The 450,858-nt window shown below is 65.6% G+C and carries 414 protein-coding genes, 6 tRNA genes, 2 pseudogenes and 1 riboswitch (2 of these 423 only partly in view); of the genes and pseudogenes, 220 read left to right on the top strand and 202 right to left on the bottom strand.

Annotated elements, in window-relative coordinates:
* The 17 genes from ybeY to LQG66_RS23390 all read left to right on the top strand — a co-directional run.
* Positions 1-218, top strand: partial view of an rRNA maturation RNase YbeY gene (gene ybeY / locus LQG66_RS23470; protein ID WP_231318036.1) — the 3' end only. Its footprint begins 292 nt before the window's first position; only the last 218 of its 510 coding nucleotides appear in the window; its start codon lies beyond the left edge, outside the window; the stop codon is at positions 216-218.
* A 2-nt stretch (positions 219-220) separates the two neighbouring features.
* Positions 221-1,378 (top strand): hemolysin family protein, encoded by a 1,158-nt coding sequence (locus LQG66_RS23465; protein WP_231318035.1) that lies wholly within the window; start codon positions 221-223, stop codon positions 1,376-1,378.
* Positions 1,375-2,982, top strand: coding sequence for an apolipoprotein N-acyltransferase (gene lnt, locus LQG66_RS23460; protein ID WP_231318034.1), 1,608 nt, complete (start codon positions 1,375-1,377; stop codon positions 2,980-2,982). Before LQG66_RS23465 ends, lnt begins: the two co-directional genes overlap by 4 nt.
* A gap of 236 nt (positions 2,983-3,218) precedes the next feature.
* The gene (locus LQG66_RS23455) at positions 3,219-3,635 is read left to right on the top strand and encodes a helix-turn-helix domain-containing protein (RefSeq protein WP_231318033.1); all 417 of its coding nucleotides are present in this window, start codon (positions 3,219-3,221) and stop codon (positions 3,633-3,635) included.
* A 324-nt stretch (positions 3,636-3,959) separates the two neighbouring features.
* Positions 3,960-5,090 (top strand): M20 family metallopeptidase, encoded by a 1,131-nt coding sequence (locus LQG66_RS23450; RefSeq protein ID WP_231318032.1) that lies wholly within the window; start codon positions 3,960-3,962, stop codon positions 5,088-5,090.
* Entirely contained in the window at positions 5,087-5,821 is a 735-nt protein-coding gene (locus LQG66_RS23445) for a tRNA (guanine(46)-N(7))-methyltransferase TrmB (RefSeq protein ID WP_231318031.1), read from the top strand. Before LQG66_RS23450 ends, LQG66_RS23445 begins: the two co-directional genes overlap by 4 nt.
* 610 nt (positions 5,822-6,431) lie before the next feature.
* Positions 6,432-7,202 (top strand): ribosome maturation factor RimP, encoded by a 771-nt coding sequence (gene rimP, locus LQG66_RS23440; RefSeq protein ID WP_231318030.1) that lies wholly within the window; start codon positions 6,432-6,434, stop codon positions 7,200-7,202.
* Positions 7,203-7,215: 13 nt separating this feature from the next.
* Positions 7,216-8,835 (top strand): transcription termination factor NusA, encoded by a 1,620-nt coding sequence (gene nusA / locus LQG66_RS23435; protein WP_231318029.1) that lies wholly within the window; start codon positions 7,216-7,218, stop codon positions 8,833-8,835.
* A gap of 79 nt (positions 8,836-8,914) precedes the next feature.
* Entirely contained in the window at positions 8,915-9,628 is a 714-nt protein-coding gene (locus LQG66_RS23430) for an RNA-binding protein (RefSeq protein ID WP_231318028.1), read from the top strand.
* Between the two features lie 64 nt (positions 9,629-9,692).
* Positions 9,693-12,449 (top strand): translation initiation factor IF-2, encoded by a 2,757-nt coding sequence (gene infB, locus LQG66_RS23425; RefSeq protein ID WP_231318027.1) that lies wholly within the window; start codon positions 9,693-9,695, stop codon positions 12,447-12,449.
* Positions 12,450-12,611: 162 nt separating this feature from the next.
* Positions 12,612-13,028: a 30S ribosome-binding factor RbfA gene (rbfA, locus tag LQG66_RS23420; RefSeq protein ID WP_231327908.1), complete on the top strand. Its 417-nt coding sequence runs from the start codon at positions 12,612-12,614 to the stop codon at positions 13,026-13,028.
* Positions 13,028-14,137 carry a tRNA pseudouridine(55) synthase TruB gene (gene truB / locus LQG66_RS23415; RefSeq protein WP_231318026.1) on the top strand — a complete coding sequence of 370 codons (1,110 nt, stop codon included), beginning with the start codon at positions 13,028-13,030 and terminating at the stop codon, positions 14,135-14,137. Before rbfA ends, truB begins: the two co-directional genes overlap by 1 nt.
* 2 nt (positions 14,138-14,139) lie before the next feature.
* Entirely contained in the window at positions 14,140-14,409 is a 270-nt protein-coding gene (rpsO, locus tag LQG66_RS23410; protein WP_231318025.1) for a 30S ribosomal protein S15, read from the top strand.
* 355 nt (positions 14,410-14,764) lie between these two features.
* Entirely contained in the window at positions 14,765-16,927 is a 2,163-nt protein-coding gene (gene pnp / locus LQG66_RS23405; protein ID WP_231318024.1) for a polyribonucleotide nucleotidyltransferase, read from the top strand.
* Between the two features lie 206 nt (positions 16,928-17,133).
* The gene (locus LQG66_RS23400) at positions 17,134-17,604 is read left to right on the top strand and encodes a GNAT family N-acetyltransferase (protein WP_231318023.1); all 471 of its coding nucleotides are present in this window, start codon (positions 17,134-17,136) and stop codon (positions 17,602-17,604) included.
* Positions 17,605-17,721: 117 nt separating this feature from the next.
* Entirely contained in the window at positions 17,722-18,564 is an 843-nt protein-coding gene (locus tag LQG66_RS23395; protein WP_231318022.1) for a hypothetical protein, read from the top strand.
* Positions 18,565-18,637: 73 nt separating this feature from the next.
* A complete protein-coding gene (locus LQG66_RS23390; RefSeq protein ID WP_231318021.1) occupies positions 18,638-19,456 on the top strand; it encodes a hypothetical protein in 819 nt (272 codons plus the stop codon).
* Positions 19,457-19,538: 82 nt separating this feature from the next.
* Here the strand turns inward: LQG66_RS23390 and LQG66_RS23385 are convergent, their stop codons facing one another.
* The 4 genes from LQG66_RS23385 to fabA form a co-directional block, all read right to left on the bottom strand.
* Entirely contained in the window at positions 19,539-21,524 is a 1,986-nt protein-coding gene (locus tag LQG66_RS23385) for an autotransporter family protein (RefSeq protein WP_231318020.1), read from the bottom strand.
* Between the two features lie 320 nt (positions 21,525-21,844).
* A complete protein-coding gene (gene fabI, locus LQG66_RS23380) occupies positions 21,845-22,645 on the bottom strand; it encodes an enoyl-ACP reductase FabI (protein WP_231318019.1) in 801 nt (266 codons plus the stop codon).
* A gap of 144 nt (positions 22,646-22,789) precedes the next feature.
* Complete coding sequence (gene fabB, locus LQG66_RS23375; protein WP_231318018.1) at positions 22,790-24,013, bottom strand: beta-ketoacyl-ACP synthase I; 1,224 nt, start codon at positions 24,011-24,013, stop codon at positions 22,790-22,792.
* Between the two features lie 76 nt (positions 24,014-24,089).
* The gene (gene fabA / locus LQG66_RS23370; protein WP_231318017.1) at positions 24,090-24,611 is read right to left on the bottom strand and encodes a 3-hydroxyacyl-[acyl-carrier-protein] dehydratase FabA; all 522 of its coding nucleotides are present in this window, start codon (positions 24,609-24,611) and stop codon (positions 24,090-24,092) included.
* A 456-nt stretch (positions 24,612-25,067) separates the two neighbouring features.
* Between fabA and irrA the strand changes: the two genes are divergently transcribed.
* Positions 25,068-25,541 carry an iron response transcriptional regulator IrrA gene (irrA, locus tag LQG66_RS23365; protein ID WP_425601354.1) on the top strand — a complete coding sequence of 158 codons (474 nt, stop codon included), beginning with the start codon at positions 25,068-25,070 and terminating at the stop codon, positions 25,539-25,541.
* A gap of 104 nt (positions 25,542-25,645) precedes the next feature.
* Here the strand turns inward: irrA and LQG66_RS23360 are convergent, their stop codons facing one another.
* Complete coding sequence (locus LQG66_RS23360) at positions 25,646-26,173, bottom strand: SH3 domain-containing protein (protein ID WP_231327906.1); 528 nt, start codon at positions 26,171-26,173, stop codon at positions 25,646-25,648.
* Positions 26,174-26,525: 352 nt separating this feature from the next.
* Here LQG66_RS23360 and LQG66_RS23355 point away from each other — a divergent pair, with 352 nt between their 5' ends.
* Positions 26,526-27,527 (top strand): 2-hydroxyacid dehydrogenase, encoded by a 1,002-nt coding sequence (locus tag LQG66_RS23355; RefSeq protein WP_231318016.1) that lies wholly within the window; start codon positions 26,526-26,528, stop codon positions 27,525-27,527.
* 281 nt (positions 27,528-27,808) lie between these two features.
* Here LQG66_RS23355 and LQG66_RS23350 read toward each other — a convergent pair whose 3' ends face one another.
* Positions 27,809-28,615, bottom strand: a complete 807-nt coding sequence (locus LQG66_RS23350; protein ID WP_231318015.1) for a HesA/MoeB/ThiF family protein — start codon at positions 28,613-28,615, stop codon at positions 27,809-27,811.
* A 141-nt stretch (positions 28,616-28,756) separates the two neighbouring features.
* Here LQG66_RS23350 and LQG66_RS23345 point away from each other — a divergent pair, with 141 nt between their 5' ends.
* The 4 genes from LQG66_RS23345 to LQG66_RS23330 all read left to right on the top strand — a co-directional run bounded on the left by LQG66_RS23345 (position 28,757) and on the right by LQG66_RS23330 (position 33,306).
* Entirely contained in the window at positions 28,757-30,124 is a 1,368-nt protein-coding gene (locus LQG66_RS23345; RefSeq protein ID WP_231318014.1) for a serine protease, read from the top strand.
* 48 nt (positions 30,125-30,172) lie between these two features.
* Complete coding sequence (locus LQG66_RS23340; protein ID WP_231318013.1) at positions 30,173-30,961, top strand: pentapeptide repeat-containing protein; 789 nt, start codon at positions 30,173-30,175, stop codon at positions 30,959-30,961.
* A gap of 458 nt (positions 30,962-31,419) precedes the next feature.
* Positions 31,420-32,223, top strand: a complete 804-nt coding sequence (locus LQG66_RS23335; RefSeq protein WP_231318012.1) for a ParA family protein — start codon at positions 31,420-31,422, stop codon at positions 32,221-32,223.
* Positions 32,224-32,556: 333 nt separating this feature from the next.
* On the top strand, positions 32,557-33,306 hold the full coding sequence (locus tag LQG66_RS23330; RefSeq protein ID WP_425601239.1) for a nucleotide-binding protein: 750 nt from the start codon (positions 32,557-32,559) through the stop codon (positions 33,304-33,306).
* A 102-nt stretch (positions 33,307-33,408) separates the two neighbouring features.
* Here LQG66_RS23330 and LQG66_RS23325 read toward each other — a convergent pair whose 3' ends face one another.
* Both LQG66_RS23325 and mutM read right to left on the bottom strand, forming a co-directional pair.
* Positions 33,409-33,891 (bottom strand): Crp/Fnr family transcriptional regulator, encoded by a 483-nt coding sequence (locus LQG66_RS23325; protein WP_231318011.1) that lies wholly within the window; start codon positions 33,889-33,891, stop codon positions 33,409-33,411.
* Positions 33,892-33,985: 94 nt separating this feature from the next.
* On the bottom strand, positions 33,986-34,867 hold the full coding sequence (gene mutM / locus LQG66_RS23320) for a bifunctional DNA-formamidopyrimidine glycosylase/DNA-(apurinic or apyrimidinic site) lyase (protein ID WP_231318010.1): 882 nt from the start codon (positions 34,865-34,867) through the stop codon (positions 33,986-33,988).
* A gap of 105 nt (positions 34,868-34,972) precedes the next feature.
* Here mutM and ubiE point away from each other — a divergent pair, with 105 nt between their 5' ends.
* The 8 genes from ubiE to LQG66_RS23280 all read left to right on the top strand — a co-directional run bounded on the left by ubiE (position 34,973) and on the right by LQG66_RS23280 (position 45,003).
* A complete protein-coding gene (ubiE, locus tag LQG66_RS23315) occupies positions 34,973-35,734 on the top strand; it encodes a bifunctional demethylmenaquinone methyltransferase/2-methoxy-6-polyprenyl-1,4-benzoquinol methylase UbiE (protein WP_231318009.1) in 762 nt (253 codons plus the stop codon).
* The gene (gene ubiB / locus LQG66_RS23310; protein ID WP_231318008.1) at positions 35,731-37,305 is read left to right on the top strand and encodes a 2-polyprenylphenol 6-hydroxylase; all 1,575 of its coding nucleotides are present in this window, start codon (positions 35,731-35,733) and stop codon (positions 37,303-37,305) included. The genes ubiE and ubiB overlap by 4 nt, the downstream gene beginning before the upstream one ends.
* 284 nt (positions 37,306-37,589) lie before the next feature.
* Positions 37,590-39,023 (top strand): bifunctional phosphopantothenoylcysteine decarboxylase/phosphopantothenate--cysteine ligase CoaBC, encoded by a 1,434-nt coding sequence (coaBC, locus tag LQG66_RS23305; protein WP_231318007.1) that lies wholly within the window; start codon positions 37,590-37,592, stop codon positions 39,021-39,023.
* The gene (gene dut, locus LQG66_RS23300) at positions 39,020-39,478 is read left to right on the top strand and encodes a dUTP diphosphatase (protein ID WP_231318006.1); all 459 of its coding nucleotides are present in this window, start codon (positions 39,020-39,022) and stop codon (positions 39,476-39,478) included. Before coaBC ends, dut begins: the two co-directional genes overlap by 4 nt.
* A gap of 189 nt (positions 39,479-39,667) precedes the next feature.
* Positions 39,668-42,178 (top strand): sensor histidine kinase, encoded by a 2,511-nt coding sequence (locus tag LQG66_RS23295; protein ID WP_231318005.1) that lies wholly within the window; start codon positions 39,668-39,670, stop codon positions 42,176-42,178.
* On the top strand, positions 42,175-43,704 hold the full coding sequence (gene tsaE, locus LQG66_RS23290) for a tRNA (adenosine(37)-N6)-threonylcarbamoyltransferase complex ATPase subunit type 1 TsaE (protein WP_231318004.1): 1,530 nt from the start codon (positions 42,175-42,177) through the stop codon (positions 43,702-43,704). The genes LQG66_RS23295 and tsaE overlap by 4 nt, the downstream gene beginning before the upstream one ends.
* A gap of 121 nt (positions 43,705-43,825) precedes the next feature.
* The gene (locus LQG66_RS23285) at positions 43,826-44,131 is read left to right on the top strand and encodes a PilZ domain-containing protein (protein ID WP_231318003.1); all 306 of its coding nucleotides are present in this window, start codon (positions 43,826-43,828) and stop codon (positions 44,129-44,131) included.
* Between the two features lie 149 nt (positions 44,132-44,280).
* A complete protein-coding gene (locus LQG66_RS23280) occupies positions 44,281-45,003 on the top strand; it encodes a nucleotidyltransferase family protein (protein ID WP_231318002.1) in 723 nt (240 codons plus the stop codon).
* A 280-nt stretch (positions 45,004-45,283) separates the two neighbouring features.
* Here the strand turns inward: LQG66_RS23280 and bamA are convergent, their stop codons facing one another.
* Complete coding sequence (bamA, locus tag LQG66_RS23275; RefSeq protein WP_231318001.1) at positions 45,284-47,788, bottom strand: outer membrane protein assembly factor BamA; 2,505 nt, start codon at positions 47,786-47,788, stop codon at positions 45,284-45,286.
* Positions 47,789-48,711: 923 nt separating this feature from the next.
* On the opposite strand from bamA, the gene LQG66_RS23270 reads away from it, so the two are divergent.
* The 3 genes from LQG66_RS23270 (at position 48,712) to LQG66_RS23260 (ending at position 53,367) form a co-directional block, all read left to right on the top strand.
* Positions 48,712-49,926, top strand: coding sequence for an aminotransferase class I/II-fold pyridoxal phosphate-dependent enzyme (locus LQG66_RS23270; protein ID WP_231318000.1), 1,215 nt, complete (start codon positions 48,712-48,714; stop codon positions 49,924-49,926).
* 11 nt (positions 49,927-49,937) lie between these two features.
* Positions 49,938-52,409, top strand: coding sequence for a DNA translocase FtsK (locus tag LQG66_RS23265; RefSeq protein ID WP_231317999.1), 2,472 nt, complete (start codon positions 49,938-49,940; stop codon positions 52,407-52,409).
* A gap of 169 nt (positions 52,410-52,578) precedes the next feature.
* The gene (locus LQG66_RS23260; RefSeq protein ID WP_231317998.1) at positions 52,579-53,367 is read left to right on the top strand and encodes an outer membrane lipoprotein carrier protein LolA; all 789 of its coding nucleotides are present in this window, start codon (positions 52,579-52,581) and stop codon (positions 53,365-53,367) included.
* Between the two features lie 22 nt (positions 53,368-53,389).
* On the opposite strand, the gene LQG66_RS23255 is transcribed toward LQG66_RS23260, so the two are convergent.
* Complete coding sequence (locus LQG66_RS23255) at positions 53,390-54,460, bottom strand: DUF2336 domain-containing protein (protein WP_231317997.1); 1,071 nt, start codon at positions 54,458-54,460, stop codon at positions 53,390-53,392.
* Between the two features lie 229 nt (positions 54,461-54,689).
* Between LQG66_RS23255 and LQG66_RS23250 the strand changes: the two genes are divergently transcribed.
* The 3 genes from LQG66_RS23250 (at position 54,690) to LQG66_RS23240 (ending at position 59,188) form a co-directional block, all read left to right on the top strand.
* Positions 54,690-56,228, top strand: coding sequence for a YifB family Mg chelatase-like AAA ATPase (locus tag LQG66_RS23250; protein WP_231317996.1), 1,539 nt, complete (start codon positions 54,690-54,692; stop codon positions 56,226-56,228).
* Between the two features lie 103 nt (positions 56,229-56,331).
* A complete protein-coding gene (locus LQG66_RS23245; protein ID WP_231317995.1) occupies positions 56,332-56,811 on the top strand; it encodes a hypothetical protein in 480 nt (159 codons plus the stop codon).
* A gap of 136 nt (positions 56,812-56,947) precedes the next feature.
* Complete coding sequence (locus LQG66_RS23240) at positions 56,948-59,188, top strand: PAS domain-containing hybrid sensor histidine kinase/response regulator (protein WP_231317994.1); 2,241 nt, start codon at positions 56,948-56,950, stop codon at positions 59,186-59,188.
* Positions 59,189-59,484: 296 nt separating this feature from the next.
* Here the strand turns inward: LQG66_RS23240 and coaA are convergent, their stop codons facing one another.
* The 7 genes from coaA to hisB form a co-directional block, all read right to left on the bottom strand.
* Positions 59,485-60,441, bottom strand: a complete 957-nt coding sequence (gene coaA, locus LQG66_RS23235; protein ID WP_231317993.1) for a type I pantothenate kinase — start codon at positions 60,439-60,441, stop codon at positions 59,485-59,487.
* A 33-nt stretch (positions 60,442-60,474) separates the two neighbouring features.
* On the bottom strand, positions 60,475-60,798 hold the full coding sequence (locus LQG66_RS23230) for a phosphoribosyl-ATP diphosphatase (protein ID WP_231317992.1): 324 nt from the start codon (positions 60,796-60,798) through the stop codon (positions 60,475-60,477).
* Between the two features lie 80 nt (positions 60,799-60,878).
* Positions 60,879-61,655, bottom strand: coding sequence for an imidazole glycerol phosphate synthase subunit HisF (hisF, locus tag LQG66_RS23225; RefSeq protein ID WP_231317991.1), 777 nt, complete (start codon positions 61,653-61,655; stop codon positions 60,879-60,881).
* Between the two features lie 12 nt (positions 61,656-61,667).
* On the bottom strand, positions 61,668-62,405 hold the full coding sequence (gene hisA, locus LQG66_RS23220) for a 1-(5-phosphoribosyl)-5-[(5-phosphoribosylamino)methylideneamino]imidazole-4-carboxamide isomerase (protein WP_231317990.1): 738 nt from the start codon (positions 62,403-62,405) through the stop codon (positions 61,668-61,670).
* Between the two features lie 59 nt (positions 62,406-62,464).
* On the bottom strand, positions 62,465-63,115 hold the full coding sequence (gene hisH, locus LQG66_RS23215; protein WP_231317989.1) for an imidazole glycerol phosphate synthase subunit HisH: 651 nt from the start codon (positions 63,113-63,115) through the stop codon (positions 62,465-62,467).
* Positions 63,112-63,639 carry a DUF2628 domain-containing protein gene (locus LQG66_RS23210; protein WP_231317988.1) on the bottom strand — a complete coding sequence of 176 codons (528 nt, stop codon included), beginning with the start codon at positions 63,637-63,639 and terminating at the stop codon, positions 63,112-63,114. The genes hisH and LQG66_RS23210 overlap by 4 nt, the downstream gene beginning before the upstream one ends.
* 25 nt (positions 63,640-63,664) lie before the next feature.
* A complete protein-coding gene (gene hisB / locus LQG66_RS23205; protein WP_231317987.1) occupies positions 63,665-64,258 on the bottom strand; it encodes an imidazoleglycerol-phosphate dehydratase HisB in 594 nt (197 codons plus the stop codon).
* 221 nt (positions 64,259-64,479) lie between these two features.
* Between hisB and hslV the strand changes: the two genes are divergently transcribed.
* The 4 genes from hslV to LQG66_RS23185 all read left to right on the top strand — a co-directional run bounded on the left by hslV (position 64,480) and on the right by LQG66_RS23185 (position 68,423).
* Positions 64,480-65,040, top strand: coding sequence for an ATP-dependent protease subunit HslV (hslV, locus tag LQG66_RS23200; RefSeq protein ID WP_231317986.1), 561 nt, complete (start codon positions 64,480-64,482; stop codon positions 65,038-65,040).
* A 3-nt stretch (positions 65,041-65,043) separates the two neighbouring features.
* Positions 65,044-65,643 carry a DUF2585 domain-containing protein gene (locus LQG66_RS23195; RefSeq protein ID WP_231317985.1) on the top strand — a complete coding sequence of 200 codons (600 nt, stop codon included), beginning with the start codon at positions 65,044-65,046 and terminating at the stop codon, positions 65,641-65,643.
* A 51-nt stretch (positions 65,644-65,694) separates the two neighbouring features.
* On the top strand, positions 65,695-66,999 hold the full coding sequence (gene hslU / locus LQG66_RS23190) for an ATP-dependent protease ATPase subunit HslU (protein ID WP_231317984.1): 1,305 nt from the start codon (positions 65,695-65,697) through the stop codon (positions 66,997-66,999).
* 335 nt (positions 67,000-67,334) lie between these two features.
* Positions 67,335-68,423 (top strand): hypothetical protein, encoded by a 1,089-nt coding sequence (locus LQG66_RS23185; RefSeq protein WP_231327904.1) that lies wholly within the window; start codon positions 67,335-67,337, stop codon positions 68,421-68,423.
* A gap of 10 nt (positions 68,424-68,433) precedes the next feature.
* Here the strand turns inward: LQG66_RS23185 and LQG66_RS23180 are convergent, their stop codons facing one another.
* The 3 genes from LQG66_RS23180 to LQG66_RS23170 all read right to left on the bottom strand — a co-directional run bounded on the left by LQG66_RS23180 (position 68,434) and on the right by LQG66_RS23170 (position 71,495).
* A complete protein-coding gene (locus LQG66_RS23180) occupies positions 68,434-69,009 on the bottom strand; it encodes a Smr/MutS family protein (protein WP_231317983.1) in 576 nt (191 codons plus the stop codon).
* Positions 69,010-69,021: 12 nt separating this feature from the next.
* Positions 69,022-70,629, bottom strand: coding sequence for a murein transglycosylase A (gene mltA / locus LQG66_RS23175; protein ID WP_231317982.1), 1,608 nt, complete (start codon positions 70,627-70,629; stop codon positions 69,022-69,024).
* A 164-nt stretch (positions 70,630-70,793) separates the two neighbouring features.
* Positions 70,794-71,495 (bottom strand): Tim44/TimA family putative adaptor protein, encoded by a 702-nt coding sequence (locus tag LQG66_RS23170; RefSeq protein WP_231327903.1) that lies wholly within the window; start codon positions 71,493-71,495, stop codon positions 70,794-70,796.
* Positions 71,496-71,871: 376 nt separating this feature from the next.
* Between LQG66_RS23170 and secB the strand changes: the two genes are divergently transcribed.
* Positions 71,872-72,360 carry a protein-export chaperone SecB gene (secB, locus tag LQG66_RS23165; RefSeq protein WP_231317981.1) on the top strand — a complete coding sequence of 163 codons (489 nt, stop codon included), beginning with the start codon at positions 71,872-71,874 and terminating at the stop codon, positions 72,358-72,360.
* A gap of 58 nt (positions 72,361-72,418) precedes the next feature.
* Here secB and dnaQ read toward each other — a convergent pair whose 3' ends face one another.
* Genes dnaQ through LQG66_RS23145 form a run of 4 tightly spaced genes read right to left on the bottom strand, consistent with a single transcriptional unit; the run spans position 72,419 to position 75,264 of the window.
* The gene (dnaQ, locus tag LQG66_RS23160; protein WP_231317980.1) at positions 72,419-73,117 is read right to left on the bottom strand and encodes a DNA polymerase III subunit epsilon; all 699 of its coding nucleotides are present in this window, start codon (positions 73,115-73,117) and stop codon (positions 72,419-72,421) included.
* Between the two features lie 48 nt (positions 73,118-73,165).
* Positions 73,166-73,765: a dephospho-CoA kinase gene (gene coaE / locus LQG66_RS23155; RefSeq protein WP_231317979.1), complete on the bottom strand. Its 600-nt coding sequence runs from the start codon at positions 73,763-73,765 to the stop codon at positions 73,166-73,168.
* A gap of 39 nt (positions 73,766-73,804) precedes the next feature.
* A complete protein-coding gene (locus LQG66_RS23150) occupies positions 73,805-74,413 on the bottom strand; it encodes a Maf family protein (protein WP_231317978.1) in 609 nt (202 codons plus the stop codon).
* A gap of 8 nt (positions 74,414-74,421) precedes the next feature.
* Positions 74,422-75,264: a pyruvate, water dikinase regulatory protein gene (locus LQG66_RS23145; RefSeq protein WP_231317977.1), complete on the bottom strand. Its 843-nt coding sequence runs from the start codon at positions 75,262-75,264 to the stop codon at positions 74,422-74,424.
* A 417-nt stretch (positions 75,265-75,681) separates the two neighbouring features.
* On the opposite strand from LQG66_RS23145, the gene hemJ reads away from it, so the two are divergent.
* From hemJ to LQG66_RS23110, 7 genes are all read left to right on the top strand, one after another.
* Entirely contained in the window at positions 75,682-76,104 is a 423-nt protein-coding gene (gene hemJ / locus LQG66_RS23140; RefSeq protein WP_231317976.1) for a protoporphyrinogen oxidase HemJ, read from the top strand.
* A gap of 243 nt (positions 76,105-76,347) precedes the next feature.
* On the top strand, positions 76,348-77,613 hold the full coding sequence (rho, locus tag LQG66_RS23135) for a transcription termination factor Rho (RefSeq protein WP_231317975.1): 1,266 nt from the start codon (positions 76,348-76,350) through the stop codon (positions 77,611-77,613).
* A gap of 171 nt (positions 77,614-77,784) precedes the next feature.
* Positions 77,785-79,122: a tRNA uridine-5-carboxymethylaminomethyl(34) synthesis GTPase MnmE gene (gene mnmE, locus LQG66_RS23130; RefSeq protein ID WP_231317974.1), complete on the top strand. Its 1,338-nt coding sequence runs from the start codon at positions 77,785-77,787 to the stop codon at positions 79,120-79,122.
* 198 nt (positions 79,123-79,320) lie between these two features.
* Positions 79,321-81,198 carry a tRNA uridine-5-carboxymethylaminomethyl(34) synthesis enzyme MnmG gene (mnmG, locus tag LQG66_RS23125; RefSeq protein WP_231317973.1) on the top strand — a complete coding sequence of 626 codons (1,878 nt, stop codon included), beginning with the start codon at positions 79,321-79,323 and terminating at the stop codon, positions 81,196-81,198.
* Positions 81,199-81,209: 11 nt separating this feature from the next.
* On the top strand, positions 81,210-81,878 hold the full coding sequence (rsmG, locus tag LQG66_RS23120) for a 16S rRNA (guanine(527)-N(7))-methyltransferase RsmG (protein WP_231317972.1): 669 nt from the start codon (positions 81,210-81,212) through the stop codon (positions 81,876-81,878).
* Positions 81,879-81,913: 35 nt separating this feature from the next.
* Positions 81,914-82,765 (top strand): ParA family protein, encoded by an 852-nt coding sequence (locus tag LQG66_RS23115; RefSeq protein WP_231317971.1) that lies wholly within the window; start codon positions 81,914-81,916, stop codon positions 82,763-82,765.
* A 158-nt stretch (positions 82,766-82,923) separates the two neighbouring features.
* Positions 82,924-83,817 (top strand): ParB/RepB/Spo0J family partition protein, encoded by an 894-nt coding sequence (locus tag LQG66_RS23110; RefSeq protein ID WP_231317970.1) that lies wholly within the window; start codon positions 82,924-82,926, stop codon positions 83,815-83,817.
* A gap of 348 nt (positions 83,818-84,165) precedes the next feature.
* Here LQG66_RS23110 and holA read toward each other — a convergent pair whose 3' ends face one another.
* From holA to leuS, 3 genes are read right to left on the bottom strand one after another with little or no spacing between them, the layout of a single operon-like run.
* Positions 84,166-85,194 carry a DNA polymerase III subunit delta gene (gene holA, locus LQG66_RS23105; RefSeq protein ID WP_231317969.1) on the bottom strand — a complete coding sequence of 343 codons (1,029 nt, stop codon included), beginning with the start codon at positions 85,192-85,194 and terminating at the stop codon, positions 84,166-84,168.
* 18 nt (positions 85,195-85,212) lie between these two features.
* Entirely contained in the window at positions 85,213-85,764 is a 552-nt protein-coding gene (gene lptE, locus LQG66_RS23100; RefSeq protein WP_231317968.1) for an LPS assembly lipoprotein LptE, read from the bottom strand.
* Positions 85,751-88,372, bottom strand: a complete 2,622-nt coding sequence (gene leuS, locus LQG66_RS23095) for a leucine--tRNA ligase (protein ID WP_231317967.1) — start codon at positions 88,370-88,372, stop codon at positions 85,751-85,753. The genes lptE and leuS overlap by 14 nt, the downstream gene beginning before the upstream one ends.
* Positions 88,373-88,696: 324 nt before the next feature.
* Here leuS and LQG66_RS23090 point away from each other — a divergent pair, with 324 nt between their 5' ends.
* On the top strand, positions 88,697-89,683 hold the full coding sequence (locus LQG66_RS23090; RefSeq protein ID WP_231327902.1) for a GGDEF domain-containing protein: 987 nt from the start codon (positions 88,697-88,699) through the stop codon (positions 89,681-89,683).
* Positions 89,684-89,705: 22 nt separating this feature from the next.
* Here the strand turns inward: LQG66_RS23090 and LQG66_RS23085 are convergent, their stop codons facing one another.
* Positions 89,706-91,403, bottom strand: a complete 1,698-nt coding sequence (locus LQG66_RS23085; protein WP_231317966.1) for a sensor domain-containing diguanylate cyclase — start codon at positions 91,401-91,403, stop codon at positions 89,706-89,708.
* Between the two features lie 110 nt (positions 91,404-91,513).
* Here LQG66_RS23085 and LQG66_RS23080 point away from each other — a divergent pair, with 110 nt between their 5' ends.
* The gene (locus tag LQG66_RS23080) at positions 91,514-92,203 is read left to right on the top strand and encodes a YggS family pyridoxal phosphate-dependent enzyme (protein ID WP_425601353.1); all 690 of its coding nucleotides are present in this window, start codon (positions 91,514-91,516) and stop codon (positions 92,201-92,203) included.
* A gap of 103 nt (positions 92,204-92,306) precedes the next feature.
* Here the strand turns inward: LQG66_RS23080 and LQG66_RS23075 are convergent, their stop codons facing one another.
* Positions 92,307-93,092: a 2-keto-4-pentenoate hydratase gene (locus LQG66_RS23075; RefSeq protein ID WP_231317964.1), complete on the bottom strand. Its 786-nt coding sequence runs from the start codon at positions 93,090-93,092 to the stop codon at positions 92,307-92,309.
* A gap of 21 nt (positions 93,093-93,113) precedes the next feature.
* Positions 93,114-93,635: a L,D-transpeptidase family protein gene (locus LQG66_RS23070; protein WP_231317963.1), complete on the bottom strand. Its 522-nt coding sequence runs from the start codon at positions 93,633-93,635 to the stop codon at positions 93,114-93,116.
* Positions 93,636-93,910: 275 nt separating this feature from the next.
* Between LQG66_RS23070 and LQG66_RS23065 the strand changes: the two genes are divergently transcribed.
* Positions 93,911-94,597: a response regulator transcription factor gene (locus tag LQG66_RS23065; RefSeq protein ID WP_006612692.1), complete on the top strand. Its 687-nt coding sequence runs from the start codon at positions 93,911-93,913 to the stop codon at positions 94,595-94,597.
* A 65-nt stretch (positions 94,598-94,662) separates the two neighbouring features.
* Positions 94,663-95,106 carry a cyclic nucleotide-binding domain-containing protein gene (locus tag LQG66_RS23060; RefSeq protein ID WP_231317962.1) on the top strand — a complete coding sequence of 148 codons (444 nt, stop codon included), beginning with the start codon at positions 94,663-94,665 and terminating at the stop codon, positions 95,104-95,106.
* A gap of 75 nt (positions 95,107-95,181) precedes the next feature.
* On the opposite strand, the gene LQG66_RS23055 is transcribed toward LQG66_RS23060, so the two are convergent.
* The 4 genes from LQG66_RS23055 to rsmI all read right to left on the bottom strand — a co-directional run bounded on the left by LQG66_RS23055 (position 95,182) and on the right by rsmI (position 98,450).
* Complete coding sequence (locus tag LQG66_RS23055; RefSeq protein WP_231317961.1) at positions 95,182-95,997, bottom strand: exodeoxyribonuclease III; 816 nt, start codon at positions 95,995-95,997, stop codon at positions 95,182-95,184.
* A gap of 130 nt (positions 95,998-96,127) precedes the next feature.
* Complete coding sequence (gshB, locus tag LQG66_RS23050) at positions 96,128-97,069, bottom strand: glutathione synthase (RefSeq protein ID WP_231317960.1); 942 nt, start codon at positions 97,067-97,069, stop codon at positions 96,128-96,130.
* 24 nt (positions 97,070-97,093) lie between these two features.
* Positions 97,094-97,504, bottom strand: coding sequence for a YraN family protein (locus tag LQG66_RS23045; protein ID WP_231317959.1), 411 nt, complete (start codon positions 97,502-97,504; stop codon positions 97,094-97,096).
* Positions 97,491-98,450, bottom strand: coding sequence for a 16S rRNA (cytidine(1402)-2'-O)-methyltransferase (gene rsmI, locus LQG66_RS23040; RefSeq protein WP_425601238.1), 960 nt, complete (start codon positions 98,448-98,450; stop codon positions 97,491-97,493). Before rsmI ends, LQG66_RS23045 begins: the two co-directional genes overlap by 14 nt.
* A gap of 240 nt (positions 98,451-98,690) precedes the next feature.
* Between rsmI and LQG66_RS23035 the strand changes: the two genes are divergently transcribed.
* Entirely contained in the window at positions 98,691-99,890 is a 1,200-nt protein-coding gene (locus LQG66_RS23035; RefSeq protein WP_231317957.1) for a penicillin-binding protein activator, read from the top strand.
* A gap of 18 nt (positions 99,891-99,908) precedes the next feature.
* On the opposite strand, the gene hemW is transcribed toward LQG66_RS23035, so the two are convergent.
* From hemW to rph, 3 genes are read right to left on the bottom strand one after another with little or no spacing between them, the layout of a single operon-like run.
* Complete coding sequence (gene hemW, locus LQG66_RS23030) at positions 99,909-101,066, bottom strand: radical SAM family heme chaperone HemW (protein WP_231317956.1); 1,158 nt, start codon at positions 101,064-101,066, stop codon at positions 99,909-99,911.
* Entirely contained in the window at positions 101,053-101,697 is a 645-nt protein-coding gene (gene rdgB / locus LQG66_RS23025; protein WP_231317955.1) for an RdgB/HAM1 family non-canonical purine NTP pyrophosphatase, read from the bottom strand. The genes hemW and rdgB overlap by 14 nt, the downstream gene beginning before the upstream one ends.
* Positions 101,694-102,407: a ribonuclease PH gene (rph, locus tag LQG66_RS23020; protein WP_231317954.1), complete on the bottom strand. Its 714-nt coding sequence runs from the start codon at positions 102,405-102,407 to the stop codon at positions 101,694-101,696. Before rph ends, rdgB begins: the two co-directional genes overlap by 4 nt.
* A gap of 158 nt (positions 102,408-102,565) precedes the next feature.
* On the opposite strand from rph, the gene hrcA reads away from it, so the two are divergent.
* From hrcA to LQG66_RS23005, 3 genes are all read left to right on the top strand, one after another.
* Positions 102,566-103,654, top strand: a complete 1,089-nt coding sequence (hrcA, locus tag LQG66_RS23015; RefSeq protein ID WP_231317953.1) for a heat-inducible transcriptional repressor HrcA — start codon at positions 102,566-102,568, stop codon at positions 103,652-103,654.
* Positions 103,655-103,778: 124 nt separating this feature from the next.
* Positions 103,779-104,399, top strand: coding sequence for a nucleotide exchange factor GrpE (grpE, locus tag LQG66_RS23010; protein ID WP_231317952.1), 621 nt, complete (start codon positions 103,779-103,781; stop codon positions 104,397-104,399).
* A gap of 211 nt (positions 104,400-104,610) precedes the next feature.
* Positions 104,611-106,128 carry a hypothetical protein gene (locus tag LQG66_RS23005; RefSeq protein ID WP_231317951.1) on the top strand — a complete coding sequence of 506 codons (1,518 nt, stop codon included), beginning with the start codon at positions 104,611-104,613 and terminating at the stop codon, positions 106,126-106,128.
* Position 106,129: 1 nt separating this feature from the next.
* Here LQG66_RS23005 and LQG66_RS23000 read toward each other — a convergent pair whose 3' ends face one another.
* Both LQG66_RS23000 and LQG66_RS22995 read right to left on the bottom strand, forming a co-directional pair.
* Positions 106,130-106,729 (bottom strand): class I SAM-dependent methyltransferase, encoded by a 600-nt coding sequence (locus LQG66_RS23000; protein WP_231317950.1) that lies wholly within the window; start codon positions 106,727-106,729, stop codon positions 106,130-106,132.
* The gene (locus LQG66_RS22995) at positions 106,726-107,772 is read right to left on the bottom strand and encodes a glycosyltransferase family 2 protein (RefSeq protein ID WP_425601352.1); all 1,047 of its coding nucleotides are present in this window, start codon (positions 107,770-107,772) and stop codon (positions 106,726-106,728) included. Before LQG66_RS22995 ends, LQG66_RS23000 begins: the two co-directional genes overlap by 4 nt.
* Before the next feature lie 273 nt (positions 107,773-108,045).
* Here LQG66_RS22995 and LQG66_RS22990 point away from each other — a divergent pair, with 273 nt between their 5' ends.
* Positions 108,046-108,741 (top strand): class I SAM-dependent methyltransferase, encoded by a 696-nt coding sequence (locus LQG66_RS22990; protein ID WP_231317948.1) that lies wholly within the window; start codon positions 108,046-108,048, stop codon positions 108,739-108,741.
* Between the two features lie 35 nt (positions 108,742-108,776).
* Here the strand turns inward: LQG66_RS22990 and pncA are convergent, their stop codons facing one another.
* Both pncA and LQG66_RS22980 read right to left on the bottom strand, forming a co-directional pair.
* Positions 108,777-109,490 (bottom strand): bifunctional nicotinamidase/pyrazinamidase, encoded by a 714-nt coding sequence (gene pncA, locus LQG66_RS22985; protein ID WP_231317947.1) that lies wholly within the window; start codon positions 109,488-109,490, stop codon positions 108,777-108,779.
* A gap of 244 nt (positions 109,491-109,734) precedes the next feature.
* The gene (locus LQG66_RS22980) at positions 109,735-110,670 is read right to left on the bottom strand and encodes a hypothetical protein (RefSeq protein WP_231317946.1); all 936 of its coding nucleotides are present in this window, start codon (positions 110,668-110,670) and stop codon (positions 109,735-109,737) included.
* 521 nt (positions 110,671-111,191) lie between these two features.
* On the opposite strand from LQG66_RS22980, the gene dnaK reads away from it, so the two are divergent.
* The 9 genes from dnaK (at position 111,192) to LQG66_RS22935 (ending at position 119,994) form a co-directional block, all read left to right on the top strand.
* Positions 111,192-113,087 carry a molecular chaperone DnaK gene (gene dnaK / locus LQG66_RS22975; protein WP_231317945.1) on the top strand — a complete coding sequence of 632 codons (1,896 nt, stop codon included), beginning with the start codon at positions 111,192-111,194 and terminating at the stop codon, positions 113,085-113,087.
* A gap of 148 nt (positions 113,088-113,235) precedes the next feature.
* Positions 113,236-114,363, top strand: coding sequence for a molecular chaperone DnaJ (gene dnaJ, locus LQG66_RS22970; protein ID WP_231317944.1), 1,128 nt, complete (start codon positions 113,236-113,238; stop codon positions 114,361-114,363).
* A gap of 236 nt (positions 114,364-114,599) precedes the next feature.
* The gene (locus LQG66_RS22965; RefSeq protein ID WP_231317943.1) at positions 114,600-115,202 is read left to right on the top strand and encodes a class I SAM-dependent methyltransferase; all 603 of its coding nucleotides are present in this window, start codon (positions 114,600-114,602) and stop codon (positions 115,200-115,202) included.
* A gap of 45 nt (positions 115,203-115,247) precedes the next feature.
* A complete protein-coding gene (locus LQG66_RS22960; protein ID WP_231317942.1) occupies positions 115,248-115,826 on the top strand; it encodes an NADPH-dependent FMN reductase in 579 nt (192 codons plus the stop codon).
* Between the two features lie 6 nt (positions 115,827-115,832).
* A complete protein-coding gene (gene pyrF / locus LQG66_RS22955; protein WP_231317941.1) occupies positions 115,833-116,564 on the top strand; it encodes an orotidine-5'-phosphate decarboxylase in 732 nt (243 codons plus the stop codon).
* 31 nt (positions 116,565-116,595) lie between these two features.
* On the top strand, positions 116,596-116,898 hold the full coding sequence (locus LQG66_RS22950; protein ID WP_231317940.1) for a DUF1330 domain-containing protein: 303 nt from the start codon (positions 116,596-116,598) through the stop codon (positions 116,896-116,898).
* Positions 116,899-116,967: 69 nt separating this feature from the next.
* Positions 116,968-117,786 carry a 4-hydroxy-tetrahydrodipicolinate reductase gene (gene dapB, locus LQG66_RS22945; protein ID WP_231317939.1) on the top strand — a complete coding sequence of 273 codons (819 nt, stop codon included), beginning with the start codon at positions 116,968-116,970 and terminating at the stop codon, positions 117,784-117,786.
* 24 nt (positions 117,787-117,810) lie between these two features.
* Positions 117,811-118,434 carry a 2,3-bisphosphoglycerate-dependent phosphoglycerate mutase gene (locus tag LQG66_RS22940; RefSeq protein ID WP_231317938.1) on the top strand — a complete coding sequence of 208 codons (624 nt, stop codon included), beginning with the start codon at positions 117,811-117,813 and terminating at the stop codon, positions 118,432-118,434.
* Between the two features lie 1,080 nt (positions 118,435-119,514).
* A complete protein-coding gene (locus tag LQG66_RS22935) occupies positions 119,515-119,994 on the top strand; it encodes a hypothetical protein (RefSeq protein WP_231317937.1) in 480 nt (159 codons plus the stop codon).
* 712 nt (positions 119,995-120,706) lie between these two features.
* On the opposite strand, the gene LQG66_RS22930 is transcribed toward LQG66_RS22935, so the two are convergent.
* Genes LQG66_RS22930 through LQG66_RS22920 form a run of 3 tightly spaced genes read right to left on the bottom strand, consistent with a single transcriptional unit; the run spans position 120,707 to position 122,643 of the window.
* Positions 120,707-121,192: a hypothetical protein gene (locus tag LQG66_RS22930; RefSeq protein ID WP_231317936.1), complete on the bottom strand. Its 486-nt coding sequence runs from the start codon at positions 121,190-121,192 to the stop codon at positions 120,707-120,709.
* 9 nt (positions 121,193-121,201) lie between these two features.
* Complete coding sequence (locus LQG66_RS22925) at positions 121,202-122,356, bottom strand: HigA family addiction module antitoxin (protein ID WP_231317935.1); 1,155 nt, start codon at positions 122,354-122,356, stop codon at positions 121,202-121,204.
* A complete protein-coding gene (locus LQG66_RS22920) occupies positions 122,356-122,643 on the bottom strand; it encodes a type II toxin-antitoxin system RelE/ParE family toxin (protein WP_231317934.1) in 288 nt (95 codons plus the stop codon). The genes LQG66_RS22925 and LQG66_RS22920 overlap by 1 nt, the downstream gene beginning before the upstream one ends.
* A 117-nt stretch (positions 122,644-122,760) precedes the next feature.
* Here LQG66_RS22920 and LQG66_RS22915 point away from each other — a divergent pair, with 117 nt between their 5' ends.
* Entirely contained in the window at positions 122,761-123,705 is a 945-nt protein-coding gene (locus tag LQG66_RS22915; RefSeq protein ID WP_231317933.1) for a helix-turn-helix domain-containing protein, read from the top strand.
* A gap of 93 nt (positions 123,706-123,798) precedes the next feature.
* Here LQG66_RS22915 and LQG66_RS22910 read toward each other — a convergent pair whose 3' ends face one another.
* Both LQG66_RS22910 and LQG66_RS22905 read right to left on the bottom strand, forming a co-directional pair.
* Entirely contained in the window at positions 123,799-124,698 is a 900-nt protein-coding gene (locus LQG66_RS22910; RefSeq protein ID WP_231327901.1) for a methylated-DNA--[protein]-cysteine S-methyltransferase, read from the bottom strand.
* 369 nt (positions 124,699-125,067) lie between these two features.
* Entirely contained in the window at positions 125,068-125,601 is a 534-nt protein-coding gene (locus LQG66_RS22905) for a DUF2244 domain-containing protein (RefSeq protein WP_231317932.1), read from the bottom strand.
* A 22-nt stretch (positions 125,602-125,623) separates the two neighbouring features.
* Here LQG66_RS22905 and nth point away from each other — a divergent pair, with 22 nt between their 5' ends.
* The 4 genes from nth (at position 125,624) to LQG66_RS22885 (ending at position 129,895) form a co-directional block, all read left to right on the top strand.
* Positions 125,624-126,517 carry an endonuclease III gene (nth, locus tag LQG66_RS22900; RefSeq protein WP_231317931.1) on the top strand — a complete coding sequence of 298 codons (894 nt, stop codon included), beginning with the start codon at positions 125,624-125,626 and terminating at the stop codon, positions 126,515-126,517.
* A gap of 209 nt (positions 126,518-126,726) precedes the next feature.
* A complete protein-coding gene (locus tag LQG66_RS22895) occupies positions 126,727-127,779 on the top strand; it encodes a type III polyketide synthase (protein ID WP_231317930.1) in 1,053 nt (350 codons plus the stop codon).
* Positions 127,776-128,279, top strand: coding sequence for an isoprenylcysteine carboxyl methyltransferase family protein (locus LQG66_RS22890; protein ID WP_231317929.1), 504 nt, complete (start codon positions 127,776-127,778; stop codon positions 128,277-128,279). The genes LQG66_RS22895 and LQG66_RS22890 overlap by 4 nt, the downstream gene beginning before the upstream one ends.
* The gene (locus LQG66_RS22885; protein WP_231317928.1) at positions 128,276-129,895 is read left to right on the top strand and encodes a DHA2 family efflux MFS transporter permease subunit; all 1,620 of its coding nucleotides are present in this window, start codon (positions 128,276-128,278) and stop codon (positions 129,893-129,895) included. Before LQG66_RS22890 ends, LQG66_RS22885 begins: the two co-directional genes overlap by 4 nt.
* Here LQG66_RS22885 and LQG66_RS22880 read toward each other — a convergent pair.
* Positions 129,833-130,585: a sulfate transporter family protein gene (locus LQG66_RS22880; RefSeq protein WP_231317927.1), complete on the bottom strand. Its 753-nt coding sequence runs from the start codon at positions 130,583-130,585 to the stop codon at positions 129,833-129,835. The two genes, LQG66_RS22885 and LQG66_RS22880, sit on opposite strands and share 63 nt — an antisense overlap.
* Positions 130,586-130,662: 77 nt before the next feature.
* A complete protein-coding gene (locus LQG66_RS22875; protein WP_256460583.1) occupies positions 130,663-133,356 on the bottom strand; it encodes a heavy metal translocating P-type ATPase in 2,694 nt (897 codons plus the stop codon).
* Between the two features lie 47 nt (positions 133,357-133,403).
* Between LQG66_RS22875 and LQG66_RS22870 the strand changes: the two genes are divergently transcribed.
* The gene (locus LQG66_RS22870; protein WP_015663319.1) at positions 133,404-133,679 is read left to right on the top strand and encodes a metal-sensitive transcriptional regulator; all 276 of its coding nucleotides are present in this window, start codon (positions 133,404-133,406) and stop codon (positions 133,677-133,679) included.
* Positions 133,680-133,698: 19 nt separating this feature from the next.
* Here the strand turns inward: LQG66_RS22870 and LQG66_RS22865 are convergent, their stop codons facing one another.
* Positions 133,699-134,673 carry a YiiX/YebB-like N1pC/P60 family cysteine hydrolase gene (locus LQG66_RS22865; protein WP_231317926.1) on the bottom strand — a complete coding sequence of 325 codons (975 nt, stop codon included), beginning with the start codon at positions 134,671-134,673 and terminating at the stop codon, positions 133,699-133,701.
* 197 nt (positions 134,674-134,870) lie between these two features.
* Here LQG66_RS22865 and LQG66_RS22860 point away from each other — a divergent pair, with 197 nt between their 5' ends.
* Together LQG66_RS22860 and LQG66_RS22855 are read left to right on the top strand one after the other, a co-directional pair.
* The gene (locus LQG66_RS22860) at positions 134,871-136,283 is read left to right on the top strand and encodes a flavin monoamine oxidase family protein (RefSeq protein WP_231317925.1); all 1,413 of its coding nucleotides are present in this window, start codon (positions 134,871-134,873) and stop codon (positions 136,281-136,283) included.
* 102 nt (positions 136,284-136,385) lie between these two features.
* Positions 136,386-137,537 (top strand): IS110 family RNA-guided transposase, encoded by a 1,152-nt coding sequence (locus tag LQG66_RS22855; protein ID WP_231317924.1) that lies wholly within the window; start codon positions 136,386-136,388, stop codon positions 137,535-137,537.
* Between the two features lie 554 nt (positions 137,538-138,091).
* On the opposite strand, the gene LQG66_RS22850 is transcribed toward LQG66_RS22855, so the two are convergent.
* The 7 genes from LQG66_RS22850 to rpmI form a co-directional block, all read right to left on the bottom strand.
* The gene (locus tag LQG66_RS22850) at positions 138,092-139,036 is read right to left on the bottom strand and encodes an MBL fold metallo-hydrolase (protein ID WP_231317923.1); all 945 of its coding nucleotides are present in this window, start codon (positions 139,034-139,036) and stop codon (positions 138,092-138,094) included.
* A gap of 33 nt (positions 139,037-139,069) precedes the next feature.
* Complete coding sequence (locus LQG66_RS22845; RefSeq protein ID WP_231317922.1) at positions 139,070-139,846, bottom strand: sulfite exporter TauE/SafE family protein; 777 nt, start codon at positions 139,844-139,846, stop codon at positions 139,070-139,072.
* The gene (gene pheT, locus LQG66_RS22840) at positions 139,843-142,251 is read right to left on the bottom strand and encodes a phenylalanine--tRNA ligase subunit beta (protein WP_231317921.1); all 2,409 of its coding nucleotides are present in this window, start codon (positions 142,249-142,251) and stop codon (positions 139,843-139,845) included. The genes LQG66_RS22845 and pheT overlap by 4 nt, the downstream gene beginning before the upstream one ends.
* The gene (locus tag LQG66_RS22835; RefSeq protein ID WP_231317920.1) at positions 142,248-142,664 is read right to left on the bottom strand and encodes an ASCH domain-containing protein; all 417 of its coding nucleotides are present in this window, start codon (positions 142,662-142,664) and stop codon (positions 142,248-142,250) included. Before LQG66_RS22835 ends, pheT begins: the two co-directional genes overlap by 4 nt.
* Positions 142,661-143,743 carry a phenylalanine--tRNA ligase subunit alpha gene (gene pheS, locus LQG66_RS22830; RefSeq protein ID WP_231317919.1) on the bottom strand — a complete coding sequence of 361 codons (1,083 nt, stop codon included), beginning with the start codon at positions 143,741-143,743 and terminating at the stop codon, positions 142,661-142,663. Before pheS ends, LQG66_RS22835 begins: the two co-directional genes overlap by 4 nt.
* A gap of 139 nt (positions 143,744-143,882) precedes the next feature.
* Positions 143,883-144,242: a 50S ribosomal protein L20 gene (rplT, locus tag LQG66_RS22825; protein WP_231317918.1), complete on the bottom strand. Its 360-nt coding sequence runs from the start codon at positions 144,240-144,242 to the stop codon at positions 143,883-143,885.
* A gap of 72 nt (positions 144,243-144,314) precedes the next feature.
* Complete coding sequence (gene rpmI / locus LQG66_RS22820; RefSeq protein ID WP_008539890.1) at positions 144,315-144,515, bottom strand: 50S ribosomal protein L35; 201 nt, start codon at positions 144,513-144,515, stop codon at positions 144,315-144,317.
* A 264-nt stretch (positions 144,516-144,779) separates the two neighbouring features.
* Here rpmI and LQG66_RS22815 point away from each other — a divergent pair, with 264 nt between their 5' ends.
* Positions 144,780-145,160 carry a hypothetical protein gene (locus LQG66_RS22815; protein ID WP_231317917.1) on the top strand — a complete coding sequence of 127 codons (381 nt, stop codon included), beginning with the start codon at positions 144,780-144,782 and terminating at the stop codon, positions 145,158-145,160.
* Between the two features lie 78 nt (positions 145,161-145,238).
* On the opposite strand, the gene infC is transcribed toward LQG66_RS22815, so the two are convergent.
* Positions 145,239-145,778, bottom strand: coding sequence for a translation initiation factor IF-3 (gene infC, locus LQG66_RS22810; protein WP_231327899.1), 540 nt, complete (start codon positions 145,776-145,778; stop codon positions 145,239-145,241).
* Positions 145,779-146,114: 336 nt separating this feature from the next.
* Between infC and LQG66_RS22805 the strand changes: the two genes are divergently transcribed.
* On the top strand, positions 146,115-146,900 hold the full coding sequence (locus LQG66_RS22805; RefSeq protein ID WP_231317916.1) for an alpha/beta hydrolase: 786 nt from the start codon (positions 146,115-146,117) through the stop codon (positions 146,898-146,900).
* 11 nt (positions 146,901-146,911) lie between these two features.
* Here the strand turns inward: LQG66_RS22805 and queG are convergent, their stop codons facing one another.
* The gene (gene queG / locus LQG66_RS22800; RefSeq protein WP_231327898.1) at positions 146,912-148,099 is read right to left on the bottom strand and encodes a tRNA epoxyqueuosine(34) reductase QueG; all 1,188 of its coding nucleotides are present in this window, start codon (positions 148,097-148,099) and stop codon (positions 146,912-146,914) included.
* Complete coding sequence (locus tag LQG66_RS22795; protein ID WP_231317915.1) at positions 148,048-148,740, bottom strand: glutathione S-transferase family protein; 693 nt, start codon at positions 148,738-148,740, stop codon at positions 148,048-148,050. The genes queG and LQG66_RS22795 overlap by 52 nt, the downstream gene beginning before the upstream one ends.
* 378 nt (positions 148,741-149,118) lie before the next feature.
* Between LQG66_RS22795 and LQG66_RS22790 the strand changes: the two genes are divergently transcribed.
* The gene (locus tag LQG66_RS22790; RefSeq protein WP_231317914.1) at positions 149,119-149,925 is read left to right on the top strand and encodes an undecaprenyl-diphosphate phosphatase; all 807 of its coding nucleotides are present in this window, start codon (positions 149,119-149,121) and stop codon (positions 149,923-149,925) included.
* A 117-nt stretch (positions 149,926-150,042) separates the two neighbouring features.
* Here LQG66_RS22790 and LQG66_RS22785 read toward each other — a convergent pair whose 3' ends face one another.
* Positions 150,043-151,011, bottom strand: a complete 969-nt coding sequence (locus LQG66_RS22785) for a complex I NDUFA9 subunit family protein (RefSeq protein WP_231317913.1) — start codon at positions 151,009-151,011, stop codon at positions 150,043-150,045.
* A gap of 221 nt (positions 151,012-151,232) precedes the next feature.
* Between LQG66_RS22785 and LQG66_RS22780 the strand changes: the two genes are divergently transcribed.
* The 15 genes from LQG66_RS22780 to ptsN all read left to right on the top strand — a co-directional run bounded on the left by LQG66_RS22780 (position 151,233) and on the right by ptsN (position 169,534).
* Positions 151,233-151,319, top strand: a tRNA-Leu gene (locus LQG66_RS22780).
* Between the two features lie 212 nt (positions 151,320-151,531).
* Positions 151,532-151,888 (top strand): DUF2946 family protein, encoded by a 357-nt coding sequence (locus LQG66_RS22775; RefSeq protein ID WP_231317912.1) that lies wholly within the window; start codon positions 151,532-151,534, stop codon positions 151,886-151,888.
* Positions 151,889-152,085: 197 nt separating this feature from the next.
* Positions 152,086-152,601, top strand: coding sequence for a YcnI family copper-binding membrane protein (locus LQG66_RS22770; protein ID WP_231317911.1), 516 nt, complete (start codon positions 152,086-152,088; stop codon positions 152,599-152,601).
* Between the two features lie 692 nt (positions 152,602-153,293).
* Complete coding sequence (locus tag LQG66_RS22765; protein WP_231317910.1) at positions 153,294-154,259, top strand: IS110 family RNA-guided transposase; 966 nt, start codon at positions 153,294-153,296, stop codon at positions 154,257-154,259.
* A 463-nt stretch (positions 154,260-154,722) separates the two neighbouring features.
* Entirely contained in the window at positions 154,723-157,377 is a 2,655-nt protein-coding gene (locus LQG66_RS22760) for a type I restriction-modification system subunit M (protein WP_231317909.1), read from the top strand.
* Positions 157,370-158,620 (top strand): restriction endonuclease subunit S, encoded by a 1,251-nt coding sequence (locus LQG66_RS22755; protein ID WP_231317908.1) that lies wholly within the window; start codon positions 157,370-157,372, stop codon positions 158,618-158,620. The genes LQG66_RS22760 and LQG66_RS22755 overlap by 8 nt, the downstream gene beginning before the upstream one ends.
* Complete coding sequence (locus LQG66_RS22750; RefSeq protein ID WP_231317907.1) at positions 158,617-161,871, top strand: type I restriction endonuclease subunit R; 3,255 nt, start codon at positions 158,617-158,619, stop codon at positions 161,869-161,871. The genes LQG66_RS22755 and LQG66_RS22750 overlap by 4 nt, the downstream gene beginning before the upstream one ends.
* Positions 161,871-162,572 (top strand): M48 family metallopeptidase, encoded by a 702-nt coding sequence (locus tag LQG66_RS22745; protein WP_231317906.1) that lies wholly within the window; start codon positions 161,871-161,873, stop codon positions 162,570-162,572. Before LQG66_RS22750 ends, LQG66_RS22745 begins: the two co-directional genes overlap by 1 nt.
* 334 nt (positions 162,573-162,906) lie before the next feature.
* Entirely contained in the window at positions 162,907-163,521 is a 615-nt protein-coding gene (locus tag LQG66_RS22740; protein ID WP_231317905.1) for a ribonuclease D, read from the top strand.
* Positions 163,522-163,680: 159 nt separating this feature from the next.
* A complete protein-coding gene (gene lptC / locus LQG66_RS22735; protein WP_231317904.1) occupies positions 163,681-164,382 on the top strand; it encodes an LPS export ABC transporter periplasmic protein LptC in 702 nt (233 codons plus the stop codon).
* A 4-nt stretch (positions 164,383-164,386) separates the two neighbouring features.
* On the top strand, positions 164,387-165,076 hold the full coding sequence (locus LQG66_RS22730) for an LptA/OstA family protein (RefSeq protein ID WP_231317903.1): 690 nt from the start codon (positions 164,387-164,389) through the stop codon (positions 165,074-165,076).
* Between the two features lie 153 nt (positions 165,077-165,229).
* Positions 165,230-166,213, top strand: coding sequence for an LPS export ABC transporter ATP-binding protein (gene lptB / locus LQG66_RS22725; protein WP_231317902.1), 984 nt, complete (start codon positions 165,230-165,232; stop codon positions 166,211-166,213).
* A 213-nt stretch (positions 166,214-166,426) separates the two neighbouring features.
* Positions 166,427-168,067, top strand: coding sequence for an RNA polymerase factor sigma-54 (gene rpoN / locus LQG66_RS22720; protein WP_231317901.1), 1,641 nt, complete (start codon positions 166,427-166,429; stop codon positions 168,065-168,067).
* A gap of 73 nt (positions 168,068-168,140) precedes the next feature.
* Positions 168,141-168,743 (top strand): ribosome hibernation-promoting factor, HPF/YfiA family, encoded by a 603-nt coding sequence (gene hpf, locus LQG66_RS22715; protein WP_231317900.1) that lies wholly within the window; start codon positions 168,141-168,143, stop codon positions 168,741-168,743.
* 329 nt (positions 168,744-169,072) lie between these two features.
* Positions 169,073-169,534 (top strand): PTS IIA-like nitrogen regulatory protein PtsN, encoded by a 462-nt coding sequence (gene ptsN, locus LQG66_RS22710; protein WP_231317899.1) that lies wholly within the window; start codon positions 169,073-169,075, stop codon positions 169,532-169,534.
* 24 nt (positions 169,535-169,558) lie between these two features.
* Here ptsN and LQG66_RS22705 read toward each other — a convergent pair whose 3' ends face one another.
* The 9 genes from LQG66_RS22705 to LQG66_RS22665 all read right to left on the bottom strand — a co-directional run bounded on the left by LQG66_RS22705 (position 169,559) and on the right by LQG66_RS22665 (position 177,378).
* Positions 169,559-170,065 (bottom strand): GNAT family N-acetyltransferase, encoded by a 507-nt coding sequence (locus tag LQG66_RS22705; RefSeq protein WP_231317898.1) that lies wholly within the window; start codon positions 170,063-170,065, stop codon positions 169,559-169,561.
* 132 nt (positions 170,066-170,197) lie between these two features.
* On the bottom strand, positions 170,198-170,461 hold the full coding sequence (locus LQG66_RS22700; protein WP_231317897.1) for a BQ00720 family protein: 264 nt from the start codon (positions 170,459-170,461) through the stop codon (positions 170,198-170,200).
* 59 nt (positions 170,462-170,520) lie between these two features.
* Positions 170,521-170,946 (bottom strand): Hsp20 family protein, encoded by a 426-nt coding sequence (locus LQG66_RS22695; protein ID WP_231317896.1) that lies wholly within the window; start codon positions 170,944-170,946, stop codon positions 170,521-170,523.
* A gap of 134 nt (positions 170,947-171,080) precedes the next feature.
* Positions 171,081-172,160: a sn-glycerol-3-phosphate import ATP-binding protein UgpC gene (locus LQG66_RS22690; RefSeq protein WP_231317895.1), complete on the bottom strand. Its 1,080-nt coding sequence runs from the start codon at positions 172,158-172,160 to the stop codon at positions 171,081-171,083.
* Between the two features lie 123 nt (positions 172,161-172,283).
* On the bottom strand, positions 172,284-173,132 hold the full coding sequence (gene ugpE, locus LQG66_RS22685) for a sn-glycerol-3-phosphate ABC transporter permease UgpE (RefSeq protein WP_231317894.1): 849 nt from the start codon (positions 173,130-173,132) through the stop codon (positions 172,284-172,286).
* Positions 173,132-174,013 carry a sn-glycerol-3-phosphate ABC transporter permease UgpA gene (gene ugpA / locus LQG66_RS22680; protein WP_231317893.1) on the bottom strand — a complete coding sequence of 294 codons (882 nt, stop codon included), beginning with the start codon at positions 174,011-174,013 and terminating at the stop codon, positions 173,132-173,134. Before ugpA ends, ugpE begins: the two co-directional genes overlap by 1 nt.
* 84 nt (positions 174,014-174,097) lie before the next feature.
* Positions 174,098-175,414 carry a sn-glycerol-3-phosphate ABC transporter substrate-binding protein UgpB gene (ugpB, locus tag LQG66_RS22675; protein ID WP_231317892.1) on the bottom strand — a complete coding sequence of 439 codons (1,317 nt, stop codon included), beginning with the start codon at positions 175,412-175,414 and terminating at the stop codon, positions 174,098-174,100.
* A gap of 196 nt (positions 175,415-175,610) precedes the next feature.
* Positions 175,611-176,813 (bottom strand): CaiB/BaiF CoA transferase family protein, encoded by a 1,203-nt coding sequence (locus LQG66_RS22670; RefSeq protein ID WP_231317891.1) that lies wholly within the window; start codon positions 176,811-176,813, stop codon positions 175,611-175,613.
* A 139-nt stretch (positions 176,814-176,952) separates the two neighbouring features.
* Positions 176,953-177,378: an organic hydroperoxide resistance protein gene (locus LQG66_RS22665; protein ID WP_231317890.1), complete on the bottom strand. Its 426-nt coding sequence runs from the start codon at positions 177,376-177,378 to the stop codon at positions 176,953-176,955.
* Between the two features lie 168 nt (positions 177,379-177,546).
* Here LQG66_RS22665 and LQG66_RS22660 point away from each other — a divergent pair, with 168 nt between their 5' ends.
* A complete protein-coding gene (locus LQG66_RS22660; protein WP_231317889.1) occupies positions 177,547-178,008 on the top strand; it encodes a MarR family winged helix-turn-helix transcriptional regulator in 462 nt (153 codons plus the stop codon).
* 11 nt (positions 178,009-178,019) lie between these two features.
* On the opposite strand, the gene LQG66_RS22655 is transcribed toward LQG66_RS22660, so the two are convergent.
* From LQG66_RS22655 to LQG66_RS22645, 3 genes are all read right to left on the bottom strand, one after another.
* On the bottom strand, positions 178,020-178,271 hold the full coding sequence (locus LQG66_RS22655; RefSeq protein ID WP_231317888.1) for a GIY-YIG nuclease family protein: 252 nt from the start codon (positions 178,269-178,271) through the stop codon (positions 178,020-178,022).
* Positions 178,272-178,536: 265 nt separating this feature from the next.
* Positions 178,537-178,612, bottom strand: a tRNA-Ala gene (locus tag LQG66_RS22650).
* A 64-nt stretch (positions 178,613-178,676) separates the two neighbouring features.
* Complete coding sequence (locus LQG66_RS22645) at positions 178,677-179,093, bottom strand: TIGR02300 family protein (protein ID WP_231317887.1); 417 nt, start codon at positions 179,091-179,093, stop codon at positions 178,677-178,679.
* A 150-nt stretch (positions 179,094-179,243) separates the two neighbouring features.
* On the opposite strand from LQG66_RS22645, the gene aroA reads away from it, so the two are divergent.
* The 14 genes from aroA to LQG66_RS22575 all read left to right on the top strand — a co-directional run bounded on the left by aroA (position 179,244) and on the right by LQG66_RS22575 (position 192,254).
* Positions 179,244-180,581 (top strand): 3-phosphoshikimate 1-carboxyvinyltransferase, encoded by a 1,338-nt coding sequence (gene aroA, locus LQG66_RS22640; RefSeq protein ID WP_231317886.1) that lies wholly within the window; start codon positions 179,244-179,246, stop codon positions 180,579-180,581.
* An 8-nt stretch (positions 180,582-180,589) separates the two neighbouring features.
* The gene (locus tag LQG66_RS22635) at positions 180,590-181,195 is read left to right on the top strand and encodes a hypothetical protein (protein WP_231317885.1); all 606 of its coding nucleotides are present in this window, start codon (positions 180,590-180,592) and stop codon (positions 181,193-181,195) included.
* Positions 181,173-181,577 carry a hypothetical protein gene (locus tag LQG66_RS22630; protein WP_231317884.1) on the top strand — a complete coding sequence of 135 codons (405 nt, stop codon included), beginning with the start codon at positions 181,173-181,175 and terminating at the stop codon, positions 181,575-181,577. The genes LQG66_RS22635 and LQG66_RS22630 overlap by 23 nt, the downstream gene beginning before the upstream one ends.
* Position 181,578: 1 nt before the next feature.
* The gene (gene cmk / locus LQG66_RS22625; protein WP_231317883.1) at positions 181,579-182,217 is read left to right on the top strand and encodes a (d)CMP kinase; all 639 of its coding nucleotides are present in this window, start codon (positions 181,579-181,581) and stop codon (positions 182,215-182,217) included.
* A 251-nt stretch (positions 182,218-182,468) separates the two neighbouring features.
* Entirely contained in the window at positions 182,469-184,178 is a 1,710-nt protein-coding gene (gene rpsA / locus LQG66_RS22620) for a 30S ribosomal protein S1 (RefSeq protein ID WP_231317882.1), read from the top strand.
* 224 nt (positions 184,179-184,402) lie between these two features.
* The gene (sppA, locus tag LQG66_RS22615) at positions 184,403-185,383 is read left to right on the top strand and encodes a signal peptide peptidase SppA (protein WP_231317881.1); all 981 of its coding nucleotides are present in this window, start codon (positions 184,403-184,405) and stop codon (positions 185,381-185,383) included.
* A 171-nt stretch (positions 185,384-185,554) separates the two neighbouring features.
* Positions 185,555-185,866 carry an integration host factor subunit beta gene (locus LQG66_RS22610; RefSeq protein ID WP_231317880.1) on the top strand — a complete coding sequence of 104 codons (312 nt, stop codon included), beginning with the start codon at positions 185,555-185,557 and terminating at the stop codon, positions 185,864-185,866.
* 84 nt (positions 185,867-185,950) lie between these two features.
* The gene (locus tag LQG66_RS22605) at positions 185,951-186,337 is read left to right on the top strand and encodes a lipopolysaccharide assembly protein LapA domain-containing protein (RefSeq protein WP_231317879.1); all 387 of its coding nucleotides are present in this window, start codon (positions 185,951-185,953) and stop codon (positions 186,335-186,337) included.
* A 79-nt stretch (positions 186,338-186,416) separates the two neighbouring features.
* Positions 186,417-187,076, top strand: coding sequence for a phosphoribosylanthranilate isomerase (locus tag LQG66_RS22600; RefSeq protein ID WP_231317878.1), 660 nt, complete (start codon positions 186,417-186,419; stop codon positions 187,074-187,076).
* A complete protein-coding gene (gene trpB / locus LQG66_RS22595) occupies positions 187,073-188,296 on the top strand; it encodes a tryptophan synthase subunit beta (RefSeq protein WP_231317877.1) in 1,224 nt (407 codons plus the stop codon). Before LQG66_RS22600 ends, trpB begins: the two co-directional genes overlap by 4 nt.
* Positions 188,293-189,129, top strand: a complete 837-nt coding sequence (gene trpA / locus LQG66_RS22590; RefSeq protein ID WP_231317876.1) for a tryptophan synthase subunit alpha — start codon at positions 188,293-188,295, stop codon at positions 189,127-189,129. Before trpB ends, trpA begins: the two co-directional genes overlap by 4 nt.
* Before the next feature lie 93 nt (positions 189,130-189,222).
* The gene (gene accD / locus LQG66_RS22585) at positions 189,223-190,161 is read left to right on the top strand and encodes an acetyl-CoA carboxylase, carboxyltransferase subunit beta (protein WP_231317875.1); all 939 of its coding nucleotides are present in this window, start codon (positions 189,223-189,225) and stop codon (positions 190,159-190,161) included.
* Entirely contained in the window at positions 190,044-191,501 is a 1,458-nt protein-coding gene (locus LQG66_RS22580; RefSeq protein ID WP_425601237.1) for a bifunctional folylpolyglutamate synthase/dihydrofolate synthase, read from the top strand. The genes accD and LQG66_RS22580 overlap by 118 nt, the downstream gene beginning before the upstream one ends.
* A 12-nt stretch (positions 191,502-191,513) precedes the next feature.
* Complete coding sequence (locus LQG66_RS22575; RefSeq protein ID WP_231317873.1) at positions 191,514-192,254, top strand: metallophosphoesterase family protein; 741 nt, start codon at positions 191,514-191,516, stop codon at positions 192,252-192,254.
* A gap of 2 nt (positions 192,255-192,256) precedes the next feature.
* Here the strand turns inward: LQG66_RS22575 and LQG66_RS22570 are convergent, their stop codons facing one another.
* The 5 genes from LQG66_RS22570 to LQG66_RS22550 form a co-directional block, all read right to left on the bottom strand.
* Entirely contained in the window at positions 192,257-193,270 is a 1,014-nt protein-coding gene (locus tag LQG66_RS22570) for an ATP-dependent DNA ligase (protein ID WP_231327897.1), read from the bottom strand.
* Positions 193,271-193,416: 146 nt separating this feature from the next.
* Entirely contained in the window at positions 193,417-193,737 is a 321-nt protein-coding gene (gene trxA / locus LQG66_RS22565; RefSeq protein ID WP_015663255.1) for a thioredoxin, read from the bottom strand.
* 101 nt (positions 193,738-193,838) lie between these two features.
* Positions 193,839-197,312 (bottom strand): double-strand break repair helicase AddA, encoded by a 3,474-nt coding sequence (addA, locus tag LQG66_RS22560; protein WP_231317872.1) that lies wholly within the window; start codon positions 197,310-197,312, stop codon positions 193,839-193,841.
* Entirely contained in the window at positions 197,306-200,452 is a 3,147-nt protein-coding gene (gene addB, locus LQG66_RS22555) for a double-strand break repair protein AddB (RefSeq protein WP_231317871.1), read from the bottom strand. Before addB ends, addA begins: the two co-directional genes overlap by 7 nt.
* 1,128 nt (positions 200,453-201,580) lie before the next feature.
* Positions 201,581-202,339: an SDR family oxidoreductase gene (locus tag LQG66_RS22550; protein WP_231317870.1), complete on the bottom strand. Its 759-nt coding sequence runs from the start codon at positions 202,337-202,339 to the stop codon at positions 201,581-201,583.
* Between the two features lie 184 nt (positions 202,340-202,523).
* Between LQG66_RS22550 and LQG66_RS22545 the strand changes: the two genes are divergently transcribed.
* A complete protein-coding gene (locus LQG66_RS22545) occupies positions 202,524-204,050 on the top strand; it encodes a malonate--CoA ligase (RefSeq protein ID WP_231317869.1) in 1,527 nt (508 codons plus the stop codon).
* A gap of 19 nt (positions 204,051-204,069) precedes the next feature.
* Here the strand turns inward: LQG66_RS22545 and LQG66_RS22540 are convergent, their stop codons facing one another.
* Positions 204,070-204,327 (bottom strand): hypothetical protein, encoded by a 258-nt coding sequence (locus tag LQG66_RS22540; RefSeq protein WP_231317868.1) that lies wholly within the window; start codon positions 204,325-204,327, stop codon positions 204,070-204,072.
* A 566-nt stretch (positions 204,328-204,893) separates the two neighbouring features.
* Between LQG66_RS22540 and sdhC the strand changes: the two genes are divergently transcribed.
* The 10 genes from sdhC (at position 204,894) to LQG66_RS22490 (ending at position 216,791) form a co-directional block, all read left to right on the top strand.
* A complete protein-coding gene (gene sdhC, locus LQG66_RS22535) occupies positions 204,894-205,292 on the top strand; it encodes a succinate dehydrogenase, cytochrome b556 subunit (protein WP_231317867.1) in 399 nt (132 codons plus the stop codon).
* 20 nt (positions 205,293-205,312) lie between these two features.
* Positions 205,313-205,687, top strand: coding sequence for a succinate dehydrogenase, hydrophobic membrane anchor protein (sdhD, locus tag LQG66_RS22530; protein WP_231327896.1), 375 nt, complete (start codon positions 205,313-205,315; stop codon positions 205,685-205,687).
* Positions 205,688-205,689: 2 nt separating this feature from the next.
* Positions 205,690-207,525 (top strand): succinate dehydrogenase flavoprotein subunit, encoded by a 1,836-nt coding sequence (sdhA, locus tag LQG66_RS22525; protein ID WP_231317866.1) that lies wholly within the window; start codon positions 205,690-205,692, stop codon positions 207,523-207,525.
* A gap of 51 nt (positions 207,526-207,576) precedes the next feature.
* Positions 207,577-208,359 (top strand): succinate dehydrogenase iron-sulfur subunit, encoded by a 783-nt coding sequence (locus tag LQG66_RS22520; RefSeq protein WP_231317865.1) that lies wholly within the window; start codon positions 207,577-207,579, stop codon positions 208,357-208,359.
* A 141-nt stretch (positions 208,360-208,500) separates the two neighbouring features.
* Positions 208,501-210,654: a hybrid sensor histidine kinase/response regulator gene (locus tag LQG66_RS22515; protein WP_231317864.1), complete on the top strand. Its 2,154-nt coding sequence runs from the start codon at positions 208,501-208,503 to the stop codon at positions 210,652-210,654.
* 63 nt (positions 210,655-210,717) lie between these two features.
* Positions 210,718-212,673, top strand: coding sequence for an ABC transporter ATP-binding protein/permease (locus tag LQG66_RS22510; RefSeq protein ID WP_231317863.1), 1,956 nt, complete (start codon positions 210,718-210,720; stop codon positions 212,671-212,673).
* 140 nt (positions 212,674-212,813) lie between these two features.
* Positions 212,814-213,641, top strand: a complete 828-nt coding sequence (locus tag LQG66_RS22505) for an FkbM family methyltransferase (protein ID WP_231317862.1) — start codon at positions 212,814-212,816, stop codon at positions 213,639-213,641.
* A 95-nt stretch (positions 213,642-213,736) separates the two neighbouring features.
* Complete coding sequence (locus tag LQG66_RS22500) at positions 213,737-214,222, top strand: pyridoxamine 5'-phosphate oxidase family protein (RefSeq protein WP_231317861.1); 486 nt, start codon at positions 213,737-213,739, stop codon at positions 214,220-214,222.
* Complete coding sequence (locus LQG66_RS22495; RefSeq protein ID WP_231317860.1) at positions 214,222-214,440, top strand: hypothetical protein; 219 nt, start codon at positions 214,222-214,224, stop codon at positions 214,438-214,440. Before LQG66_RS22500 ends, LQG66_RS22495 begins: the two co-directional genes overlap by 1 nt.
* A gap of 242 nt (positions 214,441-214,682) precedes the next feature.
* On the top strand, positions 214,683-216,791 hold the full coding sequence (locus LQG66_RS22490; RefSeq protein WP_231317859.1) for an OmpA family protein: 2,109 nt from the start codon (positions 214,683-214,685) through the stop codon (positions 216,789-216,791).
* 230 nt (positions 216,792-217,021) lie between these two features.
* Here LQG66_RS22490 and argG read toward each other — a convergent pair whose 3' ends face one another.
* The 5 genes from argG to LQG66_RS22465 all read right to left on the bottom strand — a co-directional run bounded on the left by argG (position 217,022) and on the right by LQG66_RS22465 (position 221,863).
* The gene (gene argG / locus LQG66_RS22485; RefSeq protein WP_231317858.1) at positions 217,022-218,359 is read right to left on the bottom strand and encodes an argininosuccinate synthase; all 1,338 of its coding nucleotides are present in this window, start codon (positions 218,357-218,359) and stop codon (positions 217,022-217,024) included.
* Between the two features lie 102 nt (positions 218,360-218,461).
* Complete coding sequence (locus LQG66_RS22480) at positions 218,462-219,247, bottom strand: phosphatase PAP2 family protein (protein ID WP_231317857.1); 786 nt, start codon at positions 219,245-219,247, stop codon at positions 218,462-218,464.
* 46 nt (positions 219,248-219,293) lie between these two features.
* Positions 219,294-219,779 carry a hypothetical protein gene (locus LQG66_RS22475; RefSeq protein WP_231317856.1) on the bottom strand — a complete coding sequence of 162 codons (486 nt, stop codon included), beginning with the start codon at positions 219,777-219,779 and terminating at the stop codon, positions 219,294-219,296.
* Positions 219,780-219,903: 124 nt separating this feature from the next.
* Positions 219,904-221,115 (bottom strand): dual-specificity RNA methyltransferase RlmN, encoded by a 1,212-nt coding sequence (rlmN, locus tag LQG66_RS22470; protein WP_231317855.1) that lies wholly within the window; start codon positions 221,113-221,115, stop codon positions 219,904-219,906.
* A 124-nt stretch (positions 221,116-221,239) separates the two neighbouring features.
* Positions 221,240-221,863 carry an invasion associated locus B family protein gene (locus LQG66_RS22465; RefSeq protein ID WP_231317854.1) on the bottom strand — a complete coding sequence of 208 codons (624 nt, stop codon included), beginning with the start codon at positions 221,861-221,863 and terminating at the stop codon, positions 221,240-221,242.
* Positions 221,864-222,139: 276 nt separating this feature from the next.
* Between LQG66_RS22465 and LQG66_RS22460 the strand changes: the two genes are divergently transcribed.
* From LQG66_RS22460 to LQG66_RS22450, 3 genes are all read left to right on the top strand, one after another.
* Positions 222,140-223,114, top strand: coding sequence for an NADPH:quinone oxidoreductase family protein (locus LQG66_RS22460; RefSeq protein ID WP_231317853.1), 975 nt, complete (start codon positions 222,140-222,142; stop codon positions 223,112-223,114).
* Positions 223,115-223,601: 487 nt separating this feature from the next.
* The gene (locus LQG66_RS22455) at positions 223,602-224,609 is read left to right on the top strand and encodes an SEL1-like repeat protein (protein ID WP_231327895.1); all 1,008 of its coding nucleotides are present in this window, start codon (positions 223,602-223,604) and stop codon (positions 224,607-224,609) included.
* A gap of 147 nt (positions 224,610-224,756) precedes the next feature.
* Positions 224,757-225,932 (top strand): TAXI family TRAP transporter solute-binding subunit, encoded by a 1,176-nt coding sequence (locus tag LQG66_RS22450; protein ID WP_231317852.1) that lies wholly within the window; start codon positions 224,757-224,759, stop codon positions 225,930-225,932.
* A 118-nt stretch (positions 225,933-226,050) separates the two neighbouring features.
* Here LQG66_RS22450 and LQG66_RS22445 read toward each other — a convergent pair whose 3' ends face one another.
* Positions 226,051-226,452 (bottom strand): YkvA family protein, encoded by a 402-nt coding sequence (locus LQG66_RS22445; protein WP_231317851.1) that lies wholly within the window; start codon positions 226,450-226,452, stop codon positions 226,051-226,053.
* Between the two features lie 98 nt (positions 226,453-226,550).
* Positions 226,551-226,847, bottom strand: a complete 297-nt coding sequence (locus LQG66_RS22440) for a 4a-hydroxytetrahydrobiopterin dehydratase (protein WP_231327894.1) — start codon at positions 226,845-226,847, stop codon at positions 226,551-226,553.
* Positions 226,848-227,233: 386 nt separating this feature from the next.
* Between LQG66_RS22440 and LQG66_RS22435 the strand changes: the two genes are divergently transcribed.
* Both LQG66_RS22435 and LQG66_RS22430 read left to right on the top strand, forming a co-directional pair.
* The gene (locus tag LQG66_RS22435; protein ID WP_231317850.1) at positions 227,234-228,580 is read left to right on the top strand and encodes a TAXI family TRAP transporter solute-binding subunit; all 1,347 of its coding nucleotides are present in this window, start codon (positions 227,234-227,236) and stop codon (positions 228,578-228,580) included.
* Between the two features lie 139 nt (positions 228,581-228,719).
* Entirely contained in the window at positions 228,720-230,294 is a 1,575-nt protein-coding gene (locus LQG66_RS22430) for an alkaline phosphatase D family protein (protein ID WP_231317849.1), read from the top strand.
* Between the two features lie 41 nt (positions 230,295-230,335).
* On the opposite strand, the gene LQG66_RS22425 is transcribed toward LQG66_RS22430, so the two are convergent.
* The gene (locus LQG66_RS22425; RefSeq protein ID WP_231317848.1) at positions 230,336-230,710 is read right to left on the bottom strand and encodes a response regulator; all 375 of its coding nucleotides are present in this window, start codon (positions 230,708-230,710) and stop codon (positions 230,336-230,338) included.
* Between the two features lie 167 nt (positions 230,711-230,877).
* Between LQG66_RS22425 and LQG66_RS22420 the strand changes: the two genes are divergently transcribed.
* The 9 genes from LQG66_RS22420 (at position 230,878) to LQG66_RS22380 (ending at position 238,912) form a co-directional block, all read left to right on the top strand.
* Positions 230,878-231,639 (top strand): Crp/Fnr family transcriptional regulator, encoded by a 762-nt coding sequence (locus LQG66_RS22420; protein WP_231317847.1) that lies wholly within the window; start codon positions 230,878-230,880, stop codon positions 231,637-231,639.
* A gap of 79 nt (positions 231,640-231,718) precedes the next feature.
* Positions 231,719-232,438: a prolipoprotein diacylglyceryl transferase gene (locus LQG66_RS22415; protein ID WP_231327893.1), complete on the top strand. Its 720-nt coding sequence runs from the start codon at positions 231,719-231,721 to the stop codon at positions 232,436-232,438.
* Positions 232,419-233,834, top strand: coding sequence for a radical SAM protein (locus LQG66_RS22410; protein ID WP_231317846.1), 1,416 nt, complete (start codon positions 232,419-232,421; stop codon positions 233,832-233,834). Before LQG66_RS22415 ends, LQG66_RS22410 begins: the two co-directional genes overlap by 20 nt.
* Entirely contained in the window at positions 233,831-234,088 is a 258-nt protein-coding gene (locus LQG66_RS22405) for a hypothetical protein (protein ID WP_231317845.1), read from the top strand. The genes LQG66_RS22410 and LQG66_RS22405 overlap by 4 nt, the downstream gene beginning before the upstream one ends.
* Complete coding sequence (locus LQG66_RS22400; protein WP_231317844.1) at positions 234,085-234,324, top strand: hypothetical protein; 240 nt, start codon at positions 234,085-234,087, stop codon at positions 234,322-234,324. Before LQG66_RS22405 ends, LQG66_RS22400 begins: the two co-directional genes overlap by 4 nt.
* Before the next feature lie 147 nt (positions 234,325-234,471).
* Complete coding sequence (locus LQG66_RS22395) at positions 234,472-234,762, top strand: hypothetical protein (protein ID WP_231317843.1); 291 nt, start codon at positions 234,472-234,474, stop codon at positions 234,760-234,762.
* A gap of 118 nt (positions 234,763-234,880) precedes the next feature.
* Positions 234,881-235,489 (top strand): hypothetical protein, encoded by a 609-nt coding sequence (locus tag LQG66_RS22390; protein ID WP_231317842.1) that lies wholly within the window; start codon positions 234,881-234,883, stop codon positions 235,487-235,489.
* A 225-nt stretch (positions 235,490-235,714) separates the two neighbouring features.
* A complete protein-coding gene (typA, locus tag LQG66_RS22385; protein WP_231317841.1) occupies positions 235,715-237,541 on the top strand; it encodes a translational GTPase TypA in 1,827 nt (608 codons plus the stop codon).
* 126 nt (positions 237,542-237,667) lie between these two features.
* Entirely contained in the window at positions 237,668-238,912 is a 1,245-nt protein-coding gene (locus LQG66_RS22380) for a flavin monoamine oxidase family protein (protein ID WP_231317840.1), read from the top strand.
* 92 nt (positions 238,913-239,004) lie between these two features.
* Here LQG66_RS22380 and LQG66_RS22375 read toward each other — a convergent pair whose 3' ends face one another.
* From LQG66_RS22375 to LQG66_RS22350, 6 genes are all read right to left on the bottom strand, one after another.
* Positions 239,005-239,889 (bottom strand): LysR family transcriptional regulator, encoded by an 885-nt coding sequence (locus LQG66_RS22375; RefSeq protein WP_231317839.1) that lies wholly within the window; start codon positions 239,887-239,889, stop codon positions 239,005-239,007.
* Between the two features lie 7 nt (positions 239,890-239,896).
* Complete coding sequence (locus LQG66_RS22370; protein ID WP_231317838.1) at positions 239,897-240,967, bottom strand: YeiH family protein; 1,071 nt, start codon at positions 240,965-240,967, stop codon at positions 239,897-239,899.
* A gap of 136 nt (positions 240,968-241,103) precedes the next feature.
* A complete protein-coding gene (locus LQG66_RS22365) occupies positions 241,104-241,514 on the bottom strand; it encodes a thiol-disulfide oxidoreductase DCC family protein (RefSeq protein ID WP_231317837.1) in 411 nt (136 codons plus the stop codon).
* On the bottom strand, positions 241,514-242,842 hold the full coding sequence (locus tag LQG66_RS22360; RefSeq protein WP_231317836.1) for an SDR family oxidoreductase: 1,329 nt from the start codon (positions 242,840-242,842) through the stop codon (positions 241,514-241,516). The genes LQG66_RS22365 and LQG66_RS22360 overlap by 1 nt, the downstream gene beginning before the upstream one ends.
* Positions 242,843-242,852: 10 nt before the next feature.
* Positions 242,853-243,320 carry a DUF2269 family protein gene (locus tag LQG66_RS22355; protein WP_231317835.1) on the bottom strand — a complete coding sequence of 156 codons (468 nt, stop codon included), beginning with the start codon at positions 243,318-243,320 and terminating at the stop codon, positions 242,853-242,855.
* 6 nt (positions 243,321-243,326) lie between these two features.
* Positions 243,327-244,235, bottom strand: a complete 909-nt coding sequence (locus LQG66_RS22350) for an alpha/beta hydrolase family protein (protein ID WP_231317834.1) — start codon at positions 244,233-244,235, stop codon at positions 243,327-243,329.
* A gap of 240 nt (positions 244,236-244,475) precedes the next feature.
* On the opposite strand from LQG66_RS22350, the gene LQG66_RS22345 reads away from it, so the two are divergent.
* On the top strand, positions 244,476-244,985 hold the full coding sequence (locus tag LQG66_RS22345; RefSeq protein WP_006611902.1) for a GNAT family N-acetyltransferase: 510 nt from the start codon (positions 244,476-244,478) through the stop codon (positions 244,983-244,985).
* Between the two features lie 143 nt (positions 244,986-245,128).
* Positions 245,129-245,665: an inorganic diphosphatase gene (gene ppa, locus LQG66_RS22340; RefSeq protein ID WP_231317833.1), complete on the top strand. Its 537-nt coding sequence runs from the start codon at positions 245,129-245,131 to the stop codon at positions 245,663-245,665.
* Between the two features lie 121 nt (positions 245,666-245,786).
* Here the strand turns inward: ppa and folD are convergent, their stop codons facing one another.
* From folD to LQG66_RS22325, 3 genes are all read right to left on the bottom strand, one after another.
* A complete protein-coding gene (folD, locus tag LQG66_RS22335; protein WP_231317832.1) occupies positions 245,787-246,671 on the bottom strand; it encodes a bifunctional methylenetetrahydrofolate dehydrogenase/methenyltetrahydrofolate cyclohydrolase FolD in 885 nt (294 codons plus the stop codon).
* Positions 246,672-246,814: 143 nt separating this feature from the next.
* Positions 246,815-247,144, bottom strand: a complete 330-nt coding sequence (locus tag LQG66_RS22330; RefSeq protein WP_231317831.1) for a DUF167 domain-containing protein — start codon at positions 247,142-247,144, stop codon at positions 246,815-246,817.
* Positions 247,145-247,164: 20 nt separating this feature from the next.
* Entirely contained in the window at positions 247,165-247,455 is a 291-nt protein-coding gene (locus LQG66_RS22325) for a YggT family protein (RefSeq protein ID WP_231317830.1), read from the bottom strand.
* Positions 247,456-247,661: 206 nt separating this feature from the next.
* Here LQG66_RS22325 and LQG66_RS22320 point away from each other — a divergent pair.
* Positions 247,662-247,737, top strand: a tRNA-Ala gene (locus tag LQG66_RS22320).
* A 152-nt stretch (positions 247,738-247,889) separates the two neighbouring features.
* Here LQG66_RS22320 and LQG66_RS22315 read toward each other — a convergent pair.
* The 6 genes from LQG66_RS22315 to LQG66_RS22290 all read right to left on the bottom strand — a co-directional run bounded on the left by LQG66_RS22315 (position 247,890) and on the right by LQG66_RS22290 (position 254,851).
* Positions 247,890-248,699: a glutamine amidotransferase gene (locus tag LQG66_RS22315; RefSeq protein WP_231317829.1), complete on the bottom strand. Its 810-nt coding sequence runs from the start codon at positions 248,697-248,699 to the stop codon at positions 247,890-247,892.
* A gap of 80 nt (positions 248,700-248,779) precedes the next feature.
* Positions 248,780-249,559, bottom strand: a complete 780-nt coding sequence (locus tag LQG66_RS22310) for an SDR family NAD(P)-dependent oxidoreductase (protein WP_231317828.1) — start codon at positions 249,557-249,559, stop codon at positions 248,780-248,782.
* A 202-nt stretch (positions 249,560-249,761) separates the two neighbouring features.
* Entirely contained in the window at positions 249,762-250,229 is a 468-nt protein-coding gene (locus LQG66_RS22305; protein ID WP_231317827.1) for a tellurite resistance TerB family protein, read from the bottom strand.
* Positions 250,230-250,409: 180 nt separating this feature from the next.
* Positions 250,410-251,819, bottom strand: a complete 1,410-nt coding sequence (locus LQG66_RS22300; RefSeq protein ID WP_231317826.1) for an adenylate/guanylate cyclase domain-containing protein — start codon at positions 251,817-251,819, stop codon at positions 250,410-250,412.
* 53 nt (positions 251,820-251,872) lie between these two features.
* Positions 251,873-253,255: a cytochrome P450 gene (locus LQG66_RS22295; protein WP_231317825.1), complete on the bottom strand. Its 1,383-nt coding sequence runs from the start codon at positions 253,253-253,255 to the stop codon at positions 251,873-251,875.
* A 222-nt stretch (positions 253,256-253,477) separates the two neighbouring features.
* Positions 253,478-254,851: a hydrolase gene (locus LQG66_RS22290; protein ID WP_231317824.1), complete on the bottom strand. Its 1,374-nt coding sequence runs from the start codon at positions 254,849-254,851 to the stop codon at positions 253,478-253,480.
* Positions 254,852-255,025: 174 nt separating this feature from the next.
* Between LQG66_RS22290 and LQG66_RS22285 the strand changes: the two genes are divergently transcribed.
* The gene (locus LQG66_RS22285; RefSeq protein WP_231317823.1) at positions 255,026-256,708 is read left to right on the top strand and encodes an MFS transporter; all 1,683 of its coding nucleotides are present in this window, start codon (positions 255,026-255,028) and stop codon (positions 256,706-256,708) included.
* Positions 256,709-256,770: 62 nt separating this feature from the next.
* Here LQG66_RS22285 and LQG66_RS22280 read toward each other — a convergent pair whose 3' ends face one another.
* The gene (locus LQG66_RS22280; RefSeq protein ID WP_231317822.1) at positions 256,771-256,986 is read right to left on the bottom strand and encodes a cysteine rich repeat-containing protein; all 216 of its coding nucleotides are present in this window, start codon (positions 256,984-256,986) and stop codon (positions 256,771-256,773) included.
* Positions 256,987-257,102: 116 nt separating this feature from the next.
* Positions 257,103-257,390 carry a hypothetical protein gene (locus tag LQG66_RS22275; RefSeq protein WP_231317821.1) on the bottom strand — a complete coding sequence of 96 codons (288 nt, stop codon included), beginning with the start codon at positions 257,388-257,390 and terminating at the stop codon, positions 257,103-257,105.
* Between the two features lie 321 nt (positions 257,391-257,711).
* Here LQG66_RS22275 and LQG66_RS22270 point away from each other — a divergent pair, with 321 nt between their 5' ends.
* Complete coding sequence (locus tag LQG66_RS22270; RefSeq protein WP_231317820.1) at positions 257,712-258,755, top strand: polysaccharide deacetylase family protein; 1,044 nt, start codon at positions 257,712-257,714, stop codon at positions 258,753-258,755.
* Between the two features lie 164 nt (positions 258,756-258,919).
* Here the strand turns inward: LQG66_RS22270 and LQG66_RS22265 are convergent, their stop codons facing one another.
* Positions 258,920-259,279, bottom strand: a complete 360-nt coding sequence (locus LQG66_RS22265) for a hypothetical protein (protein WP_231317819.1) — start codon at positions 259,277-259,279, stop codon at positions 258,920-258,922.
* Positions 259,280-259,423: 144 nt separating this feature from the next.
* Positions 259,424-259,846, bottom strand: coding sequence for a hypothetical protein (locus LQG66_RS22260; RefSeq protein WP_231317818.1), 423 nt, complete (start codon positions 259,844-259,846; stop codon positions 259,424-259,426).
* Positions 259,847-260,275: 429 nt separating this feature from the next.
* On the opposite strand from LQG66_RS22260, the gene LQG66_RS22255 reads away from it, so the two are divergent.
* Positions 260,276-260,854, top strand: coding sequence for a hypothetical protein (locus tag LQG66_RS22255; RefSeq protein WP_231317817.1), 579 nt, complete (start codon positions 260,276-260,278; stop codon positions 260,852-260,854).
* A gap of 37 nt (positions 260,855-260,891) precedes the next feature.
* Here LQG66_RS22255 and LQG66_RS22250 read toward each other — a convergent pair whose 3' ends face one another.
* The 7 genes from LQG66_RS22250 to LQG66_RS22220 all read right to left on the bottom strand — a co-directional run bounded on the left by LQG66_RS22250 (position 260,892) and on the right by LQG66_RS22220 (position 270,986).
* On the bottom strand, positions 260,892-262,295 hold the full coding sequence (locus LQG66_RS22250; protein ID WP_231317816.1) for a GSCFA domain-containing protein: 1,404 nt from the start codon (positions 262,293-262,295) through the stop codon (positions 260,892-260,894).
* A gap of 339 nt (positions 262,296-262,634) precedes the next feature.
* A complete protein-coding gene (locus LQG66_RS22245; protein ID WP_425601236.1) occupies positions 262,635-263,555 on the bottom strand; it encodes an amino acid ABC transporter substrate-binding protein in 921 nt (306 codons plus the stop codon).
* A 62-nt stretch (positions 263,556-263,617) separates the two neighbouring features.
* Positions 263,618-266,230, bottom strand: a complete 2,613-nt coding sequence (locus tag LQG66_RS22240; protein ID WP_231317814.1) for a bifunctional diguanylate cyclase/phosphodiesterase — start codon at positions 266,228-266,230, stop codon at positions 263,618-263,620.
* A gap of 503 nt (positions 266,231-266,733) precedes the next feature.
* A tRNA-Thr gene (locus LQG66_RS22235) sits at positions 266,734-266,809 on the bottom strand.
* A gap of 157 nt (positions 266,810-266,966) precedes the next feature.
* Positions 266,967-268,886 carry a heme biosynthesis protein HemY gene (locus LQG66_RS22230; RefSeq protein ID WP_231317813.1) on the bottom strand — a complete coding sequence of 640 codons (1,920 nt, stop codon included), beginning with the start codon at positions 268,884-268,886 and terminating at the stop codon, positions 266,967-266,969.
* Positions 268,887-268,893: 7 nt separating this feature from the next.
* Positions 268,894-270,198, bottom strand: coding sequence for a COG4223 family protein (locus LQG66_RS22225; protein ID WP_231317812.1), 1,305 nt, complete (start codon positions 270,196-270,198; stop codon positions 268,894-268,896).
* Positions 270,199-270,248: 50 nt separating this feature from the next.
* A complete protein-coding gene (locus tag LQG66_RS22220; RefSeq protein WP_231317811.1) occupies positions 270,249-270,986 on the bottom strand; it encodes a uroporphyrinogen-III synthase in 738 nt (245 codons plus the stop codon).
* Between the two features lie 139 nt (positions 270,987-271,125).
* On the opposite strand from LQG66_RS22220, the gene tsaD reads away from it, so the two are divergent.
* From tsaD to LQG66_RS22200, 4 genes are all read left to right on the top strand, one after another.
* A complete protein-coding gene (gene tsaD / locus LQG66_RS22215) occupies positions 271,126-272,193 on the top strand; it encodes a tRNA (adenosine(37)-N6)-threonylcarbamoyltransferase complex transferase subunit TsaD (protein ID WP_231327892.1) in 1,068 nt (355 codons plus the stop codon).
* A 235-nt stretch (positions 272,194-272,428) separates the two neighbouring features.
* Positions 272,429-273,409 carry an NAD(P)H-dependent glycerol-3-phosphate dehydrogenase gene (locus tag LQG66_RS22210; protein ID WP_231317810.1) on the top strand — a complete coding sequence of 327 codons (981 nt, stop codon included), beginning with the start codon at positions 272,429-272,431 and terminating at the stop codon, positions 273,407-273,409.
* 331 nt (positions 273,410-273,740) lie between these two features.
* Positions 273,741-274,154, top strand: coding sequence for an EVE domain-containing protein (locus LQG66_RS22205; RefSeq protein WP_231317809.1), 414 nt, complete (start codon positions 273,741-273,743; stop codon positions 274,152-274,154).
* Positions 274,155-274,322: 168 nt separating this feature from the next.
* Positions 274,323-274,538, top strand: a complete 216-nt coding sequence (locus tag LQG66_RS22200; RefSeq protein ID WP_231317808.1) for a dodecin family protein — start codon at positions 274,323-274,325, stop codon at positions 274,536-274,538.
* A 236-nt stretch (positions 274,539-274,774) separates the two neighbouring features.
* Here LQG66_RS22200 and LQG66_RS22195 read toward each other — a convergent pair whose 3' ends face one another.
* The 5 genes from LQG66_RS22195 to LQG66_RS22175 form a co-directional block, all read right to left on the bottom strand.
* Positions 274,775-275,179, bottom strand: coding sequence for a DUF2059 domain-containing protein (locus LQG66_RS22195; RefSeq protein ID WP_231317807.1), 405 nt, complete (start codon positions 275,177-275,179; stop codon positions 274,775-274,777).
* Positions 275,180-276,323: 1,144 nt separating this feature from the next.
* On the bottom strand, positions 276,324-277,826 hold the full coding sequence (locus LQG66_RS22190; protein ID WP_231317806.1) for an ammonium transporter: 1,503 nt from the start codon (positions 277,824-277,826) through the stop codon (positions 276,324-276,326).
* 39 nt (positions 277,827-277,865) lie between these two features.
* On the bottom strand, positions 277,866-278,204 hold the full coding sequence (locus LQG66_RS22185) for a P-II family nitrogen regulator (protein ID WP_231317805.1): 339 nt from the start codon (positions 278,202-278,204) through the stop codon (positions 277,866-277,868).
* 323 nt (positions 278,205-278,527) lie between these two features.
* The gene (locus LQG66_RS22180) at positions 278,528-279,838 is read right to left on the bottom strand and encodes an ammonium transporter (protein WP_231317804.1); all 1,311 of its coding nucleotides are present in this window, start codon (positions 279,836-279,838) and stop codon (positions 278,528-278,530) included.
* 84 nt (positions 279,839-279,922) lie between these two features.
* Positions 279,923-280,261, bottom strand: coding sequence for a P-II family nitrogen regulator (locus LQG66_RS22175; protein WP_231317803.1), 339 nt, complete (start codon positions 280,259-280,261; stop codon positions 279,923-279,925).
* A gap of 207 nt (positions 280,262-280,468) precedes the next feature.
* On the opposite strand from LQG66_RS22175, the gene LQG66_RS22170 reads away from it, so the two are divergent.
* Positions 280,469-281,344: a DUF4339 domain-containing protein gene (locus LQG66_RS22170; RefSeq protein ID WP_231317802.1), complete on the top strand. Its 876-nt coding sequence runs from the start codon at positions 280,469-280,471 to the stop codon at positions 281,342-281,344.
* 5 nt (positions 281,345-281,349) lie between these two features.
* Here the strand turns inward: LQG66_RS22170 and tesB are convergent, their stop codons facing one another.
* Positions 281,350-282,225, bottom strand: coding sequence for an acyl-CoA thioesterase II (gene tesB / locus LQG66_RS22165; RefSeq protein WP_231317801.1), 876 nt, complete (start codon positions 282,223-282,225; stop codon positions 281,350-281,352).
* A 152-nt stretch (positions 282,226-282,377) separates the two neighbouring features.
* On the opposite strand from tesB, the pseudogene LQG66_RS22160 reads away from it, so the two are divergent.
* Positions 282,378-283,601: pseudogene (locus LQG66_RS22160) on the top strand (ubiquinone biosynthesis hydroxylase); the annotation flags it as partial.
* A 3-nt stretch (positions 283,602-283,604) separates the two neighbouring features.
* On the opposite strand, the gene LQG66_RS22155 reads toward LQG66_RS22160, so the two are convergent.
* Genes LQG66_RS22155 through LQG66_RS22145 form a run of 3 tightly spaced genes read right to left on the bottom strand, consistent with a single transcriptional unit; the run spans position 283,605 to position 285,333 of the window.
* On the bottom strand, positions 283,605-284,534 hold the full coding sequence (locus LQG66_RS22155) for an alpha/beta hydrolase (protein WP_231317799.1): 930 nt from the start codon (positions 284,532-284,534) through the stop codon (positions 283,605-283,607).
* Positions 284,535-284,537: 3 nt separating this feature from the next.
* Complete coding sequence (locus tag LQG66_RS22150; RefSeq protein WP_231317798.1) at positions 284,538-284,735, bottom strand: Trm112 family protein; 198 nt, start codon at positions 284,733-284,735, stop codon at positions 284,538-284,540.
* A 55-nt stretch (positions 284,736-284,790) separates the two neighbouring features.
* Positions 284,791-285,333, bottom strand: coding sequence for a TetR/AcrR family transcriptional regulator (locus LQG66_RS22145; protein WP_231317797.1), 543 nt, complete (start codon positions 285,331-285,333; stop codon positions 284,791-284,793).
* Positions 285,334-285,422: 89 nt separating this feature from the next.
* Here LQG66_RS22145 and LQG66_RS22140 point away from each other — a divergent pair, with 89 nt between their 5' ends.
* The 3 genes from LQG66_RS22140 to LQG66_RS22130 all read left to right on the top strand — a co-directional run bounded on the left by LQG66_RS22140 (position 285,423) and on the right by LQG66_RS22130 (position 287,239).
* A complete protein-coding gene (locus tag LQG66_RS22140) occupies positions 285,423-285,773 on the top strand; it encodes a hypothetical protein (protein ID WP_231317796.1) in 351 nt (116 codons plus the stop codon).
* 277 nt (positions 285,774-286,050) lie between these two features.
* Positions 286,051-286,398, top strand: a complete 348-nt coding sequence (locus LQG66_RS22135) for a cupredoxin domain-containing protein (protein ID WP_231317795.1) — start codon at positions 286,051-286,053, stop codon at positions 286,396-286,398.
* Between the two features lie 10 nt (positions 286,399-286,408).
* Positions 286,409-287,239 carry an FTR1 family iron permease gene (locus LQG66_RS22130; protein WP_231317794.1) on the top strand — a complete coding sequence of 277 codons (831 nt, stop codon included), beginning with the start codon at positions 286,409-286,411 and terminating at the stop codon, positions 287,237-287,239.
* On the opposite strand, the gene LQG66_RS22125 is transcribed toward LQG66_RS22130, so the two are convergent.
* Both LQG66_RS22125 and trxA (LQG66_RS22120) read right to left on the bottom strand, forming a co-directional pair.
* Complete coding sequence (locus LQG66_RS22125; RefSeq protein WP_231317793.1) at positions 287,240-287,914, bottom strand: LON peptidase substrate-binding domain-containing protein; 675 nt, start codon at positions 287,912-287,914, stop codon at positions 287,240-287,242.
* 45 nt (positions 287,915-287,959) lie between these two features.
* Positions 287,960-288,880, bottom strand: coding sequence for a thioredoxin (gene trxA, locus LQG66_RS22120; RefSeq protein WP_231317792.1), 921 nt, complete (start codon positions 288,878-288,880; stop codon positions 287,960-287,962).
* Positions 288,881-289,168: 288 nt separating this feature from the next.
* Between trxA (LQG66_RS22120) and LQG66_RS22115 the strand changes: the two genes are divergently transcribed.
* Positions 289,169-289,243 (top strand) — tRNA-Gly (locus LQG66_RS22115).
* A gap of 38 nt (positions 289,244-289,281) precedes the next feature.
* Here the strand turns inward: LQG66_RS22115 and LQG66_RS22110 are convergent.
* From LQG66_RS22110 to LQG66_RS22100, 3 genes are all read right to left on the bottom strand, one after another.
* A complete protein-coding gene (locus tag LQG66_RS22110) occupies positions 289,282-290,859 on the bottom strand; it encodes a caspase family protein (RefSeq protein ID WP_425601235.1) in 1,578 nt (525 codons plus the stop codon).
* Positions 290,825-292,129, bottom strand: a complete 1,305-nt coding sequence (gene pncB, locus LQG66_RS22105; protein WP_231317791.1) for a nicotinate phosphoribosyltransferase — start codon at positions 292,127-292,129, stop codon at positions 290,825-290,827. The genes LQG66_RS22110 and pncB overlap by 35 nt, the downstream gene beginning before the upstream one ends.
* A 100-nt stretch (positions 292,130-292,229) precedes the next feature.
* Positions 292,230-293,576 (bottom strand): amidase, encoded by a 1,347-nt coding sequence (locus tag LQG66_RS22100; protein ID WP_231317790.1) that lies wholly within the window; start codon positions 293,574-293,576, stop codon positions 292,230-292,232.
* Between the two features lie 386 nt (positions 293,577-293,962).
* Here LQG66_RS22100 and LQG66_RS22095 point away from each other — a divergent pair, with 386 nt between their 5' ends.
* Positions 293,963-295,240 (top strand): PQQ-dependent sugar dehydrogenase, encoded by a 1,278-nt coding sequence (locus LQG66_RS22095; protein ID WP_231317789.1) that lies wholly within the window; start codon positions 293,963-293,965, stop codon positions 295,238-295,240.
* 180 nt (positions 295,241-295,420) lie between these two features.
* Positions 295,421-295,996 (top strand): c-type cytochrome, encoded by a 576-nt coding sequence (locus tag LQG66_RS22090; RefSeq protein ID WP_231317788.1) that lies wholly within the window; start codon positions 295,421-295,423, stop codon positions 295,994-295,996.
* A 250-nt stretch (positions 295,997-296,246) separates the two neighbouring features.
* Here the strand turns inward: LQG66_RS22090 and panE are convergent, their stop codons facing one another.
* The 5 genes from panE to LQG66_RS22065 all read right to left on the bottom strand — a co-directional run bounded on the left by panE (position 296,247) and on the right by LQG66_RS22065 (position 300,881).
* Positions 296,247-297,170, bottom strand: a complete 924-nt coding sequence (panE, locus tag LQG66_RS22085; RefSeq protein ID WP_231317787.1) for a 2-dehydropantoate 2-reductase — start codon at positions 297,168-297,170, stop codon at positions 296,247-296,249.
* Between the two features lie 113 nt (positions 297,171-297,283).
* The gene (locus LQG66_RS22080) at positions 297,284-298,021 is read right to left on the bottom strand and encodes an SDR family oxidoreductase (protein WP_231317786.1); all 738 of its coding nucleotides are present in this window, start codon (positions 298,019-298,021) and stop codon (positions 297,284-297,286) included.
* 103 nt (positions 298,022-298,124) lie between these two features.
* Positions 298,125-298,733, bottom strand: a complete 609-nt coding sequence (locus tag LQG66_RS22075; protein WP_231317785.1) for a 2-hydroxychromene-2-carboxylate isomerase — start codon at positions 298,731-298,733, stop codon at positions 298,125-298,127.
* Positions 298,734-298,840: 107 nt separating this feature from the next.
* Complete coding sequence (locus LQG66_RS22070) at positions 298,841-300,139, bottom strand: MATE family efflux transporter (RefSeq protein WP_425601351.1); 1,299 nt, start codon at positions 300,137-300,139, stop codon at positions 298,841-298,843.
* Positions 300,140-300,302: 163 nt separating this feature from the next.
* Entirely contained in the window at positions 300,303-300,881 is a 579-nt protein-coding gene (locus LQG66_RS22065; RefSeq protein ID WP_231317783.1) for a DUF2239 family protein, read from the bottom strand.
* A 167-nt stretch (positions 300,882-301,048) separates the two neighbouring features.
* Between LQG66_RS22065 and LQG66_RS22060 the strand changes: the two genes are divergently transcribed.
* Positions 301,049-301,714, top strand: coding sequence for a glutathione S-transferase family protein (locus LQG66_RS22060; RefSeq protein WP_231317782.1), 666 nt, complete (start codon positions 301,049-301,051; stop codon positions 301,712-301,714).
* A gap of 65 nt (positions 301,715-301,779) precedes the next feature.
* On the opposite strand, the gene LQG66_RS22055 is transcribed toward LQG66_RS22060, so the two are convergent.
* Entirely contained in the window at positions 301,780-303,189 is a 1,410-nt protein-coding gene (locus LQG66_RS22055; protein ID WP_231317781.1) for a serine hydrolase domain-containing protein, read from the bottom strand.
* A 169-nt stretch (positions 303,190-303,358) separates the two neighbouring features.
* On the bottom strand, positions 303,359-305,110 hold the full coding sequence (gene ggt, locus LQG66_RS22050) for a gamma-glutamyltransferase (RefSeq protein ID WP_425601234.1): 1,752 nt from the start codon (positions 305,108-305,110) through the stop codon (positions 303,359-303,361).
* Positions 305,111-305,210: 100 nt separating this feature from the next.
* Between ggt and LQG66_RS22045 the strand changes: the two are divergent.
* Positions 305,211-306,606 (top strand): annotated as a pseudogene (locus tag LQG66_RS22045) (MFS transporter).
* Between the two features lie 148 nt (positions 306,607-306,754).
* Here the strand turns inward: LQG66_RS22045 and purH are convergent.
* From purH to LQG66_RS22030, 3 genes are all read right to left on the bottom strand, one after another.
* Entirely contained in the window at positions 306,755-308,347 is a 1,593-nt protein-coding gene (gene purH / locus LQG66_RS22040) for a bifunctional phosphoribosylaminoimidazolecarboxamide formyltransferase/IMP cyclohydrolase (RefSeq protein WP_231317780.1), read from the bottom strand.
* Positions 308,348-308,370: 23 nt separating this feature from the next.
* A riboswitch (ZMP/ZTP riboswitch) is annotated at positions 308,371-308,451 on the bottom strand.
* A gap of 56 nt (positions 308,452-308,507) precedes the next feature.
* Positions 308,508-310,199 (bottom strand): heparinase II/III family protein, encoded by a 1,692-nt coding sequence (locus LQG66_RS22035; RefSeq protein ID WP_231317779.1) that lies wholly within the window; start codon positions 310,197-310,199, stop codon positions 308,508-308,510.
* 269 nt (positions 310,200-310,468) lie between these two features.
* Positions 310,469-311,818 carry an RsmB/NOP family class I SAM-dependent RNA methyltransferase gene (locus tag LQG66_RS22030; RefSeq protein WP_231317778.1) on the bottom strand — a complete coding sequence of 450 codons (1,350 nt, stop codon included), beginning with the start codon at positions 311,816-311,818 and terminating at the stop codon, positions 310,469-310,471.
* A 195-nt stretch (positions 311,819-312,013) separates the two neighbouring features.
* On the opposite strand from LQG66_RS22030, the gene LQG66_RS22025 reads away from it, so the two are divergent.
* Positions 312,014-312,256 carry a DUF1674 domain-containing protein gene (locus LQG66_RS22025; RefSeq protein WP_231317777.1) on the top strand — a complete coding sequence of 81 codons (243 nt, stop codon included), beginning with the start codon at positions 312,014-312,016 and terminating at the stop codon, positions 312,254-312,256.
* Positions 312,257-312,284: 28 nt separating this feature from the next.
* On the opposite strand, the gene cysC is transcribed toward LQG66_RS22025, so the two are convergent.
* The 6 genes from cysC to acs all read right to left on the bottom strand — a co-directional run bounded on the left by cysC (position 312,285) and on the right by acs (position 321,139).
* Entirely contained in the window at positions 312,285-314,192 is a 1,908-nt protein-coding gene (cysC, locus tag LQG66_RS22020; RefSeq protein WP_231317776.1) for an adenylyl-sulfate kinase, read from the bottom strand.
* Positions 314,192-315,109, bottom strand: a complete 918-nt coding sequence (gene cysD / locus LQG66_RS22015; protein WP_231327889.1) for a sulfate adenylyltransferase subunit CysD — start codon at positions 315,107-315,109, stop codon at positions 314,192-314,194. Before cysD ends, cysC begins: the two co-directional genes overlap by 1 nt.
* Positions 315,110-315,156: 47 nt before the next feature.
* On the bottom strand, positions 315,157-316,176 hold the full coding sequence (locus LQG66_RS22010) for a sulfotransferase family protein (protein ID WP_231317775.1): 1,020 nt from the start codon (positions 316,174-316,176) through the stop codon (positions 315,157-315,159).
* Between the two features lie 119 nt (positions 316,177-316,295).
* A complete protein-coding gene (locus LQG66_RS22005) occupies positions 316,296-318,326 on the bottom strand; it encodes a methyl-accepting chemotaxis protein (protein ID WP_231317774.1) in 2,031 nt (676 codons plus the stop codon).
* Positions 318,327-318,479: 153 nt separating this feature from the next.
* On the bottom strand, positions 318,480-319,016 hold the full coding sequence (locus LQG66_RS22000; RefSeq protein WP_231327888.1) for a L,D-transpeptidase: 537 nt from the start codon (positions 319,014-319,016) through the stop codon (positions 318,480-318,482).
* Positions 319,017-319,186: 170 nt separating this feature from the next.
* Positions 319,187-321,139 (bottom strand): acetate--CoA ligase, encoded by a 1,953-nt coding sequence (gene acs / locus LQG66_RS21995; protein ID WP_231317773.1) that lies wholly within the window; start codon positions 321,137-321,139, stop codon positions 319,187-319,189.
* A gap of 382 nt (positions 321,140-321,521) precedes the next feature.
* On the opposite strand from acs, the gene LQG66_RS21990 reads away from it, so the two are divergent.
* Positions 321,522-322,709 carry a DNA topoisomerase IB gene (locus tag LQG66_RS21990; protein ID WP_231317772.1) on the top strand — a complete coding sequence of 396 codons (1,188 nt, stop codon included), beginning with the start codon at positions 321,522-321,524 and terminating at the stop codon, positions 322,707-322,709.
* A 12-nt stretch (positions 322,710-322,721) separates the two neighbouring features.
* Here LQG66_RS21990 and LQG66_RS21985 read toward each other — a convergent pair whose 3' ends face one another.
* The gene (locus LQG66_RS21985; RefSeq protein WP_231317771.1) at positions 322,722-323,099 is read right to left on the bottom strand and encodes a hypothetical protein; all 378 of its coding nucleotides are present in this window, start codon (positions 323,097-323,099) and stop codon (positions 322,722-322,724) included.
* A 488-nt stretch (positions 323,100-323,587) separates the two neighbouring features.
* Here LQG66_RS21985 and LQG66_RS21980 point away from each other — a divergent pair, with 488 nt between their 5' ends.
* From LQG66_RS21980 to LQG66_RS21970, 3 genes are all read left to right on the top strand, one after another.
* The gene (locus LQG66_RS21980) at positions 323,588-324,142 is read left to right on the top strand and encodes a fasciclin domain-containing protein (protein WP_231317770.1); all 555 of its coding nucleotides are present in this window, start codon (positions 323,588-323,590) and stop codon (positions 324,140-324,142) included.
* A gap of 215 nt (positions 324,143-324,357) precedes the next feature.
* On the top strand, positions 324,358-324,990 hold the full coding sequence (locus LQG66_RS21975) for a cytochrome b/b6 domain-containing protein (protein WP_231317769.1): 633 nt from the start codon (positions 324,358-324,360) through the stop codon (positions 324,988-324,990).
* A gap of 14 nt (positions 324,991-325,004) precedes the next feature.
* Positions 325,005-325,787, top strand: coding sequence for a molybdopterin-dependent oxidoreductase (locus tag LQG66_RS21970; RefSeq protein ID WP_231317768.1), 783 nt, complete (start codon positions 325,005-325,007; stop codon positions 325,785-325,787).
* Between the two features lie 15 nt (positions 325,788-325,802).
* Here the strand turns inward: LQG66_RS21970 and LQG66_RS21965 are convergent, their stop codons facing one another.
* The gene (locus tag LQG66_RS21965; protein WP_231317767.1) at positions 325,803-329,573 is read right to left on the bottom strand and encodes a CHAT domain-containing protein; all 3,771 of its coding nucleotides are present in this window, start codon (positions 329,571-329,573) and stop codon (positions 325,803-325,805) included.
* A 25-nt stretch (positions 329,574-329,598) separates the two neighbouring features.
* On the opposite strand from LQG66_RS21965, the gene LQG66_RS21960 reads away from it, so the two are divergent.
* Together LQG66_RS21960 and LQG66_RS21955 are read left to right on the top strand one after the other, a co-directional pair.
* Positions 329,599-329,847 carry a hypothetical protein gene (locus tag LQG66_RS21960; protein ID WP_231317766.1) on the top strand — a complete coding sequence of 83 codons (249 nt, stop codon included), beginning with the start codon at positions 329,599-329,601 and terminating at the stop codon, positions 329,845-329,847.
* A gap of 94 nt (positions 329,848-329,941) precedes the next feature.
* On the top strand, positions 329,942-330,457 hold the full coding sequence (locus LQG66_RS21955; RefSeq protein WP_231317765.1) for an OmpA family protein: 516 nt from the start codon (positions 329,942-329,944) through the stop codon (positions 330,455-330,457).
* A gap of 61 nt (positions 330,458-330,518) precedes the next feature.
* Here LQG66_RS21955 and LQG66_RS21950 read toward each other — a convergent pair whose 3' ends face one another.
* Positions 330,519-331,709: a YbfB/YjiJ family MFS transporter gene (locus LQG66_RS21950; protein ID WP_231317764.1), complete on the bottom strand. Its 1,191-nt coding sequence runs from the start codon at positions 331,707-331,709 to the stop codon at positions 330,519-330,521.
* Positions 331,710-331,962: 253 nt separating this feature from the next.
* Here LQG66_RS21950 and leuB point away from each other — a divergent pair, with 253 nt between their 5' ends.
* From leuB to LQG66_RS21925, 5 genes are all read left to right on the top strand, one after another.
* A complete protein-coding gene (gene leuB / locus LQG66_RS21945) occupies positions 331,963-333,075 on the top strand; it encodes a 3-isopropylmalate dehydrogenase (RefSeq protein ID WP_231317763.1) in 1,113 nt (370 codons plus the stop codon).
* An 848-nt stretch (positions 333,076-333,923) separates the two neighbouring features.
* On the top strand, positions 333,924-335,435 hold the full coding sequence (locus tag LQG66_RS21940) for a sugar ABC transporter ATP-binding protein (protein WP_231317762.1): 1,512 nt from the start codon (positions 333,924-333,926) through the stop codon (positions 335,433-335,435).
* Positions 335,436-335,439: 4 nt separating this feature from the next.
* A complete protein-coding gene (locus LQG66_RS21935) occupies positions 335,440-336,483 on the top strand; it encodes an ABC transporter permease (protein ID WP_231317761.1) in 1,044 nt (347 codons plus the stop codon).
* Positions 336,484-336,619: 136 nt separating this feature from the next.
* Positions 336,620-337,576, top strand: coding sequence for an ABC transporter substrate-binding protein (locus LQG66_RS21930; RefSeq protein ID WP_425601233.1), 957 nt, complete (start codon positions 336,620-336,622; stop codon positions 337,574-337,576).
* 153 nt (positions 337,577-337,729) lie between these two features.
* On the top strand, positions 337,730-338,170 hold the full coding sequence (locus tag LQG66_RS21925) for a hypothetical protein (RefSeq protein WP_231317760.1): 441 nt from the start codon (positions 337,730-337,732) through the stop codon (positions 338,168-338,170).
* A gap of 401 nt (positions 338,171-338,571) precedes the next feature.
* On the opposite strand, the gene LQG66_RS21920 is transcribed toward LQG66_RS21925, so the two are convergent.
* Both LQG66_RS21920 and LQG66_RS21915 read right to left on the bottom strand, forming a co-directional pair.
* Entirely contained in the window at positions 338,572-338,958 is a 387-nt protein-coding gene (locus LQG66_RS21920; protein ID WP_231327886.1) for a hypothetical protein, read from the bottom strand.
* Between the two features lie 240 nt (positions 338,959-339,198).
* On the bottom strand, positions 339,199-340,008 hold the full coding sequence (locus LQG66_RS21915; RefSeq protein ID WP_231317759.1) for a hypothetical protein: 810 nt from the start codon (positions 340,006-340,008) through the stop codon (positions 339,199-339,201).
* Between the two features lie 114 nt (positions 340,009-340,122).
* Between LQG66_RS21915 and LQG66_RS21910 the strand changes: the two genes are divergently transcribed.
* A complete protein-coding gene (locus LQG66_RS21910; protein ID WP_231327885.1) occupies positions 340,123-341,157 on the top strand; it encodes an aspartate-semialdehyde dehydrogenase in 1,035 nt (344 codons plus the stop codon).
* A gap of 77 nt (positions 341,158-341,234) precedes the next feature.
* Here the strand turns inward: LQG66_RS21910 and LQG66_RS21905 are convergent, their stop codons facing one another.
* Positions 341,235-341,879, bottom strand: coding sequence for a carbonic anhydrase (locus tag LQG66_RS21905; RefSeq protein WP_231317758.1), 645 nt, complete (start codon positions 341,877-341,879; stop codon positions 341,235-341,237).
* A 101-nt stretch (positions 341,880-341,980) separates the two neighbouring features.
* Between LQG66_RS21905 and LQG66_RS21900 the strand changes: the two genes are divergently transcribed.
* A complete protein-coding gene (locus tag LQG66_RS21900; protein WP_231317757.1) occupies positions 341,981-342,859 on the top strand; it encodes an HpcH/HpaI aldolase/citrate lyase family protein in 879 nt (292 codons plus the stop codon).
* Positions 342,860-342,876: 17 nt separating this feature from the next.
* Here the strand turns inward: LQG66_RS21900 and LQG66_RS21895 are convergent, their stop codons facing one another.
* From LQG66_RS21895 to LQG66_RS21875, 5 genes are all read right to left on the bottom strand, one after another.
* Entirely contained in the window at positions 342,877-343,248 is a 372-nt protein-coding gene (locus LQG66_RS21895) for a c-type cytochrome (protein ID WP_231317756.1), read from the bottom strand.
* 40 nt (positions 343,249-343,288) lie between these two features.
* Positions 343,289-343,705 (bottom strand): hypothetical protein, encoded by a 417-nt coding sequence (locus tag LQG66_RS21890; protein ID WP_231317755.1) that lies wholly within the window; start codon positions 343,703-343,705, stop codon positions 343,289-343,291.
* Positions 343,706-343,810: 105 nt separating this feature from the next.
* Positions 343,811-344,614: a capsular polysaccharide synthesis protein gene (locus LQG66_RS21885; protein WP_231317754.1), complete on the bottom strand. Its 804-nt coding sequence runs from the start codon at positions 344,612-344,614 to the stop codon at positions 343,811-343,813.
* An 86-nt stretch (positions 344,615-344,700) separates the two neighbouring features.
* Positions 344,701-345,303: a 3-isopropylmalate dehydratase small subunit gene (leuD, locus tag LQG66_RS21880; RefSeq protein ID WP_231317753.1), complete on the bottom strand. Its 603-nt coding sequence runs from the start codon at positions 345,301-345,303 to the stop codon at positions 344,701-344,703.
* A 106-nt stretch (positions 345,304-345,409) separates the two neighbouring features.
* Entirely contained in the window at positions 345,410-345,808 is a 399-nt protein-coding gene (locus tag LQG66_RS21875) for a metallopeptidase family protein (protein WP_231317752.1), read from the bottom strand.
* Positions 345,809-345,943: 135 nt separating this feature from the next.
* On the opposite strand from LQG66_RS21875, the gene LQG66_RS21870 reads away from it, so the two are divergent.
* From LQG66_RS21870 to LQG66_RS21855, 4 genes are all read left to right on the top strand, one after another.
* Positions 345,944-346,264, top strand: a complete 321-nt coding sequence (locus LQG66_RS21870; protein WP_425601350.1) for a hypothetical protein — start codon at positions 345,944-345,946, stop codon at positions 346,262-346,264.
* A gap of 288 nt (positions 346,265-346,552) precedes the next feature.
* The gene (locus tag LQG66_RS21865) at positions 346,553-346,801 is read left to right on the top strand and encodes a hypothetical protein (protein ID WP_231317750.1); all 249 of its coding nucleotides are present in this window, start codon (positions 346,553-346,555) and stop codon (positions 346,799-346,801) included.
* Positions 346,802-346,894: 93 nt separating this feature from the next.
* Positions 346,895-347,176 carry a hypothetical protein gene (locus LQG66_RS21860; RefSeq protein ID WP_231317749.1) on the top strand — a complete coding sequence of 94 codons (282 nt, stop codon included), beginning with the start codon at positions 346,895-346,897 and terminating at the stop codon, positions 347,174-347,176.
* 304 nt (positions 347,177-347,480) lie between these two features.
* The gene (locus LQG66_RS21855) at positions 347,481-348,170 is read left to right on the top strand and encodes a hypothetical protein (RefSeq protein WP_231317748.1); all 690 of its coding nucleotides are present in this window, start codon (positions 347,481-347,483) and stop codon (positions 348,168-348,170) included.
* Positions 348,171-348,255: 85 nt separating this feature from the next.
* Here LQG66_RS21855 and LQG66_RS21850 read toward each other — a convergent pair whose 3' ends face one another.
* From LQG66_RS21850 to ffh, 8 genes are all read right to left on the bottom strand, one after another.
* Complete coding sequence (locus LQG66_RS21850; protein WP_231317747.1) at positions 348,256-348,471, bottom strand: hypothetical protein; 216 nt, start codon at positions 348,469-348,471, stop codon at positions 348,256-348,258.
* A gap of 193 nt (positions 348,472-348,664) precedes the next feature.
* On the bottom strand, positions 348,665-350,071 hold the full coding sequence (leuC, locus tag LQG66_RS21845) for a 3-isopropylmalate dehydratase large subunit (RefSeq protein WP_231317746.1): 1,407 nt from the start codon (positions 350,069-350,071) through the stop codon (positions 348,665-348,667).
* Positions 350,072-350,516: 445 nt separating this feature from the next.
* The gene (gene rplS / locus LQG66_RS21840) at positions 350,517-350,900 is read right to left on the bottom strand and encodes a 50S ribosomal protein L19 (RefSeq protein WP_231317745.1); all 384 of its coding nucleotides are present in this window, start codon (positions 350,898-350,900) and stop codon (positions 350,517-350,519) included.
* A gap of 106 nt (positions 350,901-351,006) precedes the next feature.
* Positions 351,007-351,777: a tRNA (guanosine(37)-N1)-methyltransferase TrmD gene (gene trmD, locus LQG66_RS21835; RefSeq protein WP_231317744.1), complete on the bottom strand. Its 771-nt coding sequence runs from the start codon at positions 351,775-351,777 to the stop codon at positions 351,007-351,009.
* A 9-nt stretch (positions 351,778-351,786) separates the two neighbouring features.
* A complete protein-coding gene (locus tag LQG66_RS21830; protein WP_231317743.1) occupies positions 351,787-352,869 on the bottom strand; it encodes a quinone oxidoreductase family protein in 1,083 nt (360 codons plus the stop codon).
* A gap of 138 nt (positions 352,870-353,007) precedes the next feature.
* A complete protein-coding gene (gene rimM, locus LQG66_RS21825; RefSeq protein WP_231317742.1) occupies positions 353,008-353,592 on the bottom strand; it encodes a ribosome maturation factor RimM in 585 nt (194 codons plus the stop codon).
* A gap of 127 nt (positions 353,593-353,719) precedes the next feature.
* The gene (gene rpsP / locus LQG66_RS21820) at positions 353,720-354,052 is read right to left on the bottom strand and encodes a 30S ribosomal protein S16 (protein ID WP_231317741.1); all 333 of its coding nucleotides are present in this window, start codon (positions 354,050-354,052) and stop codon (positions 353,720-353,722) included.
* Between the two features lie 168 nt (positions 354,053-354,220).
* Positions 354,221-355,771 (bottom strand): signal recognition particle protein, encoded by a 1,551-nt coding sequence (gene ffh, locus LQG66_RS21815; protein WP_231317740.1) that lies wholly within the window; start codon positions 355,769-355,771, stop codon positions 354,221-354,223.
* Between the two features lie 446 nt (positions 355,772-356,217).
* On the opposite strand from ffh, the gene LQG66_RS21810 reads away from it, so the two are divergent.
* Complete coding sequence (locus tag LQG66_RS21810; RefSeq protein WP_231317739.1) at positions 356,218-357,210, top strand: MBL fold metallo-hydrolase; 993 nt, start codon at positions 356,218-356,220, stop codon at positions 357,208-357,210.
* A 95-nt stretch (positions 357,211-357,305) separates the two neighbouring features.
* On the opposite strand, the gene LQG66_RS21805 is transcribed toward LQG66_RS21810, so the two are convergent.
* Genes LQG66_RS21805 through LQG66_RS21795 form a run of 3 tightly spaced genes read right to left on the bottom strand, consistent with a single transcriptional unit; the run spans position 357,306 to position 358,920 of the window.
* Entirely contained in the window at positions 357,306-358,016 is a 711-nt protein-coding gene (locus tag LQG66_RS21805) for an SIMPL domain-containing protein (RefSeq protein WP_231317738.1), read from the bottom strand.
* A gap of 5 nt (positions 358,017-358,021) precedes the next feature.
* On the bottom strand, positions 358,022-358,747 hold the full coding sequence (locus LQG66_RS21800) for a GyrI-like domain-containing protein (protein ID WP_231317737.1): 726 nt from the start codon (positions 358,745-358,747) through the stop codon (positions 358,022-358,024).
* Positions 358,744-358,920, bottom strand: a complete 177-nt coding sequence (locus LQG66_RS21795; RefSeq protein WP_231317736.1) for a hypothetical protein — start codon at positions 358,918-358,920, stop codon at positions 358,744-358,746. Before LQG66_RS21795 ends, LQG66_RS21800 begins: the two co-directional genes overlap by 4 nt.
* On the opposite strand from LQG66_RS21795, the gene dapF reads away from it, so the two are divergent.
* Positions 358,919-359,785: a diaminopimelate epimerase gene (dapF, locus tag LQG66_RS21790; protein WP_231317735.1), complete on the top strand. Its 867-nt coding sequence runs from the start codon at positions 358,919-358,921 to the stop codon at positions 359,783-359,785. The genes LQG66_RS21795 and dapF overlap by 2 nt on opposite strands.
* Positions 359,782-361,050, top strand: coding sequence for a tRNA (N(6)-L-threonylcarbamoyladenosine(37)-C(2))-methylthiotransferase MtaB (mtaB, locus tag LQG66_RS21785; RefSeq protein ID WP_231317734.1), 1,269 nt, complete (start codon positions 359,782-359,784; stop codon positions 361,048-361,050). The genes dapF and mtaB overlap by 4 nt, the downstream gene beginning before the upstream one ends.
* A gap of 158 nt (positions 361,051-361,208) precedes the next feature.
* Here mtaB and LQG66_RS21780 read toward each other — a convergent pair whose 3' ends face one another.
* On the bottom strand, positions 361,209-361,958 hold the full coding sequence (locus LQG66_RS21780) for an RluA family pseudouridine synthase (protein WP_231317733.1): 750 nt from the start codon (positions 361,956-361,958) through the stop codon (positions 361,209-361,211).
* Positions 361,959-362,017: 59 nt separating this feature from the next.
* Between LQG66_RS21780 and ftsY the strand changes: the two genes are divergently transcribed.
* Together ftsY and LQG66_RS21770 are read left to right on the top strand one after the other, a co-directional pair.
* Entirely contained in the window at positions 362,018-362,965 is a 948-nt protein-coding gene (gene ftsY / locus LQG66_RS21775; RefSeq protein WP_231317732.1) for a signal recognition particle-docking protein FtsY, read from the top strand.
* 119 nt (positions 362,966-363,084) lie between these two features.
* Positions 363,085-363,687 carry a septation protein A gene (locus LQG66_RS21770; protein ID WP_231317731.1) on the top strand — a complete coding sequence of 201 codons (603 nt, stop codon included), beginning with the start codon at positions 363,085-363,087 and terminating at the stop codon, positions 363,685-363,687.
* 100 nt (positions 363,688-363,787) lie between these two features.
* Here LQG66_RS21770 and LQG66_RS21765 read toward each other — a convergent pair whose 3' ends face one another.
* From LQG66_RS21765 to ccmA, 5 genes are all read right to left on the bottom strand, one after another.
* Positions 363,788-364,384 (bottom strand): DsbE family thiol:disulfide interchange protein, encoded by a 597-nt coding sequence (locus LQG66_RS21765; protein WP_231317730.1) that lies wholly within the window; start codon positions 364,382-364,384, stop codon positions 363,788-363,790.
* Positions 364,381-364,563 (bottom strand): heme exporter protein CcmD, encoded by a 183-nt coding sequence (ccmD, locus tag LQG66_RS21760; RefSeq protein WP_231317729.1) that lies wholly within the window; start codon positions 364,561-364,563, stop codon positions 364,381-364,383. Before ccmD ends, LQG66_RS21765 begins: the two co-directional genes overlap by 4 nt.
* Position 364,564: 1 nt before the next feature.
* The gene (locus LQG66_RS21755) at positions 364,565-365,341 is read right to left on the bottom strand and encodes a heme ABC transporter permease (protein WP_231317728.1); all 777 of its coding nucleotides are present in this window, start codon (positions 365,339-365,341) and stop codon (positions 364,565-364,567) included.
* 93 nt (positions 365,342-365,434) lie between these two features.
* On the bottom strand, positions 365,435-366,103 hold the full coding sequence (ccmB, locus tag LQG66_RS21750; protein WP_231317727.1) for a heme exporter protein CcmB: 669 nt from the start codon (positions 366,101-366,103) through the stop codon (positions 365,435-365,437).
* Positions 366,104-366,299: 196 nt separating this feature from the next.
* Positions 366,300-366,929 carry a heme ABC exporter ATP-binding protein CcmA gene (gene ccmA / locus LQG66_RS21745; protein ID WP_231317726.1) on the bottom strand — a complete coding sequence of 210 codons (630 nt, stop codon included), beginning with the start codon at positions 366,927-366,929 and terminating at the stop codon, positions 366,300-366,302.
* A gap of 223 nt (positions 366,930-367,152) precedes the next feature.
* Here ccmA and acnA point away from each other — a divergent pair, with 223 nt between their 5' ends.
* From acnA to LQG66_RS21730, 3 genes are all read left to right on the top strand, one after another.
* Positions 367,153-369,870 carry an aconitate hydratase AcnA gene (gene acnA, locus LQG66_RS21740; protein ID WP_231317725.1) on the top strand — a complete coding sequence of 906 codons (2,718 nt, stop codon included), beginning with the start codon at positions 367,153-367,155 and terminating at the stop codon, positions 369,868-369,870.
* Between the two features lie 189 nt (positions 369,871-370,059).
* Positions 370,060-370,842 (top strand): DUF1223 domain-containing protein, encoded by a 783-nt coding sequence (locus LQG66_RS21735; protein WP_231327884.1) that lies wholly within the window; start codon positions 370,060-370,062, stop codon positions 370,840-370,842.
* 424 nt (positions 370,843-371,266) lie between these two features.
* Positions 371,267-371,632 carry a DUF2794 domain-containing protein gene (locus tag LQG66_RS21730; RefSeq protein WP_231317724.1) on the top strand — a complete coding sequence of 122 codons (366 nt, stop codon included), beginning with the start codon at positions 371,267-371,269 and terminating at the stop codon, positions 371,630-371,632.
* A gap of 74 nt (positions 371,633-371,706) precedes the next feature.
* Here LQG66_RS21730 and LQG66_RS21725 read toward each other — a convergent pair whose 3' ends face one another.
* From LQG66_RS21725 to LQG66_RS21710, 4 genes are all read right to left on the bottom strand, one after another.
* Positions 371,707-372,237: a GNAT family N-acetyltransferase gene (locus LQG66_RS21725; RefSeq protein ID WP_231317723.1), complete on the bottom strand. Its 531-nt coding sequence runs from the start codon at positions 372,235-372,237 to the stop codon at positions 371,707-371,709.
* A 168-nt stretch (positions 372,238-372,405) separates the two neighbouring features.
* Positions 372,406-373,197 (bottom strand): Bax inhibitor-1/YccA family protein, encoded by a 792-nt coding sequence (locus LQG66_RS21720; RefSeq protein WP_231317722.1) that lies wholly within the window; start codon positions 373,195-373,197, stop codon positions 372,406-372,408.
* 282 nt (positions 373,198-373,479) lie between these two features.
* Positions 373,480-376,050, bottom strand: a complete 2,571-nt coding sequence (locus LQG66_RS21715; RefSeq protein WP_231317721.1) for an ABC transporter permease — start codon at positions 376,048-376,050, stop codon at positions 373,480-373,482.
* Positions 376,047-376,778 carry an ABC transporter ATP-binding protein gene (locus LQG66_RS21710; RefSeq protein ID WP_231317720.1) on the bottom strand — a complete coding sequence of 244 codons (732 nt, stop codon included), beginning with the start codon at positions 376,776-376,778 and terminating at the stop codon, positions 376,047-376,049. The genes LQG66_RS21715 and LQG66_RS21710 overlap by 4 nt, the downstream gene beginning before the upstream one ends.
* 55 nt (positions 376,779-376,833) lie before the next feature.
* On the opposite strand from LQG66_RS21710, the gene LQG66_RS21705 reads away from it, so the two are divergent.
* The 12 genes from LQG66_RS21705 to LQG66_RS21650 all read left to right on the top strand — a co-directional run bounded on the left by LQG66_RS21705 (position 376,834) and on the right by LQG66_RS21650 (position 391,118).
* On the top strand, positions 376,834-377,466 hold the full coding sequence (locus LQG66_RS21705; RefSeq protein ID WP_231317719.1) for an arylesterase: 633 nt from the start codon (positions 376,834-376,836) through the stop codon (positions 377,464-377,466).
* A gap of 207 nt (positions 377,467-377,673) precedes the next feature.
* Complete coding sequence (gene thpR, locus LQG66_RS21700) at positions 377,674-378,213, top strand: RNA 2',3'-cyclic phosphodiesterase (RefSeq protein WP_231317718.1); 540 nt, start codon at positions 377,674-377,676, stop codon at positions 378,211-378,213.
* A 195-nt stretch (positions 378,214-378,408) separates the two neighbouring features.
* Entirely contained in the window at positions 378,409-379,590 is a 1,182-nt protein-coding gene (gene zapE / locus LQG66_RS21695; protein ID WP_231317717.1) for a cell division protein ZapE, read from the top strand.
* Between the two features lie 236 nt (positions 379,591-379,826).
* Positions 379,827-380,795 (top strand): malate dehydrogenase, encoded by a 969-nt coding sequence (mdh, locus tag LQG66_RS21690; RefSeq protein ID WP_231317716.1) that lies wholly within the window; start codon positions 379,827-379,829, stop codon positions 380,793-380,795.
* A gap of 127 nt (positions 380,796-380,922) precedes the next feature.
* Complete coding sequence (sucC, locus tag LQG66_RS21685; RefSeq protein WP_231317715.1) at positions 380,923-382,119, top strand: ADP-forming succinate--CoA ligase subunit beta; 1,197 nt, start codon at positions 380,923-380,925, stop codon at positions 382,117-382,119.
* A 6-nt stretch (positions 382,120-382,125) separates the two neighbouring features.
* Entirely contained in the window at positions 382,126-382,602 is a 477-nt protein-coding gene (locus tag LQG66_RS21680) for a DUF1579 family protein (protein ID WP_231317714.1), read from the top strand.
* A 246-nt stretch (positions 382,603-382,848) separates the two neighbouring features.
* Positions 382,849-383,733, top strand: coding sequence for a succinate--CoA ligase subunit alpha (sucD, locus tag LQG66_RS21675; protein WP_231317713.1), 885 nt, complete (start codon positions 382,849-382,851; stop codon positions 383,731-383,733).
* 141 nt (positions 383,734-383,874) lie between these two features.
* Positions 383,875-386,832: a 2-oxoglutarate dehydrogenase E1 component gene (locus LQG66_RS21670; RefSeq protein WP_231317712.1), complete on the top strand. Its 2,958-nt coding sequence runs from the start codon at positions 383,875-383,877 to the stop codon at positions 386,830-386,832.
* A 134-nt stretch (positions 386,833-386,966) separates the two neighbouring features.
* The gene (odhB, locus tag LQG66_RS21665) at positions 386,967-388,205 is read left to right on the top strand and encodes a 2-oxoglutarate dehydrogenase complex dihydrolipoyllysine-residue succinyltransferase (RefSeq protein ID WP_231317711.1); all 1,239 of its coding nucleotides are present in this window, start codon (positions 386,967-386,969) and stop codon (positions 388,203-388,205) included.
* 64 nt (positions 388,206-388,269) lie between these two features.
* A complete protein-coding gene (locus LQG66_RS21660; RefSeq protein ID WP_231317710.1) occupies positions 388,270-389,016 on the top strand; it encodes an SDR family oxidoreductase in 747 nt (248 codons plus the stop codon).
* Between the two features lie 42 nt (positions 389,017-389,058).
* Positions 389,059-390,462: a dihydrolipoyl dehydrogenase gene (gene lpdA, locus LQG66_RS21655; RefSeq protein WP_231317709.1), complete on the top strand. Its 1,404-nt coding sequence runs from the start codon at positions 389,059-389,061 to the stop codon at positions 390,460-390,462.
* Positions 390,463-390,587: 125 nt separating this feature from the next.
* Positions 390,588-391,118 carry a hypothetical protein gene (locus tag LQG66_RS21650; RefSeq protein ID WP_231317708.1) on the top strand — a complete coding sequence of 177 codons (531 nt, stop codon included), beginning with the start codon at positions 390,588-390,590 and terminating at the stop codon, positions 391,116-391,118.
* 61 nt (positions 391,119-391,179) lie between these two features.
* On the opposite strand, the gene LQG66_RS21645 is transcribed toward LQG66_RS21650, so the two are convergent.
* Together LQG66_RS21645 and LQG66_RS21640 are read right to left on the bottom strand one after the other, a co-directional pair.
* Positions 391,180-391,770 (bottom strand): DUF4337 domain-containing protein, encoded by a 591-nt coding sequence (locus LQG66_RS21645; protein ID WP_231317707.1) that lies wholly within the window; start codon positions 391,768-391,770, stop codon positions 391,180-391,182.
* 81 nt (positions 391,771-391,851) lie between these two features.
* Positions 391,852-392,766 (bottom strand): tyrosine recombinase XerC, encoded by a 915-nt coding sequence (locus LQG66_RS21640; RefSeq protein ID WP_425601349.1) that lies wholly within the window; start codon positions 392,764-392,766, stop codon positions 391,852-391,854.
* 413 nt (positions 392,767-393,179) lie between these two features.
* On the opposite strand from LQG66_RS21640, the gene LQG66_RS21635 reads away from it, so the two are divergent.
* A complete protein-coding gene (locus tag LQG66_RS21635) occupies positions 393,180-395,390 on the top strand; it encodes a primosomal protein N' (protein WP_231317706.1) in 2,211 nt (736 codons plus the stop codon).
* Positions 395,391-395,549: 159 nt separating this feature from the next.
* Here LQG66_RS21635 and LQG66_RS21630 read toward each other — a convergent pair whose 3' ends face one another.
* Positions 395,550-396,092, bottom strand: coding sequence for a septal ring lytic transglycosylase RlpA family protein (locus LQG66_RS21630; protein WP_231317705.1), 543 nt, complete (start codon positions 396,090-396,092; stop codon positions 395,550-395,552).
* 655 nt (positions 396,093-396,747) lie between these two features.
* On the opposite strand from LQG66_RS21630, the gene LQG66_RS21625 reads away from it, so the two are divergent.
* The 6 genes from LQG66_RS21625 to LQG66_RS21600 all read left to right on the top strand — a co-directional run bounded on the left by LQG66_RS21625 (position 396,748) and on the right by LQG66_RS21600 (position 403,760).
* Positions 396,748-397,308 (top strand): F0F1 ATP synthase subunit delta, encoded by a 561-nt coding sequence (locus LQG66_RS21625; protein WP_231317704.1) that lies wholly within the window; start codon positions 396,748-396,750, stop codon positions 397,306-397,308.
* Entirely contained in the window at positions 397,308-398,837 is a 1,530-nt protein-coding gene (atpA, locus tag LQG66_RS21620) for a F0F1 ATP synthase subunit alpha (RefSeq protein WP_231317703.1), read from the top strand. The genes LQG66_RS21625 and atpA overlap by 1 nt, the downstream gene beginning before the upstream one ends.
* A 153-nt stretch (positions 398,838-398,990) precedes the next feature.
* Complete coding sequence (locus LQG66_RS21615; RefSeq protein WP_231317702.1) at positions 398,991-399,869, top strand: F0F1 ATP synthase subunit gamma; 879 nt, start codon at positions 398,991-398,993, stop codon at positions 399,867-399,869.
* 97 nt (positions 399,870-399,966) lie between these two features.
* On the top strand, positions 399,967-401,409 hold the full coding sequence (gene atpD, locus LQG66_RS21610) for a F0F1 ATP synthase subunit beta (RefSeq protein WP_231317701.1): 1,443 nt from the start codon (positions 399,967-399,969) through the stop codon (positions 401,407-401,409).
* 91 nt (positions 401,410-401,500) lie between these two features.
* Positions 401,501-401,908 carry a F0F1 ATP synthase subunit epsilon gene (locus tag LQG66_RS21605; RefSeq protein WP_231317700.1) on the top strand — a complete coding sequence of 136 codons (408 nt, stop codon included), beginning with the start codon at positions 401,501-401,503 and terminating at the stop codon, positions 401,906-401,908.
* Positions 401,909-402,101: 193 nt separating this feature from the next.
* Positions 402,102-403,760, top strand: coding sequence for an adenylate/guanylate cyclase domain-containing protein (locus LQG66_RS21600; RefSeq protein ID WP_231317699.1), 1,659 nt, complete (start codon positions 402,102-402,104; stop codon positions 403,758-403,760).
* Here LQG66_RS21600 and LQG66_RS21595 read toward each other — a convergent pair whose 3' ends face one another.
* The 9 genes from LQG66_RS21595 to LQG66_RS21555 form a co-directional block, all read right to left on the bottom strand.
* Positions 403,761-404,258, bottom strand: coding sequence for an RNA pyrophosphohydrolase (locus tag LQG66_RS21595; RefSeq protein ID WP_231317698.1), 498 nt, complete (start codon positions 404,256-404,258; stop codon positions 403,761-403,763). It lies immediately after the preceding gene.
* A 153-nt stretch (positions 404,259-404,411) separates the two neighbouring features.
* Positions 404,412-404,915 carry an RNA pyrophosphohydrolase gene (locus LQG66_RS21590; RefSeq protein WP_231317697.1) on the bottom strand — a complete coding sequence of 168 codons (504 nt, stop codon included), beginning with the start codon at positions 404,913-404,915 and terminating at the stop codon, positions 404,412-404,414.
* A 90-nt stretch (positions 404,916-405,005) separates the two neighbouring features.
* Positions 405,006-406,211 (bottom strand): divergent polysaccharide deacetylase family protein, encoded by a 1,206-nt coding sequence (locus tag LQG66_RS21585; RefSeq protein WP_231317696.1) that lies wholly within the window; start codon positions 406,209-406,211, stop codon positions 405,006-405,008.
* Between the two features lie 195 nt (positions 406,212-406,406).
* On the bottom strand, positions 406,407-407,762 hold the full coding sequence (locus LQG66_RS21580) for a S41 family peptidase (protein ID WP_231317695.1): 1,356 nt from the start codon (positions 407,760-407,762) through the stop codon (positions 406,407-406,409).
* Positions 407,759-409,129 carry a murein hydrolase activator EnvC family protein gene (locus LQG66_RS21575; RefSeq protein ID WP_231317694.1) on the bottom strand — a complete coding sequence of 457 codons (1,371 nt, stop codon included), beginning with the start codon at positions 409,127-409,129 and terminating at the stop codon, positions 407,759-407,761. The genes LQG66_RS21580 and LQG66_RS21575 overlap by 4 nt, the downstream gene beginning before the upstream one ends.
* 42 nt (positions 409,130-409,171) lie before the next feature.
* Positions 409,172-409,654: a 23S rRNA (pseudouridine(1915)-N(3))-methyltransferase RlmH gene (rlmH, locus tag LQG66_RS21570; RefSeq protein WP_231327882.1), complete on the bottom strand. Its 483-nt coding sequence runs from the start codon at positions 409,652-409,654 to the stop codon at positions 409,172-409,174.
* Between the two features lie 53 nt (positions 409,655-409,707).
* Positions 409,708-410,064 carry a ribosome silencing factor gene (gene rsfS / locus LQG66_RS21565; protein WP_231317693.1) on the bottom strand — a complete coding sequence of 119 codons (357 nt, stop codon included), beginning with the start codon at positions 410,062-410,064 and terminating at the stop codon, positions 409,708-409,710.
* A gap of 325 nt (positions 410,065-410,389) precedes the next feature.
* On the bottom strand, positions 410,390-411,001 hold the full coding sequence (locus LQG66_RS21560) for a nicotinate-nucleotide adenylyltransferase (protein ID WP_256460636.1): 612 nt from the start codon (positions 410,999-411,001) through the stop codon (positions 410,390-410,392).
* A gap of 77 nt (positions 411,002-411,078) precedes the next feature.
* Positions 411,079-412,368, bottom strand: coding sequence for a glutamate-5-semialdehyde dehydrogenase (locus tag LQG66_RS21555; protein ID WP_231317692.1), 1,290 nt, complete (start codon positions 412,366-412,368; stop codon positions 411,079-411,081).
* A 76-nt stretch (positions 412,369-412,444) separates the two neighbouring features.
* Between LQG66_RS21555 and LQG66_RS21550 the strand changes: the two genes are divergently transcribed.
* On the top strand, positions 412,445-412,822 hold the full coding sequence (locus LQG66_RS21550) for a ribbon-helix-helix domain-containing protein (RefSeq protein ID WP_231317691.1): 378 nt from the start codon (positions 412,445-412,447) through the stop codon (positions 412,820-412,822).
* Complete coding sequence (locus LQG66_RS21545) at positions 412,812-413,120, top strand: type II toxin-antitoxin system RelE/ParE family toxin (protein WP_231317690.1); 309 nt, start codon at positions 412,812-412,814, stop codon at positions 413,118-413,120. Before LQG66_RS21550 ends, LQG66_RS21545 begins: the two co-directional genes overlap by 11 nt.
* Here LQG66_RS21545 and proB read toward each other — a convergent pair whose 3' ends face one another.
* On the bottom strand, positions 413,121-414,263 hold the full coding sequence (gene proB, locus LQG66_RS21540) for a glutamate 5-kinase (RefSeq protein WP_231317689.1): 1,143 nt from the start codon (positions 414,261-414,263) through the stop codon (positions 413,121-413,123).
* Between the two features lie 142 nt (positions 414,264-414,405).
* Complete coding sequence (gene obgE, locus LQG66_RS21535) at positions 414,406-415,476, bottom strand: GTPase ObgE (protein ID WP_231317688.1); 1,071 nt, start codon at positions 415,474-415,476, stop codon at positions 414,406-414,408.
* A gap of 200 nt (positions 415,477-415,676) precedes the next feature.
* Here obgE and LQG66_RS21530 point away from each other — a divergent pair, with 200 nt between their 5' ends.
* Positions 415,677-416,594, top strand: coding sequence for a DMT family transporter (locus tag LQG66_RS21530; protein WP_231317687.1), 918 nt, complete (start codon positions 415,677-415,679; stop codon positions 416,592-416,594).
* 36 nt (positions 416,595-416,630) lie between these two features.
* Here LQG66_RS21530 and LQG66_RS21525 read toward each other — a convergent pair whose 3' ends face one another.
* The 3 genes from LQG66_RS21525 to rplU all read right to left on the bottom strand — a co-directional run bounded on the left by LQG66_RS21525 (position 416,631) and on the right by rplU (position 418,151).
* On the bottom strand, positions 416,631-417,224 hold the full coding sequence (locus tag LQG66_RS21525; protein ID WP_231317686.1) for a GNAT family N-acetyltransferase: 594 nt from the start codon (positions 417,222-417,224) through the stop codon (positions 416,631-416,633).
* Between the two features lie 138 nt (positions 417,225-417,362).
* On the bottom strand, positions 417,363-417,632 hold the full coding sequence (gene rpmA / locus LQG66_RS21520) for a 50S ribosomal protein L27 (RefSeq protein WP_231317685.1): 270 nt from the start codon (positions 417,630-417,632) through the stop codon (positions 417,363-417,365).
* Between the two features lie 135 nt (positions 417,633-417,767).
* On the bottom strand, positions 417,768-418,151 hold the full coding sequence (gene rplU / locus LQG66_RS21515) for a 50S ribosomal protein L21 (protein ID WP_231317684.1): 384 nt from the start codon (positions 418,149-418,151) through the stop codon (positions 417,768-417,770).
* Between the two features lie 376 nt (positions 418,152-418,527).
* Here rplU and LQG66_RS21510 point away from each other — a divergent pair, with 376 nt between their 5' ends.
* The 6 genes from LQG66_RS21510 to LQG66_RS21485 all read left to right on the top strand — a co-directional run bounded on the left by LQG66_RS21510 (position 418,528) and on the right by LQG66_RS21485 (position 423,962).
* Positions 418,528-419,649, top strand: coding sequence for an ROK family protein (locus LQG66_RS21510; RefSeq protein ID WP_231317683.1), 1,122 nt, complete (start codon positions 418,528-418,530; stop codon positions 419,647-419,649).
* A 518-nt stretch (positions 419,650-420,167) separates the two neighbouring features.
* Positions 420,168-420,824 carry an outer membrane protein gene (locus LQG66_RS21505; RefSeq protein ID WP_231317682.1) on the top strand — a complete coding sequence of 219 codons (657 nt, stop codon included), beginning with the start codon at positions 420,168-420,170 and terminating at the stop codon, positions 420,822-420,824.
* Positions 420,825-421,039: 215 nt separating this feature from the next.
* Positions 421,040-421,129: transfer RNA gene (locus tag LQG66_RS21500), tRNA-Ser, on the top strand.
* A gap of 49 nt (positions 421,130-421,178) precedes the next feature.
* The gene (locus LQG66_RS21495) at positions 421,179-421,922 is read left to right on the top strand and encodes a DUF7168 domain-containing protein (protein ID WP_231317681.1); all 744 of its coding nucleotides are present in this window, start codon (positions 421,179-421,181) and stop codon (positions 421,920-421,922) included.
* A gap of 704 nt (positions 421,923-422,626) precedes the next feature.
* Positions 422,627-422,953 (top strand): hypothetical protein, encoded by a 327-nt coding sequence (locus LQG66_RS21490; protein WP_231317680.1) that lies wholly within the window; start codon positions 422,627-422,629, stop codon positions 422,951-422,953.
* A gap of 55 nt (positions 422,954-423,008) precedes the next feature.
* A complete protein-coding gene (locus tag LQG66_RS21485) occupies positions 423,009-423,962 on the top strand; it encodes a right-handed parallel beta-helix repeat-containing protein (protein WP_231317679.1) in 954 nt (317 codons plus the stop codon).
* Between the two features lie 454 nt (positions 423,963-424,416).
* Here LQG66_RS21485 and LQG66_RS21480 read toward each other — a convergent pair whose 3' ends face one another.
* On the bottom strand, positions 424,417-425,025 hold the full coding sequence (locus LQG66_RS21480) for a sll1863 family stress response protein (protein ID WP_231317678.1): 609 nt from the start codon (positions 425,023-425,025) through the stop codon (positions 424,417-424,419).
* Positions 425,026-425,245: 220 nt separating this feature from the next.
* Here LQG66_RS21480 and LQG66_RS21475 point away from each other — a divergent pair, with 220 nt between their 5' ends.
* Complete coding sequence (locus LQG66_RS21475; RefSeq protein ID WP_231317677.1) at positions 425,246-425,578, top strand: MmcQ/YjbR family DNA-binding protein; 333 nt, start codon at positions 425,246-425,248, stop codon at positions 425,576-425,578.
* A 49-nt stretch (positions 425,579-425,627) separates the two neighbouring features.
* Here LQG66_RS21475 and LQG66_RS21470 read toward each other — a convergent pair whose 3' ends face one another.
* On the bottom strand, positions 425,628-426,650 hold the full coding sequence (locus LQG66_RS21470) for a hypothetical protein (RefSeq protein ID WP_231317676.1): 1,023 nt from the start codon (positions 426,648-426,650) through the stop codon (positions 425,628-425,630).
* Between the two features lie 532 nt (positions 426,651-427,182).
* On the bottom strand, positions 427,183-428,388 hold the full coding sequence (locus LQG66_RS21465) for a hypothetical protein (RefSeq protein ID WP_231317675.1): 1,206 nt from the start codon (positions 428,386-428,388) through the stop codon (positions 427,183-427,185).
* Positions 428,389-428,569: 181 nt separating this feature from the next.
* On the opposite strand from LQG66_RS21465, the gene LQG66_RS21460 reads away from it, so the two are divergent.
* The gene (locus LQG66_RS21460; protein ID WP_231317674.1) at positions 428,570-429,064 is read left to right on the top strand and encodes a YchJ family protein; all 495 of its coding nucleotides are present in this window, start codon (positions 428,570-428,572) and stop codon (positions 429,062-429,064) included.
* A gap of 229 nt (positions 429,065-429,293) precedes the next feature.
* On the opposite strand, the gene LQG66_RS21455 is transcribed toward LQG66_RS21460, so the two are convergent.
* Entirely contained in the window at positions 429,294-430,259 is a 966-nt protein-coding gene (locus tag LQG66_RS21455; RefSeq protein WP_231317673.1) for an IS110 family RNA-guided transposase, read from the bottom strand.
* 784 nt (positions 430,260-431,043) lie between these two features.
* Between LQG66_RS21455 and LQG66_RS21450 the strand changes: the two genes are divergently transcribed.
* Both LQG66_RS21450 and LQG66_RS21445 read left to right on the top strand, forming a co-directional pair.
* Positions 431,044-432,492: a glycosyltransferase gene (locus LQG66_RS21450; protein WP_425601348.1), complete on the top strand. Its 1,449-nt coding sequence runs from the start codon at positions 431,044-431,046 to the stop codon at positions 432,490-432,492.
* A 189-nt stretch (positions 432,493-432,681) separates the two neighbouring features.
* The gene (locus LQG66_RS21445; protein WP_231317671.1) at positions 432,682-434,307 is read left to right on the top strand and encodes a hypothetical protein; all 1,626 of its coding nucleotides are present in this window, start codon (positions 432,682-432,684) and stop codon (positions 434,305-434,307) included.
* Positions 434,308-434,326: 19 nt separating this feature from the next.
* On the opposite strand, the gene LQG66_RS21440 is transcribed toward LQG66_RS21445, so the two are convergent.
* Positions 434,327-435,070, bottom strand: coding sequence for a GntR family transcriptional regulator (locus tag LQG66_RS21440; RefSeq protein ID WP_231317670.1), 744 nt, complete (start codon positions 435,068-435,070; stop codon positions 434,327-434,329).
* 199 nt (positions 435,071-435,269) lie between these two features.
* Between LQG66_RS21440 and LQG66_RS21435 the strand changes: the two genes are divergently transcribed.
* From LQG66_RS21435 to LQG66_RS21410, 6 genes are read left to right on the top strand one after another with little or no spacing between them, the layout of a single operon-like run.
* Positions 435,270-436,304 (top strand): extracellular solute-binding protein, encoded by a 1,035-nt coding sequence (locus tag LQG66_RS21435; RefSeq protein WP_231317669.1) that lies wholly within the window; start codon positions 435,270-435,272, stop codon positions 436,302-436,304.
* Positions 436,301-437,377 (top strand): ABC transporter ATP-binding protein, encoded by a 1,077-nt coding sequence (locus LQG66_RS21430; RefSeq protein ID WP_231317668.1) that lies wholly within the window; start codon positions 436,301-436,303, stop codon positions 437,375-437,377. Before LQG66_RS21435 ends, LQG66_RS21430 begins: the two co-directional genes overlap by 4 nt.
* Entirely contained in the window at positions 437,374-438,240 is an 867-nt protein-coding gene (locus LQG66_RS21425; RefSeq protein ID WP_231317667.1) for an ABC transporter permease, read from the top strand. Before LQG66_RS21430 ends, LQG66_RS21425 begins: the two co-directional genes overlap by 4 nt.
* Complete coding sequence (locus LQG66_RS21420; protein ID WP_231317666.1) at positions 438,240-439,037, top strand: ABC transporter permease; 798 nt, start codon at positions 438,240-438,242, stop codon at positions 439,035-439,037. The genes LQG66_RS21425 and LQG66_RS21420 overlap by 1 nt, the downstream gene beginning before the upstream one ends.
* A gap of 4 nt (positions 439,038-439,041) precedes the next feature.
* Positions 439,042-439,953 (top strand): polysaccharide deacetylase family protein, encoded by a 912-nt coding sequence (locus LQG66_RS21415; RefSeq protein ID WP_231317665.1) that lies wholly within the window; start codon positions 439,042-439,044, stop codon positions 439,951-439,953.
* A gap of 4 nt (positions 439,954-439,957) precedes the next feature.
* Positions 439,958-440,809 (top strand): NAD-dependent protein deacetylase, encoded by an 852-nt coding sequence (locus LQG66_RS21410; RefSeq protein WP_256460635.1) that lies wholly within the window; start codon positions 439,958-439,960, stop codon positions 440,807-440,809.
* A 332-nt stretch (positions 440,810-441,141) separates the two neighbouring features.
* On the opposite strand, the gene LQG66_RS21405 is transcribed toward LQG66_RS21410, so the two are convergent.
* On the bottom strand, positions 441,142-441,315 hold the full coding sequence (locus LQG66_RS21405) for a hypothetical protein (protein ID WP_231317663.1): 174 nt from the start codon (positions 441,313-441,315) through the stop codon (positions 441,142-441,144).
* 184 nt (positions 441,316-441,499) lie between these two features.
* Between LQG66_RS21405 and LQG66_RS21400 the strand changes: the two genes are divergently transcribed.
* Complete coding sequence (locus LQG66_RS21400; protein ID WP_231317662.1) at positions 441,500-441,748, top strand: hypothetical protein; 249 nt, start codon at positions 441,500-441,502, stop codon at positions 441,746-441,748.
* Positions 441,749-441,866: 118 nt separating this feature from the next.
* On the opposite strand, the gene LQG66_RS21395 is transcribed toward LQG66_RS21400, so the two are convergent.
* The 5 genes from LQG66_RS21395 to LQG66_RS37275 all read right to left on the bottom strand — a co-directional run bounded on the left by LQG66_RS21395 (position 441,867) and on the right by LQG66_RS37275 (position 447,408).
* The gene (locus tag LQG66_RS21395; protein WP_231317661.1) at positions 441,867-443,171 is read right to left on the bottom strand and encodes a PQQ-dependent sugar dehydrogenase; all 1,305 of its coding nucleotides are present in this window, start codon (positions 443,169-443,171) and stop codon (positions 441,867-441,869) included.
* A gap of 350 nt (positions 443,172-443,521) precedes the next feature.
* Positions 443,522-444,286, bottom strand: coding sequence for a substrate-binding periplasmic protein (locus LQG66_RS21385; protein ID WP_231317660.1), 765 nt, complete (start codon positions 444,284-444,286; stop codon positions 443,522-443,524).
* Positions 444,287-444,600: 314 nt separating this feature from the next.
* Entirely contained in the window at positions 444,601-444,909 is a 309-nt protein-coding gene (locus LQG66_RS21380) for a c-type cytochrome (RefSeq protein ID WP_231317659.1), read from the bottom strand.
* Between the two features lie 185 nt (positions 444,910-445,094).
* On the bottom strand, positions 445,095-446,816 hold the full coding sequence (locus tag LQG66_RS21375) for a pyrroloquinoline quinone-dependent dehydrogenase (RefSeq protein ID WP_231317658.1): 1,722 nt from the start codon (positions 446,814-446,816) through the stop codon (positions 445,095-445,097).
* Positions 446,817-447,279: 463 nt separating this feature from the next.
* The gene (locus LQG66_RS37275; protein WP_256460582.1) at positions 447,280-447,408 is read right to left on the bottom strand and encodes a hypothetical protein; all 129 of its coding nucleotides are present in this window, start codon (positions 447,406-447,408) and stop codon (positions 447,280-447,282) included.
* Between the two features lie 327 nt (positions 447,409-447,735).
* Here LQG66_RS37275 and hsdR point away from each other — a divergent pair, with 327 nt between their 5' ends.
* The gene (gene hsdR, locus LQG66_RS21370) at positions 447,736-450,183 is read left to right on the top strand and encodes an EcoAI/FtnUII family type I restriction enzme subunit R (protein ID WP_425601347.1); all 2,448 of its coding nucleotides are present in this window, start codon (positions 447,736-447,738) and stop codon (positions 450,181-450,183) included.
* 2 nt (positions 450,184-450,185) lie between these two features.
* Positions 450,186-450,858: the 5' end (the start) of an N-6 DNA methylase gene (locus LQG66_RS21365; RefSeq protein ID WP_231317656.1), read on the top strand. Its footprint extends 782 nt past the window's final position; the window shows 673 of its 1,455 coding nt (coding positions 1-673); it begins with the start codon at positions 450,186-450,188; its stop codon lies beyond the right edge, outside the window.

Genomic DNA, 450,858 nt, shown 5'->3' with positions numbered 1-450,858 from the left:
TCGCGATCGCCTATGAGACGATGCGGCGCGAGGCCGACGACGAACAGAAGCCGTTCGACCAGCATCTGAGCCATCTCACCGTGCACGGCTTCCTGCATCTGATCGGCTACGATCACGAGACCGAGGACGAGGCCGCGGAGATGGAGGCGCTGGAGACCGAGATCCTGGCACAACTGGGAATCCCTGATCCCTACGCCGAGCGGGAGCGGATGGATTGACCATGGCCGATTCCGAGCCGATCCACGACAATCCGCGCAACATGCGCAATCTGCCGGCCGTGGTGCCGCCGGCCGAGCTCGGACGCTCACCGAGCGAGAACTGGCTGTTGCGGGCGCTGCGCAACCTGTTCGGCTGGAAGGGCGCCGGGTCGGTGCGCGACGACCTGCAGGTCGTGCTCGACGCGTCGGCGCCCGACGACATCGGCTTCTCCGCGGTCGAGCGCACGCTGCTGCGCAACATCCTCGATCTGCACGAGCGACGCATCGCCGACGTCATGGTGCATCGCGCAGACATCGTCGCGGTCAGGCGTGACATTCCGCTCGGCGAGCTGATGAGCCTGTTCGAGAGCGCATCGCATTCCAGGCTCGTGGTCTACAACGACACGCTCGACGATCCCGAGGGCATGGTGCACATTCGCGACCTGCTGGCCTTCATGACCGCGCAGGCGCGCGTCCCCGAGGCCGTGAAGGCCAAGCGCAAGAAGCCGCTGCCCGCTGGCCTCGATCTCAAGACCGTCGATCTTTCGATGCCGCTGCTCGACGCCAGCATCATCCGCAAGCTGCTCTACGTGCCGCCGTCGATGCGCGCGATCGACCTGCTCGCGCAGATGCAGGCCTCGCGCATTCATCTGGCGCTCGTCGTCGACGAATATGGCGGCACCGACGGGCTGGTCTCGATGGAGGACATCGTCGAGCAGATCGTCGGCGAGATCGATGACGAGCACGACAGCGACGAGCCGCCGGCGATCATGCGGCAGGCCGACAACGCCTTCATCGCGGATGCCCGCGCCAGCCTCGATGACGTGCGCCGGGTGATCGGCGAGGATTTCGTGACCGGAGAGGCCGGTGAGGGCGTCGAGACGCTGGGCGGCTATCTCGTCAACCATGTCGGCCGGCTGCCGGTGCGCGGCGAACTGATCTCCGGTCCCGGCAATTTCGAGGTCGAGGTGCTGGACGCCGATCCGCGCCGGGTCAAGCGGCTGCGCATCGCGCCGCGCAAGGAGCGGCCCGTCCCGCGTCCGCCGCGCGAGGGCCGGCGCCGCGAGGCCTTGCCCGAGACCGGCGGCTCCATCGAGCCGCCGCGGACGGCGGATAGCGACCCGGCGCCGGGCGGTGAAGACAACAGCCCGCCACCACGTGACGGAGCCGGCTCACAGTGATCCGTCCGTCGACGATTCGCGGCCTCGCCCTTGGCGTCGTCCTGGCCTGGGGCTGGAAACGTGCCGCCATCGCGCTCGCCGCAGGTGCGCTGTCCTCGCTCGCGATGGCACCGTTCAATGCCTGGCCGGTGCTGATCGTCACCTTTCCGGCGGTGGTCTGGCTGATCGACGGCGCGGCCGCGGGCCGGCGGCGCGGCATTCCAGCGGCCGCGCTGACCGGCTTCTGCTTCGGCATGGGCTATTTCGTCCCGGGCCTGTACTGGATCGGCAACGCGTTCTTGGTCGATGCCCAGACGTTCGCCTGGCTGATGCCGTTCGCGGTGCTCGGGCTGCCGGCCTATCTGGCGCTGTTCCCTGCGCTCGGCTTCGCCTTGGCCCGGTTGATCTGGACGCGCGATGCAACCCGCATCCTGGCGCTGGCGGCCTGCCTGACGGCGAGCGAATGGCTGCGCGGCCATGCCTTGACCGGCTTCCCCTGGAACACGTTCGGTTATGCCCTGTCCCAGCCGCTTGCCCTGGCGCAGTCGACCTCGCTGATCGGGCTGTGGGGCATGACGTTCCTGGCGATCGCGATCTTCGCGAGCCCGGCGGTGCTGATCGACGGCAAGACCTGGCGCGACACCTGGCAGGCGCCGGCGGCGGCCGCCACCCTGCTCGTCCTGATGGGCGTGTTCGGCGCCATCCGGCTCGGTCTGCATCCGACGGCGCTGGTTGCCGACCTCAAGCTCCGGATCATGCAGCCGAACCTGCAGCAGGACGTCAAATTCAACTACGGCGCCAAGGCCGACGTGATGCGGCGCTATCTGGCGCTGTCTGACCGCGCCTCGGGTCCCCGCGCCACCGGGGTCCGGGACACCAATGTCCTGATCTGGCCGGAATCGGCGTTTCCGTTCTTTCTGGCCCGCGAGCCGGACGTGATGGCCCAGATCGCCGACCTGCTCTCGCCGGGCACGGTGCTGATCACCGGTTCGGTCCGCGCCCCGGGCGGGCCACGGAACGCACTCGTCACCCGCGCCTACAATTCGATCTATGTCATCGATCATGATGGCGCCGTGCTGTCCGTCTACGACAAGCTTCATCTGGTGCCGTTCGGCGAGTATCTGCCGTTCCAGGATTGGCTGGAACGGATCGGCCTCGAGCAGCTCACCCGGGTGCAAGGAGGCTTCATACCCGGCACCACCCGGCACAACCTGGACGTGCCACACGCACCGCGTGTTCTTCCTTTGATCTGCTACGAGGCGATTTTTCCGAGCGACAGCGCCGGAGAAGAGAGGCCCGGCTGGATCGTCAACCTAACGAATGATGGCTGGTTCGGCATTTCGACCGGTCCTCATCAGCATCTGCAGCAAGCGCAGTGGCGGGCGATCGAACAAGGCGTTCCATTAGTTCGATCAGCGAACACTGGAATCTCTGCGGTGATCGATCCTGTAGGGCGTATCATCGCGCAATTGCCGCTCGGCGCAGAGGGCGTGCTCGACGCAGCGCTGCCTGTTGCGTTGCAGCCGACCATCTATGCGCGGGCCGGCGATGTTCCTGCGGCGATCCTGTTAGTGATCGCCCTGAGCACCGTCGTTCGCAGACGTGTTGCTCAAAAGCTTCCCTGACACCCGCAAACCCTCGATTCTTTCCGGTTGCGTAAGATTTTTTTTGACAAGCAAAACCCCAAGTGTTGACAGATAGCGGCTGCAATTCGCATTGTCGCGCGGCAGCATGAGCCGCTCAGTTCTTTGCTCGGCCCGTCTTCGTTAGTACGACATGCGAGCATAAATTGACGGTGTGAGCGCCTGAGGCATACTGCGACCGCCTCGTTCCGGGGCCCCTGATTCTAAGGAGTTGAGAGATGTCGACGAAAGCGCCCAACCCTGTTGACAAGCATGTCGGCAGCCGGGTGCGGATGCGCCGTATCATGTTGGGCATGAGCCAGGAAAAACTCGGTGAGGCTCTCGGACTCACGTTCCAGCAGATACAGAAGTACGAAAAAGGCACCAATCGTGTCGGCGCCAGCCGGATTCAGCAGATATCAGAGGTCCTGCAGATCCCGGTCTCCTTCCTGTTTGAAGGGGTCCCGAGTGGCGGCATCAACGGCGAAACCTTCGGCGAAGGTGCTTCTCCGGCCTATGTGTCCGATTTTCTGGCAACCTCTGAAGGACTGGCGTTGACCCGCGCATTCACGCGGATCCACGATTCCAAGCTTCGCCGCAGCATCGTCGACCTGGTCGAGCAGATTGCTGATCGCGAAGCGCCGGAAGACGGCTAGCTGATGCGCCGGCGCTGACATTCCTATTGCGGCCACCTCTCATATGAATGTCAGCGCCTCGGGGGGCCATTAGCAGAGCAGGTTTTGCGAACGTCGCGCCGGGCACGCTGCGTTCCGCAAAACCAATGAGCCGATAGACAAGTGGGATCACGACCAATAGAGCGCGATGGCTCCCCTTCGGGAAACGCTGTCGCGCTCTAAATCGTTTTGTGCGCATGTGGCGCCCGGGAGCGGGCAGCACTCAGGCATGCGCCACGATGGGTGCACGACACAGCTCCGCGCCCGCTACCATTTAGTAACCATTGAGAACGACTTGCGAAGCCCATGACCACCACGACCGATCCGTTCGATAGTCGCACAATCCTCGAAGGCATCCGCCGATGGGTGGAGATCGAAACACCGACCGACGCGCCCGATCAGGTCAACCGGTTGGCCTCGCTGGTCGCCGACGGCTACCGCGGGCTCGACGCCACGATCGAGCGGATCGCCGGACGCGACGGCTGCGGCGATCATCTCGTGGTCCGCTCGTCGTGGGGACAGGACGAGCCGGGCATCCTGATCCTCAGCCATCTCGATACGGTGCACCCGATCGGCTTCATCGAGCGCCTGCCGTTTTCGATTGAAGGCGACGTCGCCTTCGGCCCGGGCATCTACGACATGAAGGGTGGCGCATACCTTGCTTATCACGCCTTCCGTCAGCTCTGCATCGCGGGCGAGCGATCACCGCTCGGCATTACTCATTTGTTCGTCTCGGACGAGGAGATCGGCAGTCCGACATCGCGCGCGCTGATCGAGGATGAAGGCCGCAAGGCCAAATACGTCCTGGTGACCGAGCCCGCGCGCGACGGTGGCAAGATCGTCACCGGACGCAAGGGCGTCGCACGCTTCGACGTGGCGATCCGCGGCGTTCCCGCCCATGCCGGCGCGCGTCCGCAAGACGGGCGTAGTGCGATCCGCGAACTCGCCAACGTGATCCACGCGCTTGAAGCGCTCAATGATCCCGAGCGCGGGATCACCGTGAATGTCGGCGTCGTCCGCGGCGGCACGCGCCCCAACGTGATCGCTGAGGAGGCCTATGCGGAGGTGGATGCGCGGCTGCCGACGCCGGCAGATGCCGAGGAGATTCTGCCCAAGATCCTGGGGCTGACCTCGCGCAGCGATGGCGTCACGGTCGAAGTCAGAGGCGAGGTGAACCGGCCGCCTTACGTGAAGGGCAACGCCGGGGCGGCGCTGTTCGAGCACGCGAGGTCACTTGCGGAAGAGCTCGGCTTCGAACTCACGGACACCTATACGGGCGGCGGCTCCGACGGCAATTTCACGGCGCCGTTCACCGCAACGCTCGACGGGCTCGGTGTCGACGGCAAGGGCGCGCATACGCATTACGAGCAGATGTACATCTCCTCGATCGAGCCGCGGACGCGGCTCCTTCACCGTCTCTATCAGACCCTGCGATGAGCGCCTCGATCACCATGCCCGTCGACGACGATCCCACCGACACCGAGGCTCAGCATCGTCAGGGCTCGTTCTTTGGCAGGCGCAAGGGACACAAGCTGCGGGCCCATCAGGCCGATCTGGTCGAGCATCTGCTGCCGCACCTCGCGCTCGATCTCTCTTGTCCTGCAGAGGCCACGCTTCCCGGGTTGTTCGATCCCTCGATCGACACGCTGCGGCTCGAGATCGGGTTCGGCGGCGGCGAACATCTGGCTGCTGAAGCGAAGGCGTTTCCGACGACGGGCTTCATCGGCTGCGAGCCTTATGTCAACGGCATGGCCAAGATCCTGGCTGCGATCGAGGCCGACAATATCGGCAACATCAAGCTGTTCGCCGGCGACGCCGCCGAGCTCCTCGCCTGGCTGCCGCCGCAATCGCTGCAGCGTATCGACCTGATCCATCCCGATCCCTGGCCGAAGCGGCGCCATTGGAAACGGCGCTTCGTGCAGGATGCGACCATCGCCGCGATGGCGCGCGTCCTCAAGCCAGATGGCGAATTCCGCTTCGTCAGCGACATCGCCGACTATTGCGCCTGGACCTTGTGGCATCTGTTGCGCGCACCAGAATTTGCCTGGACGGCCGAGCGCGCTGATGACTGGCGCCTCCCCTGGGCGGGCTACACGATGACACGCTACGGCCGGAAGGCCACGCGCGAAGGCCGCGTCGCGAACTACCTGATCTTCCGGCGGCGCTGACGCGACGCCAATGTCGAGTTGTCAGTGCCGCATCTCCCGGAAGGCGACGACGCGTTCGGCTGGCGACGGCGGCAGGGGCGCGTAGTTCACGCGGATCGCGTCGGGCATTCGTCGCGCGCGAGCGGGCAATCCACCGCGCGGGACGCCTTGACGAGGCACGACGAACGTTCGGCCAGATCGATCAGCAGGTGGCGACGGTCATGATACTTGCTCGGTGCACAACGCCACATACCTCCCTGCGCCCGAACGAAAGCTTATCGCTTCGGCGGACGGACGCATCCTCATTCAAGTTTAAGCGATCTTGGTGAATGAAGGGTTAGGCGACGCGCCGTCCAGCGGGAAGGAAGCGAGAACAAATAGACCGCCGGGCTTGCGGTGAATTTCAGGTTCCGCCCCCGTTTCGGCCGTTACGACCCTTGCCGTCAGGCCGCAAAGCCGCTATATGAGCGCCATCAGAAATCATCTCATATACGATCGCGTAGTGAGAGTGGGCCCTTCCGGACCCGCTCTTTTTTGTTACCCGGATCGCTCCGCCAAGGGCGCGAACGGTCCGGAACGCGATCGGACGAGCCGAACGACCCAAAGCAAGCAAGACGCGATCGACGCCTCGATGACGGAACCTACGTTCGCAACCGCCGACACCGACCTCCTGACCGAGCCCCGTCTCGTCATCGAGCCGGGCGCGGCGGCGCGCGTCGCGGCGGTGGCCGACCCGGTGCTGCAGGGAATGGGTTACCGCCTGGTGCGGATCCGCATCTCGGGCGAGGCCGGCTGCACGGTTCAGGTCATGGCGGAACGCCCCGACGGATCGATGCAGATCGAGGATTGCGAGGCCGTGTCGCGGGCGCTATCCCCGGTGCTCGACATCGCCGACCCGATCGAACGCGCCTACCGGCTCGAGATCTCGTCGCCGGGCATCGACAGGCCGCTGGTCCGCCGCTCCGATTTCCTCCGCCACGCCGGTCATCTGGTGAAGATCGAGATGGCGGTGGCGTATCAGAACCGCAAACGCTTCCGCGGCATCATCAAAGGCGTCGAAGGCGACGGCGTGCGGATCAGCCGCGATGACGTGGCAAAGGACCAGGAGCCTGATGTCGTGCTGCCGATGGCCGACATCGGCGACGCCAAGCTGGTGCTGACCGACGAGCTGATCGCCGAATCCATGCGCCGCGGCAAGGCGGCCGAGCGCGAGAAGAAGCGCGACCTCGGGCTGGCGCCGCCGCTGGCGCCGCACGCCAAGCCGGCGGCCCAGGCCAAGCCGGCCAAGCTCAAAGAAAAGCCGAAAGACAAGCAGCCGGCCAAGAAGCCGCTGCCGACCAATACCAAGAAACATCGCCTCGCCGCCGATCGCGTGCGCAGAGGCGAGATCGATCCTGATTAGAGGAGACTGAACCATGGCCGTCAGCGCCAACAGGCTGGAACTGCTGCAGATCGCCGACGCCGTTGCGCGCGAGAAGTCGATCGACCGCGGCATCGTGATCGCGGCCATGGAAGACGCGATCGCCAAGGCCGCCCGCGCCCGCTACGGCAGCGAGACCGACGTGCATGCCGAGATCGATCCCAAGAAGGGCGAGCTGCGGCTGTCGCGCCACATGCTGGTGGTCGAGAAGGTCGAGAACCCGTCCAACCAGATCTCGCTGGAGGACGCCCGCCGCGCCAATCCGGGCGCGCAGATCGGCGACACCATCGCCGATACGCTGCCGCCGCTGGAATACGGCCGCATCGCTGCGCAGTCGGCCAAGCAGGTCATCGTGCAGAAGGTGCGCGAGGCCGAGCGCGACCGTCAGTACCAGGAATTCAAGGACCGCATCGGCGACATCGTCAACGGCGTCGTCAAGCGTGTCGAATATGGCAGCGTCATCCTCGATCTCGGCCGCGGCGAGGCCATCATCCGCCGCGATGAGATGCTGCCGCGCGAGGTGTTCCGCAACGGCGACCGCGTCCGCGCCTATGTGTTCGACGTCCGCCGCGAGACCCGCGGCCCGCAGATCTTCCTGTCGCGCACCCATCCGCAGTTCATGGCCAAGCTGTTCGCGCAGGAAGTGCCGGAAATCTATGACGGCATCGTCGAGATCAAGGCGGTGGCCCGCGACCCCGGCTCGCGCGCCAAGATCGGCGTCGTGTCGCGCGACTCCTCGGTCGATCCGGTCGGCGCCTGCGTCGGCATGCGCGGCTCGCGCGTGCAGGCCGTGGTGAACGAGCTGCAGGGCGAGAAGATCGACATCATTCCCTGGTCGCCTGACATCGCGACCTTCGTGGTCAACGCGCTCGCGCCGGCCGAAGTCGCCAAGGTCGTCATCGACGAGGACCGCGAGCGGATCGAGGTCGTGGTGCCCGACACCAACAACCAGCTGTCGCTGGCGATCGGCCGCCGCGGCCAGAACGTCCGCCTCGCCTCGCAGCTGACCGGCTGGGACATCGACATCCTGACCGAGCAGGAGGAATCGGAGCGCCGCCAGGCCGATTTCGAGAACTCCACCCGCGTCTTCATGGAATCGCTGAACGTCGACGAAGTGGTCGGCCAATTGCTGGCCTCGGAAGGCTTCACCTCGGTCGAGGAACTCGCGATGGTCGATCTCAAGGATCTCGCCGGCATCGAGGGCTTCGACGAGGAAACCGCGACCGAGCTGCAGACCCGCGCCCAGGAATTCCTGGAGCAGCAGGAGGCCGAGCTCGAGGCCAAGCGCAAGGAGCTCGGCGTCGAAGACGCGGTGAAGGCCGTGCCCGGCGTGACCACCAAGATGCTGGTCAAGTTCGGCGAGAACGACATCAAGACCGTCGACGATCTCGCCGGCTGCGCCACCGACGATCTGGTCGGCTGGACCGAGCGCAAGGAGGGCGGCGAGTCCACCAAATTTCCGGGCATTCTCGACGGACTCGAGGTGTCCCGCGACGATGCCGAGGCGATGGTGATGCAGGCCCGCGTCAAGGCGGGTTGGATCAGCGAAGCCGATATCGCCAAGCCGGAGGTCGAAGCCGACGCCGAGGACGAAGCCGAAGGACAGCCGGCCTGACCCGATGTTTCGAACCCTGGACGCCGCAATGACCCCCGCCATGACACCACAAGCTTGAGATGAGGAGCTGCATCACCGCATGCTCGCTTTGGCCGACCCCGAGCTCGACAATGGACCGCGGACCGAGAAGTCCGCGACCATGCGCATGTGCGCGGTCAGCCGCGAGGTGCGGCCGATCGGCGAGCTGATCCGCTTCGTCGTCGGCCCGTCGGGCGAGGTCGTGCCCGACATCAAGCGCAAGCTGCCGGGCCGGGGATTGTGGATTTCGGCCTCACGCCAGGCGGTTGCAGAAGCGGTGCGGCGTCACCATTTCAGCCGTGGCTTCAAGGCGAACGTTCGCGTCCATCCGACACTTGCCGACGATCTGGAGGCCCTGCTGGCTCGCAGCGCGATCGAGGCGCTGGGAATCGCCGCCAAGGCCGGCCAGGTCGTGTCCGGATTCTCCAAGGTGGAAGCGGCGCTGTCGCAGCGCCAATCCCGGACCACGTTGGCCGCCCTCATCCATGCTTCAGACGGCGCGGCCGACGGCATCCGCAAGCTCGACGCGCTGGTGCGGCCAAATGACGGGGATCAGGGACCAGCCCCGACATTTCCGATCATCTGCTGTCTCACTTCGGCAGAATTGGATTTGGCACTTGGGCGCTCAAATGTGATACATGCTGCCGTGCTCGCGGGCCCGGCGAGCAGGACATTCCTGTCGCGCAGCCAGACACTGGTCCGATACCGGTCGGCCGACGCTGACAAGATTGCCGGAACCGCGGCCACGAAATCTGCTTCGACTTCGACGACATAGCTGACGATTGCACGAATGGGACGGTGCGGTAGCCCGCACGCTGTAACGAGATTAGGACGACTGAATGGCCGACAACAACACTCCGGGCGACAAGAAACTGAGTGTCCCGACCAAGACCTTGACGCTCAAGCCGCGCGTCGAGACAGGCACGGTACGCCAGAGCTTCCCACATGGCCGGAGCAAGCAGGTGGTGGTCGAGAAGCGCGGCAAGCGCCGGGCCGGTGATGGAGCGCCCGATGCGCCGCACGCACCGGAGCCGGTCGTCGCCAAGGCGCCGTCGCCCCCGCCGCCGAGCCCCCGCCCGTCCGGACCGCGTTCGTCCGGCTCGTCCCAGCGCGGCGGGTCCGGCGTCGTGCTGCGTACACTGACCGAGGACGAACGTTCGGCGCGCGCCAGCGCGCTCGCCGATGCGCGCGTCCGCGATGTCGAGGAACGCCGCCAGGCCGAGGAGGAAGCCCGCCGCCGCTCCGAGCGCGAAGCCTCCGAACGCGCCGAGCGCGAGGCTGCCGAGGCGCGCCGCAAGGCCGAGGAAGAGCGTCATCGCCACGAAGAGGAAGCCAAGCGCAAGGCCGAGCTCGAAGCCAAGAAGCGGTTCGGCGAAGGTGAGGCGCCACGTCCGGCCGCCGCCGCAGCGCCGCAGTCCTCCGGAGCTTCCGCCCGTCCGGCGTCGGCGCCGTCCCGTTCCCAGGGTGCCCCGTCCGGCGGCCGGCCGGCATCGGGCGCTCCCGGTGCGCGGCCAGGTGGCGCTCAGCCCGCCGGCGCCCGCACCGCAGCCTCCGCGAGGCCCGGCAGTCCAGTCGCCCGTGCGCCCGGCGTCGCCGCCGGTCCGGACGAGGATGACGGTCCGCGCCAGATCCGGCGCGGCCCGGGCGGCGTTGCCCGTCCGGTGATGGCACCGAAGACGACCCACAAGCCGGCGCCGCAGAAGCAGCGCGGCCGCCTGACCGTGGTCACCGCGCTCACGGCCGACGATGTGCGCGAGCGCTCGATCGCCTCGTTCCGCCGCCGCACCCAGCGCCTGAAGGGCCACGCTGCCAACGAGCAGAAGGAAAAGCTGATCCGCGAGGTGACGATTCCGGAAGCGATCACCATCCAGGAACTGGCGAACCGCATGTCGGAGCGCGCAGTCGACGTCATCCGCCTGCTGATGCGGCAGGGCGCGATGCACAAGATCACCGACGTGATCGACGCCGACACCGCGCAGCTGATCGCGGAGGAGTTGGGCCACACCGTCAAGCGCGTGGCGGCCTCGGACGTGGAAGAAGGCCTGTTCGATGTCGTCGACGATTCCGGCGATACCGAGCCGCGCTCCCCGGTCGTCACCGTGATGGGCCACGTCGATCACGGCAAGACCTCGCTGCTCGACGCGCTGCGCCACGCCAACGTGGTCTCGGGCGAAGCCGGCGGCATCACCCAGCACATCGGCGCCTATCAGGTCACGGCGCCCGATTCGGGCAAGAAGATCACCTTCATCGATACGCCCGGCCACGCCGCCTTCACCGCGATGCGCGCCCGCGGCGCCAAGGTCACCGACATCGTCGTGCTGGTGGTCGCCGCCGACGACGGCGTCATGCCGCAGACGATCGAGGCCATCAACCACGCCAAGGCGGCGAAGGTGCCGATGATCGTGGCGATCAACAAGATCGACAAGCCCGATGCGCGCCCCGAGCGGGTCCGCACCGAGCTGCTGCAGCACGAGGTTCAGGTCGAGTCGCTGGGCGGCGAGGTCGTCGACGTCGAGGTCTCCGCCAAGAACAAGACCAATCTCGACCGCCTGCTGGAAATGATCGCGCTGCAGGCCGACATCCTCGACCTCAAGACCAACTCGCATCGCCCGGCCGAGGGCACCGTGATCGAAGCCAAGCTCGATCGTGGCCGCGGTCCGGTGGCAACCGTGCTGGTTCAGCGCGGCACCCTCAAGGTCGGCGACATCATCGTGGCCGGCGCTGAAATGGGCCGCGTCCGCGCGCTGATCTCCGACCAGGGCGAGACCCTGACCGAGGCCGGACCTTCCGTGCCGGTCGAGGTGCTCGGCTTCAACGGCCCGCCGGAAGCCGGCGACCGCCTTGCGGTGGTCGAGAGCGAAGCCCGCGCCCGCCAGGTCACGAGCTATCGCGCCCATCAGAAGCGCGAGAATGCCGCCGCCAGCGTCTCCGGCATGCGCGGCTCGCTCGAGCAGATGATGTCGCAACTGAAGACAGCGGGTCGCAAGGAATTCCCGCTGGTCATCAAGGCCGACGTGCAGGGCTCGCTGGAAGCGATCCTGGGCTCGCTGGAGAAGCTCGGCACCGACGAGGTCGCCGCCCGCATCCTGCATGCCGGCGTCGGCGGCATCAGCGAATCCGACGTGACGCTCGCGGAAGGCTTCAACGCCGCGATCATCGGCTTCTCGGTGCGAGCCAACAAGGAAGCGGCCGCGCTGGCCAAGCGCAACGGCATCGAGATCCGCTACTACAACATCATCTACGACCTCGTGGATGACGTGAAGAAGGCGATGAGCGGCCTTTTGGCTCCCACGCTTCGCGAGACCATGCTCGGCAATGCGCAGATCCTGGAGGTGTTCAACATCTCCAAGGTCGGCAAGGTCGCGGGTTGTCGCGTCACCGACGGCACCGTGGAGCGCGGCGCCAATGTCCGCCTGATCCGCGACAACGTGGTGGTTCACGAAGGCAAGCTGTCGACCTTGAAGCGCTTCAAGGACGAAGTGAAGGAAGTCCAGTCGGGCCAGGAATGCGGCATGGCCTTCGAGAACTACGGCGACATGCGTGTCGGCGACGTCATCGAGTGTTATCGCGTGGAGACCATCCAGCGCTCGCTGTAAGTCCGAATCCTACAGAGCGCTGTCTTTTGATTGAGCTGCGAGCCCGTCCACGGACGGGTCTCGCAAGCCTCATTTGAACGAATCGAAGCGTCGTCGAACTCAACCAGAATGACCTCCATCACCCGTGCCACGCCGGGTGGTGACCCATTGGATTTTGAAACAATGCCTCGCCATCACCAGAGGGGAAGCTCGGCTTCCGGCGGTTCGCAGCGCCAGCTGCGCGTGGCCGAGACCGTGCGTCACGCTGTCGCCGACATTCTCAGCCAAGGTAGCGTGCATGATCCGGACCTGGAGGGACACATCATTACGGTGCCCGAAGTCCGCATGTCGCCCGACCTGAAGCTCGCCACCATCTACATCATGCCGCTCGGCGGACAGGACACGGACGTGGTGCTCACTGCGCTGGAGCGCAACAAGAAGTTCCTGCGCGGCGACATCGCGCGGCGCGTTAACCTGAAATTTGCACCTGACATCCGCTTCCGCGTCGACGAGCGATTCGACGAAGCGGAACGGATCGAGAAATTACTGCGAACACCCGCGGTGCAGAGAGACCTCAATTCGGATTCGGAAGAGAGCTGATGACCATCCCCCCCGAAACCGGCACTGTCGATGCGCTGAGCGCCGAAACGACCGCCGTCAAGACGATCCACTCTGCCGACGCCCGCCCGCCGCGCGACAACAACGATCCGCGCAACAACAAGCAGCGCCAAGGAAACGGTCAGGGCAACCAGCCGCGCCGCGATCGTCGCGACATCCATGGCTGGGTCGTGCTCGACAAGCCGATCGGCATGACCTCGACGCAGGCCGTCGCGGTCGCCAAGCGCCTGTTCCAGGCCAAGCGCGCCGGCCACGCCGGCACGCTCGATCCGCTCGCGTCGGGCGGTCTTCCCATTGCGCTCGGCGAAGCCACCAAGACCGTTCCGTTCGTGATGGACGGCCGCAAGCGCTACCGTTTCACGGTGTGCTGGGGCGAGGAGCGCGATACCGACGACACCGAGGGTCGTGTCGTCGAGACCAGCACGCAGCGGCCGGACGTCGAGGCGATTCGCGCCCTGCTGCCGCAATTTACCGGCCGGATCGAGCAGACTCCGCCGCGCTATTCCGCGATCAAGATCCAGGGCGAGCGCGCCTACGACCTCGCCCGCGACGGCGAGGTCGTCGAACTGGCACCCCGGCCGGTCGAAATCCACGAGCTGACCCTCGTCGACCAGCCGGATCCGTCGCATTCGGTCTTCGAGGCCGAATGCGGCAAGGGAACCTATGTGCGGGCGCTCGCCCGTGACATGGGCCGAATCCTCGGCTGTTACGGCCATATCAGCGCGCTCCGGCGGACCCTGGTGGGTCCGTTTACCGAGAACGACATGATTCCGCTGGAACAATTGGAGGCTTTGTGCAATAGAGCCGCGTCCGGCGAGGGTAGCCTCGCCGACGCACTTTTGCCCGTTGAGACCGCGCTGGACGACATCCCGGCACTGGCCGTCACACGGGCTGATGCGGCAAGGCTCCATCGGGGCCAGGCCGTTTTGTTGCGCGGACGGGATGCGCCCCAAAGTAGCGGCACAGTCTATGTCACGGTCGCAGGCCGCCTTCTGGCGCTTGCCGAAATTGGCAATGGCGAACTCATCCCCAAGCGCGTGTTCAACCTGACCGGACTGACTGCCAGCTCCGGTCGCAACGAAAGAGACTGACGATGTCGGTTACCGCAGAGCGCAAAGCGGAAATCATCAAGGCAAGTGCGACCAAGGCCGGCGACACCGGCTCTCCCGAGGTCCAGGTTGCGATCCTGTCGGAACGCATCAACAACCTGACCGGCCATTTCAAGACCCACGGCAAGGACAACCACTCCCGCCGCGGCCTCCTGAAGCTGGTCTCGACCCGCCGTTCGCTGCTCGACTATCTGAAGAAGAACGACGAGGCGCGCTACAAGGCGCTGCTCGAGAAGCACAACATTCGCCGTTGAGCTTTTGATCGGAATGAGCGCGCGCGATTTGGCGCGCGTTATCGACAGGGTCCCGAGAATGCCGCCGCGCGGCGTTCGCGGGTCCGTGATCATATAGTCTGGCAGGAATCCGGAAAGAAGCGGATACGCTTTTCGGCCGATCTCGCCCAGACTGTGCAGTACGCCTCAGCAGCAATCCGGCCGCTGGGCGTCACGGGCAAGAGCCCGTACGACGAGAAGGATGGACGCCATCCGAAATAAGAAAACCATGGCAGGATCGCAGGGCGCTGATCGCAATCCAGCGTCCTGCCATCTTGCGCATGGTTTTTTTGTTTCTGGGGGTCTTCCTTCGATCATCTCATGAAAGAAGATACCAATGTTTACCAAGCATTCCGTCGAGATCGACTGGGGTGGACGTCCCCTCAAGCTGGAAACCGGCAAGATCGCGCGCCAGGCTGACGGCGCCGTCGTCGCCACCTATGGCGAGACCGTCGTGCTCGCGACTGTCGTCGCCGCCAAGTCGCCGCGCGAGGGCGTCGACTTCCTGCCGCTGACTGTCGACTATCAGGAAAAGACCTACGCTGCCGGCCGCATCCCCGGCGGCTATTTCAAGCGCGAGGGCCGTCCGACCGAGAAGGAGACGCTGGTCTCCCGCCTGATCGACCGCCCGATCCGCCCGCTGTTCGTCGATGCCTGGCGCAATGAGACCCAGGTCATCGTGACCGTGCTGTCGCACGACATGGAGAACGATCCCGATATCGTGGCGCTGGTCGCCGCGTCGGCCGCGCTGACGCTGTCGGGCGTGCCGTTCAAGGGCCCGATCGGCGCGGCCCGCGTCGGCTTCGCCAATGACGAATACATCCTCAATCCGACCCTCGACGAGATGGCCGACACCCAGCTCGACCTCGTCGTCGCCGGCACCTCCGACGCCGTGCTGATGGTGGAATCGGAGGCCAAGGAGCTCAACGAGGACATCATGCTCGGCGCGGTGATGTTCGGTCACCGCCACTTCCAGCCGGTGATCAACGCGATCATCGATCTGGCCGAGAAGGCCGCCAAGGAGCCGCGCGACGTCGCTGTCATCGACAACGGCGCAATCGAGAAGGAAATGCTGGGCGTCGCCGAGCAGGACCTGCGCAAGGCCTATGCGATCCCGGTCAAGCAGGAGCGCTATGCCGCCGTCGGCGCCGTCAAGGAAAAGGTGATGGCGCACTTCTTCCCGGAAGGCGCCGAGCCGAAATACGACAAGCTCCGCCTCTCCGGCGTGTTCAAGGAGCTGGAAGCCAAGATCGTTCGCTGGAACATCCTGGACACCGGCAAGCGCATCGACGGCCGCGACGCCAAGACCGTGCGCAACATCGTCTGTGAGGTCGGCGTGCTGCCGCGCGCCCACGGCTCGGCGCTGTTCACCCGCGGCGAGACCCAGGCGCTGGTCGTGACCACGCTCGGCACCGGCGAGGACGAGCAGTACATCGACGCGCTGTCGGGAACCTACAAAGAGACGTTCCTGCTGCACTACAACTTCCCTCCCTACTCGGTCGGTGAGACCGGTCGTCTCGGCGGCACCAAGCGCCGCGAGATCGGCCACGGCAAGCTGGCCTGGCGCGCGATCCATCCCGTGCTGCCGCCGCACCACGAGTTCCCCTACACCACGCGCGTGGTGTCGGAGGTGACCGAGTCGAACGGCTCGTCGTCGATGGCCTCGGTCTGCGGCGCCTCGCTGGCGCTGATGGATGCCGGCGTGCCGTTGAAGCGTCCGACCGCGGGCATCGCGATGGGCCTGATCCTCGAGGACAAGCGCTTCGCCGTTCTCTCCGACATCCTCGGCGACGAGGACCATCTCGGCGATATGGACTTCAAGGTCGCCGGCACCGAGAGCGGCATCACCTCGCTGCAGATGGACATCAAGATCGAGGGCATCACCGAGGAGATCATGCGGGTTGCGCTGGGCCAGGCCCGCGAAGGCCGCATCCACATCCTGGGTGAGATGTCCAAGGCGCTGACCGCAGCCCGCGCCGAGCTCGGCGAATACGCGCCGCGCATCGAGACCTTCAAGATCCCGACCGACAAGATCCGCGAAGTGATCGGCACCGGCGGCAAGGTGATCCGCGAGATCGTCGAGAAGACCGGCGCCAAGGTCAATATCGAGGACGACGGCACCGTGAAGGTTGCCTCCAACGACGGCGAGGCGATGAAGGCCGCCATCAAGTGGATCAAGTCGATCGCCTCCGATCCGGAGATCGGCCAGATCTATGACGGCACTGTCGTCAAGGTGATGGAGTTCGGCGCGTTCGTGAACTTCTTCGGCACGCGCGACGGTCTCGTCCACATCTCGCAGCTCGCCGACAAGCGCGTGCAGAAGACCACCGACGTCGTCAAGGAAGGCGACAAGGTCAAGGTCAAGCTGCTCGGCTTCGACGATCGCGGCAAGACCCGGCTGTCGATGAAGGCCGTCGACCAGACCACCGGCGAGGACCTCGAAGCCAAGCAGAAGGCCGACGGCGGCGCCGAGACGCCGCGCGAAGCCGCCGGCGAATAGCCCAGCGACCACTCGTCACATCAGCAGAGGGCGGCTTTCAAGCCGCCCTTTTTTGTTGTCCATTTGACCGGCGCGGCGTTGTCGCTGCGAGTGCCAGAAGCAATCCAGGACCGAGCGACGCATTCCGCATTGCTTCGGGGCGTCCTCGCAATGACGTCTGATCGAGAGGTCAGGTCCTCGCCGCAACTCGATTCAGGTCTGAGCCCATGCACAAACCGGTCATCCGCCCCGCCCGCCCAGATGAATACGACGCCATCGCCCAACTCTGGATGGAGAGCTGGTGCTCGACCGGGCTGGAGACGCCGAGTGATAAACTGCTCGTCTTCCTGAAGGAGCGCGTGCCGCGCGAGGTTGCCGGCGGCTGGAGCCTCTATGTCGCCGATGACGGCGGCCGGCTCGCCGCGATGCTCGCGATCAATGTGCCCAGGCTCTATCTCGACCAGCTGATGATCGCGCCCTCCCATCAGGGGCACTCGCTCGGCCGGCGCCTGCTCGCCTTCACCCGCGCGCTGCTGCCCGACGAAATCTGGCTGCGCTGCGCCGAAGGCAATGAGAAGGCTTGGCGCTGGTACGAGCGCGAAGGCTTCGTGCTGGAGAAAGAGGAGGCCGACGCGGTGCATGGCCGGATGATGAAATATTATCGCTGGAAGCAGGCCGACCGGCCGCCCGGCGATTAATCGCATCGCGTGCACGAGCGGCCGATCTCGCGTGTCGCCGAGAAATTATTGCGTCAGCATTCCAGGGCGGACTAGGTTTCGGGTTCCCGGCGGCTCCGCCGTTCTCGAACCGCACCGTTGTCCGTATCGCTCATGCTGATTCGCAACCTCACGCTCGCCGCTCTCGCCTTTGCTTTCGCCCACGCGGCCTCGGCCCAGGCGCCGTCAACACCCGTTCAATCCGCGAAGCCGCCGGCCGCCGCCAAGAAGCCGGCCGGCAGGAAGCCAGCCGCGAAGCCTGCTGCGGCCACTGAAAGCGGCCCCTGTCGCCTCGGGGTAATTTCCGTTCTTGGAGACCAGCTGACGGTCAATAAGTTCGGTATCACCGTGTTCGAAATCGAAGAGACCGAGGTAACCGTCCAAGGCTGGGGACTGGATGACCTGGTGATGGCGCGCGTGCGCGCGGCAACCGGCGGCGATCCCACCGTGCGGAGGGTCGGCTATCCCAGGGACGCGTTCGAGCCGTACTACCATCCGAAATCACGATTCCTGCCCGATCCGAAGGAGAGCCTGACCTCGATCGTTCGCGACGTGACCACGAATACGAACTGCGCGCGTTACCTCGTCGTGACCACGTTCGAGGGCAAGATTCCCGGCACCAACCTGGTGCTCAAGGGCATCGGCGCCTACAATCAGGGCGTCGGGTCTGTCCTCAGGCACTCGCACCTGTTTGCGAATGTCAACATCACGCTGGTTGACGGCAACTCCTTTGAGAGGGTCAGCTCGTTTTCGGCTGACACCGGCGCCAGGCTCGCCGAGAGCATGAGGATCATGGAAGATCCGCTCAATAAGCTCGACAATGCCGATTTCCCCGACCCTCTCGCGGCCGCGGCGAGCAGCGTCGTGCTGCGCGAGCGGCTGCGGACACTGGTCGCGGCGAAACTCGATCGCGATCTGCCGAGCTATCTGAAGGTCGAATGACGCAAGCGGCTGGATCTCCATGTTAGGGCGATTCCCGCCCTCTTCGATACACCCTCACGAACGAGACCTCGTCATGCATGCTCTGCGCCGCCTCGTGCCGCTGCTCCTCGCCTTCGTCTGGTCGTGCACGGACGCGTCGGCGCAGTCACAGCCTGCGCCGAATGCCGCGCCACCTGCAAAGAGTGCGATCAAGAAAGCGGTGGGTGCGAATGCCAGGCCGGCCACAGCTGCGATAGGGGCGAGTGGACCGTGCGACACCGGTTTGATCGCCGCTGTCGGCGACGTCTTCACGGTGCAGAACAACGGCATCACGCAACTCGGCGGGGACTACGCGGAAGTCCCCGTATCGTGGGGCTTCGACGACCTGATCTATGCGCGGGCGAGGGCCGCAGGCGGTGACAATGTTCGTCGCATTGCTGTTCCGAAGGGAGCGTTCGATCCGCTCTATCAGTCGACCTCGATCTCCGACGAGAACCACAAGCTGCCGGTCATCGTCAGGAGGGTGGCGGGCTCGGCGGGCTGCGGGCGCTATCTCGTGGTCACGCGCCGGAGCGGTAAAGAGCCATCGACCTACGACATCGTATCGGGGATCGGGGTGGTCAGCCGGGTGGCGGGGCTCGTCAAATACACGCACGTATTCGTCATGCTCGACATTCAGCTATTCGATGGCGCGACATTCGAGAAGCGCGATCCTCCGGCCAGCTCAAAGAGCTTCTTGACGGGTCTGACATCCGGGATGGGCCCACCATCCCACGCGGGCGACGTCGACAATTCCGCTTTTCCCGCAACGCCGGCGGACGCCGCCAACAACACCGTGTTGCGCGACATGGCGCGGTCGATGCTGAAGTTTCGGCTGGACCAGGCACTGCCGGCCTATTTCGGGCGTGAATAGATCGGCTCGTCCACACCGACCCTGACTGTGATCCAGGCGCTCGCGTCGCACGCATCGAAGGGCCGTGATTGGCTGGGGACGATCACAGCCTGATCTTCAGCACCGCATGCCCCGATTGCTGGAGGAGGCCCGACGACGTGGCGTTGATGCCGTAGCGAACGCTGACGTCGAGCCGGTCGTTGCCGGCGGCGACAAGGCCGAATCCGGCCGAATAGATCCAGGGCGACAGGCCAAGGCCATTGGTGGCGAAGCGCTCGCCGCCGCCGGAGAAGGCCGCGCCGATCTGGAGTCTCTGGTTGAGCGCGTTGTAGCCGGCGCCGATATCGCCAGTCAGATGCACCTGCTTTGCAAGCTGGTAGACGGCTTTCATCCCGGCGGTCGCAATGAGCTCCTGATACGTCTGCGGGTCGACGTTGAGGCTGAATCCGCCGGCGCCGCTTTCGCGGTAGGAGCCGCTGCGAACGGTGCCATAGTCGAGGTGGAGTGACGGGATGAGAGCGAGACCGCCCTGAAGCGGAACGTGTGTCTTGAGACCTGCGCCAGCGTGACCGGTATAGGAGCGGTAGCTCCCGCCGGCGGACGTGCCCATGAAGTTCAACGAGCGGCTTTCGCCGTTGTCATTCAGTCCACCATCGAACTGATAGTCCAGCGTCACGTCGCGGCTGATCACATAGGCGCCATAGAGTCCCAGCTGATAGGACGCGACGCCGAGACGGTTCGGCACGGCGTCATCACTTCCGGTGATGGCCTGGCGCGAAACCGCGAACGTGCCGCCAATGAGGGCGCGTCGCGAGAGCGCGGCGTCAGCGCCGAATGCCACACCGCCGCCGGAAGCGTTGTAACCTGGAACTCCGTCTCGCCCCGCCTGCCGCGCGGCGACGCCGAGAGGCTGGATCCAGACAGCACGGCCGGACGCAGCACCAACGCCGCCGACATCATCGAGCCGATCCATCATGGTTTGCCCAAAGGCGCGCTGCGTGACGTAGGCCGCCTGCGCGGCCGCGCCGGTCAGCACCGGCAGGGTCTGCTTGACCGCGGTGGCGAGCGCAGGTCCGCTCAGATTGTCGAGCGCAGCAAAGCCGGGCGCCATCGACCCGCTCCAGCCGAGCGACGTCGCGGACAACCGGTAGAGCACCTCAGCCGCTTCGAGACCGACGCGGCCGCCCTGGGCCCGGAGCGTTTCGGCATAGGGCTGGATCAGCGACATGGTCGCCGCACCTCCGGTCAGTTTTCCCGTGAGATCGTAGCTCGAAGTCACCATCTGCGCCTGCGAGGCATCGCCGCTGGCCGCGCCATAGAGGCTTGTCAGGTTGCCGCGCGACAGGGTGTTGAACAGCACGCGGCCTTCCGGCGTCACCGAACCGAGCAGCGTGAAGCCCGCACCAGTGCTGCCGCCTGGCGCGAGGCCGGCGCCCCAGAAATAGCCGTTCTGATAGTCGGTGATGACGAAGCGCCCGGGGGCCTGGGTGCCGAACAAAGTCGGGCTGACGATCCGCCACGGCGTGCCGGCCGTCCATGCCCATTGCGGCACCGAATTGGCGGGCACGGGCGCGGACGGCGGCGGCGTGAAGGTCGCGGGATCATAGGGCAGCATGTAGGCCCAATGCGTCACCAGTAAACTGTCGCCGGTGATCATCTGCATTTCCATGCTGGACACGCCATTGACCGTGCGCATGGTGCCGAGACCGACGGTCACCGTGCCACCTCCGATGGGCGTGAACAGCATGGTGATCTGCCCGCTCGTCGTCACGAAGCCCTGGATCGTCGAGGTGTCGGTCAGCAGTGCCGGTCCGATCCTGAGCTGCGCGACGCTCGTCCCGGTGAAAGCGCCGTTGGTCGCCGTCCCCAGGGTCCACAAGGTCTGATCGCCGATGGGGATCGGGTTCAAGAAGCCGGCCTTGGGCGACATGTAGGCGAGCAGCTGTGCCGTCGGCACATACCAATTCGTATTGGAGATCGTGGAATCCCAGATCGTCGACTGGGCCTGCGCGGGCGCTGCGCGTCCTGCCGCGCACGCAACGCCGATCACCGCACACAAGGTAATGACCTCGATCTTGAAACGCAGCATCGCCGATCGCCCCCACGATTGTCTCGCTGCCGGCGCGACCGGCTGGCTGACCATCGTGGCCGAAGCACCGGCTCGATGCGTTCACCCCATCATCGGGGGAGAACCTAGTCGCCAGGGTTGCGCAAACATCGCCTGAGTATCCTGGGGAGTGGCGGGATTCAATTGTGACAAATTGGGTGGATCGCAAGAAGCGCTATAGCGACTAACCGCGCCGGTCGGCGGGTCTCGATCATGAGCCCGTCAAACGAAGCCGGATCATGATCGCATGTCGACGATTGTGCAGCTCTTCGTGCAAATGCTGACGCCGGAAACGAGTTGGACTACTCCGCCTTGAGATCCTCGGGCCGCGGCATCGAGATCACGTTGTAGCCGGAGTCGACGTAGTGGATCTCTCCGGTGACGCCGCCAGACAGGTCCGAGAGCAGATAGAGCGCAGAGCCGCCGAGCTCCTCCAGGGTCACGCCGCGACCGAGCGGTGAATGCTTCTGCTGGAACGCGAACATGAAGCGGGCATCGCCGATGCCGGAGCCCGCAAGTGTCCGCACCGGGCCGGCCGAGATCGCATTGACGCGGACGCTGTGCCGGCCGTAATCGGCGGCGAGGTAACGCACCGACGCTTCGAGCGCGGCCTTGGCCACACCCATCACATTGTAGTTCGGCATCACGCGGTTGGAGCCGTCGAAGGTCAGCGTGATCATGCTGCCGCCGGTCTCCGGCATCAGCTCGGCGGCGCGCTTGGCGATCTCGGTGAAGGAGAAACAGGAGATCAGCATCGTACGCGCAAAATTCTCGCGCGAGGTATCGGCATAACGGCCCTTGAGCTCGTTCTTGTCGGAGAAGGCCACGGCATGGACCAGAAAGTCGAGGCCGCCCCAGGCCGCGCGTAGCGCTGCGAACACGCTATCGACACTGGCGATGTCCTCGACGTCGCAGGGCAGCACCTGCTTGACGCCGAGCTCGTCGGCGAGCGGACGCACGCGCTTGCCGAGCGCATCGCCCTGATAGGTGAAGGCCATCTCGGCGCCATGCGCAGCCAGTGTCTTGGCGATGCCCCAGGCGATCGAATGGTCATTGGCGATGCCCATGACCAGACCGCGCTTGCCTGTCATCAGACCCTGCATGCTCACTCTCCTTCGTCATGCCGGGACCCGACCCAGCCAAGATGATCGTCTCGCTCCACAGACGCCGATAGCCGGACATCGGTGCGAAAATGTTTCGCGCTGTTGTCCGGCATCACGCCGACGAAACCAGTCCTGTCGGAAATCTTAAGCGTCGAGGTGCTTGAAGACCAGCGTCGCGTTGGTGCCGCCGAAGCCGAACGAATTCGACAGCACGGCGCCGAGCTTGGCGTTGTCGATGCGCTTGCGCACGATCGGCATGTCGGCAAACGCGGGATCTAGCTCGGTGATGTTGGCGCTCTCGCAGATGAAGCCGTTCTTCATCATCAGCAGCGAGTAGATCGCCTCCTGGACGCCGGTGGCGCCGAGCGAATGTCCGGTCAACGCCTTCGTCGCGGCGATCGGCGGGCATTTCTCACCGCGGCCGAACACCTTGCGGATCGCCTCCATTTCCGGCGGATCGCCGGCGGGCGTGGAGGTCGCATGCGGATTGATGTAGTCGATCTTGGTCTTCACGGTCGACAGCGCAAGCTGCATGCAGCGCTCAGCGCCTTCGCCCGACGGCGCAACCATGTCGTAGCCGTCCGAGGTTGCGCCGTAGCCCACGATCTCGCCATAGATCTTGGCGCCGCGCGCCTTGGCGTGCTCAAGCTCTTCCAGCACCACGACGCCGGCGCCGCCGGCGATCACGAAGCCGTCACGCGTCACGTCGTAGGGCCGCGACGCGGTCGCGGGCGTCTCATTGTGCTTGGACGACATCGCGCCCATCGCGTCGAACAGCACCGACAGGGTCCAGTCCAGCTCCTCGCAGCCGCCGGCGAACATCACGTCCTGCTTGCCGTACTGGATCATCTCATAGGAATTGCCGATGCAGTGATTGGAGGTCGCGCAGGCCGACGAGATTGAATAGTTGACGCCCTTGATCTTGAACCAGGTCGCAAGCGTCGCGGAGGCCGTCGACGACATCGCCTTCGGCACTGCGAACGGCCCGACCCGCTTCGGCCCCTTGGTGCGGGTGATGTCGGCGGCCTCGACCAGCGTGCGCGTCGACGGTCCGCCCGAGCCCATGATGATGCCGGTGCGGATATTGGACACGTCGGACGGCTCGAGTCCGGAATCGTGGATCGCCTGCTCCATGGCAACGTGATTCCACGCCGCGCCTTCACCCATGAAGCGCATCGCGCGGCGGTCGACCACCTCTGCCGGATTCAGCGTCGGCGCGCCTTGCACCTGCGAACGGAAACCGAGCTCGGCATATTTCTCGGCGCGGGAGATGCCGGACTTCGCCTCGTACAGGCTCGCCAGCACCTCCTGGGTGTTGTTGCCGATCGACGAGACGATGCCCATGCCCGTGATGACGACCCGCCTCATGATGTCCGCCTCGCCTTGCTCGTATGTTCTGTCGCAGTCACGCCTGCTGCACTGTCTCTGCTCGGGGCCAGCCGGTTCACGCCGGCGCGGAGTCCTGCTTGAACAGGCCGACCTTCAGGTCCTTGGCGCGATAGATAATCTCGCCGTCCATCGAAAGCCACCCGTCGGCGATACCGAGCACCAGCTTTGAGCGCATCACGCGTTTGACGTCGACGTTGTACACAACCTTGCGGGCGGTCGGCAGAACCTGGCCCGAAAATTTCAGATCGCCGAGGCCGAGTGCCCGACCGCGGCCGGCGCCGCCGGTCCAGCCGAGGAAGAAACCGACCATCTGCCACATCGCGTCGAGACCGAGGCAGCCCGGCATGACCGGATCGTTCTTGAAATGGCAGCCGAAGAACCAGAGATCCGGCTTCACGTCGAGCTCGGCACGGACGAAACCCTTGCCGAACTGGCCGCCCGTCTCGCTGATCTCGGCAATGCGATCGAACATCAGCATCGGCGGCAGCGGCAGCTGCGCGTTGCCGGGACCGAACAGCTCCCCGCGGCCGCAGGCCAACAGGTCTTCGTATTCATAACTGCCGCGCCGATCCAGCATGCCTGATGAGCCTTTCTCAACGATCCCAGATGGAAATGTGCCGCGCGACACGACCCCTTCACGCGTCGACCCGTTCGCGCACCGTTTACCGGGCGGCCATCCCGTCGGCGCGACAGCGAAACGATCGCACTTGACGACAATGACCGCCGTCGGCACGCGGCCTTACACTATCGAGGCCAGGAACAGCCGCCGTGACGGCCGGCCGCGCTCGCCATGGCAGGTCAAATCGGGTCCGGGCGCTCTCTAACATAGGAGATTGCGGCGTCAATGCGCGTATCCAGGTAAATCGACGCAGGCGCGGCCTTCGCAACCGGGCCGGGCAGCAGATGCAGTTTAGGGGCGTTCTAGACAGGTTAGTTGCGATAAGCTTGCATCTGAATGGGTTTCTTCCTATATCAGAGATCGGTGAGTGCGAATTCTGCGGTGCTTGAAGTGGACGCGAGCAACAACGCCTCGATCAGTGGTCATGAGCGGGCCAGTCCGGATGGACTGGGGACCGGCCGGCAGCCTGCGCTCAATGGCTGCCCGTGGCACGACGTCAACGAAATGCTGCAGGCGGCGGGTTTGCGCCCGACACGCCAGCGCATGGCTCTGGGCTGGCTGCTGTTCGGCAAGGGCGCGCGGCATCTGACGGCCGAAATGCTGTACGAGGAAGCGACGCTGGCCAAGGTTCCGGTCTCGCTCGCGACCGTCTACAACACCCTGAACCAGCTGACGGACGCCGGCCTGCTGCGCCAGGTCAGCGTCGACGGCACCAAGACCTACTTCGATACCAACGTCACGGCGCATCATCACTTTTATCTCGAGAACAACCACGAGCTGGTCGATATCCCCGATCAGCACCTCGCGCTCTCCAAGCTGCCGGAGGCACCGGAAGGTTACGAGATCGCACGCATCGACATGGTGGTCCGGCTGCGCAAGAAGCGCTGAGCCCTGAGAAGCGGCTTTGAGTGGACCGATGCCCGCGCTTCGCGGGCATTTTCGTGTCGGGAGTACGTCACCATCGCGACCACGGGGCCCGTCCTCCCGGCGGTTCAATTGACCTGCTCGTCGGAATAGACACCCCACAGCCGCTGCTGCTCGATCCAGCCCTCGAAACCATTGCCGAGGACACGGCACCAGCCACTGCTGCATTTCTTGACCTGCGCAATGACGCCGGCCTGGAGCCGCGCCGTCACCGCGCTGGACGGGTCGGAATTCTCATAGACCGCGGCAAGGTCGTCCTTGTTCTTCATCGTGACGACCGCGGTGCGGCGTCCGGACAGGAGCGAGTGGTAGACCCAGCCCTCCGATCCCTCCGAGTCGCGCACTCTCCGCCAGTTTTCATATTCGGCGGTGATCTCGACCGGCAGGCCCGAGCGCGTGTAGACCCAGGCCACGTCATTGTCCTTGGTCGGTCCCGCGCGGACGTTGACGTGGTCCGACTTCAGGCTGACATAGCGCGGCACCGGAAGGCCGCTGGTGGTGAGAACGGAATCCTTCGCGAGGGCCCCGGCGCCGACCGCAGCCTCGAACAGACAGGCCGCGAGCAGCACGACCACACCGAAACGCCCCAACGCCATCGCACTCAACTCACTCTCCCTCGCAAGGATCGCGCCCTCTTCGCGCATACGATCCTTCGCCCGATCCCCATCGAACCGCCCGGCTGCCCCCCTTCGTGCACAGAGAGGGCTTGCCGCATCGTACGTCCTGACCGGCGGTTGGCTTCTTGTCTTGGCCCGGCCTTCTGCTAGACAGGACCGAACACAAGCGGCCAGGAAGCGCCTGAGAATCGCTCGCGAACCCTGTCAGGGACGGATCGGCCCACCGCGAGATCCGACACGACCAGTCCAGGGAAGCGCCCGGCTCCAGGCGACGACGGTAGTTTCGGCGAACCCGGTTAATGAGGTCTGAAGGATCTCATGAGAGCAGCACATGTCAGGTAGGAAAAAGCCCCTCGTCGTAGTGACCCGCAAGCTGCCCGACTCGGTCGAGACGCGCATGCGCGAGCTGTTCGACGCGCGACTTAATCTTGACGACGAGCCGCTGAGTCAGGAGCAACTTGCCGACGCGGTGCGCACGGCGGACGTGCTGGTTCCGACCGTCACCGACCACATCACCGCCGATGTTCTCAATCAGCCCGACTGCAAGCTGCGGCTCATCGCCAATTTCGGCAACGGCGTCGACAATATCGACGTGACCGCTGCAGTGGCGCGCGGCATCACCGTCACCAACACGCCGAAGGTTCTGACCGAGGACACCGCCGACATGACCATGGCGCTGATCCTCGCGGTGCCGCGGCGGCTGATCGAAGGCGCCTCGATCCTGACCGAAGGCAAGAACTGGGCGGGCTGGTCGCCGACCTGGATGCTCGGCCACCGCATCGGCGGAAAGAGACTCGGCATCATCGGCATGGGCCGCATCGGCCAGGCGGTGGCGCGGCGCGCCCGCGCCTTCGGCCTGCAGATCCACTATCACAACCGCCGTCCGGTCGCGCCCGTCATCGCCGATGAACTCGGCGCGACCTACTGGGAGAGCCTCGACCAGATGCTGGCGCGGATGGACATCATCTCGGTGAACTGCCCGCACACGCCGGCGACGTTCCATCTGCTCTCCGCGCGGCGGCTGAAGCTGATCCGAAAAGACGCCTACATCGTCAACACCGCGCGCGGCGAGGTGATCGACGAGGAGACGCTGACGCGGCTGATCGAAGCCGGCGACGTCGCGGGTGCGGGCCTCGACGTGTTCGAGCATGAGCCGGCGGTCAATCCGCGGCTGGTGCGGCTCGCCAAGGCTGGCAAGGTGACGCTGCTGCCGCACATGGGCTCGGCCACGATCGAGGGCCGCGTCGAGATGGGCGAGAAGGTCATCATCAACATCAAGACCTTCCTCGACAGCCACCGGCCGCCGGACCGCGTGCTGCCGAGCATGCTGTAAGCCGATCCGCCAGCCTCTTAGTCGGTGTCGTCGACGCGATCGCGCTGCAGACTTGTCCAGGACGGCAGCGGACTAGGTGTCGAGCCCGTCACCTCATCACAGGTGTCGTCCCGCGAACGCGGGGACCCATACCGCGTGATGTCTGAAACAGGCAGGCCGCACGTTCCGCGCATGTCACCGAATGCGGTGGCTATGGGTCCCGGATCGGCGCCCGCCGACGCTCTCGCGTCGCCGGGCTTGTCCGGGACGACAACAGAGGATCTGGCGCGGTTCTCACCACATTACGGCTTCCGATGCATGCTCAGATCCGCAATCACCGGCCCGTCGCCGTTGAGCGGATTGGCGGGATCGCGGCCGTAGCGCAACGTCTCGAAGCGCATCGTGCGCGCGTCGAGCATCAAGAGCCGGCCGACCAGGCCTTCGCCGAAGCCGACGATCTCGCGGATCGCCTCCAGCGCCATCATCGAGCCCAGCATGCCGGCGAGCGCGCCCATGACACCGGCTTCGGCGCAAGCCGGCACCGTGCCGGGCGGCGGCGGCTCGGGGAACAGGCAGCGATAGGTCGGATTGAATTCGCCCTTCTCATTCGTCTCATGCGCGCGGATCGTCGTCAGCGACGCATCGAAGGTGCCGAGCGCGCCGGTGATCAACGGCCTCGCGGCCAGGAAGCAGGCATCGGAGACGAGATAGCGGGTGTCGAAATTGTCGGAACCATCGAGCACGAGATCATAGGCACCGATCAGATCGAGCGCGTTGTCGGCGTTGAGCCAGGTCCGATGCGCAACGACCGTGACGTGCGGATTGAGCGCGTTGATGCGCTCGGCCGCGCTCTCGACCTTGGGCCTGCCGATATCCGGCGTCGCATGGATGACCTGGCGCTGCAAATTCGACAGCGACACCATGTCATCGTCGACAACACCGATCGTGCCGACACCGGCAGCGGCAAGATACATCAGCGCCGGCGCACCCAGGCCGCCCGCGCCGATCACCAGCACCGAGGCGCGCTTCAGCGCCGCCTGCCCCGGGCCACCGACGTCGCGCAGCACGATGTGGCGGGCATAGCGCTCAAGTTCCTCGTCGCTCAGCATCGTTACCCAACGTCCTTCCGCCGCCACATCGTCGTCAGCCCGGCATGGAAACAGCGGACCTCCCCACTGAACCCTCACCCGATTGTGACCGACCAAGCAGATGTGCTTATTTATGTCAGCTGCAAGAGCTCGGGATTTGTCATGAGACGGCTGGCCACGGCAACACTCATCTGCGCAGGCGTGACCGCTGCCTGTTCGCCGGCGCAAGCGCAAACGACACAGGGCGTCCCGCCCGGCGCCAAGCCCAAGCCGGTGACGACCCAGCCGGTGCGGCCCGGCGTGCAGGCGCCGGCCGATACCGCCAACGCGATGGGACAGGCCGAGCGGCTCGCGCTACAATCCGATCTCGCTTGGATCGGTCAGTATAATGGCGCGATCACCGGCGACGTCAGCGAGCGCATGGTCAACGCGATCAAAGAGTACCAGAAGCTCAAGGGCGGCAAGCCGACCGGCGTGCTCAATCCGCAGGAGCGCGCAGCGCTCGCCGACACGGCGCGCCGCAAGCAGGAGAGCGTCGGCTGGAAGATCGTGACCGAGCCGGTGAGCGGTGCACGGCTCGGCATTCCGACCAAGCTGGTGCCGCAGCAGACCAGCGACGGCAACGGCTCCAAGTGGAGCTCGCCGACAGGAACGGTGCAGGTCACGCTCGCACGGCGCAAGGAAGCCAATCCGACCATGGCCGCGCTGGCCGAGCGCGAGAAGAAGGAGCCGCCGGGCCGCGCTGTCGATTACAGTGTCGTCAAGCCCGATTTCTTCGTGCTGTCCGGCCTGCAGGGCCTGAAGAAGTTCTACATCCGCGGCACCGCCAGGGGTGACGAGGTGCGCATCATGACGATCCTCTACGACCAGGCCACCGAGAATACGGTCGAGGCCGTCGTGATCGCGATGTCGAGCGCCTTCACCGCGTTTCCCGCGCCATCCGCCGCACTGCCGGCGCCCCGCCGCACCGTCGATTACGGCACCGGCATCATCGCGAGTCACGACGGAGCCATCATCACTGATCGCGAGATCACCGATGGCTGCCTCGCCATCGCCGTTCCCGGCTTTGGCCATGCCGACCGGGTCGCCGATGACAAGGAGCATGGGCTGGCGCTGCTCCGCATCTACGGTGCGCGCGGCTTGAAGCCGCTCGCGCTCTCCGGCGGCAACGCGAGATCATCGATCGACATCGTCGGCATTGCCGATCCGCAAAGCCAGGGCGGAGCTGCGGCAATCAGCAGCGTCAAGGCCCAGCTTGCCGCCAATGGCCCGGCTGAAACGTCGCTCGCGCCGGCACCTGGGCTTGGCTTCTCCGGTGCCGCCGCACTGGATGGCGACGGCAAGTTCGTCGGCGTCGCCCTGCTCAAGCCCGGGATGCTCGCCGGCACGGCCTTGATCCCATCGTCACAGGCCGTGATGATCAGCGCCGAAACCACGCGCGCCTTCCTCGCCGCGCACGACGTCAAACCCGACGGTTCCTCACTGGATGCCAAGGCCGCCACGGTGCGCGTGATCTGCGTGCGCAAGTAGCGTACGATTTCAGCACCAGATCAGCTTGCCGTGCAGAGCATCACTTGAATGTCCGAACTTGACCACGAGGCCATCCGCAGCGCCTTGCGGCGGAGCGAAAAGCTCATTGCTGCAGACCTGTCGGACTTCAGCTTCGACGATGAACCTCTGGACTCCGCGCAATTCGAGGACTGCGACGCGGCCTCCACCCGCTTCGTCGGCGGCGAGCTTGCCACGTCGCATTGGACGCGGAGCCGCTTCAACCAGTGCGAATTCGCCAATGTGAACTTGGCAGGCGCACGGTTCGAGGACTGCCGCTTCTTCGACGGCGACAGCGCCAAGGGCTGCACGTTCAGGTTCTGCGACCTGCGCGGCACGACCTTCCGCAATTGCGACCTGATGCTCGCGACGTTCAACGTGTGCGAGCTGTGGGACGTGACGTTTTCCGGCTGCCGGATGTCGGGCGCGACGTTCGAGAAACCGGGCTTTGCATTCCGTTCGACACGACAGACGAAGTCGAAGAAGCCCGTTCGGCTGGCCGGGACCTTCGAGACCTGCAAGATGGACAACGTCGTGCTCCGCGACGCCGACCTGTCCTCGCTCAGGATCATCGACTGCGATTTGTCCGGCGCCGAGCTCCAGGGCACCTCGCTGGTCAACGCTTCACTGCGCGGGAGCAATCTCACCAACGCGGCCTTGCGTCTCGCCGATCTGTCGGGGGCTGACCTTCGCGGCGCCGACCTCTCCGGATTCGACCTTCAGGACATCCAGAGCTTCTCGGGCATGCAGATCTCCGCAAGCCAGCAGCACCATCTGCTGCGCAGCCTGGGCATCGACGTGTTTGCCGACGAGGACTGATGTATTGGAGACACGACCGCCGCCGTCTCGCTCGTCTGCGGGAGACGCCCGCACGGCAACGCGGCGAGCATTTACGCAAAATTAAGCATGTCATTTTACAAAAAATTAAGGGCCCGACGGCGGCCGGCGAGGATCTGATGGGCAGCATCGCGACTGCCCATGATGATGCTCGACGATGCCGAGCGCTCTTCTGCGGCGGGCTGCCGCTCACTTCCTAGCACCTTGCTATCAACTCGGAACGGCTCCCGCCGTAGTCAACCGGTCTGTCCAATCGCAGGCCGGACATGAGATAGTTCGAACAGTTTCTGTCGGCGTGCTGATTCGGACCTCCGCGATCCCTCTCATGTCGGATCGGGCCGGGACTGTCCTGAGCGAGAATAGCTCTGCACCGCGCATCGCGATGCACTCAGCTTTGGCGTTCTCATAAGTTCCGTCAACATCCGAAGGACTGTCTCCCGATGTATACGATCGTTTTGGCCACGCAGAAGGGCGGCAGCGGTAAGAGCACGCTGGCTATCGGTCTCGCCGTGGCTGCGCAGCAGGCTGGCCACAAGGTGCGCGTGATCGAAACCGACCGCCAGGGCACGCTGTCGAAATGGCAGGCGCGCCGCAACGCAGGCGAGCCGATCGTCGAAGCCGTTTACGACGCGAAGATGATCGAGCCGCGCCTCGAAGCGGCGTCGCACGAAGGCGTGACCTTGTGCGTGATCGACACCGGGAGCGGCATCACGGCCTCCACCACCGCCGCGATCCGTCACTGCGATCTGTGCCTGATCCCGGCGCGTCCGAGCGTCGCCGACATCGAAGCCACAGCGCCGACGCTGAGCATCGTGCGTGCCTGGCGCAAACCATTCGCCTTCGTTCTCAACCAGGCGCCGATCCGCGGCGGCCACCGCGTCACCGATGCGACCACCGCACTCGACAGTGACGCGCCGCGCGACATCGCCGAGGTACTGGCCCAGCCCTTCATCATGATGCGCAACGATCACCAGGACGCGCTCGCCGCCGGCCTTGGCGTCAGCGAGTTCGACACCGACGGCAAGTCGGCGCAGGAGATCCGCAGCCTGTGGCGCTGGACCGCGGGCAAGCTCGCCGGCGATCACGTCATGCACGAGGCCGGCGAACTGAAGGAAGCAAGCGAACACGCCGAGGTGGAATTCCCGATCATGCTGGCGCCGCCGTCCGACGAGGCCAAGGTGCCGGCGACGCGCGCGTATCCGACCTGGGCCGACAACGGCATCAACTGGAAGGCCGGACTGTAGACCTGGCCTGCTCGGCCGCCGGCATTCTTCGAGCCCGGGAGATCCTTCAATGCCGAAGCCGGCCGCTCGCCAAACGAGCGGCCGTTTTCGTTACACGCGTGCCATCGGCAAGCATGGCGAGCCGATGCGACCTATTCGGCACGACTATCAACTTTGCGACGCTCGCCTCGGCGTCCGACATTTACAATTGTCACACGAACGTCATAGTCGTTGCTGGACGTAAAAGCTTACGATTCGGGCGGTGGCATTCGAATCGATCCGCTCACGGGCGAACGATCGGTGCTGCCGTCGCGGTGGTCTGCAGTCGGCTTTTGCGGACAAGCAAGGGGTCGCATGATACGCACGATCGTATTGGCCACACAGAAGGGCGGCAGCGGCAAGAGCACGCTGGCGATGGGTCTCGCGGTTGCAGCTCAACAGGCCGGGGAGATCGTGCGCCTGATCGAGACGGATCCTCAGGGCACGCTATCCTACTGGCAGAGTCGACGCGGGCTCGCCGAGCCTTTCGTCGAACCGATTCAGCAGGTCTCGGATATCGGCCGCCGCCTGGACGCCCTGGCGCGCGGCGGCGTGACGCTCGCGGTGATCGACACGTCGAGCGGCATCAACGCCCTGACCCGCGCCGCGATCGACCAGGCCGATCTATGCCTGGTGCCGGCGCGTCCGTGCGTCGCCGACATCGTTGCCTCGGCGCCGACGGTGAAGATCATCCAGAACAGCCGCCGCCGCTTCGCCTTCGTGCTCAACCAGGCGCCACGTCGGGGCCAGCGCGCGAGCGAGGCCGCGAATGCGTTGAGCCAGGGCGATCGCGATCTCGCTGACATCATCGCCAAACCGCTGATCATCCTGCGCAACGATCATCAGGATGCCCTCGCCGCGGGATTGGGCGTCACCGAATTCAACGACGGCGGCAAATCGGCCGAGGAGATCCGGCTGCTTTGGCAATGGATCGAGCAGCGGCTCGGCCAAAGCGACGCATGCCATGCGCTGCGCGCGGCGGGTGCCGAGTCGCGTTCCTTAATGGCCAACGCCGTCGCGCCCCCGCCGAACGAGGCGAGTCTCTCCTGGGACGCCTGCCTGTAAAGCGATCGGCATCACTGCGGGCACAAGGGTCGAGCACCCGTTCTGTTTGCCGGATCGCGCGGCGGCGCGAGATGGGCGTCGGACCACTCACGACCTGCAAGCCTACCGCGATCCGGCCTCCCGCATCTCCAGCTTCTTGATGCGCTCATCGGCACGGCGCAGGCGTCGGCACAGCTCGCGATTGATATTCTGCATCACGATCACATAAGCCTGGATGTCCGCCTTGTAGAACGCATAGAGCGTTTGCGCCGTCAGCTCGTAGAGCACGGTGGGCGTCTCCGCGACCACCGTCGCCGACCTGTTCTGCATTTCCAAGAGCGTCATCTCGCCGAAGAAATCGCCGGGCGCCAGACCTGCCATGCGAAGGATACGCCCGGACTCGACGCGCTCGCTGACCGCGAGCGTGCCGCTGCGTACGATGAACATCGAGCGCCCCGGCTCTCCTTCCGCAAAAACGGGAGCGCCGACCTCGAAGCGGCGCTCGACCAGCATTGAAGCCAACGAGTCGAGGCTCGCGTCCGACAGGCCGCCGAAGAACGGCGTGGCGCGCAGGAATGCTTTCAGATCGGGCGAGCTGACAGCCATGGCGTCAGTATACGCCCGCGCCGGACCGCGACAAGCGGACCGCATGCTGGCGACCGGCGAGGGATCAATCCGCGCCGGATCGTCGTCGGTCGCGTCACCTCTGGCACTTCGGACACCAGAACGTCGAGCGGCCGTTCTGCACGAAGCGCTTCACCACGCCCTCGCATCCTCCGGTGCGGCACGGCTCGCCTTCGCGGTCATAGACCTGGAACGAATGCTGGAAGTAGCCGAGCTCGCCGCTGGTCTGGCGGTGGTCGCGCAGCGACGAGCCGCCGGCGCGGATCGCCTCGTTGAGCACGGTGTGGATCGCCTCGACCAGCCGCTTCGCGTGGTCGGTGGGCTCACCCTTCCTGGTGGCGAGCGTCGCCGCCAGCCGGCGCGGCGACAGGTGCGCGCGGAACAGCGCCTCACAGACATAGATGTTGCCAAGCCCCGCGACGACGCGCTGGTCGAGCAGCGCCGCCTTCAGGCTGGTCTTCTTGTTGGCGCAGGCGCGCGCCAGCATCGCCGCATCGAACGCGTTGCCCAGCGGCTCCGGCCCGAGATCCTTCAGATGCGGTTCGGCATCGAGCTTACCGCGCGCGATGATCTTCATGAAGCCGAAGCGGCGCGGATCGTTGAACACGATCTCGGCGCCGGAGGACATGTGAAACACGACGTGGTCGTGGACGCTGTCCTTGCCGCGCGGATAGTGAAACTCGCCGGGCGTCGTCTCGTGCTCCGGCTTGATCACGCGGAACGAGCCGGACATGCCCAGATGCATCAAGAGCACGTCGCCGGAGCCGAGATCGGCCAAGAGATATTTGGCGCGCCGGCCGAGCCCGGTGACGGTCTGGCCCTGCAGGCGCTTCGCAAAATCGGGCTGGAACGGAAACCGCAGATCGCCGCGCCGGGCCTCGGCGGTGACGATCTTCGCGCCCTCCATGACCGGCTGCAGCCCGCGGCGGACGGTCTCGACTTCGGGCAGCTCAGGCATGCCGGTTCATTCCACCTTTTGCGTCCACGACCATTCACCTTGTCCGGCTGACGTGATAGCGCCTTGGCCGCATCAGCGCTATGGTGCCGTATCGGAGTAAGGGTGATGGATCAGCCGGACCAGACCACTCATTTCGGCTTCAGGGATGTGCCTCTGGGCGAGAAGCAGACGCTGGTGAACGAGGTGTTTCACAGCGTGGCGTCGCGCTATGACGTGATGAACGACCTGATGTCGGGCGGGCTGCACCGCGTCTGGAAGGACATCATGATCAACACGCTGAACCCGCCGAAGAGCGACGCGCCGTTCGCGCTGCTCGACGTGGCCGGCGGCACCGGCGACATCTCCTTTCGCGCCGCCAGGAAGGCGGGCTCAGGCTTCCACGCCACCGTCTGCGACATCAACGGCGACATGCTCGAAGTCGGCCGCCAGCGCGCCTACAAGCTGGGTCTCGACGACCGGGTCGATTTCGTCGAGGGCAATGCGGAGAAGCTCGCCTTTCCCGACCGCTCGTTCGACGCCTATACGATCGCGTTCGGCATCCGCAACGTGCCGCAGATCGAGCTGGCGCTCGCCGAGGCGCATCGCGTGCTCAAGCACGGCGGGCGCTTTTTGTGCCTGGAGTTCTCGACCGTCGAGGTGCCCGGGCTCGACAAGCTTTATGACCTGTTCTCCTTCAACGTGATCCCGCAGCTCGGCCGCGCCGTCACCGGGGACGCCGAGTCCTACCGCTATCTGGTCGAATCGATTCGGCAGTTTCCACGGCCCAGCGCCTTCGCCGAGATGATCTCGGCGGCGGGCTTTGCCCGCACGTCCTGGCAGACCCTCTCCGGTGGCATCGTCGCACTTCATTCCGGCTGGCGTTTGTGATCTCCGCACTCACTCATATTACGCGGCTCGCCCGGGCCGCCTTCGTGTTCGCGCGCGAGGGCGTGTTCGGTGCCGTCGATCCCAGTCTGGCGCCGCCGCCCGGCCAGCTCGCGCTGAAGCTCGCGCGCCTGATCGAGCGGCCCGGCGCCAAGTCCGGACCCCGGCTGTCGCGGGCGCTGGAGCGGATGGGCCCGGCCTATCTCAAGCTCGGCCAGTTCCTGGCGACGCGGCCCGACGTGGTCGGCGTCATCATGGCGCGCGACCTCGAATCGCTGCAGGATCGTCTGCCGCCGTTCCCGCAGGCCGAGGCCGAGGCTGTCATCGCCGCCGCACTCGAACGTCCGATCAGCCAGCTGTTCACGTCTCTCAGCCCTCCGGTCGCGGCGGCGTCGATCGCGCAGGTTCATCGCGGCGAGGTCGAACGCGACGGCATCCGTCACGCCGTCGCGGTCAAGGTGCTCCGGCCCAACGTGGCCGCGCGGTTTCGCCGCGACCTCTCCGACTTCTTCTTCGTGGCCGAGAACGCCGAGGCGCATTCGTCGGAAGCGCGGCGGCTGCGCCTCGTCGAGGTCATCAACACGATGTCGCGCTCGGTCGCGATGGAGATGGATCTCCGTCTCGAAGCAGCCGCGCTGTCGGAGATGGCGGAGAACATCAAGGACGATCCGGACTTCCGCGTGCCCACGGTCGATTGGGACCGCACCGCCAACACCGTGCTGACGATGGAGTGGATCGACGGCATCGCGCTGAACGACCACGTCCGGCTGGCGCAGGCCAATGTCGACCTGCCCGACGTCGGCCGCAAGGTGATCCAGAGCTTCCTGCGCCACGCGCTGCGCGACGGCTTCTTCCACGCCGACATGCACCCCGGCAACCTGTTCCTCGACAAGGAAGGGCGCCTCGTCGCGGTCGATTTCGGCATCATGGGTCGGCTCGGCATGAAGGAGCGGCGCTTCCTCGCCGAAATCCTGCTCGGCTTCATCACCCGCGACTATCGCCGCGTCGCCGAGGTGCATTTCGAGGCCGGCTACGTGCCGCCGCATCATTCGGTGGAGAATTTCGCCCAGGCCATCCGCGCCATCGGCGAGCCGATCCACAACCGCACGGCCGAAGAGATCTCGATGGCCAAGCTGCTGACCCTGCTGCTCGAGGTCACCGGCCTGTTCGACATGCGGACGCGGCCCGAGCTGATCCTGCTGCAGAAGACCATGGTGGTGGTCGAGGGCGTCGCGCGTGGCTTCGATCCCAAGCTCGACATTTGGAAGGTCGCGGATCCCGTCGTGCGCGAATGGATCGAGCGCAATCTCGGACCGATCGGCCGCATCCAGGGCGCGGTGTCCGGGGTCGGCGACCTGGTCCGGCTCAGCGCGACCCTGCCGGTGCTCGCCGCCCGCGCCGCCGCGGTGCTCGAGCACATGGAGACCATGACCCGCGACGGCCTTAGGCTGTCGCCCGAGACCATCGCCGCCATGGGCCGCACCGAAGGCAAGAAGAGCCGCTGGCGCGCGATCGCGCTGTGGGTCATCGCGCTGACCTTCATCGGCATTTTGTTCGCGGTGCTGAGGCTGTGACCATGGTGGAGGCCACGCTCTAAAGGCGGACACGGTGCACCTCTCCCCGCCTGCGGGGAAAGGTCGGATTGCATCGACAGATGCAATCCGGGTGAGGGGTACAGGTCCCTCCACGAACACTTCCCGTGCGTCTGCCCCTCACCCCAGCCCTCTCCCCGTGAAGAACGGGGAGAGGGAGTAGACCACCCCAAGCAGCGACAGCTCGCCTCTGTCACCAGAAACATGATTGCACTGCCTGCAATTCTTGCTAGCATTGCGATCACAACGAAGCCGGGGAGGCGGTGATGGCCAGCCTGACCATCCGCAAGCTCGACGAGTCCTTGAAGACCTATCTGCGCCTGCGCTCCGCGCAGAACGGGCGCTCCGTCGAGGAGGAAGTCCGGGTCATCCTGCGCGCGCTGATCGAGCCGGTCGATCCCTCCGAGCCGCCGACGCACCCGCCTGAACCGACGGCGCTGCCCGAGGTCCCGCAGCCCGGCCAAGCCCGAGAGGCCCGCGTCACCCTGATCATCGGCGGCGGCATCGCGGCGTACAAATCGCTCGACCTGATCCGGCGCCTCAAGGAGCGCCACATCCGCGTTCGCTGCGTGCTGACCAAGGCCGCGACACAGTTCGTGACCGAGCTCGCGGCGAGCGCGCTCGCCGGCGACCGCGTTTTCACCGATCTGTTCGACGCGCGCAGCGAGTTCGACGTCGGCCACATCCGGCTGGCGCGCGACTGCGACCTGATCGTGGTGGCGCCGGCCACCGCCGACCTGATGGCCAAGATGGCGCACGGCCACGCCGACGACCTCGCCAGCGCCGTGCTGCTCGCAGCGAGCCGGCCGATCCTGCTGGCGCCGGCCATGAACCCGATGATGTGGAGCAACCCGGCGACCCGCCGCAACGCCGCGACGTTGCAGCGCGACGGCATCCAGATGATCGGGCCGAACGCGGGAGAGATGGCCGAGAAAGGCGAGGCCGGTGTCGGCCGCATGGCCGAGCCGATCGAGATCGCCGAGACCGTGGTGCGCCTGCTGAAGCCGGCCGTGCCGCAACCGCTCGCAGACAAGCGCGTGCTGATCACGGCGGGCCCGACGCACGAGCCGATCGATCCGGTGCGCTACATCGCCAACCGCTCCTCCGGCAAGCAGGGCTATGCGATCGCCGCCGCGGCGCAGGCCGCGGGCGCCGACGTGCGGCTGATCTCCGGTCCGGTCGAGCTTTCCGACCCCAGGGGCGTCTCCGTCACCCATGTCGAATCGGCGCGGCAAATGCTGGAGGCGGTCGCGGCCGAGCTGCCGGCCGACGTCGCGATCTTCGCTGCGGCCGTCGCCGACTGGCGCGTCGCCAACGAAGGCGGCCAGAAGCTGAAGAAAACGGACAAGACGATCCCGCCGTTGCAGCTGGTCGAGAACCCGGACATTCTCGCCACCATCTCGAAACTGAAAGAGAAGCGCCCCGGTCTGGTGATCGGCTTCGCCGCCGAGACCGAGCATCTGATCGACAACGCGAAAGCCAAGTTCGCGCGCAAGGGCTGCGACTGGATCGTCGCCAACGACGTCTCGCCGGCCACGGGCGTGATGGGCGGTGATCGCAACACCGTGCATCTCTTGACGCGCGACGCCGACGGCGTCCATGTCGCGTCGTGGCCGATCATGACCAAGGACGAGGTTGCGACCGCGCTGGTCGCCGAGATCGCCAAGCAACTGACCAAGCCGACAGGACCTGCTGCGTGACACAGACGATTGCCATCGACGTTCAAATCCTGCCGCATGGCGAAGGCCTGCCGCTGCCGGCCTATCAGACCCCGCATGCCGCCGGCCTCGATCTGCTCGCCGCGGTTCCCGCCGATGCGCCGCTGGTGCTCGCGCCCGGCAGCCACGCGATGGTGCTGACCGGACTCTCGATCGCGCTGCCCGCCGGCTACGAGGCGCAGGTGCGGCCGCGCTCCGGCTTGGCCGCGCGTCACGGCGTCACCGTGCTGAACTCACCTGGTACCGTCGATGCGGACTATCGCGGCGAGGTCTGTGTGCTCCTGATCAATCACGGCAAGGAACCGTTTACGATCCGCCGCGGCGAGCGCATCGCGCAGATGGTGATCGCCACCGTCGCGCGCGCCGAGCTCAGTATCGTCACGTCGCTGTCGTCGACGGCGCGCGGAAGCGGCGGTTTCGGCTCGACGGGTCGTTGAAACACGGGCCCGCCACCGTTCCGACTCGAAAGCGCCGATCGACGAACGCATTTTACTGTTGCGCAACCATCGTTCACGGTCTGGACTCTTACCGCTGGAGTCCCGAAGCGGTTATTGTCCATTGATTCGCGAAACGGCGCGGTCGATGCGATCGGCGCGGCGCGGAACTTCGTGCGGTTTGGGGCAAAAATGTCGGGCGTGATCGTGGTGATGCGTCAGACGCTGCTGTCGTGCACGTCACTTGCGCGCAAGGGCCTGTTAGGTCTCGCTGCGACCGCGCTTGCACCGGCCCCGCCGGGCTTCGCAGGCGACGGTGTGCCGGCGGATGCGATCACGACGCTGTTCGAGCTGAGCCGTCCGGACGTCGCCGAGGTCACGGCGATGCTGGCGCTGCTGGGCTTCTCGGTGGTCGCCGCCATCGCACTGGTGCGCACGCGCGTGCGCGCCGCGCGGAAAGAAGCGAAGCTGCGCGCCGACGTCGCCGAGCTGCAATTGCAGGCTGATCGCTACCGCGCGCTGTTGTTCGCCGAGCCGCAGATCCTGATTGCGTGGCCAGCCGGTGGCCATCGCCCGCAGATCTCCGGCGACACGTCGATGCTGGTGCCGGCGGATCAGCCGCAACGCGTTCTCGCTTTCGGCGCCTGGCTGCCGCCGGAACCGGCGCTGCAGCTCGATCGCGCCGTCGATGCGCTGCGCGAGATCGGCGAAAGCTTCAGCCTGAATCTCACGACGTCGCACGGCCATGCGATCGAAGCCATGGGCCGCGCCATCGGCGGCCAGGCCATCGTGCGCATCCGTGAATTGTCCGGCCTGCGGCGCGAGCTCGCCGAGACGCAGATCAGGTTCAGGGCGCTCGGCGAGGAAACGGAGTCGCTGCGCGCGCTGGCTGCGGCGCTACCGTGGCCGATCTGGGCGCGGCAGGCCAATGGCGGGCTCACCTACGTCAACGCCGCCTATGCCCGCGCAGCCGACGCCCGCGACGTGCCGGACGCCATCAGCCGCAACCTCGAACTGCTCGACTCCGCCGACCGCACCAACCTGCAGCGCGCGCTCGGTGCGGGCGGCCGCTTCGAGGGCCGGCTGCCGATCGTGACCGCCGGCGGCGAGCGCCGCATGCACGACGTGCGCGCCTTCACGCTCGGCAGCGGCAGCGCCGGCGTCGCCATCGATGCCAGCGAGGCGGCTGCGCTCGATGCGGCTGTGGTGCGGATGAGGGAAGCGCACCGCCGCACGCTCGACCAGCTGTCGTCGGGCGTCGCCGTGTTCGACGGCCAGCGGCGGCTCGCCTTTTACAACGATTCCTATCGGCGTCTGTGGGATCTCGACACCGCATTCCTCGACGGCCAGCCGGACGACTCCTCGGTGCTCGACCGTCTTCGCGCCGGTCGCAAGCTGCCCGAGCAGGCCGACTTCCGCGCCTGGAAGGCCAAGCTGCACGAGGCCTATCGCGCCGTCGAGGCCGCCAAGGACACCTGGTTCCTGCCGGACGGGCGCGCGCTGTCCGTCGTCACCACGCCCAACCCGGAAGGCGGCGTCACCTACTTGTTCGACGACGTCACCGAGAGCTTCGATCTCGCCCGCCGCTTCGACGGACTGATCCGGGTGCAGCGCGAGACGCTCGACAGCCTCGCCGAGGGCGTCGCGGTGTTCGGCAGCAATGGCCGGGTCGAGCTGTTCAATCCGGCCTTCGCGCGCATGTGGCGCCTGACGCCGGAGGCCTTGCGCGGACACCCGCACATCGACATCGTCGAATCCTGGTGCCGGACGCTCTATGATGAGCCGACGGCGTGGCGCACCATCCGTGAGGCCATCACCTCGATCGAGAACCGGATCGACATTGCGCTGAAGCTCGAGCGCAAGGACGGCAGCGTGCTCGACTGCATGAGCCGCCCCCTGCCCGACGGCGCCACGATGCTGACCTTCCAGGACATCACCGACACCGAGAATGTCGAGCGAGCCTTGCGCGAGAGCAACGACGCGCTCGAAGCCGCCGGCCAGATGAAGATCGACTTCGTCCACCACGTGTCCTACGAGCTGCGTGCACCGCTCACCACGATCATCGGCTTCGCGCATTTCCTGTCGGATCCGTCGACCGGGCCGCTGACGCCGAAGCAGGCCGAGTATCTCGAGTACGTCACCAAATCGACCAACGCGCTGCTGGCGCTGACCAACAACATTCTCGACCTCGCCACCATCGATGCCGGCGCGATGAAGCTCGAGCTCGGACCGGTCGATGCGGCCAAGGCCATCGATGCCGCCGCCGAGGGCGTGCAGGACCGGCTTGCCACCGACCGCATCCGGCTCAATGTCGAGGTCGATCCCAATGTCGGCTCCTTCGTCGGCGACGAGCGCCGCGTCGTGCAGGTGCTGTACAATCTGCTTGCCAATGCGGTCGGTTTCTCGCCGCCGGATTCGAGCGTCGTGGTCAGCGCCCGCCGCACCGCTCACAGCGTCGCCTTCTCGGTCACCGATTCCGGCCCCGGCATTCCGCCCGAAGTGAAGGACAAGGTGTTCGAGTGGTTCGAGAGCCATTCGCAGGGCTCGCGCCATCGCGGCGCCGGGCTCGGTCTGTCGCTGGTGCGCTCTTTCGTCGAGCTGCATGGCGGCAGGGTGCGGATGGATTCAGTGGTCGGCAAGGGCACCACGGTCACCTGTGATTTCCCGACCGATCACGTCGCGCAACGCAACGCCGCGGAATGACGGACCAGCTGACATTCACCACGACGCTCGCGGACGAGCCCGCAACCGCCGCCCTGATGGCCGACCTCGCGCTTTTGATCGGCCCCGGCGCGCTGATCACGCTCACGGGCGATCTCGGTGCCGGCAAGACCGCCGCAGCCCGGGCCATGATCCGCTATCTCGCCGGCGACGACGAACTCGAGGTACCGAGCCCGACCTTCACCCTGGCGCAGAGCTACGACCTGCCGGACTTTCCGCTGGTGCACGCCGATCTCTACCGCATCGGCAATCCGTCGGAGCTCGAGGAGATCGGCCTGTCGCCGCTGCCCGAAGGCACCGTCGTGCTGATCGAATGGCCCGAGCGCGCCACGGACGCCCTGCCGCAGGACCGCATCGACATCGCATTCCGCCACGATTCGCCACAGGGCGATACCGCGCGCCTTGCCGAGATCACCGGCCTTGGCAAGGCGGCTGCGGTCGTCGCGCGCCTGAACAGCCTGCGCGAATTTCTGACCGAGGCCGGCCACGCCAAATCGCGGCGCGAGCGCATGGCCGGCGACGCCTCGACCCGCTCCTATGCGCGGCTCCACAAGGGCGAGCGCGTCTTCATCCTGATGAACTCGCCGAAGCGGCCCGACGGCCCGGCGGTCTACAACGGCAAGCCCTACAGCGGCGCCGTGCATCTTGCCGAGGACGTTCGTCCGTTCGTCGCGATCGCCGGCGCGTTGCGCGGCCGCGGCATCTCGGCGCCGAAGATCAACGATGCCGACCTCGACCATGGTTTCCTGATCACCGAGGATCTTGGCCGCGACGGCGTCATCGAAGGTGACCCGCCACGCCCGATCGTCACGCGCTACGAGGCCGCGACCGATCTGCTGGCTGCCCTGCACGGCCAGGACGTGCCGTCGGTGCTGCCGCTGGCGCCGCAGGTGACCTACACGGTGCCGACCTTCGATGTCGACGCCATGCTGATCGAGATCGGGCTGATGCCCGAATGGTACCTGCCCGATCGCGGGGTGCAGGCGTCGCAGGTGCTGCGCGGCGAATTCCTCGAGATGTGGCGTGACCTGCTGGAGGCGCCGCTCGCGACGAAGCCGACCTGGGTGATCCGCGACTATCATTCGCCGAACCTGCTATGGCTACCGGCGCGGGAGGGCATCGCGCGGGTCGGCGTGATCGACTTCCAGGACGCCGTCATGGGCCCGCCGGCCTACGACGTCGTCTCGCTGGCCCAGGACGCCCGTATCGATGTCTCAGCCGCCATCGAACAGGCGCTGCTCGATCGCTACGTCGCGGCGCGCCAGGCGGCGGATGCGGATTTCGACGCGGAAGAATTCCGCGCGCACTACGCCATCATGTCGGCCCAGCGCAACACCCGCCTGCTCGGCACCTTCGCCCGGCTCAACCGCCGCGACGGCAAGCCGCATTACCTGAAGCATCAGCCGCGCATCTGGGACTACCTGCACCGCGCGCTGGCGCATGCGGCGCTCGACCCGCTGCGCGCCTGGTATGCCGCGAACGTGCCGCCACCGGCGGGTGCTGTTTGAGGGAACCTCATCGCGCTGATCGACTGCTCGCCCCCCGTAGCTTTACCGGTTCTTAGCCATCCCCCCTTACCGTGCGCCGTCGAGCGGTGCATGGACGCGCCGGATGCGTCGGGAGGACGACATGTCGGAACGGCAGAAGGGCGAACGCGTCGTCTTCGAGCGCGGCATTCCCGCTTTCATGATGGGCATCGACGGCACCTGGCGTCGCAACTGCACCATCGAGGACGTCTCCGAGACCGGCGCCAAGCTGACGGTCGAGGGCTCGGTCGAAGGCCTGCATCTGAAGGAATTCTTCCTGCTGCTGTCGTCGACAGGCCTCGCCTATCGGCGCTGCGAGCTTGCCTGGGTCAATGGCGACCAGATCGGCGTCACGTTCCTGAAGACCGGGAAGAAGAAGGCCAACAAGCGCGCAGCCGCCGAGGCCTGACGAGCCTGCGCCTGCGGCATCATGCGTCACGACAGCGCGCTCGCCGTCGCATATTCGTCATCGGGCCGGGCTATCGCAGCCGATCGAGACGTTCCACGTTGCCGCGTGGTATGATTCGCTCGTGCCACCTTTGATCGAGATTGCCTGAGATGCCCGTCAAGCCGCACAAAGCCATGGTCCTCGCCGCCGGTCTCGGATTACGGATGCGCCCGCTGACGGACACGATGCCCAAGCCGCTGGTGCGCGTGGCTGGCCGTCCGCTGCTCGATCACGTGCTCGACCGCCTGGGCGACGCCGGCGTCACCGAAGCGGTCGTCAACGTGCGCTACCTGGCCGACCAGATCATCGAACACACCGCCACCCGCACGACCCCTCGCGTGATCATCTCGGACGAGCGCGACCAGGTGCTCGGCACTGGCGGCGGGGTCGTCAAGGCGCTGCCGCTGCTGGGCCACGAGCCGTTCTTCCACGTCAATTCCGACACGATGTGGATCGAGGGCGTGCGCCACAATCTGTCGCGGCTCGCCGATACTTTCGACCCCGAACGCATGGACATCATGCTGCTGATGGCGCCGACCGCGACCTCGATCGGCTATTCCGGCCTGGGCGACTACGCGATGCTCGCCGACGGCACGTTGCGCAAGCGGCGGGAACACCAGGTGGTGCCGTTCGTCTATGCGGGAGCCGCCATCATCTCGCCTGCGATCTTCGACGGCGCGCCCAAGGGCGAGTTCTCGCTGACCAGGATGTTCGACAAGGCGAACGAGCAGGAGCGGCTGTTCGGCCTGCGGCTCGAAGGCGTGTGGATGCATGTCGGCACGCCCGATGCGGTGATCGCGGCCGAAGAGGCGCTGCTGGAGAGCGCGGCTTAGTCGAACGCGGACCAGGCGGTCGGCGGGCGTTCGCAGCGTTGACGCAGTGGTTGGTGCAGCGGGTTCGAAGCCCCGACTGCAGACCGGCACGCTTCATCGGAGATGATCCAAACCCACCCCATCGCGCTTTGCCCGGTCTGCGGGGACGGCGCGGCAGATCTCATCTGCCGTTCCCCTCCATGAGCGCTAGCGGGCCATGGACCGGCTTGATACCGAACCAGACGCGGCGCTTTCAGCAGAGGCGATCACATCGCTGCCGCCGCGGGAGCGCCGCCCCGGCTCAGAACGACGTGCCGCCGCCGAACCTGAATTCCTGCACGGTGTCGTATTTGCCCTTCGACAGCGGCACCGCGTAGTCGAAGCGCAGCGGACCAAAGGGCGAGGCCCAGATCAGGCCGACGCCAACCGACGAGCGCACCACCTTGCTGTCATCATATTGCAGGCCGCATTTGCAGGCGGCGGTATTGACCTCGCCGGTGGCCGCCCACGAGGTCGGGCCCTGATAGCCCCACAGCGAGCCGGCGTCGGCGTAGACGGCGCCCTTGAGGCCGACTTCCTTCGGCAGGAACCAGAACGGCATCTGCAGCTCGGCCGAGGCGCCCCAATATTTGGTGCCGCCGAGTGCGTCGCCGGTGGCGCCGAGATTGCGATAGGTGATGTCGCGCGGACCGATGCCGTTCGACGCGAAGCCACGCACCAGGTTGGGGCCCATCTGGTAATGGTCGAGCATGCGCAGGTCCTTGTCGCCGATCTTGTTCAGCAGGCCACCCTGCAGATGGATCACGCTGACGATGTCGGACACCAGCGGCGTGTAGTATTTCGCATCCACCGCCGACTTGAGATAGCTGACATTGCCGCCGACGCCGGCAAAGTCCTGCCGCCAATCGATCAGCAGGCCCTCGGTCGGGTTCTTGTTGTTGTCGAGCGTGTTGTAGGTGAGGGTGTAGCCAAGCGCCGAGGTCAGCGCGGCGCCGTCGTTCAGCTCCTTGCGGACTGCCAGCGACGACTCGCCGTCGCCGTAGCAGCCATAGCCGTAGACGCCCGAGGTGGTCGAATTGGTCGGGTCGACTCCGCCGAGCACGCTGGCGATATAGGCCGGAGTCGGATTGAAGGCGAGCAGTCCGTTGGCAGCATTGTTGTTGCAGTTGGCGAGATAGGACGGCAGCGTGATCTCCTGCCGGTATAGCGAATAGCGCAGCTGCAGCGACAGATCCTCACGCAGCTGAAAGCCGAGGCGCGGGCTGAAGCCGATGGTCCGCGTGCCGTAGCTCGTGGTGCTGTTGGCCAGCTGCTGACGATAGGAGACGTCGAGCCCGAGGGCGACCCGGTAGTCGAGCAGATAGGGTTCGACAAAGGACAGCGACACGCCGCGCGTATACTGGCCATAGGTGACAGCGGCCTTGGCGAACAGACCGCGCCCGAGGAAGTTGCGCTCGGAGATCGAGACCTCGGCCAGCGCGCCGTCAGTCGTCGAGTAGCCGCCGGAGATCGAGAAGTCGCCGGTCGACTTCTCCTCGAGGCCAACGACCAGGATCACGCGGTCGCTCGACGAGCCCGGCTCGGTCGTGACCTTCACCTCCTTGAAGAAGTCGAGGTTCTTCAGCCGTCGCTCGGCACGATCGACCAGTGCGCGATTGTAGGCGTCGCCCTCGGAGATGTCGAATTCGCGCCGGATCACGTAGTCGCGGGTACGGGTGTTGCCGCGGATCGTGATACGCTCGATATAGGTGCGCGGCCCCTCGTCGACCTGGAATGCGATCGCCACCGTATGTGCCTCGAGATTGCGATCGCCGCGCGGACGCACAACGGCAAAGGCGAAGCCGCGGCGCGAGGCCTCGATCTGCATCTCCTCGACCGACTTCTCGAGCTGCTCGACATTATACAGCGCGCCGACATTGACGCGCGAATAGGTGCGCAGGGCGTTGGCGTCGAGCGCAGCGACGCTCGACTGGAACTGCACCGAGCCGACGCGATATTGCTGGCCTTCCTCGATCTGGAACGTGACCAGGAAGCCCTTCTGCCCCGGATCGTATTCGGTGAGTGCGGCCACGACCTGCACGTCGGCATAGCCGTTCTTCAGGTAGAAGCGGCGGATCAGGTCACGGTCGGCCTCGACCCGGTCGGGATCGTAGACGTCGTTGTTGCCGAGAAAGCTGAGCCAGTTCGATTCGTGGGTCTTGATCACGTCGCGCAGCCGGGCCGCTGAATAGGCGCTGTTGCCAACGAAGGTGACCGACTTGACGTTGGTCTTGGCGCCCTCGACCACGGTGAAGACGAGATCGACGCGATTGTTGGGTTGCTCGATGATCTCCGGCGTGACGCGGACGTCGTAGCGGCCGGAGCGCCGGTAGATCTCGGCGATGCGCAGCGCATCCGACTGCACCATCGGACGCGACAGCGTGCCGCGCGGCTTCGACTGCACCTCGGCGGTGAGCTGTTCGTCCTTGACCTTCTTGTTGCCCTCGAAGGCAACGCGGCCGATCACGGGGTTCTCGACCACGCGCACGACCAGCCGGCCGCCCTGTCGGTCGATCTTAACGTCCGCGAACAGGCCGGTCTCGATCAACGCTTTCAGGCCGTCGTCGACCTGGCCGGCGTCGAGCGTCCCGTCGGGGCCTGCCTTGAAGTAGGAGCGGATGGTGTCGGTCTCGACGCGCCGGTTGCCCTCGACCGTGATCAATGTCGCAGCCGCGACAGGAGCGGCCACGACCATGCGGGGCAGCGACAAAACCGGCATGGCCAGCAGGGTCAGGGCAAGCACAGCCGGCAATCTCAGACGCATCATCGACATTCTTTCGGAAGTCAGAGTCCTTGCGCGCCGACGCTCTTCGGCACGCGACAGGAATCGGTGATGCCCGTCAAAGATGGTCGTGATGCGCCAAATTCATTTCGTGAAATTTCGATTGATGCCGAACGTGACTAAGTGTTTCCATTTGGAAAAACTTCGCGGCGCCGACAGCGCTGATGGACGATCGCTGCATATTAAGTGTATCGTCGGTCCTGCGACCAGGAAGCCACAGTGGAGACAGACATCTCCATTAAGCAATTGGACCGACCGCGTCGGATTGCGCTGGTTCCGAAACCAAATTCTACAAATCTTCGGAAGTTGGCAATACGATGGAAAAACCACCGTGCTAACTGTCCGTCATCCGAACTAAGCCCCCAAGTAGTTCGGTCAAGGCCCGGTGCGCGTAGATTCCCATTGATATTCCGGCGCACCGGGCCGCCCGTTTTTCCGCCTTCGATACAATGACCGGGCTGGCGATCGGCTCGCGCGCGGACTCGCCTGGCAATGACTCACTCGTCATGCCCAGGCCGGTCATGACGATGTGGAGCGGGAGGGTGGGCAACGGCGTATCGGCGCTGCCTCCGCGTTCGAGATCACTGGCGCAGTGCCCAAAGTCTTGCTGATGCATTCGCTGATCAGTGGTGGGCACGCTGCCGCCCTTCAAGTGGCTGCTTTGCCCACCCTTCGGTTCCCGCAATGGATCATATTGCCCGCCGGACCGACGATGGGGCCCTGCTAGCGTGCCACAATGTCGGCCGCTGTTGCGAAATTGCCTCTGGATCGGGCCGGGAAAAACGATCAAAACGGTTGCCAGTGCCGATGGTTAATCGCGTCTTAACCTCGCCCAACCTATGGTGATCTTAACAGCACCGGTTCCTGGGCGATCGGCGGCTTCAACTGGTTTGGCGCGCGTTTTAAGTATGGCAATGACCGCTTCATCCCTCGCGCCCGCTGGCGCCGTCCATTCGGACGGCGAGCGCTCGCCTTTTGCGCGGCTGACCGAACTGCTCGCCCCCTACACGCCGGGCAAGCCCTTGATCACGCTGGCCGTGGGCGAGCCGCAGCACCCGGTTCCGGATTTCGTCGGCCCGGTGCTGGCGCAACACATCGCTGATTTCGGCCGCTACCCCGCCGCCAAGGGCATCGAACCGTTCCGCAAGGCTGCGGCACGCTGGCTGTCGGCCCGATTCGCATTGCCGCGTGCAATCGATCCCGATCACGAGATCCTGGTCCTGAACGGCAGCCGTGAGGGCCTGTTCTTCGCCGCCCACGCGGCGCTTCGGCATGTCGGCCCGCGCCGCGGCCGGCCGGCGATCCTGATGCCCAATCCGTTCTATCCGGTCTACGGCGTCGGCGCGCGCACCGCGGGCTGCGACTCCATCTACCTGCCGACCACGCGCGAGAACGGCTTTCTGCCCGACCTCGATACGCTCGACGAGGCGACGCTGTCGCGCACGATCGCCTTCTACATCGCCTCGCCGGCAAACCCGCAAGGATCGGTCGCGTCGCCGGACTACATGCGTCGGCTGAAGCAGCTCGCCGATCGCTTCGGCTTCCTGATCTTCAGCGACGAATGCTATTCGGAGATCTACACTCGGCAGGCGCCGGGCAGCATGCTCGAACATGCCGGCCCCGACTACACCAACGTGATCGCGTTCCAGTCGCTGTCGAAGCGCTCGAACGTGCCGGGCATGCGCGTCGGATTTGCCGCCGGTGATCGGCGCTTCCTGGCCGCCTACCACGAGCTGCGCAACGTCGCCGCGCCGCAGGTGCCCGTGCCGCTGCAGCACGTCGCGGTCGCCGCCTATGGCGACGAAGCGCATGTCGAGGAAAATCGCCGGCTGTACCGGGCCAAGTTCGACCTCGCCGACCAGATCATCGGCAATCGCTACGGCTATCACCGCCCCGACGGCGGCTTCTGCGTCTGGCTCGACGTCGCCGATCGCGGTGGTGACGAGGCCGTCGCCGTGAAGCTCTATCGTGACGCCGGTGTGCGCGTGGTGCCCGGCAGCTATCTCGCGCGTCTACAAGGCGACGGCTTCAATCCCGGCGCCGGCTACATCAGGCTCGCTCTGGTGGCGGACAGCGAATCGACCGGTGAGGCACTGCACCGGCTGGTCGAGGCCCTGGGTTAGTCGCGGGGCTGATGCGGATGCCGGCGATCGAGCGAGTCATTCCCCTGGTCAACCACCTGCCGACGTCGCTGCGCGACGCGCTGGTGCGGCGGCTGCGCGAGCTCGCTGGGCTGGCCCTGATCGGATTGTCGGGTATCGCTGCAGCGGCCCTGATGACCTGGTCGGTTCAGGATCCGAGCCTGAGCCACGCGACCTCGCGCGCGATCCGCAACATCGTCGGCTATCCCGGCGCGATCGGTGCCGACCTCCTGATGCAGATCCTCGGCCTCGGCGCGATCATGGTGATCCTGCCGATCGCGATCCGCGGCTGGCGCATGATGACCCATCGCCCGTTCGACCGCGAGGCGCTGCGGTTCGGCGCATGGATCCTCGGCGCGATCATCGCCGCCGGTTTTGCCAGCTGCTGGCCGCGCTCGCATGCCTGGCCGCTGCCGACGGGCTTGGGCGGCGTGGTCGGCGACGCCCTGGTGCGCGCGCCGGCGGTGGTGTTCGGACCCCCCGGGCTGATCTATCGCCTCGTGCTCGGCAGCCTGCTCCTGGTCGCCATGATCGGCTGCCTGCTGGTCGCCGGTGGCTTGGGCGCGCGGGAGACCGATCACGAGCTGCTGGCGGACGAGGACGACGACACGCCGCCGACCGATTCCGAGGATGACGACGACAAGAGCGCCGTGCGGCTCGGCTGGGTGTTCCACGCCATCATGAGCGCCAAGGCGCGGGTCGGCTGGTTCCTCAGCACGGCCTATCGCGCGCTGGTCTCCAGCGGCCCGCAGCCGCGCAGCGCCGCTGCGGGCCGGCACGAGCCCAGCCTTGGCGGCGGCCGTGCCCGGCCGACCCTGGCGCCGGAGATGGAGGCGGACGGCGGCGACGAGGACGAGGGTGGGGAGGACGAGGAAGAAGAAGAGGAGCCTGCCCCCCGCGCGCGCAAGAAGCCCACGCCCAAGACGCCACCACGCAAGTCCAACGACAAATACGACCTGCCCTCGGTCTCGATGCTGGCCGCGCCCAAGGCCACTGACCGCCAGCCGCTGTCCAAGAGTGAGCTCGAGGCCAATTCGCGCGCACTCGAAGGCGTGCTGCAGGACTTCGGCGTGCGCGGCGAGATCGTCAAGGCGCACCCCGGCCCCGTCGTCACCTTGTACGAGCTGGAGCCCGCACCGGGCATCAAATCCTCCCGCGTGATCGGTCTGTCCGACGACATCGCCCGCTCGATGAGCGCGCTGTCGGCGCGTGTCGCCGTCGTGCCGGGCCGCAACGCGATCGGCATCGAGCTGCCCAACGCGCACCGCGAGAAGGTGTACCTGCGCGAGCTGCTGGTGGCGAAGGAAGCCACGGAAAGCGTGGCCAAGCTGCCGCTCTGCCTCGGCAAGAACATCGGCGGCGAATCCATCATCATCGATCTCGCCCGCACGCCGCATATGCTGATCGCCGGCACCACCGGCTCGGGCAAGTCGGTCGCGATCAACACCATGATCTTGAGCTTGGTCTACCGTCTCAGGCCTGACCAGTGCCGCCTGATCATGGTCGATCCGAAGATGCTCGAACTGTCGGTCTATGACGGCATTCCGCATCTGCTCACGCCGGTCGTGACCGATCCGAAGAAGGCCGTCGTCGCGCTGAAATGGGCCGTGCGCGAGATGGAAGAGCGCTACAAGAAGATGGCCAAGCTCGGCGTGCGCAACATCGACGGCTACAACGCCCGCCTGGTCGAAGCGCGCAACAAGGGCGAGGAGCTGACGCGTACCGTCCATACCGGCTTCGACAAGGAGACCGGCAAGGCGATCTACGAGGAAGAGAAGCTCGACCTCGATCCCCTGCCCTACATCGTCATCATCGTCGACGAGATGGCAGACCTGATGATGGTCGCCGGCAAGGACATCGAGGGCACGGTGCAGCGCCTGGCGCAGATGGCGCGCGCCGCCGGCCTGCACGTGATCCTGGCCACCCAGCGTCCGTCGGTCGACGTCATCACCGGCACCATCAAGGCGAACTTCCCGACCCGTATCTCCTTCCAGGTCACCTCCAAGATCGACAGCCGCACCATCCTGGGCGAGATGGGCGCCGAGCAGCTGCTCGGCCAGGGCGACATGCTCTACATGGCCGGCGGCGGCCGCATCAGCCGCGTGCACGGTCCGTTCTGCTCGGACGAGGAGGTCGAAAAGGTGGTGCGCCATCTCAAGACGCAGGGCTCGCCCGAATATCTCGAGGCGGTCACCGCCGAGGAGCCGAGCGAGGAGGACGGCGCCGTGTTCGATGCCACCGGCATGGGCGGTGGTGGCGGCGGTGACGACCTGTTCTCCCAGGCCGTCGCTGTCGTCAAACGCGACCGCAAGGCCTCAACCAGCTACATTCAACGGCGGCTGCAGATCGGCTATAACAAGGCCGCTTCGCTGATGGAGCGGATGGAACAGGAAGGCATCGTCGGCCAGGCCAACCACGCCGGCAAGCGCGAGATCCTGGTGCCCGAGGAAGAAGGCGGGTTCTGACCATCAGCTTGGTCCCAGATCTGCCGTTTCCGTGTCGTATCATCACGCAATTACGATCACCCTGCCCGACCCAACCAAGATAGAAACGCGTAAAACTCAGGACGTCGTTTTGAAAAGCCCCTTGTCGAACAGCCACTTTTTGCTCTCCGCAACCCCGCGCGGGCGTCGCATGGCCGCTTGGCTGATTGGGTGCGCCGTTGTTGCCAGCACCCTGGCCGGCGCGGCGGGCCACGCCACCGCCCAGACCACGCCGGCACCGAAGTCCGGCCCGAAGGGCGGCGCTCAGCTCAGCGCCTCCGACCAGCAGCGCGGCGCGCAGACCACCGGCACCACCCAGACCGTTCCGCCGAACCCGATCATCCCGGATCCCCGGCGCAACGTCCCGGCCAGCATCTTCACGTCCTTCGACGCCAACCAGAAGGCCCAGGCGGCCAAGGTGAGCGCCTATCTGTCGTCGCTGCAGACGCTGGTCGGAAACTTCGTTCAGGTCGGGCCGGACGGCAGCAAGACCAAGGGTGATTTCTACATCCAGAAGCCCGGCAAGGTCCGCTTCGAGTACGAGCCGCCGACGCCGATCGACATCATCGCCGACGGCTCCTCGCTGGTCGTCCGCGACCGCAAGCTCGCGACCCAGGACGTCTATCCGCTGTCGCAGACGCCGCTGCGCTATCTGCTGTCCGACCGGATCGACCTGCTCAAGGACACCAACGTCATCGCGGTCGCGTCCGACGACCTCTACGTCACGATCACGATCGAGGAAAAGCAGGCGCTGATCGGCACCAGCCGGATGATGCTGATGCTCGGCGCCAAGGATGGCCAGCTCAAGCAGTGGACCGTCACCGATCCGCAAGGCTACGATACGACGATCGCCGTCTACAATCTGGATACGACCAAGAAGCTCGATCCGAACATGTTCAAGATCGACTTCACGGCCTACCCGAGCACGCCGCCCGGCTGACGCAGGACTCCGGCCCGGCCGCTCAGCTCGGCTTGAGCCCACGGACCTTCCACTGCGCCTCGGACAGCGCCAGCTTCTCGAAGCGCTTGCGCGCCTCCTCTACGTCCTCCGCCTGGATCACGTCGTAGCCGGGGCGGCCGCGCAGGAGCATTGCGGTCGTCGCCCAGCTCAGCCGCGCCGCCTTGCAGGCCAGCAGGAGATCGCCGAGGCGATTCTCATCCATCAGCGATTCGATCAGCTCGATCGAGACGTCGCAGAGCAGCGCAAGCGCCGCGATGACGGCGGGAAAATCGCCGGTCACGCAGAAGCGGTTGACCGCGGAATCACCGAGCTTGCCGGTGCGACTGAGCGCAGCGACCTCGGTCTTGACCTGCTGATAGTCCCAGATGGCGCGCATTGCCGCACCGGCCGTCCGGGCCGGAGCCGCCTGCAAGGTGGCGCGGGTCGCCGGCGGCGCAGCCTTGATGAAGCGGGCGCGGGCGCCCTCGCTTGCTGCCGTGACGAAGGCGCGGGAGAGCTTGGCCGGAAGGTCGGTGCGTAGCGCAAGCTTCTCGGCGAGGTCCTCATCGCGCTCGGCGACCTTGAACAGGCTGCGATAGCTATCCTCGGACAGGCGCGCGGTCAGATTCTGCGCCAGCGCCATGCGCACGGCCGGATGGCCGCGGCCGATCAGCAGCGTCGTCAGCGTCTCTCCGATTCCCCTGCGGCTGGCGATGGCCACGAGATGGGACTGGCTGCCGGTCCTGATGAAATCCGCAAGGTCGCGTTCGCCGAGCACGGCCGCCTTGGCCAGCATCGGCGCGGCGATGCGCACCTCGGGATGGACGGCCAGCAGCCGCGCAGTCGCGTAAGGCGCGCGCTCGACGCCGGCCAGCGCCGCGCTCAGTTCGGTCAGCACATCCGTGCCGACCTGCGGCATCAGCCGTGCGAACATCTGGTCATAGAGGTCGAGCTGCTCGTCGGCGGCCGGCCGCGGACCGGCCAGCAACAGGCTCGTTGTCTTGCGCAGGATGTCGGTGGCGAGCTCGGACACCGTTCTCGCTTCGCCGACGGGCGACTTGGCTGGTGGAGCGGCCGAAGGCGCTGGAGGCATGGTTGCATCCTCTTTGGCGGCGCCCATCGCTTTGGCGGGCCCGCGGATCGGTCATCAATTTTCAGAAGAATGCGAGCGCGGACCTAAAGCGGCGTTAAGTCCATTGTTCGGAACAGAAGAGCCGCCGGCCGTCGTTAACGGACTGCGTGACATCGGCACGAGTTATGTTCCTGTATTGTTCTTGCGGAGGCCAGCGGCTTCCGCTAGCCTTGTTGTTGAGAGGGGCAACATGGTCCAGCGGGTTTCTACCGTCGCCTTCGAAGGGATCGAGGCCCGCGCCGTCGACGTGCAGGTCCAGGTCGCGCCGGGCCTGCCGGCGTTCGCGATCGTCGGCCTGCCCGACAAGGCGGTGTCCGAGGCGCGCGAGCGGGTGCGCTCGGCGCTGATCGCCTCTGGGCTGGCGCTGCCAGCGCGGCGCATCACCGTCAACCTGGCCCCGGCCGATGTGCCGAAGGAAGGCAGCCACTATGATCTGCCGATCGCGCTCGGCCTGATGGCCGCCATCGGCGCCATTCCGCCGGATGCGCTGGGCGGCTTCACCGTGCTCGGCGAGCTCGGCCTCGATGGCTCGATCGCCCCCGTCGCCGGCGTGTTGCCGGCCGCGATCGGTGCCAACTCACGCGAGGAAGGCCTGATCTGCCCGGCTGCCTGCGGCGCCGAGGCGGCGTGGGCGAGCCCCGACATCCAGATCATCGCGGCGAGCTCGCTGATCCAGATCGCCAACCATTTCAAGGGCACGCAGGTGCTGTCGCGGCCGCAGCCCAGGATTCACGAGGCGCAGGCGAGCCTGCTCGATCTGCGCGACATCAAGGGCCAGGAGAGCGGCAAGCGCGCGCTGGAGATCGCAGCCGCGGGCGGCCACCATCTGCTGATGATCGGCTCGCCCGGCGCCGGCAAGTCGATGCTCGCCGCACGGCTGCCCTCGATCCTGCCGCCGCTGTCGCCGGCGGAGCTGCTGGAAGTGTCGATGATCGCCTCGGTGGCCGGCGAGATCGAGGGCGGGGCGCTGACATCCAAGCGCCCGTTCCGCAGCCCGCATCACTCGGCCAGCATGGCGGCGCTGACCGGCGGCGGCCTGCGTGCCAAGCCGGGTGAGATCTCGCTGGCGCATCAGGGCGTGCTGTTCCTCGACGAGCTGCCGGAGTTCGACCCGCGCGTGCTCGACTCGCTGCGGCAGCCGCTGGAGAACGGCGAGGTCTCGATCTCACGCGCGAACCACCGCGTCACCTACCCGGCCCGCTTCATGCTGGTCGCGGCCATGAATCCGTGCCGCTGCGGCAAGGCGTTCGAGCCGGGATATGCCTGCAAGCGCGGCCGTATCGACCGCTGCACCGCGGACTATCAGATGCGCATCTCGGGCCCGCTGATGGATCGCATCGACCTGCGCATCGAGGTGCCGGCCGTTACCGCCGCCGACCTGATCCTGCCGCCGGCGAAGGAAGGCTCGAAGGAGGTCGCCGCCCGCGTCGCGGCCGCGCGCGACGTCCAGCGCAAGCGCTACGCCAAGGCCGGCCTGCCGCATGTCCGAACCAATGCCGAGGCGCCCGCTGCAGTGCTCGACGAGATCGCCAGACTGGACGCGCCGGGCCAGAAGCTGCTGCGCGAAGCGGCCGAGACGATGCGGCTGTCGGCCCGCGGCTATCACCGCGTGCTGCGCGTCGCCCGCACGCTCGCCGATCTCGACCACACTGATGCGATCGGCCGGCTGCATCTCGCCGAGGCCCTGTCCTACCGCGCGCTGGCTGAGGACAATCGCCACGCGGCGTGAACGAAGCCCCTGCCCTTCAACACTCTGGTAACGACTTCTCTTTACGCTCCGACAACCATAAGGCCCGCGTTCATGTCATCAGGCCTCCGCGTCGGTGCGTATCATGTTGCGTTTCAAGGTCCTCGTCTCGACCCTGCCGCTGATCGCGGCCGCGGTCCTCGCCAGAATAGAATTGGCGCCCTCCCCACAGCCGTGCATTGCCGTCGGTGCCGATTCCGTCTCGCTCGGCTCCGCGCCCTTTCATGCCGAGCTCCACGTCGATTTCACCGATGACCCGGCGCTCGCGACCGTCCGCGTCGCGCTGGCCGACAGTCCGGATACGGCTGATTTCGTGGTGGTCGACGATGCGGCCGTCAATGAGGACCAGGGCTGCGGCATGACCGCCGCCACGCAGGTCGTCGCGATCGCGGCCGATCCGCTCCCGGGTACGCCGCGGATCTATCTGGCGAGGGACAGTGCGAAGGATCGCCCCGCCGACTATCGCATCTATGTCCGCTCCAGCCGTTTCACGGCGCGCGAGGCCGCCGCGCTGATCGTCGCCGCCCGCAATCACGACTCACCGCCGGCCAATCCGGTTCTATGAGCCGGGCTAACGCCCGGTTCACCATCTCTGCACGGTCCTATCGCACGTGCATGATGTTTCAAAGTCTCAGCAATACCGATTCCGCATGGTGCGGGCCGGCCATGACACGGGATGGAAGTCATCAGGGGTGATTGAGATGGGACTGATGTTTCGCATCAGGCTGCGCCTGCGCCGGTTCCTGCGGCGTCACCGGACTGTGGTCACGATCCTGCGCTCGCTGATGATCTTCTCGGCCGGGTTCGGCGGCGCCTACGGCTTCATCAAGGCCAGCCTGTCCGAGAATTCCGGCTACAATCCGCACACCTTTGCGATCGGCGCGAGTTTTCTGTTCGCGCTCGCCTGCGTCGGCCTGGCCACCCTCAGCATGCGGCTGCGCTTCGTCGCCAAGAAGATGCAAAAGATCGCGCTTCACAACGAGGTGCTGGCGGACCGGAACTGGGAGCTGCAGGAAGCCGAGCAGCGCGCACGAAACCTGTTCGAGCAGCAGGGCGACCTGATCGTGATGCGCGACGCCGGCGATAGGATCGTTTTCGTCAACGACGCCTATTGCCAGATGGCGGGCCTCGATCGCGAAAACTTGCTCGGCAGCCAATTCGCCTTTGAGCTGATCGAGCAAGGCGACGGCGCGCTCGAGCCCAGCGGCACGCGCGTCCACGACCAGCGCATCGAGAGCGCGATCGGACCGCGCTGGATCGCCTGGCGCGAGGCGCTGGTGCGCGCCGACGCCGGCCAGCCGGCCTTGCTGCAATGTGTCGGCCGTGACGTCACCGACCGCACCGAGACCGAGCGCGCGCTCGCCGACGCGCGCGACCAGGCGAACGCCGCGAGCCGCGCCAAATCGCGCTTCCTGGCGATGGCGAGCCACGAGATCCGCACGCCGCTGAACGGCATCCTCGGCATGAGCGGGCTATTGCTCGAGACACAGCTGACGCCGGAGCAGACCACCTATGCCAAAGCGGTCAGAACCTCCGGCGAGGCCCTGATGTCGTTGATCGAGGAGCTGCTCGACTATTCCAAGATCGAGGCCGGCAAGCTGGCGCTCGAAGCGCAGCCGTTCTCGCTGGTGGCGCTGATCGAGGAAATCACCGAACTCCTGGCGCCCCGCGCCCAGGCCAAGCAGCTCGAAATGGCGGCCTACATGGATGAGCGGTTGCCGACATGGGTGACGGGCGATGCGGCGCGCCTCCGCCAAGTGCTGCTCAACCTCGCCGGCAATGCCATCAAGTTCACGACATCCGGCGGCGTCGCGCTGATCGCCGAGCCGGGAATCTGGCCGAACGAGATCAGCTTCCAGGTGCGCGATACCGGCATCGGCATTGCCGCCGACGCGCAACAGCGCATCTTCCGCGAGTTCGAGCAGGCCGACGACAGTGTCGCGCGCAGCTTCGGCGGCACCGGCCTTGGCCTTGCGATCTCGGACCGGATCGTCAAGCGGATGGGCGGCCGCATCTCGCTGCAGAGCGCGCTGGGCACAGGCTCCACCTTCGAGGTGTCCGTGCCGCTGCCGCCGGCGTTGGAGCGCGGTGAGCAGAACAGCTTCCGCGGCCCCGACCTGACCGGCCAATCGATCATGCTGATCGCGCCGGCTGGCCTGCAGGCCGAGCTGATCGAGCGACGGCTGCAGAACTGGGGCGCACAGACCTGTCTCGTCGCCGAGACGGAGGTGGCCGCGGCCCTGCTGCCGGAGCGGGCGTGGCACACCGTGCTGGTCGACGATGCGATCGGCAGCGATACGGCGCGACGCCTGGGCGAGACCGCGCAACATCATACGACGCGGCTGATCGTGCTGGTGACGCCCGTGAGCCGCCACGAGCTGATGCCGGCTGCGCCATTCAACGGCTATCTCGTCAAGCCGCTGCGCGCCGCGTCCCTCGCCGGCCGCCTTGCCGTCGCGCCCGACGCGACGACAGCGGCGCTCGCCGAGGAGCCCATCATCGCCCTGTCCCCTTCTCTGGTTGCTGGCGGCGGAACGGGCCTGTCGATCCTCGTGGCTGAAGACAACGACATCAACGCCCTGCTGATGCGCTCGCTGCTGACCAAGCTCGGCCATCAGGCCGTGATCGCCGCGCACGGCGAAGCGGCCCTGGACTCCTGGGCGGCCGCCCGCTCGGCCGGCACGCCCTATGACCTGATCCTGATGGATGTGCAGATGCCGCGCCTGAACGGCATCGCTGCGGCCAAACGCATCCGCGCGCATGAAGCCGCCGAGCCCGGCCCGCGCACACCGATCCTGGCGCTGACGGCCAACGCCTTGGTGGAGGATCGCTACGCCTGCTTCGAGGCGGGCATGGACGGCTTCCTGGTGAAGCCGATCGACAGGGACAAGCTGGACGAGGCGCTGGCCAATCTGGCGGCGGCGCGACAGGTCGCGGCGTAAATGATGAGTTGGAACGGATCGGCCCTGCAACTACCAACGCAGCGCACGCTCCCTCCCCGCGTCATTCCGGGGCATTCGCGCGCAAAATGGCGAAGCCATTTTGAAGCAGCGTGAGTGAGCCCGGAATCTATAGCCCCAGACCGTGATGAGTTGAAGGTAAGCGCCACCGGCATCTCGCTCCACGTGACCGGCTGTGGCTATGGATTCCGGGCTCACGCTACGCGCGCCCCGGAATGACGGAGAGACTATTCGTTCCCCGACACGTTACGCGATCTCGCAAAGCTCAACGGCCGAGCTCACAATCGCCGCAGCGCCACCGACTCGACCTCGTGGTCGGCGCCCTTCTTCAGGATGAGCGTCGCGCGCGGCCGCGTCGGCAGGATGTTGTCCTCGAGATTGGCGAGGTTGGTGCGCTCCCAGATCGCGATCGCGGTGGCGATGGCCTCTTCGTCCGACAGCAGCGCATAGCGGTTGAAGTAGGACCTGGGATCATGGAACGCGGTGTCGCGCAGCGACAGGAAGCGCTTCACGTACCATTTGCGCAGCACCGCCTCGTCGGCGTCGATATAGACGGAGAAATCGAAGAAGTCGGAGACGACGGGCACGGCCTTGCCGTCGCGCGGCAGCGGCCCGGTCTGCAGCACGTTCACCCCTTCGACGATGAGGATATCGGGCTGATCGATCTCGACCCACTGATTGGGCACGATGTCGTAGGTGAGATGCGAGTAGACCGGCGCGCGCACCTGATGGCGGCCGGCCTTGATGTCAGAGAGGAAGCCGAGCAGGCGCGGCAGATCGTAGCTTTCCGGAAAGCCCTTCTTCTGCATCAGGCCCTGCCGCTCCAGCACCGCGTTCGGATACAGAAAACCGTCGGTGGTGATGAGGTCGACCTTCGGCCGCGGCGACCAGCGCGCCAGCAATGCCTGCAGCACGCGTGCGGTGGTGGACTTGCCGACCGACACCGAACCGGCGACGCCGATGATGTAGGGCATCTTGCGGTCGCGGATGCCGAGGAACTGGCGCTGCGCGTAGTACAGCCGCTGTGCCGCATCGACATACATCGACAGCAGTCGCGACAGCGGCAGGTAGATGTCCTCGACCTCCTTGAGATCGAGGCGGTCGTGCATCGAACGGAGCTTGGAAAACTCGCCGGGCTCGAGCGTCATCGGCGTGTCGTTGCGCAGCTCCGACCATTGCTCGCGGGTAAACACCCGATACGGATTATATTGTTGGTCGACAGTGCGCATATCCATGACGCTGCCCTTCGTTTCCCCGAGCGCGCGGCGCTAGTCTTTCTTCCTCGCCGCTTTTTCTTCAAGTCCGGACATACCCGTCCGTTTGGCCAGAGTCGCCTCGACCTCGTCGAGACGGACGTCCCGCGATTTCAACAGCACCAGCAAGTGAAACAGCAGATCGGCGCTCTCCGCGATCAGGTTCTCGCGATCCTCGCCGATCGCCGCGATGACCGTCTCGACCGCCTCCTCACCCATCTTCTTGGCGCATTGCGATGGGCCCTTGTCGAGCAGCTTGCGCGTATAGGACGCCTCGCCGCCCGCCGCGGCGCGCGCGTCGATGATGGCAGCCAGATCGTGAAGCGTGAAGCGGGACATCAGCCAGTGCTCGAAACGTAGGCCCACCCTTGGAGGCGGGTGAGCCAGCGTTCATGTAACATTTTTGCGGCGCAATGTCGTCAGGGATCGAGCCGCATCGGCAGGCCTTGGCGCACCATGTGCTCCTTGGCCTGCCGGATGGTAAATTCCCCGAAATGGAAGATGGATGCGGCAAGCACCGCGGTGGCGCGGCCCTCGCGGATGCCCTCGACCAGATGATCCAGGTTGCCGACGCCGCCGGAGGCGATGACAGGGACCGGCACGCTGTCGGCGATCGCCCGGGTCAGCGGCAGGTCGAAGCCCTGCCGCGTGCCGTCGCGGTCCATCGAGGTCAGCAGGATCTCGCCGGCGCCCAGCGATACCACCTCCTGGGCAAATTCCAGGGCGTCGATGCCGGTCGATTTGCGGCCGCCATGGGTGAATATCTCCCAGCGCGTCCCGCCGCCTGGCCGGGCGACGGACTTGGCGTCGATCGCCACGACGATGCACTGCTCGCCGAACTTCTCGGCCGCCTCTTTGACGAATTCGCGCCTGTTCACCGCAGCCGAATTGATCGAGACCTTGTCGGCCCCCGAGCGCAGCAGCGTCTTGATGTCGTCGATGGTTCGCACACCGCCGCCGACGGTCACCGGCATGAAGCAGGCCTCCGCCGTACGCCGGACAACGTCGAGCATAATGCCGCGGTTCTCATGGGTCGCGGTGATGTCGAGGAAGCAGAGCTCGTCGGCGCCGGCGGCGTCATAGGCGATGGCCGCCTCGACCGGGTCCCCGGCGTCGCGCAGATTGACGAAGTTGACGCCCTTGACGACCCGTCCGTCCTTGACGTCGAGACAGGGAATAACGCGGACCTTGAACATCGTACCAATCTCCTACGCAGCGCGCGCCGCACGGATCAGCGCAAGCGCCTCCGCCGGGTCGAGCCGGCCGTCATAGAGCGCACGGCCGGCGATGGCGCCTTCGAGCTTTTTCGCACGCGGCGACAGCATCGCTTGGACGTCCTCGATCGAGGCGAGGCCGCCGGAGGCGATCACCGGGATCGAGATGGCGTCGCCGAGCGCGATCGTGGCTTCGAGGTTCAAGCCCTTGAGCAGACCATCGCGCGCGATGTCGGTGAAGATGATCGCGGCGACGCCGGCGTCCTCGAAACGTTTGGCGATATCGAGCGCCGTGACCTCGGAGGTCTCGGCCCAGCCTTCGACCGCGACCTTGCCGTCGCGGGCATCCAGCCCGACGGCGACGCGGCCTGGAAACGCTTTGGCTGCGGTCTTCACCAGTTCGGGATTGCGCACCGCGGCGGTGCCGATGATGACGCGGGTGATGCCCTTGTTGAGCCAGGCTTCAACGGTCTTGAGATCGCGGATGCCGCCGCCGAGCTGCACCGGCATCTTGACGACTTTCAGCATCGCTTCGACGGCCTGCGCATTGACAGGCTTGCCGGCGAAGGCGCCGTCGAGATCGACGACGTGGAGATATTCAAAGCCCTGGTCAGCGAAGCTCCTGGCCTGGGCGGCGGGATCGAGGTTGAACACGGTGGCGCGCGCCATGTCGCCCTGCTCCAGGCGCACGCACTGGCCGTTCTTCAGATCGATGGCAGGAAACAGAATCATCTGAGTTGTCTTTCAAGCACGCGCCCTGCCCGCCTCTGAGGCGAACAGGACGAAAGCGCTCACGGCTTCCATTTCAGGAAGTTGGAGATCAAAGCGAGACCGAAACGCTGGCTCTTCTCGGGGTGGAATTGCGTGCCGATCGCAGTGTCCTTGCCGACGATCGCCGTGATCGGCCCGCCATAGTCGGCGCGTGCCAGCACATCGTTCTCGTTGATCGCCTTCAAGTGATAGGAGTGCACGAAATAGCCGTGCAGGCCTTTCGGCCCAAGCGGCAGCCGCTCCAGCACCGGATGCTCCTGCACCAGGTCGAGCGTGTTCCAGCCCATGTGGGGAATCTTCAGGCTCTCGTCGCGTGGCGCGATCTTCTCGACATCGCCTGCGATCCAATCAAAGCCATTGGTCGTGACGTGCTCCTTGCCGCGCGTCGCCATCAGCTGCATGCCGACGCAGATGCCGAAGAACGGCCGCGCCTTGTGGCGAACGGCTTCTGTCATCGCTTCGAGCATGCCGTCCACCGAATCCAGCCCGCGGCGGCAATCCGCAAAGGCGCCAACACCCGGCAGCACGATACGATCGGCGCGATAAACCGTGTCGGGATCGCGCGTCACGATGATCTTCTGCGGATCCTCCATGCCGCGCGCGGCGCGTTCGAACGCCTTGGCGGCCGAATGCAGATTCCCGGAGCCGTAATCGATGATCGCAACACTCATCGTCCACCTCCGGGTTCGGGAAACAAGCCAATGATGCTGGCGTGGGGCAGGGGCGGCGGCGGGCGCTGTCCGTTGCCGTTGTCGCGTGTGGGCGGAGCCGCTCCGCGATCGACCGTATGGTTGTCGTAGCCGATGGTGCTGCGCCGGGCGGCCCAGCGCTCGAAGAAGCGCCGTTCCGCGGCATCGAGATCATCGGCCACGACGATGTCGAGCTGGCGCCAATTGCCGCGCGAGTAGCTCCAGCGCTCGAGGCTGGAGGCTTCGAAACCGAGCAGGATTGCGAACAACAGATCGATGCCGGCAATCGCGCCGCCGCTGACGCCGACACGCACCAGGATCACGTCGAGCGCGATCATCAGCACGGCCCAGCCGAGCATCGCCAGCCATAGTCGGTGCCAGGCCAGCCAGACGGCGCCGAGCACGGCGGCCCAGAGATGGAAGCCATCGCGGATGAACACGAAGCGATCCGTCGAACGCGGATCGGCTCCGGCGGCGAGGGGCGCGTGGACCGTATAAACCGGCATGTCGATAATCCCTTGAGGGAGGCGGTCAGCCGCCGAGCTGACCCTTGGTGGATGGCACTTCGCCCTGGTTGCGCGGATCGACCGCCAATGCGGCCCGCAGCGCCCGCGCCAGACCCTTGAAGCAGGATTCGGCGATATGATGGGCGTTCTCGCCGTAGAGCGTCTCGACATGCAGGGTGATGCCCGCGTTCATGGCGAAGGCGTTGAACCATTCGCGCACCAGCTCGGTGTCGAACTCGCCGATCTTGTCGCGCGGGAAGCTGGTGCGGAACACCAGCATCGGCCGGCCCGACACGTCGATCACGACGCGGGTCAGGGTTTCGTCCATCGGCATATGGATCGAGGCGTAACGGGTGATGCCGGCCATGTCGCCGAGCGCCTGCCGCACGGCCTGGCCGAGCGCGATGCCGACATCCTCGGTGGTGTGGTGGAAATCGATATGGAGATCGCCGACCGCCTTGACGGTCATGTCGATGCGGGAATGCCGGGCGAGCAGATCCAGCATGTGATCGAAGAAGCCGATACCGGTCGCGATGTTCACCGCGCCGGAGCCATCGAGATTGACGGCGACCTCGATGTCGGTCTCTTTGGTCTTGCGCTTGATGGTCGCGCTACGCATGGGGTCAGCTTTCCCTTGAAAACGCGGCTCTTTTAACAGGCGGATGTCACCTTAGCTACTGCGGGATGACGGGATGAGCGCCACATCTCGGGCCATGGTGAGCGGATTTCAAGACCCGATCGGGCAGGGCAGGGGCCCGAGCCACTGGGTCCGGTGCTGGGTCCGGTAATTGTATCCCCGGGCCCAAACGCCTAAATCAGGGCATCAACCAAGGACCCCTCATGCACGCATCTCCCCATGAGCCCGCCGTCTGGCACGGCACCACGATCCTGACCGTCCGCAAAGGGGGCAGGGTGGTCGTGGGCGGCGACGGCCAGGTCTCGATCGGCCAGACCGTGATCAAGTCCAACGCCAAGAAGGTCCGCAAGCTCGGCAAGGGCGATGTCATCGGCGGCTTCGCCGGCGCCACGGCCGACGCCTTCACATTGTTCGAGCGGCTGGAGAGCAAGCTCGAGCAATATCCGGGGCAGCTGACCCGCGCCGCCGTCGAGCTCGCCAAGGACTGGCGCACCGACCGCTATCTGCGGCGGCTGGAAGCCATGATGATCGTCGCGGACAAGGACGTCTCGCTGGTCCTGACCGGCACCGGCGACGTGCTGGAACCGGAATCCGGCGTGATGGCGATCGGCTCGGGCGGAAATTATGCGCTCGCCGCCGCGCGCGCCCTGGTCGACACCGACAAGGACGCCGAGAGCATCGTGCGCCGCTCGCTCGACATCGCAGCCGACATCTGCGTCTACACCAATCGTAACATCACGATCGAAGCGCTCTCGGCCGAGTGAACGATGAGCGCGGACGAGATCAGCGCTCGGGCTCGGCGCTCGTCCGGACCATGGCTCATCCTGGTGCCCGGGCTGCTGGCGCTGCAGGCCGCGATCCTGTTTGCGATGGGTCGGCTGCCGATCTGCGCGTGCGGCACGGTCAAGCTGTGGCATGGCGTCGTGCAGAGCTCGGAGAACTCCCAGCATCTCACCGACTGGTACACGTTCTCCCACATCATTCACGGCTTCCTCTTCTATGCGCTGACCGCGCTGGTCGTGCCGCGCCTGCCGTGGCAGGGGCGGCTGATCCTCGCGATGCTGATCGAGGGCGCCTGGGAGCTGGTCGAGAATTCGAGCTTCATCATCGAGCGCTATCGTGCCGCCACGATCTCGCTCGATTATTTCGGCGACAGCATCGTGAACTCCCTCGGCGATACGCTGGCGATGATGACCGGTTTCCTGCTGGCGCGGGTGCTGCCGGTCTGGCTCACGGTGCTGGTTGCGGTCGCCTTCGAGATCGGGGTCGGGTTGCACATTCGCGACAACCTGACACTGAACGTGCTGATGCTGCTTTACCCCTCCGAGGCGGTCCGGCAGTGGCAGGCGGGTCCACCCATCCTGTGACGGCGGAAATCCGGCTTGCCCTCGTCCCCGTCCGACCCTAGCTAGAGCCCTATGACCGACTTTTCCCCCCGCGAAATCGTCTCCGAACTCGACCGCTACATCGTCGGCCAGGCTGACGCCAAGCGGGCCGTCTCCATCGCGCTGCGCAACCGCTGGCGCCGGCTGCAGCTCGACAGCGGCCTGCGCGAGGAGGTCCTGCCGAAGAACATCCTGATGATCGGCCCAACCGGCGTCGGCAAGACCGAGATCGCGCGGAGGCTGGCCAAGCTCGCCGGCGCGCCGTTCCTGAAGGTCGAGGCGACCAAGTTCACCGAGGTCGGCTATGTTGGCCGCGACGTCGAGCAGATCGTCCGCGATCTCGTCGAGGTCGCGATCGTCCAGGAGCGGGAGCGCAAGCGCAAGGATGTCGCGGCCCGCGCCCAGCTTGCCGCCGAGGAGCGCGTGCTCGATGCGCTGGCCGGCGCCAATGCCAGCGCCGCGACCCGCGACTCGTTCCGTCGCAAGCTGCGGGCCGGCGAACTCAACGACAAGGAAATCGAGATCGAAACGCAATCGTCGAGCAGCGGCTTTCCGATGTTCGAGATCCCAGGCATGCCGGGCGCACAGATGGGCGCGATCTCGATCGGCGACATCTTCGGCAAGATGGGCGGACGCTCCAAGACGCGCCGGCTGACGGTGGAAAGCAGCCACGATATCCTGATCAACGAGGAATCCGACAAGCTGCTCGACAATGACCAGCTGATCCAGGAAGCGATCAGCATCGTCGAGAACAACGGCATCGTGTTCCTCGACGAGATCGACAAGATCTGCGTGCGCGAGAACCGGCCCGGCGGCGACGTCTCGCGCGAAGGCGTGCAGCGCGACCTGCTGCCGTTGATCGAAGGCACGACGGTCTCGACCAAGCATGGCGCAGTCAAGACCGACCACATCCTGTTTATCGCCTCCGGCGCCTTCCACATCGCCAAGCCCTCCGACCTGCTGCCGGAACTGCAGGGCCGGCTGCCGATCCGGGTCGAGCTGCAGGCGCTGACGCGCGACGACATGCGGCGCATCCTCACCGAACCCGAGGCGTCGCTGATCAAGCAATATGTCGCGCTGATGAAGACCGAGGGCGTGTCGCTGGACATCACCGACGACGCGATCGATGCGCTGGCCGACATCGCGGTCGCGGTCAACTCCACGGTCGAAAACATCGGCGCACGCCGGCTGCAGACCGTGATGGAGCGCGTGCTCGACGATATCTCCTTCACGGCCTCTGATCGGAACGGTGAGACAATTCAGGTCAACGCTGCTTATGTGCAGCAGCACATCGGCGATCTCGCCAAGAACGCCGATCTCAGCCGGTTCATTTTGTGATCAGTCGTTACGACAGGCTTTGAGACGCGGATGCGCACATCGCCATGGGATGTGGTCGACGGTGTAGCGCCGGGCGCAGTGCGCTCCCTCTCCCCGTTCTTATGGGGAGAGGGTTGGGGTGAGGGGCAGACGCCCGATCGGTGTGAACGGTTAGACCTGTACCCCCTCACCCGGATTGCATCTGTCGATGCAATCCGACCTCCCAGCGCGAGCGAAGCTCGTCGCGCCCCCGCAAGCGGGGAGAAGTTAGAGTGAGTGCGTTGCCGCAGCTTCGCTCCTCATCATCATTCGCGAGAAAAGAGGGAGCGCGTTTCTCGCTATCACACTGGCGCCTGATGCTGGCGGTCAACGCCGCCGTGATGCTCGGCGTCGTCCTGCACAAGATCACGCTGCCGCCCTACATCCCCTACATCCATCTGCTGGTCGACTATCACTACGGCTTCACCAAGCGCGCGTTGATCGGCGCCGTGGTCGGGCTGTTCACGGCGAAGGTGCCGATCTGGCTGGTGTTCGCGCTGGCCGGCAGCGTCTGGCTGATCACGCTCGCGCTGTTCGTGCGTCTGTTCCACCGGACCTTCGGCTTCGACCGCGCACAGCTGCCGCTGTTCGTGTTCACCGCGGGCTCGCCGTTCGTCTTCAAGAACTTCCTGTTTGCGCTCGGCCATTTCGACATCTATGGCTGTCTCGCCGCGATCATCCTGCTGCTGGTGCCCGCCGGCTCGCTCGCTTACGTGCTGCTCGCAGCGCTCTTGTCCGCCGCCCTGATACTGATCCATCACATCCACCTCTTGATGTATGTGCCGACGATCGCCGCGATCGTCGTGCTGCGCTACTACACTGCGCGCAACGTCACGCGCCTCGACCTGGCTGCAGGGGGAGGCGCGCTGCTCGGTCTCGGCGCGCTGTTCCTGGCCGCGCAGTTTCTCGGCACCATGCCTGTCCCCGAGGCCGACTTCGTACGGTACCTGCAGACGCGCATGGTCGATCCCCAGCGCACCGATCTCCTGCAGTTCGCCTATGTCTGGTACCAGCCGCTGTCGAAGGAGGTGCAGGACACCTGGGCACGCATGCCGTCGAACCTGCTCGGCGTGCCCGTCTACGCGCTCCTGATCTGGCTGCATGCGCCGCTCTGGCGCCATCTCAGGGACCTCATCAGTGCGCTGGCCGAGCAGCGTCATCGCAACATCGTCGTCGCCACGCTGATCATGATCAGCCTCGCCTACCTCGTGATGTTCGCGATGGTGTTCGACTATTCGCGCTGGATCTCGAGCTGGGTGGTCTGCATGATCATGCTGCTTCACGCGGTGAAGATGCTGCCGGCAGCGAAGGCCGTCGCTCCGATCGATGCCGACGATCGCAAGACGACGATCCTGGCCTGGATCATCACGGCCGTGCCGCGCGTCGGCATCATCCGGCCGTTCTAACTAACATCTGCTACGAGCGCGCGCGCCTGATCCGGACATAGAGCGCGCCGGCGCCGCCATGGCCGACATGGGCTTCCTCGAAGCCGACGACGAGCGGGCGGAATTCCGGCAGGCTCAGCCAATGCGGCACTTGGCGCCGCAACACGCCGCGTTCGGGATCCCCACCCATCGCGCCCTTGCCGGTGATGACGAGCACGAAGGTGAGACCGTCGTGCTGCGCCCGATGCAGAAAATGATGCAGCGCCTGGTGCGCCCGGCTTTGGGTCATGCCGTGCAGGTCGAGCCGCGCCTCGATGTCACTGCGGCCGCGCGACAGACGCGCGCGTTCACGGCGCCCCAGCGGAACCAGAGGCGGCGCTGCCGGCCTTGCCGGTTTGGGGACGGCAACCGGCACGACCGGCCGCGGCGTCATGCCCTGCTTCTCCGGCTGCGGTTCGGCGGTCGCCATCGGCGGATGCGGCCGCACCGGACGCGGCTTCTTGCGCAACGGCTTGACCTGTCGCGCGACCGTCTCCCACAGCGTGCGCTCGTCCTCGGAGAGGCCGCGCTTGCGACGGCCGCGCGGCGGCTCGGGATCATGCGACATGGAAACGGCGATTCATCGGCGGTGGCGGTGACGTCTGCCATAACGCAATCGGCGGATATTGCGATCACTTTCGATTCGTGGCCTGGCCTCGGGCAGCGGGACCGTCTGCGCCGCAACCACGTTCTGCGCGACGGTCGTGGCGGCGCTCGCGGGAGCTTTCTCATCCTTGGCTGAGGACGCGGCCGCGGTCTTGGCCTGGTCCTGCTGCGTCGACTGGTCCTTCGCTTGTTCCTTGACGGCGTCCTTTACGGGATCCTTGGGCGGCACCTGCGGAAACAGCTTGGCGATCTTCTCCGACGGCCGCGCATCGGGCAGCGGCATCTTGCGGCCGCGCGCGACCGGATCGAGGCTCTTCGGCACCAGCATGACGAACTGGATGTTGTGCTTGAGCCGGCCTGAGACTTTGCCGGCCTCCTGACCGGCCCCGAAGTAGAGATCGGCGCGCGCGGGTCCGACGATCGCCGAACCCGTGTCCTGTGCAATCATCAGCCGGTGGAAGGCGGATTTCGACTTCTCGGACTCGATCGGCAGCTCGCCGGTGATGAAGAACGGCGTGCCATAGACGTGCAGCGACTTGTCGACTGCAATCGAACGGCCCGGCGTCAGCGGAATGCCCTGCGCGCCGACGGCCTCGTCCTTATCCGACAGCTGCACCTCGCGGAAGAAGATGTAGGAGCGGTTCATCCGGCGCAGCTCGTTGGCTCCTTCGGGATTTTGCTCCATCCAGTCGCGGATGCGCTGCATCGACATCTGTTCGCGCGGGATGATGCCGCGCTCGATCAGGATGCGGCCGACCGGCGTGTAGGGGAGACCATTATACGCATCGTAGTTGATGCGCACGGTCGAGCCGTCATCGAGGCTGATGCGCGCCGAACCCTGGATCTGCGCGAACAGCAGATCGGTCTGGTTCCTGAGCCACGCGATCTCCAGGCCGCGTCCTTCGATCGCACCGTCCTCGATCTCCGCGCGATCATAGTAGGGCACGAGCTTGCGCCGGCCGATCTTGCGATAGACGGCGCCCTTGTTCGGCAGATTGGCCGCGTCCTGCTTGAAGCCGCGCACGAACAGGTTGGAGGGCCGGCGATAGACCGGAACGTTGTAGACCTCGTTCTGGGTCCGCGAGCCCTCGATGACGGGTTCGTAATAGCCGGTCACAAAGCCATCGGCGTCGCCGAGCTTGGAGATCTTCAGCGGCTCGAAATGCCGTTCGAAGAACGCCTTGGCTGCAGCGTTGTCGGCGAGATCGGACGCCCGCGCATCGCGGCAGGGATCGCGCAGGGAGTCGCCGAGGGCCTTGTCCTCGGCCGCGCCGTCGGGCTTGGCCGCGATCGGCTTGCAGCTGGCGCGGAACGTTCTGTAGGCGGCGAGCTGGTCGTCGTCGTTCCAGCCGGGCACGTCGTTCCATGCCAGCGGCAGATACTGACTGTTGGTGATTTCGAGCGGCCAGTCGAGCTGGGGGTAGGGCAGGTGACGCACCGGCGCGACTGACCGGGAGCGCGAACGTACGGCCTCGGCTGCGTAGGGCGCGAGCGCCACGGCAGCGACGCTCAAGGCGAGCGCCGGCGTCCAGTATTTGAGGCGGCCGGCGGTAAAACCCCGCTTCCAAATTTCGCGAACCATGCCTGCACCATCAAAGTATCACTCAACGCGAAGCTCGGAAAAAACAGGATCTAAAAAAAGCCCGGCATTCAAAAGCCGAGAATCCGCCTCGTGCTCCTCCTCTTGCAAAACGCCTGCTAACGGGTCACCTCGATGTGACCCCGGCAGCGGCGGTCTATTCCGCGTCAATGACTGCCGGTGCCGACCAGCTTCCAGTTGGGATCGCGCGAGCCGATATCGCGGGCGAAGGTCCAGATGTCGGTGATATCGGCGACCTTGTCCGGGTTGCCGTCGACGATCGCCCCAAGCTTGTCGCGGGTCACCGAGATCATCTGCGACACGAAGCGAACCGTCAGCTGGGCCGTCCGGTCACGCAGGTCGGCCCCGACCAGCTCGGCCGTGTCGATCGAAACGAACCGCGTTTCCGTCGTCTGCTCGTGCTTCTCGCGATCCTTGATGACGGACTCGAAGCTGTCATAGACCTCGGACGACAGCAGGTCGCGGAGCGCCCGGCGGTCACCATTGGCAAAGGCCAGCACGATCATCTCATAGGCGCTGCGCGCGCCGGACAGGAAATGGCGCGGATCGAACGCGGCATCCTGCGCGACGATCGCATCGAGACCACCGGCGAGCGGGGTCCCCAGCTCGGTCAAGCCGCGCCAGCGATCGGCCGACCCGATGATCTCCGTACCCGGCACTGGCACCGCCGGATCCAGGGGTTTGCCGGGAACCGGGATGACATGGTTGTCGGGCGCCCCCTGGAGCGCATTGCGGGCGGCGCGGTCAAAAGGTGTCCGTTCGCTGCCGGTGCGCTGCCCGAGTACGGCGCGCAGGCGGAAGAAGATGAAGACCGCCAATGCCAGGAAGATGATGGTATAAATATCCACGTCGTGTCGCTTTCTGACTTGTCGAAACGCCAGCGGGTTCCAGCCATCGGAGACCCGTCTTACAGGAGCCGGGGTAAGGACCCGTGAATCGCTGGGGTCTAACCGGATGTAGTCATCGAATTGGGCCCGGCCAATGGCACATTGTGGCAGGGCGATCCTAACGCGTTTCCCCCTCGAGGGGAAATCCGATCGGGTAGGCGAACCCGCCTGGCGGCCTTGTTGGCGACAAATGCGACAAATGGCGGCAGACGAGACCCGGCAAGCCCGGGACGGCCGCCCGTGCAGCACGCCGGACGGCTCGTCCTTGTGGAACAAGCCGGCCCTATGGTAGCCACGCGCCGCAAATACCCGCCCCTTGTGCCAGGAGAACACTTCGATGACCAACGGTAACGGCGCCAATCCCGAGGCGGCCCCTCCTCCTCAACTGAATGTGCTGGCGCAATACACCAAGGACCTCTCGTTCGAGAATCCCAACGCGCCGCAATCCCTGGCGCCCCAGGGCCAGGCACCGCAGATCAACATTCAGATCAATGTCGGCGCCAACAACATCTCCGAGAGCGAATATGAAGTAACCCTTACCATCGAGGGCAAGGCCGAAAGCGGCAGCCAGGTGATGTTCAGCTTCGAGCTGGTCTATGGCGGCGTGTTCCGGCTGGTGAATATCCCGCGCGAGAACCTCTCGCCGATGCTCCTGATCGAGTGTCCGCGCCTGCTGTTCCCGTTCGCACGCGAGATCGTCGCCAACTCGGTGCGCGACGGCGGCTTCCCGCCGCTGATGCTTGATCCGGTCGATTTCGTCGGCCTGTACCGCCAGAATATGGAACGTCAGGCAGCCGCTGAGGGTACCCAGATCCGGTCGAGCTGATCTGTTAGGATCGTATTGTTGATTGATTGACGGGCGTGGTCCGCTACCGCGAGGCGGATCACGTTCCCGCGAGAAAATCCATCCAGATGGGCTTGTCGCCCAAGGTGGCGATGAAGGCGCGGTGTGCCTCGCGCTCGGCGTCGCTGACCCGTGGCGGCAACGGCATATCGCGCTGCCGGCGCGGCGCTTCGCCCGCCGCACCGATGCGGATCTCCTGGGTTTCCTGGGTCAGGATCAGCTGCGACTGCCGCGCACCGACCAGATCGACATAGACTTCGGCCAATAGCTCGGCGTCGAGCAAGGCGCCATGCTTGGTGCGCCGGGAGTTGTCGATCGCATAGCGCGAGCACAGATCGTCAAGCCGGTTTGATACACCGGGATGCTTGCGCCGGGCCAGCAGCAGCGTGTCGACCAAACGGTCGCGCGGGATCGCCACACGCTTGACCCGGTCGAGCTCGGCATTGATGAAGCCGATATCGAACGACGCGTTGTGGATCACCAGCGGTGCATCGCCGATGAACTGCAGGAAATCCTCGACGACCTCGTAGAAAAGCGGCTTGTCCGCCAAGAACTCGCTCGATAGGCCATGAACCGCGAAGGCTTCGGCCGGCATGTCGCGTTCAGGATTGATGTAGCGATGGAAGACCTGGCCGGTCGGCATGCGGTTGATGATCTCGACACAGCCGATCTCGACCAGACGATCGCCGCGCAAGGCATCGAGGCCGGTGGTTTCAGTATCGAGAACGATCTCACGCATCTCACTTGATCCGTTGCAATCCTGGCCTGCCGCAATGGGCGGCGCGAATCAGCCCCGCCGCCGCGGCATCTTAACAACCTCGGCGAGGATGTCGCGGATACGCGCCCGTACCGGGTCGAGCCCATCGGACGTATCCACGACGAAATCCGCCCGCCGGCGCTTTTCGGCGTCCGGCATCTGCCTGGCCAGCAGCGCGTCGAGTGCTTCTTCCGTCATCAGACCCCGCGCCAGGATCCGCTGACGCTGGATCTCGGGCGATGTCGTGACCACGACGACCGCATCGACGCGCTTGTCGCCTCCGGTCTCGAACAGCAGCGGGACATCGACAACGGCGACCGGCACGCCGGACTTCTCCGCATCGTCGAGAAACGTCTGATGATACGACCGCAGCATCGGATGTACGATCGCTTCGAGATGGCGGATGGCCGCCGGGTCTCCGACGACCTTGGCCGACAGCTTCGCGCGGTCGACCTTGCCGCTCACGATTGTTCCGGGAAAGGCGGCTTCAATCGCCGGCACTGCCTCACCCTCATAGACCTTATGGACCGTGGCATCGGCGTCATAGACCGGTACGCCAGCTTCGGCGAATAATTTCGCCGTCGTCGACTTGCCCATTCCCATCGAGCCAGTCAGGCCCAACACTCTCATTGCCGTCTACTCCCGTGCGCGGCCGTCACGATCTGGACTTTAGATCCTAAGCAGCTGCGCTTCCCGGAAATATGCGAGCAGCGGCAGCAACGGCAGGCCCAGAATGGTGAAGTGATCGCCATCGATGCGATCGAACAGATGCACCCCCAGCCCTTCGAGCTGATAAGCGCCGACGCTGGAGGTGACGACCTCGCCAGCCACATCGAGATAGGCTGCGACATCACTTTCGGTCAGACCACGCATCGTCATCCAGGCAACTGCGACGTGAGAGAACGCAACCTCGCCGTTGCGGACGACGGCCACTGCCGAATGCAGCGCATGGGTGCGCCCAGCCAATGCGAGCAGCTGCTGCATGGCCTGCTGACGGCCGGCGGCCTTGTTGAACATGCGCTCGCCGAGCGCAAGTGTCTGATCCGCCCCGACGACATATGAACCGGGCTTGATCGCCGAAACTGCCTGCGCCTTCGCAGTCGCCAGATGCAGCGCAATCTCGTACGGCGCGACCAGACCCGCCTCGTTCTGAATCGCACGTTCATTGATGGCGGCAGGCACGGCCTCGCACGGCAACCCGGCATTCGCGAGCAGCATGCGCCGCGCACCACTTTGCGACGCCAATATGAGAGGCTCGTCACCGCGCCAGATGGACATTGATCCGCTCAAGACTCCGGCAGACGTTGCCGCTGCCGGTCGGTATAGAGTTTGATGATGGCCGCTGCCGTTTCCTCAATGGAGCGGCGTGTCACGTCGAGCATGACCCAGTTGAACTTCGCACTGAGCTTGCGGGCATAGGCAACCTCGTCAGCCACCGACTGCTTGTCGACATAGTTCTCGTTGCCGGACTCCGCGCCCATGCTGAGCAGCCGGTTCTGCCTGACCTGGATCAGACGCTCCGGTGTGGCGTGCAGGCTGACGACGAGCGGCTTCTTCAGGGTCTCGAGCTGATGCGGGATCGGAATGCCCGGGACGAGCGGCACGTTGGCTGTCCGCACGCCACGATTGGCGAGATAGATCGACGTCGGTGTCTTCGATGTCCGGCTCACGCCGACCAGCACGACGTCAGCCTCTTCGAGGCCGTCGACCAATTGCCCGTCGTCGTGCAGCATCGTGTAGTTCAACGCGTCGATGCGCGCGAAATATTCGGCGTTAAGCACGTGCTGCGCGCCGACGCGACCGGCAGTCGACGCGCCCAGATAGGCCTCGAACAGCTGCATCACCGGGCCGATGATCGACAGGCTCGGGATGTTGATCTGCTGGCACTTGCCTTCGAGCCGGCTGACCAGATCCTTCTCGAGCAGCGTGAACAGCACGATGCCCGGCGCTTCCTCGATCTCGTCGAGTACCCGATCGAGCTGCTTCTGGCTGCGCACCAGCGGATACACGTGCTCCACGGGTGTCACGTTGGTGTACTGCGCGGCCACGGCTCGCGCGACCGTGATCAGGGTTTCGCCCGTCGAGTCGGACACCAGATGCAGGTGAAAATAGTTTCCGGTGGTGGGCATCAAATCCTTAACAATCTGTGAATCACTGTGAAGGACGGGGCCAAAAAGCCGCCTTCGTCGGCCCCCTTTGTATAACCCCGATTGTTGTTCACATGGCCGCAAGCCGGGATAAATCGGGCAGCCGATCCGATGATATCGGGAGGAGGTTTATTTGTCTCTGGATAAGCTGTCCATCATCTACGGCAAGCATTTGACTTGTATACGACTCCGGCAAGGGAGGCTCTCGACCGAACGCTTGTTGAAGGATGTGGACAAAATGCGGGGAGGCTGCGGACAGAATTGCATGAGTCCAATCCACCGCTACTTAGACTCAAACCTTAAGATTCTAAACTTTATTTAGTTTGGTGGGGACTGAGCCAGCGGCTATGTCTCGGCTCGCAACCCGATCGTCCGCACCGAGAGGATCACGCGTTTCCGATGTACGAGTGGATCAAGGCACTGCACGTCATTGCCGTCATCGCCTGGATGGCCGGGATGCTCTATCTGCCCCGCCTGTTCGTCTATCATTGCGACGTCGAGATCGGCTCGAAGCAGTCCGAGACGTTCAAGGTCATGGAACGTCGCCTGCTCAAGGCGATCATCAATCCGGCCATGGCTGTGACTTGGCTGGCCGGGCTCTACCTGGTCTGGGCGGGCCACTGGTATGCCAGCGGCTGGTTCCATGGAAAATTCCTCCTGGTGCTGATCTTGTCCGGCGTCCACGGCATGTTTTCCCGCTGGGTGAAGGAATTCGCCGCAGACCAGAATACCCGCAGCCAGAAATTCTATCGTATTATGAATGAGGTACCGACGGGATTGATGATCGGCATCGTGATTCTCGTGATCGTCAAGCCGTTCTGATCGGTCCGATTGGTAGAGCAATGCCGCTCTGCCGCAGACGTCTTGCGGATTGCGGCGCGATTTTCTATATTAGGTTATCCCACCTCACGCAGGCGGATGTGGTTGCGTTCCGGCTTGACCGGCCGCCGCATCAGGTTTGGTGCCCAACGGCGCCAGCCTTTCACAGACCTGCGGACCTTCATCTCGTCCGCTTTCCCACACCCACCTCGCATCCCCTCCTAGACGTTCCACAGGACCATCCCAATGCGGGAAATGAAATTACAGGACCTCAAGTCTAAGACGCCCGCTGAGCTCGTCTCCTTTGCCGAGGAAAACGGGGTCGAGAACGCCAGCACAATGCGCAAGCAGGAGCTGATGTTTGCCATCCTCAAGCAGCTCGCAATCCAGGAAATCGACATCATCGGTGAAGGTGTCGTGGAAGTTCTATCGGATGGCTTCGGATTCTTACGGTCGCCGGATGCCAACTATCTGCCGGGTCCTGATGACATCTACGTCTCGCCGTCGCAGATCCGGCGCTTCGGCCTGCGCACGGGTGATACGATCGAGGGACATATTCGCAGTCCCAAGGAGGGCGAGCGCTATTTCGCGCTGCTCAAGGTCAACACGCTGAACTTCGAGGATCCCGAGAAGTCCAAGCACAAAGTCAATTTCGACAACCTCACGCCGCTGTTTCCGGACGAGCGCTTCCGGCTCGAGATCGAGGATGCGACCCGCAAGGATCTGTCGTCGCGCGTCATCGACATCGTCGCTCCGATCGGCAAGGGACAGCGCGCTTTGATCGTCGCGCCGCCGCGCACCGGCAAGACGGTGCTGATGCAGAACATCGCGCACTCGATCACGGCCAATCATCCCGAGTGCTATCTGATCGTGCTGCTGATCGACGAGCGTCCCGAGGAAGTCACGGACATGCAGCGCTCGGTGAAGGGCGAGGTCGTGTCGTCGACCTTCGACGAGCCGGCCGTTCGCCATGTGCAGGTCGCGGAGATGGTGATCGAGAAGGCCAAGCGCCTGGTCGAGCACGGTCGTGACGTCGTCATTCTGCTGGACTCGATCACCCGCCTCGGCCGCGCCTACAACACGGTCGTGCCGTCATCCGGCAAGGTGCTGACCGGCGGTGTCGACGCCAACGCGTTGCAGCGGCCGAAGCGCTTCTTCGGTGCCGCCCGCAACATCGAGGAAGGCGGCTCGCTGACCATCATCGCCACCGCGCTGGTCGACACCGGCAGCCGTATGGACGAGGTCATCTTCGAAGAGTTCAAGGGCACGGGCAATTCCGAGCTCATCCTCGACCGCAAGGTCGCCGACAAGCGGACCTTCCCGGCGATCGACATCGCCCGCTCCGGCACCCGCAAGGAGGAGCTCATCACCGAGCCGCAGAACCTCAAGAAGATGTACGTGCTCCGCCGCATCCTCAACCCGATGGGGACGATGGATGGGATCGACTTCCTGCTCGACAAGCTCCGCAGCACCAAGAGCAATGCCGAGTTCTTCGAGTCCATGAACACCTGATCGACCGCAGCAATTCTCGGTTCGGCAAAGGGCGCTCTTTGGAGCGCCCTTTTTGTTTGTCGTGCTGGGTGTTCGGGATGAGTGCGCCGCTGCTCGTGGCGGGCCATCGGACGTAAAGCATGCCGGCGCAAACCGATTGTGTTTCGTCGCTCGCGCGCCCAACTGAGGACCATGCATCCTCACGACCAGACCATCTTCGCGTTGTCCTCCGGACCTCTGCCGAGTGCGATCGCAATTGTCCGACTGTCGGGCTCACATGCGGGCACCGCGCTTCAATCGTTCGCTGGGAAAATGCCGGCGGCGCGGATGGCGACGCATGCCTTGCTGCGCGATGGCAATGGCCAGCCGATCGACGATGCGGTCGTCTTGTGGTTTCCGGGACCGGCGAGCGCCACGGGTGAGGACGTCGCTGAGCTCCACGTTCATGGCAGCCGGGCCGTGGTCGCCGCGGTGTTCTCGGACCTGTCGGCGATGCCGCAGATGCGCACCGCAGAGCCTGGTGAATTCACCCGACGGGCATTTGAGAACGGCAAGATTGATCTCACCGAGGCCGAAGGTCTCGACGATCTCATCCATGCCGATACCGACCGTCAGCGGCAGCAGGCACTGCGGCAGTTGAAAGGTCTGCTCGGCGACAAGGCGCGTCGTTGGCGCGACCAGATCATCGAGGCGTCGGCGCTGATCGAGGCGGGGATCGACTTCGCCGATGAAGGCGACGTGCCAACGGAGCTGATGGCGCCGGCGCTGTCGCGGATCGGTCAGCTGCTGGTCGAGATCGAGTCGGTCCTGTCGGCGCAGGGACGGGCCGAGCGTCTTCGGGATGGTCTGACCGTGGTGATTGCCGGACCACCGAACGCCGGGAAGTCGACCTTGATGAATCAGCTGGTCCGGCGCGAGGTCGCGATCGTCTCGCCGCATGCCGGTACGACGCGTGATATCATCGAGGTTCAGCTCGATCTCGACGGCTATCCGGTGACGGTGATCGACACTGCGGGCATTCGCGAGACTGACGACCCGGTCGAGCAGGAGGGTGTGCGCCGCGCCAGAGACCGTGCCGCGCGGGCCGATCTGGTGCTGTGGTTGTCGGACGATGACCGGGCCGGGGTCGAACGCCAAGGTGATGCTCCGGTCTGGCTGGTCCGCAACAAGATCGATCGAGGGCCTGATGGTCCAGAAGGCGTAACCCCGTCTCGAACTGAAAGTCCGGTGCTCCGGATCTCTGCCAGGACGGGGACGGGAATGGTTGAGCTACTGGAGGCTCTGGTCAGCTTTGCGCGCGACTATTTCGGCTCGATTGAGAGTGGCCTCATCACGCGAGAGCGGCAGAGGCAATTGCTTCAACAAACGGCCGAGGCGCTGCGGCGGAGTCTGGCGGCCATCGATCTCGGTGAAGAGGTCATGGCCGAGGAGCTGAGGATCGCCGCGCTCGCGTTGGGTCGGCTCCTGGGGCGGGTCGATGTCGAGGATCTGCTCGATGTGATCTTCCGACAGTTCTGCATTGGGAAGTAGGGCGCTGAGATTCGATGTCTGCCTGCCAATATACTTAATGAAGGGTTGCTTGGTTAACCGATCGTCAATTGTTTCACGTGAAACAGGGGCGCGGATACCGGCGGGATGTTTCACGTGAAACACCACGGAACCCTCTCCGGCGAATGTTTCACGTGAAACGTCTTTCGACCTTGACCCGCGAGCGCTAGATATCCGGCCATGAGCGAGCATCTCAAGTCTTACGACGTCATCGTCATCGGTGGTGGCCACGCCGGCTGTGAAGCTGCGGCGGCCTCGGCACGTCTGGGCGCCCGCACGGCGATGGTCACGCACCAGTTCGCCACCATCGGCGCGATGTCTTGCAATCCGGCGATCGGCGGGTTGGGAAAAGGACATCTGGTCCGGGAGGTCGACGCTTTGGATGGCCTCATGGGCCGTGTGGCGGATGCCGGCGGCATCCAGTTTCGGGTTCTGAACCGCCGCAAGGGCCCAGCGGTCAGAGGTCCGCGCGCCCAGGCGGATCGGAAGCTCTATGCCGCAGCCATGCAGGCGGCGATCCGGGAGACCGGAAACCTCGAGGTCATCGAGGGCGAGGCGGACGCACTGATTGTGAGCGATGGTCGTATCGCCGGGCTCAAGCTCGCTGATAGCCGGGCGTTCGGCTGTGGCGCCGTCGTGATCACAACCGGCACCTTCCTTCGGGGCCTCATCCATCTCGGTGAGAGGACATGGCCGGCGGGTCGGGTCGGTGAAGCGCCGGCGTTGGGTCTGTCCCGGTCCCTCGAAGCCATCGGCTTCCAGCTTGGCCGTCTCAAGACCGGCACGCCGCCACGGCTGGATGGGTCAACCATCGACTGGGCCGCGGTCGTGATGCAGCCCGGGGACGATCCACCAGAGCCGTTCTCGGTGCTGACCGACAGGATCACGACGCCCCAGATCCAATGCGGTATCACCCGGACTACGACCGCGACCCACGACGTCATCCGCGCCAACGTCCATCGCTCGCCGATGTACTCCGGGCAGATCAAGTCGACCGGTCCGCGCTATTGCCCGTCGGTCGAGGACAAGATCGTCCGCTTCGGCGATCGTGATGGTCACCAGATCTTTCTCGAGCCGGAGGGGCTCGACGACACGACTGTCTATCCAAACGGGATCTCGACCTCGCTGCCGGAAGAGGTTCAGCTGGCGCTGCTGCCGACCATTCCCGGTCTGGAGCGCGTCAGGATGATCCGCCCCGGCTACGCCATCGAGTACGATCATGTCGATCCGCGCGAACTTGAGCCGACCCTTCAGACCAAGAGAATGGAGGGGCTGTTCTTGGCCGGCCAGATCAACGGCACGACCGGCTATGAAGAAGCCGCAGCTCAGGGTCTGGTGGCCGGGCTCAATGCGGCGCTCTTGGCGGGAGGCCAAGAGCCGATCGTATTCGATCGTGCCGACGGCTATCTCGGTGTCATGGTCGATGATCTCGTGACGCGCGGGATCACCGAACCGTATCGAATGTTCACCTCGCGCGCCGAGTATCGTCTGACCCTGCGGGCCGACAACGCCGATCAGCGGCTGACCGACAAGGGCGTTGCCCTCGGCTGTGTCGGAGGCCTCCGCGCCGAGCGGCACCGATCCAAGATGGATGCGCTCGCGGCGGCTCGCGCACTTGCACGGTCGCTGACGATCACACCCAACGAGGCAGCCAAGCATGGCCTGACCCTCAACCGGGATGGTCAGCGCCGGTCGGCTTTCGAGCTGATGGCCTACCCCGAGATTGGCTTCTCCGAAGTGCGATCCATCTGGCCGGAGCTGGGATCGATTGAATCTTCGATAGCCGTCCATCTCGAGATCGACGCCAAGTACGACGTCTATGTTCGTCGGCAAAGCGAGGACGTCGACGCCTTCAGGCGCGATGAGGGCTTGGTGCTTGGAGAGGTCGACTACGCGCTTGTTCCAGGACTTTCGAACGAGGCCCGGGCGAAGCTGACGGCAGCCAAGCCGTGGACGATCGGGCAGGCGGGGCGGATCGACGGCATGACGCCAGCGGCGCTCGGAATCCTTGCGGCCTATCTCCGGCGTGAGGCGCGGCGCAACAAGGCAACGGGCTGAGGACGTTTCACGTGAAACGATCATCAACATCCGCGGCGTTGGCCGTGGCCGAAGTGGACAAGGCGACCGCGCTGCAGCTCACTCCCGTTTCACGTGAAACGCAGGAGCGCCTCGACCGATACGTCGCGCTGCTCCTAGAGTGGCAGGCCAAAACCAATCTCGTTGCGCCCTCGACGTTGCCCCATCTCTGGACGCGGCACATCGCCGATTCGCTCCAGCTTCTCGACCTCGCTCCCGACGCGAAGGTCTGGGTTGATCTCGGCAGCGGCGGAGGCTTCCCCGGCGTGGTTCTCGCCTGCGCGCTCGCCGAGCGGCCGGGAGCCCAGATCCACCTGGTCGAGCGGAATGCCAAGAAAGCGGCCTTCCTGCGCGAGGCCATTCGCGTCACTCGCGCGCCAAGCGTAGTGCATTTGTCTGAGATCGGGGATATCGTGGAGAAGTGGGGCGGGCGAGTCGATTGCGTGACTGCGCGCGCGCTGGCTCCGCTACATCAACTCATCGGCTTTGCGGAGCCCTTGGTGAAGAAAGGCGCAAAAGCGCTGTTTCTCAAGGGTCAAGATGTAGAAGCGGAATTGACCGAATCTACTAAGTATTGGAAAATTGAGCCGAAACTTTATCCCAGCCGGACGGGCGGACAAGGCTGGATCGTCGCAATCGATTGCATCGAGCGGCGCAGCTGACCTCCGCTGAACAACCAATCCAATGGCGATCGCGCATGAGCGTAATTGATCAAATTTATCAAGAGGATAGAGCTCCCCATCCGGAGGGCCATCCGCGGATCCTGGCGCTCGCCAACCAAAAGGGCGGGGTCGGCAAGACGACCACGGCCATCAATCTCGGGACGGCACTGGCGGCGATCGGCGAGCGCGTGCTGATCGTGGACCTCGACCCGCAGGGCAACGCCTCGACCGGCCTGGGCATCGATCGTCACAACCGCAACTGCTCGACCTATGACGTGCTGATCGGCGAGGCCGCGATGCGCGATGCGGTGGTCCCGACCGCGGTGCCGCGGCTGCATATCGCCTGCTCGACCATGGACCTGTCGGGCCTCGAGCTCGAGCTCGGCTCCAGCGCGAACCGTGCCTTCCGTCTGCGTGATGCGATCGCCGGGCTGAACAACAACGTCTCGCCGGAGGCGGACTACACCTATGTGCTGGTCGACTGTCCGCCGTCGCTGAACCTGCTGACGGTCAACGCCATGGCGGCGTCGGACGCGATCCTGGTGCCGCTGCAGTGTGAGTTCTTCGCGCTCGAAGGTCTGTCGCAGCTTTTGCAGACGGTGGAGCAGGTGCGCTCGACCTTGAACCCGAACCTGTCGATCCACGGCATCGTGCTGACCATGTTCGACTCGCGCAACAACCTGTCGAACCAGGTCGTCGCCGACGTCCGCCAGTTCATGGGAGCGAAGGTCTACAACACGATGATCCCGCGCAACGTGCGCATCTCGGAAGCGCCGTCCTACGGCAAGCCGGTTCTGGTCTACGACCTCAAATGCGTCGGCAGCGAAGCCTATCTGAAGCTCGCGACCGAGGTCATCCAGCGCGAGCGTGATCTGCGCGCGAACTGATCTGCATTCGTCCGGGCGAACCGAGTTTGTCCGGATCTCATCCAGAGATGACGGCGTGTTCCGCATCGACCATCGTGGCCTCGCATGGCGCGACACCATGATGTGGGATTGCTGACCCAGGGCAGGCGGAGTGTGACGTGAATCCAAGGGAGAAGGCGATGGCGGACGAGTCGCGATCGCGATTGGGGCGAGGGCTCGCAAGCCTGATCGGTGACGTCGGCCGCGAGGCCGGAGCGCCGCCGGAGCGGCCGCGCAATCAGCGCAAGGTGCCGATCGAATTCCTCAAGCCGAATCCGCGCAACCCGCGTCGGACTTTTTCCGACACGGAGCTCGCCGAGCTCTCTGCCTCGATCAAGCAGCATGGCGTGATCCAGCCGATCGTGGTGCGGCCTGTGAAGGGCGCGCCGGACCGTTTCGAGATCATCGCGGGTGAGCGGCGCTGGCGCGCGTCGCAGGCAGCGGGTCTGCACGAGGTGCCGATCGTCCCGGTCGATGTCAGCGACAGCGAGGCGCTGGAGCTCGCGATCATCGAGAACGTCCAGCGTGAAGATCTCAATGCGATGGAGGAGGCGCAGGGCTATCACGCGCTCGCCAACGAATTCCAGCGTAACCAGGAAGATATTGCCAAGATCGTCGGCAAGAGCCGCAGCCATGTCGCCAACATGATGCGGCTGACCAAGCTGCCGACCGAGGTGCAGGGCTTCATCGCCACCGGCCAAATCTCGGCCGGCCATGCGCGCGCGCTGATCAACCTGCCCGATGCGCTGTCCGCCGCGAAAAAGATCATCGCCGAAGGGCTGAACGTCCGGCAGACCGAAGCGCTCGCGCATGACGAAGGCGTGCCGGAGCGCAAGCCGCAGAAGGCGCGCAGCAGCGGCAGCGCGCCCGCGGAAAAGAAGGACGCCGACACGATCGCGCTGGAGAAGCGCGTCGGCGATGCGCTCGGCCTCACCGTGTCGATCAGCCATCGCGATCCCGGCGGCACCGTGCAGATCACCTACCGCAGCCTCGAACAACTTGACGAGGTGATGCGAAGATTGGAGCAGGGCTAGTCGTTGCTTGATGTCGTCGACCGAATGACGATGAGTGAGTCGGCGACTTCCGTTTTAATTTGTTTGTAGGTTCTCTCTACCCCGCCATGGCCGGGCGGACGACGAAGGGTATGGCCGGTGCTTCCTGGTCGCGGCTGCGCAAGGTGATCGCAGGTCTCTCCTGCGTCATTCCGGGGCGTGCGTAGCACGAGCCCGGAATCCATTTCCCGGCAGACTGCGCAGCGCTATGGATTCCGGGCTCGCCGCGCTTGCGCGCGTCGCCCCGGAATGACGATTGAGATTGGGGCCCCGCCTCGGCCGCGGTCTTGGATGTCGCTCCTGAGACAGTCGGGGCGCTCGGCAGCCCGACTACCCCTTTCGCCGTGCGTTCACCGCGATTGACAGCAAGGTCCGTTGCGCGATGGCCGCGGCCAGACCGGGCTGCTTGCGCATGTCGAGGGCCGCGGCGGCGAGCTGGTCGATGATCGGCAGCAGCCGCGCCGGCGAGAAGTTGCGCAGCGCCAGTTCGGCGCTCGGCTTGCGCGAGAAGTGCAGCCGCGGAAAGCCGCCTTCCAGAATGGCCGAGGCCGGCGTGCCCGATGCGACGGCCAGCGCCGATTTGTGCAGCCAGGCGGCATGCCGCTGCGCAGCCGAAATGATGACGCCCGGGTAGGTGCCGGCGATCATGGCCTTGCCGAACTCGGTCTCGACCACGTCCGGCCTGCCGCCGAACGCGCCATCGACGATCGGGTCGAGCTTCATCTCCGAGGCGTCGGCCACCACCGCCATGACATGGTCGAGCGTCACCTCGCCTTCGCCATGCGCGAACAGGGCGAGCTTGCGGAGCTCGTTGCGGGAGGCCTGCCGGTCGCCGCCGAGCAGCGCCATCAAGGACGCGCGGGCGTCCGGCGCAATCCGCAAACCGCCAACGCGCAGCTCTTCGTCGATCAGCCTGGCGAGGTCGCGCTCGGTGTCGGGGTAGCAGCCGATGGCCACCGCCGTCCTGGCCTTCTCGCAGATCTTGCGCAACGGCGACTCGGGCCGGACATCGCCGGCTTCGATGACGATGCGGCAGTCCCGCACCTCCATCTCGCTGAGTGTCTCGACGCCGCTCGCAAAATTGCGTGAGCCCGCGCGGACCCGGATAGCCCGGCGACCGCCGAACAGCGGTACGGTCATGGCTTCGTCGACGAGGCGCGACGGCTCGGCGGCGAGTTCGTCACCATCGAGCCTGACCACGGAAAATGGATCGTCGGGATTGTCGACGGCGGAGGCGATCAGCGCCTCGGCGCGTTCGCGGACCAGGCCGGCATCCGGCCCATAGAGCAGAATGAGCGGCCGAGCGGCGTCCGGTCTGGCAAGGAAGGCGTCGATGTCTTTTCCGCGCAGCGCGACCACGGCGGTTCCCGCCGTGCGTCAGGTGCCCGCGGTGAAATAGGCCGCGAGCCGGGTCTTGATCTTCTCGGCGACCTCCTCGGAGGCGCGATCCTCGGCATCACGGAACGCGCGCTGTCGGGCGAAGCGCTGGTAGGAGCCGGGGATGTCGTAGGACGTGCGGGCGAAGGTCGTTCCGGTCATGACCGACTTGTTGGTGGCCAGCTCGACCAGATTGTACTGGACGTCGACGCCCACATTCTCGGTTGTCGGCAGACCGGTCGTCTGCGAGACGATCAGCGAGGACCGGCTGGTCTGGAACTTCAGCACCAGCTTGTGGGTCGGTGCCGTTCCGGTGGCGGTGCCGTAGAGCTTGAAGGCGAGCGCATTGCGGATCTCGACACCGATTCGAGCCTCGGGGGAGGCATTCGGCTTGTCGACCGGCGGCAGGTCCACGCCCATCAGCTTGTCGCGGAGGCCGGGCGTGCCGTCGGCATGCTCGGCGTACATCGGCTGAAAGCAGCCGGCCGTCAGCCCGGCCAACGCGGCCACGGCAACCAGGCGAGCAGCGATCCGAAACCTAGCCGACGACATTCACGATCCTCTTGGGAACAATGATCACCTTGCGGACGGGCTTGCCATCCAGCGCCAGTTTTACTGCATCGAGCGCCAAAACGGCAGACTCAATTTCCGGATTCTGCGCGTTGCTGGCGACTGTGACTTCTCCGCGCTTCTTGCCGTTGACCTGGACGACCAGCGTCACGCTGTCCTCAACCAGCAAATCTCGTTCGATTTGCGGCCAGGAGGCCTCCGAGATCAGCCCGCTGTGGCCCAGCACCTGCCAGCATTCCTCGGCCAGATGCGGCATCATCGGCGAGAACAGCTGCACCAGGATCCCGGCGGCCTCCCGAATCGCCCAGGCCAGGTCCGGCGCCGGCTCGGCCGGGCGCGCCAGCACGTCGGCCAGCGCGTTGGCGAATTCCCGGATGTGCGCCAGGCAGACGTTGAAATGCAGCCGCTCGATGCCGCCGGTCACCTTGTCGAGCGCGCCATGCGCGGCCTTGCGCAACGCCAGCGCATCGGCGCCGAATTCGGCCGGGCGGGAGGAGGGCGCCGTGCCAATGGCTCCGGATTCGTTGACCAGCCGCCACAGCCGCTGCACGAAGCGCGCCGCACCCTGGACTCGCTCGTCGCTCCAGATCACGTCGCGGTCGGGCGGCGAGTCCGACAGCATGAACCAGCGCGCCACGTCGGCACCGTAGCTCTCGATGATGTCGTCGGGGTCGACGGTGTTCTTCTTCGACTTCGACATCTTCTCGATCGGGCCGACCGTGATGTCCTCGCCGGTCGCGAGCAGCACCGCGCGGCGGCCGTTGCCGCCGACCTCAATCTTGACCTCGGCCGGGGTGACGAAGGTGCCGTCAGCCTTCTGATAGGTCTCGTGGACCACCATGCCCTGGGTGAACATGCCGGCGAACGGCTCGTCCATGGCGACGTGCCCGGTGGCCTTCATCGCGCGCGTGAAGAACCGGCTGTAGAGCAGATGCAGGATCGCGTGCTCGACGCCGCCGATATACTGGTCGACCGGCATCATCCGGTTGGCGACGTCAGGCGTCGTCGGTGCGGCCTCGTTCCACGGATCGGTGAAGCGCGCGAAGTACCAGGACGAATCGACGAAGGTGTCCATGGTATCGGTTTCACGCGTTGCCTTGGCCCCGCATGTCGGGCAGGTGACGTGCTTCCAGGTCGGATGATGGTCGAGCGCGTTGCCCGGCTTGTCGAAGGTGACGTCGTCCGGCAGCACGACGGGCAGGTCCTGCGCCGGCACCGGCACGACATCGCAGGTCGGGCAGTGGATCACCGGGATCGGGCAGCCCCAATAGCGCTGGCGCGAGATGCCCCAGTCGCGCAGGCGGAAATTGACCTGGCGTTCGCCGACCGGCGCACCGGCGCGCTGCTCGCTCTCCAGCCGCTTGGCAACTTCTTCCTTGGCCTGCGCGATCGTCATGCCGTCGAGGAACCGCGAATTGATCATGCGGCCGTCACCGTCGAAAGCCGTATCGGTGATGACGAAGCTCGCCGGATCCTGGCCCTCGGGGCAGACCACCGGCGTGTTGCCAAGTCCGTATTTGTTGACGAAGTCGAGGTCGCGCTGGTCATGCGCCGGACAGCCGAAGATGGCGCCGGTGCCGTATTCCATCAGCACGAAGTTCGCGACATAGACCGGCAGCGTCCAGCTCGGATCGAACGGATGCACGGCCCGGATGCCGGTGTCGAAGCCCTGCTTCTCGGCGGTGTCGATGGCCTCCTGCGCCGTGCCGATCCGCTTGATCTCGGCGATGAACGCGGCGAGCTCGGGATTCTTTGCGGCCGCAGCCTGCGCCAGCGGATGGTCCGCCGAGATCGCCATGAACTTGGCACCGAACAGCGTGTCGGGCCGGGTCGTGAAGATCTTCAACTCGGGCTCGCCCGCAGGCGTCGTCGCCGGGTCCAGCGCGAAGCGAACGAGCAGGCCTTCCGACCGGCCGATCCAGTTGCGCTGCATCAGGCGCACCTTGTCGGGCCAGCGATCCAGCGCGTCCAGCGCGTCCAGCAGCTCCTGAGAGTATTTCGTGATCTTGAACACCCACTGGTTCATCTCACGCTGTTCGACCACCGCACCGGAGCGCCAGCCGCGGCCGTCGATGACCTGCTCGTTGGCGAGGACGGTCATGTCGACCGGGTCCCAGTTCACCTTGCGCTTCTCGCGCTCGACCAGCCCCGCCTGCATGAAGTCGAGGAACATCTTCTGCTGGTGCTTGTAGTAGGATGGGTCGCAGGTGGCGAACTCGCGCGCCCAGTCGAGCGACAGGCCGATCGAGCGCAGCTGCTTCTTCATCGCCGCGATGTTGTCGTAGGTCCAGGCCTTCGGCGCCACCTTGCGCTCGATCGCCGCGTTCTCCGCCGGCAGGCCGAACGCGTCCCACCCCATCGGATGCAGAACGTTGAAACCCTTGGCGCGCATGAAGCGGGCCAGAACGTCGCCGAGCGTATAATTACGGACATGGCCGATATGGATGCGTCCCGACGGATAGGGAAACATCTCGAGTACGTAGTATTTCGGACGCGGATCGTCGTTCTTGGTGGCGAAGATCGCCTTGTCGTCCCACTGGCGCTGCCAGCGCGGCTCGGCTTCACGGGCGTTGTAGCGTTCGGATGTCATGGAATCGCTTATAATTTTCGAGGATTCGCGTCGATTGAAGACGGCGGACTAGGCCACAAAAGCGGCACGCCGGTCAATGGGGCGGCAGATGATGATACCATTTCAAGCATCAACTAAGCGACGGTAATCGCGAGTTTTTTTGATCCCTTTGCCGGGGCTGTCGGAGGTTGGATTGAGGCACGGTTAAGACTTGAATGGGAGACTGAGTGCATAAATCAAGTCCCCAGCCCACATCTTGGATCACTCCGCATCGTGTCCGGCGCTACGTTCGACGAGCTTGATTTCGAGTACGCGACGACTGTCGCGGACAAGGCCATGCAATCCATGGCTCAGCAGCGCGTGCCACCGACCCCCAACAACTTCCATCTCTGGTTCAAGTACTCGTTGGGCTCGGCGTCGGACCTGAAGCGCGCGGTCGACATCCTGGTCAGCAACAAGCGCAAGTTCGACAAGACGACGAACCAGGCGCTGTTCGAGACCTATATCGGTCAGCAGGGCACTGAAGCTGCGGTCGTCCATAAAGTCTCGCAGCAGTTGCATGGCGTGATGGACTCCGCCAAATCGTATCTGACGGCTGCGATTGCCGACAACCGCACGCACATGGAGGCGATTGACGGCGTCGCTGAACAGAGCGAGCAAGGCGTCGATCCGAAGATCCTGATCGAGAATCTCGTCAGCGAACTCGCCCAGGCCACCGCGCGTGCCGCCAAGCTGGAAGCGAGCTTTGCCGAGAAGTCGCGCGAGCTCGACACCATCCGCGATTCGCTCAACAAGTCGGAGCAGCGCGCGCGCACCGATACGCTGACCGGTCTGCCGAACCGCCGTGCTCTCGAAGAGTTCTTCCGTCATGTCCAGATCGAGGCGATGGAGCAGGACGAGCCGCTCAGCATTCTCTTGATCGACGTCGATCACTTCAAGAAGTTCAACGACAATTACGGCCATGGCGTCGGTGACCAGGTCTTGCGTCTCGTCGCCAAGGCCTTGCGCGAGCGCGTGCGCGACAACGATCTGCCGGCGCGCTATGGCGGCGAGGAATTGATCGCCGTGCTGCCGCAGACCGATCTCGAAGGCTGTACGGCGATCGCCGAACGGATTCGCCGCACCATCGCCGACTGCCAGTTCACCCGGCGCTCGACCGGCGAGGTTCTACCGCAGATCACCGTGTCGATCGGAGTGGGGCAATTCCAGTTCGGTGAATCGATGGCCGATCTCATCGACCGCTGCGACCGCGCGCTCTATCTGGCCAAGAAGCTCGGTCGTAACCGCGTGGTCACCGAGCTCGAGCTCGATCGCAAGCTCGCGGTCGGCTGATCGTGGCGGCGATCATGCCGCCTCAGCCGGCGCGTGCCACGGTGCCTCTATCATCCACGACATCGACAAAGCCATGCGCGATCACCATGTTGCGCCCGCGATGCTTGGCGGCATAGAGCGCGGCATCGGCGGCCTCGATCAGATCGGCGGGAGCCATCGAATCATTGGGCAGCGTCGATGCAACGCCCACGCTGACGGTGACGCATTGATGGACCGACGTCGCATGCGGCAGCTCCAGCTCCAGCACCGCGGCGCGCACCCGCTCGCCGACCTCGAGCGCCTGCCTCGCACTCATGCCCGGGAGCAGCAGGCAGAACTCCTCGCCGCCATAGCGTCCGGCAAAGGCCGTCGTCGTGCCGGCGATTCGCGACAGTGTCTCGCCGAGCCGTGACAGGCAGGCATCGCCCTCCGGATGCCCGTAGGTGTCGTTGTAGAGCTTGAAATGGTCGACATCGATCATCAGCAGCGAAAGCTCGCTGCCGGTCTGTTGGGCTCGCGTCCATTCGACGTCGATGCGATTCTGGAAGCCGCGACGGTTGGCGAGGCCCGAGAGCATGTCGATCGAGGCCATGACGGTCAGCCTGTCATTGGCGGCAATCAGCTCGCGCTCGCGCTGCCCGAGCTTGGCGGCCATGGCGTTGAACGATTTGGCCAGCGGCACGAACTCCGACGGCAGGTTCTTGGTCGCGACGCGCGCCGACCAGTGACCATGGCCGAAGCGCTTGGCGGTGGCAGCGAGCATGTTGACGGGCCTGACGATCAGCTTCTCGGCAGCGATCAGCGCGCCGAGCAGCACGATCAGGCAGACCAGGCCCGCCTGCAGATAGGCATTCTGGATCTCGCGGTCGATGGCGGCGGTCACGCGGGTTTCATCGATGCTGACGATCAGGCGTGACCCGGTGTCGGCGAGCCGCGTGAAGGTGATCGCGCGCTTGGAGCCGTCCGCAGCGGTAAACGACACCGTGTCGGTCGACTTGGCGGAGCTCATCGCGGTCTCCGCCACCGCCGACAACAAGGGTACGCTGTCGAGCGGCCGCCCGATCAGCTCGGTGCGGTCGGCCGGCGCGGCCAGAACGGTTCCCTCACTGTCGATCAGCACGGCCGTGATGCCCGGACGGCCGCCAAGATTGCTCATGATCTTGGACATCCATTCGAGATTGACGCTGGCCAGCATGACGGCGTCTGGTTCACCCGTAATCGCGCCGACGGGATAGGCCGCCATCACGATCGGGATATGGGCGGGCTTTGCCAGCAGATAGTCGCTGAAAACGAAGTCGCGTGATTCCTGGGCGGCCCGGAAATAGGGCCGGTCGCTGAAATCGAGCCCGACGTATTGGTTGTTCGTCGAGCATTGGATGCGCCCGTCCCGGCCGGCGATCATCAAGGTGCGGATCCAGGGCAGCGTTGCCGGCAGGCTGGCACGCATCATGTCGCAGCTGCGGCTCACGCCGGTGGCCGACGCGCGGACATAGGCGGTCGACTTCAGCACCGTCTCCACGGACATGATGACTTCGCGCTGCATGTCGGCGCTTTGCCGGGCGAGGCCGAAGAATTCTTCGGAGGCGAGCGCGATCTGCCGGGTCCGGGTGCTTTCCAGCGACCGTGCGCGTTCCAGCATCAGTGGTGCGACCAGAATCACGGCCAGGAGCGCGAGACGCGCGCGGATCCCCAAAAGCCGGTTCAGCTTCACTCTATTGCGATTGAACCGGATGCTTGGCATTTCTTTCCCCTACCCCGGTCGTGCAAGGTATGGGGAAGGGTTCAAGAACCCTTTCTCGAACTCCGTAAAATTGCAGCCAACCCCGCAAATCTACCGGACTCACGGACACCATCGTGCCAGACCCATCGAAGCCCTTAACCTCGTCTTCACCCTCCGCGCTCGCCGCCGTTGAGCAGGACATCCTGCGAGCCTGCAGCGATGCCAAACGCGATCGCGCCGAGGTCACGCTGATTGCGGTCTCGAAGACGTTCGCCGCAGATGCCATCACGCCGGTGATCGCGGCCGGACAGCGCGTGTTCGGTGAAAATCGCGTTCAGGAAGCCAAGGCGAAATGGCCGGAACTGATCGCCGCGCATCCTGGCATTCAGCTGCATCTGATCGGGCCACTGCAATCCAACAAGGCCAAGGAGGCGGTGGCGCTGTTCGACGCCATCCATTCGGTGGATCGGTCGAGCCTCTGTGCCGCGCTGGCCAAGGAGATCGCGGCCCAGAACAGGCATCCGCAATTGTTCGTCCAGATCAACACCGGTGAGGAACCGCAGAAAGCCGGCATTGCGCCCGCTGACGCTGATGCCTTCCTCGCGGCGTGCCGCAACGATTACGGGCTCCGGATCTCGGGCCTGATGTGCATCCCGCCGGTCGACCAGGCGCCCGCGCCGCATTTCGCGCTGACCGCCAAGATCGCCGCCCGCAATGGTCTGACGGATCTGTCGATGGGCATGAGCGCCGACTTTGCGACCGCGATCCAGTTCGGCGCCACGCATGTGCGCGTCGGATCGGCGATCTTCGGACACCGCTGATTCGCCTAGTTGAGGACGTTTCGTCATTGCGAGCGGAGCGAAGCAATCTAGATCGTCTTCCTGGCCATGGATCGCTTCGCGGCGATCGCGATGACGGCGTCCCTCATTCGAACGTCACGGACACGCGCCCCAGATCGCCGAAATCGACCTCCATCGCATCGCCGCTGTCAATCGGCAGCGGCGGATGACAGGTGCCGGTCGTCACGACCTGCCCCGCCCGCACCGGCACGCCGAGCCCACGCAGCTCGTTCACCAGCCAGGCGAGCGCCACCCGGGGATCGCCGAGCACGTTGCGGCCATGGCCAACGAACGTCTCGCCGCGGAGCGTAATGCGTGGCCGCTCCTCGATCAGATCCCGCCCCCGCCAGTCGGCGGCGCTGGGCGCGCCCAGCACGAACAGATGCGCACAGGCATTGTCGGCGATCAGTTGGGCCTCGCCTGCGGTGACGAAATCGGCGAACCGCGAATCGGGAATCTCGATCGCCGGATGCAACGTATCCACCGCGCCGAGCACTTCGACGACGTCATAAGGTGTTGGCCGCGGCAGCAGGTCCGTCCCCATGCGAAAGGCGAATTCCGGCTCGGCGACGCGCATCGCGTTGCCGGCCATGACGGCGGTTCCGCCGTCAGGTCGCACCGTCTCCGCCAGGATCCGTCCGGCCATCGGCCCGGCCACATTGATGTGCCGCTGCCCGGCTTCGCTGGTGGCTGCGATCTTCCAGCCGAACAGAGGCTTGCGCGATTGCCTCTCGACCTCCGCCTGGATTGCGTAGCCCTCGGTGCGGTCGCGCGGCCGCAGGTCCGGCGGCAGCGCCGCCAGTTTACGGCCTTCGCGCCAATGCTCACACAAAATCGCCGAGGCGCTGGTCGGCTGGTCCGGCGCGCCCATGGTGCTCGCTCCCGTTGATCCCTACGCGATGACGATCCTGGTGCGCGGCCCGATCCTTTGCAACAGCCGCAGTATTGCCGGCCGGGTCATGGCCACGCAGCCTGCGGTCGGACCGAAATTGGGGCGCGCCAGATGCAGGAAGACGGCGCTGCCGCGACCGGCGATCCGGGGGTACGTGTTGTGGTCGATCTCGATGATGAAGTCGTAGAGGTGATCGTTGCGCGCCAGCCGGTCGCCGGGCTGGCCGCCACCGAGCTTGACGGGCTGGTTGTAGTGCCGGTCGCGGGGATCCTCGCACCAGGCGTCGTTCCGGTCGATCAGACGGACCGGCAGGAACGTGCGCGGCCGTGGATGGCGGTCGGCCCGCCACCACAGCCGGAGCGGCCGGAATGTCCCCCGCGGCGTGCCACCGTCGCCCTCTCGTTTGTTGGCCAGGATGCCGCCGCGGCCGAGGGCGACCGGGATGACGTGCCCCCAGACCTGGAGCCATCCACGCTGCCGGGACCCCGCAGCGGTGCGAATCGAGATCAGGGATGCTTGCATGCCACGCGGTGCCCTTCATAACGATATGAAATAACGTGCCTTTTCACGGCCATGTGCTGCCCGGTAATTGCCTTAATGTCGGCAAATGGTCTGCCGCACGGAGCGAACAGGACATTCATCTCAATCCCTGGCCAAATCTGGAGTAGAGTGCCAGGCGCTTGTGAATCGGTAACAGCCCCCTACTTCAAGACGAAACAGGGATGATGAGCCTGTTTGCCCACCGTTGAAGGCGCCCTTCACCTGATCCCGCCGGCGCCACCAAGAGGATTGTATCAATGGCCAATGCCCGCAAGATCCTGATCGTGGACGACGACACCGATCTGCGCGACACCCTGATGGAGCAGCTCTCGCTGCATGACGAGTTCGAAGCCCAGGCCGTCGATACCGGCGCCAAGGGCGCCAGCGCGGCAAAGGCCAATTCGCCTGATCTGGTTCTGATGGACGTGGGCTTGCCCGATACCGATGGCCGCGAAGTCGTGCGCAGCTTGCGCAAGGGCGGCTTCAAGGCCCCCATCATCATGCTGACCGGGCATGACACCGATTCGGACACGATCCTGGGGCTCGAGTCCGGCGCCAACGATTACGTCGCAAAGCCGTTCCGCTTCGCCGTGCTGCTGGCCCGCATCCGTGCCCAGCTGCGGCAGCATGAAGCCAGCGAAGACGCGGTGTTTTCGGTCGGCCCGTACAGCTTCCGGCCCGGCTCGAAGATGCTGACCGGGGCGAATGCCCGCAAGGTCAGGCTGACCGAGAAGGAGACGGCGATCCTGCGCTTCCTCTATCGGGCCGGCCAGCAGCCGGTGTCGCGCGAGACCCTGCTCCAGGAGGTCTGGGGCTACAATTCGGGCGTGACCACCCATACGCTCGAAACGCATATTTACCGTTTGCGGCAGAAGATCGAGAAAGATGCCGCCAATCCAGAGATTCTCGTCACGGAGGCCGGTGGCTACAAACTGGTGCCGTGATACGTTCGGGGATGGCGGTCAGCCGTTTATGATACTTGTTCCATTCTGCCTTCCCCGGGCCCTTGATGTCGATCGAAGACGATATTGCGCTGCTGGAGCGTGTCCCGACGCTGCGTCTGTTGGGGAGCGATTCGTTGCGCATGCTGGCGATCGGCTCCGAACAGCGTAACATCCAGGGTGACGAGGCGTTGTTTCGCGAGGGCGACACGGCCGACTGCGGCTATGTCGTCCAGCGCGGTGCGCTGCGCGTCAACGACGAGGGCGGCGCCGAGATCGTCGCCTACCCGGGCATGCTGATCGGCGAGCTGGCGCTGCTGGTCGAGATGCGCCGGCCGGCAACCGCGACGGCCCTGGAGTATTCGACCGTTGTGCGGATTTCCCGCAGCCTGTTTCAGCGTGTGCTGGAGAGCGATGCGGTCGCGGCGCGCCGGCTGCGCGAGGAATTCGCCAACCGCGCGAACAGGATTGCCAGCGACATCCTGACCGCCGGCGCCAAGCTGACATCGTGATGCGGCATCGCCGCCGTACGTCTGCAGTTGTTTCGGCGGGCGCGCGAGGCGGTCCTCCGTTCGGCTCGACCACACCTAAACGTCGAGTGTGACCGTGACCGGCACGTGATCCGACGGCCGCTCCCAGCTCCGCGCATCGCGCAGGATGCGGAAGTCGGTGACCGAATCCTTCAACGCGCGCGATACCCAGATGTGGTCGAGCCGCCGGCCGCGGTCGCCGACGGTCCAGTCGGCGGCGCGATAGCTCCACCACGTATAGACCTTCTCAGCCATCGGGATGCGCTCGCGCGCGACGTCGACCCATTCGCCGTGGGTCTGCGCCGCAAGCAGCTTCTCGCATTCGATCGGCGTATGCGAGACCACCTTCAGGAGCTGCTTGTGCGACCAGACGTCGTTCTCCTGCGGCGCCACGTTGAGATCACCGACCAGGATATGACGATCGTCGCCGCGCGGATGCAGCGGCTCGCACGCCTTCATTTCATCGAGGAATTGCAGCTTATGCTCGAATTTCGGGTTGAGCGCCGGGTCGGGGATGTCGCCGCCGGCCGGCACATAGAAATTATGCAGCACCAGCGGCCGCGCCAGCTGCGCCTTCTCTCCGAACGACACTGAGATGTGACGGGAATCCACCTTGTCGCAGAACGTCCGGACATTGGTGTTCTCGAACGGCAATTTCGAGATCACCGCGACGCCGTGATAGCCCTTCTGCCCGTTCAGCGCGACGTGCTCGTAGCCGAGCCGCTTGAAACGCTTCAGCGGGAAGGCATCGTCGATGCACTTGGTTTCCTGCAGGCACAGCACGTCGGGCCTTGCCTGCTTGATGAACTTGGCGACGAGGTCGATGCGCAGGCGCACCGAGTTGATGTTCCAGGTGGTCAGGACGAGACGCATGAGGATTGCGTCATAACACGGATTGCGCCGGCGTCAGCGGCTCAGCCCGGACCAGGCGTACCGGAGCGCGCTTGTCCGGCATCCTGGTCAGCCTTATCCCCAGCAATATGCGGACTCGACGCCCGCGAGCTCAGCTCCGCTTGGCCTCGATCACGTCCCATACGCGCGCCGCGATGTCTGGACCACCAAGGCGTGAGATCGCGCGGATGCCGGTCGGCGATGTCACGTTGATTTCGGTGAGATTGCCGTCGATGACGTCGATGCCGACCAGGAGCAGGCCGCGTTCGCGCAACGCCGGGCCGAGCGTGTCGCAGATCTCGCGCTCGCGCGGGCTGAGATCGGTCGCCTGCGCGGCGCCGCCGCGCACCATGTTGGAGCGCAGATCGTCCGCCGCAGGCACGCGATTGACGGCGCCGGCGAACTCGCCGTCGACCAGGATGATGCGCTTGTCGCCATGCTTCACCTCGGGGAGGAAGCGCTGGATCACCCAGGGCTCCTTGAAGGTGACCGAGAACATGTCGAACAGCGAACCGAAATTCATGTCCTGCGGCAGCACCCTGAACACCGCCGCGCCGCCATGGCCGTGCAGCGGCTTCATCACGACGGCGCCGTGCTGCGCGCGAAACGCGTTGATCTCGTCCATGTCGCGCGAGATCAGCGTCGGCGGCATCAGCTGCGGGAAGTTCATCACGAACAGCTTTTCCGGCGCGTTGCGCACGCTGGCCGGATCATTCACCACCAGCGTCTTCGGGTGGATGCGCTCGAGGAAATGGGTCGAGGTGATGTAGGCGAGATCGAACGGCGGATCCTGCCGCAGCAGGACGACGTCGAATGAGGTCAATGCGGTCGGCTTGGGCTCGCCGAGGGTGAAATGGTCGCCGACCTCATCGCGCACGGTCAGCGCCTGCACCGGCGCGTACAGCTCCTCGCCGCGCAGCGACAGCTTGTCGGGCGTGTAGTAGGACAGGCCATGGCCGCGCCGCTGCGCCTCCAGGAGCAGCGCAAAGGTCGAATCGCCGCGGATGTTGATGCGCGCGATGGGATCCATCTGGACGGCGACATTTAGTTTCATGGGCAGGTCCCGGGTGAGCTCGTTTCAGGGGCTGGCATCGAACGCTGCCATCAGATGGTGCGGCAGGCTGCGCGGCGCAACGAGAATCGCGTCGAAGCGCAATTCGAATTCGGCATGTTCGGGATGCGCCATCAGCCAGCCCTGCGCGGCATCGATGATGCGCTGCTGCTGGCGTGGCGTCACCGCATAGGCGGCATCGTCGAGCGAGCTGCGCGCCTTGACCTCGACGAAGGCGACCAGACCGCGCTTGCGCGCGATGATGTCGATCTCGCCATGTGGCGTGCGGAAACGTTTGGCGAGGATGCGATAGCCCTTGGCGATCAAGAGCGCAGCGGCGCGCGCTTCTGCCGACAGGCCGGTGCGAAAGGCTGCCACGCGCTCGGGCGCGGCGGGCTTTTCGGGCTTGCCGGGTGTGGCGCGCTCACTCTTGGCCATCGGCTTCCTCCGGCCGTGAATCTTTCGCGAGTTCGAGCGCGCGCGCATAGACCTCGCGCCGCGGCCGGCGCGACAGTTCGACGGCGTGCATGACGGCGTCCTTGACGCTCGATCTCTGCAAGAGATCCCTGAGCAGGGCGTCGAGCGCGTCGTCACTGAGGATGCCGGCGTCGTGCGCTGGCGGCCCGATCACCAGCACGAATTCGCCGCGCGTTTCGAGCTCGCTTGCCTGTGCCGCAAGATCGGAGATGGCACCGCGCAGGACCTCCTCGTGCAGCTTGGTGAGCTCGCGGCAGATCGCAGCCTGGCGTCCCGCCATGATGTCAGCGAGATCGGCCAGTGTCTCCTGCACGCGGCTGCCGGATTCGAACACGACCAGCGTCGCCTCGATCCGCGCGAGCTCCGATAGCCGCGTGCGCCGCGCCTGTTGCCGGGGCGGAAGGAAGCCTTCGAAAAAGAAGCGGTCGGTCGGTAGCGCCGCTACGCTCAAGGCCGCCAGCACCGCCGAAGGGCCGGGCAGAGCGGTGACCGGATGACCAGCGTCACAGGCCTCGCGCACAAGCTTGTAGCCGGGGTCGGAAATCAATGGCGTGCCCGCGTCGGACACCAGGGCGATGGCTGCACCCTCGGCCAGCCGCCGCAGGATTTTCGGCCTGATGGCTTCGGCATTGTGTTCATGATAGGCAGCGAGTTCCGCGGTCAGACCGTAGCGCTCGGTCAGCCGTCGCGTGATTCGGGTGTCCTCGCAGAAGATGAGATCGACGCCGGCCAGCGTTTCGAGCGCGCGCAGCGTGATGTCGCCGAGATTGCCGATCGGCGTAGCCACCAGATGAAGGCCGGGCCGCGCTCTTGGCGCCGCAATACGGCTCCCTGCCACCACATAATCGGAGGTGGTGGAAGATTTGCCATCGCCTGGCTTTGTTTGCGGGATTGCCTTTGCACGCATCGAGACAATTTAAAGCTCTGGCTCGGGGAATGCCACAGCCGTTCATGTGTTGGTGCGAGCGGGAGCGGGTTCGTGCGAGCAGGGGATATGCCGTGCAAAACGTCGAATTGATCGGCTCTGTGGTTCTGACAGCCTTTTGTTTTGCTTAACTATTCATCGACAATATGAGTGAATCCGCATTGCCCGGAGGCAGTGCGATTGGGGAACTTCTGGCCGTTCTCGGCCGAACGAAGAGATGCCATGGTGGGCCCGCGTCATCCCAACTCTCACGGTCCGGGACCCCATTGGGTTGCCCGGCGAACTGCGCTGGGTCTGATCGTCGGCGCGCCGCTGTTGTCCGCCTGTTCCGGCGTTCAAAATCCGTTCGAGCAGGTGGCCGCTCCGGCCGGGCCACCGCAGCAGCCGGCGGTCGCCGGCAATGGTCAGGTCAAGGTCGGCCTGATCCTGCCGCTGTCGGCGTCCGGAAACGCGGGCGTGGCCGCACAATCCATGAAGAACGCCGCCGAAATGGCGCTCGCCGAATTTCAGAATCCAAACATCCAGCTCCTGATCAAGGACGATGCCGGCAGTCAACAGGGCGCGCAGCAAGGCGCCCAGCAGGCCTGTGACGAGGGCGCCGAAATCATTCTCGGGCCGCTGTTCGCCGGCTCGGTGCCGGCGGTTGCCCAGGTGGCGCGCGCACGCAACGTCTCGGTGATCGCCTTCTCGACCGATTCGAGCGTGGCCGGACGCGGCGTCTATCTGCTGAGCTTCCTGCCGGAGTCCGATGCGAGCCGCATCGTCGATTATTCCGCAGGCGTCGGCAAACGCTCCTTTGCGGCGCTGCTGCCCGACAACGCCTATGGCACCGTGGTGGAGGGCGCGTTCAAGACCGCCGTCAGCCGCCGCGGCGGACGCATCGTGGCGTTCGAGAAATATTCCGGCGACCGCACCATGCCAGCGCGTACGGTGGCGCAGTCGCTCGGCGGCGCCGATGCGCTGCTGCTGGCCGATGACGGCGATTCGGTCGTGGCGACCGCCGATGCACTGACCGCGGCCGGTGCCAACCTCCGCAACATTCAGATGCTCGGCACCGGACTGTGGGACAATCCGCGGGTCTATGCGAGCGCCAGCCTGCAGGGCGGCCTGTATGCTGCGCCGGATCCCTCCGGCTTCCGCGCTTTCGCCGGCCGCTACCGGACACGGTTCGGCGGCGATCCGGTGCGCACGGCGACTCTCGCTTATGATGCGGTGGCGCTGGTGGCCGCGCTGGCGCGGACGCAAGGCAACCAGCGTTTCGCGCCGGACGTGCTGACGAATGCGTCCGGCTTTGCCGGCATCGATGGGCTGTTCCGCTTCCGCAGCGACGGCACCAACGAGCGCGGGCTTGCCGTGATGCGCGTCGGTCCGGGTGGCGGGCAGGCCGTTACCGGTGCACCGAAGAGCTTCAGCGCCACGTAGCTGTTGCCGTCTGCGCCCTCAGGCGGCGAGATCGGCGACGACGGCGTCCAGCACCGGAAAGCCTTCCAGCGTCACGCGCAATCGTCCGTCAGTCTCGACGGCGATGGCGCCCTCGTCGCGCAGCAGGGCGATGCGGCGCGGATCGAGCGCGCGTCCCGAGATCGCAGCATAGCGCCGCGGGTCGATGCCTTCAGCAAGGCGCAGCCCCATCAGCAGGAATTCGTCGGCGCGCTCTTCGCGATTGAGCTGATCGTCGGTCATCACGCCGTGCCCGTTGGACTCGACCCGCATCAGCCAGGCTTCAGGCCGCTTGTCGGTCGCCGTTGCGTGCCGGATGCCGTCGATGTCGAGCCGTCCGTGGGCGCCGGGACCGATGCCGGCATATTCCTGGCCACGCCAATAGACCAGGTTGTGCCGGCATTCCGCGCCGGGGCGGGCGTGGTTGGAGATCTCGTAGGCCGGCAATCCGTGGCGGCTGCAGACGTCCTGCGTCACGTCGTACAAAGTGCGCGCCAGACCTTCATCGGGCGTCTTCAGCTTGCCGGCGGCGTGCAGCCCGAAGAACGGCGTGCCCTCCTCGATCGTGAGCTGGTAGAGCGACAGATGCTCGGCCGCCTCGCCGATCGCGCGCGTCAGCTCCTCGGTCCACATCGCAGGCGTCTGGTCGGGCCGGGCATAGATCAGGTCGAACGAATAGCGATCGAAGGCGCTGCGTGCGATGGCGACGGCTTTCATCGCCTCCTCGGCCGTGTGCAGACGGCCCAGCATCTTCAGCGACGCGTCGTCCATCGCCTGGACGCCGAGCGAGACGCGGTTGACGCCGGCTGCGCGATAGCCGGCAAATCGCGTTGCCTCGACGCTGGTCGGGTTGGCCTCCAGCGTCACCTCGACATCGCCGGCAACGCGCCAGTGCTTGCCGATCGCATCCAGGATGGCGCCGACGGTTTGCGGCTGCATCAGTGACGGCGTGCCGCCACCGAGAAAGATCGAGGTGACATCGCGCGGTCCCGTGCGCGCGGCGGTGGTCTCGATCTCCTTGGCAAACGCGCGGGCGAAACGGTCCTGGTCGATAGCGGCATGCCGGACATGGCTGTTGAAGTCGCAATAGGGACATTTCGACAGGCAGAACGGCCAGTGCACGTAGACGCCGAACGCGTTCGTCTCAGCGCTGGTCAAGGCAGATCTCCGCGAGCTTCACGAAGGCGCGCGCCCGATGCGACAGGCCGAGGCCGAGCGGCGGCAGGCCGTGCTTCTCGATGCTGGTCATCTCGCCGAAAGTTCTGATGTGACCATCCGGCAGGAACATCGGGTCGTAGCCGAAGCCGGCATTGCCGCGCGGCGGCCAAACCAAAGTGCCGTCGACGCGCGCCTCGACCTCCTCGACATGGCGGTCCGGCCAGGCCACGCACAGCGCCGAGACGAAATGTGCGCCGCGCTTGTCCGGTTCCGTTGCGCCGCGCTCCTGCAGCAGACGCTCGATGCGGGTCATCGCCGCGGTGAAATCCTTGTCCGGGCCGGCCCAGCGGGCCGAATAGATCCCCGGTGCGCCGTCGAGCGCGTGGACGACAATTCCTGAATCGTCGGCGAAGGCCGGCAGCTGCGCCGCCTCTGCAGCCGCCACCGCCTTGATGCGGGCATTGCTGTGAAAGGTGTCGCCGGTCTCGTCGGGCTCGCCGAGCCCGAGCTCGCCGGCTGAGATCGCCTCGACGCCGTGGGGCGCCAGCAGCTCGCGCATTTCGGCAAGCTTGCCGGGATTGTGGGTCGCGATGACGATGCGACCGGTGAGCTTGCGGTGCGGATTGCTCACGCGACCGCCATCTTCTGCAGATCGACCAGCCGGGCCACGCCTTTGCGCGCCAGCGCCATCAGCGCCAGGAACTCGGCCTCGGTGAACGGGGTCTTCTCCGCCGTGCCCTGCACCTCGATGATGCGGCCGTCGCCGGTCATGACGAAATTGGCGTCGGTCTCGGCCTCGGAATCCTCGGCGTAATCGAGATCAAGCACCGGCGTACCGTTGTAGATGCCGCAGGAGATCGCGGCGACGTTGGTGCGCAGCACCTCGGTCTTGATCATGTTGCGCGTCTTCATCCAGGTGATGCAATCGGCGAGCGCCACCCAGGCCCCGGTGATCGACGCCGTGCGGGTGCCGCCATCAGCCTGGAGCACGTCGCAATCGACCGTGATCTGGCGCTCGCCGAGGGCTTCCAGGTCGATCGCGGTGCGCAGGGAGCGGCCGATCAGCCGCTGGATCTCGACCGTGCGGCCGGTCTGCTTGCCGGCGGAGGCCTCGCGCCGGGTCCGTTCCAGGGTGGCGCGGGGCAGCATGCCGTATTCGGCCGTGATCCAGCCGCGCCCCTGGCCCTTGAGCCAGGGCGGCAGCCGGTCTTCCAGCGTGGCGGTGACCAGAACATGGGTGTCGCCGAACTTCACCAGACAGGAGCCCTCGGCGTATTTGACGACGCCGCGTTCCAGGCTCACGGCCCGCAGTTCATCCGGTGCACGGCGGCTCGGCCGCATGATTCTCTCCGTGAAAGAGGGCAAAAGAGGCATTTACCGGCCTTGTAGGAGCCGGGGCCGACAGCGGCAAGGCCTTATCACGCCGGGAGCCTCATGACCCGCTTGCCACCGAGCTGCCGCATGGACAGATTATAAGGAACTAGGCGGGAGAGTCTCTGGTGGCCCACCACGATCCGATCAATCTGATGACACCACCGGCAGGCCTGGCGCAGCTCAACGAGCGATCGCGCGAGATTTTCCGTCAGATCGTCGAAAGCTACCTGGCGACCGGCGAGCCGGTCGGGTCGCGCAACCTCTCGCGGCTGATCGCGGTTCCGCTGTCGCCGGCTTCGGTGCGCAACGTGATGGCCGATCTGGAGCAGCTCGGCCTGATCTATGCGCCGCATACCTCGGCGGGACGGCTGCCGACCGAGGCCGGGCTGCGGTTTTTTGTCGACGCGCTGATGCAGATCGGCGACATGACCGAAGCGGAGCGGCAGGCGATCCAGAGCCAGCTCGCGTCCGTCGGGCGCGCGCAGTCGGTCGAGGCGGCGCTGGACGAGGCGCTGACGCGGCTGTCGGGTCTCACCCGCGCCGCGGCGGTGGTCCTGACGGCCAAATCCAACACCCGATTGAAGCATATCGAGTTCGTGCGGCTGGAGCCCGAGCGTGCGCTGGTCGTGCTGGTCGGCGAGGACGGACAGGTCGAAAACCGGGTCCTGGCCCTGCCGCCGGGCGTGCCATCCTCGGCGCTGACCGAGGCGTCGAATTTCCTCAATGCCCGGATCCGGGGGCGGACGCTGGCCGAAGCGCGGCTCGAGCTCGAGACGGCGCTGGCGCATGATCGTGCCGAGCTCGATCAGCTGACGCAGAAGGTGATCGCCGCTGGGGTCGCGAGCTGGTCCGGCGGTGACAGCGACGATCGTCAGCTCATCGTGCGCGGCCACGCCAACCTGCTGGAGGATCTGCATGCGCTTGAGGACCTCGAACGGGTCAGGCGGCTCTTCGACGATCTCGAGACCAAACGCGGCGTCGTCGACCTTCTCGGGCGTGCAGAGAGCGCCGAAGGGGTCCGCATCTTCATCGGCTCCGAGAACAAGCTGTTCTCGCTGTCGGGGTCGTCGACGATCGTTTCGCCCTATTCCGACGCCACCGGTCGCATCGTCGGTGTGCTCGGCGTCATCGGCCCGACCCGGCTGAATTACGCCCGTGTCATTCCGACGGTCGACTATGCCGCGCGCCTGGTCAGCCGTCTGCTGGGGGGCTGACGGGCGTCATGGTTAACCCGCCGACGGCGCAGCCGCTAGCCGCGCTTGATTTTCGCTGCCCAAAGCACGATATCCCGACCGACATCCTGTAACCCGTTCAGCCGAACTTGCGAGAAGTCCGTCCATGACCGATCCCGACCTGCAGAAGAATGATCCGGACAACCCGGCGCAGGCCAGCGAACCCGTCGTCTCCAAACCGTACATCATGCCCGACGACCCCGAGACCGGCTCAGCTGAGGCTCTGGCCAAGGAAGCGGCCGAAGCGCGCGACAAGATGCTGCGCACGCTGGCGGAGATGGAGAATCTGCGCAAGCGCACCGCCCGCGAGGTGGCTGATGCGCGGCTGTACGCCATCACTGGCTTCGCACGCGACGTGCTCGACATTGCCGACAATCTGCAGCGCGCGCTCGACGCGGTGCCGGCCGAGACGCGTGCCAATGCCGATGCCGGTCTCAAGGCATTGATCGAGGGTGTCGAGCTCACCGAACGCTCGCTGCTCAACACGCTCGAGAAGAACGGCGTCAAGAAGTTCGATCCCACGGGGCAGAAGTTCGACCCCAACTTCCAGCAGGCGATGTACGAGGTCCCCGATCCGTCCGTTCCGTCCGGCACCGTGGTGCAGGTCGTGCAGGCCGGCTTCATGATCGGCGAGCGCATTCTGCGCCCGGCGCTGGTCGGCGTCTCCAAGGGTGGCGCCAAGCAGGCCCCGGCTGCGAACAACGATCAGTCGAACAGCGCGGCCTGAGACAGCCATCCATTGATGGCTCTACGCGACCAGACGTTCGAGCAAAATGAGGGGCGCCGGAACCGGATCGGATCCGGCGCCTTTTTGTGACCGGCCTTTCGACCCATTGTCGGCCGCAGCTCGTCGCGGTCTTCGGCGTCGGGCTGTGATGCAAAATCGCGCCTTAACCAACCTCAGCTAGGGTGGGACGATTTCCTTCGAGGACGGTCCCATGAGCTCGCCGATCGACGCCGTAGTCCACCAGACGCCGGCCCCGACGGGTCATGCACGCCTGGCCTGGGCGCCGTGGCTCCTGATCGGTGCCGTGTTCGTCGTCGCGATCCTGATGCGTCAGGTCGTGCCCCTGAACACCGACGTGAGCTGGCTGCTTGTTGTCGGTGAGCGCATGCTCGATGGCCAGCGGCTCTATCGCGACATCATCGAAATCAATCCGCCGATGGCGGCCTTCGCGTATCTGCCCGGCGTTGCGCTGGGGCGTGCGCTGCATGTCGATCCGCGACATGTCATCGACGCGCAGCTGCTGGCGCTTGCGGCGGCGTCATTGTTCGCGACGTGGCGCATCATCCTGCTGTCGCCGAGGTCGACCGAGGTCAGCTGGGGGCCGTTTGCGATCTGGGCTGCAGCCGTCGTGACGATCCTGCCGATGCACGTCTTCGGCCAGCGCGAGCATATCGCGACGCTCACCTTCCTGCCGGCGCTCGCCGTGTATGCGTTGCGCGGCAATCGCGAGGCGGTCCCCGCATGGGCCGTCATCATTGCCGGCGTCGGCGTCGGGGTCACTCTCGCCTTCAAGCCGTTCTTTGCGTGTCCGGCGGCGCTCTGCATCCTGGCGAGCGTCATTCGATCGCGCACCTGGCATTTGGCTTTTGCGCCGGAAAACATCATTGCTGGCGGCGTCGTGGCTGTCGTGAGTCTCGGGACGTATCTGCTCTATCCCGAATACTTCACCGTGACCTATCCGCTGGTGCGCGACACCTATTTGTCGTGGTCGATGTCGCTGCCCGTCATCTTTCTGAATGCGGCGACGCTTCTCCTCGTCATTGCGCTCGCGTCGGTCGCGCTGACGTGGCGCAGCGGCAGGCGTGACGGGTTGCTGCTGGTCACGGTCGTTGCGTCGATCGGATTCGCGATCTCGTTCTTCCTGCAGCGACGCGGCTGGCCGTATCATTCCTATCCGATGGTCGCCGTCGCCATGCTCGCCATGGGCTACGCGGCGATGACGGGGGGCGGCTCGAGCGCCCCGCTTCGCGGATCTCGCGCGTCGACCGTCCTGCTGTTGACCGCGGCTTTCGCGCTTGGGCTGCAGTGGTTCAATACCCGGATCCAGGTCGGTCCGCTGCGCGAGGCGCTCGCCGGGCTCAAGCCGCATCCGCGGTTGTTGGTCCTGAGCAGCGAGGCGGCGATCGGACATCCGCTGGTGCGCGATATCGGCGGCGTCTGGGTTTCACGCCAGGAGAATTTGTGGATTCGCGCATTCGTGCGGCTCACGCGCGAAAGAACGTCGGTCGATGCGCCGACCAATGCCAGGCTGAACGAGCATCTGGCGCTGGAGCGCAGCTGGTTGATCGAGGATTTCAGGAAACTGCCGCCCGACGTCGTGCTGGTCGACAATCTGCGCGACGGATGGGGCGATTGGGCCCGCGCCGATGCCGAACTGCTGCAGCTTCTCAGACCCTATCGTCCGGTGGGGTCGGTCGAAGGAGTCGACATCCTGGAGCGGACGGAATGACTTATTTCTGTGACACGCCGATCGCGAACGTATAGGGCACACGAGAGTAGTTGTCGCGAATGACGAGGTTCACGCGCGCGAAGGCGCTGCGCAGCAGGTGATGATAGCCATCGCGGTCGCGGATGAAGTTGCCGCGATCGTTGTCGAGGAGCCATTTCGCGATGCGTGACTGTCCATCGCAATAGCAACCGTCGAGGGTGAACAGAACGCCATCATCTGCGAGGACGTCGCGGATATCGGCGAGGGTGGTTTTCAGTTCGTCATCGGCAATGTGGTGCAGGACGCCGTTCATCATGACGACATCGGCACCGGCCAACTCGCGAGCCGCGGCCGCGTCGAAGTGGCGGCAGTGAAATGCCCCGAGATGGCCGAACGATCGCCGGGCATGCGCGATATAGGCCTCGTCGACGTCGAAGCCCGTGTAGTCGATGCCTTCCGGCAGATGGCGCAGGATATAGCCGGGCCCGCATCCGATATCGATGATCCGCATTCCCGGGCGCAGCGTCAGATAGTCCCTGATCGCCTTGATCCGCGCGCCGAAGAAGCCGCCGGCGTTCTGGTACGCCTGATACAGCGCCGGATGTTTCAGCATCGCCTTCATGAGGACGTCTCCTCGTAAAGGGAGCGGCGTATCTCGGGTCCCGATCGTGCCAGCAACGTCTTGAGCGGCGTCTTCTCGGTGTCGTCCTGCGAATCCGTCGACAAGTGCGGCACGCGGCCGCGCCGGTGAATCTGCGAGATCAGAAACAGCGGCCTGTTCTTCGACTGGATGTAGATCCGGCCGACATATTCGCCGATCAGGCCGAGCACCAGAAGCTGAACCGACGAGATCATCACGACCAGCAGCGTCAAGCTGGTCCAGCCGGGCACGGTGCCGGAGAAAATCCAGCTGATGACAGCGGCAATGCCGACGAAGGTGAGCCCGGTCGTCAGCAGCGCGCCGACATAGGTCGCGATCCGCAGCGGGACCATCGAAAAGCTGATCAGCGCGTCGGCGGCGAAGCTGATCATTTTCAACAGCGGGTACTTGGTGCTGCCGGCGAAGCGCGGATTGCGGTCGTATTCGTAGGCGACCTGCTTGTAGCCGAGCCAGGCCACCATCCCGCGGATGAAGCGATCATGCTCCGGCATCTGGACCAGCTGGTCCGAGATGCGACGGCTCATCAACCGGAAATCTCCGGTATCGACCGGGATATGGACGCGCGTGATCCTGGCGAGGAGACGGTAGAAGGCTTCGGCCGACCACTTCTTGAAGTGGGTCTCACCGGCGCGGCTGCGGCGCTGACCATAGACGACGTCGGCGCCTTCCCGCGCCATCATCTCATACATCGGCGTCAGCAGCTCCGGGGGGTCCTGCAGATCGGCGTCGATCACCAGAACCAGATCGCCGCGCACGATGGACAGCCCGGCGGTGAGGGCCAGTTGATGGCCGTGGTTTCGCGCCAGCCGGACGGCGACGACGTTGCGGTCCTCGGCGAGCAGCTCGTTGATGACCTTCCAGGTGTTGTCGGTAGAGCCGTCATCGACCAGAATCAGCTCGAACTTCTGGCCGCACAGTGCGCCTGCGGCGGTCGTCATCTGGCGATGAAATTCGCGCAGGCCCTCTTCCTCGTTGCAGCAGGGCACAACGATCGAGACGAACATCTTGCCGGGGCGCGGCGTCTCGTCCTGCTCTGTCAAAATCGGAGGCCTCGCGACCGCGACGGGGTTTCGGCTGGGCGTCGATAGTCGACCACGGCCAGTTAATTGTTCATCAATTTTCCCCGCTGGCGGCCGCAGATTCGCGGGGCGTGCGCGCTTCGGGCGGCCGGGATGCAGACCTCCGGTTAAGCATTGCCGGCTATGCAGAGCGTGATGGTCATCGGCTGGCGCTGGTCCGCCTTGCCGGGCGTCGTTTCACCAGCGGGACCGCGGACGATGGACAAGGCTGAATTTGACCGCTTCGCCGACGCTTACGAGGATCAGCACCGCGCGAACATCGCGGTGACCGGAGAAGGCCCGGAGTATTTCGCGGAATACAAGATCGAGCGGCTCCGGCAGATCGTCGATCGCAACCGGATCGACGTGTCGCAGATCTGCGATTTCGGCTCAGGAATCGGCAACTCAATTCCCTTCTTCCGGCGGTACTTTCCCGACGCGGCACTGACCTCGTCCGACGTCTCGGAACGCAGTCTCGCACTGGGGCGGCAACGTCATCCCGGCGGCGGCGAAAGCATGCTGATCGAGAACGACCGCATACCCTGCGAATCCGACCGGTTCGACGTGGTGTTCTCCGCCTGCGTGTTCCACCACATCGCGCATCACGAGCACGTCGCGTGGCTGCGCGAGCTGCACCGGATCACGCGTCGCGGCGGCCTGATCGCCGTATTCGAGCACAATCCGCTGAACCCGCTCACGGTTCACGCCGTCAACACCTGCCCATTCGATGAGAATGCAGAGCTGATCTTTCCGCGCACTCTGGCGCGGCGCCTGGGGACCGCAGGGTGGAGCGCGCCGCAAATCCAGTACGGTCTGTTTTTTCCGCGCGCGCTCGCCTGGCTGCGGCCTCTCGAAGCGATGCTCGGCTGGCTGCCGTTCGGGGCGCAATACGTCGCGTTGGCGCGCAAGTGCTAGTATCCCGCCTCTGATGCAGGTGCCGACCCCGATGCCTACGCGGCGATGTCCTCGGACTTGATCCGCTTGACGTCGGCCGCGGCCATGTCCGTCCAGGCCTTGGCCAGCGAGCCTTGAGTGTCGATGCCGCGGCAGGCATCCTCGATCACATAGGTCTCGAGTCCGGCCTTGCGCGCGTCGAGCGCAGTCCAGGCGACGCAAAAATCGGTGGCCAGTCCTGCAACGAACACCCTGACGATGCCGCGTGCTTTCAGATAGGCCGCGAGCCCGGTGCTGGTCTTGCCGTCGGCTTCAGTGAAGGCCGAGTAGCTGTCGACGTCGTTGTGGAAGCCCTTGCGCAGAATAAGCTCGGCCTGCGGGATCGCGAGATCCTTGGAGAGTGCCGCGCCGTCGGTGCCCTGCACGCAATGATCCGGCCACAGCACCTGCTTGCCATAGGCGAGATCGATCAGCTCGAACGGCTTCTTGCCGGGATGGGTCGACGCGAACGAAACGTGTGCCGGCGTGTGCCAGTCCTGCGTCAGCACCACGTTGCTGAAGGCCTTCGCGACCTTGTTGATGACCGGCACGACCTGCTCGCCGTCTTTCACGGCGAGACTGCCGCCGGGCAGGAAGCAGTTCTGCACGTCGATCACGAGCAGCGCCGAAGCGTCGTCAGGCTTGATCGATGCGGCGGCGCGGGCGCGACTGGCCATCGTCGCCACAAACGCCGAACTGGCAAGCGTCCGAAGGATCTGCCGTCGGTTCATGTCATTGCTCCCGATTGAACGGCCGCGGAAGCCCGTCGAGCGGGCCGACGCCAACATGTCTGCGTCCCCTCCACGATCGCGTGTGGTTGTCCGGGACGGGCACAGGATAAACCGAAGATTGTTGCGATAGAAAGAAACAATCTGTCAATGGTGCCCGAGTACGGTCTGCTGATCGACGGGAATCGCACGCGTGACGTCCGAAAGGAAGCCCCGGCGAGCTGATACGAGCGTCAGTGTCGGGACACTATCCGTTCGGCTGGATGCCGTCCCGGACGGCCCGAAAGCGCGGGAAGGCCGCCGGCCACTGGTCGCGCGGCGCGCTGCCGATGATCCGCAGCGTGTTCGGCCCACCGAAGCGCAGCCATTGCACGACGGTGACCGGCGTATTGTCCTTGCCGCTCGTGGCCTCGATGCGGGTCTCATAGGCCGGCAGGCCGTCAATGCGAATCGGCTCGGACATCGTGATGCGGGCTTCCCGGACCCCGGGAATGGTGGTGGCCGCCTGCTGCGCGACGCGGCCGCGGTCGCCCGCCTCCGGCGCCACCCCGGCGACGAGCCCGATCACCACGAAGGGCGCGGCCTCGAAGCCTTTGTCCTCGTCGCCATCGGCGAGAATGAGCGCGCCCGGTCCCAACGTGCGGATGGTCTTGAAGCCGGAGAGGTCGGTGACCTTGAACGGCATCATCGACAGCTGCTCGTCGACGGGGACGTCCTTGCGGACCACGGCGGAGGCGAACATCTGGCGCACGGCGTCGTCGGTGTAGATTCGGCTCGCGGCTTCGGGAATCTGCACGGCGACGTAGCCTGAGAAGCCGGAGCCCGGCAGGATCATCGAGTAGCGCCGCACGGCCGTGGCGCCGTCCCGGCCATTCTCGACCGTGTAATAGGCGGTGCCGGCGGTGGTCTCGATGCTTTCCGGCTTGATGCCGCCGGCGCCGGCGGGATTAGCCGTAAACGCATTCTTCACTTCGCCATAGGCGGCGGCCGGCAGTTCGGTCAGCAGCACCTTCACGCTCTGATCCTCGGTTTCGAAGCCGGAAAAATTCTTGGCCTTGGCGAGCCCAACCAGGGGAGCAAGCCCGATCCGGACACCGGGGGGGAAGATGGCATCCGCTGCCAGCGCCGGCCGCAGCAGGGAGATCGACACGATGGCCGCGGCGAGAAGTCGGGAGAACATCATGAAGAAGCTGCCTCGTTTATTGACCCAGTTCGACGGCCGTCATCGTCCCCGCCGTGGCCGTCTCGGATGAGACGCCTTTTAGCGGGTTTGCCGCGCCGGCAACAGGTCGATGGGTGCGACCTGAAGTTCCGCCCCAGGGGACTGCCAAACATCCTTCAAGAGACCGGTTATGGCTTCGCTAAGCATGATCGGCATTGCCGCCCCGCGCCCGAATGACGGCGACTTTGCGGCTGACCGAGCGCCGGTGCCACGTCCGCATGCGGCCTCCGGGCCCTCGTCCGCCGGTTCTGCGAGCCGCCGTCTGCATGCGGTCTGCACCTCTCACCGCGGCTTTCACGGAGCGTCGAAGAATCCGCTGCTTTCCGCGTGCCGGGATCTCGTCCGGTCCTTGCGGGTCACTCCCCCCCTCCTATATGACGCTCATCGTCGCAATATCGCGAGCATTTGATCTGAGGGGGTTTTGGATGGGGGCGCCGTCAGGGCCCCTCCCAACCTGCCGCAAAAAGAAGGAATATGAGACCATGGGAAAGGTCATCGGGATCGATCTCGGCACCACGAATTCGTGCGTGGCCGTTATGGACGGCAAATCGTCGAAGGTCATCGAGAACGCCGAGGGCATGCGCACGACGCCGTCGATCGTCGCTTTCAGTGACGATGGCGAACGTCTGGTCGGCCAGCCCGCCAAGCGTCAGGCCGTGACCAACCCCGAGCGGACCTTCTTCGCGGTCAAGCGCCTGATCGGTCGCCGCTACGACGATCCGATGGTCGAGAAGGACAAGGGTCTCGTTCCCTACAAGATCGTCAAGGGCGGCAACGGCGATGCCTGGGTCGAGGCCGACGGCAAGTCCTATTCGCCCTCGCAGGTCTCCGCCTTCATCCTGCAGAAGATGAAGGAGACCGCGGAAGCCCATCTCGGCCAGAAGGTCGATCAGGCCGTCATCACCGTCCCCGCCTATTTCAACGACGCCCAGCGTCAGGCCACCAAGGACGCCGGCAAGATCGCCGGTCTCGAGGTGCTGCGCATCATCAACGAGCCGACCGCGGCCGCGCTCGCCTATGGCCTCGACAAGACCAAGGCCGGCACCATCGCGGTGTACGACCTCGGCGGCGGCACCTTCGACGTCTCGATCCTGGAGATCGGCGACGGCGTGTTCGAGGTGAAGTCGACCAATGGCGACACCTTCCTCGGCGGTGAAGACTTCGACATGCGTCTGGTCAGCTACCTCGCCGACGAATTCCAGAAGGAGCAGGGCATCAACCTGCGCAACGACAAGCTCGCTTTGCAGCGCCTCAAGGAGGCCGCCGAAAAGGCCAAGATCGAGCTGTCGTCGACCACGCAGACCGAGATCAACCTGCCCTTCATCACGGCCGACCAGTCCGGCCCGAAGCATCTGACGATGAAGCTGACCCGCGCCAAGTTCGAGGCGCTGGTGTCCGACCTCGTCGAGAAGACCATCGAGCCGTGCCGCAAGGCGCTGAAGGATGCCGGCCTGACCGCCGGCGAGATCGGCGAAGTGGTGCTGGTCGGCGGCATGACCCGCATGCCGAAGATCCAGGAGATGGTGAAGCAGTTCTTCGGCAAGGAGCCGCATAAGGGCGTCAACCCCGACGAGGTGGTGGCGATCGGTGCGGCGATCCAGGCCGGCGTGCTGCAGGGCGACGTCAAGGACGTGCTGCTGCTCGACGTGACCCCGCTGTCGCTGGGCATCGAGACGCTGGGCGGCGTGTTCACCCGCATCATCGACCGTAACACGACGATCCCGACCAAGAAGAGCCAGGTGTTCTCGACCGCCGAGGACAACCAGAATGCGGTCACCATCCGGGTCTTCCAGGGAGAGCGCGAGATGGCGGCCGACAACAAGATGCTCGGCCAGTTCGACCTGATGGGCATTCCGCCGTCGCCGCGCGGCATGCCGCAGATCGAGGTGACGTTCGACATCGACGCCAACGGCATCGTCAACGTGTCGGCCAAGGACAAGGCCACCGGCAAGGAGCAGCAGATCCGCATCCAGGCCTCGGGCGGCCTGTCGGAAGCCGACATCAACAAGATGGTCAAGGATGCCGAAGCCAACGCTGCCGCGGACAAGAAACGCCGCGAGGCCGTCGACGCCAAGAACCATGGCGATGCGCTGATCCACTCGACCGAGAAGGCGCTGGCCGAGCATGGCTCCAAGGTGGGCGAACCCGAGCGCCGGGCGATCGAGGATGCCTTGAGCGACCTCAAGGAAGCGCTGAAGGGCGACGATGCCGAGGCCATCAAGACCAAGACCAACACGCTGGCGCAGGCCTCGATGAAGCTCGGCGAAGCCATGTACAAGCAGCAGGCCGAGAGCGACGCGGCCCACGATGCCGCCAAGGATGACGTGGTCGACGCGGAGTTTACCGAGGTCGACGACGACAAGAAGAAATCTGCTTAACTAAATACGGCAGAGGCGATGGCCATGACCCCCATGCCAAAGAGCGCGCATTGCGACTCGTTGGATGGGGGTCATTTTCATTGACCCGGAGCGGGCGCGATTTCGCGCGAGGCGTTCCGGTCGGGCGAAGTTCGGGCGGGTTTGATTGATGTCCACGAAGCGCTGCTACTACGAGACCCTGGAAGTCGAACGCGACGCCGACGAGACCAGGCTCAAGGCCGCTTTCCGCAAGCTGGCCATGAAATGGCATCCGGACAAGAATCCGGGTGATGCCTCCAGCGAAGTGAAATTCAAGGAAATCAACGAGGCCTATGAGGTGCTGCGCGACGCCGACAAGCGCGCCGCCTATGACCGCTATGGCCACGCCGCTTTCGAGCAGGGCGGCATGGGCGGCCAGCACGGTTTCGGCGCCGGTTTCGCTTCGTCCTTCTCCGATATCTTCGAGGACCTGTTCGGCATGGCCGCGCAGCGGCGCGGAACGGGGCGCGAGCGCGGCGCCGACCTGCGCTACAACATGGAAATCACGCTCGAAGAGGCGTTCCTGGGCAAGACCGCCCAGATCGAGATTCCGGTTTCGGTGACCTGCGAGTCCTGTTCCGGCGCGGGCGCCAAGGCCGGCACCAAGCCGAAGACCTGTGCGACGTGCGGCGGCGCTGGCCGGGTCCGGCAGGCTCAGGGCTTCTTCACGCTGGAGCGGACCTGCCCCGGCTGTCACGGGCGTGGCCAGATGATCGAAGACCCCTGTCCCTCGTGTTCCGGGTCGGGGCGGGTCACGCGTGACCGCACGCTGTCGGTCAACATCCCGCCGGGTGTCGAGGATGGCACCCGCATCCGCCTCGCCGGCGAGGGTGAGGCAGGCCTGCGCGGCGGACCGCCGGGCGACCTCTACATCTTCCTGTCGCTGACGCAGCATGAGTTCTTCCAGCGCGATGGCGCAGACTTGCACTGTCGTGTGCCAATCTCGATGGTCACGGCGGCGCTGGGCGGCGAATTCGAGGTGCCGACGATCGACAAGGGCAAGACCAAGGTCAAGATTCCCGCCGGCACGCAGTCGGCCCGCCGGTTCCGGATCGCTGCGAAGGGCATGCCCGTGCTGCGCTCGCGCCAGACCGGTGACATGTACGTTCAGGTCGTGGTCGAGACGCCGCAGAATCTGACCAAGAAGCAGCAGGAGCTGCTGGCCGAGTTCGAGAAGCTGTCGTCGGGGGCCACACAGCCCGAAGCCGCCGGTTTCTTCACCAAGGTCAAGGATTTCTTCGGCAAGGCGGCCAGCTGATTCGCAGTATCGGAGGACGCGCTGGTGCCGGTCGGCATGTTACCGGAGGTTGTATGTGCGTCGCCGACGTTTGTTGCTCCGCACATGCAAAAAATTATCGAATGCAGCAGTAAGACCGCGAAGCCGCCAGTCTTAATCCTGCGTTACGGTTCGGCTTGACCACCTCGCCTGCGACCTATACGTCTTTGTGACTCTTTTCTGACATCGCCGTGAAAACGGTCCCGTCTGGTACCGAGATGCCCCTTCATACGTCCGTGCGTGCGTCGAAAAAGCCTCTTCGTCTGGATGACGAGGTGCGTTTTCTTCGCTCATGGATTGAAAAACCGCTGCATATGGGCGCTGTCATGCCGTCGGGCCGGCTGCTGGCCCGCACCATGGCGAAATATGTCGATCCGCACGGGACCGGGCCGGTCGTCGAGCTCGGGCCCGGCACTGGCGCGATCACCAATGCGCTGGTCGAGCATGGGGTCGATCAGAAACGGCTCGTCCTGGTCGAGTACAATCCAAGCTTCTGTGCCCTGCTGCGCGACCGCTATCCGCAGGCCAAAGTGGTTCAGGGTGATGCCTACCGGCTCCGCGACACGCTCTGGAACGTCCTGAGCGCGCCGGCCTCGGCCGTCGTATCCGGCCTGCCGCTCGTGACCAAGCCGATGCTGACGCGGATGAAGCTGGTGCGTGATGCCTTTGCGGCGATGTCTCCTGGCGCTCCCTTCGTGCAGTTCACCTACTCGGTCGTGCCGCCGATCCCGAAGTCGCTGCCCGGCGTCACCACCGAAGCCTCCGAGCGGATCTGGATGAACCTTCCGCCGGCCCGCGTCTGGGTGTATCGCAAGCGCTGACCGGCTGCCGCGGTACTTCGTGGCGGGTTGCTGTCCGGCCTCACGATGTCCGCGCTGAAGATTCTCGTCATCCCCGGCTCGATCAGGGCCGGCTCGCACAACGCCAAGCTTGCCGCCGCCGCCGCCTATCAGTTCGTGCAGGCCGGCGTGGACGTCACGCGCGTCTCGCTCGCCGACTTCCCGCTGCCGATCTATGACGGCGACCTCGAGGCGCTGTCCGGCGTGCCGCGTGAGGCGGTCAATCTGAAACGCATGATCGGCGCGCATGATGGCGTGCTGCTCGTCACGCCCGAATACGCAGCGTCGGTGCCGCCGCTGCTCGGCAACGCGATTCTGTGGGTGTCGCGGGTCGAGGAGCCGCAGGAAAGCCGCGGCGCGGTGTTCCGCTCCAGGCCGTTCGCGATTGCCGCAGCCTCCGAGAGCCGTCTTGGCGGCTCGCGCGCGCTGGCTGCGCTGCGGCTGATGCTGTCGGCCTGCGATGCGACCGTCATCCCCAACCAGCTCGCGCTTGCCTTTGCCGACAAGGCCTACAACGACATGGACCGGCTCAGGCTGCCCGCCGACATCGACGCGCTCGATGCGCTGGTGCGGCAGCTGATCGAAACAGCGCAACAGACGACGTGAGGTGACATGCCGACCGAGATTGCTCCGCGCGACCGCCTGATCGTGGCGCTCGACCTGCCCAGCGTGGCGGAGGCCGAAGCCATGATCATCAGGCTCGGCGACGCCGTGACGTTCTACAAGATCGGCATGGAGCTGACCTATGCCGGCGGGCTCGGCCTGGCCGAGCGCCTCGCCGCCGAGGGCAAGAACGTGTTCATGGACCTGAAGCTGCACGACATCCCGAACACGGTCGAGCGGGCCACCCGGCAGATCGCCAGGCTCGGCGCGCGCTTCCTCACCGTGCACGGGTTTTCGCAGAGCATGACAGCCGCGCTCGCCGGCGCGGCCGGCTCCCATCTCGAGCTGCTCGCCGTCACCGTCATGACCTCCTACGACGATGCCGACCTCGCCACGGCGGGCTATGCCATGGGCGTCAGGGACCTCGTGGCGCGCCGCGCCACCCAGGCCAAGGAGATCGGCATTCACGGCCTGATCCTGTCTCCCGAGGAGACGGAACAGGTCCGTGCTCTCGTCGGCCCCGAGATGCAGCTGGTCACGCCGGGCATCCGCCCGGCAGGCAGCGACATCGGCGATCAGAAGCGCGTCATGACGCCGGTGCTGGCGATCGCCGGCGGCGCCGACCGTCTCGTCGTCGGCCGGCCCGTCACCGGCGCTCAGGATCCCGCGGCCGCGGCCGAGAGCATCGTGGCCGACATCGCCAGCGCCGTCGCGCTGGTCGGCAGGACCAATCGGACTTAGATCAGAAGCCCATCAGAAGGAGACCGCAGGGATGGCCAAGGCCTATTGGATCGCGCGTATCGATGTGCACAACATGGACGGCTACAAGGAGTATGTGGCGCAGAACGGCGCCGTGTTCCATCAATACGGCGCCAGGTTCCTGGTCCGCGGCGGCCAGTATCAAACCAAGGAAGGCACCTCGCGCTCGCGCAACGTCGTGATCGAGTTCAAGGACTACGAGACCGCGCTGGCATGTTACAATTCTCCCGAATATCAGCGCCTGGTGGCGATGCGTGCGCCGCATTCGGAAGGCGACCTGGTGATCATCGAGGGCTACGACGGCCCGCAGCCCTGATCGGCGCCCGGCCTCGGTTGCCGGCGCGGCCGGCCCCGGCTATAGCCCTGAACCGGTGGAGGAACTGACATGCCCGACATGCGCTTGATCGTTGCAGGAGCCGGCGGCCGCATGGGTCGGGCCCTGGTGCGGGCGATCACCGAGACGGATGGCGCGGAGCTCGCTGGCGCGCTGGAGGCGCCCGGCTCGGAGCTGATCGGCAAGGATTCCGGCATGCTGGCCGGCCTGCCGGCCAATGGCGTTAAGCTGTCCGGCGATCTCTGGGCGATGTCCGAGCAGGCCGATGGCATCCTCGATTTCACGGTGCCGGCGGCGACCATCGCCAATGTCGCGATCGCCGCCGAGCGCGGCCTCGTCCACGTGGTCGGCACCACCGGCCTGTGTGCGTCCGACGACGCCGTCATCAAGAGCGTCACCAAGCGCGCGGTCGTCGTGCAGTCCGGCAATATGAGCCTCGGCGTCAACCTGCTGTCGGCGCTGGTCAAGCGCGTCGCCCAGGCGCTCGACCCCAGCTTCGACATTGAGATCCTGGAGATGCACCACAAGAACAAGGTCGACGCGCCCTCCGGCACGGCCCTGATGCTGGGACGTGCGGCGGCGGCGGGCCGCGGCATCGAGCTTGAGGAGCATTCGGCGCGCGGCCGTGACGGCGTCACCGGCGCCAGGCGCCCCGGCGACATCGGCTTCGCCTCGCTGCGCGGCGGCACCGCCGCCGGCGACCACAGCGTCATCTTCGCCGGACCCTCGGAGCGGCTGGTGCTGTCGCATCAGGCCGAGGACCGCATGATCTTCGCCCATGGCGCGCTCAAGGCGGCGCTGTGGGCGCACGGCAAGCCGCCGGGCTACTACACGATGGACGACGTGCTCGGCCTCAAGGACCTGTTCTAGTTCAACGTCGATGGAAGCGAGCTGATGAGCGAACGTCTCCTGGTGCTGGTGCGTCACGGCCAGAGCGAGTGGAATCTGAAGAACCTGTTCACGGGCTGGAAGGATCCCGACCTGACCGAGCAGGGCGTGACTGAAGCCAAGGAGGCCGGGCGCAAGCTGAAGGCGCAGGGGCTGACGTTCGACGTCGCCTTCACCTCGGTGCTGACGCGCGCCCAGCATACGCTCGACCTGATCCTGACCGAGCTCGGCCAGACCGGGCTGCCGACGCTCAAGAACCTCGCGCTCAACGAGCGCGACTACGGCGATCTCTCCGGCCTCAACAAGGACGACGCCCGCGCCAAATGGGGCGAGGAGCAGGTCCATGTCTGGCGCCGCTCCTACGACGTGCCGCCGCCCGGCGGCGAAAGCCTCAAGGACACGCTCGCCCGCGCGCTGCCCTACTACGTCCAGGAAATCCTCCCCGGCGTCCTGCGCGGCCAGCGCACGTTGGTCGCCGCCCACGGCAACTCGCTGCGCGCCCTGATCATGGTGCTGGAGAAGCTCTCGCCCGAAGGCATCTTGAAGCGCGAGCTGGCGACGGGCGTGCCGATCATCTACCGGCTCAATGCGGATTCGACGGTGGAATCCAAGTTGGACCTCGCGGGCTAGCCGATCGGACGCCGACGTCAGGGTTTGGCCGATCTCTCTCCGCATCGTCATGGCCGGGCTCCGTCCCGGCCATCCACGCCTCTGGGGCCTGGAGAGAAAGGCGTGGTCGACCGCGCAAGGCTGGCAACTAACGAGCAGATCAATCTCCTTCGTCATTCCGGGGCGACGCGCGTCAGCGCGGCGAGCCCGGAATCCATCGGCCCGCGTGCTGTGTGGTGAGATGGATTCCGGGCTCGTGCTGCGCACGCCCCGGAATGACGACAGGAGAGACCGGCGATCATCTCACGGGCGAATGCGTCGGGCACTCGCCGCGTCGCACGGCACGCGTCTGCCTCTTCCCCGATTCACGTCTCAAACAGCTTCGGACACAGCTCCGCAGCCTCGCGGCGCATCCCGCCCGAGTCCTGCATCGACCATGTCCCTCCGAAACATGAGAGGGCGCGGGGAATGCCGGATGCTGGCCGCACCCATGGCCCGCCTGCAACAAAGAAAGCAGGCGGCAGTCACCACAGGTTCAGCCGAAACAACCGGCATTCCCCGCGCGATGGTCTTCACGCTTATACGCAGTCTCCCTGGTGCGCCGGGCTTGTTGGCCACCATCACCACGCGGCGCGCGCTGGCGCCCTCGCGGCTTGATACCAGCATCGGGGTATCAGGACCCTGCGACTTCACGTCCGCGAGCTACCGTTCGTCGGCGCGCCCGAAGACACGCTGCGGCAGACCGCGGCCATCGCTCCCCGCCTCGCGTGTCGTGACGATCGCGCGCAACGCCCCTCTCGTCGAGGCGGGATGGGGGGATACAACCACGATTTCGGCAAAAACGCAAGTCGTTTATTTTAATCCGAAGTCGCGGCAACCGAAGGACGGCGCGGATCGGCGACGACCGCGCGGTCTCTCCTCCGTCAGTTCGGAGCGACGGGCGAAAGCGCGTCATCAGGACTCACCTTGTAGCCGGTCTCTCCCTGCCCGAGACGAGAAGCGCCGGTGGATAAGTTTGGGGTTATCCACACATTGGCGTCGCCCCATTTGGAGGTAGTAGGCCGAATCGGTGCTAAATGGACATCCATTGAGGAGGCGGCTATGCGCGACATACGAGACGATCTCCGGGAACGGCTTGCCGCTATTCAAACTGCGTTCAATGCGGCCACCGAGGAGCACGAAAATCAGATGATTGCCTTGCAAGCAGGGTATCGTCAGAAGGCAGATGCTTTGGAGCGCGAGCGGCAGGCGGTACTTCAGCTGCTTAAAATCGAGGAAGCTCGTGCAACGTCTTCAGGGCCAAGCATCGCGCGGCATCCCGCGTTGCCCCTTTCCGAGTTCATCATCACCAAGCTCCACACAATCGGTCCGATGACGAAAGAGCAGATCAGGGCTGAAGTTGATCGTGCAGGCTACTTGGAAGGGGAGGCGACCGGACGAACGTTCCACCTCACGCTAATGAACATTAGCGGCGCGGGAGGTCGCATCTCGAAGCTGCCGGACAACCGCTACATCGCGCAGTCGAGGTCCGATGCAACACTGTTTTCCCCATCGCACCCGGAGCGTCACCTTATGGCATGATACGAAAAGGCCCAGACGAGATATCGTCTGGGCCTTAAAAGATTGGGGGTGCACAGTGCGGGGGCAAGGTTGTCCAGCCAGGTCCCCGGCGGGTGCAAGTCCCGCTACCTCAACCTCGTCCTCTCCCTTGGCGGGGAGAGTCGGAAGGCTCCTTAACGGAGCCGGGAGAAGGGCTGCTCTCGCTTTGCCACCGGGGGCAGCCCGACTCTTCCTTCAAGGTTACCCGACTCTGGCGAATCCGTCTAGCGGAGCCGCCGCAACGCGCTCGCTTCCGCGCGAAGATTCCACTAGTTTGATCGTATCGAGAAATGAAATGTCCGCCTTCCTCGCAAATCTCGCATTGCGACTAGATGGATTTTGCGTCGCAACGCGCCGGCCTTGCCCCAAACTCCACCGTCGAAGCGCCGACGCTCGCGGGAGGCGGGCGGGAAGTGGGTCAGTTTTGAAATCAACCGGCAACCTAACGGCAGCCGCGCCATAAAACGTAGATGATCGGAAAAATAACCAAGCGCCCGCGCGATCCCAACCAGCTCGCAAAGCTGATGATCGACATTGCAGTGGGTGATGAGCGCAAATTCGAGGAGACGGCGGCCGCCAGGCGGGCGCGAAAGGCGGGCGTCAAGGGAGGCCCCGCTCGCGCCAAAGCGCTGACGCCAGCTGAAAGGTCGGAAATTGCAAGTATGGCGGCTCGGGCGCGTTGGAAGAAGCCGAGCTAACTGACGTTCTTTTTGCGCTGCATCCGCTCCAAGGCCTTCCGCTCCTCGTAGTCCTCGGTGAAGTTCATCTCAAACTGGATCTCATCATGCGGATACGCGAAGTTCATGTGGTCAACATCCGACATCGCGCGATATACATCATTTACGATGGCGTCGCGACGTTGCCTGACTGCTTTGCGCCGGAGCTGAGGCGTTCCATTCTTGTCGACATCGAAGACGAGTGTTCTTTGACGCCCTTCCTCGGCAATCGTCACGCACTGCTTGGCCCGATAAGTCGTGCCTTCCTCGTTAACACGATGAACTTGGCGTAGTGCCTCGGAAAGCCGGCGACGGTGTATCTTGCGAACGTCCTCAAGCGGCGTGTAGAGGCGGTTATTGGCGATCGCCCAATCGATGAAATCGTCAGGATCGTTAGCCTCGTCGCCCGTCTGATCTTCCCACTCGTCCCATAAGCGAACGACCTGTTCGTTATAGTTCGCCATCATGCTCCCCTATAGCCCGATTTCTGCAACCGTGTCCCAGCCATCGCGGAGAGGCCATGACATGAAATGCTCATGAACTTTGGTCAGGTAACGTCGCAGAAACGCGAAGGCTCTTGTGTCGCCAGCCCTGTGGCGGCGATTCTGAATCTGCCCAATAACAACAGAAGGGTGAATGTTATGTCGGGCAGAAAAAGCAAGAACGTCCGTCTCGGAAATCCACTTGCCCTTCCGGAGCATAAACGACGTCAACTTCTCCTGCGGTATCAAAAATTCTGCGGCAGCAATATCGGCACGGCGTTCCTCATCGGGCAGGCCGGCCTCATCCCTGTCAGGATCGAAAACATCCACATGAGAATAGATCGTCGCTTTTCCATCCTCTTGCAGGACATGTTCGATTTCATGCCGAAGCACAAAGCAAAGGTTGTCTGGTCGATCCAAACGCAAGCTCAAGCCGATCACCGGCTGGTCGTCAAGCCAAGTGCAAACGCCATCGATTTTAGATCCAGGCAATTGCTGAACGAAGACTACTCGAACACCGCAATGCCAAAGAAGGTTCGGAATTTCTCCGAAGTCCTCGGAGTCGAGCATGTGCGCTCTGATGTCCGGCAGTGCCTCCACCAATTTTGTGCGATCGTAATTGGGCGCCGTTGCGGCTGCGGCGATTCTCCGAACACGATGTAACCAAACGAGTTGCGTCCCTGTGATTTCGTCGTAACCCGTCTTCTTGGCTGCGTGCGCAACTGCTTCGCAACCTATGAGCGGGATATCCTCGATGCGGTTAGCATCGAAAAACCGCATCATCTGAAGATCGAGAAGGTCCGCCTCTGTCTCTGCCAGCCAGCCGCGCTTGATCATCTCTCGAACAGGAAAGATCGAGACCCAAGTGGCGCGTGTTTTGACGCCCGGATCAGCCTTCCTGGCCTTCTGAAGATCGTACATCTTTTGCAGGTTCATGAAGAACTCAGCGGGCATGGCGAACGCATCGCCAAGCGCGACCGCGGTATCTGGCGTGATCGATGTTCCCCCCTTGATCAGCTTGTTAAGCTGGCTCGCGTCCCAACTGAGGATGTAAGCTAAATCGGCCTGAGTCCAACGGCGGGACTCAAGCTCCTCCTCGATGAATGTGCCAGGATGATCGACCGGCGGCGGTGTGGAGTAGGCCATCAGTGGTAATCCTCGATCTCCAGAATCGTGACAGTCTGCGGCTCGGTCTTCTCATCCAACTGAAAGACCAGTCGATATTGGTCGTTCAGCCGAATTGACCGCTGACCTCCACGATCTCCCCCCAATTCTTGGTAGTGCAGACTCTTCCAGTTCCGAAGTGAACGATCATCGATCGCCGCCCGGAGGACGGTGAACTTCCGCCGAGCCGATTTGATCACGGCGACCTCCAGCCGGGTTGTCCCTGCTTGGTCCGTCTCGATCAAAGCCAGTTCGTCATCGGCGAACACGATCCTCATTTGAGGCCGATAGCATATTCGCAGCTGCTTCGGCAAATCTAAATTGAGTTATATCACCAAACTGACTCTTATGCTTGACTTGATTGTCATTGAGACGTACGGGAATGCATGAATAAGCTGACCGTCGAAGAGCGCGCTCGCATCCTCGACCTTCTCTGCGAAGGCCTGAGCATTCGCGCTGTCACGCGCGTCGCTGGTGCCAGCAAGAACACAGTGGCGAAGTTGCTGCTGGATGCTGGGAACGTCTGCTCAGACTACCACGATGCCAATGTTCGCAACGTGAGGGCGGTGCGGGTCCAGATCGATGAAACTTGGTCGTTCACATCTCTCGAGCAGAAGAGCGTCGAGGCCGTTCAGGGTGCTCCTAAAGGCGTTGGCGATACATGGACTTGGACTGCCATCGAGGCCGACAGCAAATTGATCGTGTCGTTTCTCGTCGGCGCTCGCGACGCTGAGCATTCAGCTTGGTTCCTGGACGATCTGATGTCGCGACTGGCAAACCGCGCGAAACTGACAAGCGACGGGCATCGGGCGTATCTCCAAGCTGAGGAGGGGCGATCTGGCTACGATATCGATGATGCGCTGCTTTTGAAGCTGCATGGCTCGCAGAGCGGAAAAGGAACAGACGTTCGCTACAGCCCCGTCGCCTATAATGGCACCCGAAGGTGCCGCGAGGACGCAAGTCTCGACGAAGCGGATGTCTCAACCAGTGCGGTTGAGCAGGAGAACCCGGCTATGCCGATGCATCTGCGCCGCTCGACCGTCCTGACCAACGCCCTCTCCAAGAAAATCCAAGACCACGCAAACGCGGTTGCGTTGCACGTCATGTATTACAACTTCGTTCGCATCCATAAGGCACTAAGCATCACTCCAGCTATGGCCGCTGGTATCGCCGACCGCCGTTGGGAGATCGCCGACATTACGATGCTGATCGAATCCGCAGAAGCCAAGCTCGTCAGGCGCGCTTCATCAGGGCAACTCGCCGATCGCCCTGTCACCGCCGCGAGCAAAGCTAACGCCAGATCGGCGACGGGCCCACGCGGCAATCGCTAGGTCTCTCCTTCGCCATTCTGGGCAGCGCGCAATGCGGCTATGGGGAAACGTTTTGGGGGGTGGATCGGTCAATCGCGAACTATCTCTCCCTTCCTACCCAATCCCCACCTGCCCGGCCTCCCAGCCGAGCATCGCCTGCTTGCGCGTCAGGCCCCAGTGGTAGCCCGTCAACGCGCCGCTCTTGCCGAGCGCCCGATGGCACGGGACCACGAAGGAGATCGGGTTCTTGCCGACGGCTGCGCCGACTGCGCGCGAGGCCTTCGGTGACTCCAGCCTTGTCGCGATGTCCGAGTAGCAGACGGCGCGGCCCATCGGGATCTTGAGCAGGGTCTCCCAGACGCGGACCTCGAAATCGGTGCCGATCAGGACGACGCGCAGCGGCTGGTCGGGGCGCCACAGACCCTTGTCGAAGATGCGTTGCGCCAGCGCTGACGTGCCGGGGACGTCCTCGACGTAGGTGGCGCGCGGCCAGCGGCTCTTCATGTCGGCGAGCGCGGAGGCCTCCTCGCCGGGATCGGCGAAGGCGAGGCCGGCGAGGCCGCGGGGGGTGGCCATGACCAAGGCCAAGCCGAACGGGCAGGGATGGAAGCCATAGCGCAGCGTGGTGCCGGCGCCGCCGGTCTTCCACTCGCCGGGCGACATCGCCTCGTGGGTGACGAACAGGTCGTGCAGCCGGCCGGGGCCTGACAGGCCGGAATCGAGCGCGGCGTCGAGCACGGAGGCCGAGTCCTTCAGCAGGCCTTTGGCGTGATCGAGCGTCAGCGCCTGCATGAACGCCTTCGGCGTCAGCCCGGCCCATCGCCGGAACAGATGATGCAGCTCGTCCGGCGTGACGCTGGCGGCATCCGCCATGTCCTCGATGGCCGGCTGCCGGCGCCAATGTTCGGAGATGTAGGCGATCGCGCGGCGCACCGAATCATAGTCGCGCAGCGCGGCCGATTGTTGCGGGCCTGGCTTGGCCAGGGCGGAATCATGAATGGCGAGGGTCATCATGGTCTGGATGTAGGGCGGACGGGGCGCCCACTCCACCCGATTTCCGAGCGGACGGCTACAGGGGAACTGATGAGCCCTTCTGGCGCGGCGCGCTCGGTGCACCTCTCCCCGCTCTCGTCCGCCGTAGTTCGAAGAGCGAAGGCGGATGCGGGGGCGCGACGAGCTTCGCTCGCGCTGAGAGGTCGGATTGCATCGAAGATGCAATCCGGGTGAGGGAGTACAGGTCTAACGGTATGCACCACCCGTGCGGCTGCCCCTCACCCCAACCCTCTCAGCGCGAGCGAAGCTCGTCGCGGCCCCGTAAGAACGGGGCGAGGGAGCGCGCTGCCGTCGGGGTGGCAGCTCGGATCCAACGGAGCCGCTCGCGCCCTACATCGGATTGTACGCTGGCCCCCGCCTGGCGGCCTGCAGGCCGGCCATCAGGGCCTTGGCGAAGCTGGCCTTTTCGTCGGGGCCGAGGAAGCTGGCGATCGCCACGCGCTGGCCGCGCGCGACCAGATAGAGGTTCTCGACGCCGAACTCCTCGTGGCTGACCTGGTCGAGCTTCACCCACAGCGGGTTGAAGCGCCATTCCATGACATGGCCGCGATGGCTGACGCGACGAAGGCGCAGCTCGGTCAGCGTGATCGAAACCTCCTCATAGGCCCTGGCGCGGCGGAAGTTGACCTTGAAGGCCCAGTAGATCGCCAGCGCATCGAGGCCGAAGAAGCCGAGCACCGGCCAGGCGCCCATGATCAGCGAGGCGATGCCGCCGATGAAGCTGATGGCGCAGACCGCGACCATCAGCACCACGAAGCCGGTCCGGTTCAGCGAGCGGTGCGGTGTCAGCCGGGCCGAGAAAAGCTCGGGGTCAACGGCCTCGGCAATGGTCTTGTGAGACGCAAAAGCGTTGCCTGGGATCATGGGGCCTCAGTATACCCGGATCATGGCCAAAATCACCCGTCCCCAACGCGCCAAGGTTGCGCCGGTTCGCGCTTCGTCCAAACCGGCTCCGAAGCCGGCGCCCAAAAAGGCGTCGAACAAGGCCGTCACGGCTGCCAAGCTCAGCTCTGCCAAACCCAAGACCGTCACGTCGAAGACCGTCACGTCGAAGGCCGCCAAGACGAAGACTGCAAAGACGAAGACCGCAAAGCCGACGGCCTCGTCCGCCAGGCCGGTCAAGACAGTGTTGAAGGCGGCGAAGCCCTGGACGCCGGCCGAGATCCGCGACGCCTTCAGCCGGTTCGCCAACGCCAATCCGGAGCCGAAGGGCGAGCTGGAGCACCTCAATCCCTACACCTTGCTGGTCGCGGTGGTGCTGTCGGCACAGGCGACCGACGCCGGCGTCAACCGGGCGACGCGGCCGCTGTTCGCCGTCGCCGACACCCCGCAGAAGATGATCGCGCTCGGTGAGGAAAAACTCCGCGAGTACATCAAGACCATCGGGCTGTACCGCACCAAGGCCAGGAACGTGATCGCGCTGTCCGAGAAGCTGATCGCCGAGTTCGGCGGCGAGGTGCCGCGCACCCGCGCTGAGCTGGAGTCGCTGCCCGGCGCCGGCCGCAAGACCGCGAACGTCGTGCTCAACATGGCGTTCGGCGAGCACACGATGGCGGTCGACACCCACGTGTTCCGCGTCGGCAACCGCACGGGGTTGGCGCCGGGCAAGACGCCGCTGGAGGTCGAGCTTGGGCTCGAGAAGGTGATCCCGGCGGAGTTCATGCTGCATGCCCATCACTGGTTGATCCTGCATGGCCGCTACACCTGCCTCGCGCGCAAGCCGCGCTGCGAGTTCTGCCTGATCAAGGATCTCTGCCGCTGGCCCGAGAAGACGGCCTGATACGTTGTGCGTGACGAACGGTTTCGCCTGAGAGCGCGTTTGACAGTCACTATTGTGTCACGCCGCGACGCCGTCTCACCATGGCCGAGCCACATCGCCGCCCGCATTCGACATAAGATGACCCGCGTAATCCGGGGCGATGTGAGTAGCGCGTGATGATTCCCACGTTCTCGGACCTTTCCGCGCCGGGAATTGGAAGGATCAGCCGTATGGACAATGCCGCCGCGCTTGTGTCGCTCGCGACCTCGGTGCCACCTCATCAGTTTCGCCAGAACGAGGTGATGGAAGCAGCGCGCGTCGTGCTGTCACCGCGCTTTCCGCAATTCGACACGATGGCGAGCCTGTTCGCCAACACCGGCATCCGCCAGCGCTACGGCGTGAAGCCGATCGAATGGTATATGGAACGGCGCGGCTGGCCCGAGCGCACCGAGGCCTATCTGGAAGGCGCGGAGGCGCTGTTTCTTGATGCCGCCAACAAGGCGCTGGCGCAGGCCGATCTCGCCGCCTCCGACATCGACACCATCGTCACCGTCAGCTCGACCGGCATCGCGACCCCGACCCTGGAGGCGCGTGTCGCCGGCCGCATGGGCTTCCGCTCCGACGTGTCGCGCGTCCCCGTGTTCGGGCTCGGCTGCGCCGGCGGCGTCTCGGGGCTGTCGATCGCCGCGCGGCTGGCTCAGGCGCGGCCCGGCACCAACGTGCTGATGGTGACCTTCGAGCTGTGCACGCTCGCCGTACGCCATGACGAGCTGAGCAAGGCCAACATCGTCGCGCTCAGCCTGTTTGGTGACGGCGCCGCCGCGGCGATCCTGCGCGCCGGCGACGGCGGTGCGACGCGCGTCGAGGCGACCGGCGAGAAGCTGTGGCCTGACACGCTCGACATCATGGGCTGGAGCGTCGATCCGGAAGGCTTTGGCGTCATCTTCCAGCGCACGATCCCGGACTTTGTCACCGAGAACATGGGGCCTGCGGTCAACGAGATCCTGGATCGCATGAAGCTCACGCCTGGCGACGTCGACCGCTTCGTCTGCCATCCCGGCGGCGCCAAGGTGATCACGGCGCTGGAGCGCGCGCTGTCGCTCGGCCAGGGCACGCTGGATCACGAGCGCGAGATCATCGCCGACTACGGCAATATGTCCGCGCCGACGGTGTTGTTCGTGCTGGAGCGCGCCCGCGCGCGCGGGCTGCCGCCGCGCTCGGTGCTCACTGCGCTCGGACCGGGCTTCACCGCCAGCTGCGTCTCATTGAGGCACGCCGCATGACCTTCGCCGCCTTCGTCCTGGCACTCGTCACTATGCAGCGGCTCGGCGAGCTCGTGCTCGCTCGCCACAACACCAAGCGCCTGCGCGCCATGGGCGCGATCGAAGTCGGCGCGGATCATTATCCGCTGATGATCTCGATGCATGCGGCGTGGCTGGTGTCGCTGTGGCTGCTCGGCGCCGACCAGGAGGTCGATCCGTGGCTGCTGTCGGGCTTCGTGGCCCTGCAGGGGCTGCGCTGGTGGGTGCTGTCGACGCTCGGCCCGCGTTGGACGACGCGGATCATCATCCTGCCCGGTGCGCCGCTGGTGACGGATGGTCCCTACCGCTACATCTCGCATCCGAACTATCTGGTCGTCGCCGGTGAGATCGCGCTATTGCCGCTGGCGCTGCATCTGCCGCTGATCGCGCTGCTGTTCTCCGCACTGAATGCGGCCGTGCTCGCGATCCGCATCCGTGCCGAGTCCGAGGCGCTCTCGGGCGTCAGCAGCCAGACCGCATGACCGAGCCGGCCGCGCCTCAGGAGACTCCCAGCCTCGCCACCTGGCTCGGCTTCATCCTGATGTGCGTCGGCATGTTCATGGCGATCCTGGACATCCAGGTGGTGGCGACGTCGCTGCCGACCATCCAGGAGGCCCTCGGCATCTCGCCGGATGCCATGAGCTGGGTCCAGACCGCCTATCTGATCGCCGAGATCATCGCCATTCCGTTGACCGGCCTGCTGACCCGCGTGTTCAGCCTGCGCTGGCTGTTCGTCGGCGCCGTCAGCATCTTCACGGCAGCCTCGCTCGGTTGCGCCATGAGCGGCAGCTTTCACGTGCTGCTGGCGTTTCGCGTGCTCCAGGGCTTTTTCGGCGGGCTCTTGATCCCGGTGGTGTTCTCGGCCGTGTTCCTGCTGTTTCCGCCGCGGCTGCATGCGGTCGCGACCACCATCGGCGGCGTGGTCGCGGTGCTGGCGCCGACCATCGGCCCCGTCGTCGGCGGCTTCATCACCAACACCTGGTCGTGGCCCTGGCTGTTCCTGATCAACATCGTGCCGGGCATCATCGCGGCCGTGGCCACGCCGAGCCTGTTACCACGAGAGCGGATGAATCTCCTGGAGCTCGACAAGCTCGACATGACGGCGCTGCTGTTGCTCGCGGTGTCCTTGGCGAGCCTCGAGCTCGGACTGAAGGAAGCGCCGAAGGGCGGCTGGCTGTCGTCGAACTGCATCGCGCTCTTGGTGCTCAGCGCGTCGTGCCTGACGCTGCTGATCCAGCGCGTCGTGGCGTCGCCGTTCCCGATCCTGCGGCTCGGCAGCTTTCAGCGGCGGTCGTTCACGCTCGGCTGCCTGTCGAGCTTCTGCCTCGGCATCGGGCTGTTCGGCTCGGTCTATCTGATGCCGGTGTTCCTCGCCTTCGTGCGCGGGCACGATGCGTTCGAGATCGGCAAGATCATGCTGGTGACCGGCGTGGCGCAACTGATCGCGGCTCCGCTGGTGACGGCGCTCGATGGCAAGGTCGACGCGCGCCTCCTGACCGCATTCGGCTTCCTGCTGTTCGGCGTGGGCCTTGCGGCCAGCGCGTTCCAGCCGGCCACCGCCGACTATCAGGAGATGTTCTGGCCGCAGGTCGTGCGCGGCGTCGGCATCATGTTCTGCCTGCTGCCGCCGACCCGGATCGCGCTCGGCGACCTGCCGCAGGCGGAGGTCGCCGATGCCAGCGGCCTGTTCAACCTGATGCGCAATCTCGGCGGCGCCATCGGCATCGCCCTGGTCGACACCATCATCTACGGCCGTGTCGGCATCCATGCCGCAGCGTTCCGCGATCGCCTGATGGCGGGCGACGTGGCGGCGGCGAAGGCAATCGGGCTCAGCCCGGAGCTGCTGCTCAACCGCCCGCGCGGCGTCTCGCAGGATGCCGCCATCGCCTATGTCCGGCCGCTGGTCGAGAAGGCCTCGCTCGCACTCTGCGTCAACGAGGCCTGGACGTTGCTCGCCGGCATAGCCCTGCTCGGCTTCATTCTCATTCCCTTCGCGCGCGCCAGGCCCGAGAGCCCGGCGCCGCGGGTGCTGGCGCTAGAGGCTGCGCAGCCGGCGCTCCGGCGACGGCTCGAGCAGCTCGGGCCGCGGCCCCGATAGGCGCTTGTGCAGGTGGACCATGAAGGCCATGCCGAACAGCGGCGTGGCCAGGTTCACGATCGGAATCGTGACGAAGGCGGCGATGATCAGTCCTGCGGTGAACACGGTCGCGGCGTTGTCGCGCCGCATCGCCTTGGCTTCCGCCGGCGGCCGGAACCGCATCGCGGCGAGCTCGAAATATTCGCGGCCGAGCAGCCATGCCGTGGCGAGGAAGAAGATCACGAAGCCGGCGCCGGCCAGGAACACGAAAGGCAGCGCGACCAGATAGACCAGGATCGTCAGGCCGGCGGCCTTGAGGCCCTCCACCATGGCGATGCCGACCGGCAAAGCGGCGCCGGGACGCTCGGCCGGATAGTGCTCGCGCTCGACCAGATCGGCGATGTCATCGACGAACAGGCTCGCGATCAGCGAGGTGATCGCCGGCATCAGCATGATGCCGCCGAACACGACGCCGAAGCCGGCGGCGATCGAGATGATCCAGGTCAGCACGTCGAGCGCGCCGTGGGAGTTCGGCCCGAGCATGGCTTCGGCCCAACCCTCGCCGGCGGTCGCCAGCCAGGTCAGCAGCCGCTGCAGCCCGATCGCGAGCACCGTGATCAGGACCAGCGCCAATCCGATCGATCGCCACAGGATCGAGCGCATCGGCGGCGACAGAATCTGCGAGATCGCCTTCACGGCGGCGTCGATCATACGTGGGACCTTTCTCTCGTGAATCGTGAGAGAGGTAGACACGCCCGCCCGCTTCGGCAAGCCCGGGTTCCAGCGCGTCAGAGCTTGGTCGCCCGCAGCCGCAGCGCGTTACCGACAACGCTGACTGATGACAACGACATCGCCGCGGCCGCGATGATCGGCGACAGCAGGATGCCGAATACGGGGTAGAGAATGCCGGCGGCGATCGGGATGCCGGCGGCGTTGTAGATGAAGGCGAAGAACAGGTTCTGGCGGATGTTGCGCATCGTCGCCGCCGACAGTTTTCGCGCCCGCGCGATGCCGCCGAGATCGCCCTGCAGAAGCGTGATGCCGGCGCTCTCCATCGCCACGTCAGTGCCGGTGCCCATCGCGATGCCGACATCGGCCGCGGCCAGCGCCGGCGCATCGTTGACGCCGTCGCCGGCCATGGCGACGACCTTGCCGCTGGCACGCAGGCGCGCCACGACGGCGCTCTTCTGGTCGGGCAGCACCTCGGCCTCGACCTCGGTGATGCCGATCCGGCGCGCGACCGCAGTCGCCGTGGTGCGGTTGTCGCCGGTCAGCATGATCACCTTGATGCCGTCGGCCGCGAGCGCCTTCAGCGCCTCCGGCGTCGACGCCTTGATCGGATCGGCGATCGCAAACAAGGCGGCCGGCTTGCCGTCGATCGCCATCGTGATCACGGTGGCGCCCTCGCTGCGCAGCTTCTTGCTTTCGACGCCGAGCGTGTCGGTGATGATGCCGAGCGAGGCCAGATAGGTCGCAGTGCCCAGCACGATGGACTTGCCGTCCACCGTTCCCCGCGCGCCCTTGCCGGTCGGCGCGTCGAAGCCGGTGACGTCACCGAGCTTGAGCTTGCGCTCGGTGGCATGACGGACGACGGCCGCGGCCAGCGGATGTTCGCTGGCGCGCTCCACGCTCGCGGCGAGTTTCAGCACCTCGGTTTCCTCGAAGCCCTCGGCGGTGACGATGGCCGTCACCTTCGGCTTGCCTTCGGTCAGCGTCCCGGTCTTGTCGACGACCAGCGTATCGACCTTCTCCATCCGCTCCAGCGCCTCGGCGCTCTTGATCAGCACGCCGGCCTGGGCGCCGCGGCCGACGCCGACCATGATCGACATTGGTGTCGCGAGCCCCAGCGCGCACGGGCAGGCGATGATCAGCACGCTGACCGCGGCGACGAGGCCGAAGGCGAAGCGCGGCTCGGGCCCGAACGCGTACCACGCGACGAAGGCGGCAATGGCCGCAGCGATCACCATCGGCACGAACCAGCCCGCGACCTGGTCGGCGAGACGCTGGATCGGCGCGCGCGAACGTTGCGCGTCGGCGACCATCTGCACGATCTGCGATAGCAGGGTCTCGCGGCCGACCTTGTCGGCGCGCATCACGAAGCTGCCGGTCTGGTTCAAGGTGCCCGCGATCACGCGTTCGCCTTCGTTCCTGGTCACGGGCATCGACTCGCCAGTCACCAGCGACTCATCGAGCGACGAGCGGCCTTCGAGAATGATGCCGTCGACCGGCACCTTCTCGCCGGGGCGCACGCGCAGGAGATCGCCGACCGCGAGCTCGGCGATCTCCACCTCGTGGTCGTTGCCCTCGGCGTCGAGCCGCCGCGCCGTCTTCGGCGCCAGCTGCAGCAGCGCCTTGATCGCGCCCGACGTCGCCTCGCGTGCGCGCAGCTCCAGCACCTGGCCGAGCAGCACGAGAACGGTGATGACGGCGGCCGCCTCGAAATACACCGCGACCGCGCCGCCATGGCCGCGGAACGCAGCCGGAAACGCCTGAGGCGCCAGGGTCGCGATCACGCTGTAGACATAGGCGACGCCCGTGCCCATCGCGATCAAGGTGAACATGTTGAGATTGCGGGTCTGGACCGATTGCCAGCCGCGCACGAAGAACGGCCAGCCGGCCCACAGCACGACCGGCGTCGCCAGCGCGAACTGGATCCAGTTCGACAGCATCGGATCGATCAGGCCGTGGCCGCCGACGATGTGGCCGCCCATCTCGAGCACGACGACGGGCGCGGCGAGCACGGTGCCGATCCAGAATCGCCTGCTCATGTCGGCAAGCTCGGGATTGGGCGCATCGTCGAGGCTGACGACCTCGGGCTCCAGCGCCATGCCGCAGATCGGGCAGGTGCCCGGGCCTTCCTGCCGGATCTCGGGATGCATCGGGCAGGTGTAGATCGTGCCGGTCGGCATCTCCGGCGGCGGCTCGCGCTTCTCCAGATATTTTGCGGGATCGGCGGCGAACTTGGTGCGGCAGCCGGCCGAGCAGAAATGGAAGGTGTGCCCCTGGTGGTCGAAGCGGTGCTTCGACGTCGCGAGATCGACCGACATGCCGCAGACGGGATCGATCACCTTCGTCTCGTCATGCTGATGCGCGTGATGATCGTGTCCGCCACAGCACGACGCCGCGGCCGCGGGTGCAGCGGCGGGCGCGAGATACTTCGCGGGATCGGCGGCGAACTTGGTGCGGCAGCCGGCCGAGCAGAAGTGGAACGTCTGTCCCTGATGCTCGAAGCGATGCTTCGAGGTCGCCGGATCGACCGACATGCCGCAGACGGGATCCTTGACCTTCGCCGGTGCGGCCGCAGTGTGACCGCCGCAGCAGGCGCCCACGTCGCTCTCGGGCACCGAATCGGCACGATCGCTGCAACAGCTCTCGGCGGACGCTTCCTTGTGTCCGGTTTCCGCCGCTCCCGAATGCGATCCACACCCGCATCCGCCGGCCGTGACCGCTGCGACACCATGCCCGTGTTCGGTTTCCGACATCAGCCCAGCCTCTTGAAACCTATACCCTGTAGGGGTATATAGAGCGCATGCGCGACGACATCAAGACATCCTGTCAGAAACGTTTGAGCCGGATCGAAGGGCAGGTCAGGGGCTTGTCCAAAATGGTCGAGGACAACCGCTACTGCATCGACATCGTGACGCAGATCTCAGCGGTGCGGGCGGCCTTGCGCCGGGTCGAGGAGGAGATTTTGCGCGATCACGTCGCGCATTGCGTGGAGCATGCGATCGCATCCGGCGACAAGGCCGATCAGCGTCAGAAGATCGCGGAACTCATGGACGTGATCGGCCGATCGGATCGCTGACGGCGCGCGGGACGTTCCTTCAGACCGCGACCCTGCGGCGAGACGCCGGTGCGCGCGGCGCAACCTTTCGGACCGGCTCGGCCACCAGATAGTGGTCGCTGACGACGAGGCGTTCGCTGATCGTCTCGGCCATCACTTCCTCAGCACGAAACGCCGCCTGCGCTTCGTCAGCCGTTTCAGGAACGAGCGGCGGCGCGGCGATGGCTTCTGGAAACATGGCGAATTCGCCCGCTACCTCCGCGAGCGGCTTCTGCTTGTCGGCCCAATGAAGCGTCGTGTAGTCGAACCCGTTGACGATGGTGGGCTTGACGATCTCGAAATAGGGCGAGATGTCGAAGTCGCGCGGCATGTACAGCGATGAATCGCGGATGTGCAGGATCTCGCGCTTGGCGCGCCGCGATGGCGCCCGCGTGATCTTCGGCAGGATCGGATAACGCACCGCGTCGAACGCCTGCGCGATCAGCGCCGAGCAGATCATCTTGGTCGGATCACCCGAGCCCAACGCGATCATGCGCCGCCGCCAGCGCTGCGGGATCGGCAGCGGAATCAGGAAGCGCATCAGGTCGATGATGTTCTTGGTGTCGTAGCCGAAGCCGATCCGGTTGATCGCGTAGCGGCAGACGGTGTGTCGGTCCTCGTAGGTCAGGCCGACCGGGCGGCAGACGCGGGTATGATAGGAGAAGTACTTCGACAGCGGCGCCGAGATCACGCCGTCGCCGACATAGGCCTCCACAAGCACATGCGGCTCACCGTCCGGCTCGACGGCCCCGTCGATCGGCCCGACATAGAGCGCGGCATGCGACCACGTCGACTGCGTCAGATATTTGATGATGCCGGAGATGCGGCTGTTGCCCTCGACCAGCAGCACGTCGCCGGGCTGGACGTCCTTGCGAAGATTGTCCGGATCGCTCGGCGTGAACGGCTCATATCCCCGTATCTCCTTCTGGAGATAGGCGGCAATCAGCTTGCCGATGTGATCGAGCACGACGCCCATGACGGTCAACTCCCCGAGCGACCTTGCGTGGTCGCGTCTTTTACCGTTCTCTATGATGGTCGATCACGGTTGCAATTTGGTTCATAGTCGAACCGTCATCAATGAACATTGATAAACCATGACGGTTGCCGCACCGCGGCAGATGCGGCAAAATTCGGCCCCGACTCGTTCGTTTCAAAGCTTTCGGAAACCATGACATGATGTTCACGCGCCGCGGCTTCCTCACGGCGTCCGCGGTGCTCGCCGTGGCGCCCCTGTCGGGCCGCAGCGCGATTGCCGCAGTGCCGCGCGAGGCCGACATCGTCGTGATCGGGGCAGGCGCGGCGGGGATCGCTGCCGCCCGCCGCGTCATGGCTGCAAACCGCAAGGTGATCGTGCTCGAGGCGGCCCCGCAGATCGGCGGCCGCTGCGCGACCGACGCTGCGACCTTCGGCGTACCGTTCGACCGCGGCGCCCGCTGGCTTCACAATTCCGACAGCAATCCGATGACCAAGCTGGCGCGCGGCGTCGGTCTCGATCTGGTCGCGGCGCCGGTCGGTCAGAAGGTGCGCGTCGGCCGGCGCAATGCGCGGCCGGGCGAAACCGAGCAGTTCCTGGCCGGCCTCGTCCGCGCCAATCGCGCGATCGACGAAGCGTCCCGCGGCAAGCTCGATATGTCCTGTGCGACGGCGCTGCCGAAGGACCTCGGCGATTGGACCGGCACGGCGGCCTTCGTGCTCGGCGCCGGCGCCACCGGCAAGGACCTCGTCGACCTCTCGGTCATGGATAAGGCGCGCGGACAGGATCGCAGCGCCGCGCTGGCCTGCCGCCAGGGCATGGGTACGCTGATCACCAAGCTCGGCGAACAATTGCCGCTGGCGCTGTCGACGCCGGCGAGCCGGATCGTGTGGAGCAATCGCGACGTTGCCGTCGAAACGCCGGCGGGGCGGATCGCAGCGCGCGCCGTCATTCTCACGGTGTCCACGAACGTGCTGACGTCAGGGGCGATCAAGTTCACGCCGGAGCTTCCGAAGCGCCAACTCGACGCGGCCAGCAAGCTCAGCCTCGGCAGCACCGATCACATCGCGCTGATGCTCACCGGCAATCCGTTCGGCCTGTCGCGCGACGAGGCGATCATCGAGCAGAGCAATTCGAACCGGACCGGTCTGCTGCTGGCCAATATCGGCGGGTCGTCGCTGTGCACCGTCGACGTCGGCGGCGCGTTCGGGCGCGAGCTATCAGCGCAGGGTGAAGCCGCGATGGTCGCTTTCGCCAAGGAATGGCTGGTGAAGCTGTTCGGTAGCGAGGCCGCCGCTGCGGTGAAGTCGTCTGCCGCCACGCGCTGGAATCAGGTGCCGGGCGTGCTCGGCGCGATGTCGGCCGCTGCACCCGGCAGCCAGGGCGCGCGCAAGATCCTCGGCGAACCGTTGGGCCCGCTGTTCCTGGCAGGCGAGGCCACGCACGACACGCTGTGGGGGACCGTCGACGGCGCCTGGGACTCCGGCGAACGCGCCGCGGAAGCCGCGCTGCGCCGGATCGGGGCGTTGAAGGATCCCGAAGCCGAGGAATCCCCGGAGCGGCAACGGCCGCGCCGTCGCGGCAAGGTGCGATCGGCCTCGCCTGAGGACTGAGCCAGACTGGATCGCGACGGCCGTAGTAGATTCCATGGGGGAGCGGTGAGCGAGCCCTTCCGATAGGTTTGGGTTTCCACACTCGAACCCTCGGAGAGTCAGATGCAAGCTTCGACCCAAGGCACGCTCACCGCCGGAGATACTGGCACGATTTTCGTTGCAATTGAACTCAGCCAGAAGAGCTGGCTGATCACGTTGCACAGTCCCGATCAGGGACGGATGTCGCGGCACAAGCTCGACGGAGTCGATCAGGTCGGGTTGCTGGCGTTGATCGCCAAGACGCGGGCCCGGGCGGCGCAGAAGCTCGGATCGGAGCCGCGCGTGGCGAGCTGCTACGAGGCCGGCTATGACGGCTTCTGGCTGCACCGGTTGCTGGTCGCGAACGGAATCGACAATCTGGTGTTCGATCCGGCAAGCATCGCGGTCGAGCAGCGCGCACGGCGGGCAAAGACGGATCGGATCGACGGCGAGCTGTTGCTGCGCACGCTGATGGCCTATTTGCGCGGCGAGCCCCGGGTGGTCCGGATCGTCCGGGTGCCGACGGTGGAGCAGGAGGACGCCCGGCGGGTCAGCCGCGAGCGCGACCGGCTGGTCACGGAGCAGACGGCCCACACCAACCGGATCAAGGCGCTGCTGCGGCTGTCCGGCCTGGAGGTCGGCGCGCCGCGCCGCCGCAACTGGCTCACCTGGCTGGAGCAGCAACGCGACTGGCAGGGTGAGCCGCTGCCGCCCCACGTTCTGGCCGAGGTCAAGCGCGAGCACGCGCGTCTGATGCTGGTGCGCGAGCAGCTCGCGGCGCTGGAGCAGAGCCAGGAGGCCGCGCAGGCGGCTGTCGTTCCGGAGGCGATGGCCAAGCGGCGGGAGCAGCTGCAGCGGCTCAAGGGGCTCGGGCCGGCCTTCGCCACGACATTGGCGGGCGAGCTGTTCTACAAGGACTTCCGCAACCGGCGCGAGGTCGCCAGCTATTGCGGCCTGACACCGAGCCCATGGAAGAGCGGCGGCATCGATCGTGAGCAGGGCATCAGCAAGGCGGGCAATCCGCACGTCCGCCTGAAGACGATCGAGCTGGCTTGGCTCTGGGTCCGCCATCAGCCGGACAGCGCGCTCAGCCGCTGGTTCCAGACCCGCACGCTCAACACCGGCAAGCGTGTCAGGCGCATTGCGATCGTGGCGCTGGCGCGCAAGCTCGTCGTGGCGCTGTGGCGCTATCTCGAGACCGGCCTCGTGCCCGAGGAGGCCCTGATGAAGGCGTAAACGAACTTCGCGATCAGGCCCGCGGTTCGCCGCGGTCTTGCGAGGATGGATGATGACCGTGCCACCCTAGGGCCGTACCACCAGCCGTCTTGTAGATGGGTCTCATCCTCTTTGGCTTCTCGCCGCAAGCATGCGGAACATGGGCCCGGATGACTTCATCCGACCGGATATGAGGTGATGCAGCGGACAGCTGCAGAATCTTCGCAAGCCAGTCCTCGACCGAGACCGCAGGTTCGTGGCGCCAGACGTCGCCCTGCCCACCCGCAAAGCCGCCGTCCGCTACGGCGCAAAATCGAGAGCGCGCGGACGTCGGCTTTGCTCCGCCGAACACACCACCTCTAAGGAAACGAACGGCATCCTCGAAAAAACAACCTCGACCTATCGAACGAGACTTGACTCACAAGACCCCATATGAGGGTGGGCAAAGGCGTAGCCGTGCTGTCTCCAAGTTTGAGATCGCCGTGGCGCCGTGCCCAACGACCTGCTGATGAGTTCGCCGAAAGACGGTGGGCACGCTGCCGCCGTCGGCGGCCGCTTTGCCCACCCTACGCCAGCTACACCGGCAGCTTCAGCTCCATCAGATCCTTGGCGACGACGATGCGGCCGGAGTAGTTCTTCTTCACGTCGCGCGTCCAGTCGTCGTCGGTCACCTCGGGATCATCACCCGGGACCAAATGGCTGAGCACCAGCACTTTCACGCCAGCGGCCGCGGCGATGCGCCCGACGTCCTCGGTGGTGGTGTGGCTTTCGAGCAGATGCTTCTTGAGCGTCGACCCGTTCTTCGTCCTCGCGACCAGGCGATCGACTGCCGGTACATACAGGCATTCGTGAACGAGCACGTCGGCGCCCCTGGCGAACTCGGCGAGCTTCGGATTGTAGGCGGTGTCGCTGGAGAACACGATCGTGCCGTCCGGGGTTTCGAACTTGTAGGCGAAGTTGTCGGTGATCGGCGGATGCGGCGTGCGGAACGCGGTCACGGTGACGTCCGCCGTCTTCACCACGACGCCATCGTCCGTGATGTCCTTGGCGATCAGCAGTGGCCGCGGATCCGGCCGGCCCTCGTCCTCGATACGGGTGTCGACATCGAACTGGTTGGTCGCCCAGAAATTCCTGGTCATCGCCTCCAGACCTTTGGGGCCGAACGATTGGATCGGCGTCGATAGTCCTGCGGCCCAGGCATTGTAGAACAGATTGCCGTATTCGAGGTTGTGATCGGAATGGTGATGGCTGATCAGGATGTACTTCACCGATGGAATCGGAATGCCTGCTTTGACGAGCTGACGGCTGACGCCCATGCCGCAATCGATCACGAACGGCGTGCCGTTGACGACGACGAGATTGGCCGGATTGGAGGCGCCGACGCCGACGCGTGGGCCGCCTTTGGTGCCCAGGAAGACGATGCGCGTACCGGTCTTCGTGCCCTGCGCGAAAACCGATGGCGCCGCCACGGCTCCGGCTGCTCCCAATGCAAGTGAGAGCATGGTTCGGCGATTGATCACGGCGTCCTCCCTTTCAGTCTCGTTACGGGGAAGCTAACCGCGCCCGAGCACGCCGTCGAGGGCCGGCAGCCCGGCGATCACGGCGATTGCGATCAGCGCATAGCAGATTGCGCGGAACACGCGCTCGCTGGCGCGGCCGAACAGCGAGGCGCCGCACGCGACGCCGAGCGCATAGACCGGGCCGATCAGCATCGAGAGCTTGAGCGAATCCCAAGTGATCAGCCCGCTGGTCGCGTAGCTCACCATCGCGAAGAAATCCGAGGCGCCGAAGAACAGCACGATGTTCGCCCGCGCAATCTTCGATGCGATCGGACGTCCCAGCCAATAGCCGACGATCGGCGGGCCGCCCGTCTGCGCCAGTCCGCTGCAGAAGCCGGAGACACAGCCGACGGCGACCGAGAGCGCGGTGTACTCCTTGCCGCGATAGCGCCAGCCGGACAGCAGCAGCGCGAGAAGCGCGATCACGAAGCCGGTGATGATCCAGCGCACGGTGACCGGGTCGAGACGGCTGAGGAACCAGGTGCCCACGGGCACGCCGACCAGTGCGCCCGCGACGATTACGGCGGTCGCCTTGCGGTCGGCCTCGCGCCAGGCGGCCGGCACCATCGGCGCCATCGCGACGAAGTCGATCACCAGCAGCAATGGCGCGACGAGGCGGGGCGTCGCGAAGCTGCTCGCGAGCGGCATGAAGATCAGCGCCGCGCCGAACCCGGAGAAGCCGCGCGCGGTCGCTGCGATGAAGGCGACGATCGCCAGCGCCACCGTCGCGAACAGGCTGAGTTCGGACGGGATGAGCCCGGAGAGGCTCATCCGCGCAACGTGCCGCCGGTCTTCTTGGCGATTTCGGCTGTGATCTTCGCTGCGACGGCGTCGATCTCCTCGTCGGTCATCGTCTTGTCGCGCGGCTGCAAGGTCACCGCGATCGCGACCGACTTCTTGCCGTCCTCGATGCCCTTGCCCTCGTAGACATCGAACACGGTCACGTCGGTGACGAGCTTCTTGTCGACGCCCTGCGCGGCCCGCACGATGTCGCCGGCCTTGACCTTGCGATCGACGATGAAGGCGAAGTCGCGCGACACTGGCTGGAACGCCGAGAGCTCCAGCACGGGCTTGGCCCGCGTCGGTTTCGCCTTCGCGGCCGGGATGCGATCGAGGGTGACCTCGAAAGCGACGAGAGGTCCGTCGGCCTTCAGCGCCTCCAGCGCGCGCGGATGCAGCTCGCCGAAATGGCCGAGCACGTTCTGCGGTCCCATCTGGATCGTGCCTGAGCGTCCCGGATGCATCCAGGCGGGGCCACCGGCGACGATCTGCAGCGAAGCCATCGGTGCGCCGGCAGCCGCGAGCACGGCGAGCGCATCAGCCTTGGCGTCATACGCGTTGGCCGGCTGCGATCCCGTCCAATGCCGGCCGAGTCCCTTCGACGATGCAATGCCGCGACGGATGCCGCTCGCGGCCACGAATTGATCCGCAGGGCCGTCGCCCTTGAACACCTGCCCGACCTCGAAGATCGCGGCATCGCCGAAGCCGCGGTCGGCATTGGCCTGCACCGTCGCGATCAGGCCCGGCAGCAGGCTCGGGCGCATGTCGGACAGGTCAGCGGCGATCGGATTGGCGAGCGCGAGCTCGGCCTTGCCGCCGCCGAACAGCTCAGCCGCAGGCTTGGCAATGAACGACCAGGTGACCGCCTCGACCATGCCGCGCGCGGCCAGCGCGCGCTTGGCGCGCCGCGTCCGCAGCTGGATCGGCGTCAGCACCGGCTTGCGCGGGGCATCGCCGCGTTCGAACGGCGTCATCGGCACCTTGTCGACGCCGACGATGCGAACGACCTCCTCGACGATGTCGGCCTTGCCGTGCACGTCCGTACGCCAGGACGGCACCGCGATCTTCACGACCGGACCGTTGCCGGCGACCACGAAGCCGAGATGCGTCAGGATCCGCCGCATCTCGGTCAGCGGCACCTCGATGCCGGCGAGGCGCTTCACCTCGGTGAGCGGAAAATCGATGATGCGATCGTCGCCGAACCGGTTGCCGACGACGACGTTCTCAGAGGCCGTGCCGCCGCACAGCTCGAGCACGAGCTTGGTGGCCATCTCCAGGCCCGGCACCATGAAGGCGGGATCGACGCCGCGCTCGAAGCGATAGCGCGCGTCCGAATTGATGCCGAGCTTGCGGCCGGTCTGGGCGATGTTGATCTCGTTCCACAGCGCCGATTCGATCAGCACGTCGGTGGTCTCGGCATCGCAGCCCGAGGCCTCGCCGCCCATGATGCCGGCGAGCGATTCGACGCCGGCATCGTCTGATATCACGCACATCGTGCTGTCGAGCGTGTAGGTGCGGCCGTCGAGCGCAAGCAGTGTCTCGCCGTCGCGTGCGCGGCGGACGACCAGATTGCCCTTGACCTTTTTGGCGTCGAACACGTGCAGCGGCCGCGCGCGATCGAACGTCATGTAGTTGGTGATGTCGACCAGCGCGTTGATCGGCCGCAGACCGATCGAGGTCAGGCGCTGCTGCAGCCATTTCGGTGACGGGCCGTTCTTGACGCCGCGCACCAGCCGCAGCGCGAAGCCCGGACACAGCTTCTCGTCCTCCACCGTGACCTTCACGGGGCAGGGGAGCTCGCCCTTGACCGGCCTGATGCCGGAGTCCTTCAGCTTGCCCATGTCGGCGGCGGCGAGGTCGCGCGCGATGCCGTGCACGCCGGTGCAGTCCTGGCGGTTCGGCGTCAAGTTGATCTCGAACAGGGGATCGCCGAGCCCGGCCCATTCGGCGTAGGGCTTGCCGATCGGCGCGTCCGCTGGCAGCTCCATGATGCCGTCGTGGTTCTCGGAGAGCTCGAGCTCGGCCTCCGAGCATAGCATGCCGCGGCTCTCGACGCCTCGGATGGTGCCGACCGAGAGCGTGATGTTCTTGCCGGGGATGTAGGTGCCGGGCGGCGAGAATACGGAGACGAGACCTGTGCGCGCGTTCGGCGCGCCACACACCACCTGCACCGGCGCGCCGCCGTCACCGGTGTCGACCATGCAGACGCGCAGCCGATCGGCATTCGGATGCTGGTCGGCGGAAACGACGCGCGCGATTCTGTAAGGCGCGAGCAGCTTCGCCTTGTCCTCGAGATGCTCGACCTCAAGGCCGATCATGGTGAGCTTCTCGGCGATCTTTTCCACCGGCTCATCGGTGTCGAGATGGTCTTTCAGCCAGGACAGAGTGAATTTCATGATGCAATCCTGCGATCGGCAAAGATCTCGACAAGACGGAAGCGCTCACACATCAACGTCATGGTGTCGCTGAACCTGCCCAGTCGGGTGAAGTAGGTCCGGTGCGCTTCGCGCCAGTAGTTCAAGCTCCGGTCGCCTTCGCCCTCTTCGAAGGCGAAGGCCGCGTCGACCTCATCGAAGCGGCGATAGCTGACCTCGGTTGTTTCGATCACGCAGTGCGGGTCGCCCCGACCGTCGAGAACGATCCAGCGCTCGCCGGGCGCCGAGGTGTTGGGCTCGTCTTCGGTGCTGCAGGTCGCCGTCTTGATGCCCCTGACGACGAGGTCGAGCAGCTTGTCGGCAAGCTCCGGGCCGTCGCCAAACGCGAACGTCCTCAAGCCGCGATAGGCTTCAGGGACCGTCTCGACGTTCACGAGCTCAATCCTCCGGCCAGGGTCGGCAGGTCGAGCGGCTTGAAGCCGTAGTGCGACAGCCAGCGGACGTCGCCCTCGAACAGCTGGCGCAAATCGCTCATGCCGTATTTCAGCATCGCGATGCGGTCGATGCCCATGCCCCAGGCGAAGCCCTGGTACTCGTCAGGATCGATGCCGCAGGCGCGCAGCACGTTCGGATGCACCATGCCGCAGCCGAGAATCTCCAGCCAGTCCTCGCCCTCGCCGAAGCGGATCTCGCCCTTGTCGCGGCGGCACTGGATGTCGACCTCGAGCGACGGCTCGGTGAACGGGAAGAACGACGGCCGGAATTTCATGTTGATGTTGTCGACCTCGAAGAACGCCTTGCAGAACTCGTGCAGGATCCATTTGAGGTGACCGAGATGCGAGCCCTTGTCGATGACGAGGCCCTCGACCTGGTGGAATTGCGGCGTGTGGGTCGCATCCGAATCGATGCGGTAGGTGCGGCCCGGGCAGATCACGCGGATCGGCGGCTTCTGGCTCAGCATCGTCCGCACCTGCACCGGCGAGGTGTGGGTGCGCAACAGCATGCGCGAGCCGTCCTCTTTCGGATTGAAGAAGAACGTGTCGTGCATCTCGCGCGCCGGATGGCCTTCCGGGAAGTTCAGCTTGGTGAAGTTGTAGTCGTCGGTCTCGATGTCGGGACCTTCGGCGATCGAGAAGCCCATGTCGGCGAAGATGGTCGTCAGCTCGTCCATCACCTGGCTCAGCGGGTGAACGCGCCCGGTCTCGGCTGGCGTATCCTGCAGCGGCAGGGTGACGTCGATGGTCTCGGCGGCGAGCCGCGCGTCCAGTGCGGCCGACTTCAGCACCTCGCGGCGTGAGGTAAGCGCCTGCGTGACCTTGTCCTTGGCGAGGTTGATCGCCGCGCCCTGCGTCTTGCGCTCGTCGGGCGACATCTTGCCGAGCGTGGCGAGCAGCGCCGAGATCGAGCCCTTCTTGCCGAGGGCGGCGACGCGCACGGCTTCGAGCGCGGCTTCATCGCCGGCGGCGGCAATCTGGTCGAGGATCGAGGTTTCGAGCGAGGCGAGGTCGGACACGGTCAAAATCTCCGCGGAAAAGGCGGCTGGGTTGTCGCCGCGCGGGCGACAGGGGTCAAGCGAAAGGATCGATGTCGCCGAACAGCAAAAAGCGGCCGAGATCGTCGGCCGCTTTGCAGTCCTCGCGATGGAGAGGCGATCAGGCGGCGAGCGCCGCCTTGGCCTTCTCAACGATCGCCTGGAACGCGGCGGGCTCGTTGATCGCGAGATCCGACAGCACCTTGCGGTCGACGGTGATGCCGGACTTGGACAGGCCGTCGATAAATCGGCTGTAGTTCAGCTCGAACGGACGCACGGCGGCGTTCAGGCGCTGGATCCAGAGCGCGCGGAAGGTGCGCTTCTTGCGCTTGCGATCGCGGAACGCGTACTGGCCGGCCTTCTCGACGGCCTGCTTGGCGGTGCGGATCGTGTTCTTGCGGCGGCCGAAATAACCCTTGGCGGCCTTGAAGACTTTCTTGTGCTTGGCGTGGGAAGTCACACCGCGTTTGACGCGAGACATGACGGAAATCCTTGATCAAAGATGACGATGAGCCGCGGCAGGCGCGGCCGGGTTTCGGAAGCGAGAGGCCGATCAGGCGTTCGGCAAGAAGTACTTCTTGACGTTGTCGCCGTCGGTCTTGAACAGCACGCGGGTACCGCGCAGCTGACGGATCTGCTTCTTCGTCCGCTTGATCATGCCGTGGCGCTTGCCGCGCTGGGCATGCATCACTTTGCCGGTGGCAGTCACCTTGAAGCGCTTTTTGGCGCCGGATTTGGTCTTCAGCTTGGGCATTTGGCTCTCCTTGATGCCGCAACGGCAAGCCGCCCGCGAAAGCGGCGCCATCAGGCGAAAATGCTCGTTAGAGCGTTGGATGTGCTCAGGTTTTCTGTCCGAACCCGGACCCACCCGCACAGAAACATCGCCACGGCAGCCCTTGATCAGCCGGGCGACGAAGGCCGGGCTTATGCCAGAGAAGTTCTCCGTTGGCAACGCTGAACCGCCGAATCAGCTAGCCCTACCAATGGTCAGCCGACCACAGCCAGCGCAGGACCGACCATGACCCGCTCCATTCGCTCCGCCATCTCCGCCGCCCTCGCGACCATGCTGACGGCCGGCCTCGCCGTCGTGCCGGCAGAGCCTGCCCGTGCGGCCGGCTTCGACGGCGCGTGGACGGTGCTGATCATCACCCAGGCCGGCAATTGCGACCAGGGCTACAGCTTTCCGGTGAAGATTGCCGGCGGCCGGGTCACCTCGAGCGGCACGGCCAACATCACCGGAACGGTCGGCCGCGGCGGCGCCGTCACCGTGCGCGTGTCGCAAGGCGGCTCCTACGCCAGCGGCTCGGGCCGGCTCGGCGCCGCCTCGGGCTTCGGCGTCTGGAGTGGAAAAGGTTCGTCCGGCACCTGCCGTGGGCGGTGGGAGGCGACGCGGTCCTGATCCCGTTCCCCTTGCCAGGACGAGAAAAAGCCCGCCAAACGCCTGGCGGGCCCGGTGGGACGCGTCGTTATCCGGCAGCTAACGCGGGGCCAGCACCATCACGACCTGACGTCCCTCGAACTTGGCGTCCTGCTCGACCTTGGCAAACGCCGCCACGTCGGACTTGACCTTGTCGAGCAGCTTGGTGCCGATCTCCTGGTGCGCCATTTCTCGGCCACGATAGCGCAGCGTGATCTTGACCTTGTCGCCTTCCTCGAAGAAACGCTGCATTGCGCGCATCTTCACGTCGTAGTCGTGATCATCGATCATCGGACGGAGTTTGATCTCCTTGATCTCGACGACCTTCTGCTTCTTGCGGGCCTCGGCAGCCTTCTTCTGCGCCGAATATTTGTACTTCCCGTAGTCCATGATCTTACAGACGGGAGGCGTATTGTTCGGCGAAATCTCGACCAGATCCATGCCCGCTTCGGCGGCCATCTTGATCGCGATCACGGTCTCGGTGACACCAAGATTGGTGCCTTCCGAATCGATCAGCTGGATCTGCGCATTGCGAATTTCATCATTGGTGCGCGGCCCGTCTTTGACGGCAGCGGGCGGGGCTCTATTGGGGCGGCGAATGGGTAGTTCTCCAAGGTTGTGGAAGAAGGCGGCTAGTTTGAAGGAAGATGCCCGCGCGGGCAAGATCGCCGGCGTCCGGTCCGTCGAATTTCCGTCCGGCCGTCGCGGCTTTTGCCTCGCAGGCGCAGGGCTTCGGCGCGATCGTCAGCCCCTTGCGCTTCCCCAAAGAGACCATCTGGCCGAAAACGGCGATCAAATCCGCGATTTCAGGGCCGCGATGGTTCCGGGTGCGACATAGAGTGCGCGGGGCCGTTTCGCAAGCAGAAGCATCTGGGAGATCAGATTGACGCGCGCTGCCGGCTCGCCCAAACAACATTCGGAACTGAGTAACGATCCATGAACCCTGCTGTAGAAATTGCCGGTACGCCCGCCTTCCTCGACGTCGGCGCGGGTGAATTGTCGCGCCGGATCGTGGTGCGGGCGCGTGCAGGGAACCCGCCCGGCCTGTTCTGGCTTGGCGGCTTCAACTCCGACATGAAGGGCACCAAGGCACTGGCGCTGGACGCCTGGGCGGCCGAGCACGGCCGGGCCTGCGTCCGCTTCGATTATTCGGGGCATGGCGAATCGGGCGGCCGCTTCGTCGACGGCACCATCGGCCGCTGGCTGGAGGAGAGCGTCGCCGTCTTCCGCCAGGTCTGCCGGGGGCCCCAGGTCGCGATCGGCTCCTCGATGGGGGGCTGGATGGCGCTGCTGCTGGCGCGCGAGCTGCTCAGACAGCCCGCCGAGGCAACGCTCGCCGGCCTGGTCCTGATCGCCCCGGCGCCCGACTTCACCGAGGAGCTGATGTGGAAGGGCTTCTCGCCCGAGATCCGCCAGGAGATCGAGACCAACGGCGTCTGGATGCGCCCGTCGGACTATGGCGAGCCCTATCCGATCACCAGGGCGCTGATCGAGGACGGCCGCAACCACCTGCTGCTCGGCAGTGCCATCAATGTCGGGTGTCCGGTTCGCATCCTCCAGGGCGCAAAGGACCCGGACGTGCCCTGGCAGCACGCGTTCGCGCTGGCGCACCGGTTGCCGGCCGATGATGTTGTGCTGACCATGATCCAGGACGGCGACCACCGGCTGTCGCGGCCGCAGGACATCGCGCGGATGCTGGCTGCGGTCGGCGAGATGAGCTGAGGCGTCCGGCCTCAGCTCCCCGCGCACCACTCCGCGCGGACATTCTCATCCGTTTCGGAGGCCAGTGCCGTTGCCGCCAGCGCCGCGAATGCCGTGGGGCTGAGCAGCTGCGCCAGCGCCCATGCCGCCGCGCCGCGCACCAGCGGGTCCGGATCGGCCGCGAGCCGCTCCGCCGCGGGGGCCAGCGTGGCATCGCCGGAGTTGCCGATCGCGATCAGGACGTTGCGCAGGAAGCGGTCGCGGCCGATGCGCTTGATCGGCGACTTCGCAAACAGCGCGCGAAAGCTCGCGTCGTCCAGCGCCGCGAGGTCGGCGAGCGATGGCGCGCGCAGCGCCTCGCGAGCGGCCAGCTTCGTCTCACGGCCTTCCTGCGCGAATTTGTTCCAGGGACAGGCGGCGAGGCAGTCGTCGCAACCATAGATGCGGTTGCCGATGGCCTTGCGGAATTCGCGCGGGATCGGCCCCTTGTTCTCGATCGTGAGGTAGGAAATGCAGCGCCGCGCGTCGAGCCTGTAAGGCGCCGGGAAGGCCGCAGTCGGGCAGGCGTCGAGACAGGCCCGGCAAGAGCCGCAATGGTCCTGCTCGGAGGCGTCGGCGGGCAGATCGAGCGTCGTATAGATCGCGCCGAGGAACAGCCAGGACCCGAAGCCGCGCGATACGAGGTTGGTGTGCTTGCCCTGCCAGCCGAGGCCGGCCGCTTCAGCCAGCGGCTTCTCCATGACGGCCGCGGTATCGACGAACACCTTGACGTCGCAGCCGGCGCGGGCGGCCAGCCAGCGCGCCAGTGCCTTGAGGTTCTTCTTGATGATGTCGTGATAGTCGTCGCCGCGGGCATAGACCGAGATCGCGCCGCGGCTGCGCGCGGCGAGAATGGCGCGCGGATCCTCGTCGGGCCCGTAATTGACGCCGAGCATGATCACCGAGCGCACATCCGACCACAGCGTGGTCGGATCGGTGCGGCGTGACGGCTCGCGCGCCAGCCAGTCCATGTCGCCGTGATGGCCCGCGGCGATGAAGCGCTCGAACGCTGCGGCGCGCTCTGTGCTCACGACCGGCGCGGCGACGCCGATGGTGTCGAAGCCGAGCCTGAGCGCCTCGGCGGCCAGTGCCGCCTTCAAACCGTCCGGCGCGGGTCCGTCATGCGGGCTCAGAAGTCGAGATCCACATAGGTCCGCGACGCCGGCACGCCGGCCAGCCAGTCGCTCAGCAGCGGCCGGAACGACGGGCGCGATTTCACCCGCGCGTACCACGCCTTCGCTGCGTCGTCCTCGATCCATGGCACGTCGCCCAGATAGTCGATCGCCGACAGATGCGCAGCGGCGGCGAGGTCGGCATAGGTCAGGCGGTCGCCGGCCAGGAAATTGCGCCGCTGCGCCAGCCAGCCGATATAGGCCAGATGATAGCGCACATTGGTCTTGGCTGCGCGAATCACGTCGGTCGACGGCGGCCCGCCGCCATCCTCCTCGTTCATGAAGCGCTTGTAGATGCGCTCGGTGACCAGGAGGTTCGACGCCTCCTCGAAGAACTTGTCGTTGAACCACGCCATCAGGCGGCGCACCTCGATGCGCTCGGCGGCCGTGGCCGGCATCAGCCGGCGGTCGCCCATCTCAGGGCCGCAGGTCTCGTCGAGGAATTCGGCGATGACGCCGACGCCGGGCACCGCCGGCACGCCTTCGACCGAGAGCACGGGCGTCGTTCCGGCGGGATTGAGCACGAGGAACGCCTCGCGGCGCTCCCAGGCGCGTTCCTCCACCAGGCGCAGATCGAGCCCGTATTCGCCGAGCACCAGCCGGACGAATCGTGAATGCGGGCAGAAGGGGTGGTGGAAGAGCGTGTACATGGAGCCTTTGACGATTCTGACTTCCGAAGGACGACTGCGCTTAACGAAGCATCAACCATTCAGTTGCGAGCCGGTCGGTCCCGCCTGCTGATCAGGTCCGTTATCGATCTGACCCTCCGATTCGGACCATTAGCGCATGGTCGGCAAAAGTGTAAGCAGTGGGGCGAGGGCAGGGCATGCGCGAATGACAGCGGCGCAGACCGGCATCGACCGGGGTAGACGGCCGCAATCCGGCGCCGTCCCCTTGCTGATTCGTGCCCACGGCCGCCGTTCGGTTCACCGCTGCGATGTGGCCGCGCTTCTCGTTTTTTGCAATTGCGGGCGGCGGCCGAATAGGCGAGAAGGGCGGCGTTTTGCCGGCAATCACGGATCGGATCAATGATGTCAGATACGCTGCGGGCGGTGCTTCTCGGCATTGTCGAGGGCGTCACCGAGTTTCTTCCCGTATCCTCGACCGGCCATCTGCTGCTGGCGGAACGTTTCTTCGGGCTCGGCGAGGACGGGTTCTGGAAGAGTTTCGCGATCCTGATCCAGCTCGGCGCGATCCTCGCCATCGTCGCGCTGTACTTCTTCAAGCTGTCGCGCGTCGCGATCGGGGCCCTGACCAACCAGGATGACCGCCGCTTCATCATCGGCGTGCTGGTCGCCTTCCTGCCCGCCGTGGTCATCGGCCTCATCGCCGGCAAATACATCAAGGCGCTGCTGTTCGACCCCTGGATCGTGTGCTTCTCGCTGATCGTCGGCGGCGCCATCCTGCTGTGGGTCGACCAGATCGATCTCAAGCCCAGGGAGCACGACGCGACGCGCTATCCGCTGCTGATGTATCTGTGGATCGGCGTCGCGCAGTGCCTTGCGATGATTCCCGGCGTGTCGCGCTCCGGCTCCACCATCGTGGCGGCGATGCTGCTCGGCGGCGACAAGCGCTCGGCGGCGGAGTTCTCGTTCTTCCTGGCGATTCCGACCATGGTCGGCGCCTTCGTCTACGACTTCTACAAGAGCCGCGCCGAGATGACGGCCGATCATCTCGGTCTCATCGCCATCGGCTTCGTCGTCTCCTTCATCACCGCGATGGTCGTGGTGAAGGGCTTCCTCGGCTACGTCACGCGCCACGGCTTCGTGCTGTTCGCCTGGTGGCGCGTCATCGTCGGCACGCTCGGCCTGATCGCGCTGGCGCTGGGGAAGTAAGTCTCTCCCTCTCCGCTCGTCATTGCGAGCGCAGCGAAGCAATCCAGACTCTTTCCGCAGAGACAGTCTGGATTGCTTCGCTACGCTCGCAATGACGTAGAGAGGCGGGTGTGCCCCTTACGCGCTCTTGCGCTGGAACTGTCCCGACGGACGGAAGCGCCAGAGATATTGCGGGGCGACCGCCTCGAGCGAATCCGGCGTGATGCCGAGCCCCTGCAGGGTCAGCCCCGCGGCCTTCGCCGCTTCCGACACCACGTTGTCGTGACGCAGCAGCTCGACCTGGTCAGGCGTCAGCTTCAGCGGCCCCGGCGCGAACTGCAGGATCGCGGCCTGGAGCTTGGCGAGCCCGAACGGCAGCGGCAGCAGGGCGCGGTTGCGGTCGGTGATGTCGAGGATGATCTTCAGGATCTCGCGGAAGCTCAGCACCTCCGGGCCGCCGAGCTCATAGGTCGCGCCAGCGCGCGCCTTGCCCTCGACCGCGTCCGCCACGGCGGTGGCGACGTCGCCGACATAGACCGGCTGCATCCTGGTCTCGCCGCCGCCGATCAGCGGCAGGAACGGCGCGATGCGGGCCAGGCCCGCGAAGCGGTTGGTGAACTGGTCCTCGGGGCCGAACACCACCGAGGGGCGCATGATCACCGCCTCCGGCACCGCCGCCAGCGCGGCGGCCTCGCCGGCCGCCTTGGCGCGGGCATAGCTCGAGGCCGATTCGGCGTCGGCGCCGATCGCCGAGACATGCACCAGGCGGGCGCCGGCGGCAGCCGCGGCCTTGGCCACGGTGGCGGCGCCTTCCCCCTGCACGGCGTCGAAGGTCTGGGCGCCGCTCTCGGTCAGAATGCCGACCAGGTTGATGGCGACGTGGCTGTCGCGCAGCGCCGCCGCGACCGACTCGGGATAGCGCAGATTGGCCTGCACGGTGTGGATCTGGCCGACCCGGCCGAGCGGCTGCAGATGGCCGGCCAGCTCCGGCCGGCGCACCGCGACCCGGATGCGGTAATCGCGCTTGGCCAGCGCCCGGACCACGTTGCGCCCGACGAAGCCGGAGCCGCCGAAGACCGTGACGAGAGTGTCCAGATTCGATGCCATGGGAGGATTCCTGATTGCATCGGGCGGCCAGTCCGCCCGGACGAGAGGGGCCGTGTCAGGCGATTCGCACCCCGCGGCCCGCCATCCTGCGCCGCTGTATAGCCCATCGTCCGCGCTGCGGAAAAGTGGGCCGTGTTTTGCGCATGGCGATAGAAAAATCGTCAGGAAGTCGTTTCAGCGGTTTGACAAGCCCGCTTCCGATCCGTACACAGCGCCTCCATGCCCAGGTGGCGGAATTGGTAGACGCGCTGGCTTCAGGTGCCAGTGGCTTAACGGCCGTGAAGGTTCGAGTCCTTTCCTGGGCACCACTCCCTTTCAAGTGGTCGACATCACTGCACCGCCGGCAGTGGCCCGCTGACCGGCTCGCAGCCCGACAGACGTGGTCGACCCGAAATCCCGGCGACGGCACGCCGTTCGACTCGACTTTCATCATTCCTCGTTCCTATCCTCCGTCCCGAGATTGGGCACGGCCGAGATGAGCAGGCACCGACGCAGCAGCAGGTCTTCCGCGGCAGGCGCCATGGCGCTTGCGCTGCTGCTCGCGTTTCAGCTCGTGGCCACGGCCGCGCTTGCCGCCCGCATGGCGGCAGCCAGCCTGCCGCTCGGCCCCGACGATGCGCAGGCCCTCTGCCTGTCGGACCACGCGCCGTCGGACCAGGCTGACCCTGATGGCTCCGCGCCGGTCCAGGACACGCATCGGGCGCGTTGCGACATCTGCGTCTTTGCCGCCCAGGCCGGCACGCTTCCCGCGCCCCAGCCCGTAGCAGCGCTTGATCCGGTTGCCGCGCGGGCGGACCGCATGCTCCCGCGCGCGGTGCCGGACGTGTCCGAAGGCCATCAGCCGCGGCAGTCGCGCGGCCCGCCTTTGATCGCCTGAGACGCTGCGTCACCGGCGTTCGCCGGGCGATCTCGCCGCGTCCCGATTCGAATCGACACATCCCGTCGCGGCGGCAATGCCGTCGCCGCATCCAACTTCATCGCTTGAACTGACACCGCCGCGCCGGCCCGCTTCAACCCGGGCAGGGTCGCGCGACCGGCCGCCGCCTGCGGTCACCCATAAAAGGACCTTTCGAGATGCGATTAGTTTCTCTGTTCGCTGCGCTCAGTGCCGTAACGCTCGGTGCCGCCGCTCACGCCCACATCGTCCTCGACAAGGGCGAAGCCGCCATCGGCGCGTCCTATCGGGCGACGTTTCGCGTCGGCCACGGCTGCGGCACCTCGCCGACGGTCAGGATCCGCGTGCGGATCCCCGACGGTGTCGTCGGCGTCAAGCCGATGCCCAAGCCGGGCTGGCAGCTCGATCTCGTCAAAGCGAAATACGACAAGCCCTACGCCATGTTCCACGGCAGCGTCACCGAGGGCGTCAAGGAGGTGGCGTGGAGCGGCAATCTGCCGAACGACTATTACGATGAGTTCGTGCTGTCGGTGTACCTGACCGACGATCTCACGCCGGGCAAGACCGTGTACTTCCCCGTCGTGCAGGAGTGCGAGGACGGCGTCCATCGCTGGATCGAGATCCCGCAGGAGGGCAAGTCGGCCGCCGACTATAAGGAGCCGGCGCCCGGCCTCAAGCTGCTGCCGAAGCCGTGATGCGTGGCCGCCCGCGGGGCGTGGCCCGTCTTTGACCTGTCAAACAGCGATCGTGGAGTGCTGTTCGCGCACTTGTCGCGCGCGCGGCACAACTCCGCGATCTCGCGGCGCCGATGGCGTCCGAGGCTTGCTGAGCGTCCCGCCCTCGTTTGCATGAGGGCGCAGGGAAGGCCGGGCCTCGGCTGAGGCCCGTGGCCCCCGTGCGGAAAGAATGCACGGGGCAGGAACCACAGGTTCAGCCGGTACGACCCGGCCTTCCCCGCGCGATGGTTTGAACGGCTGCTTCGCGTTCTCCCTGGTGCACCGGGCGTGTTGGCCACCATCACGAGCGCGACGCGCTGAGGCATCGTCACCCGCTTGATATCAGCATCGGGATATCAGGACCGCGCGACTTGACCGTGCGTGCATCGCCGTTCGTCCGCGCAGACTGATCCACGCTGCGGCAACACACGCCCATCGCATCCCACTGCCAACGATCCGTGACGGTCGCGAAACGCCCCTTGTGTTCAGAAAGTCTGTCAGAATATGCGAACGGGCGGTTCTCGCAAAACCGCCCGTCGCTGGATCTGAGCCCGTAACGCCCCAAACGCAGCAGAGCCTGTTTCAGAGCGAGGGACAGCTCCGGTGATCTTCCTCAACCCGAACAGTTGCAAGGGCCTCGAGCCCATACAAGGCAAGGAAGGGAGTGGATGATGACACAAATCGCAAACGGTGTCGCTGGCATCGATGTGGCCAAGGACAAGGTGGACGGCTGCATTCGCAGCCTCGGACTACGGCAGACGTTCCCGAGCACTCCGCACGGGCACCGCCAGCTGTTGACCTTGCTTCGCAAGCACAAGGTGAACAAGGCCGTCATGGAGGCCAGCGGCGGTTATGAGCGCGAGTGGGCCAAGGTGTTGCGCCAGGCCGGGATAGAGGTGCGGATCGTCGATCCCAAGCGGGTTCGCAACTTTGCCCTATCGGCCGGTCGACTGGCGAAGAACGACACGATCGATGCGGAGATGATCGCCTGGTTCGCCGAGACGTTCAACGACGCACCGAGCCAGACCTACGATGCTGCCCGCGAGGAACTGGCGGGACTGGTGAAAGCACGCAAGAACCTGATGGATCTGAAAACCCGTCTGCAGAACCAGAACGAACATGTCGTGCCGGGATTGGCGCAGAAGGCCCATTCCCAGGTGTTGAAGACGCTCGCTGCACAGATTGCGAAGCTCGAGGCTGCGATCTCGGCCAAGGTCAAGGCCACACCGGAGTTTGCCAAGCGCGCCGAGATCATCGAAACTGTGCCAGGGCTTGCCGGCACGACCTCCGCGATCCTCATTGCAGGAGCGCCGGAGCTCGGCAAGGTGAGCGACGAGATCGCCGCCGCCCTGATCGGGGTCGCTCCTTACGACGATGACAGCGGCAAGCGCCGAGGCGAGCGCCACATCAAGGGGGGCCGGCGCTGGGTGAGAAACAGCCTGTTTCTTCCCTGCCTCGGCGCAGCGACCCAGCATAATCCGGTGCTCAAGGCCTACTATGAGCGCCTCACCGCCAAGGGCAAGGAGCCGAAAGTTGCGCTCATCGCCTGCATGCGCAAGCTGATCATCATCCTCAACACGATGATCGCCCGCGGTGAGAAGTGGAATCCTAAGCCACCACGCGTTGCGGTGAGCTGATCGAGCGCCATGCCGCGCTCGGTCCACGACCGAGCGCATGCCAAGCCAACAGGACGGCGAGCGGACGGGGTCAAGGCCTTCAGCCGCCGAAGGCGGGGGCGCGTCTCGCGCCAGCCTTGAGGCCGGCCGCTCGCCGGCCTACCTCAACAGCACAGTTGCTCATGCGGCAACGGGACGTGCGGAAATGTGAAGCTGATTTGCCCGACGGTGCAAGCGCAAAGGCTGCAGCAGAGTGGCACGACGGGCAGTTTGGAGATGGGTGGTATGCCGGAGCGCAGGCCGCCTTCAATGGCCATGCATTGGATCGTCGGCGTGCTCGCCGGGCTCGATTACGGCGGACAGTTCAGAGAGAACGGGCTCAGGATAGGAAGCGAAGCTCTGGATTGGCATGATAATCGTAAACCCACACCTAGGTCGCCGCTCGAATGTCGACAAGGGCGCGGGGTTTGTGTCATCTGTCAGCATGACCAAACTGACCCTTTCCCAACTCACCAGTCTGCTCTTCAAGGCGTGCGACGAGCTTCGCGGCAACATGGATGCCTCGGAGTACAAGGAGTACATCTTCGGCGTCCTGTTCCTGAAGCGATGCAGCGACCTGTTCGACCAGCAGCGCGAAAAGTTGACGATCGATCTGCGAGCTCGTGGCCTTGATGGCGACCGGCTCGAAGCGCTGCTGGAAAGCCGTGACCAGTACACTTTCTACGTCCCCCCGGAATCGCGCTGGGCAACGATCCGCCATCTGAAGCAGGACGTCGGAAATGGCCTCAATGCCGCGCTTGGCGAGCTTGAGCGTCACAATAAGGAGCAGCTTGAGGACGTGCTCGAGCACATCAATTTCAATCGCAAGATCGGGCAGCGAACGCTGAGTGACGACACGCTGGTCGACTTCATCCAAGTATTCGAGAAAATCCCTCTACGTGACGAGAATTTCGAGTTCCCCGATCTGCTCGGCGCCGCCTACGAATACCTGATCAAGTACTTTGCCGATTCGGCCGGCAAGAAGGCGGGCGAATTCTATACCCCCGCCGATGTCGTCCGCACTATGGTCGAGATCGTTGACCCGCAGCCGGGCATGAGCATCTACGACCCGACCGTTGGTTCCGGCGGCATGTTGATCCAGTCGCGGGACTATGTCCGCGACAATGGCGGCGACCCGAACAACCTCTCGCTCGCCGGACAGGAGTCGCAGGGGACGACCTGGTCCATCTGCCGGATGAACATGATCTTGCATGACATCCAGTCGGCCGACATCCGGCAGGAGAACACGCTGACCAAGCCCCAGCACAGAGCAGAGGACGGCGAACTGACCCGTTTCGACCGGGTGCTCGCCAATCCGCCGTTCAGCCAGAGCTACAGTTCCAACGAAATGGAGTTCAAGGGCCGGTTCGTGAAATGGATGCCGGAAAAGGGCAAGAAGGCGGACTTGATGTTCGTCCAGCACATGCTGGCGGTGCTCAAAAGCAATGGCCGCATGGCGACCGTGATGCCGCATGGCGTGCTGTTTCGCGGCGGCGAGGAGAAGGAGGCGCGGGAGCTTTTCATCAAACAGGGCTGGCTCGATGCGGTCATCGGTCTGCCGCCCAGCCTGTTCTACGGGACCGGTATTACCGCCTGCATCCTGGTGATGAACAAGGAGCATGCGGCCGAACGCAAGGATGTGCTCTTCATCAACGCCGACAGGGACTATCGCGAGGGCAAAGCGCAAAATTTTCTGCGGCCCGAGGACATGTCAAAGATCGTCGATGTTTATCGCCGGCGACAGGATGTGTCGGGCTATGCCCGTGTTGTGTCTATCGCTGAGATCAAGGCGGAAGAGTACGATTGTAACATTCGCCGCTATGTCGACAACGCGCCGCCACCCGAGCCGCAAGACGTGCGGGCGCACATTCATGGGGGGGTGCCAATCGCAGAAATCGATGCGCTGGAGCGCTTCTGGCGGAATTATGTGGGCCTGCGCGGCTCTCTCTTCATCGAGCGCAGCAGTGATAGGGCCTATTGCGATTTTGCCTCCACTATTGCTAAACGGCGCGACATAGCCGAGTTGATCAAGGCCCATCCAGGTGTGGTGGGCTCACATCAGGATCTCATGAAGCGGCTCGCGGCTTGGTGGGACTCCATTGAGCCGATGATGCGGATGCTCGCCAGCGGCAATGAGCGGGCGGACAATGTCTACGCGCTCCGGCGAGCGCTGATGGAAAGCATCGCGCGATCCTTCTCCGGCGAGACGCTGCTCACCCCTTTTCAGATTCGTGGCGCCATGGCGCGCTATGTCGATGGGCTGAAGACCGACCTAAAATCGGTGGCGGCGAGCGGCTGGGGCGCGGAACTGATCCCCGACGACGAAATCATGCAAAGCGAGTTTCCCGAGCTGATTGAGGAACTGGCGACCAAGCGCGCCCGCATCGACGAGGTACAGGCGCTTTTCGCTGCCGCGGATGAAGAAGGCTATGAGGATGAGGACGAGACCGGCGTCCTCGGCAGCGACGTGGGGGCTGTGCTCAAGGCTGAGGACAAGGCTTTCAAGTCTGAAATCAAAGCCCTGGTGAAGGAGGCCAAAGACGCCGCGAAGATCATCAAATCCGCCATCGAGCGACGCGATGATTGGCCGAGGGGTTGGAGCAAGGCAGATTTCGGGATAGGCGGTACGCTGACAGCGCCTGATCTCGACGGCGCGCGCCGTACTCTTTCGATCGCTGAAGAAGCACAGGTCGAGCCGTTCTTACTCGCGCCACTCAGCAAGCTCGTCGGCGAGGGCGAGAGAATTGCGTCCCGTTTATCCGATATCTCCAGGCGGCTCGCAACGCACAAGGCGCTGGAGGATGAGGCGAAGGCGTTAAAGGCGGAGCTGCGCACGGCTGAGACCAAGCGAGAGGAGTTGGTGGCCGCCGCACGTCAAAAGATCACGCCGGAAGCTGCACGCAGCCAGATACTAATACGCTTCCGCAGCACCCTGTTCGAAACCTACCATGCCTATCTTGACGCCGAGCGGCGAGCGGTGACCGCGGCGGTAGACAATCTGCACAAGAAATATGCACTGACAGTACGAAACATCGAGGACGAACGCTACAATGCGGCGGTCGAGCTAAACATCTATCTGAAAGCGCTTGGTTATGTCTAACTGGGACGAAAAGCCGCTCATTAGCTTAGCTCGATACATAAATGGATTTGCCTTCAAGCCCCATCATTGGGGAGAGGAGGGGCTACCAATTGTTCGGATCGAGCAGTTGAACAATCCAGATGGCTACTACGACTTCTGTATGACTCCTATTCCCTCAGACAACATCGTCGATAACGGCGATCTTATTTTCTCATGGAGTGCAACTCTCAAGGTCGCATTATGGCAGCACGGCAAGGCCGCGCTGAACCAGCATTTATTTAAGGTTCAACCAAATCCCGGGGTCGACAAGGATTACCTCTATCAACTTCTTGACTTCCATATGGAAGCGCTTGCTGGCGGCTCTCATGGCTCAACCATGAAGCATATCAAACGAAGCGAACTCTATAAATATTGCGTCAGAGTTCCAGATATTTCAGTACAGAAAACGATCTCGAAAATTCTGCGCGCGGTCGACGCTCAGATTGATGTAACGCAGAAGCTGATCGCCAAACAGGAACGGGTCCGGGCTGGGCTGATGCAGGACCTATTCACGCGCGGCGTTGACAAACATGGTCAGCTCAGACCAGATCGCGAGGAAGCTCCGCACCTCTACCACGAGACAGAACTCGGCTGGTTACCCAATGGGTGGGACGCAGTTCGACTGTCGGACCTGACTTCGCGAATTGTGGATGGCGTACACCACACGCCGACTTACGTACCACAAGGGGTACCCTTCATTACTGTCAAGAGCCTAACTGCCGGCAGAGGGATAGATACCCGACAGGGGAACTTTATCTCGATTGAGGATCACCGCATTTTTCAGATCCGTGCGGATCCAAAAGCAGGTGATGTCCTGGTCTCGAAGGACGGGACGCTGGGAGTAGCGCGCCAGGTTGATGAGTCGGTTGAAGAGTTCAGCATATTCGTTTCAGTTGCGATGCTCCGTCCAATCGCCAGCTTGCTCTGTTCAGCTTTCCTGTGTGAGTTCTTCCAGACGAGATATTACGAGAACCAATTGGGGTATCTCTCAGCTGGATCCGGTCTGAAGCACATTCACCTTGAGCACTTTAGAAAATTCGTGGTGCCGCTTCCAGAACTACCAGAGCAGAAGAGGATAATTCAGATCCTGAGTGCCGCCGACAAGTATATCTTGGGATTGGAACGTGCCCTTGAAAAGCTCCGCCTCCAGAAATCTGGCTTGATGCAGGACCTACTTACAGGCAAGATCTCCGTCGCGCCTCTTCTTCAAGCTGCCGCAGAATGAGCGAATACGCCCACGTTGAAAAGCCGTTGCTGACCCAGCTTGCTGGGCTCGGCTGGACGGTGATCGACCAAGGCAGTCATATGATCCCGCAGGCCCCTGCGTTGTCACTGCGGTCGAGCTTTCGCGACCTGATCCTTCCAAAGGTGTTCCGCGACTGTATTTGCGCGCTGAATCCCCTGCCGGACGGCCGCCAGTGGCTAACCGAACGACACTTGGCGGGGCTCATCGACGATATTTTCCGTCAACCAGGCAAGGGCCTACTCGATGCGAACGAGGCGGTTCAGGCGCTACTCTTCAAGGCGCAGGTGGACCGCAACGAACTGACTGGCGAGACGGACCCGACCGTTCGCCTGATCGACTTCGCCGACCCGGAGCGCAACCGCTTCCACGCCATCAACCAGTTCCGCGTCGATACACCGGGGTGCGCGAAGGGCTTTATCATCCCCGACGTGGTGCTGTTCGTGAATGGCCTGCCGCTGGTAGTGATCGAGGCCAAGATCGGCGACGCCAACACCGCGAACCCGATGCACGAGGCCTTCGTGCAATTGCAGCGCTATCGCGACGCCCGCCCGGAAACCGCCCGCGCCGGGCTGCGCGAAGGCGAGCCGAAACTGTTCTATCCCAACTTGGCCGTGATCCGAACCTGTGGCGAGGCGGCGGAGTTCGGCACCATTAGTTCCGCTCCCGAGCACTTCTACGGCTGGCGCAACATCTGGCCGGAGCAGCTTGCCGCGATCTCACCACCGCTGGGTGAGGTCCGCGCGCAGGAAGAGCTGGTCCAGGGGCTGCTCAACCCGCATTGCCTCCTGGACATGCTGCGTACCTGCTCGGTGTTCATGGACCTGCCCAACGGCAAGCGGGTGAAGGTGCTTGCCCGTTATCAGCAGCACCGCGCCGCTCGTCGCATCGTCGAGCGGCTGCGCACCGGCGAGACGCCGATGGAGCGCAGTGGCGTCGTCTGGCACACTCAGGGGTCGGGCAAGTCGCTCACTATGGTCTTCGTCGGCCGGATGTTGCGCGCTAGCCGTGACCTCAACGACATCAAGATCCTCATGGTGGTGGATCGGGCCGATCTGGAAGACCAGCTCTCCGGTACTGCCAAGCTGATCGGGGGGAAGATCAATCTGGTCGACAGTCGCGCCGCCGTGCGCGACGTGCTCGCTTCTCCCGCTTCCGACGTGAACATGGTGATGGTTCACAAATTCGTCGAGTCGAAAGACGATCTGCCCGAGGGACTGCGCGAAAAGCTGGGGCGCTATGCCCCGCCCCCTAGCGCCGAGACTTTTGGCGTCGTCAACGATTCCCCGCGCATCCTCATCATGGTGGACGAGGCGCACCGCACGCAGGGGTCCGACATGGGGGATAATCTGTTCGAGGCGTTCCCCAATGCCGCCCGAATCGCCTTCACCGGCACCCCGCTGATCACCGAGCGGCATGGCGGCCGACAGACCGTGAAACGGTTCGGCGAATACATCGACACCTACAAGCTGATGGATTCGGTGGAGGACGGGGCAACCCTGCAAATCCTCTACGAAGGCCGCACGGCCAATACCGCCCTGCGAGACAAGGCCGAGTTCGACGCGGCGTTCGAGGATCTCTTCGCCGACCGCTCGGCCGAAGATCTGCTTGCCATCAAGAAGAAATATGGAGCCACCGGCGATATCCTGGAAGCGGAAAACCGCATCGGCGCCATCGCCCAAGATCTGGTCCGCCACTACATCGAGAACATTCTGCCCAACGGGTTCAAGGCGCAGGTCGTCTGCCATTCCAAGCTTGCGGCGGTGCGATACCAGCGCGCCTTGCGCAAGGCTTTGCAGCAACGGCTGGAGGCGGAGCGTGCAAAACCGAAACCCGACACGGATCTGATCCGCCGGGTTGCCTTCCTCAAGGTGGCGGTGGTGGTGTCGTCCGACGCGACCAACGAGCTGGCAGAAATCACCGAGGCCCGCAAAGAGGCGCGCGACTGGAACGCGGTTGAGAATTTCTGCAAGCCGTTCAATCTCGACGACTATGACAAGGCCAACTCCGGCATCGCTTTCCTCGTCGTATGCGACATGCTGCTGACCGGCTTCGACGCGCCGATCGAGCAGGTCATGTACATCGACAAGCGGCTGAAGGAACATAACCTGCTGCAGGCGATCGCTCGCGTGAACCGCGTTACCCAGGGCAAGCAGCGCGGGTTCATCGTCGACTACATCGGCCTGGCCAACCATCTCACCGACGCACTCAGGATCTACGCGAGCGAGGACATTGCGGACCTCCAGGCCGGGCTGAAGAATCTGACGTCTGAGCTGCCCATTCTGGAGGAACGTTACCGCCGACTGTTCCAGCATTTCCAGGCGCTGGGTGTGCATGACATAGAGCCCTTCCTCACCGGCACACTCGGCAGTTCTGAGGAGGAGATTCGTGTGGTCCACAAGGCAGTGGACGCCCTTGAACCGATCAAGGCGCGAGCCGATTTCGAGGTCTATCTCAAGAAGTTTCTGATGAGCCTCGACCTCATTCTGCCGGGCACAGCCGCGCAGCAATACCGTGGGCCGGCCAGGCGGCTGGGCTATCTGATGCGGATGACAAAAGAGCGATTCAAGGACGAATCCATTGATTTTGCTGGCGTTGGCGAAAAGGTTTCCGCGCTGATCAACAAGCATCTGATTGAGCTGGGTGTCGATCCCAAAATCCCGCCCGTCGAGCTGCTGGACCCGGACTTCGTTGCGCAGGTGACGGGGCACGCGCAGGGAAGTTCGCGGGCGAAGGCCAGCGAGATGGAGCACGCCATCCGCAAGCACTGCACCATCCATTTTGACGAGGACCCGGCGTTTTTCAAGCGGATGAGCGAGAAGCTCGACACGCTCATCGCTAAACATGGCGAGGATTGGAAATCTTTGGCCGAGCACTATGAGGAGCTGCGGTCGGAAATCCGGGCGGGGCGGGGCAAGGCGATATCGGAGCACCCACCCGAAGTGCTCGTATTCCGTGAAAACCTCTCCGACCTCATTAGCGATGGAGCCGCACTTTCGGTTGAGGAGGCGACTCTGCTGGATGCACTCTCTGCCCGGCTGGTCGGGGTCATTCGTGAATCCATTTCAATCGTCGATTTCTGGCGCAAGCCAGACCAGGTGCGCCGTCTCAGAGCAACGATCGATACCGAGCTGATGGTCTCTGGTATCGGCCCGGTTCAGGATCACCATCAGCGTATCGCCGTTGAATTGACCAAGCTCGCCGAGAAACGCCACGAAGAGTTGCTCCGGTAATGAAAATGTGCGCCCAGGATATTGAGTTCACCCTGATCCGTAGCGAGCGAAAGACCGCGGACATCGTAATCGAGCGTTCGGGCGACGTGATTGTTCGCGCGCCCACTGGAGTTGATGACGAAACGGTGCTCCAGGCCGTCTCAGATCGAGCGCTTTGGGTCCATCGTTCCCTTGCGGAATGGGAAGAGCTGAATTCGAGCCGGAGACATCGCCCGCTGGTTCAGGGGCAGGGATTCGCCTATCTCGGTCGATCCTATCGATTGAAGTTCGTCGCCGATGCCGACGTTCCGCTACGTCTCAAGAACGGACGCTGGGAGTTGTCCGAGGCTTTCGTAAGGAAAGAGGGCGAGCCGGCCGCGCGCAAGGCGTTCCGAGATTTCTACATCGAAAAGGGACTCCAGGTTTTCCCGGAGCGGGTTCAGAGCCTTGGGCCACTGGTCGGTGTAGAACCTGGTGAGGTTGCCGTAAAGGAACTAGGCTACTATTGGGCCTCATGCGGCGTGGGTGGCGCACTGAACTTCCATTGGAAGACCCTGATGGCGCCGCAGAGCGTGATCGACTACATCGTGGTGCACGAACTCTGCCATCTGCGGTACCGCGATCATTCGGACGCCTTTTGGAACGAGGTAGACAAGGTACTGCCGCGGTACAAGGAGCGGAAGGAATGGCTCAGGGTGAATGGGGCTGCACTTGATATCTAGGTACAAGCGGTGAAGCGGTTCGCTAGAGAGATCAATCGTGTTGCCGTATCAGACCAGCTCGCGCGCATCGAACGGACGGCTCCGGCGACCGCCGCAAGATCGGCATCGCCGCGCGGTCCTGCTTGAAACAAAGGGTGCGCGCACGGCGCGCGTCTGTCCCCGGGCTTGCGTCCGGGCGGCCGGGCTGGCATTCCCTCGGCTGATCCCCGCGCCGGCCCGGCGCGTTTGCCGGATGGTTACCAGTACCGGGCTTAAGTCCGGTTTTCCGAGCGCTTCATGCGGCGATGCCCCGGCCCGTCGCGTCCGACACCGAATTCGACCGAGGTTTATCGTCATGACCGTACGCCTGCACCGCGGCGACCTGCCCGATCTCTCCCGCTACACGACTTCGGTGGCGATCGACACCGAGACCATGGGGCTCAATCCGCACCGCGACCGGTTGTGCGTGGTGCAGCTGTCGCCCGGCGACGGCTCGGCCGACGTGGTGCAGATCCCCAAGGGGCACACCGATTCGCCGAACCTGAAGGCGCTGCTCGGCAATCCCGCCGTCACCAAGATCTTCCATTTCGCGCGGTTCGACGTCGCGACGCTGTTTCATACCTTCGGCGTGATGCCGCAGCCGGTCTACTGCACCAAGATCGCCTCGCGGCTGGCGCGCACCTATACCGACCGCCATGGCCTCAAGGATCTGGTGCGCGAGCTGCTCAATGTCGATCTCTCCAAGCAGCAGCAGTCGAGCGACTGGGGCGCCGACGCGTTGACCGAGCCGCAGCTCGCCTATGCCGCCTCCGATGTGCTGCATCTGCATGCCTTGCGCGAGAAGCTCGACGTGATGCTGGCGCGCGAGGGCCGGCTGGCGCTGGCGCAGGCCTGTTTCGCGTTCCTGCCGCACCGGGCCACCCTCGATCTGGGCGGTTTCGAGGCCGAGGACATCTTTGCGCATTCGTGAGGACGGGACATTCGCCGTTCACGATCATTAATCTCTCTTAATGATCGCAGGTGGCCTGCGATTCGCGCCAGTTCCGGGCTGCAATGGCCGGCGTGCCCATGGTAGAATGGGTTCGGTCTCGCGCCTGTCGCGCGCCTGTCCCCGCGCCTTGGAGCCTCGGTGAACTCGGTCCACAACCCAGTCTATGATCCCGGTCTGCAGGCGCGCTTTGCAGTTGCGGCGCGCCACAGCCGCTTGGTGCGCACGCTGCGGATCGCGGTGCCCGCGGCGGTCGCGCTGGCGATGACCGTCGTTCTCTACGTCGCGTTCTTCAACGATTTCCGGGTCGCGGTCGACACCGGCAATCTGACCGGCAACGTCGTCGTCTCCGGCCGCAAGATCACGATGGAGACGCCGCATCTGACCGGCTTCACGCCGGACCAGCGACCCTATGACCTCGTCGCCAACAGCGCCGTGCAGGACCTCACCGATCCCGATCATGTCGAGCTCAACATTCTCCGCGCCAAGGTGCTGATGGAGGACAAGTCGACGGTGACGCTGAACGCGAAGACCGGCGTGTTCGACACCAAGCAGCAGCAGCTGGAGCTGAACAAGGACATCCTGCTGACGACCTCGACCGGCTACGAGGCGCGCCTGAGCCACGCCTCGGTGGACATGGCCAAGGGCACCGTGAGCTCCGACGAGCATGTCGACGTCAAGCTCACCAACGGCACGCTCTCGGCGGACCGCCTGCGCATTCTGGACAATGGCGAGGTGGTGCGCTTCGAAGGCAATGTCGTGATGAATCTCGACAACATGAACGCCGCCCCGACCACGACGGCGAGCGCCGATCCGGGCCGGCCGGCCCGCAATGCGAAGTGAGCCCATGACGACGTGCCGTTTCATTCCCGCGGCGATTCGCGCCGCCGGCTTCGCTGCGCTGACCACGGTCGCGCTGGCCGGTACGGGCAGCGCGCTGCGGGCGCAGAGCGCCACCACCGGCGTGCCCAATGCGCTGCAGGGTTTCTCGCAGAACCGCGACCAGCCGATCCAGATCGAGGCGGCGTCGCTGGAGATGCGCGACAAGAAGAAGGAGGCGACCTTCTCCGGCAATGTGAAGGTCGTGCAGGGCGACACCACGATGACGTCGAAATCGCTGGTCGTGTTCTATGACGGCGGCTCCCAGGCCGGCGCGAAGCCGACGAAGACGATCCAGTCGGCGACGCCGGGGCCAGACGGCAGCTCGTCGATCCGGCGGCTGGAGGCGCGCGGCGGCGTCACCGTCACCCAGAAGGAGCAGGTCGTCACCGGCGAGACCGCGGTGTTCGACACCAAGACCAACCAGATCACCATGCAGGGCGGCGTCGTGCTGACCCAGTGCAAGAACGTGCTGCGCGGCGACCGCCTGATGGTCGACATGACGACGGGGGTGTCGCGGGTCGAATCCGACAGCGGCAAGGTGCAGGCGCTGCTGCCGCAGGGCTCCACCGGCCCGGGCGGCTGCGGATCATCGACCGGCGCCGCACCCGGTGGCGGCGGCTCGCCGCTGTCGCCTGGCGCGAACAAACCGAAGTGACTTCAATTAATTAGCGAATCAGCGCCGGCTCCAGTTGAACCGGGCTGCGGCTGCCTCTATCTAACGCGGGACGCTCCTCGTCCCGACAGGCTGCAGCGGGCGAACCGGCACGGTCGGTGACGGGCAGCTCCGAAGGGCGTAAGCGAAGCGGGGATGGTGGATCTACTCGGCATGTTTCGTCGGCGTCCCGCCAAGCGCGGCCAGCAGAGTTTTGCGCGACGGCCCGACGACATCACGTCGATGGAGGATCCGCTCGCTACGCTTGCCGACTCCGTTCGCGAGCTGCCGACGACGCGCATCAATCCGCGCTCGCCGCAGAATACCGAGCAGATCCAGCGTAAGCCGCCGCGGCCGTCGACGTCCGCGCCGAAACCGCGCAGCAATGGCAGTGGCGCCCCGCAGCTGTTGCGCCGGCCGGGCTTTCTGGCGGTGCATTCGATCGAGAAGAGTTTTGGCAGCCGCCAGGTCGTCCGCGGCGTCTCCATCTATGTTCGCCGCGGCGAGGCCGTCGGCCTGCTCGGGCCGAACGGCGCCGGCAAGACCACCGTGTTCTACATGATCACCGGCCTGATCAAGGCCGATCGCGGCGCGATCGAGCTCGACGGCCACGATGTCACGCGGCTGCCGATGTATCAGCGCGCGCGGCTCGGCATCGGCTATCTGCCGCAGGAGGCCTCGATCTTCCGCGGCCTCACCGTCGAGCAGAACATCCGCGCCGTGCTCGAGGTCGTCGAGCCGTCGCGCAAGAAGCGCGAGCGCGAGCTCGATGCGCTGCTCGAGGAGTTCACCATCACGCGGCTGCGCAAGTCGCCGGCGATCGCGCTGTCGGGCGGCGAGCGCCGCCGCGTCGAGATCGCGCGCGCGCTCGCGACGCGCCCGAACTACATGCTGCTCGACGAGCCGTTCGCCGGCATCGATCCGATCGCCGTCGGTGACATTCAGCAGCTGGTGCGCCATCTCACCAATCGCGGCATCGGCGTGCTGATCACCGATCATAACGTCCGCGAGACGCTCGGCCTCACCGATCGCGCCTACATCGTCTATGCCGGGCAGATTCTCACCGAAGGCAGCCCCGAGGAGATCGTCGCCGATCCCGACGTGCGAAGGCTCTATCTCGGCGAGGAATTCCGGCTGTAGGATTGCGGACGCGGCGTTTGTCGGCTTTTGTCGCAGCTGCGACAGGCGATGGAAACGCTGCGATCGATGCTGTTTCCCAGCAGGTTTGCGAGGACCGGTAACCTCGTCTTCTTGGCGCGCCATACTCCGTTTTTCTTATTCGTCAAGCCGTGTACATCACGCGCAGATTGGGATAAGCAAGAATTGGACCAGTAAGGGAATGTTCTTGCTCCCATGGCGTTGACGCAGAGATTAGAATTCCGCCAGTCGCAGTCGCTGGTGATGACGCCGCAGCTGATGCAGGCGATCAAGTTGCTGCAGCTGTCCAATCTCGACCTCTCCACGTTCGTCGAAGAGGAGCTCGAGCGCAACCCGCTGCTGGAGCGCGCCGCCGACGGTCCGGAGCAGCCGGTGGCCGGCGAGCAGCAGATGTCGGAACGCGCCGAATATCCCGACAGCGAGCCCTCGGGCGACGATTTCGGCGACAGCGGCGGCGGCGGCAGCACGGGCGAGAACTACGAGCCGGCCCAGGAAGACTGGATGAGCCGCGATCTCGGTAGTCGTACGGAGATCGAACAGACGCTCGACACCGGGCTCGACAACGTGTTCTCCGAGGAGCCCGCCGAAGCCGCTGCGCGCACGGCGCAGGACGCCGCGCCGACCACCTACACCGAATGGGGCGGCGGCGCCTCGGGCGACGAGGACTACAATCTCGAAGCCTTCGTCGCGGCCGAGACGACGCTGTCGGACCACCTCGCCGAGCAGGCGGCGGTGGCCTTCACGGCGCCGGCCGACCGCATGATCGGCCAGTACCTGATCGATCTCGTCGACGATGCCGGCTATCTGCCGGCCGATCTCGGCCAGGCCGCCGAACGGCTCGGGGCCGAGCAGGCCGATGTCGAGGCGGTGCTGGGCGTGCTGCAGACCTTCGATCCGCCCGGTATCTGCGCGCGCAACTTAAGCGAATGCCTCGCGAACCAGCTGCGCGAGCTCGACCGCTACGATCCGGCGATGCAGGCGCTGATCGAGCATCTCGATCTCCTTGCCAAGCGCGATTTCGGTGGCCTGCGCAAGCTGTGCGGCGTCGACGACGAGGATCTCATCGACATGATCGGCGAGATCCGAAGGCTCGATCCGAAGCCGGGGCTGAAGTTCGGCACCACGCGCACGCAGACCATGGTGCCGGATGTGTATGTGCGCCCCGGTCCAGACGGCGGCTGGCTGGTCGAGCTCAACAGCGACACGCTGCCGCGCGTCCTGGTGAACCAGGTCTATTATTCCGAGCTGTCGAAGACGATCCGCAAGGACGGCGACAAGTCCTACTTCACCGACTGCCTGCAGAACGCGACGTGGCTCGTGCGTGCGCTCGACCAGCGCGCGCGCACCATCCTCAAGGTCGCGACCGAGATCGTGCGCCAGCAGGACGGCTTCTTCACCCACGGTGTCGCGCATCTGCGGCCGCTGAACCTGAAGGCCGTTGCGGATGCGATCCAGATGCACGAATCGACGGTGTCGCGCGTGACCGCCAACAAATACATGGCGACCAATCGCGGCACTTTCGAGTTGAAATATTTCTTCACGGCCTCGATCGCATCGGCCGATGGCGGCGAGGCGCATTCGGCGGAGGCGGTGCGTCACCACATCAAGCAGCTGATCGATGCGGAAGAACCCTCCGCAATTCTATCGGACGACACGATCGTCGAGAAGCTGCGCGCCGCCGGTATCGACATTGCCCGCCGTACGGTCGCGAAATACCGGGAAGCGATGCGCATCCCGTCCTCGGTGCAACGCCGCCGCGACAAGCAGAGCATGCTGGCGCACGCCATGTCGGCGCCCACCAGCATCGACCGCACCCGGGATACCGCGTCAGTTTGACCGCGCCGCAAGATTGCGCCTTAACCAAATCGGATTAGTCTCCGCCCTCGGTACCCATTGATCGAGGCGGCAAATGACCCTGCGGATTTCCGGAAAGAGCATCAGCGTCAGCGAAGCGCTGCGTGGGCGCGTCAGCGAGCGCACCGACGAGGTGCTGCGCAAGTATTTCGATGGCAACTATTCCGGCCACGTCACGCTCTCCAAGGATGGCTTCGGGTTCAAGACCGATTGCGCACTGCACCTTGATTCGGGAATCACCCTCGAAGCCGAATCGAACGCGCCGGATGCCTATGCGAGCGCCGACCAGGCGCTGCTGATGATCGAGAAGCGCCTGCGCCGCTACAAGAGCCGGCTCAAGGATCGCTCGGGGCGCAAGTCCCATGCGGCCAATGCCGCGCTCGCCGGCTTCGACGGCGCGCTGCTGGATGCGCCGAGCTATGTGATCGAGGCGCCCGCCGAAGGCGACGAGGAGATCACCGGCTACAGCCCCGTGATCATCGCCGAGAACACCACCGCGCTGAAGCGACTCTCGGTGTCCGAAGCGGTGCTGGAACTGGATCTTTCCGGGGCTCCCTGCATGGTTTTCCAGCACGGCTCCAGCGGCCGGGTCAACATCATCTACCGCCGTGCCGACGGCAACATCGGCTGGGTCGATCCGCCCGCAGTGAAGCCGTAATTCCACCGAAGCCCGTCCCGGGTCGTCGCGAGCAGGCAGGAAAACGGTTCCTGATCAAGCGCTTGGCGGCGGCGAACGCGGCGTCACGCCATGGCAACGATGGGGTGCGATGACGGAGCCGGGTTTCGGTGCCTTCGGGCTGCCATGCTCCGACGATCTTAAGGATAGGCGGCGGGAACATGCTTGCGGCAGTTGGCACGGCCGTTGCGTTGGGGTAGAAGCGCCTCGCATCGGACACGGGTTAAGCCCGCCTGCCGCCTCAGCTTCTTGACGCCGGTCTGTCCCGACCTATTTCGCACCCTGACGGTTCATTCACCTCGGAACCCCCTATGCCGATTACCGATCTGGTCGCACCCGAGGCGATCCTGCCGGCTTTGAAGGTCATCAGTAAGAAGCAGGCGCTGCAGGAGCTGGCTGCCCGGGCCGCTGCCTTGACCGGACAGAACGAGCGCACGATCTTCGAGGTCCTGCTGCAGCGGGAGAAGCTCGGAACGACCGCGGTCGGCTACGGCGTGGCGATCCCGCATGGCAAGCTGCCGAAGCTGGAGAAGCTGTTCGGCCTGTTCGCGCGGCTGGAGCGGCCGATCGATTTCGAAGCCATGGATGGCCAGCCGGTCGATCTCGTGTTCCTGCTGCTCGCGCCTGAAGGGGCCGGTGCCGATCATCTGAAGGCGTTGGCGCGCATCGCGCGGCTCTTGCGTGATCAGGACGTCGCCAAGAAGCTCAGGGCCTCCCGCGATGCCCAGGCGATCTTTTCGGTGCTGGCGCTGCCGCCGGCCTCTGCGGCCTGAACCGACGTCCAAACCCCTTATCGTCTACCGCAACGACTTGATCAGGTAGCGCACCGTCTTGGTGCCGTCATGGATGCTGGCCGTCGCCAGCGCCGTGAAACCGAGCGCGGCGTGAAAGGCGTCCGACTGCGGATTCGGCGGGTCCAGATTGACCTCGCAGACCATGCGCTCGTGTCCGGCCGCGGTCGCTTCTCCAATCAGCTGCTCATAGAGCCGGCGCGCCAAGCCGTGGCCGCGCGCGGCCTCCGCCACCACGATGCGATCGACATAGACGAAGCGATCGTAGCGCGCGCGAAACCAGCGATGGTTCGGATTGTCGTAGTCCGCGGCCTCCTCCAGCGCGATCATCAGCGCGTCGGCCTTGCCGATCCGCCAGGCCCGCCACGCCTGACCGAGCAGATGCGCGAACGCGTCGGGCGTGAGCCACGACAGTTCGGAGGCGTGTGCGTTGTTGAGACCGAGCAGCGCTGCCGCGAGCACAGGTTCTGCTCGCAGCCCGGATGCGGTGACCGGCGTAATCAGGGAAATCACGCGCGACGATCCTCACGCCCGACCAGAAAAAGGGCCATCCCCTTTTCAGGGGACGGCCCGGGTGTGGCAGAGCTTAAGCCGAATGGATCCCGTACGAGACCGTCATGGCAGGAGAAACGGCCCAGCCGCGTGTCAGTGCACGCTCACGGCCTGGAGTTCGTGGCTCCACGCATTGGCGATCGCCGCTTCGCGGCTGTCGGTGAGCATGATCGGCGTGCCGTCGGCGGCATGCAGCGCGAACAGCTTCAATCCCGGCGCGATACGCGGTGCCTCCGGAAACAGGCCCGGCACGTCTTCGGAACGGATCTGTTTCACATAGGCGATGTGACCCTCACCCAGGGTGGCCAGCGCCTCCGGGGAGACGCGGGAATCAGACGCAACATCAACTTCGGTCATGGTCTCGACTCCTTCTGAGACTCAAGCGGTCGAGTCCGCTACTCGTTCCATTAAAACCATTATTCGTGTTCATTGATCGCTATTGTCTTAACGATCCGCTCAGGCTCCGGCCTGGCCAGATCGACCGACAACAACCCGTTCTTCAGATCCGCACCGAGCACGTGCATTCCCTCCGCCAGCACGAAGGTGCGCTGGAAGTGGCGCGCGGCGATGCCGCGATGAATGTATTGCCTGGCCTTGTCGTCCTGCTGCCGGCCGCGGATGACGAGCTGGTTTTCCTCAATGGTGACATCGAGTTGGTCGCGGGTGAAACCCGCCACCGCCAGCGTGATCCTCAACCTTTCGGGCTGCCCATTGGTGCGCTCGAACCGCTCGATATTGTAGGGCGGATAACCGTCGGCACCTTTGACGACGCGGTCGAGCACGCGCTCGATCTCGTCGAAGCCCAGAAGGAACGGACTGGAGAGCGAAGGAACACGAGACATGGTTTACAAAGTCCTCTCGAAGCGACTTTGATGTATCAGGGCCCTGACGGCACCCCTTGAGCAGCAATATGGGCACGATCCCGGGCGCGTTCAAGCGCCGGAAAATCGCCGGAACGTCCCGACTGTGGAATGGTTTAGATCGCCAGGCGCTGGCGGCCGTCGGCCGAGAACAGATGCAGCTTGGTCCGCGGCGCAACTGCGCGAATCCGGCTGCCGATGGCCGGTGCCGCCGTGCCCGGCAGCCGCACGATCACGTCATTGGCTGTCGCGCTGAGGCTGTCGTCGTTGCCGACGTCCTGGCGGGCCCCGTAGACGAACGTCTCGGCCCCGACATGCTCGATCGCGTCGACCCTGAGGTCGAGCCCGATGCCGCCGGCCGGTACGGTCTCGCCGAGCTCGAAATCCTCAGGACGGATGCCGAGCTGGCCGGCTGGCGCCGGAACCGCATCGGCGCCGTGAAGCTGGGCGCGAATCGCGTCGATCGGCATCAGGTTCATCGGCGGAGCGCCGATGAACGACGCCACGAACGTCGTCGCCGGCCTTTGATAGATCTCGAGCGGGTTGCCGATCTGCTCCACCTTGCCTCCGTTCATCACGACAAGGATGTCGGCCAGCGTCATTGCCTCGAGCTGATCGTGGGTGACGTAGATTGCCGTCGTATTGAGCCGGCGCTGCAGCTTGCGGATCTCCACCCGCATGGCGATGCGCAGCTTGGCGTCGAGATTGGACAACGGCTCGTCGAACAGGAACACTTTCGGCTGGCGCACGATGGCGCGGCCCATCGCGACGCGCTGCCGCTGGCCGCCCGAGAGCTGGCGCGGCTTCCGCTCCAGCATGGTGCCGAGCTCGAGGATGCGCGCGGCGTCCTCGACGCGCGTCTTGATCTCCCGCTCGGGAAGGCCGCGATTGCGCAGGCCGTAGGCCATGTTGTTGTACACGCTCATATGCGGATACAGCGCGTAGTTCTGGAACACCATCGCGATGTCGCGATCGGCGGGCTCGATCGCATTGACGATGCGGCCGCCGATGTCGATCTCGCCCGACGAGACCGTCTCCAGCCCTGCGACCATCCGTAGCAGGGTGGATTTGCCGCAGCCTGAGGGGCCGACGAGCACGCAGAACTGGCCGTCGCCGACCTCGATGTCGATGCCTTTGATGGCCTCGAAGCCGCCGGGATAGACCTTGCGGACGTTGCGAAGCGTGACGTTAGCCATGGGGAATCTCGGTGAGCAGGGTGCGTTTTGAAGAGAGAAGCGAATAGCGAATGGCGAATAGCGAATGGTCCGCCGCGCTGGCACTGCCCCTATTCGCTGCTCGCAATTCGCTATTCGCCCCCCTCACTTTTCCGTCTCCACGAGGCCCTTCACGAACAGGCGCTGCATGAAGACGACCACGGCGACCGGCGGCAGCATCGCGAGCACGGCGGTCGCCATCGCCAGCTGCCATTCGGCGAGCTCGTCGGTCGTGCTCAGCATCTTCTTGATGCCGATCACGATCGTCTGCATCGAATCCTTGGTGGTGATGAGCAGCGGCCAGAGATATTGGTTCCAGCCGTAGATGAACTGGATGACGAACAGCGCCGCGACCGTCGTCATGGAGAGCGGCAGCAGCGTGTCCCAGAAGAAGCGCAAGGGGCCCGCGCCATCGATGCGCGAGGCCTCCAATAGCTCATCCGGCACCGTCATGAAGAACTGCCGGAACAGCAGCGTGCCGGTGGCTGACGCGATCAACGGCAGGATCAGTCCGGCATAGGTGTCGAGCATGTGCAGATCGGCGACGATCTTGTAGGTCGGGTAGATGCGCACCTCGACCGGCAGCATCAAGGTGACGAAGATGATCCAGAACGCCGTCCGGCGAAATGGAAAGCGGAAGTAGACGATCGCGAAAGCCGACAGGATCGAGATCAGGATCTTGCCTACCGCGATCCCGATCGCAGTGATGAACGAGTTGGCGAGCAGCACACCGACGGGCTGGTTCATGAAGCGCGAGCCGCCGACGAACACCGCGCGGTAATAGTTTTCCAGCATGCGGCTCCCCGGTGTGAGCGGCAGATTGCCGCTGACGACGGTGGCTGCGTCATAGGTCGAGGCGATGACGGCGACATAGACCGGAAAGGCGAAGATGATGACGCCGAGCGACAGCACGGCATAGGCGACGAGGTCGCGGAGCGGACGGTGTTCGACCATCAGTACTGCACCTTGCGCTCGACGTAGCGGAACTGGATCGCGGTCAAGGCGATCACGATCACCATCAGCACCACCGATTGCGCGGCCGAGCTGCCAAGGTCGCCGCCGAGCCGGCCGTCGGCGAAGACCTTGTAGACCATCGTCGTGGTCGAGCCGGCGGGGCCGCCGGAGGTCACGGCATCGATGATGCCGAACGTCTCGAAGAACACGTAGACGATGTTGACGACGAGCAGGAAGAAGGTGGTCGGCGACAGCAGCGGGAAGATGATCGTCCAGAAGCGGCGCAACGGTCCGGCGCCGTCGATCGCGCCGGCCTCGATGACGCTCTTCGGGATCGCCTGCAGCCCGGCCAGGAAGAACAGGAAATTATAGGCGACCTGCTTCCAGACCGCGGCCATCACCACCAGGATCAGCGCGTGGGTGCCGTTGAGCATCGGATTCCAGTCGAACCCCATGAGGCGCAGCGGCCGCGCCAGCGTGCCCAGCGTGGGATGAAAGATGAAGAACCACAGCACGCCGGCGATCGCGGGCGCGACCGCGTAGGGCCAGATCATCAGCGTCTTGTAGACCGAGCCGCCCTTGAGGTTCTTGTCGGCCTGGGTCGCAAACAAGAGCGCGACGCCGAGCGACAGCACCGTCACCAACGACGAGAACACGGCTGTCGTGCCGATCGCGGTGTAATATTCCGGCTGGGCGAACAGAGCCTGATAGTTCTCGAGTCCGACGAATTCCGAGTTGAGCCCGAACGCATCCTCCCGCAGGAACGACTGCCGGATCGCCTGGCTGGCGGGCCAATAGAAGAAGATCAGCGTGATCGTGAGCTGCGGCGCCAGAAGCAGATAGGGCAGCAGCCTGCCGTTGAAGACGACCGATTTTTCCATTGAGCGCGCCGCGGGAGGGACGGGTCGGGAAGCTCCCCCTCCGGATCGGAGGAGGAGCTTCTCCGGGGGCCTTACTTGAGCGTCTTACTTGGCCGTTTTCTCGAAGGTCCGCAACATGGCGTTGCCGCGGGCCACGGCGGCGTCGAGCGCGTCCTTGGCGGACTTCTTGCCGGCCAGGGCCGCCTCGATCTCCTCGGCCCAGATGTCGCGCATCTGCACCATGTTGCCGAAGCGCAAGCCGCGGGAGTTCTCCGTCGGCTCCTTGTTGGTAAGTTCCTTCAGCGGCGTCTGCAGGGTCGGGTTCTTGTCGTAGAAGCCGTCGGCCTTGGTCTTCTCATAGGCCGCCTTGGTGATCGGCAGATAGCCCGATTCCTGGTGCAGCTTGGCCTGGCGGTTGGTGTCCGACAGGAACGAGAAGAACTTGGCGACGCCCTTGTATTCGTCGGCCGTCTTGCCGCCCATCACCCACAGCGATGCGCCACCGATGATCGAGTTCTGCGGCGCGTTCTGAACGTCGGGATAGTACGGCATCGGCGCCGAGGTGAAGTCGAACTTGGCCGTGCTCTTGGCGGTCGCATAGTAGCCGGACGACGTCAGAAAGATCGCGCATTCGCCCGAACCGAAGCGGCTCTCGCTCTGATTGCCGCGGCCGGAATAGTCGTAGGTCTTGTCCTTCTGCAGATCGATCAGGTTCTGCAGGTGCTTGACGTGCAGCGGGCTGTTGAACTCCAGCACCGTGTCGAAGCCGTCGAGGCCGTTGGCCTTGGTGCCGATCGGCACGTTGTGCCAGGCCGAGAACTGCTCGACATGCGCCCACGTCGCCCAGGCGTTGGAGAAGCCGCAGGTGTCGTGACCGGCGGCCTTCAGCTTCTTGGCCGCCTCGAACACCTCGGGCCAGGTCTTCGGAATCTCGGCGATCCCGGCCTTCTTCAATTCGTCCTTGTTGATCCACATCACCATGGAGGAGGAGTTGAACGGGAACGACAGCATGTCGCCCTTGGACGTCGAGTAGTATCCCGTGATCGCCGGCAGATAGGCCTTCGCATCGAACGGCTCGCCGGCGTCCTTCATCAGCTCGTAGACCGGCTTGATGGCGCCCTTGGCGCTCATCATCGTCGCGGTGCCGACCTCGAAGACCTGGATGATGTGCGGCGCATTGCCGGCGCGGAACGCGGCAATACCGGCATTCATCGTGTCGGGGTAGGAGCCCTTGAACGTCGCGACGACCTTGTAGTCGCTCTGAGAAGCGTTGAAATCCTCGGCGAGCTTGTTGACGATGTCGTTGTTGCCGCCGGTCATGGCGTGCCACCACTGGATTTCGGTCACAGCGTGTGCGGGCGAAACAGCAAAACCAAAGGTGGCTGCAACAGCAGCGGCGGCAGCGAATTGTCGTACTGACATCAAAAAGGTCCTCCCAGGACGTCATCGTCGTTGCGGCCGTTAACAGTGCCAGATGACAGTTATGTGAATGTATAGACGGCTGATCCCGCAGGGGAAAGCCGTGAAGCGCAGGTGGACAAAACGGCGTAAATTGTCTCAGCGGAGATCGCTGCGCTGCGAAGTTGCAGCGCGGCGATCGAACGATCTCTGAGGATGATCAGCGCTTGCGTTCTGCGCAGACGATGCCCTCTGCAAACAAGTCGTCGATCTCGCCCTCGGAGTAGCCGAACTCGCCGAGCACGTCGCGCGCATGCTGGCTGAACTTCGGCGGCGTCGAGCGCAGGCTTGGCTTGGTGCGTTCGAGCCGGATCGGCGACGCCACGCCCTTGTACCAGTCCTTCTCGATGATATCGCCGCGGTAAATCGTATGTGCGTTGGTCAGCGCCTGATCGATCTTCTGCACGGGTCCCGCCGGCAGGCCGGCGGCGAGCAGCCGGTCGCACAGCGGCCCGGCCTCGAACTGATTGAATACGGCGGCGAGTTCCACGCGCAGCGCCTCGCGGTTGGCGACGCGGTCCCTGTTGCGGGCGAAGCGCGGATCGGTGCCGAGCTCGGGGCGGCCGATCTCCTTGGCGAGCTTGCGGAAGGTGCCGTCATTGCCGACGCCGATGAAGATGTCGTCCGTCTTCGTGGGGAAGATCGCGTAAGGCACGAGGTTCGGATGCTCATTGCCGGTCAGCGACGGCGGCTTGCCGTGCATGAAATAGTTCGCGGTGTGCGGATGCATGATCGCCAGGCCGGTCTCGTACAGCGTGACCTCGAGGAACTGGCCGATCCCTGAGCGCTGCCGTTCCGACAGCGCCATCAGGATGCCGATCGCGGCATAGAGTCCCGTGGTGATGTCGACCAACGGCACGCCGATCCGCATCGGGCCGCTTTCGGGCGAGCCGGTGGCCGCGATCATGCCGGTCATCGCCTGGATGATCGCGTCATAGCCGGGGTTGCCGCCGCGCGGTCCGTCGGCGCCGAAGCCGCAGATGCGGCAGTGCACGAGCCGCGGAAACGTCTCGCGCAGCGCCTCGCTGCCGATGCCCCACTTCTCCAGCGTGCCGGGCTTGAAGTTTTCGATCAGCACGTCGGCCGTCTCGAGCATCTTCAACAGCACGGCGCGCCCTCCTTCGGAGGCGAGGTCGAGCCCGATCGAGCGCTTGTTGCGGTTGATCCCGACGAAGTAGGCGGCGTCCTCGTCGTGGAAGGGAGGGCCCCAGTCGCGAACCTCGTCGCCGGCCGGCGGCTCGACCTTGATCACGTCCGCGCCGTGATCAGCGAGGATCTGCGTGCAGTAGGGGCCGCCGAGCACGCGCGTGAGATCGATCACGCGCAGTCCGGCCATGGCGCCGGGAGCAAATTGAGGGGTCATCGAGGGCTTCGCGAGAGTGATGTCAGCTCGCGATCATAAAGCATTGCCAGCCTGCGCGCGCAAATGCGGCGGCGGGGCGGCCAAATGCGCGGGCAGGGGACCTTTGCACGATCCCCTGCCGCAGGACGGAATGGACGGATCAGACCACCGTCAGCTTGACGTCGACATTGCCGCGGGTGGCGTTGGAATAGGGGCATACCTCGTGCGCCTTCGCCACCAGTGCTTCGGCGTCGGCCTTGGCGAGGCCCGGCAGCGAAACCGCGAGTTCGACCGTGATGCCGAAGCCGCCTTCGGAGCGCGGGCCGATGCCGACCGTCGAGGTCACGGAGGCGTCGGCCGGGACCTTGGGGCCGCCCTGCGAGGCCACGAACTTCATCGCGCCGATGAAACAAGCGGCGTAGCCGGCAGCGAACAGCTGTTCGGGGTTGTTGCCTGCGCCGCCACCACCGCCGAGCTCCTTCGGTGTCGAGAGCTTGACGCTGAGCGAGCCGTCGAGGGTGGCGGCTTCGCCGTCGCGGCCGCCGGTGGCCTTGGCGCTGGTCTTGTAGAGCACGTTCACGGACATCTGGGTTCTCCCGGTTGCGACAATTCGAATGACGGTTATATTGCACACAATTATATTGTGCACAATATGATTGTTCGGTAGAAAATTCGTGATCGGCGCGGCCGGGCCATTGTCCATGTCCGGCCGCACGTCCCAAGATGCACCCAACGATCGATCCCCGGTGTGACAATGCGAAAGAAGATTGCGGCCGACGCGCCGCTCCAGCTCGGCAACCAGCTCTGCTTTGCGGTCTATTCCACCGCCCACGCCTTCAACCGCGTCTACAAGCCGCTGCTGGACCGTTTGGGACTGACCTATCCGCAATACCTCGTGATGCTGGTGCTGTGGGAGCGGGACGGACTGTCGGTGAAGGAGATCGGCGAGCGGCTGTTCCTGGATTCGGGCACGCTGACGCCGCTGCTGAAGCGGATCGAGGCGCTGCATCTGATCAAGCGGACACGGTCGGCCGAGGACGAGCGTCAGGTTCTCGTCACCCTCACCGCTCAGGGCGCTGGCCTGCGCGACAAGGCGCGGACGATCGTGCCGCCGGCGATCCTGGATGCGACGGGATGCTCGATCGCGGAGCTGGCCGACCTGCACGGCAGGCTGGTCAAGCTGCGGGAGCACCTCAATGCGGCGGTGGAAGGGTGAAGCGAAGCCCGTCAGGCCGGCCCGAGCAGGCGCTTCTTCGAGAACGCCCGTCCTGAATGAGATTTCAAATAGGCTTCAAACGCCAGCGCGCGATGCTTGTCCGGGAAGGCGCAATACCAGATCAGCGTCCAGGGCATGAATTTGGACGTGTGAGCAGAGCGCCCACTGTTGTGGTCCCTGAGACGCTGTTTGATGTCGGCGGTGGCGCCAACGTATTCCTGCTCGGGAAAGGCCACGCTACGGAGGATGTAGACGTACCACATGACGAGGGGCTCACCGCAGGGCAAACGCGCGGCGCATTCTGCAATTGAAATTGGTATCTGTCGGTCCGGCTTCGCCAAGAGGCTGCGTCGGGTACCGCGCTTCGCCCTTGGGGCCGTCATGGCTGCGCTACGCGTAGCCACGTGGATGGATTCGGGAGATTGGAGTTTGGAACGCCCGGCTTCGCCAAGAGGCTACGCCGGGCACCACGCTTCGCCCTTCAGGCTCCGGCGTGGCTGCGCCACGCATAGCCCGAAGGGCGAAGCGTGGTGGAGCCAGGCGGGATCGAACCGCCGACCTCTTGCATGCCATGCAAGCGCTCTCCCAGCTGAGCTATGGCCCCTTAACCGAACCGGCGGTCTGGGCGACCGCCGGGGAGCACCGTGAACCACAGTTCGCGGATGATCTCAAGTGTCTTCATCACCTCCGACGTCACCAATGATGTCGGTGACGTCTTCATCCCCTTCTTCCTCGTCGGCGATGAAGGTCGAATCGTCGTCCTCGTCGTCGTCGAGGGTCTCGTCGATCTCGATGTCGTCTTCCGTTTCGGGAACGACGGCCTTGACCTTGCCGGTGTTCTCCTCGGCGTCGGCCTCCTCGAGAGGCACCAACTCCTCGGCCTCGGCCGGCTCGTGCGCCGTATCCGCAGCAGCAGCTGCCGCGGCACGCGAAGCCTCGCCGCGCATCGCGCGGGTGGGGGCCACCGGCGCGATCGGCACGACCTCGCCGGTGTAGGGCGAAATCACCGGGTTCTTGTTGAGGTCATAGAACTTTTTGCCCGTCGTCGGGCAAATACGTTTGGTTCCGAGCTCGGATTTGGCCACGTGCAGGCGTCCTGGCAATGTCTGAAAAGCGGTGTCTCACTTGGCTAGTTGCCGCGCCGCTGTCAATAGCGGTTTCAACCAGAAATGACGGCCCGTGACGACCGACGGGGCCTGTGATACCTGCCCGGTCCGACCACAGAGGGGAACGCCGTGTCGACATCCAGCCCGCCCACTCCGCTCGAATCCCGGGCCAGCGGCCCGCTCTCCGGCACGATTCGCGTGCCTGGCGACAAGTCGATCTCGCACCGGGCGCTGATCCTGGGCGCGTTGTCGGTCGGTGAAACCAGGATTTCCGGCCTGCTCGAGGGTGAGGACGTCCTCAACACCGCCAAATCGATGCGGACCCTGGGCGCCAAGGTCGAACGTACCGGCGAATTCGCCTGGACCGTGAACGGCGTCGGGGTCGGCGGCTTTGCCCAGCCGGCGGCGACACTCGATTTCGGCAACTCCGGCACTGGCTGCCGGCTGGTGATGGGTGCGGTGGCGGGCTGCCCGATCACGGCGGTGTTCGATGGCGACGCCTCGCTGCGCAGCCGGCCGATGCGGCGCATCCTCGATCCGCTGGCCCTGATGGGCGCCAGGGTGATCGCTGGCGGCGAGGGTGGCAAGCTGCCATTGACCCTGCAGGGCGCCAGCAATCCGGTTCCGATCGAATATCGCACGCCGGTGGCCTCGGCCCAGATCAAGTCGGCCGTGCTGCTGGCCGGCCTCGCGGCGCCCGGTGTCACCACCGTGATCGAGCAGGAGGCGAGCCGCGACCACACCGAGCTGATGCTGAAGCATTTCGGCGCAGAGATCGTCACCACGCCGGAGGGAACCCACGGCCGCCGCATCGCGCTGACGGGCCAGCCCGAGCTGCGCGGTGCTCCGGTGATCGTGCCCGCGGACCCTTCCTCTGCCGCCTTCCCGCTGGTCGCCGCCCTGATCGTTGACGGCTCCGACCTGGTGCTATCAGACGTCATGACCAATCCGCTGCGCACCGGCCTGTTCACGACCCTGCGCGAGATGGGCGCCTCGATCGAGGAGGACGACGTCCGCGGCGACGCCGGCGAGCCGATGGCCCGTTTGCGGGTGCGCGCCTCGAAGCTGCGCGGCGTCGTGGTTCCGCCCGAGCGCGCGCCGTCGATGATCGATGAATATCTCGTGCTGGCGGTCGCCGCGGCCTACGCGGAGGGAACGACGGTGATGCGCGGCCTGCATGAGCTGCGCGTCAAGGAATCCGATCGGCTCGAGGCCACCGCGGCGATGCTGCGGGTCAACGGCGTCAAGGTGGAGATCACCGGCGACGACCTGATCGTCGAGGGCCGCGGCCATGTGCCGGGCGGCGGCGTGGTGGCGACCCACATGGACCACCGCATCGCGATGTCGGCGCTGGTCATGGGCCTCGCCTCGGACAAGCCGGTCAAGGTCGACGACACCGCCTTCATCGCCACCAGCTTCCCGGATTTCATTGCGCTGATGTGCAAGGCTGGGGCGGATTTCGCATAGGACGCGCCATGGCCACCGCCTTCGACCGTGAAGCGTTGCTTGCCGCGTTCGACGCGATCGGCCGGGCTGCGGCGAAAGCCGGGACAAAACTGCAGATTGCGGTTTACGGCGGGTCGGCGCTCATGCTGGCGAGCAACTTCCGCTTCGCGACCGAGGACGTCGACGTCTCGGAGTTACCAAAGCCGTTGCCGGCGTGGCTGGCTGCGACATTAGACGATATCGCCCGGCAAAATGGCTGGTCCGAGGACTGGTTCAATGATGGTGTCGCGTTCCATCTGAGCCCGCTGGCCGATCAGGCGGCGGATCATCTGGAATTCGGGACGTTTCCTCGCGATGGATCGCCGCCCGGATTGGTGGTCTCGGTGCCCTCGGCTCAATATATGCTGGCCTTGAAACTGAAGGCGGCACGGATCCTTGATCCCGTGCGCGGCGAGGCCGAACGGCTCGACATCCTCAATCTGATGCGGGTGGTCGGGATTTCCGGCGCAGATGAGGCGATCACGTTGCTCGGGAGATACTTTCCTGCCAGCGCCGCCTCCGCCGAGAAGCAGCGCTTCCTGCTGAAGCACATGAGCCCTGAGGGAGCTGCCGATGCGCCCAAATACGCTGGCTGAGGCGGTGGCACGGATCGAAAGCGGCGAGCCCCGGGAGGCCGTGCTGGCCGAGTTCGTCGATGCGTTCGACCTCTCTCCCTCGGATGCCGCACGCTACGCAGCAATCGAGCCGGAACCCGCTCTCACCGGCGACGCCCGGCTGAATGCTCTCGTCGGCGCCATCGCCGAATATCTCGCCAAGCAGCGCCGGCTCGGACGGGTCCCGCCCTGGACCGGCGGTGCGGCGCGCCGTTTGAAGGAGCCTTGGTTCACGGCCAGTTCGCCGTCACCGGCCCTGCGGGAGTACTTGACCTTCGCCAGCCCGGGAGAGTTTTCCTCCCGCAACATCTTCACGGAAGAGAGGCCGTTGCGGCGGCCGCATGGGACTTCAGGACACCGGTAGCATGATCATCGCCATCGACGGCCCGGCCGCCTCAGGCAAGGGCACGCTCGCCAAGCGCCTGGCGGCGCATTATGGTTTAAGGCATCTGGATACCGGCGTGATCTATCGCGCGGTGGCCCATGCCCTGCTAAACGCGGGCACCGAGCTCACGGACGAGGCGCAGGCGGCCGAGGTCGCGCTGACGCTCGATCCGGCGACGTTCGACGATCCGGCCCTGAAATCCCAGGCGGTTGGCTCCGCAGCCTCGGTCGTCTCGGCGCTGCCGCGTGTGCGCGAGGCCCTGGTGAGCTTCCAGCGCCAGTTCGCGCGCCAGCCGCCCGGCGCCGTGCTCGACGGCCGCGATATCGGCACCGTGATCTGCCCGGACGCTCAAGTGAAGATCTACGTGGTCGCCGATCCCGGGATCAGGGCCCATCGTCGCACGCTGGAAGCCCTGTCCCGCGGGGAACCGGCCGACGAGGCGGCCGTTCTGGCCGACATCCTGGCGCGCGATGCGCGCGACCAGAACCGGCCTGTCGCCCCTTTGAAACAAGCCCCGGATGCTTACTTGCTTGATAACTCCCATTTGGATATAGAGAGCGGCGTCCGGGCCGCCATCGATATCGTCGAGGCCGTTCGAGCGGGCCGCCAGCGGGTTTGAGATTTTCCGCCGGCGTCATTGGAGGAATGCCCGCTCCCGCCCAAGACCGTCGATAGCTCGATTGCGGTTCAATCGAGTCCGATCATCCGGACGCACTTCATACGTATCGCATGTGCAGGCACTGCCGGCCCGCGTCGTTTGCGCTTTGGCGCATCGCGCGGACGTCTGGGGATTTGTGGACCTCCAGGCAATGCACATCCGATGCGCCGATCAACCGAACGCCGGCATGACTGTCCGCATCTGGAGAACCAATGGCTTCGAGTATCTCTGCTAACTCCTACAATCCCAGCCGCGATGATTTCGCCGCGATGCTGGACGACTCCTTCACGAAGGGCAACCTGCAGGAAAGCTCTGTCGTCAAGGGCAAGGTCGTTGCCATCGAGAAGGACATGGCCGTCATCGACGTCGGCCTGAAGACCGAAGGCCGCGTGGCGCTGCGTGAATTCGCCGGCCCGGGCCGTGACAGTGAATTGAAGGTCGGCGACGAGGTCGAGGTGTTCCTCGATCGCATCGAGAACGCGCTCGGCGAAGCCGTGCTGTCGCGCGACAAGGCGCGCCGCGAGGAGAGCTGGGGCAAGCTCGAGAAGGCCTTCCAGAACAACGAGAAGGTCAACGGCGTCATCTTCAACCAGGTCAAGGGCGGCTTCACCGTCGATCTCGACGGCGCCGTCGCATTCCTGCCGCGCTCGCAGGTCGACATCCGTCCGATCCGCGACGTCGCGCCGCTGATGAACAACTCGCAGCCGTTCCAGATCCTCAAGATGGACCGTCGCCGCGGCAACATCGTCGTGTCGCGCCGCACCGTGCTGGAAGAGACCCGCGCCGAGCAGCGCCAGGAGCTGGTGCAGAACCTCGAAGAGGGTCAGGTGATCGACGGCGTCGTCAAGAACATCACCGATTACGGTGCGTTCGTCGACCTCGGCGGCATCGACGGCCTGCTGCACGTCACCGACATCGCCTGGCGGCGTGTCAACCATCCGACCGAGGTGCTCAGCATCGGTCAGACGGTCAAGGTCAAGATCATCAAGATCAACCACGAGACGCACCGCATCTCGCTGGGCATGAAGCAGCTGCTCGACGATCCGTGGCAGGGCATCGAGGCGAAGTACCCGCTGGGTGCCCGCTTCTCGGGCCGCGTCACCAACATCACCGACTACGGTGCGTTCGTCGAGCTCGAGCCGGGCATCGAAGGCCTGATCCACGTCTCCGAGATGTCGTGGACCAAGAAGAACATGCACCCCGGCAAGATCGTTTCGACCTCGCAGGAAGTCGAAGTGCAGGTGCTCGAGGTCGACAGCGTCAAGCGCCGCATCTCGCTCGGTCTCAAGCAGACCATGCGCAATCCGTGGGAGGTCTTCGTCGAAGGCCATCCGGTCGGCTCGGTGGTCGAGGGCGAGGTCAAGAACAAGACCGAGTTCGGCCTGTTCCTGGGTCTCGAAGGCGACGTCGACGGCATGGTCCACCTGTCGGATCTCGACTGGAAGCTGCCGGGCGAGCAGGTCATTGACAACTACAAGAAGAGCGACGTGGTCAAGGCCGTGGTGCTCGACGTCGATGTGGAGAAGGAGCGGATCTCGCTCGGCATCAAGCAGCTCGAAGGCGATCCCTTCGCCGAGCCGGGCGATGTCAAGAAGGGCGCGGTCGTCACCTGCGAAGTGCTCGACGTCAAGGACGGCGGCATCGACGTCAAGATCGTCGGGACCGAGTTCTCGACCTTCATCAAGCGCTCCGAGCTGGCGCGCGATCGCAACGACCAGCGCTCCGAACGCTTCGCCGTCGGTGAGAAGGTCGATGCCCGCGTGATCCAGTTCGACAAGAAGGCCCGCAAGGTGCAGGTCTCGATCAAGGCGCTGGAAGTCGCGGAAGAGAAGGAAGCCATCGCCCAGTACGGCTCGTCCGATTCGGGGGCGACGCTCGGCGACATTCTCGGCACCGCGCTCAAGAACCGCGACGCGAAGTAAGCGTTCGGTCTGGCGTTCAGCGATCAAAGCCCCGGCTCAGGCCGGGGCTTTTTTTATGGACTGCTGCTCGTCGCGACGACGCGCGGCCCACCCGCGCCATGGCCGGCATTCGGCCGCTTGGTGGCGGGCCTTGCATTCTTCATATTGCGCCGCAATTGATGTAATCAGATAACGAGATAGTCAGGCTGCGGATGCAAAACGCGCCGAGATTCCAGGAGCTCTCCATGTCGCTTGATTCGGACGTGATCGTCGATCGCCGCAGGCTGCGCCGCAAGCTGACGTTCTGGCGCGTCGTCGCCGTGCTGATTGCGATCGCGGCGCTCTCCGCCATCGGTCTTGCCATGTCGCCGCGCGGTCGCACCGCGCTCTCGACCTCCGGCTCGATCGCGCGCGTCAACATCGAGGGTCTGATCCGCAGCGACCAGGAGCGCGTCGAGGCGCTGGAGCGGCTCGAGAACTCCTCGGCCGAGGCCGTGATCGTCCACATCAACTCGCCGGGCGGCACCACCGCCGGCTCCGAGCAGCTCTACGACTCCTTGGTGCGGCTGAAGGCCAAGAAGCCACTGGTCGTCGTGGTCGAGGGGCTTGCCGCATCCGGCGGCTATATCGGCGCGATCGCGTCCGACCACATCATCGCGCAGCAGAGCTCGCTGGTCGGCTCGATCGGCGTGCTGTTCCAATACCCGAATGTCAGCGAGCTGTTGAAGACGATCGGCGTCAAGGTCGAGGAGGTGAAATCATCACCGCTCAAGGCCGCACCGAACGGCTTCGAGCCGACCAGCCCGGAGGCGCGCGCGGCGCTCGACGCGCTGGTCAAGGACTCCTACGCCTGGTTTCGTGGCCTGGTGAAGGAGCGCCGTGGCATGGATGATGCGCTGTTGGAGAAGGTGGCCGATGGCCGCGTGTTCACCGGACGGCAGGGGATCGAGTTGAAGCTGATCGATGAGCTCGGCGACGAGAAGACCGCGGTGGCTTGGCTCGTGGCCAACAAGAACGTCAAGAAGGACCTGCCGGTGCGCGACTACAAGCTCGCGCCGCGCTTCGGCGACCTCACCTTCCTGCGTACGGCGACCTCGATGGCCCTCGACGCCGTCGGCCTCTCCGGGATCGCGCGCCAGATCGAGCGCACCGGCGTCGTCCAGGCGGTCGATCGCATCGGCCTCGATGGCATGCTGGCACTCTGGCAGCCCGCGGCCGGGAACTAAAAACTCGCCAAGACCATCGTCACGACGATCTTCCCGTTCTGCGTGTGCCGTGACGAGGCTTGGCATCGGGTCTCGCAACCCGATTCACGACGCCAATGAATGATTTAGCGTCTTGACAATCCAGCATATTTTCACGGAAATGGGATCCGTCTCCCCGGGTACATTTTCTCGATGATCAAATCCGAGCTTGTTCAGCGTATCGCCGAGCACAACCCGCATCTCTACCAGCGGGATGTCGAGAACATCGTCAACGCGATCCTCGACGAAATCGTAGCCGCGCTCGCGCGCGGCGATCGCGTCGAACTACGCGGTTTTGGTGCTTTCTCCGTGAAGCATCGGCCCGCCCGTGCCGGGCGCAACCCGCGGACCGGCGCCCATGTCCCGGTGGACCAGAAGTGCGTCCCGTTCTTCAAGACGGGCAAGGAAATGCGCGAGCGGCTGAACCGGGACCATCCCGATGGCGCCGGCGACTCCACGGATTAGTTCTCCTGGGGCATCTCGCGCCGGCGTGCGTCTCGGTTGCGCCTGAGACCGAAGCGGTCCGATCAAACTGATACGAGCGAGCGCATGCGAAAATTCCTCACTGTCGTGATCGTCCTTCCGCTCCTGGTGCTGTTGGTCGTTTTCGCGGTCGCAAATCGGCATTTCGTTACCGTATCATTTGATCCCTTCAACGCGGCAGATCCGGCACTCGCCGTGTCGATGCCGCTGTTCGCGCTGATCATCGCGGTGGCGATCCTGGGCGTGATCGCGGGAGGCTGCGCCACCTGGCTCGGTCAGCGGCGATGGCGCAGGGCGGCACGCCGGCACCTGGCAGATGCCGAAGCCGCTCGTGCGCAAGTGGCGGAGCTGAGCGCCTCCCTCCGCGCGAACCAGGGGGCGGCACAATCCCTGGTTCCCACGGCGCGGCTTTTCGGCCCTTATGGGCGAGACAAGCAGGACGCCGCGTTGTAGAAGGCGCGCAAGCCTGAACGGCGCCTGCGAAGCCGTCGGTCTCTGGTGATCCTTTCCGTCCGGACGTGCGTTTCTACTGATGTCCCTGCTCGTCAAAATCTGCGGCCTGACCACGCCCGACACCCTCGGTGCGGCGCTCGACGCGGGCGCCGACATGGTGGGCTTCGTGTTCTTTCCGCCGTCGCCGCGCCATGTCAGCCTCACGGATGCCCGTGCGCTCGGCCGCGAGGCGAAGGGCCGCGCGCTCAAGGTCGCGCTGACCGTGGATGCAGATGATGCGACGTTCGAAAACATCGTCGAGACCCTGCGCCCGGATCTCCTGCAGCTGCATGGCCGCGAAAGCGTCGCGCGCATCCGCGACCTCAAGCAGCGCTTCGGTCTGCCCGTCATGAAGGCCATTCCGGTCGAGACGGCCGCGGACCTCGCGCCGCTGGCGGGCTATGCCGACGTGTGCGACCGCATCCTGTTCGATGCGCGGGCGCCGAAGGACGCGACTCGCCCTGGAGGCCTCGGCGCGACCTTCGACTGGCATCTGCTCCAGGGCTTGAAGCTCGATCGTCCGTTCATGGTATCGGGCGGGCTGAGCGCGGACAATGTGACTGAGGCCGTGCGGATCACGCGCGCTGGCGGCGTCGACGTGTCATCTGGCGTCGAACGGGCGCCGGGTGTGAAGGATGGCGACATGATCCGGGATTTCATTCGCGCGGCGCGGGCCGCTGAAGAGTTGAGCGTTCAATGACGACAGCACGTCCCAATTCCTTCCGCAGCGGTCCGGATGACCGCGGTCACTTCGGCATCTTCGGCGGCCGCTTCGTCGCCGAGACCCTGATGCCGCTGATCCTCGATCTGGAAAAGGCCTATGCCGAGGCCAAGGCCGATCCGGCGTTCCACGCCGAGATGAACGGCTACCTCAAGCACTATGTCGGCCGGCCCTCGCCGCTGTATTTCGCCGAGCGGCTGACGGAGCACCTCGGCGGCGCCAAGATCTACTTCAAGCGCGAGGAGCTCAATCATACCGGCTCGCACAAGGTCAACAACGTGCTCGGCCAGATCATGGTCGCGCGCCGCATGGGCAAGAAGCGCATCATCGCCGAGACCGGTGCCGGCCAGCACGGCGTTGCGACCGCGACACTGTGCGCGCGCTTCGGGCTCGACTGCGTGGTCTACATGGGTGCGGTGGACGTCGAGCGGCAGCAGCCCAACGTGATCCGCATGGAAATGCTCGGCGCCAAGGTGGTGCCGGTCCAGTCCGGTGCGAAGACTCTGAAAGATGCGATGAACGAGGCGCTGCGTGACTGGGTCACCAACGTCCACGACACGTTCTACTGCATCGGAACCGTCGCCGGTCCGCATCCCTATCCGATGATGGTGCGCGACTTCCAGTCGGTGATCGGCAGCGAGACCCGCACGCAGATGCAGGAGGCCGAAGGCCGCCTGCCGGACTCGCTGATCGCCTGCATCGGCGGCGGCTCGAACGCGATGGGCCTGTTCCATCCGTTCCTGGACGATCCCGCCATCGAGATCTACGGCGTCGAAGCCGCAGGCCATGGCCTCACGCAGCTGCACGCAGCGTCGATCGCCGGCGGCCGTCCCGGCGTGCTGCACGGCAACCGCACCTATCTCTTGATGGACGAGGATGGGCAGATCGAGGAGGCGCATTCGATCTCGGCCGGTCTCGACTATCCCGGCATCGGACCGGAGCATTCCTGGCTGCATGACGTCGGCCGCGTGAACTATCTCTCGGCCACCGACGAGGAAGCGCTGGCGGCGTTCCAGCTGCTGTCGCGGCTCGAGGGCATCATCCCGGCGCTGGAGCCGGCGCATGCGATTGCCAAGGTCATGGAACTCGCGCCGAAGAAGCCGAGGGATCACCTGATGGTGGTCAATCTCTCCGGGCGCGGCGACAAGGATGTGCCGCAGGTCGGCGATATCCTGCGAGGAAGGGCGAAAGCACAGTGACCAGCCGGATGGATGCGCGTTTCGCGCAGTTGAAGAAGGAAGGCCGCTCGGCGTTCGTCACCTTCGTGATGTCAGGCGACCCCGACCCGGAGACCTCGCTCGCGATCGTGAAAGCGCTGCCGCAGGCAGGCGCCGACATCATCGAGATCGGCATGCCCTTTACCGATCCGATGGCCGACGGTCCGTCGATCCAGGCCGCGGGTTTGCGCGCGCTCAAGGCGGGCATGACCTTGAAGAAGACGCTGCAGCTGGTGCGCGGCTTCCGCGAGAGCGATGCGGTGACGCCGATCGTGCTGATGGGCTACTACAACCCGATCTACATCTATGGCGTCGACAGGTTCCTCGAAGATGCCAAAGCGGCCGGCGTCGACGGCCTGATCATCGTCGACCTGCCGCCCGAAGAGGACATCGAGCTCTGCATCCCCGCCCTGAAGGCCGGGCTCAATTTCATCCGGTTGGCGACGCCGACGACCGACGACAAGCGGCTGCCGGCCGTGCTCGCGAACACCTCCGGCTTCGTCTATTACGTCTCGATCACCGGCATCACCGGCGCTGCAGCGGCGGACTCGTCGGCCGTAGGCGCGGCCGTGGCCCGGATCAAGCGCCATACGGCACTTCCCGTCTGCGTCGGCTTCGGCATCCGGACACCGGAGACCGCCCGCGCCATCGCCGCCAATGCCGACGGAGCGGTGGTCGGCACGGCCCTGGTCGATGCGCTGCGCGCCAGCCTCGATACCGAGGGACGGGCAACGCCTAAGACCGTCAGCGCCGTGGCCGATCTGGCCGCGGCACTGGCCCAGGGCGTGCGTGGCGCGCAACAGGCGGCGGAATAGACCGCCAATCAATCCCCGATGGACGTCGCGGCCGGCTTGCCGTGACGCTGCCGTCCCGCCATATATCCGGGCGACCGCACAACGGAGCGACTCATGAACTGGCTTACCAATGTGGTCCGGCCGAAGATCCGCAACATCCTGCGCCGCGAGACGCCGGAGAACCTCTGGATCAAGTGCCCGGATTCCGGACAGCTCGTGTTCTACAAGGATGTCGAGGCCAACCAGTTCGTCATTCCCGGCTCGAACTACCACATGCGCATGGGCGCGTCGGCGCGTCTGAAGTCGATGTTCGACAACGAGACCTGGTTCGACGTTGCCTTGCCGGAGGTGACGCCCGACCCGCTGAAATTCCGCGACGAGCGACGCTACGCCGATCGCATCAAGGACGCGCGTGCGCGTACCGGAATGAATGATGCCGTCAAGGTCGGCTACGGCAAGCTCGAAGGCATGGGCGTCGTGATCGCCGTGCAGGATTTCGATTTCATGGGCGGCTCGCTCGGCATGGCTGCGGGTGAAGCGATCGTGCGCGGGCTCGATCTTGCGGTCGAGAAGAAGTCGCCGTTCATCGTGTTCGCCGCCTCCGGCGGCGCTCGCATGCAGGAGGGCATCCTGTCGCTGATGCAGATGCCGCGCACGACCGTCGCGGTGCAGATGCTGCGTGAAGCGAAGCTGCCCTACATCGTCGTGCAGACCAATCCGACGACCGGCGGCGTCACCGCGTCCTACGCGATGCTCGGCGACGTCCACATTGCCGAGCCCGGTGCGCTGATCGGATTCGCCGGCGCACGCGTGATCGAGCAGACCATTCGCGAGAAGCTCCCGGAAGGATTCCAGCGCGCCGAATATCTGCGCGATCACGGCATGGTCGACATGGTCGTGCATCGTCATGACCTGCGTCCGACCCTGGCGCGGTTGTGCCGTCTGCTGACGAAGGCACCGGCCGTCGAGCATGCCAAGCCAGCCCTGCAGCTGCCGCCACCGGTCAAGGCTGCCGAGGCGGCGGATGCGCCGGCGGTCGCTCCGACAGCGTGAACGATACTGCCGCCCCACAGCAGCCCTCGCTCGACGAGCTGATCGCGCGGCTTTCTGCGCTGCATCCGAGCCGGATTTCGCTTGGGCTCGAGCGCATGCACCGGCTGCTCGCCCAGCTCGATCATCCCGAGCGCAAGCTGCCGCCGGTGATCCACGTTGCCGGCACCAACGGGAAGGGCTCCACGGTCGCCTATCTGCGCGCGATGTTGGAGGCCGCGGGCCTGCGCGTGCATGTGTTCACCTCGCCGTGGCTGGTGCGCATCAACGAGAGCTATCGGCTGGGCAGGGTCGGTGGCGGCGCTCTGGTCGATGACGACGAGCTGATTGCCGCGCTGCTGCAATGTGAGCAGGTCAATGCCGGCGCGCCGATCACCTTCTTCGAGGTCAAGACCGTCGCGGCCTTCGTGCTGTTTGCCAAGCACCCTGCAGACGTCGTGCTGCTCGAAGTCGGCCTCGGCGGACGGCTCGATTCCACGAACGTGATCGAGCAGCCCGCGGCATCCGTCCTGACACCGATCAGCATGGATCACATGGAATTCCTCGGCGACACCAGGGCTTTGATCGCTGCCGAGAAGGCCGCCATCATCAAGCGCGGCTGTCCGGTGATTTCGGCCGCGCAGGCGCCCGATGCGATGGCCGTGATCGAGCGCGAGGCGAGGCGCCAGCGCGCGCCGCTGTTTGCGGCCGGCGAGAGCTGGCACGTCAATGTCGAGCGCAACCGGCTGGTCTATCAGGATGATCGGGGTCTCCTCGATCTGCCGGCGCCAAAACTGTTCGGCCGTCATCAGTTCGACAATGCCGGGCTTGCGATCGCGACGCTGCGCGCCGTTGATCAGTTCAAGCTCACGACCAAGGCGTTCGAGGAAGGCATCGTCGGCGCCGAATGGCCGGCGCGCATGCAGCGCCTGTCGAGCGGTGCGCTGACCGCGCTTGGCCCGCAGGGTGCCGAGATCTGGCTCGACGGCGGCCACAACGCCGAAGGCGGGCGCGTCGTCGCCGCGGCGCTGGGCGATCTCGAGGAGCGCGTGTCGCGACAATTGGTCATGATCGTCGGCATGATGGGTAACAAGGACGCGCCGGCATTCCTCGCCAACTTCGCCGGGCTGACGCGCCACATCATCGTCGTTCCCATTCCAAACGAGAGCAAGGCGATGGCGCCCACCGATCTGGCGGCCGCAGCGCGCACGCTCGGCATGCGCGTCGAGATCGCCGACGGCGTCGCCTCGGCGCTCGCCGGCATTGCGCGGCTTGCCTATGAGGTGCCGCCGCGTATTCTCATTACGGGGTCGCTCTATCTCGCCGGGCACGTGCTCGACCTCAACGGCACGCCGCCGACCTGAGGGGAATAGCGCATGCGCTTTGCCGCGATCGCAGATGTCCACGGCAATCATCTCGCGCTCGAAGCCGTGCTGGCCGACATCCGCGCGCAAGGCGTGACTGAGATCGTCAATCTCGGCGACATGGCGAGCGGTCCGCTCGATGCGCGGCGCACGATGGATGCGCTGATGGCGCTCGATGCCGTCCATGTGCGTGGCAATCACGATCGCTGGCTGGTCGATCGGCCGCCCGAAAAGATGGGCGGCTGGGAGCGTCCGGCTATCGCGCAGCTCGAAGCCAGGCATCTCGATTGGCTGCGCACGATCCCGCCGACCGCCGTGTTCCGTGATCAGGTCTTTCTCTGTCATGCCACGCCGGAGGACGACAACGTCTACTGGCTGGAGAGCGTGGCGCCGGATGGCGCGGTAACCTGCGCGCCGCTCGATGCGATCGAGAAGATCGCCGCGGGCATCGCGCAGTCGCTGATCCTGTGTGGCCATACCCACACCGCGCGCTCCGTGCGGCTTCGCGACGGGCGGCTGATCGTCAACCCCGGCAGCGTCGGCAGCCCCGGCTATTCCTACAACGTGCCGCATCCGCATGTGATGGAAGCCGGCACGCCCGACGCCCGCTACGCGATCCTCGAGTTGCAACCGGTCGGCTGGAGCGTGAGCTTCCGCAATGTCCCCTATGATCATGAAACCATGGCGGCGCTCGCGCGTGCCAATGGAGATGCCGAGTTTGCATCGGCGCTCGCGACTGGCTGGATCCGCTGACATCATGCGAGCAGCTTCATCGGATCGGCCGCTTTCTGCCTGAGCTGCTCGAAGGTGCATTGTCGCGGCGCCTTGTCAGGACGCCAGCGCAGGATCGAGGTGCCGTGGCGAAAACGCTCGCTGGAGAAATGATCGTAGCAGACCTCGATCACCAGCTTCGGCTTGAGCGGACACCATTCCGCCGAGCGCTCGGTCGACCAGCGGCTCGGCCCGCCGGGCGCATTGCCGGTGAAGCCCGGTGGTGCAATCAGCGGTTCGAGCCTGTCAGTCAGCGCAGGCTTCTCGTCCTTCTTGATAGCCGAGCTGAAGCCGACGTGATGCAGCAGGCCGTCGTCGTCGTAGAGCCCGAGCAGCAGCGAGCCGACCAGCTTCCTTCCGTCGGCGGCCTTGCTGGTGGCGTAGCGGAAGCCGCCGATCACGCAGTCGGCGGATCGATGGCGCTTGATCTTCTGCATCCCCTCGCGATTGCCCGCCTGATAGGGTAGGTCGATGCGCTTGGCGATCACCCCGTCCGAGCCGCCGCCGGACTCCGCCAGCCATTTTTGCGCGGTCGCGAACCGCGTAGTCAGCGGCGACAGCCGGAACGTCGGATGGCCCGCGAAGTTCGCTCTCGCGAAAGCTTCCAACGCCGGCCGTCGTGCCTGCAGCGGCTGCGTCATCAGCTCGTTGTCCTTCGCCGTCGCCAGCAGGTCGAAGGCGAGCAACAGCGCCGGGGTGTCGGCTGCGAGCTTGTTGACCCGGCTCGCGGCGGGATGAATCCGCTGCAGCAGCGCGTCGAACGAGAACGACTTGCCCTGCGGCACCACCAGTTCGCCGTCGAGCGTGAAGCGCCGCGCCTCCAAGTCCCGCGCGGCGGCGACCACCTCGGGGAAGTAGCGAGCGAGATCCTCGCCGGCCTTCGACAGCATCGTCACATCAGTGCCCTCGCGCGACAACAGGCAGCGGAAGCCGTCCCATTTCGGCTCGTACTGCCACCCCTCACCGCGCGGGATGTCGTCCACCGAGCGTGCCTCCATGGCGAGGAGGCCGGACTTGCGGGAGGGGGAGCGACGGGGGCGGGAGGGCATGATGAAATCCGAAAACGCGACAAACACCCCCTCTCAACGCAAACGGCCGGCGATTCCGCCGGCCGTTCGACAAAAATCATCAGTCGCCGAAAGCGTCAGACCGCGGACGAGATCCACTGCTGCAGCTTCGCCTTCGGCGCGGCGCCGACCTGGCGCGAGGCCATCTCGCCGCCCTTGAACACCATCAGCGTCGGGATCGACATCACGCCGTATTTCGAGGCCGTCTTCGGGCTCTCGTCGACGTTCAGCTTGACGATCTTGACCTTGTCGCCCATCGCGCTCGAAATCTCGTCGAGGGCCGGCGCAATCATGCGGCACGGACCGCACCACTCGGCCCAGAAGTCGACCACGACCGGGCCGTCCGCCTTGAGCACTTCGCTTTCGAAATCGGCGTCGGAAACCTTGCCAACGGCCATGGGATTACCTCGTTCGGTTGGAGGGAGCGGCGCGAATGTCGCGCCGCCTCTGCGTGGGTGTCAAAGTATGAATGGCGTGATGCCGGGTCAAGCGCGCTCACTCAGACGGGATAAGATGGCAGCATGGCGTCCAGCGCGGAGACTGGAAGCTCCATGAATTCAGGGGCTTCGGTCCAGAGCAGGGCGGCCCGGATGGCCCGTCCGGGGTACAATCGGCCGAGCACGGCACGGTACAGCGCGAGCTGGCGGACATAGGCCGGCGGCACCTCGGCCAGCTCCGTGGGCGGCTGCTGGTTGGTCTTGAAGTCGACGATCAGCACCTCGGCCTCGGTCACCACCAGGCGGTCGATCTGCCCGGACACCAGCGCCGGCGGCTGGCCGGCCAAAGCGAGGCGGCCGACGATCGACACCTCCGCGCGGCTGCCGCGTGCGAACACCGCGGCAAAGCGGGGATCATCGATCACGGTGAGCACGCGCCCGGCGAGCCGTTCGCGTTCCTCTTCCGGCCAGACGGCGGCATTGCGCAGCAGGTATCGCAACGCGGCGTCGCGGCGCCGCTCCGGCAGCACCTCCGGCAGCGACTGCAGCAACCGATGCACCAAGGTGCCGCGCTGCATCGCGAGACTGCGCGCGGCGAGCGATTCGCCCGTGCGCACCGGCCGCTCGTCGCCGGACGGATCGGACGGCCTGAGCACGGCGACCTCACCGGGCGCGTCCGTCGCCGGCGTGCGCAGCCAGGCCGGCAGCGCGACCGCCGTCTCCACCATGCGGCGTGCCTCGCCACCAGCGGTCTCCGCGATGTCCTCAGGCCTCGCATAGCGCTTCACCGGCCCGTCCTTGGTCTCGATCACCTCGACCTCCAGGCCGGCCGCATCGAGCCCGCGCGCTATCAGGTCATACCAGCTGCCACCGCGGACGTTGGTCATGTTGCCCGGCATGCAGCCGCCGATGACGAGCCGGTCGGCGGCGCGCGTCATCGCGACGTAGAGCAGCCGGCGATATTCGTCCTCGGTCTCCTTCAGCATCGCCACACGCGCCGCGGTGACCGCTTGCGGATCGTCCGCCTTGCGGCCGGCCCAGACCACGATCTCGTTCTCGCCATGCGGCACGTGGATCAGCCGCAGCCGCTGCGAATCCGCCGGCGACGACGTCGTGTCGACCAGGAACACCACCGAGGCTTCGAGACCCTTGGCGCCGTGCACGGTCATGACCCTGATCTCGTCGCGCGAGATCTCCATGTCGCGCTTCACCTCGGTGTCGGCAGCGCGCAGCCACGCGACAAATCCCTGCAGCGAGGCCGGCGCCTTGCGCTCATAGGACAGCGCCAGCTCGAGAAATTCGTCGAGCGCGTCATTGGCCTCGTGGCCGAGCCGCGCCAGAATGCGGCGGCGGCCGCCATCGCCGCCGAGCAGCCAGGCGTAGAAGGCGAACGGCGTGTCCTCGGCGGCGCGCCGCTCGCACTGCTGCAGCCGGCGCAGCACCGCCTGCAGCCGCTCGTCGCTCACCGCATGTGCAGCGAGCGACTCGCGCAAGCTGCCGCGGCGCTGCCAGGCCAGCTTGAACAGATCATCATCGTCGAGGCCGAACAGCGGGCTCTTCAGCGCCGTCGCCAGTGCGAGGTCGTCTTGCGGCAGCAGCAGCGCATCGGCGAGGTTCATCAGGTCGATGATCGCGATGTGCTCGGTCAGCTTCAGCCGGTCGGCGCCCGCCACGGGAATGCCGGCATGTTTCAGCGCCTGGATCACGGCGTCGAACGCATTGCCGCGCCGGCGCACCAGAATCAGCATGTCGCCATAGCTCAGCCGCCGCCGCGCGCCGTCATGACCGGTCATCGTGCCAGTCAGGATCAGCCGCTTGATCTCGGCCTGGATGCGCCGCGAGAGCTTGACCTCGGGGCTGGTCACGGAGACGCCGTCGAACGGCGCGCGCCAACCTTCGATCTCCTTGCGGTCGTCGCGCTCGCTGAGACTCCACAGCTCGACCAGGCTCGGCCCGGCATCGGTCAGAGCGTTGTGGATGGGGTAGCCGATGTCGGGCGAGTGGATGCTGCTGTAAACGTCACGCTCGCGGAACACGTGATCAACCGCGTGCAGCACCGTCGGGCCGGAGCGAAACGAATAGGTGAAGGACACCGGGTCGAACAGCAGGCCGGCGTCGGTGAAGCGCTTCTGCAACTGGCGCCGCCGCGCATCGAACTCGTGCGGATCGGCGCCCTGGAACGAGAAGATCGACTGCTTCTCGTCGCCGACCGCGAAGATGGTGCGCGTCAGCCCGTCGCGCGCACCGGCGCCGGCGGTGAACTCCTCGATGATGTGGGCGACGATGTCCCATTGCCTGGGGCTCGTGTCCTGCGCCTCGTCGATCAGCACGTGATCGACGCCGCGGTCGAGCTTGTAGTGCACCCAGCCCGCCGAGACCCGGTTGAGCATCGCGAGCGTCTTATCGATCAGGTCGTCGTAGTCGAGCAGCCCGCGCTCTTCCTTCTCGCGGCGATAGTTGGCGGCCGCGGCAGTCGCGATCTGCAACAGCGCCTCGGTGCGGTCGCGCACGACAGCGGCGCGGCGCTTCTCGATCAGGCGGTCGAGCCGGGACGCCTCGGAATCGAACAGACCGGCGAGCCCCGGATTGGCGTCGGCGAATTTCTTGGTCAGCAGCGATTTGCGCGGCTGTTTGTCGTCGGTCAGGAACAGCCGGAGATATTCGTCGACCTGATCTGTGCCTGAGAACGCCAGCGCCGCGCGCAACTGCTCCGCCTGCTTCTGGTCGGTCTTGGCGCCGCCGTCGAGCCGGGCGGCGATATCGGTCCAATCAGCATGCGGCAGATTGGGCCCATCGACGATGTCGCGCTCGATCGCCTCCAGCGTCTCGTCGGCGCCGATGCCGAGCACCTGTCTGAGGTGCTGCGCGGCGACCTCGACACGCCCGGCGCCATCGGTCCAGGCCATGAAGTGATCGCGGCTCAGACAGGCCTCGCGCACGACGTCCTTGAAGGTCGAGTCCGCCGCATTGGCCATCGCCACCTGCAGCGCGCGGCCGACGGCGCTGTCGGGGGCGCGCGCCGCATCGAGCAGCACCTTGAGATTGGCACGCTCCATCATCTCGGTCTGGTCGCGGTCGTCGAGCACCGAGAACCGCGCCGGCACGTTGGCCTCGAACGGAAACTGCTGCAGCAGCCGGGTGCACAGCGCGTGGATGGTCTGCACCTTCAGCCCGCCCGGCGTCTCCAGCGCGCTGGCGAACAGTTTTCGCGCCGCCGCCCGCAGCTTCTTGTCGGAGCTGACAATGCCGGTAGACCTGATCGCGGCGTCGAGCGCGTCGTCGTCGAGCGTCACCCAATGGCCGAGCGTCGAGAACACGCGCTCGGCCATGTTGGCGGCCGCGGCCTTGGTGAAGGTGATGCAGAGGATCTTCTCCGGCGGCACGCCGTCGAGCAGCAGCCGGATCACGCGCTGCACCAGCACATGCGTCTTGCCCGAGCCGGCATTGGCCGACACGAAGGCGGAGGCAGCCGGGTTCGAGGCGCGGGTCTGCGCGTCGCTGACGGCCTGCGGAATGGGGCGGGGCGCCTTCACCATTCCTCGATTCCCAGGCCGCCGGCCGCCGACCATTCCTTGATGCGGGCGAGATCGTCATAGCTGCCGTAGCGATTGGCCCACATCGACAGGTTCAGGGAGGTGTAGCCTTGATTGACGTCCTCGAAGCTGCGGATCAGCGCTTCGAGCTTGTTGCGTGCCTCCTGCGCGGCCTGGTCCGGATGCTGCGGCGTATCGCTCTTGTTGATCTTCAATTCCAGAATGCGCTCTTCGCCCGGCGGATTGTTGCCGGACAGCCTGACATAGACGAGCTGGCTGATCAGGCTGCCGGCCGGAATGCCGTCGAAGCCGCCCTCGCGCAGGATCGCCGCTTCCAAGGTGAGCTGCGGCGACAGCCCCATCCGCACCTGCTTGGCCGTAGGCGGCTGCCCGGTCTTGTAGTCGAGGATGCCGTAGGTGCCCTCGGCGCGCTGCTCGATGCGGTCGGCGCGCGCCGACAGCGTGAAGGTGCGGCCCTGGTCGAGGGGAATGCCGATCTCGCCGCGGATTTCGGCGGTGATGGCGCCGATGTGCTCGCGCCGCGCGCTCTCCCACGCCGCGAACCAGCCGGCGATGCGCTGGAAGCGCGGCCACCACAGTGCGCGTGCCTCCGGGCGCTCCATCAGCGGCGCGAAATGCTTCTCACCGATGACGCGCAGCGCATGCGCCGGATGCAGCGGCAGTGCATCGGCATAGGTTTGCGTGAACTCGCCGATCGCCTCGTGGATGGCCGAGCCGCGATCGGCCGCCGACAGCGGCATGTCGACAGGATCGAGCGCCTCGAGGCGCAGGATGTAGCGGGCGAAGATCGTATAGGGATCGCGCAGCCAGTCTTCGATGGCGGTGACCGACATCCGCAGGGGCCGCGCTGATAGCGGCGGCTTCGGCGCGGGCTGGTCGATCGGCTTTACGGTTGCAGGCTGGTCGAGCACCTCGGCATAACGGACATAGGTATCGCCGCGCGCGGCCGCCGCCTTCCAGCGCTCGGTGCCGGCGACAGCCTGGAGCCGGTGCAGGAAGCGCGAGGCCACGGCCGGCGCGCCGCCGGCCTTGGCGGCATGAGTGAGGATCACTTCGGGGGCGCCGAGCAATTGCGCGAAGTCGTGCGCCGACAGGCCGATGCGGCGCTCGGGCAGATCGAGGCCGAGCTGGTGCCGCATCGGGCGGCTGAGCCAGGGATCGATGCGCGGCGCCGGCGGCCACACGCCCTCGATCAGACCGCCGATGATGATGCGGTCGGCCTGCATCAGGCGCGCTTCCAGCGGGCCGTAGATCTGCAGCTGCGCACCGTGCCGCTCGGGCCGGCGCACCGCGCGGTCGGAGAACGCGGTGTGGAACACGTCGGGATAATCCGACAGCGGCAGCATCAGGCCGCAGCGCTCGCCCGGTGCCAGGAGGTCATCGAAGCAGCGCGACAGCGCCGCGCCGTCGCGCTCGGCAAACGCCGTGCTGAGACCGACATCGTCGGTCGACAGCGCGATCAGCACCTCGCGATGCCGCGCCGCCAGCTCGGCGAAATCCTGCGGGCGCGGGGTGGCAAGGTTTTCGAGCGGCGCCAGCGCCGTTTGCAATTGCGCGATCAGCGCGCCGGCGCGGTCGAGCTGCTCGCCGCCGAGACGCGCGCGCGCCTCGGCCTTGTGCAGCGATGATGCCTCGCCTTGATGTAGCTTGGTGTGCTCGTTGCGGAAGCGCGCGAAGTCGCGCGCGAGCCCGGCCGTTCCTGCTTGCGGCCGCGTGCCGCGGAGCATGGCGAGCTCCAGCGTCTCGATCGCGGTCTTCCAGCCGCCGGCTGCGCGGCCCAGCCGGCACAGCGGATGCTTGAGCAGCGCCAGCAACGTCGGCGGTTCCAGGCCGCGGGCCGCGGCTTCCGCCGCGAGGCGCGCGAAGATCCCGGCCGGCGTCTCCAGCAGCGCATCGCCGCCGGAATCGTCGAAGGTCAGATGCCAGCGCGTCAGCGCCGCCATCACCCGCCGCGCCAGCGCGCGGTCCGGCGTCACGAGCGCCGCCGATTTGCCGAGATGGCGCGCCTCGCGCATGGCGATCGCGATCGCCAGCGCCTCCATCTCGGGATTGGGCGCCGCGACCACGGCGAGATTGTCCATCGCTTCGGCGATGTTGGCGGCGATGTCGAACTGGCGCAGTCGCTCGTGCCAGACCGCAGTGGCCTCCGACGGCCGCATCGCTTCGGAGATCAGGACCTCGCGGCCGCCGCGCATCGTCGCCGCCAGCCTCACCACGTCGCGCCGCTCGAGGCCGAAGCGCTTGAGGAGCAGATGCATCGCATATTGCGGATGGTTGACCGCGGGCAGTGTCAGGACCCGGCCGCTGCGATCTTTCGCGCCGCCGATCGAGGCCCAGGCCGGCTCGTCGAGATCGGTGTCGAGCCCGGGCAGCACCACGGCGCCATGCGGCAGCTTCGCCACCGCCAGCAGGAATTTTGCGGTCGCGGGCATCGAGCCGGTGGAGCCTGCGGCGATCACGGGTCCTTCCGGATGCGTCGAGAGGCGCGCGGCCTCCGCGGCGATCAGGATGTCGCGCCGGGCCGCCGGCTCGATGCGCTCGATCTCCGCGAGATAGGCCGGCCACGCGGTGCGGGCGATGCGCAGGAATTCGAGCGAATGCTGCCAGTAGCGGTCGAGCTGATCCGGCACGAGATCGTCGAGCGCGTCCCATGACACGCCGCGCGTCACCATGTCGTCGATCAGCCGCGCCAGGTCGCCGGCCAATGCGAGCGTCGAGGCGGGACCGCCGACGACCAGCGGCGCCGACACCGGCGTCTTGGCCCAGGCCGCAACCAGCCGCGCCAAAGTGAGCCGGCGCTGCAGCTCGTCGAGCCGCTCCGGCATCTCGAGCGGCGCCGTGCCCTGGAATGATTCGCTGTCCTCGGCGAAGGCGAGCTCGTCCTCGTCGATGTCGCCAAGCGCGACGAGGCGCGGCAGCACGGCGGCGTCGGTCTTCAGCTCCTCCAGGAACATCTCGCGCGCCACGCGCAGGGAGCGCCGCGTCGGCAGGTACAGCGTCGCGGTCGCGAGCCTGGCCGGATCGCTGCGTGCCTCGAAGCCCTCGACCAGCCGGCCGTCGATCAGCGCCGCGATCACGCTGCGCAGGAACGGTGCCGAGATGGGAACGGTGAAGACGCGCATGGCCTGCGATTCGCGGTGAGCTCAGGGCGTCTATATAGGGAGCGATCGGCCGCAGGTCATATCCGGGGTGTGGACGGGTGTTGACAGGTGCGGCCGCGCGTTCGGTTGCCTAGAGCGTTCTTGCGGTTGGGGGCAGTTGTTCGTGGCGCCGAGCGGCAGTTCCGGATGGTGTTTGCCACTTGGAAGTGAGGCGATCACACGACTTCCGCATATTCGCTGTCGTCCCGGGCAAGCCTCTGACGGCGCGTCAGCGCTGTCAGAGGCGCCGACCCGGGACCCATAGCCTCAGGCTGATGTTCGTGGCGCGATGGTCATGGCAAATCTTCGCAACACGCCCGCCTGTGGATATGGATCCCGGCTCTGCACCCTGGCCTCGCTGCGCGACGCCAGGGCTTGGCCGGGACGACACTGAATATGAGGAATATGAGGAAGCAGCTTCATATGAGGAAGCAGCTTCGCCCGATTCGCCATCTTTGGCAGGCCACCGACCGCGCCTCATGCGCACTCATTCTCGCGACGCCCTCGCGCCCGAGTGATGCAAATCGTTCGCCCTCATCTGAGGCAAGGGCGCAGGGAAGGCCGGGTGCCGACTGGCACCCGTGGCCCGCCTGCGAACAAAATGCAGGCGGCAGGAACCACAGGTTCAGCCGGAACGACCCGGCCCTCCCTGCGCGATGGTGTTACGGCTTATACGTCCTCTCCTCGGTGCGCCGGGCTTGTTGGCCACCGTCGTCGCGCGGTTCATCCGCCGCACGGCTTGGCATCAGCATCGGGATGCCGGGACCTTACGATTTCGCCGTCCTGTCCGGACCGTTCGTCCGCGCGCGAGACGCACGCTGCGATCCTGACAGGCCATCGCATCCCGCGCTCAACGTCCGTGACGATCGCGATACGCCCCTCGCACGAGGCGGGATGGCATGAGAGAGCACAAATTCTGTAAAAACGAAAGAGGAATTTTGGCGCGTGGAGGCTCACGGGCGTGATCAGTCTGGAAGGACGAATGAAATCAGTTTTCCTGCGCAGGGCATTTCGCGCGATGATTTGCGGATTGATGCCGGCTGCTCGGCGCAATCGCACGGAATGCGGTGAGGTGCGTCGCCCGTCGGGCAGTCGACGATCCGCCCCCCCTCAATCCCGGGCGGAGGGGGTCTGGATGAAGCCGCGGTTCCAGGTCGGGCTGATCAGGATCTCGTTGACGCAGACGCGCGGTGGCAGGCTGGCGACGAAGGCGATGGTGCGGCCGAGATCGTCGGGCTGCAGCATCCTTGCCTGCTCCTCGGCGCTGGGCACCACCGGCCGCTGCGCGAGGATCGGCGTCGCCACCTCGCCCGGCATCAGGCAGCAGGCGCGCAGGCCATTGACGCATTCCTCCATGTTGAACGAGTGGGTCAGCGCCAGCACGGCGTGCTTGGTCGTGGTGTAGGCCGGCCCGGGCATCTTCGAGACGTGCCGCCCGGCCCAGGACGAGACGTTGATGATGGCGCCGTCCTGCTGCGCGCGCATCGCCGGCAGCACCGCCTTCATGCAATAGAGCACGCCGTTGAGGTTGATCTCGACCAGCTGGGTCCAGCCTTCCAGGGTCATGTCGTCCCAACGGCGTTTCGGGACGTTCACGCCGGCCGAGTTCACCAGCAGGTCGATGCGGCCATGCCGCGCCAGGATGGCGTCGGCCGCGGCCTGTACGTCGGCAGCCTTGGCCACGTCGAGCGGGACGGCCTCGGCGGTGCCGCCGCCGGCGGTGATCCGGGCCACCACGGCCTCGAGCGCGGCCTTGCGCCGGCCGGATACCACGATCGTCCAGCCCTCGGCCGCGAGCGCCAGCGCGCCAGCCTCGCCGATGCCGGTGCCGCCGCCCGTGATCCACGCGATCCGTTTCCCCTTGGTCATATCTTGGCGTCTCCCGTTGCCTTCGAAAGGGCGTTCTTGCTAATGCAGCCTCGATCAGAGACGGCAACCCAGGCGACTGCGACGTCACCGGTGCTGTCCGCCGTTCCGGCCCTTTTGGTTGTCGTCGAGCATGATGTCCGGCGATGCCGTTGCCGGCGCGGTGCCTGCTCCAGGGGAATGTTGCATGAACCAAGCCGCCGACGCCAATCTGTTCTCCCGCCTGTTCGATCGCCTTGACGATCCCGGCCGCCTTGCGATCGAAACCCATGACGGTCAGCGCATCTCCTATGCCGACCTGATCGCGCGCGCGGGCCAGATGGCGAACGTGCTGGTTGCGCGTGGCGTCAGGCCGGGCGACCGCGTCGCGGCGCAGACCGAGAAGTCGGTGGCGGGCCTCGTGCTCTATCTCGCAACCGTGCGCGCCGGCGGCGTCTATTTGCCGCTCAACACCGCCTATACGCTCAACGAGCTCGACTACTTCATCGGCGACGCCGAGCCGACGGTGGTGGTGTGCGATCCCACCAGGGCCGAGGGCATCGGTGCGCTCGCGGCCAAGGTCGGCGCCAAGGTGGAAACGCTTGATGCCACCGGCAAGGGTTCGCTGACGGAGGCCGCCGACAAGGCCGCCACGGCGTTCACCACCGTGCCGCGTGGCGCCGATGACCTCGCTGCGATCCTCTACACGTCCGGCACCACGGGACGTTCGAAGGGCGCGATGCTGTCCCACGACAACCTCGCCTCGAACTCGCTGACCCTGATCGACTACTGGCGCTTCACCAAGGACGACGTGCTGATCCACGCGCTGCCGATCTATCACACCCACGGCCTGTTCGTGGCCAGCAACGTCACGCTGTTTGCGCGTGCGTCGATGATCTTCCTGCCCAAGCTCGATCCCGACCTGATCATCACCCTGATGGCGCGCGCCACCGTGCTGATGGGCGTGCCGACCTTCTACACGCGGCTGCTGCAGAATCCGCGGTTGAGCAAGGAAACGACCAGCCACATGCGGCTGTTCATCTCGGGCTCGGCGCCGCTGCTCGCGGATACGCATCGCGAATGGTTCGCACGCACCGGTCATGCGGTGCTCGAGCGCTACGGCATGACCGAGACCAACATGAACACGTCGAACCCCTACGACGGCGAGCGCGTGCCCGGCGCGGTCGGCTTCCCGCTGCCCGGCGTCGCCGTGCGCGTCACCGATCCCGAGACCGCCAAGGAGCTCGCGCGCGACGAGATCGGCATGATCGAGGTCAAGGGCCCGAACGTGTTCAAGGGCTATTGGCGCATGCCCGAGAAGACCAGGTCCGAATTCCGCGACGACGGCTACTTCATCACCGGCGACCTCGGCAAGATCGACACCCAGGGCTATGTCCACATCGTCGGGCGCGGCAAGGATCTCGTGATCTCCGGCGGCTTCAACGTCTATCCGAAGGAGATCGAGAGCGAGATCGACGCGATGGCGGGCGTGGTGGAATCCGCCGTCATCGGCGTGCCGCATCCCGATTTCGGCGAGGGCGTCACCGCCGTCGTGGTGCGTCATCCCGGCGCCGATGTCACCGAGGCGGGCGTCCTGAAGAACCTCGACGGCCGGCTGGCCAAGTTCAAGATGCCCAAGCGCGTGTTCGTCGTCGACGAACTGCCGCGCAACGCGATGAGCAAGGTGCAGAAGAACGTGCTGCGTGATCAGTACAAGGACATCTATTCGAAGTGACCGACGGCGCGGCGCCGGCTCAACGCCGGCGTCCGATCGCCAGCCCTGCGAGCGCGGCCAGCGGCGGCGCGGCGCAGATCAGCACGAATTCGAGCACGGCGAGCCAGGCGATCTCGTGCTGGATCGCGAGCGCCAGGCACGCCGCGAACAGGCCGGCGGCGGAGAAGCCGAGGATGCAGGTCAGCGGCTCTTCGGCCGGCTCATGCGCGGACGATCTTCGCACCGGCAGCGCCGCCGGTCGTTCACTGGTTGTTGGCGTGACCGTTGGAAGCGGCATCGGAGCCCCCTGCACCGCGTCGTGCGTTACAACGCCTCGAGACTAGGCCGCTTCGTCGCTTGCTGACATGCGGCAAAATCGACCGAAGCCACGCGGTGCGGACGCTCCGAAGTCGATGGACGCTCCGCATCCGCCGCGATGTGCCACCGGCCGGGTCACTCGGTGGCGGGCGTTTGCCCCGCGAATCCTTCCGGTCAGGTTTGCAGAAAGATCAGACTGGCGGGGCCATTCGCCCGCGAAACCAGCGAACCGGGATCCGTAGTTAAGCGGTGAATCAATGCTCTCCGATCGGCGTTATTCAATGCTCAGGACCTGCCGTCACGACCCGTGCGGAGGAGTAGAGATGAATCGAAATTCGCTATATTCTCGTGTGAGCGAGCCCTGGTATACCACGCTCGCGTTTGATCCTTTTTCCGCGGGCCTGTAGCAGTGAATCGCTGTTCGGTTTTGAGCCATTTGGCCGTTGCAACGCCTGTTCCTTCTCCGTAAATAAAAGCCGCCTTGCCGATCCACACGGCCGCAAGCCCCTTCCGTTCACGGCCCACAAGAAATCATCAAAGCAACCAATGACAGCCAGGATCGAACGACCGCTTTCGCCGCATCTGCAAACCTACCGCTGGACGCTGACGATGATCTTGTCGATCGTCCATCGCGCCACCGGTGTTGCACTATATTTCGGGACGCTGCTGCTGGCCTGGTGGCTGATCGCCGCCGCATCCGGTCCCAGCGCCTACTCCTACGTCCAGGGCTTCATGGGCAGCTTCCTCGGCCGCCTGATCATCTTCGGCTACACCTGGGCGCTTCTGCACCATCTGCTGTCCGGCATCCGCCACTTCGTCTGGGATCTCGGCTACGGCTTCAAGCCCAACGAGCGCGAGGCGCTGACCTGGGGTGCACTGATCGGCGGCATCTTCCTGACCGTTCTGGTGTGGATCGTGGCCTACGCAGTGGGAGGCGGCCGATGAGCAACGTACGCGCAAAATCGATGCGCACCCCACTCGGACGGGTCCGCAATCTCGGTGCGGCGCATTCGGGCACCGGAGATTTCTGGCGGCAACGCCTGACGGCCGTGGCGATGACCCTTCTCATCGTCCCCGTCGTCGTCGTCGTGATCATGCTGCTCGGCCGCAACCAGGCCGGCGCGGCGCAGATCCTGGGCTCGCTGCCGATCGCCTTGATCATGCTGCTGTTCGTGATCGCGAGCTGCTGGCACATGAAGATCGGCATGCAGGTCGTGATCGAGGACTACGTCCACAGCGAGCCGCTGAAGCTGATCTCGATCATGGCCAACAACTTCTTCGCCGTGACCGTGGCGCTCGCCTCGATCTACGCCCTCATCAAACTGTCTTCTGGAGTCTAGCCATGGCCGGCGCAAATGGCAGCGCGAACGGCGCGCCCGCGACGAACGGAAAAGCCTATCCGATCGAGGATCACACCTATGACGTCGTCGTCGTCGGCGCCGGCGGCGCCGGCCTGCGCGCCGTCGTCGGCTGCAGCGAAGCGGGCCTGCGCACCGCATGCATCACCAAGGTGTTCCCGACCCGCTCGCACACGGTAGCGGCGCAAGGCGGCATCTCCGCCTCGCTCGGCAACATGCATCAGGACGACTGGCGCTGGCACATGTACGACACCGTCAAGGGGTCGGACTGGCTCGGCGACCAGGACGCGATCGAATACATGGTGCGCAACGCGCCCGAGGCGGTCTACGAGCTCGAGCATTGGGGCGTGCCGTTCTCGCGCACCGAGGATGGCAAGATCTACCAGCGGCCGTTCGGCGGCATGACGCTGGACTACGGCAAGGGCCAGGCGCAGCGCACCTGCGCCGCCGCCGACCGCACCGGCCATGCCATGCTGCACACCATGTATGGCCAGTCGCTGCGACACGCCGCGGAGTTCTTCATCGAATTCTTCGCCATCGACCTGATCATGGACGACCAGGGCGTCTGCCGCGGCGTCATTGCGCTGAAGCTCGATGACGGCACCTTGCACCGCTTCCGCGCCCAGACCACGATCCTGGCGACCGGCGGCTACGGCCGCGCCTACGCCTCCTGCACCTCGGCGCATACCTGCACCGGCGACGGCGGCGGCATGGCGCTGCGCGCCGGCCTGCCGCTGCAGGACATGGAGTTCGTGCAGTTCCACCCGACCGGCATCTACGGCTCGGGCTGTCTGGTCACCGAGGGTGCGCGCGGCGAGGGCGGCTATCTCGTCAACGCCGAGGGCGAGCGCTTCATGGAGCGCTACGCGCCCTCCGCCAAGGACCTCGCCTCGCGTGACGTCGTGTCGCGGGCGATGACCATCGAGATCCGCGAGGGCCGCGGCGTCGGCAAGAAGAAGGACCACATCTTCCTGCATCTCGACCATCTCGATCCGAAGGTGCTGGCCGAGCGGCTGCCCGGCATCTCCGAATCGGCCAAGATCTTCGCCAATGTCGACGTGACCCGCGAGCCGATCCCGATCGTGCCTACGGTGCACTACAACATGGGCGGCATCCCGACCAACTATCACGCCGAGGTGCTGACCAAGAAGGACGGCGACGACAACGCCATCGTGCCCGGCCTGATGGCGGTGGGCGAGGCGGCCTGCGTGTCGGTGCACGGCGCCAACCGTCTCGGCTCGAACTCGCTGATCGACCTCGTGGTGTTCGGCCGTGCGGCCGCGCTGCGGCTGGCCGAGAAGCTGACGCCCAACGGCAAGCAGCCCGACCTGCCGAAGGATTCGGCGGACCTCGCGCTCGGCCGGCTCGATCGCTACCGCTACTCCTCCGGCGGCACGCCGACCGCGAAGCTGCGCGAGAGCATGCAGCACGTGATGCAGACCAACTGCGCCGTGTTCCGCACCGGCGATGTACTGCAGGAAGGCCACAACCTGATCCACAAGGTCCATGGCGGCATCGGCGACATCGCCGTGTCCGACCGCTCGCTGGTGTGGAATTCGGATCTGATCGAGACGCTGGAGTTCGACAACCTGATCGCGCAGGCGGTGGTGACGATGGACTCGGCGGGGAACCGCACCGAGAGCCGCGGCGCCCACGCCCGCGAGGATTTCCCCGATCGCGACGACAAGACCTGGATGAAGCACACGCTGGCGTGGATCGACAACAAGGACGGCAAGACCACGATCGATTTCCGTCCGGTGCACAACTACACCATGACCAACGACGTGCAGTACATCCCGCCCAAAGCCCGCGTCTATTGATCGCGCGCGTGTACTAAGCCCGGTCCGTGACAACTGAGAAGGCCCTCTGAAATGGCTGAGTTCGCACTTCCGAAGAATTCGCAGATCACCGGCGGCAAGACCTGGCCCAAGCCGTCGAGCGCCGCCGAGGTTCGCGAGTTCAAGGTCTATCGCTGGAATCCGGACGACGGCAAGAATCCGAGCGTCGACACCTATTATGTCGACGTCAACGATTGCGGTCCGATGGTCCTCGACGGCCTGATCTGGATCAAGAACCACATCGATCCGTCGCTGACCTTCCGCCGCTCCTGCCGCGAGGGCGTGTGCGGCTCCTGCGCGATGAACATCGACGGCCAGAACACGCTGGCCTGCACCAAGTCGATGCACGACGTGAAGGACGGCGCGGTCAAGGTCAACCCGCTGCCGCACCAGCCGGTGGTGAAGGATCTCGTTCCCGACCTCACCAATTTCTACGCGCAATATGCCTCGATCGAGCCGTGGCTGAAGACGACCTCGGCGACGCCGCAGAAGGAATGGCGGCAGAGCCATGAGGATCGCGAGAAGCTCGACGGCCTCTACGAGTGCATCCTGTGCGCCTGCTGCTCGACCTCGTGCCCGAGCTACTGGTGGAACAGCGAGCGCTATCTCGGGCCGGCCGCGCTGCTGCAGGCCAACCGCTGGGTCAAGGACAGCCGCGACGAGGCCACCGGCGAACGGCTCGACAATCTCGAGGATCCGTTCCGGCTGTATCGCTGCCACACCATCATGAACTGCGCCAAGGCCTGCCCGAAGGGGCTGAACCCGGCCGAGGCGATCGCTGAGCTGAAGCTGAAGCTGGTCGAGCGGCAGATCTAGCCGGGTCGGAGAATTCCAAGCCTCTCTTCCAAGCCTATCATCACACCAGCAGCGCCCGGAACCGTCACAAGTTCCGGGCGCTGCTGCTTTGTAGCTCCGCCCGATTGCAGTAATGTCGCCGTTCCAACGGCTGGAGCGACCGTGCAGACGGCACAAAGCAAATCGCTGACGATGTTGCGATGGATGATGGTCGCGTCGCTCGCGCTTCCCGTCGCGCTGTTCCTGATCGCCGCTCACGTATCCTACGGCACGACTTCCGAGGAAGCCGATCGCGAGATCCGCCGTTCGCTGGACGTTGTCCACGAGCATGCGCTGAAGGTGTTCGAGACCATCGACCGCAGCCTGTCGGAGATCGACGAGATCGTCCGCGATCTGTCCGATACCGACATCCGGACGCGGGGGCAGGCGCTGCATGCGCGGCTTCGCCAGCTGGCGGACTCGCTGCCGCAGATGAAGTCGGCCTGGGTGTTCGACGCCAATGGCCGGCCGCTCGTCAACAGCATGATCTATCCGGCGCCGGACATGACCTTCGCCGACCGCGACTATTTCAGCGCCCACGTCAAGGACAGCATCGGCACCTTCATCGGCGCGCCGCTGACGCCGCGCTCGCCCTATCAAGGTGCGGCCTTCTTCGGCATCAGCCGCCGGCGCCAGAGCGACGACGGCAGCTTCACGGGCATCATTCAGGCCTCGATTCTTCCCGACTATTTCGAGCACTTCTATGCCCGCATCGGCCGTGCGCCGGGCAGCTACTTCGCGCTGCGCCGCTTCGACGGCCTGATCCTGGCGCGTTTCCCCGCCGCTGTTCAAGGAGGCACCGCTTCGACGCCGGGCGACATCCCGGCGGGTGCCGCCGATACCGAGCAGCTGGTCACGGAGACCTCGCCCGTCGATGGGGTCGAGCGGCGTGTCGGCTACCAGCGGCTCTCCGGCTATCCAATCTATGTTTCCACCGGGCTCGAGACGGCGACCATCCGCAACCGTTGGCTGTCCACGATCAGCCGGCATCTGATCTTCGGCGTCCCCGCCACGGTTCTGCTGATCATCTTCCTAGCCCTGGCCAGGCGGCGCACCGAGCACCTCTACGTCGAGGCCGCGCGCCGACTGGAAGCCGAGGACGCCCTCAAGCACAGCCAGCGCATGGAAGCGCTCGGCCAGCTCACCGGTGGCGTCGCGCACGACTTCAACAACCTGCTCACGGTGATCCGGGCCTCGGCCGACCTGCTGCGACGGCCCAACCTCCCCGACGAGCGGCGGCAGCGCTACATCGACGCCATCTCCGACACGGTCGCGCGCGCCTCCAAGCTGACCTCGCAGCTGCTCGCCTTCGCCCGGCGCCAGGCGCTGAAGCCGGAGGTGTTCGACATCGGCCGCAGCGTCGCCACCTTGCGCGACATGACCAGGACCCTGGTCGGCTCTCGCATCGAGGTCGTGACCTCGGTTCCGGACGAGCCGTGCTACGTCAATGCCGACGCCGGCCAGTTCGAGACGGCCCTGATCAACATGGCCGTCAACGCCCGGGACGCCATGGCCGGCCAGGGACTCCTCAACATCGCTGTTGCACCCGTGGCCGAGCTGCCGACTCCCGTCGCGCCGCATGATCGTCCGCCGCTCGGCTACGTCGCCGTCGCGGTCCGCGACACCGGCGTCGGCATTCCGCCGGAGCAGGTCGGCCGGATCTTCGAGCCGTTCTTCACCACCAAGACGATCGGGCAGGGCACCGGTCTTGGCCTGTCCCAGGTGTTCGGCTTCGCCAAGCAGTCCGGCGGCGAGATCGGCGTGCTCAGCGAACCCGGACGCGGCGCGACCTTCACGCTGTATTTGCCGCGTATCGCGGGCGTGAGCGGGCAGACCCACGCCGATCCCCAGCCGTCCGTCCCGATCGGCGGCGACGGCATGTCGGTGCTGGTGGTCGAGGACAACATCGCTGTCGGCCGCTCGGCCACCGAGGCCCTGGCCGAGCTCGGCTATCGCACCACGCTGGTGGACAATGCCAACGACGCGCTCGAGGAATTGATCAGCGGCATGACCCGCTTCGACGTCGTGTTCACCGACGTCGTCATGCCCGGCATGACAGGGCTCGAATTCGCCGAGGAGATCCGCCGGCTCGAGCTCAACGTGCCGGTGGTGCTGGCCAGCGGCTACAGCCACGTGCTGGCGCAACAGGGCACGCACGGCTTCGAGCTGTTGCGCAAGCCCTATTCGATCGAGGAATTGTCCCGCGTCCTGCGCAGGGTCGTGCCCGTCCCGCTCTACCGCGCACCATCGGTGGTGCATGGCTCCGAGGTGCATTGACACCTCCCGGGATGCAGTGGAACCCGGCCGGGAACCATCTGCTTTTGTTGCTGTTATCGCGCCATGGGACAGGTCCAGGACATCGCGCGGCGGGCTGCGCAGCAGCCCGAGCAGGCGCCGATCATCGAGATCGCCGCCGAGAATGGCGACCACGTCGAGCCGCCCCCGCCCGAGCTGGTCGAGCCTGATCCCGAGCTCTCGCCGGAAGAGGCCGAGCAACTGCGCAAACGCTATCTGCTGACACGTTTTTGGATCAGCGCGCGCGGCTATTGGGGCAAGATCGGCGACCGGCTGGCGTGGCCGCTCACGATCAGCCTGCTGTTGCTGATCGTCGCGACCGTCGCGTTTCAATACGGCATCAATGTCTGGAATCGATCGATCTTCGATGCGATCGAGAAGCGCGATGCGGCAACCGTCTTTCATCTCACCGCGATCTTCTTCCCGCTGGCGATCGGCAGCGTCATCCTCGGTGTCGCGCAGGTCTATGCGCGGATGGCAATCCAGCGGCGCTGGCGCGCCTGGCTCACCAACAGCGTGATCACGCGCTGGCTGAGCAGCGGTCGCTACTATCAGCTCAACCTCGTCAGCGGCGATCACAAGAACCCGGAATACCGGATCGCCGAGGATCTGCGGATCGCAACCGACTCGCCGGTCGACTTCGTGGCCGGTGTGACCTCGGCGCTGCTCTCGGCTGTGACCTTCATCGTCGTGCTCTGGACCATCGGCGGCGCGCTCACGGTTCATCTGGGCGCAACCGAGGTCACGATTCCCGGCTTCCTCGTGATCGCGGCGATCGTCTACGCCGCCATCGCCTCGGGTTCGATCATGGTGATCGGCCGCCGCTTCGTGCAGATCTCGGAGGACAAGAACCAGGCGGAAGCCGAATTCCGTTACACACTGACGCGCGTGCGGGAGAATGGCGAAAGCATCGCGCTGCTCGGCGGCGAGACCGAGGAGCGCGCCGGCATCGACAGGACCTTCGGCAGCGTGCTGCAGCAATGGGCGCGGCTGGCCGGCCAGCACATGCGCACCACGCTGGTGTCGCAGGGCTCGAGCCTGATCGCCCCGGTCGTGCCGCTGCTGTTGTGCGCGCCAAAATTTCTCGACGGCAGCATGACGCTCGGCCAGGTGATGCAGGCCGCGAGCGCGTTCACGATCGTGCAGACCGCGTTCGGCTGGCTCGTCGACAACTATCCGCGCCTGGCCGACTGGAACGCCTGCGCCCGCCGCATTGCATCGCTGATGATGTCGCTCGATGCGCTCGAGCGCGCCGAGCGCGGTGATGGTTTCGGCCGCATCAAGCGCGGCGAGACCACGGGTGAGGCGATGCTCAGCCTGAACGATCTGTCGGTCACGCTCGACGACGGCACCGCCGTGGTCGGCGAGACCGAGGTCGTGGTCGATCCCGGCGAGCGCCTGCTGGTGGCTGGCGAATCCGGCACCGGCAAGAGCACGCTGGTGCGCGCGATCGCGGGGCTCTGGCCGTGGGGCGGCGGCAGCATCAACTTCCATCCCGACCGCCGGCTGTTCATGCTGCCGCAGCGGCCCTACGTGCCGTCGGGAAGCCTGCGCCGCGCCGTGGCCTATCCTGGCGCCGCTGAGGACTGGAATGTGGAGCGGGTCGGGGAAGCCCTGCACAAGGTCGGGCTCGATCACCTCCAGGACCGGATCGAGGAGGAGGCGCCGTGGGACCAGACCTTGTCGGGCGGCGAGAAGCAGCGCCTCGCCTTCGCGCGGCTGTTGCTGCACGCCCCTGACATCGTCGTGCTCGACGAGGCGACGTCGGCCCTCGACGAGAAGAGCCAGGATGAAATGATGGAGATGGTCACCAGCGAGCTCCCGAAGGCGACCATCGTCAGCGTCGCCCATCGGGCCGAGCTCGAGGCGTTTCACAGCCGCAAGATCGTGCTCGAGCGGCGCAAGGGCGGCGCCAAATTGGTGAGCGACATCGATCTCATTCCGCGCAAGGGAAAGCGGCGCCTGCTTGGCCGTTTCCTGCGCCAGCGCAAGCAGGTCTGACGGCCTGGCGAGCCGTTGCGGCCAGCGGCGGGGGCTGTCGCGGCGTCGTCCCGGTGAGACCACAATGCGGCCACGTCGCCTGCATTGGCGTCCTCCGCAAAACCGGTTATCACACCCAGCCCTCAGTTCAGGATGCGACCTTGACGCCCGACAACGATCCCTCCCCGCCCCCCTTCGGTGCCTTCGCTCCCAATGCAGCGCAGGCGCTGGTCATCCGGCTGGCGCACGGATCCGGGCTGAAGCGTGGTGCGTTCCGGCCGATGTTGACGCGGGTCGTCAACATGCTCAGGGCCGGGCCGCTCGACGTCGACTATCAGGGTGCCAGTTTCCGCTTCCATCATCAGGTCAGCGCGACCGAGCGTGGGGCGCTGTTCAATCCCGACTACAATCGCGAGGAGTTGGATTTCCTACGCCGGCATACGTCTGAAGGCGGTGTGGTCGTCGATGTCGGCGCCAATGTCGGGACGTTCGCCTTGCCGCTGGCGCGTCACGTCGGTCCGAACGGTCTGGTGATTGCGGTCGAGCCGCACCCGGTCACGCATGCGCGGCTCCGCTTCAACCGTGATGCGTCCGCGCTTGCCCATGTCAGGCTGGTCGCCGCTGCGGCCGGCGAGACCGACGGCGAGGTGATGATCGAAACCGATGGCGACAATCTCGGCGCCAGCCACATCGTGACCGGAACAGCGGGCGCAGAGGCCTTCAAGGTGCCGTCGCTGCGGCTCGAGGCGATTCTCGAACAGGCCGGAGCGACCAAGGTCGACGCGCTGAAGATCGATGTCGAGGGGTTCGAGGACCGCGTGCTGACCTGCTTCTTCCGCGACGCGCCGGCGACGCTGTGGCCGCGCGCCGTCGTCATCGAGCATCTGTCGCGCGACGAATGGCAGCAGGACTGTCTCGCGGACATGATCGGCCGTGGCTACCGGGAAAGCGGGCGCACGCGCAGCAATACGTTGTTGCTGCGCGGCTGAAGGCGTTTCCTGCGTCCATCGCGTTTCCGGCCTCTGACGCGGAACATCAGCCCGAAGCGCGGCGTTACCGTTCCCTGACAGCCAGGGAGTGGATCATGAGCAGTGACGAGCGGCGCGATCAGGATCGCGTCTGGGACCTGATGAAGACAATCGGCTTTGCCATGCTGGTCACCCGCGACGGCAGCAAGCTGCGGGCACGGCCGATGAGCGCCTGTCTCGCGCGCGACGAGAACGTGATCTATTTCCTGACCGATGCGCGCCATCACAAGGATGAGGAGATCGCGCGCAATCCCCAAGTCAATCTGTCATTTGCGGACGCCGGCAGCCAGAAATACGTCTCGCTGACCGGCACCGCGGCGATCTCCAACGATCGTGGCAAGATCCGCGAACTGTTCTCGATGCCGGCCAAGGCGTGGTGGGACAGCGCCGAGGATCCGAACATCCGCCTGCTCAGGATCACGCCCGATGACGCCGAGTTCTGGGATTCGCCCGGCACGGTCGTCAGCTACGTCAAGATGGCCGCGGCCGCCGTCACCGGACGTCGCCCGGATGTGGGCGACAATCGAAAGGTCGCGATGTGATGCCAATCGAGCCGCCCGAGATTCCGCCAGCGACACCCGGGCATCCCGTCGAGCCACCCATGGAGGATCCGGTCGGCAACCCCAGCCCGGAGGTGCCGCCGCCGGTTCGTGAGCCCGATATGCCAACGCCTCCGCGTGAGCTTCCGGGTCAAACGCCCGACGAAATACCAGGTCGTGGACCGCTCGGTCCGACCACGCCAAATCCGGCCACGGATTGACCGCGATGCAACCGCGATCATGATAGGCGCGCGGGGGCTGGCCCGGCGCCGGCCCTCACGGCGTGTTGTTCGACCAAGCCTTTGAAAAGCTGGACTGAATGAAACATGAATGGCGTCTCATTCGCGGCCGATTCGGGTCGAAATAAATCCGAAGGCGGATTTGAACTGCGCCACAATCCGGCCTAACGCATACTTGTTGATCACGCCGTGCTAAAAAAGATCGTTCCGGGAAACCAACACACATGAGCAAACTTCGCGTTCTGCTGCTTGCAACGACAGCGCTGTCGGCGATGCAACTGACGAGCTCCGGATCCTACGCGCAGAGCGCGCCCATGATCGTGGCCCAAGGTCCCGGAGGGCCGGGCGGCGAGGTCGGTCCGGACGGACGGCCCAAGCAGCCGCCGCATGGCCAGCCACCAGGTCAGCCGCCGCGTCCCGGAGCGCCGCCGCCGGCCGCCCCGCCAGCTGCGCCGCCTCATCCAGCCCCGCCTCCTGCTCCACCGCCGGCCGCCGCACCGCGCCCGGCGCCGCCCCCACCTCCGGCTCCGCCGCCGGCTGCCGCGCCGCGTCCTGCTCCGGCACCGCCTCCGCCGCCTCCTCCGCGCGCCGAGCCGCCGCGTCCGGCGGCGCCGGCCCCGCGCGCAGAGCCTCCGGCGCCTCCGCCATCACGTCCCGCACCGCCGCCGCCGCCGCCGGTCGCGGCGCCACCCGTGCATTCGCCGGCACCGCCGCCGGTGGTGCCGCGCGAGCCGGTGCGACCGACGCCGGCCCCGCCAGCTGCCGCCACGCCGGCGCCACCTCCAGCGCCCGCGCGTCCGACGCCGCCGGTGCCGCCGCCTGTGGCTGCGCCCACGCCGCCGGCGCCGGGTGCCGGACCGGGCGCACGGCCCGGATTGCCGCCGCCTCCGGCTGCGACGACGCCACCGCATTCGCCGCCCCCTGCCGCCGGACCCTCTCCGCAGCCATCACCGGCGTCGCCGCCGGCTGCAGGACAGCCGCCGGCTGGTCGACCGGGTGCCGGCGGCCCGCCGCCCGGTGCTCCGCAGGGCGGACTCCCGCCGCGCGGCGCCCCGACTCCGCCATCTGGCACCATAGCGCCTGCACCGGGCACGCCCCTGGCGCCCCCAGCGGCCCAGACCCCTCCGCAGGGCACGCCGCCGGTTGCCGGCAATCCGCCGCCTGGCGGACGTCCGGGCACGCCTCCGGGCGGCCCAGGCGCACCTCCGCCAGGAGCTGGACCGGGCGCCGCCGCCGGACCGGGGGCTGGCCCTGGCGCGCCACAGGGTGGACCGCAGCCCGGCGGACCGCCGGCCATGTCCAACCGGCCGCCGCCGCAGATTACGGCGCCGCTTCCGCCACCGCCGCCGCCGTCACAGCAGCAGCTGACCCCCATTGCACCGGGCGCTGCGCTGCAGGGACCGCAGCGGATGGAGGATTTCCGTGGCCAGCGTCGTGAGGTCCAGGAAGGCGGCCGCACCGTGATCTACGAACCGGGCCGCGTTATCGTGCGTGATCCGGGCGGGCAGGAATTCGTGCGCCACGATGAGCTCGAGCGCTTCCGCTATGGCGCGCGCGATATCCGTGTCCAGCAGATGGGGGGTGGTGAGACCCGCACGGTCGTCATTCGTCCCGACGGCAGCGAGATCATCACGGTGACCGCGCCCGACGGCCGGCTGATGCGCCGTATCCGCCGTGAGGCCGGTGGCCGCGAGTTCATCATCATCGACAACGCCTACCGCGATCCGTCTGCGGTCGGCGGCTTCTACGTCGACCTGCCGCCGCCGGAGATCCGTATCCCCTATAATCGCTACATCGTCGACGCCGAGGAGGCGCCGCCGGACGTCATCTACGACACGCTGATCGCGCCGCCAGTGGAGCGCGTCCAGCGCCGCTACTCGCTCGACGAAGTCCGCTACTCGCCATCGGTGCGCCAGCTGATGCCGTCGATCGATCTCAACACCATCACCTTCGAGACCGGATCGTGGGAGATCGGGCCGGACCAGGCGGCGAAGCTGCAGGTCATCGCCGACGGCCTCAATCAGGCGATCCAGCGCAACCCGCGTGAGGTCTTCCTGATCGAAGGCCATACCGACGCGGTCGGCAATGAGACCGACAATCTGTCGCTGTCGGATCGCCGCGCCGAGTCGGCCGCCACCTTGCTCACGCAGCAGTTCGGCGTGCCCGCCGAGAACCTGACGTCGCAGGGTTACGGCGCGCAGTACCTGAAGGAGCAGACGCAGGGACCGAGCCGCATCAACCGGCGCGTCACGGTCCGCCGCATCACGCCGCTGCTCAATGGCGGCCAGGCCGCGCTACCGCCGCCGCCTCCCGGCACCGCGCCGCCGCGCTGACGCTGATAGCAAAATGAAAATGGCCGGGAGCGATCCCGGCCATTTTTGTTGTTGGTGTGATCCGACGGTCAGAGTTTGCAAGAAGGCAATGTGGATCAACAACCACGACCGTCATGCTCCGCGAAGGCGGGCATCCAGTGCGCCGGCTCTCTCGATCAACAACGGCCGTCTCTGCAATACTGGATCGTCCGCTTTCGCGGACGATGACAGCGGAGAAAGCAGCTCCGAACTCAGTCCTTGTCGTGACCGAGCTGGAAGATCTGCGCGCCGTCCGAACCCGACAGCAGCCCGGTGTCCGAATAGAGCTTCAGCTTGGTACGGGTGTCGGCGATGTCGAGGTTGCGCATCGTCAGCTGGCCGATGCGGTCGGCCGGGGTGAAGGCGGCATCCTCGACCTTCTCCATGCTCAGCCGCTCCGGCTGGTAGGTCAGGTTCGGGCTCTCGGTGTTGAGGAGCGAGTAGTCGTTGCCGCGGCGCAGCTCAAGCGTGACCTCGCCGGTCACCGCGCGGGCCACCCAGCGCTGCGCGGTCTCGCGCAGCATCAGAGCCTGCGAATCGAACCAGCGTCCCTGGTACAGCAGCCGTCCCAGGCGCATGCCGCTGATGCGGTACTGCTCGATCGTATCCTCGTTGTGGATGCCGGTGACGAGGCGCTCATAGGCGATGTGCAGCAGCGCCATGCCCGGCGCCTCGTAGATGCCGCGGCTCTTGGCCTCGATGATGCGGTTCTCGATCTGGTCGCTCATGCCGAGGCCGTGGCGGCCGCCGATCGCATTGGCTTCCAGGAACAGCGCCACCGGATCGGTGAAGGTCTGGCCGTTCAGCGCGACCGGCTGGCCCTCCTCGAAGCGGACGACGACGGTCTCGGCCTTGACCGCACAATCCTCGCGCCAGAACGGCACGCCCATGATGGGGTTGACGATGCGGATGCCGCTGTCGAGGTTCTCGAGATCCTTCGCCTCGTGCGTGGCGCCGAGCAGGTTGCTGTCGGTCGAATACGCCTTTTCGGCGCTCATCTTGTAGTCGTAGCCGTTGGCGGTCAGGAATGCCGACATCTCGGCGCGGCCGCCGAGCTCGTCGATGAACTGCTGATCGAGCCACGGCTTGTAGATCTTCAGGCCCGGATTGGTGAGCAGGCCGTAGCGGTAGAACCGCTCGATGTCGTTGCCCTTGTAGGTCGAGCCGTCGCCCCAGATGTTGACGCCGTCCTCCTTCATCGCGGCGACGAGCATCGTCCCGGTCACGGCGCGGCCGAGCGGCGTGGTGTTGAAATAGGTGATGCCGCCGGTCGAGATGTGGAAGGCGCCGGACTGGATCGCGGCGATGCCCTCGTGCACCAGCTGATTGCGGCAGTCGACCAGGCGGGCCTTCTCAGCCCCGAAGCTCAGCGCCTTGCGCGGGATCTCGTCATAGTCGGACTCGTCCGGCTGCCCGAGATTGGCGGTGTAGGCGAAGCAGCGCGCGCCCTTCTGCTTCATCCAGAGCAGCGCGGCGCTGGTGTCGAGGCCGCCGGAGAAGGCGATGCCGACTTTCTCGCCCTTGGGCAGGCTTTTCAGGATCGTGGTCATGGAGAATCCAACCGGTGGTCATGGCGGTACGATTACGAAATTCGGGCGCGAATAACAGATTTGGCCGGCTTCGGCACGCGATTAATGGCGCCGCGGCCGCGCTCAGGCCGCAGAGCCGGTATCTGCCGCGCGCCGCCGGGGACGAAACCGGCGGCGCAGGAAGCGGTAGCCGGGCCACGCGATGCGGGTCAGTCCCGCATCGATGCCAGCATCTGTCAGCCGCGTGGACGGCCAGCGATAGATGTAGCCATGCGCGAGCCAGATCACGATGAAGGTGACGAGGCCGGCGGCGGCGACGTCGGTGAAGAAATGGCCGCCGAACGCCATGCGCAGCACCGAGGTGGCGAGCCCGAACAGCGTTGCGGCGGCATAGGCGAAGGGCCGTATGACGGGCGGCGTCAGCGCCGCCGGCGCCAGCGTCCAGAACGCCGTGGCGCCCTCGCCGGAGAAGAACGAGCAGTTGCGGCCGCAGCCGCCGCGCGGATCCCACCACGGCACGAACGGCAGGTCACCGCCGAACTCGGTCACGACGACCGGGCGCGGCCGGCCCCAATAGGATTTGAAGGTGAAGTTGGTGAGCACGCCGGCCGAGAGTGACAGCGTCAGCAGCAGGAAAGCGATCGTGCGGCCGGAGATCAGGAGCGGCCGGTCGGGACGGATGAACTTCACCACCAGCGCGACGATCGGCGGCAGGGCAATGCCCCAGGCAATCCACATCGCGGCGTCGCGCGCGAAAGCGGCGTAGCCGTCGAGCTTCAGGGGAAAGCTGTGCGTATGGGAATCGTAGAACAACGCGGCCAGCTTCAGGTCGAGCTCGGGATAGACGCCGAACAGCACGCCGATGACGAGCGCGAGCGACAATGCGATGAAGAGGCCGGTCCGATTCATGGCGCGCGGTTTAGCGAAAGCGCGTGGCGATGGAAAGGCCGGCGGCTCACCGCGGTGACCCCGATGGCAGCGGCGGAGGGGGTGGCAGCCGGGAGGACGGCTCGCGCCAGCGTCCGGCATTGCGTCCGGCAACGAGCCAATAGACGAGCCCGCCGACGATGCCGGCGCCGGTCAGGATCTCCAGATGGCGGCGCACGATGCCTTCGAAGCGGAACGTCTCGGGATCGAACGGGACCAGCCCGAGATAGCAGGCCGCGCCGACCACGCCGCCGCCGATCGCATAGGCGAGCACGCTGCGAATCGAGAATGCCTCGGTGATAACAGCGATCAGGAGCGCCGGGATCAGCGCGAAACCCGAGACGAAGATGAAGCCGAAGCCGATGATCACGTCGAAAGCGCCCTGGTCGATCGGGCCGTTGCCGAGATCGGAGAATTCCGGGAACAGGATCGCGGTCACGACGATCAGCCCCGCCACGAAGCACGCGGCGAGAAACGCGAATACGATCACGATCAGCCGGCCGATCAGCGCCATGGCGAAGATATCTCCTCATCGTCATCGCGAGGAGCGTTAGCGACGAAGCAATCCAGTGCCAAGGGTCAGCTCTGGATTGCTTCGCTTCGCTCGCCATGACGGAGCATGTTGGTCGACATCGGCATCAATCCGTCATCGCCATCGCGCGCAGCGCCTGGCGCTCGCGGGCCGACAGCTTCTCGGTCTCCGACTTCAGCTGGCCGCAGGCGGCGAGAATGTCGCGACCGCGCGGCGTGCGCACCGGCGAGGAATAGCCGGCGTTGAAGACGTATTCGGAGAACTTCTCGATCTGCTCCCAGTCCGAGCATTCGTAAGCCGAACCGGGCCACGGATTGAACGGGATCAGGTTGATCTTGGCCGGAATGCCCTTGAGCAGCTTGACCAGCAGCCGGGCGTCATCGAGCGAATCGTTGACGCCCTTCAGCATCACATATTCGAAGGTGATGCGGCGCGCGTTGGACGCGCCGGGATAGTCGCGGCAGGCCTGCAGCAATTCGGCGATCGGATATTTGCGGTTGAGCGGCACCAGCTCGTTGCGCAGCTCGTCGCGCACCGCATGCAGCGAGATCGCCAGCATCACGCCGATCTCCTCGCCGGCCCGCTTGATGTTCGGCACGACGCCGGAGGTGGACAGCGTAATGCGGCGGCGGGAGATGCCGATGCCTTCATTGTCCGAGACGACGAGCAGCGCGTCGCGCACCGCATCGAAATTGTAGAGCGGCTCGCCCATGCCCATCATCACGACATTGGTGATCAGCCGGTTGCCGAGCGGCGTCTCGCGGTCGGCCCAGTCATTGAGACGGTCGCGCGCCACCATCACCTGGCCTGCGATCTCGCCGGCGGTGAGGTTGCGCACCAGCCGCTGCGTGCCGGTGTGGCAGAACGAGCAATTGAGCGTACAGCCGACCTGCGAGGAGACGCACAAGGTGCCGCGGTCGGTCTCGGGGATGTAGACGCATTCGACCTCGTGCGCCTTCTGCAGATCGTCGCCGCTCGGCAGCCGCAGCAGCCATTTGCGGGTGCCGTCGTTGGAGATCTGCTCGGCCACGACTTCGGGACGGTCGACCGTGACGTGCTCGGCCAGGGCGGTGCGTGTGTCCTTCGACACCGACGTCATCTCGTCGAACGTGCGGGCGCCGCGGAAATAGATCCAATGCCAGAGCTGCTGCACGCGCATCTTCTGCTGGTGCGCAGGTACGCCGATCTCGCCGAGCTTCGCCGCCAGCTCCGCGCGCGACAGGCCGATCAGCGAGGGTTTCGCCGGCGGCACGTAGGTTTCGAGCGGGATCTTTTCGAGGGGCGCGGAGGGTTCGCGCAGCCCGGCGGTCGGTGGCATGTCGAGGGGCCCAAAATGCTGCCCGGCCGCAGCGGCCGAAGGCTTTCAGCTGGCTTATATAACGATCCGGCCGGCAAATGCGACCCGTACGCGCAAGGGCGGCCTCGGCGCCGGGCGTCCAGCGCTAACGCCGGCACTCCTGGGCGATGCGGTCGAGCGCCTGGGCCAGCCCCTTCAGCGAGAACACGTCCGTGGTCTCGGTGCCCTTGGCGGAGACGCCCTTGACCGTGGCCTCCGGCGCCTTGCGCATGGCGTCGACCATGCGCTCCTCCTCGGCCGCGTTCTTGATCCACAGCCCGTCGCCCTGGGTATACATCGCGTACGACGCGCCGCCGACGTCCAATGCCGCCTCGAGGCCCGGCTTGATCGCGTAACCGATCATGATCGAGACCTCGTTGAACACTTTCTCGGAAGGACGGGTCGACACGAAGGCATAGGCCGGGTCGCGTGGGCGGTTCGGCGGATTGGTCTTCGAGGAGGTCGGCTTGGCCAGCGCGAAGCAGACCTTCTTGCCGGCGGGCATCGCGGTGTACGCCCCCCACCCGCCGAACTGGCCGATCAGCGTGGGTTCCGCGCCGCCGATGCTCGGGACCGCCGGTTTCGCGTCGGGCTTTGGCGCCGCTTTCGGCTGTGGCGCAGGCGCAGCCTTCGACGCCTTCGGCGCGGCACTTTGCGCCGCCGCCAACCCCGGAACTCCGACCAGCAGCACGCCGCTCGCCAGCGCTGTCAATAATCGCCCAAACAACATGTACGTTATGTTCCCCGCGACTTCGTTCCACCAATATTGTGACTGGAAAATGGCCTGGAATCGCCGCCCCGCTGCGGCGATGGATAGCGGCTAAACCCACAGCTTGCAAAGCGTGCGAACCCGCCGGCCACGCATGACCGCGAGCGGCATTGCTGACGAGGTCCGGCTTCCCGTCGCCTCCCGGCGTCATCTCTTGGCGATTGTGGCGCAGCTGCAAATCCGGCATGACGTTGCCAAAGCCGGGCCCGATCCGGCAGCAACCAACAAGGAGCGCCCATGAAAGCCGTTCTCTGCTCGCAATTCTGCCAGCCCGACGATCTCGTCTTCACCGACGTTCCCGATCCGGTGGCCGGTGCCGGCGAAGCTGTGATTGCGGTCAAGGCTGCGGCGCTCAACTTCTTCGACATCCTGATGATCCAGGGCAAGTACCAGATCAAGCCGCCGTTCCCGTTCTCGCCGGGGGCGGAGGTCGCCGGCGTGATCGAGAGCGTCGGCGACGGTGTCACCGATCTGAAGGTCGGTGATCGCGTGGTTGCGTCCTGCGGATATAACGGCGCCCGCCAGAAGATCGCGCTCCCCGCCGCCGCCATCGTCAAGATCCCCGATAATCTCGATTTCGATCGGGCCGCCGGCATCATCATCATCTACGGCACGGCGCTGCATGCGCTGGAGGACCGCGCCAGCCCGAAGCCGGGTGAGACGCTGGCCGTGCTCGGAGCCGCCGGCGGCACCGGTCTTGCCGCCTGCGAGCTCGGCAATCTGATGGGGCTGAAGGTCATCGCCTGCGCGTCCTCCGACGAGAAGCTCGCATTCGCCAGGCAGCACGGCGCGACGCTGACCTTGAACTACGCGAAGGAAGATCTGAAGGAAGGTCTGCGCCGGCTGACCGACGGCAAGGGGGCCGACATCATCTTCGATCCCGTGGGCGGTACTTACGCCGAGGCGGCGCTGCGCTCGATTGCCTGGGAAGGCCGCTTCCTGGTGATCGGCTTTGCCGCCGGCGACATCCCGAAAATGCCGCTCAACCTCGCGCTATTGAAGGGCTGCGATATCCGCGGCGTGTTCTGGGGGGCGTGGACCCGTCTGAACCCGGCAAAGAATCGCGCCAATCTCGAAAAGCTCGTGCAGTGGACCGCGGAAGGCAAGCTGTCGTCGCATGTCGACCGCACCTTCCCGCTTGCGCAGACCGCCGACGCATTGAAGGTGCTCGCCGGCCGTCAGGCGATGGGCAAGGTGATCCTGCATCCCTGACGCTTCGCTTTCCATTCATCTCATGGGATCCACCGAGCCCGGTCATCCCCTGAGCGGTCGTCCCGCCAGGATCGCCCGGGCTCGAATGCGTCAACGTGGTGGCATTGTATGGGGGTGCAACCGGCGCACACGGGCCGGTTCCAGCGCGCCCAGCTCGCTGGAACCGCAACCTGAAGCCGAAAATCCGAAAACGAGCGTGTTTTGGTTAACGCAACCAAAGCGGATTGTGGCAGGGTTAATTTGCGATGTTAGTCGTTGTTATCTCAACGTTTCTGGATTTTCCGCGGTGCGAATTCGCACGTGCGTCGTCACAATGAGATCAAAATATTTCCAGAATCATGCCGGGTCTCGTCCACTTTTAGTCGGATTCAATTAGTCAATTAGTTGTCGGCAGTGGGGTGCCTCCAGCATTCGCGACGGGTCTCGGGCTTCTGACGGGCGCGGGACCGAAAGTATGTTGCGTGAAGTGAGATGGGGAATGAAGGCCATGGCTGAGCGGACGCGCGGGCGGTTTACCGACAGAAATTCAACTAGTCCCGAATTTAGCCCTTTCCCCGGCGATCCTCCGCAGGAACGGCCATCGCACTATCGGTTCGGGAGGTCTGCCCAGGACCAAAGGTCTGCCCAGGACCAATATCCGGCCGATGAATCGATGCCGATGTTCCTCTCCGAATACGAGAGCGGCCACGAGATCGACAGCACGCATTTCGAAGATCAGTGGCCGGCGCGGGCGCGCCGCACGTCGGTCTCGTCACGCATCCTTCTCGCAGTTGTGGCCGCAGCGGGCGTTGCGGTGCTGTTCGCCCTCGTGACCTCGGATGCGACGCGCGACCTGATCGCCAGTGCCAAGGCTTCGATCATTGGCGCCACGCCGGACCCGACGGCACCACCGCAGCCGAGCGGCACACAGCTGACGGCGCGCGACATGCAGCTGAACGAGCCGGCGCGGCTGCCGCCGGAGCCGCCGGCTGCGGCGACGCCGGTGCAGACCGCCGCCGTCGCTCCGACCCGGGACGACATCGCCAACGCCTATCAGACGGCCCTTCAGAACCGCGCCACGCCGGCTCCGGCCCCGGCACCCAGCGCGGCGACGGCTCCGGCCGCACCGTCGGCGATGGCGCCGGCTTCCATCAACTCTCCGGGGGCTGGGGCGGCAATCGTGGCGCCAGGCTTGGGCGCTGTGACGGCGGCCCCGCCGCCGGCACAGGCACGCCGGCTCGATCCCGATGAGCTCGCCGGCATTATGAAACGCGCCAAGGGCCTGCTCGCCGCCGGCGACATTCCCTCCGCACGCCTTCTTCTCGAGCGCGCTGCCGAGGCGCAGGAGCCGGCTGCGGCGCTGATGCTGGCGCAGACCTATGATCCCCACGTGTTGGGAACAAAGGACATCCGCAACATCAATGCCGATCCGGCTGCGGCGCGCAATTGGTATCGCCGGGCCGCCCAGCTCGGTTCGCCCGAAGCGCAGCGCAGGCTCGACCAGTTGCAGAACTGAACCCACGCGACGGCAGTCTTGCCGGCGCGTTTCATTTTTTTGTTTTACGCATGATCATCGAGCCGTTCTCGGCAACGCCGATTGAGACTTGGCGTTGCGCGCGTTGCGGCAACGCAATCATGTGACAGCCTTGCTCGAGGGGGACACATGCGACGTCTAGTTGGAGCGGCCATCGCCGCAATGATGATAGCGTGCGGATTTTCTGCCCACGCGGAAGAAAGCGAATTTGATCCGGCCAAGGTCAGCGACAGCCTGAAGGCGATCTTCCAGTTCGGCTCGGTGCAGACCAAGCAGGCGCTCAACGCCAACACCGTGACGCTGATCACCGGCACCATCGGCGGCACCTATGTGCAGTTCGGCGCCGATCTGGCCTCGCTGCTGGACGACGGAACCAATCTGCGCGTGCTGCCGATCGTCGGTCGTGGCTCGGTGCAGAGCGTGGCCGACATCCTGTTCCTGCAGGGCGTCGATCTCGGCGTCGTCCGCGCCGACACACTCGACTATCTGGAGCGCAAGGGGTTCGCCAAGGACATCAAGAAGCAGTTCACATACGTCACCAAGCTGTACAACGAGGAGATGCAGGTGATCGCGCCGCGCGCGGTACGTAATCTGCGCGACCTCGAAGGCCGCCGGGTCAGCGTCGATCTGCCGAATGGCGGCACCTTCGTGACCGCGCTCACCGTGTTCGAACGTCTCGGGCTGCGCGCGAATTTCCTCTACATCGAGCAGCGCATCGCGATGGAGAAGCTGAAGCGGGGTGAGCTCGACGCGGTGATCGTCGTCGGCGGCAAACCCTACAAGTCGGTCTCGACCTTCGTGAATGACGGCCGCTTCCATCTCGTCAACGTCGACTACGACCGTCCGCTGCAGACCGACTATCTGCCGGCAACATTGACGGCGAAGGACTATCCGAACCTGATCGCCGAGGGCGAGAAGGTCGACACGATCGCGGTTCCGGCCGTGCTCGCGGCCTACAACTGGGCGCCGAACACCGACCGCTATCGCAAGCTCGCGACCTTCGTCGACGCCTTCTTCACCAAGTTCCCGGCGTTCCAGAACCCGCCCTTCCATCCGAAGTGGAAGGAAGTCTCTCTGTCGGCGCCGCTGGCCGGCTGGCAGCGGTTGCCTTCCGCGAGCAAATGGCTCGAGAGCCACGCGATGGAAGGGGCGCAACGTGATCGGTTCGACGACTTCCTGAAGCAGAGCAACGCCGGCAAGGGCCTGCAGAACGAGGCCGAGCGGGAAGCCCTGTTCAAGCAATATCAGGCCTGGGAGGCCGACAAGAACGGCAACGCCCGCGCGCAGGCGCGTCCCCAGCGCTGAACCATATCGTGGAGCTGCTCCCGGCAGACCCAAGAGAGTAGACCCAAGAGAAAAGCCCCGCGTCACCGCGGGGCTTTTTGTTTGTCTGCCGTTCGACGGTGGCGCGTTGCAGCTGGATTCAGCCGGCGTCCTCGACGTCCGTCTTCGGATCGAGACCGCGCGCAAGCACCGCCCGCGCCGCCGCGTGATGATCCGGCGTGATATGCGAGGCCACCATGCGGATGGCGGTGGCGAGCACTGCGGCGTCGTCGGTGAAGCCGAGAACCGGCATCACGTCGGGCACGAAGTCGAATGGCAGGATGAAATAGGCGATGGCGCCGAGCAGGGCGACCTGCACGTGTCGCGGCGTTTCCTTGTCGAAGGCGCAGTAATAGGCGGCGAGCAGATCCTCGGCGAAGGGCAGCTTGGCCATGACCCGCTTGAACTTGATCCAGAAGCGGCGGCGAATGCTGTCGCGGTCCCGCGCCAGCCGGTCGGCCGGCTCGAAGCCAACGCTATAGTCGGTCGTATCGGACGCCATGTCTGCTCTCCCCATCCCGGATGGCGCCGCTAGCGCCCTCCGCGGGTGATGTGGGGATTGCGCCTGCTGCTGCAAGACGCGTGGGTGGGCGTGGATTCTCAGGCGGCCGCCGCGATCGCATCGATCGCCCCGGCCAGCTCGATATCGCGCAGCGTCACGCCGCCGGCGTCATGCGTCGTCAGCACGATTTCGACCGTGCGATAGACGTTGCGCCATTCCGGATGATGGTCGCGCTTCTCGGCCGCCAGGGCAACCCGGGTCATGAAGCCGAACGCCTCGTTGAAGTCGCTGAACGTAAAGATGCGCGTGATGGCCTCACGGCCGTCCAGTTCCGACCAGCCCGAAAGCTCCCGCAAGGCGCTGGCGCGGGCCTCGACCGATAACCGTTCCGTCATATCAAGCCTCCATCCCGTCGATCCCTGACGCATCACCGGACGCGTTGACGCATCCGGAACTCTACGGGACAGGTTAGCCGATAGCGCTGGTGGCGTCTCGCGCCCCGGCGCGATCGAATCCTTCATCGGGATCAGCGTATTGCCACGCCGGCCGGCCCGGGGGGCTCATCCCGCCTGTCCCTCCTTCATCCACTCGGGCTCCGGTAACCATGACGCAGATGTAACCCCGGACCGACAAGAAATTTGCTACAGATTGACGTTAGCGAATAGGAACCAGACGAAGCCGCGCCGCCGGCGCCGCTTCTGAGCCGATGGAAGAGACCGGAGGACGGGACCTGGCAGACCCTCAGACCACGCCAGCGCAGCGCTCGCAGGTGCGCCCTGCCGTGTTCATCGTCATTGCCGGGATCCTTGCGATCGTCGGTGCTGTGACGGGTGCCTATTATTTCGCGATGCGCCCGGTGGTGCTGAAGATCGCGGTCGGCCCGTCCAACAGCGACGATCTCAAGGTGGTTCAGGCCCTGACCCAGGCGTTCGCGCAGTCTCATGCGTCCGTGCGGCTTCGTCCTGTTCCGACCGAGGGCGCGGCCGAAAGCGCTCAGGCGCTGGCTGCCGGCAAGGTCGATCTCGCGATCGTTCGCGGCGACCTCGATGTCCCGAAGAACGCACAGGCCGTCGCGACTCTGCGCAAGAACGTCGCTGTTCTCTGGGTGCCGCCGGCAGGCAAAGGCAAGAGCCGCAAGGGCGCCGCCAAGATCACCAAGATTTCGCAGCTGGCCGGCCACAAGGTCGGCATCATCGGGCGCACGCCGGCCAACGCGAACCTGCTGAAGGTGATTCTGCATCAGTACGGGGTCGACGCGGGCAAGGTCGAAATCGTCCAGTTCCCGATCACCGAGGCCACCGAAGCCGTCCGCAGCCAGAAGGCCGACGTCTATCTTGCGGCCGGGCCGATCAACAGCAAGATCACGGCGGACGCGATCGCAGCCGCCACCAAGGACGGCGGCACGCCGACGTTTCTGGCGATCGATTCGGCCGAAGCCATCGCGCAGAACCACCCCGAATATGAGGCGACCGAAATTCCCGCCGGCGCCTTCGGCGGCTCGCCCGATCGTCCCGAGGACGAGGTGAAGACGATCAGCTTCAACCATCACATCGTGGCGCGCAAAGGCCTGTCGGATTCGACCGTGTCCACATTCACGCATCAGCTGTTTTCGGTGCGTCAGCAATTGCTGTCGGAGTTCCCGCTGGCTGCCAAGATCGAGACCCCCGACACCGACAAGGACGCCGCGATTCCGGCGCATCCCGGCGCGGCGGCGTTCGTCGACGGCGAAGAGAAGACGTTCCTCGATCGCTACAGCGACTACATCTGGTGGGGCCTGATGGCGCTGTCGGCGACGGGCTCAGCCGGCGCCTGGTTCGCCGGCTACCTCAAGCGCGACGAACGCACCATCAACACCTCGCTGCGCGACCGGCTGCTCGAGATGATCCCGATCGCGCGCAAGAGCGATTCGACCGACGAGCTCGACCAACTGCAGGCCGAGGCCGACGAGATCCTGCGCAACACCTTGACCTGCTTCGAGGACGGCGCGATCGAGCATGCCGCGCTCACCGCTTTCAACATCGCGCTGGAGCAGTTCCACAACGCGGTCGCCGACCGCAAGCTGATCCTGATGAGCATGCCGGCGAACCTGCAGCGCACCGGCGCACAATTGCGCGCGGCCAGCACCTGACGTTGCGCCGCAGCCGATGCACGACTGTGTGGCGCGTCGCTGCGAGCGACCGGTGTAATTCAAGCGTCATCAATCTTTTCTAGGTCTGCGATGTCTTGGGCAGCGCCTGTCCGCGCGCCTATCCGACCAGGAGCTTCGCATGACCGTCCACGTCCCTCGCCCGCAGCTTCACAAGCTGTCCCGCCGCCGCTTCCTGTCGACCGCTGCCGCAGCCGGCGTCACGACGCTGTCGATGCCCTATCTCAGCCGCGCGGCCGACCGGCCGCAGCTGACGCATGGCGTCCAGTCGGGCGACGTCAGCATGGATGGCGGCGTGGTGTGGGCGCGCGCCGACCGGCCGTCGCAGATGATGGTCGAGGTTGCCACCACCGAATCGTTCAAGGACGCGCGCAGCCTGCCTCCGATCGCGGCGCTGCCTGAGAGCGACTTCACCGCCAAGATGCTGGTCGACAATCTGCCGAGCGGCCAGGACATCTTCTACCGCGTCAAATTCCGCGACCTCTCGCACACGGCCGTCGAAAGCGAGTCCATCGTCGGCCGCTTCCGTACCGCGCCTGGCAACAAGCGCGACGTCTCGTTCGTCTGGGGCGGCGATGTCGCGGGGCAGGGCTGGGGCATCAACCCCGACGACGGCGGCATGTTCACCTTCGCCACGATGAAGAAGCACCGGCCGGACTTCTTCCTCCATTCCGGCGATACCATCTACGCCGACGGCCCGATCCTGTCCGAGGTGAAACTGCCGGACAACAAGGTGTGGAAGAACCTGACCGTGCAGGAGAAGGCCAAGGTCGCCGAGACGCTGGACGAATTCCGTGCCGCGCATAAGTACAATTTCCTCGACGAGAATGTGCGCGGCTTCAATGCCGAGGTGCCGATCTTCGTGCAGTGGGACGACCACGAGGTGACCAACAACTGGTCGGCCTCCAAGGATCTGCCGGCGGCCTACAAGGAGCGCAACATCGAGCTGCTCGCGGCGCGTGCGGCGCGCGCCTTCCACGAGATGTACCCGATGCGCGAGAGCATCAATGAGCCGGGCCGGGTCTATCGCACCATCAACTACGGTCCGCATCTCGACGTGTTCGTGCTGGACGAGCGCAGCTATCGCGGCGCCAACGGCGCCAATCTGGAGACCAGCTACGGCCCGTCGTCCTACTTCATCGGACCGGACCAGATGCGCTGGCTGAAGCGCGAGCTGTTGAACTCGCGCGCGACCTGGAAGGTGATCGCCTCCGACATGCCGCTGAGCCTGATCGTCTATGATGATGCAGCAAATAAGAAGGGTTCGGAAGCGATCGCGCAGGGTGACGGTCCGGCGCGCGGCCGCGAGCTCGAGATCGCCGAGATCCTGCGCTTCATCAAGACCGCACCGATCCAGAACACGGTGTGGCTCACGGCCGACGTGCACTACGCGGCCGCGCACTACTACGATCCGAACAAGGCCCAATTCCAGGATTTCGAGCCGTTCTGGGAGTTCGTCTCGGGCCCGCTGCACGCCGGCACGTTCGGCCCGAACGAGCTCGACAACACCTTCGGCCCCGAAGTGCGTTTCATCAAGGCGCCCGGCCTCGACAAGCAGAACCTGCCGCCCTCGGCCGGGATGCAGTTCTTCGGTCATGTCAAGATCGACGGCCCAACGGGACAGATGACGGTGACCCTGCGCGATCGCGCCGACGTCGCGCTGTGGTCGACCACGCTGGACCCGAAACTGGCCTGAAGTCTGCTCGCTCCGAAGGCGAGCAAGTGCGGCGACGGCGCCTAATCGCGTCGTTGCAGCACTGCCTCCAATGCGTCCGTCGGGCACGGCTTCGGCAGCCGTGGCCGGTCGGAAAATGCGGCCGGTACGCGGTCTGCGCCGTAGCCGGTCGAAAAGGCGAAGGGAATGCCGAGCGTCGTCAGGCGTTCGGCGATCGCGAAGCTCTTTTCGCGCACCAGGCCGACATCGAGCAGCGCGAATTCCGGCGCGCGCTCGGCGATCATCGCGAGCGCGGTCGCGACATTGGAGGCGACCCGGACAGCGGCAATGCCGAGGTCGGCGATGGTGTCTTCGAGGCCGAGCGCTATGATCGGGTCGTCTTCAACGACCAGCACGTCCTGATACAGCTCGGGCACGCGGGGTTGCGAGCAGGTCATGGGATTTGCGGGGTTCCAGGGTGAAGGACGGCTCCGCAGCCCGCGCCTCCTATCGAGCACGCCGGCGGGTTCCTGGAACGGAAACCAGCATATCAGAGTTCCTGTGTCGGTGCACTTGTGAACACAGAGGGCACGTATCACGCACATGCGTAGCGCGGGGGTGACAAATGCTGAGCCAAGGTGTCACGACGCTCGCCCGGGAGCGGCCCTACAACAACCTGTTGCGGCGGCTGAGCCCGGCCGACTACGCGCTGATCGCCCCATATCTGTCCGCGGACGAGGCGGCGCCGAACGATCTGATCTACAGTCCGGGAGATGACGTGCAGATCGTACATTTTCCCTGCGGGCCGGCGCTCGCGTCCTATCTCGTTCCCAATGAGGACGGCCGCGACGTCGAGACCATCCTGGTCGGCCGCGAGGGCGCGGTCGGCGGCATCGTCAGCGAAGGCTTTCTGCCGGCCTATACCCGGATCGTGGTCAAGTTCGGCGGCCCGTTTGCAAGGCTGCCGTTGTCCCGTCTGGCAGCCGCCAAGCTGCAATCGAAGACGTTGCGCAACGTGTTCGCGCGCTATGCCGATTGCATGCTGGCGCAGATGTTCCAGTCCACGGCCTGCAATGCCATCCACTCGATCGACCAGCGCACGGCGAAATGGATCGTCGCGGCGATGGAGCGCACCGATGGGGACGACGTCGTGCCGCTCACCCATGAGCAACTCGCGACGCTGCTCGGTGTCGGCCGCAGCTACGTCAGCCGCGTGATCCAGAGCTTCCGGGCGGACGGCATCCTCGAGACCCGGCGCGGCGCCTTCGTGGTGCGAGACTTCGACGCGCTCAAGCGCCGGTCATGTCTGTGCAACGAGGCGGTGAAGACTCATTTCGAGGAAGTCCTGCGCGGTGTCTATCCGGCCGACGAGGCCGCGACCGGCTGAGCGGCTCCCGCACCCGGACGGCATTGCCTTCCATGGGCCGAACTTGTCATAGTCCGACAACGATCGGACGATGGGGTTCATGGGCGGGGCTGCGCTTCACGCAATCTTCGATGTTGCCGCGTGGCTCACCGCCGGCGCTGCCGGCTGGTGGCTGTCGCGTCTCCAGGGGCTGCGCTTTCCCGGACAGGCGACCGAATGGCCGTATGTCGCGGCGCTGGTATTCGGCGCCGGGATCGGCGCGTACCTGTTCGGTAGCCTGAACCTGTGGTTCTCCGGCCTGGCTGGCGTGGCCCGCTCGGTCGAAGGCGCGCTAGCGGGCGGCATCATCGCGGTCGAGCTGTACAAATGGCGTCACGGCATTGCGGTGCGCACCGGCGCGCGCTTTGCGCTGCCGATGGCGGTCGGCATCGCCGTTGGCCGCATCGGCTGCTATGCCGCGGGGCTCGACGACTTCACCTATGGCACGCCGACGGCGTTGCCCTGGGGCCATGATTTCGGCGACCGCATCCTGCGCCATCCGGTGCAGCTCTATGAGAGCCTCGCGATGGCGATATTCGCAGCCTTCTATGTCGCCGCCGTGCTGCGCCGGAACGCGACCGTGATCGCCAATGGCTTCTATCTCGCACTGCTCGTCTATGGGCTGCAGCGCTTCGCCTGGGAATTCCTCAAGCCCTATGGGCCGGTGATCGGCCCGTTCACGCTGTTTCATCTGCTGTCGCTCGCCATCGCGGCTTACGCCATGGCCATGCTGGCGACGGCGCCACGAGCAAAGGTTCTGCATGAACGCGCCGCTGCGTAAGTCACGTCCCTACGTGTTCTGGGGGCAGACCCAATCGCTCTGCGAGACCTGCCTCGCGCTGGTGCCGACCAAGATCCAGATCCTCGACAACGAGGTCTGGTACGAGAAGCGCTGCCCGGATCACGGCGTGCAGTCGACGCTGGTCTCCGACGATGCCGCCTATTGGCGTCGCTGCAAGGACTTCATCAAGCCCGGCGACACGCCGCTCAGCTTCCAGCGCCGCACCGAGTATGGCTGCCCCTATGATTGCGGCCTGTGCCCCGACCACGAGCAGCATTCCTGCCTGGCGCTGATCGAGATCACCGATCACTGCAACCTGACCTGCCCGGTGTGCTTCGCGGAGTCCTCGCCGCAGCGGGCGCATTTCACCCCGCTCGCCACCGTCGAGCGGATGCTGGACGCGCTGGTGAGAAGCGAGGGCGAGCCGGACCTGGTGCAGATCTCCGGCGGCGAGCCGACGCTGCATCCTGACTTCTTCGACATCCTCGCCGCGGTGCGGGCGCGTCCGATCCGCCATGTCATGATCAACACCAACGGCCTGCGCATCGCCCGCGAGCCGGACTTCGTGGCAAGGCTGGCCGAAAACAAGCGTGGCCTCGAGGTTTACCTGCAGTTCGATTCATTGTCGCGCGCCGGGCTCACCAATCTGCGCGGCGCTGACCTGCGCCGCATCCGCCAGCAGGCGCTGGAGAATCTGGAGCGCGAGGGCATCTCGACGACGCTGGTCGCGACCATCAAGCGCGGCGTCAATGACGACGAGATCGGCGACATCGTCCGCCACGCGCTCGAATGGAAATGCGTCCGCGGGGTGACGCTGCAGCCGGTGCAGGACGCCGGCCGCAACGCGGATTTCAACAAGGACACCGACCGCATCATGCTGTCGGAGATCCGCCGCCGCGTCGTCGAGACCGGCGTGTTCGGCGACACCGACATGATCCCGCTGCCCTGCAATCCCGAAAGCATCTCGATCGGCTATGGCCTGCGCAACGGCACCACGGTGCTGCCGCTGACCTCGATGGTGCCGCAGGAAGAGCTCTTGTCGGTGATGCCGAACACGATCAGCCCGGAAAAATATCCGGTGCTGCGCGAAAAATTCGTCGAGCTGTTCTCGCTGTCGTCCGGCGCGCTCAACACCGGCCAGCGCGTTGCCGAATTCCTGTGCTGCCTGCCGACCGTCGAGGTGCCCGACGATCTCGGCTATGAGCACGTCTTCCGCGTCACCATCGTGCAGTTTCTCGACCGCTTCAATTTCTGCATCGGCAACGTCAAGCGTTCCTGCATCCATTTCGTCACCGAGCGCGGCGAGATCATCCCGTTCGACACCTACAACCTGTTCTACCGCAACGGCGCCATCGACGGCATCAGGGCGCGACTGGCGAAAGGCGGCCGATCATGAGCGAGCCGGAGCAGAAATTGCCGGTCTGGCCGCCGGCTCGCGGTCCAGGCTCGCCGGAGGCCGGCAATGGCTGCCTCACTGCCTTTCTGATCGTCTTCGGCATCATCCTGCTGCTCCCCGGCGTGCTGTGCGTCATCGCCGATCCGCGCGGCGCGCTGCCGTTGACCGGACTGGCCTTCGTTATCGCAGGCGGCGGCCTCCTGATGATCATTGCCGCCGTCGGCAGGATGAAACGCCGGAAGCCACCGCAATGACGACACCCGACGCGCCCCCTCCCGCGACACCCCCGGAGCAGCGCAGTGGCTGCCTGGCGGCGTTTCTGTTCGTGGCCGGCGTGATCCTGCTGCTGCCCGGCGCCTGCGCCGTGGTCTTCGGCTATCTCGGGTTGCAGGAGAAAAGCTGGCCGGACGCGTTGACGGCGTGGGTCGTCGCCGGCCTGGCGATCGGCGCCGGCGGGATCTGGCTGATCATGACAGCGTGGCGTCGTTGACGGACGCTGCATGACGGTGACCCTCGCGGCTTCGTCCCAACCGCTCTTCGATCCGTTGACGGGCCCGGATTGGGACTGGCGGCGGCCGGCCTTGTCGTGATGTTGTTCGCCATCCATCGCATGGGTCCAACGCGGCCATGAACGATCATGAATGATCCAGACGATCGTCGTCCGATCCTGTCGCCCTTCCTGCAGGAGCTGCCCCGGGTTCGGCAGCCGGTCAGCCTGCTGGCGACCGTTCTGGCGGTGCTTGGCGGTCTCGCCCTGCTGTTTCCCGTCGGCTGCGTATTCGCTATGTTCCGCTCCGACATCGTCGCCGGCGGCCTGTCGGGCCCGGGATTGATTCTGGTCGGTTTGCCATTCCCGGCCTCATGCAGATCGCGTTGGCGCTCTACCGCCGGTGGCGCTGAGCCGAGGCATCGCGATGTCGCCGAATGAGTCAGGCCAGAATGACGCTGAACGCGCGCGCCCGCCGCTGCCACGGGAGCGCTGGAAAGGGCCGCCCGGGGGCGCGCCGGATCCGGTCGCAGCGGCGTCGGGTGGCGGCGGTTGTCTGATGTCCATCATCCAGCTCGCCGGCCTTGCGATGATCTGCTGGGGCCTTTACGCGACCGTCCAGGCCGCCATTGCCGACGGATGGACGATGGGAGGCTATCTGGGCTTCTTCCTCGCAGGCCTGTCCGCCGCGACCGCGGGCGCCGTCCTGATCCGGCGTGGGCGGCGCAACGGCGGGGGACCGCCCACCGCGACGGTTTCGCCGGCGAACGGCTGGCCGACAACCGTCACGTCGGTCGCGGCAGTCGCGCTGCTGCTGCCGGGCCTCTGGTCGCTGGTGCTCGGCTGCATTGCCCTGGCGACCTACAACGACATCGACGACCAGGGCGTGGTGATCGCAGGCTTCCTGCTCGGCGCGGCCGGAATTGGCGCGAGGTTGCGGCTGCGTCGGCGGCTCCCTGGCATTGTCGGCCTGACGGTTATGGCCGGGCTGATGCTGCTCATTCCCGGCACCTACGTCGTTCTCTATGGGCTGAGCCGGATCGTCTGGTTCAACGATGTACTGTCTCCGCCCTTCCTTGCGGGACTTCTGGCCAGCACGGTCGGGGCCATCGTGCTGGGCACGGCCCGGCCCCGTCGGCGCGCCGATGAAACCGCTTCCGAGTCCTGAAACCAGTCATTGTTTTTTGGCATTTTCTGCCTATATTGCGCCGCAACGCGTGAGGTTTGCCCGGTCCATTGGCCGGGTTTCCTATTTGGGGCTGCCGGCCCCTGCCGCCGAACGAGTTTCGCGAGCGCGCGTCGCAAAGCTAACAGCTTGATTCGATTATCATAAAGCGCGCGCCCCGCCGGGGACAGAGCACGGGCTCTTGAGAAAGCTTAGAAGACACCGACCATGAACCTCCGTAACATCGCCATCATCGCCCACGTCGACCACGGCAAGACCACCCTGGTCGACAAGTTGCTGCAGCAGTCCGGTACCTATCGCGAAAACCAGCGTCAGGTTGAGCGCGCGATGGATTCCAACGATCTGGAACGCGAGCGCGGCATCACCATTCTGGCCAAGTGCACCTCGGTGCAGTGGAAAGACACCCAGATCAACATCGTCGACACCCCCGGCCACGCCGATTTCGGCGGCGAGGTCGAGCGCATCCTGTCGATGGTCGACGGCGTCATCGTGCTGGTCGACGCGGCCGAAGGCCCGATGCCGCAGACCAAATTCGTGGTCGGCAAGGCGCTCAAGCTCGGCTTGAAGCCGATCGTCGCCATCAACAAGGTCGATCGGCCCGACGCGCGCGTCACCGAAGTCGTGAACGAAGTGTTCGACCTGTTCGCTGCACTCGACGCCACCGACGAGCAGCTCGATTTTCCGATCCTCTACGGGTCGGGCAAGAACGGCTGGATGGCGACCTCGCCCGACGCCTCCCACGAGGACGGCATGCAGCCGTTGTTCGATCTCGTCATCAAGCATGTGGCGCCGCCGGTGGTCGAGGACGGCCCGTTCCGGCTGCTCGGCACCATTCTCGAAGCCAACCCCTATCTCGGCCGCATCATCACCGGGCGCATCGCGTCCGGCACCGTGAAGCCGAACCAGGCCGTGAAGGTGCTGTCGCGTGACGGCAAGCTGGTGGAGACCGGCCGCATCAGCAAGATCCTGGCGTTCCGCGGGCTCGAGCGTCAGCCGGTCGACATCGCGGAAGCCGGCGACATCGTCGCTATCGCCGGGCTGCCCAAGGGCACCGTGGCCGACACCTTCTGCGACCCCTCGGTCGAGACGCCGATCCAGGCCCAGCCGATCGATCCGCCGACGGTGTCGATGTCGTTCATCGTCAACAACTCGCCGCTGGCCGGTACCGAAGGCGACAAGGTCACCAGCCGCCTGATCCGCGACCGCCTGTTGCGCGAGGCCGAAGGCAACGTTGCGCTCCGCGTGGTCGAGTCCCAGGACAAGGACGCGATGGAAGTGTCCGGCCGCGGCGAATTGCAGCTCGCGATCCTGATCGAGACCATGCGTCGCGAAGGTTTCGAACTGTCGGTGTCGCGCCCCCGCGTCGTGTTCCAGAAGGACGAGGCCACCGGCCAGATCCTGGAGCCGATCGAGGAGGTCGTGATCGACGTCGACGAGGAGCATTCCGGCGTCGTGGTGCAGAAGATGAGCGAGCGCAAGGCCGAGCTGATCGAGATGCGCCCGTCCGGCGGCAATCGTCTGCGGCTGGTGTTCTACTCGCCGACTCGCGGCCTGATCGGCTATCAGGGCGAGCTGATGACCGACACCAAGGGCACGGCGATCATGAACCGCCTGTTCCACAACTACCTGCCCTACAAGGGCCAGATCCAGGGCCGCCGCAACGGCGTCCTGATCTCGAACGACCAGGGCGAGGCGGTGGCCTACGCCATGTTCAAGCTGGAAGACCGCGGCCCGATGATGATCGAGCCCGGCTGGAAGGTCTACAAGGGCATGATCGTCGGCGAGCACACCCGCGACAATGATCTCGAGATCAACGTCCTCAAGGGCAAGCAGCTCACCAACATCCGCACGACCTCGAAGGACGAGGCCGTTCGCCTGACCCCGCCGATCCGGATGACGCTGGAAAAGGCGCTGGCCTATATCGAGGACGACGAGCTGGTGGAGATCACGCCGAAGTCGATCCGCCTGCGTAAGAAGCACCTCGATCCGAACGAGCGCAAGCGCGCGGAAAAGCAGAAGGAAGCGGTGGCGTAGTTTCCGTCCTCAGCTCTCAATCTCGTCATGGCCGGGCTTGTCCCGGCCATCCACGTTTTGGGGCTTGCGCGAACGATGTGGATGCCCGGCACAAGGCCGGGCATGACGACGGAGCTGGATGAGCCAATGTCTTTCCCATCCTCCATCGACATTGCCATCATCGGGGCCGGCGCGGCCGGCCTCGGCGCGGCGCATGCGCTGCAGGACAAGGGTGTCTCCTTCATCGTGCTGGAGGCGCGCGACCGCATCGGCGGCCGTGCCCACACCATCATGGCCTCGCCTGATGTCACGTTCGACCTCGGCTGCGGCTGGCTGCATTCGGCCGACCGCAACTCCTTCGTCGCCATCGCCGAGCAGCTTTCCTTCGCCATCGACAAGAGCCGGCCGCCGTGGCGCGACCAGGCCTATGACGCGGCGTTCCCGAAGCCCGAGCGCGAGGATTTCATCCGCGCGCTGGACGCGTTCTTCACCCGCACGGCGAAGGCCGCAGAGAGCGGCCGCGATGCGCCGGCCAGCGATTATCTCGAGCCCGGCAATCGCTGGAACGGCATGATCGATGCGATCTGCAGCTATCTCAACGGCTGCGAGCTCGACCAGATGTCGCTGCTCGACTTCGAGGCCTATGAGGACACCGAGCTGAACTGGCGCGTCCGTAGCGGCTACGGCACTCTGGTCGCCGCCTACGGTGCGGGCCTGCCGGTCGCCTTGAACTGCAGCGTGACGCTGATCGATCACAGCGACAAGCGCATCCGTATCATGACCTCGCAGGGTACGCTGACCGCCGACAAGGTCATCGTCACCGTGCCGACCAACCTGATCGCCGATGAAGCGATCCGTTTCGTCCCGGCGCTCCCCGGCAAGCTCGAAGCCGCCGCCGGCCTGCCGCTCGGGCTCGACAACAAGGTGACGTTGGGACTCGACGGCTGGGAACACCTGCCCAAGGATTCCGGTATGCGCGGCCGGAGCAGCAGCGCGCGGGTCGGCAGCTTTCAACTGCGCCCGTTCGGCCAGCCCTGCATCGAGGGCTTTTACGGCGGCAGCTTCGCGCGCGAGATCGAGGCGGCAGGCGACGGTGCGCTGGCCGCGCAGGCGATCGACGATGTCGTCGCTCTGCTCGGCAGCGATATCCGCAAGAGCCTCAAGCCGCTCGCCGAGTCACGCTGGGGCGCCGATCCCTTCGCGCGCGGCGCCTATTCGCACGCGTTGCCGGGCCATGCCGACAAGCGCGCGGTGCTTGCCGCGCCCGTCGATGATCGCCTGTTCTTCGCCGGCGAGGCGACACCGTTGGATTTCTTCTCGACCGCGCATGGTGCGCGCGACAGCGGTGAACGGGCGGCGAGGGAAGCACTGTCTTTGTCGGTTAAGCGCTAGTCTATCCACCGTCATTGCGAGCGCAGCGAAGCAATCCAGACTGTCGCCGCAGTGGGATTCTGGATCGCTGCGCTCGCGATGACGAGCCCCAATCAACCGGTTTCCCCAACCATCCGCAAGAACTCCCGCGCCGCCTGGGTCTGGTGATGCTCCCGATGGCGCAGGCTGTAGAAATGTCGCTTGGGCAGGGTGACATCGGCGATCGCCAGCAAGCCGGCCTTCACGGCGCGCATGACGACGAGGCGCGACAGCACCGTGACACCCGCGCCGGCTTCGACCGCGCCGCGCACGGCCTCGTTCGACGGCAGGTCGAACGCCACAACGAGTTCTCCGGGATCGATGCCGAGCTGGTCGAGCGCGGCTTCGAACATCGCGCGCGTCCCGGAGCCCTGCTCGCGCAGCACCCAGCGTGCCGATTTCAGATCATCGGCCGTGACCGTTGATGCGCGGCACAGCGGATGACCGGGCGGCCCGGCCAGCACCAGCTCATCGTCCGCCACCGGCTGCGCGGCGAGCACGGGATCATCGACATGGCCCTCGACGAAGCCGAGGTCGGCCGAGCCCTCCCGCACGTCAGCCGCCACCTGCTCGGTGTTGCCGATCGACAATGACAGCGTGATGGCCGGATGCGCGGCGTTGAAGCGGTGAATGAAGGCGGGCAGCCAGTATCCGGCGATGGTCTGGCTCGCGGCCAGCGCCAGCTGCCCGCGCTGCAAGCCGGCGAGATCGTTCAGCACGGTCTCGGCGCTGGCAACGCGCGCGAGAATGCTCCTGGCCTCGACGAGGAAGGCCTTGCCGGCCGCCGTGAGCACGATGCGGCGGCCGACCCGATCGAACAGCTTGGTCTGGTAACGCGCTTCGAGCGCAGCCACGGCCGCCGACGTGGCCGACTGGGTCAGGTTGAGCGCGCGCGCCGCCTGCGTGACATGCTCGCGGGTCGCGACCGCAACGAAGATCCTGAGCTGCTCGAGCGTCACATGCGTCCTATGTCGTCAGCTTCACCAGCGCCAGGCTGAAGCCCGCGATGAACAGGAAGGCTGCCAGGCCGAGCGCCAGCGGCCGCAGGCCCTTGGCCTTGAGCTTGGCAAAATCCGTCTCCAGCCCCATTGCCGCCAGCGCCATCGACAGCAGGAACGTGGTCGCGGTCACGATCACGGTCTTCGCCTCGGCCGGCACGGTGATGATGCTGTTGACGCCGACCAGCGCGATGAAGCCGAACACGAACCAGGGCAGCGGCGGCTGAGCGCTGGCCGAGCCGTGACCGCCATGGCGCGCACGGCGTGTCGCGAGCACGCCAAGCGAAAGGACGACCGGTGCCAGCAGCATCACGCGCGCCAGCTTGGCGATGGTGCCGAACTCGCCCGCCTGCTGTCCATCCTGGAACGCAGCTGCGATCACTTGCGCGATCTCGTGGATCGAGGCGCCGCTCCACAGGCCGAAAGCATGGGCGTCGAGATGCAGCAGGGCAGGGAGCATCGGATAGGCGAACATCGCGATCGAGCCGAACACGGTGACGCAGGCCACCGCATAGGCGACGTCCTCGTCATGCGCGCGCGTAACCGTGTTGGTCGCGATGACGGCGGACGCGCCGCAGATCGAGGTGCCTGCCGCGATCAGCTCGGCGAGCTTGCGGTCGACGCCGAGCAGCCGTCCCATCCACACCGTGAACAGGAAGGTGCCGGTCAGACTCAGCGCGATCACGGCAAGTCCGCGGGCGCCGACCTCGACGATCTGGGACGCCGTCAGCTGCAGGCCGAGCAGGATGATTGCGACCCGCAGCAGGCGGCGCATCGAGAACGTGACACCGGGCTTGGCGCGCGCGGGCGTGCCGACGACGTTATGAAACGCCATGCCCGCGACGATGGCCACGATCATCGGGCTGAACATGCCGAGCCCCGGCAGCTGGCGCAGGCCGAAGGCGCCGGCCGCAATCGCCGCCGACAGCGCCAGTCCCGGCAGCAGCGTCGATATGACGGACTGCGCCGGAGCAGCGCCACGTCCATGAGACAGCGAAACGGGCGCATCAGCAACGAAGTCATGCGAGGAGGCCGCCATGAAAAACTCTCCCAAACCAACGGTTTGGAGGAGAATTTCATGCTATGATCAATCGATCCAACGAATTATACTGGATGTTATGTTCGGTTCAATCGATTAATTGCGGACTTGGCGGTTTGCCGGGGCTGGGTCGAGATCACTCCTCGAGCACCCGTTTCCGCAACTCGGCATCGGGTATGAAACAGGATTCGTATTTGCCGAAAATCCGGTAGCGGTTGCGCGCGACCACGCTATAGACTGCGTCCCGCAGCGGCTTCGGTACGCTGAACAGCGCCCGCGTCCAGCCCCAGCCGGAGAGGTTCGACAGCACGGTCAGCGCGGCGTCGGATTTCAGGTGCGCCTTGCCGCCATGCACGACCGCATTGGTGTCGGGCTCGTGGGGATCGATGCCGAACGCCTGCGCCAGCCTGACGCCGTAGGGCGACTGGATCGGCGTGAAGCGGAAGCGCCTGGCGGCATCGCGCGCGATCACGAACTGGATCCAGCGTGAGCAGAACACGCAGACGCCGTCATAGAGGATCACGTCATCGTCGGGCCAGTTCGTCATCATCGATTGTCCAGGGTGAGCAGTGCGACCAGCATCAGCACGATCGCTGGTCCCGTTTTGACCAGCGCGCCGAGCGGCTCGAGCCAGAGGTCGGGAGTGAACAGCGCGCAGCCGATCATGTAGCCGAGCGAGACGAACATGCCCGCGGCGAGGCCGAAGGCCGCGGTCCTGCGGAACGCGATCAGCACGCCGATCGAGATGTCCATCATGCTGGTGATTGCTGCGAACGGAACGGCAAAGCTCTCCGGCCAGCCGCGCGTGGTCAGGATCGCCGTCGTGGCTGGAAAGGAGATCAACAACGCGATGGCGCCGGAGGCAATCCAGAACAGCGCGAGGCTTGCGATGATCAGCGCCTTGATCAGGAACAGCCGCGCAAACCATTTGTCCTGGATGGCAGCGCCATGCGCGCCGACGGCTGCCGCCAACGTCGTTGGCGTGATGCCCGTCAACGCGATCCAAGGCGTCGGATCGCCGCTGACGCCGCGTCTAAGCTCGGCAATTGCAGTCGTGCGCATCGGTGGCAGCCAGCCGAGCCGGTTCGACAGGTCGCCGGCGAGAGCTCCGAGATTGATGAGCGGCACGGGCACCGCGATGCGCGGCCCATCCGCAGTGCCGAGCGAACGGCGAAACGCGCCGATGACATCGCCCAGTGTCACCGGCTGCGGCTGCATCAAGTCCCAGCTCACCGCACGTGTGGCTTCGTCGTCGATCGGACGCGTGGCGAGCCAGGCGATGGTCGCCGCGATGTCTCCCACCGCCACCGGCTGGAACGGCGTTGCCGCATCCTTTGCCGGCAGATCGAATGGGAGCGCCGCGAGCGCCCGCACCATGGCGCTGCCGCCATAGGCCGATGGTGCGATCACGAAGCCCGGGCGCAGGATCGCGGAGGCGATGCCCGACGATGCAATCAGCCGTTCGGCTGCGCGCTTGGTGGTGGCGAAAGCCGTGCGGTCTTCATCGGCCGTTCCGGGAATCGAGAGGTGGATGAGACGAACGCTGTGTCCGCAGGTCGCGATGGCTTCGAGCAGCCGCGCGACGAAATCGCGATGCACCGAATTGGTGTCGCTGCCGGGGCCATCCTGCAGCACGCCGAGGCAGTTGACGACGACGTCGATCTCGTGCGTGCGGATCAGCTGCGCCAGCGCTGCGATGTCCAGCACCATGATCGGCAGCTCAATATCGAGCGCAGACACACGCTGCGAGCCGGAGAACGCGCGGGCCACGCCGACGGTCGCAAAGCCGCGCCGTCGCAGATCATCCGTAACGTAGCGGCCGATCAGGCCGGAGGCGCCGAGCACGAGGATTCGGGGGCTCGCAGCAGCGGTCATGCGCGCCTCATCAGAACGGCTTCGCGATCATCAGCCAGAGAATGGCCATGACCGCGCCGAAGCCGGGAATGCCGCACAGGAGCCAGCGGCGGAACACGGTGAAATAGCGCAGCGGCAGCGGCTGTGCCTTGGCCTCCGCGGCGCGCGCGAGATCGCGCAGCTCGATCTGCATGAAGATGACGGGCACCCAGAATAGGCCGGCAAGCGCATAGAGGACGAGCGAGGTGAGGATCCAGCCTTCGGTCAGCGCTGTCGACGACAGCATCATCAACATGCCGCCGGTCACCGGCTGCAGCAGCACCGCCGACAGCGTGAACAGCATGTCCGCGATCACGACCACCTGCGCCGTGCGCGCGATGAACGCGGCCTCGCCGCTCAGATGCGCCATCAGCATGAAGAATGCGATCCCCGTCCCAGTGCCGAGAATGACGATGGCGCCGAGCACGTGCAGATATTTGACCAGGAAATATAGCGTCATCGTGGCCTACTCATCCGGCGCCAGGCGGGTCGATCGCGGCGCGAGCGGTACGGTAAGGGCGTGCGCCAGCGCATCGGAAGCGAGCGCCACGCCGGCGTCGCGCTCGATGAGCCAATGACCTTCGTCGCCTGACGAAGGCAGCACGCTGAAGTTCGCGCGTCCGCCAGCCCAAGTGAACGCATCGGCCAGCTGTCGCGAGAACGCCGGTGGGAAATAGCTGTCATTGGCGGCGACCAGCCAGGTGACGCGCACCCGCGCGCTGCGTCCGAAGGCGCTGATGGCGTCGCGCAGACGGGCTTCTGCGCAGACGCGTCCCGGCACGTCGTCGGCGTGGCCGCCGCGGCCGGGGGCAAACACGATGATCGCCGAGACGAACTGCGGCGGCTGGTCGGTGAGCGCCAGCGCCCCCCAGCCGCCGGCCGAATGTCCGATGACGACGGCACCATGTCTGGCGATGAACCGCTGCTCGCGCATGAAGGCGAGCGCGCGAGAGATCTGCGCGGCGGTCGCGCGTCCTGCGGTCTCGTAGTTCGCATCAGCACAGCCACCCTGGTCTTCGACATAAGGCCCGCCGGTGCGCCCATGCCCAAGCCGCTCCGGGACCAGCACCGCATAGCCGCGCGCGACCAGCTGGCTCGCCAGCGCAGCATAGGCCGGCTGCGGCATCTGCGCTCGCCGCAGCGCATTCTGCGTAGAGGCATGTGCGATCAGTGCGAGTGGAAATGGTCCATCACCGGCCGGCCGATATAACAGCGCATGCGCAGGGATTCCCCGCTCGGTGGACGGCACCAGCCACGCCTGACGTCGCGCTGGGCCGCCCTCGGAGGAGGTCGGGCCGAACGGCTGCGCCCCTGCGTCGGCGCATGACAGGACGACGAACGCGAGCAACCAGGAGACGCAGCGAAGCAGCACCATTCAGCCGGGCGTGAAGATGTTGAGCTCACGCCACACTAGCCGACGCTGCGGCCCGGCAGCTGCAGTTTTTCGGCCGCGGCGTGAACGTGCGGTGACAGGACACCGTCGTCGCCCGAGAATGTTGCGAAATTGTCCCTTTTCGGCACAGCTTTCCGCCGCGGTGATGCCGAAAGTCCACAGGTTAACCGATCTTTAACGTGGCACCTTGAAGGCGCGCCGCCGACTTGCTTTGATCTGGTCATGAGCACAACCCTTATCGAAGTCCGTCCGGCCAAGGCTGCAGATGCGGCGGCGGTGGCGTCAGCCCATGATGAAGCCTGGCGTTCCGCCTATCAGGGGATCATCCCTGGCGCGGAGCTTGAGAAGCTGATCAATCGGCGCGGCCCGCAATGGTGGGACAGCGCGATCCGCAAAGGCAGCCGCGTCAGCGTGCTGGTGTTCAACGACAAGGTCGCAGGCTATGCGAATTACGGCCGCAACCGCGCCCGCAGCCTGCATTTCGACGGCGAAGTCTACGAGCTTTATCTGCGACCGGAATTTCAGGGGCTGGGGTTCGGTCGCCGGCTCTTTCAGTCAGCCAAGCGCGACCTCGCGCAAAGCGGCCTGAAGAGCATGGTGGTGTGGGCGTTGTCCGACAACGATCCCGCCACCGAGTTTTACCGCGCTTTGGGTGGCCGTATGGTCGCGCGGTCGTCGGAGCGATTCGGACCGAAGTCGCTCGACAAGGTCGCCTTCGCCTGGACCAATTAAGCTTGAGCGCCACCGGCGAATTGAACTGAAGGCCGGGGATCGAGGTAGCTGTTGCGCGGTCGCGATTTTTTTGCGACTGCGAATGACAGCGCTCATTCTCGCGAGCGTCCGACCCGCAACGTTCAAGTTCTACGGAGCCCTCCATGCGCATCGACGCAATCCCGATTGGGAAAGATCCGCCGCGCGACGTCAACGTCGTCATCGAAGTGCCGGTGGGCGGCGAGCCGATCAAGTACGAGCTGGACAAGGAAGCCGGCACGCTGATCGTCGACCGCTTCCTCTATACGGCGATGCGCTATCCCGGCAATTACGGCTTCATCCCGCACACGTTGTCCAATGACGGCGATCCCTGCGACGTGCTGGTCGCCAACACCCGCGCGATCGTGCCCGGCGCGGTCATGAGCGTGCGCCCGGTCGGCGTGCTGATCATGGAGGACGAGGCCGGCGGCGACGAGAAGATCATCGCGGTGCCGTCGTCGAAGCTGACCCAGCGCTATGACAAGGTGCGCAGCTACAGCGACCTGCCCGAGATCACGCTGCAGCAGATCCAGCACTTCTTCGAGCACTACAAGGATCTCGAGCCCGGCAAATGGGTCAAGGTGCTGCGCTGGGGCAATGCCGACGACGCCCACCAGCTGATCACCGAGGGCATCGCGCGCGCCAAGGCGGCGAAGAAGTGACCTTGTGAGCGTTGAGTTCAACGCTCACAAGGTCATTCCGGGGCGGCTCGCAGAGCCGAACCCGGAATCTCGAGATTCCGGGTTCAGCCGCTACGCGGCTGCCCCGGAATGACTGCGACGACTACACCGCCGGCTTAGGCAGTCCGGCGATCGCGCAGGCGGCGCGCAGCGTGTTCACCAAGAGGCACGCCACGGTCATCTGGCCGACGCCGCCCGGCACCGGCGTGATCGCGCCGGCCACTTCCGCCACTTCAGCATAGGCGACGTCGCCGACCAGCTTCGTCTTGCCCTCCGCCGTCGGGATGCGATTGATGCCGACGTCGATCACGGTCGCGCCGGGCTTGATCCAGTCGCGCTTGACCATCTCGGGACGGCCGACGGCGGCATAGACGAGATCCGCGCGCGCGGTGAGCGCCGCAAGGTCGCGCGAGCGCGAATGCGCGATCGTCACCGTCGCGTTCTCGTTCAGCAGCAGCTGCACCAGCGGACGGCCGACCAGGTTGGAGCGGCCGATCACGATCGCATTGAAGCCTTCCAGCGAGGCATGCACCGTCTTGCTCAGGATGATGCAGCCGAGCGGGGTGCAGGGCGCCAGTGCAGGCAGGCCACCGGCGAGCCGTCCGGCATTGTGTGGATGCAGGCCGTCGACGTCCTTGGCCGGATCGATCGCGTTGACGACAGTCTCGGTGACGAGCCCCTTCGGCAGCGGCAGCTGCACCAGGATGCCATGCACCGTGGGGTCAGCGTTGAGCTTGGCAATCAGCGCCAGCAGTTCGTCCTGCGAGACATCAGCGGGCAGCTTGTGCTCGAACGAGGCCATGCCGGCGGCCTGCGTCTGGGTGTGCTTGCTGCGGACATAGACCTCGGAGGCCGGGTCGTTGCCGACCAGCACGACAGCGAGGCCGGGGGTCAGGCCGTGATCACGCTTGACCCGCTCGACCTCGCGCGCGACCTGGGCGCGCAGGTCGGCTGCGATGATTTTTCCGTCGATGATGCGTGCGGTCATGGTCAGGCTCCCCTGTGCCGTCGTTCACTCGTGTCTTGATCGGGCAAGACGCTTGCCGCGCGCTCTCACCCTCCAGGGGAGGGTGAGGACCGCTGTTGGAGCAACCGATCCGCTGCCTCGCTGCTGCCTTGCGTCTGCTCTGTCTATTTCCCGGTCGGCTTATGGGCTGCAGAGAGGTCGCGCAAGGCCTGATCGAGCTTTGAAGGATCGCCGGAGATCGCGACCTGTTTCAGCCGCGAGGTCATGCCCGAGGTGATTCGCACCGACGCCTTGGTCACGCCGATGGCCTTGGCCAGGAGCTCGGTCACGGCCCGATTCGCCTCGCCGCCGTCGGCGATGGCGCGCACCCGCACCTTGAGCACACTGCGGCCGTCGGACAGCGTCTCGACGCCGTCGATCGCGTCGCGGCCGCCGCGCGGCGTCACCCGCAGCGCGACGGTGAGGCCGCCAGCGGCTGCGCGCCAGGGATCCATGGCGACAGCGGCCGAAGCGGTCAGAAAACGAACGGGTAGATGTAGTAGGTGATCACCCGCTGGATCAGCATGATGATCAGGATCAGCACGATCGGCGAGATGTCGAGGCCGCCGAGATTCGGCAGCATGCGGCGGATCGGCGCCAGCACCGGCTCGGTGATTCGGTAGAGGAAATCGGCCACCGCGGCGACGAACTGGTTGCGCGTGTTGACGACGTTGAAGGCGATCAGCCAGGACAGAATCGCCGAGGCGATCAGCAGCCAGACATAGAGGTCGAGGATGATGAGAACGATGTCGAGAACGGCACGCATGCGGGTCCACTCGGGGGCTCGGTCGCGAATTCGACCAGGGTTAAGCGGTAGATATCGGTTCCCCCCGGCGCAAACAAGGGAAGCCGCCCGTCAAGGCTAACGCGGGATGTGACCGTTCTTGACTTGACCTCGGCACCGACTGTAAATGGCGCCCGATCTGCCGGCCGCCTTCCCAAACGCGCGGCCATTTCTAGCAGTCGTGATTCGGGGCCATAGCTCAGCTGGGAGAGCGCGTCGTTCGCAATGACGAGGTCGGCGGTTCGATCCCGCCTGGCTCCACCACGCTTCGCCCTTTGGGCTACGCGTGGCGCAGCCACGTAGTGCCCAAAGGGCGAAGCGTGGTGCCCGGCGTAGCCTCTTGGCGAAGCCGGGCTCGATCCGAAGATCCCCAATCAATCGACTGACCAATAAATCGACCGAGGATGACGCCGGTCCTATTCCGCCGCCTCCGACATCCTCGTCACCGGCTCGCGCTTCAGCCACCCATCCAGGAAGTGCATCAGCCAAGCCCGCTCGGCCGCATCGTGTACGGCGCGGCCTTCGAAATGGTGATGCCGCGATCGGGCGCCGGGCGTGTCCATCCGGGCGTGGCCGCGCGTGGTCCAGCGGCACATCATCGCGTAGGTCACGTCAGGGTGAAATTGCAGGCCTGTGGCGTTCTCATATTGATAGGCCTGGACCGGGAAGTCGCCGCCCTCGGCGAGCAGCTCGGCGCCATCAGGCAGGTCGAAGCCCTCGCGGTGCCAGTGATAGACGTGATCGGGCCAATGCGGGCACAGCTTGCGTCCCGCGCGGGTCGGGCGGATCGGATAATAGCCGATCTCGGCGCGTCCCTGCGGATGCGGCGCGACGCGCGCGCCGAGCTGGATCGCCAGCATCTGCGCGCCGAGGCAGATGCCGAGAAACGGCCGCTGCTCGCGTAGCGGCACCTCGATCCAGTCGATCTCGCGCCGGACGAATGCATCCGGATCATTAGCGCTCATCGGACCGCCGAAAATAACGGCACCGGAATGCTCATCGAGTGTCTGTGGCAGGGGATCGCCGAAGCGTGGTCGGCGGATGTCGAGCCGGTAGCCGCGGGCACGCAGCGCGTTGCCGACCCGGCCGGGGCTCGAGCTTTCCTGATGCAGGATGACGAGAACCGGCCGACCCGGCGCGGGTGCCGGAGACGGGCTTGAAAACAGCGGCCGAACGTCCGACTGGGCGGTCCCGATCGGCTGTCGCGAAGGGTTTTGCCTGAGCATCACCTGACGATCATAGCTAAGCGAAGGTTAACGGTGCGTGAGCGAGCGCACCTTGCAAAGCAAGCGTCGGGCCAGTGTCGTCAGTTGCGTCTCAGCTGCAGCCGTCCGACCGCGTCGAGGATGAAGCCGCGCGGGAACCAGCGCAGCATGAACGGCACGATCTTGATGCCGAGCCCGGGCAGCACGACGCGTTTGTCGGCCATCAGGCCACGATAGCCGGCTTCGGCAACGGCCTTTGGCGGCACGTTGAGGATCACCGAATCGACACCCGGCTTGAAGCCGGCGCGGTCCTGGAATTCCGACGGCACCGGCCCCGGGCAAAGCACGGTGACCCGGACGCCGTGGGGCGCCAGCTCCTTGCGCAGCGCCTCGGTGAACGAGATCACGTAGGCCTTGGAAGCGTAGTACACGGCCATGCCCGGTCCCGGCAGGAAGCCGGCCACCGATCCGAGATTGAGGATGCCGCCCTTGTTCCGGATCAGCTGATCGGCGAAGCGCAGCGACAGCTCGGTCAGGGCCCGCACGTTGACGGCGATCATGTCGAGCTGCTCGGCGCGGTCGAGCTGCACCGCCTTGCCGAAGAGGCCGAAACCGGCATTGTTGACGAGGAATTCGAGCTCCACGCCGGCAGCCGATAAAGCGGCCTCGATGGTCTGGCCGGCATCCGGGGCGGTGAGATCGCAGGGAATCACGATGGGCGCCGGGCCGCCCTTGGCGGCAATCTCCTGCGCCAGCGCAGCGAGCCGGTCTTCGCGCCGGGCGGTCAGCGCCAAGCGGTGTCCGTTCGCGGCGAACACACGCGCCAATTCGGTGCCGATCCCGGCCGAGGCACCCGTTACGAGCGTGACACGTTCACCCACGATTGTGCTCTTTGATCACATTCCGAACATCATCTGATGCGGCGGACGAGAGCATAGGCAGGCGGGAACATGCAAGCCGCCGCAAATTGCGGCAACCCGCACACCAGCGGTAATAGTCTCGGATTCACATAGGTTTAGATGAACAATGCCGACCCACGGCAAAATTAAAGTTTGTTCATCTCCGGTTCCCGCGCGGGAACGCTCAGGCCGGCTGACCGGACCGGCGCGCCGCCACCCGATGCTTCAGATCGATGCGGTCGCGGGTCGAGATGCCGAGCAGCTCGGAGGCGCGCCAGACCACGTTGTCCTCGAATTCGGTGACCTTGCCGTCGGCATAGACCAGCTCCCACATCATCTCGACGAGACGCAGGCGCCCGGCTTCATCCAGCTCGCGCATGATGACGCTGGTGAACCGGTACAGATCGACGGCGTCACCCTCCACCAGCATGGCCTGGGCGATCAGCCGGTCGGCGCTGCCGGGATCGAGCCCGAAGCGCAGCTCGATCAGACCGTGCAGCTTGCGCCGTTCGAGGTCGGTCGGCTCGCCGTCCAGCGAGGTCACGTGGATCAGCAGCGCGGTCGCGGCCAGCTGATAGCCGTTGTCGTCGAAGACCGGCGTCTGTTGCGGCGAAACTACGTCGGCGATGAATTGGCGCAGTCCTTCGAGCATGGGGTCCTTCGTGCTCTTCGAGGTCGCTGCCGACCGTGGACCGGCCTGCATCGTTGGATATGCGTGCGACGGCCACCTTCGGCAATCCGCCGCGACATTCGGGCCGCATGACATTTCGGTAAGTCTCTGGTCGGTAAGTCTCTCGACGGGCATGCCACCGCTTCCGACGAGCGGCCCGGCTCACGGGATCTCATACACCATCATCTTGTCGGCGATGCCGCGCAGCGCCGCGTGCTTCTGGATCGGCGTGATCCGCGCCGTCCGCAGGATGTCGGCCACCCCCGGGCTGTCGATGACCGGCGCGGTGAGATGGATCTCCTGCGCCGTCGACAGGCTCTGCACGCGGGCGGCGATGTTGACGGTCTGGCCGAAATAGTCCTGGCGGTCGTTCAGCATCACCGCGAGACACGGCCCTTCGTGGATGCCGATCTTGACCACGAGATCCTCGGTTCCGCGCTCGGTATTGAGCCGCTGCATCGCCGCGCGCATGCGCAGGCCCGCGGACAGCGCATGCTCGGGCTGGATGAAGGTCGCCATCACGGCGTCGCCGATGGTCTTCACCACCGCACCCTTTTCGGCATTGATGATCTCGAGCAGCGCGCGGAAATGCGCGCGCACCAGATCGAACGCGGCGAGATCGCCCACCCGTTCGTACAGCGCGGTCGAGCTCTTGAGGTCGGTGAACAGGAAAGTCAGCGAGGTGATCTTCAGCCGCTGGTCGATGTTGAGATTGTCGGCCTTGAACACGTCGCGGAAGGTCTGGTTGGACAGCATCCGCTTGGCGGTGAGGAACGGCTTGCGCCTTCCGATCAGGTGATGCAGCGCGTCCGCCGCCACCATGATCGTCGGCAGCGTGCGCACCTTGGCCTTGTTGTCGAGTGTGAGCTGCAGCGGCCCCGGGCGCAGCACCGTGGTCTCCACCGTGGACCGCGCGCCGTCATACTTGATGGCGAGCTGCTGCGCCTCGTCGGTCGGCTCGCCCTGCACGTCGATGAAATGGGCCTTGTGGGTCACCGGCTCGAACACGATGATGAACTGCGGCGGCAGGGTCAGCGACACGGTCGTATGATCGCCGGCGGCGAGCTCGCGCGTGTCGAGCACGACCTCGGTCGACAGCGCGGCCATCGATGCCTCGTCGAATTCGACGCCGGAGCTCCAGAACACCTGCTTGAAATAGTCCCACACGCCAAGCGAATGCGGATCGTGGGCCGCGATCCGCCTGACACGCGGGCTCACCGTGAAGGCGGCCTCGACCTGCTGGTCGACGGTCGCCTCATAGCCGCAGGCGCAGAGCCCGCATTGATATTCGTCCGACCGCAGCGATTTCAGCGTGCCGTGCGCATCGAGCACGCCGCCGCAGCCGGGGCAGAGCACGTTCCAGGTCAGGTCGAACAGGCCGACGCGCGACGCATGGATGAAGCCGGAAATCACCCGCTCCTCGTCGAGCCTGGTCCGGCTGGCGAAATCGAGCAGGTTGATCCGGTTGAGCTCGTGATCGGCGCCGTCGGCGATCAGCTTTGCGATCGCATCCGTGACCGGCGGATCGGCAGCCTCGCTGAGGGCAGAAAACTGCACGGCCGTGGCGTTCATGGACATTCCGGTCAAAAGAAAAAACTATACAGCACCTTACCAGATCACGCCGCTCAACGCGGCGTGATCCTGAACAGAGGCGATCGGTCGGGCTGGGTCGTCACCACTCCCACCGGCATGACCGGCGCGCGATCGACGAGCTCGATCCGGAAGGCGTCGACCAGCCGGGCCAGTGCCAGCACGGCCTCGACCAGGGCGAAATGGGCGCCGATGCAGACCCGGGCGCCGGCGCCGAATGGCAGGTAGGCGAAGCGCTCCGGCGGTGGCGCGCCGGGCATGAAGCGATCGGGCATGAAGGCGTTGGGCGTTTGCCACAGCCTTTCGTGCCGGTGCAACAGCCAGGGCGAGATCAGCACGACGTCGCCGCGGTTCACCTGGAACTCTGCGATGCGGTCCGGCCCGGTCGCGGCGCGCGCGATCAGGAAGGCCGGCGGATAGAGCCTCAGCGTTTCGTCGATGACGGCGCGCGTGAACGGCAGCCCGTCGGGATCGCTCAGGTCCGTCGCGGCGCGAACCTCCTGCGCGAGCTGCTCCTGATTGGCCGGATCGAGCGCAAGCAGATAGAGCGCCCAGAACAGCGCCGTCGCGGTGGTCTCATGGCCGGCGAGGATCATGGTCGCGACCTCGTCGGCGAGTTGCGCATCGGTGAACGCCGCGCCGGTCTCGGGATCCCGCGCCGCGCCCATCAGGTCGAACAGGTCGCGCGGCGGCGCATCCTCGCGCTTGCCGGCCGCGCGGCGCTCGGCCATCAGCATGGCGATGAAATCGGTCCAGCGCTTGCGGAACCGTCGGCGCGCGAAATCGCGCGGCGTCGGCCAGGACAAGGGCAGCACGATGTCGAGCAGATGCGGGCTGGCCAGCCGCGCGCCATACTCGTAGACGAAATCGCGCAGGGTGGCGCCGTGGCGGCCCATCTCGAACGAGAACATGGTGCGGCCGGCGATGTCGAGCGTCATGCGCTGCATGATCTCGCGCAGATCGAGCGGCTGCCCGCACTGCTGCTGCAGCTGGACGACGGTCTCGTCGGTCACCGCAACCATATGCGGGATCATGCCGGACACGGCGCGCGGCGTGAAGGCCGGCGCCAAGGTGCGGCGCTGATGCTTCCACGCCTTGCCCTCGGCGATCAGCAGGCCGTCGCCGAGCACCGGACGCAGCACGCGGATGGCGCCGACGGTGCGGGCGTAGTTCTCCCAATTGTCGACCAGCACATGCTTGATGGTATCAGGCGTGTTGAGGATGTAGCTGGAGCTGCCGAAGAAGCGACCGCGAATGATCTCGTCCTCATAGGCGCGCTGGCTCCAGGTCGCGATCGCATTCTCGCCCATCATCAACACGCGACGGAACGCGCCCATGCTGTCGGGCGCGCGCGGCGGCGTCGGAGGAATCAGGGGCGATCGGACTTGAGGCAGATAGTGGACTTCTGCGGTGGTCATTCACGGCCTCACGATGCTGTCACGGGCGGAAACGGTCGATCGGCATCGTCAGCGCGGCGTCTCACAAGCGCGCCGCTGGAGCACGAGGCCGGCAGTCGCGGAACAACCGGTCGGGTCGGTCGTTTCGCGCCGGAGGCAATTGAGCGGCCTCGCCCGCAACGTGCGGAAGAGAGCGCGATCCCGCGCTCTTCCTGGCTGTCATGTGTCATCGTACTCCGGTAACTAATTAGTCAGCTCGATCATCGCAATCCTGCTTTCCGATGCTGGCCAAAGACGGGCGGCGATGCGTTCCTCATTGAACAGACCGATGACGGTGCGCCCCATCTCGCCCGCCGGCAGCCGCAATGTCGTTGCCGCATCGGTCGGTACTCCCTTCTGGATGTCGGTGGGCTCCTTGCCGTCGAGCAGCACGATGTCGCGCGGCAGCCCGAAATAGCCGCGCGGCCGCAACATGATGATGATCGCACCGGCACCTGCGTCCGCCTGGCCGAGCGGCCGCGCGGCGCGCAGATGCACGACCTCCGACGAGCGCGGGAACGGCGAGCGGTAGATATGCGTGACCGGCGCGCCCGGCGAGGTCAGCACGATCTCGAGATAGGACGCCGGATCGACCTCGGCCGGACCCCAGCGTCCGTCGGCACCGGTCTGCCCGCGATACACCGGCTCGCCATTGCGTGCGCCGGTCTCGGCGGAGACGCGATAGATCTCCACGCTCGCACCGGCGACGGGGCGATTGGTCGGCGCGCCGCCCGGCGTTCCCGTCACCAGGCCGCTGATGCGCACCTGCTGCTCAGGCTGGATTGCGATCTGCGTCGGCTCGTGGCCGGCGATGAATTTGTAGATCTCGCGGAATGCGCGCGGATGGAACGCGACCTCGCGATGGTCGAGCGCGCCGAGCACGAGGTTGGTGGCGCCCTTCAGGGCGGGCCCTTCTGCGGTAATCCCGCTCGGCACACCCGGCTTGCCGATCAGGCGGCCGTCGGCCTGCGCATATTTGTCGAAGCCGTCGCTGCGCAGCGTGAGGAAGGCGGTCCCTTCGGTGACCTCGCTGTCGCCGGCATTCAGCCCGCGCAGGAACGGGCCGCGACCGTTGAACTCGCTGCCTGGACTGTCGTCCCAGTCGAACACGCCGTGATTGGGGGTGCCACACAGCACCGCGTGGCTGACATCCGTGCCGCCGCCGTTCTTGATCACATTGCGGATCGCATAGCCGCCGCGCGAGCTGCCGACCAGCGCGACGCGCGCAGCGCCGGTCCGTTCCTTCAGCGTCTTGATCGCCTCGGAGAGCTCGCGGCGCTGGTCGTCGGTCGATGAGCGGTTCGGCTGCGCCACGGCGTCGTCGTTGCGGGCGAGCGGATCGGTGAAATTCAGAGCGGCGAGCCGCGACCGTGGCATGCCGTTGGATTCCATCCGCCACAGCGTGGTCATCCAGAGCGCCGCGTGGTCGCCATTGCCGTGCACGAACAGGATGGGAGGAATTTCGCCCGCCGATGCGGTCGCCGCCGCCGTTTGCGCTGCGACAGGTAAGGTCAGACCGCTCGTGAGCAGGGGCAGGGTTCCCATGCCCTGCAGAATGTTGCGGCGCGTCAGCTTCATCGGCGGTCTCCCCTTGGTCTCGTTCATTTTGTGTTCGTTGGCCGCAGTCCAGATCCCGAGATCGAGCACTGGACAGCGGCAGACATTCGCAGGCATCACATAGGTCCGGGCGGAATCAAGCGATAGTTCAAGGCGGCATAGCTCGATGCGATCTGGCGACGTGGACGGACCTGCATGAATGCGCCGCAAAAACGTGAGCTGTTCGCGGCCGAGGGCATTGCCGCGCCGCTGCGACACGCGGTGTTCCGCCGCATCTGGCTGGCGAGCCTGTTGTCCAATTTCGGACTCCTGATCCAGGCGGTCGGCGCCGCCTGGGCGATGACGCAGATGACGTCGTCGGCCGACAAGGTGGCGCTGGTGCAGACCGCGCTGATGCTGCCGGTGATGTTCATCTCGATGCCGGCCGGAGCCATCGCCGACATGTACGACCGGCGCATCGTTGCGCTGGTCGCGCTCGTCGTTGCCTTGGGCGGTGCCACGACCCTGACGGCGCTGGCGTGGTTCGGGCTCGTCACCCCGGAGCGTCTGTTGGCGCTGTGCTTCGTGATCGGCAGCGGCATGGCGCTGATGGGCCCGGCCTGGCAATCCTCGGTCAGCGAGCAGGTGCCGCCGGAAACACTGCCGGCCGCAGTCGCCTTGAACGGCATCAGCTACAACATCGCGCGCAGCTTCGGCCCGGCGATCGGCGGCGTCGTCGTTGCTGCCGCTGGTGCGGTCGCGGCATTCGCCGCCAATGCGCTGCTGTATCTGCCGCTGCTGGCGGCGCTGTTCCTGTGGCGGCGCGTGGTCGAGCCCAGCCGCCTGCCGCGCGAGCCGCTCAACCGCGCCATCGTCTCGGGCGTCCGCTACATCATCCATTCGCCGTCGATCCGGATCGTGCTGATCCGCACGCTCGTCACCGGCATCATCGGCGGCTCGATCTCGGCGCTGATGCCGCTCGTCGCACGCGACCTGTTGCATGGCGGCGCGCAGACCTACGGCATCATGCTCGGTGCGTTCGGCATGGGCGCCGTGGTCGGCGCGCTCAACATCGGCGAGATCAGGAAGCGGCTGTCCGGCGAGGCCGCGATCCGCGCCTGCGCGCTCACCTTGGGCGCCGCGACGGCGGCGGTGGCGCTGAGCACCGAGCCGGTGTTGACCGCGGCCGCGCTGGTCGTGGCCGGTGCGGTGTGGATGCTCGCGGTCGCGCTATTCAACATTGGCGTGCAGCTGTCGGCGCCGCGCTGGGTGGGTGGCCGCGCGCTCGCCGCCTTCCAGGCCGCGATTTCCGGCGGCATTGCGATCGGCAGCTGGGGCTGGGGCCGTCTCACCGACGCCGCCGGCGTCGAGGTCGCCCTGCTCGTCTCGGGCGCCTTGATGATGGCCTCGCCCCTGCTCGGCCTGTGGCTGCGGATGCCGCCGGTCGGCGCCCGCAACGAGGACGGCGAGACGCTGGCCGATCCGGAGGTGCAGCTCGAGCTGACGCCACGCTCAGGTCCGCTGGTGGTCGAGATCGAGTACCGCGTCACTGAGGACCGCGCCCGCGCCTTCCATGATCTGATGCAGGAGGTGCAGCTCAGCCGCCAGCGCAACGGCGCCTATGGCTGGTCGATCGCCCGCGACATCGCCGATCCCGAACTCTGGACCGAGCGCTATCACTGTCCGACCTGGATCGACTATCTGCGCCAGCGCAACCGCTCGACGCGCGCCGAGCGCGAGCTGCACCAGCGAGCGATCGATTTCCACATCGGCTCGGATCCGGTGCGCATCCGCCGCATGCTGGAGCGGCCATTCGGCTCGGTCCGCGCCAAGGATGACATCGATCGGACCGCGGAGCAGGCGCCGGCCGTTGCGACCGGCACCCGCAGCGGGCCTTAGGCCGGCAAATTCAGTTCGCCTCGAACCGGCTGCTTGCTTCCCCGAACGGGGCGGGACTGCTCTTACTGGCCGTGCTCGGTCAGCACCTTCTCGCAGGCCTTGGACAGCTTGGCGCGATGCTCCTTGAGGCAGGCCAGTACCGCTTGGTCGCCGTTACCCATCACGGCTCGGCAATGCCGTGACACGTCGCGCGCACAGGCATCCTGGCCGGGCTGCTGCTGGGCTGACGCCGCCGACGCCATCAGGACCAAAGGAATGACCACCAAGATTCTGCTCATGACCGGCGCCTCGCTCCCAGCATTGAAGGTTTGGCGGCGCTTTTAGGCGTCACAACCGGCCGTCGCAAGCGCCTCGGTCGCAGCCGCGACGCGCAGCAGGGAGCTGGAAGCGCGTCTCAATTGGCGTCGCCGGCCGCGGCGACCTTGCCGCTCCGCCCGGAGACCTCGCGGTCGAGCACGGCCCGGCAGCCGGAGCTCAGCGAGGAGCGGTTCTTGATCATGCAGGCCGTGACCGCCGGGATGTTGGGGATCTCGCTGCTGCAGAGACGGAACGCGTCTCCGGTGCACATCTGCTGCGCCTCGGCGCTGAACGCGAAGCTGGCGCTCGAGGTGAAGGTCGAGACGGCGGCGACGCTGACGGCCGTCAGAACGGCCTTGCGCAGGAGAGGGAAGGACTTCGTCATGGCTCGCTCCCATCGGCGCCGCATCATCGCGGGGCCCGGTGTTTCAATGCGCCCATCATGGCCTGATCGCTTTCCAGCAACCGTGATGCGGGTCACGCCAGATCGCGTTCCCGCGCCTTGCGGGCAGAGCCGTGTGGGCGCGGCGACATGTCGCTCCGGTGAAATCCCGATTTTGCGCGTGCATCATCCTGGAAATCTTGGCCGATCCTGGCCGTGTTGGCACCGCGTTAAGGATTCGTTGGCACTAATGGAAGCTAATTGAAGGGGGCGGACAGTGTTGCGTCCGCCGTCGGGTGTCTCGCGTTTTCGGGAAGAGTAACCATGCGTAATGCGTTAGGCTTGCTGTTGGCCACCGTCGTCGCGGCGCTGGCGATCACCGGTGTGTGGTACTATGTGTCGAAGCCCAACGCCGCCAAGGCCGCGGCGCAGATCGCGGCGGCCCGGTCGTCCGAGCCGGCAGCTGCGCCCGCCAACAGGTTGGCGACCAAGAGCACCGCCAAGGACGACGTCGAGTATACCGGCACCGTCACGGCCAAGCCGACAATGCCGCCTCCGGCGCCGACGCCGAAATCGACCTGCGCCAATCCGGATGCGCTCGGCATCTCCCGCACCGTCGTGGTCGACACCACCGGCGGCCCCGGCTTCGGCCTCGACCATTTCAAGCAGTTCGACTTCCTCGCCGACCGCGAGGTGGTGTTGACGTTCGACGACGGCCCGTGGCCGGGCAACACGCCGGCCGTGCTGAAGGCGCTGGCCGACGAATGCACCACCGGCATCTTCTTCTCGATCGGCAAGCACGCGACCTATCATCCGGAGATTCTGCGCCAGGTGCTGGCGGCAGGGCACGTCGTCGGCGTGCACACCTGGTCGCACGCCAATCTCAACGGCAAGAAGATGACCGATCAGTCGGCGAAAGAGGAGCTCGAGAAGGGCTTCAGCGCGGTCAAGTTCGCGCTCGGCACCAACCCGGCGCCGTTCTTCCGCTTCCCGCAGCTGCAGCACCGCCCGTCCGCCGTCGCCTATCTCGGCGAGCGCAACGTCGCGATGTTCTCCTGCGACGTCGACAGCTTCGACTTCCGCTCCAAGGATGCCGATCAGGTCGTCAACACGGTGATGACCGGGCTCGACAAGAAGGGCAAGGGCATCATCCTGATGCACGACTTCCAGAAGAATACGGCGCTGGCGCTGCCGACCCTGCTGCGGCGGCTCAAGGCCGGCGGCTACAAGGTCGTTGCAATGAAGCCGAAGGGCACGCTCGATACGCTGCCGGAATATGACGCGATGATCGGGCAGGACCCGAAGCTGCCGACGACCATGACCAATGCGCGGCCGATCTCCAGCGTGATCCAGACCATCTCGCAGTGATGCCCCGCTCGACGGTTCTCACGCGAAAGGCCGGGCGCTTGCCCGGCCTTTCATTTGATCGCCGCAATCGACCGTCCCACCGCAGCCAACGTATGGACGTTGGCAGCCGATGTGGATGCGCCGGCCGCCTCGCAAGGCGCGCTTGGGTCGCTTCGGTCTTCCGGCTATTTACAGGTCGGCTCGACCGTCCACGACCACACCACGGTCGAGCGCGCGGAAGGAATGAGCGCGCGCGACATTCCGACATCCTGGCTACCTCGTTTGGGCGCCCTGCCGTCGACGCACAACCACCAGAACGGTGAGCCGAGCGCCCCGTTGGTCACCAAGGGCGTGCCCTCGGCAATGACCAGCGCATTTCCAAGGCCTGGATACCAGGCCGTGACATACTTGATCCCCGCACGCTGCATCGCCTGCTCGACGGTGATGCCCGGCCGCCATTTGGCCGGATGGCTCACCGGCGGCTGGCCGGGGATGTTGAAGGTCAGCGCAACACTTTGCGCCGCGGCGCCGATGGTTGACGCCACGAGGACCACGCTTGCAAGCAGAGCAGATCTAAAAATCATGTTTCCCCCGGACACGGCTGCAGCAATGGCCGGAGACTACCTCAGGTTGAAGGCCTGTCAACTGCACTCCATGTCGGGTGAGCCTGCCCGCCCGCAACCGTCCGTTCACCAATAGATGCCGTGGCGATGCAGCTCGCGAACGATGCGCGCTTCGGTCCAGCTCTTGCTCCTGGGCTTCGCGGCGCGTGCTGATCTCGAGGATCTCGACGTCGTCTGTAGCGCGCGGGTGGGCTCGGCCGCCGGCGTTGCGGCGGACTGCGGTGCCGACGTCGTGACGGCCGGAGGTGTCGATGTCGCTGCCATCGGCGCGGCGGGCGCAACGGGCGGAAGAGCGGGCTGGGCCGGCGCTGCAACCGCCGGCGCCGGGGCCGGCGTGATCGTGACCTCGCCGGCCTGCTGGACATAGACCGGCCGTGGCGCCGGTGCGGCGGCGTCACCCGGTGAGAGTGACAGGCTGCGTGTCCCCTCGGCCTGTGCGGCCGTGGCGGACGCGAGCACCATGGCTCCGATCAGGATCATCTTGCGCATCGTGAAAGCTCCCCTCGTTGACTGACGGGAAGCTAGGCGCCGGTGCGCCGTTCGGATGTGATGCCTGTCACGCTTCGAGGTGCAAGCGTGAATTGAGTCATGCGGTCCGGCACGCGGTGTCCGCACCAGACACCATTTTTTTCAGAACCTTTTGGCGCTCGCAGCGACTTCCCTGCAGGGCGAAGAGAGCTCGGGGCGAGCCCGCGGACATCAGAACAGTGAACGATTGCAGAACGCACGTCAGGGTCGCGCTGCAATTCCGTTCGTTCGAGTTTGCTACCACATTACCGTCACGCAGCGGTGTTCCATATTTCGGGGACGACCCCAAGCGAGGCATCACCGTATGCATACGTCCTTTTCGTTGGTGCTGTTCATAAAACTCGCCCAATCCGATAGGGGAAACGCTCGATTCGGGAGAAGGGTGGGCGCATGCGCCGGGTGATCATTGCGGTGTTACTGTCGGCCGTCACGTTGCTCGCCAGCAACGGACAGGGGCGAACGCAGGGCGGCGAGGATGGGGTCGAAGAGATCTATGTCGCGCGGAGCCTGCGCCATGGCCGTGTGGTGCCGTCCGATTTTTGCGCGCCGACCAAGACGGGCTTCGCGCCGGCGCTGGAGGATCTGCTCTCGATCCATTCCGTCAGCGTGCGTGCGGCGGACGGCCGCATGACCGATACCAACGACAAGAGCATCGGCGAGATGCGGGTCTGCATCGGCCAGGCCATGGATCCCACCGTGCTCGGCACTTACACCGAAGGCCAGTTCAACGGCATCGCGTTCACCGGCGTCGGGGATTGCCGGATGGTGCGCGGCAATCTGCCGGAGGAAGGCCTCCTCACCCACCGCTGCTTCCTGGCGCTGTCGGGCTTGCCGGAGCCTTATGTCGGCGGCTTCCTGATCTCCAGCTCGCTCTATTCGAAGACGCCGTTCGGCGCCGAGAGCTCGCCGCCGGGCTATGCCCAGGCCGGCATCCTGATTATCAGGCTCTGGAAGAAGCGGATGCCCTGAGGCAGCCGTTCCGAATGGCCCCGTGTCGATCGCGCGGTCAGGCCGGCGAGAAGGTCTGGACGAAGGCGCGCACCGTGGCCGACACCTTGTCCTCCGAGACATGCCAGGCGGCGCCGTCATCGGCGGCGAAGAAGCTAGAGGCATTGGAGCCGCCCCAGCGGAACACCTCGAACGACGGCCAGTACCAGATGTCCTGAAGGTTCGAATTGTTGACGACCTCGTGGGCGACCAGCCGCATCGTGCTCTTCGACAGGCAGTCGGCCTGGACCACCGATTCATACTCGAACGAGGTGAGCAGCGGCACCGGCGAAACGGTGACGATCACCTTGATGCCGGGCGAGATGCTCCTGACGAAGTCGATCAGATAGAGCACATTGTCGACGTTCTCCTGCACGCTTGCGGTGCGGAACTTGTACTTCTCCGCCAGCGCCCTGGAGTTCAGCGCGGTCGGCCGCGGCAGCACGAAGGCGCCGGTCTCGCGATCGAAGAAGGCGGCGGCCACGCCGAGCGTCAGGATGAAGACATCGGCCTGCTTGATGATATCGAGCGTGTTCTCCTTGCTCGATCCCGGCGGCAGCAGCTCGACGATACGCTCGCGGATCTCGGGATCGATGTCAGCATCGCGCAGCCAGTCCACGAACACGCGGTTGGCGAACGTCGTGTTGATGTACTCAGAGATTTCCATGTGATGGCTGGCGTAGCCGCTGTCGGTGAGGCTCTTGGAGAGGTTGCGTGCGAAGCAGGAGCCCATCGTGAAGAAACGCGTGCTCTTGTCGAGGAATTTCGGCGCGGCGTTCAGGTTGACCGCGATGTGGCTGGTGATCAGCGTCTGCAGGTCGCCCAGGAAGTCCTTGGTCTCCGGATAGCGGCCGACCTTGGCTCGCCCCTTGGCTTCCTTGACCTTGCCCTTCTTGGCGTTCGACCGCGCGAGCTCCAGCGTCTCGCGGTTGATCGGGTTGTCGTAGGCCGGGTTGAGCTTGATCGCCTTTTCGAGCGCGGCGACCGCCTCCTCGAACTCGTTGCCCTGGGTCAGGATTTCGCTGAGCGAGAAATAGTCCGCAGCCTGGTTGGAGGCACGGGCGAGCTTGCGGAACAGCTCCATCGAGCGCGTGAACGGGCCGACATGGCTGCAGCGCACCGCCGCGCTACGAATGAGATGGAGATTGCCTTCGCTGGGATCGTCGAAGATTTCCGGATGCTCGTCGAGGATCGCGAGCATCATGTCGCGGGCCTCGGCGCGCTTCTTGTGCGAGCCGTCGTCGATCAGCTGTGCATAGATGAAGCGCGCATTGATGTCCTTGGGATCGAGCTCGAGCAGCTTCTGGAATGCGAGCTGGGCGCTGACGAAGTCCTTGTCCTCGATGTATTTGTAGGCGAGCGTCCTGATCTGGCCGACGATGGATTGGAACTGGGTGTGGTTGTCGAGGGCAGTCGTGCTCATATCGAGGTTTCGCCTTCTCTTGTTGCGCTTCGGCGCTGATCCGATTCGCCGCGGCCGTTGGCAGCCGTGCAGCGTAGACGCTGTCGCTGCCGGTCCGCGCTCGCATGGTCTCTGAGCGTCGAGGCATGATTTTCGCACGCGCTGCAACCCGCGCGCGAGACGTCTCGACGAGAACCTTTGGACACTTTGGTTAACGAATCGCTAACGGACCTGTCGCCAGCGTACGCTTTGCGCGGCCGACAACCGGGCTGATTCGAACTCGGGACCAAGTTAGCCCGGACCGCCGGCTGCTGCCAATGCGCCTGACGGGGTTGCCCGCGACAGATCCTCCTCGCGCGCTCATCGTGCGTTTCCCACGCGATACGCTTCGGGATCGCCACTATCGATCAGATGCTCGACCGCATGCTTGAGGGGCGCGCTCATCGGAACGTTGAGATTGACATTCTTCGGCGGAACCGGAGCCAGGAACCACTTGGCATAGATCTTCTGGATTTCTCCGCTGCGATAGACGGTCGCGACCGCATCATCGATCACCTTCTTGAAGGCCGGATCGTCGCGGCGCATCATGATGCCGTACGGCTCGATCGACAACGCCTCCTCCGACACGGTGTAGTCGCCGGACGTCGCCGACTCGGCGATCCGGCTGTAGAGCAGGATATCATCCATCACGAAAGCGTCGGCGCGATCGGATTCCAGCATCCGGAACGCCTCCCCGTTGTCCTTGGCGGCCAGAATGGTGAGATTGAGGTCGCGGCGCGCGTTGAGCTCACTGAGCTGTTTGATATTGGTGGAGCCGATGGTGGACACGGCGATCTTGCCCTTGAGGTCGTCCAGCGTCCGCAGTCCGGCTGCCGCCTTGGCCGCGAAACGATTCGCGGCCACGTAATAGGTCGTCGAGAACGCCACCACCTTTTGCCGCTCGATGTTGTTGGTGGTCGTTCCGCATTCGAGATCGATGGCCCCGCTCAAGACCGACTGGATCCGGCCCGAAGGGGTGACGGGCACGAGTTTGACGTCGAGCTTCGGCAGGCCGAGCCGCGCCTTCACCGCGTCGACGGCCAGGTCGCAGAGGTCCATGGCATAGCCTATGACCTTCTCGTTGTCGCCGTAGTAGGAGAACGGGGTCGATGATTCCCGGTGTCCCAGCGTGATGGTGCCGGTGCTCCTTATCTTTTCCAGCGTGCCGGTCAGCTCCTCGGCGATCGCTGCCTGGCTCACGATGCTCAACGCGGCCGCGGCCAGGATGATCTTGACGTGCATGTTGCAGCTCCTCATTCAGAATCGACCAGTCGTGTTTGGAGCGGATCGATCATTTCGCCCGCTCAAGCCGTGGACGCGTAGCCCGCCGATGCGCTCCGCCGATCGGGGCGGGCCGCCTGCTCCACGATCTGCGCGTACTGCTTCATCGAGGCCGGCCTTCCAATCAGGAAGCCCTGGGCGAAATCGCAGCCTGCGCAGGCGAGAACATCGAGCTGCGCCTGCGTCTCCACGCCTTCCGCGGTGACCGGAAGCTCGAGCCCGCGCGCCAGCCCGATGATGCCGCTCAGGATCGCCTTCGATTGTGCGCGGTCGAGGTTGGAAATGAAGCTGCGGTCGATCTTGATCATGTCGAAGGGGAACGCCTGCAGATAGGACATCGATGAGTAGCCGGTGCCGAAATCGTCGAGTGCGATGCGCACTCCGAGCGCCTTGAGCCTGCGCAGGATGGAGACGGCGCCGGAGAAGTCGTCGATCAGCACGCCCTCGGTGATTTCGAGCTCGAGCCGTCCCGGGCTCAATCCGCTGTCGATCAGGACCTCGTGGACGAGCCGCACGATGTCGTCGTTGCGGCACTGCACCGGCGACAGATTGACCGAGATCTTCAATTCCTTCGACCAGGATGCGGCCTCGCGGCACGCCGCGCGCAGGATCCATTCGCCCATGGCGACGATCAGCCCGCTCTCCTCGGCAAGCGGAATGAAGACGCCGGGCGGGACCAGGCCACGCCGCGGATGCTGCCAGCGGGCCAGTGCCTCGAAGCCGACGATGTCGCCGCCGACGCGCATCAGCGGCTGGTAATCGAGCCGCAGCTCGCCATTTCCAACGGCGGACTGCAGGTCGTGCTGCAATTCGCGGCGGTCGCGCAACTGCGCCGCCATATCCGGTTCGAACAAGCGGATCGCGTTGCGTCCGTCGGCCTTGGCGCGGTAGAGCGCGATGTCGGCATTGGCCAGCAGCGTGGTCGGGTCGTTTCCGTCGGCCGGCGCGCGCGCAATTCCGATGCTCAAGCCGATCCGCAGCTGCCGTCCGGCAATCTCGATGTCGCCGCCGAGGGACGTCCGCAGCTGCTCCGCCAACTCGCCGGCCGCCGCAGCCTGCGCATCGCCGAGCAGAACCACGATGAATTCGTCGCCGCCGACCCGCGCCAGGAAGGCGCCGCTCGCGACCGCCTGCAGGCGACGTGCCGCCTCGCGCAGCAGTTCGTCGCCGACGAAGTGGCCATGCAGGTCGTTGATCTCCTTGAAGCGGTCGAGATCGAGGCAGAGAATCGCGAACGTGCCGCCGGTGCGGACCGCCTCGTCGACCGTCGTCGCGAGATAGTCGGAGAACGACGCGCGGTTGTGCAGGCCGGTCAGCGCATCGTGATGCGCAATGTGAGCGATCCGTTTCTCCGTGCGCTTCTGCTCGGTGACGTCCTCTGCCGTCATCACGAAGCCGCCGCCCGGGACCGGCCTGAATACGATCACCACGGCCCGCCCATCGGAGAGTTCCGCCACGATGCTCGCCGGCTTGTCGGCCGTGACCATGGTCATCAGCCCGCCGACATAGCCATCGGAGCCGTTGTCGAGAGGGAGGCCCTGCGAAATCTGGTGGTCGAGGATCTGTCGCAGCGACGTACCAGGTCTTTTGAATTCGGCAGGGAGGTTGAACATCTCCGCGTAGCGGTCGTTGCAGACGATCAGGCGGTGATGGGCGTCGTACATGCATACGCCCTGCGACTGATTGTTCAGCGTCGCGTCGAGCTGAATGCTCTGCTTGCGGAAATATTGCACGACGACGACCCCGGTGCCGCCGATGCCGACGACGAGCACGATCGTGAGGCCGATCAGGCGCGAGGCCTCCGTCCACCAGCCGGCGAGCGCGGCGGAGACCGTCGTGCTGGTGGTCAGGTGGACGGGGAAGCCGGCAAGGCGTGCTGCCGCGATCAACCGGTCGGAGCCGTCGACAGCGTCGAGCCGTCGGGCCACGCCGGCGCCGGATCGCGTGATCTCGGCCAGCTTTCCCCCGGACAGCGAGTCGTCGGTCAGTGCGTCGACATGGGGATGGCTCGCGAGCATCACGCCGTCCTGCCGAAGCAGCGCGATCGACTCATCGGGGCCACGGAGCAGCGTCCGGTACAGCCCCTCGAAATATTCGGACTCGATCGTGCCGACCACGAGACCCAGGAATTCGCCGTCAGATCCCATGAGCTTCCGAGCAAGCGGGATCGTCGAGGCGCCGATCCGCCGGCCCTTCTCCGGCCGGCCGAGCTTCGAGCTCAAGGCCGGTTCGGCCTTGAGCGCCTGGAAATACTCGCGATCCGCGACATTGAGGGGCGGCGTGGGCCACGCCACGGACGAATTGATCACTCTGCCGTCGGCCCCGACCAGCATCACCGCCTCGATATGCGGGAAGCCGCTGATCCTGTCTTGCAGCATGAGATGGATATCGCGGCCCGCCATGGCACGCGCATAGACCTCGTCGGAAACGACCGCGAGCGTCTGCATGTGCTCGATCAGGCTCGCCTCGATCAGGTTGACGGCATCGAAGTCACGCGCCGCCTGCTTGGCCAGCACCGTCGCGGTCGACAGCAGCTGCCGCTTGCTCTCCTCGATCGCGTGATCGCGCAGGTGGGACAGGATGAGGGCGATGGTACATACGACGAGCGCAATCAGGAATGCGCCGCACAGCATCATGACGGCAACGGGCCGCGACGCGCCGGTTCGGCGGATCAGAGGCGATTGTTCCTCTCGCGCGAACCTCGCCGACAAATTTTTGAATGCCCGAGCGGTCAGAAGCATGATTCCCAGAACGGTCGATCGTTCGGGAAATCCTTGAGGTTGGCTGTTGGGGTAGAGTTAAAGGCGGTCCGTCGCCGCAGCCGGAATGCCGAATACGGTTACGTGCGTATTACGTGGCGGCGTCCAATGCCGGGAAATAGGCAACGCGGCGCAGATTTTCTCAGTAGTTCTACGGGGGGCTGCGCAACGCATGCGCGCCGGGAAAACTTCTTGGGTTTTCCGATCTGAGGCGAGCGATGAGACTGTCGGGCCGTGAGCCGAGGCCCGGGCGAGGTTGCCGTGCTGGACGATTCTGATTCCAAGAGCGCGTGCAACTTCGCATGCGCCGCGCGACGGGGTGCCGGCTGCGACGATTGCATCCGAAGGCAAATGTCGGGAGAGGACCTGGGAAGAACTGCTGGTGCCGCAAGAGGGACTCGAACCCCCGACCCCGTCATTACGAATGACGTGCTCTACCAGCTGAGCTATTGCGGCGAACCGGAACAGCGCGCGTCCGGCTCGACGCCGGACCACGCAATCGCGCTCCTGATATCGGGCGAACGGCCGGTTGGCAAGGACAACCCGGAGCGTCCAGCCCGACGGAGCGCGATTTCACCGGCCGTGCGGCCGGATCGAATGGCCGTCGCCGCCGTCAGCTGCCGAAACGCGACCAGAACCCGCGCCAGCCGCCGGCCTGGGCCTTGGGGGCGATCTGCTCGGCGAATTCGTCGCGCGGCTGCTCATCGTCGTCGACGCCTGGATCGTCCGGGGGCCGCATGATCGGGACGATCGCCGGAACAGGCCCCTCCGGCGGCCGGCCGAGATCGTTGCGGGTCCGGAACAGCGGCGTCGCTGCGGTGGCGGCCGTTTCGGCCGGCTTCGCGGCCCCCGTGTCCAGCTCGGCTTCGGTGTCCGCTTCGAGCGATTCGGGCTCGCTGGGGGCCGCGGCCTGCAGCGGTGGCGCCGGTTCGGCCGCAGGCGCGGCGGGGGTGATCACCGCCGCCTCGATCAGCCTGCCGTCCCCAGCGTTTTCAACAGCGCTATCCACCGGCTTGTCGACAGGGTTGTCCACCGCCTCTTCAACAGCCTTTTGGAGCTGTGGTTCGGGCGGGACGGCGTCGATGGAGCGCTGCGGAACATTGTCCTGCAAGGCCGGCGTGATCACGATCGCCTGGCTGGCGGCCTCGCGCGGCGGCTCGACGAGCCCTTCGGCAATGGCCGGCCGGCTCGGCGGCGCCAGCATGGCCTCGGCGAAGGCCGAGCTCTCGATCACGCTGTTGCGCTCCGACGGCAGGCTCGCGACCGGCGTCTGCCACTGGAATGCGTCGAGCCGGCCGGTGACCGGCGAGACCGGCCGCCAGTGGTCGCTGACATAGCCGTCCGCGGTCCAGGCCGGATCGTGGCGGGCACGCACCGCCCGCAAGGTCCATTCGCGCGCCTTGCCGGCGTCGCCATGCTCGGTGCGCTCCAGCTCGGCCATCAGCATCGCCACGCGCTGGGTCGGCTCATCCGTGAACGGCGCCAGCGCCTCGCGGGCCCGGCTGAACTCGGCGGCGTCGATGGCCGCGCGGGCCAGCGCCAGCGCGCCTTCGACATGCCCCGGCGTGCGGCCTGCGAGGTTCTCGATCCGCGCCAGCCGCTGCCGCGCCGAATCGCCGAGCCGCACATGGGCATAGGCGTCGGCGAGATCGGGGTGCGGGCAGGACGCCCAGGCCGCCTCGATGATCTTCATCGCGCGCCGCACCTGGTGCGCCTCGCTCTCGAATTTCGCGGCCAGCACGGCCGCCGGCACCAGCGTCGGTGCCAGCTTCACCGCCTCCATCGCGCTCGACCGCGCGAGGTCGCGGTTCTCGGTCTCCAGCGCGATGGCGCGCGCGGTCAGCAGCACGCCGCGCTGGCGCCGGTAGGTCGGCTTGTCGAGCAGGCCGGCGGTGTAGTTGCCGTCGAGGATCGCCAGCGCGCCGTTCCAGTCGCCCTGCGCGCAGCGGAAGCCGAGCACCGCATGCGAGGCCCAGGTCGCGTTGGGCGCGAGCCTGAGCGCCTCGTCGGCGATGACCACCGCAGCCATCGCGTCATCGGCGCGCTGCGCCTCGATGAACAGCCCGCGCAGTCCGAGCAGCCTCGTATCGTGACGCGCGGCCATCGCGCGGAACGCGCGCTGCGCGCCCGCGCGGTCGCCCTCGAGCTGCGCCGCCTGCGCATGCAGGAGCAGCGTCAGCGGATCGTCCCCGGCCAGCCGTTTCGCGACGTCGGCATGCTGGCGCGCCGCGGTCGAATCGCCATGGCCGATCGCGAGCAGGCCGTGGGTGATGGCGTGCCGCCCGCGCTGATGACGGCGGGCGCGGTGATGCTTGCGGATGCGGCCGGGCGCGCGCAGCAGCGCGCTGATCAGGTTCCACACCAGCACGCAGGCGGCGATGGAGAGGCCGAGCGCGAGCACGAACACCGGCAGGGTCATCGCGATCCGCCAGGGTCCCCAGTTCAGCACGACGTCGCCGGTCTGCTCGGCGACCCAGGTGGCGCCGGCGGCGGCGAGCCCGACCAGGATGAGGAAGACTACGATCCGGAACATGGGCGTCCTATTGCGCGGGTTTGGCGAGCGCGGTCATCGCATCGTCGGCGAATTTGCGGGAGGCTGACAGCGCGGCGTCGCGGGCATCGGCTCTCTCGAGCCAGTCTTTGGCCGGCGCGCGATCCTCAGGCGACAATCCCTTCAGCTCGCGCCGGGCCTCGGAGAAATCATTGCGCAGCGCGGCTGCGGTGATCCGCGCCACGACCGCGCCGCGGTCGGTGCCCACGCCGTCGGTGCGCTCGACCTTGACCAGCCGCGCGGCACCGGCCGACAGCTTGTCGACGATCGAGGTGCCCGTGATGGCGCCGTCGGCCGGCGGCGGCGTCAGCTTCGGCACGATGGTGAGGAGCTCGCGGCTGAGCGCCGCCGGGCTCGGCACGCCGGTCGCGGCAAAGCCGTCCAGCGACTTCAGCGCGCCGGCATCAGGCGCCAGCGATTTCGCCGTCGTCAGCGCCGCTCCATAGGGATCACCGTGGCGAACGGCGACATCGAGCAGCGTGGCGGCGACCACGCGCCGCAGCGGCGCATCGTCGGCGGGCTTGGCGTCCGCAATCTTACGGCTCTCCAGCGCCGCGCTCTGGCTCTTGCTGGCACGCTCCAGCGCATCGATGCGGGCGGTGAGGCCGGACAGGTCGACCGGTTCGGTTGCCGGCGCCGGCGCGCTGCCGTCGCGCGGCTGCGCCTTGACGTCGTTGAGGGCGGCCACGGTCTTGTCGGACTGCGCGCGCAAGCCGGCGACATCGCTCCGCACCGCGGCGATCGCCTTGTCGGTGGCGTCGAGCCGGCCGGTGATGGCGCTATCCGGCTTGCCGATGCGCTGCTCCAGCCCGGCGACACGGGATGTGAGGTCGTCGACGGCCGATGCCAGCGGCGGCGTGGCCGAGGGTGGCACGACCTGCGGCCAGCCGAGCATCCAGCCGACACCGATCACGAGCGCCGCCGCCGCCGCGCCGGAGAACGGTGCGATGATCCAGGGCGACACCGGCCGCGACACCGGGCGGGACGGGGGCGGCGCATCCATGCGCGGCCGCTCGGCGGCGGCGACCGTCTCATCGGCAGTCTCTCCGGCGGCCGTGACCGGGTCGGGGTCGGGCGCCGTATGGGGGTGCGATTCGTTCGCCGTATCCGACGATCCTTCGGCCATTGCAGTGGCCGGGGCGGACCACGGCGAGGCGGTCGGCCGCTCGGCTGCGCTCTCGGCGGCGGTTGGGCGCTCCTCGCGCGAGGTCGGCTCGAGATCGATGGTCGGCGGCGGCCGTTTCGGCCGCCCGGTATCGGAGGCCGGTGCAGCGGTGTCGGGTTCATCGACCATGGTGCAAGTTCCCTGGCTGAGGCAAGATTGAGCAGGCCCTCTTACGCCATTCACGACCGTAGCGCACGAGCCAGCCCCTCCAGCATGTCGTTTTCATCCGGATGCGCCGCGATTGTGACCTGGGTCGCGCCGGCTTCGCGCAGCAGCTCGGCGACATTGGCCGACATGCAGCAATGCGGCACCGCCAGCGCCGAGATTTCGACGCCGTCGGCCCGCGAGGCTGCCACGAAGGCCGCGGCACTTCGCCGCGAATAGTGCAGCACCGCGTCGATCGCGCTCGCCGCAAACGCCTCGCAGACCTGGCGCGGCAACGTCGTGACCTGCGCCATGCGATAGACTGTCTGCGTGATCACGTCGAAGCCACGTTCGGCGAGCTCGGAGGCGAGATCGCGCGAGATGTCGGCGCCGGCGAGATAGAGCAATGTCGCGCGCGCTTCAATGAGACCGGTCGCGACGCTCTCCATGATGACCGCGCGCAATGCCGCCGCGTCGCCGTCGGCAGAGATGATCTGGGTGAATTTGGCCGCGCGCGCCGCGCTCGCGGTGTGATCGCCGACCGCAAACAGCGGCCGGTCGAGCAGCGCGGAACCCGCGAGCTGCGGCGCCGCCGCACGCAGCGCGTTCGACGACGTCGCGATGACGGCTGCGGCGTCGTGGCCCGCGTCGTCAGGCAGGGCGACCGGCTCGAAGCGCAGCATCGGCGCCAGCAGCACGTCGAAGCCGCGCGCGCGCAACGCGGTCGCGGTCCGTTCATTGTCGGGGGCGGGACGGGTCACGAGCACGGCCATGTGCTATGCTCCCGTCGAATACGGATCGGCCCGGCTGCAACGGACGAAAGATTGCACCTGGCGACCTCGTGGTGTTAGGCGGTTCCGCGCACTCATAATAGCCGAAGGGTTGAGATTGGGTAACGATTCGAAAACGCTGGTGCTGGGCATCGAGACCACCTGCGACGAGACCGCCGCGGCCGTGGTCACGCGCGATTCCGACGGCAAGGGGCAGATCCTCTCCAATGTGGTGCGCTCGCAGACCGACGAGCATGCCATCTATGGCGGCGTGGTTCCCGAGATCGCGGCGCGTGCCCATGTCGACATGCTCGATCATCTCATCGACGCCGCGATGCGCGAAGCTGGCATCGACTATGCCGAGCTCGGCGGTATCGCAGCGGCGGCGGGGCCGGGCCTGATCGGCGGCGTCATCGTCGGCCTTACGACGGCAAAAGCCATTGCGATGGTGCACAACACCCCGCTGATCGCGGTCAACCATCTCGAAGCCCATGCGCTGACCCCGCGCCTCACCGATGCAATCGACTTCCCCTACTGCCTGTTCCTGGCCTCGGGCGGCCACACCCAGATCGTCGCGGTCGCCGGGGTCGGCGACTATGTGCGGCTCGGGACCACCGTCGACGACGCCATGGGCGAGGCGTTCGACAAGGTCGCCAAGATGCTGGGCCTGCCCTATCCGGGCGGCCCGCAGGTCGAGCAGGCGGCGCGCAACGGCGACACCGAGCGCTTTGCCTTTCCGCGTCCGATGCAGGGCCGCAGCGATGCCAATTTCTCGCTGTCCGGCCTGAAGACGGCCGTGCGCAACGAGATCGGCCGGCTCGATCAGATCAGCGAGCAGGACATCGCCGATCTCTGCGCCAGCTTCCAGGCGGCGGTGCTCGATTCGACCGCCGACCGGCTGCGCGTCGGCCTCGATCTGTTCAAGCAGCGCTTCGGCGCGCCGACCGCGCTGGTCGCCGCCGGCGGTGTCGCGGCGAATCAGGCGATCCGCGGTGCGCTCGATACGGTCGCGCAGAATGCCGGCACCCGGTTGATCATGCCGCCGCCGGCGCTGTGCACCGACAACGGCGCGATGATCGCGTGGGCCGGACTGGAGCGGCTGGCGCTCGGTCTCGTCGACGGCATGGACGCCGCGCCACGCGCGCGCTGGCTGCTCGATGCCAACGCCAGCGTGCCCGGCAAGTTCGCGAAGACGCGCGCGGGGTTTTGAGAGTGGGTAAGCTGTTTCCTCAATCGTCACTCGCAAGCGGGGCACTCTTCAACCTCTCCCCGCCTGCGGGGGCGCGACAAGCTTCGCTCGCGCTGAGAGGTCGGATTGCATCGCCAGATGCAATCCGGGTGAGGGGGTACAGGTCTCACCACGAACACCACCCGTGCGTGTGCCCCTCACCCCAACCCTCTCCCCGTGAAGAACGGGGAGAGGGAGCGCAGTTGAGCGTGGGGTGATGACGCGCTTCCAAACGATTTCCATCATCGGCGCCGGGGCGTGGGGCACCGCGCTCGCCGCTGTCGCCGCGCGTGCCGGCCGCGGTGTCACGCTCTATGCCCGCGACCCCGACCACGCGGCGCGCATCGCAGCCGCGCGCGAGAACCCGCGTCTGCCCGGCATTCCGCTCGCTGACAGCATCAGTATCACCGCCGACCTCGCCCAGGCCGCCCGTGCCGCCGCCGTGCTCATCGTCGTGCCCGCGCAGCATCTGCGGGGCGCCGTCATGCATCTGGCGCCGCTGCTCCCGGACGGCACGCCGGTCGTCGCCTGCGCCAAGGGCATCGAGCACGGCACCCACAAATTCATGACCGAGGTCATCGCGGAGGCCGCACCGCACGCGACGGCAGCGATCCTGTCCGGGCCGAGCTTCGCCGATGACGTCGCCCGCGGCTTGCCCACGGCGGTCACGCTCGCCGCCCAGGACGAGGCGCTGGCTGCCGATCTCGTGCAGGCTCTCGGCTCGCCGACCTTCCGGCCCTATCACTCGACCGACGTGCGCGGCGTCGAGATCGGCGGCGCCGCCAAGAACGTGCTGGCGATCGCCGCCGGCATCGTCGCCGGCCGCAAGCTCGGCGCCTCGGCGCTGGCGGCGCTCACGACGCGCGGCTTTGCCGAGCTGGTGCGGCTCGGCCGCGCCTTTGGTGCCCGCGGCGAGACCCTGACCGGCCTGTCCGGCCTCGGCGATCTGATCCTGTCCTGCGCCGGTCCGCAGTCGCGCAACTTCGCCGCCGGCCTCGCGCTCGGCCGCGGCGAGCCGCTGCCCGCCGGCAAGCTCGCCGAGGGGCAATACACCGCGCCCGTTCTGGTCGAGCTCGCTGCGTCACGCGGCGTCGAGATGCCGGTGGCGCAGGCCGTGGCCGCGATCCTGGCGGGCACAGTCACGATCGACGCCGCGATCGAGGCGCTGATGCTGCGGCCATTCAAGGCGGAGGAGTGAGGCTGCTTCGCGTGGGTATGTCGCCGGGCCTCGTGCTTCGAGACGCGCCGCAAGCGGCGCTCCCCCCATGAGGGTCTTGGATTTCGCCCAGAATTCAGACCTCGTCCTGAGGAGCGCGCCGCCGGCGCGCGTCTCGAAGGACGACCGCGGGGCGCTACCGCCTCCCTGCTCTCGTCCATATGCATTGGCCTTACGTCATGGCTGGGCAAAAGCGCGACGCGCGCGGTTTAGGATATTGACCCGGCCACTCCCGTCTTCTTTGATCCGGCCGAACCCGCCACGCGTTGCCGCGGTGGCCCGGCGTTGCCGCGATCTATAGGACTCTGCACACATGAACTACTGGCTGGTGAAATCCGAACCCTCGGTATGGTCCTGGGACCAGCAGGTGGGGAAGGGCGCGAAGGGCGAGGCCTGGACCGGTGTGCGCAACTACACGGCGCGGCAGAACCTGGTGGCGATGAAGAAGGGCGACCTTGCCTTCTACTACCATTCCAACGAGGGCAAGGAGATCGTCGGCATCGCCGAGATCATCAAGGAAGCCTATCCCGATCCGACCGACAAGACCGGCAAGTTCGTCTGCGTCGACATCAAGGCGCACAAGGCGTTCAAGACCCCGGTGACGCTCGCCGCGATCAAGGTCGACAAGACGCTGTCGGAGATGGCGCTGGTGAAGCAGTCGCGGCTCTCTGTGCAACCGGTGACGCCGGAGGAGTGGAAGTATGTCTGCAAGCTGGGCGGGGTATAGGCGCCTAAGCGCTTGTGAGACACGCAAGGCGTTAGCGCCATTCGTGGTAGCGCCGGACCTGCGGCCGTCGTGAGCAGGCTGCGTCCTTTCAGGCACCGCGCCATGGTGCTACGTTCACCTGCGGCAGGGAGCACCTGCTCCCTGTTCCATACCGAACGGGAGGACGACATGTCCGAGAGCGTCTACAAGACCATTGAACTGATCGGTACCAGCAGTGAATCCTGGGAAAGGGCGGCCGCCAACGCGGTCGAGCAGGCCGCAAAATCACTCCGAGACTTGCGCGTTGCAGAGGTCGTCAAGCTCGACATGCAATTGGACCCCAAGGGAAAAGTAGAAGCCTACCGTGCCAAGATCAACGTGTCCTTCAAGTTCGAGGGCTCGTGAGTTCACCTGGGCTCCCCTTCCGGCCAGATTGCTGAAGGAGGCCGAGCTGGCTTTGTCGCGTACGGAGATCGATCGTCAGCAGCGGACCGCGTCGTCCGCTGCTGATACTTACAACGAATTCGATCTGTTCGGACTTGAAGACCTTTCCAGGTTGGAGTGGATGCATGCCATGCGCAATTGTCCGTCGTGTTAGTTTGGCGCAGGGCGGGCCGGTGCATGACGATCGGGAATTCGGATCAGAGATCCAGACCTTTCTTCCTCAGCTCATCGACCATCTGCTTCCTGATCTCTTCGCCGAGAGCTTGACCAAATTTCTGCCCGGCAATGCTCGACTCCTGGGTGACGGACGGCAGCTTCTGCAGGACTCTTTGACCTGTCGGGCTCCTGTAGAACTCAGCCATGGTCCTGAGGTCGTCCGCCGAGAAGTTCCTGGCGTAGACGACCGCGATCGCATCCGAGAATTCGGAAACCCTGCCCTGAAAGGCCTGGGTGAACTTCGGGATCAACGCATCATATTGCAGAGCGACCTCGGCGCGCCCCTGGACGATCGTCGGTCTCAGGTTCTTCAGAACGATCGGCAACAGGGCTGTCGCCTGGTCATTCATATGCATCACGGACACCAGCTCTTTCGCAGCCGCCATGGACTCCGGTGATGTCGCTTGGGCTCTTGCCGATGGCGGCGTTGCGGCGGCAAGCCAAATGGCGGAGGCGACGACGACGTACCGACAGCGATGCTTCATCCTGATCCCCCACAGGCCGGCTGCAGCGACGATCGCAGCTGCGGTCGGGTTCCAATTCCAAGGATTAGCCGGAGCCAGCGAACAGTACTAGTGGGTTGTATTTCTGCCATTGCAATCGGACTGGCCTCCCGCGCTATTGGGCGGATCAAAGCCTGCGCTGTTGCCCGTCGGGCAGTTTCCGCATTCCCGACATGTGCCAATTGCCCGTCGTGTTAGTTTGTCGCAGGTGCGGGCGCTTGCGCCGTCGGGCAAATCACCTTCACATTTCCGCTCGTCCTGCTGCCGCATGAGGGGCGTTTCGCGACCGTCACGGATCGTTGGCAGCGGGATGCGATGGGCGTGTGTTGCCGCAGCGTAGTTCAGACTGCGCGGACGAACGGCGATGCACGTACGGTCAAGTCGCGCGGTCCTGATATCCCGATGCTGATGTCAACTCACGTTGAGGCTTCGCTTCGCGTGGGGATGGTGGCCAACAAGCCCGGCGCACCAGGGAGAACGCGAAGCAGCCGTTAAAACCGTTGCGCAGGGAGGGCCGGGCGTCTTCGGCCAGACCTGTGGTACCTGCCGCCTGCATTTTCTTCCGCAGGCGGGCCACGGGCGCGGCCAGCGCCCGGCCTTCCCTGCGCCCTCATGATGTCGAGGGCGATGAGTTCAGCACAGCTCGGGCGCGGATGCGCGGCGAGGATGACGTCGCATGCTTCCAATTTTCTCAGAGGCAACACTCACCACGCCACCCACCGCTGTCGTCCCCGCGAACGCGGGGACCCATAACCACAGGGGCCAGTTGTCTTGCGCGGGACTAGCAGCATGCCCTTTTCAGACATCACGCAGTATGGGTCCCTGCGTTCGCAGGGACGACGCCTGTTGTTTTGGCGCGCCATTGGCCTTCACGATCGATCCGTGAAGCCGTCGCAAGCAAGCCAGTCCGCCAAAAAGAAAGGGGCCCCAGCTTGCGCTGGAGCCCCTCAACGGTCAGGGCATTGCCGGGTATTTGCCCGAACCGAAGTTGCGGACCTGGTCGCTTACGACCAAGTCCCGGGAGAACTCAGTAGTTATAGGCGCGCTCGCCGTGGTCGGTGATGTCGAGACCTTCGCGCTCCTGCTCCACGGTCGGACGCAGGCCGATGATCACGTCGACGATCTTGTAGAGGATCGCCGAGCCGATGCCCGACCACAGCAGCGTGGCGAGAACGGCCTTGCCCTGTGCGATCATCTGCGCGGCGAAGTCGTAGGTACCGGCGTTGTTGCCCGTGATGTTGGTGTAGTCGGTGATGCCGACGCCACCGAGCGCGGGGTTGACCAGGATGCCGGTGCCGAGTGCGCCGATGATGCCGCCGATGCAGTGCACGCCGAACACGTCGAGCGCATCGTCATAGCCGAGCGCGTTCTTCACGGTGGAGACGAAGAACAGGCAGACCGGCGAGACGATCAGGCCGAGCACCAGCGCACCGATCGGGCCGGCATAGCCGGAGGCCGGAGTGACGGCGACGAGGCCGGCGACCGCGCCCGAGCAGATGCCGAGCAGCGAGGGCTTGCCCTTGACGGCCCATTCACACAGCAGCCAGGACAGCGCCGCACCGGCGGTGGCGACCATTGTGTTGACGAAGGCCAGCGCGGTGACGCCGTTGGCTTCCAGATTCGAACCCGCATTGAAGCCGAACCAGCCGACCCACAGCAGCGCAGCGCCGATCATGGTCATGGTCAGCGAGTGCGGAGCCATCAGGTCCTTGCCGTAACCGGTGCGCTTGCCGATCAGCACGGCGCCGACGAGGCCCGCGATGCCAGCATTGATGTGCACCACGGTGCCGCCCGCGAAGTCGAGGGCGCCGGCACCGGCGAGCCAGCCGACAGCGCCGGTGACTTCGTCGAGCTTGGCCTGGGCCGCGGTCTTGGCAGCAGCATCGGTGGCAGCCGCGAGCGCCTTGGCGGCGGCCGCGATGTCATCGGGAGCTGCGATGTACCAGACCCAGTGCGCGATCGGGAAGTAGATGAAGGTTACCCAGAGCAGGATGAACAGCATCACGGCCGAGAACTTGATGCGCTCGGCGAAGGCGCCGACGATCAGGGCCGGGGTGATCATCGCGAAGGTCATCTGGAACACGAAGTACGCGAGTTCCGGGATCACCACGCCGTTGGAGAAGGTGGCCGCGGTCGAGTTGGCGTCGACGCCGTGCATGAAGGCCTTCGAGAAACCGCCGATCCACGACGTCATGCTGCCGCCGTCGGTGAAGGCCATCGAGTAGCCGTAGAGCGTCCAGATGACGCCGACCATGGCGACGATCGCGAACACCTGGGTCAGGACCGAGGCCATGTTCTTGGTACGGACGAGGCCACCATAGAACAAAGCGAGGCCGGGGACCGACATCATCAGGACGAGGGCGCTGGACACGAGCATCCAGGCGACGTCGCCCTTGTTGGGAACGGGGGCGGCTGCGGCGGCGGCGGCAGGCGCGTCTTCAGCGAACGCCACATCGGCGAGGCCTGCGACGCAGAGCCCTGCAATTGCGAGCGTAACCCATCCCGCGCTGGTTGGACGCTTGAACGTCATTTTCTTCTACTCCGTAAGTGTTCTGGTTTGAGCGCGAAATCAAAGGGCCGCAGCGTCGGCCTCGCCGGTGCGGATACGCACGGCGTGGTCGAGGCCGATCACGAAGATCTTGCCGTCGCCGATCTGTCCGGTCTTGGCGGCCGTGGAGATCGCGTCGATGGTCTTGTCGACCTGGTCGGCGGGGATGGCGACTTCGATCTTGATCTTGGGCAGGAAGCTCACCGCATATTCGGCGCCGCGGTAGATTTCCGTATGGCCTTTCTGCCGGCCGTACCCCTTCACTTCGGTCACCGTGAGACCATGAACGCCGATGGCGGTCAGGGCGTCCCGGACTTCTTCGAGCTTGAATGGCTTAATGATCGCCATAACAATTTTCATGGGTCCTATCCCCGCTTGGGCCCGGCACGGACGTTACCGAGCGCTTCTTGTCGACTGAGGTTCACCACGCGGGAGAAATCTTCACGACGCGGGCACAGCCAGGGGCCTATAATCAAATGCCGTGCCAGACGGCTCGTGAGGGCTAACGAGCAGTGAACACGGGCCTTTTCCGCCCTGAGGGGGCCCATTCGGACCTGCGTTATTCGGTCGCGCCTAAGGAATGGGCATATCTGCGCATTTTCTGCGCATGTCAGGCTCAAGACACAATGCTGCTCACTGCAAGGGCAGAGTTGGCCGACTCAGAACAAATCAAATGGCGCCAATTACTGCAGCGCTTCGCCATGCTGGGAGATGTCGAGCCCCTCGAGTTCATGCTCGCGGGACACCCGCAGCGGCACGAAGGCGCTGACCAGCTTCAGGAGCCCCCACGTCACCCCGCCCGACCATACCAGGGTGACGGCGACACCGTAGAGCTGGGCCAGCAGCTGCTTCGGGTTGCCCTCGATCAGCCCGGCGGTGCCGCCGATCGCTGCGGTCGCGAACACGCCGGCCAGCAGGGTTCCGGTGAGGCCGCCGATGCCGTGGACGCCGAACACGTCGAGCGAGTCGTCGTAGTTGAAGCGGTGCTTCAGCGAGGTGCAGGCCCAGTAGCAGATGATCCCGGCCAGCGCGCCGATGACGAGGCCATGCCAGGGCGCGACGAAGCCGGAGGCCGGGGTGATGGTGCCGAGGCCGGCGACGGCGCCGGAGATCATGCCGAGCACCGACGGCTTGCGGCGGGTCGACCATTCCAGCGCGCCCCAGGTGATCGCGCCGGCGCAGGCCGCCAGATGCGTGGTCAGGATCGCCATGACGGCGTGCGCGTTGGCGCCGAGCGCCGAGCCGCCGTTGAAGCCGAACCAGCCGACCCAGAGCAGGCCGGTGCCGACCACGGCGAGCGACAGGTCGAATGGCGAGAGATTCTCGCTGCCGTAGCCCTGGCGGCGGCCCATCACCAGCGCCGCGACCAGCCCGCCGGTGCCGGCGGACAGGTGCACCACCAGGCCGCCGGCGAAGTCGACGACGCCGATCTGGGCGAGGAAACCGCCGCCCCAGATCCAATGCGCGAGCGGAACGTAGACGAAGATGAACCAGGCGATGCCGAACAGCAGATAGGCCGAGAAGCGCATGCGGTCGGCCACCGACCCCGCCACCAGCGCCACCGTGATGATCGCGAATGTCATCTGGTAAAGCATGAACAGGGCTTCCGGGATGGTCCTGGCGCCCGGATGGACGCTGTCCATGCCCATGCCGGCGAGGAAAGCGCGGTCGAGCGAGCCGATCCAGGTGCCGTCGCCGACGAAGGCGAGCGAATAGCCGAACGCGACCCACAGGATCGAGATGATCATGACCGCGGAAAGGCTTTGGGCCATGGTCGCCAGCACGTTCTTCTTGCGCACCATGCCCGAGTAGAACAGCGCCAGTCCCGGGATCGTCATCATCAGCACCAGCGCGGTGGCGACGATCATCCAGGCGGTGTCGGCCGGATCGATGGTGGATGGCGTTGCGGCCAGTGCTGGTGTGGTGAAGGCGACAGCGGCCGTTGCAACGAGTGCAGCAGGCGCGCGCAGGCAACGAGACGCGCAGGTCCCCATGACAGTCCCCCCGGCATGTCAGATCAGATCAGGAATTTTCGTCCGCCCGCGTCGTTGCGGCCGGCTTGCAGCGATCGGGTCGGCTTAGAGAGCGTCGCTGTCGGTCTCGCCGGTACGGATGCGGCGGGCGTGATCGATCGGCGTCACGAAGATCTTGCCGTCGCCGATCTGGCCGGTGCGCGCATGCGTGGTGATGACCTCGACCGCCTTGTCGGCGATGTCGGAATTCACCGCGATCTCGATGCGCAGCTTGGGCAGGAAATTCACGATGTATTCCGCCCCCCGGTAGATCTCGGTGTGGCCCTTCTGGCGGCCGTAGCCCTTGACCTCGGTGACGGTCATGCCATGGACGCCAATCGCGGTGAGGCCCTGGCGTACCTCGTCGAGCTTGAAGGGTTTGATGATCGCGACGACGAGCTTCATGGTCGGGCCTTGGGTTCCTCGGATCTCGGAAGCCTGTTTCGGAGGCAGGCATCGGACGGCCATTTTGGCCTGTTCATAGGCAAATGGCACAAATTCAGCGCAGCGTTAAGCGAAAACGTCAGGAGTGATCGATATCACTGAACGCAAGACGACATCGCCCGACAGAATGAAGAGATTTCACCCCGCCTTTCCATTCAAGGACACATTATGTCGAATCGTTCCTGGTATTACGCGGCACAAGGTCAGCAACAGGGGCCCGTCTCGGAAAGCGAACTGCGCGACCTGATCGCGCGGGGCGCGTTGACCGCGGAAACGCTGGTCTGGAGCGATGGCATGGCCGGCTGGGAGAAGGCCGGACGCATCCCCGGGCTGCTATCGGACGTGCCCAGCATCTCCCCGGCCGGTCCGCCCGCGTTCGAGGCCGGCCCGTCCGAGCCGGGCGGCGCGCTCTCGGCCAGGCTCGACACCTGGCCTTATTTCGGCTGGGCCCTGTTGTACGTCGTGGGCCAGCTCGTGATCGTTCTCACGCCGTGGACCGCGGTCTACCTCTATCGCTACGTGATCGAGCGGATCCGGGTGCCCGGCCGGCCGAACCTGAGCTTCACCGGGCAGCCGCTCGACATCTGGTACGTCTTCATCGGCATGGGCGTCCTGACCTATGTCGGCATGAGCGACCGGCCCTTCGTGCAGCTCATCGCCCTGGTCGGCGAGGCATTCCTGGGCTGGATGATCCTGCGCTGGGTGCTGAGCAGGATCGCCTCGAATGGCGAGCCGCTGCCGATCCGCTTCGAAGGCAGCCCCGTGGTCTATTTCGGCTGGTACCTGCTGACGCTCGTGTCCGCGATCACCATCATCGGCTGGGCCTGGGTGTTGACGGCCTGGATGCGCTGGGTCTGCCGCAACATCCAGGGCACGCGGCGCGAGGTCGTGTTCAACGCCTCGGGCCTCCAGGTGCTGTGGCGCACCCTGCTGTTCGGGTTCGGCTGCGCGTTCATCATTCCGATCCCGTGGCTGCTGCGCTGGTACAGCACCTGGTACGTGTCGCAGTTCGCGCTGGTCGAGCGGGGCACGCGGCCGATGTGATGTGGCTAGGACCGCCGCTCGCGGATCGAGCCCTCCTGGGCCACCGACGCGACCAGCGTGCCGTCCGTCGTGAAGATCGAGCCGCGGGTCAGCCCGCGGCCGCCCTGCGCGCTCGGCGAATCCTGCGCGTAGAGCAACCATTCGTCGGCGCGGAACGGCCGGTGAAACCACATCGCGTGGTCGAGCGAGGCCGGCATCATGCGCTTGTCGAACAGCGTGCGGCCGTAGCGCGCCATCGCCGCATCGAGCAGCGAGAAATCCGACGCATAGGCCAGCGCGCACAAATGCAGCGTCGGGTCGTCCGGCAGCTTGGCCGCCGTCCTGATCCAGACGTGGATGCGGCCGTCCTCGATCTTCTTGCCGAAATAGCGGTCGAGCTCGACCGGACGCAACTCGATCGGCCGATCCGATTCATAATAGCGGCGGATGAAGTCCGGCATCTGCCGGAACATCTCCTGGAACATCGGCTGCTTGGAGATCTCCTCCGCCGTCAGCTTCTCCGGCGGCGGCACCTCCGGCATCTTGTCCTGATGATTGAACGCGCTCGCCTCGTCGCTGTGGAACGACACCATGATCGAGAAGATCGCGTTGCCGTGCTGGATCGCGGTCACGCGCCGGGTCGCGTAGCTCTTGCCGTCGCGCAGCCGCTCGACCTCGTAGATGATCGGCACCTGCGGATCGCCCGGCAGGATGAAATAGCAGTGCAGCGAATGCGGCAGCCGCCCCTCGACGGTGCGGCAGGCCGCCATCATCGCCTGGCCGATCACCTGGCCGCCGAACACGCGCTGCCAGCTGGTCTTCGGGCTGTTGCCGCGGAACAGGTTCACCTCGATCGGCTCGAGGTCGAGAATCGAGATCAGGTCGATCAGTCCCTTGGACATGGCGTGGTGCTTTCGCTGGCTCGGCCGTCGGCTCCGGCCCCGTTATGGCGGGATCAGGCATCCGGAATTGATGGCCTTGGGTGGCGACCCTTGGTTCACGCCCCTGTTTCGCCCAGCTATAATCCGCCCGCAAGAGTAACCGTAGGCAGGTTGGCATGACCACACAGCGAAGCATTGTCATCGGCGGCGGCGCGTTTGCCGGCCTGGCTCTGGCGTTGGCGCTCCGGCAGGGGCTGGGCGCTGACGTGCCCGTGATCGTGGCCGATCCGGCGCTGGCGAACCGGCCGAGCCGCGATCCGCGCGCCAGCGCCATCGTCGCGGCCTGCCGCAAGCTGTTCGATGCGATCGGGGTCTGGGCCGACGTCGCGCCCGACGCGCAGCCGATCCTCGACATGGTCATCACCGATTCCAAGCTGGACGATGCGACGCGCCCGGCGTTCCTGACCTTCGCGGGGCAGGTCGAGGCCGGTGAGCCGTTCGCCCATATGGTCGAGAATCGGCTCCTGATCGATGCACTGGTCCGGCACGCCGAGGCGGCGGGAATCGAGCTGAAGGCGACGGCAGTGACGGGCTTCGAGACCCGCAGCGACGCCATCGCGGTGACCTTGGCCGATGGCGGACGGTGTGAGGCCAGCTTGCTGGTCGCAGCCGACGGCGCGCGCTCGAAGCTGCGTGAGCGGGCCGGCATTCCGACCCATGGCTGGGACTATAACCAGTCCGGCATCGTCGTCACCGTCGGTCACGAGCGCGACCATGGCGGCCGCGCCGAGGAGCATTTCCTTCCGTCCGGCCCGTTCGCAATGCTGCCGCTGACCGGCAAACGCTCCTCGCTGGTGTGGACCGAGCGGCGCGCGGAGGCGAAGCGTCTCGTCGCGCTGAATGCCGACGAATTCCATGCCGAGCTGGAAAGGCGCGCCGGCCTGCATCTCGGTGAGCTCAAGGTGCTCGATCAGCCGCGCGCGTTTCCGCTGTCCTATTTCGTCGCGCGATCCTTCATTGCGCCGCGGCTGGCGCTGGTCGGCGATGCGGCCCATGTGATCCACCCCATCGCGGGCCAGGGGCTGAACATGGGGCTGAAGGACGTCGCCGCGCTGGCCGAGGTCGTCGTCGACGCCGCACGCATGGGGATTGATCCGGGCCAGGTCGACGTATTGGAGCGCTATCAGCGCTGGCGGCGCTTCGACACCATGGCGATGGGCGTCGCGACCAATTCGCTGAACTTCCTGTTCTCGAACAAGTCGTCGTTGTTGCGCGTGGTGCGCGACATCGGGCTCGGCATCGTCGATCGTGCGCCGCCGCTGAAGGAGCTGTTCATCCGTCAGGCCGCGGGTCTCACCGGCGAGATTCCGCGTCTGCTGAAGGGGGAATCCTTGTAGGCGTCAGCGGACGCCTGCGGCCGTGATGAAGCCCGCGACCGCCTCGACCATGTCGAGGTCGAGCGGGCGGTCCGGATCGTTGTAGGACGACAGGTTCTCGTCCTCGTTGCCGACGTCGACCAGCACGTGGTTCATGTCCGGCAGCCACAGCGTCTTGGCCGCCGGGGCGGCAGCGGCGAGCGCGACCATGTCGAGCCGCGCGATCTGGACGTCGCGGGCCCCGCCGATGATGAGGATCGGGATCGTGATCTGCTTGAGCGGGTCGATCGGGTCCTCGGTGAAGGCGGAGGCGATGCCGGGCTGCAGCGCCGGCGGGATCTGCAGCTCCGGCGGCGCGGGATCGACGATCTGCCCGGCCATCATGGCGTCGATCGCCTTGGCGACCGGCTCCATCCTCGCGGCCGGCAGCTTCTTCTCGAGCTGCGCCTTGAGCAGGTCGCCCTGCCGCCGCGCCGACGCCGCGAGCAGCACCAGGCGGTCGACGGGCGTGCGCCGCGCGGCGAGGATCGCGACCAGGCCGCCCTCGCTATGGCCGACCAGCACGATGCGGGCGAACTTGCCGCGCAGGGAGTCGACCAGGGACGCTGCGTCGTCGACATAGTCCTTGAAGCGGAAGTCCTCCGGCCTGCCGAATTCCGCCTTCCAGCCGCGCGCCCCACGCTTGTCGTAGCGCAGGCTGGCGATGCCCCGGGATGCGAGCTGCTCGGCGAGCTTCTTCAATGTCGCAGGCTTGAGCTGCGGGCCGTTGCCGTCACGGTCGGTCGAGCCGGACCCCGCGATCAGCAGCGCCACGGGCGGCTTCTCGGCGCCGGCGGGGATCGTCATGATGGCGTCGATCGCACCGATGCGGACGGCGCTCTCCTCGGCCACCGCGGCCGATACGACGACCGCCAGGGCCAATGCGAGCGCGCAACGGATCGAGGCGGGGCGCATCGGTCAGTCGATCTTCCGTGCTTCCTCGGGCAGCATGATCGGAATGCCGTCACGGATCGGGTAGGCGAGCTTCGCCGCGCGCGAGATCAGCTCCTGCTTCGCGGCGTCGTACTCCAGCGCGCCCTTGGTCATCGGGCACACCAGGATTTCGAGCAGCTTGGGATCGACGGAATTGGCGGGGCGTTCGAGCGGGGCGTTCATGGCAAGGATCTCCGGCGGCCGCTCTCTAGCACATCGGCGGCGGGGCTGTCCTCACTCAAGGCTCGTGCCGGGCGATCCGGACCAGTTCGTCGATCACGGCATCCTGCTGCGCCGGCGGCAGCGGCCGGTCGGACAGCGCGTGGCCGAGAAAGGCCCAATACAGCACCTGCGCCCGTGCCTGCGCGACCGCCGGCGGCAGGCCGTCGGTCACGAGCAGGCTCTCGACATAGCCGAGCCGGCGCCTGTCGATCGCCTGAACGGCCTGGCGGGCGGCCGGTTCGGACGCCGCCCAGCTGCGGACGGCCCGTTCCAAAGTGAGCCTGATCGAGAAGGTGCGCCGGAGCAGGACGGCGATCGCCGGGTCGGCGCCCGCGCTTGCCTCCACGCCGGTGATGATCTGCTCGGCGGCAATCTCGCGCCAATGCTTCAGGAGCTCGGAATGGAATGCCGCCACGTCGGCGAAGTGCCAGTAGAAGCTGCCGCGGGACACGCCCATCGCTTTTGCCAGCGGCTCGGCCTTGAGGGCGGTGAAGCCCTTCCCCGCCAGCACCTTGAGACCCTGGTCCAGCCAATCCTTCGCCGAGAGCTGCTCGTTCATGTCGCCACCGTCCATGCCACCATACACAACTGTATTGACGCGCGCCAGCGCCGGATGCATGCTCCATACATGACTGTATGGAGGCGATGATGCGGGATATGCTGTTGCAGGGTGCCGGGCTGGTTGCGGTCGCGGCCGCGCTGATCCACGGCGTTCTGGGTGAGGCTGTCGTATTCAAGCGCGCCACCATTTCCCCGGCGCGGCTGCGGACGCTGCTGCGTCTGGTCTGGCAGGCCGGAACGGTGGCATGGATCGGCTGCGGCGTGCTGCTCGCGGCTGCGCCCTGGATGGACTCCGAGCCGGCGCGGCATTGGACCGTGATCACGGTGGTCATCGTGTTCGTCTTCGCCGCAGGCGCCAATGCGCTGGCGACACATGCGCGTCACTTCGGCTGGGTCATGCTGGCCAGCGTCGTGGTGCTTGCCGCTGCGGGCTATTGACGCCCCCTCGTCGGGATGGTGGCGACAACGAGGCGCCGGGCAGGCGCTGCGATTCATCGCAACGGTCGACGGTAGTTCGGCCGTACTCCACTCACTGCGATGCCACTGCCCCGACACATTCGCCTAGAATGGTTCAAGCTTAGAAAGAGTCTCTTTGCAGACCCGGCGGCGAGCCGCTTAGCTGTTCGCCGTCGCGTACGGATGCCTCGGCGTCGACATCGATGCGGAGGCACAACCGTTCTCCGATTTGCTTGTCTGAATACGAGAGGACTGATCGATGTTGGTCGACGTGGTGCGGAAGTTGGTCGTTGTGGGAGGGGGCGTCGGCATGCTGCTGATGGCGACGCAAGTGCAGGCCGAGGGGGTGAACGAGATCTGCCTGACCTATGCGAACGGGCAGTTCGAGCCCAAGGAGCCCACCGTGCACGCCGACGCGCCGCTGACCATCCGCGTCAAGAACATGGAAGCCAAGGCGATGGAGTTCGAGAGTGCGACGCTCAAGGTCGAGAAGGTGATCGCGGCCAACAGCGAGGCCGTCCTCAATGTCCGTGCGATGAAGTCGGGACGCTACGAATTCTACAACGACTTCAACGAAAAAGCGCGCGGCTTCATCAACGTTCAATAGGTCGTTTCACATGCTTGCCGCGCTCATCATCGTCTTTCGTGAGGTGTTCGAGGCCGGGCTGATCGTCGGCATCGTGCTCGCCGTCACCAGCGCCGTGCCGTATCGGCTGCGCTGGATCGCCGGCGGGCTGTTTGCGGGCCTGTTCGGCGCCTGCGTCGTCGCGTCCTTCGCGGGCGCGTTGACCCAGTTGTTCGAGGGCATGGGGCAGGAGCTGTTCAACGCGGCGATCCTGTCGACGGCCGTGATCATGCTGACCTGGCACAACGTATGGATGGCCCGTCACGGCCGGGAGATGGCCCATGAGTTGCGGACCGTTGGCCAGGCGGTCGCCGAGGGTGCCAAGCCCATGGTCGCGCTCGCGATGGTGATCGCGATTGCGGTGCTGCGCGAAGGCAGCGAAGTTGCGCTGTTTCTCTACGGGGTGGCGGCCTCCGGCGACGGCACCGGCGGTGCGCTGCTGGGCGGAGGCGTCCTCGGCATGCTGCTCGGTGTTGCCGTCTGCCTCGCAACCTATCTCGGTCTGATGCGGATTCCGCCCCGCGCCCTGTTCAGGACCACCACCGTTCTGATCACATTGCTCGCGGCCGGAATGGCCGCCCAGGCGGTGTTCTTCCTGGCCCGCGCCAACTGGCTGACGTCGTTCGATCAGGTGGTCTGGGATTCGAGTGCGGTTCTGCCGGAGGCTGGCCTCGCCGGACGGACGCTGAAGGCGCTGATCGGCTACACTGACCAGCCGACCGGCATGCAGCTCGCGGTGTATGTCGGCGTCATCCTGGCGACCGTCGCACTGATGCGACTGACTGCGATGCCGCAGTCTTCGCGCGCCGTCGCTGCCGAATGATCACTGCAGCGGCGGATCGCCCGAGGTCCGCTTCTTGGCGAGATCCATCTCGGTGACGGCGATGAGGATCTCGGCACGGGTCTTCAGATCCGGCGCCTCGAGCATCGCCTGCTTCTCCGCCGGCCCGTAAGGCGACATCATCGCCAGCGCGTTGACCAGCGCCTCGTTCGGCGCGGCCTCGATGCCGGCCCAGTCGACCTTGAGATTGTTGGCCTTGAGGAAATCGGTCAGCACCGCCAGCAGAGCGTCGCGATCGACGGCATCCTCGCCCTTGCGGGCGGTGAAGTCGTCGAGGAACGGGAAATAGTCGACCTTGCACTGACGGTAGGCCGTCAGCACCGTCATTTCCTCGACCACCTTGAAACGGGACACGCCGGTGAGCTCGAGGATGTAGCGGCCATCGCCCGACTCGGCGAGCTGGGTGATGCGGCCGACGCAGCCGACCTTGAACAGCACCGGACGTTCCTCGCTCGAGGAATGCGTGACGTCGGGCTGGATCATTCCGATCAGCCGATGTCCGTCGCGGAACGCGTCATCGATCATCGCGAGGTAGCGCGGCTCGAAGATGTTGAGCGGCATTTGGCCGCGCGGCAGCAACAGCGCTCCGGCCAGCGGAAACACCGGGACGATCTCCGGCAGCTCGGCGGGACCACGATATTCGGCATTGATCGGCATGCGATACCTCGTGTCCGCCGAAGCGCGCGCTGCGCCGGGGCCGGGTTACGAAAACAGGATCGTCGACAAGCGTTTGCGGCCTTCGATGGTGGCCTCATCGGCGCCGCCCCAGGCTTCGAAGAACTGCACGAGCTGCTTGCGCGCGCCATCCTCGTTCCATTTACGATCACGCTTGATGATATCGAGCAACTGGTCGGTGGCTTCCTTGCGCTTGCCCGCGGCGTTCAGCGCGGTGGCCAGATCAAAACGCGCCTGATGGTCGAGCGGATTGGCGGCGACCTTCTGTTCGAGCTCGCCGATTGGCCCCAGCGACTGTGCCTGCTCGGCCAGATCGATCGCGACCTGCACCGCGGAGACCGCCGAATCGTTGCGCTTGGCTTCGGGCACCATGGCGAGCGTCTGCTTGGCGTCCTCGATCGCACCGAGTTCGACCTGGCATTTGGCCAGCCCGGCGATCGCCACAATGTTGGTGGCGTCGATCGCGAGCACTTCGGCATAGATTTCTGCAGCGCCGGCGGCGTCGCCTTCGGCCAGGACCGCTTCGGCTTCCTTGATGATCTCGGCGATATCGGGCTCGCCGGCTCCGGGGACGCCCTTGGTCAGCTTCTCGATGAAGGCAGTGATCTGGCTCTCCGGGACGGCGCCCATGAAGCCGTCAGCCGGCCGGCCGCCGACGAAGGCGATCACGGCCGGGATCGACTGGATGCCCATCTGGCCGGGGATGGCCGGATGCTCGTCGATGTTCATCTTGACCAGCTTGACCTTGCCCTTGGCGGCCTTGACGGCCTTTTCCAAGATCGGGGTCAGCTGTTTGCATGGTCCGCACCACGGCGCCCAGAAGTCGATCAGGACCGGCTGGCGCTTCGATTCCTCGATGACGTCCTTCACGAAGGTCTGGGTCGTGGTGTCCTTGATCAGATCCGGCACCTGCGGCGCCGCTCCGCCGCCCTGCTCAACAATGGTCACGGGGATCCTCGTCCGAAAAAGCTGGAATTGGCGGCGGGCCGGAACCCGGCCGCCGTCGCGCCTCAATACACGGTTTCTTTGACTCTAAGTGGCGGTCCCTGGGGAAATTTCAATCGCTTCCCGCCGCAGGCCACCAATCGGCAGGTTTGGACGCCGTCTGACCGCCTCGCCGGCCCAAATAGAGGGCCGTCCCTGCACGAAACCTGTCTCAGACCTGTTGCATTCAGCCGCGGCATTTGGCATAGGTCTGCCCGTCGCTGGCGGCCAAGCTGCCCAGGCGGCACGGATGCGGGTGTAGCTCAGTGGTAGAGCACGACCTTGCCAAGGTCGGGGTCGAGGGTTCGAACCCCTTCGCCCGCTCCAAATTCTCTCCTCCGCCTCCGCTCAGTTGATCCGCCGGGTCATTTGCCCGCCACGGGCCTGTCCCACGCCGCGAACGCCTCGGCGAATGCTTTGTCGCCGCTCGGACCTTTGGCGATCGCGAGGATCCCTCGGCGCTGATTCATGTAGACGAGCGGAATGTCGAACCATTCCCGCCCGCCAAGCAGCTGCTCGTTGCGCTCGCGGTCCGCCACGACGTTCGAGAGCCCGACCAGGAACGAGCCTTCCGTCACCTTCACGGCGAGCCCCGCGAGCGGCGTGCCGCGCGATTTTTCATCGCTCTTCATCAGGATGCCGGGCAGGCTGCTGACGCCACCGCCGGGAAAGTCTGGGCCAAGTCTGAAAGTCACATCGGCAATATGGCTGGCCGGCATGCTCGGATCGCGATTCTGGCGCAGCTGAATGGTCAGTTTCATCTTGCGCTCGGGAACATCGATATCGGCACGGATCACCAGTGTGGACGCGCCGGTCTGTGCGTCCTTGATCGTCTCGGTCCGCCAGGTGACCGAGCCGGGATAGCGCCGGCCTTTCGGGTCCGTCGGATCCTCGTCATAGAGAACGGCAAGACCAGCCGTGCGGGCATCCTGTGCGGCGCTCTCACCCGGCTGGGCAGGCGTTGTGCCTGCCAGAAGGTTGGGCTGGCTCGCGACCGGCGTCGCGGGCTTCGACGCGATGGGGCTCCACTGCGTGCCGCCGTCGATCAGGGTGAACATCACGAATGGCTGCTGAGTCCCCTTGGTGAGGCGCTCCACCGCCAAGTCGGTCTGATTGAAGATCTCGATCAGATGCTTATCGGTCTGCTGCAGCGCCTCGGCAAGCGCGGCGGCGAACACACCATGACCGTCTGGCCCGCGCTGACCAACCGTCCCTGGCTGTGCGGCAAACGACATCATGGTGCGCGCGGGTACACGCATCGGTGCAAGGCCTGCCGCGAGACCCGCGATGCCGCGCGCTTCGAACGGATTGGACCGGAATGCGTCGAGGATGACTACGTTCTGCCGCCGGCTCGATCCATCCATCTCGCGCAAGACCGCATTGAGATCGCGCAGCTCGGTGTCGAGGTCGGCGGCTTTGGTCGGCGCCGCGTCGATCGGGACGAGATAGTTGGCGCCGTTCAGATTGAGGCCATAGCCCGCGTAGTAGATCAATGCGACATCGGCGTCGGCGATCCGTCCCCTGAACTCTGCGAGTGCACGATCAAACCCCTTTTTATCGACGTCGATCTGCGCGGCGCCCCCACTCACGGTGAAGCCGAGCTGCGCGAGCCGGTCGGCGAGCAGCCGCGCGTCGGCGGCGGGCTCGTCCAGCAGCGGCGCGCGTTCGTGGATGGAGTTGCCGATCACCAGCGCCACGCGCTTGTCGGCCGCGGCAGGTCCCGTCATGGTCAGGATGGCGACGACGACGAGGATGCTTGCAGACAACAGCTGTTCGACTTGGCCGATCACCCGACGCATGCCAACGATCTCCTGCCACTCGGTTTGCGTGTTCGTCCTGATTTTACCGCAAGTCGAACAAAGCAGGAACAAGAATTGTCGGCAAGAAATCAAATTTATCGGCGTCTGTTCAGACGACCACCGGCGTCCGCACCCGGCCGGCATCGCCGAACACGCGCAGATAGCGGGCGATCTCGTCCGGATTGCCGGTGGCCTTTTCCGGGTTGTCGGACAGCTTCACCGCGGGGTGGCCATCCGCCGAGGTGACCTTGCAGACCAGCGAAATCGGATCGAGATCGGCCGACCCGTCCGGCATGCAGCCGACGAAATCGTTGGTGAGATTGGTGCCCCAGCCGAACGACAGCCGCACCCGGTCGGCGAAGCGGTGATGGATCTGCTCGATCGATTCGACATCCATCGCATCGGAGAACACCAAGAGCTTCTGCCGGGGATCGCGCCCCTTCGACTTCCACCATGCGATGATCTCTTCGCCGGCTTCGATCGGCGGCGCGCTGTCGGGACGAAAGCCGGTCCAGTCCGCGACCCAATCCGGCGCATCGCGCAGGAACGCCTTGGTGCCGAACGCGTCGGGCAGCGCGATCAGCAGGTTGCCGGCATAGGTCTGGCGCCATTGGTCGAGGATGCGATAGGGCGCGACGCGCAGCTCATCATCGTCCTTGGCGAGCGCGGCGGCGACCATCGGCAGCTCATGGGCATTGGTGCCGATGGCTTCGAGATCGTTGTCCATCGCAAGCAGCACGTTCGAGGTGCCGGTGAAGGACGGGCCCAGGCCCTCCTTCACGGCTTCGACGCACCAGCGCTGCCACAGGAAGCCGTGGCGCCGGCGCGTGCCGAAATCCGACAGGCGCAGCCCCTCCAGCTTGCGCAGCCGTTCGACCTTGGCCCACAGCTTGGCCTTGGCGCGGGCGAACAGCACGTCGAGCGCAAACCGGCGCTGGCCCTTCATGGCCTGGCGCGAGCGCAGCTCGTTGACGATGGCGAGCGCCGGGATCTCCCACATCGTGGTATGGGCCCAGGGTCCGTGGAAATGCAGCTCGTACTGGCCGTCGGCCTTGTGCAGCTCGTATTCGGGCAGGCGAAAGTTCGCGAGCCAGGCGATGAAATCCGGCGAGAACATGTGGGTCTTGCCGTAGAACGTATTACCGGCAAGCCAGATCAGCTCCTTCTTGGCGAAGCGGATGGTGCGGGCATGATCGAGCTGCGCCCGCAATTCGCCCTCGTCGATGACGTCGCCGAGCCGTACCCGCCTGGTGCGGTTGATCACCGAGAAGGTCACCTTCTGATCCGGGTAGAATTCCCGAATCATCTGTAGCATCAACAGCTTGTAGAAATCGGTGTCGAGCAGGCTGCGCACGATCGGATCGAGGCGCCAGCCGTGATTGTAGGTTCTGCTCGCGATATCTGTGACGGTCATGCGAAGGTTTTACAGCGCCGGCGGACAAGCCGCCACTGGGCTTTGTCGCAGATGGCCGTTGCGGCGCAAGGCAGGGTCCGCTCTTCAAGTCTTTCAAGTGTTACCGGCTTGCCAGGAGCGGGACGCCGGGATCGAAGGCCAGCACCGCCTCCACCCATTTTGCCACGCGAAGGATGTGGACGTCGTCGCGGGTGCGACCGGTGATCTGGAGGCCGAGCGGAAGTCCGTTCCGTCCAAACCCTGCAGGCAGGGAGACTGCCGGTGCCCCGACGAAGGTCCACGGCGCGCAATATTCGGCGTCCCCGGTCCAATCGAGGCCGCGCGGCGCTTCGCCGAAAGCCGGCAAGGTGAGCACCGCATCGAACCCGTCGAGCTCAGCGGCAAGCGCCTTCTGTCGCGCAGCCTGTGCCGCCTTGGCAGCCAGATACTCCATCGCCGTCTTGGCCCGCCCACTTTCGACATGGCTTTTCATCACATCGCTGACGCGGTCGGGATAACGCGCGATCAGGCCGGAGAAGATGGTTGTCGCCTCGCTCAGCATGATCGTCGTGATCGCGTCCCAATGGACGGCGTCGAGCTCGGTCAGCGCGATGTCCTCGATCACCGCACCGGCGCCGCGAAGCTTGTCGACGGCCGCCTCGAACACCGCCTTCTGCTCGGCCTCGGCGCGCTCCCACTTGGCAAAGCGCGCGACCGCGAGTCGCGGCCTGGCGAGAGGTGCAATTCCCTGATTGATGTCGACCACAAAGCCCGGCAGCGGTCGGCCGTGCATGTCGCCCTCGCTGGTGCCGGCGAGCAGAGAGAGCGCGAAGGCTGCGTCGTCAACGCGGCGCGCAAAGAATCCGACGTGATCGAGTGACGGGCTGAGCGGATGCACGCCGACGCGGGGGATCGCGCCAAAGCTCGGCTTGAAGCCGACCACGCCGTTGAAGGCGGCGGGGCGGATCACGGAGCCGAGCGTCTGCGTGCCAAGCGCCAGCGGCACGAGCCCGGCCGCAACGGCTGCGGCCGAGCCGGACGATGAGCCGCCCGGTGTGTGTGCCGGGTTCCAGGGATTGACGGTTGGTCCGGGATGCCGCCAGGCGAACTCGGTCGAGACCGTCTTGCCGAAGATCGTGGCGCCGAGATTGCGCAGCCGCTCGACCACCCAGGCGTCGGACGCCGGCACATGATCACGATAGATCGCGGAGCCGTTGGTGGTCGGCATGTCCGACGTCGCGATGATGTCCTTGATGGCAACTGGAATTCCGCCCAGCGGACCGGTCTTTGCCGTGACATCCCTTGGCAGATATTCGAACGCCTTCAGCTGCGGTTCGATCGCCTGCGTCTTTTTCAGGCATTCCGCGCTGTAACTGGCCGCCGCCGCCGGGTCGGCTGGGAACTGCCGCAACAGTTCGAGAACGCCGGCGCCGGCCTGCGGCGTTGGCAGAACGAAGTGGTCGGACATCAACGATCCTGTTTCGAGACGAACTCATTGCCGCACGGTGAACGTGTCGCAGCTCTCCGGGCAATTTGTACCGATCCTATCGGCTGTTCATGCGCGCGCCAATCGCCCCATCGATCGGTGCATATGAATACAGCGCATGGCCGCACGGCAGTGTCGCGCGGCAGCCGTCATGCGCTGCGAGAGCGTGCATGATCGCGCGGCATGAGATGAGTGGCGCGGTGCGTCGCGAGCTTAGCGCAAACTTGACTGCAATCCGCTTCTCAGCCGCTCAGGATGTGCTACCATTTTCGAGCAGGACCACTTGAGGTGGCCGGCCAAAGGACGTCTTCAAATACGTTCTGAAGAAATAGACGCAGCCAAACGAGCTGCCTCATGGGAGTGAAGCGATGACATCGGCTTTTCACCAAAGCATTCTTGCGCTTGCAACGATCGGTCTTCTCGCCGGCACCAGCTTGGCCGGCGCGCAGCAGCAGCCCGACCAGGGCAAGGGTTTGAAGAAATACGAATCCGGCACCAAGGAATTCTGGACCCATCCGCCGGACGACTGGTTCCTTGGTGATGAGACCGAGGCCCAGAAGGGACTGGCGCCGCCATCCGGTCCGCCGACCGGCGCGTCGGACGCCGAGCTCGCCGATATCGTCAAGAAGGTGAAGCTGCCGGACGGCTTCAAGATGGAGGTATGGGCCTCGGGCGTGCTCGCTGCACGGCAGATGGCCTGGGGTGACAAGGGCACGCTGTTCGTGGGCTCGTTCGGTCTCGGCAACGTCTATGCGATCAGCGACAAGAGTGGCAAGCGCGAGGTCAAGACAGTCCTGAAGGGCCTCAACATGCCGACCGGTCTCGCCTTCCAGGACGGCAATCTCTACGTGATCGCAGTCGACAAGCTGATCAAGTACGAGAACGCCGAGGCCAATGTCGACAATCTCGGCCAGGGCAAGGTCGTCTATGACGACATGCCGTCCTACGCCGCGCATGGCTGGAAATACATCGCCGTCGACAAGGACGGCTGGTTCTATCTTCCGTTCGGGCCGCCCTTCAACATCGGCATCCCGCCGACATCCGTGTCGCAGATCCGCCGTGTCGATCCGCGCACCGGCAATGCCGAGGTCTATGCGCTCGGCGTGCGCAACAGCGTCGGCGGCGACGTCGATCCGCGCACCGGCAAATACTGGTTCACGGAAAATGCGCGCGACTGGGTCAGCGACGACCTGCCGAGCGACAAGCTCAACATGATCTCGAAGATCGGCGAGCATTTCGGCTATCCCTATTGCCATCAGGGTGACCTGCCGGATCCGAAATTCGCGATGGGCCACAAGTGCTCGGAGTTCACGCCTCCGGTGCTGAATCTCGGGGCGCACGTCGCGCCGCTCGGGATGAAGTTCTACACCGGCGACCAGTTCCCGGCGGAGTATAAGAACAACATCCTGATCGCCGAGCACGGCTCCTGGAACCGGCACAAGTACCAGGGCGCCCGGATCATGCGCGTGATCGTCGGTCCCGACGGCAAGGACGCCAAGCAGGAGGTGTTCGCCTCCGGCTTCATCGAAGGCGACCAGGGCTATCTCGGCCGTCCCGACGATATCGTGATGGCCAAGGACGGCTCGATCCTGGTGGCGGACGATTGGGCCGGTGCGATCTATCGCATCAGCTACGAGAAGAAGTGAACGATTGAGAAAGCGGGGCTGCGCGCTGCCTGAGGGCGGCCGCAGCCCCAACTCTTTTCAGGGCTTTGCGTTGACGAAAAGGCGGCGTGCCGCAACGTGCTCGCCGATGTCGGGCGCAGCCCGCGCGATAATCAATTGATGGGAGCTCGAACCCCCGCGATGAATCCAGGGAATCATAGAATGCGCCATGCCGTGGCGGCCGTGCTGACGCTCGTGCTTCCGGCGCTGCCGGCCCACGGTGCCGATGTCGCCGCCGGCAAGGCGAAGGCGGAGCTCTGCATCGGATGTCACGGCGACAACGGCATCTCGCAGACCGAGAACATTCCCTCGCTTGCCGGCCAGCAGGATCAGTTCATCCAATGGCAGCTCGTGTTCTTCCGGGCCGGCACGCGCAAGAACGAGGCGATGAAGCCGATCATCGAGCAATTGAACAACGAGGATATCCGCAATCTCGGCGCCTATTTTGCCTCGCTGAAGCCGGCCCAGTCCCCGCCTGACGACAATCCGGACCTTTCGGCGAAAGGTGCCCAGGCGGCTGCCGGTCGCCGCTGCGCTTCATGCCATCTCGACAGCTATGCTGGCACCAAGGGCGTGGCGCGGCTCGCCGGACAGCGCGAGGAATATCTCGTCAAGGCGCTGCACGACTACAAGAGTGGCCAGCGCGTCGGCGGCAGCCAGGCGGCCATGACGGATGTTGCCTATCCGTTGAGTGCCGAGGAGATCACCGCGCTCGCGCACTACCTGGCGCATTTGTAGTTCACACCGCAGCCCAGCACGCGCTGTCGTCCCGGACAAGCCTGCCGACGCAAAGCGTCGGTGGGCGCCGATCCGGGACCCATACCGCGGAAGCTATCGAGGGACGTTGCTGACAGTGGCCCGCATCATCATGGCCGCTGAGCTGAGTGGGTCCCGGCTCAAGGCCGGGACGACAGCGGCGTGTGCGGCGGCATCTTGACTGACCGAGGTGTCGGCTCGGCCAGTTCCAGGGCGACGCGGAGGATGACAGCTACTTGCCCCGCTGCGCCTCGTAGACCTTGAGCTGCGTATAGGCGATGCGCAGCCGCGGCACCGGCACCTTGGCGGCATCGGCGCGCGCGACGAGATCGCCGATGACATGATCGGCCTCGACCGGAAGACCGGCGCGGAGGTCGCGGAACATCGACGCGGTCATCGGCGATCCCTCTGCGGTGATCATCCCGGAGACGCGCTGGAAGAAGGCGCCGGCTGGGGCGTAGCCGGCGGCCGCGGCGGTGGCGCTGCATTCGTCGAGCATGCCGAGCAGAAAGTCCTTGCCGCCGGGCGCGGTCAGAATCACGCCGACCGGTGCGCGCATCAGCGTGGTCGATGCAGCGAGCGAGGCCAGGAACACCCACTTCTCCCACATGTCCTGCATGACGTGCTCGCTGGCCGACGCATTGAAATTCCCGCGCTGGAAAATCTCGAAGATCGCGCGGACGCGCTCGGACGATCCGCCGTCGCGCTCGCCGAAGCCAAGCGACTGCATCGGCTGCAGCTGCACCACCTCGCGCTTCTCGTTCAGGGTTGCCGCGATGGCGCAGAGCCCGCCGAGCACGCGCTCGCGACCGAACCTGGCTTCGAGCACGTCGAGGTGCTTCATGCCGTTGAGCAGCGGGATGATCGCGGTGTTCGGACCCACGGCCGGCGCGAACGAGCTGATGGCATCGTCGAGGTCGTAGGCCTTGCAGCTCAGCAGCACGACGTCGAAGTGCTGCTTCAGGCTGTCGGCCTGCACGGTCGGCGGATGGGCGAGCGTAACGTCGCCAGCGGGGCTGCGGATCACGAGGCCGGCACTGGCCAACTCGGCCGCGCGCCGCGGCCTGACCAGGAAGGTGACATCAGCGCCGGACTGCAGCAGCCGGCCACCGAAATAGCCGCCGATGGCGCCGGCGCCGACGACGAGAATGCGCATGGGAGTCTCTCCGAAAGTGAGGCTGCATCATGCAGAAGCGAATGGCGAATGGCGAGTAGCGAATTGGGATGGCCACCATTCGCTACCCGCTACGCCTGCTCCCTATTCGCCACTCACCATTTCTCGCCGAACGGGCGGATCTCCATCTCGAACGTCCAGGCGGTCTTGGGCTGCTCGTAGAGCTGCCAATAGGCGCCGGCGACCGAGGCCGGCGGCATCAGCAGGTCGGGATTGTCCAGCGCCTCCTTGCCCCAGAGCTGGGCGCGACGCTCGCGCACCCAGGCGGTGTCGACGCCGGAATCGATGATGAGGTGGGCGACATGGATGTTCTGCGGCATCAGCTCGCGCGCCATCGCCTGCGCCACCGCGCGCAGGCCGAACTTGGCGGAGGCGAAGGCCGCAAAGCCCGAGCCGCCGCGCAGCGAGGCGGTCGCGCCGGTGAAGAAGATCTTCCCGCCGCCACGCGGCAGCATCAGCCGGGCGGCCTCGCGCCCGGTGACGAAGCCGGCCCAGCAGGCCATCTCCCAGACCTTGCGGAACACGCGGTCTGTGGTCTCGAGGATGGGGAAATTGACGTTGGCACCGACATTAAAGATCACGACCTCGAGGGGGGCGTGCTTGTCGGCGTCGTTGAGGAAGGCCGTGGTCTCGTCCTCCTTGCGCGCGTCAAGCGACCGCGCGACGATCCGGCCGCCCGCGGCCTCGACCTCCGCCACCAGCGGGGCGAGCTTGTCGCCATTGCGGCGACCGGCGAACACCGTGAAGCCTTCGCTCGCGAATTTCTTGACGATCTCGGCGCCGATATAGTCGCCGGCACCGATCACGGCGACGGTGGCGTTGCGTGGCTGCATTGGGGGACTCCGTTTTCTCTCCGCGTCATTGCGAGGAGCGAACGCGACGAAGCAATCCAGTCTTCCTTTGTGGCCCTGGATCGCTTCGCTCGCAATGACGCCATCACGTTCCGAGGATCATTTCCTCGACGTCGCGCAGCTGCTCCTTGCCGAAGAACATCTCGCTGCCGACGAAGAAGGTCGGCGAGCCGAACGCGCCGCGCTCGACGGCACGTTGCGTGTTCTCGACGAGCTTCGCCTTGACCTCGGGCTCCTGCGCCCGGGCGAACAGTTTTGCGCCGTCGAGGCCGGACGAATTGATCGCAGCGATCGCGATTTCGGGATCGTCCATCTTCTTCGGCTCGCGCCACATGTGGTGGAACGCCGCGTCGACATAGGCTTTGAACACGCCTTCGAGCTGTGCAGCGATCGCCGCCCGCATCAGGTTCAGCGTGTTGACGGGGAAATGTGGGTTCCAGACCAAGGGCTGCACGTTGTAGCGCTTGAGGAAGCGCCGGGTCTCGACCTCATGGAACTGAGGTTTGTTCCTGATCCCGGCGAGCGATTCGGCCGGAGACTTGTTGTTGGTGGCCTTGAAGATGCCGCCGAGCAGCACCGGAACATAGTCGAACGCAACGCCGATGCGCTGCTCGATCGCGGGGATCGCCTCGTGGCTGAGATAGGCGTTGGGGCTGCCGAAGTCGAACAGGAACTCTGGCGCAGGTCGGCTCACGGGCGGTCTCCTCACGATTTTGCTTTATTGTGATCCAGCGCGCCGCCGGCGTCCAGGGTTTTATGATGATCGTCATATTGCGGCGCGCGGGATACTGGTCCGTGTCTTCAGACCATCCTGCGCACCGTGCGCTTGCGCCAAACCAGAAGGTAGAAGCTCATCTGCAGCAGCATCATCGCGGTGAAGGTGATGGGATAGGCGAGCCAGACGCCGTCGAGCCCGATGCTGCGGCTGAGCCAGGTGGCGGCGGGCACCTCGATCACGACGATGCAAAAGGCCGAGATCGCCAGCGGCATCCATACCGTGCCGCCGGCGCGCATCGCCGCCGAGAACGTGGTCGACATGCCGAACATGATCGAGCTCCACAGCACGATGTGCAGCGAGCGTTGCGCGACCTCGATCACGGCGGGGTCGGTGATGAAGAAGCCCATCAGCGTGCGCGAGAACAGATAGCCGATCGCGACCAGGCTGCCGGTCAGCACCACGTTCATCTCGATTCCGGTGCGCACGATGCGGCCGATCTGATCGGCATGGCCGCGGCCGATCGCCTGCGCGCCGAAGATCGAGACCGAGATCGCGATCGACAGCGCCGGAAACTGCACATAGCTCAGCACCTGGTTGACCGCGCCATAGGCCGCCGTCGCGTCGGAGCCGAAGCCGTTGACGAGCCCGATCAGCACCATCTCGGCCAGCGACATCACGATCATGCCGATCGCGGCGGGAATGCCGAGCCGCAGCACGATGCGCAGCAGCTTCGGATCGGGTCGCATGCCGCGCAGGAACGCGGCATCGAACGCAAGCGGGTGCTTGCGCCGGCGCAGGTGGAGATGGAGCAATGCCAGCGTCATCAGGGTCGAGATCGCGGAGGCCCAGGCGGCGCTGGCGACGCCGAGCCGGGGCGCGCCGAGCCAGCCGCGGATGAAGAGCGGCGTCAGCACCAGCCCGAGCGATGTCGATGCGGCGAGCGCGGCGAGCGGCGTCACGGTGTCGCCGACGGCGCGCATCTGGGACGACAGCAGGATGTAGGCGAAGGTCAGCGGCATCGTGATCATCATGATGCGGGCATAGCCCGCGGCCGCATCGAGGATGTTGGCGGGTGTGGCGAGCGCGGTCAGCAGATCGCGGCTGAACAGCCCGCCGAGCAGCGCAATCAGGCTGCCGAGCAGCAGGATGACCGTCAGCGTCGTGCCGGCGATGGCCTTGACCTTTGCGGGCTCCTTCGCACCCCAGGCTTGGCCGATCAGGACGCTCGCGCCGGAGCCGAGGCCCATGACGAAGGCGATGAAGAAGAACATCGCCGGGAAGAACACCGAGACCGCGGCGAGCGCGTCGACGCCGATCATCTGGCCGAGATAGACGTTGTTGATGGTGCCGAACAGCGATTGCAGGATGTTGCTCAGCATCATCGGCGCGAGAAACACCAGGAACGGCTTGCGGAGCGGAACGGGTGGCGACACGAGCGTGATCCAGTCGACCGCCGTTGAATCAAGGCGCGGTCGCGTTGAAGGAAATGAGGCAAGAGCGGGCCGTGAACGGCTGCTCTCATTGGTGTGTCTCGATCGGCGGATGTCAGTCCGCCCGGTGGCGATGGGCGAGCGCGACCGCATGATCGCGGATGTCGACGGGCCAGTCCACGAGCAGGCTTGCGAAGCGGCGGAGATCGTCTGCGAACAGCGCCCGGGACGCTTCCTCGAAGTGCGGCAGGTTGCCGCCCATCGCCGACATGAAATGGTAGGCCGCATCACGCGCCTCGCGGGCGCGATCCCTGTCGCCGCTGGCGCGGCGAGCCTCGTCGACCAGCTTGCGCAGCGCGACCGAGGCGCCGCCCGGCTGCGTGCCGAGCCATTCCCAATGCCGCGGCAGCAAGGTGACCTCGCGCGCGACCACGCCGAGCCGGGGCCGGCCCCGACCGCGCGGCTCGCTCGGCGCTGGCTCCGGCAGTTCGCGCGGCGGCTCGGGCAACCGCGCCAGGATCTCCCTGTCGCTGCCGCGCAGATCGAGGTCGACAGGCCGCCCGGTGCGGTCGCTGAAGATCGCAATCGGCTCTGGGGTCGCAGCGCCGTGTTTCAGCGCCAGCGCGACCTTGGGCAGCGGCCCGGCGGCGATCCGGGCGTGGCCGGCAAAGGCAGTGTAGGTGTAGGTATCCATGTCCGTGGTCCCATCTGATGCGGCTTAATAAAGCCCGGATGAAATTAATGTCAATATTACCCGGGTAATTATTTTGGGTCCGCCTGGCGCTTCCCCGCGCCTCGCCGAATTCGTCCTGTCCTGCTACGGAACAGCGCCCGCCACTCGATCCGCCTTTCGGGGATGTCATGCTGACCGTTCACCACCTCAACAATTCCCGCTCGCAACGCGTGCTCTGGCTGCTCGAAGAGCTCGGCGTGCCCTACGAGATCGTCCGCTATGAGCGCCAGCCCGACATGCGCGCGCCGAAGGAGCTGCGCGCCATCCACCCGCTCGGCAAATCGCCGGTCATCACCGACGGCGGCAACACGGTCGCGGAGTCCGGCGCCATCGTCGAATATCTGGTCGAAACCTACGGCGAGGGACGGCTGATCCCGCCGCCGAAGACGCCGGAACGGCTGCGCTATTCCTATTGGCTGCACTACGCCGAGGGCTCGGCGATGCCGCTGCTGCTGTTGAAGCTGCTGTTCAACATCATGCCGAAGCGGGCGCCGGCGCTGCTCCGTCCGCTCGTCCGCAAGGTCTCGAGCCAGGCCCTGACCACGCTGGTGAACCCGCAGCTGAAGCAGCACATGGCGTTCTGGGAAAGCGAGCTGCAGAAGAGCGAATGGTTCGCCGGCAACGAGTTCACCGCGGCCGATATCCAGATGAGCTTCCCGCTGCAGGCGGCGGCCGCGCGCGGCGGCCTGGAGCAGGGGCATCCGCGTGCGATGGACTTCCTCGCGCGCATCGAGGCCCGGCCGGCCTACAAGATCGCGCTGGAGAAGGGCGGACCCTACGAGGTCGGCCGATAGAGCATGATCCTGAAAAGTGGAATCCGGTTTTCCGGAAAGATCATGCTCGAATAACGAGCTGACAGCTACTTCGCAGCGGTCGCCGGCGGCGATTCGGTCGCGGCGATCACCTCGCGCACCAGCCGTGCGACGCCTCTGATGTCGCCATCCGGATCGATGGAATCGCCGAGCCGGAGGATCACCATGCGCTGGCTCGGCAGGACGACGAGGCGCTGGCCAAGCAGGCCGAAGGCGAAGAACGCGTCCGCCGGGATGCCCTGCCTGGCGCGCCCCTGCGCGTGAACGTGCTGGCTCCGGTTGGTCCAGAGCCCGGCGCCATAATCCGTATCCAGCGTCGCCGTTGCCGACATCGCCACCCAGCCTTCGGGCAGGATCCGTTTGTCTCCGACGACGCCGTCGCCGAGATAGAGCAACCCCAGCCTGGCCCAGTCGCGCGCGCTCGCCAGCATGTCGCCGTAGCCCTGCACGGTGCCGGTGCCGTCGAATTGCAGCGTCACATGGCGCATGCCGAGCGGATGAAACAGCTCGCGCCACGCCAGCTCGATGGTCTGCTCCGGGCCGCCGGCGGTGTCGCGGATGATGCGGGCCAGGATCTGTGTGCTCGCGCTCGAATAGGCCCAGCGCTGGCCAGGCGGCGCGATCAGCGGCGCGTGGACTGCGAAGGCCGCCATGTCGCGGTGGATCTCCATCTGGCTGGATGGGTCGAAGCCCGAATTGGTCTCGTCCAGCGCGAGCCCGCTGGTCATCCGCATCAGCTGCTCGATCGTGATGTCGTGCCGGCGGTCCGCCGCGTCGCGCCATTCCGCGACCGGCGCCGGGATCTGTGGGCTGAGCTTGCCCTGCCGGGTCAGGATGCCGAGCAGGGCATTGGTGACCGTCTTCGTCATCGAGAAGCCGATCAGGGGCGTATCGACGCCGATATCGGCCGCATAGCGCTCCGCGATCAGGCGGCCGTCCTTCACGACGACGACCGCCTTGGTGCGCCGGAACGGCGGGCCAGGCGGTTCCTCGAAGGCGTGGTCGAGCGCAGCCTTCAGAGCAGGGTCAGTCGGCTCGACCGGATCCGTTTCGGCGAAGTCGGGCAGCGCGGGCGGTGGGGCGGTCGCGCGCAGCGCGACGACGTCGCTGCGCGGCACATAGGGCGGCTTCTGGCCCTGCAGCGATACGCAGCCGAGCCCGTCGTGGAACGCTGCGCGGCTGGCGTGCAGGCCGAGCAGCGAGGCCTCCACGATCCGCAGGTCCGGCTCGACCCGGTAGCGCATCATGGCGCGCAACCGCCGCAGGCCGGGGCGCTCCATGGTCTCCGCAAACACCGTATGCGGATCGAGGCCGGAGACGAACGTCTTGGCGCAGATCATCTCGGCGACCGTGGTTGTCGCGGTCCGCAGCGCCCGGTCGGGCCGATAGGTGAGCCAGCCCGCCACCAGCAGAGCCGCGAACACCAGGAAGCCGACCACGAATCTTCGCAAATGCACTAGAACGTCCGACGCCGTCTTGCGGGCCAGCCGCGCTGTGCCCTGGCATTGTTCTAACCCGCCTTCGCCACCGCGCCAACGGAGGGAAGGGGTTGAACGGGCACGCCGGGCGGCGGCAAATCGTCATCCGGGGCAACCACAGCCGGCCTCGCCCGGGAACCGGACGCCGTCAGCGCCCGGCCGCGGTCGCGCCCTTGCTGCGCGGATCCGGTGCGCCGACGAATCCATCTGCCGTCACCAGGATCGAATTGGCGGACGTCCGCCCCATCGGCTCCTCGATCTTGTGACCTCGCGCGCGCAGGCCGGCCAGAACGTCATCGGCAAAGCCTTTCTCGATCCGCACCTCGTCGGGCATCCATTGATGATGCAGGCGCGGCGCGGTGACGGCCTGGCGAACGTCCATCTGGTAGTCGAGCACGTTGACGATCACCTGCAGCACGGTCGAGATGATGCGGCTGCCGCCGGGCGAGCCGGTCACCAGCACCGGCTTGCCGTCCTTCAGCACGATGGTCGGCGACATCGACGACAGCGGCCGCTTGCCCGGGCCGGGCAAATTGGCCTCGAAGCCGACCAGGCCGAAGGCGTTGGAGGCGCCGGGCGCCGCGGTGAAATCGTCGAGCTCGTTGTTGAGCAGCACGCCGGTGCCCTCGGCGACGAGACCGACGCCGTAGGGGAAGTTGAGCGTATAGGTGTTGCTGACGGCGTTGCCGTCATTGTCGACCACCGAGAAATGCGTGGTGTTGCTGCCTTCGCGCAGCGGCTTGATGTTGAGGACATCGCCGGCGCTGGTGGCGTGCGCGGGATCGATGCCGGCGCGCTGGCGCGCGGCATAGTCCTTCGACAGCATCGCCCTGACAGGCGCATCGACGAAGGCGGGATCGCCGAGATAGCGCGCGCGATCGGCATAGGCGCGCTTCATGGCCTCGATCAGGAGATGCAGCGAGGCCGGCGAGCCCTGCTTCAGCTCGGCGAGCGGAAAGCCTTCGAGGATGTTCAGCATCTCGACGAGCACGGTGCCGCCGGACGACGGCAGCGGCATCGAGACGATGTCATGGCCGCGATAGGTGCCGCGCACCGGCGTGCGCACCACCGGCTGATAGGATTTCAGATCGGCCGCCGTCATGATACCACCGGCGTCCTGGATGGCCTTGGCGAGGGTCTCGGCGATCGGCCCTTCGTAGAAGCCGCGCGGTCCCTGTTCGGCGACGGCGGTCAGGGTTGCCGCGAGGTCGCGCTGCACCAGCCGGTCTCCTTCCTTCAGCGCCGTGCCGTCGGAGCGCATGAAGATCGCGGCCGACGATGGCCACTTCGTCAGCCGCGGCGCCATCATCGGCAGGGTGACCGCGACGTCATCCGCGACCGGGACGCCGTCACGCGCCAGCACGATCGCCGGGTGAATCAGCTGCGCCAGCGTGAATTTCCCCGAGCCGTATTTCTCCAAGGCGAGCGCCAGGCCCGCGACGGATCCGGGCACGCCGATCGACAGCGCCGAGTCGCGCGACTTGGCAATGTCGGGCTTGCCGTCGGCGCCGAGGAAGATGTCACGCGTCATCGCAGCCGGACCGGTCTCGCGATAGTCGATCGCGACGTCCTCGCGGGTCGCGGCCAGATGAATGACCATGAAGCCGCCGCCGCCGATGTTGCCGGCCACGGGATAGGTGACCGCCATCGCAAATCCGGTTGCGACCGCGGCATCGACCGCGTTGCCGCCGAGCGCCAGAACGCGCTCGCCCACGAGGGCTGCGATCCTCTCCTGCGCCACCACCATGCCATGCGCCGGTGGTTGCACTGGCGCAGTGACATTGGGCGGCTGCGGGATGTCTATGCCTTGGGCGTCAAACGCCCGCACCGGCAAGCAGCCGGCCAGCAGCAGCATCAGAGCCGCAAGGAGCCGTCGTCGATCAATCGTGAACGTGACCATCAAGATTCTGCCGTTGCTGACATTCGCCTGGGACAGTCAGATGTTATAGGGCCGCGCCGTCGGCGCAAAACGCGACGCCGTGATCGCAGAGGACTTTCGAATGGCCGTCACCACGATCGGAACCTCCGGCGCAGCCGACGGCCGAACCTATCCCGGGCGCGCGGCTGTCGTCAGCTGGATCTTCTTCGACTGGGCGGCGCAACCCTATTTCACCCTGATCACGACCTTCGTGTTCGCGCCCTATTTCGCCGCCCATGTCGCGCCCGATGCGGCCAGCGGCCAGGCGCTGTGGGGCTTTGCCACCGCGGCAGCCGGCATCGTCATCGCGCTGTTGTCGCCCGTGCTCGGCGCGATCGCCGATGCGACGGGGCGGCGCAAGCCGTGGATTGCCGCCTTCGGCGCGATGCTGTGTCGGCGCGTCGCTGATGTGGATCGGACGGCCCGATACACCCCGGCTGATCCTGCCGCTGCTCGCGGCTTACGTGATCGCGACCATCGGGGTCGAATTCGCGACCGTGTTCAACAATGCGATGATGCCGACCCTGGTGCCGCCCGAGCGCATCGGGCGCCTGTCCGGCACCGGCTGGGCGACCGGCTATATCGGCGGCATCCTCTCGCTCATCATCGTGCTCGGCTTCCTCGCGGCCAATCCCGACACCGGCCGCACGCTGTTCGGGCTCGCACCGCTGTTCGGCCTCGACCCCGTGACGCATGAGGGCGACCGCATCTCCGGTCCGCTCACCGGGCTCTGGTTCATCCTGTTCGTGCTGCCGATGTTTCTGTTCACGCCGGACTACCCGGCGCGGCATCGGCTCGGCGCTGCGGTGCGTGAAGGCGTCGGTCAATTGAAACAGACGCTGCGCGGCCTGCCGCAGCAGCGCGACATCGCGCTCTTTCTCATTGCCAACATGATCTACACCGACGGGCTGGTCTCGCTGTTCGCGTTCGGCGGCATCTATGCCGCCGGCACCTTCGGCTGGAACACGATCCAGATCGGCACGTTCGGCATCATCCTGGCGGCCGCCGGCACGCTGGGCGGCTGGCTCGGCGGCAAGCTCGACGATGTGCTGGGACCGCAGCGCGTCATCGCCGGCAGCATGACCCTGCTGCTGCTTGCGATCATCGCCATTCTTCTTGTGAGCCGGGATTCGATCCTGTTCATTCCGGTGCCGCCGGCGGTGCCCGGCGGGCCGCTGTTCGCCTCGATGCCTGAGCGCGCCTATCTCCTGCTCGGCTGTGTCATCGGCGCCTGCGGCGCGCCGCTGCAGGCCGCCTCGCGGTCGCTGCTGATCCGGATGGCGCCGCGGGATCGCGTCGCGCAATATTTCGGCCTGTTCGCGCTGACCGGAAAGGTGACGTCCTTCATCGGCCCGCTGCTGATCGGCCTCATCACCGCGGCCACGGCGAGCCAGAAGGCCGGCATGGCCGTGCTGGTGCTGTTCTTCGCGGCGGGGCTGGTGCTACTGGCGCGGGTGAATTCAGATCGTCGGGCCTGACCGAACGCGTAGAACTTGCTCCGTCGTCATTCCGGGATGCGCCGAAGGCGCAGGCCCGGAATCCATACTCACGATCGTGGCTATGGATTCCGGGCTCGTCGCTACGCGCCGCCCCGGAATGACGACGGATATTGTTGGCGCAATTCGTCTAGTGCCGGAAATGCCGGACGCCTGACAGCACCATGGCGATGCCGTGCTCGTCGGCGGCCTTGATGACCTCGTCGTCGCGCATCGATCCGCCCGGCTGGATCACCGCGGTGGCGCCGGCCTCGATGCAGGCCAGCATGCCGTCGGCGAACGGGAAGAATGCATCGGAGGCGACCACCGACCCCTTGGTGAGCGGCTCGGCGAGCTTGAGTGCCTCGGCGGCATCGATCGCCTTGCGCGCGGCGATGCGCGCCGAATCGACCCGGCTCATCTGCCCCGCGCCGATGCCGACGGTCGCGGAGTCCTTGGCGTAGACGATGGTGTTCGACTTCACGTGCTTGGCGACGCGGAAGGCGAAGCGCAGGTCGCGCAGCTCGGCCTCGCTCGGTGCCCGCTTGGTCACCACCTTCAGCGTCATGTCGTCGACCACGGCATTGTCGCGGCTCTGCACCAGCATCCCGCCGGCGACGGTCTTCGCGGTCAGACCCGCCTCGCGCGGATCGGGCAGCGCGCCGGCCAGCAGCAGCCGCAGATTCTTGCGGCCGGCGATGATCGCGATCGCTTCCTCGGTGGCGTCGGGCGCGATGATCACCTCGGTGAAGATGCCGGTGATCGCGCGCGCGGTGGCGGCATCGAGCTTGCGGTTCATCGCGATGATGCCGCCGAACGCCGAGGTCGAATCGCAGGCCAGCGCCTTCTGATAGGCGGTGGCGAGATCCGGTCCTTCGGCGACGCCGCACGGGTTGGCATGCTTGACGATGACGCAGGCTGCGGTGCGCGCCGGATCGAACTCGGCGATGCACTCATAGGCCGCGTCGGTGTCGTTGATGTTGTTGTAGGACAGCTCCTTGCCCTGCAGCTGGCGCGCGGTGGCGACGCCGGGGCGCCGGCCGGGCAGCGCGTAGAACGCCGCATGCTGATGCGGGTTCTCGCCGTAGCGCAGCGACTGGATCAGCCGGCCGCCGAAGGCACGGTAGTCGGGCGCGTCGTTCTGGATCGTCGCCGCGAACCAGTTGGAGATCGCGGCGTCGTAGGCTGCGGTGCGCGCATAGGCCTTGGCGGCGAGACGTCGACGCAGCAGCAAGGTTGTGTTGCCGTCATGCTTGGCGAGGTCATCCAGCACGGCGTGATAGTCGTTGATGTCGACGACAACAGCGACGTCCTCGTGGTTCTTCGACGCCGCACGGATCATCGCCGGGCCACCGATGTCGATGTTCTCGATGCAGTCGCTGAACGCAGCCCCTCTCTCGACTGTCCCCTCGAACGGATAGAGATTGACGACGAGCAGATCGATCGGCGCGATGCCGTGGGTCTTCATCGCCTCCGCATGCTCGTCATTGCCACGGATCGCGAGCAGGCCGCCATGAACCTTGGGATGCAGCGTCTTGACGCGGCCGTCCATCATCTCCGGAAAGCCGGTCAGATCGGAGACGTCCTTCACCTTGAGGCCGGCATCGGCGATGGCCTTCGCGGTGCCGCCGGTCGAGATCAACTCGACGCCGCGTGCGGCCAGCGAGCGGGCGAATTCGACGAGGCCGGTCTTGTCGGATACGGACAACAGAGCGCGGTGAACGCGACGAAGCTGGTTGGTCATGGGCAGAGTCCTTGTGCAGGAGTTCAATTTGCCCAGGCGCACGGCGGTCAATCCCGCGCTCCCCGATGGTGCTCCATCCAAAGTCGCCAGTCGCGCGAGAGCCGGCTCATACCAGCTTTCGACCCGCGCGACAACGGGCAGCTCCCTCACACCCTGCTGATCAGAGCGGCAGCTCCGGCTCTCGCCGGGCGCTGCGGCGGGCATTGGTCTCGGTCGGTGAGGCCGACGAGCGCACGAAGCTCCAGCGGATCGACGCGGCCTGCTGCGCATCCTGGCGGATCACCAGCTGCGTCGTGCGGCGCGGCCCGTCATTGCCGGCGAGGAAGACGCTGTCCTCGAGATCGACCCGGTCGTCGAAGGTCTCGAAGGTCCAGACCTCGCGGTTGGGCAGCACCAGCATCGCGCCGCGGCCGTCGCTGAGCCGGCTGGCCTTGACTGCCGGGTGCAGGTGGAAGCGCAGCGCGTAGTCCGATCCGCCGCCGCGCAGGCGTGCGCCTTGCGCCGGGGTCACGGTGTCCTCGCCGTCGAGCCGCGAGCCGTCATTGGCCGCGACCAGGACACGGCGGTGGATCAGGCCGAACTTGGCGGCATAGCCGTTGTGCGATGTCGACAGCACCGTGCCGTCCGGAACGATCTCGCGGAAATTCTCGACACGGGTCGGGCCCGACACGATCGGCGCGCCGTGCAGCAGGCGCTTCATCGCCGACATCTCGACGAAGGTGCAGGAGGAGGTGTTGTGATAGGTCAGCGTCGAATGCGCCACCGTGCTGCGCGCGAAAGTGCGCCAGTTGTCGCGGCCGGTCGACGGCAGGCCGCAATTGATCACGATGCGAGACGCGCCCGAGGACATCTCGAAGGCGAGGCAGCCGGCATGCGCCTCGTGGCTGAGATGCGGCGGCGGCGGCGGGCCGGTGTCGACGATCACCGTCATCGGGCCGGCATCGAGGCGCTGGAAGCCGGAATGCGGCATGCTTGCCATCGGCGTGCCGTGAGTGTCGTCATAGGCCAGCAGCGTCGCCAGCAGGTCGGACGGCGTGCCGCCCATGCCGTTGAACAGCGCCATGTTGCCGTCGCCGTGCCGGAAGAAGCGCAGCATCGGCATCATGCGATCGATGGCGTTGAGCAGCGCCGGCGGCGGCGCGATGTTGCGCGCTGCGAAGGTCTGCCGCAGCGGCAGGAGGTCGATCAGCAGCTCGATCAGTGCCCCGGGATTGCGCGAGACGTGACCGCCATCGGGCAGGATCTGCCGCTGCAGCTCGTCGGACAGTTTGCGGCTGGCGCTGCGGATGTGCTTGGCCTGGTTGGCCAGGCACAGCGCCGCGTAGCACAGCGCGATCAGGACCTGCAGCCGCGGCGCCCCATCGGGGATGTCGATGGTCGAGTAGCGCAGGTAGCGGATTTCGCGGGTCAGGCCGCGCAGATAGCGGCGGTAGAATTTGCCGTCGGAATCGGCCAGCACCAGCGGCGCCTGCGACAACAGCGAGATCACCCGGCGTGCCAGCACGTCGGCGCGGCGGCTCAGCGGATGGCGGCCGATCTGGTTGGAGATCCAGTCGTCGACGAGAGCGCGGGCATTGGCCCGGGTCAGCGCAGTGTCGGCTGCGCGGAGATGACGCAGCCAGCCGAAGCCGAGCAGCGCGACCTCCCAGTCCTCCGAGGGCGGCTCCAGGTCGAAGATCGAGCGGCCGTGGCAGGTGACGATCTTGCCCGCGAAGACGAAGCGGCCGGCATAGATCTCGGCGGCGCGGGTGGCATCGGAGGTACGCAGATCGTGTGGCGCAATGATGAGCCGGTCCGCCCGTCCGGGCCACAATCCGGACAGCGATACCGATACTCCGCTGACGTTGGACATCAGGCTGCGCGCAAAGCGGCCCAATACCAGCGTCGATATGCGTCTGCGTTGAGCGGCGGACACGCCAAGCCTTAGGTCGAGAGGGGATTCGGTCGCGGACCCTTAGTAGATCGCAACTGCCGCCGATACACCATTTTTGGCCCCGGTGCAGCACCATCGCGGGACCAGAATCTGGTGCAAAAATCGGGATTTAACGGACTAACGCAACGCGGACGCCCTCAATCCGCTACCGGCCGCACGGCCGGCGCATGGCGTGCACGATGGCACGCTCACGGCCGCCGCTCCAGTCTCGCCGCATAAAAACCGTCGAGCCCGCCGAGCCGAGGATCGGCGTGCGGCAGATGGCAGGGCAACGTTCGTAGATCGCCCGCTGACGTGACGAGCTCGGTCAGCCCTGCCACCTCGCCAGCCGTCACGGGAACGCGGCGAAGCTCGGTGGTGCCGGCCAGCACGCTCTCGACCACCTGCTCCCCTTCCTCGGGTTCGAGCGAGCAGGTACAGTACACCAGGGTTCCCCCCGGCTTGAGCAGGCCGCCTGCCCTGGTCAGCAGTCGCGCCTGCAGGCCCGACAGGGCGGCGATGTCGGCTTCGCTGCGCAGCCAGCCGACGTCGGGATGGCGGCGGATGGTTCCGGTCGAGGTGCAGGGTGCATCGACCAGAATGCCATCGAAGCCGCTCTCGGCCGGCTGCCATTCGGCGGCGTCGGCCACGACCGTCTCGGCCGTGAGCTGCAGCCGGGTCATGTTGTCCTTCAAGCGGGCGATCCGGGCCTGTGACCGGTCCACCGCCGTGACGTGGGCGCCGCCATGGGCGAGCTGGGCGGTCTTGCCGCCCGGGGCGGCACAAAGATCGGCGATGGTCTTTCCGGCGACGTCGCCAAGCAGCCGCGCGGGGAGCGCCGCCGCAGCGTCCTGCACCCACCATTGTCCCTCGGCGAAGCCGGGCAGCACCGTCACCGAGCCATGGAGCAGAGTGCGGACGGTGCCGGTCGGCAGCACCTCGCCGTGCAGCCGCGACGCCCATTGCGCCGGATCGGACTTGACGGTGAGATCGAGCGAGGGTTCCTGGCCCAGCGCCGCCGCAATGTCCTTCGCGGTCGCCTCGCCATAATGGGCGATCCAGCGCTTGAGCAGCCATGGCGCGATGTCGAGCGGCTGCCCCTTCGCATCGTCGAGCAGGCCCGTGCCCTCCCGGGCACAGCGCCGCAGCACGGCGTTGACCAGCCCGGCATATTTCGCGGCGCGGCGGTCGGCCTGCACCAGCCGGACCGAAAGGTCGACGGCGGCATGATCGGGCACGTCCATCCACAGGATCTGCGCGGCGCCGATCAGCAGCGCGCTCTGCGCGCGCGGCGCGTCGGTCGGAACGCCGCGATCGAGCAGGCGTGACAGCACGTGGCCGAGCGTGCCGAGTCGACGCAAGGTGGTCGCGACCAGCCGTCGCATCAGCGCACGGTCGCGGTCGGCAAGCTGCTTCAGCCCGGGATGCGCGCCGGTGCCGTCGAGCTGCTCGTCGAGCGTGCGGTGCTTGTGCAGGACCCCATCGATCACGTCGGCGGCGATTCGACGCGCCGCAAGGCCTGGGACTTCGGAAGGGGTCGCAAATCGCGGCGGAGGCATGCCTGGAGTTTACTCGCGAAAGAAGAAAGGCAGTTCCGCGACGATCCGGTGCATGCCATCAGCTTGCGGGACCTCTGCCACGGGAATATGCCAAATGTAAGAATCGGCTCTGCTTTTTTTAGACCTGTTTCATCGTTCGTGCGCACACGATCTGATGAGGTCAGGAAGGAACCGGTTCAACGGTGGAATGGTAAGATGAGCAACGAGCCCAAGAGCGAGCTCAAGAGCAAGCCCGCATTGTCCGTGGTCGCCAGCAACGACGCGCCGCGCAAGCCGCTTTCGCCGGCCGCGCAACGTGCGCTGGCCGAAGCCGAGGAACGCCGGCGGCTTGCGGCCGAGCAGGCCCAGCCAAGACCGAAGGAGTTGCAGGGGCCGAAAGGGCCCGAACCGACCCGTTACGGCGACTGGGAGAAGAAGGGAATCATCTCCGATTTCTGAGGCCGCTCCGTCGGAGACGATCCTCCGGTCAGAAATAATGATGTTCGCGGAGATGGCGGACGATCAGCTCGGCTGCCTCGTCTGCCGACAGGGCCGCGCCATCGATCGTGATGTCCGGCGTTTCGGGCGCTTCATAAGGCTGGTCGATCCCCGTGAAGTTCGATAGCTCGCCGGCGCGCGCCCGCTTGTAGAGGCCCTTGGGGTCCCGCGCCTCGCATGCCGCCAGTGGGGTTGCAACATGGACCTCGATGAACTCGCCGGTGGCAAAGCGGCGGCGCGCCGTCTCGCGCTCCGCGCGAAACGGCGAGATCAGGGACACCAGCGTGATCAGGCCGGCATCGACGAACAACGCGGCGATCTCGGTCACCCGGCGGATGTTCTCGACCCGCGCCTCCGGGCTGAAGCCGAGATCGCGGTTGATGCCGTGGCGGAGATTGTCGCCGTCGAGCAGCGCGGTGTGGCGGCCGAGCTCGCACAGCCGCCGGTCGACCAGGTTGGCGATCGTCGACTTGCCGGCGCCGCTCAGGCCGGTGAGCCAGAGCACGCAGGGCTTCTGCTGCTTCAGCCGCGCGCGCACCGATTTGTCGATGTCGATCGTCTGCCAGCTGATGTTGGCTGGCCGGCGCAGCGGCGCATCGATCAGGCCTGCTGCCACCGTCCGCCGGTTGAACGGATCGATCAGGATGAAGCTGCCGAGATCGCGGTTGTCGCGATAGGCATCGCACACCAGCGGCCGATCGAGAACGAGGTCGACGCAGCCGATCTCGTTGGCTTCCAGCGTCAGCGCGGTCTCCTGCGCCATCGTGTCGATGCAGACACGATGCTTCATGGCCGAGACCACGGCGCCGATAGATGAAGTTCCTGATTTGAGCAGATAGCGGCGGCCGGGCCGCATCGCCTCGTCGTCGAACCAGATCAGATGAGCGGCGATGTGGTCTGCCACCATGGGCGGTGTGCCGGATGTGAGCACATCGCCGCGGCTCGCATCGACCTCATCGGCGAGCAGCAGCGTCACCGACTGCCCTGAAATGGCCTGTTGCAGCCGGCCGTCGGCGGTGACGATGCCGGAGACACGGCTCCGGCGCCCCGAGGGATGCACGACCACCGGATCACCGCAACGGAGCGTTCCGCTGGCGACGCGGCCGCTGAAGCCGCGAAATTCGGCATTCGGCCGGTTGACCCATTGCACCGGGAAACGGAACGGCCGGCCTTCGATGCCGTCGGCAACGTCGACCGATTCGAGATGCTCCATCACGCTCGGTCCGCTGTACCAGGGCATGCGCCCGCTGGTGCGGAAGACGTTGTCGCCGTCGCGTGCCGCCACGGGAACGCACTGCACGTCGGCGATGCCGAGCTGCTCGGCCATGGTGCGGAATGCGACCGAGATGGTGGTGAAGCGGTCGGCATCGAAGCCGACGAGATCCATCTTGTTGACGGCCACCAGGACGTGACGCACGCCGAGCAGAGCGAGGATATGGCTGTGGCGGCGGGTCTGGCTCACGACGCCCTTGCGGGCGTCGATCAGCACCACGGCGAGATCGGCATGCGAGGCGCCGGTCGCCATGTTGCGCGTATATTGGACATGGCCGGGCGTATCGGCGACGACGAAGCGGCGGCGTCGGGTGGCAAAGAACCGGTAGGCGACGTCGATCGTGATGCCTTGCTCGCGCTCGGCCTGCAGGCCGTCCACCAGCAGCGCGAAATCGAGTGCCGGCCCGGCGGTGCCGGCCACCTTGCTGTCCGACGCGAGCGCGTCGAGCTGGTCGTCGAGCAGCATCTTCGAATCATAGAGCAGCCGTCCGACCAGCGTGCTCTTGCCGTCGTCGACGCTGCCGCAGGTGACGAGGCGCAAGGTCGGCTTGTCGTGGGCGTTGTCCTCGGCGTACGTCCAGGCGGCCTCGGGCGTCCGACCGATGATCGCGTGGTGAACGGTCATCAGAAATAGCCCTCCACCTTCTTGCGCTCCATCGAGGCTGCGCTGTCACGATCGATGACACGGCCCTGTCGCTCGGAGGTGCGGGACGCCGTCATCTCGCGGACGATCGCGGAGAGATCGGACGCGGTCGACGGCGTCGCGCCAGTCAGCGGGTAGCAGCCGAGCGTTCGGAAGCGGATCGATCGCCATTGCGGTGCCTCGCCTGGCTGCAGCGGCATGCGCTCGTCATCGACCATGATGAGCGCGCCGTCGCGCTCGACCACCGGCCGCAGGCTTGCGAAATACAGCGGCACGATCGGTATGTTTTCGAGCTGGATGTATTCCCAGACATCGAGCTCGGTCCAGTTCGAGAGCGGGAAAACGCGCATGCTTTCGCCGGGCGCCAGCAAGGTGTTGTACAGATTCCAGAGCTCGGGCCGCTGGTTCTTCGGATCCCAGCGGTGGGTGACGCTGCGGTGGGAGAAGATGCGTTCCTTGGCGCGCGATTTCTCCTCGTCGCGGCGTGCGCCTCCGATGGCGGCGTCGAAGCCGTGGATGTCCAGTGCCTGTCGCAGCGCCTGGGTTTTCATGACGTCGGTGTAGAGCGCCGAGCCGTGGGCGAACGGGTTGATGTCCTGGGAAATCCCTTCCGGATTGGCGTGCACGAGAAGGTCGAGCCCCAGTTCTCGCACCCGCTGGTCCCGGAACGCGATCATGTCACGGAACTTCCAGGTGGTGTCGATATGCAGCAGCGGGAACGGAGGCTTGGCCGGGTGAAACGCCTTCATGGCGAGGTGCAGAAGCACCGAGGAATCCTTGCCGATCGAATACAGCATGACCGGCTTGCGAAATTCGGCCGCAACCTCGCGCATGATGGCGATGCTCTCCGCCTCGAGCCGGCGCAGATGGCTGAGCGCCAATGGCCGCGGCTCAGCCATCGGCCAGAGCGGGGATGCAGATCCGGCTGCGTGATGGCCCGGCGCGCTCACGCGGCCACTCCCGCACGATCGCCAAACAGACGCGCCGACGTCGCCGCATTCAGTTCGAGGTCGGCAATGCATGCTGCGACCGAGACGCGGTAGACCTCATTGACGCCACAACGCTCCAGGAGATCGAGCTGGACCTCGTTCAGCGTACCCGTGGTGCGGAACTGGTAGCGATAGGCGCTGTCCGAGGTATGGAGATTGGGCACCTTGTAGATGGGCGCCTCGCTGGGAAAAATGACGCGCGCGTTGGTTGTCTGCGCTTGTCCTGGCTGCTGCCAGGACGTCACGGCGTCCTCGGCAAGGCTGCTGGAAAGCCCAAGGCGATCGAACAGCACGCGGATCGACGATATCGGCTCCTTGCTGAGCTCATAGATGTAGTGAGTGACCGGAACGCCTTGCTGCCTGGCGTACTCCGAAACCCGCCCTGCGCTGAGTGCGGCGATGACATAGTGCGCCAGCAACGTGCCTTCCGAGGCGCGCGAGATCAGCTTATCGAGCCAGGACGCGAGCGCACTCGCCGGCTCGCGGTCGAGCGCGATGAGGTGCAGCCGGTGCCGCGGATAGCCCGCGTCGATCAGCAGCTTCAGTGGATTGAACAGGCTCTCGGCAACAACGTAGGGCCCGATCGTCTCCTTGCTGAAGATGCTCGGCCTGTCGGTCGCAGAGGGGATCGTCCACGGCGTCAACCGCCGGCCGACGAGCGCATCGCGCAGCATCGCCTTGAGCGGTTGATAGTAGGAGGGCATTCCCGTCATGCCGAACAGGTTGCTCAGCGCCGTCGACCCGACCCGGGCCTTGCCGCACGCGAAATAGAGCATCGGGAAGTCTTCCGCCGCGCGATGCCGAAAGCTCTCGGCCAGGCACTCCGTCACCTCGCGCATCAGGGTTTCGAGCGTGACGGTCCTGCTTTGGAATGCGCCGACGGGCGACAGCGGCATGGTGTCGAGCGATGGGTCGCCGCGCCTGATCCGGTCGGCCATCCGTGCAATGGAATCGGCCGAGGTCATATCGACAGTCATAGGCTTGCTCCTTCATGAGTTTCAAAAAGGTGATCAGCCAAAAAACTTGAGCTCAAAAATCCTGGTGCCTTGCATGGATGACGTGTCGGTGCGACCGTGAGCCGGCCGCACCGAACCGGTCAGGCCGCCCGCACGGTCGTGAGAAATTTCTCCACTTCCACTTTGAGATTGCTGCTCTGGAACGTGAGCGAGCGGGCCGAGTCCAGCACCTGAGCCGATGCAGATCCGGTTGCGCTGGCACCGCGGTTGACCTCCGTGATCCTCTCCGCGACCTCGGCCGTTCCCTTGGCTGCTTCGCCGACGTTGCGTGCGATCTCGCGGGTGGCCGCACCTTGCTGTTCGACAGTGGCGGCGATTGTCGTGGCGATATCGGAGATCTGGGTAATCGTGGCACCGATCTCCTTGATGGCCGCAACTGATTCCTGCGTCGCTGCCTGCATCCCGGCGATCTGCGTGCCGATGTCCTCGGTCGCCTTCGCGGTCTGTGCCGCGAGCGCCTTGACCTCGCTGGCGACGACGGCGAAGCCGCGTCCCGATTCGCCTGCGCGCGCAGCCTCGATGGTGGCATTGAGCGCCAGCAGGTTGGTCTGTTCGGCGATCGCGGTGATCAGCTTGACGACGTCGCCGATTCGCCCCGCGGCGGCCTGCAGCTCGTTGATGCGGCCGTCGGTGCGTTCGGCCTGCTTGACGGCTTCGTCGGCGATGCGGCTGGAATCGTGGACCTGGCGGCTGATCTCGGTCACGGAGGCGCTCATCTCCTCGGTGGCGGAGGCAACGGCGCCGACATTGGTCGACGCCTCCTCCGATGCTGCGGCGACCATGCCGGACAAGGACTGCGTCTGGTGGGCGGTGCCCGACAATGTGTCGGCTGCGCCCTCAAGCTGGTGGGCCGCGGACGACACCGTTGTGACGATGCCTCCGACGGCAGTCTGGAACGCGTCCGCAAGCTTCATCATCTCCGCCTTGCGCTGCTGCGCGGCGATCTTCTCCTGGTTCTTCTGATCGAGCTCCATCTGCTCGATGCGGATCAGGTTGTCCTTGAAGGTGCGGGCCGCGCGCGCGTTGTCCCCGACCTCGTCCCCTCGTTCGGTGTAGGGAATTTTGACCGTTTTGTTGCCGTTGGCGAGCTCGAGCAGGACTTCGCCGACGCGCCGGATGGGACGGGCGATGGTGAGGGAGGAGAATGCCGCCGAGCCGATCAGGATCAGGACGACCAGGGCGCCGACCAGAATCGCCACCTTGCCGACGCGCTCCATGTCTGTAGCGAGCTGACTCTGTCGCAGCGCCAACATGTCGGTGGCGATCTTGACGCCCTCGCCGAGGCGCTTCCTTATTTCCTCGTCGGTGGCGACGACCTTCTCGTTGAAGGTGCGCCTGCTGGCTTCGTCGGCCTTGAAATAGTCGAGCGCTGCCGCCTTGAACGATGTCGCAATGGTCAGCAGCTCGTCGATGCCGGCCTGCACGTCTTTTTCACTGGCGATAGCTCGGGCCTTTTGCAGATCGGCGACCAGCTTGTCGGCGTCGCCGGTCACGATGTCGCGCTGCGCCGCTTCGCCGGTCGAGGCAAAGCGCCAGCTCGCCGCGCGCGCCGACGCCAGCGCGGCATCGGCGGCGCGCAGCTCCGCCGCGATGCTGAGATGATCGGGCGAGGCAATGAGACTCGGCAGGGTCAGGAGTTTGGGGAAACTGCGCTGCCATGCGTCCGACGCTTGGCCTTGCGTCGCGATCTTGGCAAGCACCTCGGCGCGCGCCTTGGCGAAATCCGCACCGGCAGCAGCGGCCTTGTCGATGTACTGGCGAATCTCGGTGTACAAGTCTCGTGCCACGGCACGGGTGGCGCGCTCACGCGCGGCATCGACTTCGTTTCCGGCGGCTGCGAGGTTCGTCTGCAGCGCCTGCAGGCCCGCCTGCAGCCGCTCGGGCGTGGGAGCGCGGGCGATCTCCTGCTGGTTGATCTGGGTGCGCAGCAGCGCCGCGTCGGCGCCTTGCGCATTGGACTTGTTGGCCATGTTGATGACGGCCAATCTGGTCAGGTCCGCGATCGATTGGTTGCCGACGATCTGGTTGGCCAGCATGCCCGCCACCAGAACCACGCCCATCCCGGCCGTAATGCCGAGCTTGGTTCCTATCCTGAAATTCAAGCCAAACATCAACTACCCCCCAAGTTGTAGTTGGGTAGTAGGCTCAACCAAGATAAATAAGGTGTGAATGCCTTACCCCGTACAACTACAGGGTGTGGGTCTGCTGTTGGCTGCGGTCGGTCGGTTCCTGCTCCACGCGAGAAACCAGGAGCTTGACGCAGCTCAGCGCGTAACCACCACCGTGGTTCCGATCGACACCCGCTCATAGAGATCGGTGATGTCGGTGTTGAGCATGCGGATGCAGCCGTAGGATACGTAGCCGCCGACCGAACCCGGCACGTTGGTGCCATGGATCGCATACTCGCCGCCGGCTAGCGTCATGGCCGCGACGCCCATCGGGTTCTGCGGCGAGCCGCCGGGGATCACGTCGGGGATGTTGGGCTTGTCGCGCTTGACGGCGGCCGGCGGCGCCCAGGCCGGATATTTGTATTTGCCGTCGATCTTGGTGGTGCCGGCCCATTGCCGCCCGGCCTTGCCGACGCCGACCGTGTAGCGCATGGCGTGGCTGCCATCGAGCACGAGATAGAGCTTCCGCTCGCTGGTCCTGACCACGATCGTGCCCGGCGAATAGTCGCCGGCGATGCCGACCAGTTCAGGCCGCGCCGATGCCGTGCCGCCGGTCGCAAGCGCAATGCCCACAGCGGTGACTGCAATCAGCGCCACCTTGGCCGTTGCCGTTCTGATCGCCCCAAACCGCATCGCCATCCCCCTTCACCCGTCGCTCCCGCCGTGAGCACTCGGATGACTTGAGGAAATGGAAAATTCACCTCCAAGTAAATAACCTGAAAACAACACTCCCGCGGAATCAGCCGCGGGAGTGTGACGATCCTTGACGAATCCGGCGAACGCGCGACGCGGCCGGCTTGCCTTTAAGCCTGCTTTTCCTTGCGGTTCTGCCGATGCTGCACGAGGTCGTCGACGACCCCAGGATCTGCGAGCGTCGAGGTATCCCCCAGGCTGCCCGGCTCGTCCTCGGCGATCTTGCGCAGGATGCGGCGCATGATCTTGCCGGAGCGGGTCTTGGGCAGGCCCTGGGAGAACTGGATCTGGTCGGGCGATGCGATCGGGCCGATCTCCTTGCGCACCCAGGCGACGAGCTCCTTGCGCAGCTCCTCGCTCGGCTGCTCCCCGGCCATCAGGGTGACATAGGCGTAGATGCCCTGGCCCTTGATGTCGTGGGGATAGCCGACCACGGCGGCTTCCGAGACCTTGGCATGCGCGACCAGCGCGCTTTCGACCTCGGCGGTGCCCATGCGGTGGCCGGAGACGTTGATGACGTCGTCGACGCGGCCGGTGATCCAGTAATAGCCGTCGGCGTCGCGCCGGCAGCCGTCACCGGTGAAGTACTTGCCCTTGTAGGTCGAGAAGTAGGTCATCTCGAAGCGGGCGTGGTCGCCATAGACCGTGCGCATCTGGCCCGGCCAGGAGCGGGTGATGCACAGATTGCCGGTGCACTCGCCCTCGAGCGGGACGCCGTCGGCGTCGACGATTTCAGGCACGACGCCGAAGAACGGCCGTGTTGCCGAGCCCGGCTTCAGCCTCGTCGCGCCGGGCAGCGGGGTGATCAGGATGCCGCCGGTCTCGGTCTGCCACCAGGTGTCGACGATCGGGCAGCGGTCGCCGCCGACGACGCGGTGATACCACTCCCAGGCTTCCGGATTGATCGGTTCGCCGACCGAGCCGAGCAGGCGCAGGCTCGCGCGCGAGGTCTTCTTCACCGGCTCGTCGCCGCCCTGCATCAGCGCGCGGATCGCGGTCGGCGCGGTGTAGAAGATGTTGACCTTGTGCTTGTCGATGACGTTCCAGAACCGCGAATTGTCCGGATAGTTCGGCACGCCTTCGAACATCAGCGTTACAGCGCCGTTGGCCAGCGGTCCATAGAGGATGTAGCTGTGGCCGGTGACCCAGCCGACGTCGGCGGTACACCAGTAGACGTCGCCCTCGTGATAGTCGAACACGTATTGGTGGGTCATCGCGGCGTAGACGAGATAGCCGCCGGTGGTGTGCAGTACGCCCTTGGGCTGGCCGGTCGAGCCCGAGGTGTAGAGGATGAACAGCGGATCCTCGGCGTGCATCGGCTCGCACGGGCACTCGGTCGTCACCATCTCCGCGGCCTCGTGGTACCAGAGGTCGCGGGTCGGGTTCATCTCGATCTTGCCGCCGGTGCGCTTGACCACCACGACCCAGTCGACATTGTCGACCTTGTTCAGGGCCGCGTCGACATTGGCCTTCAGCGGCACCTTGCGGCCGCCGCGCAGGCCCTCGTCGGCGGTGATGACGATCTTGGAATCGCAGTCCTTGATGCGCTGGGCCAGCGAATCCGGCGAGAAGCCGGCGAACACCACCGAGTGGATGGCGCCGATGCGGGCGCAGGCCAGCATCGCGTAGGCCGCCTCCGGGATCATCGGCAGGTAGATGGTGACGCGATCGCCCTTCTTGACGTTGCGGTTGCGCAGGATGTTGGCCATCCTGCACACCTCGTCGTGCAGCTCGCGGTAGGTGATGTGCTTGGACTGCGAGGGGTCGTCGCCTTCCCAGATGATCGCGGTCTGGTTTGCGCGGGTGGCGAGGTGGCGGTCGATGCAGTTATAGGCCGCGTTCAGGACGCCGTCCTCGAACCATTTGATCGAGATGTGGCCGGGCGCGAATGAGACGTTCTCGATTTTGGTCGGCGCCTTGACCCAGTCGACGCGCCTGGCCTGCTCGGCCCAGAAGCCGTTGGGATCCCTGATCGAGCGCGCGTACATCTCCTGGTACTTCGCGTCGTCGACAAAGGCGCGCTTCGTCCACTCGGCCGGGACGTCGTAGATCTTCTCGGACATTTCACTCCCTCCACCATGCGGCCCGCGGATGAACCCCGTCCCAGGCCGTCGTTGCTTCCACTATGCGTCCGCGTAACCGGCGGCGACAAGGCAAGACAAGTAGAACCTTCGGCGGGGAGGCGGTCTGAGCAGGATCAAACAATTGTGCGCGGAGGTTGCGGCTCCCACGATCTGGCCCGTGCGCGGCAAGCCGGCGAACCGTCAAGGTTACTCCGAATCGGTACCCTTCCCGGTATTTCGAAACCGTTTTGCCCAAATTTAGGGACTCGCCATCCGGGCTATGACGCCCTAAATCGCCTTGAAGCTGTGGATAACCCGGCCGGAACCAAACCGGACTTCGGGGCATTGAGCGGATGAACACGACGGCAGGGCGTCTAAGGCAATGATAGACCAGCAGAATTTCGCAAGCCCGCGGGGCGGCCCGGCCGACCCCGAGGTGGCGCTCGCGAAGGCGCTGGGCCAGTGGCCGCCCAAGCCGCCGCGCCGCAAGCTCACTTTGAAAGATCTCGCCCACGCCAAGACCGCCAATGCGCAAGCCAATGCCAAGACCTCGGTCGAGGATCTGGCGACGCGGCTCGGGCTCAAGCTCGGTGCCCAGACCGAGCTGACCATCCGCCGCATCAAGCGCGGCAAGAGTTACACCTTCATCCGCGCCAACGGCACCACGATCCGCCATGTCGGCACCATCCGCCGCCTGCACGCGATGGCGGTGCCGCCGGCCTATCGCGAGGTGCGCTACGCTGTCGACCCGAGCTCGCATCTGCAGGCGGTCGGGCGCGACGCCGCCGGTCGGCTGCAATACCGCTACCATGCCGATTGGGAGAAGGTGCGCGAGCACAGCAAGGCGCATCGCCTCGCCAAGCTGGTCGGCGCGCTGCCGCGTATCCGCCGCGCCGTCTCCAAGCATCTCGCCGGCGAGGAGCCGACGCGCGAGTTCGCACTGTCCGCCGTCATCGAGTTGATCGCGCGCACCGCGATCCGTCCCGGCAACGAATCCTATGCCCGGCTGAACGGCACCCGCGGCGCCACCACGCTGCTGAAGTCGAACGTGACGCTTGAAGACGATTCGCTGGTTCTGACCTTCAAGGCCAAGGGCGGCAAGGCCGTGCGCAAGGAATGTGGCGCCGCCAAGCTGGTGCGTGCCGTCGGCATCCTGCGCAGCGTTCCGGGCCGGCGCATGTTCCAGTACCGCGACGCGCAGGGCGTGGTGCGCGCGGTCTCGACCACGCAGGTGAACGCCTTCCTGCGCGAGATCGCCGGCATCAAGATCTCGCTGAAGGACTTCCGCACTTTGATGGCCTCCGCCGTGGCGCTGGAAACGCTGTCGCGGATCACGCCGGCGCCGAGCGCGCGCGGCCGCAAGAAGCAGGTGCTGGACGCGGTGCGCGCCGCGGCCGACGAGCTCGCCAACACGCCGGCGATCTGCCGCCGGAGCTACGTGCACGACACCATCGTCACCGCGTTCGAGGATGGCATTCTCGAACGCTTCGCTGCGACCATGAAGGGCCAGCGTTCGCAAACGCGGCGCGAGCAGCTCCTGGCCCAGGTCGTGATGGCCGCTGCGGCGTAAAGCTGAATCCGATCAGGCTTGGCAGCGCGGACCGATCTTGGCCGACGCCAGAAAGCGCGCGATTGGATCGAGCTGGCGGCACGAAACAGCCGCGCTCTTGACCGGCTCGCCATTGCGCCTGGCCGGCCGCAGCACCGCCCTGGTGCGGTCGGTCGGGTGCGGATGGCGCAGGCCGGCCGCCGTATTGCGGCCGGTGGCGCGCACGGCTTTCGATACCAGCGGCAGGCGGACGCCCTCGTCGAGATCGACCAGCGACATGTCGACGCCGCGGTCGGCATCGCTCAACGTATCAACCCCGGGAATCTGTGCATGGATCAGCGAGGCCGTAGTCTCGTCCGTCATGTCGCCGGTAGGCGACACCGCGGCCAGCACCATCTTCGTTGCAAGCAAGCAGCAGATTATCACGAGGCAGAGCCCCGCAATCCAGATCGTTCTGTTCAATGTGGAAACCCCCGCCGAAGGCTCCGGACGAAGCAGGACATCCCCTTCCTGCATTCCGTGCGCGGTCACCAGTCAACCTTAAGAAAGTCTTACTCGCAAGATTTTCGGCAGCTTCTGCCGAGCTCGACTCGGATTGTAGTTAATGGCGGAAGGTAATGCGCATCGCAGGCCGGCATCGGCCAATGACCGACACGACGGCGATGTCCGCAGCGAGCTGCGGCATTGCGGCGCGCGGCATCTCGTTCAATGAGTCGGCGCGAGACGATCTCGATGTCCCTTGGTTTCACGGATCACGTTAAATTATGCCGCGAAACTCGCTTCCCCCAGGTGGCGTAGCTTGGCTCGACACGACGCAAGAACAGACGTTCAGCATCGCATCGATGTCGCAGTCGAACTGATCACGCGGCTCTGCCGCCACCTTCATTAGGGAGCTATCCATGTCCAAGCGCATTGCCTATCTCGCTGCCGCCGCTTTCGGCGCGCTCGCGCTGTCCTCGACCATCGTTGCGCCGGCGCGCGCCGAGGAGAAGACCGTGATGGTCGGAGGCGCGGCGATGTATCCGTCGAAGAACATCATCCAGAACGCCGTCAATTCCAAGGATCACACCACGCTGGTCGCCGCGGTGAAGGCCGCCGGCCTGGTGCAGACGCTGGAAGGCAAGGGCCCGTTCACGGTGTTCGCGCCGACCAACATGGCGTTCGGCAAGCTGCCGGCCGGCACCGTCGAGGGTCTCGTCAAGCCGGAGAACAAGGCTGTCCTGACCAAGATCCTCACCTATCACGTGGTGCCCGGCAGGATTGAGGCATCCGATCTGAAGGATGGTCAGGTCCTGAAGACGGTCGAGGGCGACCAGCTCACGGTCCGGCGCGACGGCAAGCACGTGATGATCCTCGATGCCAAGGGCGGCACGTCGATGGTCACGATCTCCAACGTCAACCAGTCGAACGGCGTCATCCACGTGATCGACAGCGTGCTGATGCCCGCGTCGTAAGTCGGACGCAACACCGGACACATCCGCCTTTTCCGCCTCCTCCTCGGAGATCCGGATGTGACCACGGGCGAGCCGGGGACCGTCCCCGGCTCGCTTTTTTGTGACCGTCGCTGACCGGCCGGGTACGGTTTTGCCGGCGCGTGCCTGTAACGATCGGCTGGTCTTGGCGTATATTCCGGCAGAGCCAACAACGCCCGCGACGGAGCGAAACCGCCATGTCCAGCCTCGCAGCCACCGAGAGCCAGATCAGCGTCCCCACCCGTGCCACGGTGATCCAGCCGGCCTGGGTGCGCGTCATGCATTGGATCAACGCGGCCGCGATGATCCTGATGATCATGTCGGGCTGGCAGATCTACAACGCCTCGCCGCTGTTCGACTTCCGCTTCGACCACAGCATCACGCTCGGCGGCTGGCTCGGTGGCGCGCTGCTGTGGCACTTCGCCGCGATGTGGCTGCTGATGCTGAACGGCCTGGCCTATCTGGTCACCGGCCTCGTCACCGGCCGCTTCCGGCGCAAGCTGCTGCCGATCTCGCCGGCGTCCGTCGTGGCCGATATCAGGGCCGCGCTGACGTTCAAGCTCTCGCATGGCGATCTCACCGTCTACAATGCGGTGCAGAAGCTGCTCTATCTCGGCATCATCGCGGTCGGCATCGTCATCGTGCTCACGGGCCTTTCGATGTGGAAACCCGTCCAGCTGCATTGGCTGGTGAGCCTGTTCGGCGACTATCCGGCTGCGCGCTACGTCCATTTCGTCTGCATGGCGCTGATCTGCGCCTTCCTGGTCATCCACGTCGCGCTCGCCCTGCTGGTGCCGAAGAGCCTTCGCGCGATGGTCATCGGACGCTGAGAGGAGATAGAATCATGGCCAAACGTTCGTTTCTCATTCCCGGCGTCGACAAACGGCTGCTGATCAAGGATTCCATCAAGGCGATGCCGGATCTGACCCGGCGCCGCTTCATCAGCGGCGGCGCCAGCCTTGGCGCGCTGACCCTGCTTGCCGGCTGTGACGTGATCGACAGTGATTCGGCCGAGGGACTGCTCAAGAAAGTCTCCAAGTTCAACGACGCCGTGCAGTCCTGGATGTTCAATCCGGACGCGCTGGCGCCGACCTTCCCCGACAGCGCGATCACCAAGCCGTTCCCGTTCAACGCCTACTACACGCTCGACGAGGCGCCGGAGATCGATGCCGCCGACTGGAAGCTCGAGGTGCGCGGCCTCGTCGACAACAAGAAGTCGTGGACCCTCGACGAGCTGCATGCGCTGCCGCAGGTCACGCAGGTGACGCGCCACATCTGCGTCGAGGGCTGGAGCGCGATCGGCTCCTGGACCGGCACGCCGCTGCGCGACTTCCTGAAGCTGATCGGCGCTGACACCCGTGCCAAATATGTCTGGTTCAACTGCGCCGACAAGGACGGCTACAATTCGCCCCTGGACATGCGCACCGCGCTGCATCCGCAGACCCAGATGACGTTCAAGTTCGCCGACCAGATCCTGCCGCGCGCCTATGGCTACCCGATGAAGATCCGCGTGCCCACCAAGCTCGGCTTCAAGAACCCGAAATACGTGGTCGCGATGGAGGTCACCAACGACTACAAGGGCGGCTACTGGGAGGACCAGGGCTACAATTCGTTCAGCGGGAGCTGATGACGCCGGTGGCGCTCACCTGCGGGCGGCCGGCTGCAGCGCGCGGCCGTCGCCGATGATGGCGAACGGGCCCCACATCCCGGGATAGGCGTTGAGCGGATCGCTGGTGTCGGCCATGTAGTCGAGCATTGCCCGCCGCAGCGCCTCCGATCGTCCGATCCGCCCGTCGGCCTGCAGCGTCTTGAAGGTGGATGTGCTGAGCCGGGTGGCCGCGGCCGACTCGACGCTCCAATGCGAGACCAGCAGCGCCCGGGCTCCGGCATAGAAGAAGGCGCGGGCAAGGCCCGACAGGGCCTCGGCGCCGGGCTTGCCTCCGGCGACCGTGTTGCATGCCGAGAGCACGACCCAATCGGCGTCGAGCTTGAGCTGGGCCACTTCGCTCGCGGTCAGCAGTCCGTCGTCGGTCTCGCTCGGCTTCGCCGGCAGCGAGAGCGCCAGCGCCGGCTCGCCGATGCCCTTGATGTCGCCGGCGACCAGGCCGTGGGTGGCGAAATAGATGATCCGGTAGTCCGCCAGGGGCTTCTGCTTGACGTTCGTTTCCGTCGCCTCGGCGCCGGTCATGATGTCGCTGTCGCGTGCGCCGACACTGCGCGCGACAGCCCGCACCTCCGCAGCGGTGTCGAGCAGCGTCGGCAACGATTGGGCAAGCCGGTCGCGATCAATTCCCGCCCCCTGCCAGAACTCACTATAGGCGCGGCTGACCTTTGCGAGCTTCGCTGCAGCCTGCTGATCGGCGATCGCCCTCGCCCGCTCGGCCGGGTCGAACACCGGATCGGCGAAGCCGATCAGCGGCTTGCGTTGCGCGCTGCTCGGCGGCGCGCCACCCAGGATTTCGAGGCTGCGAACCGACGGAAGCACGGTCACCGCATAGTCCTTCACCAGCCAGTGCGCGTCCCGATAGGTGGTGACGTCCTTCAGCTCCGGCGTGGCGATCGGCGGCGGCGCTGAGACAAGCAGATGCAGTGGCAATGCCGTAAGAGCTCGATCCGGAACCGCCAGCAGCTGCCGCTTTCCCTGCAGCAGCGGGGCCACCGGATCGAGAAGCAGCCGGTAAAGGTCGTGGGCGACGGCGAGGTCGAAGAGTCTGGCATGCCCGTCGAGCACCGAGTCCCGCACCGCCGCGATATCGAGCCCGGTCCGAAACGTGGTGATCTTGTCCTCGAGCTGCTTGGAGGTGATCTCGGTCGTCTTCCAGACGAACTGATCGCGCGTGAGCGCGAAGATGTCGACACGGTCCGCTCCGACCAGCCAGAACACGAACGCCTCGTCGGCGCCGAGCAGCTGCTGCACATCGCGATAGTTGAGCGGCTCCGGGTTGGCCAATTGGGCATAGGCGGGGAAACCGCGGTTGATCTTGTCGGCAATTCCCGCCAGTTCTCGCTCCGTTGCATCCTTTTCCTGCCGCAGGACCTCGAGAGCCGCCTTTTCGTCCGCCGTTTGTGCCGTCGTTGCAAGCGAGATCAGCTTCGACGCCTTTTGTTCGCGGGCGGCGGCAAGGTCCTGGCGCCGGCGGATCAATGCCGCCAGCGCCGGGTCGCCGACCCGCGCGCGTGCGCCCATCAACTGCACGGCCGCGCCGGCGGAGGATTCGTTGGCGCGCTGCGCAATCTCGAAGGCCTCGGCCTGCCGCGCCGCCGCGTCACCGCCGTCATCCCCGCTCTGGGACAGCGCCGCCACGTGCCGCCTGAAGTAATAGGTCCCGAGATCGTTCGCCTGGCCGGTAGCCGTCAGTGCGCCTGGAACGGCGGTCTTCGACCGGGCCAGAACGGCGCTTGTCGCCCGGCGATAATAGTCCAGCGATGCACGTGCATCGCCGCGCTTGTTTTCCAGTTGCGCCAGCGCATTCAGAATGAGAGCAACGTCGGGATGGCCCTCGCCGAAGGTGGCAAGCTCGATCGCCAGGGCGCGATCGTAGTAGGCCTTCGCCGGCTCGTATCTGTTCTGGATGCCTTCGACCCTGCCGAGGGTGCGCAGCGGCAGCACGAGCTGCGGATGGGTGGCGCCGAAGGTCTCCTCGCGAATCGCCAGCACCTTCTTGTACTGGTCGGCCGCGTCGTCATAGCGCTTGTCGCGCTCGGACATGTCGCCGAGTGTCCCGATGGAGGACGAAAGTTGATCGCGTGCCTGCAGCGACGGATTTTTTTCCAGCATGGCAACGGTGCGCTCGAGCAGTTTTCGCGCATCATCGCGTCGACCGGAATATTCGTAATTGTTGGCGAGGTTGACGAGGACCTGGGCGAAGCGCGTGCTGTTCTCGGGATTCTTCTCGTAGATCGCGAGCGCCCGTTCGAGCATCGTGACGGCCTCCGCGATGCGCGAATTGCGCGACAGCAGCGTTCCGACATCTGCGATCGCCGAGGCCAGCTGCTTGCTGTTTGGATCGAGCGTGCGTTCGAGCAGGGCCAGCGCCTTGAGCGCGTGGTCCATGGCCTCCACCTTGCGCTCCTGTCGGTAGTAGACGGCGACAAGGTCACTGTGCACGCCGCCGAGGTCGGCGTCGCCAAGCCCGGGAAGCGCCAGAGCACGCAACAACAATGTCTCGGCTTCGGCATGCTGGCCGGCGCGGCGCAGCACGGTGGCCAGACCGGACAGCTCGGGCGCGAGTTTTGGCGAATTGCTGCCCCAAGCTCTTTCCGCGGCCTCGATCGCGATGCGAAACTGCTGCCCGGCTTCGCCCAGCTTGGCTTGTTGCTGCAGCGCTTCCCCCCTCTGATGGGCGGCACGGACCAGGGCTTCGTCGCGTGACGGGGCCGGTGGGCTGGCGGGCGTCGGCGCCGATGCGACGGCGGGGCCGGGCGCCGGCGGAGCGAAGGGCACTGCTGCGACGATCAGCTCGCCCCTGGCGCCTTTCGCCTGCGCATTGGCGAGCGTCGCGATCGCCTCGGCGCGCAACTTTTGTTGAAGCCGCTGAGCGGCCGGCGGCTCCAGCGCTGGGCGATCATGAACGCCGGCGAACGTGTCGAGAGGCAACTGCACGGAGGACGTGAAGCCATCGGACGGTGACGCCTGAAGCTCCATGGAACGGCTCGTCGTCAGCTTGCCGAGCAAGGCTGCGGTCGCGCCGAAGTCCGCCATGCAGCCGTTCGGCAGGCAGATGACGAACGGCGCATTGCCGTAGGCCACGCCATCGAAGGCGAGCTTCACACCCGATCTGAGGCCGACGTTGAGTGGCAGGGTGATCCGGAGAGCTGGCTCGCCATTTATGCTCGGCTCGATGAGGACAGCCGCGGCGAGTGGTTCGCCCGCCCGGTCCCGCACGTCCATTCCGGTGAAGCAGGTGCGGTGCGGAGACGGATCGGCATCCTGCCGGCAGCTCTTGATCCAGGGAATGTAGGCCACCGCGGTCTTGGCCGGTCGTATCGCTTGCTCCGGGCCGGAGGAAACGACGAGGTCCTGGAGCTGCTGTTGCCTCTGCTTGGGTATCGCCGCCCAGCTCGACGGCTTGCCGCGTTGCGTCTCGCCGTAGTCCGTCAGTGCGAACTTGAAATTGAGCGGCTTGCCGTCGACGTTGATGGCCTGTGCGGTCAGGACGCCTCCGGCGACGAGCCGGGCTGCAACATCGGGAGATGCGGAGTAGTCGGCAACGCACCCTGTCGTGCGGCAGCGCACAAACGGACCTTCGACGGGTTTGTTGCCATCGAAGAGCAGCCGGGTGCCGAACTTCGTCTGCATTTTGAGCGGCAGCAGCAGCCTGACGACGCGGCCGCCGTTCTGAGGCAGCTCCCGCACCGCCAGCACGGCGGTCAGATCGTTGTGCTCGACGGCCTGGGCCGCCGCGAAGGTCACGCAACCATCCGTCCCGGCCGCCGCCGTGCAGGCCCGCGTCCAGATCGCCGATGCGGCCTCGGCTGCCCGCGCTCCGCAGATCGCGATCAGCGCGCTCGAGACAGCAAGGAGGACGATCCGTTTTCGCCGTGACTGGGACAAGGCCGATGATCCTGAAATTCGGATGGCAGCCGCCTGCATGCACCGTTGGCGTTTAGAATTCATTCTCGTAACGGCTCGTATCGGGCTGCTGCGGCGCGGCGTGTACGAAGGATATGTGCGAAATAAACGGTAGGCGCGGAGTGGCGAATAGTTCAGTGATCTAGATCACACACAGGCCGGCTATGTTCGAGGACAATGGTTCAAGCTGGTTGGATCGGAGCCAAGGAATGCGGCTGGGATTGATCATAGCCTTGATCGCTGCCTTCTCGGTACTGTCGAAGGACGTCACGGCGCAAACGAGCTCGGAGCAAACGAGCTCGGAGAACGACGTAATGCGCTCGCTGATGCGTCACCGTCTTGCGCGCTGCCCGATCGAGCAGGGCCCGCGCTGCTCGACATCCCGGCTCTCCGCGACGCCGCTTCGGATTCATTTCGGCTCCGGGTCGTCCCGGCTCGATGCACGCGCACGCGCCGTCCTTGCGGAGGCGCTGGCGCCCCATCTTGCTGCGGCGGGCCAGCCGGTCGCGATCGGTCTGTACGGCTATGCCGACGGTATCGGCAGCGCCGCCCACAATGACCGGCTTTCGCGGCGGCGTGCCGAGGCCGTTGCCGAGGTGCTGACGCGCGTCCACGGCATGTCCGATCGCGCGATGCATATCGAGGCCTTCGGCCGCCGCTTCGCGAAGCCGGAGATCAGCTCCGAGGACGATCGCGTCGTCGTCGTTACCTTCACGAATGGATAGTCGGTCTGGACGTGACCGCCGTCCGGCCGGCATTCGGCCGGCGAACTGAGCCTGATGCGGGTCAGCTCGCCGGCTTGGCCAGCTTGCCCTGCATCGCGGCCATCACCGCTGCCAGCAGCAGCAGCGCCGCCGAGACGTTCAGTGCGTAGCCGAGGCTGCCGAACGCGTCGGTGATGGCGCCGACCACGAACGGCCCAAGCGTCTGGCCGATGCCGAACACGATGGTCAGCGCCGCGATCGCGCGCGGCCACGCACTTTGCGGCAGATTGAAGCGCACGAAGGCCGTGGTCGCCGTGGTGACGGTGGAGAAAGCAATGCCGAACACGGCCGCCGATATGGCAAGCATGACCGGGGTATGACTGAGCACCGGAAGCGTGGCGCCGACGGCGTTGACCGTCAGAATGATCGCGGCAGGCACCCCGCCTCGATCCAGCGCGAGCACGCGGCGCCATACCCAGGGCGTGGTGAAGCCGGCGAGCCCGATCAGGCACCAGAACGCGGATTGCGCTGCTGCGCCGCCGCCGAGATCGCGGACATAGGCGATCATGAAGGTGAGATAGGCGATGTAGCCCGCGCCATAGAGGAAGTATCCGAACAGAAAGATCGTCATCGGCCGTAGCGAGACGTGGTCGGCTCGGCCCGAGGTCGGCGCCGCCATCGCCGGGATTGGCGTCAGCAGCAGCGGAATGATCAGCACCGCGCCGAGCGCCGTCAGCGCCAGCCACACGATCCACCACGAGCCGGGACCGAATGCCTGCAGCACGAACGGCGCCACCAGCCCGGAGGCGACGATGCCGAGCGGCGGCCCGGCATAGAACAGGCTCAGGATGAAGCTCGCCTGCGCCGGTCGCGACTGCGCGACGCGCGCTGCCAGCGCGCCGCCGGCCACGAAGGCGACGCCGGCGCCAATGCCGGCGACGAGCCGCGCCAGGCTGAGACCGACGAAGGCGTCCGTCGTCGCGCACACGGCCAGCGAGGCGAGGGCAGCGAGCGTTCCGCCGCGCACCGTGGCCGGCCCGCCGATGCGCCGGATCAGGTGCGACGCCAGGAGGGCGCCGAGCAGATAGCCGGCGGCATTGACCGTGTTCATGAAGCCGGCGGCCGAATACGACCAGTGCAGCGACTCGCGCATGTCCGGCAGCACCAGCGCGTAGGCGAAGCGGCCGATGCCGAGACCGACGATGGGGCCGAGCGACAGCGTGAGATTGAGCCGCGCCGGATGCAGCGGTGCCGGTTCGGCAATTTGAGGCAAAACATGCTCCCGCCCGCGCCAGCGGGGCCAATACGTTTTCTCAGATCATCATTTTGAAGAAACTTATACGCATCGGCGGCGCGGCTGTAGTCCCGTGCCGGCAATGGTGGCTTGCCAAGGGCGCAGGAGGGCTTTAGCACTCCGCGCGGATTTTTCCGTTCCCGTCATTGCCGGCTCGGCCGGTAATCCAGCCTTCAAATGATGGATGCCCGGGTCAGGCCCGGGCATGACAAGCCCGGTAAGGATGACGATCATGGCGACCCACAAGCTCCTTCTGCTGCCCGGCGACGGCATCGGCCCCGAGGTGATGGCGGAGGTGAAGCGGCTGATCGGCTGGCTGAACGCCAAGGGTCTCGCGTCGTTCGAGACCGAAGAGGGCCTGGTCGGCGGTTCCGCCTATGACGCCCATGGTGCGTCGATCTCCGAGGCCGACATGGCCAAGGCCAAGGCCGCCGACGCCATCATCTTCGGCGCCGTCGGCGGCCCGAAATGGGATGGCGTTCCCTACGAGGTCCGCCCCGAGGCCGGCCTGCTGCGCCTGCGCAAGGATCTCGGCCTGTTCGCCAATCTGCGGCCCGCGGTGTGCTACCCGGCGCTGGCCGATGCCTCGAGCCTGAAGCGCGAGATCGTCGAGGGGCTCGACATCATGATCGTGCGCGAGCTCACCGGCGGCGTGTATTTCGGCGAGCCCAAGACCATCACCGATCTCGGCAACGGCCAGAAGCGCGCCGTCGACACCCAGGTCTACGACACCTACGAGATCGAGCGCATTGCCCGCGTCGCCTTCGACCTCGCGCGCAAGCGCCGCAACAAGGTGACGTCGATGGAGAAGCGCAACGTCATGAAGTCTGGCGTGCTCTGGAACGAGGTCGTCACGGCGGTCCACAATCGCGAGTACAAGGACGTCACGCTCGAGCACCAGCTCGCCGATTCCGGCGGCATGAACCTGGTCAAATATCCGAAGATGTTCGACGTCATCGTCACCGACAACCTGTTCGGCGATATGCTGTCGGACATCGCGGCGATGCTGACCGGGTCGCTCGGCATGCTGCCCTCGGCCTCGCTCGGCGAGGTCGACGCCAAGACCCACAAGCGTCGCGCGCTGTACGAGCCGGTGCACGGCTCGGCGCCGGACATTGCGGGCAAGGGCCTCGCCAACCCGATCGCGATGCTGACCTCGTTCGGCATGGCGCTGCGCTATTCGTTCGACTTGGGCGCCCTCGCCGACAAGCTCGACGCCGCGATTGCCGCCGTGCTGGCCTCTGGCCTTCGCACCGCCGACATCAAGGCCGAGGGCACGACGCCGGCGTCGACCACGCAGATGGGCGAGGCGATCATCAAGGAGCTGGAGAAGCTCACGGCGTAGTCACTCGTCGGGGCCGAGATATTGCCACGCTGACGCTGCGCTCCCCTCCCCCACGCCGTCATCGCGCCAGCGATGGCGAGCAGCGGGGAGGGGTCGGGGGGGTCCACACCCAGCGACCCCGCCGTGTACATCGTCTCACTTTTCCAAATCCGTCACGATTCATCAGCGATCTCGAGGCGCTTCATCCGAAGCACCTCGATCGCCTTCTCAAAACGAACTCATCAGAGAGCATCGCCTGGGATCGCAAGGGCAGGGCTATCGCATATGAAGATCTGAGTCGTTTCGCTACGCTGCCTCCGCGTCGTCATGCCCGGGCTCCGTCCCGGGCATCCACGTCCTTCCCAGGATGCTGAACGACGTGGATGGCCGGGACGGAGCCCGGCCATGACGGTGTGGAGGGAGTCGAACTCAAAGTTGGACCGTCATATGCGATAGCCCTGCCGCAAGGGGGAGGGGAGCGCACCTCGCCGTCGAGATGGCTCGAATCCAACTCACGAGCATGTCGTGTTCGATCTTGCTCATTGGGACACGTGGTTGCGATCGCCGATCCTTTCCCGACTCCGCATCGCACGCGCGTCGGACTGGACCCGCACCTGTCGATTTTACCTGTAGACTTTCATCCCCGGATGAATAGCCTGCCCCAAAAGCCGCGCCATTCGGGAATGGACGCAGGTTCGCAAGCGTCGGAGAAGACGAATGCGGGGGGCGGGGAGGATGAACGTGGTCGTGACCGCGATGCGATATGCCGCTCGCGATGCAGCTTGTCATCGGCCGTGTCGTTGCCATGACGCCGCGGCGGCGGCTCGCGACGGGTCTCCCGCCAAACTCCTCGCGACACACGCTGACGCATGAGTGCGGCGCTGATTTCCGTTCACGGGCTGTGCAAGAGCTTTCCCGGCGTCCGGGCGCTGCACAATGTGCGGTTCGAGCTGCGCGCGGGCGAGGTTCACGCCGTGATGGGCGAGAACGGCGCCGGCAAATCGACGCTGATGAAGATCCTTGCCGGCGTCTACCGGAAAGACAGCGGCGACATCCTCTATGACGGCGTGAGCGTCGATTTTCCGAGCCCGCGCGAGGCGCAGGCCGCCGGCATCGGGATTATTCATCAGGAACTGCAGCTGATGAATCACCTCACGGTGGCGCAGAACATCTTCATCGGACGCGAGCCCCGCAAGGCGTTCGGGCTGCTGCTCGACGAGGACAGGCTCAACCGGCAGGCCGCCGAGCTGCTCGCCCATCTCAACCTGACGATCGATCCGCGCACCATCGTCGGTGGGCTGACGGTCGCGAAGCAGCAGATGGTGGAGATCGCCAAGGCGCTGTCCTTCGACTCGCGCGTCCTGATCATGGACGAGCCGACCGCCGCGTTGAACAACCGCGAGATCGCCGAGCTGTTCAAGATGATCCGTGCGCTCAAGGCGCGCGGGGTGGGCATCGTCTACATCTCGCACAAGATGGACGAGCTGAAGCAGATCGCCGATCGCGTCACCGTGCTGCGCGACGGCGAATATGTCGCGACGGTGCCGACCGCTGATACCACGATCGAGACCATCATCGGCATGATGGTCGGGCGCAGCTTGAGTGATGCGCGCGTGGTCGGCGCAGCCCCCGCCGGCGAGATCGCGCTCGAGGTGCGTAAGCTGAACTGTGGACCGCTGGTCCGCGATATCAGCTTCACCTTGCGCAAGGGAGAGATCCTGGGCTTTGCCGGCCTGATGGGGGCCGGCCGCACCGAGGTCGCGCGCGCCATCTTCGGCGCCGACGCCGCGCCGTCCGGGGAGATTCGCGTCAACGACCGGAAAGTGACGATCCGCACCCCGGCGCATGCGGTCGCCAACGGCATCGGCTATCTCTCCGAGGATCGCAAGCGTTTCGGGCTCGCCACCGGCATGGACGTCGAGTCCAACATCGTGATGTCGAACCTCGCGAACTATCTGTCATTGAGCTTCCTGCTCAGGAAGGGCGCGATCCGCGGCACCGCAGGCCGCTTCATCAGGATGTTGAACATCCGCACGCCGTCGGCGTCCCAGCAGGTCCGCCTGCTCTCCGGCGGCAACCAGCAGAAGATCGTCGTCGCCAAATGGCTCGATCGCGATTGCGATATCCTGTTCTTCGACGAGCCGACCCGGGGCATCGACATCGGCGCCAAGAGCGAGATCTACAAGCTGCTGCGGTCCCTGGCCGACCAGGGCAAGGCGATCGTCATGATCTCGTCGGAGCTTCCGGAAGTGATCAGGATGAGCGACCGTATCGTCGTGATGTGCGAGGGCCGCATCACCGGCGAATTGTCGCCGGACGAGGCCACGCAAGAGCGGATCATGCAGCTGGCCACCCAGCGCGAAACCATGAAGGCAGGCTGACGGCATGAGCGACCCGGCACTGGTCAAGGACCACAAGGACGGCATCGCGGCGAGCGGGTCCGGTGCTGTCGCCGCGCTGCGACGCCGGCTGCTCGGACCTGCGGCGCTGCAGAAGCTGCTCGCCTTCGCGAGCCTGGTGCTGCTGCTGATCTATTTCAGCTTCGCGTCGCCGGCGTTCATGCAGACCGACAACATGATCAACATCCTGCAGGCGACCGCAGTGAATGGCGTGCTGGCGATCGCCTCGACCTTCGTGATCATCACGGCCGGCATCGACTTGTCGGTCGGCACGCTGATGACCTTCTGCGCGGTGATGGCGGGCGTGTTCCTCACCTATTGGGAGCTGCCGATGTGGACGGGCATCGTCGCGGCCATCTTAACCGGCGCGCTCAGCGGCGCCGTGTCGGGCACGGTCATCACCAAGATGAAGGTGCCACCGTTCATCGCGACGCTCGGCATGATGCTGGTGCTGAAGGGGCTGGCCCTGGTCGTCTCCGGCAGCAAGCCGATCTATTTCAGCAACACCGAGAATTTCTCGATGATCTCGCAGGACTCGCTGCTCGGCGTGCTCGTGCCCGCCCTGCCGATTCCCAACGCGGCCCTGATCCTGTTCATCATGGCGGTCCTGGCCGCCGTCGTTCTCAACCGCACCGCGCTCGGCCGCTACACCTTCGCCATCGGCAGCAACGAGGAGGCGGTGCGGCTCTCCGGCGTGAATGTCGACCGCTGGAAGATCATCATCTACGGCCTCGGCGGCGCCATCTGCGGCGTGGCCGGCCTGCTGCTCGCCTCGCGCATCAATTCCGCGCAACCCGCGCTCGGCCAGGGCTATGAGCTCGATGCGATCGCCGCCGTCGTGATCGGCGGGACGTCGCTGAGCGGCGGCACCGGCACCATCCTCGGCACCATCATCGGTGCATTCATCATGAGCGTCCTGACCAACGGTCTGCGGATCCTGTCGGTGGCGCAGGAGTGGCAGTTCGTCGTCACCGGAATCATCATCATTCTCGCTGTCTACGCCGACATGCTGCGTCGAAACCGCGCCTGACGCTGAAGGAGAACGAGCCGACCATCATCGTCCGGATGTCGAGCTGAAGACCCGCGCCCGCCCCCCGACGGCGACGGCCACTACAACGAGAAAATCGTCAAACGAGACAATCACCAAACGAAGCGAGGAAACACCAATGTCGAACAAGCATCTGTTGAAGAAGCATCTCTTCGGCGTCGCGCTCGGCGCCCTCATGGCCGCGGGATCGTCCGCGGGCGCTCGCGCCGAGGATGTCTATATCCCCCTCGTCTCCAAAGGCTTCCAGCACCAGTTCTGGCAGGCCGTGAAGGTCGGCGCCGAACAGGCCGCGAAAGCCGCCAACGTCAAGATCACCTTCGAAGGGCCGGAGACCGAGGCCATGGTCGACAAGCAGATCGACATGCTCTCGGCCGCGCTCGCCAAGAAGCCACAGGCGATCGGCTTCGCCGCGCTCGACTCCAAGGCGGCCATTCCGCTCTTGAAGAAGGCCGACGCGGCCAAGATCCCGGTGATCGCCTTCGACTCCGGCGTCGACAGCGACATTCCCCTGACGACCTGCACCACCGACAACCTCGCCGCGGCGGGGCTCGCCGCGGACAAGATGGCTGACATGATCGGGGATGCCGGCGACGTCGCGGTGCTCGTGCACGACCAGACCAGCCGCACCGGCATCGACCGCCGCGATGGCTTCCTGAAGCGGATCAAGGACAAGCATCCGAACATCAAGATCGTCAGCGTGCAGTATGGCGGCGGCGATCAGCTGAAGTCGACCGAGATCACCAAGTCGATCCTGCAGGCCAACCCGAACATCAAGGGCATCTTCGGCGCCAACGAGGGCTCTGCGATCGGCGTGCTGAACGGCGTCAAGGAGATGAAGAAGAAGATCGTCGTGATCGGCTACGATTCCGGCAAGCAGCAGAAGGCGGCGATCACCTCGGGCGAGATGGCGGGCGCGATCACGCAGAACCCGATCGGCATCGGCAGCTGCACCGTGGACGCCGCCGTCAAGGCGTTGAAGGGTGAGAAACTGCCGAAGGTCACCGACACCGGCTTCTACTGGTACGACAAGTCCAACATCACCGACCCGAAGATCGCAGCGGTGCTGTACGACTGAGATCCGAGTGACGAGGTCAAAATCAGGGAGCCGCGATCGGCGATCTGAGTTGTTCTCTCGGCTGCCTCCCCATCGTCATGCCCGGGCTTGTCCCGGGCATCCATGTCGTTCCCAGGATGCCGAACGATGTGGATGGCCGGGACAAGCCCGGCCATGACGGAGTCGCTGGGGAGGAGCTTTGCGCGCCGCGATTGGTCGTCGGGCAAATCAAATCGGTGCGTCTGCGCGATTGCTGATGATCACCGTGGTGACCTGCTGTCCCTTTCCCGCGAAATCCGTCGCGGCGAAAAACTCATTTCACCCGCGGCATCAGTCAGATCCGCCAATCCGGATCTTCCGCGCCTAAAAATACCTTTCGCTTTTCCAGAATTCGTGCTCTTCTTCTGCCATCCCGCTTCGCCACGAGGGGCGTTTCGCGATCGTCATGAGACGCGAGGCGGGGATGCGGTGGCCGCGAGGTGTCGCAGCATGTCCTTCAACGGCATGCGGACGAACGATGCTCTTGCGGACGTGAAGCTGCGTGGTCCTGGCGCCCCGATGCTGGCGCTAACTTCGCGAGGGATGCTTGCGCATCGCGCGGAGGACGGTGGCTAACAAGCCGGACACCGGGGAGAGCGCACATAAGCGTGAAGACCATCGCGCGGGGAAGGCCGGGTCGGTCCGGCTGTACCTGTGGTTCCTGCCCCGTGCATTTTTTTCGCACGGGGGCCACGGGCCTCAGCCGAGGCTCGGCCTTCCCTGCGCCCTCGTTTTTCGAAGAGGGCGGAATTGATTGCATCACTCGGACGCGACAGCGCCGCGAGAACGGAGCGTCATGTCATCGTCATTACGAGCGCAGCGAAGCAATCCAGAGTCCTCCCGCTGGGGCAGTCTGGATTGCTTCGTCGCTGCGCTCCTCGCCATGACGCGCGCCGAGAGTGGTGTGTGCTGCAGCTGGCTTCAAACAAAAAGGCCGGGCGGAGCCCGGCCTTGGTGATCGGATGATACCGTCGCCCTCAGTAGTAGGGGATCGGAATCCGGGTCGGGTACCCGCCGAGATCGGTCGGCGCCATCAGCGGCTGGCGATCGATCGGTCGGTTCAGATTCTCGCGCGCGAACGACGGATAACCAGCCGTCGGAGGGAAGGCGTAGTCGGAGAATTTGCGGTCACCGGGCAGCACCTCGGTGCCACCGTCGAGAAAGGACCGCTTGCTGACGTAGATGCGGGTTCGCGGGCCGGACTGATAGGAATAGTTCGGGCTGTTGCCGGCATTGACTTCGGCCCCGCGGCGCTTGGTGGTGGCGGCATCGGCGGACGTAACGGCAAAAGACGTGACGGCAAGACCGGTCGCGGCGATCACCGCCAGGGTCAAGGCCCGGGTTGCGGCAGAAATTTCAATCATCACGTCCTCTTCCTCGCGCCAAAAGGGGCGGGCGCTCGCCATGCGCATGATCTGGCGCGCACAATATCTGCGTCGCCTGTGGCATCACAAGGTCATTCCCGCGGCCCGGTTCAAGATAAATCCCGCCTGTGGCGGGAAAGTTGCATCAAAATCCGTCACTTGGCGGAATTGTTGCGGCGACCGGCGGGGGCGCCAAATGCCGAAACGTCCGGACGCGCGCGGACACATTCGCCGACTGTTTCAGAGCCGGCCGCGCAGCTTGGGATTGTCGAGCGCCGTCACCCAGTCGCTCAGGGTCCTGGCCTCGCCCGGGCCATCACAATCGGCCCGGCGCGGCTCGGCCTGGGAGAACAACTCCGCCAGGGCGGTGTCATGCCGCGAGGACAGCACGGTCAGCCGGTTGAGCATGCAACCGACCATGGCGCGGCGGGCCGGCATCGTGACGCCCTGGCAGGACCAGCCGGAGATCCGCAGCGCCGGCTCGGCAATGGTCTTGATAAAGCCGAGGCAGGCACCGGGACCTTCCGGAACTCCTGCCCGCCGCATCAGGCCGACCGGCCCAAACCGGCTCTCGATGACGCCAGCGGTCTCGAGATCGGCCCCGGCGCTCCGCCCCATCCGGACGACGAGATCGGCGCGCGGATTGCCGACGGCATCGCGTTCGGGCCCGATGCGGTAGATCTCGAGCTCGGCGGCCGGCCGATCTCGAGACCGCTCGCCCCAGCGCAGTACGTCCTTGCGGCCGCCGGCCGGGTGGGTGAGCACGGTATAGGTTGCGGTTCTGTCGGGCTGGTCGGCGAGGCGCAGCGAGAACGCCGGTACCGCGCCCTCGGCCGTGGTCCAGCCGGGCCGCAGCGGCGGGCCGGCATCGTCGCCGCCATCGAGCGCGTTCCAGCCGGCCATGCCGACCATGGCGATCAGCGCCAGAGCGCCCACATAGGCAAACAGGCGTGCGAAGGTGCCGCACACCTCGTCCGTGATGGCCTGGAAGGCCTGCAGAACGGTGGCGGTGCGGGTCGTGGCGGCTGTTCTGGCCGAATCGGAATGCATCGAAGGCGAGACATCGTGGTAACGTTGTGTCAGGGACGTTTCTCGCATAGAAGCGCTGCCGCCCCGGTTTCCGCCTGTCCGCGCGGTCGGCCATTTTTCTTCGGAGAGTGAATGATGGGTTACAAAGTCGCAGTGGTCGGCGCGACCGGCAATGTCGGACGGGAAATGCTCAACATCCTGGATGAGCGCAAATTTCCCGCGGACGAGGTCGTCGCGCTCGCGTCACGCCGCAGCATGGGCGTCGAAGTGTCGTATGGCGATCGCACGCTGAAATGCAAAGCGCTGGAGCACTACGATTTTGCCGATGTCGACATCTGCCTGATGTCCGCGGGCGGAGAGGTCTCGAAGGAATGGTCGCCGAAGATCGGTGCCGCCGGCGTCGTCGTGATCGACAACTCCTCGGCCTGGCGCATGGATCCCGACGTGCCGCTGATCGTGCCGGAGGTGAATGCGGACGCCGCGGCGGGCTTCAAGAAGAAGAACATCATCGCCAACCCGAACTGCTCGACCGCGCAGCTCGTGGTGGCGCTAAAGCCGCTGCATGACAAGGCCATCATCAAGCGCGTCGTGGTCTCGACCTATCAGTCGGTGTCCGGTGCCGGCAAGGATGCGATGGACGAACTGTTCTCGCAGACCAAGGCCGTCTACACCAACGACGAGCTCGTCAGTAAGAAGTTTCCCAAGCGCATCGCCTTCAACGTCATTCCGCAGATCGACGTCTTCATGGAAGACGGCTTTACCAAGGAAGAGTGGAAGATGATGATGGAGACCAAGAAGATCCTGGATCCGAAGATCAAGCTGACCGCGACCTGCGTGCGCGTGCCGGTGTTCGTCGGCCATTCGGAAGCGGTCAACGTCGAGTTCGAGAACCCGATCACGGCGGATGAGGCGCGCGAGATCCTGCGCCGGGCGCCGGGCTGCCTCGTGATCGACAAGCATGAGCCCGGCGGCTATGCGACGCCCTACGAGGCGGCCGGCGAGGACGCGACCTATATCAGCCGCATCCGCGAGGATGGCACGGTCGAGAACGGGCTGGCGTTCTGGTGCGTGTCGGACAATCTGCGCAAGGGCGCGGCGCTCAACGCGATCCAGATCGCCGAGGTGCTGATCAATCGCAAGCTGATCACGGCCAAGAAGAAGGCGGCGTAACCGACGCCGCCGGATCGAATGGTGGTGAGTAGCGAATGGCGAATAGTGAAAACGAACTACTCGCTACTCCCCATTCGCTACTCGCCGATCCGCGCGCTCTTGAATTCCTTGGCGGCTTTGTCCAGCACGAACAGCGAGCCCTCGGAGACGCCGAAATAGGCGCCGTGGAGCTGCAGGTCACCGGCCTCGACGCGGCTGCGCACGAACGGGAAGGTCATGAGGTTTTCGAGGCTGCGGAACACCGCGGCCTTCTCGATCCGGGTGACGAAGTCCTGCATGCTTTCGTGGTCGCGCTGCTCGACCACCTCGCCGGGCTTGATGAACATCGACATCCAGCGGCCGATGAAGTCGCCGGGCGACAATGGCGCAGCCTTGTCGACGAAGGCGCGGATGCCGCCGCACTGGGCGTGACCCAGGATGACGATGTGCTTCACGCGCAGCACCGTGACCGCGTATTCCAGCGCCGCCGAGACGCCGTGGGCGTTGGCGTCGGGCTGATAGATCGGCACCAGATTGGCGATGTTGCGCAGCACGAACAGTTCGCCCGGGCCGACGTCGAAGATCACCTCGGGCGAGACGCGGGAATCGCAGCAGCCGATCACCATGACTTCTGGCGACTGGCCGCGCTCGGAGAGCTCGAGGTAGCGGCTCTGTTCGGTCGGCAGACGGTTGGCGCTGAAGGCGCGATAGCCCTCGAGCAGACGTTGCGGAAACGAGATCATGGGACTTGCCTAAACACATGCGGCTGATGGGAACAAGCCTTTCGGGCGGCCTTGCGAAATGGTATCGCGGGCCGCCTCCATAAACCAAGGGGAACGTCGACATGATCCGCCCGCGCCGCAGCCTCCTGTTCATGCCCGGCTCCAATGCGCGCGCGCTGGAGAAGGGGCGGAACCTGCCGGCCGACGGGCTGATCCTCGATCTCGAGGATTCGGTGGCGCCGGATGCCAAGGCGGCCGCACGCGAGCAGATCGCCAAGGCGGTCGCCGCCGATGGCTACGGCAAGCGGGAACTCCTGATCCGCATCAACAGCCTGGACACGCCATGGTGGAGCGACGACGTCGCCATGGCCGGGCAGGCGGCGACCGACGGCATCCTGGTTCCAAAGGTGTCGACCGTCGAGGACCTGCGGACGGTGACCGACCGCCTGGCCGAGGTCGGCGCCGATCCGGCGCTGAGGGTGTGGGCGATGATCGAGACCGCGCGCGCCGTGCTCGACGCCGACCGGCTGGCGGCGACGGCCCATGAAGCCGGATCACGGCTGGCCGGCTTCGTGTTCGGACCGAACGACATCTCTCGCGAGACACGCATCCGTATGCTGCCGGGCCGCGCGACGATGCTGCCGATGATCAGCTACTGCATCCTGGCGACGCGCGCGCACGGGCTGGAGATCCTGGACGGGCCCTATAGTGATTTCGCCAATGCCGACGGCTTCTCGCAGGAATGCGTCCAGGCCCGCGATCTCGGCTTTGACGGCAAGACGCTGATTCATCCCGGCCAGATCGATGCCTGCAACGCGATCTTCACACCGCCGGCCGCCGAAGTCGCCGATGCCCGCAAGATCATCGCCGCGTTCGATCTGCCGGAGAATGCCTCGCGCGGCGCGATCCAGATCGACGGCCGCATGGTGGAGCGGTTGCATGCCGAGATGGCGCGGCGCACGATCGCGATTGCGGATGCGATCGCGGGGATGGGAAAGTAGGAGCGTAGCGGGCGTGGTCAGGTCCGCTTGAGGCTGAGGATGTAGTTGACGAGGTCGCCGCGTTGCTCCGCCGTCAGGATGACGTTGGGCATCGTGGGATGGCTGCTCTGCAGGAAGACCTTGAGCGACAGCTCGGTCGCCGACGGCATGTTGGCGACCGCGACGAAATCGGGCGCCGTCGTGGTCTGGACTCGCGCCCCGCTCGCGTCGATGGCATGGCAGCTGCTGCACCAGACTTCGGCGAGCTTGCGGCCGGCCTGCACGCTCTCGGCCGCGGGCGTCACGCCGCTGGCATTGTGCAGCCGGATCAGCAGCATGGCGCCGAGCGCGAGCAGGATCGCGGCGCCGACATGGATCCAGGTGTTGCGGTGCAGATTCGGCAGGCTCATCGCGTTGCTCCGCTCGGGGTTCGCAGGGTGAGGCTGCTGATCAGTGCTTGACGGCGGCGATGCCCAGGTGGTCGATCGTCGGCGCGTTCAGGCAGTATGCCTCATAGTGCTCGCCGGCCGTGCCGGCCGCGAGATCGCGGTGGCAGCGCGGCTTGTCCTTGCACATGGCACAGACGCGCTCCATGTCGCGCAGCACGAGCGGCTCGGTGCGCGACAACGCAGCCTCGTCGATGCCGAGCGCCTTCAGCATGTGCGGCAGCTCGTCCGCGGCGTGCTCGCCGTGACGCACCAACTCGTCGAGATCGGCCGGCGTGACCTGCAGGTCCATCGCGATACGCTCGAAATCGTCGCGGTCCAACTGCCGGAGCTCGCTGAGCTCACGCCGATGCCTGAGCCATTGCGCGAACGTATCGATCAGGAACTGGACCCTGGGATAGGGCTTGGCATCTGCAGTCATGGCACGTCTCCGATGATTGCATGCAATCAATCACCGGGTTGCCGCCCGGACGTTGCGGTAGATCAAGCAGCGGTACGGCCGCGCGCTGGCGGCAAGGCCGGGACGTCAGCTTCGCGCGTCGAAGCGGCCGGCCGCCCACGCATAGAGGCTGCCGGGCGCCGGCGTCTCGCCGCCGCGGCCCTTCGGCGAGACGTGCAGGCCGACGATGGCGGGATCGCTGATCAGGGCGGAGAAGTCGGAAGGGTCGAAGAAGGCCTTCGGCTCGGCGTGGACGGCATAGAAGCTGCGCTTCGGCAGCGCATGGCGCAGCGAGCCATGGCGGCGCGCCAGCGCCGTCAGCGCCGCGGGGCCGAAGATCGCGACGCGAATGTCCGACAGGCGCTTCGAGCCGCCGCGCAGGCGGCGAGCTGCGAAGGTGAGCCGGTGGCGCAGCGACAGCCAGTTCGGTGTCAGTTCCTCCTGTGCCATCAGCGCATCGAATTCAGCGACGATCGGGTCGTTCGGCGGCAGATAGAGGACGGAATTGCCGAGCTGGCGCGGCCGCTCCCAGGCGAAAAAGGGCAGCGCGGGGTCGATCTCGACCGGCCGCAGCAGCAGCACGTCGGCGTCGAGCCAGATCCCGGCGCCCTGCGCCATCAGCCGCATCCGGAAGAAGTCGCTGAACTGCAAGGTGGTCCAGTCGCGCCAGCTGCCGTCCGGCTGCGGCGGGCGCAGCCGTTCGGAGAACGCATAGGGCAGGACCGCCTCGGCCTCGGCGTTCCCGACCCCGTCGGGCAGGCCCGGCAGCGGATCGAAGCTGTAGACGGTGACGTTGTGGCCGGCGGCAAGCTGCGAGCGCAGGCAGGTCTGGCGCAGCCGATCGAGCGGCCCGCGCCAGAACGTCACGACCTCGGGCAAGACGCGCGTCAACGGCTGACCTGTTCTCGTCGGGCTACTCTCGAAACAAGGCCCCGGACGAGGTCCGGGGCCCGCGAACTCTACCGTTCAGCGCCGGCTCAGGCCCAGGCACGCTCGGCCAGCTTGGCCTCGTAGCTGTCGATCGAGGCCTTCTTCTCCAGCGTCAGGCCGATATCGTCGAGGCCGTTGAGCAGGCAGTGCTTGCGGAACGGGTCGATCTCGAACTTCACGGTGCCGCCGTCGGGGCCGCGGATCTCCTGGCTCGCGAGATCGATCGTCAGGGTCGCGTTGGCGCCGCGCTCGGCGTCGTCGAACAGCTTGTCGAGATCGGCCTGCGACACGCGGATCGGCAGGATGCCGTTCTTGAAGCAGTTATTGTAGAAGATGTCGCCGAACGAGGTCGAGATCACGCAGCGGATGCCGAAATCGAGCAGCGCCCAGGGCGCGTGCTCGCGGCTCGAGCCGCAGCCGAAATTGTCGCCGGCGACCAGGATCTTGGTGTTGCGATAGGCCGGCTGGTTGAGCACGAAATCCGGGTTCTCGCTGCCGTCGTCCTTGTAGCGCTGTTCCGAGAACAGGCCCTTGCCAAGGCCGGTGCGCTTGATGGTCTTCAGGTACTGCTTGGGGATGATCATGTCGGTGTCGACATTGATGATCTTCAGCGGCGCGGCGACGCCTTCCAGCGTGGTGAACTTGTCCATCGGGGGCACCTTCGAGAATACGGGCAGGCCTGCTGTTTAGCCCGATTGGCGGGACGGATAAAGTCAAATCCCCGAGTCAAATCCCAGGCGTCTCAGCCGCCCCCGGTCAATCGACGGCGGCCTCGATCGCCGTCATGTCGTCATCGGACATTCCGAAATGATGGCCGATCTCGTGGATCAGGACGTGGCGGACGATGTGGCCGAGGCTCTCGTCGTGCTCGGCCCAGTAGTCCAGGATCGGACGACGGTAGAGCCAGATCATGTTGGGCAGGCGCGGCAGGTCGTCATTGCTGCGAAACGGCAGTCCGGTGCCCTGGAACAGGCCGAGCAGGTCGAACTCGCTCTCGGCCTCCATCTCGTCGAGCACCTCCTCGGTCGGGAAGTCGTCGACCCGGATGACGACACCCTCGCACATGGTGCGGAAATGGTCCGGCAGACGCTCGAACATCTCATGCGCCATGGCTTCCATGTCGGCGAGCGAGGGGGCTTTCAGATCTGTCCACATTGCCGCCTTCTAGCCCGGCTTTGATCGCCTTGCATCCTAGTTCTATGACATTTGTCGCGGTTGCCGTTGACGCGGGAAGTGAAAACGGCGACCGTCTCGCCGCGCGATTTGAGTTTTGGGGGACGCATGAGACGGATGTCGATGGTGCTGGCCGGGACGGCGCTGGCGGCGACGGTCGTGATCTCGATCTCTGCCGGGGCAAAGGCCGAGCAGAGGTCTGTGGCGCAGCTCGGAATGACCGAGAGCGATGTGAGCACGGATGTCTCGGCGCAGCGTCGCCTGAAGCGCATTCCCATCTACCCCCGCGAGGAGGGGCACTGGCAGCCGGATGTGGCGCCACGCTATAATCCGGGGCCGAATGCGGTGCGCGTGTGCGATGCGAACTATGTCGAGGAGCACCGGCCGAGCGGGACCGTGATCGTGCCGCATATGAGCTGCTATTGGCGGCGCGGCTGACCGTCAGCCTGGTCGTCGTGAGCTTCGTCTCGCGGCCAGCGGGGAACGGCGTCACCAGATGTATGCAGGCGCGGTAGCGTGACCATCGTGACACAGTGCCGATATGTCGCGTGACGCCGCGGAACCGCAGAGCGTCACCGGCATTCTGCTCGTGGCGCAGGTCTTCATGTCCCATTCACGTCGCTCGTTCGAGATTGATCTGCGTCGCGCTGCGGCGGCCGCCATCAGCCAGCTGGCAAGGCGGCGCACGGTGCCCGACGTGATGTCAGGCGATCGAAGGAGAAGTCCATGACTGTGACGAAGCTGTTGGGCATCGCGGCGGTTGGCGCCGTTCTGGCGCTGGCTGCGCCAGCCGAACGCGCGCAGGCGCTGTCGCTCATCAATCCCGGCGCCGCGACGGCGGTGCAGCAGGGCACGACACAGGAAACCACTCAGGCCCATTGGCACGGCCGTGGCCATTGGCATCCGCGGCGCCATTACTATCCCCGGCATCACTGGCATCCGCATCGCTGGCACCGTCATCACGGCCGTTGGTGAGCCGCGCGCTCGCCTCATCGGCCATGATCGAAATCAAACAGGCCCGCTTGGCGGGCCTGTACGTTGATGGTGGGCTGGCAATGGGGGTCTGCCATGAAAGCGTCCATCAACAAAACCTGGCTTGGGATCGGCATCGTCACGGTGGCGATGTTGCTTGCAAGTTCCGCCGCGACCTCTCCTGCCGTGGCCGCTACGGCTGAGCGGGCATTGAGCCGGACAGCAACTGCGACGGATTTCGCCGCGGGGCGGCAACTCCATCCGCGGAAGCCCGGCGGGTCGACAGCGACAGTACCACACTACTATGGCCGTCCCACAGACTATGCGCCGGCCTATCCACCGGGCCCCTTCGTCCTGTTCACGCCGATGTTCGATTGAAGCTTGATAGGGGCCGCGAACGACGCGCAAGGATCGTTCGATCGGTGGAGTGCTGGAGGATCGGCGCTTTCGCGACAGTGCACCGCAGGGTCCATCGACTAACGACGGAACTTATCCTCTCGCGTCGTGCCGCGACGCCACGCCGCAGATGCGCGCCGCCGTGCATCATCGACGTGCATCATTCATGCCGCATTCACGTCGCTATCTCTACGTTCATGTTTGGGGTGCGCCAATCCACCGATCGGACGACCAGCATCGGCGCTGCATGGGTCCATCGTTGCACAGCATTCAGGGAGAAGGGACCATGATGAGGATGAAAGACCAGCGGGCTGGTCTTGCTCGTCGCCTCAGTCTTGCGGCGGCAGCATTGTTCGTATTGGCGGGCGCGGCCGGTCGGCCGGCGCTCGCGATGTCGCCAGTCAGCCCTGACGCTCGGCCTACGCCACAGGCGCCGTCCAACGCGATGACGGTCCAGGTGCGTGGCCCGGGTGGCGGTGGCGGTCATGGTGGCGGAGGTGGTGGCGGTCATGGTGGCGGTGGTGGCTTCCACGGCGGTGGCGGAGGTGGTTTCCACGGCGGCGGTGGTGGCGGCTTCCACGGCGGCGGTGGCGGCCCGGCGTTCCATGGCGGCGGCGCGATGTTCAGAGGCGGCGGCGGTCCGGCCTTTCATGGTGGCGGCGGTCACGCCTTCGGAGGTGGTGGCCCGCGTCCTATGTTCCACGGTGGCGGTCCGGCGTTTCACGGTGGCGGCGGCTATCATCGTCCGCACTATGCCTATCGGCCGTACTTCCATCATCATCGCCGTCACTTCTACGGCTATCGAAGCTACTATTATCCGACCTATACGACAGGTTACTACTATCCCTACCGCCGTTGCCGCGTCGTCTTGACCTATCACGGGCCGCGGCGCATCTGCCACTATCGGCATTGGCAGCGGCATCATTGGTACGGCCATCACCGGTACCATCATCGTCATCACCGCCACTACTACTGACGACGATGAGATCGTGAACGAAACATGGAAGGACGCCCGACGGCGTCCTTCTCTCGTTTCGGCAGTGTGACTCTGCGGCTGCCGTTCAGAGCCAGTCCTTGAACTGCCAGTTCTTCATGGTCAGCTTCCAGGGCACCAGCGTTTCCAGGCGCCACTTTGCAAAGCGCCCGGGCGGCCAGTTCGACAACCGCCGCTCCTCTTTCGGTGCTTCGGGCTTGGCGATGATCTTGGCCGGCGGCGTTCGTCGCCGCTGACGCGTCGCGTCACTGATGAGGTCGACGAATTCCGGCTTGTTGGCCATCACAGGCTCCCGACACGTTCCCTCTCAGACGCAGCGTGCATCTGGCGGTAGAATTGTGCGCGATGAGATTTAAGAAGCCCTTGTCGAGCTGCGTCGATGTTTAGAAAAAAAGACAACGCGGCGGCTTCGTCGAAACCACCGCGTTGTCGCAGGACGGTCGCCGTGCAGCTTCGCTGCAGCAGCGAGATGAAGCTTACCGCCAGTCGCGCACGTCCACGAAGTGGCCGGCGATCGCGGCCGCCGCGGCCATTGCGGGCGACACCAGATGGGTGCGGCCCTTGAAGCCCTGGCGTCCCTCGAAGTTGCGGTTCGAGGTCGAGGCGCAGCGCTCCTCCGGAGCGAGCTTGTCGGGGTTCATGGCGAGGCACATCGAGCAGCCCGGCTCACGCCATTCGAAGCCGGCCTTGACGAAGATCTTGTCCAGGCCTTCCGCCTCGGCCTGTTCCTTGACGATGCCCGAGCCCGGCACGACCATCGCGTTGACATGGGCGCTGACGGTCTTGCCTTCGGCGATCTTGGCGGCGGCGCGCAGATCCTCGATGCGGCCGTTGGTGCAGGAGCCGATGAAGACGCGGTCGAGCTTGATGTCGGTGATCTTCGTGCCCGCGGTCAGGCCCATATATTTCAGCGCGCGATGCTTCGACAGCCGCTTGGCTTCGTCGGCGATCTTGTCCGGATCCGGCACCGCGCCCGTCACCGAGATCACGTCCTCGGGCGAGGTGCCCCAGGTCACGATGGGCGGCAGCTTGGCGGCGTCGAGCCGGAGCTCGTGGTCGAAATGGGCGCCCTCGTCGGAGCGCAGCGTCTCCCAGTAGCGCATCGCCGCATCCCAGGCCGCGCCCTGTGGCGCCTTCGGCCGGCCGCGCAGGAAGTCGAACGCCTTCTGGTCAGGCGCAACGAGACCGGCGCGGGCGCCGCCCTCGATCGACATGTTGCAGACCGTCATGCGGCCTTCCATCGACAGCGCGCGGATCGCCTCGCCGGCGTACTCCAGCACATAGCCGGTGCCGCCTGCGGTGCCGATCTCGCCGATGATGGCGAGGATGATGTCCTTGCCCGTCACGCCGTCCGGCAGGATGCCGTCGACCGTGACGCGCATGTTCTTCGCCTTCTTCTGGATCAAGGTCTGCGTCGCCAGCACGTGCTCGACCTCGGAGGTACCGATGCCGTGCGCCAGCGCGCCGAACGCACCGTGCGTCGAGGTGTGGCTGTCACCGCACACGATGGTGGTGCCGGGCAGCGTGAAGCCCTGCTCCGGGCCGATGACGTGGACGATGCCCTGCCGACGGTCGAACTCGTTGTAATATTCGATGCCGAATTCCTTGGCGTTATCGGCCAGCGCCTTGATCTGCTCGATGCTCTCCGGATCCGGATTGGGCTTGGAGCGGTCGGTGGTCGGCACGTTGTGATCGACCACGGCGAGCGTCTTCTCCGGCGCATGGACCTTGCGGCCAGTCGCGCGCAGGCCTTCGAACGCCTGCGGCGAGGTGACTTCGTGGACCAGGTGGCGGTCGATGTAGAGCAGGCAGGTGCCGTCCTCGGCTTCGTGCACCAGATGGTCGTTCCAGATCTTGTCGTACAGCGTGGTCGGTTTCGACATGAGCGAATGCTCCCGGGAAAGTGGTTTTGAAACAGGACGCGTGAGGGACACGCGGGAACAGGCAAGGAGAGTGGCGCTGCGGCTTACAGCGCGCGCCTAAGCTCTGATGTCGCCGAGGTGGCGAAACGTCCGAAGAAGCGCCCGGGCAGCCGGCGGCGATCGTCGATGACGACGCGGCGGCAGGCCATGCTGGTACGATCTAGAACCATTCGAGGGCGTTATATAGCATGCAGCGGCGGGAGTGCGAGATGCGTTTGTCGCAGTGAGGATCCCTCCGTGTCATTCCGGGATGCGTCGAAGACGCGAACCCGGAATCTGGAGGTCATCAAGCCATCTCGTCATTCCGGGTTCAGCCCCTTCGGGGCTGCCCCGGAATGACGGCATCGCAAAAACAAAAAAGCGCGGGGCCAGCCCGCGCTTTCCGTCAATCCAATGGAAGCAACGATTACTCGTTGACCGCGGTCTGCTGCCGATCCTGCTTCTCGACGATGCGGGCCGACTTGCCGCGCAGCTGGCGCAGATAATACAGCTTGGCGCGACGCACCTTGCCGCGGCGCACGACCTTGATCGAATCGATCATCGGGGACAGGATCGGGAACACGCGCTCGACGCCCTCGCCGTAGGAGATCTTGCGGACCGTGAAGCTCTCGTTGATGCCGCCGCCGGAGCGGCCGATGCAGACGCCCTCATAGGCCTGCACGCGGGTACGGTCGCCTTCGACCACCTTCACGTTGACGATCACGGTGTCGCCCGGGCCAAACTCCGGAATGGTCTTGTTGGCGGACAGCTTGTCGAACTGCTCTTTTTCGAGCTGCTGGATCAGGTTCACGGGTAAATCTCCATCGGCGGCGCGCCCAGCCGGTTTCGCGGGCTGCGCTTGTTCCTGCCGTCACTTGCGGAATTGCGCGCTCGTATAAGGCATTGCGCGGCGCTTGTCACCCGTCTGTCGTGCTTTTTGGCGCATTTTGGCCGGGCCCCTTTTGTTCTCCGTCCTGTCGCGCGCGCCGCTCGGCCCAGAGATCCGGCCGTCGCGCCTCAGTGAGGGCCTCGGCCTGCGCGCGCCGCCAAGCTGCGACCTTGGCGTGATCGCCCGAGGTGAGGACATCCGGGATGGTGCGACCCTCGAACAGCTGAGGGCGGGTATATTGCGGGTATTCCAGTAGGTCGTCGGAGAAGCTCTCGTCGGTGCCCGATTCGAGCTTGCCCATCACGCCCGGTAGCAGCCGGACGCAGGCATCGATCAGCACCAGCGCTGCAATCTCTCCGCCTGACAGAACGTAGTCGCCGATCGAGACCTCGACCAGCTCACGCGCGTCGATGACGCGCTGGTCGATGCCTTCGAACCGGCCACAGACGATCAATGGGCCCGGGCCGTCGGCCAAGTTGCGGACCATCGCCTGGGTCAATGGCCGACCGCGCGGGCTCATCAGCAGCCGCGGCCTCTCCGGCGCGATGCCGGCAGCGTCGATCGATGCCGCCAGCACGTCGGCGCGCAGCACCATGCCCGGGCCGCCGCCAGCCGGGGTGCCATCGACGCTGCGGTGCTTGTCCGTCGCGGAAGCCCGGATGTCACGCGCCTCCAGGCTCCAGAGTCCGGCGCTCAGCGCCCGGCCGGCCAGGCTGACGCCGAGCGGCCCCGGGAACATCTCGGGGAATAGGGTCAGCACGGTCGCGCGCCAGGGCGCGGCGGGAGGCGAAGTGGTCATGTCGCTCTGTTACGGCACCAGCGCGGTGAGATCGAGCCCCTGCATCAGGGCCGCCGCCTCGACTGCGCGCGGCAGCTCGGCCAGGGCGAAGCGGGTGACGATGATGCTGGACAGATCGAGCAGCCGCTCGCGCGCCAGCATCGCCAGGTCTCCTGGTGCCGTGCGATCGTACATGAACTGCCCGACCACCTCCCAGTCGTTCGCCAGCATCTCGCCGAACGAGAGGGGAAGCGGCGCGGTGGCGCTGCCCATCAGCACCAGCCGGCCGCCGCGCCGGAGCGCCCGCAAGGTCGAGAGCGTCGTCGATGTGCTGCTGGCCTGGCCGAGCAGATCGAGCGCGACATCGGCCCCGCCGCACGCGGCATGGCGGATCGTGGCGGTGTCCGTGGCCGGGTCATCGCCGGTGACCACGGCCGGAATGACGCGCGGGCCGAGCGTCTCGGCCAACGCTTGCAGCGCCTCACGCTTGCGTCCGACCGCCACGATCCGGCCCGCCCCCATCGCGACTGCGAGCAGCACCGCGCCTGCGCCGAAATAGCCGGTCGCGCCGTTGATGATGACGGTCTGGCCGCCGCGCAGGTTGAGCCGCTGCAGTCCGCCGAACGGCACGACCAGCTTGGCAAGTCCCAGCAGCTCGGTGACAGGCCGGTCATCGAGCCCGGCAAGCGGTGTCACGCAGGAGGCGGGCCAATGGGTGATTTCGGCGAACACGCCGTCGCGCCAGCGGCTCTGCAGGCCGAGCGCCGCCGCGCTGCCGCCCATGGCTGTCAGCCCGATCAGGATTTGTGGCGGCTCGGAATCCGGCACGTCGGCGCGCAGATGCGGGCTGAGGAAGACGAGATCGCCGGGCCGGACATGACCCACCTGCGCACCCGCCTCCACCACGCGACCGACCGCATTGGTGCCTGGCACGAACGGCATCGGCGGCAGGGCGTAGGGCAGGGTGCCGGCGATGATCTTGTCCATGTAGGACAGCATGGCGGCGGCTTCGATCCGCACCACGACGCCGTCAGGCGCGGCGTGCGCCGTGTCGACGTCTTCGAAGCGGAGATCGTGGGGCGCGTGCAGCCGCCAGGCTTTGTGGGTTGCCATCGGAATGCTCCGGTTCGCTATGGGCGAGGATTATAGCTCCGCTGTCGTCCGGGCCAAGCGCAGTGCGCGCCGGAACCCATCATCCCCAGCGCTCGTCGTGAAACATGCTGTGGCTACAGCTGGCCGAACAATGTGCAGCTATGGGGCGCCGCGTTCGCGGGGACGGCGAGCGGAGGATGTGGCGGCAGCGTCGCTCTCCTGACCGCCGCCATCGTGCTCGTCGCCTTCAATTTCGGTCGGCAGCTCGATGATCACGCGGCCGCCCGCGATGTCGACGGTCGGCACGACGGCGTTGGTGAACGGCAGCAGCAGCGTGCTGCCGGTGGGCGGCGCGATCTCGATGATGTCGCCGGCGCCGAAATTATGGATCGCGAGGACGCGGCCGAGCGGGGCGCCGGCCGTGGTCTCGGCGGCCAGACCGATCAGGTCGGCGTGGTAGTATTCATCGTCATCGGTCTCGGGCAGGCGATCCCTGGACACGTAGAGCTCGAGCCCGTTGAGCCGTTCGGCCGCGGTGCGGTCGGTGACGCCCTTGATGGTCGCAACGACATGGTCCTTGGCCTCACGCGCTTTCGCGACCTCGAACGAGCGGGTGCCGTCCTTGGTGGTGAGCGGGCCATAGTGCAAAACAGCCAGCGGATCTTCGGTGAAGGTCCACAGCCGAACTTCGCCGCGCACGCCGTGCGCTGCGCCGATCCTGGCGACGCAGATCAGCTTGGACATCAGCGGGCCTCGTCCTTCGCGACGCGCGCAAGCGCGCGCTCCTCAGGACGAGGAGCCAAATCCTCGTGCTGAGGAGCACGGCGATAGCCGTGCGTCTCGAAGCATGAGGCCACGTTCGTCAAGGATCTTAGCCCTTGGCGGCGGCTTCGGCCTGCGCCTTGCGCTCCTTGCGCGGCACGGCCTTGATCGGGTTCTGGCGCGCGTCGCGCTTCTTGACGCCGGCGGCATCGAGGAAGCGGGCGACGCGGTCGGACGGCTGTGCGCCCTTGGCGAGCCAGGCCTTCACCTTCTCCATGTCGAGCTTCAGGCGGGCCTCGTTGTCCTTCGGCATCAGCGGATTGAAGTGGCCGAGGCGCTCGATGAAGCGGCCGTCACGCGGAAAGCGCGAGTCGGCGACGACGACGTGATAGACCGGGCGCTTCTTGGTGCCGGCACGGGCGAGACGGATGACGACGGACATGAAAGTTCTCCTGAGTGTGGTGTGATTGAAGTGTTGGTCAAGCCGTCATTCCGGGGCGAGGCGAAGCCTCGAGCCCGGAATCCATACTCACGATCGTGGTTATGGATTCCGGGCTCGCGCTCCGCGCGCCCCGGAATGACGAATGGAAAGAGGAGCGTGTGACCCTCATTATTTCTTCTTCCCCGGAGGCAGGCCGAGGCCGGGCAGCGTCGGCTTACCGCTGAGGCCGGTGAGGCCTGGCAGATTCGGCAGGCCGCCGCGCAGGCCAGCGGGCAGATCCTTCGGCAGGTTCGGCAGACCACCGCTGGGCAGGCCGCCCGGCATCTTCTCCGCCAGCGCCTTGAGCTGATCGGGCGAGGGCATGCCGCCACCGCCGCCGAAGCCCATGGCCTGGGCGATGCCGGCCAGCGGGCCGCGCTTGCCTGAGCCCATGGCCTTCATCACGTCGGCCATGTTCCGGTGCATCTTGAGCAGCTTGTTGACGTGCTCGACGCTCTGGCCCGAGCCGGCGGCGATGCGCTTCTTGCGGCTCGCCTTGAGCAGGTCGGGATGCTTGCGCTCCTCGCGGGTCATCGAATCAATGATGGCGACCTGACGCTTGAGGATCTTGTCGTCGATGCCGGCGGCCGCGATCTGGTTCTTCATCTTCGAGATGCCGGGCATCATGCCCATCAGCCCGCCGATGCCGCCCATCTGCGCCATCTGCTGCAGCTGCTCGCGCATGTCGTTGAGGTCGAACTGGCCCTTGCGCATCCGCTCGGCGGCGCGCGCGGCCTTCTCGGCGTCGATATTGGCGGCGGCCTTCTCGACCAGCGAGACGATGTCGCCCATGCCGAGGATGCGGCCGGCGATGCGCGAGGGATAGAAGTCCTCGAGCGCGTCGGTCTTTTCGCCGGTGCCGAGCAGCTTGATCGGCTTGCCGGTGACCGCGCGCATCGACAGCGCCGCGCCGCCGCGGCCGTCGCCGTCGATACGCGTCAGCGCGATGCCGGTGAGGCCGACGCGCTGGTCGAAGGCGCGGGCGAGATTGACCGCGTCCTGGCCGGTCAGCGAATCCGCGACCAGCAGCACCTCGTGCGGGTTGGCGACCGCCTTGATCTCGGCGGCCTCCTTCATCATGTCCTCGTCCAGCGTGGTGCGGCCGGCGGTGTCGAGCAGAACCACGTCATAGCCGCCGAGCTTGGCGGCCTCGATGGCGCGGCGCGCGATCTGCGGCGGCATCTGGCCGGCGACGATCGGCAGGGTCGGGATGTCGAGGTCGCGGCCGAGCACCGCGAGCTGCTCCATGGCGGCCGGACGATAGACGTCGAGCGAGGCCATCAGCACCTTGCGCTTGTCGCGCTGGACCATGCGGCGGGCGAGCTTGGCGGTGGTGGTGGTCTTGCCGGAGCCCTGCAGGCCGACCATCATGATCGGCACCGGCGGCACGGCGTTGAGGTCGATGGTCTGGCCGTCGTCGCCGAGCGTCTTGACCAGCTCGTCATGGACGATCTTCACGACCATCTGGCCGGGGGTGACCGACTTGACGACGGTGGCGCCGATCGCCTGCTCGCGCACGCGCTCGGTGAAGCTGCGGACGACCTCGAGCGCGACGTCGGCCTCGAGCAGCGCCCGGCGGACCTCGCGCATCGCGGCGTCGACATCAGCCTCCGACAGGGAGCCGCGCCCCGTCAGCCGATCGAGAATTCCGCCAAGCCGTTCCGACAGATTGTCGAACAATGCCGTTATCCTTTGCCCTTGTCGGGGCGCTCGCTATGTTTCTCACCGTCATGCCCCGCGCAGGCGGGGCATCCAGTACGCCGCGGCATCTCGGTGGAACCGCGCCGTCCCGGAGTACTGGATCACCCACTGGAGCCTGCCCTCGGGCGAGCCGAAGGCGAGACCCGGGGGCGGGTGATGACAGCGTGTGTTTCAGCAGATGGCGCCGAAACGGAAATTCCAAACAATTTTGCGCCCGAGGGCGCACAGCGCTGTCGGGCGTTGACCTCCGGCCTCCAGGGCCGGGCGGTGGCTCGAAAAGATGTCACTTTCCGAAATTCGGCCGGGTTAAACCCCCGCGGACATGAAAAGTCAAGGAAACTTGCTCCGCGGCCTCCCGTTGCCGGGCCTCGAGGGGCTGCTTAAGTCGTGTCGCAGTTGAGCTTTCCCGCCAAGCGAGGACGACATTGCTGCGCCGTTCCAGGACCTATTCCGGCCCCGTCACCGACCATTTCGACGGCAAGCGCTTCTACGATCCCGACGGCGTTCCGCCCAAATCCCTCGCCCAGGTGCTGCGCTGGCAGTTCGACCGCTCCGAGAAGCGGGCGAAATGGCCGGCTTGGGCACCGAGTCCGCATGCTGACACCCCGCCGCACGCGGTCGATGGTGAGCAGGTGCGGCTGTCCTTCATCGGCCATGCCAGCTGGCTGGTCCAGACCGGCGGGCTCAACATCCTGGTCGACCCGGTGTGGTCGGAGCGCGTGTCGCCGTTCGCGTTCGCCGGCCCCCGGCGGCACAACGAGCCGGGCATCGCCTTCGAGGCGCTGCCTCGCATCGACGTCGTTCTGGTCTCGCATGGGCATTACGATCATCTCGACATCCGGACCTTGTCGAAGCTGACCGCGCGCTTTTCTCCGCGAGTCGTGACGCCGCTTGGCAACGATCTCACCATGACCCAGGCGAATTCGAAGATCCGCGCCGAGGCCTATGACTGGCACGACCGCGTGACCTTGAACGAGGAGGTTGCGGTGACCCTGGTGCCGACGCGGCACTGGTCCGCGCGCGGCCTGTTCGACCGCAACAAGGCGCTGTGGGCGAGCTTCGTGCTGGAGACGCCGCGGGGCAGGCTCTACATCGTCTGCGACTCCGGCTATGGCACGGGTGCGCATTTCCGCCATGTCGCGGAAGCGCACGGGCCGCTGCGGCTGGCGATCCTGCCGATCGGCGCCTATGAGCCGCGCTGGTTCATGCGCGACCAGCACATGAATCCCGAAGATGCCGTGCAGGCCCTGCAGGATTGCGGCGCAGAGAGCGCGCTGGCGCATCACCACGGCACCTTCCAGCTCACCGACGAGGCGATCGACGCGCCGGTGCATGCGCTGCACAGCGCGCTCGATCAGGCCGGTATCCCGCGGGAACGGTTCGGCGTGCTCAAGCCAGGGCAGGTGGTGGAGATTTAGCATTCCGCTGTCATTGCGAGCGAAGCGAAGCAATCCAGAATCCTGCGCGTGACCTTGGATTGCCTCGCTTCGCTCGCAACGACGAAAGGCCTAGACTACGGCCCCGGCTTGATCGCCCAGGTCACGTTGACGGTGATCGACAGCGTCTCTTCGCCCTGCGCCACGGGCGTCGGCGTTCCGGCCATCGGCGCAGCGAAGGTCTTGGCGCGGAACACCGGCGCCGGCGTGCCGTCCTCGGAGATGCTCAAGGGCTGGCCCAGCGTGACGCCGGCCGCCTTGGCGTAGATCTCGGCCTTGCGGCGGGCATCAGCGACCGCCTTCTCGCGCGCCTGGTCGAGCAGCTTGGACGGCTCGGCGACGGTGAAATAGATGTTGCCGACGTCGTTGGCGCCGGCGCCCACCAACGTATCGATCACGCCGGCGACCTTGGCGACGTCGCGCACCTTGATGGTGACGCGGTTGCTGGCGCGATATCCGACCACGGTCGCCTGACCCGGCCGGTTCGCCGCATATTGCGGCTGCAGCGACAGCCGCGCGGTCTGGACATCCTTGTCGTCGATCCCGGCGGTCTTCAGCGCCTGCAGCACCTTGGCCATGGCGGCGTTGTTGGCCTCGGCGGCCTCGCGCGCGGTCTTGGCATCGGAGGCCACACCCGCGTCGATCTGCGCCAGATCGGGCGGCGCCGACACGCTGGCCTCGCCGCTCACGGTGATCGCCGGCGTGTCCAAGCGCGCACCGTCCTGCGCCAGCGCCGGCATTGCGGCGCAGGCTGCGAGCGCAGCCGCGACAATCGATCTGGTGATCATGGCTCTCATTTCAGCGGCACATAGACGTTGATGACGAGCTTGTCCTCGGCCGTCTTCAGAGGGTCGGTCAGATATTCCTCGATGAAGGTGTCCTTGGCTTCCAGCCTGCGCTCGTCGAGGTGGTTGGTGATCGCCTCGTAGGTGTTGTCCATGTTGTCGTAGGAGCCGCGATGAACGAACTTCAGCGCCTTGCCCTCAGGCGACTGGCCGATGCTCATGCCCTTGCCGAGTGTCTTCGGCTCCTGCTCGACCGGGATCTCGGCCAGGAAAGTGAAGCCGGTGTCGTCGGTCGAGGTGTAGACGATCATGCCGTTGCCGACTGGCTTCACGCCCTGCTTGTCCAGCATCGTTGACAGCGCCTTGAACGAATCGATCAGGGTGTCGAAGGCGTTGTCCCAATTGGCGGTGCCCTTGACGAGAACGACCTTCTTCGCCTCGAGCTTGATCTCGTCGCCGAAGGCATCTGCGGTCGGGGCTGGCGCGGCGGCCGGCGGTGTCGCCGGTGCCTGGGCGGCGGCCGGCGACGATGATGGCGCGGGGCTCGCGCTGGCGGCAGGGGCAGGGGTGGCCGACGCCGCGGGGGCCGGGGTCGCGCTCGGGGCCGGAGCCGGCGTGGCTGAAGCCACCGGAGCCGGCGAGGCCGACGGCGCCTGAGCCTGGACGCCGGCGGCGCCGAGTGCCAAGGCGACCGCGCTCACGGCCAGAACGAGGCGGAAAGTGCTGAGATTCATTCGACTGTTCTCCAGAGGCCCTGCTGCTCTGCCCGGTTCTTGCCGGCGAATGGCCGGTTACCTAACATGCCGGCCCGCGTGCCGTCCCATGACAGATGCGTCATGCCCCTCTGCAGGCTGGTCAATGCCGCGCCGTTCGCCATATAAAGCGGACACAATTTGGATATTTTCATGAGCGCGCTCGCCAATCATGCCTTCGCCAAGATGAACGGGATCGGTAACGAGATCGTCGTTCTCGATCTGCGCGATGTGAAGCATGTCGTCACGCCCGACGAGGCGCGAGCGGTGGCCTCCCGCGTTCCCTACGACCAATTGATGGTGCTGCAGCCGCCGCGGCTTGACGGCACCGAGGCCTTCATCCGCATCTACAACAATGACGGGTCGGAATCCGGCGCCTGCGGCAACGGCATGCGCTGCGTGGTCCGGCGCCTGTTCGAGGCAACCGGGCAGGCCGCCGCGACGTTCGAGACGCGGGCCGGCCTGTTGAACTGCTGGCAGGGGCCCGCGCCCGACCTCTACACGGTCGATATGGGGGTGCCGAAATTCGCCTGGCAGGACATTCCGCTGGCCGAGGAGTTCCGCGACACCCGCTACATCGAGCTGCAGATCGGGCCGATCGATGCCCCGATCCTGCATTCGCCGTCGGTCGTCAACATGGGCAATCCGCACGCGGTGTTCTGGGTCGACGACATCAACGCCTATGATCTGGAGCGGTTCGGGCCGCTTTTGGAAAACCATCCGATCTTCCCGGAGCGGGCCAACATCACGCTCGCCCATATCGTCGATCGCGACCACATCACGATGCGCACCTGGGAGCGCGGCGCCGGGCTCACCAGGGCCTGCGGCTCGGCGGCCTGCGCCACGGCCGTCGCCGCGGCGCGGCTCAAGCGCGCCAACCGTATCGTCCAGATGACGCTGCCGGGCGGCGAACTGACGATCGAGTGGCGCGAGCGCGACGATCACGTGCTGATGACGGGCACGGCGACGTTCGAATTCGAGGGGCGGTTCGAGCCACAGCTGTTCGCCAGCGTCGCATGAGCGTCGATGTCGTCACCTTCGGCTGCCGGCTCAACGCCTTCGAATCCGAGCTGATCGCGCGGCACGCAGAAGCGGCCGGTGCCGGAGACACCATCGTCATCAACAGCTGCGCGGTGACCAACGAGGCGGTGGCGCAAGCCCGGCAATCCATCCGCAAGCTGAAGCGCGAGCGCCCGTCGGCGCGCATCGTCGTGACCGGCTGCGCGGCGCAGACACAAGCAGACATGTTTGCAGCCATGGCGGAGGTCGACCGCGTCATCGGCAATGACGACAAGCTCCAGCCTGAAGCGTGGCGCGACACGGTCGAGGCCTTGGCGGCGCCCCATTTCGGCATCGATGCATCCGAGAAGGTCGCGGTCTCCGACATCATGGCCGTCAGCGAGATGGCGCCGCATCTGGTCGATGGCTTCCAGCACGGGCTGCCGCGCGTCTTCGTCCAGGTGCAGAACGGCTGCGACCATCGCTGCACCTTCTGCATCATCCCGTTCGGACGCGGCAATTCGCGCTCGGTGCCGATGGGTGCCGTCGTCGATCAGGTCCGTGCGCTGGTGGAGCGCGGCCACGCCGAGATCGTGCTGACCGGCGTCGATCTGACGAGTTATGGCGCGGATCTGCCGGGGACGCCCCGGCTCGGGCGCCTGGTGAAGCAGATCCTGCGCCACGTGCTGGAGCTGAAGCGCCTGCGCATCTCCTCGATCGATTCGATCGAGGCGGATGCCGACCTACTCGATGCGCTAGCTGATGATATCAGGCTGATGCCGCATCTGCATCTGTCGCTGCAGGCGGGCGACGACCTGATCTTGAAGCGGATGAAGCGGCGGCATTCGCGCGCTGATGCCATCGCATTCTGTCACGAGGTGCGGCGGCTGCGGCCCGACATCGTGCTTGGGGCCGATCTGATCGCGGGCTTCCCCACCGAGACCGACGAGATGTTCGCGCGCTCGCTCGACCTGGTCGAGGAGTGCGGACTGACCTTCCTGCACGTGTTTCCCTATTCACCGCGACCCGGCACGCCGGCGGCGCGGATGCCGCAGGTCGATGGCGCCGTCATCCGCGAGCGCGCGCGGCGGTTGCGGGCCGCGGGTGAAGCAGCGTTGCGGCGGCGGTTGGAGCAGGAGATCGGCTGCCAGCGCGAGGTGCTGATCGAGAGTGAGACGCAGGGGCGGACGGAGCATTATCTGCCGGTGGCGATCAGTGGCGCGCTGCCGGGCACTGTCCAGCGGTTCACGTTGTCAGGGCATGATGGGACGCGGCTGTTAGTCTAGTTTTCGCTGTCATCGCCGCGCAGGCGGGCGATCCAGTACGCCGTGACGTTTCGGTGACTCACGACCGCCGCGGCGTACTGGATCATCCGCCTGCGCGGATGATGACAGCGGTGGGTGTGGCGCGACCGCCGCGTCTCACTTGCGCCTGACGGCGCGCCTCACTCCCCGTTCCACCCACACATCCTCAGCCGCTCATGCATGTGCGCGGGTGCGGGCGCCACGACATGCACCGGCGGTTTATTCCGCGACAGCGGAATCGAGATTTCGCGGGCGTGCAGATGCAGCCGCGGCTCGCCGAAGCGCGGGCCGTTGCCATAGATGTTGTCGCCGACGATCGGCCAGCCCGTCGCGGCCGAATGCACGCGCAATTGATGCGTGCGCCCGGTCACCGGTTCCATGGCGAGCCAGGTCAATCTGCCGCCGGCTCCATTGACTGCCGCTGGCGTGTCGTCCGCGCCGGGCAGCGGCGAGGACCGCCCCAGCACGCGCCATTTCGTCACCGCCGGCTGCCCCTGCGGATCCGGCTTCTGCCACCAGCCGCGTTCGGCGTTCAGCTTGCCGAGCGGCAGCTCGATGATGCCCTCATCGGCCTCCGGTCCGCCCTCGACCACGGCCCAATAGGTCTTTGAAATCTTGCCGTGCTTGAACAAAAGCCCGAGCGAAGCCGTTGCCTTGCGATGGCGGCCGAGCACCAGACATCCCGAGGTTTCCTTGTCGAGCCGGTGGGCAAGCACCGGGGCACGCGGCAGGCCGTAGCGCAGCGCGTCGAACGAGGCTTCGAGGTTCGGTCCGCCCTTCGGCCCCTTGTGCACGGGGATGCCGGCCGGCTTGTCGATCACCAGCATCAGACCGTCGCGATGGAGCACGCGGGCCAGCATCTCCTCGTCGGTGGGTTGGTTAATGTCCATGGAAACCGTAAAGCGGCTGCGAGCTTTCGTTTGCGGGAGGAAAGGGCTAACACCGCGCCATGAACGATACCACCTCCGAAACACCGAAGCTGTCGTGGTGGCGGCGCCTGTCCGCCGGCCTGAAGCGCACCTCCGGCGCGCTCGGGACCGCGGTCGCCGATCTCGTCACCAAGCGCAAGCTCGATCGTGCGATGCTCGAGGACATCGAGGATGTGCTGCTGCGCGCCGATCTCGGCACCAGCGTGGCGGCCAGAATCGCGGAAGCCGTCGGTACCGGTCGCTACGACAAGGCGATCGGCGCCGACGAGGTGAAAGCGGTCGTCGCGACCGAGGTCGAGAAGGTGCTGGCGCCGGTCGCCAAGCCGCTCGCGATCGAGACCGGCCACAAGCCGTTCGTCATCCTCGTCGTCGGTGTCAACGGCTCAGGCAAGACCACCACGATCGGCAAGCTCGCGGCGAAGTTTGTGGCCGAAGGCAGGCAGGTGATGCTGGCGGCGGGCGATACGTTCCGCGCCGCCGCCATCGAGCAGCTCAAGGTTTGGGGCGAGCGCACCAGGGCGCCGGTGATAGCGGGCGCGCAAGGCTCGGACTCCGCGAGCCTCGCCTTCAATGCGATCACGGTCGCCAAGGAGCAGGGCCGGGACATCCTGCTGATCGACACCGCAGGCCGGCTGCAGAACAAGGCCGAGCTCATGAACGAGCTGGAAAAGGTCGTGCGTGTCATTCGCAAGGTCGACGCGTCAGCGCCGCACGCCGTGCTGCTGGTTCTCGATGCCACCGTGGGACAAAATGCGCTGTCGCAGGTCGAGGCGTTTCAGCGTACGGCAGGCGTCACCGGTCTGGTGATGACCAAGCTCGACGGCACGGCACGCGGCGGCATCCTCGTGGCGCTCTCCGAGAAGTTCAAGCTGCCGGTGCACTTCATCGGCGTTGGCGAAGGCGTCGATGATCTCCAGCCATTCGCGGCCAAGGACTTCGCGCAGGCGATCGCCGGCATCGAGGAGTGACGTCACCGCGCAGCGCGCCTGCAAGCCCTGCGGCAGGCTGTGCGGTTCACGGCGCATGATACATCAGAAACGACTGGATCAGCCGCTGCCGCGGGTGATGACAGCCAACAGGACATGGAATGGACAAGTCACAGCCGCACCCGCTGTTCAAACTGGCCACCGAGCTCGGCCCGCTGATCGTGTTCTTCGTGGTCAACGCCAAGTTCAATCTGTTCGCGGCGACCGGCGCGTTCATGGTCGCGATCATCGCGGCGCTGATCGCATCCTATGTGGTAACGCGGCACGTGCCGCTGATGGCCCTGGTGACCGCCGTCGTCGTCATCGTGTTCGGCACGCTGACGCTGGTGCTGCACGACGAGACCTTCATCAAGGTCAAGCCGACCATCATCTACGGCCTGTTCGCGGCCGTGCTCGGCGGCGGATTGCTGTTCAACCGCTCCTTCATCGCGATCATGTTCGATCAGATGTTCAACCTGACGCCAGCCGGCTGGCGTGTCCTCACCTTCCGCTGGGCGCTGTTCTTCGCCGCGATGGCGGTGCTGAACGAGATCATCTGGCGCACCCAGAGCACGGATTTCTGGGTCGGCTTCAAGGCCTTCGGCGTCGTGCCGCTGACGATGATCTTCGCGATCGCGCAGATGCCGCTGATCAAGCGCTACCATCTGGATCCGGCGTCGCTTGAGGCCAGTGACGCTGCGGAGGGGGACGTGAGCAAGGGGTAGGTTCGTCCACGCCGTCATTGCGAGGAGCGCAGCGACGAAGCAATCCAGGATTCCAGCGAACGCTCTGGATTGCTTCGCTACGCCCGCAATGGCGCCTGAACTACGAGCCCGCCTTCAGCGCCTTTTCGATTTCCGGCTTCAGCACCGCGTTGATGTTGTCGGCGGTGATCGGACCGACCAGCTTGTAGACGATGGTGCCCTCGCGGCCGACGACGAAGGTCTCGGGCACGCCGTAGACGCCCCATTCGATGCCCGCGCGGCCGTTGCCGTCGACGCCGACGACATCATAGGGATTGCCGTAGCGGCCGAGGAAGCGCCGCGCATTGTCGGCAGCGTCCTTGTAGTTCATGCCGATGATCTGGAAGCGCTTGTCGCGGCCGAGCTCCACCAGCAGCGGCGCTTCGTCGTGGCACGGAACGCACCACGACGCCCACACGTTGACGATGCTGACCTTGCCCTTGAGAGCGGCGGGGTCGAGACCGGGCACCGGCGCGCCGTCCCTGGCGAGCTCCGGCAGCGGCGGCAACGGTGTGTTCGGTGCAGGCCGGCCGATCAGCACCGAGGGAATCCGCGACGGGTCGCCGTTGCCAAGACGAGACCAGAACAGCGCGGCGAGGCCAAGGAAGATCACCAACGGCAGCAGCACCAGGAGGGAGCGTCGGCGCGGCGTCGGTTCTGTCGCGGTCTGGTCGGTCATCTGATGTCCGTCGTGGCGGCGCGGCCGGAGCGACGGACGACGCCGCTCTCCTCGAGCGCACGCAGCCGCGCCTTCTGAGTCCTGTAGTCGATGGCGATCCAGCCGATCAGCAGCACGACGATGAGCGCAGCCGCAAGGTAGGAGGTCGCGATGAAGGAGGTGTAGGGGCCGAGGTCCATATCAGGCAGCTCCCACGACCTGGCCCGACGCATCGCCTGCAGGCGCGCTGGTCGCATAGGCCCGGGCTTGCAGCATCTGCAGGCTGCGCACGCGCCGGCGCAGGATCTCGTTGCGCATTGCTGCGACGTGCAGCGTGACGAAAAGGAAGGAGAAGCCGATCGCCATCACCAGGAGCGGGATCAGGAACGACTTGTCCAGTGCCGGCCCGCCCATCCGCATCACCGAGGCCGGCTGGTGGAGCGTATTCCACCAGTCGACCGAGAACTTGATGATCGGCAGGTTGATGGCGCCGACCAGCGTCAAGACGGCCGCGGCGCGCGCGGCCCGGGTCGGATCCTCGACCGCGCGCCACAGCGCCATCAGGCCGAGATACATCAGGAACAGAATCAGCACCGAGGTGAGCCGCGCGTCCCATTCCCAATAGGTGCCCCACATCGGCCGGCCCCACAGCGAGCCGGTGAGCAAGGCGAGGAAGGTGAAGCTGGCGCCGATCGGTGCGGCCGATTTCGCCGCCACGTCGGCGAGCGGATGCCGCCACACCAGGGTGCCGAGCGATGCGATGCTCATGACGCCCCAGACGAACATCGACAGCCAAGCGTTGGGCACGTGGATGAACATGATCTTGACGGTCGCGCCCTGCTGGTAGTCGTCGGGCGCCAGCGCCGAGAGGTAGAGGCCGGCGGCCAGCAGGACAACGGTCGCCAGGGCCAGCCACGGCAGCAGCCGCGCCGTCAGCGCAAGGAACCGAGTGGGATTGGCGAGGTCGATCAGCGACATGAGGACCTTGTTAACGGCGGAAGCGGTTGCAGGCAATCAGCACAAAGCCGCTCGGCAAGAGTTGATCATAGTCAAACCCCGATGGGCGACGGGTCAATCCAGGCCGTTTCGCAAACTAGTCGCAGCTGCGAAGGGGCCGATCACGAAACTCACCAGGGACAATGCGCACAGGATCGAGAACGGCGCCCCGAACGGCAGCGGGCCGACGATGGCCGCCTGCGACGCCGCGACGCCGAAGATCAGCACCGGGATCGACAGCGGCAGCACCAGCACTGCCAGCAGTAGCCCGCCGCGGTGCATGGTCACCGCCAACGCCGCGCCGATCATGCCGATGAAGGTCAACGCCGGCGTGCCGGCCAGCAGCGTCAGCGCGACAGCGCCGGTCGCGGTGGCATCGAGATTGAGAAGCAGTCCGAGAACGGGTGTCGCGATGACCAGCGGCAGGCCGGCCGCCAGCCAGTGCGCCAGCGCCTTGGCGGCGCAAGCGAGCTCCAGCGGCGTCCGGCTCATCACGATCAGGTCGAGCGAGCCGTCCTCATGGTCTGATGTGAACAGCCGTTCCAGGGTCAGCAGGCTCGCCAGCAGCGCGCCGAGCCAGAGGATGGCGGGGCCGAGCCGTGTCAGCAGCGCCAGATCCGGCCCGACCGCGAACGGCATCAGCACCACGACTGTAAGGAAGAACAGCACGCCGATCAGCGCGCCGCCCCCGATGCGCAGCGCAATGCGGATGTCGCGGCGGATAAGGGCACCGAGCGCAGTCATGCGGCTGGCCTGTCGGATTCGGGCGAGCGCGCCATCCACCCGCACGCTGCACTTCCTCCCGCCGCGTGGGGGAGGTTCGGGGACAGACGTCGTCCAAAGCGAGACCGCCGGTGTGGGCCCTCATCCCCGCCCCCTCGCCGCAAAGGGGAGGGGCGCGCAGCGATCCAGCCGGATGGATTGGCCCGATCCATGAGCATTAGATCATCCCCCCGATCCGTAACTCGCGCGTGTCGATGCCGAGCGGTCCGTGCGTCGCCGCGACGATCAGTCCGCCCGCGGCCAGATGCTCGCGCATCAGCCCGGCGAACATCGCCTGTCCAGCGATGTCGAGCGCAGCGGTCGGCTCGTCGAGCAGCCACAACAGGCGCGGCACCGTGAGCAGGCGCGCCAGCGACAGCCGGCGGCGCTGGCCCGCGGAGAGGTAGGCGGCAGGCAGCTCCGCTGCATGGGCGAGCCCAACCGCGGCCAGGCAATCGAGCGTTGGCCGCGTGGTGGCGCCGCCAAGGAAGTCGGCCCAGAACGACAGGTTCTCACGGACGCTGAGCGCCGGCTTCAGCGCGTCGCGATGGCCGAGATAATGCGCCTGTTCGGGCACGGTCAGCTCCGCCTCGCCGCCCTCGATGACGATGGTGCCGCCGGCCGGCAGCAACAGGCCCGCGATCAACCGCAGCAGCGAGGTCTTGCCGGCACCGTTGTGTCCGGTCACCGCCAGCGCCTCGCCGGAGACGGCTTCGAAGGCAAGGCCTGCGAACACCTCGCGGCCACCGCGCACGCATCTGACATCGTGTCCGAACAGTCTCGTAGGGAGTCTTGGAGACAGCTGCATGGTCCGTCGTGACAGCCCCTAAGGAATTGATGGCTAGCGCGTGAGAATTTGTGGGTGATGCCACGTCGCGGCTTGATTGTCGCTGTGGCGGCGCAGTTAGAAAGCTTCTATAAGCCGGTTCTTGATGCAGCACACAATCGCCCGCTGCAAGCCGTCCGGCGCCTGGCGCTGACGGTTCTTTCGTACCCCCTCAGGGTATAACGATCAATTGGGATTTCCACGCATGACCTCGCTCGACAGCTTCAAGAGCCGCAAGACCCTCAAGGTCGGTACCAAGTCCTACATCTATTACAGCTTGCCCGCAGCCGAGAAGAACGGTCTCAAGGACATCTCCAAGCTGCCCTATTCGATGAAGGTGCTGCTCGAGAATCTGCTGCGCAACGAGGACGGCCGCACCGTCACCAAGGACGACATCATCGCGTTCTCGAAATGGCTGCGCAAGAAGTCGCTCGAGCACGAGATCGCCTTCCGTCCGGCGCGCGTGCTGATGCAGGACTTCACCGGCGTGCCGGCGGTGGTCGATCTCGCCGCGATGCGCAATGCGATGCAGAAGCTCGGCGGCGATGCCGAGAAGATCAATCCGCTGGTGCCCGTCGATCTCGTGATCGACCACTCGGTGATCGTGAACTTCTTCGGCGACAACAAGGCGTTCGGCAAGAACGTCGCCGAGGAATACAAGCAGAACCAGGAGCGCTACGAATTCCTGAAATGGGGCCAGAAGGCCTTCACCAACTTCTCGGTCGTGCCGCCCGGCACCGGCATCTGCCACCAGGTCAACCTCGAATATCTGGCGCAGACGGTCTGGACCAAGAAGGAGAAGATGACGGTCGGCCGCACCAAGGGCACCTTCGAGGTCGCCTATCCGGACTCGCTGGTCGGCACCGACTCCCACACCACCATGGTCAACGGTCTCGCCGTGCTCGGCTGGGGCGTCGGCGGTATCGAGGCTGAGGCCTGCATGCTCGGCCAACCGCTGTCGATGCTGCTGCCCGACGTGGTCGGCTTCAAGCTGAACGGTGCGCTCAAGGAAGGCGTCACCGCCACCGACCTGGTGCTGACCGTCACCCAGATGCTGCGCAAGCTCGGCGTGGTCGGCAAGTTCGTCGAGTTCTTCGGCCCCGGCCTCGACCATCTCTCGGTGGCTGACAAGGCCACGATTGCAAACATGGCTCCGGAATACGGCGCCACCTGCGGCTTCTTCCCGGTCGACACCGCGACCATCGACTATCTCAAGACGTCGGGCCGCAAGGCGCCGCGCGTCGCGCTGGTCGAAGCCTATGCCAAGGCGCAGGGCCTGTTCCGCACCGCCAAGTCGCCGGATCCGGTGTTCACCCAGACGCTGACGCTCGATCTGGCCGACGTCGTGCCGTCGATGGCCGGTCCGAAGCGTCCCGAAGGCCGCATCGCGCTGCCTGCCGTGGCCGAGGGCTTCTCGACCGCGCTGGCCGGCGAGTACAAGAAGAGCGATGCCGAGCAGCGCTTCCCTGTCGAGGGCAAGGATTTCGATCTCGGCCATGGCGACGTGGTGATCGCCGCCATCACCTCCTGCACCAACACGTCCAACCCGAGCGTGCTGATCGGCGCCGGCCTCTTGGCCCGCAACGCGGCCGCCAAGGGCCTCAAGGCCAAGCCATGGGTGAAGACCTCGCTTGCGCCGGGCAGCCAGGTGGTTGCCGAGTACCTTGCAAACTCCGGTCTGCAGAAGGACCTCGACAAGGTCGGCTTCAATCTCGTCGGCTTCGGCTGCACCACCTGCATCGGTAATTCCGGTCCGCTGCCGGAGGAGATCTCGAAGTCGATCAACGACAACGGCATTGTCGGGGCGGCGGTACTGTCGGGCAATCGCAACTTCGAGGGCCGCGTCTCGCCGGACGTGCAGGCCAACTACCTGGCTTCGCCGCCGCTGGTGGTGGCCTATGCGCTGGCCGGCACGGTGACCAAGGATCTCGCGGTTGAGCCGATCGGAATCGGCAAGGACAAGAAGCCGGTCTATCTGAAGGACATCTGGCCGACGACCAAAGAGGTCAACGACTACGTCAAGAAATTCGTTAAGGCGTCGATCTTCAAGAAGCGCTACGCCGACGTGTTCAAGGGCGACACCAACTGGCGCAAGATCAAGACGGTCGAGAGCGAGACCTATCGCTGGAACATGTCTTCGACCTACGTGCAGAATCCGCCCTATTTCGAAGGCATGAAGAAGGAGCCGGAGCCGATCAAGGACGTGGTCGACGCCCGTATCCTGGCGATGTTCGGCGACAAGATCACCACCGACCACATCTCTCCCGCCGGCTCGATCAAGCTGACCTCGCCGGCAGGCAAATTCCTCAGCGAGCACCAGGTCCGTCCGGCCGACTTCAATCAGTACGGCACGCGCCGCGGCAATCACGAGATCATGATGCGCGGCACCTTCGCCAACATCCGCATCAAGAACTTCATGCTCAAGGGCGCCGACGGCAACATCCCCGAGGGCGGCCTGACCAAGCACTGGCCCGACGGCGAGCAGATGTCGATCTACGACGCGGCGATGAAGTACCAGGAAGAGGGCGTGCCGCTGGTGGTGTTCGCCGGCGCCGAATACGGCAACGGCTCGTCGCGCGACTGGGCGGCCAAGGGCACCAGGCTGCTGGGCGTCCGCGCCGTGGTCTGCCAGAGCTTCGAGCGGATCCATCGCTCCAACCTCGTCGGTATGGGTGTGTTGCCGCTCACCTTCCAGGAGGGCACGTCGTGGTCCTCGCTCGGGCTCAAGGGCGACGAGAAGGTCACCATCAAGGGCCTGCAGGGCGACCTCAAGCCGCGCCAGACCCTGACCGCCGAGATCGTTTCGGCCGACGGTGCGGCCCAGCAGGTGCCGCTGCTCTGCCGCATCGATACGCTGGATGAGCTGGACTACTATCGTAACGGCGGCATCCTGCACTACGTGCTGCGCAAGCTGGCGGCTTAACCACGGCGCGGTGCGACAGATTGGCTCACTCTGAAGTGAGTAGCGGGTGATGAAGGAGGCGGCCTATGACAAGGGGCCGCCTCCTTTTTTGCATTTGGGTTTTCAAATACGAGGCGGCTTCGCAGATTGCTGACGCAGCAGGGCGCGGCGAACGGTGTTCCAGACAGGACAGTGACGATGAGTGGACAGATGTCGTGGTGGTCGCGCGCGGCGCTGGGTGTCTGTGCGGTCATCGCTTTCGTCCGGCCGGCTGCGTCTGACCCGCGTGCGGTGATTGAACTTTTTACGTCCCAGGGTTGCTCGTCCTGTCCGCCGGCGGATAAGGTGCTTGGCGAATTGGCGAGAGATCCGTCCGTGATCGCTCTGTCTCTGCCGATCGATTACTGGGACTATCTCGGCTGGAAGGACACCCTGGCCGACTCGCGCTTTACGGCCCGGCAGCGCGCCTATTCCAGAGCCCGCGGCGATCGCGAAGTCTACACGCCGCAGGCCGTCGTCAACGGCTCGGTGCATGTGATCGGCAGCGATCGCGAGGCGATCGAAGGCGCCATCGAGGAGACCGCCCAGGGCGGTGCGGCAATGTCGGTGCCGGTCAGGCTGTCGGTCGACGGCCAGGATCTCACCGTGTCCGTGGCCGCGGCCAACGACCAGATGCCGCGCAAGCACGGCGAGGTCTGGGTGTGCTCGATCTCACGGGTAGTTCCGATCTCGGTCGGGCGCGGCGAGAACAGCGGCCGTGATCTGACCTACTACAACGTCGTTCGCGGTCTGCTGAAGCTCGGTGACTGGAATGGGTCGCCGGTCAGCTGGAACGTTCCGCTGGAGAAGATCGCCCGCGAGGGCGTCGACGGCACTGTCGTCTATGTGCAGGACGGCAGTCGCGACCGCCCCGGAGCCATGCTCGGGGCCGCCTTTTCCGAGCTGCCATTGGTCGGACGGGCTTCAGCAGCGGCGCGTGGTCCCGAGCGCTGATCTCCCGCCGTCCTGATCTTCGTTTTCGCTGACCTGCGGCAGGCGCGTCACGTCCATGGGACGGAGGCGCGCCGCAACATCTTCCGGGCAGTTCACGCCAAAAAAGCAAAAGGACCAACTTTCGTTGGCCCTTTGCCTTCACTTGTGAATAGACCCGATCCTTACGACCCCGGGGGGCTGGGGGCTGAGGAATCCGGAACCGAAAGGACCGGGCCAACGCACACGAACTTTATGCCTAACGGGAGGGGCGGTCGCTGGGCGGAAAGACGGCGCGATTATGATTCCGCTAACGATCCCGTGACGGTTGCGTGTTCTTGGAACACGTCTCGTTCGAAGCCAGGACCGAAGTTCGGCAATGAAAACGGCCCCTTGCGGCCGTCAGCGGATGGCGCGATCATGTCACATAGATGACAGGAGGACGCTCATGAACGTCACGCCGGAGGATACCGATCCCAGCGAGAACCGCGCAGCGGCGCGCAACGCTGCCGCAACGCCGAACCGGGTGACGTTCGATCGTCTCGAACTGAACCGCATCCTGAATATCTACGGTCGCATGGTCGCCAGTGGCGAGTGGCGAGACTACTCGATCGACTTCCTGCGCGACCGCGCGGTGTTCTCGGTGTTTCGCCGGGCCTCTGAAGTGCCGCTCTATCGCATCGAGAAGGATCCGCGCCTGGCCCGCAAGCAGGGCATGTACAGCGTGATCTCGGCCACCGGCCTCATCCTGCGCCGCGGCCACGAGCTCGAGCGCGTGCTGCTGGTGATCGCGCCGAAGCCAGCCTTGGTCTGACGCGGTCGATGTCATTCCGGGGGCTTGCGTGAGCGCCACCCCGGAATTCCGACGTCGCGGACGACCAGCGTCGCTTACGCCGGCGGCACGTCGCTGCTGCCGGCTCCGAGCGCGCGCTGCATCATGACCGTGTCGAGCCAGCGTCCGAATTTCAGGCCGACACTCGGATGCGTGCCGATCAGCTCAAACCCGCATTTGCGGTGCAGGGCGATCGAGGCGGCATTGGCGGAGTCGCCGATGACGGCGATCATCTGGCGGAAGCCACGGGCCTCGCAGTCCGTGATCAGCCGCTCCATCAACCGGGCGCCGATGCCGCGCCGGTGGCTCACCGGGTCGAGATAGACCGAATTCTCCACCGTGAAGCGGTAGGCCGGCCGGGGCCGGTAGGCGCCGGCATAGGCGTAGCCGGCAAGGCGTCCCTCCAGCTCGGCGACCAGATAGGGGAAACCGCCCTCGGTCAGGACGCGGAAACGGCGCGTCATCTCGGCGAGATCCGGCGGCTCGAGCTCGAAGGTCGCGGTGCCCTCGCGCACGGCCTGCGCATAGATTGCGGTGATGGCGGGAAGGTCGGCCTCGGCCGTCGGGCGGATTTCGATGCTGGACATGGGTGGAACAATACCAGGGCGAAATCGCCGATCAACCTCGCCCGGGCATGGCTGCCGTCCGCAAGGTGAGGCTTGGCCGCCGGTCGCGCGCAGAGAGCAGCCCCGCACAAAAGAGAAGCCCCGGCGGTGAGGCCGGGGCTTCGAAGGTCGCTCGTGTGAGCCGCTGGATCAGTCGCGCTGTCCGAGCAGCTGAAGCAGCAGCGTGAACAGGTTGATGAAGTTCAAGTACAGCGACAGCGCCCCGGTGATCGCCGCGCGCTCGGCGACGTCGCCGCCCGCAGAGGCGTAGCCGTAGATGTACTCGTTCTTCAGCCGCTGCGTATCCCAGGCGGTCAGGCCGGCGAACACGAACACGCCGATCACCGACACGATGAACTGCAGCATCGAGCTTGCCAGGAACAGGTTCACGAGGCTCGCCAGCACGATGCCGATCAGGCCCATGAACAGGAACGAGCCCATGCCGGTCATGTCACGCTTGGTCGTGTAGCCGTACAGGCTCAGCGCGCCGAACGTCGCCGCGGTGATGAAGAACACCCGCACGATCGAGGTGTGGGTATACACCAGGAAGATCGACGACAGCGAGATGCCCATCAGGGCCGAGAACACCCAGAACAGGATCTGGGCGGTCGACGGCGCGAGACGGTTGATGCCGGCCGAGATCGCGAACACCATGACCAAGGGGGCCAGGATGAACAGCCACTTCAGCGGGCTCACGAACATCGCGTAGCCGAACTGCGTCAGATAGGCGTTGCCGAACTTGAACACGCCGGCCGCCGGATCGCCGGTTACCGACGCCATGTAGACGCCGAGCGCGGCGAGGCCGGTGATGGCGAGGCCGATGCTCATGTAATTGTAGATGCGCAGCATGTAGGCGCGCAGACCGGCGTCGACGGTCGCGGCATCAGCGCGCCCGGCCACCCGGCCGAAGGGTGAAGCATAATTGCGGTCGAGGTCCGACATGGTCGATTCCCGTTTGTTGCCCGGCAGTCCGGTCCGAGCGGGACCTTTAGCCGGTTCTCGAAAAACCCTATCTCATACCAACTGCCGCGGATATTAAATTTGCGTCATTGGCAAATTTGCCATCTTTTGGCAGGTCTCTGAGCCCATCCACTAGATGGGAAACTAGCACATCCGCTGCAAGCTTCCACGCGCGGCTGAATGTCGCTCCGTACGCGTCTGAGGCGTATAAGTCGCGTTAACCGTGCGGCATGATCGCGCAAGCCGTCAGAGATTCCCGGGCTTTCAGAGATTCCGGAGCACCGTCGCGGGCTTCTGGTTGAGCGCGAGCAGGGTGCCGACAAGGCCGAGGCCGACGGTCACGACCAGCGCCGCCAGGACCACCAGCGCGGCGCTGCCGCCCTGCCAGGTGAAGCTCAGGGTCATGAGGCGCGTCACGATCAGCCAGGCTGCGACCGAGCCGGCAATGACGCCAAATGCGGCGGTGGCGAAGCCGATCATGAGATATTCGAGGGCATAGGCGCCCAGCAGCCGCAACCGGGTCGCGCCCAGGGTCTTCAGGATCACGGCGTCGTAGACCCGGTGGCGGTGTCCGGCCGCCAGCGCACCGCCCAGCACGAGAATGGCTGAAACGAGGGTTACGGCGCTGGCGCCGCGGATCGCGAGCGCGAGGTTGGAGACGACCGCGCCGACCGTCTCCATGACCTCGCGGACTCGCACGCTGGTGACCATCGGAAAGGCGTCGGCGACCTTGCGGATGATGCGGGCGTCCTCTGCCGTATCGGAGCGGCCCTCGGTCAGGGTCGCCACATGGGTGTGCGGCGCACCCCGGAAGGCGTTGGGGGAGAACACGAGCACGAAATTGATGCCGAGCCCCTGCCAGTCGATGCTGCGCATGTTGCCGATCCGCGCCGTGATGTCGCGTCCGAGCACGTTGACGACCATCTCGTCGCCGAGCTTGAGGCCGAGCCCGTCCGCGATCCTCTTCTCGATCGAGATCAGAGGCGGCCCGCTGTAGCCCTCGCTCCACCATTCGCCCTCGACGACCTTGGACCCTTTGGGAACCTCGCCGGTATAGGTCAGACCGCGGTCGCTCTGCAGCACCCATTCGGTGTCATGCGTCGCCTTGAGGTCCTCGGCGGGCACACCGCGGGCGGACACGATGCGGCCGCGCAGCATCGGCACGTCCTCCACCGCCGACTGCGGCGCGAGGTCCTTGAGGAAGCCGCGGAAGCGGTCGGCCTCGCCGGAGGGCACGTCGATGAAGAAGAAGGAGGGCGCCTGCTCCGGTAGCTGCGCCAGGAACTGCCGGCGCAGATTGCCGTCGATCTGGGTGATCGTCACGAGCACGGCCAGCCCAAGTCCGAGCGACAGCACCACCGATGGTGTCAGCGCGCCCGGACGGTAGATGTTGCTGACCGCCAGCCGCAACATCGGGAAACGGCTGCGCGGCAGCCTGCGTGCGGTTGCCATCACCAGCGCGGCAATACCGCGCAGCAGAACGAAGACGAGTGCAGACGCCATGACGAACACCGCCGCAATGCGCTTGTCATAGGACAGGCCGATCACGACTGCGATCAGCAGTGCGACCACGGCCGCGATCAGGGCAAGATAGCTCCAGCGCGGCCGGTGCCATTCGGCGATCACGGCTTCGCGGAACAGCGCGGCCACCGGAACGTCATGAACGCGGCCGAGCGGCCACAGGCCGAAGGCGAGTGCGGTGAGCAGGCCATAGACAAATGACAGCGCGAGTTCGTCAGGGTGCAGGGCCGGTACGACCGGCAGCGGCAGGATCTTGCCGAACAATCCGACGATCGCGAACGGGAGGGCGGCGCCGGCACACAGTCCGATGATCGAACCGATGGTCGCGAGAACGACCACCTGAACGAGGTAGATGCCGAAGACGTCGCGGCTGGTCGCGCCGAGCGCCTTGAACGCCGCGATGACATCGGTACGGCGGTCGATATGGCTCTTCACGGCGTTGGCGACGCCGACGCCGCCGACCAGAAGTGCTGCAAGGCCGACCAGGGTCAGGAACTGGGTGAAACGCCCGATGGTCCGCTCCAGTTGCGGCGAGGCATTGCTACGGCTGCGGATCTCCCATCCGGCCGACGGCAGCGCCAAGCGGGTGTCGGCGATGAAGGACGCGGCAGCGTGATCGTCCACGGCATTGTCAGGCAGGCGGATCCGGTAGGTCCAGCGCACCAGGCTGCCCGGCTGCAAAAGCGGGGTTGCACGCAGGCCGGCTTCGCTGATCAGGAAACGCGGCCCCAGCCCGATGCCGCCGGACAATTTGTCCGGCTCGGCCTGGACGGCGGTGCGAATCTGGAAGCGGGTCGTGTCGATCGTGACGGTGTCGCCGATCTTCAGGTCGAGCCGTGCCAGCAGCGCCGGATCGGCGGCGGCGCCGAATGCGCCGTCGCGCTCGGCCAGGACATCCGCGAGCGGCAGGTCGGGCTGGAGCTCGGCCTCGCCGAGCAGCGGATAGGCGCCGTCGACCGCCTTGAGCTCGACCAGGGCGAGCTTGGCGTCGCTGGAGCGCACCATGGCCCGCAAGGTCGCTGCCAGCGACACCTGCCCGCGCGAGCGCAGGAATTCGATCTCGTCCGGCTTGGCCTCGCGCTGAAACAGCGAGAAGGCGATGTCGCCACCCAGCAGCGTGCGTCCTTCGCGGACCAGACCATCATTGAGGCTCGCCGCGACCGAGCCGACGCCGGCGATCGCCAGGACCCCCAGCGCGATGCAGGCGATGAAAACGTAGAAGCCACGCAGGCCACCGCGCAGCTCGCGCAAGGCGTAACGCACGGGCAGCGCGGCCATCCGGCCGCCTGCGATCGGTGCCGACACGGTGCTCATGCCTCGGCGTGCTCGTGAGCGTCGCCGTCGATCCGGCCCGAACGAAGCCGCACCACGCGATCGCAACGGTGCGCAAGGCCGCTGTCATGGGTCACCAGAACCAGCGTCATGCCGCGCTCGGCGTGCTTGGTGAACAGTAGGTCAATGATCTGCCGGCCGGTGGTCTCGTCGAGATTGCCGGTCGGCTCATCCGCCACCAGGATGGCGGGGTCCGGCGCCAGGGCGCGCGCCAGCGCCACGCGCTGCTGCTCGCCGCCGGACAGCTGGGTCGGATAATGGTTCAGGCGGTGGCCCAGCCCGACCGAGGTCAGCTCGCGGGCGGCGCGCTCGGCGGCATCGGCGTGACCGGCGAGCTCCAGCGGTACCGCGACGTTTTCCAGCGCGGTCATAGTCGGGATGAGGTGGAAGGACTGGAAGACGATGCCGACCTGGCGGCCGCGGAACCGGGCCAATCCGTCCTCGTCCAGGGCATTGAAAGCCGTCCCGTTGACCACCACCTCACCGCTGTCAGGACGTTCCAACCCCGCCATCACCATCAGCAGCGTGGACTTCCCCGATCCCGAGGGGCCGATCAGGCCGATCGTCTCGCCCTGTCCCACCCGCAGGCTGATGTCCTTGAGGATATGAACCCGCGCCGCGCCGGTGCCGAGCGAGAGGTTGACGTTCGAGATGGTAATGGTGTCCGGCGCGAGGCCGGCCAAATGCGAGGTTTCGATGAGACTGTCCATGGCTCGGTCATATGGCAACTCCGCAAGCCGGGTCGAGAGGCGCGGACATATCTTCGTGCACATACTCGTGTTGATGCTCGCCTTGATGACAGTCGAGCCGGCCTTCGCGGGCGCGGACGCATCAAAGCCGATCAAGCTCGTCGTTCTCGGCGATTCCCTGAGCGCTGGGCTCGGTTTGTCCGCCTCGGACGCGTTTCCCGCAAAGCTGCAAAAAGCTCTGAGGGACAGTGGCGTGGATGTCGCCATGACCAATGCCGGCGTGTCCGGTGACACCGCGTCCGGCGGCCGCGACCGGCTCGACTGGTCGGTGGCGGACGGGACCGAAGCGGTCATCGTCGAGCTCGGCGCCAACGACGCCCTGCGTGGCGTCGACCCCGCCGTGACGCGCAAGGCTTTAACGGAGATCGTGACCAGGCTGAAGGCGCGGGGCATCGCCGTCATGCTCTGCGGCATGCTGGCGCCGCCGAACTACGGCAGCGACTACGCGGCGAAATTCAATGCGATATACCCGGATCTCGCCAAGGAATTCGGCGTGTCGCTCTATCCGTTCTTCCTCGACGGCGTCGCCGCCGACGCCAAGCTGAACCAGGCTGACGGCATTCATCCGACGGCAGCCGGCGTCGACATCATCGTGTCCAGGCTGTTGCCTACGGCGGAAGCATTCCTGCGTCCGCTTCGTGGGCAATGAGGGAACGAGGCCGTCCGCCGACGGATTGCGATAACCTTAAAGACCGGGTTTTCCGCAGGATTTACCGGCGTTAACGCACCATCCGTCGCGGAGTCATATAAATTCGGTAGGAATTATGCATCGGCGATTCGTCGTCGATCATTTCTCGTCAAGGCATGATCTCGTCAATTTTCGGGATCAGCCTCCTGCATCGGGAGTCCCGAAACGATGCCGCGTCTGTTTACTGGACTGGAAATTCCGGCCGAGGTCGGCCACACGCTTTCCGGTTTGCGGGGTGGCCTCCCCGGCGCCCGCTGGATCGATCCCGAAAACTACCACGTCACGTTGCGCTTCATCGGTGACATCGACGGCGCCTCGGCCAACGAGATCGCATCGATGCTGTGGCGGGTGAATCGCAAGCCGTTCGAGGTGACGGTGCAGGGGCTGTCGAGCTTCGGCGGCCGCAAGCCGCGCGCCGTGGTGGCCAACATTGCGCCGAGCCGACCGCTGATCGAGCTGCAGGCCGAGCTGGAGCGGCTGATGCAGCGGATCGGCCTCGATCCCGAGGGACGCAAGTTCGTGCCGCATGTCACGTTGGCCCGGCTGCACGATGCATCGAGCCAGGACGTTGCCGACTATCTGTCGGTCCGTGGCTACTTTCCGAGCCGGGTGTTCGTGGCCGAGCGCTTCGTGCTGTTCTCGGCGCGCGCCTCAACCGGCGGTGGCCCCTATGTGGTCGAGGACGCCTACGACCTCTGCCCAGAATGAGGGCTGCAGTGGGATCTTTCACGGCAGCGTTCCTCTGAGGCCAAGCTGTGAGCCACCCCAACGTCGTTAGCCCGGGGCTAACGAGCCTGGCGGCGTTTGCGTGCCATATACCAAGACATCACGGCCCGGCTGCATGGCGGCTTCCACCATTTGCGGATTGCATTTTCTGTAAGTCTCGTGGCCTAGAGTGGGCTCATGCTGTCCACTCCCTCCGACGCGTTCCGCGCGCAATATCAGTCTCTCGTCGATTCCGGTGCCATCGAGGCCGACCCAGCCCAGGCCGAGGTCGCCGACGCCCTGGCGGCGTTGGAGCGAGGGCTTTCCACCTACAGGCCTGCACGCAAGCAGGGCCTGTTCGGCCGCCTGTTTGCCGACAAGAGCGAGCCGCCGCACGGCCTCTACGTTCACGGCGAGGTCGGGCGCGGCAAGACCATGCTGATGGACCTGTTCTTTCAGACCTGTCCGGTCGAGCACAAGCGGCGCGCGCATTTCCACGAATTCATGGCCGAGGTGCACGAGCGCATCTACGGCTACCGCCAGAACATCGCACGCGGCGAGCTTGCCGATGCCGACGTGATCGGGCTCACCGCGCAGGCGATCTTCGACCAGGCCTGGCTGCTCTGTTTCGACGAATTCCACGTCACCGACATCGCCGATGCGATGATCCTGGGGCGCCTGTTCGCCAAGCTGTTCGAGCTCGGCACGGTCGTCGTCGCGACATCCAACGTGGCGCCGGAGGATCTCTACAAAGGCGGGCTCAACCGCGCGCTGTTCCTGCCCTTCATCAAGCAGATCGCCGACCACATGGACGTGGTGCGGCTGGACGCACGCACGGATTTCCGGCTGGAGAAGCTCGCCGGCGTCAGGATGTGGCTGGTGCCGGCGGACGTCGATGCGCGCACCGCCCTCGACAAGGCCTGGGTCAAGCTGACCGGCAACGCCAGATGCAGGCCGCGCGACATCACGATCAAGGGGCGGGTCCTGCACGTGCCGTGCTCGGCCGACGGCGTGGCGCGCTTCGGGTTTGCCGATCTCTGCGACAAGCCGCTCGCGGCTTCGGACTATCTGCGGCTGGCGCACGACTACCACACCATCCTGATCGACCACGTGCCGGTGATGGACTACGCGGAACGCAACGCCGCCAAGCGCTTCATTACCCTGATCGATACGCTGTACGATAACGCGGTCAAGCTGATCGCCTCGGCCGAAGCCGATCCGATCTCGCTCTACGTCGCAGCCGAGGGCGTCGAGGCCATGGAGTTCAAGCGGACCACCTCGCGCCTGATCGAGATGGGCTCCGAATCCTATCTCGCCCTGCCGCATGGCCGGAAGGACTCGGCTGCATCAGGGACTTCTACGGGGTTGGTCGAAACCTGACGAAGACGGGTCCGCCAGCGTGTCCGGCCGAGCCCGCCGATGGGCACACGGCCGCGAAAAGGCCACGTCCGTCATGCTGAAAGGACCACGAGTATCCGTCGCCCGGCACTGATCGAAATCAAGGCAGGCCCGTCAATTGGCCATAGCGTGACTTGAACGGCCCGGGCGAAAGGGATAACCACCCAATCGACTTTTCAACCTCCCTCACCCGGATCGGGTTCAAAGGAAAATTTGCCATGGCGCGCGACAAGATTGCTTTGATTGGCTCCGGTCAGATCGGCGGAACGCTGGCTCACCTCATCGGCCTGAAGGAGCTCGGCGACGTCGTCATGTTCGACATTGCCGAAGGTGTGCCGCAGGGCAAGGCGCTCGACATCGCCCAGTCCTCGCCGGTCGATGGCTTCGACGCCCACTACACCGGCGCCAACTCCTACGAAGCGCTCGACAACGCCAAGGTCTGCATCGTCACCGCGGGCGTGCCGCGCAAGCCCGGCATGAGCCGGGATGATCTGCTGTCGATCAACCTGAAGGTGATGGAGCAGGTCGGTGCCGGCATCAAGAAGTATGCGCCCGACGCCTTCGTCATCTGCATCACCAACCCGCTCGACGCGATGGTGTGGGCGCTGCAGAAGGCCTCGAACCTTCCCGCCAAGAAGGTGGTCGGCATGGCCGGGGTGCTCGACTCCTCGCGCTTCCGCTACTTCCTCGCCGACGAATTCAACGTCTCCGTCGAGGACGTCACCGCCTTCGTGCTCGGCGGCCATGGCGACACCATGGTGCCGCTGACCAAGTACTCCACGGTCGCCGGCATTCCGCTGCCCGACCTCGTCAAGATGGGTTGGACCTCGCAGGCCCGGATCGACGAGATCGTCGATCGCACCCGCAACGGCGGCGCCGAGATCGTCAACCTGCTCAAGACCGGCTCGGCCTATTACGCCCCCGCCGCCTCGGCGATTGCGATGGCCGAGAGCTACCTGCGCGACAAGAAGCGCGTGCTGCCCTGCGCGGCCTATCTCAACGGCGAGTTCGGCGTAAAGGACATGTATGTCGGCGTGCCCGTCGTGATCGGCTCCAAGGGGGTCGAGCGTGTGGTCGAGATCGAGCTCACCGGCAAGGACCGCGAGGCTTTCGACAAGTCGGTTGCTGCCGTGCAGGGTCTGGTCGACGCCTGCAAGAAGATCGCGCCAGATCTGCTCGGTCGCTGAGCGCAGGGATGAGCGGGCCGCAAGCCCGCCGAGGTCGAGTTGCAGGATGTTTGGTATATGGTATACCAGGCGTCCTGAATTGGGAATTCCGGCAGTCACCCCATCGGGGGTCGGGGAGCAAGCTCTTATGAATATTCACGAATATCAGGCCAAGGCGCTGCTGCACGAGTTCGGCGTGCCGATTTCCAAGGGCGTGCCGGTACTCCGTCCGGAGGACGCGGACGCTGCTGCAAAGACGCTCGGAGGGCCGGTCTGGGTCGTGAAGAGCCAGATCCACGCTGGCGGTCGCGGCAAGGGCAAGTTCAAGGAGGCCTCCGCCGGTGACAAGGGCGGCGTGCGGCTCGCCAAGTCGATCGCCGAGGTCAACGAGTTCGCCAAGCAGATGCTGGGCGCCACGCTGGTGACCGTGCAGACCGGTCCCGACGGCAAGCAGGTCAACCGCCTTTACATCGAGGATGGCTCCGACATCGACAAGGAGTTCTATCTGTCGCTGCTGGTCGACCGCGAGACCTCGAAGGTCGCCTTCGTGGTGTCGACCGAAGGCGGCGTCAACATCGAGGACGTCGCCCATGACAGCCCCGAGAAGATCGTCACCTTCTCGGTCGACCCGGCCACCGGCATCATGCCGCATCACGGCCGTGCCGTCGCCAAGGCGCTGAAGCTGTCGGGCGATCTGGCCAAGCAGGCCGAGAAGCTGTCCGCTCAGCTCTACAATGCCTTTGTCGGCAAGGACATGGCGATGCTGGAGATCAACCCGCTGGTCGTGACCAAGCAGGGCCAGCTCCGCGTGCTCGACGCCAAGGTGTCATTCGACTCCAACGCGCTGTTCAAGCATCCCGAGGTCGTCGCGCTGCGTGACGAGACCGAGGAGGACGCCAAGGAGATCGAGGCCTCCAAATACGACCTCAACTATGTCACGCTCGACGGCACCATCGGCTGCATGGTCAACGGCGCCGGTCTTGCCATGGCGACGATGGACATCATCAAGCTCTACGGCATGGAGCCCGCGAACTTTCTCGACGTCGGCGGCGGCGCCAACAAGGAGAAGGTGACCGCGGCCTTCAAGATCATCACCGCCGACCCCAACGTGAAGGGTATCCTGATCAACATCTTCGGCGGCATCATGAAGTGCGATGTCATCGCCGAGGGCGTAGTCGCAGCCGTCAAGGAAGTCGGCCTGAAGGTGCCGCTGGTGGTTCGCCTCGAAGGCACCAATGTCGAGTTGGGCAAGAAGATCATCAGCGAGTCCGGTCTGAACGTGCTGCCGGCCGACAATCTCGACGATGCTGCGCAGAAGATCGTCAAGGCCGTCAAGGGAGGCTGATGTCCGATGCGGGACCGTCTCTCCGCGCCGACGCCGACCGAGGAGCACCGCAGGCTTGCGGTGTTCGCCGGCGAATGGCGCGGCGAGGAGACGGTCCATGCGTCGCGTTGGGCTGAAGGCGGGAAGGCGACCGCGCACGTTTCGGCGCGCATCGACCTGAACGGCTTCTACCTGATCCAGGACACCCGGCAGACCCGGGACGGCAAGGAGAGCTTCGCCACCCACGCGGTCTTCACCTATGACCGCGAGGATCGGCTCTACAAGTTGTTCTGGCACGATTCGCTCGGTTACTTCGCGCAGTCGCCTGCTTCCGGCAATTGGAGCGGCAACGCCCTGGTTCTGGTGCGCGGCTCGCTGCGCGGCAACGCGCGGCACATCTACGAGGTCGTTGACGACGCCACCTATACGCTGAAGATCCAGTTCTCGCCGGACGCCGAGGGCTGGTCCGACGTGATGGACGGCGTCTACCGGCGTAGCGGCTGATGCCGGCGGGGGCGTCGGAGGTGAACTTCAGATCAATGAATCCTGATGGGGCGCATTGGACATGGATGAGTATTGGACAGTCCTGGGCAACTGGGGGCCTTTCGTCGCACTCATGGCAATCTGGTTCTTGTTCGTCCGAGGTCCTCTCATGCGTCGACTGATCGGCTGGATTCGTTCGCGTGACCAATGACAAGACGGCTCAATTTCCCAAGACACAAAGATCCAACTGAAAAGTAGGCACCACGCATGTCCATCCTGATCGACAAGAACACCAAGGTCATCTGCCAGGGCTTCACCGGCAAGAACGGCACCTTCCATTCCGAGGCGGCGGTCGCCTATGGCACCAAGATGGTCGGCGGCACCTCGCCCGGAAAGGGCGGCTCCACCCATCTCGGCCTGCCGGTGTTCGATACCGTCAAGGAGGCCCGCGAGGCCACCGGCGCCGACGCCTCGGTGATCTACGTCCCGCCGCCGGGCGCCGCGGACGCGATCTGTGAGGCCATCGACGCCGAGATCCCGCTGATCGTCTGCATCACCGAGGGTATTCCGGTGCTCGACATGGTCAGGGTCAAGCGCTCGCTGCAGGGGTCCAAGTCCCGCCTGATCGGGCCGAACTGCCCCGGCGTGATGACCGCCGGCGAGTGCAAGATCGGCATCATGCCGGCCAACATCTTCAAGCCCGGCTCGGTCGGCATCGTGTCGCGCTCTGGCACGCTGACCTATGAGGCGGTGTTCCAGACCACGTCGGAAGGCCTCGGCCAGACCACCGCGGTCGGCATCGGCGGCGACCCGGTCAAGGGCACCGAGTTCATCGAGATGCTGGAGATGTTCCTGGCCGATCCGAAGACGACCTCGATCATCATGATCGGCGAGATCGGTGGCTCGGCCGAGGAGGACGCGGCGCAGTTCATCAAAGACGAAGCCAAGCGCGGCCGCAAGAAACCGATGGTGGGATTCATCGCCGGCGTCACGGCACCTCCCGGCCGCCGCATGGGCCATGCCGGCGCGATCATTTCGGGCGGCAAGGGCGACGCCGGTTCGAAGACGGCGGCCATGGAAGCTGCTGGTATTACAGTCTCTCCGTCGCCGGCGCGGCTCGGGAAGACGCTTGTCGAAAAGTTGAAATCCTGATTCAGGCCTTAGTGCTTTTCGGCGCGAATATTTACAATAAATAAGGTAAACGGTCCTAACCCGAGCCTGATCCGCTTTTCCCGCGGGTCAGGCATTGCGCCGTTTTTGAATTGGCGCAGCGAAAATTACCAGGACGCCATCATGTCTCGCCAAGATGCGAACGCTGCCTTCGCCCTGTCATCTTTCCTGCAGGGCGCCAACGCCACCTACATCGACGAAATCTACGCCCGCTTCGAGAAGGACCCGAGCTCGGTCGATGCCGACTGGCAGGAGTTCTTCAAGAGCCTGAAGGATGCGCCGGCGGATGTCCAGAAGAACGCGTCGGGCCCGTCCTGGGAGCGCAGCAACTGGCCGGTGTCGCCGCGCGACGAGCTGACCTCCGCGCTCGACGGCAACTGGGCCGTGGTCGAGAAGAAGGTCGGCGAGAAGATTGCGGCCAAGGCGCAGACCAAGGGCGTCGAATTGTCCGCGGCCGACATCAACCAGGCCACCCGTGACTCCGTGCGCGCGTTGATGCTGATCCGCGCCTACCGCATGCGTGGCCATTTCCACGCCAAGCTCGATCCGCTCGGCATCGAGGCGCCGCGCAACCGCGAGGAGCTCGACCCGCGTTCCTACGGCTTCACCGAGGCCGATTTCGACCGCAAGATCTTCCTCGATCACGTGCTCGGCCTCGAATACGGGTCCTTGCGCGAAATCGTCGCGATCTGCGAGCGCACCTACTGCCAGACGCTCGGCGTCGAGTTCATGCACATCACGAATGCGGCGCAGAAGGCCTGGATCCAGGAGCGCATCGAGGGACCGGACAAGGAGATCTCGTTCACCCGCGAAGGCCGCCGCGCGATTCTGCAGAAGCTGATCGAATCCGAAGGCTTCGAGAAGTTCTGCGACGTCAAGTTCACCGGCACCAAGCGGTTCGGTCTCGACGGCGGCGAGGCACTGATCCCGGCGCTGGAGCAGATCATCAAGCGCGGCGGCAATCTCGGCGTGAAGGAGGTCGTGCTCGGCATGCCGCATCGCGGCCGCCTCAATGTCCTGACCCAGGTCATGGGCAAGCCGCACCGCGCCCTGTTCCACGAATTCAAGGGCGGCTCTGCCAACCCCGACGCGGTCGAAGGCTCGGGCGACGTCAAGTATCACCTCGGCGCCTCCTCGGATCGCGAGTTCGACGGCAACCGCATCCACCTGTCGCTGACCGCCAACCCGTCGCATCTGGAGATCGTCGACCCCGTCGTGCTCGGCAAGGTCCGCGCCAAGCAGGACCAGCATGGTGATCCGCCGGACATGCGCATCTCGGTGCTGCCGCTCCTGATGCATGGTGACGCGGCCTTCGCCGGCCAGGGCGTCGTCGCGGAGTGCTTTGCGCTGTCCGATCTGAAGGGCTACCGGACCGGCGGCTCGATCCATTTCATCGTCAACAACCAGATCGGCTTCACGACCTATCCGCGCTATTCGCGCTCGTCGCCCTATCCGTCCGACGTCGCCAAGATGATCGATGCGCCGATCTTCCACGTCAACGGCGACGATCCCGAGGCGGTGGTGTTCGCGGCCAAGGTCGCGACCGAGTTCCGGCAGAAGTTCCATAAGCCGGTCGTCATCGACATGTTCTGCTATCGCAGGCATGGCCACAACGAAGGTGACGAGCCGGCGTTCACCCAGCCGGTGATGTACAAGAAGATCGGTGCACATGCGACGACGCTGGAGATCTACTCCAAGCGCCTGGTCACCGAAGGCGTGATGACCGAGGGCGAGGTCGAGAAGGCCAAGGCCGACTGGCGCGCGCGTCTCGATGCCGAGTTCGAGGCCGGCACCAGCTATCGCCCGAACAAGGCCGACTGGCTCGACGGCAAGTGGGCGGGCTTCAAGTCGGCTGACCAGGAAGAGGAAGCGCGCCGCGGTGTGACCGGCGTCGAGATCGACCGGCTCAAGGATATCGGCCGCAAGATCACCAAGGTGCCGGACGGCTTCCGCCCGCACCGTACGATCCTGCGCTTCCTCGAGAACCGCGCCAAGGCGATCGACAGCGGCGTCGGGCTCGACTGGGCGACCGGCGAGGCGTTGGCATTCTGCACGCTGCTTTTGGAAGGCCACAAGATCCGTCTCTCCGGCCAGGACAGCGAGCGCGGCACCTTCTCGCAGCGTCACTCGGTCTTGATCGACCAGGAGGACGAGAGCCGCTACACCCCGTTCAACCATCTGACGCCGGAGCAGGGCCACTTCGAGGTCATCAACTCGCTGCTGTCGGAAGAGGCGGTGCTCGGCTTCGAATATGGCTACTCGCTCGCCGAGCCCACCGCGCTGACGCTGTGGGAGGCGCAGTTCGGCGACTTCGCCAACGGCGCGCAGGTGCTGTTCGACCAGTTCATCTCGTCGGGCGAGCGCAAGTGGCTGCGCATGTCCGGCCTCGTCTGCCTGCTGCCGCACGGCTATGAAGGCCAGGGGCCGGAGCACTCCTCCGCGCGCCTCGAGCGCTATCTGCAGATGTGCGCCGAGGACAACATGCAGGTGGTCTATCCGACCACCCCGGCGAACTACTTCCACGTGCTGCGCCGCCAGCTGCACCGCGAGATCCGCAAGCCGCTGATCCTGATGACGCCGAAGTCGCTGCTGCGTCACAAGCGCGCGGTGTCGCGGCTCGACGAGCTCGCCAAGGACACGACCTTCCACCGCATCCTGTACGATGACGCCCAGATGCAGGCGGACGACAAGACCAAGCTCGTTCCCGACGACAAGATCCGCCGCATCGTGCTGTGCTCCGGCAAGGTCTATTACGACCTCTACGACGAGCGCGAGAAGCGCGGGCTCAACGACGTCTATCTGATGCGCGTCGAGCAGCTCTATCCGGTGCCGCTCAAGGCGCTGGTCGCCGAGCTCAGTCGGTTCAAGGACGCCGAAGTGGTGTGGTGTCAGGAAGAGCCGCGCAACATGGGTGCCTGGCACTTCATCGAGCCCTATATCGAGTGGGTGCTGAACCAGACCGGCGGCAAGAGCAAGCGTCCGCGCTATGCCGGCCGCGCGGCGTCGGCGGCCACCGCCACGGGCCTGATGTCGAAGCATCTCGCCCAGTTGAAGGCGCTGCTCGACGAAGCTCTGAACTGAACCTGCCTTAGACGCGCCCCGCGACATGCGGGGCGCAAGTACATCGCGTTGATCGTCCGTACCGCATCGCCTGCTCGCTGCAAGGCGATGGCGGGCGGGCTTTATGACCGCACGGGTTATTGAGGATAAAGACCATGACTGAAATTCGCGTTCCGACGCTTGGTGAATCCGTTACCGAAGCCACCATCGGCCGCTGGTTCAAGAAGGCCGGCGACGCGGTGGCGGTGGACGAGCCGCTCGTCGAGCTCGAGACCGACAAGGTGACGATCGAGGTGCCGGCGCCGTCGGCCGGCACGCTGGGCGAGATCGTCGCCAAGGACGGCGAGACCGTCGCCGTCGGTGCGCTGCTCGGCCAGATCAATGATGGTGCCGTGGCGGCCAAGCCCGCGCCCGCGCCGGCCGCGGCGAAGCCCGTCGCTTCGGCCGCGCCGCCCGCCGCCGCCGCTGCGCCGGCCAAGGCGCTGCCCGCCGATACGCCGCAGGCGCCGTCGGTGCGCAAGCTCTCCGCGGAGAGCGGTGTCGACGCCACCACCGTTCCGGGCTCGGGCAAGGATGGCCGCGTCACCAAGGGCGACATGCTGGCCGCGATCGAGCGCGCCGCGGCCGCGCCGACCCCGGTCAATCAGCCCGCCGCCTCGGTGCAGGTGCGCAGCCCCTCGCCGGCCGACGATGCCGCGCGCGAGGAGCGCGTGAAGATGACCCGGCTGCGCCAGACCATCGCGCGGCGGCTCAAGGACGTGCAGAACACGGCCGCCATGCTGACGACCTTCAACGAGGTCGACATGACCAACGTGATGGCGCTGCGCAGCCAGTACAAGGACGTGTTCGAGAAGAAGCACGGCTCCAAGCTCGGCTTCATGGGCTTCTTCACCAAGGCCGTCGTGCAGGGGCTCAAGGACATCCCGGCCGTCAACGCCGAGATCGACGGTTCGGACCTGATCTACAAGAACTACTATCACATCGGCGTCGCCGTCGGCACCGACAAGGGCCTGGTCGTGCCGGTCGTGCGCGACTGCGACCACAAGTCGATCGCCGACATCGAGAAGGGCATTGCCGATTTCGGCCGCCGCGCCCGTGACGGCCAGCTCAAGATCGACGAGATGCAGGGCGGCACCTTCACGATCACCAATGGCGGCATCTACGGCTCGCTGATGTCGACGCCGATCCTGAACGCGCCGCAGTCCGGCATTCTCGGCATGCACAAGATCCAGGAGCGCCCGGTCGTGATCGGCGGCAAGATCGAGGTGCGCCCGATGATGTATCTGGCGCTGTCCTACGACCATCGTGTCATTGACGGCAAGGAGGCGGTGACCTTCCTGGTGCGCGTCAAGGAGAGCCTGGAAGATCCGGCGCGGCTGGTGCTGGATCTCTGAGCCGGACCGGAATCTTGATCTTCGAGGCGCGCCGAAAGCGCGCCTCGACGCTAAGGGGGCCATCATGACCGATCGAGTTGCAGTGATCACCGGCGGCAGCCGCGGCATCGGCCGCGCCACCGCGATTGCCGCCGCATCGCGCGGCTTCAAGATCGTGGTCGGCTACGCCAGCAACGAAGCGGCGGCGCAGAGCACCGTGGCCGCCATCGAGGCTAAGAACGGCAAGGCCATCGCGGTCAAATGCGATGTCGGCCACGAGCATGACATCCTGGCTCTGTTCAAGGCAGCCGACAAGCTCGGCACGCTGGGCGCGCTGATCAACAATGCCGGCATCGTCGGGCCCACGTCACGGGTCGACGAGATGAGCGCCGAACGCATCCAGCGCATGATGGCGGTCAACGTCACCGGCAGCATCCTGTGCGCGCGCGAGGCCGTGAAGCGGATGTCCACCCGCCACGGCGGCCAGGGCGGCGTCATCATCAATCTGTCGTCGGTCGCCGCCAAGCTCGGCTCGCCCAACACTTACGTCGACTACGCCGCCTCGAAGGGTGCCATCGACTCCTTCACGGTGGGTCTCGCCCATGAGGTCGCGAGCGAAGGCATTCGCGTCGCGGCCATTCGCCCGGGCCTGATCGATACCGAGATCCATGCCTCCGGCGGCGAGCCCGACCGTGCGCACCGTCTGGCCCATATGGTGCCGATGAAGCGCGTCGGCTCCGCAGAGGAAATCGCCAATGCCATCGTCTGGCTGCTGTCGGACGAGGCCTCCTACGTGACTTCGGCCATTCTCGACGTGTCGGGCGGACGCTGACCGTCGCTTTCCTCAGACTGCAATCTCACGGAACATTCGATCATGGCATCTTACGATCTCGTCGTCATCGGCACCGGACCTGGAGGCTATGTCTGCGCCATCCGCGCGGCACAACTCGGCATGAAGGTCGCCGTGGTCGAGAAGAACGCCACCCTCGGCGGCACCTGTCTCAACGTCGGCTGCATGCCCTCGAAGGCGCTGCTGCACGCGTCCGAACTGTTCGAGGAGGCCGGGCACTCCTTCGCCAAGATGGGCGTCAAGGTGTCGCAGCCTGAGCTCGATCTGCCGGCGATGATGAACTTCAAGCAGCAGGGCATCGACGGCAACGTCAAGGGCGTCGAGTTCCTGATGAAGAAGAACAAGATCGACGTGCTCGTGGGCAAGGGCAAGATCCTGGGCACCGGCAAGCTGCAGGTCACTGGCGCTGACGGCACCAGCCAGACCGTCGAGACCAAGAACATCGTCATCGCCACCGGCTCGGACATCGCGCGGCTCAAGGGCATCGAGATCGACGAGACGCGCATCGTGTCGTCGACCGGCGCGCTGTCGCTCGACAAGGTGCCTTCGAGCCTGCTCGTGGTCGGCGCCGGCGTGATCGGGCTGGAGCTCGGTTCGGTGTGGCGTCGTCTCGGCGCCAAGGTCACCGTGGTCGAATTCCTCGATCGCATCCTGCCCGGCATGGACAGCGAGATCGCCAAGCAGTTCCAGCGCATCCTCGAGAAGCAGGGTTTTGCGTTCAAGCTCGGCGCCAAGGTCAGCGCGGTCAACACGTCGGGCGCGAAGCTCGCCGCGACCATCGAGCCCGCGGCCGGCGGTGCGGCGGAGACGATCGAAGCCGATGTCGTGCTGGTTGCGATCGGCCGCGTGCCCTACACCGACGGGCTCGGCCTGCAGGAGGCGGGCGTCGTCCTCGACAACCGCGGCCGCGTCCAGATCGATCATCATTTCGCGACCAGCGTGCCGGGCGTCTACGCGATTGGCGACGTCGTCGCAGGTCCCATGCTCGCGCACAAGGCCGAGGACGAAGGTGTGGCCGTCGCGGAAATTCTCGCGGGCCAGGCCGGGCACGTGAACTACGACGTCATCCCGGGCGTGGTCTACACGACGCCTGAAGTGGCTACCGTCGGCAAGACCGAGGACGAGCTGAAGCAGGCCGGCACAGCCTACACCGTCGGTAAGTTTCCGTTTACCGCCAATGGTCGCTCGAAGGTCAATCAGACCACTGACGGTTTTGTGAAGATCCTCGCAGATGCGAAGACGGATCGCGTGCTCGGCGCTCACATCATCGGTCGCGAGGCCGGCGAAATGATTCACGAAGCCGCCGTATTGATGGAGTTCGGTGGCTCTGCCGAGGATCTGGCACGTACCTGCCACGCGCATCCGACGCGGTCGGAGGCCGTCAAGGAAGCCGCGCTTGCGGTGGCCAAGCGCGCCATCCATATGTGATCGACGCCCGGAGGCGTGATCGGCTGGCGCGAAACGCCGGCTGGTGACGCTGAACCAAACGGCAAGGCGCGAGGTCCTATCGTCATGGCGGCCTCACGCCCGAGGCCGGGCCGAGATGGAGTCCCATGCTGCGCCGCCTGCTTCAGCCGTTCTGGGTCCTGCTCGCGATCATCTTCCTGATCGAAGCTTGGCTGTGGGACCATCTCGAACCGATCGTGGCGCGCATCGTCGCGGCGATCCCGTTGCGCGCCTCGAAGCAGTGGCTGGCCGCGCGCATCGACACGCTGTCGCCGGCCATGACGCTCATTGTGTTCATCGTCCCGGTGGTGCTGCTGTTTCCGCTGAAGCTGGTCGGGATGTGGTTGCTGATGCACCATCATTGGACCAGCGCTATCGCCACGATCGTGTTCGGCAAGTTTCTCGGCGTCGGCGTCACGGCCTTCATCTTCGACGTGACGCGGCCGAAGCTGTTGCAGATGCCGTGGTTCGCGCGCGTCTATGGCGCCGTGCTTGCGCTGCGTCTGAAAGCCGCAGCCCTGGTCGAACCGATCAAGCAGCGCATCAACGAAATCATTGGCGGCAGCGCCGACGGCTGGTCGGCGCGTGTCCTCCGCCTGATCCTTCGCTTCCGCAGGAGCGTGCAGCAGGCGCGCTGATCAACATCCTCTGCATCTGCGGGGTAGGGGCGGCGGATATCCGCCGCCTGATGTGAGCCGATCAGTGCAGGTGCAGCAGGTGGGGCTCGACCAGGCCGAGCACGGTCATTGCGATCCCGACCAGGGCCAGCCCGCCCGATACCCAGGCCAGCACCAGCATACCGGTGATGATCGTCGCCGAGGCCAGCACGATCGCGATCTGGAAAGCGGCCGACGCCAGCTCGTAGTGATGATACTTGGCGGTCGCGAGGTCGCGCTCTTCCTCGGCGTGCTTGGCGCGTTCGGCGAGCTGCTCGCTGCCCTCGCCGGTTTCCGGCTCGGAGCGGTAGCGCCCGGCAGTCTTCTGCCAATCGTCGATCTGCTTCTGCAGCGCCGCCTTGGTGGCCTCATCAGGCATCGCAGCGAGATTGAGCTTGCCCTGTTCCGCCGTCGTCTGCACCACGGTACGGCGGATCGTCTTGGCCTGGAAGAAGGCCCAGAGATTGGACGCCTCGACGTTCTTGCTGATCGACTCGGTCTGCGCGCCCTTGCCGAGAGTCTCCGACAACGCCAGGCACAGTGCGATCACCGAGATCAGCAGCGCGATCTTCCTGTTCTCGCCCGAGGCGTGCTCGGCGTGCTCCGCATGCTCCATGCTCTCATGTGCGCTCATTTGTTCCCCTCCGGATCCATGGGGGCGACGATTGCCGGAACAGCGCGGTGCGCGCAAGCGAAACGATATGAACGAAAGATGTCACCGCCGCGGATGCGCTGACGCGTAGACCTGCAGCAGCCGCTCCGCGTCGATGCCGGTATAGATCTGCGTCGTCGACAGCGAGGCGTGGCCGAGCAGCTCCTGGATAGCGCGCAGATCGCCGCCGCGCGACAGCAGGTGCGTCGCGAACGAATGGCGCAGCGCGTGCGGCGTGGCGCTGTCGGGTAGCCCCAGCGCCCCGCGCAGCCGCTCCATCGCCAGCTGGATGATGCGCGGGCTTAGGGGGCCGCCCTTGGCGCCGACGAACATCGGCCCTTCGACCGGCAGCAGATAGGGGCAGAGCCTGGCATAGTCGTCGATCAGCTGCAGCACGTTCTGCAGCACCGGCACCATGCGGGTCTTGTTGCCCTTGCCGGTCACGACCAGCACGTCGCCCTCGCCCGGACGCGGCACCTCGCGCCGTTTCAAGCCGAGCGCTTCCGAAATGCGCAGGCCCGAGCCGTACAGCAGGGCCATGACGGCGGCGTCGCGGGCCAGCACCCAGGTCTCGCGGGCCTCGCCGGCGCGCTCGTCGACGTCGGCGAGACGCTTGGCGGCGTCCATCGGCAGCGGTTTCGGCAGGCTCTTGGCGATCTTCGGCGCCCGGATCGCCGACAACGCCCCGACCTTGCCCTTGCCCTCGCGCTCGAGGAAGCGGCCGAACGAGCGCAAGCCCGCAAGCGTCCGCATCAAGGACCGGCCGGCGATGTCGTCGGCGCGGCGCATCGCCATGAAGGCGCGGATGTCTGTGGCTTCGAGCGCGGCAAACCGCGCCAGCGTGACCTGCGCGCCCCAATGGGTGCAGAGGAATTGCAGGCACTGCCGGAGGTCGCGCGCATAGGCCTCAACGGTCTTCGGCGACAGCCGCCGTTCGCTGCGCAGATGCGCCAGCCACTGCACCATCGCGCGCATCATGCCGTCATCGGCGCCGATGAGGTCGAGGGCGGCGGAAACGTTGTCAGTCGCTTTTGCCGTCGTTGCCATCATGTCGCGCGCACCTGACGATTCATCGTACTGATGATGTCGATCGAAGTTTGGCGACATGCTCGGTGCACCCTCTCCCCTTGTGGGAGAGGGTGGCTGAGATGCGTAGCATCGAAGCCGGGTGAGGGGTCTGCATCCGCGGAGACAGACCCCTCACCCGGCGCGAATTTCGCTTCGCTCATTCTCGCCACCCTCTCCCACAGGGGGAGAGGGTGCGCCGCGGGTGCCGAAAATACTCGACCTCATCTCATGATGATCCCATATATCGCACCTCCTTCGTTTACCGTTCGCTAACTTTGCCGGGCGGCTTTCGCTTCAGCCGGATCAAGGCTACCTCCGCTCTCATGGACCGCGCGACCGACCTCTTTCCCGGCGCTGCCGCATCGACCCGCGTGGTCGACGTGCTGGTTCCAGTCGCGCTCGACCATACCTATTCCTACCGCGTGCCGCGGGGCATGGAGTTGAAGCCGGGCGATGTCGTCGGCGTGCCGCTCGGGCCGCGCGAGGTGCTGGCCGTGGTCTGGGCCGACAACGCCAATCCCGATCCACGCCTGCACAACCGGCTCAAGGACGTCAGCGAGAAGCTCGATGTGCCGCCGCTCAAGCCCGAGCTGCGCTCCCTGATCGACTGGGTCGCCAACTATACGCTGTCGCCGCGCGGCATGGTGTTGCGGATGTCCCTGCGCATGGGCGAGCATCTCGGGCCGGAGCGCCTCCGCCTCGGTGTGAGGCTGGTCGGCGAGGCGCCGAAGCGGCTGACGCCCGCGCGTCGCCGCGTCATCGAGGCCGTGTCCGACGGCCTGCTGCACGGCAAGTCCGACCTCGCGCGCGAGGTCGGCGTCTCCACCGGCGTGATCGACGGGCTCGTCGACGAGGGCACCTTGACGGTGGAGGCGATGCCAAGGGCGCTGGCGCCGCCTTCGCCCGATCCCGACTTCGCTCGGCCGGAGTTCTTCGACGCCCAGCAGGCCGGCGTTGAGGCGATGCGGACGCTGGCGGCGAACGGCACTTTTCAAGTGGCGCTGCTCGACGGCGTCACCGGCTCCGGCAAGACCGAGGTCTATTTCGAGGCGGTGGCCGAGACGGTCCGTCGCGGGCGCCAGTCGCTGATCCTGATGCCGGAGATCGCGCTGACGGGCCAGTTCCTCGAGCGCTTCGCCCGCCGCTTCGGCGTCCGGCCGTTGGAATGGCATTCCGAGCTGACCCCCCGTAACCGCCAGCGCAACTGGGCGGCGATCGCGGCGGGCGAAGCGCCGGTCGTGGTCGGCGCCCGCTCGGCGCTGTTTCTGCCCTACGCCGATCTCGGGCTCATCATCGTCGATGAGGAGCACGATCAGGCCTACAAACAGGACGAGGGCGCGCACTATCATGCCCGCGACATGGCCGTGGTGCGCGGCCACATCGCCAAGATCCCGGTGGTGCTGGCGTCGGCCACGCCCTCGGTGGAGACCGAGGTCAATGCCCGCAAGGGCCGCTACCAGCGCGTGGCGCTGCCGTCGCGCTTCGGCGGCCAGCACATGCCGCATATCGAGGCCATCGATCTCCGGCGCGAGCCGCCGCCGCGCGGACGCTACGTCTCGCCGCGGCTGGCGGGCGAGATCCGCACCGCGATCGAGCGCGGCGAGCAGGCGCTGCTGTTCCTGAACCGCCGCGGCTATGCGCCGCTGACCCTTTGCCGCGCCTGCGGCCATCGCTTCGCCTGCACCATCTGCGACGCTTGGCTGGTCGATCATCGTTTCCGCCAGCGGCTGGTCTGCCACCATTGCGGGTTCTCGATGTCGCGCCCGCCGACCTGTCCGCACTGTGCCGCCGAGGAGTCGCTGGTTGCGGTCGGGCCCGGCGTGGAGCGCCTGCAGGAGGAGGCCGCAGCGCTGTTTCCGGAGGCCCGCAGCATGGTGCTGTCGAGCGACCTGATCACCTCGATCGAGGCCATGCGCGCCGAACTCACCGAGATCGCGGAGGGCCGCGTCGACCTCATCATCGGCACCCAGCTCGTCGCCAAGGGCCATAACTTCCCGCGGCTCAATCTCGTCGGCGTGGTCGATGCCGATCTCGGCCTCGGCAATGGCGATCCGCGCGCCGCCGAGCGCACCTGGCAGCTGCTGAACCAGGTGATCGGCCGCGCCGGCCGTGAGCAGGGCCGCGGCCGCGGTTATCTGCAGACCCACCAGCCAGAGCATCCCGTCATGAAGGCGCTGATCGCCTGCGACCGCGAGGCCTTCTACACCAGCGAGATCGACGTCCGCGAGCGCACGGGCTATCCGCCATTCGGGCGGCTCGCGAGCCTGATCATCTCGGCGGGAGACCGGCCGACCGCGGAAGGCTTCGCACGCCGCCTGGTGGCGTCAGCGCCGCGTGAGGAAGGGGTGTTGCTGCTCGGACCGGCCGAGGCGCCGCTCGCCGTCATCAAGGGCCGCTACCGCTTCCGGCTGCTGCTGAAAACGGCGCGCAATTTCGACCTGTCGGATTATCTGCGCCATTGGCTGGCGCATGCCGAGAAGCCCAAGGGCAATCTCAAGCTCGAGGTCGACGTCGATCCTCAGAGCTTCCTGTAGCGCCGGCACGCTCTCTCCCCGTCATTGCGAGGAGCGAAGCGACGAAGCAATCCAGACTGCCCCTGCGGCAGCTTCTGGATTGCTTCGCGGAGCCTGTCATCGGGCCGCACATTCGCGCGGACCCGTTGGCTCGCAATGACGCGCGGAGCGTCGTCGCGCTTAAGAAACAACCTCGGCGGTGACGCGGCCGACGCCGGCGCGGGTCAGGCCGATGGCGCGGGCGGCACCGGTCGAGAGGTCGAGCACCCGGCCACGGATGAACGGACCGCGGTCGTTGACGGTGACGATGACGCTCTGGCCGCCATGGGTGACGCGCAGCTTGGTGCCGAACGGCAGCGAGCGGTGGGCGCAAGTCATCGCGCTGGCGTTCATGCGCTGACCGGACGCGGTGCGGCTGCCGGATTCGTTGCCATAGTACGAGGCCATGCCCGAGAAGCTGCGGCCGGTGCCCGACGAAGGGGTGATCGCGGCGTTTGAATTCATCCAGGACGAGCCATTCGACGACCAGCCGTTCGAGAACGAGTCGGATGCGGGCTCGGAGGCCTGTCGCGCCATGTGATGATGGTGGCGTTGATGATGGTGATGCCTGGATCGGGCCGAGGCTTCGGTCGCGGTGCCGCCGACGATCAGCGTGACGGCAACAGCGAGCGCGGTACGCGAGCCGGCGATCTTGCCAGCCGAGAGGTTCTTTATTTTCAGCATCTAGATCAGTCCCTCGAAACAGTATTGCCGCGTTCTGCGGTCAGTGGACCCCCGTCACGTGTTGAGGCGGGCGCCGTTTGGTTGGGCAATGAGGCGTGAATGGGGCAGTAGAAATTGTTCCGTTTGGGCCGAAATATCTTGGGACTGGTTCCACTAGTCACGGAAAATTCCGTAATCTTTGGCTTTAACGCTTCATTAATGAATAAATACTTTCAAATACTGTTGAGTTGAGTTCTCGTTGAGCTTGCGAAGAAGTCGACAAGTAATGCCTGTTCGGCTTCGCGAAGGCCGGATGGGGGGCTGAAACGGGAGTCAAGGCCTATCGGGCATGGCGGCCATGCAGCAACAGTTGGAACCGGCGCGTCGTGGGCGGTACCTTGGTCCGGTGAGTTCTCGAGGCCGGCGCGCCGGGGCAGCTTTCCCCTCGGAGGCGGGCCGGCTGCGGCGCGGCAATAAGGTGCCGAATAGCGGGCCACCGCTTGTTGCGGCTGCGCTTACGCTATGTTAGCAAAGCGCCGCTTTTCGTGATCAAGCTGCTCCCGCGGCGATCGAAAATCAAAGTCCTGCTTGAATTCCAAGGGCTTAACTGGTCTGCGCCGCAGCGGCGCGCCGGTTCCCCTCTTGTGGATTGGGCACTTATAAAAAGAGCGCGTCTGTGGCTGCTGAAGATCCCTCCGTATCCGGTGTGTCCGGTCGTTACGCGACGGCCCTGTTTGAACTGGCCCGTGACGAAAAGTCCGTCGATGCGGTCAAGGCCGATCTCGACAAGTTCAAGGCCCTTCTCGATGAAAGCGCTGACCTCAGGCGCCTCGTTCGCAGCCCGGTGTTCGGCGCGGATGTGCAGCTGAAGGCGCTGAATGCGGTGCTCGACAAAGCGGGCATCGCCGGCATTGCCGCCAACGTCCTGCGGGTGCTGACCGCGAACCGCCGGCTGTTCACGGTGGCTGACGTGATCCGCGCCTTCAACGCGCTGGTCGCCAAGTTCAAGGGTGAGGCCACGGCCGACGTCACCGTCGCCGAGCCGCTCTCCGACAAGAATCTCGACGCCTTGAAGGCCTCACTGAAGACGGTGACCGGCAAGGACGTCGCTCTCAACGTGAAAGTCGATCCAGCGATCATCGGCGGGCTCGTCGTCAAGCTCGGCAGCCGCATGGTCGATAGTTCGCTTCGCACCAAACTCAACTCGATCAAGCACGCGATGAAAGAGGCAGGCTGATGGACATCCGCGCCGCGGAAATTTCCGCGATCCTCAAGGACCAGATCAAGAATTTCGGGCAGGAAGCCGAGGTTTCCGAAGTCGGACAGGTGCTGTCCGTCGGTGACGGTATCGCCCGCGTCTACGGTCTCGACAACGTCCAGGCCGGCGAGATGGTCGAGTTCGAGAACGGCACCCGCGGCATGGCGCTGAACCTCGAGACCGACAATGTCGGCGTCGTCATCTTCGGTGCCGACCGCGAGATCAAGGAAGGCCAGACCGTCAAGCGCACCCGCGCCATCGTCGACGCGCCGGTCGGCAAGGGCCTGCTCGGTCGCGTCGTCGACGCGCTCGGCAATCCCATCGACGGCAAGGGTCCGATCCAGGCGACCGAGCGCAAGCGCGTCGACGTCAAGGCCCCGGGCATCATTCCGCGCAAGTCGGTCAACGAGCCGATGGCCACGGGCCTCAAGGCGATCGACGCCCTGATCCCGGTCGGCCGCGGCCAGCGCGAGCTGATCATCGGCGACCGCCAGACCGGCAAGACCGCGATCGCGCTCGACACGATCCTGAACCAGAAGCCGCTGAACGCGCAGACGGACGAGAGCATCAAGCTGTATTGCGTCTACGTCGCGATCGGCCAGAAGCGCTCGACCGTCGCCCAGTTCGTCAAGGTGCTCGAAGAGCAGGGCGCGCTGGAATACTCGATCGTCGTCGCCGCAACCGCGTCGGATCCGGCGCCGATGCAGTATCTCGCGCCGTTCACCGGCTGCACCATGGGCGAGTACTTCCGCGACAACGGCATGCACGCCGTGATCATCTATGACGATCTGTCCAAGCAGGCCGTCGCCTACCGCCAGATGTCGCTGCTGCTGCGCCGCCCGCCGGGCCGCGAAGCCTATCCGGGCGACGTGTTCTACCTGCATTCGCGCCTGCTCGAGCGCGCTGCCAAGCTCAGCAAGGACCATGGCTCCGGGTCGCTGACCGCGCTGCCGGTCATCGAGACCCAGGCCAACGACGTGTCGGCCTACATTCCGACCAACGTCATCTCGATCACCGACGGCCAGATCTTCCTGGAAACCGACCTGTTCTTCCAGGGCATCCGCCCTGCCGTGAACGTCGGTCTGTCGGTGTCGCGCGTCGGCTCCTCGGCGCAGACCAAGGCGATGAAGAAGGTCGCCGGCAAGATCAAGGGCGAGCTCGCGCAGTACCGCGAAATGGCGGCCTTTGCACAGTTCGGATCCGACCTTGACGCCTCGACCCAGCGCCTGCTCAACCGCGGCTCGCGCCTGACCGAGCTCCTGAAGCAGCCGCAATTCTCGCCGCTGAAGATGGAAGAGCAGGTCTGCGTGATCTGGGCCGGCACCAACGGCTATCTCGATCCGCTGCCGCTCAACAAGGTGCGCGCCTTCGAGGACGGTCTGCTGTCGCTGCTGCGCGGCAAGAATGCCGACCTGCTCAATGCGATCCGCGACAGCAAGGATCTGTCCGACGACAGCGCTGCCAAGCTGAAGGCGGTGGTCGAAGGCTTCGCGAAGACCTTCGCCTGATTGGCAGGGTCACGGCCGGGGATGTCCCGGCCATCCACATCGCCGATGTGGAACAAGAGGACAGGTCATGCCCGGCAACGGCCGGGCGTGATCGATCTGAGGGTTGAGCGGCCAAGTCCAAGTGGCTGGCCGCCGGGGTGAGCTCGACGAACGATGGCGTCACTGAAAGACATGCGGGTCCGCATCGCCTCGACCAAGGCGACGCAAAAGATCACCAAGGCCATGCAGATGGTCGCGGCCTCCAAGCTGCGCCGCGCGCAGCTGGCGGCCGAGGCGGCGCGTCCCTATGCCGAGAAAATGGACGCCGTGATTTCCAACATTGCGAGCGCCACCATCGCCTCCGAAGGTGGGCCGAAGCTGCTCGCGGGAACGGGGCGCGACCAGGTGCATCTGCTGCTGGTGTGCACCGGCGAGCGCGGCCTGTCCGGCGCGTTCAACTCCTCGATCGTGCGCCTGGCGCGCGAGCGCGCCCTGGCCCTGATGAACCAGGGCAAGGAAGTGAAATTCTTCTGCGTCGGCCGCAAGGGCTACGAGCAGTTGCGTCGCCTGTTCGACAAGCAGATCGTCGAGCATCTCGACCTGCGCTCGGTGCGCCAGATCGGCTTCTCCAACGCCGACGACATCGCCAAGAAGGTGATCGCCCGCTTCGAGGCCGGCGAGTTCGATGTCTGCACGCTGTTCTATTCGCGCTTCCGCTCGGTGATCGCGCAGATCCCGACCGCTCAGCAGATCATTCCGCTGGTGGTCGAGGCGCGGCCCGCCAATGCGGCGCCGCTGGCGCCTTACGAATATGAGCCGGAAGAGGACGAGATCCTGGCCGGGCTCCTGCCGCGCAATCTCGCCGTGCAGATCTTCCGTGCGCTGCTGGAGAACAACGCGTCGTTCTACGGCGCGCAGATGTCGGCCATGGACAACGCCACCCGCAATGCCGGCGAGATGATCCGCAAGCAGACGCTGATCTACAACCGCACGCGTCAGGCGATGATCACCAAGGAACTGATCGAAATCATTTCGGGCGCCGAGGCGGTCTAGTCGGATCGCGCGGCGTTTCGTCGAAACGCTACCCAAGGACACCATCCCGGTCGACCCGACCGTGGTCTCGTATACGGATCGTAAGGAGAGAGATTCAATGGCTACTGCAGCCAACCAGATCGGTCGCATCACCCAGGTCATCGGCGCCGTCGTCGACGTCCAGTTCGAAGGTCACCTCCCGGCGATTCTCAACGCCATCGAGACCAAGAACGGCGGCAACCGCCTCGTGCTCGAGGTTGCCCAGCATCTCGGCGAGTCGACCGTGCGCACGATCGCGATGGACACCACCGAAGGCCTGGTCCGCGGCCAGGAGGTGACCGATACCGGTTCGCCGATCCAGGTGCCGGTCGGCGTCGGCACGCTCGGCCGCATCATGAACGTGATCGGCGAGCCGATCGACGAAGCCGGCCCGGTGCAGGCGGAAGGCCTGCGGCCGATCCACGCGGACGCACCGAGCTACACCGACCAGTCGACCGAAGCCGAAATCCTCGTCACCGGCATCAAGGTCGTCGACCTCCTGGCTCCCTACGCCAAGGGCGGCAAGATCGGCCTGTTCGGCGGCGCCGGCGTCGGCAAGACCGTGCTGATCCAGGAACTGATCAACAACGTCGCCAAGGCGCACGGCGGTTACTCCGTGTTCGCCGGCGTCGGCGAGCGGACCCGCGAAGGCAACGACCTCTATCACGAGTTCATCGAATCCAAGGTCAATGCCGATCCGCACAATCCGGATCCGAGCGTCAAGTCGAAGTGCGCGCTGGTGTTCGGCCAGATGAACGAACCGCCCGGCGCCCGCGCCCGCGTCGGCCTCACCGGTCTGACGGTCGCCGAGCACTTCCGCGACCAGGGCCAGGACGTGCTGTTCTTCGTCGACAACATCTTCCGCTTCACCCAGGCGGGCTCGGAAGTGTCGGCGCTGCTCGGCCGTATTCCTTCGGCCGTGGGCTATCAGCCGACGCTCGCCACCGACATGGGCGCGCTGCAGGAGCGCATCACCACCACCAACAAGGGCTCGATCACCTCGGTGCAGGCGATCTACGTGCCGGCCGACGACTTGACCGACCCGGCGCCGGCCACCTCGTTCGCCCACTTGGACGCCACCACGGTGCTGAATCGCGCGATCTCGGAAAAGGGCATTTATCCCGCCGTGGACCCGCTCGACTCGACCTCGCGCATGCTGTCGCCGCTGGTTGTCGGCCAGGAGCATTACGAGACCGCGCGCCAGGTCCAGCAGATCCTGCAGCGCTACAAGTCGCTGCAGGACATCATCGCCATTCTCGGCATGGACGAGCTCTCGGAAGAGGACAAGCTGACGGTGGCCCGCGCCCGCAAGATCGAGCGCTTCCTGTCGCAGCCGTTCCACGTCGCCGAAATCTTCACCGGCTCGCCCGGCAAGTTCGTCGACCTCGCCGACACCATCAAGGGCTTCAAGGGCCTGTGTGAAGGCAAGTACGACCACCTGCCGGAGGCCGCCTTCTACATGGTCGGCAACATCGATGAGGCGGTCGAGAAGGGCAAGAAGCTGGCGGCGGAAGCCGCCTGAGCGAATGGCGAATAGGGAGTAGCGAATAGGGTCTATCCGCTACTTCTTCCCCCACTCGCTATTCGCTACTCGCTATTCGCAGGTATTTCTCATGGCAACTTTCCATTTCGATCTCGTCTCGCCGGAAAAGATCGCCTTCTCGGGCGAGGTCGATCAGGTCGACGTGCCGGGGCAGGAGGGTGATTTCGGCGTGCTCGCCGGACATGCCCCGTTCGTTGCCACGCTGCGGCCGGGCATCCTGACCGTGACATCAGGCGGATCACAGCAGAAGATCATCGTGCTCGGAGGCCTTGCCGAGATCTCGGAGAAGGGCCTGACGGTTCTGGCCGACGTCGCGACGTCGCTGAAGGATGTCGATCAGGCGGCTTTCGCGGCCGAGATCGCCGGCATGGAATCCAAGCTGAACGAGAAGCAGGGCAACGAGCTCGATCGCGCCATCGAGCGGCTCGATCACTTCAAGACGATCCAGCAGCAGCTCAACAGCACGGCGCTGCATTGAGACCGGCGCGTCGCCGCCGTTCCGCCGTCAGTTTCACGAATGGCCGGGCTCAGCCCGGCCATTTTCGTATGTGAGGTCGAACGCTTGGCGCGGCAGGGCGACTACTGCAGTGAAGCCGGTTGCGCCGATGCCGATCCAACGGCATGCTCCCGGCCGTTCGAGCGGGCGTGATCGGGTGGCAGGGCGGATCGTCATGAAGCGTAAGATCGCGGCGATTTTTGCGGCCGACATCGCCGGCTATTCGCGCCTCGTCGCGGAAGATGAAGAAGAGACGTTGCGGCGTCTCGAGGCTTACCGCGAAGTCGTCGACGATTTCATCGCGCGCGCCGGCGGCCGCATCTTCAACACCGCCGGCGATGCAGTGATGGCGGAATTCCCGAGCGCGGTTGAAGCGGTACGTTGCGCGATCGACATCCAGGAAAGCCTGCGCACGCGCAATATGGCCTATCCGCCGAGCCGCCAGATGAGCTACCGGATCGGCATTACGATCGGCGACGTCGTCGAGCGCGACGGCGACCTGCTCGGCGACGGGGTCAACATCGCCGCGCGCCTCGAGGGGCTCGCGGATGTCGGCGGCATCTGTATCTCGCGCGCGGTGCACGAACAGGTTGCCAACAAGCTGTCGGTGCAGTTCGCCGACATGGGTCCGCGGGAGGTCAAGAACATCCCGACGCCGGTGCATGCCTATCGGGTGGCGATGCGCCGCGAGGACGGCACCTACGCCACGGAGAAGGCCGCACCGTCGGGCGCCACGCGCGCCAGGATCTGGAGGCAGACAGCCGCCGTCGTCGTGTTCGCATTGATCGGCGGAGCGGTCGCTCTCTCTCTGAATCTGAGTGGAGCTGGCTCCCAGCGTCACGATGCTGATGCCGCCAAGGCGGCATCGGAGGCGCTGGCCCGGCTGTCGGCCGCGCCCGCCTCGCCGACCCCGACCACATCACCGCCGGCCGGGCCGACGGCTGCGCAGCCCGGCACGCCGCAGCAGTTGGCGCAGCCGACGCCGGCCCCGTCATCATCTTCGATCGCTGTCGAAAAATTCGCGCCCGAGGCGGTGCCGTTCGTGAGCGAACGGACCCGGATCGCGCTGGCACGGGACTACGTGCCGGCTCAAGCGCACAAGGCGTTCGCGACCACGATCAACGGCGTCAGTGCCTATGTGACCGGACAGCCCACCGAAGAGGCCGCCAAGTCGGCCGCGCTGGAGCAGTGTCAGCAGCGGGCGGAGACCTCGAACGGCCCGCGGAAGTGTGAGCTCTACGCCATCGATGACAGCGTCGTCTATCCGCACAGCAAGCCGCCGCTGCCGCCGCTGCCATGGGTGCGGCACGATCCCGCGACCGAGCGCGCCTTCAGCGCGGCTGAAATGCCGCTGGTGCATGATGCCGGCCGCGCCAAGCTCGAGGCGAATTACGGTTCCGGGCGGAGGTCCAAGGCGGTCGCGCTCGGCCCCGGCGGGCAGTTCTTCTTCAGCTCCGGTGGTGACCTCGTCGACGACGTGGTTCGGCGCAATCTCGAGGCCTGCGGTGCCCAGGCCGGAACCGCTTGCATGATCGTCGCGCTGGATGATGCGTTCGTGGTGCCGGTGCCGACCGTGATGAAGGCCACTGGCTTCTTCCACGCCGCCAGCCATCCCGCGATCGCCGCCGAGGCGCGCGACGAGGTCGTGCGCCGCTTGGCCGCTTCTCCCTCGGGCTGGAATGCGGTCGCGGTCGGGACGGCCGGCCATCCGGGCTTCGGGCTGAACGGCGACCGCGAGGAAACGGCGATCGGCGGGGCGCTGGCCGATTGCTCCACCCAGGACACCGACTGCCGCGTCATCGCGATCGGCCCGTTCACGGTCGAGCCGAACTGATCAGGCTGCAAACATCACGAAAGCCTGCGCCACGGCGCGATAGACCTCGCGGCGAAACGGCACCACGAGATCCGGCACACGCTCCAGCCGCTCCCAGCGCCAGGCGTCGAACTCGGCCGGCTGGCCGTTGCGCGGCGTCACCGGATCGATGTCGGCTTCGCGCCCCTTGAAGCGCATCGCGAACCATTTCTGGCGCTGGCCGCGAAAGTGCGCGAGCCGATGGTTGGGATCTTCGAACGGCGGGAATTCATAGGTGAGCCAACCGCTCTCGCCGAGAATATCGGCATCCCGAATGCCGGTCTCCTCCCATAGCTCGCGCCTCGCAGCCGCCTGCAGGTCCTCGCCCGCATCGACGCCGCCCTGTGGCATCTGCCATTCGAGGCCGGGCAGGATGATCTCCGGCCCGTCGTCGCGAAAACGACGCCCCAGAAACACGAGGCCTTCGGCATTGAGCAGAGCGATGCCGACATTCGGCCGATAGGGTCTGGTTTCGGTCATGCTCGCATCCGTTGACTTTGCGAATCGCATTGCAACGCATCGTGACGGCGTTGTCGCGACGGATCTGCAGGGATTCTCTGCAGTCCATGCGCAGCATCCCATGCGCGACGGGATGGACTGGCCGAAGCGTCCTCTCGGAGCCGGAAAGGCGGATCAGCTGCCGGCGAGCGAGGCAAATTCTTTCACGACGCGCTCATAGACCGGACGCTTGAACGGCACGATCAGACCCGGCAGGTTCTTCATCGGCTCCCAGCGCCAGCTGATGAACTCGGCCTTGTGGCCGCCGCCGGGGTGCTCGACGTCGATCTCGGTGTCAGTGCCGGTGAAACGCAGCGCGAACCATTTCTGGCGCTGGCCGCGATAGCGGCCCTTCCAGGCACGGCCCGCGACAGTCCGCGGGATGTCGTAGGTCAGCCAGTCGCCGATCTCGGCGAGCTTCTCGACGGAGCGTACGCTGGTCTCTTCATAGAGCTCGCGCTTGGCGGCTTCCCAGGCATCCTCACCGGGATCGACGCCGCCTTGCGGCATCTGCCAGACGTGGGTGTCGTCGACATGCTCGATCCCGCCGGCACGGCGACCGATGAAAACCCGCCCCTCCGGGTTGATCAGCGTGATGCCGACGCAGGTGCGGTAGGGCAGGTCCTCGTAGCGCGTCATCCGGTCTCGGCCCTTCCTGCGTTGCCCTCGCGCCTCGCTGCGCCAAGGCCTCACGCTGTCGCGTCAACCGGCAAGGCCGGCGGCGCGCGTTCAGTTCGATTTTGATTTCAGCATCGCGGTTGTCAATGGCACGAGCAGAATGCCCTTGCGATCAAGCCCCTTGATCCAGGTACCGATGCGATCGATCGAGACCGGCAGCGCCGATGCCGTGCCGACCGCGACGCCGCGCTCCTTGGCCAGGCTCTCGAGCTTGGCCAGCGCGCTGTCGATCTCGACCGGGGTCGGCACCGCGTCGATGGCGACGTCGCCCTTGGCGAACGGCACCGCCCGTCCCGTCGCCAGCGACGCCGCCACGCTGCGCGGTGCGGCGCCATCGTCGAACAATGCGAGCCCGCGTTTGGCGGCCTCGTTCACCACCGGCTGCATCGCCGCCTCGGTCGCGACGAACCGCGCGCCCATGAAGTTGCCGATGCCGACGTAACCCTGCAGCCGGCTCATGTGCCAGAACAGCCGGTCGACGTTCTGGTCGGGCCCCAGGGTTGCGAGCAGCGTCTGCGGCCCCGGATCGTTGTCGGGATAGTCGTAGGGCTCCATCGGCACCTGCAGCAGGATTTCGTGACGCTGCGCGCGGGCCCGCTCAGCGAGCTTGGTGGGATCCGAGCCATAGGGCGTGAAGGCCAGCGTCACCGCCGGCGGCAGCTTCATGATCGCATCGACCGTCTTGGCGGCGCCGACGCCGAGGCCGCCGATGACGATCGCGACCGCCGGCATCCGTGCCGCCTTGGCGCGGTCGGCATCGGCTGCATACGCCGTGAACGGTTTCAGGCCGTCTGCGGCCACCGGGATCATGCCGTAGCGCGATTTCTCCAGCAGCCGTGGGTCGACGCCGGTCATGGCGGTGGTTGGCGCGGCGGATCCCTGGTCGGACGTCTCGCTTCCGCCCGCGCCGATCGCAACCTCCTGGCGTGCACCGCTGGAGCCATCGATGATGGTGATGGTCTTGCGCTCGCCGCCCTCCTGCTTGGCCGCCGGAGCGGGGCCGTGCTCGGCTTTTGCGTCGGGTTTTGCCGCCGCCTTGTCGTCCGGCTTGGTCCCGTCGTTGATCGCGACCCGGGCGACCGGCTCGCCGCCCAGCGGATTGTCGCTGAACATCGCAAAGCCGGCGAATGCCACCAGGAACAGGCCGAGCAGCACGGCCAGCGCCTGCAGGGCCGTGAAAGGGAACCGAAGTCGGCGCCTGCGACGCTTCTCCGTCTGTCCGAGCGGAGCGCTCAGTTCGTCGGCCGTCTCTGTCATCGAAATTCCCGAATCAATCGGATCGACGATACCACGGCCGGGATTCGGGCGCAGGGGCGGTGTCCGCAAGCCCGTAGATCGCGGGATCCGGGTGACGCGGCGCGGATCCCGCAAAAGAAACGGATCTCGAAAAGAAAAAAGGGCGGCCCTGGGGCCGCCCTTGAACCTGATGTCGCCGTTCTGCCGCCTGCCGCGCTAGTTCGCGGCCTTGGTGGCCGGCTTGTCAGCCGCGGCCTTGTCGGTTGGCGCCGGGGTGTTGGCGCTGTTCTTGATGCCGTGCAGCAGGTCGGCCGCCAGCTTGAGCGCCTTGTCGTCCTTGGCATCCGGCGGCACGTAGGACTGCGAGCCGGTCTTCTCGTCGCCGTCGTTCTTCAGATGGCCGCGCAGCGAAGCCTCGCCCTTGGTGTCGGTGCGCGACTTCAGCTCCTCCGGCACGTCCTGCAGCACCTCGATGTCCGGAACGATGCCCTTGGCCTGAATCGAGCGACCCGACGGCGTGTAGTAGCGCGCGGTGGTCAGGCGCAGGGCGCCATTGCCGGCGCCGAGCGGGATGATGGTCTGCACCGAGCCCTTGCCGAACGAGCGGGTGCCGACCAGCGTGGCGCGCTTGTGGTCCTGCAACGCGCCCGCCACGATCTCCGAGGCGGACGCCGAGCCACCGTTGACCAGCACGATGACCGGCTTGCCCTTTGTGAGGTCCCCGGCATGCGCGGCACGGCGCTGCGTCTCCTCGGCATTGCGGCCGCGGGTGGAAACGATCTCGCCGCGCTCCAGGAACGCGTCGGACACCGTGACGGCCTCTTCGAGCAGGCCTCCCGGATTGTTGCGCAGGTCGATGACGTAGCCCTTCAGCTTGTCCCCGATCTGGGTCTGCAGATCGGCGATGCTCTTCTTCAGGCCCTCGGTGGTCTGCTCGTTGAAGGTGGTGATGCGGATATAGGCGATGTCGTCGCTCTCCGTGCGCGAGCGCACCGAGCGGACACGGATGTTGTCGCGCGTCAGCGTGACGTCGAGCGGATTGTCGGCGCCCTTGCGCACCACCTTCAGCTTGATCTTGGTGCCGACCGGGCCGCGCATCTTCTCGACGGCCTGGTTGAGGGTCAGGCCCTGCACGGCTTCGTCGTCGAGATTGGTGATGATGTCGTTGGCCTGGATGCCTGCCTTCGAGGCCGGCGTGTCGTCGATCGGCGACACCACCTTGATCAGGCCGTCTTCCATCGTGACTTCGATGCCGAGCCCGCCGAACTCGCCGCGGGTCTGCACCTGCATGTCGCGGAAGCTCTTCGCATCCATGTAGCTCGAATGCGGATCGAGGCCGGACAGCATGCCGCTGATCGCGGATTCGACGAGCTTGGAGTCGTCGGGCTTCTCGACGTAGTCGCTACGGACCCGCTCGAAGACGTCGCCGAACAGATTGAGCTGGCGATAGGTATCGGCGGTCGCGGCGCGCGCGGTCGATCCCATCAACACCGCGCGCGGTTGCGTCACGAACAGCGTCAATGCCGCACCGGTGGCCGCACTCAGGAGAATTACCGAAGTCTTACGCATCATCCGCGTACCTTTTCGCCTTCATTTGCGGCCCACCATGGGCCTGGATCGATTGGAGTGCCGTCCTTGCGGAACTCGACATAGAGCACTGGTTGACTCACATTGGTGGCGAGAATGGACGCAACCTGGGAGGTCGTACCCATGGTCGCGACCGGCTCGCCCGTCTGAACAAACTGCCCGATGTTGACGGAAATGCGCTCCATCCCGGCGATCAAGACATGATACCCGCCCCCGGCGTTGAGGATCAAGAGTTGTCCGTAGCTGCGGAAGGGACCGGCATACACAACCCAGCCATCACACGGGGTTGTGACCTGGGCCCCCGCCCGCACCGCCAAAGAAATGCCTTTATCGGCGCCGCCGGCACCGTCCGATGCGCCGAATTCGCGAATCTTGGTGCCGTTGACAGGGAAGGCCAGCATACCCTTCGTCGAGGCGAAAGCAATCGCCGGCGCCTTGCGGCCGGGATTACGCAGCGCGTTCGCGTCGGGCCTGCTGTTGATGGGAACGCCCTGCAGGCTGGCGGTCGATGCCGCCTTGGCCGCGCTCTTGAGGTCGAGCTCCATGGTCGTAATCAACCCCTGCAGGGAATCGATCTGCTGGGCCAGGACCACGGCGCGGGCGCTCTCGGCTTCCATGTCCTTCTCGGCCGAGGCCTGCTTGCGCTGGCGTTCTTCCACCAGCGCGGCGAGGCGGGTCTGATCGCTCCGCAGCTTGTCGCGGTCGGTGGCGAGCTTGTCGCGCTCGGTCGCAATGGTCTTGCGGATCGCGACGAGCTCACCGAGATCGGTCGAGAGCTTCTCGGCGCGACCGCGCATCTCGGGGATCACCGAGCCCAGCAGCATGGCGGTACGCAGTGACTGCAGCGCGTCTTCCGGCCTGACAAGCAGCGCGGGCGGCGTGCGGCGGCCGGCGCGCTGCAGGGCCGCCAGCACCTCGACGACCTCTGCGCGGCGCGATTCCAGCGAGCTGCGCAGATCCTGCTCGCGGCCATCGAGCCCGCGCAGCCGCGTTTCCGCTTCGCCGACGCGGACTTCGACGCTGCGCACCTGCGCGGCGACGTCGATCAGCTGCTGATTGAGCTTGCCGCGATCCTCGCCGAGCGTGGCGATGTCGGCCTTCAGGCGCTCCTGCGCTTCCGCTGCAGCCTTCTGCGCCGCGCGGGCTGCCTCGAGCTCCTGCTCGCGTTGCTTGAGCTGCTCGGGAGTTGCGGGCGTCGGTGAGGTGGTACCGGCGATCGAGGGGCGTAATCCGGTCTGGGCCGTCGCCGGAAGACCGTGAAGAACCATCAGCAACGCGATCAGCGACGCGCGGCAAGGCCGGCCGCTGCGGACCGTGCGTGAGGAACGAGGAATGGGCCGCGCAGCGAACATTGAAGTCCTTAATGTGCTCCCGTCGTCCGTAGTTCAAGCGATTCAAGCGCGGTGATAGGGGTGCCCTGCCAGGATTGTAGCGGTACGGTAAAGCTGCTCGAGCAGCAGGACGCGGACGATCTGGTGCGGCCAAGTCGCAGCCCCAAACGCAACCCCGAGCTTGGCTCTGCGCCGGAATTCCGGCGAAAGTCCGTCGGTGCCGCCGATCACGAAGACCGTGGCCGGAACGCCCTCGTCACGCCACCGTCCGAGATGACCCGCAAAGGTTGTGCTGTCGACGTTCTGGCCACGCTCGTCGAGACAGACGAGCACGGATCTCTCCGGGATCACGGCAGCGATCGCCGCCGCCTCCTCGGCCATCCGGGTCACGGCGTCGCGCGCGCGGCTTTCTGGAAGTTCATGGATATCGAGGCTGCGAAAGCCGAGCTTGCGGCCGAGGTCATCGAAGCGCTCACGGTAGCGCTCCGCAAGCTCTCGCTCGGGACCCTGCTTCAATCGACCGACGGCGACCACGACAACGCGCATCCGCACGCACTAGCACGCGCGCCAGGCGATTCGCAGCGATTGCCGCCTCGTGCCTACACCGTCTTCGCCGGCTTCGGCCCTTGCGTCCACAACCGTTCGAGGTTGTAGAACTCGCGGACCTCGGGTCTGAACACGTGCACGATCACGTCGCCGGAATCGATCAACACCCAGTCGCAATTGGGCAAGCCCTCGACATGGATGGTCTTGATGCCGGCTTCCTTCAGGCCTTTGGCGACGTTTTCCGCGATCGATCCGACGTGCCGGTTCGAGCGGCCCGTGGTGATGACCATGTAGTCGGAATAGGCCGATTTGCCGTGAAGGTCGATGGTGAGCGTCTCCTCCGCCTTCATGTCCTCGAGGCGGGAGAGGATCGTGCGCAGGGTCTTGTCGGCGTCGGGTTGCGCCTGCAAGGCCGCATCTTGGCTCGAAGTCTTACGCGCCGACGTGGCAGTCGTTGACTTGGAAGTCGTTGCCTTTGAAGTCGCTGCCTTGGGCGTCTTGGGCAAGGCCGACTGGGACAATACAGATGTGGTCAGGGACCATTCCTTTCACTGTATCGCAGGCCGAATCCGGACCTGCTGACCATACTAGGCATGTGGGGTTAACGGTTTCAACAATCCAGTACCCCCGGTTGTCCGGTCCGACGTCTCGACCGACCCGTCTCGGACCGTGGCGGGGCAGCAAGTTCCATGCACATCCAATGCCGCCTGGACGCAGCAGCCCGCGCGATGCATCTCAAAACGACTTCCAGCTGCCGTCCGGGTTCCTCAGCCCGGTCGAGGACAGGCTCAATTTGAGGCCGGTCAGGTAGACCCAGGCGGGAGCGGTCCGGTCCGCAAGGCGGCTGGCGTCCGCCTCGGGGATGCGATAGCGGGCCAGCGCCCGTGCCGCAGGTGCGTTCAGAGCGCGGAAGCTGCGGGGCGGACGATCGACGACGGCCATGGGAACCTGGGCCGCGATGTGCTGCCACTTCTGCCAGCGATGGAACTGCGCGAGATTGTCGGCGCCCATGATCCACACGAAGCGCAGGCGGGAGGCGCGCCGGCGCAGATAATCGATCGTGTCGGCAGTGTATCGGGTGCCGATGACGGATTCGAGACAGCTGATCTCGATGCGCGGATCGGCCGCGACTTTGCGGGCCGCCTCCGCGCGTTCGGCAAGCGCATGCAGTTCGCCATTGTTCTTGAGCGGATTTCCCGGCGTCACCAGCCACCACACGCGATCGAGTTGCAGCCGCTTCAGCGCAAACAGGCTGATCGCGCGGTGCGCCTGATGGGGCGGATTGAAGGAGCCGCCGAGCAGGCCGATGCGCATGCCATCGCTGTAGGGCGGCAGCGCCTGGCGGATCGCTTGGCGCGAGGCTGTGGCGTCGGTCACGGCTGCCCCGCTTGCGGCCCGCGCAACTCAACCACGGGGTGCAGCGATCATGGTCGCGTCTGCCCGGTGCCGTGAATCCGGTATTTGAAGCTCGTCAGCTGCTCGACGCCGACCGGGCCGCGTGCATGGAACTTGCCGGTGGCGATGCCGATTTCTGCGCCAAAGCCGAACTCGCCGCCGTCGGCGAACTGGGTCGAGGCATTGTGCAGCACGATTGCCGAGTCGACTTCGTTGAGGAACTTGTCGGCTACGACATTGTCCTCGGTGACGATCGCATCGGTGTGGTGCGAGCCGTGCTCGTGGATGTGGGCGATCGCTCCCGCGACACCGTCGACCACCTTGGCGGCGATGATGGCGTCGAGATATTCGGTGTCCCAGTCCTCGTCGCTGGCCGGCTTCACCCGCGCATCGGCCTCTCGTACGGCCGCATCGCCACGAACCTCGCATCCGGCGCCGATCAGCATGTCGACCAGCGGCTTGATCTTGTCGGCGCTCGCGCGATCGACCAGCAGCGTCTCGGCCGCGCCGCAGACGCCGGTGCGGCGCATCTTGGCGTTCAGCACGATCGCTTTGGCCATTTCCAGATCGGCGGCGCCATCGACATAGACGTGATTGACGCCTTCGAGATGCGCGAACACCGGCACCCGCGCCTCGGCCTCGACGCGGGCGACGAGGCTCTTGCCGCCGCGCGGCACGATCACATCGACGCCGCCGTTCAGGCCGGAGAGCAGCAGGCCGACCGCCGCGCGGTCGCGCGTCGGCACCAGCGTGATCGCGGCGTCCGGCAGGCCTGCTTCGCGCAGTCCATCGACCAGGCATTCATGGATCGCCCGGCAGGAGCGGAACGAGTCCGAGCCGCCGCGTAGGATCACCGCGTTGCCGGACTTCAGGCACAGCACGCCGGCATCGGCCGCCACATTGGGACGGCTTTCGAAGATCACGGCGATGACGCCGAGCGGCACGCGGACGCGCTCGATGGTCATGCCGTTCGGCCGCTGCCAGCTCTCGGTGACGACGCCGACGGGGTCGGCGACGCCACGCACGACCGCGACGCCGTCGGCCATGGCGGCGACCCGGCCGGGCGTCAGGGTGAGGCGGTCGAGGAAGGATGAGGTCATGCCGGCGGCTTTTGCCTCGGCGACGTCCTCGGCGTTGGCCGCGATGATGGCATCGGAACGATCGCGGATCAGCCGCTCCATCGCCTCCAGAGCCTGGTTCTTCTGCTCGGCCGGCGCCAGCGACAGCACGCGCGCGGCGGCGCGCGCCTGCTGCGCGAGGTCGTTCATCAGCACGGGCAGATCGGCGCTGCCGTCGATGGCTTTCAGGGGCGCGGTCATGGGCGTTTCAACCTTGAATTAAGGTGATGTTCTAGCATGGAAAAAGGCCGCTTGCGAAGAGCGAGAGGACCAGGAGATGCGGATCGACGAGCTGCAGGGAAGGGACCCACAGCCCGGCCGGCAGGACATGACGGGGACCGCCATGCTAAACTTGGTCGGTAACGAAAGACTGGGTGCCATGGGAAGCAAAGCCTTTCAGATCGAACTGAGCGCCAAAGAGCAGTCCCTTTTGCAGCGTCAGCTGGAAAAGGGCCATTATGATAACGTCAATGACGTATTTGCCGATGCGCTCCGCGCTTTGGACGAACGTGGGGCGGTCTACGACGATTTCCTACGGAGCAAGGTCAAGGCCTCGCTGGCCAACAAGAAACCCAGCATCCCGGCGGAGACCGTGTTCGAGCGGCTGGAAGCTCGGCACGCGCGTCGTGTGAAAGCCAGCAAGCGTGGCGCATAAGGTCGTCTTTCGTGACGAAGCCAACGCCGAGCTGACTGCTCTTTACGACTACATTGCGGACAACAGCAGCCCAGCCGTAGCGATTGCCTACGTCCGACGGCTACACGACGCCTGTATGGCGCTGGCGCATTTCCCTGAGCGCGGCACCAGACGGGACGATATTCTGAAGGGCCTGCGCACAATCGGTTTCGAACGCCGGGTCACGATTGCCTTTCGCGTCCTCAAGGCGCACGTGGAAATTGTCACGGTGGCGTATGGCGGGCGCAGCTTCGAGAGTGAGCTGAAGCGCAATGACTGATCATCCGACCGGCCCCACCCCCGCCGGGCCGATCACCAGATCGTCGCGATGGATCATCTCGGCGCGGCCGGAGACGCCGAGGATCGTCGCCACGTCCGGCGAGGAGCGGCCCTTGATGCGTTCGGCATCGTCGGCGTCATAGGCCACGAGACCGCGGCCGATCTCATGGGTATCGGGTCCGCGTACGACGACGGCGTCGCCGCGGGCGAACTGGCCGTCGACCCTGATGACACCGGCCGGCAGCAGGCTCTTGCCGGCGCGCAGCGCGTTGACCGCGCCGGCGTCGATCGTCAGCGTCCCCTTCGGCTCCAGCGAGCCCGCGATCCAGCGCTTTCGCGCGGTGACAGGATTGGCGGGCGTCAGGAACCAGGTGCAGCGGCCGCCATCGGCGATCGCCCGCAGCGGGTGCTCGATCTTGCCGGAGGCGATCAGCATGTGGGTGCCGCCTGTCGTTGCGATCTTGGCCGCCTCGATCTTGGTCAGCATGCCGCCGCGCGAGAACTCCGAGGCGGCACTTCCGGCCATCGCCTCGATGTCGGCAGTGATGCTCTCGACCACGGGGATCAGCCGCGCATTCGGATCCTGTGCGGGCGGGGCGGTGTAGAGGCCGTCGATGTCCGACAGCAGCACCAGCAGATCGGCGCTGGCCATGGTCGCCACGCGGGCGGCGAGGCGGTCATTGTCGCCATAGCGGATCTCGGCAGTGGCCACCGTGTCGTTCTCGTTGATGACCGGCACCGCGCGCCACTCCAGCAGCTTGGCGATGGTCGAGCGGGCGTTGAGATAGCGGCGGCGCTCCTCGGTGTCCTGCAGGGTGACCAGGATCTGGCCGGCGCCGATGCCGTGGGCGCCCAGCACCTCCGACCAGGTCCGCGCCAGCGCGATCTGGCCGACCGCGGCGGCCGCCTGGCTCTCCTCCAGCTTCAGCGGCCCGCGCGGCAGCTTCAAGCGGCTGCGGCCGAGCGCGATCGAGCCGGAGGAGACGACGAGCAGCTCGCAGCCGCGGCCGTGCAGCCGCGCGATGTCGGCCGCCAGCGCCGTGAGCCAGGAGGCGCGCACCTCGCCGGCCTCGGAATCGACCAGCAGCGACGAGCCGACCTTGACGACGATGCGGCGGAAATTTTCGAGACGGGGGCTGGCCATGGCGTCAACGGGTCGGTTCAGTCCCGCATCGTGACGACAGGGGCGTGGCTGGCACGCGGTCTGCACGGGAGTGGACTGGGTGGCGATGAGTGCTGGGGAGTTTCGCAAGCCAGCGCCGGCAAAACAAGTACGAGCGCAGGCGTCAGCCTTGCGGCGACGGCGGCGCGGCCCACGGCTCGCTGGCGGCAGCGCTGTCGATCGCGCTCTTCGCCTTGGTGGACACCGGCGACTCGGCGACCAGGTCGGCGAGCTTGCGCAGGGCTTCCTTGACGCCGTCACCGGTTGCACCCGACATCAGCAGCGGCGTCTTCTTGGCGGCGCGCTTCAGCCGGTCCTTCTGCTTCTTCAACTCGTCCGCATCGACGGCATCGATCTTGTTGAGCGCGACGATCTCGAGCTTGTCGGTGAGCAAGCCGCCATAGGCCTCGAGCTCGTGTCGCACGGTCTTGTAGGCCTTGCCGGCGTGCTCGCAGGTGGCGTCGACCAGATGCAGCAGCACGCGGCAGCGCTCGACATGGCCGAGGAAGCGGTCGCCGAGGCCGGCGCCTTCATGCGCGCCTTCGATCAGGCCGGGGATGTCGGCGAGCACGAATTCGCGGCCGTCCGCGTTCACCACGCCGAGCTGCGGATGCAGGGTGGTGAAGGGATAATCGGCGATCTTGGGCTTGGCGGCCGAGACCTTGGACAGGAAGGTCGACTTGCCGGCATTGGGCAGCCCGACCAGGCCGGCATCGGCGATCAGTTTCAGCCGCAGCCAGATCCAGCGTTCCTCACCGGGCTGGCCGGGATTGGCGTTGCGCGGCGTCCGGTTGGTCGGCGACTTGAAGTGCGCATTGCCGAATCCGCCATTGCCGCCTTCGGCGAGCACGAAGGTCTCGCCCAGAGCGGTAAAATCGTGGATCAGGGTTTCCCGGTCCTCATCGAAGATCTGGGTTCCAACGGGCACCTTGAGCGTGATCGACTTGCCGCCGGCGCCGTGGCAGTCCTTGCCCGCGCCATTGCCGCCCTTTTGGGCCTTGAAATGCTGCTGGTACCGGTAGTCGATCAGGGTGTTGAGACCGTCGGCCACCTCGATGATGACGTCGCCGCCGCGGCCGCCATTGCCGCCCGACGGACCGCCGAACTCGATGTACTTCTCCCGCCGGAACGCAACGCAACCGTTGCCGCCGTCGCCGGAGCGGATATAGACCTTGGCTTCATCGAGGAATTTCATGATGGGCCTTACGTAGGCGAGGCAGGGCGTGGCGGCAACCGCGGATTTCGCCGTTTTCGGCCGAAGCCTTAATTTCGAGCGGTATGTCAGCGTTGCGCGAGGGCTGCATAAGGGTTGCACAAGGGTTGCGGCTGAGCCGCGCCACGCGCACGGCGGAACGGCTGGAGCCAAGCCGGACAGCCTGATAAGGCAGCGCCATCATGAGCGTGCTGTCCCGAATCTCCACCCAGAACGATGAACGCGCGGCGCGGCTGGCCGGCATCGGCCTGATGCTGCTGTCGATTGCGATGTTCTCGTTCGGCGACGCGCTGGGCAAGTTCCTGGTCTCGACCTATGCCGTCGGGCAGCTGCTATGGTTGCGCGCCTGTGCGGCGCTGCTGCTGCTGGCGCCGTTCGTCTGGCGCGACCGCACCGCTTTCATGCGCCTGGAGCGGCCGTGGCTGCAGTTCGTCCGGGTGGTCCTGTCGACCTTGGAGGTCGCGGCGTTCTTCCTGGCCACCGTCTATCTGCCGCTCGCCGACGTCATCACCTATTATCTTGCGGGGCCCATCTTCGTCACCGCGCTGTCGGCCATCGTGCTGCGCGAGCATGTCGGCTGGCGGCGCTGGACGGCGATCCTGATCGGCTTCTGCGGCGTGCTGATCGCGCTGCGACCGTCAGCGCAGACCTTCAGCCTGCCGGCGCTGATCGCGCTCGGCGGCAGCTTTTCCTTTGCCGTGCTGATGCTGATCACACGCTCGCTGCGCGCCACGCCCGACATCGTGATGGCGTCATCGCAATTCGTCGGCACCTTCCTGCTCGGCGCTGCCATGGCGCCGTTCGGCTGGGTGACGCCGACGCCCGGCAGCCTGGTGCTGTTCGCCGCCGCCGGTATTATCTCGGTGACGGCGCTGTTCTGCGTCAACCGCTCGCTGAAGCTCGCGCCGGCCTCGGTGGTCGTGCCCTATCAGTACACGATGATCGTGTGGGCGGTGCTGTTCGGCTTCGTCGTGTTCGGCGACGTGCCGCATCCGGCGACCATCATCGGCGCCACCGTCATCATCGGCGCCGGCCTCTACATCTACTTGCGCGAACGCAGCCTGGGCCAGGGGCAAGGCGCGGTGAACCCGCCGGCCTAAGATGCGACCCTCCCTGGAGGGGGAGGGTGATTAGCCCTACCGTCGCCGCCCCGCATTGGCCCAGGCCTTCAGCGAGGCCCAGACGCCGCGGCTCAGGCGGAAGGCGTCGACCGGCGCCGACGAGCCCAGCACCTCGAAGCGATGCAGCTCGACGCCGGTCCACTGGAAGCCGCACTTCTCCAGGATGTTGCGCGAGGCAGGGTTGCTGACCCGCGCATGCGCCAGCAGCCCATCGTCCTCGCTCTCCTCGAAGAAATAATCGATCGCGGCCCGCGCCGCCTCGGTGCCGAAGCCGCGCCCCCAATGATCGACGCCGAGCCAGTAGCCGAGCTCGGCGCGGCCGGGCGCGGGGCGATTGATGCCGACGATGCCGATCGGCGCATCGAGATGCGTGATCAGGAAGGCGGTCTCGCCGGAGTTCTCCGCCAGCGCGCGCACGAAGCGGGCGGCGTCGACGGCGGAATAGGGATGGGGGAGGCGGCGGGTGTTTTCGGCGATGCGGTAATCATCGGCGAGACGGGCAATGGCGGTGACGTCCGCGAAAACAGGCGGACGCAGGGTCAGCCGTTCAGTCTCGAGGACGCAAGGTCTTGCCTCGCGCAAGGTGGGAGTCGTGATGTCCTGCAGCATGTCGGGCTCCATCGACGCTTAGGGATCAGCTGGGGATCAGCGAAAATGAAAAGGGGAGGCCGGTTGTCCCGCCTCCCCTGGAGCCATCTCGCGCTCCGCCGGTTCATCAGGACCCGGCGGACGCATGTTGTTCCACCGTTATTCAGCAGCCTCTGCGGCTACCGGACGCACCGAAATGAACGTGCGGTTGGCGCGGTCATGGAATTCAACGAAACCTTCGACCTTCGCGAAGATGGTGTGATCCGTGCCCATGCCGACATTGAGGCCGGGATGCCAGGTCGTGCCGCGCTGACGCGCGATGATGTTGCCGGGGATCACGCGCTCGCCGCCGAACGCCTTGACGCCGAGACGCTTGCCCTTGGAGTCGCGTCCGTTGCGGGATGAACCGCCTGCCTTTTTATGAGCCATCGCTCGTCTCCGATCTCTAGGATCATCCTTAGCGTGATTCCGCCAAGGGATCATTCACATTTGCCAAAGCGCGGACGAAAAATCCGCGCGCGATGAGATTCAAGCTGGTACGGCGCGCCACGCGCGCCGACACGCTTACTCGGCTGCGTCGGCGGCCGGCGCTTCCGCCTTGACCCTCTTCGGGCGCGGGCCGACGGTCGGCTTGGCGTTGTCGGTCAGGATCTCGGTGATCCGGATCAGCGTCAGCTCGTCCCGGTAGCCGCGCTTGCGGCGCGAATTCTTGCGGCGGCGCTTCTTGAACGAGATCACCTTGGGGCCGCGCTTGTGGTCCAGCACCTCGGCGGCCACGGACGCGCCAGCCACGGCGGGCAGGCCCAGCACCGGGGTGTCGCCACCGACCACCAGCACTTCGTTCAGTTGCACGATCGTACCGGGTTCACCGTCGATCTTGCCAATCTCGAGCACATCATCCGGGGCGACGCGGTATTGCTTGCCGCCGGTTTTGATGACTGCGAACATCGTTTTCATCCTTCGTGTTCGATCCCGGCCTCGAAGCCTGATGGCCCCGGGTCGGCTTCTTGTTCAGTCGTTATGGTTCATGTGGTCCAGCCCGATCGGGGCCGGTCTGCGCGCCCCGATGGCCGAGGCCGTCAGGGATACCCGCAACAGCAAACGGCGCGAGAAACCCGCGCCGGTCGATCGGGGGCTTATAGCCGGCCGGGCCGATGAGTCAAGGGAAGAGGGCGAATAGGGAGCAGCGAATAGCGAGCAGGGGAACGCGACCGGGGCCCGCCGGCCGCACCCTATTCGCTGTTCCCTATTCGCCCTCCCCCCAAGCAACCAACAGTTCCCTCCGTCGTTGTCCTGGCCCAATCGCAAACAGGGCAGGGACCCCATGGCCGACGACGTCATGATCACCACGGGCATCGCCCTCCACGGCGCCGCGCGGCTGCCGTCGGTCGAGATCGACAGCTTCAACATCGAGCTCAAGGACGAGGACGGCTTCCTCGGCGACCGCGCCTCCAAGGGTGCCTTCCGCAAGATCCTGGAACGCAGGCGCAAACCCTTGCGCAAATCGGGCGAGGACCCGTTCGGCGACGAGGACAGCGAGACCATCAGCAAGAAGGTGCTGGATGCCATTCTGGTTGGCGACGACACCGAGGCATCGGCGGTGGTGCATTCGGCGATCGAGGAATTTGCCCAGGAGCTCGCCTACGTCACCCGGCGCTTCCTCGGCACCAAGGCCTGGGCCAAGACCGAATGCATCGTGGTCGGCGGCGGCTTTCGCGATTCCCGGCTCGGCGAGCTCGCCATCGCCCGTACCGAGATCATCTTGAAAGACGAGGGTTTTGCCGTCGAGCTGGAGCCGATCCGTTATCACCCCGACGATGCCGGGCTGATCGGTGCGCTGCATCTGGCGCCATCCTGGATCTTCGAGGCGCATGACAGCATCCTCGCCGTCGATATCGGCGGCACCAACATCCGCTGCGGCGTCGTCGAGACCGCCCGGAAGAAGGCGCCGGATCTCTCCAAGGCCTCGGTCTGGAAGTCCGATCTGTGGCGGCATGCCGATGACGAGCCGACGCGGGAAGGGGCGGTCAAGCGGCTCGCCAAGATGCTGAAGGGGCTGATCGAGGAGGCCGACACCGAGGGCCTGCGGCTCGCCCCCTTCATCGGCATCGCCTGTCCAGGCGTCATCAACGCGGACGGCTCGATCGAGAAAGGCGCGCAGAACCTGCCGGGCAATTGGGAGAGCAGCAAGTTCAACCTGCCGGCCAGCCTGGTCGAGGCGATCCCGGTGATCGGCGAGCACGACACCGCGGTGCTGATGCACAATGACGGCGTCGTGCAGGGCCTCTCCGAGGTGCCGTTCATGCAGGAGTTCGAGCGCTGGGGCGTGCTGACCATCGGCACCGGGCTCGGCAATGCCCGCTTCACCAATCGCCGCCGGGACAATGGCCGCAAGGACAACACGGCGGACGACAAGAAGGCGACCAAGAAGAAGGCCAAGGCCTAGCGCTGGAACCGGTCAGCAGCGCCACCCAGCGGATCGGCCTCTCCCAGGGGCGCGACCGGCATGCTGCAAAGCAGCATGGTTGTGGCCGCCCAGCACCGCCCGATCCCGGAAGTAGGAAATCGATGCACAACCAAAAGGATAGCGGGGAGCCCGGTAACCTTGACTGGTTAGGTTAAGAAACGGTTTGCGTTGCGATGCACGCGCTGATGCCGCAGGGTCGACCCGTCGCTCAGGCCGGCCGGATTGACCCCCGTCTCTTCCGTCGGTTTCCCCAAGATGTAGCGACACGGGACCGCCGGCATGTGTCAGCGTACGGCGGTCCCACCTTTTTCTTTCCCCGCCCTCTCGTCGCCCTGCCGAGCGCCTCCGCCGGCGTCGCACCTCCTCAATCCAGCCACGGAATTGTCCCTCCGCTGCTCCTGTCTATTTACAAACCGTCTGGTCGGTTTTATAAGTCAACATCCCAATTGGGGTGGGATTTTGACGGCGCGATCTCGCGCCGAACGGAGTGTGAGGACATGACGATCAGACGCGCGAGATATCCGATGGCCATGGCGGTGGCCGCGCTGGCCTGCGGCGGGGCGCAGGCGGCGGACCTGGCGGCGACGACATACAAGGCGCCGGCCTACGCGGCTGCGCCGGCCCCGTTTTCCTGGACCGGCTTCTATGCCGGCGCCAATGTCGGCGGCGCCTTCACCGGCAAAGATGCGTTCACGAACGTTGCCGGTGCCAACGGCGGCAAGCTGTCCGGCGTGATCGGCGGTCTGCAGGCGGGCTACAACTACCAGATCTCGCCGATGTTCGTGGTCGGCATCGAGAACGACATCGAATTCGCCGGCCTGTCGCGCAAGGGCGACCTCGTCAATCCGGCCGTCAGCGTGCCGTGGCTCACGTCCGGCCGCGCGCGGGCCGGCATCGCGGTGCTCGATTCCCGCCTGTGGCTGTACGGCACGGCAGGCCTCGCTGCCGGCGAATTGAAGGACGGACCGATCCACAAGATGAAGATGGGCTGGACCGCCGGCGGCGGCGCCGAATGGGCGTTCCAGCCGAAATGGTCGGCCAAGCTCGAATATCTCTACACCGACCTCAAGCACGACAATCTGCCGGACTGGCGGGCGGCCAAGATCCACGCGGTGCGGGTCGGCTTGAACTACCATTTCGACCTGTTCCGCTGACGAGGGCACGACGTGTCGAGCTCTTCGAAGGGCCCGCGTCAATCCGGGTCCCGGAAGAGCGGCGGTTCGGCGGTCCCGTCGTCGAACCGCCGCGTGCGGTCCGCTTCCCCCAGCGGACCGCACGCGGGAAAAATTCGGCCGGCTGCCTTGTCACTCCCACCGCCGTGCCCTAGAACGGCGCCCAACCACGGGGGCACCGCTCCTGATTTGCGCCCGGAGAGGTGGCAGAGTGGTTGAATGCACCGCACTCGAAATGCGGCATAGGTGCAAGCCTATCGGGGGTTCGAATCCCTCCCTCTCCGCCACTCGATCCGCCCGGTGCCCATCGGTCGGGTTTTCTCAGGGCTGCGATCGGTGGACCAGACGTTCAATCCTGCCGCGCTGGACAAGCTGAAGCTCCGCATTCAGGCGTTGCGCGCCAAGACCATCGCCAATGGCTGCACCGAGGACGAGGCGCTGTCCGCCGCCGCCAAGGTCGCCGAGCTGCTTGATCGGCACGATCTGTCGCTCTCCGACGTCGAGCTGCGCGAGGCGCCGTGTGACCGGAAGGTCTACGAGACCCATCGCAAGAAGCGAATTCCGCTCGACGATTGCATCGGCGCGATCGCGCATTTCTGCGATTGCCGGGTCTGGCGCGAGAAGACTGCCGCCGGCGAGCACCGCTATGTGTTCTTCGGTCTCGGCGCCGATATCGAGGTGGCGCATTATCTGGCCGAATTGATCGACAACGCGGTGCGCGCCGAGCTCGGCCGCTTCAAGACCTCCGCGGACTACGGCCGGTTCCGGCACCAGGAGCGGCATCTGGCCAATGCGTCCTTTGCGCTGGGCATGGTGGCCTCGATCGCGGACCGGCTGGTGGCGATCAAGGCCGGCCGCGACCAGGTCAACGAAACCACCGGCCGCGGGCTGGTCGTCCTCAAAACCTCGGTGGTTGACGCCGAGTTCGCCAAGCTCGACCTGAAGCTGCGGTCTCAGCGCAGCACCAGCCGCATGGTGTCGACGACCGCCTATGAGGCCGGCGGCGCCGCCGGAGCAACGCTGGCCATCAATCCCGGCCTCAGTGGCGCGCCGCCGCGGAGCGGTCGCGAAGGCGGGTGATCACACCCCGGAGCAGGCGCAGGTTCGCTCGGAGCTATGGAGCTCGATGACGGTTCAGCCGGCGGACGGCGTTAGGCGCCGATGTCGGCCGACGTACTAATAAAAATGCGGCGCGATCGCACTTCCCGCGGCGCGAGCGGCCCTGGCCCGGCTGGGGCTGATGGACCTCGCCGTGCCGGGCGCGGCGTCAGGCCAAGCAAGCGCCGCTGGGCGTCGGCACCAATGAGCCGTCGCTGACATGGGCCGGCCGCCTCGCTCGCAGGCGTTGCAGCATGGATTTCCATTTCAAGTTGACAAGTTTTGGGTCATACTACCGTTCAAGGCTGCGTTTCCAGGCCTTTGATACTTCCATCCGCCATTGACGAATTTCGCAAACAAACACCACCAAAACTCTGATTTCGGGCAGTTGAATTTCATTTCGAGGATGGATGCGCGGCGCGATCGATCGGGTTTTTCCGATCGGCTGCACCGGTCGCCGACCTGAACGACACCCAACCTGAACGACCCCCAACCTGAACGACCCCAACCTGAACGACCCCAACCTGAATGACGCTCGACCCGAACGACATGGAGAGGTCCAGATGTGCAGCCTGCCGCGCCCGTGCCGACTGCTGCTTTCGCTGATTGTCCTTGCGGGGCCGATGGCCGCATTGCCCGCCGGTGCCCAGAGCGGGGATCGATCACCTCCCGCCGAAGCGTTCCTCGTGCGCCAGGACACTTCGGATTGCACCAATTCCGATGTGAAGGCCGACGATCCCGCGCGGATCGGCGGCACGGTTCAGGTGACGCGGCAGGCCGATGGCAAATTGCAAGTGAAAGTTGCAATCACTGCGGCGCCGGACACCGCCTATCATTTCTTTCTGAAGTGCGTGAGATCGCTCGGCGACATCAAGACCGAGGATGAAGGTCAGGGAAGGGCCGAATTCGAGTTCGCGGCCGACGGCGCGCCGCCGGTCCTGGCTTTCGACATGTATCCGGAAGGTGCGCCTCCCGGCCAGAAATTCCAGAGCACGCCGGTCAAGCTGCCTTGACCACTCCTGTGGTTCTTTTCGATTGGTTCACTTCCATCAAGCGCGAGGATATGCCGTGAAGACAGTCCGTGTTGTCATGATGATGGTTTGTGCGATCTGGCTGGCTCTCGGATGGGGCGAGGCCCATGCGCAGGCCACGCGCACGTGGGTCTCGGGCGTCGGCGACGACGCCAACCCCTGCAGCCGGACGGCCCCGTGCAAGACGTTTGCCGGCGCCATCTCGAAGACCGCCGCAGGCGGCGAGATCAACACGCTCGACCCAGGCGGATATGGCGCGGTGACCATTACGAAATCGATCCGCATCGTCGCCGAGTCCGGCGTTGCCGGGGTCCTGGTGTCCGGGACCAACGGCATCGTCGTGGCGGCCGCCGCAGCCGACTCCGTATATCTCGAGGGCCTCGTGTTCGACGGGGTGGCTGCCGCCGGACTTAACGGCATCCTGTTCAACAGCGGCGGCTCGCTGGTCGTGTACAACTGCAAGATCTTCGGCTTCTCACAATGGGGAATCCTGTTCACGCCGACCACGCCCGGCAAGCTTCTGGTCTCCAATTCGCTCGTCACGAACAACGGCAGCTCGGCCACCTTCGGCGGCGTGAAGGTGTTCGGACGCGCCGGCGCCACGACCGTATCCGGCGTGATCGACCGCAGTCTGCTCGCCAACAACGCAAATGGTTTCCTGATCGACGGCACGGGCGGCGGCGGCACCGCCGAAGTGACCGTACGTGACAGCGTGGTGACCGGAAACACCGGCAATGGCATCGCCACCAATTCGGCGGGCGTGGTCTCGTCGGTGGTGTTCGTGGACCGGACGACCTCGTCGCACAATGCAGGCGCCGGGATCGCCGCGACCGGCGTGGCGCAGGCGGCCGCCATTCTCGCCAGCTCGAGCGTCCAGAACAATGGGACGGGTCTGCTCGCGACCGGAGGTCAGATCGGATCGTTCAAGAACAACAACATTTCGTCGAACACCACCGACGGCGCACCCACGGTCATTCTGCCGCAGAACTAGCGCAGCGGATCTAGCATCTGCATGGGAATGCGAATGTCCGCGCCGGGGCATCGGCGGATGGACGTCCGTTGACATGACCGGGCATCGGTTTCGCGCCATCGCCTCCGGTTCGAGGGTGCGCATTTCGATCGGCGGGCATTCAAGGTCAAGCGCATCTTTGCGTCACTTGCTGACGGCGAACGATCTGCCAACCTCCTGCTCACATCGGAGAAGCAGGAGATCTATTATATTGGGCTGACGCTGGTCGCGTTCCGCCGTCTCGCCAGCAAACGAGGGCGACTCCGTGGTCCGCGCCATCGGGGAGGCTGCTGCTGCAGATCGTTGCGTCCCGAACTGCGGTGCTGTTGCCTGCCCGGAAGCTCATCCCGCAAAGACCAAAGACCATCGCTCGCGCGAAACCACGATCTCTCTCGCGGTGCACGCCACCTCAGGGGTCGTTCCGAACCGGGCCGGCTCAACTCTTCGCGCCGGACCCCTTCAAGGCGTTCCAGGCCGCCTGATTGGCTTGGTCGAACGCCTTGCGGGACTCGCTCAAGGCCGTGCTCAGCACCGACCAGGACTCGCTGCCCGTCTGCCGCAGCTTTTCCAGATGAGTTCCAGCCTTGGCCGCGTCGGATTTGAGTTGCGTCAGCACGGCGTCGAGATCGGTGGTCCCGGTCGTCGTCACCTTGCTTGCCGCATCGCGAAACCTGTCGGCCGACTCGCGCCACGCCTTCGCCTGCGCCGCCGCGATGTCCTTGAACGTTGCCTGCTGCTGCTCGACCTGCCTGCCGGCATTGTCGAAATACGCCTTCATCTGGGTTTCGAACCCAGTCCACTGCTTGTCCAACTCGGTCTTCGCGCTGGCCAGTGCGGCTTCGCCGGCGTCCATCTGCGTCTTGAGCAGGGCCTCGAATTCACCGCGCCGCTTCGTCAGATCCGCGATGATCTCGTCGGCCTTGACCTTGGACTCCGCCTTGGCCTCGGTTGCCTTCACCTCGATCGAGGCGAGCGCAGCATCCATCTCGTCGATCCGCTCCTTGGCCCAGTTCAGGTAGAAATGCATGGTGCTCTGCGTCGGCATGGTGCCCTCCGTTGCTAGGCTCGGTTGCAAACCTATGTCGAAACCAATCCGTATAGTTTTGACCTGCATCAAGCCCGGTCCTGCCAGAGGCTCACGTTCCCGTGCGCGATCATCGAGACGAGGAAGAAGGCGGCTGACTCAGCGCTGACTTCCATAGATAGGTCGCTATAGATGGATGCTGATCTGAGCGCGTGGATGTGAGCATGCGAATGTCAATCAAATGACCGGACATCAACTTCGCGCCATCGCCCTGTCATTCCAAGGCACGACGGAGGCGGCGCATTTCGACCGCAGAGCATTCAAGGTGCACCGCATCTTCGCGACCCTGGCCGCGGACGAACAATCCGCCAACCTGCTACTCACGCCGGAGGGGCAGGAATTCTACGTCGGCCTGAAGCCGACCGCCTTCCGCCGCCTGCCCAACAGGTGGGGCGACCAGGGCTGGACCAGCGTCTCGCTTGCGGGTGTCGACGCCGATCTCATGCGCGAGGCGCTCGAGAAGGCGTGGCAGGCAGCCACCCGGTCAACCAAGTCGCGGTCGCGCCGCGACTGAGTTCGGTCGCGGGTCTATTTCGACGAGCCGCCGGTGCAGACCGGCTAAGCTACACCCTGCGCCCGACCATCAGCAGGATGCCGCCGATCTGCGGCAAGAGCGCCAGCAGGATCAGGCGGAGCATGACGAAGTCGTCGGCCGAGGGCTTGACCAGCCCGCGCGACACCCATGCCACCAGCTTGATCGCGGCCTCGGTCTGCGGATCGGCGGTCTGGCTCACGGCGGCCATCGCGGCGTCCAGCGCCTGCCGGCGCTCGGCCACCGCTGCCTCGCGCTCCCTGCAGAACTTGCCGACGCCGCCTTTGCACTCGCGGTCGCGCGCGGTCATGGCATCGGCCAGCGCGGTCTGTGCGGCCTGCACCGCCGGCGTCACGCGCGAGGCGCGCGCCAGGGTCACATCGCTGATGTTGGTCGAGGCGAAGCCGATGCCGGCGGTGACCGCGAACACGAAGGTCATCACCCACACGATCCAGCCGGCCAGTGCCGAGGCGCGATGGCGCCCCTGCCACAGCCGCGCGGCGCAGGTCGGCATCACCAGTGCGACGAGGTCGGCGGTCACGCCGATCGCAAGGAACATCCAGCCGGCCGTGCTGCTCGATCCCAGCGAATGCGCGAACCAGCCGTTCATGGCCATGCCGACGGCGGCCAGCGCGAGGGCGGCCATCTGCAGCAGGATCGACGAGGCCGAGAGACGGGGGCGAACGGCCTTGGCTGGCGCCACTGGCGCGCTCGCCGGGACGATCTCGCCCTCCATCGCGACTGACGTCTCGCGCGGCGCCATCGTGGCCGGCATGGCTGCGGCCGGGATCGCGGCAGCGGCTGCGCTCGCCGCCGCCTCCGTGCGCGAAGGATCGGCGACGAACGGCGTCTTCGACGGCTCGTTCACGTACTCCAGGAAGTCCGGCATGATCAGCGTCTCGGAGCCGAGCATCTCGTCGTCCAGCGCCGCCTTCGCTTTCTTCGGCCTCGGGCGCGGGCGCGGTTTCACGACGGGCGCGCGCTTCGGGCGCGACTTGGCCGTTTTCGGCTGCTGCCAGGGAATGATCGATGCGATTACGGACTCATCAGCCATCGGGGCTGCTCCAATCGGTCGTGATGGGCACGAAGCTGCGTTTGCACGCACGCGCATCGCGCCGGCATCAGGTGGACATATGATCGGGAATCGAGCCCTCGGCCCGCCTTGAGCGGACCTGTCGTTCTTGCGGCCTGGCTGGCGTCGCGCGAAGAATTCGTCGGCATCTTCCGCGCCCTGATCCGCTGATGATGCGGTAGGCTTGCGGTCACGGAGCGCCACGTAATGAGGCGGCGTCCGGAAGGTTCTGGTCCGCGCGGGGCCGGGCCAGTCAGCCGTGCGCCCAACACCCTTGTTCTTAACCAATGGTTAACACGGATTCGCCGGTTTCGAAACCGCGCGACGCGTGTAGCGCCAACAGCAGCTGTGAAGAGTGGTGACCTGCGTCTTTGGAGTCACAACCGGCGCGTGAGCGGCACTGCCAGGATTGAGACAACGCGCAGTGATCGCAAGGGGTGTGCGATAGTCGAACGTGGCGTGTTTGGACTACCAAAAAGCTGCGCCGAACCAGGCTCGCGCAAGCGTCCTGCGCCTAACGCGGCACCAGCATCGGCGTGGCTCCACTCAGGGAGAAGCGCTGATTGGCAGTCGTCAGCACCAGCACCAATCCGGCGAAGTCGAAGCTCACGGCGACGCCGTTTGCCTGCTTGAACTCTGGAAGCGGGATTAATTCGGCGCGGTCACCCGGGCCGACCTGATACGGGCCGTCATGTCCCACCGCGAGCAGATCCTCACCCGTCCGCTGCAGCCCGAAGAAGGCCGTCGTGTACGTCGGGAATACCGCTTGACGGTTCTCGATGTGGTGGGTGTAGAGCAGGCGGACCGCGTTGTCGCACACTTCCACAATGCGTCCGTGCGGGAGCATGTGGATCAGGCCGACCGCCACGGCGATGCAGTCCGGCTTCCAAGGGATGGTTGCGATGCCGTTGACCGGATCGCACGCCGGGTTCAGGTTGCCGCCGCACAGGTCGCCGTCGATATCGGATACGATACCGGTCATCCGATCGATCTGCTGCAGCCCGCCGCCCCACTCTCCGCCATTGTAGCCGACGAAGGCATGTTTCGGCGTGATCAGGACGGCGCGGACCGGCCAACCCTTCAACGGCTTTGGGCGGGCGAGCAGCGGAGTAGACGATGGCGAGGTGGGAGCCGCCTCCCATGGTCTACCTTCGGTGAGATCGATCATCCCGCTGTCCGTCATCAGCCAGGACCCCCCGGCCCTGAAATGCTCGCCCTCCTTCAACGGTTTTGGGCGGGCGAGCATTGGACTGGAGGACGGCAAGGTGAGAGCCGTCTCCGATTGTCCACCGCTGGAGAGATCGATCATCCTGCTGTCCGTCAGCAAGATGGTCGACGTCGCGGCCACGAACTGCTCGCCTCTCGTTGCAACATCGGCCACCGTCTCCCAATCGTCACCAACCCGCCGGCGCACCGTCCATCGCTCGACAGGAGTCCAGCGCGAGCAGGTCTCCTGCGGGCAGGTCACGATGACCGCACGTCCATCCTGTACGAACAGCTCGATCACCCGATCCGGCGTGGCCACGTCGATCCGCTCGCCGTCTTCCGGCATGCTCGACAGCCGGCCTCCACTGTCGAGCAGCCAGAGCCGTCCCTCGGCAAAGACGGCGCGCTGGATCGGCGCATCCTGCCTAGCGCGGGTCTGCTCGGCTGCAGAGGCGTGCCGGACGAACAGAATGACGAGCGCGAACGAAACCAAGGCGAGTCGCCTGGCGATCATGATCAAGATGCGAGACCTCGCCTGGTCAGGTCGGAACCAACGATCGATACGATCAATTTGCGGCGGCGGGAAGCCGTCCGGTGCCGTGACGCAGAATGGTGTGATCAGATGCAGACCGCACATCGAGGCGCAGCCGTTTGCCTTGATTTCCATCGCCGGCCATCGATGCTAGCGTCACCGCATGCAATGTCCCTGCGGTTCTGGCCTCCCCTTTGATCGCTGCTGCGGTCCTTATCTCAGCGGCGAGGCATCGCCACCGACGGCCGAAGCCCTGATGCGCTCGCGCTACACGGCCTACACACGCGGCGACATCGGCTACGTCGAAGGCACGCTCGCCGCCGACCGGCGCAGTGCGTTCGATGCCGCCGCGGCAAAGAACTGGGCCACCCGCGCCACCTGGCTCGGCCTGCGCATCGTCTCGACCACGCGCGGCCAGGCAGGCGATGCCGATGGCGTCGTTAGCTTCGTCGCGACCTATCGCGAGGCCGGCAAGACCATCGAGCATCACGAGGTCTCGCAGTTTCGCCGCGACGACGGCGCCTGGCGCTTCGTCGAGGGGGATACGCGGGCCGTGGTCACGGAGCAGACGCGAGCGGCGGGCGCGGCGAAGGTCGGCCGCAATGATCCCTGCCCGTGCGGCAGCGGCAGGAAATACAAATTCTGCTGCGGGCGGTAAGACCGCCTGAGATTTATCTTGCTTTTTTTCCGAAATAATGGCTGTATTCGCACATCCCGTCCTCATGCAGAGCAACTGTGCTGAGAGGTAGGCCGGCGAACGGCCGGCCTCAAGGCTGGCGCGAGACGCGCCCCCGCCTTCGGCGGCTGAAGGCCTTGACCCCGTCCGCTCGCCGTCCTGAGGACTTGGCATGCGCTCGGTCGTGGACCGAGCGCGGTAGAGCGCTCGATCAGCTCACCGCGGTCCGTAGCGGCTTGGGATTCCACCTCTCACCGCGAGCGATCATCGTGTTGAGGATGATGATCAGCTTGCGCATGCATGCGATGAGCGCCACTTTTGGCTCCTTGCCCTTGGCGATGAGGCGCTCATAGTAGGCGCTGAGCACCGGATTGTGTTGCGTCGCTGCGCCGAGGCAGGGAAGGAACAGGCCGTTTCTCACCCAACGTCGTCCGCCCTTGATGTGACGCTCGCCGCGGCGCTTGCCGCTGTCGTCGTCATAAGGGGCAACGCCGATCAGGGCAGCGGCGATCCTGTCACTCACCTTGCCGAGCTCCGGCGCTCCTGCAATGAGAAGCGCGGAGGTCGTGCCGGCAAGCCCCGGCACACTTTCGATGATCTTGGCGCGCTCGGCAAATTCCGGTGTCGCCTTGACCTTGGCGGAGATCGCAGCCTCGAGCTTTGCAATCTGGGCCGCGAGCATCTTCAACACCTGGGAATGGGCCTTCTGCGCCAATCCCGGTACAACATGCTCGTTCTGGTTCTGCAAACGGGTTTTCAGATCCATCAGGTTCTTGCGCGCTTTCACCAGCCCCGCCAGTTCCTCGCGTGCAGCATCGTAGGTCTGGCTCGGTGCCTCGTCGAACGTCTCGGCGAACCAGGCGATCATCTCTGCGTCGATCGTATCGTTCTTCGCCAGTCGACCCGCCGACAAGGCGAAGCTGCGAACCCGTTTGGGATCAACGATCCGCACCTCTATCCCCGCCTCGCGCAGCGCCTTGGCCCATTCGCGCTCATAGCCGCCGCTGGCCTCCATGACGGCCTTTGTCACCTTGTGCTTGCGAAGCAAGGCCATGAGCTGGCGGTGCCCGTGCGAACTGCTCGGGAACGTCTGCCGTAAGCCGAGCTTGCGAATGCAGCCGTCGACCTTGTCCTTGGCGACATCGATGCCAGCGACACCGTTTACGATTTGTGTCATCATCCACTCCCTTCCTTGCCTTGTATGGGCTCGAAGCCCTTGCAACTGTTCGGGTTGAGGAAGATCACCGGAGCTGTCCCTCGCTCTGATACAGGCTCTGCCGCGTTTGGGGCGTAACGGGCTCAGATCCAGCGACGGGCGGTTTTGCGAGAACCGCCCGTTCGCGCATTCTGGCAGACTTTCTGAACACAAGGGGCGTACGCGTCGTCACGATACGTAGAGGCGGGGAGCGGTGGCCGCGGGCCTGCCAGGTGCTTTGTGCACGACGACTGGCAGCGCGCGGACGGTCAAGCCGTGTGGTCCTGGCGCCCCGATGCTGGCGCCAAGCTCGTGACGACGTTCGTGCGTCGTCGCGGGTGACGGGGGCCAAGCCCGGTCCCCGGGGAGAGCGCGGAGCAGCCGTTAAGACCATCGCGCGGGGAAGGCCGGGATGTCTCAGCCGAACCTGTGGTGACTGCCGCCTGCTTATTCTTGTGCAGGCGGGCCATGGGGGCGGCAGGCTCCCGGCCTTCCCTGCGCCCTCCCACGTCGAGAGCGCGAATGAATCGCAAAGCCCGGGCGCGACACGCGCCGCGTGAACGATTGCGGCTGTCTCGTTTTCGTTCGGTTGCTGGAGCGCTCCTCGCGCCGACTGACCAGAGCGGAGGACCTCGCCGAGCGGCCTTGACTCCGCCCAACCCGGCTGGCCTAGAGAGGCGCGAAACCCTAACGAGGATGGTACCAGGTGGCAGAGTTGGACGACCCGGCCCGGCAGGACGAGCACGAGCGGCCGCAGGCCGCGGCGATGGCGGCGCCTGCGCCAAAGGCGCTGTCGCCGCGCAAGGCCGCCATCCTCGACCACGCCAACCGCTTTGCCGATGAACGCGCCGGCTGGCGCGACAAGGCGGCGTTCTTCCATGGCGAGGACGCGTGCTATCTCCGCTTCCTGATTCCTCCGGGCAGCCGGGTGCTGGAGATCGGCTGCGGTCTCGGCGACACCTTGGCGGCGCTGGCGCCGTCCTACGGCGTCGGCATCGATTTCAGCGACAAGCAGATCGCGATCGCCCGCACCCGCCACCCGGGACTCACCTTCATCGCCGGCGATGCCGAGGATCCGGCCACGCTTGCGGCCGTCACCGGTCCGTTCGACGTCATCCTGGTGCTGGACACCATCGGCTCGCTCGACGACTGCCAGCAGTTCATCGAACAGCTGCATCCGCTGTGCACGCGCGAGACCCGGCTCGTCATCGGCTACTTCTCGCACCTCTGGTATCCGCTGCTGAAGGCGGCGGAGGCGATGGGCCTGCGCATGCCGCAGCCGGAGCAGAACGTGCTGTCACCGGCGGACCTGCGCAATCTCGCGCAGCTCGCGGATTTCGACCCGGTGAAATCCGAGCAGCGCGTGCTGTCGCCGCTGCGGCTGTACGGCCTCGGCCGCTTCGCCAACCGCTTCCTCAGCGTGCTGCCGGGCTTGCGCGCGCTGTCGCTGCGGCATTATCTGGTGGCGCGCTCGATGCGCTGCGTGACCGACGATGTCCGCTCGGCGACGGTCGTCGTGCCCGCGCGCAATGAGCGCGGCAACATCGAGCCTGCGGTGCAGCGCATCGCCGCGTTCTGTCCTGACATCGAGCTCATCTTCATCGAGGGCCACAGCAGGGACGGCACCTATGAGGAGATGGAGCGGGTGCGCCAGGCGTTCCCCGATCACGACATCAAGCTGATGCGCCAGCCCGGCAAGGGCAAGGCCGACGCGGTGTTCACGGCGTTCGATGCCGCGCGCGGCGACGTGCTGATGATCCTCGATGCCGACCTCACCATGCCGCCGGAGCAGCTGCCGAAATTCTTCGAGGCGCTGCGCTCCGGCAAGGGCGAGTTCATCAACGGCTCGCGGCTGGTTTATCCGATGGACGAGGGCGCGATGCGCTTCCTCAATCTCATCGCCAACAAGACGTTCTCCTATCTGTTCTCGTGGCTGTTGAATCAGCGCTACACCGACACCTTGTGCGGCACCAAGGTGCTGCGCCGCAGCGACTATCAGCGGCTCAAGGCCGGCAAGGCCTATTTCGGCGATTTCGATCCGTTCGGCGATTTCGATCTGATCTTCGGCGCCTCCAAGCTGAACCTGAAGACGATCGACCTGCCGATCCGCTATGCCGCGCGCAGCTACGGCGAGACCCAGATCTCGCGCTTCCGCCACGGCTGGATGCTGCTCAAGATGGTCGTGTTCGCCTTCTTCAAGATCAAGGCGATCTGAGATGGTTGAGGTCTGCGCCTGCGGGCCAGCCGCGACGGAGCATGAAGCGGTTGCAACTGTTTCCACATCGTCATGGCCGGGCTTGACCCGGCCATCCACGTCTTCCTGCGCCGAAAGGAGCAGACGTGGATGCGCGGGCCTCCGCCGCGCCGAAGCGGCTTCGGCCGCGCAGGCGGGACAAGCCCGCGCATGACGGCGACAATGGTCACAGGAGCATCGGCTCCGTCCCGTGACGCGCTCGACCGTCTCGCGCGCTTCGGTTGGCGCGGCGGCGTCGCCGTGGCGCTGCTGCTGTCGCTCGTCTCGTTCTTCCTCGTCGGCTATTTCACCGCGTATTGGCGCAACGCCGACATGGACTTCATGGTGATCTACAACGCGCTCGCCATGAACGATGGCGGCGCGCAGGTGTTCTTCGATCACCCGGCCTATCTCACCATCCTCTCGGTCAAGTCCTGGTTCGCCTCGCTGCACCGTCTCGGCCTGCTCGACGCCTGGACCTTGTCGGCGATCCCCTCGCCGGCGGATCGCGCCGGCTTCGACGCGGCGATGACCAGTGCCGTCCATGCCGGCCGTATCGCCGCATTGCTTACGGCCAGCGCCATCATTCTCTCTTTCGCCTGTCTGGCACGCCGGCTGGTGTCGGATTGGCGCATCGCCATTCTCGCCGTCACCGCTTTCGCCTTCTCCGGCGGCGTGCAGATGCACCTGCGGATCCTGCGCAGCGAGATGATCGCGGCGTCGTTCTGCATTCTTGCCTTGATGATCCTGATCATCGTGGCGCGCCGCGCCGGCCCCTGGCGTCCTGCTGCGGTCGGGCTTGCAGCCGCGCTCTGCGTGCTCGGCCTGGAGAACAAGGTGCATGCGATCCTGCTGATCGCAGCGATCCCTGTGCTGACGCTGCCGTTCGGCAACGCGGCGAGCGCAAGCATGCCGTTCTGGCGGACGTCGCGTGCGTGGGCGGCCGTGCTGATCGCGGCGATGGCCGCGCTGGCCTCTGCGATGACCGCGTGGCCGCTGGTCGCCGCCGGATTCGATCCGGCCAACGCAACCGCCGCCGGCCTCAAGCCGCTGCTGCTCGGCCGCTTCGGCGTCTATCAGCTGGCGCTGCTCGGCGTCATCGCTGCCGGCATGATCGGCTTTGCGCGGCTGTGGCGCGTGAGCGCAGCCGAAACCACGGCCGCGATGCTGGCGGTGGTCGCAGGCGCAGGCCTCGGCCTGCTCGCGCTGGATCTGAGCTACGACATCAACGACGTCGTCGTCGTGCTCAATCCGCTGGAGAAGATGATCACCTATGTCGATGCGCCGGAAGCCGCAGGCAGCGTCACAGGAGCGATCGGCCTGTTGCTGTCCGGCGTGCTCGGCGTCGTCAGGCGCTACACTTTCGTGCTGCAATCGTCGGCCCGGCCGGCGGTGTTCCTGACGTGGCTGATCATTCCCGGCATCGTGATGGCCTGGCGCCGTGGCGACCGGCAGGCCGCGCTGCAGGCAACGCTGCTGATGTTGGCCGCTGTCGGCATCGATACGCTCGGCGTCCGCCGCGGCCTGAAGGTCGAGTATTTCGTCTTCACCGATCCGCTGATCATCCTCGCCGGCATGGTCCTGCTCGATCGGCTGTCGGACCTGCGCTTCTCCCGTTTGGCCTATCCGATCGGCGCCGCGCTGCTCGTGCTCCATGTCGGCATCAGCCAGGCCGAGCCGGTCAAGATGGCGCTCAAGCGCAAGGGTCCCGAGGACGTCTGCGCGTGGAACGGCTACTACATGCCACTGATGGCGCTGCCCTGGTGCGCGCCGTCGAACAATGTGCCGAGGACGTGATCGTGAGCAGGCGCAGTCGTTACGACTGCGCTGATCGCGCCCTGCGGCGGAGTGGTTTCACCGGCGCGAAGATGTCCGCGAGATCCTCGCCGCCGGAGTCTGAAGCCTCGTCGAGCCGCAGCCGGCCCTCGACATGCAGGAAATGCTCGCGCGACACCGCGATCGCGCGCATCACGTCACGCTCGCGCAGCGCGGCGACGATCGCGCCGTGCTCGTCGACGGCGCAGATCGACTGCGCCGCCGGCTCGTACACCGACACCATCACCGAGGAGCGGCTGAGCAGGTCTCCGAGCATGCGCGACAATTCCGGATTGCCAATGGAGTCGACGAGATGGACATGGAAGGCGCCGGAGAGCCGCACCGAAGCGGCGCGATCGCCGCGCCGCGCCGCCGCGCGCTCCTCCTCGAGATGCGCGTCGAGCCGCGCGAGCAAACGATCGTCGATCCGCAGTACCAGCTGGCTCAGCACGCCGGCCTCGAGCACGCGATGCGCCTCGTAGACGCTTCTGACGTCATCGAGCGTCGGCTGCGGCACCCGTGCGCCGCGGTTCGGGATCATCTCCAGCCGCCGCTCGGCGCCGAGCCGGTGCAGCACTTTGCGGATGCGCTCGCGCGACACGCCGAAGATGGCAGCCAGCGGCGTCTCGGCGAGCTTGGTGCCGGCCCTCAGCTTACCCTCGAGCAGCGCGCGCAGAATGGCCTGATACACCGCCTCGTCCTCGGCGGGATTGGCCTTCCCGATTCGCTGCGCTCGCATCGCCATGGCGCTGTAGCTAGGCCCAAAGGCGCGGCACGTCACCTCCAAAAAATGTGCACATTCTGCCCCGCCCGGGTCAGTGGGCCGGCAACGAAATTTGCTCAATCAATTGATCCCACGACAAAATATAAAAATGTGCACATTTGGCACGGCGCTTGCTGAGCATCTCCCGTACCTCTCGCGACAGCTCACACGGGATCCTCTCATGCATGCCTTCTCCCGACGCAGCCTCCTGAAGACCGGTGCGGCGTTCGCTGCCACCTTCGCCGCGCCCGCGCTGGTGCGCGCCGCTCCGAAAGAGATCGTGATCGGCGGTCCCGCCGGTGCCGCGAAATATTTCAACGCCGACCTGTTTCCGGTGCTGGAGAAGAAGCTCGACTGCAAGGTGCTCTATGAAGGAACGAACTCGCTGACCAACCTGCAGAAGATGCAGGCCGACAAAGCGAGCCCCAAGATCTCGGTCGTGATCATGGACGATCCGGTGATGCTGCCGGCCGCGGCCGAGGGCCTGATCACCAAGATGTCGTCGTCGGCGATTCCCAATCTCGGCAAGCTGGTCGACGGCGCCGTGCACCAGGACGGGCTGTGGGCCAACTACCAGAAGCCGTGGGCCGGCATCGCCTATTCCACCAAGCGCATGAAGACGCCGCCCGCCAGCTGGGCGGATCTTTGGGACACGAAATACGAGTCCAAGATCATCGTGCCGTCGCTGTCGAATACCGAAGGCTTCTGGGCGCTGCTGGCGGCCGCGCATCTCGAGACCGGCAAGCCCTACAAGGAGGCGCAATACGAGATCGACGTCGCCTTCAAGAAGGTGAAGAGCCTGAAGGCCAATCTCCTGAACGTCTATACCAACGCGCCGCAGGCCATCAATCTCTTGGAGCAGGGTGAGGCCTGGATGATCGGCGGCCAGTTCTCGGCCTACACGCTGATCCGCAAGGCCGACGGCTCGCCGGTCGATCTCGCGATCCCGGCGGACGGCGGCTTCGCGATGCCGTCGGGCATCGCCAAGGTGGCTGGCGGACCGGCCGGCGATCTCGCCGACGCCGTGATCGAGTTCTTCCTCAGCCCGGAAGCGCAGACCATCCTCGCCGAGAAGGCCTTCGTCGCACCGACCAACCAGGCGACGCCGCGCCCGGCCGGCTTCCCGGATCCGGCGGCGCTGTTCGCGCCGGACTGGGCCTTCGTCGCCAAGAACCGCGCCGGCTGGGTCGATCGCTGGAGCAAGGAGATGACATGAGCGCCGCGCCGCATCTCGTCATCAGCGCAGTCTCCAAACGCTTTGGCGCGGCGACCGTGCTCGATCGCGTCGACCTCACCATCCACCGTGGTGAGCTGGTCACCTTGCTCGGTCCCTCCGGCTGCGGCAAGACCACCTTGCTGCGCGCCATCGCCGGCCTGGCGCCGCCCGACGCCGGCACGATCGCGCTCGCTGGCCGTGACGTCACCCATGTGCCGCCGCACCGGCGCAATGTCGGCGTCGTGTTCCAGAGCTACGCGCTGTTTCCGCACCTTACCGTCGCCGGCAACGTCGCCTTCGGGCTGAAGGTGCGCGGCGCGCCGAAAGCCGAGATCGACCGCGCGGTGGCGCGGGCGCTGTCGCTGGTCAAGCTCGGCCATCTCGGCGGCCGCCGCATCTCTGCGCTGTCGGGCGGCCAGCAGCAGCGCGTGGCGCTGGCGCGCGCGATCGCGGTCGAGCCGGACGTGCTGCTGTTCGACGAGGCGCTGTCGGCGCTCGATCGCAAGCTGCGCGAGGAGATGCAGGTCGAGCTGCGCCGGCTGCTGCAGGACGTCAAGGCGACCGCGATCTTCGTCACGCATGACCAGGACGAGGCGCTGACGATGTCGGACCGCGTCGCCGTCATGAACAAGGGCCGTATCGAGCAGCTCGCCGAGCCGCGCGAGCTCTATGCGCGCCCTGCAAGCCTGTTCGCGCTCAACTTCGTCGGGCTGTCGACGCGCATCGCCGGCCAGGTGGTCGGGGTGAACGGCGGTACGGTCGAGGTGGTGACGCCGGTCGGGCGCTTGTCCGCGCGCGGCGTATTCCAGCCCGGCGCCTCGGTGATCGTGGCGACGCGGCCGGAGCAGCTGCGCCTAGGCGCTGCGGACGGCGGAAACTCCGCGGCCGGTCGTGTCCGCTCGGTCGTGTTCCAGGGCTCGCGGACCCTCGTCGATGTCGACGCCGGCGCAGGCGCGAGCCTGCTCGCCGAGCTGTCGGGCCGCGAGGCCGCCGTGCCTGAAGTCCATGACGAGGTCCGCTTCGCCTGGCCGGTGTCCGAGACGTTCGCCTTTGCCGCCGAGGCCTCGATATGACCGACGCCGCATTGCCAGCGCCAGTCACGGGGCCTGCACGGGATCGCGAGCGCATCGCCGCGTTCGGCTTCATCGCACCTTCCGTGCTGATCGTTGCGCTGGTGTTCGTGCTGCCGCTCGCGCTGCTGCTCGGCGTCAGCGTGCTTGACGCCAGGGGCGACATCACATCAGCGCACTACACGCGGCTGCTCGGCACGCCGTATTATCTCGGCGTCATCTGGAATTCGCTGCGGCTTGGCCTGCTGACCACCTTGATCGCCTTTCTCGTGTCCTACCCGGCCGCGTTTGCGCTGGCGCGCGCGCGCGGCGCGCTGCGCTCGATCCTGCTCGCCACGCTGTTCCTGCCGCTCGCCGCCTCGGTCATCGTCAAGGCGTTCGCCTGGACCATCCTGCTGCGTAGCGACGGCCTCATCAATACCGTGCTCATCACCATCGGGATCATTGAGGATCCGATCCGGATGATCTTCACCCAGACCGCGCTGATAACAGGCGCCGTCAACATCTTCCTGCCGTTCATGGTGCTGCCGATCTACGCCGTGGTGGCGCAGCTCGACGGTCGCTATGCCGAGGCGGCGGCGACGCTCGGCGCCTCGCCAGTCGTCGTGTTCTTCCGCGTCATCCTGCCGCTGACACTGCCCGGCATCATCGCGGGCGTCGCGCTGGTGTTCTCGCTGTCGGTGTCGGCCTATGTGGTGCCGACGCTTCTGATCGGCGAGAAATACCCGACGCTTGCCACCACCATCGCCAAGGCGTACCTGCTGGCACGCGAGCCCGGCTTCGGCGCCGCCGCCGGCGTTGTGCTGCTGGCGATTGCGGTCATCGTGGTCGCGCTCAGTGCGCGGCTGTCGCGGGAGCCGACCTGATGACACGGCTTGCCATCTTCATCTGCTGGGTGCTCGCGATCGCTCTCGCGCTGTTCCTGCTGCTGCCGCTGGTGGTGATCGCGGCCGCCTCGTTCTCGTCGACGCCGGTGTTCGACCTGCCGCTGTCGGGCGCGTCGCTGCGTTGGTACGGCCGCATCGGACGGCTCGACGGCTTCTGGCCGTCGTTGTCTCTGTCGCTTCAGATCGCATTGTTGTCGACCGCGCTGTCGCTGGTCGCCGGCACGCTCGCCGCCATCGCCATCGCGCGCGGCAGACTGCCGGGCGCCACCGCCATCGGCACGCTTCTCGTCTCGCCCTTGATGATGCCCGGCCTCGTGCTCGGCATCGCGCTCCTGCAATATTTCCGCATGATCGGCTTCACCGCGACCTGGAGCGCGCTGCTGGTGGCGCATCTCGTGGTGACCTTGCCCTATGTCGCACGCACCATGATCGCGGGCCTGTCACGCTTCGACTTCACCTTGATCGAGGCCGCGCGCACGCTCGGCTGCAGCTATGCCGGCAGCGTACTGCGCGTGATGGTGCCGGCGCTGGCGCCGTCGTTCCTGATCGCGGGCCTGTTCAGCCTGCTCGCCTCGTTCGACAATTATCCCGTCTCGATCTTCCTCACCGATGTCCACTCCAAGACGCTGCCAATCCGCATGCTGCAATATATCGAGGAGGCGCCCGATCCGACGCTCGCCGCGCTCTCCACCCTCATTCTCGCCGGCACGCTGGTGCTGCTGCTGATCAGCGATCGCCTCGTCGGCCTGCATCGCATGGCCGGAACCGCGGATTGACGCCATGAGCTCTCAGCTGCCCTTTCGCCGCGATCTCACCGGCTACGCCGGTAAGCCGCCGCATCCGCATTGGCCGAACGGTGCCCGCGTCGCGGTGTCGCTGGTGGTGAATTTCGAGGAGGGTTCGGAATTCTCGATCTCCGACGGCGACGCCGGCAACGAGGCGATCTACGAGGTCGTGCACCGGCTCGACGGGCCCGACCCGTGCATCGACAGCCATTTCGAGTACGGCACGCGCGCGGCGTGGTGGCGCATCATGGACCTGTTCGACGCGCATCGCGTCAATGTCACGGTCAGCGCCTGCGGCCGCGCCGTCGAGCGCTCGCCGGAGCTGGCGCGCGACGCCGTCGCCCGGGGCCACGAGGTGGCGGCGCATGGCTGGCGCTGGCAGAGCCATGCCGGCATAAGCGAGCCCGAGGAGCGCCGGGTGATTGCGCGCACGGTCGAGACCATTCGCCGCATTACCGGCAAGCCGCCGCTCGGCTGGCACACCCGCTCGGCGGCCTCGCCGAACACGCGCCGGCTGCTGGTCGAGGAGGGCGGCTTCCTCTACGACAGCGACGCCTACAACGACGATCTGCCGTATTACGTCGATGTCGGCGGGCGGCCGCATCTCGTGCTGCCCTATGCCTTCGACAGCAACGACATGCAGTTCTACAACGGCTCGCGCTTCCGCGGCGCCGACTTCGCCGACTACGTCATCGATGCCTTCGACTGGCTGGTGCGGGAAGGCGAGACGGCGCCGAAGATGCTGTCGGTCGGGCTGCACCTGCGCATGATCGGCCGCCCCGGCCGCATCGGCGCGCTCGACCGCATCCTGTCGCACATCACCGGTAGCGGTGCGGCCTGGATCGCGCCGCGCGCCGAGATCGCCCGGCACTGGCTGGCGACGGTGCCGCCGGCTGGCGCGACCTGACGGACTGGCGCAGGCCACCCCGGCCGCCTACATCTCCGCCATGGTCACCCCCGCCGCGTTAAAATCCTTCATCGCCGGCCACCACCGGATCGTTGTGCTGACCGGTGCCGGCTGCAGCACCAATTCCGGCATTCCGGACTATCGCGACACCGACGGGCAGTGGAAGCGCACGCCGCCGGTCACCTACCAGGCCTTCATGGGCAGTGAAGAGACGCGCCGGCGCTACTGGGCGCGCAGCATGGTCGGCTGGCGGCGCTTCGGCCGCGCCCAGCCGAACGGCGCGCACCATGCGCTGGCGCGGCTGGAGGGGCAGGGCCGCTGCGCGCTGTTGGTGACGCAGAATGTCGACCGGCTGCACCAGGCCGCCGGCACCAGCAACGTCATCGATCTGCACGGCCGGCTCGATCGCGTCCGCTGCATGGGCTGCGGCGCGACGCTTTCGCGGGCCGAGTTCCAGGATGAGCTGGCTTGCGCCAATCCGCACTGGCTCGCGCACGATGCCGCCGACGCGCCGGATGGCGACGCCGATCTCGAGGGGGTCGATTTCACGCGCTTTGTCGTGCCGGCCTGCCGCGCCTGCGGCGGCATTCTCAAGCCGGACGTCGTGTTCTTCGGCGAGACCGTGCCGCGCGACATCGTCGCGTCAGCACGTGAGCACGTCGATCATGCCGACGCGATGCTCGTGGTCGGCACCTCGCTGATGGTCTATTCCGGCTTCCGCTTCGTCCGCGCCGCCGCCGACCGCGGCATTCCGATCGCAGCCGTCAATCTCGGCCGCACCCGCGCCGATGATCTGCTTTCGCTGAAGGTCGAGGCGCCCTGCGACGAGGCGCTGGCGTTTCTGCTCCAGGAATAGGCGCGACAAACGACCCTGTGGGTCGCGACCGTCTCGCGGCTTGTTCGGTGCACCTCGCCCCGCTCTTGTCCGCCGTAGCTCGCAGAGCGAAGGCGGATGCGGGAAGAGGTCGGATTGCATCGAAGATGCAATCCGGGTGAGGGGGTACAGGTCCCTCCGCTTACACTTCCTCTTCCCGTGCGTCTGCCCCTCACCCCGACCCTCGCAGCGCGAGCGAAGCTCGTCGCGGCCCCGTGAAGAACGGGGAGAGGGAGCGCACCATTATCGCGGCGAGAGGTCGACTCTCATACTCAAACAAATAGAGCCGCTATCCGTACGAGCGGCGTCCCGCCTCACCGCGACTGCGGCTTCTCGCGATTGTCGATGCGGTCGGTGTTGTTGACCTGCTCGCTCTCGGGCTTGCCCACCTCGACCGTCTTGCCGGCCTGGTTGCCTGGATTGTAGTGGAACTTGCCTTCGTGCTTCTCGCCCGGCTGCTTCTGATCGGGAGTGACGTTGTCGGCCATGGAATTCTCCTGTGCTTTGCCGGACAACGTTACGGGCGTGATGCTTGTTCCGCGGCCGTACGCCGCGGTCCGCCGCCCATGCTGCTTGACCGCAATGTGCGCACCATCACGGAAGCTGCGTGTCCTGATCGTCATGATCCCGCTATCGGCTGCACGGGCAGCTCGAGGAACACGGGACACGGTCATGACTTCCAGCATCCGTCTTTTCGCTGCCGCGGCCATCGTCGCGACCGCAGGCCTGCTTGCGTCAGCATCGACCTCGCCGGCCTCGGCCGGCTGGGACTGGCTCGGCAACAAGAACTACGTCAATTGCCTGCAGCTGTTCGCGAGCGGCGACTTCCTGATGCCGGCGAACGCCAGCCGGGCGCAGCGTGCGGCGAGGCACGAAGCCGGCCGCCGCTACTGCAATCGCCAGTACTACGGCCACGACTAAGGACGTGCTTGGATCATGTCCGGGTGGCGCTGCGGCGGCGGTCTTACCTCTCCCGAAGGGAGAGGTCGACTGAGATTGCCGCTGCCGGCTCGTTCTACAATACGCACTACGGGCGGCCTCACGCCCCCGTCACGCGCCAGATGCAGTTGCCGACGTCGTCGGCGACCAGCAGCGAGCCGTCCGGGCCGAGCGTGACGCCCACGGGACGGCCATAGGAGAAGCTCTCGTCGGGTGCCAGGAAGCCCGAGAGAATGTCGCGCGCCGGGCCCGACGGCTTGCCGTTCTCGAACGGAATGAACACGACCTTGTAGCCTGACAGCTTGCTGCGGTTCCACGAGCCGTGCTGGCCGATCACCATGCCCTGCGGGAAGCCGGGCAGGGTGCCCGCCGGCAGCCAGCACAGGCCGAGCGAGGCGGTGTGGCCGCCGAGCGCGTAGTCCGGCGTCAGCGCGGTCGCGACCAGGCTGGCATCCTGCGGCACGCGGTCATCGACCGTCTTGCCCCAGTAGCAATAGGGCCAGCCATAGAAGCCGCCTTCGCGTACCGAGGTCAGGTAGTCCGGCGGCGTCTCGTCGCCGAGCCCGTCGCGCTCGTTGACGACTGTCCACAGCACGCGCGTCTCAGGCTCGAAGGCGACGCCCACCGCGTTGCGCAGCCCCGAGGCGAAGATGCGGCTGACGCCGCTCGCGATGTCCAGCTCATAGATGCAGGCGCGGCCTTCCTCGACCTCGAAGCCGAGCTCGGCAATGTTGGTGAGCGAACCCACGCCGGCATAGAGCTTGGTGCCGTCGGGGCTGACCAGCAGGCTGCGTGTCCAATGCCCGGCCGGCTTGAACGTGGTGAGCCTTTTGCCCTGCGCGGTGATGCGCTCGGCACCATCCGTGTAGGGGAAGGCGACGATCCCATCGGTGTTGCCGACATAGAAGGTGTCGCCGACCAGCGCCATGCCGAACGGCTGGCTGAGATTCTCCATGAACGCATTGCGGCGCTCGGCGGTGCCGTCGCCGTCCGCATCGACCAGCCGGGTGATGCGGTTGGCGCTGACGCCGAGGGCTGCTGCGCGGCGCATCGTCGCCTGCATCGCATAGCCGAACATGTTGCGCACCGGGCTCGGGATCTGCGTCGCCTCGGCGATCAGCACCGACTTGTCCGGCATCACGTAGATCCAGCGCGGATGATCGAGCCCGGTGGCAAACGCGTTGACCTTCAGGCCCGGCGCGGCCACCGGCCGCTCGCCATCGCGCCAGCCACGCGCCGTCGGCATCTTCAGGGTCGGCAGCAGGCCCTGCGGCTTGGCGACTGGAATCTGCGGCTGCGCGCCCCAGGCCGGCTGCGGCGTCTCGCCCTGCAGCTTGCGCCACTGCAGCGCCGCATTGCCAACCAGCGCGACACCGCGCGCGACGATGGAGGAGAGGGTTGTCATGGGAGTCCTGTGGGGGCTTGGCAAAAGGAGATGGGGTGCGTGCGGGACCATCGCGGGATGGCGGGAAAGGCCAATCCGTTATGATCTACCACGCCCACCGTGACAACTGCGTGGGCCGCGCATGGGGGCTGCGAAACCGGGACTCGCGTCAGTCTGCTTGCTATCCATCGGTCCAGGGATTGAAGAGGCGCGTGCCGGCGGCGACGAAGTCCTTCATGTTGCGCGTGACCAACGTCAGGTCATGCACGACAGCCGTGGCAGAAGAAGCCATGCATCTCGCCGGGGAGAGGTGAACCGCCCGTCGTGAACCGGATCAGCCGAGTCTCATCACGGTCCGGCGGCAACGCCGGCTATTTCGGTGCCTGCAGCACGATGCCGTAGCGGCTGTAGATGCGCTCGACGGTGCCGTCGGCGCGCAAGCGTGCCAGCGATGCCTCGACCGCCTCGCGCAGCGCCTCGTCGGGGCGGACCATGCCGATGGCAACGTTCCAGGTGAGGCTCGCCTCGCTGTCGTCGGGCGCGACGAGACGGACCGCCTTGTCCGGATGGGTCTGGTTGTAATAGGCGGCGTTGGCTGGCGTCACCGCCGCGGCATCGATCTCGTGATTGGCCAGCGCGTCCAGGCTGTCGATCTCGAAGCCGAAGGTCGATGTCGGCACATGACGCTGGCTGATCAGCATCGCCGCGACCGACCCGACCTGTACGCCGACCTTGGTTGTCCGGTCGAGGCCGGCGAAGGAGGTGAGCTTGCTCGCCGCCGGCACCGCCAGCGCCACCCCCGAGTGATAATACGGCCTGGTCGTCTTCAGCCGGGTCTCCCCCTGCGCCTCCGGATCGGCAATGACGTCCATGACGACATCGCATCCGGCGGCGCGGAGCTGGTACATCGTGATGATCCAGTCGAGCCGCAGCGCGACGCCGAGCTCGCGCGCCAGCGCCTGGCCCATCTCGACCTGGAAGCCGGGCGGGTCGCCGGCCTTGCTGGCGAACGGCAGCGAATTGGGGTGGGCGCAAAGGCCGAGCTGGCCGAGCGAGCGGATGGCGTCGAGCGAGCGCGCCTCGACCGGGCCGACCAGGCCAACAATGGCGGCGAGCATCGCGAGCAATCGTGTCATATCGTGCTCCCTGTCAGGATGAATCTCACTCTCGCCTACGCCTCGGAGCGGCCGGTCACGCAGGGGGGCGTCGCATCGCCTTCCGACCCAGCCGCGTCACAACCCCCGTCATTCCGGGGCAAGGCCGAGAGGCCTTGAACTATGGTGCGCAATTGCGCACCTGAGAATCTCGAGCTTGTCTTGCGTCCCTTCCTCTCCATCTCGAGATTCCGGGTTCAATCGCCAACGCGCAGCCGCTTCGCGCCTTCGCCTTGACGATTGCCCCGGAACGACGCGGAAACCCCAACCGTTCAGCTCCTTGTGCCGCAGGAGCACTAATCGGGCTTCAAGGCGCGAATGTAGACGATGATCGCGTCGATCTGCGCGTCGGTGAAGGCCTCGCCGAATGCCGGCATCGCGCCGGGCTTGCCGACCTTGATGCGGTTGCGCAGGAAGTCGTCGCTGCGTTGCGTATCCATCAGCTGCGGGCCCTTGCCGGCGACACGGCCGGCGTCGGAGTGGCACCAGCCGCAGGTCGAGGCGAACAGTTGCTGGACGTCGAGCGGCTCGGCTTGCGGCGTGGGCGCGGCAGACTGCGCAAAGGCCGGTACGGCGCAAGCCAGCGCGGCGGCGATTGTCCTCAACGCGAGTTTCGCAGGACTGCGTTTCGTCCTGGCCATCTTCATACAAGTCAACTTCGTCAAGGCAAGTCTCGTCCAATCAGGTTTCATCGAGTCAAATCTCAGCAAGCAAGCCGGTTCCGTAACGCCCCATCATGCAGGCGAAAGGCACGGGGACCGGCGTGGCCGGCCCCCGTGATATCAAACGCCTATTTCAGGCTGTAGACGATGAGCGCGCCGTCATCCCTGGGCATGCTCTTGTAGACGCCGCCGAAGGTGGGGGCATAGTCGTCGGCCGCCATGCCGCCGAAGCCGGCGGTGATGGCGATGTACTGCTTGCCGTTGACCGAGTAGCTGATGATGCCGCCCTGATGGCCGGTGCCGTCGGAGTGGTTCCACAGCTCGGTGCCGTTCTCGGCGTCATAGGCGTGAACGGTGCCGCGCGAATCCGGCACGAACACGAGATTGCCGCCGGTCGAGAGCACGCTGGCGAGCGGCGGCTCGGGGAAGCGAACCTCCCATTTCTTGGCGCCGGTGACGGGGTCGCGGGCGTCGAGATGGCCGTAGATCTCACCGCTCGGCGGCTTCGCGATCGTGAAGTTGGCGCCGATGTTGAGCTGCGCCTGCGGTGCAACCACCGGCGTCGTCTTGACGATGTCGAGCGTCATGCACCATTCCTGGCCGAGCTTGTAGTACAGGCCCGTCTTCGGATTGTAGGAGCCGGAGTTCCAGCTGACGCCGCCGGAGATGTGCGGGCAGAGCGGCTCGGCGACCTTTCCGGCCGTGAAGTCGCGACGTCCGATCAGCTCGCCGGTCTTGGGGTCGATGTTCTTGACGAAGTTGCTGTTCTCGGTGATGCGCCAGACGTTCTGCACCTTGGCTTCGCGGTCGTAGACGAAGATGTAGCCGCTCTTGTTGGGGTGCACCGTCAGCTTCTTGCCGTCGCGGTCGAGCATCAGGAATTCGCCGACCGCGCTGTCGAAGTCCCAGGCGTCGTGCGGCAGCTCCTGATGATAGAATTTCAGCTTGCCGCTGTCGACATCGAGGCCGATCACCGACGACGTATAGAGATTGTCGCCGGGGCGGGCGCCCTGCGTCTTCCAGTCGCCGCCCGACCAGTCGTAGAGCGGCGCCGGGTTGGCGGTGCCCCACCAGATCGTGCTGGTCTCAGAGTCATAGGTGCCGGGCATCCAGCCGCCACCACCGCCGGTGCGCCAGGAATCGTTGCCCCATGTCTTCTGGGCCTCCTCGGTGCCTGCGACCGTCAGGAACTCCCATTTCTTCGCGCCTGACGCTGCGTTGACGCCGAAGATCGGACCGCGGCCGGGCCATTCGCCGCCCTGCGCGCCGATCACGACGTTGCCGTTGGCGTAGAGCGGCGCGCCGGTGAAGCCGACCGTCAGCTTCTGCGAGTCGAGCAGCTTGGTTTCCCACGCGAGCTTGCCGGTCTTCATGTCGAGCGCGATCAGCCGTCCGTCCATGGTGCCGACGAACACCTTGCCCTCGCCGATCGCGACGCCGCGATTGTACGGCGAGTGGGTCTGGCGCGCGACCAGCGCTTCGTCCAGTTCCGGGAAGTACGACCAGATCACCTCGCCGGTGGCGCCGTTCAGCGCAAACACGCGGCTATAGGAGCCGCTGTAATAGAGCACGCCGTCGGCCGCCAGCGGCATCGACTGCAGGCCGCGGGTGGATCGTCCCGGAATGTGGATCCAGGCGACGCCGAGATTGGCGACGTTGCCGGCGTTGATCTGGGCGAGCGGGCTGTAGTGATAGGACTTGTAGGAGCCGTGGTAGGTCAGCCAGTCGTTCTGGCCGCCGGCTTCGATGCGCGCCGTATCCACCGTTTGCGCCAGCGCCGCCGACGCTACGAGCGTCGTGGTGATGGCGAGCGCGATCGGCGCAGCCAGCCGTTTCGGTTGCTTCATCATGGGCACTTCCTCCGCTACGTTTTTGATTGATGGCAACTGCGTTGTCGCAGTCCCCTTCGCCGGATCGTCTGCCGGCACGCACGCTTGAGGTGATGCGCCGTGTTCCGACAGGACGAATGACTTACTCAACCTAACGTCGATTTGTGTCGATGTGAATGCACGGGAGGGAAGTTCTCCCGACCACGGCAGGAACTCATCCGGTCAACGCATCGGCAGTGCAGCAAGCCGGATTGCGCCAGCACAGGCCGCGCAGCGACGCTGCGCGTGGCGGGAACCGATGAGTGCGATGCGATCGTCGGCATTTTGCCTCGCTTGCACGCGGCTTTGTGACGGCCGGTGTGCGTGAGCGATGCTTCAGTCATGCTGTCCGATTACACGCGGAAAATAAAAAATGAGACTGCGCGTAAAGGCGCCGAGCGCGGTCTTCAGGCCAGGGGATCAGCGAGGTTGGGCTGTGCGGGACTCAGAATACAGAATGTGCGTTGAAGGCATCGAAGTCGAGGCACACGACCTTGGGTCGCTGCTCCGACGCTTCAAGCTCGAGCTTCTGCGTCGGGTAATGGTGTTCGCAGGTCGTGTCGTCGGACGCCATGCGAGCCTCCTCCGTAGGTCTGTCATACTACGGCAAGTGAATCTCGCCCGGAGATGCGAATAATTGCGCGGCACGTCTCCTTTGCCCCTTGCGGACAGGGGAGGATACGAGCGAACGAAATTGTCGGACGATAATCCGCAAAGGAATGCCTCAGCTCATCTTCAAAACGTCCCCACAACCCCCAATTCGTCCCATTGCCTCTCCACAACGGTTGCCTTTATCTTGCCAATTCGCCAAGAGTATCAGCCACATACTTTTGAGCCGTTTGCATCATTTGAGGTCCCGCCCGGAGCTGGGACGATTGCGATGGGGAGATTGCTGACGCGCATGGACAAGGCCAGCCTCAGCGAACGCGACATCTGCACCAAGTTCGTCACCCCAGCGCTGCGCAAGGCGGGCTGGGACGAGATGGTCCAGATCCGCGAGGAATACAGCTTCACAAAGGGCCGCATCATCGTCCGTGGCAAACTCGTCAGCCGCGGCAAAGCCAAGCGCGCCGACTATGTTCTGTATTACAGGCCGAACATTCCGCTGGCGCTGATCGAAGCCAAGGACAATGCTCACAGCGTTGGTGATGGCATCCAGCAGGGTCTCGACTACGCCGCCACGCTGGCCATCCCGTTCGTGTTCTCCTCGAACGGCGACGGCTTCCTGTTCCATGATCGAACCGGCCGCAGCGTTCCGATGGAGATGAATCTCTCGCTCGATGCCTTTCCCTCGCCGGCCGATCTGTGGGCGCGCTATCGCGCCTGGAAGGGCTTCGATGCCACCGCCGAGGAAGTGGTGCTGCAGGACTATTACGACGACGGCAGCGGCAAGGCCCCACGCTACTACCAGGTCAATGCCGTCAATGCCGCGATCGAGGCCATCGCCAAGGGGCGAGACCGCGTGCTGCTGGTCATGGCGACCGGCACCGGCAAGACCTATACCGCGTTCCAGATCATCTGGCGGCTGTGGAAAGCGGGGCGCAGGAAGCGCATCCTGTTCCTGGCCGATCGGAATGTGCTGATCGACCAGACGATGGTGAACGACTTCCGTCCGTTCGGTGCTGCGATGGCGAAGCTCTCGACCCATGCCAAGACCATCGAGCGGCAGGACGGCAGTCGGGAAGAGCTGCCGTTGGCGCTCGACAAGAAGCGGCGCGTTGACACGGCTTTCGAGATCTATCTCGGTCTCTATCAGGCGATCACAGGGCCTGAGGAGCGCCAGAAGCTCTATCGCGAGTTCTCGCCCGGCTTCTTCGACCTGATCGTGATCGACGAGTGCCACCGCGGCAGCGCCGCCGAAGATTCGGCGTGGCGGGAAATCCTGACCCATTTCTCCGGCGCGACCCAGATCGGCCTCACGGCGACGCCGAAGGAGACCGAATATGTCTCCAACACCGACTATTTCGGCGAGCCGGTTTTCACCTATTCGCTGAAACAGGGCATCAGCGACGGGTTTCTCGCGCCTTATAAGGTCATCAAGGTCCACATCGATCGCGACGTGGAAGGCTATCGTCCCGAGCTGGGCCAGCTCGATCGTGACGGCAATGAGGTCGAGGACCGCATCTACAACGCCACCGATTTCGACCGCAAAATCGTGCTCGACGACCGCACCGTGCTGACGGCCAAGAAGGTGACCGAGTTCCTGAAGGAGAGCGGCGATCGCTTCCAGAAGACGATCGTGTTCTGCGTCGACGAGGAACACGCCGCGCGGATGCGGCAGGCCCTGATCAACGAGAACGCCGATCTCGTTGCCGAGAACCAGCGCTATGTCATGCGCATCACCGGCAGCGACAAGGAGGGGCAGGACCAGCTCGGCAACTTCATCGACCCGGAATCGAAGTATCCGGTGCTAGTGACGACCTCCCGGCTGTTGTCGACCGGCGTCGATGCGCAGACCTGCCGGCTGATCGTGCTCGATCGCACCGTCGGATCGATGACCGAGTTCAAGCAGATCGTGGGACGTGGCACCCGCGTTCATGAGGACACCAAGAAATACTATTTCACCCTGATCGACTTCCGCGGCGCCACCAACCATTTCGCCGATCCGGACTTCGATGGTGATCCCGTGCAAATCTACGAGCCGGGCGAGGGCGATCCGATCGCGCCGCCCGACGACATGGACAATGATCTCGGCGAGAACGAGCAGCCGCCGCTTGGCCCGGATGGCGAGGAGGAAACCGTTCTCGTTCGGCCGGGTGGCCCGGCACCTGCAGCGGGAGGAGGGCGGAAGATCTATGTCGACGGCATCGGTGCCCGCATCGTCGCCGAGCGGGTCGAATATCTCGACGAGAACGGCAAGCTTGTCACCGAGTCGTTGCGCGATTTCACCCGGACCGCCCTGAAGAGGCGCTTCGCCAGCCTCGACGACTTCCTGAAGCGTTGGAAAGCGGCTGAACGCAAGCAGGCGATCGTCGAGGAGCTGGAGGCGGAGGGTCTGGTGCTCGATGCGCTTGTGGACGAGCTCGGCAAGAATCTTGATCCCTTCGACCTGATTTGTCATGTCGCATTCGATCGCAAGCCGTTGACCCGCCGCGAGCGGGCCGACAACGTCAGGAAGCGCGACGTGTTCGGCAAATATGGAGGGCAGGCCCGCGCGGTACTCGACGCCCTGCTGGCCAAATACGCCGACGAAGGCGTGCTCAATCTCGATGACACCAACATCCTGCGCATTCCGCCGCTCAGCGAGCTCGGAACACCGCTTGAGCTGATCAAGGCGTTCGGCGATCGCCCGGCGTTCGAACGCGCCGTCCACGAGCTGCAATCCTCCCTCTACCAGGAAGTCGTCTGACCATGTCCGTCCGCAATACCGTCAAGTCCATCCAGGACATCATGCGCCAGGATGCCGGCGTCGACGGCGATGCCCAGCGCATCAGCCAGCTGTGCTGGATGTTCTTCCTCAAGATCATCGACGACCAGGACCAGGAGCTGGAGGTCACGCAGGACGACTACCGCTCCCCGATCCCGAAGAAGTACCAGTGGCGTGCCTGGGCGGCGGACCCCGAGGGCATCACCGGCGATGCGCTGCTCGCCTTCATCAATGGCGAGCTGTTTCCGGCGCTGAAGGGGCTCGCGGTCTCGACCAAATCAGGCGATCGCCGCCGCGTCGTCCGCGATGTGTTCGAGGACGCCTACAACTATATGAAGTCCGGCCAGCTGATGCGGCAGGTCGTCAACAAGATCAACGAAGTCGATTTCAACAATCTCACCGAGCGCCAGCATTTCGGCGACATCTACGAGCAGATCCTCAACGACCTGCAGTCGGCCGGCAATGCCGGTGAATATTACACGCCGCGCGCCGTCACCGCCTTCATGGTCGATCGCATCGATCCGCATCCCGGTGAGACCCTGTTCGATCCGGCCTGCGGCACCGGCGGATTTCTCACCTGCGCCATCCGGCACATGGAGCGGAACTATGTCAAGACCACCAGGCAGCGCGAGAAGATGCAGGCGAGCCTGCGGGCGG

The organism is Bradyrhizobium ontarionense, assembly GCF_021088345.1.
GTDB lineage: Bacteria > Pseudomonadota > Alphaproteobacteria > Rhizobiales > Xanthobacteraceae > Bradyrhizobium > Bradyrhizobium ontarionense.
This window is presented reverse-complemented; position numbering and strand designations above follow the sequence as displayed.

Excerpts from the sequence above, each read along its gene's own strand:
- LQG66_RS23465 (WP_231318035.1), top strand. The coding sequence starts at position 221 with ATGGCCGATTCCGAGCCGATCCACGACAATCCGCGCAACATGCGCAAT.
- LQG66_RS23455 (WP_231318033.1), top strand. The coding sequence starts at position 3,219 with ATGTCGACGAAAGCGCCCAACCCTGTTGACAAGCATGTCGGCAGCCGG.
- LQG66_RS23450 (WP_231318032.1), top strand. The coding sequence starts at position 3,960 with ATGACCACCACGACCGATCCGTTCGATAGTCGCACAATCCTCGAAGGC.
- LQG66_RS23445 (WP_231318031.1), top strand. The coding sequence starts at position 5,087 with ATGAGCGCCTCGATCACCATGCCCGTCGACGACGATCCCACCGACACC.
- rimP (WP_231318030.1), top strand. The coding sequence starts at position 6,432 with ATGACGGAACCTACGTTCGCAACCGCCGACACCGACCTCCTGACCGAG.
- nusA (WP_231318029.1), top strand. The coding sequence starts at position 7,216 with ATGGCCGTCAGCGCCAACAGGCTGGAACTGCTGCAGATCGCCGACGCC.
- LQG66_RS23430 (WP_231318028.1), top strand. The coding sequence starts at position 8,915 with ATGCTCGCTTTGGCCGACCCCGAGCTCGACAATGGACCGCGGACCGAG.
- infB (WP_231318027.1), top strand. The coding sequence starts at position 9,693 with ATGGCCGACAACAACACTCCGGGCGACAAGAAACTGAGTGTCCCGACC.
- rbfA (WP_231327908.1), top strand. The coding sequence starts at position 12,612 with ATGCCTCGCCATCACCAGAGGGGAAGCTCGGCTTCCGGCGGTTCGCAG.
- truB (WP_231318026.1), top strand. The coding sequence starts at position 13,028 with ATGACCATCCCCCCCGAAACCGGCACTGTCGATGCGCTGAGCGCCGAA.
- rpsO (WP_231318025.1), top strand. The coding sequence starts at position 14,140 with ATGTCGGTTACCGCAGAGCGCAAAGCGGAAATCATCAAGGCAAGTGCG.
- pnp (WP_231318024.1), top strand. The coding sequence starts at position 14,765 with ATGTTTACCAAGCATTCCGTCGAGATCGACTGGGGTGGACGTCCCCTC.
- LQG66_RS23400 (WP_231318023.1), top strand. The coding sequence starts at position 17,134 with ATGCACAAACCGGTCATCCGCCCCGCCCGCCCAGATGAATACGACGCC.
- LQG66_RS23390 (WP_231318021.1), top strand. The coding sequence starts at position 18,638 with ATGCATGCTCTGCGCCGCCTCGTGCCGCTGCTCCTCGCCTTCGTCTGG.
- LQG66_RS23385 (WP_231318020.1), bottom strand. The coding sequence starts at position 21,524 with ATGCTGCGTTTCAAGATCGAGGTCATTACCTTGTGTGCGGTGATCGGC.
- fabI (WP_231318019.1), bottom strand. The coding sequence starts at position 22,645 with ATGCAGGGTCTGATGACAGGCAAGCGCGGTCTGGTCATGGGCATCGCC.
- fabB (WP_231318018.1), bottom strand. The coding sequence starts at position 24,013 with ATGAGGCGGGTCGTCATCACGGGCATGGGCATCGTCTCGTCGATCGGC.
- fabA (WP_231318017.1), bottom strand. The coding sequence starts at position 24,611 with ATGCTGGATCGGCGCGGCAGTTATGAATACGAAGACCTGTTGGCCTGC.
- LQG66_RS23360 (WP_231327906.1), bottom strand. The coding sequence starts at position 26,173 with ATGGCGTTGGGGCGTTTCGGTGTGGTCGTGCTGCTCGCGGCCTGTCTG.
- LQG66_RS23355 (WP_231318016.1), top strand. The coding sequence starts at position 26,526 with ATGTCAGGTAGGAAAAAGCCCCTCGTCGTAGTGACCCGCAAGCTGCCC.
- LQG66_RS23350 (WP_231318015.1), bottom strand. The coding sequence starts at position 28,615 with ATGCTGAGCGACGAGGAACTTGAGCGCTATGCCCGCCACATCGTGCTG.
- LQG66_RS23345 (WP_231318014.1), top strand. The coding sequence starts at position 28,757 with ATGAGACGGCTGGCCACGGCAACACTCATCTGCGCAGGCGTGACCGCT.
- LQG66_RS23340 (WP_231318013.1), top strand. The coding sequence starts at position 30,173 with ATGTCCGAACTTGACCACGAGGCCATCCGCAGCGCCTTGCGGCGGAGC.
- LQG66_RS23335 (WP_231318012.1), top strand. The coding sequence starts at position 31,420 with ATGTATACGATCGTTTTGGCCACGCAGAAGGGCGGCAGCGGTAAGAGC.
- LQG66_RS23330 (WP_425601239.1), top strand. The coding sequence starts at position 32,557 with ATGATACGCACGATCGTATTGGCCACACAGAAGGGCGGCAGCGGCAAG.
- LQG66_RS23325 (WP_231318011.1), bottom strand. The coding sequence starts at position 33,891 with ATGGCTGTCAGCTCGCCCGATCTGAAAGCATTCCTGCGCGCCACGCCG.
- mutM (WP_231318010.1), bottom strand. The coding sequence starts at position 34,867 with ATGCCTGAGCTGCCCGAAGTCGAGACCGTCCGCCGCGGGCTGCAGCCG.
- ubiE (WP_231318009.1), top strand. The coding sequence starts at position 34,973 with ATGGATCAGCCGGACCAGACCACTCATTTCGGCTTCAGGGATGTGCCT.
- coaBC (WP_231318007.1), top strand. The coding sequence starts at position 37,590 with ATGGCCAGCCTGACCATCCGCAAGCTCGACGAGTCCTTGAAGACCTAT.
- LQG66_RS23295 (WP_231318005.1), top strand. The coding sequence starts at position 39,668 with ATGTCGGGCGTGATCGTGGTGATGCGTCAGACGCTGCTGTCGTGCACG.
- tsaE (WP_231318004.1), top strand. The coding sequence starts at position 42,175 with ATGACGGACCAGCTGACATTCACCACGACGCTCGCGGACGAGCCCGCA.
- LQG66_RS23285 (WP_231318003.1), top strand. The coding sequence starts at position 43,826 with ATGTCGGAACGGCAGAAGGGCGAACGCGTCGTCTTCGAGCGCGGCATT.
- LQG66_RS23280 (WP_231318002.1), top strand. The coding sequence starts at position 44,281 with ATGCCCGTCAAGCCGCACAAAGCCATGGTCCTCGCCGCCGGTCTCGGA.
- bamA (WP_231318001.1), bottom strand. The coding sequence starts at position 47,788 with ATGATGCGTCTGAGATTGCCGGCTGTGCTTGCCCTGACCCTGCTGGCC.
- LQG66_RS23270 (WP_231318000.1), top strand. The coding sequence starts at position 48,712 with ATGGCAATGACCGCTTCATCCCTCGCGCCCGCTGGCGCCGTCCATTCG.
- LQG66_RS23265 (WP_231317999.1), top strand. The coding sequence starts at position 49,938 with ATGCGGATGCCGGCGATCGAGCGAGTCATTCCCCTGGTCAACCACCTG.
- LQG66_RS23260 (WP_231317998.1), top strand. The coding sequence starts at position 52,579 with ATGGCCGCTTGGCTGATTGGGTGCGCCGTTGTTGCCAGCACCCTGGCC.
- LQG66_RS23255 (WP_231317997.1), bottom strand. The coding sequence starts at position 54,460 with ATGCCTCCAGCGCCTTCGGCCGCTCCACCAGCCAAGTCGCCCGTCGGC.
- LQG66_RS23250 (WP_231317996.1), top strand. The coding sequence starts at position 54,690 with ATGGTCCAGCGGGTTTCTACCGTCGCCTTCGAAGGGATCGAGGCCCGC.
- LQG66_RS23245 (WP_231317995.1), top strand. The coding sequence starts at position 56,332 with ATGTTGCGTTTCAAGGTCCTCGTCTCGACCCTGCCGCTGATCGCGGCC.
- LQG66_RS23240 (WP_231317994.1), top strand. The coding sequence starts at position 56,948 with ATGGGACTGATGTTTCGCATCAGGCTGCGCCTGCGCCGGTTCCTGCGG.
- coaA (WP_231317993.1), bottom strand. The coding sequence starts at position 60,441 with ATGGATATGCGCACTGTCGACCAACAATATAATCCGTATCGGGTGTTT.
- LQG66_RS23230 (WP_231317992.1), bottom strand. The coding sequence starts at position 60,798 with ATGTCCCGCTTCACGCTTCACGATCTGGCTGCCATCATCGACGCGCGC.
- hisF (WP_231317991.1), bottom strand. The coding sequence starts at position 61,655 with ATGTTCAAGGTCCGCGTTATTCCCTGTCTCGACGTCAAGGACGGACGG.
- hisA (WP_231317990.1), bottom strand. The coding sequence starts at position 62,405 with ATGATTCTGTTTCCTGCCATCGATCTGAAGAACGGCCAGTGCGTGCGC.
- hisH (WP_231317989.1), bottom strand. The coding sequence starts at position 63,115 with ATGAGTGTTGCGATCATCGATTACGGCTCCGGGAATCTGCATTCGGCC.
- LQG66_RS23210 (WP_231317988.1), bottom strand. The coding sequence starts at position 63,639 with ATGCCGGTTTATACGGTCCACGCGCCCCTCGCCGCCGGAGCCGATCCG.
- hisB (WP_231317987.1), bottom strand. The coding sequence starts at position 64,258 with ATGCGTAGCGCGACCATCAAGCGCAAGACCAAAGAGACCGACATCGAG.
- hslV (WP_231317986.1), top strand. The coding sequence starts at position 64,480 with ATGCACGCATCTCCCCATGAGCCCGCCGTCTGGCACGGCACCACGATC.
- LQG66_RS23195 (WP_231317985.1), top strand. The coding sequence starts at position 65,044 with ATGAGCGCGGACGAGATCAGCGCTCGGGCTCGGCGCTCGTCCGGACCA.
- hslU (WP_231317984.1), top strand. The coding sequence starts at position 65,695 with ATGACCGACTTTTCCCCCCGCGAAATCGTCTCCGAACTCGACCGCTAC.
- LQG66_RS23185 (WP_231327904.1), top strand. The coding sequence starts at position 67,335 with ATGCTGGCGGTCAACGCCGCCGTGATGCTCGGCGTCGTCCTGCACAAG.
- LQG66_RS23180 (WP_231317983.1), bottom strand. The coding sequence starts at position 69,009 with ATGTCGCATGATCCCGAGCCGCCGCGCGGCCGTCGCAAGCGCGGCCTC.
- mltA (WP_231317982.1), bottom strand. The coding sequence starts at position 70,629 with ATGGTTCGCGAAATTTGGAAGCGGGGTTTTACCGCCGGCCGCCTCAAA.
- secB (WP_231317981.1), top strand. The coding sequence starts at position 71,872 with ATGACCAACGGTAACGGCGCCAATCCCGAGGCGGCCCCTCCTCCTCAA.
- dnaQ (WP_231317980.1), bottom strand. The coding sequence starts at position 73,117 with ATGCGTGAGATCGTTCTCGATACTGAAACCACCGGCCTCGATGCCTTG.
- coaE (WP_231317979.1), bottom strand. The coding sequence starts at position 73,765 with ATGAGAGTGTTGGGCCTGACTGGCTCGATGGGAATGGGCAAGTCGACG.
- LQG66_RS23150 (WP_231317978.1), bottom strand. The coding sequence starts at position 74,413 with ATGTCCATCTGGCGCGGTGACGAGCCTCTCATATTGGCGTCGCAAAGT.
- LQG66_RS23145 (WP_231317977.1), bottom strand. The coding sequence starts at position 75,264 with ATGCCCACCACCGGAAACTATTTTCACCTGCATCTGGTGTCCGACTCG.
- hemJ (WP_231317976.1), top strand. The coding sequence starts at position 75,682 with ATGTACGAGTGGATCAAGGCACTGCACGTCATTGCCGTCATCGCCTGG.
- rho (WP_231317975.1), top strand. The coding sequence starts at position 76,348 with ATGCGGGAAATGAAATTACAGGACCTCAAGTCTAAGACGCCCGCTGAG.
- mnmE (WP_231317974.1), top strand. The coding sequence starts at position 77,785 with ATGCATCCTCACGACCAGACCATCTTCGCGTTGTCCTCCGGACCTCTG.
- mnmG (WP_231317973.1), top strand. The coding sequence starts at position 79,321 with ATGAGCGAGCATCTCAAGTCTTACGACGTCATCGTCATCGGTGGTGGC.
- LQG66_RS23115 (WP_231317971.1), top strand. The coding sequence starts at position 81,914 with ATGAGCGTAATTGATCAAATTTATCAAGAGGATAGAGCTCCCCATCCG.
- LQG66_RS23110 (WP_231317970.1), top strand. The coding sequence starts at position 82,924 with ATGGCGGACGAGTCGCGATCGCGATTGGGGCGAGGGCTCGCAAGCCTG.
- lptE (WP_231317968.1), bottom strand. The coding sequence starts at position 85,764 with ATGTCGTCGGCTAGGTTTCGGATCGCTGCTCGCCTGGTTGCCGTGGCC.
- leuS (WP_231317967.1), bottom strand. The coding sequence starts at position 88,372 with ATGACATCCGAACGCTACAACGCCCGTGAAGCCGAGCCGCGCTGGCAG.
- LQG66_RS23090 (WP_231327902.1), top strand. The coding sequence starts at position 88,697 with ATGGCTCAGCAGCGCGTGCCACCGACCCCCAACAACTTCCATCTCTGG.
- LQG66_RS23085 (WP_231317966.1), bottom strand. The coding sequence starts at position 91,403 with ATGCCAAGCATCCGGTTCAATCGCAATAGAGTGAAGCTGAACCGGCTT.
- LQG66_RS23075 (WP_231317964.1), bottom strand. The coding sequence starts at position 93,092 with ATGGGCGCGCCGGACCAGCCGACCAGCGCCTCGGCGATTTTGTGTGAG.
- LQG66_RS23070 (WP_231317963.1), bottom strand. The coding sequence starts at position 93,635 with ATGCAAGCATCCCTGATCTCGATTCGCACCGCTGCGGGGTCCCGGCAG.
- LQG66_RS23065 (WP_006612692.1), top strand. The coding sequence starts at position 93,911 with ATGGCCAATGCCCGCAAGATCCTGATCGTGGACGACGACACCGATCTG.
- LQG66_RS23060 (WP_231317962.1), top strand. The coding sequence starts at position 94,663 with ATGTCGATCGAAGACGATATTGCGCTGCTGGAGCGTGTCCCGACGCTG.
- LQG66_RS23055 (WP_231317961.1), bottom strand. The coding sequence starts at position 95,997 with ATGCGTCTCGTCCTGACCACCTGGAACATCAACTCGGTGCGCCTGCGC.
- gshB (WP_231317960.1), bottom strand. The coding sequence starts at position 97,069 with ATGAAACTAAATGTCGCCGTCCAGATGGATCCCATCGCGCGCATCAAC.
- LQG66_RS23045 (WP_231317959.1), bottom strand. The coding sequence starts at position 97,504 with ATGGCCAAGAGTGAGCGCGCCACACCCGGCAAGCCCGAAAAGCCCGCC.
- rsmI (WP_425601238.1), bottom strand. The coding sequence starts at position 98,450 with ATGCGTGCAAAGGCAATCCCGCAAACAAAGCCAGGCGATGGCAAATCT.
- LQG66_RS23035 (WP_231317957.1), top strand. The coding sequence starts at position 98,691 with ATGGTGGGCCCGCGTCATCCCAACTCTCACGGTCCGGGACCCCATTGG.
- rph (WP_231317954.1), bottom strand. The coding sequence starts at position 102,407 with ATGCGGCCGAGCCGCCGTGCACCGGATGAACTGCGGGCCGTGAGCCTG.
- grpE (WP_231317952.1), top strand. The coding sequence starts at position 103,779 with ATGACCGATCCCGACCTGCAGAAGAATGATCCGGACAACCCGGCGCAG.
- LQG66_RS23005 (WP_231317951.1), top strand. The coding sequence starts at position 104,611 with ATGAGCTCGCCGATCGACGCCGTAGTCCACCAGACGCCGGCCCCGACG.
- LQG66_RS23000 (WP_231317950.1), bottom strand. The coding sequence starts at position 106,729 with ATGAAGGCGATGCTGAAACATCCGGCGCTGTATCAGGCGTACCAGAAC.
- LQG66_RS22995 (WP_425601352.1), bottom strand. The coding sequence starts at position 107,772 with ATGTTCGTCTCGATCGTTGTGCCCTGCTGCAACGAGGAAGAGGGCCTG.
- LQG66_RS22990 (WP_231317948.1), top strand. The coding sequence starts at position 108,046 with ATGGACAAGGCTGAATTTGACCGCTTCGCCGACGCTTACGAGGATCAG.
- pncA (WP_231317947.1), bottom strand. The coding sequence starts at position 109,490 with ATGAACCGACGGCAGATCCTTCGGACGCTTGCCAGTTCGGCGTTTGTG.
- LQG66_RS22980 (WP_231317946.1), bottom strand. The coding sequence starts at position 110,670 with ATGATGTTCTCCCGACTTCTCGCCGCGGCCATCGTGTCGATCTCCCTG.
- dnaK (WP_231317945.1), top strand. The coding sequence starts at position 111,192 with ATGGGAAAGGTCATCGGGATCGATCTCGGCACCACGAATTCGTGCGTG.
- dnaJ (WP_231317944.1), top strand. The coding sequence starts at position 113,236 with ATGTCCACGAAGCGCTGCTACTACGAGACCCTGGAAGTCGAACGCGAC.
- LQG66_RS22965 (WP_231317943.1), top strand. The coding sequence starts at position 114,600 with ATGCCCCTTCATACGTCCGTGCGTGCGTCGAAAAAGCCTCTTCGTCTG.
- LQG66_RS22960 (WP_231317942.1), top strand. The coding sequence starts at position 115,248 with ATGTCCGCGCTGAAGATTCTCGTCATCCCCGGCTCGATCAGGGCCGGC.
- pyrF (WP_231317941.1), top strand. The coding sequence starts at position 115,833 with ATGCCGACCGAGATTGCTCCGCGCGACCGCCTGATCGTGGCGCTCGAC.
- LQG66_RS22950 (WP_231317940.1), top strand. The coding sequence starts at position 116,596 with ATGGCCAAGGCCTATTGGATCGCGCGTATCGATGTGCACAACATGGAC.
- dapB (WP_231317939.1), top strand. The coding sequence starts at position 116,968 with ATGCCCGACATGCGCTTGATCGTTGCAGGAGCCGGCGGCCGCATGGGT.
- LQG66_RS22940 (WP_231317938.1), top strand. The coding sequence starts at position 117,811 with ATGAGCGAACGTCTCCTGGTGCTGGTGCGTCACGGCCAGAGCGAGTGG.
- LQG66_RS22935 (WP_231317937.1), top strand. The coding sequence starts at position 119,515 with ATGCGCGACATACGAGACGATCTCCGGGAACGGCTTGCCGCTATTCAA.
- LQG66_RS22930 (WP_231317936.1), bottom strand. The coding sequence starts at position 121,192 with ATGGCGAACTATAACGAACAGGTCGTTCGCTTATGGGACGAGTGGGAA.
- LQG66_RS22925 (WP_231317935.1), bottom strand. The coding sequence starts at position 122,356 with ATGGCCTACTCCACACCGCCGCCGGTCGATCATCCTGGCACATTCATC.
- LQG66_RS22915 (WP_231317933.1), top strand. The coding sequence starts at position 122,761 with ATGAATAAGCTGACCGTCGAAGAGCGCGCTCGCATCCTCGACCTTCTC.
- LQG66_RS22910 (WP_231327901.1), bottom strand. The coding sequence starts at position 124,698 with ATGATGACCCTCGCCATTCATGATTCCGCCCTGGCCAAGCCAGGCCCG.
- LQG66_RS22905 (WP_231317932.1), bottom strand. The coding sequence starts at position 125,601 with ATGATCCCAGGCAACGCTTTTGCGTCTCACAAGACCATTGCCGAGGCC.
- nth (WP_231317931.1), top strand. The coding sequence starts at position 125,624 with ATGGCCAAAATCACCCGTCCCCAACGCGCCAAGGTTGCGCCGGTTCGC.
- LQG66_RS22895 (WP_231317930.1), top strand. The coding sequence starts at position 126,727 with ATGGACAATGCCGCCGCGCTTGTGTCGCTCGCGACCTCGGTGCCACCT.
- LQG66_RS22890 (WP_231317929.1), top strand. The coding sequence starts at position 127,776 with ATGACCTTCGCCGCCTTCGTCCTGGCACTCGTCACTATGCAGCGGCTC.
- LQG66_RS22885 (WP_231317928.1), top strand. The coding sequence starts at position 128,276 with ATGACCGAGCCGGCCGCGCCTCAGGAGACTCCCAGCCTCGCCACCTGG.
- LQG66_RS22880 (WP_231317927.1), bottom strand. The coding sequence starts at position 130,585 with ATGATCGACGCCGCCGTGAAGGCGATCTCGCAGATTCTGTCGCCGCCG.
- LQG66_RS22875 (WP_256460583.1), bottom strand. The coding sequence starts at position 133,356 with ATGTCGGAAACCGAACACGGGCATGGTGTCGCAGCGGTCACGGCCGGC.
- LQG66_RS22870 (WP_015663319.1), top strand. The coding sequence starts at position 133,404 with ATGCGCGACGACATCAAGACATCCTGTCAGAAACGTTTGAGCCGGATC.
- LQG66_RS22865 (WP_231317926.1), bottom strand. The coding sequence starts at position 134,673 with ATGGGCGTCGTGCTCGATCACATCGGCAAGCTGATTGCCGCCTATCTC.
- LQG66_RS22860 (WP_231317925.1), top strand. The coding sequence starts at position 134,871 with ATGATGTTCACGCGCCGCGGCTTCCTCACGGCGTCCGCGGTGCTCGCC.
- LQG66_RS22855 (WP_231317924.1), top strand. The coding sequence starts at position 136,386 with ATGCAAGCTTCGACCCAAGGCACGCTCACCGCCGGAGATACTGGCACG.
- LQG66_RS22845 (WP_231317922.1), bottom strand. The coding sequence starts at position 139,846 with ATGAGCCTCTCCGGGCTCATCCCGTCCGAACTCAGCCTGTTCGCGACG.
- pheT (WP_231317921.1), bottom strand. The coding sequence starts at position 142,251 with ATGAAATTCACTCTGTCCTGGCTGAAAGACCATCTCGACACCGATGAG.
- rplT (WP_231317918.1), bottom strand. The coding sequence starts at position 144,242 with ATGTCTCGCGTCAAACGCGGTGTGACTTCCCACGCCAAGCACAAGAAA.
- rpmI (WP_008539890.1), bottom strand. The coding sequence starts at position 144,515 with ATGCCCAAGCTGAAGACCAAATCCGGCGCCAAAAAGCGCTTCAAGGTG.
- LQG66_RS22815 (WP_231317917.1), top strand. The coding sequence starts at position 144,780 with ATGACCCGCTCCATTCGCTCCGCCATCTCCGCCGCCCTCGCGACCATG.
- LQG66_RS22805 (WP_231317916.1), top strand. The coding sequence starts at position 146,115 with ATGAACCCTGCTGTAGAAATTGCCGGTACGCCCGCCTTCCTCGACGTC.
- LQG66_RS22795 (WP_231317915.1), bottom strand. The coding sequence starts at position 148,740 with ATGTACACGCTCTTCCACCACCCCTTCTGCCCGCATTCACGATTCGTC.
- LQG66_RS22790 (WP_231317914.1), top strand. The coding sequence starts at position 149,119 with ATGATGTCAGATACGCTGCGGGCGGTGCTTCTCGGCATTGTCGAGGGC.
- LQG66_RS22785 (WP_231317913.1), bottom strand. The coding sequence starts at position 151,011 with ATGGCATCGAATCTGGACACTCTCGTCACGGTCTTCGGCGGCTCCGGC.
- LQG66_RS22775 (WP_231317912.1), top strand. The coding sequence starts at position 151,532 with ATGGCGCTTGCGCTGCTGCTCGCGTTTCAGCTCGTGGCCACGGCCGCG.
- LQG66_RS22770 (WP_231317911.1), top strand. The coding sequence starts at position 152,086 with ATGCGATTAGTTTCTCTGTTCGCTGCGCTCAGTGCCGTAACGCTCGGT.
- LQG66_RS22765 (WP_231317910.1), top strand. The coding sequence starts at position 153,294 with ATGACACAAATCGCAAACGGTGTCGCTGGCATCGATGTGGCCAAGGAC.
- LQG66_RS22760 (WP_231317909.1), top strand. The coding sequence starts at position 154,723 with ATGACCAAACTGACCCTTTCCCAACTCACCAGTCTGCTCTTCAAGGCG.
- LQG66_RS22755 (WP_231317908.1), top strand. The coding sequence starts at position 157,370 with ATGTCTAACTGGGACGAAAAGCCGCTCATTAGCTTAGCTCGATACATA.
- LQG66_RS22750 (WP_231317907.1), top strand. The coding sequence starts at position 158,617 with ATGAGCGAATACGCCCACGTTGAAAAGCCGTTGCTGACCCAGCTTGCT.
- LQG66_RS22745 (WP_231317906.1), top strand. The coding sequence starts at position 161,871 with ATGAAAATGTGCGCCCAGGATATTGAGTTCACCCTGATCCGTAGCGAG.
- LQG66_RS22740 (WP_231317905.1), top strand. The coding sequence starts at position 162,907 with ATGACCGTACGCCTGCACCGCGGCGACCTGCCCGATCTCTCCCGCTAC.
- LQG66_RS22730 (WP_231317903.1), top strand. The coding sequence starts at position 164,387 with ATGACGACGTGCCGTTTCATTCCCGCGGCGATTCGCGCCGCCGGCTTC.
- lptB (WP_231317902.1), top strand. The coding sequence starts at position 165,230 with ATGGTGGATCTACTCGGCATGTTTCGTCGGCGTCCCGCCAAGCGCGGC.
- rpoN (WP_231317901.1), top strand. The coding sequence starts at position 166,427 with ATGGCGTTGACGCAGAGATTAGAATTCCGCCAGTCGCAGTCGCTGGTG.
- hpf (WP_231317900.1), top strand. The coding sequence starts at position 168,141 with ATGACCCTGCGGATTTCCGGAAAGAGCATCAGCGTCAGCGAAGCGCTG.
- ptsN (WP_231317899.1), top strand. The coding sequence starts at position 169,073 with ATGCCGATTACCGATCTGGTCGCACCCGAGGCGATCCTGCCGGCTTTG.
- LQG66_RS22700 (WP_231317897.1), bottom strand. The coding sequence starts at position 170,461 with ATGACCGAAGTTGATGTTGCGTCTGATTCCCGCGTCTCCCCGGAGGCG.
- LQG66_RS22695 (WP_231317896.1), bottom strand. The coding sequence starts at position 170,946 with ATGTCTCGTGTTCCTTCGCTCTCCAGTCCGTTCCTTCTGGGCTTCGAC.
- LQG66_RS22690 (WP_231317895.1), bottom strand. The coding sequence starts at position 172,160 with ATGGCTAACGTCACGCTTCGCAACGTCCGCAAGGTCTATCCCGGCGGC.
- ugpE (WP_231317894.1), bottom strand. The coding sequence starts at position 173,132 with ATGGTCGAACACCGTCCGCTCCGCGACCTCGTCGCCTATGCCGTGCTG.
- ugpA (WP_231317893.1), bottom strand. The coding sequence starts at position 174,013 with ATGGAAAAATCGGTCGTCTTCAACGGCAGGCTGCTGCCCTATCTGCTT.
- ugpB (WP_231317892.1), bottom strand. The coding sequence starts at position 175,414 with ATGTCAGTACGACAATTCGCTGCCGCCGCTGCTGTTGCAGCCACCTTT.
- LQG66_RS22670 (WP_231317891.1), bottom strand. The coding sequence starts at position 176,813 with ATGACCCCTCAATTTGCTCCCGGCGCCATGGCCGGACTGCGCGTGATC.
- LQG66_RS22665 (WP_231317890.1), bottom strand. The coding sequence starts at position 177,378 with ATGTCCGTGAACGTGCTCTACAAGACCAGCGCCAAGGCCACCGGCGGC.
- LQG66_RS22660 (WP_231317889.1), top strand. The coding sequence starts at position 177,547 with ATGCGAAAGAAGATTGCGGCCGACGCGCCGCTCCAGCTCGGCAACCAG.
- LQG66_RS22655 (WP_231317888.1), bottom strand. The coding sequence starts at position 178,271 with ATGTGGTACGTCTACATCCTCCGTAGCGTGGCCTTTCCCGAGCAGGAA.
- LQG66_RS22635 (WP_231317885.1), top strand. The coding sequence starts at position 180,590 with ATGGCCACCGCCTTCGACCGTGAAGCGTTGCTTGCCGCGTTCGACGCG.
- LQG66_RS22630 (WP_231317884.1), top strand. The coding sequence starts at position 181,173 with ATGCGCCCAAATACGCTGGCTGAGGCGGTGGCACGGATCGAAAGCGGC.
- cmk (WP_231317883.1), top strand. The coding sequence starts at position 181,579 with ATGATCATCGCCATCGACGGCCCGGCCGCCTCAGGCAAGGGCACGCTC.
- rpsA (WP_231317882.1), top strand. The coding sequence starts at position 182,469 with ATGGCTTCGAGTATCTCTGCTAACTCCTACAATCCCAGCCGCGATGAT.
- sppA (WP_231317881.1), top strand. The coding sequence starts at position 184,403 with ATGTCGCTTGATTCGGACGTGATCGTCGATCGCCGCAGGCTGCGCCGC.
- LQG66_RS22610 (WP_231317880.1), top strand. The coding sequence starts at position 185,555 with ATGATCAAATCCGAGCTTGTTCAGCGTATCGCCGAGCACAACCCGCAT.
- LQG66_RS22605 (WP_231317879.1), top strand. The coding sequence starts at position 185,951 with ATGCGAAAATTCCTCACTGTCGTGATCGTCCTTCCGCTCCTGGTGCTG.
- LQG66_RS22600 (WP_231317878.1), top strand. The coding sequence starts at position 186,417 with ATGTCCCTGCTCGTCAAAATCTGCGGCCTGACCACGCCCGACACCCTC.
- trpB (WP_231317877.1), top strand. The coding sequence starts at position 187,073 with ATGACGACAGCACGTCCCAATTCCTTCCGCAGCGGTCCGGATGACCGC.
- accD (WP_231317875.1), top strand. The coding sequence starts at position 189,223 with ATGAACTGGCTTACCAATGTGGTCCGGCCGAAGATCCGCAACATCCTG.
- LQG66_RS22575 (WP_231317873.1), top strand. The coding sequence starts at position 191,514 with ATGCGCTTTGCCGCGATCGCAGATGTCCACGGCAATCATCTCGCGCTC.
- LQG66_RS22570 (WP_231327897.1), bottom strand. The coding sequence starts at position 193,270 with ATGGAGGCACGCTCGGTGGACGACATCCCGCGCGGTGAGGGGTGGCAG.
- trxA (WP_015663255.1), bottom strand. The coding sequence starts at position 193,737 with ATGGCCGTTGGCAAGGTTTCCGACGCCGATTTCGAAAGCGAAGTGCTC.
- addA (WP_231317872.1), bottom strand. The coding sequence starts at position 197,312 with ATGGTGAAGGCGCCCCGCCCCATTCCGCAGGCCGTCAGCGACGCGCAG.
- addB (WP_231317871.1), bottom strand. The coding sequence starts at position 200,452 with ATGCGCGTCTTCACCGTTCCCATCTCGGCACCGTTCCTGCGCAGCGTG.
- LQG66_RS22550 (WP_231317870.1), bottom strand. The coding sequence starts at position 202,339 with ATGACCAAGGGGAAACGGATCGCGTGGATCACGGGCGGCGGCACCGGC.
- LQG66_RS22545 (WP_231317869.1), top strand. The coding sequence starts at position 202,524 with ATGAACCAAGCCGCCGACGCCAATCTGTTCTCCCGCCTGTTCGATCGC.
- LQG66_RS22540 (WP_231317868.1), bottom strand. The coding sequence starts at position 204,327 with ATGCCGCTTCCAACGGTCACGCCAACAACCAGTGAACGACCGGCGGCG.
- sdhC (WP_231317867.1), top strand. The coding sequence starts at position 204,894 with ATGACAGCCAGGATCGAACGACCGCTTTCGCCGCATCTGCAAACCTAC.
- sdhD (WP_231327896.1), top strand. The coding sequence starts at position 205,313 with ATGCGCACCCCACTCGGACGGGTCCGCAATCTCGGTGCGGCGCATTCG.
- sdhA (WP_231317866.1), top strand. The coding sequence starts at position 205,690 with ATGGCCGGCGCAAATGGCAGCGCGAACGGCGCGCCCGCGACGAACGGA.
- LQG66_RS22520 (WP_231317865.1), top strand. The coding sequence starts at position 207,577 with ATGGCTGAGTTCGCACTTCCGAAGAATTCGCAGATCACCGGCGGCAAG.
- LQG66_RS22510 (WP_231317863.1), top strand. The coding sequence starts at position 210,718 with ATGGGACAGGTCCAGGACATCGCGCGGCGGGCTGCGCAGCAGCCCGAG.
- LQG66_RS22500 (WP_231317861.1), top strand. The coding sequence starts at position 213,737 with ATGAGCAGTGACGAGCGGCGCGATCAGGATCGCGTCTGGGACCTGATG.
- LQG66_RS22495 (WP_231317860.1), top strand. The coding sequence starts at position 214,222 with ATGCCAATCGAGCCGCCCGAGATTCCGCCAGCGACACCCGGGCATCCC.
- LQG66_RS22490 (WP_231317859.1), top strand. The coding sequence starts at position 214,683 with ATGAGCAAACTTCGCGTTCTGCTGCTTGCAACGACAGCGCTGTCGGCG.
- argG (WP_231317858.1), bottom strand. The coding sequence starts at position 218,359 with ATGACCACGATCCTGAAAAGCCTGCCCAAGGGCGAGAAAGTCGGCATC.
- LQG66_RS22480 (WP_231317857.1), bottom strand. The coding sequence starts at position 219,247 with ATGAATCGGACCGGCCTCTTCATCGCATTGTCGCTCGCGCTCGTCATC.
- LQG66_RS22475 (WP_231317856.1), bottom strand. The coding sequence starts at position 219,779 with ATGGCGCTGATCGGCCGGCTGATCGTGATCGTATTCGCGTTTCTCGCC.
- rlmN (WP_231317855.1), bottom strand. The coding sequence starts at position 221,115 with ATGCCACCGACCGCCGGGCTGCGCGAACCCTCCGCGCCCCTCGAAAAG.
- LQG66_RS22465 (WP_231317854.1), bottom strand. The coding sequence starts at position 221,863 with ATGTTGTTTGGGCGATTATTGACAGCGCTGGCGAGCGGCGTGCTGCTG.
- LQG66_RS22460 (WP_231317853.1), top strand. The coding sequence starts at position 222,140 with ATGAAAGCCGTTCTCTGCTCGCAATTCTGCCAGCCCGACGATCTCGTC.
- LQG66_RS22455 (WP_231327895.1), top strand. The coding sequence starts at position 223,602 with ATGGCTGAGCGGACGCGCGGGCGGTTTACCGACAGAAATTCAACTAGT.
- LQG66_RS22450 (WP_231317852.1), top strand. The coding sequence starts at position 224,757 with ATGCGACGTCTAGTTGGAGCGGCCATCGCCGCAATGATGATAGCGTGC.
- LQG66_RS22445 (WP_231317851.1), bottom strand. The coding sequence starts at position 226,452 with ATGGCGTCCGATACGACCGACTATAGCGTTGGCTTCGAGCCGGCCGAC.
- LQG66_RS22440 (WP_231327894.1), bottom strand. The coding sequence starts at position 226,847 with ATGACGGAACGGTTATCGGTCGAGGCCCGCGCCAGCGCCTTGCGGGAG.
- LQG66_RS22430 (WP_231317849.1), top strand. The coding sequence starts at position 228,720 with ATGACCGTCCACGTCCCTCGCCCGCAGCTTCACAAGCTGTCCCGCCGC.
- LQG66_RS22425 (WP_231317848.1), bottom strand. The coding sequence starts at position 230,710 with ATGACCTGCTCGCAACCCCGCGTGCCCGAGCTGTATCAGGACGTGCTG.
- LQG66_RS22420 (WP_231317847.1), top strand. The coding sequence starts at position 230,878 with ATGCTGAGCCAAGGTGTCACGACGCTCGCCCGGGAGCGGCCCTACAAC.
- LQG66_RS22415 (WP_231327893.1), top strand. The coding sequence starts at position 231,719 with ATGGGCGGGGCTGCGCTTCACGCAATCTTCGATGTTGCCGCGTGGCTC.
- LQG66_RS22410 (WP_231317846.1), top strand. The coding sequence starts at position 232,419 with ATGAACGCGCCGCTGCGTAAGTCACGTCCCTACGTGTTCTGGGGGCAG.
- LQG66_RS22405 (WP_231317845.1), top strand. The coding sequence starts at position 233,831 with ATGAGCGAGCCGGAGCAGAAATTGCCGGTCTGGCCGCCGGCTCGCGGT.
- LQG66_RS22400 (WP_231317844.1), top strand. The coding sequence starts at position 234,085 with ATGACGACACCCGACGCGCCCCCTCCCGCGACACCCCCGGAGCAGCGC.
- LQG66_RS22395 (WP_231317843.1), top strand. The coding sequence starts at position 234,472 with ATGAATGATCCAGACGATCGTCGTCCGATCCTGTCGCCCTTCCTGCAG.
- LQG66_RS22390 (WP_231317842.1), top strand. The coding sequence starts at position 234,881 with ATGTCCATCATCCAGCTCGCCGGCCTTGCGATGATCTGCTGGGGCCTT.
- typA (WP_231317841.1), top strand. The coding sequence starts at position 235,715 with ATGAACCTCCGTAACATCGCCATCATCGCCCACGTCGACCACGGCAAG.
- LQG66_RS22380 (WP_231317840.1), top strand. The coding sequence starts at position 237,668 with ATGTCTTTCCCATCCTCCATCGACATTGCCATCATCGGGGCCGGCGCG.
- LQG66_RS22370 (WP_231317838.1), bottom strand. The coding sequence starts at position 240,967 with ATGGCGGCCTCCTCGCATGACTTCGTTGCTGATGCGCCCGTTTCGCTG.
- LQG66_RS22365 (WP_231317837.1), bottom strand. The coding sequence starts at position 241,514 with ATGACGAACTGGCCCGACGATGACGTGATCCTCTATGACGGCGTCTGC.
- LQG66_RS22360 (WP_231317836.1), bottom strand. The coding sequence starts at position 242,842 with ATGACCGCTGCTGCGAGCCCCCGAATCCTCGTGCTCGGCGCCTCCGGC.
- LQG66_RS22355 (WP_231317835.1), bottom strand. The coding sequence starts at position 243,320 with ATGACGCTATATTTCCTGGTCAAATATCTGCACGTGCTCGGCGCCATC.
- LQG66_RS22350 (WP_231317834.1), bottom strand. The coding sequence starts at position 244,235 with ATGGTGCTGCTTCGCTGCGTCTCCTGGTTGCTCGCGTTCGTCGTCCTG.
- LQG66_RS22345 (WP_006611902.1), top strand. The coding sequence starts at position 244,476 with ATGAGCACAACCCTTATCGAAGTCCGTCCGGCCAAGGCTGCAGATGCG.
- ppa (WP_231317833.1), top strand. The coding sequence starts at position 245,129 with ATGCGCATCGACGCAATCCCGATTGGGAAAGATCCGCCGCGCGACGTC.
- folD (WP_231317832.1), bottom strand. The coding sequence starts at position 246,671 with ATGACCGCACGCATCATCGACGGAAAAATCATCGCAGCCGACCTGCGC.
- LQG66_RS22330 (WP_231317831.1), bottom strand. The coding sequence starts at position 247,144 with ATGGATCCCTGGCGCGCAGCCGCTGGCGGCCTCACCGTCGCGCTGCGG.
- LQG66_RS22325 (WP_231317830.1), bottom strand. The coding sequence starts at position 247,455 with ATGCGTGCCGTTCTCGACATCGTTCTCATCATCCTCGACCTCTATGTC.
- LQG66_RS22315 (WP_231317829.1), bottom strand. The coding sequence starts at position 248,699 with ATGCTCAGGCAAAACCCTTCGCGACAGCCGATCGGGACCGCCCAGTCG.
- LQG66_RS22305 (WP_231317827.1), bottom strand. The coding sequence starts at position 250,229 with ATGCTCGAAGGACTGCGCCAATTCATCGCCGACGTAGTTTCGCCGCAA.
- LQG66_RS22300 (WP_231317826.1), bottom strand. The coding sequence starts at position 251,819 with ATGAACGCCACGGCCGTGCAGTTTTCTGCCCTCAGCGAGGCTGCCGAT.
- LQG66_RS22295 (WP_231317825.1), bottom strand. The coding sequence starts at position 253,255 with ATGACCACCGCAGAAGTCCACTATCTGCCTCAAGTCCGATCGCCCCTG.
- LQG66_RS22290 (WP_231317824.1), bottom strand. The coding sequence starts at position 254,851 with ATGAAGCTGACGCGCCGCAACATTCTGCAGGGCATGGGAACCCTGCCC.
- LQG66_RS22285 (WP_231317823.1), top strand. The coding sequence starts at position 255,026 with ATGAATGCGCCGCAAAAACGTGAGCTGTTCGCGGCCGAGGGCATTGCC.
- LQG66_RS22280 (WP_231317822.1), bottom strand. The coding sequence starts at position 256,986 with ATGAGCAGAATCTTGGTGGTCATTCCTTTGGTCCTGATGGCGTCGGCG.
- LQG66_RS22275 (WP_231317821.1), bottom strand. The coding sequence starts at position 257,390 with ATGACGAAGTCCTTCCCTCTCCTGCGCAAGGCCGTTCTGACGGCCGTC.
- LQG66_RS22270 (WP_231317820.1), top strand. The coding sequence starts at position 257,712 with ATGCGTAATGCGTTAGGCTTGCTGTTGGCCACCGTCGTCGCGGCGCTG.
- LQG66_RS22260 (WP_231317818.1), bottom strand. The coding sequence starts at position 259,846 with ATGCGCAAGATGATCCTGATCGGAGCCATGGTGCTCGCGTCCGCCACG.
- LQG66_RS22255 (WP_231317817.1), top strand. The coding sequence starts at position 260,276 with ATGCGCCGGGTGATCATTGCGGTGTTACTGTCGGCCGTCACGTTGCTC.
- LQG66_RS22250 (WP_231317816.1), bottom strand. The coding sequence starts at position 262,295 with ATGAGCACGACTGCCCTCGACAACCACACCCAGTTCCAATCCATCGTC.
- LQG66_RS22245 (WP_425601236.1), bottom strand. The coding sequence starts at position 263,555 with ATGCACGTCAAGATCATCCTGGCCGCGGCCGCGTTGAGCATCGTGAGC.
- LQG66_RS22240 (WP_231317814.1), bottom strand. The coding sequence starts at position 266,230 with ATGATGCTGTGCGGCGCATTCCTGATTGCGCTCGTCGTATGTACCATC.
- LQG66_RS22230 (WP_231317813.1), bottom strand. The coding sequence starts at position 268,886 with ATGTTCCGGATCGTAGTCTTCCTCATCCTGGTCGGGCTCGCCGCCGCC.
- LQG66_RS22225 (WP_231317812.1), bottom strand. The coding sequence starts at position 270,198 with ATGGTCGATGAACCCGACACCGCTGCACCGGCCTCCGATACCGGGCGG.
- LQG66_RS22220 (WP_231317811.1), bottom strand. The coding sequence starts at position 270,986 with ATGGCCGTGCTCGTGACCCGTCCCGCCCCCGACAATGAACGGACCGCG.
- LQG66_RS22210 (WP_231317810.1), top strand. The coding sequence starts at position 272,429 with ATGACGCGCTTCCAAACGATTTCCATCATCGGCGCCGGGGCGTGGGGC.
- LQG66_RS22205 (WP_231317809.1), top strand. The coding sequence starts at position 273,741 with ATGAACTACTGGCTGGTGAAATCCGAACCCTCGGTATGGTCCTGGGAC.
- LQG66_RS22200 (WP_231317808.1), top strand. The coding sequence starts at position 274,323 with ATGTCCGAGAGCGTCTACAAGACCATTGAACTGATCGGTACCAGCAGT.
- LQG66_RS22195 (WP_231317807.1), bottom strand. The coding sequence starts at position 275,179 with ATGGCGGCTGCGAAAGAGCTGGTGTCCGTGATGCATATGAATGACCAG.
- LQG66_RS22190 (WP_231317806.1), bottom strand. The coding sequence starts at position 277,826 with ATGACGTTCAAGCGTCCAACCAGCGCGGGATGGGTTACGCTCGCAATT.
- LQG66_RS22185 (WP_231317805.1), bottom strand. The coding sequence starts at position 278,204 with ATGAAAATTGTTATGGCGATCATTAAGCCATTCAAGCTCGAAGAAGTC.
- LQG66_RS22180 (WP_231317804.1), bottom strand. The coding sequence starts at position 279,838 with ATGGGGACCTGCGCGTCTCGTTGCCTGCGCGCGCCTGCTGCACTCGTT.
- LQG66_RS22175 (WP_231317803.1), bottom strand. The coding sequence starts at position 280,261 with ATGAAGCTCGTCGTCGCGATCATCAAACCCTTCAAGCTCGACGAGGTA.
- LQG66_RS22170 (WP_231317802.1), top strand. The coding sequence starts at position 280,469 with ATGTCGAATCGTTCCTGGTATTACGCGGCACAAGGTCAGCAACAGGGG.
- tesB (WP_231317801.1), bottom strand. The coding sequence starts at position 282,225 with ATGTCCAAGGGACTGATCGACCTGATCTCGATTCTCGACCTCGAGCCG.
- LQG66_RS22155 (WP_231317799.1), bottom strand. The coding sequence starts at position 284,534 with ATGCGCCCCGCCTCGATCCGTTGCGCGCTCGCATTGGCCCTGGCGGTC.
- LQG66_RS22150 (WP_231317798.1), bottom strand. The coding sequence starts at position 284,735 with ATGAACGCCCCGCTCGAACGCCCCGCCAATTCCGTCGATCCCAAGCTG.
- LQG66_RS22145 (WP_231317797.1), bottom strand. The coding sequence starts at position 285,333 with ATGAACGAGCAGCTCTCGGCGAAGGATTGGCTGGACCAGGGTCTCAAG.
- LQG66_RS22140 (WP_231317796.1), top strand. The coding sequence starts at position 285,423 with ATGCGGGATATGCTGTTGCAGGGTGCCGGGCTGGTTGCGGTCGCGGCC.
- LQG66_RS22135 (WP_231317795.1), top strand. The coding sequence starts at position 286,051 with ATGTTGGTCGACGTGGTGCGGAAGTTGGTCGTTGTGGGAGGGGGCGTC.
- LQG66_RS22130 (WP_231317794.1), top strand. The coding sequence starts at position 286,409 with ATGCTTGCCGCGCTCATCATCGTCTTTCGTGAGGTGTTCGAGGCCGGG.
- LQG66_RS22125 (WP_231317793.1), bottom strand. The coding sequence starts at position 287,914 with ATGCCGATCAATGCCGAATATCGTGGTCCCGCCGAGCTGCCGGAGATC.
- LQG66_RS22110 (WP_425601235.1), bottom strand. The coding sequence starts at position 290,859 with ATGCCGGCCGGGTGCGGACGCCGGTGGTCGTCTGAACAGACGCCGATA.
- pncB (WP_231317791.1), bottom strand. The coding sequence starts at position 292,129 with ATGACCGTCACAGATATCGCGAGCAGAACCTACAATCACGGCTGGCGC.
- LQG66_RS22100 (WP_231317790.1), bottom strand. The coding sequence starts at position 293,576 with ATGTCCGACCACTTCGTTCTGCCAACGCCGCAGGCCGGCGCCGGCGTT.
- LQG66_RS22095 (WP_231317789.1), top strand. The coding sequence starts at position 293,963 with ATGACATCGGCTTTTCACCAAAGCATTCTTGCGCTTGCAACGATCGGT.
- LQG66_RS22090 (WP_231317788.1), top strand. The coding sequence starts at position 295,421 with ATGCGCCATGCCGTGGCGGCCGTGCTGACGCTCGTGCTTCCGGCGCTG.
- panE (WP_231317787.1), bottom strand. The coding sequence starts at position 297,170 with ATGCGCATTCTCGTCGTCGGCGCCGGCGCCATCGGCGGCTATTTCGGT.
- LQG66_RS22080 (WP_231317786.1), bottom strand. The coding sequence starts at position 298,021 with ATGCAGCCACGCAACGCCACCGTCGCCGTGATCGGTGCCGGCGACTAT.
- LQG66_RS22070 (WP_425601351.1), bottom strand. The coding sequence starts at position 300,139 with ATGATGCTGAGCAACATCCTGCAATCGCTGTTCGGCACCATCAACAAC.
- LQG66_RS22065 (WP_231317783.1), bottom strand. The coding sequence starts at position 300,881 with ATGGATACCTACACCTACACTGCCTTTGCCGGCCACGCCCGGATCGCC.
- LQG66_RS22060 (WP_231317782.1), top strand. The coding sequence starts at position 301,049 with ATGCTGACCGTTCACCACCTCAACAATTCCCGCTCGCAACGCGTGCTC.
- ggt (WP_425601234.1), bottom strand. The coding sequence starts at position 305,110 with ATGGTCACGTTCACGATTGATCGACGACGGCTCCTTGCGGCTCTGATG.
- purH (WP_231317780.1), bottom strand. The coding sequence starts at position 308,347 with ATGACCAACCAGCTTCGTCGCGTTCACCGCGCTCTGTTGTCCGTATCC.
- LQG66_RS22035 (WP_231317779.1), bottom strand. The coding sequence starts at position 310,199 with ATGTCCAACGTCAGCGGAGTATCGGTATCGCTGTCCGGATTGTGGCCC.
- LQG66_RS22030 (WP_231317778.1), bottom strand. The coding sequence starts at position 311,818 with ATGCCTCCGCCGCGATTTGCGACCCCTTCCGAAGTCCCAGGCCTTGCG.
- LQG66_RS22025 (WP_231317777.1), top strand. The coding sequence starts at position 312,014 with ATGAGCAACGAGCCCAAGAGCGAGCTCAAGAGCAAGCCCGCATTGTCC.
- cysC (WP_231317776.1), bottom strand. The coding sequence starts at position 314,192 with ATGACCGTTCACCACGCGATCATCGGTCGGACGCCCGAGGCCGCCTGG.
- cysD (WP_231327889.1), bottom strand. The coding sequence starts at position 315,109 with ATGGCTGAGCCGCGGCCATTGGCGCTCAGCCATCTGCGCCGGCTCGAG.
- LQG66_RS22010 (WP_231317775.1), bottom strand. The coding sequence starts at position 316,176 with ATGACTGTCGATATGACCTCGGCCGATTCCATTGCACGGATGGCCGAC.
- LQG66_RS22005 (WP_231317774.1), bottom strand. The coding sequence starts at position 318,326 with ATGTTTGGCTTGAATTTCAGGATAGGAACCAAGCTCGGCATTACGGCC.
- LQG66_RS22000 (WP_231327888.1), bottom strand. The coding sequence starts at position 319,016 with ATGCGGTTTGGGGCGATCAGAACGGCAACGGCCAAGGTGGCGCTGATT.
- acs (WP_231317773.1), bottom strand. The coding sequence starts at position 321,139 with ATGTCCGAGAAGATCTACGACGTCCCGGCCGAGTGGACGAAGCGCGCC.
- LQG66_RS21990 (WP_231317772.1), top strand. The coding sequence starts at position 321,522 with ATGATAGACCAGCAGAATTTCGCAAGCCCGCGGGGCGGCCCGGCCGAC.
- LQG66_RS21980 (WP_231317770.1), top strand. The coding sequence starts at position 323,588 with ATGTCCAAGCGCATTGCCTATCTCGCTGCCGCCGCTTTCGGCGCGCTC.
- LQG66_RS21975 (WP_231317769.1), top strand. The coding sequence starts at position 324,358 with ATGTCCAGCCTCGCAGCCACCGAGAGCCAGATCAGCGTCCCCACCCGT.
- LQG66_RS21970 (WP_231317768.1), top strand. The coding sequence starts at position 325,005 with ATGGCCAAACGTTCGTTTCTCATTCCCGGCGTCGACAAACGGCTGCTG.
- LQG66_RS21955 (WP_231317765.1), top strand. The coding sequence starts at position 329,942 with ATGCGGCTGGGATTGATCATAGCCTTGATCGCTGCCTTCTCGGTACTG.
- leuB (WP_231317763.1), top strand. The coding sequence starts at position 331,963 with ATGGCGACCCACAAGCTCCTTCTGCTGCCCGGCGACGGCATCGGCCCC.
- LQG66_RS21940 (WP_231317762.1), top strand. The coding sequence starts at position 333,924 with ATGAGTGCGGCGCTGATTTCCGTTCACGGGCTGTGCAAGAGCTTTCCC.
- LQG66_RS21935 (WP_231317761.1), top strand. The coding sequence starts at position 335,440 with ATGAGCGACCCGGCACTGGTCAAGGACCACAAGGACGGCATCGCGGCG.
- LQG66_RS21930 (WP_425601233.1), top strand. The coding sequence starts at position 336,620 with ATGTCGAACAAGCATCTGTTGAAGAAGCATCTCTTCGGCGTCGCGCTC.
- LQG66_RS21925 (WP_231317760.1), top strand. The coding sequence starts at position 337,730 with ATGACGGAGTCGCTGGGGAGGAGCTTTGCGCGCCGCGATTGGTCGTCG.
- LQG66_RS21920 (WP_231327886.1), bottom strand. The coding sequence starts at position 338,958 with ATGATTGAAATTTCTGCCGCAACCCGGGCCTTGACCCTGGCGGTGATC.
- LQG66_RS21915 (WP_231317759.1), bottom strand. The coding sequence starts at position 340,008 with ATGCATTCCGATTCGGCCAGAACAGCCGCCACGACCCGCACCGCCACC.
- LQG66_RS21910 (WP_231327885.1), top strand. The coding sequence starts at position 340,123 with ATGGGTTACAAAGTCGCAGTGGTCGGCGCGACCGGCAATGTCGGACGG.
- LQG66_RS21905 (WP_231317758.1), bottom strand. The coding sequence starts at position 341,879 with ATGATCTCGTTTCCGCAACGTCTGCTCGAGGGCTATCGCGCCTTCAGC.
- LQG66_RS21900 (WP_231317757.1), top strand. The coding sequence starts at position 341,981 with ATGATCCGCCCGCGCCGCAGCCTCCTGTTCATGCCCGGCTCCAATGCG.
- LQG66_RS21895 (WP_231317756.1), bottom strand. The coding sequence starts at position 343,248 with ATGAGCCTGCCGAATCTGCACCGCAACACCTGGATCCATGTCGGCGCC.
- LQG66_RS21890 (WP_231317755.1), bottom strand. The coding sequence starts at position 343,705 with ATGACTGCAGATGCCAAGCCCTATCCCAGGGTCCAGTTCCTGATCGAT.
- leuD (WP_231317753.1), bottom strand. The coding sequence starts at position 345,303 with ATGGACAAGTTCACCACGCTGGAAGGCGTCGCCGCGCCGCTGAAGATC.
- LQG66_RS21875 (WP_231317752.1), bottom strand. The coding sequence starts at position 345,808 with ATGTGGACAGATCTGAAAGCCCCCTCGCTCGCCGACATGGAAGCCATG.
- LQG66_RS21870 (WP_425601350.1), top strand. The coding sequence starts at position 345,944 with ATGTCGATGGTGCTGGCCGGGACGGCGCTGGCGGCGACGGTCGTGATC.
- LQG66_RS21865 (WP_231317750.1), top strand. The coding sequence starts at position 346,553 with ATGACTGTGACGAAGCTGTTGGGCATCGCGGCGGTTGGCGCCGTTCTG.
- LQG66_RS21860 (WP_231317749.1), top strand. The coding sequence starts at position 346,895 with ATGAAAGCGTCCATCAACAAAACCTGGCTTGGGATCGGCATCGTCACG.
- LQG66_RS21855 (WP_231317748.1), top strand. The coding sequence starts at position 347,481 with ATGATGAGGATGAAAGACCAGCGGGCTGGTCTTGCTCGTCGCCTCAGT.
- LQG66_RS21850 (WP_231317747.1), bottom strand. The coding sequence starts at position 348,471 with ATGGCCAACAAGCCGGAATTCGTCGACCTCATCAGTGACGCGACGCGT.
- leuC (WP_231317746.1), bottom strand. The coding sequence starts at position 350,071 with ATGTCGAAACCGACCACGCTGTACGACAAGATCTGGAACGACCATCTG.
- trmD (WP_231317744.1), bottom strand. The coding sequence starts at position 351,777 with ATGACCACTTCGCCTCCCGCCGCGCCCTGGCGCGCGACCGTGCTGACC.
- LQG66_RS21830 (WP_231317743.1), bottom strand. The coding sequence starts at position 352,869 with ATGGCAACCCACAAAGCCTGGCGGCTGCACGCGCCCCACGATCTCCGC.
- rimM (WP_231317742.1), bottom strand. The coding sequence starts at position 353,592 with ATGTCCAAGCTGATCTGCGTCGCCAGGATCGGCGCAGCGCACGGCGTG.
- rpsP (WP_231317741.1), bottom strand. The coding sequence starts at position 354,052 with ATGTCCGTCGTCATCCGTCTCGCCCGTGCCGGCACCAAGAAGCGCCCG.
- LQG66_RS21805 (WP_231317738.1), bottom strand. The coding sequence starts at position 358,016 with ATGATCACCAGATCGATTGTCGCGGCTGCGCTCGCAGCCTGCGCCGCA.
- LQG66_RS21800 (WP_231317737.1), bottom strand. The coding sequence starts at position 358,747 with ATGAATCTCAGCACTTTCCGCCTCGTTCTGGCCGTGAGCGCGGTCGCC.
- dapF (WP_231317735.1), top strand. The coding sequence starts at position 358,919 with ATGAGCGCGCTCGCCAATCATGCCTTCGCCAAGATGAACGGGATCGGT.
- LQG66_RS21795 (WP_231317736.1), bottom strand. The coding sequence starts at position 358,920 with ATGAAAATATCCAAATTGTGTCCGCTTTATATGGCGAACGGCGCGGCA.
- mtaB (WP_231317734.1), top strand. The coding sequence starts at position 359,782 with ATGAGCGTCGATGTCGTCACCTTCGGCTGCCGGCTCAACGCCTTCGAA.
- LQG66_RS21780 (WP_231317733.1), bottom strand. The coding sequence starts at position 361,958 with ATGGACATTAACCAACCCACCGACGAGGAGATGCTGGCCCGCGTGCTC.
- ftsY (WP_231317732.1), top strand. The coding sequence starts at position 362,018 with ATGAACGATACCACCTCCGAAACACCGAAGCTGTCGTGGTGGCGGCGC.
- LQG66_RS21770 (WP_231317731.1), top strand. The coding sequence starts at position 363,085 with ATGGACAAGTCACAGCCGCACCCGCTGTTCAAACTGGCCACCGAGCTC.
- LQG66_RS21765 (WP_231317730.1), bottom strand. The coding sequence starts at position 364,384 with ATGACCGACCAGACCGCGACAGAACCGACGCCGCGCCGACGCTCCCTC.
- ccmD (WP_231317729.1), bottom strand. The coding sequence starts at position 364,563 with ATGGACCTCGGCCCCTACACCTCCTTCATCGCGACCTCCTACCTTGCG.
- LQG66_RS21755 (WP_231317728.1), bottom strand. The coding sequence starts at position 365,341 with ATGTCGCTGATCGACCTCGCCAATCCCACTCGGTTCCTTGCGCTGACG.
- ccmB (WP_231317727.1), bottom strand. The coding sequence starts at position 366,103 with ATGACTGCGCTCGGTGCCCTTATCCGCCGCGACATCCGCATTGCGCTG.
- ccmA (WP_231317726.1), bottom strand. The coding sequence starts at position 366,929 with ATGCAGCTGTCTCCAAGACTCCCTACGAGACTGTTCGGACACGATGTC.
- acnA (WP_231317725.1), top strand. The coding sequence starts at position 367,153 with ATGACCTCGCTCGACAGCTTCAAGAGCCGCAAGACCCTCAAGGTCGGT.
- LQG66_RS21735 (WP_231327884.1), top strand. The coding sequence starts at position 370,060 with ATGTCGTGGTGGTCGCGCGCGGCGCTGGGTGTCTGTGCGGTCATCGCT.
- LQG66_RS21730 (WP_231317724.1), top strand. The coding sequence starts at position 371,267 with ATGAACGTCACGCCGGAGGATACCGATCCCAGCGAGAACCGCGCAGCG.
- LQG66_RS21725 (WP_231317723.1), bottom strand. The coding sequence starts at position 372,237 with ATGTCCAGCATCGAAATCCGCCCGACGGCCGAGGCCGACCTTCCCGCC.
- LQG66_RS21720 (WP_231317722.1), bottom strand. The coding sequence starts at position 373,197 with ATGTCGGACCTCGACCGCAATTATGCTTCACCCTTCGGCCGGGTGGCC.
- LQG66_RS21715 (WP_231317721.1), bottom strand. The coding sequence starts at position 376,050 with ATGAGCACCGTGTCGGCACCGATCGCAGGCGGCCGGATGGCCGCGCTG.
- LQG66_RS21710 (WP_231317720.1), bottom strand. The coding sequence starts at position 376,778 with ATGGACAGTCTCATCGAAACCTCGCATTTGGCCGGCCTCGCGCCGGAC.
- thpR (WP_231317718.1), top strand. The coding sequence starts at position 377,674 with ATGCCGCGTCTGTTTACTGGACTGGAAATTCCGGCCGAGGTCGGCCAC.
- zapE (WP_231317717.1), top strand. The coding sequence starts at position 378,409 with ATGCTGTCCACTCCCTCCGACGCGTTCCGCGCGCAATATCAGTCTCTC.
- mdh (WP_231317716.1), top strand. The coding sequence starts at position 379,827 with ATGGCGCGCGACAAGATTGCTTTGATTGGCTCCGGTCAGATCGGCGGA.
- sucC (WP_231317715.1), top strand. The coding sequence starts at position 380,923 with ATGAATATTCACGAATATCAGGCCAAGGCGCTGCTGCACGAGTTCGGC.
- LQG66_RS21680 (WP_231317714.1), top strand. The coding sequence starts at position 382,126 with ATGCGGGACCGTCTCTCCGCGCCGACGCCGACCGAGGAGCACCGCAGG.
- sucD (WP_231317713.1), top strand. The coding sequence starts at position 382,849 with ATGTCCATCCTGATCGACAAGAACACCAAGGTCATCTGCCAGGGCTTC.
- LQG66_RS21670 (WP_231317712.1), top strand. The coding sequence starts at position 383,875 with ATGTCTCGCCAAGATGCGAACGCTGCCTTCGCCCTGTCATCTTTCCTG.
- odhB (WP_231317711.1), top strand. The coding sequence starts at position 386,967 with ATGACTGAAATTCGCGTTCCGACGCTTGGTGAATCCGTTACCGAAGCC.
- LQG66_RS21660 (WP_231317710.1), top strand. The coding sequence starts at position 388,270 with ATGACCGATCGAGTTGCAGTGATCACCGGCGGCAGCCGCGGCATCGGC.
- lpdA (WP_231317709.1), top strand. The coding sequence starts at position 389,059 with ATGGCATCTTACGATCTCGTCGTCATCGGCACCGGACCTGGAGGCTAT.
- LQG66_RS21650 (WP_231317708.1), top strand. The coding sequence starts at position 390,588 with ATGCTGCGCCGCCTGCTTCAGCCGTTCTGGGTCCTGCTCGCGATCATC.
- LQG66_RS21645 (WP_231317707.1), bottom strand. The coding sequence starts at position 391,770 with ATGAGCGCACATGAGAGCATGGAGCATGCGGAGCACGCCGAGCACGCC.
- LQG66_RS21640 (WP_425601349.1), bottom strand. The coding sequence starts at position 392,766 with ATGATGCGCGCGATGGTGCAGTGGCTGGCGCATCTGCGCAGCGAACGG.
- LQG66_RS21635 (WP_231317706.1), top strand. The coding sequence starts at position 393,180 with ATGGACCGCGCGACCGACCTCTTTCCCGGCGCTGCCGCATCGACCCGC.
- LQG66_RS21630 (WP_231317705.1), bottom strand. The coding sequence starts at position 396,092 with ATGCTGAAAATAAAGAACCTCTCGGCTGGCAAGATCGCCGGCTCGCGT.
- atpA (WP_231317703.1), top strand. The coding sequence starts at position 397,308 with ATGGACATCCGCGCCGCGGAAATTTCCGCGATCCTCAAGGACCAGATC.
- LQG66_RS21615 (WP_231317702.1), top strand. The coding sequence starts at position 398,991 with ATGGCGTCACTGAAAGACATGCGGGTCCGCATCGCCTCGACCAAGGCG.
- atpD (WP_231317701.1), top strand. The coding sequence starts at position 399,967 with ATGGCTACTGCAGCCAACCAGATCGGTCGCATCACCCAGGTCATCGGC.
- LQG66_RS21605 (WP_231317700.1), top strand. The coding sequence starts at position 401,501 with ATGGCAACTTTCCATTTCGATCTCGTCTCGCCGGAAAAGATCGCCTTC.
- LQG66_RS21600 (WP_231317699.1), top strand. The coding sequence starts at position 402,102 with ATGAAGCGTAAGATCGCGGCGATTTTTGCGGCCGACATCGCCGGCTAT.
- LQG66_RS21595 (WP_231317698.1), bottom strand. The coding sequence starts at position 404,258 with ATGACCGAAACCAGACCCTATCGGCCGAATGTCGGCATCGCTCTGCTC.
- LQG66_RS21590 (WP_231317697.1), bottom strand. The coding sequence starts at position 404,915 with ATGACGCGCTACGAGGACCTGCCCTACCGCACCTGCGTCGGCATCACG.
- LQG66_RS21585 (WP_231317696.1), bottom strand. The coding sequence starts at position 406,211 with ATGACAGAGACGGCCGACGAACTGAGCGCTCCGCTCGGACAGACGGAG.
- LQG66_RS21580 (WP_231317695.1), bottom strand. The coding sequence starts at position 407,762 with ATGATGCGTAAGACTTCGGTAATTCTCCTGAGTGCGGCCACCGGTGCG.
- LQG66_RS21575 (WP_231317694.1), bottom strand. The coding sequence starts at position 409,129 with ATGTTCGCTGCGCGGCCCATTCCTCGTTCCTCACGCACGGTCCGCAGC.
- rlmH (WP_231327882.1), bottom strand. The coding sequence starts at position 409,654 with ATGCGCGTTGTCGTGGTCGCCGTCGGTCGATTGAAGCAGGGTCCCGAG.
- LQG66_RS21555 (WP_231317692.1), bottom strand. The coding sequence starts at position 412,368 with ATGACCGCGCCCCTGAAAGCCATCGACGGCAGCGCCGATCTGCCCGTG.
- LQG66_RS21550 (WP_231317691.1), top strand. The coding sequence starts at position 412,445 with ATGCGGATCGACGAGCTGCAGGGAAGGGACCCACAGCCCGGCCGGCAG.
- proB (WP_231317689.1), bottom strand. The coding sequence starts at position 414,263 with ATGGCCAGCCCCCGTCTCGAAAATTTCCGCCGCATCGTCGTCAAGGTC.
- obgE (WP_231317688.1), bottom strand. The coding sequence starts at position 415,476 with ATGAAATTCCTCGATGAAGCCAAGGTCTATATCCGCTCCGGCGACGGC.
- LQG66_RS21530 (WP_231317687.1), top strand. The coding sequence starts at position 415,677 with ATGAGCGTGCTGTCCCGAATCTCCACCCAGAACGATGAACGCGCGGCG.
- LQG66_RS21525 (WP_231317686.1), bottom strand. The coding sequence starts at position 417,224 with ATGCTGCAGGACATCACGACTCCCACCTTGCGCGAGGCAAGACCTTGC.
- rpmA (WP_231317685.1), bottom strand. The coding sequence starts at position 417,632 with ATGGCTCATAAAAAGGCAGGCGGTTCATCCCGCAACGGACGCGACTCC.
- rplU (WP_231317684.1), bottom strand. The coding sequence starts at position 418,151 with ATGTTCGCAGTCATCAAAACCGGCGGCAAGCAATACCGCGTCGCCCCG.
- LQG66_RS21510 (WP_231317683.1), top strand. The coding sequence starts at position 418,528 with ATGGCCGACGACGTCATGATCACCACGGGCATCGCCCTCCACGGCGCC.
- LQG66_RS21505 (WP_231317682.1), top strand. The coding sequence starts at position 420,168 with ATGACGATCAGACGCGCGAGATATCCGATGGCCATGGCGGTGGCCGCG.
- LQG66_RS21480 (WP_231317678.1), bottom strand. The coding sequence starts at position 425,025 with ATGCCGACGCAGAGCACCATGCATTTCTACCTGAACTGGGCCAAGGAG.
- LQG66_RS21475 (WP_231317677.1), top strand. The coding sequence starts at position 425,246 with ATGACCGGACATCAACTTCGCGCCATCGCCCTGTCATTCCAAGGCACG.
- LQG66_RS21470 (WP_231317676.1), bottom strand. The coding sequence starts at position 426,650 with ATGGCTGATGAGTCCGTAATCGCATCGATCATTCCCTGGCAGCAGCCG.
- LQG66_RS21465 (WP_231317675.1), bottom strand. The coding sequence starts at position 428,388 with ATGATCGCCAGGCGACTCGCCTTGGTTTCGTTCGCGCTCGTCATTCTG.
- LQG66_RS21460 (WP_231317674.1), top strand. The coding sequence starts at position 428,570 with ATGCAATGTCCCTGCGGTTCTGGCCTCCCCTTTGATCGCTGCTGCGGT.
- LQG66_RS21455 (WP_231317673.1), bottom strand. The coding sequence starts at position 430,259 with ATGACACAAATCGTAAACGGTGTCGCTGGCATCGATGTCGCCAAGGAC.
- LQG66_RS21450 (WP_425601348.1), top strand. The coding sequence starts at position 431,044 with ATGGCGGCGCCTGCGCCAAAGGCGCTGTCGCCGCGCAAGGCCGCCATC.
- LQG66_RS21445 (WP_231317671.1), top strand. The coding sequence starts at position 432,682 with ATGACGGCGACAATGGTCACAGGAGCATCGGCTCCGTCCCGTGACGCG.
- LQG66_RS21440 (WP_231317670.1), bottom strand. The coding sequence starts at position 435,070 with ATGGCGATGCGAGCGCAGCGAATCGGGAAGGCCAATCCCGCCGAGGAC.
- LQG66_RS21435 (WP_231317669.1), top strand. The coding sequence starts at position 435,270 with ATGCATGCCTTCTCCCGACGCAGCCTCCTGAAGACCGGTGCGGCGTTC.
- LQG66_RS21430 (WP_231317668.1), top strand. The coding sequence starts at position 436,301 with ATGAGCGCCGCGCCGCATCTCGTCATCAGCGCAGTCTCCAAACGCTTT.
- LQG66_RS21425 (WP_231317667.1), top strand. The coding sequence starts at position 437,374 with ATGACCGACGCCGCATTGCCAGCGCCAGTCACGGGGCCTGCACGGGAT.
- LQG66_RS21420 (WP_231317666.1), top strand. The coding sequence starts at position 438,240 with ATGACACGGCTTGCCATCTTCATCTGCTGGGTGCTCGCGATCGCTCTC.
- LQG66_RS21415 (WP_231317665.1), top strand. The coding sequence starts at position 439,042 with ATGAGCTCTCAGCTGCCCTTTCGCCGCGATCTCACCGGCTACGCCGGT.
- LQG66_RS21405 (WP_231317663.1), bottom strand. The coding sequence starts at position 441,315 with ATGGCCGACAACGTCACTCCCGATCAGAAGCAGCCGGGCGAGAAGCAC.
- LQG66_RS21400 (WP_231317662.1), top strand. The coding sequence starts at position 441,500 with ATGACTTCCAGCATCCGTCTTTTCGCTGCCGCGGCCATCGTCGCGACC.
- LQG66_RS21395 (WP_231317661.1), bottom strand. The coding sequence starts at position 443,171 with ATGACAACCCTCTCCTCCATCGTCGCGCGCGGTGTCGCGCTGGTTGGC.
- LQG66_RS21385 (WP_231317660.1), bottom strand. The coding sequence starts at position 444,286 with ATGACACGATTGCTCGCGATGCTCGCCGCCATTGTTGGCCTGGTCGGC.
- LQG66_RS21375 (WP_231317658.1), bottom strand. The coding sequence starts at position 446,816 with ATGATGAAGCAACCGAAACGGCTGGCTGCGCCGATCGCGCTCGCCATC.
- LQG66_RS37275 (WP_256460582.1), bottom strand. The coding sequence starts at position 447,408 with ATGGCGTCCGACGACACGACCTGCGAACACCATTACCCGACGCAGAAG.
- hsdR (WP_425601347.1), top strand. The coding sequence starts at position 447,736 with ATGGACAAGGCCAGCCTCAGCGAACGCGACATCTGCACCAAGTTCGTC.